The organism is Enterococcus mediterraneensis (assembly GCF_900604485.1).
Taxonomy (GTDB): Bacteria; Bacillota; Bacilli; order Lactobacillales; family Enterococcaceae; genus Enterococcus_C; species Enterococcus_C mediterraneensis.
The window spans coordinates 5001-466373 of record NZ_UWOP01000001.1 but is presented as its reverse complement, the minus strand read 5'-3'; the positions used below and the strand labels follow the sequence as shown (position 1 = coordinate 466373).

427 protein-coding genes, 2 tRNA genes, 1 other RNA gene, 4 pseudogenes, 2 riboswitches and 2 other annotated features (2 of these 438 running past the window's edge) are annotated in these 461373 nt (G+C 41.1%); of the genes and pseudogenes, 341 read left to right on the top strand and 93 right to left on the bottom strand.

Features of this window, described 5'->3' with window-relative positions:
* The 18 genes from ftsE to EFB00_RS02110 form a co-directional block, all read left to right on the top strand.
* Positions 1-250, top strand: partial view of a cell division ATP-binding protein FtsE gene (gene ftsE, locus EFB00_RS02195; RefSeq protein ID WP_122645301.1) — the 3' portion only. It extends 437 nt beyond the left edge of the window; only the last 250 of its 687 coding nucleotides appear in the window; its start codon lies beyond the left edge, outside the window; it ends in the stop codon at positions 248-250.
* Positions 243-1127, top strand: coding sequence for a permease-like cell division protein FtsX (gene ftsX / locus EFB00_RS02190; protein WP_122647020.1), 885 nt, complete (start codon positions 243-245; stop codon positions 1125-1127). The genes ftsE and ftsX overlap by 8 nt, the downstream gene beginning before the upstream one ends.
* 160 nt (positions 1128-1287) lie before the next feature.
* Positions 1288-2736, top strand: coding sequence for a cardiolipin synthase (cls, locus tag EFB00_RS02185; protein ID WP_122645300.1), 1449 nt, complete (start codon positions 1288-1290; stop codon positions 2734-2736).
* 365 nt (positions 2737-3101) lie between these two features.
* Positions 3102-3956, top strand: coding sequence for a phosphate ABC transporter substrate-binding protein PstS (locus EFB00_RS02180; protein ID WP_122645299.1), 855 nt, complete (start codon positions 3102-3104; stop codon positions 3954-3956).
* A gap of 104 nt (positions 3957-4060) precedes the next feature.
* On the top strand, positions 4061-4981 hold the full coding sequence (gene pstC / locus EFB00_RS02175; RefSeq protein WP_122645298.1) for a phosphate ABC transporter permease subunit PstC: 921 nt from the start codon (positions 4061-4063) through the stop codon (positions 4979-4981).
* Entirely contained in the window at positions 4981-5865 is an 885-nt protein-coding gene (pstA, locus tag EFB00_RS02170) for a phosphate ABC transporter permease PstA (RefSeq protein ID WP_122645297.1), read from the top strand. Before pstC ends, pstA begins: the two co-directional genes overlap by 1 nt.
* 13 nt (positions 5866-5878) lie before the next feature.
* The gene (gene pstB / locus EFB00_RS02165; RefSeq protein ID WP_122645296.1) at positions 5879-6685 is read left to right on the top strand and encodes a phosphate ABC transporter ATP-binding protein PstB; all 807 of its coding nucleotides are present in this window, start codon (positions 5879-5881) and stop codon (positions 6683-6685) included.
* Positions 6686-6720: 35 nt separating this feature from the next.
* Positions 6721-7479: a phosphate ABC transporter ATP-binding protein PstB gene (pstB, locus tag EFB00_RS02160; RefSeq protein WP_122645295.1), complete on the top strand. Its 759-nt coding sequence runs from the start codon at positions 6721-6723 to the stop codon at positions 7477-7479.
* A gap of 14 nt (positions 7480-7493) precedes the next feature.
* Complete coding sequence (gene phoU / locus EFB00_RS02155) at positions 7494-8171, top strand: phosphate signaling complex protein PhoU (protein WP_122645294.1); 678 nt, start codon at positions 7494-7496, stop codon at positions 8169-8171.
* A 256-nt stretch (positions 8172-8427) separates the two neighbouring features.
* Complete coding sequence (gene liaX / locus EFB00_RS02150) at positions 8428-9993, top strand: daptomycin-sensing surface protein LiaX (RefSeq protein WP_122645293.1); 1566 nt, start codon at positions 8428-8430, stop codon at positions 9991-9993.
* Positions 9994-10081: 88 nt separating this feature from the next.
* Positions 10082-10387 carry a PspC domain-containing protein gene (locus EFB00_RS02145; RefSeq protein WP_122645292.1) on the top strand — a complete coding sequence of 102 codons (306 nt, stop codon included), beginning with the start codon at positions 10082-10084 and terminating at the stop codon, positions 10385-10387.
* Positions 10387-10746 (top strand): phage holin family protein, encoded by a 360-nt coding sequence (locus tag EFB00_RS02140; RefSeq protein ID WP_122645291.1) that lies wholly within the window; start codon positions 10387-10389, stop codon positions 10744-10746. The genes EFB00_RS02145 and EFB00_RS02140 overlap by 1 nt, the downstream gene beginning before the upstream one ends.
* A gap of 168 nt (positions 10747-10914) precedes the next feature.
* Positions 10915-11850 carry an HPr(Ser) kinase/phosphatase gene (gene hprK / locus EFB00_RS02135; RefSeq protein ID WP_122645290.1) on the top strand — a complete coding sequence of 312 codons (936 nt, stop codon included), beginning with the start codon at positions 10915-10917 and terminating at the stop codon, positions 11848-11850.
* Positions 11851-11863: 13 nt separating this feature from the next.
* Entirely contained in the window at positions 11864-12697 is an 834-nt protein-coding gene (gene lgt, locus EFB00_RS02130; RefSeq protein ID WP_122645289.1) for a prolipoprotein diacylglyceryl transferase, read from the top strand.
* 66 nt (positions 12698-12763) lie between these two features.
* Positions 12764-13783, top strand: a complete 1020-nt coding sequence (locus EFB00_RS02125; protein ID WP_122645288.1) for an NAD(P)H-dependent glycerol-3-phosphate dehydrogenase — start codon at positions 12764-12766, stop codon at positions 13781-13783.
* Positions 13784-13804: 21 nt separating this feature from the next.
* Positions 13805-14707 carry a UTP--glucose-1-phosphate uridylyltransferase GalU gene (galU, locus tag EFB00_RS02120; RefSeq protein WP_122645287.1) on the top strand — a complete coding sequence of 301 codons (903 nt, stop codon included), beginning with the start codon at positions 13805-13807 and terminating at the stop codon, positions 14705-14707.
* A gap of 145 nt (positions 14708-14852) precedes the next feature.
* Positions 14853-15302, top strand: coding sequence for a DUF948 domain-containing protein (locus tag EFB00_RS02115; protein WP_122645286.1), 450 nt, complete (start codon positions 14853-14855; stop codon positions 15300-15302).
* A 17-nt stretch (positions 15303-15319) separates the two neighbouring features.
* A complete protein-coding gene (locus tag EFB00_RS02110) occupies positions 15320-15997 on the top strand; it encodes a YtxH domain-containing protein (protein ID WP_122645285.1) in 678 nt (225 codons plus the stop codon).
* A gap of 59 nt (positions 15998-16056) precedes the next feature.
* On the opposite strand, the gene EFB00_RS02105 is transcribed toward EFB00_RS02110, so the two are convergent.
* Complete coding sequence (locus EFB00_RS02105) at positions 16057-17157, bottom strand: M24 family metallopeptidase (protein WP_122645284.1); 1101 nt, start codon at positions 17155-17157, stop codon at positions 16057-16059.
* Positions 17158-17348: 191 nt separating this feature from the next.
* Here EFB00_RS02105 and ccpA point away from each other — a divergent pair, with 191 nt between their 5' ends.
* A complete protein-coding gene (gene ccpA / locus EFB00_RS02100) occupies positions 17349-18350 on the top strand; it encodes a catabolite control protein A (RefSeq protein ID WP_122645283.1) in 1002 nt (333 codons plus the stop codon).
* Between the two features lie 64 nt (positions 18351-18414).
* Here the strand turns inward: ccpA and EFB00_RS02095 are convergent, their stop codons facing one another.
* A complete protein-coding gene (locus EFB00_RS02095; protein ID WP_420889757.1) occupies positions 18415-20790 on the bottom strand; it encodes a transglycosylase domain-containing protein in 2376 nt (791 codons plus the stop codon).
* A 232-nt stretch (positions 20791-21022) separates the two neighbouring features.
* On the opposite strand from EFB00_RS02095, the gene EFB00_RS02090 reads away from it, so the two are divergent.
* Entirely contained in the window at positions 21023-21934 is a 912-nt protein-coding gene (locus EFB00_RS02090; RefSeq protein ID WP_122645281.1) for an AEC family transporter, read from the top strand.
* 69 nt (positions 21935-22003) lie between these two features.
* Positions 22004-22894, top strand: coding sequence for a deoxyribonuclease IV (locus tag EFB00_RS02085; protein ID WP_122645280.1), 891 nt, complete (start codon positions 22004-22006; stop codon positions 22892-22894).
* A 93-nt stretch (positions 22895-22987) separates the two neighbouring features.
* Here the strand turns inward: EFB00_RS02085 and ndk are convergent, their stop codons facing one another.
* Positions 22988-23395, bottom strand: a complete 408-nt coding sequence (ndk, locus tag EFB00_RS02080) for a nucleoside-diphosphate kinase (RefSeq protein ID WP_122645279.1) — start codon at positions 23393-23395, stop codon at positions 22988-22990.
* Positions 23396-23619: 224 nt separating this feature from the next.
* Here ndk and EFB00_RS02075 point away from each other — a divergent pair, with 224 nt between their 5' ends.
* The 9 genes from EFB00_RS02075 (at position 23620) to thrB (ending at position 34183) form a co-directional block, all read left to right on the top strand.
* Complete coding sequence (locus EFB00_RS02075; protein WP_122645278.1) at positions 23620-23844, top strand: YneF family protein; 225 nt, start codon at positions 23620-23622, stop codon at positions 23842-23844.
* A gap of 129 nt (positions 23845-23973) precedes the next feature.
* The gene (locus EFB00_RS02070) at positions 23974-25722 is read left to right on the top strand and encodes an ABC transporter ATP-binding protein (RefSeq protein ID WP_122645277.1); all 1749 of its coding nucleotides are present in this window, start codon (positions 23974-23976) and stop codon (positions 25720-25722) included.
* Entirely contained in the window at positions 25722-27503 is a 1782-nt protein-coding gene (locus EFB00_RS02065) for an ABC transporter ATP-binding protein (protein WP_122645276.1), read from the top strand. The genes EFB00_RS02070 and EFB00_RS02065 overlap by 1 nt, the downstream gene beginning before the upstream one ends.
* Before the next feature lie 115 nt (positions 27504-27618).
* Positions 27619-28557 (top strand): thioredoxin-disulfide reductase, encoded by a 939-nt coding sequence (gene trxB, locus EFB00_RS02060; protein ID WP_122645275.1) that lies wholly within the window; start codon positions 27619-27621, stop codon positions 28555-28557.
* 235 nt (positions 28558-28792) lie between these two features.
* Complete coding sequence (locus EFB00_RS02055; RefSeq protein ID WP_122645274.1) at positions 28793-30520, top strand: phospho-sugar mutase; 1728 nt, start codon at positions 28793-28795, stop codon at positions 30518-30520.
* Positions 30521-30582: 62 nt separating this feature from the next.
* Positions 30583-30876, top strand: coding sequence for an ArsR/SmtB family transcription factor (locus EFB00_RS02050; RefSeq protein WP_122645273.1), 294 nt, complete (start codon positions 30583-30585; stop codon positions 30874-30876).
* Positions 30877-30990: 114 nt separating this feature from the next.
* Complete coding sequence (locus EFB00_RS02045) at positions 30991-32262, top strand: homoserine dehydrogenase (RefSeq protein WP_122645272.1); 1272 nt, start codon at positions 30991-30993, stop codon at positions 32260-32262.
* A gap of 2 nt (positions 32263-32264) precedes the next feature.
* Positions 32265-33323: a threonine synthase gene (thrC, locus tag EFB00_RS02040; RefSeq protein WP_122645271.1), complete on the top strand. Its 1059-nt coding sequence runs from the start codon at positions 32265-32267 to the stop codon at positions 33321-33323.
* Positions 33320-34183, top strand: a complete 864-nt coding sequence (gene thrB, locus EFB00_RS02035) for a homoserine kinase (protein WP_122645270.1) — start codon at positions 33320-33322, stop codon at positions 34181-34183. Before thrC ends, thrB begins: the two co-directional genes overlap by 4 nt.
* Positions 34184-34327: 144 nt before the next feature.
* Here thrB and EFB00_RS02030 read toward each other — a convergent pair whose 3' ends face one another.
* Positions 34328-35179 carry a pyruvate, water dikinase regulatory protein gene (locus EFB00_RS02030; protein ID WP_122645269.1) on the bottom strand — a complete coding sequence of 284 codons (852 nt, stop codon included), beginning with the start codon at positions 35177-35179 and terminating at the stop codon, positions 34328-34330.
* Between the two features lie 97 nt (positions 35180-35276).
* On the opposite strand from EFB00_RS02030, the gene EFB00_RS02025 reads away from it, so the two are divergent.
* From EFB00_RS02025 to glyS, 11 genes are all read left to right on the top strand, one after another.
* Positions 35277-35705, top strand: a complete 429-nt coding sequence (locus EFB00_RS02025; RefSeq protein ID WP_122645268.1) for a Fur family transcriptional regulator — start codon at positions 35277-35279, stop codon at positions 35703-35705.
* 175 nt (positions 35706-35880) lie between these two features.
* A complete protein-coding gene (rpsU, locus tag EFB00_RS02020; protein ID WP_002287321.1) occupies positions 35881-36057 on the top strand; it encodes a 30S ribosomal protein S21 in 177 nt (58 codons plus the stop codon).
* A gap of 33 nt (positions 36058-36090) precedes the next feature.
* Entirely contained in the window at positions 36091-36534 is a 444-nt protein-coding gene (locus tag EFB00_RS02015) for a GatB/YqeY domain-containing protein (protein ID WP_122645267.1), read from the top strand.
* A gap of 171 nt (positions 36535-36705) precedes the next feature.
* Positions 36706-37683 carry a PhoH family protein gene (locus tag EFB00_RS02010; protein ID WP_122645266.1) on the top strand — a complete coding sequence of 326 codons (978 nt, stop codon included), beginning with the start codon at positions 36706-36708 and terminating at the stop codon, positions 37681-37683.
* A gap of 26 nt (positions 37684-37709) precedes the next feature.
* Complete coding sequence (locus EFB00_RS02005) at positions 37710-39911, top strand: HD family phosphohydrolase (RefSeq protein WP_122645265.1); 2202 nt, start codon at positions 37710-37712, stop codon at positions 39909-39911.
* Complete coding sequence (ybeY, locus tag EFB00_RS02000; protein ID WP_122645264.1) at positions 39911-40387, top strand: rRNA maturation RNase YbeY; 477 nt, start codon at positions 39911-39913, stop codon at positions 40385-40387. Before EFB00_RS02005 ends, ybeY begins: the two co-directional genes overlap by 1 nt.
* A complete protein-coding gene (locus EFB00_RS01995) occupies positions 40365-40766 on the top strand; it encodes a diacylglycerol kinase family protein (protein WP_277424019.1) in 402 nt (133 codons plus the stop codon). Before ybeY ends, EFB00_RS01995 begins: the two co-directional genes overlap by 23 nt.
* A 15-nt stretch (positions 40767-40781) precedes the next feature.
* Positions 40782-41681 (top strand): GTPase Era, encoded by a 900-nt coding sequence (gene era / locus EFB00_RS01990; protein ID WP_122645263.1) that lies wholly within the window; start codon positions 40782-40784, stop codon positions 41679-41681.
* A gap of 92 nt (positions 41682-41773) precedes the next feature.
* Positions 41774-42559: a DNA repair protein RecO gene (gene recO, locus EFB00_RS01985; protein ID WP_122645262.1), complete on the top strand. Its 786-nt coding sequence runs from the start codon at positions 41774-41776 to the stop codon at positions 42557-42559.
* A 396-nt stretch (positions 42560-42955) separates the two neighbouring features.
* Positions 42956-43870, top strand: coding sequence for a glycine--tRNA ligase subunit alpha (gene glyQ, locus EFB00_RS01975; protein WP_122645260.1), 915 nt, complete (start codon positions 42956-42958; stop codon positions 43868-43870).
* A gap of 1 nt (position 43871) precedes the next feature.
* Positions 43872-45938: a glycine--tRNA ligase subunit beta gene (gene glyS / locus EFB00_RS01970; protein ID WP_122645259.1), complete on the top strand. Its 2067-nt coding sequence runs from the start codon at positions 43872-43874 to the stop codon at positions 45936-45938.
* 134 nt (positions 45939-46072) lie between these two features.
* On the opposite strand, the gene EFB00_RS01965 is transcribed toward glyS, so the two are convergent.
* Positions 46073-46732, bottom strand: coding sequence for a TetR family transcriptional regulator (locus EFB00_RS01965; RefSeq protein WP_122645258.1), 660 nt, complete (start codon positions 46730-46732; stop codon positions 46073-46075).
* 129 nt (positions 46733-46861) lie between these two features.
* Here EFB00_RS01965 and EFB00_RS01960 point away from each other — a divergent pair, with 129 nt between their 5' ends.
* Complete coding sequence (locus tag EFB00_RS01960) at positions 46862-48574, top strand: ABC transporter ATP-binding protein (protein ID WP_122645257.1); 1713 nt, start codon at positions 46862-46864, stop codon at positions 48572-48574.
* Positions 48575-48576: 2 nt separating this feature from the next.
* On the top strand, positions 48577-50346 hold the full coding sequence (locus EFB00_RS01955) for an ABC transporter ATP-binding protein (RefSeq protein WP_122645256.1): 1770 nt from the start codon (positions 48577-48579) through the stop codon (positions 50344-50346).
* Between the two features lie 66 nt (positions 50347-50412).
* Here the strand turns inward: EFB00_RS01955 and EFB00_RS01950 are convergent, their stop codons facing one another.
* Positions 50413-51354, bottom strand: a complete 942-nt coding sequence (locus tag EFB00_RS01950) for an AEC family transporter (protein ID WP_122645255.1) — start codon at positions 51352-51354, stop codon at positions 50413-50415.
* 75 nt (positions 51355-51429) lie between these two features.
* On the opposite strand from EFB00_RS01950, the pseudogene EFB00_RS01945 reads away from it, so the two are divergent.
* Positions 51430-51573: pseudogene (locus tag EFB00_RS01945) on the top strand (SDR family oxidoreductase); the annotation flags it as partial.
* Positions 51574-51688: 115 nt separating this feature from the next.
* Here the strand turns inward: EFB00_RS01945 and yidC are convergent.
* Both yidC and EFB00_RS01935 read right to left on the bottom strand, forming a co-directional pair.
* Positions 51689-52621 carry a membrane protein insertase YidC gene (gene yidC, locus EFB00_RS01940; RefSeq protein ID WP_122645254.1) on the bottom strand — a complete coding sequence of 311 codons (933 nt, stop codon included), beginning with the start codon at positions 52619-52621 and terminating at the stop codon, positions 51689-51691.
* A 108-nt stretch (positions 52622-52729) separates the two neighbouring features.
* Positions 52730-53008, bottom strand: coding sequence for an acylphosphatase (locus EFB00_RS01935; RefSeq protein ID WP_122645253.1), 279 nt, complete (start codon positions 53006-53008; stop codon positions 52730-52732).
* 108 nt (positions 53009-53116) lie between these two features.
* Here EFB00_RS01935 and EFB00_RS01930 point away from each other — a divergent pair, with 108 nt between their 5' ends.
* The 3 genes from EFB00_RS01930 (at position 53117) to EFB00_RS01920 (ending at position 55230) form a co-directional block, all read left to right on the top strand.
* On the top strand, positions 53117-53884 hold the full coding sequence (locus tag EFB00_RS01930; protein ID WP_122645252.1) for a TrmH family RNA methyltransferase: 768 nt from the start codon (positions 53117-53119) through the stop codon (positions 53882-53884).
* Between the two features lie 112 nt (positions 53885-53996).
* Positions 53997-54500, top strand: coding sequence for an HD domain-containing protein (locus tag EFB00_RS01925; RefSeq protein ID WP_122645251.1), 504 nt, complete (start codon positions 53997-53999; stop codon positions 54498-54500).
* A 109-nt stretch (positions 54501-54609) separates the two neighbouring features.
* Positions 54610-55230 (top strand): YczE/YyaS/YitT family protein, encoded by a 621-nt coding sequence (locus EFB00_RS01920; protein WP_122645250.1) that lies wholly within the window; start codon positions 54610-54612, stop codon positions 55228-55230.
* Positions 55231-55273: 43 nt separating this feature from the next.
* Here the strand turns inward: EFB00_RS01920 and EFB00_RS01915 are convergent, their stop codons facing one another.
* Positions 55274-56476, bottom strand: a complete 1203-nt coding sequence (locus tag EFB00_RS01915; protein ID WP_122645249.1) for a YdcF family protein — start codon at positions 56474-56476, stop codon at positions 55274-55276.
* Between the two features lie 124 nt (positions 56477-56600).
* Here EFB00_RS01915 and EFB00_RS01910 point away from each other — a divergent pair, with 124 nt between their 5' ends.
* On the top strand, positions 56601-57101 hold the full coding sequence (locus EFB00_RS01910; RefSeq protein ID WP_122645248.1) for a GyrI-like domain-containing protein: 501 nt from the start codon (positions 56601-56603) through the stop codon (positions 57099-57101).
* 42 nt (positions 57102-57143) lie between these two features.
* Here the strand turns inward: EFB00_RS01910 and EFB00_RS01905 are convergent, their stop codons facing one another.
* From EFB00_RS01905 to EFB00_RS01900, 3 genes are all read right to left on the bottom strand, one after another.
* Entirely contained in the window at positions 57144-58451 is a 1308-nt protein-coding gene (locus EFB00_RS01905) for a serine hydrolase (RefSeq protein ID WP_122645247.1), read from the bottom strand.
* Between the two features lie 188 nt (positions 58452-58639).
* Entirely contained in the window at positions 58640-58786 is a 147-nt protein-coding gene (locus EFB00_RS13395) for a hypothetical protein (protein ID WP_164709413.1), read from the bottom strand.
* 104 nt (positions 58787-58890) lie between these two features.
* Positions 58891-59256 (bottom strand): DUF4828 domain-containing protein, encoded by a 366-nt coding sequence (locus EFB00_RS01900; protein ID WP_122645246.1) that lies wholly within the window; start codon positions 59254-59256, stop codon positions 58891-58893.
* Between the two features lie 130 nt (positions 59257-59386).
* On the opposite strand from EFB00_RS01900, the gene sfsA reads away from it, so the two are divergent.
* The 25 genes from sfsA to EFB00_RS01775 all read left to right on the top strand — a co-directional run bounded on the left by sfsA (position 59387) and on the right by EFB00_RS01775 (position 86874).
* The gene (gene sfsA, locus EFB00_RS01895) at positions 59387-60112 is read left to right on the top strand and encodes a DNA/RNA nuclease SfsA (protein ID WP_122645245.1); all 726 of its coding nucleotides are present in this window, start codon (positions 59387-59389) and stop codon (positions 60110-60112) included.
* Between the two features lie 15 nt (positions 60113-60127).
* Entirely contained in the window at positions 60128-61132 is a 1005-nt protein-coding gene (locus tag EFB00_RS01890; protein ID WP_122645244.1) for a Gfo/Idh/MocA family protein, read from the top strand.
* 11 nt (positions 61133-61143) lie between these two features.
* Positions 61144-62409 carry a DEAD/DEAH box helicase gene (locus tag EFB00_RS01885; protein ID WP_122645243.1) on the top strand — a complete coding sequence of 422 codons (1266 nt, stop codon included), beginning with the start codon at positions 61144-61146 and terminating at the stop codon, positions 62407-62409.
* 61 nt (positions 62410-62470) lie between these two features.
* A complete protein-coding gene (locus tag EFB00_RS01880; protein WP_122645242.1) occupies positions 62471-65194 on the top strand; it encodes a sigma-54-dependent transcriptional regulator in 2724 nt (907 codons plus the stop codon).
* 137 nt (positions 65195-65331) lie between these two features.
* Entirely contained in the window at positions 65332-65655 is a 324-nt protein-coding gene (locus EFB00_RS01875) for a PTS sugar transporter subunit IIB (protein ID WP_122645241.1), read from the top strand.
* A 32-nt stretch (positions 65656-65687) separates the two neighbouring features.
* The gene (locus EFB00_RS01870) at positions 65688-66008 is read left to right on the top strand and encodes a PTS lactose/cellobiose transporter subunit IIA (RefSeq protein WP_206423454.1); all 321 of its coding nucleotides are present in this window, start codon (positions 65688-65690) and stop codon (positions 66006-66008) included.
* Positions 66009-66115: 107 nt separating this feature from the next.
* Positions 66116-67552, top strand: coding sequence for a PTS sugar transporter subunit IIC (locus tag EFB00_RS01865; RefSeq protein WP_122645240.1), 1437 nt, complete (start codon positions 66116-66118; stop codon positions 67550-67552).
* Between the two features lie 120 nt (positions 67553-67672).
* Positions 67673-67894: a hypothetical protein gene (locus EFB00_RS01860; RefSeq protein WP_122645239.1), complete on the top strand. Its 222-nt coding sequence runs from the start codon at positions 67673-67675 to the stop codon at positions 67892-67894.
* Positions 67895-67916: 22 nt separating this feature from the next.
* Entirely contained in the window at positions 67917-68099 is a 183-nt protein-coding gene (locus EFB00_RS01855; protein WP_122645238.1) for a DUF3188 domain-containing protein, read from the top strand.
* A gap of 2 nt (positions 68100-68101) precedes the next feature.
* A complete protein-coding gene (locus EFB00_RS01850) occupies positions 68102-68512 on the top strand; it encodes a DUF3284 domain-containing protein (RefSeq protein WP_122647017.1) in 411 nt (136 codons plus the stop codon).
* Between the two features lie 45 nt (positions 68513-68557).
* The gene (locus EFB00_RS01845) at positions 68558-69736 is read left to right on the top strand and encodes a GNAT family N-acetyltransferase (protein WP_122645237.1); all 1179 of its coding nucleotides are present in this window, start codon (positions 68558-68560) and stop codon (positions 69734-69736) included.
* Positions 69737-69802: 66 nt separating this feature from the next.
* A tRNA-Arg gene (locus EFB00_RS01840) sits at positions 69803-69876 on the top strand.
* 73 nt (positions 69877-69949) lie between these two features.
* Complete coding sequence (locus tag EFB00_RS01835) at positions 69950-70879, top strand: DUF7916 family protein (protein WP_122645236.1); 930 nt, start codon at positions 69950-69952, stop codon at positions 70877-70879.
* A gap of 164 nt (positions 70880-71043) precedes the next feature.
* The gene (locus EFB00_RS01830; protein ID WP_122645235.1) at positions 71044-72165 is read left to right on the top strand and encodes a baeRF6 domain-containing protein; all 1122 of its coding nucleotides are present in this window, start codon (positions 71044-71046) and stop codon (positions 72163-72165) included.
* Positions 72166-72491: 326 nt separating this feature from the next.
* Positions 72492-72692: a cold-shock protein gene (locus tag EFB00_RS01825; RefSeq protein WP_122645234.1), complete on the top strand. Its 201-nt coding sequence runs from the start codon at positions 72492-72494 to the stop codon at positions 72690-72692.
* 201 nt (positions 72693-72893) lie between these two features.
* The gene (locus EFB00_RS01820; protein WP_122645233.1) at positions 72894-75659 is read left to right on the top strand and encodes a helicase C-terminal domain-containing protein; all 2766 of its coding nucleotides are present in this window, start codon (positions 72894-72896) and stop codon (positions 75657-75659) included.
* Between the two features lie 99 nt (positions 75660-75758).
* A complete protein-coding gene (locus EFB00_RS01815; protein ID WP_122647016.1) occupies positions 75759-76214 on the top strand; it encodes a cell wall elongation regulator TseB-like domain-containing protein in 456 nt (151 codons plus the stop codon).
* A 25-nt stretch (positions 76215-76239) separates the two neighbouring features.
* Positions 76240-77430, top strand: a complete 1191-nt coding sequence (locus EFB00_RS01810) for a pyridoxal phosphate-dependent aminotransferase (RefSeq protein ID WP_122645232.1) — start codon at positions 76240-76242, stop codon at positions 77428-77430.
* A gap of 43 nt (positions 77431-77473) precedes the next feature.
* Positions 77474-78772 carry an asparagine--tRNA ligase gene (gene asnS, locus EFB00_RS01805; RefSeq protein ID WP_122645231.1) on the top strand — a complete coding sequence of 433 codons (1299 nt, stop codon included), beginning with the start codon at positions 77474-77476 and terminating at the stop codon, positions 78770-78772.
* Positions 78773-79071: 299 nt separating this feature from the next.
* Positions 79072-79293 carry a transcription antitermination protein gene (locus EFB00_RS01800; RefSeq protein WP_122645230.1) on the top strand — a complete coding sequence of 74 codons (222 nt, stop codon included), beginning with the start codon at positions 79072-79074 and terminating at the stop codon, positions 79291-79293.
* Between the two features lie 203 nt (positions 79294-79496).
* Positions 79497-80645 (top strand): CDP-glycerol glycerophosphotransferase family protein, encoded by a 1149-nt coding sequence (locus tag EFB00_RS01795; RefSeq protein ID WP_122645229.1) that lies wholly within the window; start codon positions 79497-79499, stop codon positions 80643-80645.
* Positions 80635-81363: a WecB/TagA/CpsF family glycosyltransferase gene (locus tag EFB00_RS01790; protein WP_206423453.1), complete on the top strand. Its 729-nt coding sequence runs from the start codon at positions 80635-80637 to the stop codon at positions 81361-81363. The genes EFB00_RS01795 and EFB00_RS01790 overlap by 11 nt, the downstream gene beginning before the upstream one ends.
* Positions 81363-82535 carry a CDP-glycerol glycerophosphotransferase family protein gene (locus EFB00_RS01785; RefSeq protein ID WP_164709412.1) on the top strand — a complete coding sequence of 391 codons (1173 nt, stop codon included), beginning with the start codon at positions 81363-81365 and terminating at the stop codon, positions 82533-82535. Before EFB00_RS01790 ends, EFB00_RS01785 begins: the two co-directional genes overlap by 1 nt.
* Positions 82536-82549: 14 nt before the next feature.
* Positions 82550-85852: a CDP-glycerol glycerophosphotransferase family protein gene (locus EFB00_RS01780; protein WP_122645227.1), complete on the top strand. Its 3303-nt coding sequence runs from the start codon at positions 82550-82552 to the stop codon at positions 85850-85852.
* On the top strand, positions 85849-86874 hold the full coding sequence (locus tag EFB00_RS01775) for an acyltransferase family protein (protein WP_122645226.1): 1026 nt from the start codon (positions 85849-85851) through the stop codon (positions 86872-86874). The genes EFB00_RS01780 and EFB00_RS01775 overlap by 4 nt, the downstream gene beginning before the upstream one ends.
* A gap of 120 nt (positions 86875-86994) precedes the next feature.
* Here EFB00_RS01775 and EFB00_RS01770 read toward each other — a convergent pair whose 3' ends face one another.
* A complete protein-coding gene (locus EFB00_RS01770; protein ID WP_122645225.1) occupies positions 86995-89526 on the bottom strand; it encodes a DUF5776 domain-containing protein in 2532 nt (843 codons plus the stop codon).
* Between the two features lie 211 nt (positions 89527-89737).
* Here EFB00_RS01770 and EFB00_RS01765 point away from each other — a divergent pair, with 211 nt between their 5' ends.
* From EFB00_RS01765 to EFB00_RS01725, 9 genes are all read left to right on the top strand, one after another.
* The gene (locus EFB00_RS01765) at positions 89738-92263 is read left to right on the top strand and encodes a glycosyltransferase (protein ID WP_122645224.1); all 2526 of its coding nucleotides are present in this window, start codon (positions 89738-89740) and stop codon (positions 92261-92263) included.
* 98 nt (positions 92264-92361) lie between these two features.
* Entirely contained in the window at positions 92362-94317 is a 1956-nt protein-coding gene (locus tag EFB00_RS01760) for a DUF5776 domain-containing protein (protein WP_122645223.1), read from the top strand.
* Positions 94318-94426: 109 nt separating this feature from the next.
* Complete coding sequence (mltG, locus tag EFB00_RS01755) at positions 94427-95779, top strand: endolytic transglycosylase MltG (RefSeq protein WP_122645222.1); 1353 nt, start codon at positions 94427-94429, stop codon at positions 95777-95779.
* Between the two features lie 113 nt (positions 95780-95892).
* Positions 95893-96375 carry a transcription elongation factor GreA gene (greA, locus tag EFB00_RS01750; protein ID WP_122645221.1) on the top strand — a complete coding sequence of 161 codons (483 nt, stop codon included), beginning with the start codon at positions 95893-95895 and terminating at the stop codon, positions 96373-96375.
* A 258-nt stretch (positions 96376-96633) separates the two neighbouring features.
* Entirely contained in the window at positions 96634-97362 is a 729-nt protein-coding gene (gene liaF, locus EFB00_RS01745; RefSeq protein ID WP_122645220.1) for a cell wall-active antibiotics response protein LiaF, read from the top strand.
* On the top strand, positions 97359-98453 hold the full coding sequence (locus EFB00_RS01740; protein ID WP_122645219.1) for a sensor histidine kinase: 1095 nt from the start codon (positions 97359-97361) through the stop codon (positions 98451-98453). Before liaF ends, EFB00_RS01740 begins: the two co-directional genes overlap by 4 nt.
* Entirely contained in the window at positions 98431-99060 is a 630-nt protein-coding gene (locus tag EFB00_RS01735) for a response regulator transcription factor (RefSeq protein ID WP_122645218.1), read from the top strand. The genes EFB00_RS01740 and EFB00_RS01735 overlap by 23 nt, the downstream gene beginning before the upstream one ends.
* Positions 99061-99140: 80 nt before the next feature.
* Complete coding sequence (locus EFB00_RS01730) at positions 99141-99806, top strand: potassium channel family protein (RefSeq protein WP_122645217.1); 666 nt, start codon at positions 99141-99143, stop codon at positions 99804-99806.
* A gap of 15 nt (positions 99807-99821) precedes the next feature.
* Entirely contained in the window at positions 99822-100139 is a 318-nt protein-coding gene (locus EFB00_RS01725; protein ID WP_122645216.1) for a HesB/YadR/YfhF family protein, read from the top strand.
* A gap of 41 nt (positions 100140-100180) precedes the next feature.
* Here the strand turns inward: EFB00_RS01725 and EFB00_RS01720 are convergent, their stop codons facing one another.
* Positions 100181-102607, bottom strand: a complete 2427-nt coding sequence (locus tag EFB00_RS01720) for an LTA synthase family protein (protein WP_164709411.1) — start codon at positions 102605-102607, stop codon at positions 100181-100183.
* Between the two features lie 585 nt (positions 102608-103192).
* Between EFB00_RS01720 and EFB00_RS01715 the strand changes: the two genes are divergently transcribed.
* Both EFB00_RS01715 and EFB00_RS01710 read left to right on the top strand, forming a co-directional pair.
* On the top strand, positions 103193-104929 hold the full coding sequence (locus EFB00_RS01715; RefSeq protein WP_122645214.1) for a YfhO family protein: 1737 nt from the start codon (positions 103193-103195) through the stop codon (positions 104927-104929).
* The gene (locus tag EFB00_RS01710; protein WP_122645213.1) at positions 104929-105870 is read left to right on the top strand and encodes a glycosyltransferase family 2 protein; all 942 of its coding nucleotides are present in this window, start codon (positions 104929-104931) and stop codon (positions 105868-105870) included. Before EFB00_RS01715 ends, EFB00_RS01710 begins: the two co-directional genes overlap by 1 nt.
* A 61-nt stretch (positions 105871-105931) precedes the next feature.
* Here the strand turns inward: EFB00_RS01710 and EFB00_RS01705 are convergent, their stop codons facing one another.
* Both EFB00_RS01705 and EFB00_RS01700 read right to left on the bottom strand, forming a co-directional pair.
* Complete coding sequence (locus EFB00_RS01705; protein WP_122645212.1) at positions 105932-106882, bottom strand: phosphoglycerate dehydrogenase; 951 nt, start codon at positions 106880-106882, stop codon at positions 105932-105934.
* A gap of 122 nt (positions 106883-107004) precedes the next feature.
* On the bottom strand, positions 107005-107805 hold the full coding sequence (locus EFB00_RS01700; RefSeq protein WP_122645211.1) for a DUF1189 domain-containing protein: 801 nt from the start codon (positions 107803-107805) through the stop codon (positions 107005-107007).
* A 150-nt stretch (positions 107806-107955) separates the two neighbouring features.
* On the opposite strand from EFB00_RS01700, the gene EFB00_RS01695 reads away from it, so the two are divergent.
* From EFB00_RS01695 to EFB00_RS01630, 14 genes are all read left to right on the top strand, one after another.
* On the top strand, positions 107956-108408 hold the full coding sequence (locus tag EFB00_RS01695; protein ID WP_122645210.1) for a GtrA family protein: 453 nt from the start codon (positions 107956-107958) through the stop codon (positions 108406-108408).
* A gap of 81 nt (positions 108409-108489) precedes the next feature.
* Complete coding sequence (locus EFB00_RS01690; RefSeq protein ID WP_122645209.1) at positions 108490-109098, top strand: superoxide dismutase; 609 nt, start codon at positions 108490-108492, stop codon at positions 109096-109098.
* An 85-nt stretch (positions 109099-109183) separates the two neighbouring features.
* On the top strand, positions 109184-109669 hold the full coding sequence (locus EFB00_RS01685; protein WP_122645208.1) for a GNAT family N-acetyltransferase: 486 nt from the start codon (positions 109184-109186) through the stop codon (positions 109667-109669).
* Positions 109670-109752: 83 nt separating this feature from the next.
* On the top strand, positions 109753-109953 hold the full coding sequence (gene cspD / locus EFB00_RS01680; protein WP_122645207.1) for a cold-shock protein CspD: 201 nt from the start codon (positions 109753-109755) through the stop codon (positions 109951-109953).
* A gap of 158 nt (positions 109954-110111) precedes the next feature.
* Positions 110112-110510, top strand: coding sequence for a glycerol-3-phosphate cytidylyltransferase (gene tagD, locus EFB00_RS01675; protein ID WP_122645206.1), 399 nt, complete (start codon positions 110112-110114; stop codon positions 110508-110510).
* Positions 110511-110632: 122 nt separating this feature from the next.
* Complete coding sequence (locus EFB00_RS01670; RefSeq protein ID WP_122645205.1) at positions 110633-111691, top strand: ABC transporter ATP-binding protein; 1059 nt, start codon at positions 110633-110635, stop codon at positions 111689-111691.
* A gap of 47 nt (positions 111692-111738) precedes the next feature.
* Positions 111739-112548 (top strand): ABC transporter permease, encoded by an 810-nt coding sequence (locus EFB00_RS01665; protein WP_122645204.1) that lies wholly within the window; start codon positions 111739-111741, stop codon positions 112546-112548.
* A 283-nt stretch (positions 112549-112831) separates the two neighbouring features.
* A complete protein-coding gene (locus EFB00_RS01660) occupies positions 112832-113962 on the top strand; it encodes an LCP family glycopolymer transferase (protein WP_122645203.1) in 1131 nt (376 codons plus the stop codon).
* 373 nt (positions 113963-114335) lie between these two features.
* A complete protein-coding gene (locus tag EFB00_RS01655; protein ID WP_122645202.1) occupies positions 114336-116477 on the top strand; it encodes a peptidoglycan D,D-transpeptidase FtsI family protein in 2142 nt (713 codons plus the stop codon).
* A 254-nt stretch (positions 116478-116731) separates the two neighbouring features.
* Positions 116732-117013, top strand: coding sequence for a hypothetical protein (locus EFB00_RS01650; protein ID WP_122645201.1), 282 nt, complete (start codon positions 116732-116734; stop codon positions 117011-117013).
* Positions 117014-119074, top strand: coding sequence for a cation:proton antiporter (locus EFB00_RS01645; RefSeq protein ID WP_122645200.1), 2061 nt, complete (start codon positions 117014-117016; stop codon positions 119072-119074).
* 201 nt (positions 119075-119275) lie between these two features.
* Complete coding sequence (locus EFB00_RS01640) at positions 119276-121165, top strand: ABC-F family ATP-binding cassette domain-containing protein (RefSeq protein WP_122645199.1); 1890 nt, start codon at positions 119276-119278, stop codon at positions 121163-121165.
* 9 nt (positions 121166-121174) lie between these two features.
* Positions 121175-122119 carry a thymidylate synthase gene (locus EFB00_RS01635; RefSeq protein WP_122645198.1) on the top strand — a complete coding sequence of 315 codons (945 nt, stop codon included), beginning with the start codon at positions 121175-121177 and terminating at the stop codon, positions 122117-122119.
* 49 nt (positions 122120-122168) lie between these two features.
* Positions 122169-122657: a dihydrofolate reductase gene (locus EFB00_RS01630; RefSeq protein WP_122645197.1), complete on the top strand. Its 489-nt coding sequence runs from the start codon at positions 122169-122171 to the stop codon at positions 122655-122657.
* Positions 122658-122705: 48 nt separating this feature from the next.
* Here the strand turns inward: EFB00_RS01630 and trhA are convergent, their stop codons facing one another.
* Positions 122706-123359, bottom strand: coding sequence for a PAQR family membrane homeostasis protein TrhA (gene trhA, locus EFB00_RS01625; protein WP_122645196.1), 654 nt, complete (start codon positions 123357-123359; stop codon positions 122706-122708).
* 131 nt (positions 123360-123490) lie between these two features.
* Between trhA and EFB00_RS01620 the strand changes: the two genes are divergently transcribed.
* The 17 genes from EFB00_RS01620 to EFB00_RS01540 all read left to right on the top strand — a co-directional run bounded on the left by EFB00_RS01620 (position 123491) and on the right by EFB00_RS01540 (position 140173).
* A complete protein-coding gene (locus EFB00_RS01620) occupies positions 123491-124333 on the top strand; it encodes a DegV family protein (protein WP_122645195.1) in 843 nt (280 codons plus the stop codon).
* Positions 124334-124496: 163 nt separating this feature from the next.
* Positions 124497-125393, top strand: a complete 897-nt coding sequence (locus EFB00_RS01615; protein ID WP_122645194.1) for an SGNH/GDSL hydrolase family protein — start codon at positions 124497-124499, stop codon at positions 125391-125393.
* On the top strand, positions 125393-126082 hold the full coding sequence (locus tag EFB00_RS01610; RefSeq protein ID WP_241153389.1) for a YpmS family protein: 690 nt from the start codon (positions 125393-125395) through the stop codon (positions 126080-126082). The genes EFB00_RS01615 and EFB00_RS01610 overlap by 1 nt, the downstream gene beginning before the upstream one ends.
* A gap of 51 nt (positions 126083-126133) precedes the next feature.
* Positions 126134-126655: a peptide-methionine (S)-S-oxide reductase MsrA gene (gene msrA, locus EFB00_RS01605; RefSeq protein WP_122645192.1), complete on the top strand. Its 522-nt coding sequence runs from the start codon at positions 126134-126136 to the stop codon at positions 126653-126655.
* Positions 126648-126872, top strand: a complete 225-nt coding sequence (locus EFB00_RS01600; RefSeq protein ID WP_122645191.1) for a YozE family protein — start codon at positions 126648-126650, stop codon at positions 126870-126872. Before msrA ends, EFB00_RS01600 begins: the two co-directional genes overlap by 8 nt.
* 214 nt (positions 126873-127086) lie before the next feature.
* Complete coding sequence (locus EFB00_RS01595) at positions 127087-128520, top strand: S41 family peptidase (RefSeq protein ID WP_122645190.1); 1434 nt, start codon at positions 127087-127089, stop codon at positions 128518-128520.
* A 56-nt stretch (positions 128521-128576) separates the two neighbouring features.
* Positions 128577-129119: a signal peptidase I gene (gene lepB, locus EFB00_RS01590; RefSeq protein ID WP_122645189.1), complete on the top strand. Its 543-nt coding sequence runs from the start codon at positions 128577-128579 to the stop codon at positions 129117-129119.
* A 66-nt stretch (positions 129120-129185) separates the two neighbouring features.
* Positions 129186-130046 carry a ribosome biogenesis GTPase YlqF gene (ylqF, locus tag EFB00_RS01585; RefSeq protein WP_122645188.1) on the top strand — a complete coding sequence of 287 codons (861 nt, stop codon included), beginning with the start codon at positions 129186-129188 and terminating at the stop codon, positions 130044-130046.
* Positions 130043-130810, top strand: a complete 768-nt coding sequence (locus EFB00_RS01580) for a ribonuclease HII (RefSeq protein WP_122645187.1) — start codon at positions 130043-130045, stop codon at positions 130808-130810. The genes ylqF and EFB00_RS01580 overlap by 4 nt, the downstream gene beginning before the upstream one ends.
* 60 nt (positions 130811-130870) lie before the next feature.
* Positions 130871-131737, top strand: a complete 867-nt coding sequence (gene dprA / locus EFB00_RS01575; protein WP_122645186.1) for a DNA-processing protein DprA — start codon at positions 130871-130873, stop codon at positions 131735-131737.
* Between the two features lie 129 nt (positions 131738-131866).
* The gene (gene topA, locus EFB00_RS01570) at positions 131867-133945 is read left to right on the top strand and encodes a type I DNA topoisomerase (protein ID WP_122645185.1); all 2079 of its coding nucleotides are present in this window, start codon (positions 131867-131869) and stop codon (positions 133943-133945) included.
* 63 nt (positions 133946-134008) lie between these two features.
* Positions 134009-135313, top strand: a complete 1305-nt coding sequence (trmFO, locus tag EFB00_RS01565; RefSeq protein ID WP_122645184.1) for an FADH(2)-oxidizing methylenetetrahydrofolate--tRNA-(uracil(54)-C(5))-methyltransferase TrmFO — start codon at positions 134009-134011, stop codon at positions 135311-135313.
* 286 nt (positions 135314-135599) lie between these two features.
* Entirely contained in the window at positions 135600-136499 is a 900-nt protein-coding gene (gene xerC / locus EFB00_RS01560; RefSeq protein ID WP_122645183.1) for a tyrosine recombinase XerC, read from the top strand.
* A gap of 19 nt (positions 136500-136518) precedes the next feature.
* Positions 136519-137061 (top strand): ATP-dependent protease subunit HslV, encoded by a 543-nt coding sequence (hslV, locus tag EFB00_RS01555; protein WP_122645182.1) that lies wholly within the window; start codon positions 136519-136521, stop codon positions 137059-137061.
* A gap of 14 nt (positions 137062-137075) precedes the next feature.
* Entirely contained in the window at positions 137076-138476 is a 1401-nt protein-coding gene (gene hslU / locus EFB00_RS01550) for an ATP-dependent protease ATPase subunit HslU (protein WP_122645181.1), read from the top strand.
* Positions 138477-138494: 18 nt separating this feature from the next.
* Entirely contained in the window at positions 138495-139286 is a 792-nt protein-coding gene (codY, locus tag EFB00_RS01545) for a GTP-sensing pleiotropic transcriptional regulator CodY (RefSeq protein ID WP_122645180.1), read from the top strand.
* An 11-nt stretch (positions 139287-139297) separates the two neighbouring features.
* Positions 139298-140173: an aldose 1-epimerase family protein gene (locus tag EFB00_RS01540; RefSeq protein WP_122645179.1), complete on the top strand. Its 876-nt coding sequence runs from the start codon at positions 139298-139300 to the stop codon at positions 140171-140173.
* A 170-nt stretch (positions 140174-140343) separates the two neighbouring features.
* Here EFB00_RS01540 and plsY read toward each other — a convergent pair whose 3' ends face one another.
* Complete coding sequence (gene plsY / locus EFB00_RS01535; protein ID WP_122645178.1) at positions 140344-140985, bottom strand: glycerol-3-phosphate 1-O-acyltransferase PlsY; 642 nt, start codon at positions 140983-140985, stop codon at positions 140344-140346.
* A gap of 106 nt (positions 140986-141091) precedes the next feature.
* Here plsY and EFB00_RS01530 point away from each other — a divergent pair, with 106 nt between their 5' ends.
* From EFB00_RS01530 to EFB00_RS01495, 8 genes are all read left to right on the top strand, one after another.
* Positions 141092-141508, top strand: coding sequence for a CoA-binding protein (locus EFB00_RS01530; protein WP_122647014.1), 417 nt, complete (start codon positions 141092-141094; stop codon positions 141506-141508).
* 156 nt (positions 141509-141664) lie between these two features.
* Positions 141665-143719 (top strand): DNA topoisomerase IV subunit B, encoded by a 2055-nt coding sequence (gene parE / locus EFB00_RS01525; RefSeq protein ID WP_122647013.1) that lies wholly within the window; start codon positions 141665-141667, stop codon positions 143717-143719.
* A gap of 12 nt (positions 143720-143731) precedes the next feature.
* On the top strand, positions 143732-146197 hold the full coding sequence (parC, locus tag EFB00_RS01520) for a DNA topoisomerase IV subunit A (RefSeq protein ID WP_122645177.1): 2466 nt from the start codon (positions 143732-143734) through the stop codon (positions 146195-146197).
* A 265-nt stretch (positions 146198-146462) separates the two neighbouring features.
* Complete coding sequence (gene pflB / locus EFB00_RS01515; protein WP_122645176.1) at positions 146463-148709, top strand: formate C-acetyltransferase; 2247 nt, start codon at positions 146463-146465, stop codon at positions 148707-148709.
* Between the two features lie 88 nt (positions 148710-148797).
* Positions 148798-149577, top strand: coding sequence for a pyruvate formate-lyase-activating protein (gene pflA, locus EFB00_RS01510; protein WP_122645175.1), 780 nt, complete (start codon positions 148798-148800; stop codon positions 149575-149577).
* An 87-nt stretch (positions 149578-149664) separates the two neighbouring features.
* Positions 149665-150594, top strand: a complete 930-nt coding sequence (locus EFB00_RS01505; protein WP_122645174.1) for a manganese-dependent inorganic pyrophosphatase — start codon at positions 149665-149667, stop codon at positions 150592-150594.
* 172 nt (positions 150595-150766) lie between these two features.
* Positions 150767-151573, top strand: a complete 807-nt coding sequence (locus tag EFB00_RS01500; protein WP_122645173.1) for a DUF1803 domain-containing protein — start codon at positions 150767-150769, stop codon at positions 151571-151573.
* A gap of 126 nt (positions 151574-151699) precedes the next feature.
* Complete coding sequence (locus EFB00_RS01495) at positions 151700-152137, top strand: hypothetical protein (RefSeq protein ID WP_122645172.1); 438 nt, start codon at positions 151700-151702, stop codon at positions 152135-152137.
* Positions 152138-152336: 199 nt separating this feature from the next.
* Here the strand turns inward: EFB00_RS01495 and EFB00_RS01485 are convergent, their stop codons facing one another.
* Positions 152337-152960, bottom strand: coding sequence for a hypothetical protein (locus EFB00_RS01485; protein ID WP_122645170.1), 624 nt, complete (start codon positions 152958-152960; stop codon positions 152337-152339).
* 227 nt (positions 152961-153187) lie between these two features.
* Entirely contained in the window at positions 153188-153736 is a 549-nt protein-coding gene (locus EFB00_RS01480; RefSeq protein WP_122645169.1) for a DUF2179 domain-containing protein, read from the bottom strand.
* Between the two features lie 514 nt (positions 153737-154250).
* Here EFB00_RS01480 and glgB point away from each other — a divergent pair.
* From glgB to EFB00_RS01445, 7 genes are all read left to right on the top strand, one after another.
* Complete coding sequence (gene glgB, locus EFB00_RS01475) at positions 154251-156170, top strand: 1,4-alpha-glucan branching protein GlgB (protein WP_122645168.1); 1920 nt, start codon at positions 154251-154253, stop codon at positions 156168-156170.
* A gap of 39 nt (positions 156171-156209) precedes the next feature.
* Complete coding sequence (locus tag EFB00_RS01470; RefSeq protein ID WP_122645167.1) at positions 156210-157352, top strand: glucose-1-phosphate adenylyltransferase; 1143 nt, start codon at positions 156210-156212, stop codon at positions 157350-157352.
* Positions 157342-158505: a glucose-1-phosphate adenylyltransferase subunit GlgD gene (gene glgD / locus EFB00_RS01465; protein ID WP_122645166.1), complete on the top strand. Its 1164-nt coding sequence runs from the start codon at positions 157342-157344 to the stop codon at positions 158503-158505. Before EFB00_RS01470 ends, glgD begins: the two co-directional genes overlap by 11 nt.
* Positions 158502-159941 carry a glycogen synthase GlgA gene (glgA, locus tag EFB00_RS01460; RefSeq protein ID WP_122645165.1) on the top strand — a complete coding sequence of 480 codons (1440 nt, stop codon included), beginning with the start codon at positions 158502-158504 and terminating at the stop codon, positions 159939-159941. Before glgD ends, glgA begins: the two co-directional genes overlap by 4 nt.
* 80 nt (positions 159942-160021) lie before the next feature.
* On the top strand, positions 160022-162439 hold the full coding sequence (locus EFB00_RS01455) for a glycogen/starch/alpha-glucan phosphorylase (RefSeq protein ID WP_277424018.1): 2418 nt from the start codon (positions 160022-160024) through the stop codon (positions 162437-162439).
* Positions 162439-164241, top strand: coding sequence for a glycoside hydrolase family 13 protein (locus EFB00_RS01450; RefSeq protein WP_241153388.1), 1803 nt, complete (start codon positions 162439-162441; stop codon positions 164239-164241). The genes EFB00_RS01455 and EFB00_RS01450 overlap by 1 nt, the downstream gene beginning before the upstream one ends.
* A gap of 68 nt (positions 164242-164309) precedes the next feature.
* Positions 164310-165077: a hypothetical protein gene (locus tag EFB00_RS01445; RefSeq protein WP_122645163.1), complete on the top strand. Its 768-nt coding sequence runs from the start codon at positions 164310-164312 to the stop codon at positions 165075-165077.
* Between the two features lie 96 nt (positions 165078-165173).
* Here EFB00_RS01445 and EFB00_RS01440 read toward each other — a convergent pair whose 3' ends face one another.
* Positions 165174-165458, bottom strand: coding sequence for a hypothetical protein (locus tag EFB00_RS01440; protein ID WP_122645162.1), 285 nt, complete (start codon positions 165456-165458; stop codon positions 165174-165176).
* A 638-nt stretch (positions 165459-166096) separates the two neighbouring features.
* Positions 166097-166180, bottom strand: a tRNA-Leu gene (locus EFB00_RS01435).
* Positions 166181-166242: 62 nt separating this feature from the next.
* Here EFB00_RS01435 and EFB00_RS13390 point away from each other — a divergent pair.
* Both EFB00_RS13390 and EFB00_RS01430 read left to right on the top strand, forming a co-directional pair.
* Entirely contained in the window at positions 166243-166404 is a 162-nt protein-coding gene (locus EFB00_RS13390) for a hypothetical protein (protein WP_164709410.1), read from the top strand.
* A gap of 137 nt (positions 166405-166541) precedes the next feature.
* Entirely contained in the window at positions 166542-167759 is a 1218-nt protein-coding gene (locus tag EFB00_RS01430; RefSeq protein ID WP_122645161.1) for a pyridoxal phosphate-dependent aminotransferase, read from the top strand.
* Positions 167760-167959: 200 nt separating this feature from the next.
* On the opposite strand, the gene EFB00_RS01425 is transcribed toward EFB00_RS01430, so the two are convergent.
* Positions 167960-168154 carry a DUF2187 domain-containing protein gene (locus EFB00_RS01425; protein ID WP_206423483.1) on the bottom strand — a complete coding sequence of 65 codons (195 nt, stop codon included), beginning with the start codon at positions 168152-168154 and terminating at the stop codon, positions 167960-167962.
* 141 nt (positions 168155-168295) lie between these two features.
* Here EFB00_RS01425 and EFB00_RS01420 point away from each other — a divergent pair, with 141 nt between their 5' ends.
* The 6 genes from EFB00_RS01420 to EFB00_RS01400 all read left to right on the top strand — a co-directional run bounded on the left by EFB00_RS01420 (position 168296) and on the right by EFB00_RS01400 (position 176124).
* On the top strand, positions 168296-169123 hold the full coding sequence (locus tag EFB00_RS01420; protein WP_122645159.1) for a helix-turn-helix domain-containing protein: 828 nt from the start codon (positions 168296-168298) through the stop codon (positions 169121-169123).
* 77 nt (positions 169124-169200) lie between these two features.
* Positions 169201-170349, top strand: coding sequence for an N-acetylglucosamine-6-phosphate deacetylase (gene nagA / locus EFB00_RS01415; RefSeq protein ID WP_122645158.1), 1149 nt, complete (start codon positions 169201-169203; stop codon positions 170347-170349).
* A 156-nt stretch (positions 170350-170505) separates the two neighbouring features.
* Positions 170506-171207 (top strand): ABC transporter ATP-binding protein, encoded by a 702-nt coding sequence (locus EFB00_RS01410; protein WP_122645157.1) that lies wholly within the window; start codon positions 170506-170508, stop codon positions 171205-171207.
* Between the two features lie 9 nt (positions 171208-171216).
* Positions 171217-174618: an FtsX-like permease family protein gene (locus tag EFB00_RS01405; RefSeq protein ID WP_122645156.1), complete on the top strand. Its 3402-nt coding sequence runs from the start codon at positions 171217-171219 to the stop codon at positions 174616-174618.
* A 257-nt stretch (positions 174619-174875) separates the two neighbouring features.
* Positions 174876-175001 (top strand): hypothetical protein, encoded by a 126-nt coding sequence (locus tag EFB00_RS13720; protein WP_277424017.1) that lies wholly within the window; start codon positions 174876-174878, stop codon positions 174999-175001.
* Positions 174994-176124, top strand: coding sequence for a sodium ion-translocating decarboxylase subunit beta (locus EFB00_RS01400; RefSeq protein ID WP_122645155.1), 1131 nt, complete (start codon positions 174994-174996; stop codon positions 176122-176124). Before EFB00_RS13720 ends, EFB00_RS01400 begins: the two co-directional genes overlap by 8 nt.
* 136 nt (positions 176125-176260) lie before the next feature.
* Here EFB00_RS01400 and EFB00_RS01395 read toward each other — a convergent pair whose 3' ends face one another.
* Positions 176261-176860: an FUSC family protein gene (locus EFB00_RS01395; protein ID WP_122645154.1), complete on the bottom strand. Its 600-nt coding sequence runs from the start codon at positions 176858-176860 to the stop codon at positions 176261-176263.
* 96 nt (positions 176861-176956) lie between these two features.
* On the opposite strand from EFB00_RS01395, the gene EFB00_RS01390 reads away from it, so the two are divergent.
* On the top strand, positions 176957-177907 hold the full coding sequence (locus EFB00_RS01390) for an aromatic acid exporter family protein (protein WP_122645153.1): 951 nt from the start codon (positions 176957-176959) through the stop codon (positions 177905-177907).
* 85 nt (positions 177908-177992) lie between these two features.
* On the opposite strand, the gene EFB00_RS01385 is transcribed toward EFB00_RS01390, so the two are convergent.
* Complete coding sequence (locus tag EFB00_RS01385) at positions 177993-178943, bottom strand: Gfo/Idh/MocA family protein (protein WP_122645152.1); 951 nt, start codon at positions 178941-178943, stop codon at positions 177993-177995.
* A gap of 156 nt (positions 178944-179099) precedes the next feature.
* On the opposite strand from EFB00_RS01385, the gene EFB00_RS01380 reads away from it, so the two are divergent.
* The 9 genes from EFB00_RS01380 to purB all read left to right on the top strand — a co-directional run bounded on the left by EFB00_RS01380 (position 179100) and on the right by purB (position 187004).
* Positions 179100-179612: a hypothetical protein gene (locus tag EFB00_RS01380; protein ID WP_122645151.1), complete on the top strand. Its 513-nt coding sequence runs from the start codon at positions 179100-179102 to the stop codon at positions 179610-179612.
* A 31-nt stretch (positions 179613-179643) separates the two neighbouring features.
* Positions 179644-180435, top strand: coding sequence for a M15 family metallopeptidase (locus tag EFB00_RS01375; RefSeq protein ID WP_241153387.1), 792 nt, complete (start codon positions 179644-179646; stop codon positions 180433-180435).
* 8 nt (positions 180436-180443) lie between these two features.
* Positions 180444-181064 carry a glycoside hydrolase family 73 protein gene (locus EFB00_RS01370; protein WP_122645150.1) on the top strand — a complete coding sequence of 207 codons (621 nt, stop codon included), beginning with the start codon at positions 180444-180446 and terminating at the stop codon, positions 181062-181064.
* A 17-nt stretch (positions 181065-181081) separates the two neighbouring features.
* Positions 181082-181765, top strand: coding sequence for a beta/alpha barrel domain-containing protein (locus EFB00_RS01365; RefSeq protein WP_122645149.1), 684 nt, complete (start codon positions 181082-181084; stop codon positions 181763-181765).
* A gap of 94 nt (positions 181766-181859) precedes the next feature.
* Positions 181860-181956, top strand: a riboswitch (purine riboswitch).
* Positions 181957-182029: 73 nt separating this feature from the next.
* Positions 182030-182611: a xanthine phosphoribosyltransferase gene (locus EFB00_RS01360; RefSeq protein ID WP_122647010.1), complete on the top strand. Its 582-nt coding sequence runs from the start codon at positions 182030-182032 to the stop codon at positions 182609-182611.
* Positions 182612-182638: 27 nt separating this feature from the next.
* Positions 182639-183946 (top strand): nucleobase:cation symporter-2 family protein, encoded by a 1308-nt coding sequence (locus tag EFB00_RS01355; protein ID WP_277424033.1) that lies wholly within the window; start codon positions 182639-182641, stop codon positions 183944-183946.
* Positions 183947-184095: 149 nt separating this feature from the next.
* On the top strand, positions 184096-184584 hold the full coding sequence (gene purE / locus EFB00_RS01350; protein ID WP_122645148.1) for a 5-(carboxyamino)imidazole ribonucleotide mutase: 489 nt from the start codon (positions 184096-184098) through the stop codon (positions 184582-184584).
* Positions 184577-185698 carry a 5-(carboxyamino)imidazole ribonucleotide synthase gene (gene purK / locus EFB00_RS01345; RefSeq protein ID WP_206423482.1) on the top strand — a complete coding sequence of 374 codons (1122 nt, stop codon included), beginning with the start codon at positions 184577-184579 and terminating at the stop codon, positions 185696-185698. Before purE ends, purK begins: the two co-directional genes overlap by 8 nt.
* Before the next feature lie 13 nt (positions 185699-185711).
* A complete protein-coding gene (gene purB, locus EFB00_RS01340; RefSeq protein ID WP_122645146.1) occupies positions 185712-187004 on the top strand; it encodes an adenylosuccinate lyase in 1293 nt (430 codons plus the stop codon).
* An 88-nt stretch (positions 187005-187092) separates the two neighbouring features.
* On the opposite strand, the gene pbp4 is transcribed toward purB, so the two are convergent.
* On the bottom strand, positions 187093-189132 hold the full coding sequence (gene pbp4 / locus EFB00_RS01335; RefSeq protein WP_122645145.1) for a penicillin-binding protein PBP4(5): 2040 nt from the start codon (positions 189130-189132) through the stop codon (positions 187093-187095).
* 460 nt (positions 189133-189592) lie between these two features.
* Positions 189593-189976 (bottom strand): hypothetical protein, encoded by a 384-nt coding sequence (locus tag EFB00_RS01330; RefSeq protein ID WP_122645144.1) that lies wholly within the window; start codon positions 189974-189976, stop codon positions 189593-189595.
* Between the two features lie 279 nt (positions 189977-190255).
* On the opposite strand from EFB00_RS01330, the gene purC reads away from it, so the two are divergent.
* From purC to wecB, 12 genes are all read left to right on the top strand, one after another.
* On the top strand, positions 190256-190981 hold the full coding sequence (gene purC, locus EFB00_RS01325; RefSeq protein WP_122645143.1) for a phosphoribosylaminoimidazolesuccinocarboxamide synthase: 726 nt from the start codon (positions 190256-190258) through the stop codon (positions 190979-190981).
* A gap of 2 nt (positions 190982-190983) precedes the next feature.
* Complete coding sequence (purS, locus tag EFB00_RS01320) at positions 190984-191238, top strand: phosphoribosylformylglycinamidine synthase subunit PurS (protein ID WP_122645142.1); 255 nt, start codon at positions 190984-190986, stop codon at positions 191236-191238.
* 2 nt (positions 191239-191240) lie between these two features.
* Positions 191241-191924 carry a phosphoribosylformylglycinamidine synthase subunit PurQ gene (purQ, locus tag EFB00_RS01315; protein WP_122645141.1) on the top strand — a complete coding sequence of 228 codons (684 nt, stop codon included), beginning with the start codon at positions 191241-191243 and terminating at the stop codon, positions 191922-191924.
* Positions 191921-194140: a phosphoribosylformylglycinamidine synthase subunit PurL gene (gene purL / locus EFB00_RS01310; protein WP_122645140.1), complete on the top strand. Its 2220-nt coding sequence runs from the start codon at positions 191921-191923 to the stop codon at positions 194138-194140. The genes purQ and purL overlap by 4 nt, the downstream gene beginning before the upstream one ends.
* Positions 194125-195564, top strand: coding sequence for an amidophosphoribosyltransferase (purF, locus tag EFB00_RS01305; protein ID WP_122645139.1), 1440 nt, complete (start codon positions 194125-194127; stop codon positions 195562-195564). Before purL ends, purF begins: the two co-directional genes overlap by 16 nt.
* 12 nt (positions 195565-195576) lie before the next feature.
* Positions 195577-196620, top strand: coding sequence for a phosphoribosylformylglycinamidine cyclo-ligase (purM, locus tag EFB00_RS01300; protein ID WP_122645138.1), 1044 nt, complete (start codon positions 195577-195579; stop codon positions 196618-196620).
* Positions 196617-197186, top strand: coding sequence for a phosphoribosylglycinamide formyltransferase (gene purN, locus EFB00_RS01295; RefSeq protein WP_122645137.1), 570 nt, complete (start codon positions 196617-196619; stop codon positions 197184-197186). The genes purM and purN overlap by 4 nt, the downstream gene beginning before the upstream one ends.
* A 4-nt stretch (positions 197187-197190) precedes the next feature.
* On the top strand, positions 197191-198726 hold the full coding sequence (purH, locus tag EFB00_RS01290) for a bifunctional phosphoribosylaminoimidazolecarboxamide formyltransferase/IMP cyclohydrolase (RefSeq protein ID WP_122645136.1): 1536 nt from the start codon (positions 197191-197193) through the stop codon (positions 198724-198726).
* Between the two features lie 31 nt (positions 198727-198757).
* Positions 198758-200008, top strand: a complete 1251-nt coding sequence (purD, locus tag EFB00_RS01285; protein WP_122645135.1) for a phosphoribosylamine--glycine ligase — start codon at positions 198758-198760, stop codon at positions 200006-200008.
* A gap of 246 nt (positions 200009-200254) precedes the next feature.
* Positions 200255-201169, top strand: a complete 915-nt coding sequence (locus tag EFB00_RS01280) for an aldo/keto reductase (RefSeq protein WP_122645134.1) — start codon at positions 200255-200257, stop codon at positions 201167-201169.
* 224 nt (positions 201170-201393) lie between these two features.
* Complete coding sequence (gene guaC, locus EFB00_RS01275; RefSeq protein WP_122647008.1) at positions 201394-202371, top strand: GMP reductase; 978 nt, start codon at positions 201394-201396, stop codon at positions 202369-202371.
* Between the two features lie 199 nt (positions 202372-202570).
* The gene (gene wecB / locus EFB00_RS01270) at positions 202571-203683 is read left to right on the top strand and encodes a non-hydrolyzing UDP-N-acetylglucosamine 2-epimerase (protein WP_122645133.1); all 1113 of its coding nucleotides are present in this window, start codon (positions 202571-202573) and stop codon (positions 203681-203683) included.
* Positions 203684-203771: 88 nt separating this feature from the next.
* On the opposite strand, the gene EFB00_RS01265 is transcribed toward wecB, so the two are convergent.
* Complete coding sequence (locus EFB00_RS01265) at positions 203772-205247, bottom strand: AcpB/EbpR/MafR family transcriptional regulator (protein WP_122645132.1); 1476 nt, start codon at positions 205245-205247, stop codon at positions 203772-203774.
* A gap of 104 nt (positions 205248-205351) precedes the next feature.
* Positions 205352-205522, top strand: a riboswitch (M-box (ykoK) riboswitch).
* Positions 205523-205822: 300 nt separating this feature from the next.
* On the opposite strand from EFB00_RS01265, the gene mgtA reads away from it, so the two are divergent.
* From mgtA to EFB00_RS01225, 7 genes are all read left to right on the top strand, one after another.
* Positions 205823-208414, top strand: a complete 2592-nt coding sequence (gene mgtA / locus EFB00_RS01255) for a magnesium-translocating P-type ATPase (RefSeq protein WP_122645130.1) — start codon at positions 205823-205825, stop codon at positions 208412-208414.
* A gap of 379 nt (positions 208415-208793) precedes the next feature.
* Positions 208794-209903, top strand: a complete 1110-nt coding sequence (gene pdhA / locus EFB00_RS01250; protein ID WP_122645129.1) for a pyruvate dehydrogenase (acetyl-transferring) E1 component subunit alpha — start codon at positions 208794-208796, stop codon at positions 209901-209903.
* Between the two features lie 2 nt (positions 209904-209905).
* A complete protein-coding gene (locus EFB00_RS01245; protein ID WP_122645128.1) occupies positions 209906-210883 on the top strand; it encodes an alpha-ketoacid dehydrogenase subunit beta in 978 nt (325 codons plus the stop codon).
* A gap of 27 nt (positions 210884-210910) precedes the next feature.
* Positions 210911-212542: a dihydrolipoyllysine-residue acetyltransferase gene (locus tag EFB00_RS01240; protein WP_122645127.1), complete on the top strand. Its 1632-nt coding sequence runs from the start codon at positions 210911-210913 to the stop codon at positions 212540-212542.
* A 7-nt stretch (positions 212543-212549) separates the two neighbouring features.
* Positions 212550-213956, top strand: a complete 1407-nt coding sequence (lpdA, locus tag EFB00_RS01235; RefSeq protein ID WP_122645126.1) for a dihydrolipoyl dehydrogenase — start codon at positions 212550-212552, stop codon at positions 213954-213956.
* Positions 213957-214061: 105 nt separating this feature from the next.
* Positions 214062-214337 (top strand): UPF0223 family protein, encoded by a 276-nt coding sequence (locus EFB00_RS01230; RefSeq protein ID WP_122645125.1) that lies wholly within the window; start codon positions 214062-214064, stop codon positions 214335-214337.
* 7 nt (positions 214338-214344) lie between these two features.
* Complete coding sequence (locus EFB00_RS01225) at positions 214345-215118, top strand: inositol monophosphatase family protein (protein WP_122645124.1); 774 nt, start codon at positions 214345-214347, stop codon at positions 215116-215118.
* Positions 215119-215398: 280 nt separating this feature from the next.
* Here EFB00_RS01225 and EFB00_RS01220 read toward each other — a convergent pair whose 3' ends face one another.
* Both EFB00_RS01220 and EFB00_RS01215 read right to left on the bottom strand, forming a co-directional pair.
* Positions 215399-216556 (bottom strand): tyrosine-type recombinase/integrase, encoded by a 1158-nt coding sequence (locus EFB00_RS01220; protein WP_122645123.1) that lies wholly within the window; start codon positions 216554-216556, stop codon positions 215399-215401.
* Positions 216557-216712: 156 nt separating this feature from the next.
* Positions 216713-217366 carry a helix-turn-helix domain-containing protein gene (locus EFB00_RS01215; protein ID WP_241153386.1) on the bottom strand — a complete coding sequence of 218 codons (654 nt, stop codon included), beginning with the start codon at positions 217364-217366 and terminating at the stop codon, positions 216713-216715.
* A 161-nt stretch (positions 217367-217527) separates the two neighbouring features.
* On the opposite strand from EFB00_RS01215, the gene EFB00_RS01210 reads away from it, so the two are divergent.
* From EFB00_RS01210 to EFB00_RS01150, 13 genes are all read left to right on the top strand, one after another.
* Positions 217528-217782, top strand: a complete 255-nt coding sequence (locus EFB00_RS01210) for a MerR family transcriptional regulator (protein WP_122645122.1) — start codon at positions 217528-217530, stop codon at positions 217780-217782.
* A 179-nt stretch (positions 217783-217961) separates the two neighbouring features.
* Positions 217962-218846 (top strand): replication initiator protein A, encoded by an 885-nt coding sequence (locus EFB00_RS01205; RefSeq protein WP_122645121.1) that lies wholly within the window; start codon positions 217962-217964, stop codon positions 218844-218846.
* Positions 218847-219211: 365 nt separating this feature from the next.
* Complete coding sequence (locus EFB00_RS01200) at positions 219212-219709, top strand: hypothetical protein (protein ID WP_122645120.1); 498 nt, start codon at positions 219212-219214, stop codon at positions 219707-219709.
* Between the two features lie 17 nt (positions 219710-219726).
* Positions 219727-220602, top strand: coding sequence for an SU10 major capsid protein (locus tag EFB00_RS01195; protein WP_122645119.1), 876 nt, complete (start codon positions 219727-219729; stop codon positions 220600-220602).
* Positions 220603-220730: 128 nt separating this feature from the next.
* The gene (locus EFB00_RS01190; protein WP_122645118.1) at positions 220731-220919 is read left to right on the top strand and encodes a helix-turn-helix domain-containing protein; all 189 of its coding nucleotides are present in this window, start codon (positions 220731-220733) and stop codon (positions 220917-220919) included.
* A 19-nt stretch (positions 220920-220938) separates the two neighbouring features.
* Positions 220939-221187, top strand: coding sequence for a DUF5659 domain-containing protein (locus EFB00_RS13800; protein ID WP_122645117.1), 249 nt, complete (start codon positions 220939-220941; stop codon positions 221185-221187).
* Between the two features lie 246 nt (positions 221188-221433).
* Positions 221434-221628 (top strand): hypothetical protein, encoded by a 195-nt coding sequence (locus tag EFB00_RS01180; protein ID WP_122645116.1) that lies wholly within the window; start codon positions 221434-221436, stop codon positions 221626-221628.
* Between the two features lie 17 nt (positions 221629-221645).
* Positions 221646-222794: a hypothetical protein gene (locus EFB00_RS01175; RefSeq protein WP_122645115.1), complete on the top strand. Its 1149-nt coding sequence runs from the start codon at positions 221646-221648 to the stop codon at positions 222792-222794.
* A gap of 9 nt (positions 222795-222803) precedes the next feature.
* Positions 222804-223175: a hypothetical protein gene (locus EFB00_RS01170; protein ID WP_122645114.1), complete on the top strand. Its 372-nt coding sequence runs from the start codon at positions 222804-222806 to the stop codon at positions 223173-223175.
* Positions 223172-224743, top strand: a complete 1572-nt coding sequence (locus tag EFB00_RS01165) for a phage terminase large subunit family protein (protein ID WP_122645113.1) — start codon at positions 223172-223174, stop codon at positions 224741-224743. Before EFB00_RS01170 ends, EFB00_RS01165 begins: the two co-directional genes overlap by 4 nt.
* Before the next feature lie 16 nt (positions 224744-224759).
* Positions 224760-226073, top strand: coding sequence for a phage portal protein (locus EFB00_RS01160; protein ID WP_122645112.1), 1314 nt, complete (start codon positions 224760-224762; stop codon positions 226071-226073).
* Between the two features lie 769 nt (positions 226074-226842).
* Entirely contained in the window at positions 226843-227535 is a 693-nt protein-coding gene (locus EFB00_RS13525) for a hypothetical protein (RefSeq protein WP_206423450.1), read from the top strand.
* 12 nt (positions 227536-227547) lie between these two features.
* Complete coding sequence (locus tag EFB00_RS01150; protein ID WP_122645111.1) at positions 227548-228513, top strand: hypothetical protein; 966 nt, start codon at positions 227548-227550, stop codon at positions 228511-228513.
* A gap of 39 nt (positions 228514-228552) precedes the next feature.
* On the opposite strand, the gene EFB00_RS01145 is transcribed toward EFB00_RS01150, so the two are convergent.
* Positions 228553-229167 (bottom strand): membrane lipoprotein lipid attachment site-containing protein, encoded by a 615-nt coding sequence (locus EFB00_RS01145; protein ID WP_122645110.1) that lies wholly within the window; start codon positions 229165-229167, stop codon positions 228553-228555.
* A gap of 121 nt (positions 229168-229288) precedes the next feature.
* Between EFB00_RS01145 and EFB00_RS01140 the strand changes: the two genes are divergently transcribed.
* The 13 genes from EFB00_RS01140 (at position 229289) to EFB00_RS01080 (ending at position 242202) form a co-directional block, all read left to right on the top strand.
* Positions 229289-229615: a helix-turn-helix domain-containing protein gene (locus EFB00_RS01140; protein WP_206423449.1), complete on the top strand. Its 327-nt coding sequence runs from the start codon at positions 229289-229291 to the stop codon at positions 229613-229615.
* A gap of 344 nt (positions 229616-229959) precedes the next feature.
* Positions 229960-231801 carry a translational GTPase TypA gene (gene typA, locus EFB00_RS01135; protein ID WP_122645109.1) on the top strand — a complete coding sequence of 614 codons (1842 nt, stop codon included), beginning with the start codon at positions 229960-229962 and terminating at the stop codon, positions 231799-231801.
* A 421-nt stretch (positions 231802-232222) separates the two neighbouring features.
* Positions 232223-232525 carry an Fpa/YlaN family protein gene (locus EFB00_RS01130; protein WP_122645108.1) on the top strand — a complete coding sequence of 101 codons (303 nt, stop codon included), beginning with the start codon at positions 232223-232225 and terminating at the stop codon, positions 232523-232525.
* 3 nt (positions 232526-232528) lie between these two features.
* Positions 232529-233698: an FtsW/RodA/SpoVE family cell cycle protein gene (locus EFB00_RS01125; RefSeq protein WP_122645107.1), complete on the top strand. Its 1170-nt coding sequence runs from the start codon at positions 232529-232531 to the stop codon at positions 233696-233698.
* A gap of 21 nt (positions 233699-233719) precedes the next feature.
* On the top strand, positions 233720-237142 hold the full coding sequence (locus EFB00_RS01120) for a pyruvate carboxylase (protein WP_122645106.1): 3423 nt from the start codon (positions 233720-233722) through the stop codon (positions 237140-237142).
* Between the two features lie 30 nt (positions 237143-237172).
* A complete protein-coding gene (locus EFB00_RS01115) occupies positions 237173-238294 on the top strand; it encodes a CAP-associated domain-containing protein (protein ID WP_122645105.1) in 1122 nt (373 codons plus the stop codon).
* Positions 238291-238722, top strand: a complete 432-nt coding sequence (locus tag EFB00_RS01110; protein WP_122645104.1) for a YlbF/YmcA family competence regulator — start codon at positions 238291-238293, stop codon at positions 238720-238722. Before EFB00_RS01115 ends, EFB00_RS01110 begins: the two co-directional genes overlap by 4 nt.
* Positions 238712-239050 carry a YlbG family protein gene (locus EFB00_RS01105; RefSeq protein ID WP_122645103.1) on the top strand — a complete coding sequence of 113 codons (339 nt, stop codon included), beginning with the start codon at positions 238712-238714 and terminating at the stop codon, positions 239048-239050. The genes EFB00_RS01110 and EFB00_RS01105 overlap by 11 nt, the downstream gene beginning before the upstream one ends.
* 78 nt (positions 239051-239128) lie before the next feature.
* Entirely contained in the window at positions 239129-239689 is a 561-nt protein-coding gene (gene rsmD / locus EFB00_RS01100) for a 16S rRNA (guanine(966)-N(2))-methyltransferase RsmD (RefSeq protein ID WP_122645102.1), read from the top strand.
* A 1-nt stretch (position 239690) separates the two neighbouring features.
* Positions 239691-240185: a pantetheine-phosphate adenylyltransferase gene (coaD, locus tag EFB00_RS01095; protein WP_122645101.1), complete on the top strand. Its 495-nt coding sequence runs from the start codon at positions 239691-239693 to the stop codon at positions 240183-240185.
* The gene (locus EFB00_RS01090) at positions 240175-241203 is read left to right on the top strand and encodes a SepM family pheromone-processing serine protease (protein ID WP_122645100.1); all 1029 of its coding nucleotides are present in this window, start codon (positions 240175-240177) and stop codon (positions 241201-241203) included. Before coaD ends, EFB00_RS01090 begins: the two co-directional genes overlap by 11 nt.
* 214 nt (positions 241204-241417) lie before the next feature.
* Positions 241418-241816 carry a DUF1149 family protein gene (locus tag EFB00_RS01085; RefSeq protein ID WP_122645099.1) on the top strand — a complete coding sequence of 133 codons (399 nt, stop codon included), beginning with the start codon at positions 241418-241420 and terminating at the stop codon, positions 241814-241816.
* An 11-nt stretch (positions 241817-241827) separates the two neighbouring features.
* Complete coding sequence (locus EFB00_RS01080; protein WP_122645098.1) at positions 241828-242202, top strand: VOC family protein; 375 nt, start codon at positions 241828-241830, stop codon at positions 242200-242202.
* Between the two features lie 254 nt (positions 242203-242456).
* Here the strand turns inward: EFB00_RS01080 and EFB00_RS01075 are convergent, their stop codons facing one another.
* From EFB00_RS01075 to EFB00_RS01065, 3 genes are read right to left on the bottom strand one after another with little or no spacing between them, the layout of a single operon-like run.
* Positions 242457-243680, bottom strand: a complete 1224-nt coding sequence (locus EFB00_RS01075) for an ABC transporter permease (protein ID WP_122645097.1) — start codon at positions 243678-243680, stop codon at positions 242457-242459.
* 15 nt (positions 243681-243695) lie between these two features.
* Positions 243696-244388 (bottom strand): ABC transporter ATP-binding protein, encoded by a 693-nt coding sequence (locus EFB00_RS01070; protein ID WP_122645096.1) that lies wholly within the window; start codon positions 244386-244388, stop codon positions 243696-243698.
* A 9-nt stretch (positions 244389-244397) separates the two neighbouring features.
* Entirely contained in the window at positions 244398-245252 is an 855-nt protein-coding gene (locus tag EFB00_RS01065) for an efflux RND transporter periplasmic adaptor subunit (protein ID WP_122645095.1), read from the bottom strand.
* Positions 245253-245427: 175 nt separating this feature from the next.
* On the opposite strand from EFB00_RS01065, the gene EFB00_RS01060 reads away from it, so the two are divergent.
* From EFB00_RS01060 to EFB00_RS00940, 25 genes are all read left to right on the top strand, one after another.
* A complete protein-coding gene (locus EFB00_RS01060) occupies positions 245428-246162 on the top strand; it encodes a metallophosphoesterase (RefSeq protein WP_122645094.1) in 735 nt (244 codons plus the stop codon).
* Between the two features lie 153 nt (positions 246163-246315).
* Positions 246316-248502, top strand: a complete 2187-nt coding sequence (locus EFB00_RS01055; protein ID WP_122645093.1) for a Tex family protein — start codon at positions 246316-246318, stop codon at positions 248500-248502.
* Positions 248499-248948: a SprT family protein gene (locus EFB00_RS01050; RefSeq protein ID WP_122645092.1), complete on the top strand. Its 450-nt coding sequence runs from the start codon at positions 248499-248501 to the stop codon at positions 248946-248948. Before EFB00_RS01055 ends, EFB00_RS01050 begins: the two co-directional genes overlap by 4 nt.
* Positions 248949-249099: 151 nt before the next feature.
* Positions 249100-250434, top strand: coding sequence for a UDP-N-acetylmuramate--L-alanine ligase (gene murC, locus EFB00_RS01045; protein ID WP_122645091.1), 1335 nt, complete (start codon positions 249100-249102; stop codon positions 250432-250434).
* Between the two features lie 123 nt (positions 250435-250557).
* Positions 250558-251022, top strand: coding sequence for a MaoC family dehydratase (locus EFB00_RS01040; RefSeq protein WP_122645090.1), 465 nt, complete (start codon positions 250558-250560; stop codon positions 251020-251022).
* Positions 251015-251704 carry a Bax inhibitor-1/YccA family protein gene (locus EFB00_RS01035; RefSeq protein WP_122645089.1) on the top strand — a complete coding sequence of 230 codons (690 nt, stop codon included), beginning with the start codon at positions 251015-251017 and terminating at the stop codon, positions 251702-251704. The genes EFB00_RS01040 and EFB00_RS01035 overlap by 8 nt, the downstream gene beginning before the upstream one ends.
* 155 nt (positions 251705-251859) lie before the next feature.
* Positions 251860-254502: a DNA polymerase I gene (gene polA / locus EFB00_RS01030; RefSeq protein ID WP_122645088.1), complete on the top strand. Its 2643-nt coding sequence runs from the start codon at positions 251860-251862 to the stop codon at positions 254500-254502.
* Positions 254503-254517: 15 nt separating this feature from the next.
* Positions 254518-255354, top strand: coding sequence for a DNA-formamidopyrimidine glycosylase (mutM, locus tag EFB00_RS01025; RefSeq protein ID WP_122645087.1), 837 nt, complete (start codon positions 254518-254520; stop codon positions 255352-255354).
* On the top strand, positions 255327-255947 hold the full coding sequence (gene coaE, locus EFB00_RS01020; RefSeq protein WP_122645086.1) for a dephospho-CoA kinase: 621 nt from the start codon (positions 255327-255329) through the stop codon (positions 255945-255947). The genes mutM and coaE overlap by 28 nt, the downstream gene beginning before the upstream one ends.
* Before the next feature lie 110 nt (positions 255948-256057).
* A complete protein-coding gene (locus tag EFB00_RS01015; protein ID WP_122645085.1) occupies positions 256058-256372 on the top strand; it encodes a CsbD family protein in 315 nt (104 codons plus the stop codon).
* 206 nt (positions 256373-256578) lie between these two features.
* A complete protein-coding gene (gene nrdR, locus EFB00_RS01010) occupies positions 256579-257058 on the top strand; it encodes a transcriptional regulator NrdR (protein ID WP_122645084.1) in 480 nt (159 codons plus the stop codon).
* A gap of 18 nt (positions 257059-257076) precedes the next feature.
* Positions 257077-258447 carry a replication initiation and membrane attachment family protein gene (locus tag EFB00_RS01005; protein WP_122645083.1) on the top strand — a complete coding sequence of 457 codons (1371 nt, stop codon included), beginning with the start codon at positions 257077-257079 and terminating at the stop codon, positions 258445-258447.
* The gene (dnaI, locus tag EFB00_RS01000; protein ID WP_122647004.1) at positions 258447-259370 is read left to right on the top strand and encodes a primosomal protein DnaI; all 924 of its coding nucleotides are present in this window, start codon (positions 258447-258449) and stop codon (positions 259368-259370) included. Before EFB00_RS01005 ends, dnaI begins: the two co-directional genes overlap by 1 nt.
* Positions 259371-259384: 14 nt before the next feature.
* A complete protein-coding gene (locus EFB00_RS00995; RefSeq protein ID WP_122645082.1) occupies positions 259385-259816 on the top strand; it encodes a membrane lipoprotein lipid attachment site-containing protein in 432 nt (143 codons plus the stop codon).
* Between the two features lie 159 nt (positions 259817-259975).
* Positions 259976-260677, top strand: coding sequence for a tRNA (adenine(22)-N(1))-methyltransferase (locus tag EFB00_RS00990; RefSeq protein ID WP_122645081.1), 702 nt, complete (start codon positions 259976-259978; stop codon positions 260675-260677).
* The gene (locus EFB00_RS00985; RefSeq protein WP_122645080.1) at positions 260677-261798 is read left to right on the top strand and encodes a Nif3-like dinuclear metal center hexameric protein; all 1122 of its coding nucleotides are present in this window, start codon (positions 260677-260679) and stop codon (positions 261796-261798) included. The genes EFB00_RS00990 and EFB00_RS00985 overlap by 1 nt, the downstream gene beginning before the upstream one ends.
* Positions 261799-261810: 12 nt before the next feature.
* A complete protein-coding gene (gene pepT, locus EFB00_RS00980) occupies positions 261811-263046 on the top strand; it encodes a peptidase T (protein ID WP_122645079.1) in 1236 nt (411 codons plus the stop codon).
* 146 nt (positions 263047-263192) lie between these two features.
* Entirely contained in the window at positions 263193-263465 is a 273-nt protein-coding gene (locus tag EFB00_RS00975) for a DUF1294 domain-containing protein (RefSeq protein ID WP_122645078.1), read from the top strand.
* A 9-nt stretch (positions 263466-263474) separates the two neighbouring features.
* On the top strand, positions 263475-264506 hold the full coding sequence (locus tag EFB00_RS00970; protein WP_122645077.1) for a lysylphosphatidylglycerol synthase transmembrane domain-containing protein: 1032 nt from the start codon (positions 263475-263477) through the stop codon (positions 264504-264506).
* Between the two features lie 124 nt (positions 264507-264630).
* On the top strand, positions 264631-267234 hold the full coding sequence (gene clpB, locus EFB00_RS00965) for an ATP-dependent chaperone ClpB (protein ID WP_122645076.1): 2604 nt from the start codon (positions 264631-264633) through the stop codon (positions 267232-267234).
* A gap of 220 nt (positions 267235-267454) precedes the next feature.
* A complete protein-coding gene (locus EFB00_RS00960; RefSeq protein ID WP_122645075.1) occupies positions 267455-268996 on the top strand; it encodes an ABC transporter permease/substrate-binding protein in 1542 nt (513 codons plus the stop codon).
* Positions 268993-269967, top strand: a complete 975-nt coding sequence (locus EFB00_RS00955) for an ABC transporter ATP-binding protein (protein WP_122645074.1) — start codon at positions 268993-268995, stop codon at positions 269965-269967. The genes EFB00_RS00960 and EFB00_RS00955 overlap by 4 nt, the downstream gene beginning before the upstream one ends.
* Complete coding sequence (locus EFB00_RS00950; RefSeq protein ID WP_122645073.1) at positions 269954-271279, top strand: dihydrolipoyl dehydrogenase family protein; 1326 nt, start codon at positions 269954-269956, stop codon at positions 271277-271279. The genes EFB00_RS00955 and EFB00_RS00950 overlap by 14 nt, the downstream gene beginning before the upstream one ends.
* A gap of 14 nt (positions 271280-271293) precedes the next feature.
* On the top strand, positions 271294-271761 hold the full coding sequence (locus EFB00_RS00945; RefSeq protein ID WP_122645072.1) for a GyrI-like domain-containing protein: 468 nt from the start codon (positions 271294-271296) through the stop codon (positions 271759-271761).
* A 131-nt stretch (positions 271762-271892) separates the two neighbouring features.
* Positions 271893-272546, top strand: coding sequence for an aspartate/glutamate racemase family protein (locus tag EFB00_RS00940; RefSeq protein ID WP_122645071.1), 654 nt, complete (start codon positions 271893-271895; stop codon positions 272544-272546).
* A gap of 127 nt (positions 272547-272673) precedes the next feature.
* Here EFB00_RS00940 and EFB00_RS00935 read toward each other — a convergent pair whose 3' ends face one another.
* Positions 272674-273366 carry a DUF2238 domain-containing protein gene (locus tag EFB00_RS00935; RefSeq protein ID WP_122645070.1) on the bottom strand — a complete coding sequence of 231 codons (693 nt, stop codon included), beginning with the start codon at positions 273364-273366 and terminating at the stop codon, positions 272674-272676.
* Entirely contained in the window at positions 273363-273854 is a 492-nt protein-coding gene (locus tag EFB00_RS00930) for a nucleoside 2-deoxyribosyltransferase (RefSeq protein ID WP_122645069.1), read from the bottom strand. Before EFB00_RS00930 ends, EFB00_RS00935 begins: the two co-directional genes overlap by 4 nt.
* Positions 273855-274070: 216 nt before the next feature.
* On the opposite strand from EFB00_RS00930, the gene lepA reads away from it, so the two are divergent.
* From lepA to EFB00_RS00855, 15 genes and pseudogenes are all read left to right on the top strand, one after another.
* A complete protein-coding gene (gene lepA, locus EFB00_RS00925; RefSeq protein WP_122645068.1) occupies positions 274071-275906 on the top strand; it encodes a translation elongation factor 4 in 1836 nt (611 codons plus the stop codon).
* Positions 275907-276386: 480 nt separating this feature from the next.
* Positions 276387-276560 carry a hypothetical protein gene (locus EFB00_RS13385; RefSeq protein ID WP_164709407.1) on the top strand — a complete coding sequence of 58 codons (174 nt, stop codon included), beginning with the start codon at positions 276387-276389 and terminating at the stop codon, positions 276558-276560.
* Positions 276561-276634: 74 nt separating this feature from the next.
* Entirely contained in the window at positions 276635-277411 is a 777-nt protein-coding gene (locus EFB00_RS00920; protein WP_122645067.1) for a DUF6414 family protein, read from the top strand.
* Between the two features lie 2 nt (positions 277412-277413).
* On the top strand, positions 277414-278529 hold the full coding sequence (locus tag EFB00_RS00915) for an AAA family ATPase (RefSeq protein ID WP_164709406.1): 1116 nt from the start codon (positions 277414-277416) through the stop codon (positions 278527-278529).
* A 76-nt stretch (positions 278530-278605) separates the two neighbouring features.
* Positions 278606-278724 (top strand): annotated as a pseudogene (locus EFB00_RS00910) (TcpE family conjugal transfer membrane protein); the annotation flags it as partial.
* Between the two features lie 147 nt (positions 278725-278871).
* Positions 278872-279281: pseudogene (locus tag EFB00_RS13795) on the top strand (helix-turn-helix domain-containing protein); the annotation flags it as partial.
* A 21-nt stretch (positions 279282-279302) separates the two neighbouring features.
* A pseudogene (locus EFB00_RS13790) lies at positions 279303-279520 on the top strand (IS3 family transposase); the annotation flags it as partial.
* Positions 279521-279976: 456 nt separating this feature from the next.
* Positions 279977-281731: an ABC transporter ATP-binding protein gene (locus tag EFB00_RS00890; protein ID WP_122645063.1), complete on the top strand. Its 1755-nt coding sequence runs from the start codon at positions 279977-279979 to the stop codon at positions 281729-281731.
* Positions 281715-283463, top strand: coding sequence for an ABC transporter ATP-binding protein (locus tag EFB00_RS00885; protein WP_122645062.1), 1749 nt, complete (start codon positions 281715-281717; stop codon positions 283461-283463). The genes EFB00_RS00890 and EFB00_RS00885 overlap by 17 nt, the downstream gene beginning before the upstream one ends.
* Before the next feature lie 619 nt (positions 283464-284082).
* Positions 284083-284499 carry a PTS sugar transporter subunit IIA gene (locus tag EFB00_RS00880; RefSeq protein WP_122645061.1) on the top strand — a complete coding sequence of 139 codons (417 nt, stop codon included), beginning with the start codon at positions 284083-284085 and terminating at the stop codon, positions 284497-284499.
* A gap of 59 nt (positions 284500-284558) precedes the next feature.
* The gene (locus tag EFB00_RS00875) at positions 284559-285050 is read left to right on the top strand and encodes a PTS sugar transporter subunit IIB (protein WP_122645060.1); all 492 of its coding nucleotides are present in this window, start codon (positions 284559-284561) and stop codon (positions 285048-285050) included.
* Between the two features lie 12 nt (positions 285051-285062).
* Complete coding sequence (locus EFB00_RS00870) at positions 285063-285872, top strand: PTS mannose/fructose/sorbose/N-acetylgalactosamine transporter subunit IIC (protein ID WP_122645059.1); 810 nt, start codon at positions 285063-285065, stop codon at positions 285870-285872.
* The gene (locus EFB00_RS00865; RefSeq protein WP_122645058.1) at positions 285869-286696 is read left to right on the top strand and encodes a PTS system mannose/fructose/sorbose family transporter subunit IID; all 828 of its coding nucleotides are present in this window, start codon (positions 285869-285871) and stop codon (positions 286694-286696) included. The genes EFB00_RS00870 and EFB00_RS00865 overlap by 4 nt, the downstream gene beginning before the upstream one ends.
* Positions 286690-287400, top strand: coding sequence for an HAD family hydrolase (locus EFB00_RS00860; protein ID WP_122645057.1), 711 nt, complete (start codon positions 286690-286692; stop codon positions 287398-287400). The genes EFB00_RS00865 and EFB00_RS00860 overlap by 7 nt, the downstream gene beginning before the upstream one ends.
* A 171-nt stretch (positions 287401-287571) precedes the next feature.
* Positions 287572-290085: a sigma 54-interacting transcriptional regulator gene (locus tag EFB00_RS00855; RefSeq protein WP_122645056.1), complete on the top strand. Its 2514-nt coding sequence runs from the start codon at positions 287572-287574 to the stop codon at positions 290083-290085.
* Positions 290086-290370: 285 nt separating this feature from the next.
* On the opposite strand, the gene EFB00_RS00850 is transcribed toward EFB00_RS00855, so the two are convergent.
* Entirely contained in the window at positions 290371-290796 is a 426-nt protein-coding gene (locus EFB00_RS00850) for a helix-turn-helix domain-containing protein (RefSeq protein WP_122645055.1), read from the bottom strand.
* Positions 290793-292376: an ATP-binding cassette domain-containing protein gene (locus EFB00_RS00845; protein ID WP_122645054.1), complete on the bottom strand. Its 1584-nt coding sequence runs from the start codon at positions 292374-292376 to the stop codon at positions 290793-290795. Before EFB00_RS00845 ends, EFB00_RS00850 begins: the two co-directional genes overlap by 4 nt.
* Positions 292377-292642: 266 nt before the next feature.
* Between EFB00_RS00845 and EFB00_RS00840 the strand changes: the two genes are divergently transcribed.
* Complete coding sequence (locus EFB00_RS00840; protein ID WP_122645053.1) at positions 292643-293329, top strand: hypothetical protein; 687 nt, start codon at positions 292643-292645, stop codon at positions 293327-293329.
* Positions 293330-293466: 137 nt separating this feature from the next.
* Positions 293467-293751 carry a hypothetical protein gene (locus tag EFB00_RS00835; RefSeq protein WP_241153385.1) on the top strand — a complete coding sequence of 95 codons (285 nt, stop codon included), beginning with the start codon at positions 293467-293469 and terminating at the stop codon, positions 293749-293751.
* Positions 293752-293939: 188 nt separating this feature from the next.
* On the opposite strand, the gene EFB00_RS00830 is transcribed toward EFB00_RS00835, so the two are convergent.
* From EFB00_RS00830 to EFB00_RS00810, 5 genes are all read right to left on the bottom strand, one after another.
* Positions 293940-294377: a GNAT family N-acetyltransferase gene (locus EFB00_RS00830; RefSeq protein WP_241153384.1), complete on the bottom strand. Its 438-nt coding sequence runs from the start codon at positions 294375-294377 to the stop codon at positions 293940-293942.
* Positions 294378-294796: 419 nt separating this feature from the next.
* Positions 294797-294931 carry a hypothetical protein gene (locus EFB00_RS13715; RefSeq protein ID WP_277424015.1) on the bottom strand — a complete coding sequence of 45 codons (135 nt, stop codon included), beginning with the start codon at positions 294929-294931 and terminating at the stop codon, positions 294797-294799.
* A 155-nt stretch (positions 294932-295086) separates the two neighbouring features.
* The gene (locus tag EFB00_RS00820; protein ID WP_122645050.1) at positions 295087-295296 is read right to left on the bottom strand and encodes a helix-turn-helix domain-containing protein; all 210 of its coding nucleotides are present in this window, start codon (positions 295294-295296) and stop codon (positions 295087-295089) included.
* Between the two features lie 11 nt (positions 295297-295307).
* Positions 295308-295781, bottom strand: a complete 474-nt coding sequence (locus EFB00_RS00815) for a DUF2975 domain-containing protein (RefSeq protein ID WP_122645049.1) — start codon at positions 295779-295781, stop codon at positions 295308-295310.
* A 305-nt stretch (positions 295782-296086) separates the two neighbouring features.
* Positions 296087-296983 (bottom strand): DNA/RNA non-specific endonuclease, encoded by an 897-nt coding sequence (locus EFB00_RS00810; RefSeq protein ID WP_122647002.1) that lies wholly within the window; start codon positions 296981-296983, stop codon positions 296087-296089.
* A gap of 377 nt (positions 296984-297360) precedes the next feature.
* On the opposite strand from EFB00_RS00810, the gene EFB00_RS00805 reads away from it, so the two are divergent.
* From EFB00_RS00805 to EFB00_RS00790, 4 genes are all read left to right on the top strand, one after another.
* Positions 297361-297858 carry a helix-turn-helix transcriptional regulator gene (locus EFB00_RS00805; RefSeq protein ID WP_122645048.1) on the top strand — a complete coding sequence of 166 codons (498 nt, stop codon included), beginning with the start codon at positions 297361-297363 and terminating at the stop codon, positions 297856-297858.
* An 11-nt stretch (positions 297859-297869) separates the two neighbouring features.
* Positions 297870-298550 carry a hypothetical protein gene (locus tag EFB00_RS00800; RefSeq protein ID WP_122645047.1) on the top strand — a complete coding sequence of 227 codons (681 nt, stop codon included), beginning with the start codon at positions 297870-297872 and terminating at the stop codon, positions 298548-298550.
* A 298-nt stretch (positions 298551-298848) separates the two neighbouring features.
* On the top strand, positions 298849-301545 hold the full coding sequence (locus tag EFB00_RS00795) for a calcium-translocating P-type ATPase, PMCA-type (RefSeq protein WP_241153382.1): 2697 nt from the start codon (positions 298849-298851) through the stop codon (positions 301543-301545).
* 219 nt (positions 301546-301764) lie between these two features.
* On the top strand, positions 301765-302199 hold the full coding sequence (locus EFB00_RS00790) for a DUF2188 domain-containing protein (protein ID WP_122645046.1): 435 nt from the start codon (positions 301765-301767) through the stop codon (positions 302197-302199).
* Positions 302200-302311: 112 nt separating this feature from the next.
* Here EFB00_RS00790 and EFB00_RS00785 read toward each other — a convergent pair whose 3' ends face one another.
* The 3 genes from EFB00_RS00785 to EFB00_RS00775 form a co-directional block, all read right to left on the bottom strand.
* Positions 302312-302647 (bottom strand): magnetosome magnetite crystal formation protein family, encoded by a 336-nt coding sequence (locus EFB00_RS00785; protein WP_122645045.1) that lies wholly within the window; start codon positions 302645-302647, stop codon positions 302312-302314.
* Between the two features lie 101 nt (positions 302648-302748).
* Positions 302749-303183, bottom strand: coding sequence for a hypothetical protein (locus tag EFB00_RS00780; RefSeq protein WP_122645044.1), 435 nt, complete (start codon positions 303181-303183; stop codon positions 302749-302751).
* Between the two features lie 96 nt (positions 303184-303279).
* Positions 303280-303804, bottom strand: coding sequence for an HdeD family acid-resistance protein (locus EFB00_RS00775; RefSeq protein WP_122645043.1), 525 nt, complete (start codon positions 303802-303804; stop codon positions 303280-303282).
* A 149-nt stretch (positions 303805-303953) separates the two neighbouring features.
* Here EFB00_RS00775 and EFB00_RS00770 point away from each other — a divergent pair, with 149 nt between their 5' ends.
* Positions 303954-304436: a hypothetical protein gene (locus EFB00_RS00770; RefSeq protein ID WP_164709405.1), complete on the top strand. Its 483-nt coding sequence runs from the start codon at positions 303954-303956 to the stop codon at positions 304434-304436.
* A 93-nt stretch (positions 304437-304529) separates the two neighbouring features.
* Here the strand turns inward: EFB00_RS00770 and EFB00_RS00765 are convergent, their stop codons facing one another.
* Positions 304530-305126, bottom strand: a complete 597-nt coding sequence (locus EFB00_RS00765; RefSeq protein WP_122645041.1) for a nitroreductase family protein — start codon at positions 305124-305126, stop codon at positions 304530-304532.
* A gap of 103 nt (positions 305127-305229) precedes the next feature.
* Complete coding sequence (locus EFB00_RS00760) at positions 305230-306690, bottom strand: NAD-dependent succinate-semialdehyde dehydrogenase (RefSeq protein ID WP_122645040.1); 1461 nt, start codon at positions 306688-306690, stop codon at positions 305230-305232.
* Between the two features lie 177 nt (positions 306691-306867).
* Here EFB00_RS00760 and lepB (EFB00_RS00755) point away from each other — a divergent pair, with 177 nt between their 5' ends.
* On the top strand, positions 306868-307413 hold the full coding sequence (gene lepB / locus EFB00_RS00755; protein ID WP_122645039.1) for a signal peptidase I: 546 nt from the start codon (positions 306868-306870) through the stop codon (positions 307411-307413).
* 194 nt (positions 307414-307607) lie between these two features.
* Here the strand turns inward: lepB (EFB00_RS00755) and mprF are convergent, their stop codons facing one another.
* The gene (gene mprF / locus EFB00_RS00750; protein ID WP_122647000.1) at positions 307608-310196 is read right to left on the bottom strand and encodes a bifunctional lysylphosphatidylglycerol flippase/synthetase MprF; all 2589 of its coding nucleotides are present in this window, start codon (positions 310194-310196) and stop codon (positions 307608-307610) included.
* A 17-nt stretch (positions 310197-310213) separates the two neighbouring features.
* Complete coding sequence (locus EFB00_RS00745; RefSeq protein ID WP_122645038.1) at positions 310214-310930, bottom strand: alpha/beta fold hydrolase; 717 nt, start codon at positions 310928-310930, stop codon at positions 310214-310216.
* A 263-nt stretch (positions 310931-311193) separates the two neighbouring features.
* Between EFB00_RS00745 and EFB00_RS00740 the strand changes: the two genes are divergently transcribed.
* The 7 genes from EFB00_RS00740 (at position 311194) to EFB00_RS00710 (ending at position 323876) form a co-directional block, all read left to right on the top strand.
* Positions 311194-314730, top strand: coding sequence for a PD-(D/E)XK nuclease family protein (locus EFB00_RS00740; protein WP_122645037.1), 3537 nt, complete (start codon positions 311194-311196; stop codon positions 314728-314730).
* The gene (addA, locus tag EFB00_RS00735; RefSeq protein ID WP_122645036.1) at positions 314723-318403 is read left to right on the top strand and encodes a helicase-exonuclease AddAB subunit AddA; all 3681 of its coding nucleotides are present in this window, start codon (positions 314723-314725) and stop codon (positions 318401-318403) included. The genes EFB00_RS00740 and addA overlap by 8 nt, the downstream gene beginning before the upstream one ends.
* Positions 318404-318472: 69 nt before the next feature.
* On the top strand, positions 318473-318796 hold the full coding sequence (locus tag EFB00_RS00730; RefSeq protein WP_122645035.1) for a winged helix-turn-helix transcriptional regulator: 324 nt from the start codon (positions 318473-318475) through the stop codon (positions 318794-318796).
* Positions 318797-318839: 43 nt separating this feature from the next.
* Positions 318840-319050: a binding site (T-box leader), on the top strand.
* 74 nt (positions 319051-319124) lie between these two features.
* Positions 319125-320168 carry a phenylalanine--tRNA ligase subunit alpha gene (gene pheS, locus EFB00_RS00725; RefSeq protein ID WP_122645034.1) on the top strand — a complete coding sequence of 348 codons (1044 nt, stop codon included), beginning with the start codon at positions 319125-319127 and terminating at the stop codon, positions 320166-320168.
* Between the two features lie 6 nt (positions 320169-320174).
* Positions 320175-322595, top strand: coding sequence for a phenylalanine--tRNA ligase subunit beta (pheT, locus tag EFB00_RS00720; RefSeq protein ID WP_122645033.1), 2421 nt, complete (start codon positions 320175-320177; stop codon positions 322593-322595).
* Between the two features lie 204 nt (positions 322596-322799).
* Positions 322800-323309, top strand: a complete 510-nt coding sequence (locus EFB00_RS00715) for an NUDIX hydrolase (RefSeq protein WP_122645032.1) — start codon at positions 322800-322802, stop codon at positions 323307-323309.
* Positions 323310-323492: 183 nt separating this feature from the next.
* Complete coding sequence (locus tag EFB00_RS00710) at positions 323493-323876, top strand: hypothetical protein (RefSeq protein ID WP_122645031.1); 384 nt, start codon at positions 323493-323495, stop codon at positions 323874-323876.
* A gap of 156 nt (positions 323877-324032) precedes the next feature.
* On the opposite strand, the gene trpS is transcribed toward EFB00_RS00710, so the two are convergent.
* Positions 324033-325043, bottom strand: coding sequence for a tryptophan--tRNA ligase (gene trpS, locus EFB00_RS00705; protein WP_122645030.1), 1011 nt, complete (start codon positions 325041-325043; stop codon positions 324033-324035).
* Between the two features lie 283 nt (positions 325044-325326).
* On the opposite strand from trpS, the gene EFB00_RS00700 reads away from it, so the two are divergent.
* The 8 genes from EFB00_RS00700 (at position 325327) to cbpB (ending at position 331653) form a co-directional block, all read left to right on the top strand.
* A complete protein-coding gene (locus tag EFB00_RS00700) occupies positions 325327-326064 on the top strand; it encodes an amino acid ABC transporter ATP-binding protein (protein ID WP_277424032.1) in 738 nt (245 codons plus the stop codon).
* An 11-nt stretch (positions 326065-326075) separates the two neighbouring features.
* Positions 326076-326888: a transporter substrate-binding domain-containing protein gene (locus EFB00_RS00695; RefSeq protein WP_122645028.1), complete on the top strand. Its 813-nt coding sequence runs from the start codon at positions 326076-326078 to the stop codon at positions 326886-326888.
* Positions 326889-326890: 2 nt separating this feature from the next.
* On the top strand, positions 326891-327538 hold the full coding sequence (locus EFB00_RS00690) for an amino acid ABC transporter permease (protein WP_122645027.1): 648 nt from the start codon (positions 326891-326893) through the stop codon (positions 327536-327538).
* A gap of 15 nt (positions 327539-327553) precedes the next feature.
* Positions 327554-328210, top strand: coding sequence for an amino acid ABC transporter permease (locus EFB00_RS00685; RefSeq protein ID WP_122645026.1), 657 nt, complete (start codon positions 327554-327556; stop codon positions 328208-328210).
* A 165-nt stretch (positions 328211-328375) separates the two neighbouring features.
* Positions 328376-329185, top strand: coding sequence for a glutamate racemase (racE, locus tag EFB00_RS00680; RefSeq protein ID WP_122645025.1), 810 nt, complete (start codon positions 328376-328378; stop codon positions 329183-329185).
* Positions 329185-330525, top strand: coding sequence for a ribonuclease PH (gene rph, locus EFB00_RS00675; protein ID WP_122645024.1), 1341 nt, complete (start codon positions 329185-329187; stop codon positions 330523-330525). Before racE ends, rph begins: the two co-directional genes overlap by 1 nt.
* Before the next feature lies 1 nt (position 330526).
* On the top strand, positions 330527-331048 hold the full coding sequence (locus tag EFB00_RS00670; RefSeq protein ID WP_122645023.1) for a metallophosphoesterase: 522 nt from the start codon (positions 330527-330529) through the stop codon (positions 331046-331048).
* 107 nt (positions 331049-331155) lie between these two features.
* The gene (cbpB, locus tag EFB00_RS00665; protein ID WP_122645022.1) at positions 331156-331653 is read left to right on the top strand and encodes a cyclic-di-AMP-binding protein CbpB; all 498 of its coding nucleotides are present in this window, start codon (positions 331156-331158) and stop codon (positions 331651-331653) included.
* A gap of 56 nt (positions 331654-331709) precedes the next feature.
* Here cbpB and EFB00_RS00660 read toward each other — a convergent pair whose 3' ends face one another.
* Positions 331710-332627 (bottom strand): mechanosensitive ion channel family protein, encoded by a 918-nt coding sequence (locus EFB00_RS00660; RefSeq protein WP_122645021.1) that lies wholly within the window; start codon positions 332625-332627, stop codon positions 331710-331712.
* A gap of 156 nt (positions 332628-332783) precedes the next feature.
* Entirely contained in the window at positions 332784-333344 is a 561-nt protein-coding gene (locus tag EFB00_RS00655) for a TetR/AcrR family transcriptional regulator (RefSeq protein WP_122645020.1), read from the bottom strand.
* Positions 333345-333500: 156 nt separating this feature from the next.
* On the opposite strand from EFB00_RS00655, the gene EFB00_RS00650 reads away from it, so the two are divergent.
* Complete coding sequence (locus tag EFB00_RS00650; RefSeq protein ID WP_122645019.1) at positions 333501-334232, top strand: ABC transporter ATP-binding protein; 732 nt, start codon at positions 333501-333503, stop codon at positions 334230-334232.
* Positions 334229-335317: an ABC transporter permease gene (locus EFB00_RS00645; protein ID WP_122645018.1), complete on the top strand. Its 1089-nt coding sequence runs from the start codon at positions 334229-334231 to the stop codon at positions 335315-335317. Before EFB00_RS00650 ends, EFB00_RS00645 begins: the two co-directional genes overlap by 4 nt.
* A 99-nt stretch (positions 335318-335416) precedes the next feature.
* Here the strand turns inward: EFB00_RS00645 and fabI are convergent, their stop codons facing one another.
* Positions 335417-336172: an enoyl-ACP reductase FabI gene (fabI, locus tag EFB00_RS00640; protein WP_122645017.1), complete on the bottom strand. Its 756-nt coding sequence runs from the start codon at positions 336170-336172 to the stop codon at positions 335417-335419.
* Between the two features lie 190 nt (positions 336173-336362).
* Here fabI and fabZ point away from each other — a divergent pair, with 190 nt between their 5' ends.
* Complete coding sequence (fabZ, locus tag EFB00_RS00635) at positions 336363-336803, top strand: 3-hydroxyacyl-ACP dehydratase FabZ (protein ID WP_122645016.1); 441 nt, start codon at positions 336363-336365, stop codon at positions 336801-336803.
* 101 nt (positions 336804-336904) lie between these two features.
* Here fabZ and EFB00_RS00630 read toward each other — a convergent pair whose 3' ends face one another.
* Positions 336905-337654 (bottom strand): peptidylprolyl isomerase, encoded by a 750-nt coding sequence (locus EFB00_RS00630; RefSeq protein WP_122645015.1) that lies wholly within the window; start codon positions 337652-337654, stop codon positions 336905-336907.
* 167 nt (positions 337655-337821) lie between these two features.
* On the opposite strand from EFB00_RS00630, the gene EFB00_RS00625 reads away from it, so the two are divergent.
* From EFB00_RS00625 to EFB00_RS00615, 3 genes are all read left to right on the top strand, one after another.
* Complete coding sequence (locus EFB00_RS00625; RefSeq protein WP_122645014.1) at positions 337822-338913, top strand: DUF871 domain-containing protein; 1092 nt, start codon at positions 337822-337824, stop codon at positions 338911-338913.
* A gap of 144 nt (positions 338914-339057) precedes the next feature.
* On the top strand, positions 339058-339690 hold the full coding sequence (locus EFB00_RS00620; RefSeq protein ID WP_122645013.1) for an NUDIX hydrolase: 633 nt from the start codon (positions 339058-339060) through the stop codon (positions 339688-339690).
* A gap of 77 nt (positions 339691-339767) precedes the next feature.
* Positions 339768-340676 carry an alpha/beta hydrolase gene (locus EFB00_RS00615; protein WP_122645012.1) on the top strand — a complete coding sequence of 303 codons (909 nt, stop codon included), beginning with the start codon at positions 339768-339770 and terminating at the stop codon, positions 340674-340676.
* A gap of 105 nt (positions 340677-340781) precedes the next feature.
* On the opposite strand, the gene gap is transcribed toward EFB00_RS00615, so the two are convergent.
* Positions 340782-341792: a type I glyceraldehyde-3-phosphate dehydrogenase gene (gap, locus tag EFB00_RS00610; protein WP_122645011.1), complete on the bottom strand. Its 1011-nt coding sequence runs from the start codon at positions 341790-341792 to the stop codon at positions 340782-340784.
* 232 nt (positions 341793-342024) lie between these two features.
* Between gap and EFB00_RS00605 the strand changes: the two genes are divergently transcribed.
* The 8 genes from EFB00_RS00605 (at position 342025) to EFB00_RS00570 (ending at position 350258) form a co-directional block, all read left to right on the top strand.
* Complete coding sequence (locus EFB00_RS00605; protein ID WP_420889748.1) at positions 342025-342693, top strand: DUF421 domain-containing protein; 669 nt, start codon at positions 342025-342027, stop codon at positions 342691-342693.
* A gap of 283 nt (positions 342694-342976) precedes the next feature.
* Complete coding sequence (gene obgE / locus EFB00_RS00600) at positions 342977-344290, top strand: GTPase ObgE (protein WP_122645010.1); 1314 nt, start codon at positions 342977-342979, stop codon at positions 344288-344290.
* Between the two features lie 153 nt (positions 344291-344443).
* On the top strand, positions 344444-345046 hold the full coding sequence (locus EFB00_RS00595; protein WP_122645009.1) for a DUF1269 domain-containing protein: 603 nt from the start codon (positions 344444-344446) through the stop codon (positions 345044-345046).
* Between the two features lie 67 nt (positions 345047-345113).
* A complete protein-coding gene (rnz, locus tag EFB00_RS00590; RefSeq protein WP_122645008.1) occupies positions 345114-346058 on the top strand; it encodes a ribonuclease Z in 945 nt (314 codons plus the stop codon).
* Positions 346055-346843 carry an SDR family NAD(P)-dependent oxidoreductase gene (locus EFB00_RS00585; protein WP_122645007.1) on the top strand — a complete coding sequence of 263 codons (789 nt, stop codon included), beginning with the start codon at positions 346055-346057 and terminating at the stop codon, positions 346841-346843. The genes rnz and EFB00_RS00585 overlap by 4 nt, the downstream gene beginning before the upstream one ends.
* Before the next feature lie 10 nt (positions 346844-346853).
* Complete coding sequence (locus tag EFB00_RS00580; protein WP_122645006.1) at positions 346854-347225, top strand: LapA family protein; 372 nt, start codon at positions 346854-346856, stop codon at positions 347223-347225.
* Positions 347226-347432: 207 nt separating this feature from the next.
* On the top strand, positions 347433-349745 hold the full coding sequence (recJ, locus tag EFB00_RS00575; RefSeq protein ID WP_122645005.1) for a single-stranded-DNA-specific exonuclease RecJ: 2313 nt from the start codon (positions 347433-347435) through the stop codon (positions 349743-349745).
* Entirely contained in the window at positions 349746-350258 is a 513-nt protein-coding gene (locus EFB00_RS00570; RefSeq protein WP_122645004.1) for an adenine phosphoribosyltransferase, read from the top strand.
* A gap of 82 nt (positions 350259-350340) precedes the next feature.
* On the opposite strand, the gene EFB00_RS00565 is transcribed toward EFB00_RS00570, so the two are convergent.
* Complete coding sequence (locus EFB00_RS00565) at positions 350341-350556, bottom strand: hypothetical protein (RefSeq protein WP_122645003.1); 216 nt, start codon at positions 350554-350556, stop codon at positions 350341-350343.
* Positions 350557-350676: 120 nt separating this feature from the next.
* Positions 350677-351297, bottom strand: a complete 621-nt coding sequence (gene lexA / locus EFB00_RS00560; RefSeq protein ID WP_122645002.1) for a transcriptional repressor LexA — start codon at positions 351295-351297, stop codon at positions 350677-350679.
* A gap of 273 nt (positions 351298-351570) precedes the next feature.
* Here lexA and EFB00_RS00555 point away from each other — a divergent pair, with 273 nt between their 5' ends.
* The 3 genes from EFB00_RS00555 to EFB00_RS00545 all read left to right on the top strand — a co-directional run bounded on the left by EFB00_RS00555 (position 351571) and on the right by EFB00_RS00545 (position 354513).
* Positions 351571-351810 carry a DUF896 family protein gene (locus EFB00_RS00555; RefSeq protein ID WP_122645001.1) on the top strand — a complete coding sequence of 80 codons (240 nt, stop codon included), beginning with the start codon at positions 351571-351573 and terminating at the stop codon, positions 351808-351810.
* Positions 351811-351895: 85 nt separating this feature from the next.
* Entirely contained in the window at positions 351896-353890 is a 1995-nt protein-coding gene (gene tkt, locus EFB00_RS00550) for a transketolase (protein ID WP_122645000.1), read from the top strand.
* 242 nt (positions 353891-354132) lie between these two features.
* A complete protein-coding gene (locus EFB00_RS00545) occupies positions 354133-354513 on the top strand; it encodes a hypothetical protein (protein ID WP_122644999.1) in 381 nt (126 codons plus the stop codon).
* Between the two features lie 52 nt (positions 354514-354565).
* Here the strand turns inward: EFB00_RS00545 and EFB00_RS00540 are convergent, their stop codons facing one another.
* Positions 354566-355411, bottom strand: a complete 846-nt coding sequence (locus tag EFB00_RS00540) for a MerR family transcriptional regulator (RefSeq protein WP_122644998.1) — start codon at positions 355409-355411, stop codon at positions 354566-354568.
* A 74-nt stretch (positions 355412-355485) separates the two neighbouring features.
* On the opposite strand from EFB00_RS00540, the gene EFB00_RS00535 reads away from it, so the two are divergent.
* From EFB00_RS00535 to nth, 8 genes are all read left to right on the top strand, one after another.
* Complete coding sequence (locus EFB00_RS00535) at positions 355486-357225, top strand: ABC transporter ATP-binding protein (protein ID WP_122644997.1); 1740 nt, start codon at positions 355486-355488, stop codon at positions 357223-357225.
* Positions 357206-359005, top strand: a complete 1800-nt coding sequence (locus EFB00_RS00530; RefSeq protein ID WP_122644996.1) for an ABC transporter ATP-binding protein — start codon at positions 357206-357208, stop codon at positions 359003-359005. The genes EFB00_RS00535 and EFB00_RS00530 overlap by 20 nt, the downstream gene beginning before the upstream one ends.
* A gap of 225 nt (positions 359006-359230) precedes the next feature.
* The gene (locus tag EFB00_RS00525; RefSeq protein ID WP_122644995.1) at positions 359231-360109 is read left to right on the top strand and encodes a glucosaminidase domain-containing protein; all 879 of its coding nucleotides are present in this window, start codon (positions 359231-359233) and stop codon (positions 360107-360109) included.
* A 125-nt stretch (positions 360110-360234) separates the two neighbouring features.
* Positions 360235-361164: a cysteine synthase A gene (gene cysK / locus EFB00_RS00520; protein ID WP_122644994.1), complete on the top strand. Its 930-nt coding sequence runs from the start codon at positions 360235-360237 to the stop codon at positions 361162-361164.
* Between the two features lie 163 nt (positions 361165-361327).
* Positions 361328-361780 (top strand): Fur family transcriptional regulator, encoded by a 453-nt coding sequence (locus tag EFB00_RS00515; protein ID WP_122644993.1) that lies wholly within the window; start codon positions 361328-361330, stop codon positions 361778-361780.
* On the top strand, positions 361758-362141 hold the full coding sequence (locus EFB00_RS00510; protein WP_122644992.1) for a RidA family protein: 384 nt from the start codon (positions 361758-361760) through the stop codon (positions 362139-362141). Before EFB00_RS00515 ends, EFB00_RS00510 begins: the two co-directional genes overlap by 23 nt.
* Before the next feature lie 184 nt (positions 362142-362325).
* Positions 362326-363024, top strand: coding sequence for a DnaD domain-containing protein (locus EFB00_RS00505; RefSeq protein ID WP_122644991.1), 699 nt, complete (start codon positions 362326-362328; stop codon positions 363022-363024).
* Positions 363024-363680, top strand: coding sequence for an endonuclease III (gene nth / locus EFB00_RS00500; RefSeq protein WP_122644990.1), 657 nt, complete (start codon positions 363024-363026; stop codon positions 363678-363680). Before EFB00_RS00505 ends, nth begins: the two co-directional genes overlap by 1 nt.
* An 84-nt stretch (positions 363681-363764) precedes the next feature.
* Here the strand turns inward: nth and EFB00_RS00495 are convergent, their stop codons facing one another.
* Positions 363765-366137, bottom strand: a complete 2373-nt coding sequence (locus EFB00_RS00495; protein ID WP_122644989.1) for a PBP1A family penicillin-binding protein — start codon at positions 366135-366137, stop codon at positions 363765-363767.
* A 3-nt stretch (positions 366138-366140) separates the two neighbouring features.
* Positions 366141-366776: a Holliday junction resolvase RecU gene (recU, locus tag EFB00_RS00490; RefSeq protein ID WP_122644988.1), complete on the bottom strand. Its 636-nt coding sequence runs from the start codon at positions 366774-366776 to the stop codon at positions 366141-366143.
* A gap of 63 nt (positions 366777-366839) precedes the next feature.
* Here recU and EFB00_RS00485 point away from each other — a divergent pair, with 63 nt between their 5' ends.
* The 8 genes from EFB00_RS00485 to EFB00_RS00450 all read left to right on the top strand — a co-directional run bounded on the left by EFB00_RS00485 (position 366840) and on the right by EFB00_RS00450 (position 372409).
* The gene (locus tag EFB00_RS00485; RefSeq protein WP_122644987.1) at positions 366840-367382 is read left to right on the top strand and encodes an SLOG family protein; all 543 of its coding nucleotides are present in this window, start codon (positions 366840-366842) and stop codon (positions 367380-367382) included.
* An 82-nt stretch (positions 367383-367464) separates the two neighbouring features.
* Positions 367465-367887: a cell division regulator GpsB gene (gene gpsB, locus EFB00_RS00480; protein WP_122644986.1), complete on the top strand. Its 423-nt coding sequence runs from the start codon at positions 367465-367467 to the stop codon at positions 367885-367887.
* A gap of 29 nt (positions 367888-367916) precedes the next feature.
* An RNA gene (rnpB, locus tag EFB00_RS00475) (RNase P RNA component class B) lies at positions 367917-368281 on the top strand.
* Positions 368282-368348: 67 nt separating this feature from the next.
* Positions 368349-369512: a THUMP domain-containing class I SAM-dependent RNA methyltransferase gene (locus tag EFB00_RS00470; RefSeq protein ID WP_122644985.1), complete on the top strand. Its 1164-nt coding sequence runs from the start codon at positions 368349-368351 to the stop codon at positions 369510-369512.
* Between the two features lie 3 nt (positions 369513-369515).
* Positions 369516-371015 (top strand): carboxypeptidase M32, encoded by a 1500-nt coding sequence (locus EFB00_RS00465; protein WP_122644984.1) that lies wholly within the window; start codon positions 369516-369518, stop codon positions 371013-371015.
* 33 nt (positions 371016-371048) lie between these two features.
* A complete protein-coding gene (locus EFB00_RS00460; RefSeq protein ID WP_122644983.1) occupies positions 371049-371699 on the top strand; it encodes an HD domain-containing protein in 651 nt (216 codons plus the stop codon).
* A gap of 120 nt (positions 371700-371819) precedes the next feature.
* Complete coding sequence (locus EFB00_RS00455; protein ID WP_241153381.1) at positions 371820-372185, top strand: hypothetical protein; 366 nt, start codon at positions 371820-371822, stop codon at positions 372183-372185.
* A gap of 11 nt (positions 372186-372196) precedes the next feature.
* Positions 372197-372409: a hypothetical protein gene (locus tag EFB00_RS00450; RefSeq protein ID WP_122644981.1), complete on the top strand. Its 213-nt coding sequence runs from the start codon at positions 372197-372199 to the stop codon at positions 372407-372409.
* A gap of 111 nt (positions 372410-372520) precedes the next feature.
* Here EFB00_RS00450 and EFB00_RS00445 read toward each other — a convergent pair whose 3' ends face one another.
* Positions 372521-372838 (bottom strand): hypothetical protein, encoded by a 318-nt coding sequence (locus EFB00_RS00445; protein WP_122644980.1) that lies wholly within the window; start codon positions 372836-372838, stop codon positions 372521-372523.
* Between the two features lie 89 nt (positions 372839-372927).
* Here EFB00_RS00445 and EFB00_RS00440 point away from each other — a divergent pair, with 89 nt between their 5' ends.
* The 3 genes from EFB00_RS00440 to EFB00_RS00430 all read left to right on the top strand — a co-directional run bounded on the left by EFB00_RS00440 (position 372928) and on the right by EFB00_RS00430 (position 377595).
* Entirely contained in the window at positions 372928-374079 is a 1152-nt protein-coding gene (locus EFB00_RS00440; RefSeq protein WP_122644979.1) for a VanZ family protein, read from the top strand.
* Positions 374080-374139: 60 nt separating this feature from the next.
* The gene (locus EFB00_RS00435) at positions 374140-375486 is read left to right on the top strand and encodes a DEAD/DEAH box helicase (RefSeq protein WP_122644978.1); all 1347 of its coding nucleotides are present in this window, start codon (positions 374140-374142) and stop codon (positions 375484-375486) included.
* Between the two features lie 315 nt (positions 375487-375801).
* Positions 375802-377595: a heavy metal translocating P-type ATPase gene (locus tag EFB00_RS00430; RefSeq protein WP_122644977.1), complete on the top strand. Its 1794-nt coding sequence runs from the start codon at positions 375802-375804 to the stop codon at positions 377593-377595.
* A gap of 176 nt (positions 377596-377771) precedes the next feature.
* On the opposite strand, the gene EFB00_RS00425 is transcribed toward EFB00_RS00430, so the two are convergent.
* On the bottom strand, positions 377772-378203 hold the full coding sequence (locus EFB00_RS00425; RefSeq protein ID WP_122644976.1) for a GNAT family N-acetyltransferase: 432 nt from the start codon (positions 378201-378203) through the stop codon (positions 377772-377774).
* Between the two features lie 107 nt (positions 378204-378310).
* Here EFB00_RS00425 and EFB00_RS00420 point away from each other — a divergent pair, with 107 nt between their 5' ends.
* From EFB00_RS00420 to cls (EFB00_RS00405), 4 genes are all read left to right on the top strand, one after another.
* Complete coding sequence (locus EFB00_RS00420; protein ID WP_122644975.1) at positions 378311-379363, top strand: DUF7278 family profilin-like fold-containing protein; 1053 nt, start codon at positions 378311-378313, stop codon at positions 379361-379363.
* A gap of 291 nt (positions 379364-379654) precedes the next feature.
* The gene (gene alaS / locus EFB00_RS00415; RefSeq protein WP_122644974.1) at positions 379655-382294 is read left to right on the top strand and encodes an alanine--tRNA ligase; all 2640 of its coding nucleotides are present in this window, start codon (positions 379655-379657) and stop codon (positions 382292-382294) included.
* Positions 382295-382644: 350 nt separating this feature from the next.
* The gene (locus tag EFB00_RS00410; protein ID WP_122644973.1) at positions 382645-383790 is read left to right on the top strand and encodes a cation diffusion facilitator family transporter; all 1146 of its coding nucleotides are present in this window, start codon (positions 382645-382647) and stop codon (positions 383788-383790) included.
* Positions 383791-383808: 18 nt separating this feature from the next.
* Positions 383809-385275 (top strand): cardiolipin synthase, encoded by a 1467-nt coding sequence (cls, locus tag EFB00_RS00405; protein WP_122644972.1) that lies wholly within the window; start codon positions 383809-383811, stop codon positions 385273-385275.
* Here cls (EFB00_RS00405) and EFB00_RS00400 read toward each other — a convergent pair.
* The gene (locus tag EFB00_RS00400; protein ID WP_122644971.1) at positions 385261-385674 is read right to left on the bottom strand and encodes a ribonuclease HI family protein; all 414 of its coding nucleotides are present in this window, start codon (positions 385672-385674) and stop codon (positions 385261-385263) included. The genes cls (EFB00_RS00405) and EFB00_RS00400 overlap by 15 nt on opposite strands.
* A 63-nt stretch (positions 385675-385737) precedes the next feature.
* Between EFB00_RS00400 and EFB00_RS00395 the strand changes: the two genes are divergently transcribed.
* The 19 genes from EFB00_RS00395 (at position 385738) to EFB00_RS00305 (ending at position 404775) form a co-directional block, all read left to right on the top strand.
* Positions 385738-386151 (top strand): EbsA family protein, encoded by a 414-nt coding sequence (locus tag EFB00_RS00395; RefSeq protein ID WP_122644970.1) that lies wholly within the window; start codon positions 385738-385740, stop codon positions 386149-386151.
* 299 nt (positions 386152-386450) lie between these two features.
* Positions 386451-388121, top strand: a complete 1671-nt coding sequence (locus EFB00_RS00390; protein WP_122644969.1) for a formate--tetrahydrofolate ligase — start codon at positions 386451-386453, stop codon at positions 388119-388121.
* A 194-nt stretch (positions 388122-388315) separates the two neighbouring features.
* Positions 388316-388711, top strand: coding sequence for a hypothetical protein (locus EFB00_RS00385; protein ID WP_122644968.1), 396 nt, complete (start codon positions 388316-388318; stop codon positions 388709-388711).
* On the top strand, positions 388695-389405 hold the full coding sequence (locus EFB00_RS00380; RefSeq protein ID WP_122644967.1) for a CBS domain-containing protein: 711 nt from the start codon (positions 388695-388697) through the stop codon (positions 389403-389405). Before EFB00_RS00385 ends, EFB00_RS00380 begins: the two co-directional genes overlap by 17 nt.
* A 5-nt stretch (positions 389406-389410) precedes the next feature.
* Positions 389411-389887 carry a signal peptidase II gene (gene lspA / locus EFB00_RS00375; protein WP_122644966.1) on the top strand — a complete coding sequence of 159 codons (477 nt, stop codon included), beginning with the start codon at positions 389411-389413 and terminating at the stop codon, positions 389885-389887.
* Complete coding sequence (locus EFB00_RS00370) at positions 389871-390779, top strand: RluA family pseudouridine synthase (RefSeq protein WP_122644965.1); 909 nt, start codon at positions 389871-389873, stop codon at positions 390777-390779. Before lspA ends, EFB00_RS00370 begins: the two co-directional genes overlap by 17 nt.
* 245 nt (positions 390780-391024) lie before the next feature.
* A complete protein-coding gene (gene pyrR / locus EFB00_RS00365; RefSeq protein WP_122644964.1) occupies positions 391025-391564 on the top strand; it encodes a bifunctional pyr operon transcriptional regulator/uracil phosphoribosyltransferase PyrR in 540 nt (179 codons plus the stop codon).
* 12 nt (positions 391565-391576) lie between these two features.
* The gene (gene uraA / locus EFB00_RS00360) at positions 391577-392911 is read left to right on the top strand and encodes a uracil permease (RefSeq protein ID WP_122644963.1); all 1335 of its coding nucleotides are present in this window, start codon (positions 391577-391579) and stop codon (positions 392909-392911) included.
* The gene (locus EFB00_RS00355; RefSeq protein ID WP_122644962.1) at positions 392862-393788 is read left to right on the top strand and encodes an aspartate carbamoyltransferase catalytic subunit; all 927 of its coding nucleotides are present in this window, start codon (positions 392862-392864) and stop codon (positions 393786-393788) included. The genes uraA and EFB00_RS00355 overlap by 50 nt, the downstream gene beginning before the upstream one ends.
* Positions 393789-393804: 16 nt before the next feature.
* Complete coding sequence (locus tag EFB00_RS00350; RefSeq protein WP_122644961.1) at positions 393805-395085, top strand: dihydroorotase; 1281 nt, start codon at positions 393805-393807, stop codon at positions 395083-395085.
* 1 nt (position 395086) lies between these two features.
* Positions 395087-396184, top strand: coding sequence for a carbamoyl phosphate synthase small subunit (locus tag EFB00_RS00345; RefSeq protein WP_122644960.1), 1098 nt, complete (start codon positions 395087-395089; stop codon positions 396182-396184).
* The gene (carB, locus tag EFB00_RS00340) at positions 396163-399342 is read left to right on the top strand and encodes a carbamoyl-phosphate synthase large subunit (protein ID WP_122644959.1); all 3180 of its coding nucleotides are present in this window, start codon (positions 396163-396165) and stop codon (positions 399340-399342) included. The genes EFB00_RS00345 and carB overlap by 22 nt, the downstream gene beginning before the upstream one ends.
* A gap of 21 nt (positions 399343-399363) precedes the next feature.
* On the top strand, positions 399364-400146 hold the full coding sequence (locus EFB00_RS00335) for a dihydroorotate dehydrogenase electron transfer subunit (RefSeq protein ID WP_122644958.1): 783 nt from the start codon (positions 399364-399366) through the stop codon (positions 400144-400146).
* A complete protein-coding gene (locus tag EFB00_RS00330) occupies positions 400146-401069 on the top strand; it encodes a dihydroorotate dehydrogenase (RefSeq protein ID WP_122644957.1) in 924 nt (307 codons plus the stop codon). The genes EFB00_RS00335 and EFB00_RS00330 overlap by 1 nt, the downstream gene beginning before the upstream one ends.
* Complete coding sequence (gene pyrF, locus EFB00_RS00325) at positions 401066-401785, top strand: orotidine-5'-phosphate decarboxylase (RefSeq protein WP_122644956.1); 720 nt, start codon at positions 401066-401068, stop codon at positions 401783-401785. The genes EFB00_RS00330 and pyrF overlap by 4 nt, the downstream gene beginning before the upstream one ends.
* On the top strand, positions 401782-402411 hold the full coding sequence (gene pyrE / locus EFB00_RS00320; protein ID WP_122644955.1) for an orotate phosphoribosyltransferase: 630 nt from the start codon (positions 401782-401784) through the stop codon (positions 402409-402411). The genes pyrF and pyrE overlap by 4 nt, the downstream gene beginning before the upstream one ends.
* 99 nt (positions 402412-402510) lie before the next feature.
* A complete protein-coding gene (locus EFB00_RS00315) occupies positions 402511-403164 on the top strand; it encodes a YfbR-like 5'-deoxynucleotidase (RefSeq protein ID WP_122644954.1) in 654 nt (217 codons plus the stop codon).
* A gap of 12 nt (positions 403165-403176) precedes the next feature.
* Positions 403177-403863 (top strand): carbonic anhydrase family protein, encoded by a 687-nt coding sequence (locus EFB00_RS00310; protein ID WP_206423448.1) that lies wholly within the window; start codon positions 403177-403179, stop codon positions 403861-403863.
* Between the two features lie 6 nt (positions 403864-403869).
* On the top strand, positions 403870-404775 hold the full coding sequence (locus EFB00_RS00305) for a LysR family transcriptional regulator (protein ID WP_122644953.1): 906 nt from the start codon (positions 403870-403872) through the stop codon (positions 404773-404775).
* 70 nt (positions 404776-404845) lie between these two features.
* On the opposite strand, the gene efbA is transcribed toward EFB00_RS00305, so the two are convergent.
* On the bottom strand, positions 404846-406555 hold the full coding sequence (gene efbA / locus EFB00_RS00300; protein ID WP_122644952.1) for a fibronectin-binding protein EfbA: 1710 nt from the start codon (positions 406553-406555) through the stop codon (positions 404846-404848).
* 36 nt (positions 406556-406591) lie between these two features.
* The gene (locus EFB00_RS00295; RefSeq protein WP_122644951.1) at positions 406592-406990 is read right to left on the bottom strand and encodes a DUF1622 domain-containing protein; all 399 of its coding nucleotides are present in this window, start codon (positions 406988-406990) and stop codon (positions 406592-406594) included.
* A 152-nt stretch (positions 406991-407142) separates the two neighbouring features.
* Here EFB00_RS00295 and EFB00_RS00290 point away from each other — a divergent pair, with 152 nt between their 5' ends.
* From EFB00_RS00290 to EFB00_RS00170, 25 genes are all read left to right on the top strand, one after another.
* Positions 407143-407724 (top strand): hypothetical protein, encoded by a 582-nt coding sequence (locus tag EFB00_RS00290; protein WP_122644950.1) that lies wholly within the window; start codon positions 407143-407145, stop codon positions 407722-407724.
* 334 nt (positions 407725-408058) lie between these two features.
* Positions 408059-409063 carry a tryptophan ABC transporter substrate-binding protein gene (trpX, locus tag EFB00_RS00285; RefSeq protein ID WP_338133843.1) on the top strand — a complete coding sequence of 335 codons (1005 nt, stop codon included), beginning with the start codon at positions 408059-408061 and terminating at the stop codon, positions 409061-409063.
* Positions 409060-409947 (top strand): ABC transporter permease, encoded by an 888-nt coding sequence (locus EFB00_RS00280; protein ID WP_122644948.1) that lies wholly within the window; start codon positions 409060-409062, stop codon positions 409945-409947. The genes trpX and EFB00_RS00280 overlap by 4 nt, the downstream gene beginning before the upstream one ends.
* A complete protein-coding gene (locus tag EFB00_RS00275; protein ID WP_122644947.1) occupies positions 409944-410708 on the top strand; it encodes an ABC transporter ATP-binding protein in 765 nt (254 codons plus the stop codon). Before EFB00_RS00280 ends, EFB00_RS00275 begins: the two co-directional genes overlap by 4 nt.
* A gap of 384 nt (positions 410709-411092) precedes the next feature.
* On the top strand, positions 411093-411956 hold the full coding sequence (gene aroE, locus EFB00_RS00270) for a shikimate dehydrogenase (protein WP_122644946.1): 864 nt from the start codon (positions 411093-411095) through the stop codon (positions 411954-411956).
* A gap of 32 nt (positions 411957-411988) precedes the next feature.
* Positions 411989-413014 (top strand): 3-deoxy-7-phosphoheptulonate synthase, encoded by a 1026-nt coding sequence (aroF, locus tag EFB00_RS00265; protein ID WP_122644945.1) that lies wholly within the window; start codon positions 411989-411991, stop codon positions 413012-413014.
* A 26-nt stretch (positions 413015-413040) separates the two neighbouring features.
* Positions 413041-414108: a 3-dehydroquinate synthase gene (aroB, locus tag EFB00_RS00260; RefSeq protein WP_122644944.1), complete on the top strand. Its 1068-nt coding sequence runs from the start codon at positions 413041-413043 to the stop codon at positions 414106-414108.
* 1 nt (position 414109) lies between these two features.
* Complete coding sequence (gene aroC / locus EFB00_RS00255) at positions 414110-415273, top strand: chorismate synthase (protein WP_122644943.1); 1164 nt, start codon at positions 414110-414112, stop codon at positions 415271-415273.
* A gap of 58 nt (positions 415274-415331) precedes the next feature.
* Positions 415332-416417 (top strand): prephenate dehydrogenase, encoded by a 1086-nt coding sequence (locus EFB00_RS00250; protein WP_122644942.1) that lies wholly within the window; start codon positions 415332-415334, stop codon positions 416415-416417.
* Between the two features lie 10 nt (positions 416418-416427).
* The gene (gene aroA / locus EFB00_RS00245; protein WP_122644941.1) at positions 416428-417723 is read left to right on the top strand and encodes a 3-phosphoshikimate 1-carboxyvinyltransferase; all 1296 of its coding nucleotides are present in this window, start codon (positions 416428-416430) and stop codon (positions 417721-417723) included.
* A complete protein-coding gene (locus EFB00_RS00240) occupies positions 417716-418219 on the top strand; it encodes a shikimate kinase (protein ID WP_122644940.1) in 504 nt (167 codons plus the stop codon). The genes aroA and EFB00_RS00240 overlap by 8 nt, the downstream gene beginning before the upstream one ends.
* Before the next feature lie 2 nt (positions 418220-418221).
* Positions 418222-419034, top strand: a complete 813-nt coding sequence (gene pheA, locus EFB00_RS00235) for a prephenate dehydratase (protein WP_122644939.1) — start codon at positions 418222-418224, stop codon at positions 419032-419034.
* Positions 419035-419148: 114 nt separating this feature from the next.
* Positions 419149-420297: an LCP family protein gene (locus EFB00_RS00230; RefSeq protein ID WP_122644938.1), complete on the top strand. Its 1149-nt coding sequence runs from the start codon at positions 419149-419151 to the stop codon at positions 420295-420297.
* 83 nt (positions 420298-420380) lie between these two features.
* A complete protein-coding gene (locus EFB00_RS00225) occupies positions 420381-421229 on the top strand; it encodes a DegV family protein (protein ID WP_122644937.1) in 849 nt (282 codons plus the stop codon).
* Between the two features lie 336 nt (positions 421230-421565).
* Positions 421566-422045 carry a DUF6530 family protein gene (locus tag EFB00_RS00220; RefSeq protein WP_122644936.1) on the top strand — a complete coding sequence of 160 codons (480 nt, stop codon included), beginning with the start codon at positions 421566-421568 and terminating at the stop codon, positions 422043-422045.
* A 12-nt stretch (positions 422046-422057) separates the two neighbouring features.
* Entirely contained in the window at positions 422058-424301 is a 2244-nt protein-coding gene (locus EFB00_RS00215) for an AAA family ATPase (protein ID WP_122644935.1), read from the top strand.
* A gap of 162 nt (positions 424302-424463) precedes the next feature.
* Positions 424464-425267 carry a pyrroline-5-carboxylate reductase gene (gene proC, locus EFB00_RS00210; RefSeq protein ID WP_122644934.1) on the top strand — a complete coding sequence of 268 codons (804 nt, stop codon included), beginning with the start codon at positions 424464-424466 and terminating at the stop codon, positions 425265-425267.
* A gap of 28 nt (positions 425268-425295) precedes the next feature.
* Positions 425296-426483, top strand: coding sequence for a beta-aspartyl-peptidase (gene iadA, locus EFB00_RS00205; protein WP_122644933.1), 1188 nt, complete (start codon positions 425296-425298; stop codon positions 426481-426483).
* 119 nt (positions 426484-426602) lie between these two features.
* Positions 426603-427649, top strand: a complete 1047-nt coding sequence (locus tag EFB00_RS00200) for a bifunctional glycosyltransferase family 2/GtrA family protein (RefSeq protein ID WP_122644932.1) — start codon at positions 426603-426605, stop codon at positions 427647-427649.
* A complete protein-coding gene (locus tag EFB00_RS00195) occupies positions 427646-428569 on the top strand; it encodes a phosphodiester glycosidase family protein (RefSeq protein ID WP_122644931.1) in 924 nt (307 codons plus the stop codon). The genes EFB00_RS00200 and EFB00_RS00195 overlap by 4 nt, the downstream gene beginning before the upstream one ends.
* A gap of 10 nt (positions 428570-428579) precedes the next feature.
* Positions 428580-428969 carry a hypothetical protein gene (locus EFB00_RS00190; RefSeq protein ID WP_122644930.1) on the top strand — a complete coding sequence of 130 codons (390 nt, stop codon included), beginning with the start codon at positions 428580-428582 and terminating at the stop codon, positions 428967-428969.
* A gap of 89 nt (positions 428970-429058) precedes the next feature.
* Positions 429059-429784: a polyphosphate polymerase domain-containing protein gene (locus tag EFB00_RS00185; protein ID WP_122644929.1), complete on the top strand. Its 726-nt coding sequence runs from the start codon at positions 429059-429061 to the stop codon at positions 429782-429784.
* Positions 429774-430448, top strand: coding sequence for a DUF4956 domain-containing protein (locus EFB00_RS00180; protein ID WP_122644928.1), 675 nt, complete (start codon positions 429774-429776; stop codon positions 430446-430448). Before EFB00_RS00185 ends, EFB00_RS00180 begins: the two co-directional genes overlap by 11 nt.
* Before the next feature lie 12 nt (positions 430449-430460).
* Positions 430461-432323 carry a carbohydrate-binding domain-containing protein gene (locus EFB00_RS00175; protein ID WP_122644927.1) on the top strand — a complete coding sequence of 621 codons (1863 nt, stop codon included), beginning with the start codon at positions 430461-430463 and terminating at the stop codon, positions 432321-432323.
* Between the two features lie 201 nt (positions 432324-432524).
* On the top strand, positions 432525-433478 hold the full coding sequence (locus EFB00_RS00170) for a zinc-binding dehydrogenase (RefSeq protein ID WP_122644926.1): 954 nt from the start codon (positions 432525-432527) through the stop codon (positions 433476-433478).
* Between the two features lie 87 nt (positions 433479-433565).
* On the opposite strand, the gene EFB00_RS00165 is transcribed toward EFB00_RS00170, so the two are convergent.
* The 22 genes from EFB00_RS00165 to EFB00_RS00055 form a co-directional block, all read right to left on the bottom strand.
* Positions 433566-433907, bottom strand: coding sequence for a type II toxin-antitoxin system PemK/MazF family toxin (locus EFB00_RS00165; protein WP_164709404.1), 342 nt, complete (start codon positions 433905-433907; stop codon positions 433566-433568).
* A complete protein-coding gene (locus EFB00_RS00160; protein ID WP_122644924.1) occupies positions 433900-434178 on the bottom strand; it encodes a type II toxin-antitoxin system RelB/DinJ family antitoxin in 279 nt (92 codons plus the stop codon). Before EFB00_RS00160 ends, EFB00_RS00165 begins: the two co-directional genes overlap by 8 nt.
* Positions 434179-435043: 865 nt before the next feature.
* Positions 435044-436072, bottom strand: coding sequence for an LPXTG cell wall anchor domain-containing protein (locus tag EFB00_RS00155; protein WP_122644923.1), 1029 nt, complete (start codon positions 436070-436072; stop codon positions 435044-435046).
* Between the two features lie 302 nt (positions 436073-436374).
* The gene (locus tag EFB00_RS00150) at positions 436375-436710 is read right to left on the bottom strand and encodes a hypothetical protein (RefSeq protein ID WP_122644922.1); all 336 of its coding nucleotides are present in this window, start codon (positions 436708-436710) and stop codon (positions 436375-436377) included.
* A gap of 237 nt (positions 436711-436947) precedes the next feature.
* Positions 436948-437646 carry a deoxyribose-phosphate aldolase gene (gene deoC / locus EFB00_RS00145; protein ID WP_122644921.1) on the bottom strand — a complete coding sequence of 233 codons (699 nt, stop codon included), beginning with the start codon at positions 437644-437646 and terminating at the stop codon, positions 436948-436950.
* Positions 437647-437824: 178 nt separating this feature from the next.
* Positions 437825-438673: a sce7725 family protein gene (locus tag EFB00_RS00140; protein ID WP_122644920.1), complete on the bottom strand. Its 849-nt coding sequence runs from the start codon at positions 438671-438673 to the stop codon at positions 437825-437827.
* Positions 438674-438676: 3 nt separating this feature from the next.
* Positions 438677-439339, bottom strand: coding sequence for a hypothetical protein (locus EFB00_RS00135; RefSeq protein ID WP_122644919.1), 663 nt, complete (start codon positions 439337-439339; stop codon positions 438677-438679).
* A gap of 168 nt (positions 439340-439507) precedes the next feature.
* The gene (locus EFB00_RS00130) at positions 439508-441394 is read right to left on the bottom strand and encodes an endonuclease MutS2 (RefSeq protein ID WP_122644918.1); all 1887 of its coding nucleotides are present in this window, start codon (positions 441392-441394) and stop codon (positions 439508-439510) included.
* A gap of 279 nt (positions 441395-441673) precedes the next feature.
* Positions 441674-442303, bottom strand: coding sequence for an endonuclease III domain-containing protein (locus EFB00_RS00125; protein WP_206423447.1), 630 nt, complete (start codon positions 442301-442303; stop codon positions 441674-441676).
* A gap of 478 nt (positions 442304-442781) precedes the next feature.
* Positions 442782-443228 carry a hypothetical protein gene (locus EFB00_RS00115; RefSeq protein ID WP_122644915.1) on the bottom strand — a complete coding sequence of 149 codons (447 nt, stop codon included), beginning with the start codon at positions 443226-443228 and terminating at the stop codon, positions 442782-442784.
* Between the two features lie 64 nt (positions 443229-443292).
* Positions 443293-444231 carry an ABC transporter ATP-binding protein gene (locus EFB00_RS00110; RefSeq protein WP_122644914.1) on the bottom strand — a complete coding sequence of 313 codons (939 nt, stop codon included), beginning with the start codon at positions 444229-444231 and terminating at the stop codon, positions 443293-443295.
* 326 nt (positions 444232-444557) lie between these two features.
* Positions 444558-445913, bottom strand: a complete 1356-nt coding sequence (locus EFB00_RS00105; protein ID WP_122644913.1) for a TrkH family potassium uptake protein — start codon at positions 445911-445913, stop codon at positions 444558-444560.
* A gap of 214 nt (positions 445914-446127) precedes the next feature.
* Positions 446128-446769 (bottom strand): V-type ATP synthase subunit D, encoded by a 642-nt coding sequence (locus EFB00_RS00100; RefSeq protein WP_122644912.1) that lies wholly within the window; start codon positions 446767-446769, stop codon positions 446128-446130.
* Between the two features lies 1 nt (position 446770).
* Positions 446771-448153, bottom strand: coding sequence for a V-type ATP synthase subunit B (locus EFB00_RS00095; RefSeq protein WP_122644911.1), 1383 nt, complete (start codon positions 448151-448153; stop codon positions 446771-446773).
* Positions 448146-449927: a V-type ATP synthase subunit A gene (locus EFB00_RS00090; protein ID WP_122644910.1), complete on the bottom strand. Its 1782-nt coding sequence runs from the start codon at positions 449925-449927 to the stop codon at positions 448146-448148. The genes EFB00_RS00095 and EFB00_RS00090 overlap by 8 nt, the downstream gene beginning before the upstream one ends.
* Positions 449928-449943: 16 nt before the next feature.
* Positions 449944-450258 (bottom strand): V-type ATP synthase subunit F, encoded by a 315-nt coding sequence (locus EFB00_RS00085; RefSeq protein ID WP_122644909.1) that lies wholly within the window; start codon positions 450256-450258, stop codon positions 449944-449946.
* Positions 450248-451240, bottom strand: coding sequence for a V-type ATPase subunit (locus EFB00_RS00080; protein WP_122644908.1), 993 nt, complete (start codon positions 451238-451240; stop codon positions 450248-450250). Before EFB00_RS00080 ends, EFB00_RS00085 begins: the two co-directional genes overlap by 11 nt.
* 10 nt (positions 451241-451250) lie before the next feature.
* Complete coding sequence (locus tag EFB00_RS00075; RefSeq protein ID WP_122644907.1) at positions 451251-451838, bottom strand: hypothetical protein; 588 nt, start codon at positions 451836-451838, stop codon at positions 451251-451253.
* Positions 451839-451858: 20 nt separating this feature from the next.
* Positions 451859-452329 carry a V-type ATP synthase subunit K gene (locus EFB00_RS00070; protein WP_122644906.1) on the bottom strand — a complete coding sequence of 157 codons (471 nt, stop codon included), beginning with the start codon at positions 452327-452329 and terminating at the stop codon, positions 451859-451861.
* Positions 452326-454305 carry a V-type ATP synthase subunit I gene (locus tag EFB00_RS00065; RefSeq protein ID WP_122644905.1) on the bottom strand — a complete coding sequence of 660 codons (1980 nt, stop codon included), beginning with the start codon at positions 454303-454305 and terminating at the stop codon, positions 452326-452328. The genes EFB00_RS00070 and EFB00_RS00065 overlap by 4 nt, the downstream gene beginning before the upstream one ends.
* The gene (locus EFB00_RS00060) at positions 454295-454615 is read right to left on the bottom strand and encodes a hypothetical protein (RefSeq protein WP_122644904.1); all 321 of its coding nucleotides are present in this window, start codon (positions 454613-454615) and stop codon (positions 454295-454297) included. The genes EFB00_RS00065 and EFB00_RS00060 overlap by 11 nt, the downstream gene beginning before the upstream one ends.
* A gap of 77 nt (positions 454616-454692) precedes the next feature.
* Positions 454693-454741 (bottom strand) — a sequence feature (sodium ion sensor (DUF1646 type); this cis-regulatory element may regulate processes involved in with the transportation of sodium ions).
* Positions 454742-455111: 370 nt separating this feature from the next.
* Positions 455112-455741 (bottom strand): thermonuclease family protein, encoded by a 630-nt coding sequence (locus EFB00_RS00055; RefSeq protein WP_241153380.1) that lies wholly within the window; start codon positions 455739-455741, stop codon positions 455112-455114.
* Positions 455742-455994: 253 nt separating this feature from the next.
* Between EFB00_RS00055 and EFB00_RS00050 the strand changes: the two genes are divergently transcribed.
* Positions 455995-457344: an amino acid permease gene (locus EFB00_RS00050; protein ID WP_122644902.1), complete on the top strand. Its 1350-nt coding sequence runs from the start codon at positions 455995-455997 to the stop codon at positions 457342-457344.
* 62 nt (positions 457345-457406) lie between these two features.
* Here EFB00_RS00050 and EFB00_RS00045 read toward each other — a convergent pair whose 3' ends face one another.
* From EFB00_RS00045 to EFB00_RS00025, 5 genes are all read right to left on the bottom strand, one after another.
* A complete protein-coding gene (locus EFB00_RS00045) occupies positions 457407-458132 on the bottom strand; it encodes a class I SAM-dependent methyltransferase (protein WP_164709403.1) in 726 nt (241 codons plus the stop codon).
* Positions 458125-459129 (bottom strand): zinc-binding alcohol dehydrogenase family protein, encoded by a 1005-nt coding sequence (locus EFB00_RS00040; protein WP_122644900.1) that lies wholly within the window; start codon positions 459127-459129, stop codon positions 458125-458127. The genes EFB00_RS00045 and EFB00_RS00040 overlap by 8 nt, the downstream gene beginning before the upstream one ends.
* A gap of 28 nt (positions 459130-459157) precedes the next feature.
* Complete coding sequence (locus tag EFB00_RS00035) at positions 459158-460144, bottom strand: hypothetical protein (RefSeq protein WP_241153379.1); 987 nt, start codon at positions 460142-460144, stop codon at positions 459158-459160.
* A complete protein-coding gene (locus EFB00_RS00030) occupies positions 460137-460988 on the bottom strand; it encodes a viral A-type inclusion protein (RefSeq protein WP_122644899.1) in 852 nt (283 codons plus the stop codon). Before EFB00_RS00030 ends, EFB00_RS00035 begins: the two co-directional genes overlap by 8 nt.
* Before the next feature lie 148 nt (positions 460989-461136).
* Positions 461137-461373, bottom strand: partial view of a DUF1002 domain-containing protein gene (locus tag EFB00_RS00025; protein WP_122644898.1) — the end only. Its footprint extends 816 nt past the window's final position; only the last 237 of its 1053 coding nucleotides appear in the window; its start codon lies off the right edge, out of view — the gene reads right to left on this strand; the stop codon is at positions 461137-461139.

Genomic DNA, 461373 nt, shown 5'->3' with positions numbered 1-461373 from the left:
TTCCATTGCTCGCGCGATCGTGAATACACCTAAAGTATTGATCGCTGATGAGCCTACCGGGAACTTAGACCCTGAAAACTCTTGGGAAATCATGAAATTATTGGATCGGATCAACGGCCAAGGAACGACGGTTGTCATGGCGACACATAACAGCACGATCGTAAACACGATCCGTCATCGCGTGATCGCTATTGAAAATGGTCGAATAATTCGTGACCAAGCGGAAGGGGAATATGGATACGATGATTAGAACTTTTTTTCGGCATTTGCTTGAAAGTATCAAAAGTTTAAAACGTAACGGCTGGATGACTGTCGCTTCTGTCAGTGCCGTAACGATCACCTTGACATTAGTAGGAATCTTTATGGCGGTCATCATGAACGCTACAAAATTAGCACAGGACATCGAGAAAAACGTCGACGTGTCTGTCTTTATCGATATTGGTACAAAAAAAGAAGATATTGATAAATTGGAAACAGAATTAAAAGGGATCGATCACGTCAATAAAGTCAAATTTTCCAGCAAAGATGATGAATTGAAAAAGATCCAAGACGCGATGGGAGATTCTTGGAGTTTATTTGAAGGAGACAGCAATCCGCTTTATGATGTATTCGTCGTCAGCGCGGAAAATCCTAATTATACTAAACAAATCTCCAAAGAAGCTGCTGAACTGCCGAGCGTTTTCAAAGCCGATTATGGCGGCGCCAACTCAGATAGGATCTTTGATATCGCAGATGGGATCAAAACTTGGGGATTAGCTGCTGCGGTCTTGCTATTGTTTGTAGCGATGTTCTTGATCTCCAATACGATTCGGATCACTATTTTGTCAAGACAAAGAGAGATCCAGATCATGCGTCTGGTAGGTGCGAAAAACGGCTATATCCGTTGGCCATTCTTCCTTGAAGGCGGCTGGATCGGTCTGTTAGGTGCTGTAATCCCTGTCTTGCTGATGTTCTTTGGATATCAACAAGTCTACAGAGTGGTCAATCCGACACTATTGCGTTCAAACTACAGCCTATTGCAGCCGGAAACCTTCACGTGGCAGATCTGTCTGCTGATGGTAGTCATTGGTGTTGTCATTGGTTCGTTAGGTTCAGTGATCTCAATGCGCCGTTTCTTGAAATTTTAATCTGGCATTCAAAAAACATTCTTCCAAAACGGGGGAATGTTTTTTTGTTTTCTTGTGAAATGAAAGGTTTTCTTGAGATTTGTTAAGCCTCTACTGCTTTACTTCTCTTCTCAACTTGGTTATTCTTTATTAGTAAAAGAAAAAGCAGAGGGGGAAAAACGTGCGGTATATAACTGAAAATTTGTCGACAGTTTTATTGGTTGCCAATATCCTGCTTTCATTCATCATCATTTTTCGTGAACGTAAACAAACGGCACAAACTTGGGCATGGCTGCTGGTCTTGATGTTTATCCCTGTGGTAGGTTTTATTTTATATATATTTTTTGGCAGAGGGATCTCCAAAGACAAGATTTTCGATTTAAAGATGCAAGGAAAGATCGGTAAGAATGTAGAAATCGAAGAACAGCGTCGTGACTTCAAATGCGGTATCTTTCCTGAACAAACGACAGGCAGTGTCGATGCCCGTCAATTGATCTATATGCTGACTGTTTCGGAACGTTCCTTGTACACGAGCGATAATGGTATTCAATTATTCACTGATGGTCGTAAAAAATTCGATCAGCTGATCAAAGATATCAAACAGGCGAAACATCATATCCATTTTGAATATTATATCTATCGCAGTGATGAACTGGGGCGCGAGGTACGAGATGCTTTGACAGATGCGGCCAAGCGAGGAGTAAAAGTCAGAATCTTGTTAGATGCGTGGGGTTCGACTCAAGTGACAGCGAAGTTTTTTGAAGAGCTGAGAGAATATGGCGGACAGCTGGCATTTTTCTTTCCATTATTTGTGCCATATCTCAATCCTCGGATCAATTATCGCAATCACCGAAAAATCGTGGTGATCGATGGCACGATCGGTTATACTGGCGGATTTAATGTCGGCAACGAATATTTGGGACTGGTAAAAAAATTCGGCTATTGGCGGGACAACCATTTGCGGGTCGTGGGATCAGCTGTGTATTCATTGCAGAACAGATTCTTGATGGATTGGAACTCTCAGCATACGCAAGAAGTCCAATATGCGAAAGAGCTGTTTCCTAAAATAGAAAACCATGGCAAAAAAGCGGTCCAGATCGTTACCAGCGGACCGGATTCGAAATATGAACAAATCAAAATCATGTATCTGAAAATGATCAGTATGGCAAAAGAAGAGATTTTGATTCAAACACCTTATTACATCCCGGATTCATCGATCCATGAAGCGTTGAAAGTAGCATTGCTTTCGGGAGTGAAAGTGCGGATGCAGATCCCTAATAAACCCGATCATCCTCTGGTTTACTGGGCGACTTATTCATTCGCGGCGGAACTGATCGATTTTGGCGCAATCATTGAAACCTATGAAAACGGCTTTATCCATGCGAAAACCATGATCATCGACAGCGGCATCGTTTCGGTAGGGTCGGCAAATATCGATGTTCGTTCGTTCCAATTAGATTTTGAAGTCAATGCGCTTATTTATGATGAAGAAGTTACGAAACAAGTGAGAGAAGCCTTGATGGAAGATTCTCGCTGGTCACAGGTTTTGACAAAGGAACGCTACAAACAAAGAGGAATCATCATCAAGATGAAAGAAGGGTTGGGACGTCTGGTTTCACCGTTATTATAAAGGGTGCTTTTTGGAGAATAAATGAAAACAAGCTGAAACAAATTTTATTTGTTTCAGCTTGTTCCATTTCACTTGCATATGGGGAAGATGCGTGTGAAATGCTGAAAACGTCATAAAACATTCTTGCAAGTTTACAGTATTTCTCGTTTTGGGGAAGCAAGAAACAAACTCCAGTATGTTCTTTTAATGACGTTTTTCACGAATAGTATAGCATAGCTGTATGATAGTTAATAGTTTTTTTTCTATATTTTTTTGAGCAACAATATGAATGAAAGAACAGCTTGGAAAAGAAATAGTACTTTCGTATTTCCAGCATATAATGTTAAAATAGACTTGTTTTAATCAATTAACTAAGGAGCAATCAAATGAAAAAATTGAAATTTTTACTCCCGGCATTGGGAATGATCTTATTACTTTCCGGCTGTGCGAAGTGGATCGATCGTGGCGAATCCATCACAGCGGTGGGTTCTTCCGCATTGCAGCCTCTTGTAGAGACAGCGGCAGAAGAATTCCAAACAAAATACCCAGGGAAGTTTATCAATGTCCAAGGAGGCGGAAGCGGAACCGGATTGAGCCAAGTCCAAGCAGGGGCTGTCGATATCGGGAATTCTGATGTATTTGCGGAGGAAAAAGACGGGATCGATGCTTCTAAACTGCAAGATCACAAAGTTGCGGCAGTAGGTATCACACCAATCGTCAATAAAAAAGTCGGTGTTGATAATCTTAGCATGGAACAGTTGCGGGATATCTTTTTAGGAAAAATCACTAATTGGAAAGAAGTCGGCGGCGCAGATCAGCAGATCGTCATTTTGAACCGGGCTTCTGGCAGTGGTACGCGCAGTACGTTTGAAACATGGGTCCTTGAAGGAAAAACGGCGATTCGTGCGCAAGAACAGGATTCCAGCGGGATGGTACGTCAAATCGTTGCTGACACACCGGGAGCCATCAGTTATGTGGCATTTTCTTATGTGACAGACGATGTGGCAACATTGAAGGTGGATAACGTGGAGCCTACCGATGAAAATGTTACGACTAACGCATGGAAAATCTGGGCCTATGAACACATGTACACCAAAGGCAAACCGGAAAAATTAACAAAAGAATTCATGGAATATATGTTATCTGATGATGTACAAAAAAATGTAGTGGGCGAATTAGGCTATATCCCTATTTCTGATATGAAAGTCGAACGTGACTGGCAAGGAAATATTGTAGAGTAATCTTTCTTTACATAAAATTTACAATAAGTTAAAAGCAAATTGATGTTAACAGCGTAAACTTGACATGTATGAAAGTGAAACACTCAAATTGAGGAGGAGCCCTCTTGGAAGATGTAAAAAAAGCATTATTAACAAAGTCAAAACGTTCACGGATGGAACAGCGGGGAAAATTGATCAGTTTCCTATGTATCGCACTGATCGTATTAGTGGTACTTTCTATCTTTTATTTTGTTGCCAGCCGAGGTCTAGCAACTTTTTTCACGGATAAAATCAATCTATTTGATTTCTTGTTTGGGACAGAATGGAATCCTAGTCAAATCGGATCTAACGGCAAGCCGATGGTAGGCGCACTGCCGATGATCGCTGGTTCTTTTATCGTGACTTTTTTATCTGCGATCATTGCGACACCCTTTGCGATTGGTGCTGCAGTATTTATGACAGAAATCTCTCCTAAACAAGGTCAAAAGATCTTACAGCCGGTTATTGAATTGCTGGTAGGGATCCCTTCAGTTGTTTATGGTTTTATCGGTCTTTCTGTGATCGTTCCGGCTGTGCGTTCCGTTTTTGGCGGAACAGGTTTCGGTATCTTAGCCGGTACCTTCGTCTTGTTCATTATGATCTTGCCTACCGTTACAACAATGACAGCTGATGCGTTGAAAGCTGTCCCTCGCTATTATCGCGAAGCTTCATTAGCATTGGGTGCGACACGTTGGCAAACGATTTATAAAGTGGTTCTGCGGGCAGCTGTCCCAGGGATCTTGACTGCGGTAGTGTTCGGGATGGCTCGTGCTTTCGGAGAAGCGCTGGCAATCCAAATGGTAATCGGTAATGCCGCCTTGATGCCTACTGGTTTAGTAACACCGGCTTCTACATTAACTTCTATTTTGACGATGGGGATCGGGAATACGATCATGGGCACAGTGGAAAACAATGTTCTATGGTCATTGGCGTTGATCCTGTTATTGATGTCATTGCTGTTTAACATCATCATTCGGATGATCGGGAAGAAAGGGGCCTTGAAATAATGAATGCCAAACGTTCAGATAAAATTGCTACAGGCGTGCTATATGTTATTTCGGGAATCATTGTTCTGATTCTGGCCGCACTGCTTCTTTATATTTTAGTGCGTGGTGTACCGCACATTTCTTGGGAATTTCTGACTCAGCCTTCTAGAGCTTATCAAGAAGGCGGCGGTATCGGTATCCAATTGTTCAACTCCTTGTACTTACTGTTGGTGACCATGATCATTAGTTTCCCTATCTCATTGGGCGCTGGGATCTACTTGTCAGAGTATGCGAAGAAAAATTGGCTGACAGAAGTTATCCGTACATCGATCGAGATTTTAAGCTCACTGCCATCTGTTGTTGTCGGGCTTTTCGGTTTCTTAGTTTTTGTTATTCAATTCCAATACGGATTTTCGATCATTTCCGGGGCGTTGGCACTGACTTTCTTCAACTTGCCGTTATTGACGCGAACAGTGGAAGAATCATTGCAAGCCATCCATTACACACAACGTGAAGCTGGTCTGGCATTAGGGCTTTCTCGTTGGGAAACCGTGATCCGTGTCGTTGTACCAGAAGCGACTCCCGGTATTCTGACTGGGGTCATCTTGAGTTCAGGACGTATTTTTGGTGAAGCGGCCGCATTGATCTACACGGCAGGTCAAAGTGCACCGGCGCTGGATTTCTCTAACTGGAATCCGTTGAGTGTTTCAAGTCCAATCAGTATTTTTCGTCAAGCCGAAACATTAGCTGTTCATATTTGGAAAATCAATACAGAAGGAACGATGCCAGATGGCGTTCAAGTTTCCGCGGGAGCTTCTGCTGTTTTGATCATCGCGGTCTTATTATTCAACTTTGGCGCCCGAGCGATCGGCAAACGCCTTTACAAGAAAATGACATCGGCTTAAGGAGATACAAAACATGAGTAAATATAGTTTAGATGATCGACATATTATTACAATGGATAAACAGCAAGAAGTTGATTTGTATACAAAAGATCTGCACGTTTGGTACGGTCAGAACGAAGCGATCAAAGGCGTTGATTTGGAGTTCGAAAAGAATCGGATCACGGCATTGATCGGACCTTCCGGCTGTGGGAAGTCCACCTATCTGCGTTCGTTGAATCGGATGAATGACGGTATCGCCAATACAAGAACCACTGGTCAGATCATGTATAAAGGTGTCGACGTCAACCGTGACAATGTCGATGTATATGAAATGCGCAAGCGGATCGGCATGGTATTTCAACGTCCGAATCCTTTCAGTAAATCCATTTATGAAAATATCACTTTTGCCTTGAAACGGCATGGGGAAAAAAATAAACAAAAATTAGACGAGATCGTAGAAACCAGCTTGAAGCAAGCTGCGTTGTGGGATCAAGTCAAAGACAGTCTCGACAAAAGCGCGCTGGCGCTTTCTGGCGGTCAGCAGCAACGGCTGTGTATCGCACGGGCGATTGCGATGAAACCTGATATCCTTTTACTGGATGAACCTGCAAGTGCTCTTGATCCGATCTCCACCGGGACGGTTGAAGAAACACTGGTCAATTTGAAAGAACATTATACGATTATCATCGTGACACACAACATGCAGCAGGCTGCACGTATCAGCGATTATACGGCGTTCTTCTATCTTGGAAAAGCGATCGAATACGATAAGACGACGAAAATCTTTACACGTCCAAAAATCCAAGCGACAGAAGATTACGTTTCTGGTCATTTTGGCTGATTTTTTATTGCTGGAAAAGAAAGATGGAGGCAGATATGTCAGAAGAAATCATTGCATCAAAAGATTTGCATTTATACTATGGAAAAAAAGAAGCGCTCAAAGGCATCACCATGGGGATCAATAAAGGTGAAATAACCGCAATGATCGGACCTTCCGGTTGCGGAAAATCCACTTATCTGCGTTCATTGAACCGCATGAATGATCTGATCCCTGATGTGACGATTACCGGAAGCGTGCTTTATAAAGGACAAGACATCTATAGTCCCCGTCAAGATACCGTAGAATTGCGAAAAGAGATCGGGATGGTATTCCAACAACCGAATCCGTTTCCCTTCTCCATTTACGAAAACATCATTTATGGGTTAAAATTAAAGGGTGAAAAAGACAAACAAAAGCTTGATCAGATCGTTGAAGAAAGTTTGAAGGCAGCTTCTGTCTGGGATGATGTCAAAGACAAACTGCATAACAGCGCGTTGTCATTATCCGGCGGTCAGCAGCAGCGGGTCTGTATCGCCCGTGTATTGGCGGTCAATCCTCAAATCATCTTGCTGGATGAACCCACCAGCGCGTTAGACCCTGTTTCTTCTGCTAAAATCGAAAACACACTTTTAGAGTTGAAGGAACACTATACAATGATCATTGTGACACACAACCTTTCACAAGCGTCCCGGATCTCTGACAAAACAGCTTTCTTTTTAGATGGGAATTTGATTGAGTTCGACGACACGAAAAAAATCTTTTTACAACCAAATAAACAAGAAACCGAAGATTACATTTCCGGAAGATTCGGATAAGGAGGAACCCCTACATGTTGCGTACGCAGTTTGAAGAAGAATTATTGAACCTGCACAACCAGTTTTATGAAATGGGTATGATGGTCAGCAATGCGGTGCATAAATCCGTAAAAGCTTACATCAAACACGATAAACATTTGGCGCAAGAAGTGATCGATCATGACGAAGAGATCAACAACATGGAAACCCGTCTTGAGAAAAAAAGTTTCGAGATGATCGCTTTGCAGCAGCCGGTCACAACTGACTTGCGGATGATCATTACGGTAATGAAAGCCAGCTCGGATTTGGAACGGATGGCAGACCATGCGGTATCTATCGCGAAATCCACGATCCGTGTGAAAGGTCAGACTCGGATCGCCGAGATTGAAAAAGAGATCTCTGATATGTCTGATTATGTAAAAAAAATGGTGGATAATGTTCTGATCGCATATGTTAAAACAAATGAACAAGATGCACGGGTCATTGCAAACATGGACAATCGGGTCAATGATTATTATTCAAAGATCTACTATAAGACCATCGACAGCATGAAGGAAAATCCTGAGACAGTCATCAGCGGGACAGATTATTTGTATGTCGCTCAATATTTGGAGCGGATCGGAGATTATGTCACGAATATCTGTGAATGGATCGTTTACTTGGCAACCGGTAAAATCACAGAATTGAATACTAACCGGGACGAATTAGTTTAGGCATATAATAGAAATAAAAATCAAAGCTTGACCAACATATTTCAGTTGGCAAGCTTTTTTTACAAAGTTATCAGGCATCTTCTTAAACAAAGTATTTCTCTTGCTTTGAAATCTGTTTTATGATGGAAGGAGAAAGAGACACTGCTTGAGGATTAGAAAAAGTTCCTACTTTAGTCCTATGACAATTGGTAGAAATGAAGGCATAATATACGTGTAAGGAAAACTTGCAGATAAACAATTTGAGGAGGCAATTTCCATGAATGAAAGAGAACGTGTATTGGATTTAGTAAAAAAAGGTGTACTTTCGACGGAAGAAGCCTTAGATTTGCTAGAAAGTATGGCAACTAAAAAAGACGAAGAACAAATCCAACAAGCCAATGAGAAAGTAACTGCCGAAAAGCATGATGATTTAGATACCCTGTTGCAAGATGATGAACCTGCTGATCATGAAGCAGAATTAAAACAAAAACAAGCAGAAGACAAACAGCAATTGGAAGAAATCTTAGACAGTCTTGCTACAAAAGCCAATCAAGCATCGGCTGAATTGGATGAAGTCAACGTAGAGATCGACGGCGTCAAAAAAGAGATCAAAGACGCACAAATGCGTTTGATGGAACTGAATACGAAAGAAGAACTAGACGCTTTAGATGAAGAAGAACTTGAAGAACGTCAAGAAATCGAAGCAGAATTGAAAGAACTTGAAGCTTCACTGGAAGAATTGGTTGAAGAACGAATCAACTTGGAAGCCCAGTTGAAGAGCATCAAAAAAGATCAATGGTCGCAAACCAAAGAGAAAACCAAAGAAAAAATCAATTCGAAGATCGACTTGCCAGATGATTGGAAAGAACAAGCAAGTGATGCACTGAACCAAGCAAGTGAAAAAATGGTGGAAGCCGGGACACATCTTGGTCGACTATTGAAGAAAACATTCCAAACTGTTTCCGAAACAGTCAATGACAATGTGGAATGGAAAGACATCAGTTTGAAAGTTCCGGGAATGGCAGCAACAAAATTCGAACATACCTTTGAGTATGACGAAACAGCTGCAACGATCATCGACGTGAAAGTTGCCAATGGGGATATCCAACTTAAAGCTTGGGATGAACCAGGTGTCAAAGTCGACGCGAAGATCAAATTATACGGAAAAATGACCGCTGCAACACCATTTGATGCATTCAGCGAACGCAGTCAAATCACTGTTGATGATGATCATATCTCCTTCCAAGTCCCTAACAAACGGGTTCGTGCTGATTTGACATTCTATCTACCAAGAAGAATGTACGACCATGTTTCTATCAAACTGCTGAACGGCGATGTGTTGGTCAATGAATTGGAAGCAAAAGATGTGTATACGAAGTCAACAAACGGCAGCATCGACTTCCAAATGATCCAAGCAACCATGTTAGAAATCGACGGTGTCAACGGATCAATCACTGTTCGCGACGGAAAAGTATTAGATTCTATCATTGAAACAGTGAATGGTACAGTCACTATGACAACTACACCGCAAACGTTGGGTGTTTCTCTAGTCAATGGGGATATCCGCTTGACATTGAACGATACCAACGTCAAACGTATCGACGCCAGTTCAGTCAATGGGAATGTGAAGATCGCTGTACCTGTAGAATTAAGCATGGAAGGCGAAGCCAAAACCAGCTTAGGCAGCATCAATTCCCGCATGACAGATTATGAAGTGGTCCGTGAGAAAAAAGATCGGATGAACCAAATGCTGCAATTCCGCCGCATTACAGATGAAGAATTGGCACAAATCCAAGTTTCAACAACAACCGGCAGCATCTTCTTGAAAAACACTGACAAATAAAAAATCGACAATAACCAAAATGACTTATCTGAAGGGGTGAAAATCCTCTTCAGATAAGGTAAAATGGAAGGGATAGAGGTGAAAGAAAATGAGAAAAAAACTAACAAAATCGACAGATAATGTTGTTTTGACAGGAACTTTGGGTGGTATCGCAGAATACTTAGGCATTGACCCAACGATCGTTCGTGTGGTCTACGTATTTTTAAGTTTTGTTTTGTTAGCAAGTCCGGTCATCTTGTATATCGTGCTGGCAGTGATCATCCCTTCTGGCCGTCCAAGCAACCGTCCTTACGGGCATAACAACCAATACTACCAAAGCAACAATTATAAAAAAGGAACAAAATCAAGAAAAGAAGCGGAAAAAATCGATGATGACGACTGGAGTGATTTCTAGTGACCTATTTTCAACGTCTGATCGTAAACACGTTGACTTTCATCTCACTAGCTGTTTTACTTCCTAATGGCATGTTCCATGTCGAAAGTATCTGGACAGCGATCATCGCTAGTTTTGTCCTATCGATTTTAAATGGCTTTGTGAAACCTGTTTTGTCGTTTCTATCTTTACCGCTGACATTTTTGACGTTGGGATTATTTACCTTCGTGATCAATGCGGCGATGCTGAAGCTGACCTCGATGTTCGTCGGACAGACGAATTTCGGATTTTCCGGATTTGGGGCCGCGGTACTTGTGGCGGTCATCATGTCTTTAGTCAACTTGATCGTAACAGATCATAATCTAAGAAAAAATCAATAAAGGGAATGTGTCCCATCTTCATCGATGGCGGCTCATTCTCTTTTTTGTTGTCATTTTTTTGAGGGATTTCTGGGAACTTTCCAACAAGTTTACGGTGTTTTCTAGTAACTTTTGTTCTACAATGATAAAATGAGACAGTAATCTATAATTTAGAAAAGAGGAAAACCAATGGCAGAAAGTGTCAAAGTCAACCAGATGGTCCAAAAACTAAGTCTGGAAGTAGTCAGCGGAACTGAAGCTGGCTTGCAACGGGCTATTACAACCAGTGATATTTCAAGACCCGGCCTAGAGCTGACAGGTTATTTTAATTATTATTCACATGATCGGCTACAGCTTTTTGGTAGTAAAGAGATCACGTTTGCACAGCGGATGATGCCGGAAGAACGGCTGATGGTCTTGCGCAGAATGTGCAGTGAAGATACACCGGCATTTATCGTTTCGCGGGGATTGGAAGTACCCCAAGAAATGATCCAAGCTTGTAAAGAAAACGATATCCCTGTTTTACGCTCACCGATCTCTACTTCGCGTCTATTAGGTGAAATGTCGACATATCTGAGCAGCGACCTGGCTGCCCGCACAAGCGTACACGGCGTTTTGGTAGACGTGTATGGGTTAGGCGTGTTGATCCAAGGGGACAGCGGAATCGGTAAAAGTGAAACAGCTCTTGAATTGATCAAACGCGGCCACCGACTGATCGCCGATGATCGTGTAGATGTCTATCAACAAGATGAATTGACATTAGTGGGTGAACCGCCGCAAATCCTGCAGCATTTGATCGAGATCCGCGGAATCGGGATCATTGATGTCATGAACTTATTTGGTGCCAGTGCTGTGCGAGGATCGATGCAAGTCCAGCTGTCAGTTTATCTAGAAGCATGGTCGAAAGAGAAAAAATACGATCGGCTTGGCTCAGCTGACGATTCTATCCAAATCGCTGAAGTAGATATCCCGCAGATCCGTATCCCTGTGAAAACCGGACGGAACGTGGCCATCATTATTGAGGTGGCAGCGATGAACTATCGTGCAAAAGTCATGGGATATGATGCAACAAAAACGTTTGAAGATCGATTGAGCAAATTGATCGAAGAAAACTCGATAGAATGAAGGAGCGATTTGAATGGTAGGAATGGTGAATCGAGTAGCCTTTGAGCTTTTTGGTATCTCGATCTATTGGTATGCGCTGATCATCGTTACAGGTATTTTAGTAGCGATGTGGTTGAGTTCCCGTGAAGCGGTCAGAGCCGGATTAAAGGCTGATGATGTGACGGATTTTATGCTGGTTGGGTTGCCGCTGGCGCTAGTTGGCGCACGGCTGTATTACATCTTATTTGATTTAGAACCCTATTTACAAGATCCGATCCAGATATTCAATATCCGTTCCGGCGGTCTGGCGATTTATGGCGGATTGATCGCCGGCGGTATTTGGCTGTTTTTCTTTTGTCGATATAAATTCATCTCAGTATGGACGTTCTTAGATATTGCTGCTCCAAGTGTTATTTTGGCGCAGGCGATCGGACGCTGGGGCAATTTTATGAATCATGAAGCATTTGGCGGCGATACGACAAGAAGCTTCTTAGAAAGCCTCCATTTGCCTAATTTCATTATAGAAAATATGTATATCGACGGGATCTATCGTCAACCAACGTTTTTATATGAATCTATGTGGAACTTGCTCGGTTTCATCTTGTTGATCCTCTTGCGTAAAAGAAAGAATTTCTTGAAAAAAGGCGAAGTCTTTTTAGGCTATTTGATCTGGTATAGTTTTGGTCGTTTCTTCATTGAGGGGATGCGTACCGACAGCTTATATCTGTTCAGCAATATCCGAGTTTCCCAACTGCTCTCTGCTGTTTTATTCATCGGTGCTTGGGGTGTGCTGTTCTGGCGGCGGAAGAAAAGTCAGAAACTGACCTATTACGACCGCACGCAAGGCAGTGATCAATTCATAATATAACAGGACAAGTGTCATGTTGTATGATAAAATTGAGGTGCTTTATTGAATTATAAGGAGGTTTCCATTGTGAAACAAAAAATTGCTGTGCTTGGTCCTGGTTCTTGGGGAACAGCTTTAGCACAAGTCTTATCTGAAAACGGTCATGAAGTTAAAATCTGGGGAAATAATCCTGCACAGATCGACGAGATTAATACGTATCATACCAACCGTCACTATTTGCCGGATATAAAACTTCCCGATGATATCGCAGCTGTTAAAGATATCCGCGAAGCGATCGAAGGCGCAGATGCTGTTCTTTTTGTTGTACCGACAAAAGCGATCCGTTCAGTGGCGCAAGAATTTACAAAATATGTAAAAAATAAACCGGTGATCATCCATGCATCAAAAGGATTGGAACAAGATACTCATAAACGAATCTCAGAGATCCTGATAGAAGAGATCCCAGCGGACAAACGTCAAGCGGTCGTTGTTTTATCCGGACCTAGCCACGCAGAAGAAGTCGCGGTCCACGATATTACGACGATTACAGCAGCCAGCGAAGACGAATCAGCTGCAAAATATGTTCAGCAGTTGTTCATGAATGATTATTTCCGAATCTATACGAATGATGATGTGATCGGCGTTGAAACTGGTGCGGCATTGAAAAATATCATTGCGATCGGTGCCGGTGCGATCCATGGACTAGGTTTCGGCGATGATGCGAAAGCTGCCATCATGACACGAGGATTGGCTGAAATCAGCCGTCTAGGTGTGGCGATGGGGGCCAATCCATTGACCTTTATCGGTTTGAGCGGCGTGGGAGATCTGATCGTTACATGTACCAGTGTCCATTCACGAAATTGGCGGGCCGGTAATCTTTTAGGAAAAGGCCATAGTTTAGATGAAGTGTTAGAAAATATGGGCATGATCGTAGAAGGTGTAGCCACTACCAAAGCAGCAATGGAATTAGCGCAGCGTCTGAATGTAGAAATGCCTATCACAGAAACGATTTATCGTGTTTTATATGAGAATGAAGATATCAACGTAGCTGCTAAAAACATCATGTTGCGAGACGGCAAAGTTGAAAATGAATTTTCATTGAAATAAAAGGGTGAGGAGCGAAAAAAAATGAAAGTTAAAAAAGCAGTAATTCCAGCAGCAGGACTAGGTACGCGTTTTCTGCCTGCGACAAAAGCGATGGCCAAAGAAATGTTGCCGATCGTGGATAAACCAACGATTCAATTTATCGTAGAAGAAGCATTGAAATCAGGGATCGAAGATATCTTGATCGTTACTGGAAAAGCAAAGCGCCCAATCGAAGACCACTTTGATGCCAATATCGAATTAGAAACCAATCTAAAAGAAAAAGGCAAAACAGAACTGTTGAAATTGGTAGAAGAAACCACAGATGTCAATCTGCATTTCATTCGTCAATCTCATCCCCGCGGATTAGGTCATGCTGTCTTGCAAGCACGTGCTTTTGTAGGCAATGAACCGTTTATCGTGATGTTGGGAGACGACTTGATGGAAGACAAGATCCCATTGACCAAACAATTGATCAATGATTACGAAAAAACCCATGCTTCAACGATCGCGGTAATGAAAGTCCCTCATGAAGATACATCAAAATATGGGATCATCAATCCTGGAGAAGAAGTACAATCAGGTTTATACAATGTCAAAAACTTTGTAGAAAAACCATCTCCAGATAAAGCACCAAGTGACCTGGCGATCATTGGCCGCTACCTGTTGACTCCGGAGATCTTTGATATTTTACAACATCAAAAACCTGGTGCCGGCAATGAGATCCAATTAACAGATGCCATCGATACATTGAATAAAACGCAACGCGTTTTTGCCCACGAATTCAAAGGCAAACGTTTTGATGTGGGAGATAAATTCGGTTTTATGAAGACCAGCATCGAATACGGCTTGAAACATCCAGAAGTCAAAGATGATCTGCGGAACTTCATTATCGAGTTGGGAAAAGAATTATCTGAAGAAAATCCAGCACCAAAGAAAACAAAATAACTTTTTAAAAAACCGTTATAGAGCTTATCTGTAACGGTTTTCTTTCTTTTAGGGCGTTAAATTCGAAAAAGTCGTTGTTTTTTATTTGTGTAAAAAAATATGAAATGCTATCCTTAAAGTAAGATCTTAGGAAGGGAGATAAACTATGAGCGGTGGAGAAATTGCTGCCTTGATCGCAGCTATCGCATTTGCTGTGCTGGTTGTGTTTATCATCAGACTGTTGATGCAATTTTCAAAAACAGTTGACGGGATCAACCAAGCAGTAGAAAAAGTCAATACAACAGTATCGGAAGCAAACAACACGATACGAATCGTAACAAAAGATGTAGATGTACTATCAAGCGAAGTCGAGGGGTTGTTAGTAAAAACCAATACTTTACTAAATGACGTCAACGGTAAAGTAGCGACGATCGATCCATTATTTACAGCAGTCGCTGATTTGAGCGAAAGCGTATCAGATCTGAATCGTTCAGGAAAACATCTCGTAAGCAGAGTAGGATCAGTAGGGAAAACGACTGCTCAAGCAACTGTCGCTGGCAAGGTTGGACAAACAGCGATGAAATTTTTCAAACAACGGAATAAAACAAACCAATAAAAAATGGAGGGAAAACTATGAGTAAAAAAGGCGGATTTTTATTAGGAGCGGTAATTGGCGGAACGGCAGCGGCGATCGCAGCATTGTTGTTGGCACCAGAATCAGGGAAGATATTACGTACGAAATTAGCGGCACAAAAAGATGATTTGATGGACAAAGCGTCAGATTATACAGATTATGCGAAAGAAAAAACCGGCGATCTGTCAGAAATCGCAAAAGAAAAAGCTAATACCCTTTCTAAGCAAGCCGAAGAAGTAGCTGGCACGATCAAATCAAAAGCAAAACGGTCAGCAGGAGATTTGCAAGATTCGACTGAAGATGTTGCTGAGAAATTCAAAAAACATACTGGCGATCTTTCTGAACGTTTCAAAAAATCAGCAGACGAGTTGAAATCTGACAGCAGTTCTGTGATGGATGAAGCTAAAGAAGATGCTCAAGATATCTTTATCGATGTGAAAGATACTGCTGGTGATATGAAGGATACAATCAAAGAAGGCGCTAAAGAAGCAAAACCAATCGTAGAAGATGTCAAAAAAACCACGAAAGACGCAGCTGCAGACACTGCAAAAGAAGTAAAAGATGAAGTGAAAAGCGAAAAATCTGATTGGTCTGATAAAGAAGATACAGTTTCTGATTTCAAAAAATCAAAAGAAATTTTGAAAGATGAATTGGAAAAAAGCAATCCAGAAGCTTAATCAATAGCTATAGACAAAGACAAAAACGGCGCTCCTTTACGGAACGCCGTTTTTTCGGATTACTCGATAATGGTCAATTCTTTGCTTGTTGTCGTGAACGGTTGACAGCCGTCTTTAGTGACATATACGCAATCTTCGATCCGCACACCGACTTTATTTGGAATATAGATGCCTGGTTCTAAAGAGAAACACATTCCTTCTTCGATGACGAGATCATTTCCTTCCACAAGAGAAGGATATTCATGAACTGTTGTGCCGATGCCGTGTCCTAGACGGTGATTGAAATATTCACCATAGCCGGCGTCTTCAATGACTTTCCGCGCCACTGCATCTAATTCTCCAGCGGTGATCCCAGGTTTTACCGCAGCTGTCGCCGCAAGCTGTGCGTCTAGTACCAATTGATAGATTTCTTTTTGGAAAGCGGTAGGTTCTTTGAAAGCGACAGTTCGGGTAGCATCGCTGCAATAACCTTTCCAGATGACTCCTAAGTCGAATAACACCAAGTCATGGGCTTGAACAGCAGTGCTGCCGGGATTTCCATGAGGACTGGCTGCGTTATCTCCAGTCAAGACCAATGTATCAAAACTCATTGACGAAACGCCGCGACGTTTCAATTGGTATTCGATCTCAGCTACGATTTCTTGTTCTTTCGCGCCTTCTTTGACAGCGCCAAATCCAATCTCAAACGCGACATCTGCCCAATTTCCAGCTTCCAGCAGGGTATTGATCTCATTTTTTGTTTTGATCAACTGCAACCGTTGGATAACTGGTGTCACATCCGTAGAAAAATCAGCAGAAAAATATTCCCGCAGCTTTTCAAAACGATCAACAGTCAACGCGTTTTTTTCCAAACTGATTTTTTGCGGATTGCCGTAGCGTGTCGTGATTTCGTGAGCGATTTTTTTCCAAGGATCTTCACTGTCCAGATAACCGACTACATCAAAAGCCCAGCCGCTGTTTTGAGCGTCTTCGACTTCCAAAGCGGGTGTGAATAAAAAGGGATCTTTGTTCAATGGGACAAAAAGTGCAAGCACTCGTTCATGAGGATCACTTGAATAGCCTGAAAAGTAGGCGATATGGCCGGGATCGCTGATATAAGCAAGATCCGATTGCTGTTCTGACATCCATTGCCGCAATTCTTGTATTTTTGTTTGATTCATCTTTTTTCCTTCTTTCCAAGAGTGAATACTTTTATTTTACCACTAAATCCTCAAAAGGAATATTTGAAATAAAAACATAATTTTCATGAAAACTAAATTAAAACGGTTGCATTCTTGCAAATAACATGATATTCTTACAAAGAAATGTAAATGGCATTTTCTGAAAACAACTGAATAGGAGAAATAATAAAATGGAAAAACAGACAATTACGATTTATGATGTTGCTCGTGAAGCAAATGTGTCTATGGCTACAGTTTCACGTGTCGTAAATGGTAACCCGAATGTAAAACCTGCTACACGCAAGAAAGTCTTAGAAGTGATCGATCGTTTGGATTATCGTCCAAATGCGGTTGCCCGCGGATTAGCAAGCAAAAAAACAACAACTGTCGGCGTGATCATCCCCGATGTAAGCAATATGTATTTCGCTTCATTGGCTCGCGGGATCGATGACGTGGCAACAATGTACAAATACAATATTATTTTGGCAAATTCAGACGGCGACAATCAAAAAGAAGTCAACGTACTGAATAATTTATTGGCAAAACAAGTAGACGGCGTAATCTTCATGGGTCATCATATCACAGATGAGATCCGTGGCGAATTTTCTCGTTCAAAAACACCAGTTGTGTTGGCAGGTTCGATCGATCCTGACGAACAAGTCGGCAGTGTCAATATCGATTATCAAAACGCGACAAAAGACGCAGTCAATACATTAGCGAAAAACGGCAATAAGAAAATCGCGTTTATCAGCGGTGCATTGATCGATCCAATCAACGGTCAAAATCGTTTGAACGGCTATAAAGAAGCCTTGGAAGAAAACGGATTATCTTACAATGAAGGCTTGGTATTCGAAGCAAAATACAACTTCAAAGACGGTTTGTCATTAGTTTCTCGTATCCGCAACAGCGGCGCGACAGCTGCATTTGTCACAGATGACGAATTGGCGATCGGGTTATTAGACGGTTTATTGGATGAAGGCGTGAAAGTTCCTGAAGACTTTGAAATTTTGACCAGCAACAACTCACTGCTGACAGAAGTTGCTCGTCCACAATTATCAAGTATCACTCAACCATTATATGACATCGGTGCTGTATCGATGCGTTTGTTGACAAAATTGATGAATAAAGAAGAAGTTGAAGAAAAAACAATTATTCTTCCTTACGGTATCGATGAAAAAGGTTCAACAAAATAATTTCCTGAATTAAATAAAAAGGTCTCCCGCTGATTTTCAAGCGGGAGACCTTTTTTGTTAGGCTCTAATTATTTTGAGATCTTGAAGTGGAAGTACTGCGATTAGCTTTGTTCCAATAATCTAGATAATTGGCATTAGTACCGCCGATCCCGAATTTAAAGCTTGCTTCAGGAACATTATCTTTTGCCCAATAAGAAGTAACCGTATCTTGCGGTGTTTGGAATGTACGATTGTTATTTGTCGCTCTGCCTGGTAAAGTGCCAGTAAATTTGGAGACTTTTTCTTTATGAACACTGTTATCCAGCGTAAATTTCTGGTCGATCCCAAAAACATCCGGATTCGCCATATAGATCCGATTGGCGAGATTAGCGAGATACGTTCCTGTCCTTTGCCCGGCGTTTTGATCATTTTTGATGGTTTGATCGTCAAATCCAGCCCAGCTGCTGAGAGTGATCGACGGTGTAGAAACCACCAGCCAAGAATCTTTATAGTAGTCAGAAGAACCTGTCTTACCGATCCAGTCGGCTTTTGCCAAGTCCCAGTTAAGGCTGTTGACCGCAGATTTGAAGGGAGTGGTGATCTGAGCATCCAACACACTGCGCATCAGATTGTTCATGATAGAAGCAGTGGCTTTGGAATAGACTTGTACCGGTTTTTCTTCATGTTTGTAAACGACATTGCCTTGATTATCCGTGATGGACTCAATGAAGTAGCCTTCTTGATAGACGCCGCCGTTAGCCAATGTTTGGAATCCATTGGTCTGTTCCAGAGTGGATACATCCATCGGTCCTAGCGGTGCGGATTCATAACTCCATTCCGGATAGTTCGTATAATTCATTTTCTTCAAATAATTTTCGTAAGCAAAATCAGCACTGGTATTTTTCTGTAAATCTTGATAGACGTGATAAGCAGGGATATTCGTCGATTCGTTCAATGCTTCCCGGACTGTTTGGAAGGTTTTGGAGCCTTTGTTGGTAGCATTTACGATATCATCACCGCTATTTTTTCCGCCTTGCCAAGTAGTAGGGTAGTCAGAAATCCGGGTCTCAGTTCCAATCAGACCTTGATCGATCGCCGGTCCGTAGACCAGCATTGGTTTGATGGACGAACCGGCAGGACGTTTCGTATCAAAAGCGTGATTGTTTTGATTTTCAGCAAAATCACGACCGCCCACAAAACCTAAGACTTTACCGGTACGGTTATCCATAAGAATATTCCCGACTTCTGGACTGCCGTTATACGTATCTAAAAGGTACCCATAATCATCTACCGCTTTTTGCATCGCGTCATAGATAGATTTATCGATCGTTGATTTCACGGTGTAGCCGCCGTTTACCAATTCATTTTGTGCACGTTCCAGATATTTCTGTTGATTTTCTTCTTTGTTGTATTCTTCAGTTGACAGCTTATCTTCTGTTGCCATTTGTTTGGCTAAGATCGATTGTGCTTTCCCTAAAACAGTATAATATAGATAGCCATGATCAGCAGAAGCAGATACTTCCTGCTGTTTGATGAAATCTTTTTTCAGATCATATTTTTTGGCTTCTTCGTATTCTTTTTTAGAGATCTCATGATTGCGATACATACTGAATAAGACAAAATCTTTCCGCTCTAAGCCGGCTGACAGATTTTCTTTGATCTTACCGGTGTTGTCATAAGGACTATAAATGATAGGACTTTGCGGCAATCCTGCAATAAACGCGGCTTGAGCCAAATTGACATCTTTGGCGTCTTTGCCGAAGATTCCTTTTGCGGCTTCTTGGACACCCGCGATATTTTGACCTTTGTTATTGCGTCCAAAAGGAGAGACGTTCAAATAAAGGGTCACGATCTCATCTTTACTGAAAAATTTCTCAACCTCCATTGCCAATAGGATTTCGTTAGCTTTCCGTTTAAAGGTGGTTTCGCTGGTTAAGACTTGCTGTTTTACCAATTGTTGAGTCAACGTCGATCCGCCGCCTCCGCCAAAACCGATCGCTTCGGAAAGCAATGCTCGGACAACTGCTTTAGGCACGACTCCGTTATGTTGATAAAAATATTCGTCTTCGGTAGAAATGATGGCTTTTTTGATCAAATCAGAAATCTGATCCGACTTTACGGTCGTCCGCATCAAATCCGAGCGGATCGTGGCGATTTCTTGATTATCAGCATAAGTCAGCTTTGAAGTCTCAGAAATATCCCCCAATGATTTTTGCAAATCCGCTTTGGTAGGTGTAGGTGTGTCCTCTACTAAGTAAGCAAAATAGCCGGCACCGATACCTGCAAACAAGGCAGTACCAATAATCAAAAAAGAAACACCGACTAGTAATAAAGCATGTAATACGCGTAAACTAATATTGAAATAAAACCAACCTTTTCTCTTTTCAGAAAAAGGTTTTTGTGTTCTTTTACCATTTTGGGGCACGATTTTCACCTCAGTTTTATTTGTGTACCGTGTTATTATAGCAAAAATCGTTCTAAATGAATAGGCAACACTGTCTTCTTGTAAAATGCTTAGAAATTGTTAAATAAATCAATTGGCAAGGCTTTAATTCCCAGTAGTTTTCAGTTAAGATGAAAAGTAAAGCGCCGCAGTTGATCTTTCAGGTAGTTGATCTTTCAATAAGAGCGGTGCGGGTGAACACTGATCAGCGAGATCTGGAGCTGGTTCGGGTGAAAGAAAAGGAGCAGGTATGGGGACGATTTTGATCAATGCGTTAGGATTATTTGCAATTATTTTTTTAGGTTATTTTTTAAAGCGCTTAAATATTTTATCTAAAGCAGATGGCACAACGCTTTCTACAATTATTTTAACGATCACTTTACCGGCAACGATCATCGTCAATTTTGCGGCGTTGAAGATCGAAACGGGGTTATTGCTGCTGATAGTATTAGGTATCGGATTGACCGTTTTACAGATCGGCATCAGTTGGGGACTTATGCGGAAAGAAGCGGCATTGAAACAGGAGTTTATGATGTACATGGGTTCAGGTTTCAATATCGGCAATTTCACATTGCCTTTTGTCCAGAGCTTTCTGCCGATCGGGATCCCATTGATCTCAATGTTCGATCTAGGCAACAGCATCATGCTGGCAGGCGGTACGACAGTCCTAGTAGATCAGTTGGTGGGGAAAAATAAGACCTTTGATCTTAAGAGCGTTCTGCTCAAGCTGTTTCGTTCGATCCCTTATACCGCTTATCTAGTGATGCTTTTATTGCGGCTGGGTTCGGTGGATCTGCCAAGCGCTTTGCTGACTGTTTTACAGCCGATTGCCGGGGCCAATACTTTTTTGTCGATGTTTATGATTGGGCTTTATTTAGAACTGCGGTTGCCGAAAAGCGCACAAAAACTTGTTGTTCAAAGCCTGCTTTTACGATACGGTATCGGTTTGTTATTGATCGTTCTTTTCTTGTGGCTGCCACTGCCGCAGCTGGTACGGTTGGTTTTATGTCTGTTGGCAGTAGCGCCGATCGCCACATTCAATGTTATCAATGCTGTTCTGGCTGGGATCGAAGAAGAGATCGTCGGGTTCTGCTCTTCCGTCAGCTTTTTGATCAGTTTAGTCTTGATGACACTTGTGTTATTGTTTTTAGGCGGATTCTAAGCAAAAAAATTGGCATGCCGCGTTTTTTTATCCATAATACAAAGGTATGCGAATGAGGGAGGAAAAAAGATGTTGATTGGTTCACATGTTTCAATGAGCGGAAAAAAAATGTTGCTGGGAGCGGCAGAAGAAGCGGCCAGCTATCAGGCAACGACTTTTATGATCTATACGGGAGCACCGCAAAATACACGGCGCAAACCGATTGAAGAGCTGAATATCGAAGCTGGCAGCCAATTCATGGCGGAAAATGGATTGAGCAATATTGTAGTGCATGCACCGTATATCATCAATTTAGGCAATACGATAAAACCGGAAAACTTTGGCTTTGCGGTGGAATTTTTACGTGGAGAGATCCAACGAGCGCAAGCATTAGGGGCAAAACAAATCACATTGCATCCAGGTGCTCATGTCGGTGCAGGAGTCGACGCCGGTCTGCAACAGATCATCAAAGGTCTGAATGAAGTCTTAGAGCGTGATCAGATCCCGCAAATCGCACTGGAAACTATGGCGGGTAAAGGAACAGAGCTGGGAAGGACTTTTGAAGAATTAGCAACGATCATCGACGGTGTTGTGTTGAACGAAAAACTTTCAGTAACATTTGATACTTGCCACACAAATGATGCCGGTTATAACGTCAAAGAAGATTTTGACAGTGTCTTGGAGGAATTTGATCGGATCATCGGATTGGATCGCTTGAAGGTCATTCACGTCAATGATTCAAAAAATCCCCAAGGCTCTCATAAAGACCGTCATGCCAATATCGGGTTTGGAACGATCGGTTTTGACGCGTTGAATTATATCGTTCATCACGAACAATTAAAAGAACTGCCGAAAATCTTGGAAACTCCGTATGTCGGCGAAGACAAAAAGAACAAAAAAGCGCCATATGGCTTTGAGATCGAGATGCTCCGTAATCAAACATTCGATCCGAATCTATTGGAAAAAATCCTTCAAAGCTGAAAATGAGCGTTAGCTATAAAAATGATCACCTATATTTAAAAGCCGTCCAGTAGATACTGGGCGGCTTTTGATATCATGACTGTCGATTGAGTTCTACATTGAACTACCGAAAAAACGTTGGATCTCTATTGTTGCGGCCTCTTCGCAATCAGAAGCATGGACGATATTTTCCGACTTGTTCGTGGCGAAATCACCGCGGATCGTGCCGGGATCTGCTTCTAACGCATTGGTTTTTCCCACCATCTTACGGACCATTTCGATCGCTTGTTCGCCCTCTAAAACGATAAAAACGACAGGTCCAGAAGTCATGTAATCTAGAATTTCATGGAAAAAAGGTTTCTCCGCTAGATGCTGATAATGTTCTTTTGCCAAATCGCGGGATAATGTACCTTGTCGCATTTTGAGGATCGTCAGCTTGCGATCTTCAAAACGCTGAATGATTCGACCGATGAGCTTTCTTTTGACACCGTCTGGTTTGATGATTACTAAAGTTTGTTCCATCTGCATCACCTCGCTGTTTTTATTAGCATAACATGTTTCGAATATATTGAAAACGATTTCTAAATATTTTTAGACCACTGTTCTATAGAATATCGTGAATAACCTAAGAAAAGGACAGATCTTTTCGCAAAAAAACTCTGACTAATTTAAGTAAACGCCTTTTCTTTTGAGGCGATATCTAGTAAAATAACTCAATGAGACTACAAGAGAAAGGAGAGATTTATATGGTATCAACAGGAATCGTTGTATTAATCGCAGTTATCGCATTAGTTATCGGCGCTGTCGGCGGGTTCTTTTTGGCGCGTAAATATATGAAGGACTATTTAGAAAAAAATCCTCCCGTTAATGAGGATATGTTACGAACAATGATGATGTCTATGGGGCAGAAACCATCTGAGAAGAAAATTCGTCAGATGATGCAGCAAATGAAAAATCAATCGAAGAAATAATCGTTGTTTTTCAAGGCATAATGTGACTTTTAAACGGGCTGAGGATTAGCCCGTTTTTTATTAGCTCAATTTGCAAGACTATTCAGAAAATTCAAGCCTGTTAGGGTGAGTGTTAAAAAGGAGAAAAAAATGTCTATATTTAGGAAACTAAGTTGGTTTTTCAAAAAAGAAAAGAAACACTATATCTTAGGTGTCGGCTTTTTGATTTTGGTGGCGTTTGTCCAGCTGGTACCGCCCAAAGTCATTGGGATCATTATCGACGAAATCGCGGAAGACAGTATCCATATCAATGTGATCGTGTTTTGGATCGTGATTTTATTAGTAGCTGCTGTCGCTCAATATGTTTTTCGTTACATTTGGCGGACGAATATTTGGGGAAGCGCCGCTCGTCTGGAAAAAGATCTGCGCCGTCAGTTATTTGATCATTTTACTAAGATGGACCACGAATTTTATCAAAAGCATCGAACCGGCGACTTGATGGCTCATGCTACAAATGACTTGAACGCCATTCAAAATGTGGCTGGTGCCGGGATCTTAACATTTGCTGATTCATTCATTACCGGCGGGATAACGATCGTCGCGATGGTTTTGTTTATCGATTGGCGTCTAACACTGATCGCATTGCTGCCGCTGCCGCTATTGGCACTGACTTCTCGCATATTGGGTTCGCGGCTCCATGAAGCATTCCGTGAAGCGCAAGAAGCGTTTTCCACTATCAACGATAAGACGCAAGAAAGTATCACTGGGATGAAGGTGTTGAAAACTTTCGGTCAAGAAGAAGAAGATTTGGCTGATTTCAGTACCAAAATCGACAATGCCATCACAAAAAACCGCCGAGTGAACTTCCTTGACGCGTTGTTTGATCCCTTCATCACAGTCATCATTGGGATATCATATGTGATCACGATCATTCTCGGCGGAAAATTTATCATGGAAGATACCATCACTATTGGACAATTGGTATCATTTATCAGTTATATCGGGATGCTGGTATGGCCGATGTTTGCGATCGGTCGGCTGTTCAATATTTTGGAACGGGGGAACGCCAGCTACGATCGTGTATCGGAATTATTAGGTGAACGTACCCACATTATTGAAAAAGCTGACGCTGTAACTTCACCGGCTCAAGGCGATATCTCAATGGAGATTGCGGCTTTTGAATATCCAGACGATGAAAAAGCAACCTTGGAACAAATCAAATTTATTCTTAAAAAAGGAGACACGTTAGGAATCGTAGGGAAGACTGGTGCCGGCAAGACCACGATTTTGAAACTGTTGATGCGGGAATATGATGAATACCAAGGAGCGATCCGTTTTGGCGACCATGATATCAAGGATTATTCCTTGAACGCATTGTTGCATTCAATCGGTTATGTACCGCAAGATCACTTTCTATTTTCTATGACGATTCGGGACAATATCCGTTTTGCTAATCCTCATGATACGCAAGAAGACGTGGAGCAGGCAGCATCATTGGCGGTGATCCATGAGGATATCAAAGATCTGCCGGAAGGATATGACACGATGGTAGGGGAACGCGGTGTTTCTCTTTCAGGAGGACAAAAACAGCGGATCTCCATCGCCCGCGCATTAGCTGTCGATCCTGAACTGTTGATCCTAGACGATGCGCTGTCTGCTGTGGACGCTAAGACTGAAGAAGCCATCCTGCAAAACATGCGAACCTTCCGTAAAGACAAAACTACGATCATCGCGGCACACCGTTTGAGCAGTGTGATGCATGCTAAACAGATTTTAGTATTGGATGAAGGACGGATCATCGAACGAGGGACCCATGGGGAATTACTGGCATTAAACGGCTGGTATAAACGGATGTGGGACAAACAACAGCTAGAAGCAAAAATCGAAGGAGGAGAATAATGGAACAGAATCAATCCGAATGGTCAAAATCTCTCTCATTCAAAGAGCAGAAGACCATCATCAAACGGTTGTTCGTTTTCGCAAAACCATTTCGCAAAACTTTCTTTATCGCGATCCTTTTTGCGTTGGCGTTGTCCATCGTTAATATCATTCTGCCTCGGATCATCCAAGTCTTTATGGACGATTATTTGACAGATAAATCAGCAACAACACAGATCATCTTGTTTTTTGCGGCACTTTATTTATTCGGTGTCATTATCAAATCGATCATTTGGTTTTTTCAGTGGTTTTTATATTCCATGGCATCATTGAAAACATTTCAATATATTCGCGTGAAACTTTTTGAAAAACTGCATACATTAGGGATGCGTTATTTCGATCAGACACCGGCAGGTTCCATCGTTTCACGGGTAACGAATGATACGGAAACACTGTTTGAATTTTGGTACGTGTTTTTGATGGTTCTGACAGGGCTATTCGCGGTGGTCTCATCGTTTATCGCGATGTTCCAGATCAGTCCCCGCATCGCTTTGGCAAACCTGTTGTTTCTGCCGATTCTGCTGGTGGTTATTTGGTACTATCAAAAATACAGCTCTCGGATCTATCGCCAAATGCGGGAAAAATTGAGTCAGTTGAATACGAAACTCAATGAATCGATTTCTGGGATGCAGATCATTCAACAATTTAGACAAGAAGCCCGGTTGAATCAAGAATTTGAAGATATCAACAACGACTATTTGAAAACCCGCTTTGATATGATCAAAACCAACTCGCTTTTGCTAGCGCCTATCATCAATTTTCTTTACGCGATTGCCATTGCGTTGTCATTAGCTTTATTCGGTTTTGATGCGCTGCATTCACCAGTAGAAGTTGGTTTGATATATGCTTTTACTACGTATGTCCAAGGGTTTTTCAATCCGATGACACAAATGATGGACTTTTTGAGTGTCTTTACTGACGGGATGGTAGCAGGCAGTCGGATCTTGAAGATCATGGACAATGAAGAAGCCGCGCCGCAACAAGCACCTGATGCGAAGGAAACTATCAAAGACGGAGAGATCGAATTTCGCAATGTCAGCTTTTCTTATGACGGCAAACATAATGTATTGAACAATATTTCCTTTGTGGCAAAACCCGGTCAGACGGTCGCGTTAGTCGGTCATACCGGTAGCGGAAAAAGTTCCATCATCAATGTTTTGATGCGCTTTTATGAATTCAGTGAAGGACAGATCTTGATCGACGGCAAAGATATTCGGGAATTTCCGATGGAGGAGATCCGTCAGAAAGTCGGGTTAGTGCTCCAAGATGCTTTCATGTTTTACGGGGATATCTCTGATAATATCCGGCTGTTGAATAAAGAGATCACCGATGCACAAATCGAAGAAGCTGCCCGTTTTGTTCAAGCCGATCGTTTCATCCAAAACTTACCTGGCGGTTATCATGCAAAAGTGATTGAACGGGGTGCCAGCTATTCCAGTGGTCAGCGTCAGTTGATTTCATTTGCCAGAACGATGGTAACAAATCCTAAAATTCTAGTATTGGATGAAGCAACAGCCAATATCGATACGGAAACAGAAGGATTGATCCAAGAAGGTTTGGCGAATATGCGTCAAGGGCGGACAACTATCGCCATCGCCCACCGTCTTTCTACGATCCGCGACGCTGATTTGATCTTGGTATTGGATAAAGGCGACATCATCGAACGAGGAAATCACAGCGAGCTGCTTGCCCAAGGCGGTTTGTACGCAGATATGTACAAATTGCAAAGCAGTGAGGTATAATCTGTAAGGTAAGTTCTGCTTTTTTGATAACTTAGTTGATCGTGTAAGCAGAAAAATAGACAGAATGAAAAAACTGGACTAAAGTTAGCTTACAAATTATAAGTGAGGGATTTTAATGTATGATGTAATCGTAATTGGTGCCGGACCTGCCGGAATGACAGCGGCGCTTTATGCTTCTCGTTCAAACCTATCTGTTTTGATGATCGAACGAGGTGCTCCCGGCGGACAAATGAACAATACCGCCGAAATCGAAAACTATCCTGGTTTTGACTCGATCATGGGTCCTGAATTAGCGATGAAAATGTACGAAGGTGTTTCAAAATTCGGTACAAAAAACGCTTATGGGATCGTTCAAGATGTGGTAGATCATGGCGACTATAAAGAAGTAGTTACAGAAGATGAAAGCTACCAAGGTAAAACAGTGATTATCGCTACCGGCTGTGTCCATCGCAAACTTGGCGTGTCTGGTGAAGAAGAATTTGCCGGCCGCGGTGTGTCTTATTGTGCGGTGTGTGACGGTGCATTTTTCCGCAATAAAAAATTATTGGTTGTCGGCGGCGGCGACTCAGCGGTTGAAGAAGCGATCTATTTGACACAATTCGCTTCAGAAGTTGTGATCATCCACCGCAGAGACGAACTGCGTGCACAAAAAATCATCCAAGAACGGGCTTTTGCTAACGAAAAGATTTCATTCATGTGGGATTCTGTTGTTGAAGAGATCCATGGCAATGAGATGGTAGTTACCGGTGCGAAAGTGCGCAACCTAAAGACCAATGAAGTCCATGAAGAATCTGCTAATGGTATCTTCATCTATGTTGGGTTAGATCCTTTATCTGCACCTGTTAAAAATCTTGGTGTTACTAACGAAGCTGGCTGGATCCTTACAGATGACCAAATGCGGACTTCTGTACCTGGTGTCTACGCAGTCGGCGACGGTCGTGAAAAAACATTGCGTCAAATCACGACAGCTGTCGGTGAAGGCGGGATCGCAGGACAACAAGTCTTCAATTTCTTAGAAGAACATAAAGAAGCTTCACAAAATACTACAAATTAATAAATGATACCCGCTGGATAGCCGGTTTTGCGACAACTCGTTTGAAGAGTTGCAAAGCCTGTCTGTGCAGCGGTCTTTTTATTTTTCGCAGGCTTTGGATCCTGTAAATCGAAACTAGTATTTTTATTAGTTGGCGGTTGTCATTTTTTTGATGTTCCACAGTTGTTTGTTGGCGTTCACAAAGAGGAGTGTTATACTAAAAAGGTAAAAGTAAAAAAGAAAGAGGTGTTATTCCATGTCTTGGCAACAAGTATATGAACAATGGAAAAATAATAGCAATCTAGAAGAAAATCTAAAACAACAACTTGAGGAACTACAAGATGATTCAGAAAAATTAGAAGATGCTTTTTACGCGCCTTTAGAATTTGGAACTGCCGGTATGCGGGGAATCTTAGGACCTGGGATCAATCGGATGAATATCTATACTGTACGGCAGGCAACAGAAGGATTGGCACTTTTCATGGATGAACAAGATCCAGAAACACGCCGTCGCGGTGTAGCCATCGCTTATGATTCTCGTCACCAATCGCCGGAATTTGCGATGGAAGCAGCAAAAACATTAGCAAAACATGATATCCCAGCTTATGTGTTTGAAAGTCTGCGTCCAACGCCAGAACTTTCATTTGCAGTGCGTTATCTTCATGCATTTGCCGGCATCATGATCACCGCTTCTCATAACCCAGCGGAATACAACGGCTACAAAGTTTATGGCGAAGATGGCGGACAAATGCCGCCGGCTGATGCGGATCGTCTGACAACATTCGTCCGTTCAATCGTCGATCCATTAGAAATCGAAGTATTATCTGATGAAGAAGCTGAACACAGCGGTTTGATCCGAATCATCGGCGAAGAAGTAGATCAACCATATTTAGAAGAAATAAAAGCTGTCACCATCGATCAAGAATTGATCGCAGAAATGGGCAAAGACCTGAAACTTGTTTATACACCATTACACGGAACTGGTAAAATGCTGGGCGAAAAAGCATTGAAACAAGCCGGCTTTGAAAAATTCGTCATCGTGCCGGAACAGGCTGAAGCCGATCCGAATTTCCGCACCGTCCATTCTCCTAATCCAGAAGAACACTCAGCATTTGAATATGCGATCCGTTTAGGCGAAAAAGAAGACGCAGATCTATTGATCGCTACTGATCCAGATGCCGATCGTTTAGGGGCAGCTGTGCGTTTACCTGATGGCAATTATCAAGTCCTGACAGGAAATCAAATCGGTGCACTAATGATCCGCTATATTTTAGAAGCCCATCGTCAAGCCGGTACACTGCCGGAAAATGCGGCTGTTTTGAAATCGATCGTATCTAGTGAATTACCGACTGTCATCGCACAAAATTATCAAGTTAAAATGATCAACGTTTTGACTGGGTTCAAATTTATCGCAGAAAAAATCAAACAGTTTGAAAAAGATCACTCACAAACGTTCATGTTTGGATTTGAAGAAAGCTACGGCTATCTAGTCAAACCATTCGTGCGGGACAAAGATGCGATCCAAGCGCTGATCTTGTTGGCGGAAGTGGCTGCTTACTACAAAAAACAAGGCAAAACATTATATGATGGTTTGCAGGATATTTTTGAAGAATACGGCTATTTCATGGAAAAAACGATCTCTGTAACAATGAGCGGATTGGAAGGACCAGCAAAAATCAATCAGATCATGAACAAATTCCGGACAGAAGCACCATCTGAATTTGCCGGTGTACCAGTTATCCAAACGGAAGATTTCAAATTGCTGACTCGTGTAGGCTTAGATGGCAATTTGGAAAAAATGACGACACCTCCATCTGATGTTTTGAAATACATGATGGAAGATACAAGTTGGGTAGCGGTTCGCCCATCCGGAACTGAACCAAAAATCAAATTCTATATCGGCGTCAAAGCAGATTCTCAAGAAGCTGCAGAAAAACGCGTGAACGATCTGGAAACAGCGATCAACGATTTCACAAAGGAATAATAAACAAATGATAACGGGTCAAAAACCGGCTGAAATTTTTTGACTTGATGGGAGTGGAAAGCATGGATCAATATTCATTGACAGATATCGAAAAAATCAGCCAACTATACAAAGTGCTAAGTGATCCGACCCGTTTAAAGATCCTTCTATCTTTAAATGAAGGAGAACGCAACGTCACTTCAATTGCCGCAAACGTACAAATGGAGCAGTCCGCGGTTTCGCATCAGCTGAAATTGCTGCGGGAAAAGCGGATCGTTAAATCAAAACGAGAAGGCAAAACCATACTGTATAGTCTGGATGACAATCATGTAATCGATATTTTGCATCAAACTCTTGAACACATCCATCATCAATAAAACGCTAGGACTTTTCTTTGTGAAAAGTCCTAGTTTTTTTAAAATAATTTTGGTATGCTAGATGAAATATTAAAAATGATCGGATTTTATACCGTCTTTTGGTGAGGAGGTACTATGAAGAAATTAACAATCGGGATTCTTGGTTTAGGCGTAGTTGGAAAAGGTGTCGTGGAGCTTTTAACAAAACAGCACGCTCTTCTGAAGCAAAAAAGCGGTGTAGATCTGCAAGTGGTCAAGGCTTTTGTCCGTAACCCAGCAGAAAAAGCGGCGTTTGCCAAGCAATACAATCTGCAGCTGACTAAAGATCCTCAAGCTGTCCTAGCGGATCCATCCATCGATATCATTGTCGAAGTCATGGGCAAGATTGATCCTGCCAAAGATTATATTGCGACAGCTTTAAAAAATGGAAAACATGTCGTGACTGCAAATAAAGATCTATTGGCTCTGCACGGCAAAGAATTGATGGATTTGGCACAAGAACAAGGTCGTTTTCTTTATTATGAAGCAAGTGTTGCCGGTGGTATCCCGATCTTGCGGACATTACAGCATGCGTATCTTGCAGATGACATCACTGAGATTTGGGGCATCATCAACGGAACGACAAATTATATGCTGACTCAGATGGAAGAAACAGATGTATCTTATGAAGAAAGTTTGAAAGACGCCCAACAAAAAGGATTCGCTGAATCTGATCCTACCAATGACGTTGATGGCTTTGACAGTGGGTACAAAACGATTCTGTTGGCGGCGTTTGCTTTTGGAACATCTCTTGAAATGTCTGATGTGTCTATTGAGGGAATTCGTGATATTGATGCAGAAGACATCCAGTTGGCAAAAAAAGCTGGATATCAAGTAAAATTGATCGGACGAGCAAAAAAAACAGGGAATACGATTTCTGCGGAAGTCGCGCCTATGCTGGTACCTCACAGTCATCCACTAGCGGCTGTCCGTAATGAATACAACGCTGTATATGTCAAAAGTTCTGGAATGGGCAATACGATGTACTATGGAGCCGGAGCCGGAGCAGGACCGACTGCTACCAGTGTGCTGAACGATCTTGCCACGATCGCCCAGAATCTACAAACCAATCTGCCGGCAGAGCCGTTTTATAAATTGACGGAGGAAAAATGGAAAGCTGGCACAGATTCGACTCCCGCACGCTATTATGCGGCTTTTGAATTTTCTAAACTTTCAGATGTTTCAGGGGAACTTCAGCAGCTCCTTGAAGAGGCGGGTCTGTTTGCTCCGGGAACACTGCTTGTCTCTTCAAGCAATACGAGGATCGCTTTACTGACAGAGCCGATCTTTAAAGAACAACTGGAATCATTTACAAGGGAAAATCCGTCTTATCCGATTGCACGTATCATGAAAATAATGGAGGAATAGCGATGTACGAAGGTTTATTAAAAAAATATCAAGAATATCTGCCGATTACAGAAAAAACACCTCTGCTTTCTTTGGCTGAAGGAAATACACCATTGATCCCGTTGACGAACCTATCAAAGGAATTAGGAATCAATCTATATGGAAAATATGAAGGGTTGAATCCGACTGGTTCTTTTAAAGATCGCGGAATGGTCATGGCAGTGGCAAAAGCAGTAGAAGAAGGCGCAAAGGCGATCATCTGTGCGTCAACAGGTAATACCAGTGCGGCCGCGGCTGCTTATGCCGCTCGCGCAGGAATCAAAGCTTATGTAGTAATTCCTGATGGTAAGATCGCTATGGGAAAATTGGCGCAGGCCATCATCTATGGTGCAGACATCATTTCGATTCCAGGCAATTTTGATGAGGCATTGAAAGCTGTTCGGGATATTGCACAGACAGAAGCGGTAGCATTGGTCAATTCTGTTAATCCGTATCGGTTAGAAGGACAAAAAACGGCAGCATTCGAAGTTTGCGAGCAGTTAGGCAAAGCGCCAGATGTTTTAGCGATTCCCGTGGGCAATGCCGGCAACATCTCTGCTTACTGGAAAGGTTTCAAAGAATGGCATGAGAAAAAAGGAACCGCTCTGCCGCGGATGCACGGATTTGAAGCAGAAGGTGCTGCGGCGATCGTCAGAGGAGAAGTGATCCAACAACCTGAAACGGTGGCGACAGCGATCCGTATCGGCAATCCGGCCAGCTGGAAATTGGCAGAAGCTGCTCGCGATGAGTCACACGGATTTATCCATTCAGTCACTGATGAAGAGATCTTGAATGCATATCGGAAAGTAGCCAGCCAAGACGGCGTGTTTGTTGAACCGGGTTCAGCTGCTTCATTAGCTGGTGTGATCCAGCATGTAGCGTCTGGGAAAATCAAACAAGGAGAAACTGTCGTCACAGTCTTTACTGGTAATGGATTGAAAGATCCAGACACAGCTATCAGCGCAACAAACGTTGATATCCATAAAATGAGCGATTTAGAGGACATGCGGCAGCATCTGCATAAAGGAGTGGCAAAACTATGAAGATCCGCGTACCGGCGACCAGTGCAAATCTAGGTCCTGGTTTCGATTCTTGCGGTATTGCGTTAAACCGTTACTTAGTCGTTGAGGTGATGGAAGAAAGTTCGGCATGGTCCGTCACACATAATCTTTCAGAAGAGATTCCCAGTGATGAAAATAATCTTTTGATCGTGACAGCTCTTAAAGTGGTGCCTCATTTACGACCCCATCGATTGAAAATGACGACAGATATCCCCATCGCACGAGGTCTGGGCAGCAGTTCTTCGGTTATCGTAGCTGGAATCGAGCTGGCGAATCGTTTGGCGCATTTGAATCTTTCGGAAATGGACAAAGTTACATTGGCAGCTCGCTTTGAGGGGCATCCAGATAATGTCGCACCGGCGATCTGCGGTGATTTTGTCGTTGCCAGTATACAGGATGGAGCTACCAGTTATGTAAAATACTATTTTCCTGACTGTGGTTTTATCGCCTATATATCTAATGAGCAGCTTCTAACAGAAGACAGCCGGAAAGTATTACCGCATGAAATGCCGTTTGCGGAGGCAGTGAAAGCCAGCAGTATTGCAAACGTCATGGTAGCATCGATTTTCAAAGGAAATTTGGAGTTGGCAGGAAAGATGATGGAACAGGATCATTTTCATGAACCTTATCGAAGAAAATTGATCCCGCACTTCAATGAGATTCGGAAGATCAGTCATGAAGAAGGCGGCTATGGTTGTTTTTTAAGCGGCGCTGGACCGACCGTGATGATCATGGCACCCTTATCAAAATGCGACACGATCACTCATCGACTGCGCCAATTGGATACAAATGCGGCAGTAGAATTTCTGCAGCTGGATCGTGAAGGCACTCAAGTTTTTTAAAAAACTGAAAGACTTTTAAAAAGGCTATGACTCAATGCCAATTTCTAAAATAAAAATCCCGACACTTCATGCTCTGTGTTTCCACAGGTTGCCACTGTCTTTCACAGAGGTTCAGCATTCGGTGTTGGGATTTTTTATTATGACTTAATCGTTGTTTGTTTCGTTGACATAGTAACTGTGATCTTCAAGGTCAAGGGCGTTCATGATCAGAGAAGCTGTTTCTTCGATGGATAACGTGGCGACATTGATAACCACACAACCTAATTTTTCATAAAGCTCATTGGCAAATTTCAATTCATCACGGATTTTTTCGATATCAGAATAGGCAGTGTCTGGATTTAATCCGTACGAGCGCATCCGCTCTTTGCGGATACTATTCAACACATCCGGGTCATTGGTCAGTCCTACGATTTTTTTAGGATCGACTTCCCATAATTGTTTTGGAATATGAGCTTGAGGAACCAAAGGCAGATTCGCGACTTTTAAATTTTTATTAGCTAAAAAAAGACTCAACGGGGTTTTAGAAGTACGAGAAACCCCCAACAATACTACATCGGCCTCCAAAAACCCTCGTGGATCTTTGCCATCATCGTATTTGACGGCAAATTCCATGGCTTTGATCCGTCTGAAATAGTTTTTATTTAAATGATGCAGTGCTCCCGGTTCGCGGGAAGGGACCACTTGTGTGCGATTTTCGATCTCTAAGACGACAGGATTTAGAATATCAAACTCAAAAAGCCCGCTTTCATCGCAGAATTCTTTAATCACCGCTACTAATTCTTCCCGGATCATGGTATGCAATACTAACGCGTTTTGTTTCTTGGCATCTGCCAGTGCCTTCAGCAATGTTTCTTTGTCATTGACAAAAGTCCGCCGAAAAAGGTTGAATTCGACAGTCGGATATTGAGCCATGGCGGCCTGAGCTAATTTAGTCGCTGTTTCTCCTGCGGAATCAGAGATCACGAAAAAGGTCAAAATCTGTTCATCGTTGGTCATTTTGCAAAAACCTCACTTGTTTTTTTAGATAATCTATTATACCATACAGAAAAGAATTTAATTCGTAATCATTCTGATTTGAAGGAGGGTTTGTTGAATGACGGTCCAACCATTATTAGACCATGCAATGACTACATTGAAAAACAACGGCTTTAAGCATACACAAAAGCGAGAAGCGCTGATTTCTTATCTGGTCAAGCGTAACCGATATGTTTCCGCTCGGGAAGTCCATGAGCATATGACACAGTTGTTTCCTGGTCTCAGCTATGACACAGTTTATCGCAATCTGCATGATTTTTCAGAAATCGATCTTTTAGAAGAGACTGATCTCAACGGAGAAATGAAATTTCGTTTCCATTGTTCCCAAGGCCAGCATCATCACCATCATCATTTTATCTGCACTGTTTGCGGAAAAACGAAGGAATTGATGATCTGTCCAATGGATTTCTTTGAAGAACAGCTGCCAAATTGTACGATTGAAGGTCACCGTTTCGAGATCTTAGGACGCTGTGAAGATTGTCAATGAGTAAATTATCAGGAAAAACGGAGCTTCAAATGAAACTATGCGTAATTTTTTGTGGAATATCTTGACACTTAATTTTTACTTCGTTATAATTTTTTAAGGACAGTCTTGTTTGTTGGAGTTTTTAATTTCAAGAACAAAAACGGTTACTTTTTAAGCTCGGAGGGAGGGAATTTACATGTCAAAAACAGTGGTTCGCAAAAATGAATCTCTTGACGATGCTCTTCGTCGCTTCAAACGTTCCGTGTCAAAAGCCGGTACTTTACAAGAATCTCGCAAGCGTGAATTCTATGAAAAACCTAGCGTACGACGCAAGAAAAAATCTGAAGCAGCTAGAAAACGTAAAAAATTCTAATTTTCTACTACTTTAAGAACTGGAGCTGGTAGTGTGTCACTACTAAGTACACTGAACGATGATATGAAACAAGCGATGAAGGCAAAAGATAAAGACAAATTGCAGGTGATTCGCATGTTGAAAGCATCGATTCAAAACGAACAGATCAAAGCCGGCCGCGATTTGAATGAAGATGAAGAATTGACCGTTTTATCTCGTGAGATGAAACAGCGTCGTGATTCTTTAACAGAATTTGAAAAGGCCGATCGTGAAGATCTGGCAGAAAAAGTGAAAACTGAAATTGCTATTGTTGAACAATATCTTCCTGCTCAGCTTTCTGATGAAGAAATTCGTCAAATCGTTGCTGCAGCGATCGAAAAAACTGGAGCTGCTTCACCAAAAGAATTTGGTAAAGTGATGGGCGTTGTGATGCCGCAAGTCAAAGGCAAAGCAGACGGCAACCAAGTAAATGCGATCGTCAAGGAGTTATTACAATAATTTCGTTGATTTGAATTGGGACAAAGGTCATTTGATCTTTGTCCCAATTTTTCTATCTCAAGAAGTTCTTTAGAAAAAGATAAACTGAAACGGTTGCAAGCAAGCGATTTTTCTTTTACATAGAGTATGGTATTATGAGGAAGTAAAGTTTAGTGAAGGAGATGCACCTATTTGACAGAAGAAACGACTTCTTTGGAAATTAAATTAACAGAAGCTGATGATATCAGCATGCTGCTGGGTTCTCATGACAATCATATCAATCTGATCGAAGACGCGACTCAAACGACGATCCGCGCTCGAGGTGAGATTATTCAAGTGCAAGGTACGGCAAAAAACGCCGAACAAGCACAAGCAGTCATTCAAACACTGCAAACATTGATCAGACGTGGGATCCACATCAGTATGCCGGATGTAGCAGCTGCTTTGAACATGGCGCAAAGAGGCAAACTGGATTTTTTTGCAGACATGTATAACGAAGAAATATTGAAAGATCGGACAGGAAAACCGATCCGAGTAAAAAATGCCGGGCAAAAAACATATGTCGATGCGATCCGCACACATGATGTTGTTTTTGGTGTGGGACCAGCTGGAACAGGAAAAACCTTCTTAGCTGTAGTTTTAGCCATCGCGGCTTTAAAAAAGGGCGAAGTCCAAAAAATCATTTTGACACGTCCTGCGGTGGAAGCCGGGGAAAATCTGGGCTTTTTACCAGGAGATCTTAAAGAAAAAGTCGATCCTTATTTACGCCCAGTTTATGACGCGTTGTATCAAGTGTTTGGAATGGAACACACAAATCGCTTGATGGAACGAGGGATCATCGAGATCGCGCCGTTAGCCTATATGCGGGGACGTACACTGGAAGATGCCTTTGTGATCTTAGACGAAGCGCAAAACACAACGATTGCACAGATGAAGATGTTTCTGACCCGTTTAGGTTATCAATCCAAAATGATCGTCAATGGAGATACCAGCCAAATCGATCTGCCTCGCGGAGTGACTAGCGGATTGGTCCATGCAGAACGAACACTGCAATCCATCCAGAAAATCGCATTTGTCAATTTTGAAGCGGGAGATGTGGTCCGCCATCCTGTCGTGGCAGAGATCATTGAAGCTTACGATAAAGCGAGTTTAAAAAATGATCCCAGATAGCCGGGACATTTTCAGGAGGTGAAAAAATGTTCATTAAACCCCTTCAAAAAATCAGAGAAAAATTAGGAAGAGCATATACACCGCTGCTTTTCTTGCTTTTTTTCATCATTATTTTTTTGTGCCTATTTACCAGTGTAAAGCAAAAGAATATTGACTATAAAGAAGGTCAAGTAGCCAGTGAAAGTATCCGTTCAAATAAAACGATCGAAAATACTGCCGCGACAGAACAAAAACGCAAATTGGCAGCAGAAGCAGTCACGCCTGAATATACTTATCAGGAAGATCTGGCTGCGAAACAACACGATCGGATCGACCAGCTGTTCACACTGATCCAGCAGGTGAAAACGAACCTTGATGATGAGTATCAAGCGGCGCAAAAAGATGCCAAAGACAATGGAACAGTACCCAAACCAACCATTGAAGAACATGTAGCCGCATTGAAAAAAACTTTTGAAAAATTGGATGCGGACGATGTAGAGTTCTATCAACAGCTTCCTAATCAATTCTATCAGCTGGTTTTCACATTGTCTGATGATGATCTTGCTTTAGTAGAAACTAATACTCTTGCGATCCTTAATGTTGAGATGGGCAAACAGATCCGAGAAAGCGATCTGGAGTCTGCTAAAAATCATGCGCAAGAAGCGGTTGCTAAATTGTCGACCAGTGATGACAATAAGCAGGTGATGAACTTTTTATTAGATCGCGGGATCGTGATCAATGATTTCCTTAATGAAAAAAGAACAGAAGAATTGCGGCAGGCTGCCAGTGATTCCGTTCAGCCGGTCATGATCTATCAAGGAGAGATCATTGTTCGAGAAGGTTCTCAGATTGATGCCAGTGCCATTGAAAAACTGAAGCTGTTAGGGCTGACTAGCCAGAATACTTCGATCTTCCCGATCGTAGCGATGGTTCTAGGGATTTTACTGCAGATAGCGGTCATGATTTATTTCGCCAATCAATTTCATGGTAAAGAAAGCCAATTAAATACAGTAACGTTTTATACACTGTCGATGATTTTCAGTATCGTATTGATGAAATTTTTCCAATTGTTTCAAACGGAACTGATCCCCTATGTACCATTGTTTTATCCGGCTGCGTTTATCCCATTGGTTTTGAACTTTTTCGTCAATCGACGGACGGGGATCTTGGCGGCGATGTTCCAAGTGATCGCGGCGATCTTTATTTATTATGAAGCGATCGGTACCAACTTATTGACGATCATTTTGATCTCCTATCTATTCTCAGGGATGATGGGTGCCATCGTAAAACGGAAAAAGATCTCTCAACAAGGCTGGTCCGCGGTCATGTGGATCGTTGTATTCCCATTCTTGATGAATATTGTATTGGTGATCTTCCAAGGAATGAATTTTTCTGATTCAAAAACCTGGACAACGATCATCTGCGGTCTAGCCGGCAATATTTTATCCTTTTTATTATCGATGGGGCTGCACCAATACATTGAACTGATGGTCAATGATGACAGCGACATCGTGTTGAACGAGTTGAGCAATCCGAACCATCCTTTAATGAAGCAACTGCTGGAAGAAGCACCAGGCACCTACCATCACAGCATGATGGTAGCGAACTTGAGTGCAAATGCCGTCGCTGAAATCGGCGGACGGTCCCTTTTGACACGAGTGGCGTGTTATTATCACGATATCGGCAAAATCAAACACGCGAATTTCTTCGTAGAAAATCTGCCTGCCGGAGCGGAAAACCCGCATAATTTTCTATTGCCGGAAGACAGCAAGCAGATCATCTTTGGTCATGTGATCGACGGCGTGAAAATTTTAGAAGAGTATAAAATGCCGCGGATGGTGGTCGATATCTGCGCTCAGCACCACGGAACGACATTGATGAAGTACTTCTATGTGAAGGCCAAAGAACGTAATCCTGACGTAACAGAAGCTGATTTCCGTTATCCAGGACCTAAACCGCAAACAAGAGAAGCAGGAGTCGTCAATATCGCTGACAGCTGCGAGGCGGCGGTTCGCGCAATGGATAATCCGACCAATGAAAAGATCCGCAGTTTTGTCCATAATCTGATTGTGGACCGGATCTTAGACGGGCAATTGGATGATACTGGTTTGACATTGAAAGAGATCAATCAAATCGAAAAATCGCTGGTCAATGGACTGTGCAGTACCTTCCATTCACGGATCAAATATCCAAAAATGAAATCAGAAGCAGAGAAGATGAAAGAAGAACAAGAAGGAAGCGAAGTATAATGGAAATTACATTTATGGATCAAACCAATTCGGTGTCAGAAAAAAAAATCAGTGAGATCGATGATTTGCTGCAATTTGCGGCAAATTATTTGGAGCTGCCAGAAGATACTGAAATGTCGGTAACTTTTATGGACAACGCCGCGATCCAAGTGATCAATCGTGATTATCGCGGGAAAGATGCTCCCACAGACGTTATCAGCTTCGCTTTGGAAGAAGAAGGAGAAGATGAGATCCCTGTCATTTTTGATGAGGAAGATGCTCCATTACCAAGAGTCTTGGGAGATATCATGATCTCAACCGAACGTGCGAAAGAACAAGCGGCGGAATACGGACACAGCTATGATCGTGAGATCGGATTTTTAGCGCTGCACGGATTTTTGCATATCAATGGGTATGATCATATGACGCCGGAAGATGAAAAAGTGATGTTTGGCTTACAGAAAGAAATTTTAGATGCGTATGGCCTTGAACGATAAGAATACAGAGAAGAATAAAAATTTTATTGCTTCCGTCGAATTTGCTTTCACCGGTATCAAAACAGTTTTCAAAGAAGAACGGAATATGCGCAAACATGTCGTTTTGGGACTGGTGGCGATCCTTGCCGGTGTGATTTTCAGTTTGAACAAAAGCGAATGGCTGTGGTTGCTGTTGTCAGTCTTTTTGGTCTGGCTAGTGGAGATCATTAATACGGTCGTTGAAAATATCGTGGACATGTTTACCGATTTTCATTTTCATCCCATCGGTAAAAAAGTCAAAGATATGGCGGCTGGCGCGGTGCTTTTAACAGCGCTGTTTGCGATCCTGGTGGGATCATTTATCTTTTTACCTAAATTATATCAATGGTTTTTCCATTAAGAAATGAGGAAGAAAATGTCAGAACATAAATCTGGATTTGTCGCCATCGTTGGTCGTCCTAACGTCGGCAAGTCAACCTTGCTGAATCGGATCGTCGGTCAAAAAATCGCGATCATGAGTGATAAGGCGCAAACTACACGTAATAAGATCCAAGGTGTTTACACGATACCGGAAGCGCAGTTGATCTTTATTGATACGCCGGGTATCCATAAACCTAAACATCGTCTCGGCGATTTCATGGTGGAAGCGGCTTACAGCGCATTGCGGGAAGTTGATGCAGTATTATTTATGATCAGTGCCGACCAAAAACGCGGCAAAGGCGATGATTTGATCATTGAACGTTTGAAGAATGTCGATTCTCCGGTTTTTCTAGTCGTCAATAAAATCGACAAAGTCCATCCTGATGAATTGCTGCAAACCATCGAAGACTACTCGAAGCAAATGGAATTTGCGGAAGTCGTACCGGTTTCCGCGACTGAAGGAAACAACTTTGAAACGCTGATGACGACTCTTTTGACCCATATTCCGGAAGGTCCGCAATATTTTCCGGACGATCAAATCACAGATCATCCCGAATACTTTATCGTTTCTGAACTGGTACGCGAAAAAGTCCTATTGTTGACGCGAGACGAAGTGCCTCACTCGGTAGCGGTGGTGGTGGATTCCATGAAACGCAATGAAGATGACAAAGTGCATATCCAAGCAACGATCATTGTGGAACGTGACAGTCAAAAAGGGATCATTATCGGCAAAGGCGGCAAGATGCTGAAACAGATCGGCACCAAAGCTCGTTTGGATATCCAACATTTATTAGGAGATAAAGTCTATTTGGAGTTATGGGTCAAAGTCCAAAAAGACTGGCGGGATAAACAGCATTATCTTCAAGATTACGGCTATCGCAAAGACGACTATTGATTTTTGAAAAGTTGGCTGAATAAAACAGGGTATGGAGCGGCAAAGTGCTGACTCCATACTTTTTTTCAAATTTTTAAAAGCGAGGTGAGGAGATGCAGCTTTCAGAGTCAAAGGGCTTGATTTTATTTTCTCGAGATTATAAAGAAAAGGACAAGTTGGTCAAAATTTTCACTGAATCTTCAGGTAAACAAATGTTTTACGTCAAAGGAGCCCATAAAAAGAATAATCCGCTGGCACCTGCTTTAATGAATTTTACCGAAGCTATTTATTTCGGCAATATCCGCAGTGAAGGTCTTTCTTTTTTGAATGGTGCAAAAGACATTCAGCCTTTTCGCAAGATCCAAGAAGATATCTTTCTGGCAGGCTACGGAACGTATCTTTTGAATCTGGTGGACGCGGCCATTGATGATCGCGTTTACGATCCGCATTTATTTCGTTTTACTGAACAGGCGTTGCAGATGATCAATGAGGGAGAAGATGCAGAGATCATCACGAATATTTTTGAGATCCAACTTTTGAATCGTTTCGGGATCTCACCGGTATGGGAGCATTGTTCGGTTTGCGGCAGAACAGATGGAAAATTCGATTATTCTACAAAGTACAGCGGTGTTTTATGTCAGCAGCACTGGTCATTGGATCCTCATCGATATCACGCAGATGCACGGGCGATCTATTTTCTGCGGATGTTTTCAAAGATCTCCTATGATCAGATCCAATCCATCCGTTTAAAACCGGAAACCAAACAGGCGATTCGTAAAGTGATCGACCAACTGTATGAAGAGTATGTAGGTCTGCATTTGAAGAGCAAAAAATTTATCGATCAGATGTACAGCTGGGAAAACCTTTTGAAAAAAGATGAAAAGAAGGATCAGGAGTGAACAAAAAACTGGACGAACCGTGCAAAAACTTTTGATCTGTGCACATTCTGGATTTTAGGATTGACAAATAGCTATTCAAGTAGCTATTATAGTAAGTAATTAAATAAGGTGCGTTGAACAAATTAAGAAATCAAGGAGACAATCCAGCGAGTTTGGGAGAGTGGAAGCCAAATCTGTTACTTTTTTTCGCGGCGTTTGGGAGCACGAACAAAATGAAGCTGCCGATCTTTCGGAAGTAGGGTGGAACCGCGAATTTTTCGTCCCTATGTCTATCAATCAGTATAGACATAGGGGCTTTTTTTATGGAAAAATGCGTTTTAACGCTATTATCTGCTGTGTCTTGATGTTTGATTGAAAGAACGGTGACAACGGGAAATCAAGAAGGGAGAAACAACAATGACGAACAAAATGACAGTTCAGAACATTATTTTAACATTGCAAAAGTTTTGGTCAGACAACGGCTGTATGCTGATGCAGGCCTATGATACAGAAAAAGGGGCAGGGACTATGAGTCCGTATACTTTTTTGCGGGCGATTGGACCAGAACCTTGGAACGCCGCGTATGTCGAGCCTTCACGCCGACCAGCAGACGGACGCTACGGTGAAAACCCTAACCGTCTGTATCAACACCATCAATTCCAAGTCGTCATGAAACCATCTCCGGAAAATATCCAAGAGTTGTATTTGGAAAGCTTGAAGCTTTTAGGGATCGATCCGTTAGAACATGACATTCGTTTTGTAGAAGACAACTGGGAAAATCCTTCCATGGGCTGTGCCGGTCTAGGTTGGGAAGTATGGTTGGATGGAATGGAGATCACGCAATTCACTTATTTCCAACAAGTCGGCGGATTGGCTTGCAAACCAGTGACTTCAGAGATCACTTATGGCTTGGAACGTTTAGCTTCTTATATCCAAGAAGTCGAAAGTGTTTACGATCTTGAATGGGCCGATGGTGTCAAATATGGCGAGATCTTCAAACAGCCCGAATATGAACATTCAAAATACTCATTTGAAATCAGCAATCAAGAAATGCTTTTGGAAAACTTTGATAAATTTGAAGCCGAAGCCAAACGCTGTATCGAACAAGACCTTGTTCACCCAGCCTACGACTATATTTTGAAATGCAGCCACACGTTCAACTTGTTAGATGCCCGCGGCGCTGTTTCAGTAACTGAAAGAGCCGGCTATCTGTCACGTATCCGCAACATGGCTCGGGCGGTTGCGAAAATCTTCGTTGCTGAGCGTAAAAAATTGGGTTATCCATTGTTGGATCCTGAAGTTGCGGCAAAACTGATCGAGGAGGAAAAATAAGATGGCAAAAAATCTATTACTGGAAATCGGTTTAGAAGAAATGCCGGCACATGTCGTTATGCCGAGCATGAAACAATTAGAAAACAAGCTTAGCGCTTTTTTATCAGATAATCGTCTGTCTTTTGATACAGTACGGGCTTTTTCAACTCCCCGCCGCTTGGCAGTCCATGTTACCAATGTGGAAGACAAACAAGCGGATACACAAGAAGATGTGAAGGGTCCTGCTAAGAAAATCGCATTGGATGCGGAAGGAAACTGGTCTAAAGCGGCGCAAGGATTCGTCCGCGGTCAAGGACTGACGACAGATGACATTACATTCCGCGAATTAAAAGGTGTCGAATACGTCTACGTTACTAAAAAAACACAAGGTAAAACAGCGGAAGAAGTTTTAACCGGATTAAAAGACGTGATCACCAGCCTGACTTTCCCAGTGACGATGCATTGGAGCAATTATGATTTTGAATATATCCGCCCGATCCATTGGCTTGTGGCTTTGCTGGATGAAGAAGTGATCCCATTTGAGATCTTGGATGTAAAAACCGATCGTCATTCAAGAGGACATCGTTTCTTGGGCGAGCCAGTGACATTTGCTCATGCGGATGAATACGAAGCAAAATTAGCGGAACAATTTGTGATTGCAAATCCATTGGAACGTCAAGAGCTGATCGTGGAACAAATCAAAGAGATCGCTGACGAAAACAACTGGTCCATCGAATTGGATGAAGACCTTTTGGAAGAAGTAACAAATCTTGTAGAATACCCAACAGCGTTTGTTGGCGACTACGCGGAGAAATATCTGTCAGTCCCAGAAGAAGTGTTGGTAACTTCCATGAAAGAACACCAACGCTACTTTGATGTACGTGATCAAAACGGCGCGTTGCTGCCGCATTTTATCTCTGTCCGCAACGGCGACCGCGTAAAAATCGACAACGTTGTCAAAGGAAACGAAAAAGTTTTGACTGCTCGTTTGGAAGATGCGGAATTTTTCTACAACGAAGATAAAAAACTGACGATCGCCGAATGTGTTGAGAAACTGAAAAACGTGACCTTCCACGAAAAAATCGGCAGTATCTATGAAAAAATGCAGCGGGTAGCAGCAATCAGCCAAATCATCGGTAAAACAGTCGGCTTGTCCGATGCCGAATTGAAAGAATTGGCTCGCGCTGCTGAAATCTATAAATTCGACCTTGTGACGAATATGGTAGGCGAATTTCCTGAACTGCAAGGAATCATGGGAGAAAAATATGCACTGTTGGAAGGTGAAACCCCAGCGGTTGCACAAGCGATCAGAGAACATTATATGCCGATATCCAGTGAAGGAGACCTGCCTGAATCCAATGTCGGTGCTGTGTTAGCTATTGCGGACAAATTGGATAGTCTGTTCTCATTCTTCGCTGTCGGAATGATCCCAAGCGGCTCCAACGATCCATACGCATTGCGCCGTCAAACGTATGGTGTTGTACGGATCATCGAAAACAAAAACTGGAATTTCCCGATCGCCGAATTGCAAAAAGCCATTGATGAAACCATCAACCAAAACGAAGCTGTTTATAGAATCAAGTTTGAAAAAGGTCAAACAGAAGTGATCGACTTTATCAAAGGACGTCTGCGCCAGTTCCTATCAACCAAAAATATTCGTCATGATGTCATGGATGCAGTGATCCATGGAGAACAAAAAGATTTGACTAAATTGTTTGCGGCAGCAGAAATGCTGCAAGCCCATTTGGAAGACCAAGACTTCAAACCTTCCATCGAAGCATTGACACGGGTAATCAACTTGGCGAAAAAAGCTGAAAAAGCTGAAATCAACGAAGCGTTGTTTGAAAATGAATCAGAAAAAGCGTTATATGCCGCGGTTTCTGAATTAGAAGAAAAATTCTCTCATCAAACAATGGAAGAAAATTATGCGTCCTTGACTGCATTGCGTCCATTGATCGAGCAATATTTTGATGAAACAATGGTCATGGTAGAAGACGAAGCTGTCCGCAACAATCGTTTAGCACAACTTCGCAAGATCACCAAAATGGCATTAGCTCTTGCCAGTCTTGATGCACTGATCACAAAATAAAAACACGGAATAAAAATAAAATCTCCATCCAATCAGTTATTGATCGGGTGGAGATTTTTTATGACGTATTTTAGTAAAGATAGAAATATGTTTGCTAAGGGTTTGACTATTTCAGCCATAAAAACCGATAGAGTCTAATCCTTTGCTTCCAAGCGATGGGCGAGTCCATCTAAATAAAGAGTAACGTGAGTCAAGAAATCGCCTTTCGGGTCTTCTTTTGAGCGATCAGCTAAAATCGCAGCCATATCGGTCAAATGCTGTTCTTGACTATACTGACGCATAAACTGTACATACTCTTTCATATCGGCTTTGCCCTTCAAAACTTCTTGTCTCAACAATTCTTCTTGCTGTCGATCCATTAGCTGACCAACTAATAAGTGATGAAGCGCCAAAATCGTATCATTGCTTTGTTTTGTTGAACAGCCGGCATCTTTCAGTAAAGACATCATCTTTTGCAGATGTTCTAAGCGGCTGGGAAAGGCAGGGATCGTGTGGATCTCTAATTCGGCGCCGCAAGGAAATGTGGTATACAGTATGTAATAGTTTGCCATGAATGCAGTCAACTGTTCCTTCCAAGGAAGATGAGGATCAGGCAAAACTAACTGATCTTCCATCGTTTCCGCCATTCCCTGAAGCAGACTTTGCTTATTTTTGAAGTACCAATACAACGCCGGTGCTTTGATATCCAACGTATCTGCCAATCCCCGCATCGATAATCCGGCAATGGTCTTTTTCTTAGCTAAAATATCAAATGCCGCTTCAATGATCCGTTCTTTTGATAGTCGCGGTTCCATAAAAAACCTCCTTTTTCATTTTTTGTATCTTTTTTCTTGCATTCGTGTTTCAAACGTGATAAATTATTACCCGTTCTTATTTTACAGTGTTAAATAGGAGCTGTCAATTTCACAGAGGGGGTTAAGCCAATGGATATCGTGCTTAAGCACACAAAGAAATACAAAGCAGCACTAGTAATTTCACTTCTCTCAGTTGCTGTCATGGTCATGGCGTCATTATGGCAGCCGAAACTGCTTCAACAAGTATTGGAAGCTATTTTATTGGAAGATAATGACCAAATGAAAGAATTAGGAATATGGCTGATCGGACTTGCGGTTTTAGGACTTATCGCTGGTGTGCTGAATACGATTTTTTCAGCAAAAGTGGCACAAGGTGTCAGTGCTGATATTCGAGAGGAAGCATTTCGCAAGATCCAAACGTTCTCGTTTGGTAATATCGAGAAATTCTCCGCTGGAAATCTGGTGGTTCGTTTAACAAACGATGTCACACAGATCCAAAATTTGATTATGATCGCTTTACAATCACTTTTTCGGATCCCGATTTTATTTTTAGGAAGTTTCATTTTGGCGATGTACACATTACCGCAATTATGGTGGATCATTGTTTTGCTGATCGTTGCCGTTTTCGCGATCACGGCATTGTCTTTCACTCAAATGGGCAAGCACTTTATGATCATCCAACAATTGATCGATAAAGTAAACAGTATCGCGAAAGAAAACTTATTGGGAATTCGTGTCGTTAAATCTTTTGTACAAGAAAAAAATCAACTGGCAGGTTTTACCAAAGTCAGTGATGAGTTGACTGCACACAATATCGTAGTGGGAACACTGTTTTCTGTGATGATTCCATCTTTCATGCTGGTGGCGAATCTGGCTGTCGTTGGAGCGATTTATTTCGTGGGGGATCTGGCAAAAGAAGATCCAACTCTGATCGGCGGTATCGCGTCTTTCATGAATTACCTGATGCAGATCATGATGGCGATCATTATCGGCGGTATGATGATGATGATGACATCAAGAGCGGCAGTATCATTAAAACGGATCAAAGAAATTCTTGAAACAGAACCGGACATCACTTATCCAGATGTTCCATACCAAACATTAGAAGGCAGTGTTTCTTTTGAACATGTTTCATTTCGTTATCCAGATGACGACACCGATACGTTAAAAGATATCAGTTTTGAGATCAAACCAGGAGAAATGGTAGGGATCGTAGGTGCGACTGGTGCCGGAAAATCAACATTGGCGCAATTAATCCCACGATTATTCGATCCAACAGAAGGAACCATCAAAGTAGGCGGCATCGATCTAAAACAGGTCAATGAACGCAGTCTCCATGATACAGTTTCATTTGTTCTCCAAAAAGCGATCCTCTTTTCTGGAACGATCGCTCAAAATTTGCGTCAAGGGAAAAAAGATGCAACAGAACCTGAAATGACTCGTGCCACTCAAATCGCTCAAGCCCGAGAGTTTATTGAAAAATTGACTGAGCAATACGAAGCGCCAGTGGCTGAACGAAGCAACAACTTTTCTGGCGGACAAAAACAACGATTATCGATCTCGCGAGGAGTTATCGGTGAACCTAAGATCTTGATCTTGGATGATTCGACCAGCGCACTGGATGCACGTTCAGAAAAATTGGTTCGGGAAGCGCTGGATCATGAATTGTCAGGAACAACTACGATCGTGATCGCGCAAAAGATCGCATCAGTAGTGAAGGCTGATCGGATTCTTGTTCTGGATAAAGGACAACTTGTAGGAGTTGGATCCCACGAAGAATTGTTGGCAACAAGTCCGATCTATCAAGAAATCGTTGAAACTCAAAAAGGAACGGAGGAGTAACCATGACGGATTTAATCAAAGCAAGCAAGTTTTTCTATCACTATCTTAAACGGTACAAGCTCTCCTTTCTTTTCATTTTTGCAGCGATCATTGTGGCGACGTATCTGCAAGTAAAAGCACCTCAATACATTGGTGATGCTTTTAATGAATTGGCGGCATATGTTGGCGGATTGATGCAAGGAGTAGATGATAAGAGCAAATTTGTCGCGGTCATTTGGAAATTGTTGTTGTTCTATGTTTTGGCCAGTGCAGCCAGTTTCATCTACAGTATTTTATTTACACAAGTTGTTGGTAAATCTACCAACCGGATGCGTATCGGCTTGTTCAATAAATTGGAAAAACTGACGATCCGCTTTTTTGATTCACATCAAGATGGCGAGATCCTGAGCCGTTTTACCAGTGATTTGGATAATATCCAAAACAGCCTCAACCAAGCTCTTCTGCAATTTTTGACTAATGGTGTATTGTTGATTGGGATCTTGATCATGATGTTCCGTCAAAATGTTTCATTGGCATGGGCGACCATCGCTTCGACACCGATTGCGGTGATCATCGCGGTTGTCGTGATCCGCAAAGCTCGTAAATACGTTGACTTGCAACAAGACGAAGTAGGTAAGCTTAACGGTTATATGGACGAAAAAATCAGCGGTCAACGAGTGATCATCACCAATGGACTGCAAGAAGAAACGATCGATGGCTTCCTTGTTCATAACAAAAAAGTTCGGGAAGCAACCTATAAAGGACAAGTTTATTCAGGCTTGTTGTTCCCGATGATGCAAGGAATGTCGTTAGTCAATACAGCTATCGTGATCTTCTTTGGTGGTTGGTTGGCGCTGAACGGTGATTTGGAGCGTTCCGTTGCTTTGGGTCTTGTCGTGACATTTGTTCAGTATTCGCAACAATACTATCAACCATTGATGCAGATCTCGTCAGGTTATAGTATGATCCAATTGGCAGTGACCGGTGCACGACGTTTGAATGAAATGTTTGATGAACCAGATGAAGTCAAACCGGATAACGGAAAGAAAATCACTGGGATTCAACAAGGAGTCGTTTTGGATCACGTAGACTTTGGCTATAATGCTGATCAGCAGATCCTTAAAAACGTGTCCATCACTGTAAATAAAGGTGAAATGATCGCGTTAGTCGGGCCGACAGGTTCTGGTAAGACCACTATCATGAATCTTTTGAATCGTTTTTATGATGTGAACAAAGGAGCTGTTTTAGTAGACGACACGGACATTCGCGAGTTGGATTTAGACAGCTTGAGAGAAAATGTGGGGATCGTCTTGCAAGACTCCGTATTGTTTTCCGGAACGATCCGGGAAAATATCGCTTTTGGCAAACCTGATGCAACGGAAGAAGAAGTGATCGCCGCTGCGAAACAAGCAAACATCCATGAATTTATTGTAGGATTGGAGAATGGCTACGAAACTGAGATCACTGAAGAAAACAATTTATTCAGTACCGGTCAAAAGCAGCTGATCAGTATTGCTCGTACGATCTTGACGAATCCATCGTTGCTGATCTTAGACGAGGCGACAAGTAATGTTGATACTGTTACCGAAGCGAAAATCCAAAAAGCAATGGAAGAAGCCATCAAAGGCCGAACCAGTTTTGTGATCGCCCATCGATTAAAAACGATTTTGAATGCGGATCGTATCGTTGTTTTACGGGACGGTCAAGTAATCGAAGAAGGAAATCATCACGAATTGCTCAAACAGGATGGATTTTACGCGGAGCTGTATCACAATCAATTTGTTTTTGAATAGGAAAACCAAAACAGCCGAGGACAAAGAGTCTTCGGCTGTTTTAATAGTTTATGGTTTTTACGTTCATCACAAAATCAGCTTCAACAACAGCGGAACATAAAACATATAAAGCAATACCGAGTAACCCAGACTGGAAGCTGCAAACTCTTCATCCGCATGATATGCCCGCGTCAAGATGGTGACTGCATTTTGGACCGGCATGGAGGACTGGATGATGAAAACAGCCAGCATCATTGGCGGGACCGTAATAAATTGTCCCAATACCCAAACAATCAAAGGGGAAAAAAGATATCTTCCAAAGAGAACACCGAGGACATCGCGATTGATTTTAAGATTTTTAAGTCCGCTGAAATAGACGATGATACCAATAACGAACATCGAAAGCGGGGTGGTCAAGTTTGCCAGATAGCCGCCAAAAGTCCGGATAAAATCAGGAACAGGCATTGCGCCCATCATCCAGCAGATCCCGATCAAAAATCCCAGCAATGCAGGAGAGAACACTTTTTTCAGTACTACTAAAGGATGGAAGGAAACTTTGGCTTGCTGAAACTCGGGATTATCCCGCGCAATCTCATAAATACCGATTGTCCAAAAAAATGTGGTATTGACGATATAATATAACAAAACAAATGGCACTGCCTCTTCGCCAAATATCGCTAGATTGATCGGCAGACCAATAAAAATCGTGTTGGAACAGGTGAACATTGTAGTAAAAGTACCACCTCTTCCTGATTTCGTGGGCCAGATCTTGCGATAGAGCAGGCTGAGAAAAAATGTCAATGACATCGAAATGATCGGGATGATCATCCCGCTGAATAGATGCAGAAACTGCTCTTTTGAAAAGTTTGATGTGATCGTCAAAAACATATTGAATGGAAGCGCCAGATTCAATACGAGCTTTGAAAACGCCTCAGCAGTTTGATTAGAGAACCATTGTTTGAAAGAAAGCCAATAGCCTAAAAACATCAATGCAAAAATAGCAAAAATATTCAAATATGCGTGCAGCACCCAAATTCACCTCTTTAAAATAACTATAGATGAATTACAAACAAGAAACAAGTACTTCTGGTGTTTTAAAAATGACAGCAGTACGCGAAAGATATCACGTTGAAACGTCTTTCAGAACCTGGAGATGTTGGTGACGCGGTTGCCTTTTTAGCTGGAGCTGATACAAACTATATTACAGGTCAAACATTGATCGTAGATGACGGGATGCAATTCCATTGATCATTTAGCAAATTATCGAAAAAACAAATAAACATATAGATGAAAAACGCCCTTCAAAAGCCAAGTTTTAAACCGACTTTTGGAGGGCGTTGAGTTATGTTAAATAATTGATCTATTATCTTTTTTGTTGTTTGTTCGCATTACGTCCTTGACCAGTCCGTTTTGGCTGATTCAGGTTCATAGTGTTTTTTGGTGTTTCTTTAGGCGTAACGTCTTTTTTAGGTGGCGTTACAACTGTTTTTGGTGGGTTGGCTTTCATTTCTTCTTCGATCTGCGCCCGGATTTTTGGTTTCATGATAACATTCGTGATGTAAGTTTGGATACAACTGAACACACCGCCGACTACCCAGTAAAGCGTCACACCGGCTGGCGCTCCGAAGGACATGAAGACGATCATCAATGGAGAAACGATCAGCATTGTCCGCATCGTTTTCTTTTGCTCTTCAGGTACACCGATTTGTGAGATATACCCTTGGATCAAATAAGAAAGACCAGCGATCGCTACTAAAACAAGACTTGCTTCGCCAAGATTGATACCGTAGAAAACAGATTCGCGAATACCTTCAGTGTAACGAGCCGTGTAATAAAGAGCAGAGAAGATCGGCATTTGGATCAGCAGCGGCAGACAGCCGATACCGCCAGTCATGCTGACACCATTTTCTTTATAAACAGCCTGCATTTCCATTTGAGCAGCCATTTGTTCTTCACGAGTGGTTGCTTCTTTTAATTTTTGTTGTGCCGCTGTAACTTGCGGTTTGATGAATTGCATTTTTTCTGATTGAACCATTGTTTGCTTGGCTTGGTGGATACCTAACGGCAAAATGATCACGCGGACGATGATCGTTACGATAATGATCGCCCAACCATAGGACCAGTTGAAATTGTTCACTAGATATTGGATAAAATTGCTGAGTGGTTCTACAAGTATGCGATAGACAATGCCTGATGTATCGGGATTCCCGTTTTTATCAATGCTGACACAGCCGGAAAGGGTCAGCAGCAAAGCAATCAAGCCGGAACCAACCAGCCAGTTTTTCATTTTTGTCATTTAATTCTTCCTCTTCATAATAAATTTACACAAGCTTAACTATACTAAAAAAAGGAAGTGATTTCAATGTAGTTCACAAAAAATTCAATAGTTGCAAAACAGTTTCGTTCAACGATACCGGACTTCAAATTTCTTGTAATCTTTGATCATCGGATCATCGTGGATATCTGTGTAAGTCACGCGTCCGGCTGGTGAAGGGGAGTCTTTAATCTCACTGATAAACGTATCGATGATTTCTTCCTCACCCACCGCTTCAATTCCCACAGAACCGTCTGCTTCATTCCAGACTGCTCCGGTGACACCTAATCGATCCGCCAACATTTTTGTAGTATAACGGAAACCTACACCTTGGACAGTACCTTGAACATTCATTCGGATTTTGCGCATAATTCTTCCCGCCTTTTCTGTCTATTTATCTTAATGATAGCGTTTTTTAATTTTTTCAACAAGTAGAGCGTATCTAAAATCATGGTATAATAAATTGAGGTGAAAAGGATGAAAGAAATCCGTTCTGTAAAAAATGAATTGATCAAACAATTAAAAAAGCTCCATCAAAAAAAATATAGAGATCAGCAGGAGCGTTATTTGATCGAAGGATTCCATTTGATCGAAGAAGCGGCTAAAACCCAAGAGATCGAAATGGTTTTTGTGGATGAAAGAGGCAAAAGAGAATGGCATCAGTGGCTGGAAAAGCACACCGAGATCCAGCAGTATGATGTTTCAGAAGATGTTTTGCAGTCATTGTCAGAACTGCCGACACCGCAAGGAATCATCGCGGTAGTTAAAAAACATTCCTTGACAGTTGATCTGGATGGAGCTTGGCTTTTACTGGATAATGTCCAAGATCCCGGAAATGTGGGAACGATGGTCCGCACAGCAGACGCGGCAGGATTTACTGGAGTGGTTCTAGGAAAAGGGACTGCCGATATTTACAGCACAAAAGTATTGCGGAGTATGCAGGGCAGTAATTTTCATCTACCCATCATTTCTATGGATTTAACAGAGGCTGTCACGATCTTTAAAGAAAAACAAATCCCTGTTTATGGAACGGAATTGAACAAAGATGCCATTGATTACCGTCAAGCCGCGCCCGGTAAAAAAGTCGCACTGATCCTTGGAAACGAAGGGCAGGGCGTACGCTCAGAACTGTTGGAAATGACAGACCAAAACCTTTATATCCCGATTTATGGCCAAGCAGAATCACTGAATGTAGGGATCGCCGCCGGTATATTGATGTACCATTTCGTATCAGACAATATTTAAGTAATGATAAAATTTTACAAGCGCATTCAAAAAAATATAGATTATTTCAAAAGACGATGATATACTTTCTTCAAGTTCCAAAAGTATCTTTAAAAGGTGGCTAGTACGACACATGACAGAAAAATGGCAAGACGATGCAGAATATGTGTCTTATATTCAAGATCTCTTAGAAACTGAAGAAGTAAAAAAACTAGAAAAATTTACACATCATTTACATTCTACGCGTTTGGATCATTGTTTGAGTGTTTCTTATAATAGCTATAAATTGGTAAAAAAATGGGGCGGAAATGCACGTGCGACTGCTCGCGCGGGACTTTTGCATGACCTGTTCTATTACGACTGGCGGACAACGAAATTTGACGAAGGTTCCCATGCTTACATGCATCCGAGGATTGCAGTCAAAAACGCCGAAAAAATCACTGAGCTATCTGATTTAGAACGCGACATTATCTTAAAACATATGTGGGGAGCAACGATCGCGCCGCCCCGTTACAAAGAAAGTTATATTGTGACTTTAGTGGACAAATATTGCGCCATCAAAGAAGCGTCAGAACCCTATTCACAAAGCCTGCGTCTAAAATGGCGTCATTGGTTTCCGAAGAAACAATCTGTATAAACAGACTTAATAACGGAACTGGAACAAAGCAAAACACTGCTTTTGTTCTAGTCCCGCTATTTTTAAAAAGTAGACAATTATTTTATCATTCAGAAAACTCGAGGATCGTATGAAAAATTTAACTATCCACGATCGGTTAAAAGATCGTGTCATTTTGGCCCTTGTTGGGACTTTTTTAGTTGCGCTGGGCATACATCTGATCGTTTTAAGTCAGTTAGGCGCGGATGCATTAAGCACGTTTATACTTGGGATCATCAAATATCTGCCGTTTCAATTCGGTACGATCAGTTTGAGCATCAATATTCTGGTTTTGATCGTTGTTTTTTTCCGAGAAAGACAGATGATCGGTATCGGCAGTATCATCAACAGTTTTGGGATCGGGATTTTCCTAAATATTTTGGAATGGTCTGGTTTCACTACATTGCCTAAGGGCACTCATTTTTTGGCTATTATTTTAGGAACTGTGCTTTTTGCTTTTGGTACGGCGTTGTATCTTTTGACACAGACCGGTTCAGGGGCTTATGAATGTTTGATGATGCTAGTCAGAAATCAATTCCGTCTATCGATCCATACTGCTCGTATACTGCTGGACGGATTTTTTATGATCGTTGGTTTCTTATTAGGAGGTACCGTTGGGATCGGCACCGTCTTTGTTCTGTTTTTATTAGGTCCGATACTGGATTTCTTTTTACAGAGATTGCCGAAACGGTTCAAATTTTTAAGATTTTAAACAAAAAACTCAACTCCGCTAATAAAAGCGGAGTTGAGTTTTTTTATTTGACGAACAATGTCAAAATCATCAATAAAAGGAACAGCAAAGCAATAGTACCAGCTACCAATAAGTGGCGGCGTTTGTTCATCATGATGATGGCGATGTATTCCCGTAAAAACGCATTTGGCAAATAATAAAAAGCAGTAGGCGCTCCGATCCCATCAGCGTTCAAAGCTGCCATCCGGGCATAGATGCCAGCTCGGAAGATATGATAATTATTCGAAGAAAAGATCACTTTGTAACCATTGGGAGTAAGTTTATCCATGATTTCTTTGGAAAATTTCATATTTTCAAAAGTTGTAGTGGAATTTGTTTCAAGTAAAATATCATCTTCCGGAATACCTTGAGAAACAGCATAATTTTTCATCGCCGCCGCTTCTGATATTTTTTCATCCAGCCCTTGTCCGCCTGACATCAGCAGTTTTGGTGCTTTTCCTTTTGCGGCGATTTGCAGACGATAAAAGTCGATCGCTTTGTCGATTCTTTGAGCCAATAAAGGGGAAACGCGTTCGCCATTGATCAAACCAGCACCTAAAACGATGATATAGTCTTGATTGTATCGCGGGTGATTGAATTGATATAAAAATGAGATCGTCAAAAAGTTGTAGAAGACGATAAAAAAGTAAGTACCTACAAATGGCAGATAGGCAAACAGAACAGCCAACCAATCCGGAAGTGTTTCAACCACGAACCAGTTGAAAAGTAAAAGCAGCGTTAGTCCGATAGCAGCTACCAACGTCAGCAAATTAGCCAGAGAATGGGCTTCTTTTTTCATAACGACGATAGCGTTCCAATAAAGGAAGATAAGCAGGGCATAGATGCCAAAGATCGATACCAACAAAAATGCAACTGCGATCACCGCAAACAGGCCGCCTACTAGAATATTTTGGGTCTGGAAAAGATTGAATAGCAGATAGCCCCCAAAAGAAAGCAGAAAAATGTTGAACAGCCAACCATTGATCAGTCTGCGTTTGTCTTTGAAATAAGAAAACAAAAAGAAACTCAAGAAAATCAATGGGACGATGATAAAGAAACTTCCGGTTTGATACTCAATGACGCCTAAATAAAGGAACAAACAGAAAAATGACCACACACAACAGAAAAAGAAAGTATCCGGATCATCTTTTCTTTTCCGCCAGAGTACCATCAGCCAATTTCCGCCAATAAGGATGACAAAAAAAATAAGTGCTTCGATAAAATTCATTCTTTCAACTCCTAACAATTGTTAGTATAACGAATTGGAAAGAAAAATGCTTGCAAATAGCTATTGTTTGTCGAAAAAAAGGTTTTTCCGCTACAATGGAAGAAACGATAAGGAGGAAAAGGACATGGAAATCGGTGAGGTACGTCGTGTAAGTTTGCCGGGATTTGCTGTGATCGGCAAAGAAGGCAAGGGACTTTCACAAGAAGGTGCTTCGTGGGTACCGCCATTATGGGAAAAATTCACGAAACATTCGACTGAGATCGTCGAATTGGCTGCTGAAGGATCAGAGGAAGTCCATCTTTGGGGGCTGATGAGTGATGAGAAGACATGGCTGGAGCCTTGGGGTGAAGTGGGGAGATATTTAGCCGGTGTCGAAGTTCCCAAAGATACAAAAGCACCGGAAGACTGGCGGCGTTGGGAAATGCCGGCGATGGATTATCTGGTGGTCAAAACCAATTCAGAAAATCTGGATATGATGACAGAAGAAATGCTGAGCCAGATTTTGCCAAATGAAAATGCGGTACTTGCTGCCGCTATCCAAGAACATTACTTGCCAGAATTTGAAAAAGGCGAGGTAGAGCTGTATTTTCCAGTCACTTATGATTTTTCGCCAATAACAGAATAAAAAAGGGGAGCTGCCAATAGCGAGCTCCTCTTTTTCCTAGTATTAAAAAAGATTTGAAAAGAATCCGGCGATTTTTCGTCCAGCTAATACAAAAATATTAGCCTTCTCGACTTTTTCATTCACAACGATCTTGGCTGTGGCTGGGTTAGAATCGTCCAGATAACCTAAATCATCGTCTGCTAAGCGAATAGTAGCAGATCCAATGGTTTCTCCTTTGTCAACAGGCGCCTCGACAGAACCGTCAGTGACGATTTTTTTGTCAAATTTTGGTGTGATGATCGTATCTGCAAGGTCCATATCGCTGCGGACCCAAACATTTACAGAATCTTTCAAAACGATTGCCGCTGTCAAATCTTTTCCATCAGCGACTTTAACTGTTTTGTGATCAGGGATTCTTGTATTATCAGTCTTGATGGTTTCTTGTTTCCAATTATCAAATGAATAGTCCATCAATTTTCCGGTTTCGATAAAACGTACACTAGGATTTTCTGCATGTCCTGCGACATTCAAAACAACGGTGATGATTCGCTGACCGTCTTTTTCCATCGTTCCTACAAAGCAGGCGCCGGCCAGTTCTGTTGTCCCAGTTTTCAATCCGTCAACGCCTTCTTTGGCATTGATGAATCCAGGAAGCATCCAGTTCCAGTTCACCATTTCTACCGGTGACTGAGTATTTTCCCCAAACATCTTAGTAGTGATTTTAGAAACTTCTAAAAAGTCCGGATAATCTGTAATCAAGTGACGTGCTACTATGGCTACATCTTTCGCTGACATTTTATTTTCAGCATCTGTACTAGAACCGGGATAGACGTGATCGCCTAGATAACTATTGTTCAATCCAGAAGCATTTACCAGCGTTGCATCTGTAATACCCCAGCTTTTTAGTTTGGCTTGCATCATATCCACGAATTTTGGTTCGCTGCCGGCGATCTTTTCAGCCAAGGCCACGATGGAAGCATTCGCCGATTGGATCACAGCGGAATCAAAGAGTTCTTTTACTGTGTATTGATTTTCTTTATGTAAAGGAACATTCGATAAGTCAGGTTTCGTGCTCAACTCTTCAGCATAATCTGAGATAGCGACCGTATCCCCCCATGCCAGTTTTCCTTCTTTTACTTGTTCTTCTACCAGATAAAGACCAATGATCTTCGTCACTGAGGCGATCCCCATCGGTGTATCTCCCTCTTGATCGTAGAGGATCTTTCCGGTTTTCGCATCAACTGAAATAGCGGCTTTTGCGTCCACATGAAAATCTGATTCAGCGGCATTGCTTTCTAACGGCGCCCAGAATCCTGCGGCGATGATTACGCTGAAAACTAGCGCAAAGAGTCTATGAAATTTTTTTGACATGTCAATCTCCTTTTATAGTACAATCTAAGATAAAAGTTTAGCAAAGACAGTCGCGAGTTTCAATATCAGAAGAAAATAAAACACAGATTTAATAAAAATGCTGAAAAAAAGACCGCAAAAACAGGTGTCAGCTCCGGTGAAGGAAGTCTAACTTAACTGTTTTTACGGTCTTATGATGGGTGACATTATTAACGGCGATGATGATCTTCGATGCGAACTGGTACTTTTTCCATTTGCTGATCTTCCTGCACATATTTGTAGACAGCTACTAATGAACTGCCTAATAAGGCCATCAAACTAAAAATCGTCAAAAGCGTTGCTAAGGGTGCAAACATATACATGACCTTCTTTCTATTAGTTATTTATCTTCTGATATTCACTATTACCTACATGTTCAGTATAACAAGTTTTTATCGTTTTCACTATTAAATAAACTCCGTTATGGTGATTCTTTTTGAATTTTAGGAATAAGTACAAATGACTGGTCTTCTGTTTCGTCATAAAAATGCAGTTGACCGTCTTTTTCTTCAATAATAATGTGGTATCCTAACCCGTCCAGCAGTACTAAACGACTGGGTGTCAGTTCTACCAGTATTGTGGTTTCCGGCTGATCTTGGAGATATAGCTGGTAGTCATCAGTGATGGTGACCGTGATCGGTTTACTGACCGGCGTCTTTTGATATTGCCAAGTTCCAATGAACTGTTGGAAATTATCCGAACAAGCAGTCTTCTTTTTACGTAATACCAGACCCGCGACTCCGGTGATCAATGAGGCGCCAAGGACAAGAGGAAAGTATTTTTTCATCATTTCACATCCGTTCCATAGGACTATTTAAAGAAACTATAGCATGGAAAAGTTAAAAAAACATCGGTCTTAAGGTCTAATTTGAGAAAAACATAAGATTTGTGGTAGGATGCAAGTGGCAGGTGAGTTTATGGAATATCAAGACGTTATTTTAGCAACATTCATTGAACGAAAACATCGGTTTATTGCCCACTGTGAATTGGAATCTGGTGAAGTGATTATTGCCCATGTGAAAAATACCGGACGCGGCAAAGAAGTTTTTATTCCCGGAGCGGTAGTGGCATTGCAGTATTGTCCTTCACCGAAGCGAAAAACCAGTTATGATTTGATCGCCGTCAAAAAATTTAAGCAATGGATCAATATTGACAGCCAGCTGCCTAATCGCTTGGCTTATGACGGTTTGTTGGACGGAACGATCCATTTGCCGGGATTATCAGGTGAGATTGCGACGATCACGCGTGAGGTCCGCTACGGAAACTCCAAATTTGATCTGGCGTTGATGACCAGCACAGGCGAGAAAGCGTTTATTGAAGTAAAAGGGATGACGTTAGAAAATGAACAGATCGGCGCATTCCCCGATGCACCGACTATTCGGGGCAAAAAGCATGTCCATGAGTTGAGAGCCGCTCTTAAAGAAGGCTACCATAGTTACCTTTTATTCATCATTCAATTTGAACAAGTCCAACTTGCGACGATCCATACTGCAATGCAAAATGATCTGCGGGATGAATTTGCGCAAGCTATAGAAGACGGCGTTCAAGTTTTAGCGTATAATTGCAGTGTACGATCAAATACTGTGACGGTGAAACAATCTATTCCTTTTGTTTTAGATTATGCTTTCATCGATCCAAATTAAGTGAGGGAGAAAAATATGATTCATTTAGGGATTATCGGTACTGGATGGATTACCCATCAATTCGTGGAAGCTGCTCATGAAACAAAGAAATACCGGTTAGTTGCTGTGTATTCACGGAGATTAGAAACGGCACAAGAATTTGGTGAACGTTACGGCGACGTGGAATATGCAATAGATTTGGATACGTTTTTTGGTTTGGCACATATGGATACTGTTTATATCGCCTCGCCAAACTCTTTGCATTATGAACAAGCAAAACAAGCAATCTTAGCCGGCAAAAATGTCATTGTCGAAAAACCGGCTTTTTCTACGCCGACTGAAATGGATGAGATCATCGAACTTGCCAATGAAAAAAGAGTTTTCTTTTTTGAAGCGGCACGTAATATCCATGAAGAAAGTTATCGCAAGATTGCTGATTTTTTACCGGTCAAAGATCGGATCATCGGCGCGAACTTTACGTATATGAAATATTCTTCCCGCTACGATGCTGTGTTGGCAGGAAAAGAACCAAACATCTTCTCGCCGCATTTTTCCGGCGGAGCATTGATGGATCTGGGAATCTATCCGCTTTATGCCGCACTGGGATGGTTTGGTATGCCGGAATCAATGCACTATTTCGCCCGGAAGATCGCGACAGAAGTCGATGGCATCGGTACGATCGTTTTGCGGTATGATGGATTTGATGTGACCATCCAACAAGGCAAGAACGCGGATTCTTTCTTGCCGTCAGAGATTTATCTGGATAACGGCACATTGGTGATGAACGGGATCAATGCTTTTGATAAAGCAGCATTTCATGATCGCGAACAGAAAGAAATCAAAAAATTAGAGATTACAGCCAAAGAAAATCCGATGGTAGAAGAAGCGGCTGATTTTGCTAAAGTAATCGAGAATCCGACTGATCCAAAATTAGGCGATATATATCAAGAATGGGTTGAACTCTCAAGAAATGTCAACAAAGTCATTTACCACTTGCGGCAAGATGCCGGAATCGTATTTGATGCAGACAAAAAAGACTAGGATGTTAAAAAATGGATAGAACGAAATTGCCGGAATGTTGGCAACAGCGCTGGCTGGAACAAGAATTCCAAAAACCGACAAAGATTCAAGAAGCAGTATTTGAACCGCTGTTGGAGAAGAAAAATATCATGGGCATCTCACCTACAGGATCAGGAAAAACATTGGCGTATTTGCTGCCGCTTCTATTGAATGTGGAAAAAGGAGCAGGCAATCAATTGCTGGTGCTTACTTCCTCTCAAGAACTGGCGTTGCAAGTAACTGAGGTAGCAAGAGTATGGGGAAAAGATCTTAATCTGCAAGTGCAAGCGTTGATCGGCGGTGCCAATGTGAAACGTCAGATTGAAAAGTTAAAGGACAAACCCGAAGTCTTGGTGGGAACACCAGGCAGAATCTTGGAATTGATGAAACTTCGCAAGCTGAAAAGTCATCTGCTTTCTGCGGTAGTCTTGGATGAAGCGGATCAATTGCTGCAAAAAGGCAGTGGTGAACTAGTAGCGGATGTTGTTGGACAGTTGCAAAAAGATACCCAGTTGACGTTCTTTTCTGCCACAGCGGATGAGGCCGTTAAGGAGATCGCTCAACTCAGCCAGCAGGAATTATTGACTGTCGATGTCACCAAAGAAGATGACAGCAAAGGAATCATCAGTCATTTTTACTTGCGTTATCCAAGCCGAAAAAAAGTCGATGCTTTGCGGCGAATGGCGCATCTTACTGATTTTCAGGGACTGGTCTTTTTCAACCAACTATCTGAGATGGGCAATGCGGAAGAAAAACTGCTTTATCATGGGTTATCGGTAGCTTCATTAGCCTCGGACCAATCCAAACAAATGCGTAAATTGGCATTGGATTCTTTCCGGAGCGGGCAAGCAGTGGAACTGTTGACGACCGATGTAGCGGCCAGAGGATTAGATATCCCCAATCTGCCTTTTGTAGTGAACGCGGATGTACCCCTGACAAAAGAAAGCTATTTACATCGCGCTGGACGAGTTGGACGGATGGGTAAAGCAGGCACAGTCATTACGATCATTCAAGACAATCAGTTGCGGGATCTGCAACGTTTGGCAAAAGAGCTGGATATTCAAATCCAAGAAATTTTCTTGCATGGCGGGAGTCTGCAAACAGAGCCGCCGATCCATGTTTCAGAAGAGACTGAGAGAAAAATACGCAAGCCGTCTAAGCCGACAGAAAAAATCAAGAAAACAGTGGTTGGCAAAGAAAAGAAAAAGCCAAACAGAAAAAGAAAATCTCAAAAAGACAAAGGAAAAAGGCGCAAATAAGCGCCTTTTTATGTTACCATTGATATGCTGAATAACTGTTATTCGATTGAAGGAGGCCCGTATGAACTCTCGAAAAGAAGAAATCTTACATACATTGGAAATGCGCCAGCAAGGGACCACAGCCTTACAGATCGCAGAGATTTTGAACATCGACCGGACGAATGCCAGCCGCTACTTGAATGAGTTAGCCAAAGAAGGACGGATCATCAAAAAGGCGGGACGTCCAGTCGTTTACGAGATTTTGGGTGATTCGGAAGAAAAAGTGCACGTGGATACTTCTTCGGAAGTTACATTTGATAATCTGGTGGGAGAAAACGGATCATTAAAAATGACGATCCAGCAGGCAAAAGCTGCGATCTTGTATCCGCCGCGAGGATTGCATACTATTATTTTCGGTGAAACCGGTACTGGGAAATCACTCTTTGCCGAGTGTATGTATCATTTTGCGGTAAAATCACGTGTGGTCAAACGAGATGCTCCATTTGTTTCTTTTAACTGTGCGGATTACGCGCAAAATCCGCAATTACTGTTCGGACATATTTTCGGTATCAAAAAAGGTGCTTATACTGGAGCCGCTGAAGATACTCCTGGATTATTAGCAAAAGCTGATGGAGGGATCTTATTTTTGGATGAGATCCATCGGCTGCCTCCGGAAGGGCAGGAGATGCTTTTCACTTTTATCGATAAAGGCATTTATCGTCCATTAGGAGAGAGCGCAAAAACGTATGAGGCTTCCGTTCAGATCATTGGCGCTACCACCGAATCGTCGGAAACATTTTTGACGACATTCAATCGCCGGATCCCAATGTCGATCACTCTACCTAGTTTGGCCGGCCGTTCGTTGGATGAGCGGTATGAGATCATTACTTTATTTATCAAGCAAGAAGCCAATCGCCTGAATCAACGGATCGAAGTTGAAAAAGAAGCCATCATCGCATTTATGCTTTATGATGCAGAAGGCAATATCGGGCAAGTCAAAAGAGATTTGAAGCTGGTTTGTGCCAAAGCCTTTTTGCATTATCGTACTCACAACGAAAAAAGTCTGCTGATCCATAAACAGGACTGCTCTTTACAGGTTCAAAAAGGACTATTGAAGATGCGTGATCTCTCTGATCGCTTAGAAAGCTTTTTGGAAGGTAAAGGAGATTATCTGAGTTTTGATCCTGGTGAAGCGGAAGTTGTCTGGTCACAGGATCCAGAACGAAATATGCAGGTCTACAATGATATTGAAGAAAAAGTAACTACGCTCAGTGAGACCGGTGTCGCCAGCGTTGACTTGGAAAACTTGATTTCCCGAGATGTCGATGCCTATTTTGAGACTTACGTAGAAGAATTAACACAAAATACCGTTCACAAAGAACTTTTGCCAGATAAGATTTGGAAATTGACCAATCGCCTCTATGACATTGCTGAGGAAAAGCTGGAGCGTTGCTACAATGAAAAAGCACGCTTTGCGTTTGCCTTGCATCTGCAAAGTACTATCGAACGACTAAAAGAAGGACATACCATTATCCACCCGGATCTGAACACGATCCGTAAGAATTTAAAACGAGAATTTCAAATCGCTTTGGATCTGTCCAGCATTATCGAAGAAGAATGGGCGATCGAGATTCCTTTTGATGAGATCGGCTTTATCAGTATGTTTCTTTCCATCCAAGTAAGCAACAGCGAAAAAGTTCCGGAAAACCTCGTGGAAGTCATCGTGTTGATGCACGGGACTGCCACGGCATCCAGCATGCTGAGCACAGCACAGGATCTTTTGGGAACAACGATCGGGATCGCCATGAATATGCGATTGGATATGGAAGTCCAAACGATGTATGAAAAACTTTTGGCCCATGTCTCACAAAACAAGGAACGCTTATCAAACGGTGTTTTACTGCTGACGGATATGGGGTCATTGAATTCTTTTGCGAATCTGGTATTCGAAGAGACGGGTGTCCGTACGAAAGCTATCTCCATGACCAGTACGATGGTAGTGATCGAAGCACTGCGGATGGCTGCCAATGGACGCAGCTTGGAAGATATTTATCAAAATATCCAACTTTCTTTTGAAAACATCATTCGTGATCAATTCAAAGAAAACCATGGGCAAAAAGATATCAAAAAAGCAGTGGTGGTTACTTGCTTTACTGGTGAAGGGGTCGCTGCAAAACTGTATCAGCGAATCGCGCCAGTAGTGGACCAATCAAAAGTCGAGATTATCCAAATGCAGTTTATTGAAAGAGAAGCATTTATCAAGCACATCGATTCATTGTTGCAAGAATATGAAATCAAGGCGATCGCCGGTACCGTTGAAGTTGATTATCAGAATATCCCATTCTTTTCGGCTTATGAAGTTTTTGACGATGAGCGCTTGAATGTGTTGAAACGGATCGTCAGCGAAGAGATACCGATCGAAAAAATCGTTCAAACATTAGCCGGCACATTGACTCATATCCCGTCCCTCACTCAAACTATTAGACTGTTGCAGCAGATCGTTCATCAGATTCAAGGTCAACTGCATCTGGTAGTAGAGCCAAGCGTAGATGCTGGTGTTATCATGCATTTGGCATTTCTGATCGAAGAATTGTTAAAAGGAGAACCAACCAGAATCTTTGATGGATTGCCGGAATTTCAGAAGAAATATCGTTTGGAAAACGACACGGTGCGGACGGCGTTGATGTCTTTGGAAAAAGAATATCAAATAAAAATCTCTGAAGACGAGATTGCATTTATTACACAGATGTTCTTAGAAAATAAAATCAAAAGCGCTTACGATATTACACACAAATTTAGTGTGTAATGATATGAACGGTAAGTGTGTAAAAATAAAAAAGAGTAAAACGCTGTCATTTACAGTGTTTTGCTCTTTTTTTATTTTGGCACGCTTATTGCATTATAGTTAAGTGTAAATAAAAAAAATCAAAGAGGTGAACAAAAATGGCAAAGAAAACGATTATGTTGGTTTGTTCTGCAGGAATGAGTACTAGTTTACTTGTGACCAAAATGCAAAAAGCTGCGGAAGAAAAAGGAATGGATGCAGATATTTTTGCAGTATCCGCGTCTGACGCAGATAATAACTTGGAAACAAAAAATGTGGATGTTCTATTGTTAGGCCCACAAGTACGTTTCATGAAAGCGCAATTTGAACAAAAACTTGCACCAAAAGGAATTCCTTTGGATGTTATCAACATGGCAGACTACGGCATGATGAATGGCGAAAAAGTGTTGGCACAAGCCGAAAACCTTATGGGTGAGAAATAAGAAAAAGGGATTTTAGTTTGGAGGAAAGTTAAGTGGAGGAACAACAAAACTTAGAAGCAATCATGGGTTTGATCATGTATGGAGGAAATGCAAAGAGCGATGCAATGGAAGCGATTCAAGCAGCTAAACAAGGCGACTTTGAACTAGCTGATCAAAAAATCGCTGATGCGGAAGCTTCATTAGTAGAAGCCCATCATGCTCAAACAAACATGCTGACACAAGAAGCACAAGGCAATCATGTCACTGTAACGTTGTTGACGGTTCACAGTCAAGATCATTTGATGACATCGATCGCATTCACTGATCTTGCAAAAGAGATCATTGATCTTTATCGTCGTATAGACGCGGAGTAATACACCACACAAAATTCTCTTTGAACGGATAGTTTTGAACGGTTCTTTGAAAAAGGATATGAAGAAGATTTTTCTTTATATAAATAGGACTTATAGGAGGAAATAAAATGAACGGATTAACAAGTTGGATGGAAAAACACATCCTTCCAGTAGCCGCTAAAATTGGTGCCCAAAAGCACTTAGTAGCGCTGCGTGATGCATTTATTGGAACAATGCCAGCAACAATGGCCGGTTCGGTCGCCGTAATGATCAATGCAATTATTCGTGATTTGCCACCACAATTTTGGCCAAGCTATGATGGCAATTCGATTCCTGTGATTCGCGAAATCATTGGAGTCAATGGGTTTGTTTGGAATGGTACATTAGCGATCGCCGGTTTGGTATTCGCGTTTTCTTGGGGTTACAATTTGGCACGTGCTTACGGCGTTAATGATTTAGCCGGTGGTATCGTTAGTTTGGCAACATTAGTGCAAGGAATCGCTTTCTCTTACACCAACACATTGTCTACTGCTGTACCGCAAGATGTTGTTGATACAATCAATGCAGGCAGCGCAGATTCTGGTTGGTCTGCTACTGCTGACGGATTAACAGCAACAGGTTGGGGCTGGTTGAATCTGAATCACTTAAATGCCAACGCTTACTTCACTATCATGATTATGGGTGCACTTTCAGTTATTATTTTCTGTAAATTGATGTTGGCTGATATCACGATCAAAATGCCTGATTCAGTACCTCCAGCAGTATCAAAAGCCTTTGCAGCAATCATTCCTGCAACAGTGGCATTATATGTAGTTGCTATTATCAACTTTGTCGTTGGCAAATTGACTGATGGACAATTGATCATTGACTTGGTACAAAAATACATTGCTGAGCCGTTCTTGGGCTTATCACAAGGTATCGGTGCTGTCTTGATCGTTACAGTATTTGTGCAATTGTTCTGGTTCTTTGGTATCCATGGACCAAACGTATTGGCACCAGTATTGGAAGGTATTTGGGGCCAAGCACAATTAGTTAATATCGACATTTTCCAAAAAGGTTATAACGGTAAAACAGGTACAGACGCTGTCTTAGATGCGATTCAAGACGGAAAAGCTTACATGTGGGTACGTGGATCATTTGATGCTTTCGCATGGTTTGGTGGATCAGGCGGTACGATCACATTACTGATCGCAATCTTGCTATTCTCAAAACGTGCAGACTACTTGACTGTTGCAAAACTGTCAATTGGACCTGGTTTGTTCAATATCAATGAACCTGCTATGTTCGGTTTACCAATCGTATTGAATGCGATCATGTTTATCCCATTCTTAGTGGCACCAGTTGTTGCAACAACAATCGGTTGGGTTGCTACTTACCTTGGTTTAGTATCACCAGTTTCGCAACAAGTTGCTTGGGTTGTTCCACCAATGCTGTTGTCCTTCTTGGCAACAGGAGCTGACTGGCGGGCACCGATCGTTACATTGGTATGTATGGTGGTTACCTTCTTTATCTGGGCACCATTCGTTATCTCTGCTAACAAGATCGATCCAGCTGCCGGCGAATAATCGGTCATTACAAGGACTGCTGTCGCTTCCAAAGAGGTGGGAGCAGTCCTTGCTTTTTTCAAGAACTAAATAGTACAATGAAGGTAGATATTATATAGAATAACAGAGGAGGAAAAACAAATGATCAGTATTGCAAGCGCTATGCAACAAGACGCAATCAAAGAACTTTTAGAAGGATACAACGAAGACGGGATCTCATTTACATTTAAGGAAAAACAAGGAATCAAATTATTTTTTGAAACTACCGCAGAAGATCCAGAGGCAGCTGCTAAAAAAGCAAAAGAATTGATCAAAGCGCAACCTTGGGGCACTGTATTGTTTTTCCAAGCAGTAGCAGTTTAAACAATAGATAGGATGATCGAAGATGGAAAAAAATGGATTATTTTTATGCAGTATCGGTTTTTTGATTATTTTATTCAGTATGAAGCCAGGTAACATGCAGTTGGATGTCTACAGCCTAACGACAGGAGTCGCGCTTGTCGCGCTTGGCGGCTGGTTGTTTTTCAAAGGCAAGAAGAAATCGGAACAGCAAAATGGGGGTAAATGATCGTGAAAATCGTTAAGACGCTTAATATTCCTGCAAGCAACTTTTATGATAAAGTGATGGATTCCGTTGTGTTCGACGTCCGCAAAGCTACTGGAAAAACATTAACAAGAAAACAACTGCAAAATTTTGAATACATCAAGGAATTTTCAAAAAACAGTCGTGCGAAGATCAAGATTGAAGAAGTCATCGAAAATCAATCCTATCAATTTAAAACCTCAACGACAAGAAATGAGTTTGTTGCCCGGTATCAAATTGATCCAATCGACGACAAATCTTGTAAAGTTGAATACACAGAAACGATGAAATCCTTTGGCATTCTTCAACAACTGAATGATTTGCTGTTAGGCACGATGTTGATGTATTTCAAACGCCGGCAATTTAAAAAAATGCTGGAAATGATTGAAGAATCATAGTAAAAAGGGGTCATTTGACGCCTTTTTTATTTGGAGGAATGAGCTATGACGGATGTCAAAGAAATGGGAACACTGTATACGAAAGAAATGCTGCAATTAGTTTCTTACGCATTTCAATGGGAACTTTCAGAACGTAATATCCAGCGGTTTGAATTGCTTACGAAAAATTCATGGAATTACGGTTCTTTTGATGAACAAGGAAAATTAGCCAGCCAAGTCATGGCAACACCTTTTTCCGTTGATTTTTTTGGACAGATTTATAAAATGGCAGGAATCGGCTTTGTCGCTTCTTATCCTGAGTATCGTAGTCAAGGGCGGATCGATCGGATCATGAAACAACTATTGCAAGACTGCAAAGAACGAGGAGCAGTTTTATCTTATTTGGCTCCGTTTTCTTATCCTTTTTACCGTCGCTATGGCTATGAGCTGCTGTTTGAACGAATTGCCTATGAAAGCAACGCGGCACAGTGGCCGGACAGTCCAAAAACAGAAGGACAAGTCAAACGTGTGACATGGGAGCAGGGAAAAGATGCGATCAAACAGATTTTTCAAAAACTTCCTCGTCATCATCGAGGCGGCGTCGTCAGAGAAGATTGGTGGTTGGAATTTAAATTTCCTTTACGAAAAGACTACACGTATGCTTTGTATCAGCACGAGGAGGAAACAGAAGGGTATTTGATTTATCAAATCCAAGAAGGAAAATTGACTGTTTATGAATGGGTTTCATTGACAGGCCGTGCTTATCAAGGGCTTAATCGGATGATCGCTTCTCATAACGGCTCAGTCTATACGATCGTTTATGAAGAGGGATTTGATGGGACTGATCGGCAATTTTTAGCGGCTACGCCGTTAGAAAAAGTCAGTGTTCGTCCGGAAATGATGGGACGTGTTGTGGATGTGGCTGCATTTTTAGCAGATTATCCGTTTCTTGATCGTCTGCAAGAAGATATCGCTTTAGTTATTGAAACAGATGTGTACGCACCCTGGAATACAGGCGTCTATGAACTGCGCCGTCAGGGCAATGATGTTACTGTAACAAAAACAACAGAAACATCATTGCCTAAGATCACACTGTCTATCCAGCGTTTTACACAGCTTATGATGGGAAGCCATACCCCAGATCAGTTAGCGTTTTATGGATTATTGAACGGCGACACAAAAGCAATCGATGCTGTTAAAGAAATCACGCCGAAACAACGTCCGATATTAGAAGATTATTTTTGATCATCTCACAAAGTAAACAAAAGTGACTTGCATCGAAGAACAGATAAGGCTAAAATAAAGTGTCTTGTCCTTGTAGCTCAGTAGGATAGAGCAGTCGCCTCCTAAGCGACAGGTCGCTGGTTCAATTCCAGTCAAGGACGTTATATTAGATGCGAAGCCTTGTCTTATCAAGGCTTTTTTCTGTGCCTGTCGCTACATAAAGGAGGAACTATAATGGTAAAACGTTTGATCAGTGCAAGTTACAGTGAAGTCGCTCTCATGGATGCTCAGGAATTGAAGCAGTCGATCAAAGCCAGCGAAGGACGGGTACTTTTAGCTGAAAATGTGGTCGCTTCTCAACCGCAATCAGGAGATATCACCAATGCTGAAGTTGCCGCTGCATTTGGGGCTGACTTATTGCTGCTGAACGCCTTCGATTGTTATCGTCCGTTCATCGCCGGCATGCCGGGACACACATTTGAGACAGCTTTTAATCAAGAAGAAATCGAAAATCCGATCCCTCGCCTTAAAGAACTAGTAGGCCGTCCAATCGGGATCAACTTAGAACCGATCCCTGAAGCAACCGACATGTTAAGTGAAAAAATCGAAATCAGCAACGGTCGTTCGGCTTCAAAAGAAACGATTCAAAAAGCCGAAGAACTAGGTGTGGATTTTATTTGCTTTACAGGAAATCCAGGGACAGGTGTAACAAATAAAGAAATCGCCAAAGCGGTGAAAACAGCTAAAGAATACTTTTCCGGTTTGATCATCGCTGGGAAAATGCATTCGGCAGGTGCTGATGAACCCGTTGTTTCAAAAGAAGCGATCGAAGCTTATGCAGCAGCTGGTGCTGATGTATTGTTACTGCCGTCTGTTGGAACGATCCAAGGCTTTTTGGAGCAGGATTTGATAGATGCAGTCCGTTTTGCAAAAGAGCGTAATCTGCTAACGATGTCAGCTATCGGGACAAGTCAAGAAAGTGCCCGCCCAGAAACACTTCGTCAAATGGCGATCCGCAATAAGATGTGCGGTGTCGATATCCAACATATTGGAGATGCAGGTTATGGCGGTCTGGCTCCTACTGAAAATATTTTTGAAATGTCCGTAGCGATCCGCGGTATGCGTCATACGATCAATCGCGTGGCCCGTTCTATTAATCGATAACATCAAGACGTGTTCAACGATCGTATTCCAGCGAATTTTGAACACGTTTTTTGCTTTTCTGAAATAACGAGTCATTTTTCTACAAATCGTTTTGCTTTATAGAAAAATGTAAGCGTGTTAAAATTTTAGTGTAGTATTAAAGTAACTCAGGGAGGGATCGTTATATGACAAAAATTGGTAAGGAATTATTATCGCAGCTGACTTCAGAAAATGTAGAGGGACCGTTCGTCACCATTATGTTGAACACCCACGTGGGTCATCAAAACATAGAAAAAGATCAAATCAAACTGAAAAATTTCGCTCGAGAAGCGAAAAAACGATTTGATAAAAAATATCCTGAAAAAGATTGGTCTAAATTTCAAGAGAAATTTGATGCGCTGTTGGCAGATCAATCTTTTTGGCGTAGTGCCACTACAAGCGCAGCGATCATCCTGACTGAAAAAGACACATACATCCATCGTTTAAGTATCGCGGTCGATGATCAATATTATGTTGGTGATCTGCCATACTTATTAGCGATCATCAAAAACGCTCAGTTCAACTATACGTATTACTTGCTGGGGCTAAATCGCGATTCGATGAAGCTGTATTTTGTGGAAAACAAAATGGTTGAAGAAGTGAGCTTGCCAGAAGGTGCTCCGGTTGATGTTCCAACAGCTTTAGGAGAAGAACTGACAGATAGCAGCCTTAATTTTAGTTCACAAGGAGGCCGGAATGGTTCCAAAGAGGGCGTGGCCTTCCACGGTGTCAGCACAAAGGATGAAGAAGTGGAGATCGACTGGGTCAATTACTACCAAGCTGTTGATAATTTCTTGAAAGATGAATTTGTCAATGAAGAAGAATATCCGATCTATCTTTACGCATTACCTGAAAATCAAGCGATGTTCAAAAAATACGCGAAGAACCCTTGTTATTGTGCAGAACCAGCTGTTACCGGTTCAGCAGCCCAATCTACGATCAAAGATATTAAAAATGGTGCTGATCAATTGACGGCTGAATTAATGAAAAAAGAAGTGGCAGAATATCAAAAATTAATGGATCGTAAATTTATCGATCAATTAGTAGATATAAAATTAGCCGCCAAAGAAGGACGTATTTCCCATCTATTTATCGCGACTTCTAATCTAGCACCAGGATTTGGTGATGATCCAGATACAGAATACGATCATCGACAAGTATTGAATACGATGGCAGATGAAGTTCTAGTGAATGGCGGAAAAGTATTCGTTCTTGATCAAGATGACGCTCCCGCTCAAAAAAGTTTGGTAGCGATCTTACGCTACTGATTTAAAACGAGTTTTTAAGTTCTGCTTTTAAATAAACTGACCGCAGGCTTGCCCTATAAGGCTTCCTGTGGTTAGTTATTTTTTTTAATCCGCATTTGTTAGTAATATTAAAATGCTGTTGAATCATAAATGTTAAGAAAAGTTATTAAATAAAGCATTATTTCGCAAAAAGATTAGCCAGAAGAGAATTAGTGTGATACAATACAAAGTGTAGTATTTGTTAAGGTAATTTATGGCAAGCTTGTTTCATTTTAAAACATCTTCCACATTTTCACCCGATACAAGTAATTGCAAATATGTGTATCAACACAAGGAGGATTTTTATTATGCAAACAGGTACAGTAAAATGGTTTAACTCAGACAAAGGTTTTGGCTTCATCACTGCAGAAGACGGAAACGACGTATTCGTTCACTTTTCAGCTATCCAAGGTGAAGGTTTCAAAACTTTAGAAGAAGGTCAAGCAGTGACTTTCGATGTTGAAGAAGGTCAACGTGGCCCTCAAGCAACAAACGTTAATAAAGCTTAATTATTGACTTGTAAAGCCTGGCGCATTTGCGTCAGGCTTTTTTTGTTTTTCCATAAGATAATCATCTTATAAAAGACAGATCAGAGCACCTTTAAACCCCTTGAAAACGATATCTGTCAGAGAACAGCAATGGAAAGTGATTAAATCTCCTGCTGATTTGTAGTATAATGCTAAAGTACATGCAAGGAGGAAACTGTTAAAATGAAGACCTATGCAGTTGTAGATATCGAGACGACCGGAACCGACCCTAAAGTCGATCGGATCATTCAATTCGGTTGTGTTTTGATTCGAAACGGTCAAGTCATCCAGAGATTTGCGACAGATGTCAATCCAGACAAACCAATTTCGAAACAAATCGTGAATTTGACTCATATCAGCAATCAGCGTATAAAAAAAGCCCCTTACTTCGAAGATATCGCATTGACGATTTATAATCTATTGGCGGACACGATTTTTGTCGCTCATAATATATATTTTGACTATAATTTTTTAAATCAAGAACTATTGCGATGCGGAGCGCCGGAATTGACGATACCGGGGATCGATACCGTAGAATTAGCGCATATTTTTTTGCCGACTGAACCTAGTTTTCGCTTGAATGACTTGGCAGAAAGTTTAGGCTTGAGTCATGAGAATCCTCATCAAGCAGACAGCGATGCCGAAGTGACAGGCGCTTTATTTTTATATATGGAAGCAATCATCAAGCAGCTTCCGCTGATCACAGTAGAAACAATCGCGAATCTAAGCGAGCCATTAGGAATGCAGACAGGCGCTTATATCCGTTCATTAGTGGATGAACTGAAACAAAAGCCGCACCCATTATCCAGTGAATTAGAAATCGTATCAGGGATCGCTTTGCGGAAAAAGAAAGTGGCACCTTTTCAACACAACCACTTTACGCACGAATTTCCCAAAAAGAAAAAAGGCAAAGAACAGCTTTTTGCTGACAAGCTGACGTTTCGTAAAGATCAGGCACGGCTGATGAATCTGGTTTATAAACATTTTACGGAAGAAGTTGAAAATAAAAATCTATTTGTCGAAGCGGCGACTGGGATGGGCAAGACGATCGGTTATTTGCTGCCGGCGAATTATTTGGCTACTCCTGAGCAACCAGTGGTTATCAGCACAGTTTCATTGGTGCTGCAAGATCAGTTGTTGAAAAAAGATATTCCGTTGCTGAATCAACTTTTTGACCAGCCCATTCAAGCAACAGTCATTAAAGGTAACAGTCACTATCTTGATCTCCAACGTTTCAAAGCGACATTATTGCGACCAGTTTCGCAAAAACAATATGTGTTGTACCAATCGGCTGTGCTTGTGTGGCTGACACAAACCACGACAGGGGATCTTGATGAGTTGAATTTGATTCATCTGAATCATTTGTTTTTTAAAGAAGTCCATCATCGAGGAATCGCCCATCTTACTTCAGATGATGTGTTTTTTGAAGTCGATTTTTTGAGGTTCCTTCATCAAAGAATCAAACAAAGTAATTTTTTGATCGTTAACCATGCATTTTTAGCTCAGGAAAATGTCAGAGAAATTCCTGCTTTACCAAAAAGTCCTTATCTGATTATTGATGAAGCACACCATTTAGCAGATATCTGTGAACGGTCATCCATGAAAAGTGTGAATTTTTCATTGTTCCATCGTAAAGTACAACAAATGTTGGAACCGACCGGATTATTCGTCAAACTTGAAGAATTGTTGCTAGGTTACGATGAAATCATGAGACTGCTAGCTATTTATCAGGAAGAACTGCGGTATCTGACAGAAGCTCAGTTAAGCCTTCTGGAAGTATTGCACGAAACTTTTCCCAGTGAAGAATCGGTGATCACCAGAGAAGACATAGAATCTTTTTCACTGCCGGATGCTAAAAATATTCAAAAAATCCAACTGTATTATGAAGAAATCAATGAACTTCAGACACAGATGTCGGCATTGCTGCTCCCTGAAGAAAGCAATTGGCTGAAACGCGAGCAGTTTGTTTATACAGAATTGTTAGACCTATTTGAAGAACTGCGGCGGCAAGCCGATATCGTGACACTCTGGTTGGAAAATTGGCTGGAACGCTATGTTCACTGGTTTGTACCGGGTGTTAAAAATTCTAGCGGAATAATCAAAATTGCTGATTTCGAAGCGGCGCTGATCCCTCAGACGGTTTGGTATGAGCGGTATGAACGGATCATTTATGTAGGCGGTACATTGAAGATCGGAAGCGACCGCAATTATTTTCCTAAGAAATTGGGAATTCCAGAGGCAACCGTGAAGATTCTGCCATCGCCATTTGACTATAAAAAACAGGCTCGGATCTTTATTCCGGATAAAGGGATTTCGATTCCAGAACTTTCAACTCAAGAGTATGTTCAGTATTTAGTAGAAACTTTGGAAAGTCTTTTGAAAGATCCAGATCAAGCGGCAATGGTTTTGTTTACTTCTCATGAAATCTTGCAAAGCGTTTATGGCAAGATGCATCTGCGCTTTTTGCAAAATGGCCGTGAGATATTGGCGCAAGGTGTGGGGGGAAGCCGGGAAAAGATCCTGAAACGCTTCAGTCAATCCAAGTCAGCGATATTGTTCGGCGCTGACAGTTTCTGGGAAGGGATCGATCTGCCGGGGGATACATTGCGTATCGTTATCGTGACCCGATTGCCTTTTGAAAATCCTCAACGACCGGAAGTTCAGGCAAAAAACAATTTTCTGCAAAATAAAGGCCTCAATCCATTTCTTCAGGAGGCTGTTCCTAAAGCAGCGATGAAATTACGTCAAGGATTAGGCAGACTGATTCGTTCAGAAGACGATCGTGGTGTGATGATTTTACTAGATCGGCGGATCATTACAACAAAATACGGTCAGCGGATTCGTCAAGGACTGCCTAAAGAGCTGCCAATTATAGAACTACCGATCGATGAAATCGGTGGGGAAATGTCTAAGTTTTTGAATAATTTTCAAGAACCAGAGGAAAAATAACCTCATTCAGATGTAAAAATCTGCTATAATGGGTATCAATAATTTATTGGAGGAGCTACGCGAGTGATCAAAGAAAGAAACAAAAAAGAGATCATTTTAATGATTGTCGCGGCGATCTTAGCAGCGATCATTTTATTCAGCGTCATTTTTTATGTACGGGCCAGCCGTCCTTATCGGCAAGCAAGAAGCGAAGCTGTGGCATTGGCGGAAAAGCATGCTGATTTAGAAGAGACCGACCAATTTTATTGGTTTACACGGGAAAAAACTTATTTCAGTTTGACTGGAAAAAATAAAAAAGGACAAGATATCGCAGTGATCATCCCTCAATCAGGCGGAAAAATCACTTTGCTTTCTCAAGACGAAGGGATCACTGAAGCGGAAGCGCGGGCAATAATAAATAAAGCTTATCCGCAAGAATCTGTTAAAAAAACGAGTCTGGGTCTGTTTAAAAACGAACCGGTGTGGGAAGTTGTGACACAATCCTCTAAAGGAATGAATTATTATTTGGTATCGTTCAAAGATGGCGAAGAAGTCAACAAAATCGCGAATATCTAATATATAGTCGGAAAGGATGAATTCCATGAAATTATCGCAAAGAGCAAAAAATTTAGAGCCTTCTGTAACCCTGGCTGCCGCTGCCAAAGCCAAAGCGCTGAAAGCACAAGGACGGGATATTTTGAGTTTGACAGTCGGTGAGCCAGACTTCGATACTCCGGAAAATATCCAACAAGCAGCGATTGCAGCTATCAAAAGCGGAAAGGCAAGTTTTTATACGCCTTCTGCCGGTATCCCGGAATTGTGCCAAGCGGTCACAGATTATTTAAAAAGAAACTATGGATTAACGTATGATACGAAACAGGTGATCGTGACTGATGGTGCTAAGTTTGCTCTTTATGCGTTATTTCAAGCGATTTTAGATGCTGATGATGAAGTGATCATTCCGCTTCCGTATTGGGTGAGTTATGGAGAACAAGTCAAATTAGCACAAGGTAAACCAGTTTTTGTAGAAGGCAAACCTGAAAATCATCTTAAAGTGACAGTTGAGCAGTTAGAAGCTGTGTATTCTCCAAAAACAAAAGCGATCATTATCAATTCACCTTCTAATCCGACAGGGATGATCTATACCAAAGAGGAATTGCAGGCGATCGGCGAATGGGCGGTAGCTAAAGATATTCTGATCGTAGCCGATGATATTTATGGAAACCTTGTCTATAACGGCAATCACTTCACTCCCATCACAACGATCTCAGAAGCGATTCGTAAACAAACGATCATCGTAAACGGTGTGTCAAAAACTTATTCAATGACCGGTTGGCGGATCGGTTTTGCAGTAGGAGATGAAGAAATCATTCAAGCCATGATCGACATCGCTTCACAATCTACCAGCAATCCGACTGCCGCCAGCCAATATGCAGCTGTAGAAGCTTTGGTAGGGCCGCAAGATTCTGCTGAGAAAATGCGTCAAGCATTTGAAGAACGCTTGAATAAATTGTATCCATTGGTAGCCGCTATCCCAGGAGTAGAATTGAGCAAACCGCAAGGAGCTTTTTATCTATTTCCGAATGTAAAAGGAACGATGGATCTATGCGGTTATTCTGATATCAATGATTTCGTAGAAGCGCTTTTGGAAGAAGCCGGTGTGGCATTGGTCACTGGTGCCGGATTTGGCGCACCGGAACATTTGCGGATCAGTTATGCAGCGGATTGGGAAACGTTAGAAAAAGCTGTAGCAAGAATTCATTCTTTTGTTGAAAATAAACAAAGAAAGTAATAGAATTTTTGTGAGTCTATAAAATTAGAATGGAGAGACATTAGTGGAACAAATTCAAATTATCGATGCAAAAAACCATGTGGGCGAAACAGTCAAGATCGGCGCATGGGTAGCGAACAAACGCTCTAGCGGGAAGATCGCTTTTTTACAACTTCGTGACGGTACTGCTTATTTCCAAGGTGTTGTCGTAAAAAGCGAAGTAGCTGAAGAAATTTTTCAAGCTGCCAAAAATCTTAATCAAGAAACTGCCGTTTGGATTACTGGTGAGATTCGTGAAGACAGTCGTTCTAAATTCGGTTACGAGATCGGTGTGACTGACATTGAAGTTGTGGGAGAAAGTCACGAGTATCCTATTACACCAAAAGAACACGGAACAGACTTTTTGATGGACCATCGTCATTTATGGTTGCGTTCTTCTCGTCAACACGCGATTATGCAGATCCGTAATGAGATCATCCGTGCCAGCTATGAATTCTTCAACAACGAAGGATTCATCAAAATCGATCCGCCGATTTTAACAGGTTCAGCTCCTGAAGGTACAACCGATCTTTTTGAAACAAATTATTTTGATCAAAAAGCATATTTATCTCAATCAGGTCAGCTATATATGGAAGCATCAGCGATGGCTTTTGGCAAAGTATTTTCTTTTGGTCCAACTTTCCGTGCTGAAAAATCTAAAACTCGCCGTCATTTGATCGAATTTTGGATGATCGAACCGGAAATGGCGTTCATGCACCAAGAAGAAAGCTTGGAAATCCAAGAACGTTACGTAGCATATCTTGTACAAAATGTATTGGATCATTGTGATTATGCATTGCACGTTTTAGGTCGTGATCGTGAAGTCCTTGAAAAATATACGAAACTGCCTTATCCAAGAATCTCTTATGATGACGCAGTAGAATTATTGAAGAAAAACGGTTTTGACGACATCGAGTGGGGAGACGATTTCGGTTCACCACATGAAACCTTTATCGCTAACTCCTTTGATCAGCCTGTTTTTATTCTGAACTATCCGAAAGCAATCAAACCATTCTATATGAAACCACACCCAACTCGGGAAGATCTTGTGATCTGTGCGGATATGATCGCTCCAGAAGGTTACGGTGAGATCATCGGCGGTTCTGAACGGGCAACTGATTATGAATATCTATTAGAAGAAATCCGCAAACATGGATTGGATGAAAAAGAATACTCTTGGTACCTTGATTTGCGTCAATATGGTTCCGTACCTCATGCTGGATTTGGCTTAGGATTAGAGCGGACGGTTACTTGGCTTTCAGGTATCGAACACGTCCGGGAAGCTATTCCATTCCCACGTTTGTTGAACCGTATTTATCCATAAAAAGGTTTAAAAATAAATAATTAACCGAATGTTGGAAAGTGAAACTGCAGTTTTGCAGGACTGTCGTCGTCAGAACTGGCGACAGTCTTCATCAACCGACATTCGGTTTTTTGTCGTTGCCAGGATAGAAAAACACCGATTCTAACAATTGATTTTTGGGATTTTCTTTTCATTTTTTTTACTTAAAATGGTCTACATTATATTTTTGTTCTTTTAGTGTTTAATTCAGCACTTTTGTTTTTAAAAGTTCAATTGGTATGGTACTATTGGTTTAGGTAGTAAGGAAAGGGGTTTTTCATTTGATTACAAAAACAGAGATCGAAATCGGTAAAAAGTATGAAGTAAAACCATCTGAATTCCAACGCTCATTTGTCGGTGTTGCTAAAAAGGTCACAGATAAAGGAATCCTTTTTGAGGTGGAATATTGTGATATTTGTGACCGGGACAAAGCCCACAACACAGTAGTCGCAGATTGCACGGATGTGAAACAATCAGTCGGTGAAAAGTATTTTTTCAGCTAAAAAAGCCAACCTAAATCATAGATAAGCAAAGCCTGTTCTATCAGAGGTCATTCTCTGCAGAACAGGTTTTTTCCATTTAATAAAAATAATAGGTGAACAGTCCTTACCGCTATTTCCAGAAACAAATATGACAGTTTCTTTACAATTGTTTTCTTTTAGCGGTGTTTCAGGTAAAATAAGAAACAGCACAAGGGAGGTTTTCAATGAAAAATGTCCTATTAACTGGCATGAAATCTTTTTATCTTTTTTTAGTTGAACAACGCAGCAAACTCCCAGCTGAAAAAAATGATAAAATTATTTTTCTGCTTAGCTTTCCATCGACGAGCCGCTGGGTTTTGTCGGAATTATATAAAAAATACGGGTCGCGTTTAGTGGTCTGTTATACTGAGAACAGTCGCGAATTAGCAGCAAATTATCAGAAAAAAGGCTGCTTGATTTATGGGATAGATTCGTTTCGTGAATTGTTGTCAAGCATTCCTTTGATGAAAGGCGCTTCAACGATCCTTTGTGATAATTATTTTGCCTTTTTAGGGGGGACGATGTTTGAGTCTTCTACTAAAGTCATCCAGATCTGGCATGCAGGCGGAGCCGTCAAAACATTCGGTTTAGAAGCCAATTACGCGAAAAACAGTACCAAAAAGGATCAGGATCGCTATCAGCAGGTTTATGATCGATTGACTCATTATGTGGTAGCGTCAGATCAAATGACGACAATCTTCAAAAAGAGTTATCACGTGACGAATGCGGAATTTTTGCCGTTTGGGTATCTTCCGGCAGATCGATATTTTGATGAAGCTTGGCTGAAACAGGCAAAACAGAAGTTCCAAGAGCGTTTTGGAAATAAGAAAAGCCTCCTATATGTCCCTACTTATCGAGAGAATGAGAATGAAAATCCTATCGATTTTTCAAGATTAGCTGCTGTACTGGGAGATGAGTGGCAGCTGTTTGCCAAAGCACATCCCCATGATCCTGCTTTACAGCAAAAATTTGAAAAGCATCCGGCAGTCATCACTGATTTTAAAGGCCTTACTTTGCAAGAGATGCTGCCTTCGATCGATTGTCTGATTACCGATTATTCTTCAGTACCATTTGAATATACGTTAGCCAACAAAGAAGGAAAACTGCTCTTTTTCTGTTATGATCTTGAAGAGTATCAGAAGACGGTGGGGATACAAGATGGCTTTTTTGATGCCTTGCCTGAAGCGTTAGCTGTGACGCTTGATGAGCTTTTGGAAAAAGCAGCAAATATGCAAGCAGTGGATCTTGATCGATTCGATCAGACTTGGAATCAGTACAACAAAGGGAATGCAATGAAACAATTAATGAATTGGATGGAAGAAAATGAAGCATGAATGGATCATGGGGATACCCGTGGATCAATTGACGTATGAAGATATATTAGAAGATGTGCCCCGTTATCTGGATTCATCAAAGAAAATGTCTGCCATCAGTGTCAATCCGCAAATCGCGACGCAGTCGAAAGATTTTCCAGAAGTCGTCGAATTTATCAAATCAAGTACCCACCGCATCCCAGACGGTATCGGGATCGTACTTGTATCAAAGTTGACAGGCGGCAAAATCAAAGAACGGGTAGCCGGATTTGAATTGATGCAAAAATTTTTGGAATACGCTAATGAAAACAGCCGCAGCGCTTTTTTTTATGGCGCTAAGCCGGAAGTCTTGCAAGACGCCATGGCTAATCTGCAACAGCAGTATCCTGCTATGAAGATTGCGGGAGCTATCGATGGTTATACCGCACTTTCTGAAGATGAGGTGGTGGATCAGATCAATCAAGCATCACCTGATTTTTTATTTGTTGCATTGGGATTTCCTAGACAAGAACAGTGGTTGGCGCGTAATATAAAACGAGTGGACGCTACGATTTTTCAAGATGTCGGCGGCAGCTTCGATGTATTAAGCGGTCATGTCAAACGAGCACCACAATTTTATTTGGATCACCATTTAGAATGGCTTTATCGTTCATTGAGCAACCCAGCTCGGATCGGCCGGATCTTTCAATTGCCGGTCTTTGTGATAAAAAGTTTGTGGTGGAAGATGAGGAATAAATAATGAAGAAAATGATCAGTTATCTTTTTCGAATGCTTTTTAACTTTAGTGCAACTGTCTTTCCGGTAAAAGCAAAGACAGTTGTTTTTGAATCTTTTAATGGGAAAAAACCTTCTGATAGTCCTTATGCTATCTATCTGGCATTGGAAAAATCTCAATCAGATTTTGCGTGTGTATGGGGTGTCAAAAAGAAGTTTCTTCAAGAAGCACGACATGAGTTTCCCGATATCCAATTTGTTTCCCGATTTTCTTTACAATGGCTGCTGCTGATGACAAGAGCCAATTATTGGGTCTTCAATTCCCGTATGCCGATCTGGCTGAAAAAGAATAAGAAAACTATTTATATCCAAACATGGCATGGCACGCCACTAAAAAAACTGGGGATGGATATCGAAAATGTATCGATACCCGGAACGAATACTGCTGTATATAAGCAAGAGTTCGTTGAAGAAGCGAAACGTTGGGACTATCTGGTTGCACCTAACCAATTTTCCAAAGAGATTTTTCAGCGGGCTTTTCAGTTTCAGAATCATTTTTTAGATATCGGCTATCCCAGAAACGATGTGTTGGTGCAGCATAAAGATGATCCTTCCTATATCGATAATTTAAAGAAACAAATTATAGGAAAAGATACCGGACGTGTCATATTGTATGCTCCTACGTGGCGGGATGACTATTTTATCAGTAAAGGCAATTATCGATTCTATATGCCTTTTGATCTGAAAAAAATCACACAGCTTTTAGCAAAAGAAGATACATTAATCATTCGTCCACATTACTTAGTAGGGGATTCGATCTCTGTACAAGGATATGAAGAAAACATCCGCATCTGTATAGATGAAGATATCAATGATTTATATCTGATCAGTGATTTATTGATTACGGATTATTCCTCGGTGATGTTCGATTACGCGATCCTCAAACGTCCAATGCTTTTTTACGCATATGATTACGAGCACTATAAAGAAAATCTGCGGGGATTTTATTTTGATTACGCGGAAGTGCCCGGACCAATCGTGACCGATGAAAAACAATTTTACGAAAAATTACAATCGTTTTTAGAATCTGACGCTTTCAAAGGGTATCAAAAGAAATACAATGACTTTTATCAACGTTTCTGCCAGTGGGAAGATGGACATGCCGCTGAAAAAGTTGCATTCAAATTGGCAGAATAATCAAGGAGTATGACATGGGAGTAAAAAACTTTTTAGCGGTAACGGCAAAAAATATGCTGCAACCTTTTCTTTCAGAAAATGCCGCTATACGTAATTACTATGCAAAAAATTATCAACGCAAAATCAAAAAGAATACGATTTTATATGAAGTACGGGATGGACAATCCATCGTTGATTCACCTTATGCGATTTTTCAATATTTGATCAATAAAGACGAATTTCAAGATTTTCATCATATCTGGGTCGTTACAGATTTGAATTACCCATTGATCCAAACGATCCAGAAACAATATCCTGATAAAGTGGAATTTGTTGTAAGAAATTCCAAAAAGTATTTGAACTGGTTGTTGACAGCGGAATACCTGATCAATAATGCGACTTTTCAATCTTTCTTTTCTAAAAAAGAAGGGCAGGTATACATCAACACGTGGCATGGAACGCCTTTGAAATACATGGGTTTTGATATTCCCGGTGACCCGTCACATTCGCAAAATGTATTGCGGAATTTTCTGATGACAGACTTTATGCTTTCTCCAAATCCTCATACGACAAAAATCTTTTCTGAAAGTTATCGCTTAAACGGAATCTATAGCGGTACGATTTTAGAGGGAGGCTATCCTCGGATCGATAATACATTCAATAGCCCTGCTGATTCAGTCTATGAAAAATTAATTTCTGTAGGTCTGGAAATCGATCCTGCGTTGCCGACGATCTTATATACACCTACCTGGAAGGGCAGTTCAATCGTTAATCCTTTGAACGATCAGCAGCAAATCGTCCAAGAGTCCTTGATCTTAAAGGAAACGTTCAAAGACCAGTATAATTTCTTGATCAAAGTCCATCCGTATATCTATGAAAGTATGCGAGAAATACCAAAGATTGCTTCGATTTTAGTTCCTGATTCTTTTGATCCCAATGAAGTATTGGCAGCTGTTGATCTTTTAGTGACAGATTATTCCAGCATTTTCTTTGATTTTTTAGTTACCGATCGCCCAATCGTTTTTTACGCGTGGGATCGAGATCTTTATGATGCTGATCGCGGGATGTATTTTAGCGAATCGGAACTGCCAGGACCAATTACCGAAAACATCCATGAATTGATCGAGGCGATAAGAAATATTAATGCAGAATCGGAAAAATATCAGCCTGTTTATCAAAAGATGAAAGAACAAATCTGTTCTTACGATGATGGAAACACTACAGCCCGATATGTCGCACGGATCTTCTTTGGAAAAAAATCACAGATGATAACAGAACATCACCTCTCATCTGACAAAGAAAAATTGCTGATCTATCCTGGGAGAATGAAAAACAATGGTATTACTACCAGCTTTATTAACTTGACCAATAACTTGGATTATCAAAATTATGATGTCTCACTGTTGTTGGCACGCCCGGTTTCTGATGAGGAATTCCAAAATTTGGCTAAAGTAAATCCCAATGTACGTTTTCTATTCCGTCCGGGAGCGCCTATCTATACCAGAAGTGAAGTATTCCGCAACAGCTGGATCCAAGAATTTACTTTGAAAAAAGCGTTGCGGCGATTCTATCCAGAAAAAGCCTATCAGAGAGAGGCACGTCGAATAATCGGCGGTGCAGCTTTTGATGCAGCCATTGATTTTAGCGGCTACAGCTTTTATTGGGGCAAACTGATCAGCGCGATGGAGGCTAGAAAAAAAGTCGTCTTTCAGCATAATGATCTGTTCACTGATTCGCAAAAAGTGATCAACGGGAAAAGGCCTCATGAAAAAAGTTTACCAGCTTTATTTTCTATTTATTATCGCTTTGATCGTATTCTGAGTGTCTCTAAAGAAACGATGCTGGTCAACAAAGAGCATCTGGCACAATATGTTACTCCAGAACAGATGGGCTATACCACGAATACTATTGATTTGGACAAGGTTTTAGGAAAAACACACAAAGAGACACAAGTAGAACAGATATCTTTGGACAATCAGCGCTATCTAGCCAATGTTCGACAAACTGGCAATTATCAGATCGCAAAAAATCTTCAGTCTGTATGCTCCAGAAATTTTGAGGAACGGCTGATCACTGCTGAAAGCTTGATCTATGTACTGGCGCAGTTTGATGATCCAATTACACACAACTCTTATTCAAAGATTACTATCAATAGTGTCTATGCCGGTTGGTTGGCAACTGACTTATTGATCCCTCAAAAGGTCATGGAGGCGAAAGTAACAGATCTTTGCCAAATAGCAACAGTCACTAAAACAAAGGGCGGGTATATTTATCAAGATGTCCATCATTTGGAAAATATCGTTTCACCTTTAGAGTATCTGGAAAGAACCTATGCCTTTTTATCGAAAAAAATCGTTTCAGACACTGGCATCTTTTATTTCATTGAAAATCAAAACGGCCCTTTAGGATGGGTGATGGAGAAATATATTGCAAATATCCATGATCTCCGTGGGATTTCCGTCGCTAAACAATTATTCTATCGAAGAAATCGGTCTGAATTAGGAATCACTGATTCTTATCAATTGGTTGAAAAAAGCGGTAAACTGATAGATATACCAACTGCTGCTTGGACCGAACCGCCAAAAACTACATTTAGTGAAAAGATACAACTAGATTTTAGCGCTTTTCTTGGTCAAAGAGCGATGATCAGCAAAGAAGCGACTGCCGCAGATAAACGGTATGTATTTGCCGATTTTTCTGGCGCCAACGCATGGGTAGAAGCAGCGTCATTTAGTGATATCGAGGATGTAGTATCAACGGATGAACCGGTACGTTCTGACAATGATGATCTGTTTACTGATATTTTTGGGAAAGAAATCGCGCCGATCGATACTGCTTATTATAATATCGTTACGATGGGACGACTTTCTCCGGAAAAAAATCAAGAGGCTCTGATCCGTGGGTTTGCTGAAGTATCTGAGAACAACCCTGATATTCGTCTGTATATCTTAGGAGATGGGGATCTGAAAAATGATCTGCTGCAAGTCATTTATGAGTTGGAGATGCAAGACAAGATCTTCCTGCTTGGACATAAAGAGGAACCTTTCAAGATCATGAGGCAATGTGACCTGTTCATATTATCTTCTGTGTATGAAGGACAGCCGATGGTTCTTTTAGAGGCATTGACTCTAGGGATGCCAGTCATTGCGACAGATATCCCAGCAAACCAATCTGTTCTAGGAAAGCAGTATGGAAATTACATCCATGGAACGGACGCTGGATCTATCGCGAGAGATCTGGAAAAATATTTGAAGGAAAAACCAGCAACGAAAGCTTTTGATCCCATAGCATATAATCGAAAAGCAATCGCGATGTTTGACGAGGAAATGAAACGATGAAAAAACAGACACGAAATTCGACCTTTGAACTGTTGCGAATCATCAGTATGTTTTTGATCGTTCTGCATCATAGTGTTGTTCATACTGATTGGCCCAATACGACCAGCTTTTTGTCAAATCAATATGTTGTGCAATTTTTAAGTGTGGGAGGAAAATTAGGCAGTAATCTGTTCATTATGATCACTGCCTGGTTTTTGATTGATAAATCATTCAGTTGGAAACGGATCAAGAAGACATGGCTAACGATCGCTTGTTATACGATAGGAATCACGGTCATCATGCTGCTGTTTGGTGATTTAAAGTTAGATTTGAAAATCATTGTTGAAGCGGTTCTTCCCGTGTTGACGTATCGTTACTGGTTTGCGACTAATTATTTGATCTTATTAGCACTGGCGCCTTTTTTGTCACAAGCGGTCCAAAAAATGTCTTATAAAGATCTTCGAAATCTATTGCTGGTATTGTTTGGTATTTTTTGCGGCGCAAAGACTTTGATGAATATTCAATTCGGCAGTAATGTGATTTGGTTTGTCTTTTTATATTTAACAGTTGGATTTTTTAAAAAATATAAAGAGGAGATCCTGCCTGCTAAAAACTGCTTTCTTTTGTTCTTCAGCGGGTTAACATTGTTATATGGCAGCATTCTAACAATGAATTTGATCAAAGGTATCTATCCGGAAATCAAGACTGTTTCAACATATCTTGCCGCTCAAGATTCTGTTTTGATTTTCGTTATGTCGATTTCTCTGTTTTTGTTCTTTGCTCAAATGAAGCCTTTTACCAATAAAGGAATCAATTATCTGGCTGGAACGATGTTTGGTGTTTATTTATTTCATGATAATAAAATGATTCGACCACTTATTTGGGATCATTGGAGCAGTTTGGCAGAAAATTACAATAGCCAAACATTGGTTTTACAAATATTTGCTGTAGTGTTTATCGTGTTTGCGGTATCGATTATTATAGAGATTCTTCGCCAAACGCTTTTTACATTAGGAAAGAAAACAAAACAGCTGATAAAATAATGATTCTAATTACAATGTAAACATAAGAAGAAAACCATACCCGACTGGAAGTTGTTTCAACTGACAGCCGGGTATGGTTTTATGTTTTTCTAAATCTATTCAAAAATTTATCGGCTTCAATCAGATCGCTAACGCAAAGTTTCGAAGTTTGTAGGACCGTTCAAATTTATTGGCATCGATCCAATAGATACCGCGATAAGGATCAACGATATGGTATTGACCACCTTTACCGTTATTGAAATAGCGATAGCCGTCTACAGTAACAACATGTTGATTCAACAATCCGTTTCCGCTGAAATTAGGGAAGTAATGCCAGTTGGCCGCTTTGAAATCTTGCTTGATAGGATCATAGGAAGTCACATAAGCTGCAACTGTATTTCCAGATGCGATTTCTTTACGTATCGCGGCTGGCGAAGCCCCAGAGATATTTCGTACACTGCTAGAGTATTTTTTAACAAACGTCGTCAGCGGCACTGGGAAAATCATCTGATGAACAGGCGGATTATAATCTTTTGGATATTTAAAAGGACTTCCAGCGTAGCCTAAGTTAGGATTAACACTGGTTTTGGGTGTTAATTCCATAAAACGTCTAAGAGTAACATTTGTCGCTTTTCCTTTATAGCGCAGGGATTGATAAGTTGCGGCTAAAACACATCCCATCGGCGCACCAACAGACATTTGCATGTAGTTTGGCGCATTGTGATTGAAATATTCATTGCTGCTTGTGCTGGTGACATATTTTTTATTGGCTGTTAGATAACCATAAGGCGTTTTGATTCTCGGAATACCGGTAGCTGTTAATTCAATTCCGGACACTGCTACGATCGATCCTGTACGCAATTTATTCCGCTTAGTTGAAGAACTGAATGTCAATGAACTGTAATAGTAATCATTGACTTTTAATTTGATTTGTTTTGGTGCAGAAGTATAGTAATTCTTGCTGTCTAAAGTAAATTTTTCAACGATCGACTTATTTGTAGTCAAATATCCTTTGGCAGTTTTAAAACGAGGATATCCTGAAGAAGTGTATGTGATGCCAGTGATCTTGATGACATTTCCTTTTTTCAGCTGAGTTTTTCTCTGATTACTTTTTAAATCTGCAGTCTGATACGTATAATCAGTTTTTTTCATTTTTACGTAACCGACATTACTTGTATAGTAATTGCTATAGTTATTCACTAATTTTTGAACGATGGATTTATTGGCAGTCAGATATCCGCCGGAGACCATCAATCGTGGGTAACCGGCATTGGAGTAACGAATACCTTGTATTTTTACAATACTGCCGGAAGCGTATGTTTTTGTCGTTTTGGTACTATCGGAAAATTCGACGGATTTATACACTACATCTTTTTTCTTTAAGACGACTTGACCGGGATTAGTGGAATAGTATTGATCGATTTTTGAAGTAGGTTCAACGACGATCGATTTATTGGCGGTTAAATACCCGCGGCTTGTTTTGAATCTAGGAACGCCTGTTGATGAAAACGCTAGTCCAGTGATCGCCACCGTGTCACCAGCATTGATCGTGATATTTGTCTTGGTTCCTTCATTGAATGCTGTACTGGTATAGAGGATGTCTTTTTTCTTGAGAGCGACCTTTTTTACCGGTTTTGTGTAATAATTGCTGTAATTATCAACGACCTTTTGGACGATAGAACGATTGGCTGATAGAAATCCGCCATTGACGACAAGTCGAGGATAACCGGAAGAGGAATATTGGATCCCGTTGACCTTGACTACATCACCTGTTTTTACCGTTTTAGATGTTTTATTATTAAAATCCGCGTCACTGTAAATAACATCATTTTTTAGAAGAACCACCTGATTTGGTTTTTCTGTGTAGTAGTTGTCGATAGTCGCCGGCACTTGAACAGCGATACTCTTATCAGCTGTAATAAAACCTTTGTCTGTTTTGAAAAAGATTTGCCCATCTGAGGAGAAGTCGATCGATGTGGGTTTCAAAATAGTTCCGGTACTTAAAGTCACTGCACTGCTAAAAGGACGGATACTCGAGTATGCGGATGTAGCTTGGGAGAGCCGAACTGCAGAAACTGGAGTGGAATAAAAAGAAGAAATATTCCCTTGAAGAGCCACAACAGTTTCTTTTGCGGCCGTTAAGTATAATCCGCTTTCAGTTTTAAGGACCGGAATACCTTCAATCATTTCCAATGAACTGATTTTAACGATAGAACCAATGGATAATGGTTCTGCAATTGTGGCTTCTGCAAGGTCTGCTGAATGATTCAGATAAGTTTCTTTGATAATACCAACTTGTTTTGGAACGGAGGAAAGATAGTTTTCTAAATTTTTTTCTGCAGTGGTGGTTGTTGTACTAGGATTTTTCTCAATGATTTTTGATGAACTGGTGGTTGTCTCCGATGTTTCAGAACTTTGTGTATTTTCTGGAGCAGTACTGGATGATGCGGTACTGGAATCGATTGTTTGATTTGAATCAATTGCTTCAGACTGAGAACTTTCTTCGGTTTGCTCTTCCGATGAATCGGAACTTTCTGTTACGGTTTGCTGGATGTTTGTATCGGTTGTATCTGTGCTATTTGTCGCTGCATAAACGGGCATGCCAATCGGAAAGACAGGTAATAATAGCAAAAGACAACTGATGAGTGATGCCGCTTTCTTTTTTCTTTTCATTAAAAAGACTCCCTTCTTACTATAATCTATTATAGCATGAGTATAAATTTTACAACCAATCTCATACAATAATTTTTAAGGCATAGTCCTGAAAAACAGCATCTTAAATCTTTTTTTGTAAATTAACATGTATCTAAAAGTATGATACAATGACGATTGAACTGTATAAATAATACTAAAATATTTAAGAATGTGAGACGTGAGTGTTTAGATGGAAAAGCAATTAGTGACTAAGGTCAATCAGTTTTTTATGACACCTTTAAAAGAATACATACATAAAAAGAGAGTGCGGCAGAATTCTTTGTACTTTCACTATGTTAAAACTAAAAGTGTAGTAGAGAATTCTTTTTTATTTGAATCCTACCATGCTGTAAATTTGACAGGAAATGTGTATGCAATATTTAAAGAGTTGATACGGCAAAACCATTCTGGGAAGTTCTATTGGGTAACAGTGGATGTAAACGATCCGATGATTCCTTTTATTAAGAAGATGCATAAGGATACGAAATTTGTAAAATATGAAAGCAGAGAATATTACAAACTGTTAGCAAGTTGTAAGTTTTTGATTAATGATACTTCGTTTATGCCGTATTTCGTAAAAAAAGCCGGTCAAATTTATATTAATACATGGCATGGAACACCCTTAAAGACTTTGGGATTAGATATTAAAAATGCAAGTTTATCGGCTCATAAAAACATTCAGAGAAATCTTTTACACACTGACTTATTATTAATGCCAAATACATTTACAGCTGAAAAACTGTTGGAGAGTCACCAACTAGACGGTATTTATAAAGGAGATATTTCAGTAACCGGTAACGCGCGAGTAGACGCTATTTTTGGCGATGATACTGTTTTTAGAGAAAAATATAATCTACCAAAAAATAAAAAGATAATTCTTTTTGCTCCTACTTGGAAAAAAGATTTAAATGAAACAACTGATGAGGATATTCAGTTATTAGTCGATCAAGTAGAAACCATACAAAAAAGTATAGGTGATGGATATAAAGTATTTTTAAAAGCTCATTATTTTATTTATGATAAATTTGTTGAGCTGGGTTATGGTGATAGAATCATACCAAATTGGGTCGACACTAATGAATTACTTTCTTGTGTAGATAAACTTATAACTGATTATTCAAGTATCTTTTTTGATTTTTTACCATTAAAACGGCCGATTTATTTTTATATTCCAGATAAAGATTCCTACGATCGAACACGCGGTTTCTATCTTCCAATCAATGAGATACCAGGCTTTTTAAGTGAAAGTCTAGATGAAATTATAGAGAAGTTACAAATGGATAACGATGAATACTTATTGGAGCATAAAGATAAGATCGATAACTTTTTGAATTCCTTCTGTTATCTAGATGATGGACAAGCTGCTAAACGAAGTGTTGAAGCAATTCTAGAAAAAGGAAACGAAAGAAAAGAAAAGACTAGTAATTCTGACAAAAAAATCATCCTAGCGTATGGCGGCGGTTTTTATAATAACGGGATTACTAATTCATTGATCAATTTAAGTACATTTATTGATTATGAGAAGTATGAATTGATTATTCTAGAGTCTGATAGAATGAGTAATGAAAAAGAGAATAATCTAAAAAAATTAGATCCACGATGTAAAGTTATCTATCGGTTTTCGTATTCTTTCAGAACTCTGCGCGACACTTATAATCAAAATATGTTTTACCGACAAGGCTATGATTCTAAATTTATTAACCTAAAAAAATTAAAAGAGCAGTTTGTCTTTGAGTTTAAACGGGTTATGGGGAATATCACTCCTGATATAGTCATTGACTTTGGTGGTTATAATAAAACTTTTACTTCATTATTGGCATTTTCAGATTCTCCTAAAAAAATAATGTTTTTGCATAATATAATGCTTGAAGAATTTAATAAACAAGTAAAAGGCAAGTATAAGCATAGATGGAATTTAAAAATAATTTTTAGCACGTATAGATTATTTGACAAAATAATTTCTGTTTCAGAAAGTGCTTGTGAACAAAATAGGCATGATCTAAAACGTTTTGTATCAGATGATTCAAAATTTGATTATATAAATAATTTAATTAACGGAAAAGAAATATTAGAGAAAAAAGATGTTTATAAAAAAATAAATGATGGGAAGATGATCTTATCAAGCATTGATAACACGTATCGTGTGCCGTTCGAAGAAAAAGTCAATCTTTTTGGAATACAAACAATCAGTGCACTTGTACCTCCAAATCCTAGTAACATTAATTTTATAAACGTTGCACGTCTATCTCCAGAAAAAAATCAGAAAACATTGATAAAAGCATTTGCTCGATTATATAAGGAAAACAAAAATGTCAGACTAATGCTTGTAGGTGACGGTCCATTATTAAACGAAATAACTTCTCTTATACTTGAATATGGTTTAACAGATGTTGTTACATTGTATGGCTTTGTTGATAATCCTATTCCTATTGTAAATATGGCTGATTGCTTTGTTTTTTCTTCTAATTATGAAGGACAAGGTATTGCTCTTATAGAAGGTATGATTCTTGGAAAACACGTCATTGGAACAAACGTATCAGGGATAAAAAGCGTTTTGAAAGATCATCCTGATTCACTTGTTGAAAATAGCGTAGATGGATTATACGAAGGAATGAAAAACTTTATAGATGGAAAACTTCCTGCTTCCTCATTTGATTATGTGCAATATAATAAGGAAACGATGCAAAAATTTTACAGTATCGTTTGCGAAGGGTAAAATTATAGTAAGCAGTCAATACTAAGAAATATTGACTGCTTATTTTAATTAATGGTGTTTAGTTATCTGATTAGCTTAATTATGAAAAGGAGTCTAAAATGAAAAAAAAGTGTTTCGGTTTCATTCTAGTTGCGATGTTTCTGTGTAGCCCCAAAGCATTTGCTGAGGGAATAGGAGACAGTGGTTCTGACGAAAGTACATATCCCGCTAGTGAAAAAATTAGTCAAGCAACAGTAAGTAATTCAACTGCAATTGAAAGCAGCACATCAGCCAATGAAAGCAGTACTCTAAATGATGAAAGCAGTTCAACGGAGTCGAGTGTTGAAACCAAAGAATCGGTAGAATCGTCTACGCAAAGCACAGAAAAACAAAATGAAACTTCATCATCCCAGAAAAGTTATGAACTTTCTTTAAATGCTTTTCCATCAGATGAAGGACGTTCGGATCTGTATGAAGTAGTCAAACCGCCTGTTCAAAGAACCGCACGGACGGCTGTGTTATCGATTCCAGATATACCTCATGACTCGACGAATACACCTACAAAGGATTTCATTGATATATCTTCTCACAATGGAATAATCAGTGTAGCAAATTTTCGAATGATGAAAAACTTCGGAGTAAAAGCAGTTGTAGTGAAATTGACAGAATACACGACGTATAGAAACGAATATGCAAAAGTTCAAATAGCAAATGCGCAAGCCGCTGGATTATTGGTACATGCGTATCACTATAGTTGGTTTACATCAACTGCCGAAGCAATCAAAGAAGCGGATTATTTTGCGAAATTTGCTGCGGAATTGAAGCTTCCCAAATCTACTGTTATGGTCAACGATATTGAAGAACCAAAAATAAAAGATAATAAAAATCATACGCAGAATTCCCAGGCATTTGCCAATCGTTTAAACCAACTGGGGTATTCGAACGTTCAGCATTATATTGGACTTAATTGGATCAATGAAGGACGGATCAATGCAAAAACATTAGGTGAAAAAAACGTTTGGATCGCAGCATATCCATATAACCCAACAAAAACTCAGCTTTACACAGCCTATGGAGCATGGCAATGGACATCGCGTGTTTTTTATCCAGGGATAGCCAGTACATTTGACATGTCATCTGATTATGCCAAAAAATTTACTACTCAACCACAAACGGCGACATATTATCAAACGAACCCAGGATATGTCACTATGAAAAAAGATGATTATATTTATTTAAGTACTGATTTTTCAACAAAAAATAGAGGTAGGAAAATTTCTAAAACGGATGTCTTTAAAGTTGAAGGAATCGAGCGAACAAGTGGCGGAACACCGAGGTTAAAAATTTCCGAGGGATACTTGACTGCAAATACAGCCTACGTTAATAAAATAACGTCTAAATATCAAAATTATCTCTATAAAGGAACCTCTACAGGCTATATATATCTAAAGAAGGCTGATTACTCCTACACTTCGACTGACTTTAAAACGACGAAGACTCGTTATGCTGGAGGAACGCCTCTTAAAATCACGGGATTGGCTTATTCGGCGGACGGCTATCCGCGGTTCAAACTTTCTGATGGAAGCTACATTTCGACTAATAAAAATATCGTCGGCGTATTGACAGCTAATTACAATACCTACTATCTTACAAATCCTTCTTTTGTTTGTTTGAAGAAAGATGACTACTATTATAAAGATCTTTCATTTAAAGAACGTGGGACAGCTGTAAAGAAAGGAACCGTTGTGAAAGTTACAGGAATCGAATACACAGCTTCTTCTGGTGTTCCGCGTCTAGTAACTTCTAAAGGTTATCTGACCGCTAACAAAAATTATGTAGCAAAAATTACCTCTAAATATGCAAATTATTATACAAATGTTAAAAAAGTAAAATTCTTAAAAGATGATTATTATTACACATCTACTAACTTTGTAAGTCAAAATCGCTCAACAAAAATTAAAAAAGGCCAAGTCGTTACAGTGACAGGAACTGACTTTGATGCAAATGGATATCCTAGATTAAAAACTGCAAATGGTTATATAACGGCAAATAAAGCTTATGTAAGAGAACAATAACAACTTAAAGAATGAAAACAAGTTTAATCTTTTTTAAACTTGTTCCCCTCCTCCAAACTTTCGTGTATAATAGTACGAGTTAGTAGCACGAAAGTAAGGAGGAGTTGTTTTGTCTAAGCAACATCCAGAAGAGGAAACATTTAAGGAAAAAATAATGAACTCTCTGAATAATCCAGATCCTAGAATCGCTGCAGAACCTCTAGATAACTCCGAAAAGGAAAATATTATGTCGAAAAATACAAATCAGAGCGATCAAACTGAATCAGTAGGTTCGCGAAGAAGTTCAAAATCAGCAAGCTCAAAAAAAGAGCCGAAAGTGTCAAAAACTGCAAAAAAAGAAGAATCATTGAATGATCCTACCGATGTGAAAAAGCGTAAGGCTATGAAAAATCGGGAAGATCGGATCGTTAACAAAATTGTAACCGTTGTTGTGATCTCGTTACTGCTTATTGGCGGTATTCTCGGATTTTCTGCCTATCGGTATGTATCTTCCAGCTTAAAACCATTGGATCCTGATAGTTCGAAACAGGTCGAAGTAGAGATTCCAAGCGGGTCATCTAACAAGCGGATCGGCGAGATTCTGGAAGATAACAAAGTGATCAAGAGCGGAATGGTCTTCAATTATTTTACGAAATTCAATAATCTTACTGGGTTCCAAGCCGGAAATTATCACTTTTCCCCGGATATGACGTTAGATGAAATCAGTAAAACATTGCAACAAGGCGGAATCGGTTCTGCCGGTGTCGATGCGAAGCTGACGATTCCTGAAGGTTTTGACATTGATCAAATCGGCGATGCTATTGCAAAATCAACAAAGATCAAAAAATCCGAGTTCATCGATTTGATGGAAGATCAGTCATTCTTTGATGAATTGCATAAGCAGTATCCAGAATTGCTGGATAGCGCTGCTAAGGCAGAAAACGTTCGCTATCGCTTAGAAGGGTACCTTTTCCCAGCAACCTATGACTACTTTAAAGGAACCTCATTAAAAGAGATCGTGACACAGATGGTAGATAAAACCAATAGTGTGATGACGCCATACTTTGAAGAAATCAAGCAAAAAAATATGAGTGTGCAAGAAGTACTGACATTGGCTTCTTTAGTAGAAAAAGAAGGAGTCAAAGAAGACGACCGCAAAAACATCGCTCAAGTCTTCTTTAATCGCTTAGATGCCGGTATGCCGCTGCAATCGGATATTTCGATCTTATATGCTCTGGGTGAGCATAAAGAAGTAGTGTCCATTAAAGAAACGCAAGTCGATTCTCCGTATAATCTATATACAAACAGCGGGTATGGACCTGGACCATTCAACAGTCCTAGTGAAGCGTCTATCGAAGCTGTGATGGAACCTAAGTCCAATAATTATTATTATTTCGTAGCGGACATCAAAACCGGTGAAGTTTATTTTGCGCAGACTTACGAAGAGCACATGGTATTAGTGGAAAAATATGTAAATAATTAATAGATTAGATTGTTTACATTTATTAAAAAGCATGGTAATCTTTTGTGGACTTATTCGCAAAAGATTACCTTTTGTGATTTTTTTAGATAACGATGTAAAAGGAGATTATTAGCATGGTAGAAAAAGTTTATCCAATGACAGTAGAAGGAAAACAAAAATTAGAGCAAGAACTAGAGGAATTAAAAACAGTGAAGCGAGGCGAGATCATCGAACGGATCAAAGTTGCCCGCAGTTTCGGAGACCTATCCGAAAACTCTGAATATGAATCAGCAAAAGATGAACAAGCATTTGTGGAAGGACGGATCACGACATTAGAAAATATGATTCGTTTTGCGCAAATTATCGATAATGATGGCGTGGATGAAGATGAAGTATCTATCGGTAAAGTCGTAAAATTCATCGAACTTCCTGATGGGGAAGAAGAAGAATATACGATCGTCGGTAGTGCAGAAGCAGATCCATTTTCAGGTAAGATCTCTAATGATTCACCGATCGCTCGTGCTTTGATCGGTAAAAAAATCAATGATGAAGTAACGATCGCTACACCAGGCGGCGATATGCTGGTGAAAATCGTTGAAGTAGCACAATCAAAATAAAGCAGTATGCTGAAACTGTGGTATAGATAACTGCAGAAAATATCCGAACTATAGTTGAGTGAAGTCAGTCGCTGAAAAATTGCGGCACGGGACTGTGAAAATGCAGGAACGTTCTCGCTAGAGTTCGGATATTTTACTGTCTAACTTATATGTTTTATCGATTTTATTTTGCTTTGTGACAGGTTTCGGTCCCCAGACCGATTTTATTTGTAAAAAACTAAGGTATGATAAAGTAGAACTAGGATAGGAGGTGGATGTATGAACAATCCATGGCGTTTTTTTATAGTAGTAGAGGCCTTGCTGTTTTTATTTGCAATTTGGCAGATTTTGAGTAATCCACCATTGCTGATGCTGCTTTTATTTGGTATTTTCAGTATCTATGTGGTTACGACCCGTAAGCAAAAAACTAATTTTTATAATTTTTTACTGATTATTGGTTGTTTAGCGATTTTTATCAGCTTATTAAATAGTCCCGCTTTATGGATCATGCTCATTTTCGCAATCCTATTTATTGGTCTGAAAGGGTTCGAAGTGTCTGGTATCGACCTGACAAAGAATGCTTTTTGGCGAAAAAAACAGATGATCATTGTTGAAACTGATGAGCCGCATCATCATCAAGCAAGAACCAAGCAACAATGGTTCGGTAATGAGCGGATCGGCAATCAAGTATATGAGTGGGATGATATCAATGTCAACATTCTGTATGGAGATACGATCATTGATCTTGGGAATACGATTTTGCCTAAGAAAGATAATATTGTGCTTATCCGAAAAGGTTTCGGTCGTACGAGGATCTTAGTCCCTTCAGGAGTCGGTGTGATGCTGGAACATGCAACAATTATCGGTGAAGTCAATTTTGAAGGCGAAAAAAATGCGTTGCGAAATGAAAGTTTAAAAATATACAGCGAAGACTATGATGAAAACACACGACGGATCAAGATCATCACAAATACACTGTTTGGCGATATCGAGGTGATCCGTGTATGACAGCGAAAATAACGAAAAGCATGTTGTCGCTTTATATTGGCAGTACAGCGTTTCTGATTCAAGGTTTTCTTTATTTTTTATTTGTATACGCCAGTGAACAAAAAAATTGGTGGTCAGCGGCGTTTCAAATGAGGATTTTTTATATACCGATTATTTTTTATATTCTGATGATCTCTATTGGTATCGGCGGTCTTTCTTATTTACTGATCAGTGTTTTCCGGAAAAGCTTGTATAGCGGTGTAGAGGAAAAACTGCGTCTGCTTGCAAACGGCAATTATGAAAGTTCGCTTTTTTCTGAAGAAATTCCTCATTCAAAGGATAATCGATATATCGAAGAGATCGACAAAGATATCTCGAAGGTCTCAAACAAGATGAAAGAGATCTCAACAGAATTACAGGTTTTGAATAGTCGGCCGCAATTTGTCGATGGACAGACTAAAGAAGAAATCTTAGAATTGGAACGTCATCGGCTGGCTCGCGAACTTCACGATTCAGTTTCTCAGCAATTATTCGCAGCGATGATGATGATGTCGGCATTGAATGAACAAGCAGAAAAAACTCAGGCACCAGAAGCTCAGCGAAAGCAGTTGGCGATGGTCTCTGATATCATCAACGCCTCCCAGTCAGAGATGCGGGCGTTATTATTGCATTTACGTCCGGTTTCTTTAGAAGGAAAAAGTTTAAAACAAGGTATCGAGCAATTATTAAAAGAATTACAAACGAAAATAAAAATTTCTTTGAAATGGGAAATAGCGGATATCCAATTATCGGCAGCTATTGAAGATCAACTTTTTCGAGTGATCCAAGAATTACTTTCCAATACATTGCGTCACGCGAAAGCGAAAGAATTGGAAGTTTATCTGCATCAAGTTGAGAAAAATGTTTTGCTGCGAGTGATCGACGATGGCGTCGGATTTAATCCCAGTGAGCAAAAGGCCGGCAGTTATGGCTTGATGAATATCAGAGAGCGTGTAAACGGTGTAGGCGGAACAGTTAAGATCATCAGTTTTAAAGGTCAAGGGACAAGTGTGGAGATCAAGATTCCGCTTTTAAAGGAGGTTATTGCAAATGATACGAGTATTGCTCGTTGACGATCATGAAATGGTGCGTTTAGGCGTATCTTCTTATCTTTCGATCCAAGAAGATATTGAAGTTGTTGGTGAAGCTGAGAACGGACAGGTCGGCTATGAAAAAGCGTTGGCGCTACGACCAGACGTCATTTTGATGGATCTGGTAATGGATGTGATGGATGGTATCGAATCAACAAAAGCTATCTTAAAAGACTGGCCAACAGCAAAAATAATTATTGTTACCAGTTTTATCGATGACGAAAAAGTCTATCCTGCGATTGAAGCAGGAGCAGCAGGTTATATGCTGAAAACTTCTACCGCACATGAAATTGCTGAAGCGATTCGAGCAACACAGCGAGGAGAAAGAGTACTAGAACCGGAAGTCACTACTAAAATGATGGAACGGATGACCCGACGGACACCGATTCTTCATGAGGATCTCACCAATCGCGAACGCGAGATTTTGATGTTGATCTCACAAGGAAAAAGCAATCAAGAAATCGCTGATGAATTGTTCATTACGCTTAAAACGGTCAAAACCCATGTTTCAAATATTTTATCAAAGCTGGAAGTCGAAGATCGTACACAGGCTGCGATCTATGCGTTTAAACACGGTTTAGTGAAATAAAAAAAAGACCTCTCCATAGTCAGATGGAGAGGTCTTTGATATACTGGTAATGTTAATAAGGCGTTTACAAGGAGAGAAAAATGAAACAAAATTTTGCAATCATCGGTTTAGGCAGATTCGGCGGCAGTATCTGTCGGACACTGATCGAAGCTGGTCAAGAAGTATTAGCCATTGACAACAATGAAGATCGTGTCAATGAGTATATGAATATCGCCACACATGCTGTCGTAGGGAACGCCCAAGATGAAATGACATTAAAATCTTTGGGGATTCGTAATTTCGACCATGTGATCGTAGCGATCGGTGAAGATATCCAGGCAAGTATTTTAGTAACCTTGATGGTGAAAGAGATGGGCGTACCAAAAGTGCTTGCAAAAGCTCAGAATGAATACCATGCTCGTGTTTTGGAAAAAATCGGGGCAGACCGTGTCGTCCATCCTGAACGAGATATGGGGATTCGTATCGCCCATAACTTAGTTTCTAAAAATATCTTGGATTATGTTGAACTTTCTGATGATTATTCATTGGCTGAGATTCGAGTGTCAAATCCTAAGTTTTTCAACAAGACACTTTTAGAATTGAATTTCCGGCAGCGTTTTGGGTTGACAGTAGTGGGAATTCGCCGCGTGGGAGGAAAAGTGGTTGTTTCACCAACCGCCGATGAAATCGTACAAGAAAACGACAATCTCTTAGTGATTGGCGAAACCAGCGACGTGGATATTCTTGATGAAAAAATGAATGATTAGAACGGAGCGATAGTAGTGAAACTAACAGTCACACCAAAAGCAATAGAATGGTTCAAAAAAGAAATGGACTTAGATAAAGAAATGGGTATCCGTTTCTATGGAAAAGTTTACGGCAAAACACAAGTACATGAGGGTTTTTCTGTAGGGATGTCTGTCGATACACCAAATCAGACGATCGTTCAAGAAACGATTGAAGGTATCTTATTTTTCATTGATGAGGCAGATGAATGGTTCTTCAAGGGATATGATTTGATCGTTGACTATGATGAGAAACTAGACGAGCCTAAATATCGTTTTGAAGAAAACGGAGAAGCAAATAATCAAAATGCATAGATCAAAAAGCAGCTGACTAATTTAGTCAGCTGCTTTTTTGTTTATTTTGGAATGGCAAAGAAATCTTTGGAGAGGTAGTTTTTTCCAGTGGTGATATCATACTGGATCAAACGATAATCATTTAATAATTCTCGTTGTTCTTTTGTCAAATCTTTATCAGAGATAGGATTGCCAGCTTCATCAATTATTTTTTGCAGCTCCATTGCGGGTAATTTTTCACTTACTTTCGTTAATAAAGCATAGTATGGAGATACCTTTTGATTGATCTGAGCCATCATCATCGGCGTGAACATATTAGGTGTTGCAACTTTACGGTCAATAATTTGTTGTGATGCCTGATTTCGATAGATAAAGTAATCTGTCAGGTGCAATTTTGTATCAGCATTTTTCTGGGATAAAAATTCACCATCATAGATTGCTGGCAAATGATCACCATAAAAGACAACAGTTACAGGTTTATCCATTTGATTGATCGCAGAAATGAACGTTTTCAAAGCTTCATCAGAATAATGGATTCCTTGAGAATAGGTTTCTACTTGCTGTTTACTTCTTTCTGTCAAATCACCATTGACTTTGATTGTATTGTCGAAAGTTCCGTTATTATATGGCATATGATTTTGCATCGTAGTAAGCTGTATAAACAAATCTCCATTAGATTGGCTGATATGATCAAGTGTCTCATTAAATACTGCCTCATCTGAAATATATTTGGAATTATCTTTTTTCTCTTGATTCTTTATTGGATAATCTTTATTTCCTAGATGATAAAAAGCATCAAATTTCATTTTCTCAAATGCTTGATCTCTGCGATAAGTGGCAGCAGTATAAGGATGGATCGCGATACTTTTTGAAAATAGCTGATTGATCGTAAAGAGATGATCTCTTTTAGGGACAACAAATAAATATGGTGTCGTCATTGCTGGATCAAAGTTATCCATAGACAGGCTAGTTAAAGCTTCAAACTCGATATTGGCAGTGCCTCCGCCGTACCCCATGCTGAACATCTCACCTGAGGTCGTTTGTTTCATAAGGCTTCTTGTAAAAGGAATCGGATCTGGTGTCAATGAAATCGTCGGCAATTTGCTAGAATCGGAAAAACTTTCACTCAGAATATAGATGACAGTTTCATTTTTGAACGCATCCGTGCGATCTTTATTTAACTGTACGGCTTCATCCTGATATTTTTTTTCTAATTTGGCAATTTCGTTTTGAGAATAGTCCTCTGGTTCTCGCATGGCTTTCACATTTGTCAGACTGGCAAATGCCAATAAATGACCATTTCGGTTGGCGTTAAAAAGAAGACTTTCGGGATGAGGAACAAAGTTTGCTTTTTCTAATATTTGTGCAATTGGGTTTTCCTTATTGCCATATTTAAAATTGGCAGCAACACTCGAGACGTACCCTAGAAAAATAATTGGCACAATCAGTAAGAATAATCGAACAGGTAAACGGAATATTTTTCCCTGCTTGGTTTTTCTATGAAGGACAATTGCTGCAATGATCAATAGGATAAAGAGTCCAATAAGTAAAAGAACAGTTCGTATACCGATCATACCGACAATTTCTGGAAGAGCAGCGTAGTTTGATAAATCAATGGGAGTAATCGGCTCATTACGATAAAGAATTTTTTCATAATTAGCAAATCCATAGATAAGGGTCACAACCAAAAAGAAAATATTCCCGTACCAAAAGCGATTGAACAATACTAGACATAAGATATAGACAAAGGCAAGCAACACCAGATTTAGCAGCATCAGGTAAAAACTTCGTTGGTACCAAGAGAATACAGCTTCAGTATCAAAACCGTTCATGAAAAGATTTAAGATATAGTTCATGAGGATAACCAATAAATAGCCTACCCAAGCAACTGAGGAACCAGAAATATCTTGATCATAGAGATCTTCCCAGAAGTGTTTATTAAGCAAGGAACAAAGAAATATAAAAAAAGTAGTGATGATACAGATAAGTGAAAGACTTCCTATCAATGATAACAAACGGGTATGCTCTGCAAGCATTGTATTAAAAATGGTTTTGATCGTTAGTAAAACAAGAGGATTAGCTGCAATCAAAAGGCTGTCCAAAAAAATTGACGTATTTTTAAATCCAGCTGAAAAGTACTTAGTTACCATTAGATAAAAAAGAACGATAGTGGCTCCTATAATTACGGGTAGTGGAGTCAATAAAAAGCTGTTTATAAAACCTGTTGAAAATAAAAGTCCTTTTTCTGTTGCAAAAGGAAGTAAAGTTGTTCTCAGGAAAAAGACATAAAATAAAGCACTCACTGCTGTAAGTAATGCTATCACAAAAGATACCTTGATTTTTTCTGCCGAGATCTTTCTCAATAAAATGCCAAAAAGATATACCATTGATGGATAAAAAATCTGACTTAAAAAAACTAGTGCTGACAAGTGATCGGCAATTAATGCGATTTGAGAAAAGAGAAAGAGAACAAAAACGATCAGTATCAATGAACGATTCGAAATCTTTGTTCCCAGATAATCTAAGAATGGGAATAGCAGGATGACGAAAAACAATCCAGTTAATAAAGGATAATTACTTGTCAAAAAAGGAAAAACAGTAGGAACTATTTTTTCGGTAGGAAAAGGAATCACCCCAAGAGACAACGCAGTCAAAAAGAGAACAAGTGAGTTAAAGAGATTTCTAAAAAGAATAGAAAAAATCTCAAATTTTGTATGGATCCTTGACTGATAAGTAAACCCTAACGAAAGCAGAAGCAAAGGCAGACCTATCGTTCCGAACAGCTGGATGATTTTGATTCCTGTTTTTCCTAATTCGCCCACTGTATAGGTACCATCTGCTAAGTTAGTGAGTAGGAGAGTAAAGAAAAAAAGAAAAAGTCCTAAAAAAGACGACAATGACAGAAAATTAAAATAAGTTGTTTTTTTATGCATATATTTTCCTCCAATCAAACCACTTTATTATATCAGATTGTCAAGGAGGTTTGTCAGAAAAAATGTATTTCATTTTTCATATTTGCTTTCTTATGTACAGCGTGATAAACTCGAAAATATGAAGATTTGAGAGGTGTAGTTGTGGAGATTTCAAGGGTTCAGTTGAGAAAAAAAGTTACAGATAAACTCACAGGAAAAAAGGTTTTAGGGATTGTTTTATTTTTTTTGGCATTATCATTTATTTATATATTGCCATATTTTCCATGGGACGCATTGGCGTTTACTAAAGGTCAAGATGGCAGATTTCAATTGTCAAGAATAGATGAGCTCTATCAGCAACTGAGACAAGGTCCGTTCATAACCTATATTTCGTTGCACACTTTTTCTGAGATCGGTTATGGTGTAAACTTTTTTTACCCTTTCTTGATGCTGATTCCAGCTGCTTTGATTCGATTGCTAGTTTCCAATCCTTTTCAAGCTTATTATCTATTTATTGCGGCTTACACATTCGCAACTTTTTTGATTGCATTCTTTTGTATGCATGATTTTAGTAAGAATATCCGCCAATCAATTATATTCAGTGTTATTTACGGATTTGCTGGTTTTAGAGCTATTGATGTTTTTAGTAGAAATGCTCTTGGAGAAGCAATAGCTATTACTTTTTTACCACTCGTATTTTTAGGATTCTATCATATACTGTACGGTGATCGATCCAAATGGTATTTACTAGCGGTCGGTATGGCATTACTCATAAATACTCATTTGCTGACTGTTTTTATGACAGCTCTTATTTTTTTGATTATTTTATTACCATCTTTGTTTTTTATCACTGATTTTTTCAAGAGATTGCAAGCGGGATTTAAAAGTGTATTACTGACGATTTTACTGAGCTTGAATTTTTTTGTTCCATTTCTAGATCAATATCTTTATACAAAAATGGTTGGAGTTACTAAATTTGATGTAACAGAGAAATCTTATCCGCTTTGGACACAGCTTCAAAATTCTTTTTCCGGTACTTATGAAGCATGGTATGATTCATACAATCTAGGAACAATAATTATCATTCTTACTTTATTGGGGCTGTTCTTATATTTCAAGGTTACTTTGAAGTATCGATTGACATTGTTTTTAGGCCTTTTTGCATTGATTTTATCAACATCGGCTTTTCCTTGGGAGTGGTTTAAAGAAACTCCCATTGCAATCGTACAATTTCCGTGGCGCTTTTTAGTATTTGCTACCTTCTTTTTTGCCATCTATTCCAGTGGAGCGGTAGAAGCCTTTTTAAGTAGTTTCCGTTCAAAAGATTTGGCTACTATCTTGAGTGCTTTTTTGATTTTATCAGCTATTTTTATTCATGGAATACGTTCGAGTGATTTGAAACACATAAATGAAGCACATCAAGGTACGCATCTATATTATGACTTAAACGAAGAAAATTTTGATGATGTACTTCGAGGGTATCTTAATAGAGACTACTTACCGAAGAAAAGTGAAAAAGAGTTCCGCTCTATTTATCGAGATGAAATTTTTGTTGATGGGCAGAAATCTTCTGATATCAAAAAAACGATCAAACCGCGAGCATACAATTTTGCGTTCAATTTGGAAAAAACAAGTACAGTTGATTTTCCCATGTTGATTTATAAAAACATGTGGGTATATGATAATGGCAAACCGATTCCTTGGGAGACTTCTGAACGAGGTACTGTCCAAGTCAAACTGGACAAAGGGAAGCACAGTGTTTCGATTGGTAATTCCTTTACAACAGTTTATAAAATAGCCTGGCTCGTCTCAGGAGTATCATGGTTTGTTTTACTTTTAATTATACTAAAGAAAAATCATGGTAAACGATCAAAATTAGAGATGGAGGTAAATAGATAATGTTGTCTATTATCGTACCTTGTTATAACGAAGAAGAATCAATTCCGTATTTTTTAGAGGAAGTGAATAAAGTAAAAAGTAAACTCCATCATGAACTGGAATTTATCTTTATCAACGATGGTTCACAAGATAATACACTTGAAGTCCTGCGACAAATGCATCAACGCTATCCGAGTGAGCTTAGATATATTTCATTTTCAAGAAACTTTGGGAAAGAAGCTGCTTTATATGCAGGATTACAAGCGGCAAAGGGTGACCTTGTCACTGTTATGGATGCTGATTTGCAAGACCCGCCTGATTTGCTTCCAGAAATGGTCCGCTTGATCGAGACTGAAAACTATGATTGCATAGGTACCCGGAGAGCTGATCGAGAAGGAGAGCCGGTTGTGCGGAGTTTCTTTGCTCGTGCATTTTATAAGATCGTCAATAAAATCGGAGAAACAGAAATGGTGGATGGTGCTAGAGATTTTCGATTAATGACTCGGCAAATGGTGGATGCGATTTTGGAATTGACGGAGTATAACCGCTTTTCAAAAGGAATCTTTAGTTGGGTGGGCTTTGACACAAAATACATCTCTTACGAAAACCGTGAACGAGTAGCAGGGGAAACTTCATGGTCTTTCTGGAAACTTTTCAAGTATTCTATCGACGGAATCATCAATTTCTCTGATGCGCCATTAAATATCGCGTCATTTATTGGTGCCATTTCGTGTTTCGGATCTGGTATCGCGTTGCTCTTTATTATTGTACGGGCGCTGTTGTTTGGTGATCCTACCAGCGGATGGCCGTCACTAGTTTCGATTTTACTTTTTGTTGGCGGATTACAGTTGCTTTGCCTTGGGATCATTGGTAAATATATCGGGAAGATTTTCTTAGAAACGAAAAAACGTCCACAATTTATCGTGAAAGAGACCGAAAAAAACGTTAAACGAGAAATTTAGATCATAAGAGAAAACTGTTCTGAGGTTTAGTCGAACAACTAAAACCCAGAACAGTTTTTTTTTAGTATCCTTTATTCAAAACGACTTCGTTTCTGATCAATGAGTTAGAAGTAACGTAACTTCTGAGGTTCTCTGTGAAAATTTCCATAAAGGCACGTTGGAAATGGGGAGTGATTCCTGCAATATGCGGAGTGATCAAAACATTTGGTAACTGCCATAAAGGATGATCTTTAGGCAAAGGTTCTTCTTCAAAAACATCAAGTGCAGCAAAATCCAGCTGTTTTGTCTGAAGGGCGTGGGTGATCGCATCTGTATCAACACTGGCTCCGCGTCCGACATTGATAAATGCGGCAGTCTTTTTCATTGAAGCAAAGAATTTTGCATCGAATAGGTGGGTCGTCTCCTCAGTCAACGGAAGAATATTAATGATAAAGTCTGCTTTGGGGATTTCTTCTGAGAGCTGTCCCATTGTATATGTCTCATGGAAACCTTTTGCTGGATGCCCGCTAGTGTTGATACCTACTGGTTGAGCACCCAGAAGTGTCAGTGTTTGAGCCAATCTCTGACCGATATGTCCGGTACCCAAAATCAAAAAACGCTGTTCTGCTAGATAACTATAGCGAATATCCGGCATATCCCATTGTTTTTTTTGCTGATTTTGGATCGCATGATGGATATTTCTTGTCTTAATAAGAATCATTGCCAAGATATGTTCAGTAATAGACTGGGAATGGATACCGCTTCCATTAGATAATAGAATATTTTTTTCTTGAAACTCTTGCAATGGCAAATAGTCAACGCCGGCAGAGATTGCCTGGACCCATTTCAGTTGTTTGGCAACATCCCCTGATAATGCAGATTGCCATTTTTTGGACCACCCAATTGTGATTTCGACATCTTCCCAAGAAAAGTTCTCTTCAGCGATTTTGAATTGATAGTCTGGAGCAATCCGCTCGATTTGAGCGATAAATTCCGGACGAAATATTCGTGTGGACAAGATAATTTTTGACATAACTAGTATCCTCCTTTTCTTTAGTCTAACAAAACAAAAGAAAAAAAGCATTTTACTGCCTTTGTTTTGGAATAGTGATCTTACTTTCCAAAAACGTGAAGGAGAAAAATACTTTTTTGACTTTATTTTTGCGGCCGGGTGTTGCTTCGTACCATTTGGATATAGATGAACAAGCCGCCTAACATGATAAATGTGCTGGAATCAAAGGTGGTGAAAAAGGAAAGTACCGCCGCGATAATGACAGGCAAGGTTACAGCAAAGGTCACGATTTTCAGATTCTCAAAAAATCTGAGCGGCAAACGTCTTAGTTTTGAGAAAATCGTTGCGCCGATCGTTGTTATTAAAACTGTGAGAATCAGTTCCAAGAACATTGAATACAATGCGATAATAAATGCTAATCCATACAGCCACCAAGGAAGCCGATTTTGTTGCAGCACGTTCCGGATTTGTGTATCATTTAATGACTGCAGTGTATCATCTTGATAAGGCAGCACAAGTTGGCTGTCACCAAATAATTCACTTGCCAGTCCGGATGAGGGAAGGACCACCACTAATTCGTCTTTTAAAAGACCGATGCTCAGAAAATTGCCGATCATATCAGTTGAAATATCCTCTGCGGACCGTTTTCCTTCAGGATCGAAAGTGAAGATGATCGAATCTGTTTGATAAATGAAGCCTTTTGTCGGCCTATCAGGAGTCAATCTGTCGTTTTGGATCGTAAAATCCGGTATTTTTTCAGCTATTGCTTGCCCGTCTGTCTGGATTTTTGTTAGTGTTTTTGACAGGTGAAAAGTGATCGGAATCGCGAGAAACGCGCTTAATAGGACCAGATAACCGATGATTTTGATAAATGAGATTCTTCTTGCTTGTTCCAATTCTTTAAAACGAAACAATGAACTTTTAAATAATTTAAAAACTGTCATTGGGAAACTCCTTCTTACGCTCTAGACTCTTTCGCTATTGTAACGAAGCTGTTGAAATAAAACAAGCTGTAACGAGAAATTAAACGAAGCGGGTAGTCTTTTTACCATTTTTTCGATATGATAATAAGGAACTATAAAAGGAGCATGGGCATGAGATTATTTTTTTGGTTTAAAGAACAACTGACAAAAAGAGGGCTTTGGGAGATTTTTATGTATCTTTTCTATGGCGGGCTGACTACATTAGTCAATTTTGTCGTCTATTTTGTGTTTAAAGATGTCTTCCATATGTACTACTTATACGCAAATATATTTTCGTGGATCGCTTCTGTTTTATTTGCTTTTGTTACCAATAAACTATGGGTTTTTCATTCAAAAACAGAAACGATTTCTGAATTGATCATAGAGTTCGCAAAGTTTGTTTTTTATCGACTAGTATCTTTTGTAATGGATATGGGCAGCATGTATTTGCTGATCGGCATCTTGCATTCTGGTGATTTTTTAGCGAAGCTGATCACACAAATTTTAGTCGTTGTAGCTAATTATGTTTTCAGCAAACTATTTATTTTCAAAAAGAAAGTTATAGTGGAAAAGACAGACGAATGACAAAGCAAATTAATTGAACAAATCTCCTAATTTTGATAGTGTTTACAGTGTAAAGACTATTATTTTAGGAGGCTTTTTTTTATGACTTATAAATTACCAGAACTACCTTATGATTACAATGCATTGGAACCTTACATCGACGAAGAAACGATGCATTTGCACCATGACAAGCATCATAACACCTATGTAACAAATTTGAATGCAGCGATCGAAAAACATCCTGAATTAGGCGAAAAAACAGTTGAAGAATTGATCTCTGACATGAATGCAGTACCAGAAGATATCAAAACTGCTGTTCAAAATAACGGCGGTGGTCACGCAAACCACACATTTTTCTGGGAAATCATGGCACCAAATGCTGGCGGCGAACCAACAGGCGCAATCAAAGATGCGATCAATGAAGCATTCGGCGATTTTGATTCATTCAAAGAAGAATTCAAGACAGCTGCAGCAGGCCGCTTCGGTTCTGGTTGGGCATGGTTGGTGTTGGACGGCGGAAAATTAGCCATCACTTCAACACCAAATCAAGATTCTCCATTAATGGAAGGCAAGACACCAATTTTAGGTTTAGACGTTTGGGAACATGCATATTACTTGAAATATAAAAATGTCCGCCCAGACTACATTGCAGCATTTTGGAATGTTGTAAATTGGGAAAAAGTCAACGAACATTTTGAAAATGCTAAATAATTGAGTATGATAGGACTGTGGATTCATCATATCTGGTTTTTGACTGGATTTGGTGAACTGCAGTCTTTTTTGTTTGGAGGGAATAATGATTTTAACGATCACTGAAATAAAACGACCAGAAGAAGTTGCTGAACTTTTTCCTATTGTCAAAAAAATCTGGAGCGAAGTGTTTACGCCGATCATCGGTGAAAAACAAGTTGCCTATATGCTGGAGCATTATCAGTCAGAAAAAAATATCAATGAAGAAATCGCAAAAGGTGTCCGCTACTTTTCACTGAACATAGACGAAAAAATCGTCGGCTATATTGCTCATGAAGTGCGTTCAGATACCATATTTATCAGTAAACTATACATTGATAAAGATCACCGGGGACAAGGCTTGATGTCACAAGTATTCGATTGGTATGATCAACTTTCTGAGACATTGAATCGGAAACAACAGTTGAAAGTCAATCAGAAAAATCAAGAGGCGATCGCTGTCTATCAGCACCGAGGCTTTACGATCAAAGAAGAAGTTTACGCTGAGATCGGTGAAGGGTTTGTAATGGATGATTTTCTGCTAGAAAAATAGTTTGCGACCGTTTTCATTTTTTTGTATAATGAAGAAGGCGAAATATTTCGTTACTAATTTTAAACACGGAGGCTACACATAACATGGAACATGGAAAAGTGAAATGGTTCAACAATGAAAAAGGGTTTGGGTTTATCACAGCAGAAGGCGGAGATGATGTATTCGTACATTTTTCTGCGATCCAAGGAGATGGATTCAAATCACTAGAAGAAGGACAAGAAGTTGAGTTTTCGATCGTAGAAGGCGCGCGGGGACCGCAAGCTGCTGAAGTAACGAAACTTTAAGCCTCGACCAATGAACTTTCAGGCATCTTGGGCATCAGTAGACACTGATTGTTTGAGATGTCTTTTTTATTGAATAGTCGCAGTCAAATTGGCAAATATTGCTATTTCATTTTTTTTTTGGTATCGTGAAGTATAAATATAAAAAAAGAGGGAAGAATATGAAACGTGTAATTACTTATGGAACATTTGACTTATTGCATTATGGGCACATAAATCTGCTGCGTCGTGCAAAAGAACAAGGAGATTATCTCGTTGTTGCGTTATCAACGGATGAATTCAACTGGAATGAAAAACAAAAGAAATGCTATTTTTCTTATGAAAAACGTAAACAATTGCTGGAAGCGATCCGTTTTGTCGATTTAGTGATCCCTGAAGAAGGTTGGGAGCAAAAAGTCGAAGATATCAAGCTTTATCATATCGATAAGTTTGTAATGGGAGATGATTGGGCTGGAAAATTCGATTTTATCGAAGACGAAACCGACGCTGAAGTGATTTATTTGCCAAGAACTCCAGAAATCTCTACCACACAGATCAAAAATGATTTAAAATTAAAATAGTCGATATAAGCCGAGAAAAGTTCCTCGGCTTTTTATTTGCAGACGAGCCACTTTACGACAGAAAAAAATATGGTATCATGTACAATGAATTCCTGTGACAGAATCAACTATGCATAAAAAGGATGAATATTTTGGAAGATAAGACAATCAAAGTAAGAAGTACCCTGGTAACGAAAGAGTACGACTTATATAAAAAGAAATCTGATAAAGTAAAAGCATTGTTCAAATTTTATCATCGCAATGTTCCTCGTTTCTGGGCTTTAAAAGGGGTCAGTTTTGATGTGCGCGCCGGTGAATCAGTAGGTATCATTGGGATCAATGGATCAGGAAAATCCACATTATCCAACGTGATCAGCGGGATCATCCCGCCAACTTCTGGAACGATGGAAGTCAATGGCGATACTTCGATCATCGCGATTGGCGCGGGATTGAAAAATCAATTGACTGGATTGGAAAATATCCGTTTGAAAGCATTGATGACGGGGATGACGAATAAAGAGATCGATCAAAAAATGTCGGAGATCGTGGCCTTTGCGGATCTCGGTGATTTTATCAATCAACCAGTCAAAAGCTATTCCAGCGGGATGAAATCACGTTTAGGTTTTGCGATTGCCGTGCATAATGACCCTGATATCCTGATCATTGACGAGGCGTTGTCTGTCGGTGATGAAACATTTTATCAAAAATGTGTCGATAAGATTCTTGAGTTTAAAGAACAAGGGAAAACGATCTTTTTTGTCAGCCACTCATTGGCACAAGTTGAAAAGCTGTGTGATCGCACTATCTGGATGCATTACGGAGATTTGCGAATGTTTGGACCGACCGAAGAAGTAATGAAAGAATATCGCGCCTTCATCGACTGGTTCAAGAAACAACCAAAAAAAGAACAGAAAAAATATCAAGATCAGCAAAAAGAAGAGCAAAAAGCATTTAATCTATCTAAATTAGCGGAGAAATACAGCAAAGATCCATTACTAGCCGCCCAAAATTTAGAGCAAACAACCATTGAGAAAAACTTGAAACGAATTCCTCTAGGCGATAAGATGAGTGCTCCAACAAAACTCATTTTAGGTATTGTCTTCTTGGCTACCTGTTTTATGGCTTTAGCGACGTTTAGCGATAAATCATTGATCTGGTCGTTGCAGCACCCACTACAAATGCTGCAGCGCATATTCAATTAATACAAGAACATGTCTAATAATAGATATTTGAGAAAAGGAAGAGTTTAGTGAAAGAGATCTCAGTAGTTATCAAAGAACAATTTCAGCATCTTGGTATGATTTCCCGCATGTCGCGGTATGAAGACAAAGCTACTTATCAAAGCCATTATTTAGGTTTGGCTTGGCAGATATTGAACCCGGCGATCCAAGTAGGTATTTATTACTTAGTTTTCGGTCTGGGTGTGAACGGCAATCGAAAAATAGATGGCGTGCCGTTTATCGTCTGGATGTTAGTAGGGATCACAGCCTGGTTTTATATGAATGCTTCCGTCTTGGGTGCATCTAATAGTATCCATCGTCAAGTTGGGATGGTCGCCAAAATGAAATTTCCGGTAAGCATTCTGCCTACCATTAATATTGTGAGTAACTTGACTTCGTATATCCCAATGACAGTGATCGTTATCGGCTCCTTGTTAATGACACATTCCATGCCCACACTTTACTGGTTACAGTATATTTATTATTTTATCTGTATGATCGCATTTATGTTTGCCTTTGGTTTGCTGAATGCAACGATCACCGTATTGATTCGAGATTATCATATCTTTTTACAATCGATCTTACGTTTGCTGTTTTATGTGTCAGGACCGATCTGGGATATCAATAATCGCAATTTACCAATAGCCCTTGTAAAGGTCTTGCGTCTGAATCCTTTTTACTACATTATCGAAGGATTCCGGGACAGCTTTTTAAGCCGTCAGTGGTTTTGGCAAAAGCCGACATTGACCCTTATTTTCTGGTGTATGGTGCTTATTTTATTGATTTTAGGCAGTCACTTGCACATGAAATTCCGTGCTCGTTTTGTAGATTATATTTAATCAATAACGATCTTTTAACAAATAACAAACAGAGGAGGTGTCCGAGCGTTCTTATTAACGTTCGGCTCTCTTTTTTTATACAAATTTTGTTGATAATCTATTTTTATGAAAGCCTTTTTTATAAAAATTGAACTATTTTTTGGTATAATTATTTGAGGATGCGTTTCATTTGTATTTCAAAATTGTTAAGTTTGTGTAATAAAAGAAACGTTGCATTGCTCAAAGTGTAAAACTATGGCAAAATTTATTCGTTATTGTAAGCTAAAGAAGACAGAGGTGTACTATGCGCTTATATCAAAAAATCATTCTAACGATCTTAGGCGTGATCACGTTGGGGATTGCCGGATTGACTGTTTACGGGATCAAAGTTTATCACGATGCCAACACAACGTTTAATAATATCGTTGAAAAAGTTGATCGAAAAACCACAAAAAGAGATCAGAAAGTCAGTATTAATGATCGTGAACCTTTCTCGATCTTGCTGCTGGGGATCGATACTGGGGCTCTAGGACGGACTGAACAAGGACGTTCAGACAGTATGATGGTTGTAACTGTCAACCCTAAACAAAAGAAATCAACGATTGCCAGTCTTGATCGCGACATCTATACAGAAATCGTTGGTTACGGAACGATGGATAAGCTGAACCATGCCTATGCCTATGGCGGTGTGGAGATGTCAATGGACTCCGTTGAAAATCTGCTGGATATCCCTATTGATCATTATGTTACGATCAATATGCAAGGGATGCGGGATCTTATCGATGCGGTCGGTGGGATCGAAGTCGATAATAAAATCGAATTTACTCTAGAAGGCGTCCATGTGCCGGCTGGGAAAATCAAACTGAATGGTAAGACCGGACTTGCGTACGCACGGATGCGTAAACAGGATCCAGAAGGTGATGTTGGACGACAAAAACGCCAACGAGAAGTCATCACCAAAATCGTCAAGAAAGTCATGAGCTTAGACAGTGTAAGTAATTATCAAAAGATTTTAAAAGCTGTTGAAAAGAATTCAAAAACTGACTTGTCGTGGGATGATATGTTGGATATCGCAGAAAATTATATACCGGCATTCCAAACGATCGAACAAGTCCAATTGCAAGGCGAATCACAGATGATGAACGGCATTTATTATCAAATGTTGGGAGTCAAGGAATTATTGGACGTACAAAATAAATTGAAGGCGCAGCTTGATTTGCCGACAAGCGACACATTGCCTTCACAGGATGAATATACAGACGGATATGCTCAAGAACAATTTAGCGACAATACGGAAGGAGACGGTACTGCTGCTGACCAGTATCAAGATCCTAATACCGCTGGCGAATATGCCGGTTATAACGGCTATGACGAAACTTATACAGAAAATACCGGCTATTACGACCAAGGCTACACAGATGGCGGCGGCTATTAATTAAATCTAATATTGAAGAACTGGGAATTTTCCCAGTTCTTTTGTTTTAAAAAAACAACTAGCTAAACTGAAAAAACAGCAACAACTGAACAACTCCATAAATAGTTACGCAGTTTATACACAATTTTTTTCCACAAGAAAAAATTTTTAACTAGTGTTTCACAAAAATATCAGATGTAAACAAGAAGAAAACAAAATAAATCGAGGATATGGAATTTCTTTTTGGGGTATCCCAAAAGTTAACGTGAAACATTCAAGAGCTGTGACAGGCTGTTTTTAAATATTTTTATAGTTCTCAAAAAGAAACTGTTTAAATATTTTTTTTTTGGTAAAATATAAGGAGTACGTAGTCGTGTGTGGAAGGATTTGAAGTATGAAGAAGTTTATGGAAAAAATACGGATAAAAGAGTGGATCGAAAACATCAAAACAGGTGCGCAAGAGCCGGAGAACAAAGTTAGCAGACGTTCACATGTTCCATTTCGTTTGAACTTTTTATTTTTTACTATTTTTACATTATTTGTGGCGTTGATTGCTCAATTAGGCTATTTGCAGATCGTTAACGGTGAAAATATCACGAATCAGTTGAAATCATCTTCTGTGGTCAAAGTACAAGGAAGTACACCGCGGGGAATGATCTATGATTCTACCGGAAAAGCATTGGTCAGCAACAAAGCAAATCCGGCGATCACGTTTACGCGGGGAAATAAAATGACGGCGGATGATCTTTATCAACTTGCAAATAAGTTGAATGAATTGATCGATGTGCCGATCGATAAAAATTTACGGGAACGAGATAAAAAAGATTACTGGCTGGGAAATAAAGACAATCTGGAAAAAGCTACGGACCGGTTGTCAGATGCTGACAAAAATCTTGATCCTAGTGAACAGTATGCAAAAATCGTTGATACCGTGACGGATAAAGAGATCCAATTCAATGAAAAACAAGAAAAAGCGGCAACAATCTTTAAACGTATGAACGCTGCCCAAGCGTTAAATACAGTTTTCATCAAAAATCGCGATGTAACGGAAAAAGAATTGGCTGTCGTTTCAGAACGTACAGCTGAACTTCCTGGAATCTCAACAGGCACTGACTGGACGCGGGAATATCAAGAAGAAGGCTCATTGAAAAGTATCATGGGCAGTGTTTCGACTGAAGAACAAGGAATCCAAGCAGCTGATCTTGAAAAATATCTGGCAAAAGGCTATGCTCGCAATGACCGGGTCGGAACCAGTTATTTAGAAAAACAATACGAGGATGTTTTGCAAGGTACCAAGTCGCAATATGAGATCTCACTGGATCACGAAGGTAATATTTCTAATCAAAAAGAAGTCTTTGCCGGAGAAAAAGGGTCGAATCTCGTATTGTCTATCAATGCGGAATTTCAAAAGAAAGTTGACGCGATCTTAAAAGAAAAGTTCCAACCGTTAGTAGATAACGGACGAGCGGAGTATTCTCCAGGGATCTATGCTATGGCGATGGATCCTAATACTGGAAGTGTGTTGGCAATGTCCGGCTTTTCTCACGCTACTAAATCAAACAAATTGGAAGAAGACGCTTTAGGAACGATCGTCAATGCATTTGTTCCTGGATCGGTAGTCAAAGCGGGAACATTGACAGCCGGCTGGGATGCGGGAGTTCTTAAAGGAAATGAAGTATTATATGATGAACCGATCAAAGTAAATGGCGCGAACGTCAAAGGTTCTATCTTCAACAAAGACGGTAGTAACAACCGAAATATCTCCGCCCAAAAGGCGCTAGAGATTTCTTCTAACTCCTATATGATGAAAATCGCTTTTCGTTTATTGGGAATGAATTACAATTACAATGTCGGTATGCCGTATATCAACCAACCGATTCAAATCAAGGCGTTTGATGAGTTGCGAACAGCTTTTGCGCAATACGGAATGGGGACAAAAACCGGCATCGATCTGCCTAATGAAGAATCTGGTATCAGTACAGATGTCAGCACGCTTTCATTAGAAGGAACTGGTGCGCTGATCCTTGACCTTTCTTTTGGGCAATATGATACTTATACAACGGTACAGTTGGCTCAATATGCGTCTACTGTCGCAAATGGCGGAAAACGGATGCGGCCTCATTTGGTCACAGGAATCTATGACAATGATGAAAACGGTGATTTAGGAAGTCTGAAAAAAGCGATCCAACCTCGTGTCTTGAATACGGTAAATATTTCCAAAAATGAAATGGAAATCATCCAAAATGGTTTCTATGATGCTGTTCATGGTTCAGATCCATGGACGACAGCTACCGGGTTAGCTTCAGCGAAAATGGATGTATCGGCCAAAACCGGTACTGCTGAAACTTCTATCTTTGATAATGGCAAAGAAGTCAATCTGATCAATAGTAATCTGGTTGCCTACGGTCCATCAGATGATCCAAAGATCGCCATCAGTATCATGATCCCTCAGATCAAAGAACTGTCAGGTGATCACTTGAACGTTGAGATTGCCAAAGAAATCATGGATGCCTACTATGACTTATATATGAAATAAACCTTTTGGATCAGAGAGGTAGAAACTACCTGCTGTTCAACACAGCTGCAGCATGAAATCTAGCTGACTTTATATATCTGGACTATATATCCGCGTTTGCAAAAGTAATATTGTTTTGCAACGAAGTATATAGTTCAGATATTTTTTTAAAATTCAATTGCAATCTGCTGCTTTTTAGCTGAATTTGCTGAAAAAATCAGAAAAAAAGTGCATACTGTGAGATGTAAAAGAAACATTTGAATAGGAGTACGATCATGACGGAGAAATTTGAAGAAAAGATGCGTTTGCTGCATCAAGATTATGGTCAGCTGACGCCAGAAGAGCGACGTAGACTGCTTGAAGGAATCCGCCGAAAAAATATTTTGGCATTCCGGAAGTTAGAACGGCTGAAACATGAATTATTGCGGATGGAGACCAAACGTGTGCAACTGCGTTTAGCAGGCAACGAAAAAGAATTACAGTTACTTGAAGCTCGAATCCTCCGCAAAAAAGAAGAATTTTTACGAGGACTTTTTAAAACGAAGAGAGGAATGTAGATGGAATTTATTGAATTAGTGATTTTGATCGCTAGTGCGATTACTTTTTCAAATATTTTCAATAAAATGGTCCCCGCGATTCCTATTTTTTTCGTTCAGATATTTTTAGGTATTTTGCTGGGGCTTACAGAACATGGTCAATCTATTCATTTTGAACCAGAGATTTTTCTGATCATGATCATTGCTCCATTGCTGTTTCGTGAAGGAGAACATGCGGATATTCCGATGATCCTGAAAAACTTTGGTGTGATCTTGGCTTTAGCATTTGGCGGGGTATTGTTGACATTGCTTGGTGTAGGCCTGCTGGTACATCAATTATTGCCGATGATCCCATTAGCGGCTTGTTTTGCTTTTGGGGCGGCGTTAGGACCGACTGATGCGGTAGCGGTAGGATCATTGACCAAACGATTGAAGATCTCCAAAAAAGCATTGCGGATCTTAGAAGGGGAAAGTCTGTTGAATGACGCATCTGGGGTCACAGCGTTTCAGTTTGCTGTGTTGGCGCTTTTATCAGGAAGTTTTTCACCGGTAAATGCCGGGATCACGCTTTTATTTTCCAGTATTGGCGGCGCTGCGGTCGGTTTCATCGTTGTATGGCTGAAACGCAAAATTATTGAATGGATCGAAGGCGCGTCTGCACAAGATGTTACCGCCTATCTTTTGATTGAGCTTTTGTTGCCGTTTTTAGCTTATTTACTGGCAGAAGCATTCCACGTTTCGGGAATCATTGCAGCAGTCATTGCCGGGATTGCACAAGCACAATTTCGTCGGAGCAAAATCAGTCTGTTTACTGCGGAATTAGCCAATGTCTCGGAGGCTACTTGGGGAACGATCGTGTTTACACTGAATGCGCTGGTTTTTGTCTTTTTAGGGATAGAGATCTCGCAAGTGTTCTCTCCAGTCTGGGAAAGCGCCACGTATTCAAATCAGCATCTTTTAGGGATCATTTTTGCGGTAGCAGTCAGTCTGTATATTTTGCGCGGGATTTTTATCGTGATGATTTATCTTTTTAAAGAAAGAAGCAACATCAAAAATTGTTTTAATGAAATTCTTTTATTGATCTTTGGCGGGGCAAAAGGAACGTTGAGTTTGGCGACGATTTTTATTTTACCCGTCACAGTCCATGCGCAGAATTTTGAAATCCGGTCGGTACTTCTATTTTTAACTGCAGGAGTCATTATCGTCACATTAGTGATTTCTATGCTGGTTCTCCCGCTGCTTTCTGAAGGAGAAGCAGAACTGCCCATCGATCAGAAAAGACTGTTGATCTTGAAAGAAGTTGCTGCTCAATTAAACGCAGAACGGCAGTTATCTGAAGTGACAGATTCTGAAAAAGTAGCTTTGCAAGCTGTGATTGACAATTATGAAGGTCGGATCTGGGAGACTTACGAAGGATCATTGACTGAAAGTGAACAACAAGAGGTCCAAGAAATACGTGGTCTGATCCTTTCTATCGAACAGGATGGACTAGATGAAAGTTATCGAAAAGGAGAGATCAGCCGCAACAGTTATCGTTTTTATTCACGCTTTATTTCTGAATTTCAAAGATCAGCTACGCGACAATTTTTCTCGTTTCTTGGATTTTGGTTACTAGTAGTACGTCAAATTCTGCGAGTGATGATTCATCCTAAACTTTTTTGGCAGCGTTGGAAAGCCAACGGGCAGGATCTCAAACAGCGGAATATTTCTGAATTGCAAGATGTTTTTGAAAAAAACACCCAACAAGTCCAAGAAAGTTTGGAAAATCTGCGGGACGTATATGATGAAAAATTGATTGATGGTTTTTTGCATCGACGTCAGTTAGTGATCGAACGGCTGCGGCAATCAGATTTTTTTGTCAAAATGCTAGTGAAAGGTGATCCTTCATTCTCAAAAGAGATCTTACGAGGCTATTATTTAGAACGAAAAGTCATTGATGAATTTGAAAGTGCTGGAAAAATCACCACTTTTTCTGCCAATGAGTATCGTAAAGAAGTCAATTTATTGGAATCGTACGCGATTAATCAAAATAGTGCACCTTCATTGATGACCTTCTTGTGGCAGATCCGTATCGAAAAATAAATAAGTGAAGACCGTCTGACAGACTAGCTGCAGGCGGTTTTTTCACAATTTTTTTACTAATCTTGATATATTCATGCACAGAAACCATTAGCTATTCGTTTACCTAAATGAAAAAAATTTGTTCAGGTTTAAATTTGGTCAACTGTTTTTTGAAAGGAATGAATGTGGTACAATAAGCGAGAATTATCGAGGAGGGATTTTGTGAAAGAGTTAAAAGTAGAGCGTTTGACAAAAACATATGGTGAAAAGACGCTTTTTGACCAAATCTCTTTTTTGATCCATGAAAAAGATCGAGTCGGTTTGATCGGTATCAATGGAACTGGAAAGTCCAGTTTATTAAACATTTTGGCAGGAAAAGACAGCGGAGATGGAGATATCACAGCCATTAGCTATCCTAGCGATTATCGGATCGGATTCTTGTCTCAGACGACTGACTTAGCAGAAGACAAAACGATTTTAGAAGCGGTCTTCCAAGGAAACAGCCCGATGATCCAAGCAGTTCGCAATTACGAACAAGCGCTGCTGGATCTTACTGAACATGGCGGTTCTCCAGAAGTACAGGAGCGCTTCGCTAAGGCAGAGGAAACAATGAACGAAAAAGATGCTTGGCTGACAGATACAAACGCCAAAATCATTTTGCAAAAGCTGGGAATCCGCGAGTTGGATAAAAAAATCAGTGAACTCTCCGGTGGACAAAAAAAGCGGGTGGGACTTGCACAAGTCTTGATCGATGAACCGGATATGCTTTTGCTGGATGAACCTACCAATCATCTTGATTATGAAGCGATCCAATGGCTGGAAAGCTATTTGAAACAATATCGAGGTGCGTTGTTGATGGTCACCCATGATCGTTATTTTCTTGATCGTGTAGCAAATCGCATGTTTGAACTGGCCTTTGGGAAATTGTATGAATACAAAGGGAATTACGAGTCTTATCTGACAGAAAAAGCCGAAAGAGAGCGGGTGGCATCTGAACAAGAGGACAAGCGCAAACAGTTATACAAACAAGAATTGGCATGGATGCGCCAAGGTGCAAAAGCACGTTCAACCAAACAACAAGCGCGGATCCAACGTTTCGAAGACTTGAAAGAAAATCTGCATCAGGTTCAAACTACCGAAAATCTTGCGATCGATGTGGCAACCAAACGTCTTGGAAAAAAAGTGTTGGAAATAGAAAATGGCGGGTACACCATTGAAGGCCAGCGAATCTTAAAAGACTTTGATCTATTGATCCAGTCAAGAGAACGTTTAGGGATCACTGGAGAAAACGGCACCGGAAAGTCAACATTGCTGAATATTCTGGCAGGACGGATCCAATTAGACAGCGGAACATTGAACGTAGGCGAAACAGTCCGATTAGCATATTATACGCAACAAAATGAAAAAATGGATGGCGAGCAACGAATGATCGCTTATCTGCAAGAAGCAGCCGAAGAAGTGCGGCAAACGGACGGTACGACGATCAGCGTCGCTGAATTGTTGGAACGTTTCTTGTTTCCTAGATACATGCATGGGACAAAGATCGGTAAATTATCCGGTGGGGAGAAACGCCGGTTGTATCTGCTGAAATTATTGGTAGGCCAACCGAATGTACTTTTGCTGGATGAACCTACAAATGATCTGGACATCGATACATTGACCGTTTTGGAAGATTATTTGGGAAGTTTCCCTGGTGCGGTGATCACTGTCTCTCACGATCGCTACTTTCTTGATAAAGTTGCCGAAAAATTGCTGATCTTTAAAGGTGATGGAGAGATCGAAGGGTATTACGGTTCGATCATGGATTATTTACAGATCAAAGAGCAGCCGGCAGAAACTGTTAAAAGTACTCAAGAAAAAGTTGTCGCAACTTCGACACCAGAAACTAAAAAGAAAAAATTAAGCTATCTGGAAAAGAAAGAATGGGATACTATTGAAGATGAGATCGCAGAACTAGAAGCCAAGACCGCTGAGCTGACAGAAGCGATGAATCATCAAGGGGACGATTTCACCAAACTGCAAGAACTGCAGCAGACCCTTACAGAAACAGAAGCGGAACTGGAAAAGAAAATGGAACGCTGGGAATATTTGAGCGAATTTGCGGACGCATAAGGAGGAGCTATGGAACAGGCATATCTAGAACTAGGAAGAAAATTGCTGGAAGAAGGACATCAAAAAGGAGATCGTACCGGTACGGGAACCAATAGCTTGTTTGGTTATCAAATGCGGTTTGACTTGTCTCAAGGATTTCCCTTGCTGACAACGAAACGCGTGCCTTTTGGACTGATCAAAAGCGAGTTGCTTTGGTTTTTGAAAGGCGATACGAATATTCGTTATTTACTACAGCACAATAACCATATTTGGGACGAATGGGCATTCGAGCGTTATGTTCAAAGTTCAGAGTATCAAGGACCGGATATGACCGATTTTGGCCGTCGTGCATTGGCGGACGAAGAGTTCAATAAAGTCTATCAGGAAGAATTGAAACATTTTTGTTCACGGATCGTCGAAGACGCGGAATTTGCGGAAAAATATGGAGATCTAGGTCATATTTACGGTTATCAATGGCGGCATTGGGAAACCAAAGAGGGCGGATTTATTGATCAAATCAAAGATGTCATTGAAATGATCAAAAAAAATCCTGATTCCCGCCGCTTGATCGTGTCCGCATGGAATCCAGAAGATGTGCCATCTATGGCTTTGCCGCCTTGCCATACCTTGTTCCAATTTTATGTCAATGACGGCAAGTTGAGCTGCCAATTGTATCAGCGCAGTGCCGATGTCTTTTTGGGGGTTCCGTTTAATATCGCAAGCTATGCATTGCTCACACATTTGATCGCTCATGAAACAGGACTGGCTGTCGGAGAGTTTATCCATACGATGGGGGATGCACACTTGTACAACAATCATTTCGAACAGATGAAAGAACAGTTGACCCGCGAGCCGCGTCCATTTCCCAAATTAGTATTGGCAGATAAAAAGTCTGTTTTTGATTTCGAGATGGAAGATATTACTTTAGAAGGCTATGATCCTCATCCATCTATCAAAGCGCCTATCGCGGTATGATGGATGTTGGTAAAATAGAGATCCAGAAATTATTAAGGGGGCAGAAAAGATGTTAGCTGCAATTTGGGCAGAAGATAAAAATGGACTGATCGGCAAACAAGGAACATTGCCTTGGCGCCTGCCAAATGATCTTCGATTTTTTAAAGAGAAAACGACTGGAAACATCATAGTCATGGGACGTAAAACATTTGAAGGTATGGGGAGCCGCCCACTGCCTAATCGGACGACGATCGTTTTGACGTCAGACGAAAACTATCAAGCAGAAGGTGTCTTGGTCCTTCATTCTGCAGCTGAGGTGTTGGATTATGCCAAACAGCAAAGTCTGCCGGTTTTTGTGATCGGCGGGGCTGTGGTTTTCCAAGAATTGCTGCCAGAATGCGATACGATTTATCGTACGGTGATCGAAGCTGAATTTGAAGGGGATACGTATCTTCCGGCAATTGATTGGTCAGTTTGGAAATTAATCGAAACGATCCCCGGAACGGTGGATGAAAAAAATATTTATCCTCATCGATTTGAGATTTATAAAAGAAAATAATAAAAAATCTGAGAGCATACTGTTATAGCAGTATGTCCTCAGATTTTTTTAGGTGAAAAACAGGATGGAAAAATACATCAATCCCGCACCAAGCATCACAAACAAATGCCAAACGACATGCATGAAGCGGATATTTTTGAAACTGTAAAAAATCGCGCCGATGGTATAAGCGACCCCGCCGCTGACCAGAAGCACTGTACCTGTAACACCTAGTGACGCCAATAGCGGTTTGGCGGCCAAGATACACAACCAGCCCATAATAATGTAGATGACTGTTGAAACTTTCGAAACCGTTTCTTTTTTATGCAATGTCACCGATTTATAAACAACGCCGCTGATGGCTGACAACCAAATCAAGCCAAACAGTGTCCAACCTAACCAGCCGCGAATACTCAATAAGCAGTAAGGTGTATAACTGCCGGCGATCAAAAGAAAGATCGATGCATGATCAAAGACCTGAAAGACTTTTTTAGCCCTTGTAAAAATCAAACTGTGAAATAGTGTGGAACATAAAAAAAGCAAAATCATCATGGAGCCGTAAACAGCATAAGATACCACATGGATCGCAGAACCTAATCGTGCCCCTTTCACCAACAAAATCACCAGTCCCGCCACGCTCAGTCCAAAACCGATACCGTGTGTGACCGCGTTTAAAACCTCGTTTACAATCAAATATTTACGGCTGAATTTTGATTTTTCCATGAAAGCGTCCTCCTTCTTGAGCGGAAATAAGATGAAAAAATAATTACTCTCTGTTATAATTTAATTAAATTATGGTTTAGAAGTATTCTACCATGAAGTGTATCCAGTTTTAAAGAGAGAGTGGTCGAACAATGACAAAACTTAAGATAGTAACAGATTCTTCTTGTACCATGGAAAAGAGTACGCGTGAACGCTTGAATATCCATGTAATGCCGTTATCCGTAATGATCGATGGTGTGGTCTATCCTGATGATGATCTTTTGAGCGGCGAAAAATTTATGGAGATGATGGCTAACGCCCACGAGCTTCCAAAAACCAGTCAACCGCCTATTGGAGAATTTGTTGACTTGTATGACGAATTAGGCAAAGACGGCAGCCAAGTGCTATCGATCCATATGACAAAAGGATTGAGCGGCACCGTTGAGGCGGCTCGTCAAGCCAGCAATCTTTCTAAGAGCAATGTGACTGTCGTTGATAGCGATACGACAGACCAAGGATTATCTTTCCAAGTGATTCGCGCTGCCGAATTGGCGTTAGAAGGAAAAGAAATCGATGAAGTCTTGGATGAAGTCGAACGGGTACGAGAAAACACAAAATTATTTATTGGTGTTTCTACATTAAATAACCTAGTGAAAGGCGGACGCATCAGCCGGACCAAAGGAATCTTATCCAACTTGCTGAATATGCGGGTCGTTATGGATTTTGATCATTCTGAGTTGATCCCCATCGTCAAAGGGCGCGGCGCAAAAACCTTCACCAAGTGGTTTGAACAATTGAAAGCGGAATTAAAGGAAATCCCGAATGTCAAACAAATCGGTATTTCTCATGCGGCAGGACAAGAATTGACTGAAAAATTCAAGGCTGAACTACAAGTGCTGTTTCCTGATATGCACATCCCGCTTCTGCATACGACACCGATCATCGCAACACATACCGGCGAAGGTGCCTTTGCCATTACCTATTACACTGAATAGATAAGGAATGCAGCTCAGGGGTGAAGTCAACCTTTTGAGGTGCATTTTCTTATGAAAAAAATTTAGAAATTACTAATTTCCACTGGTATCTGGCGGGAAAACTATTTTTTTTGCTGTTTTTTTGCTAGAATACCCAGAAAGAACTAAATGGAGCTGTATTTTATTGAAAATAATGAAGATAATCATTCATGTACTATTGGTAGGGATCATGGCGTTTCTTGTTTTTATTCTGCTGGATCACACCATTTCTAAAGAACAGCCGCGTTTGGAACCGGCATCCGTTCTAAAAAAAGACTCAGACAAAAAAGAAAAGATCCATTATGTCGCGATCGGTGATTCACTGACAGAAGGAGTAGGAGATCAAACAAAGCGCGGCGGATTTGTACCGATCGTAGCAGATGATATTCAGACACGCTATGATCTTGCCGGTGTAGAAGTTGAAAACTATGGTGTGGCTGGTGAGCGCAGTGATCAAATCTTGAAACGTATAAAAAACGATCAAACGATCCGAGACAATATCGAAACTGCGGACTTTATCACGATGACGGTGGGCGGAAATGACTTGATGCGCGTTTTTCAAACGAATTTTTTCAATCTGACTATCAAGACATTCAACAAGCCTATTAAAAAATATCAACAAAGGGTCACTGACTTATTAGACGAGATTCGTCAACTGAATCAAACTGCACCGATCTATATCTTAGGCATCTACAATCCATTTTATCTGAACTTCCCTGAGATCACAGACATGCAAAAAATCGTTGATAATTGGAATCAAGCCACTGAAGAAGCTGCGAAAGCTGAAAAATTGACAGCATTTATTCCAATCAATGACTTGCTTTATAAAGGATTGGACAGCAAGGTCGGCATCACCAGCGAGTTGTCGGAAACAGAAGACAGCAGCATGAGCGGGAATAATTTAAATAGTGTAGATAATAATGTATTGTATGAAGGAGATAAATTCCATCCAAATAATATCGGCTATCAACTGATGGCAAGTGTTGTCAGAGATGAGTTGATCAAAACGCAAGACGAATGGTTAATAAAGGGGCAGAAATAATGGAAAATAAAACACCAAAAAGAGCACAACGGCCGCAGCAAAAGAATCAGCGGCAGGGATTTCGCTTAAAAAATCCTTGGCGCGCTGCTTTTTTGCTGTTGGCGGCATTAGTACTGGGAACAGGTTTTTTTCTTGGTTCGCGACTTTTTGCTGAACGGGAACCTCAGTATAAAAAAACACCGGATATCGTTGAACACAGCGGTACTCCTGTATTGACGATCAACAGTAATAAAAAACAGGTCAATGAATTGATCGACTTTTATTTGGGAGAATTCCAAAAAGATTCCGATGTGAAATATGACTTTGCTTTAGAAAACGAAGCGATGTTGTCAGGAGAATTCAAAGTATTGGGCTTTCCAATGCGCTTTTATCTATATTTTGATCCATACGTCATGGACAACGGAAATATCCAACTACGAGCGAAAAGCTTGTCTATCGGTACGTTAGGACTTCCTATCAAAGAAGTAATGGATATGGTCAAGCGCAGCTATAAATTCCCTAAATGGATCGATGTCAATTCGAAAGAAAAAAATATCATGATTCGACTGGATCAATTCCGTATGCAAAATGGATTGTTCATGAAAGCTAATAAGATCAATTTAGTAGACGATGAGATCCAAATCAGTTTATACTTACCGAAAAGTGAGAATAAAACTGCTGACACTAGCACATCTACAACAGAAGAATAGTTTCAACGACAAAATAAAGTAAAATTTTCAAGCAATGAGGAGTGTTTTTATATGGAAAGAGCAATTTTTGCAGGAGGCTGTTTTTGGTGCATGGTTCAGCCTTTTGATGAAACACCCGGGATCTACTCTGTCGTTTCCGGCTATACAGGAGGACACGTACCTGATCCTACATATGAACAAGTACGCAGCCATACGACTGGACATACAGAAGCTGTAGAGATCATCTATGATCCAGAAATCATCAGTTATGAACGATTGGTAGAGATCTATTGGCAGCAAACGGATCCTACTGATGCTTTTGGTCAATTTGAAGATCGTGGAGATAATTATCGTCCAGTGATCTTTTACTCAACAGCTGAACAAAAACAAATCGCTGAAAAGAGCAAAGCAGAACTGCAAGCCAGCGGACGTTTCACTGATCCTATCGTCACTACCATCGAACCCGCTCAAACATTTTATCCGGCAGAAGATTACCATCAAGACTATTACAAAAAAGACCCTGAAAACTTTGCCCGCAATCATGCGCGGCGGGCGGCTTTTGTAACCTCTCACTGGGGTATCGAGCATGCGTAAAAGTTTCTATCAATATCTGATGGCGGTCAAGGGACCAAATCATCGTGATGAAGCGCAGGTCTTTGCGACCAACGCCAGTCACGATATCCAGTTTCCTAAGCAATCTACTGACTATCACGAACTATCCACCTACTTGGAAATGAATGTCGATTATCTGCCGTCGATGGATATTTTTGATCGTTTATGGGAAAGCTATCTTGAAGACAATAGCCAATAAAAAAGGGAGTCGAAAATCAGTTGTTTTCGGCTCTTTCTTCTTGGATTCAGAAAGGAGAAAAGAACCTTTAAAAAAACATTCATCACTTATTTTTGCTGGTAATAAAATAGGAAATATCTCCTTTTTCAAGTAGCAAACATTAAAATCTATGCTAAAATGAAACGTAACTCAATTGAAGTTTTTTAGCGAATCCGCAAAAAGTTGGAGGCACCATATGAAAAAACAAAAAACTGTTCCGTTGTCTAAGCATTTAGTATCGCTCGTCTGTGTAGCGATCATTTTTGGCGGCGGCGGGATATTGTGGCAAAAGAATAATGATCAGACTGCTGAAAAAGCAGAAAATATCGAAGCGAAAAATACAGACGATTTAAAAAAAGTCCATGATCTGTATGAGACGCTTACGAACAATTATTATAAAGAAGTTCCTAAAGATGAGTTGATCGAAGGCGCGTTGAAGGGCATGACTGAAGCGTTAGGCGATCCGTATACTTCTTATTTGGATCAGACTGACGCTGAGGAACTGGACCAATCATTAGCGGATAGTTTTGAAGGCATCGGTGCGTCTTTGACTATCGTTGACAAGATCCCTCAGATTGCGCAAGCGCCAATCAAAGGAACTCCTGCTGAAAAAGCTGGGCTGCGGGTCAACGATCAGATCCTGAAAGTGGATGGAGAAGAAACTGCAGGTAAAGAACTTTCTGAAGTTGTTAGCAAGATTCGCGGAAAAAAAGGTACAGAAGTCAAGCTTACGATCCAACGGGATAAAAAACAATTCGACGTAACACTGACGCGAGACACGATTCCTGTAGAAACAGTCCATGGTGAATTAGATAAAGATCATTCCACGATCGGTGTGATCCAAATCACCAGTTTTGGTGAAAGTACAGCTGACGAGTTACAGGATACGATTAAAGATCTGCGGAAAGATGGCGCAAAATCTTTCATGCTGGATCTGCGGCAAAACCCAGGCGGTCTGTTGGATCAAGTAGAACGTATGGCCAGCATGTTTTTGAAAAACGGCAAGGCGATCGTCAAGTTTTCTGATGCGGACGGTATCGTTTCTACTGCAAAAGCCGGCAAAGACCTAGATGATGGTTTTAAGGTGACGGAACCGGTAGTTGTTTTGGTTGACGGCGGCTCGGCATCTGCTTCAGAGATTTTTGCAGCGGCATTGAAAGAATCGGCAGATATCCCTGTGATCGGTACTACGACATTTGGAAAAGGAACTGTGCAGAGTGTAGCGGATCTTGGAGATAAAAGCGAGATCAAGCTGACAGTCATGAAATGGTTGACACCTTCTGGAAATTGGATCCATGAAAAAGGATTGAAACCAACCATCAAAGCAGATTTTCCCGACTATGCGTATCTTCCGCCATTACCCCGAAATAAGGCTTTGAAGATCGGACAAAATTCAGATGATGTAGCAACTCTGAACCAGTTTTTAAAAGCACTGGGATATGATACCTCAGGTGAAGATTTCACGAAAGAAACACAAGCGGCTGTTATAGCAATCCAAAACGCAGCTGGTCTAGAAGCGACCGGTGAAGTCGATGAACAAACAGCCAATCAAATCGAAAAACAAATCACAGAAAAAATCAAAGGACAAGATGGTGCGTACCTTACAGGCATCAAAGAGTTGACGAAATAACAAGTGGTAGTTTTTTTAGAATCTATTATTCAAACAATAAAGGCGAGGTGGGACAGGTGAAAAAATTTTTAGATCAATTTTGGGTGGTTTTCAAATATGCGGTATTAGCCGCTGCAATCGCATTTGTGATCCGCGGATTTTTATTGATCCCTGTTCCTGTCGAAGGCAATTCAATGGAGACGACATTGAACCAAGGAGATATGGTCTTAGTGGAGAAAATTTCGCCGATCCATCGGTTTGACGTCGTGGTTTTCCAGCTTCCCAGCGGTACTACTTATATCAAGCGTGTGATTGGTCTGCCAGGAGATATTGTTGCGTATAAAAACGATAAACTCTACATCAACGGCAAACAAGTCGAAGAACCCTTCCTGAAAAAAAACAAACGCAGCGATCAGCAAGCATCCTCGTATACCAATGATTTTTCTTTACAGGAATTGACAGGGGCGGTGGCCTTGGATGATAACAGTTACTTTGTGATGGGAGACAATCGTCGTGTTTCAAAAGACAGCCGCTCATTTGGCGCCATCAGCAACACTGAGATCATCGGTAAAGCACGAGTCGTTTATTATCCGCTGGACCATATGCGGATCATTGACTGAGTTTGGTAAATAATAGATCATACAATATTTGAAAGAAAATGAATGAAACAAGGAGATGGTGCGTAGATGACCACTATTCAATGGTTCCCCGGACACATGGCGAAAGCCAAGCGGGAAGTATCAGAAAAATTGAAATTTGTCGACATCGTGTTTGAACTGGTAGATGCCCGTTTGCCGCTTTCATCGCGGAATCCGATGTTGGATCAGATTTTACAGCAAAAGCCTCGTTTGGTGCTTTTGAACAAAGCCGATCTTGCCGATCCGCTTCAAACAAAACAATGGCAAAAATATTTTGAAAATCAAGGCTTTTTAGCTTTGGCGATCAATGCGCAGGACAATCAAGGCGTCAAAAATATCGTCGGTAAAGCCAAACAAGCCTTACGGGAAAAAATCGAACGAGACAAAGCACGAGGTTTGAAACCAAGAGCGATCCGTGCGATGGTCATTGGGATTCCCAACGTTGGAAAATCAACGCTGATGAATCGATTAGTTGGGAAAAAAATCGCTCAGACGGGTAATAAGCCTGGTGTGACAAAGGGACAGCAATGGCTGCGTTCCGGCAGTGAATTGGAGTTGTTGGATACACCGGGGATTCTTTGGCCAAAATTTGAAGATCCTGAGATCGGAAAAAAATTAGCGCTGACAGGTGCTATCAAAGATCAGCTGCTGCATTTGGATGATATCGCACTTTATGGGCTTGATTTTTTTGCTCGTTATTATCCCGGCAAGATCGCCGAACGATACGGTTTAGAAAAAAGCGAAGAAGAACAGCTGGCTGCTGATCTCTTGATGTCAATCACCGCCAAAAAAGGATTCCGAGACAATTACGAACGGGGCAGCGAGATGATCATTTTTGATATCCGTCATGGAAAGCTGGGACGTTTTACTCTTGACCGATATGAAGAATTAGGAGCGAACGTTGAATGAAGCCTGAATCTATTCAAGAAATCAAACTGAAATTGAATCAAATCGAAACTGCTGGCGATCCGTATCTTGAAGTATTAGCGAAAGATTCACGGATCGGTGTGCAGAAATTATTATTGCAATTTGAAAAACGAATGGCCAAAAAAGCCGGCTTGATGGAAAAATATCGAGAAATGAGTCGATTTGAACAAGAACTGTATGCTCAAGGACATCGATTTATCGCTGGGATCGATGAGGTGGGTCGTGGGCCGTTAGCGGGACCGGTTGTGGCTGCGGCTGTTATTTTGCCTGAAAATGCGCAGATCTTAGGATTGAATGATTCAAAACAGCTTTCCCAGCAAAAGCGCGGCGAACTTTTCCAACAGATCCAGCAACAAGCAGTAGCGATCGGTGTCGGTGTCGTGGATCACGTGGATATCGATGTGATGAATATTTATCAAGCCAGTCGAAAAGCAATGAGTTTAGCAGTGGCGGACTTGTCAGTCCAACCGTCCCATTTGCTGATCGATGCCATGACATTAGATCTGCCGATCCAACAACAGAAAATCATCAAGGGCGATGCTCGTTCGATCTCTATCGCGGCGGCAAGTATCATCGCCAAAGAGCATCGGGATCAATTGATGACAGAATATCATAAGGTCTATCCTTATTATGGCTTTGACCGCAACGCTGGTTATGGCACAAAAGAACATTTGGAAGGATTGGAAAAATACGGTCCGACACCGATCCACCGCAAAACCTTTGCGCCAGTAAAAAAATATATTTAAAAATTTTCCTTCTTTCTTGCGAATTTTCTATTGGATCATTCATAGAAAGAAGGGATTTTTTTGACAACATTAGAAGAACTATTATTCAAACTGACTTATTGTAAAGGAATCGGGATCATCAAAAAATGGCAGCTGGTGGATTTTGCTGTAAAATTCCAGCGATTTGATTTTACTCCTAATGAAGTGATCGAGATCATCGGCGCGACGAAATATACACCTGTCGTGAAAGAATCTTGGCGGAAAATGACTAAGGAATTTATTCAACAAAAAATGAACAGTCAGCAATTTGTGACTTATTTTTCACCGGAATATCCTGTTCTGCTGAAACAAATTCCGCAACCGCCATTGATTCTTTTTTATCAAGGGAATATCGATCTGCTGCAATTGCCCTTGATGGCTTTTGTGGGCGCTCGGGACGCGACAGAATATGGTCGCCGGATCATCGAACGCTTTGTACCGAAAGTCGTCCAAAAAAATTATGCCATCATCAGCGGATTGGCAAAGGGTATCGACAGTTACAGCCATCACGCGGCGATCCAAGCAGAAGGCTATACGATCGGAGTGATCGGTACAGGCGTGGATCGCTGTTATCCGCGAGAGGTTTTTCCGATTTATTCAGAAATGAGGGAAAACCATCTGATCATCAGCGAATATCCAGAAGGCACAGGAGCCAAGAAGTTTCATTTTCCCATGCGCAATCGGATCATCGCCGGGCTTTGTCACGGTGTTTGTGTGATCGAAGCGAAAGAGCGCAGCGGATCTTTGATCACTGCGCAATTAGCATTAGATGCTGGAAGAGAAGTTTTCGCCTTTCCGGGAGAAGTGATCAGCGGACGCTCAAACGGTTGCCACCGCTTGATTCAAGACGGTGCCAAATGTGTAGTGACAGCCGCAGATATTTTCGATGAACTGCCGAATTTTGATTAAAAGTATTTCGCCTTTCTTGACAAACGTTTTTCTAATGGATATGATAAGCTACGATTTGTATGTAGATCGAAGTTTAAAAAACGATATATATTATAGTAGAAAAAGTTAAGAGAGGAGCTATTTTTATTCATGGCATATAAATATCTGGTGATCGTGGAATCGCCTGCAAAAGCAAAAACGATCGAGAAATATCTCGGCAGAAACTACAAAGTTGTAGCGAGTGTCGGTCATATCCGCGATTTGCCAAAAAGTAAAATGGCGATCGATATAGAAAATAATTATGAACCCCATTACATTTCGATCCGAGGAAAAGGCGATGTCATCAAAGGATTGCGCAGCGCCGCTAAAAAAGCGGAAAAAGTTTTTCTGGCAAGTGACCCGGATAGAGAAGGAGAAGCTATCGCTTGGCATCTCGCCTATCTTTTAGGATTGGACCTGAAAGATAAAAACCGCGTAGTCTTCAATGAAATCACCAAAGACGCGGTGAAAGCAGCCTTTAAAGAACCTCGCAGTATTGACTTGGATCTAGTGGATGCTCAACAAGCTCGTCGCGTATTGGACCGTTTAGTCGGCTACTCATTGAGTCCGATCCTTTGGCGGAAAGTCAAAAAAGGATTGAGCGCAGGTCGTGTGCAATCCATCGCGTTGAAAATGATCATTGATCGGGAAAAAGAGATCCGTCAATTTATTCCTGAAGAATATTGGTCGATCGACGGCAATTTCAAAAAAGGAACTAAGAAGTTCAAAGCCGGTTTCTGGGGTATCGACGGCAAAAAGAAAAAACTGCCGAATGCTGAAAGTATCAAAGAAGTCACGGATCGTTTAGATGGCAAAGATTATGACGTGAAAAAAGTTGAGAAAAAAGAACGCAAACGCAATCCTGCAGCGCCATTTACTACCAGCAGTCTGCAACAAGAAGCGGCACGCAAATTGAATTTTCGTACCCGTAAAACCATGATGGTAGCCCAACAGCTTTATGAAGGGATCGCTTTAGGCAAACAAGGAACGGTCGGTTTGATCACCTACATGCGGACAGACTCAACTCGGATCGCGGAAACTGCTAAAGAAGAAACCGCAGAATTTATTGAAAAAACTTACGGTCCAGAATTTGCGGCCCACGGCAAACGCAAAGTAAAAAATGCCCAAGGTGCTCAAGATGCCCATGAGGCTGTTCGTCCTACAAGCGTGTTGCGAACTCCGGATGAAATAAAACAATACCTGGACAAAGATCAGTTGAAATTATATACACTGATCTGGTCACGTTTTGTCGCCAGCCAAATGACACCGGCAGTTTTAGATACGATGAAAGTTACACTGGAACAAAACGGTGTGATCTTCATTGCTAACGGCTCTAAGATCAAATTCAAAGGGTTTATGCAAGTCTATGTCGAAGGTCGGGACGACGGCAAAGAAGAAAAAGAAAATATCCTTCCTGAATTGGCAGTAGGTGATGTTGTTCAATCCGTACAGATCGAACCGAAACAGCATTTTACCCAACCACCTGCACGTTATAGTGAAGCGACATTGATCCGTACCTTGGAAGAAAAAGGTGTCGGACGTCCTTCAACTTATGCGCCGACATTGGAAACTATCCAACGCCGTTATTATGTGAAGTTGCAGCAAAAACGGTTTGAGCCGACAGAACTTGGTGAGATCGTCAATACATTGATCGAGGAATTCTTCCCGCAGATCATCGATGTCAACTTCACCGCTCAAATGGAAAAAGATTTGGATGGTGTCGAAGAAGGAAAAGAGGAATGGGTCAAAGTCGTGGATCGTTTCTACCGTCCATTTGAAAAAGAATTGACAAATGCGGAAGAAAAAATCGAAAAAATCCAGATCAAAGACGAGCCTGCTGGATTTGACTGTGATGTCTGCGGCAATCCAATGGTCATCAAGCTGGGACGTTACGGCAAGTTCTATGCCTGCAGCAATTTCCCGGATTGTCGGAATACAAAACCAATCGTCAAAGAAATCGGTGTAGAGTGTCCAGTCTGTCATAAAGGGCAAGTCATCGAACGGAAATCTAAGAAAAACCGGCTATTTTATGGCTGTTCTCGTTATCCCGATTGCGACTTTACTTCATGGGACAAACCAGTCGGCCGGAATTGTCCGAAATGCGGAAAATATCTTGTTGAAAAGAAAGTCAAAGGCGGCAAACAAATCGTCTGTGTCAATGGCGACTACGAAGAAGATATCCAAAAATAGCAGACGCTGTTGCGAGAATTCTCTCGATAAATCAATGTTACTAATGTAGAAAAGAGGACGAGTATGACACAAACAGTAAATGTAATCGGTGCGGGGCTTGCCGGAAGCGAGGCAGCTTGGCAAATAGCTGAAGCAGGCGTGCCAGTGAAACTTTATGAAATGCGCCCTAAAAAATCGACGGAAGCACATCATTCCCAAAATTTCGCTGAATTGGTCTGTTCAAATTCCTTGCGAGGAAACAGTTTAGCAAATGCAGTAGGTGTTTTAAAAGAAGAAATGCGCCGGTTAAACTCAGTGATCGTAACTTCCGCTGATACAACAGCGGTACCGGCCGGCGGCGCATTGGCGGTAGACCGCGACACTTTTTCTGAGCTGGTGACGAAACGTGTCAAAGAGCATCCCAATGTAACTGTGATCGAAGAAGAAATCACTGAAATTCCAGAGGGGATTACTGTGATCGCTACTGGTCCATTGACTTCTCAACCGCTTGCGGAAGCGATCAAAGCTTTCAATGATTCCGACGGCTTTTACTTTTATGATGCGGCAGCACCGATCATCGACAAATCAACGATCGACATGGATAAAGTTTATTTGAAGTCACGCTATGACAAAGGAGAAGCGGCTTATCTCAACTGTCCGATGACAGAAGAAGAATTCAATGCTTTTCGTGATGCGCTGATCAGTGCAGAAGTCGCACCGCTAAAAGAATTCGAAAAAGAAAAGTATTTTGAAGGCTGTATGCCCATCGAAGTTATGGCTTCCCGCGGTCCTAAAACCATGCTGTTTGGTCCGATGAAACCAGTTGGATTAGAAGATCCTAAAACCGGTAAGCGTCCTTTTGCAGTCATCCAGCTGCGACAAGACAATGCGGCGGCGTCTTTATATAATATCGTTGGTTTCCAAACTCATTTGAAATGGGGAGAACAAAAACGTGTCTTCCAAATGATCCCGGGATTAGAAAACGCGGAATTTGTCCGTTATGGTGTGATGCACCGCAATAGTTTCATGAACTCGCCAGAATTACTGCAGCCGACATATCAATCAACGAAACGGGAAAACCTGTTTTTCGCCGGACAAATGACTGGTGTTGAAGGTTACGTAGAAAGTGCTGCCAGCGGATTGTTGGCAGGGATCAATGCTGCACGTCTTGCAAAAGATGAAGAGCCTATCACATTCCCGCAAGAAACAGTGCTCGGCAGTATGGCTTATTATATTACTCATGCAGAAGGCAAACATTTCCAACCAATGAATGCGAACTTTGGATTGCTTCCAGATCTCCCTGAGCGTATCAAAGATAAAAAGCTCCGCTATGAAACTTTAGCTCATCGCGCATTGTCTGCTCTTGAGCAAGTCCAAAATGAAATTTAGCTGAAAATAAAATCAAAAAAGCTCAAAATAAAATATCCGAATGTTAGAGAGACGGTTTCTGTGTTATGACAGGAGTCAAGGGGGCTTCCGTATTGATCTCATCGACTAGCGTTCGGGTATTTTTATGCCTGTTTTCATTTTATTTTCGTTTTATCTGAGGCTAATTGTGAATAAATTGTGTAAATTGTGAGAAAACTTAAAAATATTGTTTAAATTCCGACAACTAGTTTGTTTTTTTTTTACGAGTATGCTAAAGTTGTTTCGAACCAGAAAAGAGGGGATGAAAATGGGACAAAAGGATTGGCCGCAAGAATTCTATCGTTATTTAATCGTAGAAAGAGGCTATTCTGAGAATACCCAAAAAGCCTATCAAGAAGATTTTGAAGATTTTTTTGAATTTTTGAAAACTTCTGGAGATAGTGATTTTTTGACTATCGATCATCGTGACGTTCGTGTGTATTTAAGTTTTTTGAACGAACGGGAATACAGCCGAAATACGATCAGCCGTAAAATCGCCAGTCTGCGTTCGTTTTATCAATACTTGCTGAAACAAGAAGTGATTGAGGAAAATCCCTTTACTTACATTCACTTAAAGAAACGTACCGGAAAACTGCCGCGCTTTTTTTATGAAAAAGAGATGGCGGCGTTGTTTGACAGTGTTGCCGGTGAAAAACCGTTAGATCAACGGAACCGTGCGCTGTTGGAGATTTTGTACGGATCAGGACTGCGGGTCAGTGAATGCGCAGGACTTCAGATTTCAGATATCGACTGGTTCGGTGAGGTATTATTGATCCATGGGAAAGGGAATAAAGAGCGTTACGTGCCGTTTGGGTCTTTTGCCCAAGAAGCGCTGAAACGATATATCGAAAACGGACGATCCCAGTTGATGAGTAAAAAAAAGAAAACGCATTCTTTCGTTTTTATCAATCATTTAGGTGATCCGATCACCCCTACTGGTATCGAATACGTATTGAATCAAATCATAAAAAAAAGCAGTTTGGACAGCAAGATCCACCCCCATATGCTGCGCCATACATTTGCTACACATCTATTGAATAACGGAGCCGATATGCGCACCGTTCAGGAATTATTGGGACATGCCAATCTTTCCACCACACAAATCTACGCACATGTCACAAAAGAAAGCTTACAAAAAAATTATCGTCAGTTTCACCCGAGAGCTTAATTTAGGAGGAAAAGAATCAATGGAATCACAATTTCATTCAACTACGATCTGTGCAGTTGAAAAAGATGGAAAATTTGCGATGGCTGGAGACGGTCAAGTTACAATGGGCGAACAAGTCGTCATGAAAGGAACTGCCCGTAAAGTCCGCCGTATCTACAATGGCGAAGTGGTAGTCGGTTTTGCCGGCAGTGTCGCCGATGCCTTTACTTTGGAAGAAAAATTTGAAGGAAAACTGAATGAATACAACGGCAATTTGCAAAGAGCAGCGGTTGAATTGGCGCAAGAATGGCGCACGCAGCAAGCGATGCAAAAATTAGAAGCGATGCTGATCGTGATGAACGATAAAGAAATGCTGCTGGTTTCCGGTACAGGTGAAGTGATCGCACCGGATGATGGCATCTTAGCGATCGGTTCCGGCGGGAATTATGCTTTAGCTGCTGCCCGCGCGATGAAAACTTACAGCAACGAGATGACCGCTAAAGAAATCGCTGAAAATGCGTTGAATATTGCCGCTGATATTTGTGTTTTTACCAATCACAATATCATTGTCGAAGAAATGTAGTGAGGAGATTTTTTATGCAATCTATGAACAAAACACCAAGAGAAATCGTGAAAGAATTAGATCAATATATCGTCGGACAACAAGCGGCGAAAAAATCAGTCGCTGTGGCGTTGCGGAATCGTTATCGCCGTTTGCAGCTGGAAGAAAGCATGCAGCAAGAGATCACTCCCAAAAATATGCTGATGATCGGACCGACTGGTGTCGGGAAAACTGAAATCGCCCGCCGTTTGGCAAAAATCGTTCAAGCGCCTTTTGTAAAGGTAGAAGCAACGAAATTTACCGAAGTCGGCTATGTCGGCCGTGACGTTGAGTCGATGGTCCGAGATCTTGTGGAAAATGCCATCCAGATCGTACAAAAAGAACAATACAGCCGAGTGTACGCGAGAGCTTCTAAAAAAGCCAACCGCCGTCTCGTAAAGGTATTGGTTCCAGGAATCAAAAAAGAACAAAAACAATCTTCGAATCCTTACGAACAGATGATGAACATCTTTTCAGCGTCGCAAAACCAAAATGACGAGCCAAAAGAAGAATTGACAGAAGAAATCAAAACCAACCGTCAAGCGATTTTTGAACAATTGGAAAAAGGACTTCTGGATAATCGTGAAGTAACCATTGAAATCGACGAGCCAAAGACAGCAGCGCCAATGATGAACAACGGATTGGAGCAAATGGGAATCGATTTGAATGAAACATTAGGGGCGTTGAAGCCGAAGAAGAAGATTGAACGGACAGTAACCGTCAAAGAAGCTCGCGAACTATTGATCCAAGAAGAATCTTCAAAATTGGTCAACGAAGCGGACATCCACAGCGAAGCGATTCGTCTGGCAGAATCAAATGGGATCATTTTTATTGATGAAATCGACAAGATCACATCAAAATCCCAACAATCCGGTGAAGTATCTCGTGAAGGAGTACAGCGGGACATCTTGCCAATCGTAGAAGGCTCGCAAGTGAACACGAAATACGGCGCGATTCAAACAGATCATATTTTATTTATCGCATCCGGAGCCTTCCATTTATCCAAACCAAGTGATCTGATCCCTGAATTGCAAGGACGTTTCCCAATCCGTGTAGAATTGGAAGACCTGACAGCAGAAGATTTCGTCAAGATTTTGACCGAACCAAACAATGCGCTGGTCAAACAATATATCGCCTTGTTGGAAACAGAAAATATCAAAGTAACATTTACTATCGAAGCGATCCAACGCATCGCACAAATCGCTTTTGACGTCAATCGCGATACCGACAATATCGGAGCACGCCGTCTTCACACTATTTTGGAAAAACTACTAGAAGATTTGTTGTTTGAAGCTTCTGATATGCAAATGGGTGAAATTACCATTACAGAAAGCTATGTAGATGAAAAACTGGGTTCTATTGTGGAAGATCAAGATTTAAGTCGTTACATTTTATAAGGAGATGAGGAGTAAAAAATGACAACTTTATTGGAAAAAACGAGACGTATCAATGAATTACTGCAACAAAAAAATACCTTTGATATGAACGCGGAATTGCCCTACGATAAGATGGCAATGAGCTTGGGGGATATTTTAGACAGCAACACGTATATTATCAGTAGCGAAGGTGCACTATTGGGCTTCAATGAAAAGCATGATGTGAACAACGATCGTGTAAAAAATATGTTTGTAGAAAAACAATTCCCTAAAAGCTACACCGATACAGTAGATCATTTAGGTAAAACAGAAGCCAATATTCCCATCAGCAGCGACATGACGGCATTTCCGATTGAAACCCGGGAACAATATCCAGACGGATTGACAACAGTCGTTCCGATCTTTGGAGCTGGTGAACGCTTAGGAACTATTATTTTAGCGCGTATCGACGCTTCATTTGATGATGAAGATCTTGTATTGGCAGAGTATGGTGCAACAGTGGTAGGGATGCAATTCTTGTATCAAAAATCCCGCAGCATCGAAGAAGACGTCCGCAGTGCGACTGCAGTACAGATGGCTATCAACACGTTGTCCTACAGCGAGTTAAAAGCAGTACAAGCGATCTTTGACGCATTAGAAGGAGACGAAGGACGCTTGACAGCTTCTAATATCGCTGATGAAATCGGGATCACTCGATCTGTGATCGTAAATGCTTTGCGTAAATTGGAATCTGCTGGTATTATCGAATCACGTTCATTAGGAATGAAAGGGACTTATCTTCGGGTGTTAAACGACCGATTCAAAGAAGAATTAACGAAACACGCCTACTAGGAGGGAAAGAAATGTCTGTCACTATTGAAAACAATCAGTTGATCGCAGTTATCGCGGAACATGGGGCAGAGCTTCAAAGTTTAAAGAGCAAAGCTCATGATTTAGAGTATATTTGGAAAGGTGATCCGGAATACTGGGGCAAACACGCACCGTTACTGTTTCCTATCGTTGGAGCGCTTAAAAACGATCAATATACCTACCAAGGCAAAACCTATACCTTGCCGCGGCATGGTTTTGCCCGCAACATGGATTTTGAAGTAATCGACCAGACAACGGATACTGCCAGTTTCCGATTGACCAGTTCGGAAGCAACACGGGAAAATTACCCTTTTGACTTCGAACTGTATGTGCATTACGAATTGGGAGGCGAAGGGATTCAGATCCGTTATGAAGTCCTGAACACCAGTGAAGAAGAGATGCTGTTTTCGATTGGCGGACATCCGGCATTCAATGTACCGCTAGATCCTAAATTGAATTTTGAAGATTATTATCTAGCCTTTTCACCAAGAAAATCTCGTTTGATTTTGCCGTTGGAAGGCAATTATATCAATATGGATCAGCGGACACTTGGACAAACCAACACCAATATCGGTTTAAGCCATGAATTGTTTAAAAATGACGCGCTGATCTATGAAACAAAAGGATTGAATTCTATTTCAATCTGCAGCGACTATTCACCTCATTCAGTGACAGTGACCTACAACGATATGCCTTATGTAGGGATTTGGTCACCTTCACCAAAAGAAGCGCCGTTTGTTTGTATTGAACCATGGGTAGGCGTGGCGGATACACTGACTGCTTCTGGTGAACTAGTAGAAAAACTAGGAATTCAGCAATTAGCTGGGCGAGAAAAATTCCAAACAAAATACGCTATCACTGTAAAATAAAAAAGCCTTGAGACCAAGCCATAAGTCACCGCTAAACAAATATATCCAAACGCTCCAACTCGTATCTGCAAAAGCTGATCTGTCATAATTGTAGATTGCTTTTGCAAGAATAGTGGGTCGTTTGGATATCTCTTAGCTTGAATACTTATTTTCAGGTCTCAAAGGCTTACTTATTTATCTTTTCGACTGCTGTTCAGTCCAAAAGGCACGCGGCTTTCCGTACCGTTTTTGATCCGTTGTATGTTTTCTCGGTGTCGATAGAATATAAAGATCGTGATCCCTAATGCGATGAAAGTCAGCAGCCAATTTTGCTTCGGTAAAATCCCTGGAGCAACAAACGGCAAGATGACAGTCGATAGTGTGATTAAGACAGCCGCGATCATGCTGGTCAGACTGACGATACTGGTCAAGAAAAGTACGACCAAAAAGATAATGATCGAATAAAGGAAGAAAATCGGATTGTAGCCTAAAAGCATACCGCCGCTGGTTGCGACAGCTTTTCCTCCTTTAAAGCCGGCAAAAATCGGAAATGTATGGCCGATGACCGCACATACTCCAAACCATAAGGGATTGATGGAGTGAGACAAACCGAAAAGTACAGGCAGGTAAGTTGCTAAAGCACCTTTTAACACATCCAAGATGAAAACGACACTGCCGGCGGTTTTTCCTAATACACGAAATGTATTGGTGGTCCCCATATTACCGCTTCCGTATTTTCTGATGTCTTTATGATAGAAAATTTTGCCGATCCATACACCGGACGGGATGGAACCTAGCAGGTATGCTGCAAGTAACAAAATAATAAGTTTCATGATAATCCTCTCTTCAGGTAACTAGAGCAATTTTAGCATGAATAAAAAAGCGGAACAACTAAAAAAAGGAATAAAAGGAACCAAAAAAACAAATGAGGTGACGAAAATGACATTTAAAAATCCTGATCAACAAACTATCGCTAACTATCTGCATGAAGCCAAAACGATCGCAGTGGTAGGTTTGAGCAACAATCCAGATCGAACAAGTTATCGGATCGCTGAGATCTTACAGCAAAAAGGATACCGCATCATTCCAGTCAATCCTGTGGTTGAAGGAGAGATCTTAGGAGAAAAAGTTTATGATCGTCTGCAAGATATTCCAGAACACATCGATATCGTGGATATTTTCCGCCGCAGCGAATTTCTTCCTGCGATCGCACAAGACTTTTTAGAGACTGATGCGAAAGTTTTCTGGGCACAGCTGGGGATCGAAAACGAAGAAGCAGCAGAAATCTTGCAATCTGCCGGTAGAAATGATATTGTAATGGACCGATGCATCAAGATTGAATTAGGAAAAATTTAAACTGGAACAGTTTAGCAAATGTAGGAAATAATAGCGTTGGTGAGTAAGGGAGAGAGGATGAAAAAAATCTGCTTCTCTCTTTTTTTCACGCTGTTTTTAGAGTATCATAGAAAATGGTGCGATAAAAAGCACAGTTCAAATGAAGGAGCGTTGAATTTGGCAAAAAAGAAAACCAACGAATATAATGACGCTTCGATCCAAGTCTTAGAAGGATTAGAAGCCGTTCGTAAAAGACCCGGAATGTATATCGGTTCAACAGATAGCCGCGGTCTGCATCATTTAGTATATGAAATCGTTGATAATGCGGTGGATGAAGCATTATCAGGTTATGGGAATGAAATAAATGTAACGATCAATCACGACAACAGTATCACTGTAGCCGATAGCGGTCGGGGGATGCCGGTAGGGATGCATAGTTCAGGGATCCCGACTGTAGAAGTCATTTTTACAGTGCTCCATGCTGGAGGAAAATTCGGACAAGGCGGTTATAAAACTTCCGGCGGATTGCACGGGGTCGGTGCCAGTGTCGTAAACGCACTATCTAAATGGCTGACTGTCACGATCGTCCGTGACGGTGTCGAATATCAGCAGGAATTTAAAAATGGCGGCAAACCAGCCGGCACATTGAAAAAAATCGGCAAGACCAGAAAGAAAAATGGAACGACAGTAACTTTTCTACCAGATGATACGATTTTTTCCACGACAAAATTCTCTTATGAGATTTTAGCGGAACGTTTGCGAGAGTCAGCATTCTTGTTGCGGGGCGTAAAAATCACTTTGACAGATCGTCGTGAGGAAGAAGTCAGCGAGACATTTCATTTTGAAGAAGGTATCAAAGAGTTCGTTTCTTATTTGAATGAAGAAAAAGATACACTGACACCAGTCGTTTATTTTTCAGGAGAAAAAGAAGGGATCGAAGTCGAGATCGCTTATCAATACAATGACGGGTATTCTGAAAATGTCCTATCTTTTGTTAACAATGTCCGCACAAAAGACGGCGGGACGCATGAAGCAGGGATGAAAGCTTCTATGACGAAAGCCTATAACGAATATGCCCGCAAAGTAGGGATCTTGAAAGAAAAAGATAAAAATCTTGAGGGCAGTGATTTTCGTGAAGGTCTTGCGGCGGTCCTTTCGATCCGTGTACCGGAGAACCTGTTGCAGTTTGAAGGACAAACGAAAGAAAAATTAGGAACACCAATCGCTAGAAATGCTGTCGACAATGTGATCGGCGAACAATTAGGTTTTTACCTTCAAGAAAACAGCGAAATGAGCCAAATGCTGGTGCGCAAAGCGGTCAAAGCACGAGAAGCACGAGAAGCAGCCCGTAAAGCCCGGGAAGAAAGCCGCAGCGGGAAAAAACGCAAGAAGGGCGAATCGCTGTTATCTGGTAAACTTACTCCAGCACAATCGCGAAATCCTAAACGCAATGAACTCTATCTGGTGGAAGGAGATTCTGCCGGCGGATCAGCAAAACAAGGCCGCGATCGGAAATTCCAAGCAATCCTGCCGTTGCGGGGGAAAGTTATCAATACCGAAAAAGCCAAGATGCAAGATATCTTGAAAAATGAAGAAATCAATACGATGATCTATACCATCGGTGCAGGTGTCGGCCCAGAGTTCTCCATCGAAGATTGCAACTACGATAAAGTCATTATCATGACCGATGCGGATACCGACGGCGCCCATATCCAAGTATTGCTTTTGACATTTTTCTATCGTTACATGAAACCTTTGATCGAAGCCGGTAAAGTATATATTGCACTGCCGCCTCTTTATAAAGTGTCAAAAGGTGTCGGAAAAAAAGCCGTAGTAGAATATGCTTGGACAGATGAAGAATTAGCCGCTGTTACGAAAAAAGTCGGCAAAGGCTACATGCTGCAACGCTACAAAGGGTTGGGGGAAATGAACGCCGAACAGCTTTGGGAAACGACAATGGATCCAGCTACCCGTACACTGATCCGAGTGCGGATCGATGACGCGGCACAAGCAGAGCGCCGGGTTACCACATTGATGGGTGATAAAGTTGAACCGCGCCGGAAATGGATCGAGCGTCACGTCCAATTTACTTTGGAAGAAGAAGGCAGTATCTTGGAACGCAAAGAAAATGAAACGGAAGCTGTTCCAGTTGAATTTGAAGAATCAAAAAAACAAGAAAATGAAACAAACGAAATAAATGAAGTCAAAGAAAACAATTTATTTGATGAATAGGAGGTGCCCTTCTTGGAACATCAACACGATATACAAGAATTAACATTAGAAGAAGTGATGGGCGATCGTTTTGGCCGTTATTCAAAATACATCATCCAGGAACGGGCATTGCCGGATATCCGGGATGGATTAAAACCTGTTCAACGCCGAATCTTATTTGCCATGAACAAAGACGGCAACACCTACGATAAAGGATTCCGCAAATCAGCGAAATCTGTCGGGAACATCATGGGGAATTACCATCCTCACGGCGATAGCAGTATCTATGAAGCAATGGTGCGCATGAGCCAAGATTGGAAACTTCGCGAAGTTTTGATCGAAATGCATGGGAACAACGGGAGCATGGATGGTGATCCGCCGGCTGCCATGCGGTACACGGAAGCTCGTTTATCAGAACTCAGCGGAGAAATGCTGAAAGATATCGAAAAAGATACCGTAGATCTTGTTTGGAACTTTGATGATACCGAAAAAGAACCGACTGTACTGCCGGCTAAATATCCAAATCTGCTGGTCAACGGTTCGACTGGAATCTCTGCCGGGTATGCCACAGAGATTCCTACTCATAATTTAGATGAAGTGATCAGCGGTACCATCTATCTGATCGATCATCCTAATGCGTCATTGGAGAAACTGATGGAATTTATTCCAGGACCGGATTTTCCTACTGGCGGTATCTTACAAGGTAAAGAAGAACTGAAAAAAGCCTACGAGTCTGGACGCGGCAAAGTGATTTTACGTTCACAAACACGGATCGAAGACATGAAAGGCAATAAACAACAGATCGTCATCACAGAGATTCCTTATGAAGTCAATAAGGCGACATTAGTGAAAAAAATGGATGAGGTCCGTTTGAACAAGAAAGTGGAAGGGATCGCAGAAGTTCGGGATGAAAGCGATCGGACCGGTTTGCGGATCGTTGTTGAATTGAAAAAAGATGTCAATGCGGAAGGTATCTTGAATTATTTATTCAAAAATACTGAACTGCAGATCAATTACAATTTCAACATGGTAGCTATTGATGAGATGCGTCCGCAGCAAGTCGGCTTGAAACGGATCTTGGAAAGCTATATAGAACATCGCAAAGATGTAGTCTTAAAACGCAGCCGCTATGAATTGGATAAAGCCCAAAAACGTCAGCATATCGTTGACGGCTTGATCAAAGCTTTGTCGATCTTAGACAAAGTGATCGCAACGATTCGCGGCAGTAAAGACAAAAAAGACGCGAAAAACAATTTAGTGATCCATCATGGATTTACTGAAGAGCAAGCAGAAGCGATCGTGACGTTACAATTGTACCGTTTGACGAATACGGATATCACTCAACTGCAAAAAGAAGCCAAGGACCTGCAGGAATATATCGCTGATCGCATCAAGATCTTGAATAATGAATCAGAATTGCTGAAAGTGATCAAAAAAGAATTGCGGGAAGTCAAAAAGAAATACGGCAATCCTCGTCTAACGAAGATCCAAGATAAGATCGAAGAGATCAAGATCGAAACAGAAGTCTTGGTGGCACAAGAAGATGTTGTTGTAGCTATCACTCATGACGGGTATATCAAACGCAGCAGCTTGCGCTCATACAGCGCCTCGAAGCCAAATGAGCTGGGAATGAAAGATGGCGACGCTGTTTTATTCACACAACAAGTCAACACGTTGGATCATTTATTGATCGTGACCAACCGCGGCAACATGATTTATCGTCCAGTCCATGAGCTTCCTGATCTGAAATGGAAGGACATCGGTGAACATATCTCCCAGACAATGATGAATCTTTCAATGGACGAATCGATTTTAGCGGTGTTCACTTATAAAGAACTTGATCCGCAAAAGAATTTTGTGATGATCACTAAAAAAGGTTTGATCAAGCAAACTCGGATGACTGAATTCGAACCGTGGCGGACGTATAAGAGTCGCCCGTTGTCCGTTGTCAAATTCAAAGACGCGCAAGACGAGTTGATCAACTGTTTCTTAGTGACACAAGATGATGCGATGGATGTCTTTTTAGTCAGCAACCGCGGTTTTGGATTGCGCTATCCATTAGCAGAAGTTCCGGTTATCGGTCCGAAAGCCGCAGGGGTCAAATCAATGAACCTAAAAGACGATGATGAGGTTGCAGGCGGACTGCTGGTTTATTCTGAAGGAGATACACCGATAGTCATCGTTACCCAACGAGGTGCTGTCAAACGCATGCTGGCACAGGAATTGAATCAGTTAGGACGAGCAAAACGGGGATTGATGGTTCTACGAGAATTGAAAAAGAACCCGCATCGTATCGTTTACATGGGATCAGGTGAAAATCGCCAATTGATTGTTCAAAATCAAAAAGGACAACAAGTGGAAATCAATACCAATGATTATCCTGTCAGCGATCGAACCTCCAACGGATCGTTTGTTATGGATGAAAAACAAGGCGGCACAATCATTGAGGTCCAAGAAATAAAAGATCCGGCGATCGAGTCAAATCAAACTGTTATATAGTTATATGCATCAGTCGCAATCTGTATCAATACAGATTGCGACTTTTTTGTCAAATAAAATGATTTTATTAAAATAGACGAAAAATAAATTCAAGCGTTCACATACGTTATTCCTTTAGCATTAAGGTTTTTTAAGGCTTTTATTTTTGCCGAGTGATATTTGTTCAAATAAATACAAGAAAATGCTTGCAAAGAACGTGTCTTGTGTTATACTTGCCTTGTAAAGCTGTTACATATTGAACAGAAAGATTAAGGAGGTCCATTAAATGGAACAATGGAATGGATTTAAAGGCACCATCTGGAAAGAAGAAGTCAATACTCGTGATTTTATTCAAACTAACTACACTCCATATGAAGGAAATGCTGATTTCTTAGCTGAGCCAACAGACGCTACAAAGACTCTTTGGAGCAAATTACAAGACCTACAAAAACAAGAACGCGAAAATGGCGGCGTACTTGACATGGAAGCTGACGTAGTATCTGCTGCAAATGCATACGGCGCTGGTTATATCGATGAATCATTGAAAGATTTAGAAAAAGTTGTCGGTATCCAAACTGACAAACCTTTGAAACGTGCATTCATGCCTTATGGCGGTATCCGCATGGCAGAAGAAGCTTTGGAAAGCTATGGTTACCAACCAAATCCTAAATTTACTGAAATCTTCACAAAATACCATAAAACACATAACCAAGGCGTTTTTGACGCTTATACTCCTGAAATCCGCGCGGCACGCCGCAACAAGATCATTACAGGTCTTCCTGACACATATGGTCGTGGACGGATCGTCGGTGACTACCGTCGTGTAGCATTGTACGGAATCGATTACTTGATGGAACAAAAATTCAAAGATCATGAAAACTGCGGACATGGACAATTCACAGATGAAGACATCCGCCTGCGCGAAGAAATCACTGATCAATACAATGCATTGAAACGCATGAAAGAAATGGCTGCTGCATACGGCTATGATATTTCTCGTCCAGCTGCAAACGCACAAGAAGCTGTTCAATGGTTGTACTTCGGTTACCTTGCAGCGATCAAAGAACAAAACGGTGCTGCAATGTCTATCGGACGTGTTTCAACTTTCTTGGATATCTATATCCAACGCGACTTGAAAAACGGAACATTGACTGAAGATGGCGCACAAGAATTGATCGACCACTTAGTAATGAAATTACGTATGGTGAAATTCGCGCGTATCCCTTCATATAACGAATTGTTCTCTGGCGACCCTGTATGGGCAACATTATCTATCGCTGGTATGGGCTTAGACGGCCGCACATTGGTAACGAAGAATGACTTCCGTTTCTTGCGTACATTGCAAAACATGGGTCCTTCTCCAGAACCAAACTTGACTGTTTTATATTCTTCTCGTTTACCACAAGGGTTCAAAGATTACGCTGCTAAGATCTCTATCGAAACATCTTCGATCCAATATGAAAACGACGATGTTATGCGTCCAGTATGGTTAGATGACTATGCGATCTGCTGCTGTGTATCAGCTACTCAAACTGGTAAAGAAATGCAATTCTTCGGTGCTCGCGCCAACCTTGCGAAAGCGTTGTTGTATGCGATCAACGGCGGGATCGATGAAAAATCAAAAGCACAAGTCGGCCCAGCATACCGTCCAGTTACTTCTGACGATGCATTGGATTACGATGAAGTGATGGCAAAATATGATGACATGTTAGAATGGTTGGCTGGAATGTATGTCAATACATTGAACATCATCCACTACATGCATGATAAATACTTCTATGAAGCAGCTGAATTGGCATTGATGGATACAAACTTGAAACGTACATTTGCTACAGGTATCGCTGGATTCTCACACGTTGTGGATTCATTATCTGCTATCAAATACGCAAAAGTTTACCCAGTCCGCGATGAAGACGGCTTAGTAATTGATTACAAGACAGAAGGCGAATTCCCTAAATATGGTAACGACGACAATCGTGCCGACGATATCGCTGTATGGTTATTGAAGACATTCATGGAAAAATTGGAACACTACCATACTTACCGTGATTCAGAACCAACAACTTCAATCTTGACGATCACATCAAACGTGGTTTATGGTAAAGCAACAGGTAACTTGCCAGATGGACGTCCTGCAGGCGCACCATTATCACCAGGTGCCAACCCATCTTATGGTGCAGAACAACACGGCTTGTTAGCTTCATTGAACTCATTGACAAAACTGCCTTACGAATATGCGTTAGACGGAATCTCAAATACACAAAGTATCAACCCAGACGCTTTAGGACATGACGAAGAAGAACAAATCGCAAACTTGTCCAGCGTATTGAACGGATACTTTGACCAAGGCGCACACCACTTGAACGTGAACGTCTTTGGTAAAGAAAAACTGATCGATGCAATGGAACATCCAGAAAAAGAAGAATACGCAAACTTCACGATTCGTGTTTCTGGATATGCAGTTAAATTCATCGACTTGACTCGTGAACAACAATTAGACGTTATCAGCCGTACATTCCACGAAAAAATGTAGGCACGTCATTTTGTGAATAGTACAAAACGAAGGCGGATGGACGGAGTTCTATTCGCTTTCGTTTTTTTAGATAAAGGAGGAGCTGTTTATGACAACAGTGACTGAACAACCGATTATTGGCAATATCCATTCTACAGAAAGTTTTGGTTCCGTTGATGGACCTGGTGTTCGCTTCATCGTCTTTATGCAAGGATGCCGGATGCGCTGCCAATTTTGTCACAATCCAGATACATGGAAAATCAATGATCCAAAAGCAAAACAACGGACAGCAGAAGATGTATTGGAAGAAGCGCTGCATTATAAAAGCTATTGGGGAGAAAAAGGCGGGATCACCGTCAGCGGCGGCGAACCATTACTGCAAATCGATTTTTTGATCGATCTTTTCAAAAAAGCCAAAGCGCTGGGAATCAATACAACACTAGATACGTGTGGAAATCCATTTACCCGTAAAGAACCATTCTTTTCTAAATTTAACGAATTGATGGAGTATACGGACCTGATCTTATTTGATATCAAACAAATCGATGACCATAAACACCGGGAATTGACAGGTCAAACCAATAGCAACATCTTGGAAATGGCTAAGTATTTATCTGAGATCAATAAACCTGTTTGGATCCGCCACGTATTGGTTCCTTTCCGTAGTGATTTTGATGAATTTCTGATTCGTTTGGATACCTTTATCAAGTCATTGAACAATGTTGATAAAGTAGAAATCCTTCCTTATCATACGATGGGCAAATACAAATGGGAAAAATTAGATCTGGCATATCCGCTAGATGGAATCGAACCGCCAACAGAAGACCGTGTTCAAAATGCCAAGGAATTACTGCACACAAGTGATTACACAGGTTATTTGACGAGATAAGATACAGCAGGAAAGAGGAGATTTTTATTGAATCTTTCCTGTTTTTTGCTATCATTAGAATGAAGTGAATAAAAAGGAGCGAATCACATGTCAAAAGTTTTAGTTTTCGGTCATCAAAATCCAGATACCGACGCGATCGGTGCAGCCATCGCCTTTGCACATCTTCAAAAAGAATTAGGGGTAGAAGCAGAAGCTGTGGCTTTGGGAACACCTAGTGAAGAAACACAATATGCATTGGATCATTTTCAATTAGAAGCACCACGAGTTGTTGAAAAAGCGAACGGTGAAACAGAAGACGTTATGCTGGTAGATCACAACGAATTCCAACAAAGTATCTCAGATATCAAGGACCTGAACATTTTATCAGTCGTTGACCATCATCGGATCGCTAACTTCGAAACGGCTAATCCTTTATACTATCGTGCAGAACCTGTAGGCTGTACTAGTACGATCGTTTTAAAAATGTATAAAGAAGCGGAAATCGAAGTACCAAAAGCAATCGCTGGTATCATGCTGTCAGCGATCATTTCCGATACATTATTATTCAAATCACCAACTTGTACCAAAGAAGATGTAAATGCTGCAACAGAACTTGCTGCCCTTGCAGAAGTCGATCTTAACAGCTATGGTTTAGAAATGCTGAAAGCCGGTACTAATTTAGGAGACAAATCTGTAGAAGAACTTTTGGATCTGGACGCGAAAAGTTTCCCAATGGGCGACAACAATGTGCGGATCGCGCAAGTCAATACAGTCGATCTGAATGAAGTATTTGAACGTCAAGCAGAGTTAGAAACTGCGATGGCTGCCGCAAACAAAGACAATGGGTATGATCTCTTTTTATTAGTTGCTACAGATATTTTAGAAAGCAATTCGGAATTGTTGGTTGTTGGTAAAGCGACAGATAAAGTCGAAGAAGCTTTCCAAACGACATTGGATAATAACCGCGCATTGTTAAAAGGTGTAGTTTCTCGTAAAAAACAAGTTGTACCTCAATTAACAGAAGCTTTTACAAAATAGAATTTTAGGGATCGTGACATAACTCAACGCTGATCAGACATCCAAAAAGTATCACAGAGCTTCCATAAAATGATAATCTGCTGAAAGTTGCAGGTCATTTCTGGGATATGTAAGAGGATGGAGATAGCTGGGGGAGATGTCATGATCTCTTTTTTAGAGACAAGGAGCGCTTATGCAATTTTTTTATCAAAAAACGGAGCGGTTCGTTCATGACGACCGCTTTGCCAAATTAGTTGAACACATCCAAGGACCTCAAGCGCCGACATTGCGACAATTAAAGGCAGCTTTTCCGGATCCGGGATTTGAAAAGTTTTTGGATAAACTTATTGAGCATGAACTGATCGTAAGAAAAGAGCGACGTTACTATCTGGGATTTCCGATTTATTCGCAAAAGGAGATACAAGCACAGCAAGAACAACTGGAAACCAGCAGATTTTTTGGGGAAACAGATACGAACCAATTATTGCTGAGCATATACGAGCAGATCAAAAAGAAAACCTATTTTTTTGCGGTAGAAGATGGAATCCGGCTGCCTGCGTTTTATCAAGTGGGAAATAAAACACTGCAGTTTTATACAGTCAGTTATCAGAACACTTCTGAAACAAGTCTTCCGATTTATTTTACAAACAATCGCAACGGGGAAGAGGACCTCAACGATCCGCAACTGCAGCAAATGATCGGTGATGTCAACGAAGAGTATTTCTTTGATCAAGTTGCTGTCATTTTAGAAAAAATTCCTAACAAAAGAATACGAAGAAGTATTTTTTTAGAAGCATTGCTTGAAACAAAAATGATCAAGCCGCAAGATACAAGCTACCAATTGTTGATTCCCGTCATTCCAGAAAAAGCAGAGACCGATTTTCCAGAAGTTGAGTCACTATCTGTACTTCAACTTTTTCTTTTAGCTGATTTATTGCTGTCAAAACAAGAACTTCAACAGATTAATTTTATTGTTTTGTCTCCGATTTCAGAGGGATGAAATAAGCAAGAATATTAAAAAATTAAATAATGATGATTAAAATTAGAATATAACAAGCGTCCTGATTGAAATTGCCATTTTTTGTTGCTATCATAAACATAGTACTCAATGAAGGAGCGTTTTGTGATGGAAAGTGTTAAGGAGAATTTAAAGAAAAAACAGAAAAATGGCGAAGTAATCACATTTGTAGCTAAAGAAGAAATAGGGAAAGCTCGTAAGGAATTGCAGGTCAGCGGTTTTGATGATGCAAAATTTTCAGATGGTGAGTTGATCCTAGCTATCAGACATAAAAAATCGCTATGTGCGGCAACAGTTGTCCCAGTGATCTTAGATTGGCTCATCGAAAAGAACTTTATTTTGTCTGGTTCGCAAGCTATCAGTTATCTTCATGATAAAACAAGAGGGAATAACGAACGGATGAGATACCAAGTGGTTGGCGAGATCGATTTTGACACGGAAGGCAATTACTTTTTAGTGGTAGCTACTAGTGGGAAAAAGAAGATCGAGAGCATGTACAAAGTTTACACTGGCGGGCAGGTCAAAGAATTGTGGGCAAACAATTAGTATTAAAAATAAAGACGAACCTCTTTTGCAAGTGATGGGACAAAATCCGCCATTTGCAAAAGAGGTTTTTGTATCAAAAAGTTTGATCTCGCTTGTATTTTTCAAACTTTTATCAATGAATACTGGAAGTCAAAAAAAAGCTGATTTGCTTTTCTCTGCAAATCAGCTTTTTTTGACTTCCTTTATTATTATCATAATTTTATTGTGCGGTTCGGGATTTTGAACTGTAAACGAACACTGTAAGAGTAGCGATCACGATCACATCGACCAAAAGACTTCCAGTATTTGGTAACGTAAATTCAGACAGAACCAATGTGTAAAGGATGCTGCCGATATAAACGACTAAGCAAGCAAGGATCACTAACGCATAGAATAAGTATTGTTGTCGATTCAAAAAATTTATTAAATAGAAAAATAACGACATTATTACAAGGATCAGTTGAATACCCGCTAAAACAAGATAAACAAAGGAATTTGGATCGAAAATCAAGACGAAGCTTCGTAAAGTAAGCAGGACCTGACAGGCGATCATTAATTTTGTCGCTTCAACGAAACCATCGCTGAATATTTGTTTGAAATAAAAAAACAGACTGATACTGAATAAATTACCTAGCAGAATAAAGGTATGGAGAAAGAAATCCGAACCTCCTATCGTCTGATACTTGACGGAATAAACCGGATCAGAAAAAAGCAATGAGAAAGTTTGCTGCGTCAATACTATATGAAACAAGAAGGAAATGATAGCAATCACACCGCTGCCAAGTAATATTCGCTTTAATAATTTTTCTTTATGAATGACTGTACACCTCCAATCATCAACCAAATAAGACTTCATACATAATGATAACAAAATGATAAAAATTTGTCGATTCTTTCACATATAAAAACAATAAAGGATCAGTATATAGAAAGAAATCCCTGAAATACTGCCTGTTAAGATTAAAAACCTCCCAACAATAGATGAGAAATACTCTTTCAGAGCTGCTCTTCAACATTGGGAGGATCATTTCATATTCGTCTTGTCTAGAATGATTTTAGTGCCGTTTTCTGCTAGCTGCCGACTTTTTTCTGCCGTTTCCGGACGCGTTTCGTCCAAAAACCGCCGGAAATATACTTCGGCTCATAAGAAATAATAAATGCTCGTTCTTCGACTTCTTTGATCAGGCGGTATAAGTCCCGTTCGCTTTTTCGAGGGGAAAGGATCTCTAACACCATTCGTTCTCCTTCTAATCCTTGGGCGAATGTTTGTGTCACACCATAGCCGTTTTCTCGCAGAATCTTCGGCAGACTTCTTTCTTCTTCGGTATTGGATGGTAAGATCGCTGTGACCATGATATAGCCCAATGCCAATGCATCTTCGATCTTGATACCCACGCTGATCCCTATTGCATATCCTAACGCGTAAACAAATAGATTGATAGGATTATCCAATCGATCAAGAACCATTGACAACCCTACGATATAAATGATGATCTCAACCATGCTTACTAAGGGAGCGATCAAACGATAGCCCTTCATTGTCAGCAAAAAGCGTAAGGTATTCAATGTGATGTAAGCAAAATTGATAAAGAAGATCATCAATAATATTTTGATATCCAAGCTTTCGTTGCTCCTTTCTGTCTGTCAATCCAACCATCAGTATATCAAAAAAAGAATGGAAACAAAAGCTTTTAAGACAAGGAGCAGTGAGGAAAATGAGTCTTGTAAAAAAGAAAATGTAATATAATAAAAGATTGTTTTTTGCGATGTATGGTCCGAAAATAACAGATAAATAAAGAACGTTTTTTAACTGAAAACTAATCTTATGTTTTGTAATACTATATTTTTCTCATCTTTTACCATTTTTTGTGATATGTATATTTGTTGGTATAAAAAAAATATTGTTCGTATTATATTAAAAATATAGACTTTAATAACCGAACAAAAACTTGTAAGCGTTTGTTTTATTTTATAAAGATATAAAAACCGAAAACATTCAAAAAAACACAAAAAAATTATGGTTTAAATTATCACAAAAATGAGAAATGTGTTATTCTATTATTAGAAAACAAAAACAGAGTTATTTATAACAAATTTAGTATCTACAACATATTTTTTAGGAAAGGAAACGAGTATGGCGGAAAAAGGAAGAGAACAGGTAATCGAAGATGCTGAAGCACGATTCCTTACAGGTGAAAATTTTTACAGCCAACATCTACTGGGGGCTCATTACATAAAAGATCGCTATGTCTTTCGCGTTTGGGCGCCAAATGCGCAACAAGTTTGGCTAGTAGGTGATTTCAATGGATGGGATGATTCTTTGCCGATGGAGCGGCGGGAAACATCCGGTATTTGGGAGATCGAAACGACGATCCCCCAAGAAGGACAGCTTTATAAATTTAAAGTAAGACAAGCTAATGGACGTGAAATCTTCAAAATCGATCCATTTGCGATCCGTTATGAAAAACGTCCTGGTGACGCGGCAGTCCTCTATACGATTTCTGAAAAGAAATGGAAAGACGGACTGTGGCAAGGAAGAAAAAAACGCTCCAGTACATTCAAACGTCCTCTGAATATCTACGAAGTGCATGCAAGTTCATGGAAGCATCATGATGACGGCACGCCTTATACCTTCAAAGAGCTGAAAGAAGAATTGGTTCCTTATGTTAAAGAGATGGGCTACACCCATGTTGAATTTATGCCTCTGATGGAACACCCGCTTGGAACATCTTGGGGTTATCAGCTGATTGGTTATTTTGCATTAAGTTCTTATTATGGAACGCCGGAAGAATTTCAAGATTTTGTGGAAGAATGTCATAAGAACAATATCGGGGTTTTTGTGGATTGGGTACCAGGACATTTTTGTATCAATGATGATACTCTTCCTTATTACGATGGGACACCGACATTCGAATATGAAGATCCGGATCGCGCCAATAATATTCGCTGGGGTTCCATCAATTTTGATCTTGGAAAACCGCAAGTCCAAAGTTTTCTGATTTCAAGCGCGTTATTTTGGATCGAAATGTACCATATTGACGGAATCAGAGTCGATGCGGTATCCAATATGATCTATCGGGATTATGACGAAGGACCATGGACACCGAATTCAGAAGGCGGCAATCGGAATTTTGAGGGCTATTATTTCTTGCAAAAATTAAATGCGGTGATCAAGCTGGCACATCCTGCTGTGATCATGATGGCAGAAGAAAGCTCTTCAGAAACGAAAATCACAGGAATGATCGAAACCGGAGCGCTAGGTTTTGATTACAAATGGAATATGGGATGGATGAACGATGTCTTGCGTTTTTATGAAATGGATCCGCTTTTCCGAAAAAATCATTTCAATCTGATGACATTTTCCTTTATGTATATGCGCAATGAGAATTATATTTTGCCGCTTTCACATGATGAAGTCGTTCATGGCAAGAAGAGTCTGATGCATAAGATGTGGGGAGACCGCTATAAACAATTTGCACATTTGCGGAATCTTTACACGTTCATGATGACCCACCCCGGGAAAAAATTGCTCTTTATGGGCAGTGAGTGGGGCCAGTTTTTAGAGTGGAAATATGATCATGGACTGGAATGGATCGATCTGGAAGATGAAATGAACGCCAAAATGCTTCATTTCACACAAGTTGTCAACGCACTTTATAAGGAAGAAAAAGCACTGTGGGAATTGGAAGATACAGAACAAACCATCGAGATCATCGATGCAGATAACACGACAGACAGTGTTTTGAGCTTTATTCGAAAAGGCAAAACTAAAAAAGACTTTTTAGTAGTTGTTCTCAATTTGACTCCGGTCGAACGACATGATTTTGTGGTCGGTGTACCTTATAAAGGCACCTATCGTGAGATCCTCAATACAGAAATGGCAGAATACGGAGGCACGTGGACTAAGCCGAATGAATTATGCGAAACCGAAGAAATAGAATTCAAACAATTTCCATATCAAATCAAAACGATCTTACCGGCATTAGGGGCATTGATCTTGCGTCCTGAAACGATAAATGTTCGTGGGAAACGATCAAAAAAAATCAATGAATAGGATCATGAAAGGGGGCAGGTGATTTTTCACCGCAATAAAATGAAAACAGAAATGTTAGCTATGATCCTCGCAGGAGGACAAGGAACTAGACTAGGGAAGTTGACGAAAAATATTGCCAAACCGGCAGTACCTTTTGGAGGAAGATATCGAATCATTGATTTCGCATTGAGCAACTGCGCGAATTCAGGTATCAGAAATGTTGGCGTGGTAACACAGTATCAGCCGTTAGCGTTGAACGATCACATCGGTAACGGGGCAAGTTGGGGATTAGACGGTATAAATACCGGCGTTACGATCTTACAACCTTATTCCAGTTCAGAAGGCAGCAAATGGTTTGAAGGGACTGCCCATGCGATCTATCAAAATATCGCTTATATCGATCAGCTGGATCCGCAGTACGTGTTGGTATTATCTGGCGACCATATCTACAAAATGGATTACGAAGCGATGTTAGAAGAACATAAAGAGAAAAACGCTTCGTTGACTGTCGGTGTGTTGGAAGTTCCATGGAAAGAAGCATCGCGATTCGGGATCATGAATACAGATGAAAATGATCGGATCATTGAATTTGATGAAAAACCAGAACATCCGAAGAGCAACTTGGCTTCTATGGGGATCTATATCTTCAACTGGGGTCGATTGCGAAACGTCTTGACCAGCAGTTATGCAAAAGACGGACAAATGATCGACTTTGGGAAGCATGTCATCCCATCCTATTTAGAAAGCGGAGAAAATGTCTTTGCTTATCGCTTCTCAGGCTATTGGAAAGATGTGGGAACGATCGATTCATTGTGGGAAGCCAGCATGGAATTCATTGATCCGGCGATGGAATTAGGGATCCGGGATAAAAACTGGCGGGTCTTTTCGAGAAACACCATCTCGCCGCCGCATTTCTTGACCGAGACCGGCTCAGCTAAAAATTCATTGATCGTTGACGGTTGTTATGTAGCCGGAAATGTGGAGAATAGTATTTTATCGGCAGATGTCCAGATAAAAGAAGGAGCGGAGATCTCTGACAGTGTGGTTATGCCAGGGGCAACGATCGGTAAAAATGTTAAGATCCACCGCGCGATCATCGGTGAAAATGCGATCGTCGGCGACGGTGCTGAAATTGACGGCAGCGATGAGATCGCTGTAGTCGGCTATTCTGAAGTAATCGGGGTGACAGTAGATGAAGACTAAACATATGTGTGCAATTTTAGGAAATCTCAATCAATATGAAGACCTTCTTCCATTGACGGAACATCGGCCATTGGCGACATTGCCGTTTGACTGTAAATATCGTTTGATCGATTTTGCGCTCTCCAGTATCGTCAACGCGAATATCAGCTCTGTGTTCATGATGTTCAATGAAGGAGAAACGCAATCTGTTTTCGATCATATCGGCGGCGGGAAAGAGTGGAATTTGGACGGAGTTAGAAACCGTTATTTCATTCATGTCTATCAGGATCTTTTAAAACAAAAAGAAGAAACTGAAAACTACTATGCAACAATAATCGACTTTTTGGAAAAATCCAAAACAGAATATACTGTATTTATGGGCAGCAAGATGCTATGCAATATTGACTTGCGGGCGGTGCTGAAGATCCATCAGGTACAGAAAAATGACATGACTGTCGTTTATAAACGTATCCAGCGTGATCAAGTATATCCTACTGATATCGTATTGAAGCTGGGAGAAGGCGGCAAGATCGATAGTGCAGCCAAGGCTGAAGACATCGAGCTGGGAGAAACCGTCAATCTTTGTGCGGATATTTATATCATCCAAACAGATCAACTGATCAAAGCGTTGAAAGAAGGACAAAAAGTCGGTACACCGGTAAACTTGGAAACATTCTTGCGGGGACATATCACTGAATTGAAAAGCTCGACTTATGAATATACGGGTTATTTAAGCAATATCCATGACGTTCCGTCTTATTATCAAGCGAACATGGATATGTTGAATCAACGACAATTCAGCTCATTGATGTATTCCAGCCAGAAGGTCTACACGAAACTGAAAAACGAAGTGCCGACTTACTACGCTACAACCTCAGATGTTAAAAACAGCCAATTTGCCTCTGGTTGTGTAGTGGAAGGAAAAGTCCATCGTTCATTGATCTCCCGCAGTACAACCATCGCAAAAGATGCAGTTGTAGAAGATACCATTCTTATGACGAACAATGAAATTTGCGAAGGCGCTGTTGTGCAATACGCGATCTTAGATAAAAACGTAATCGTCGATCCTGGTGTAAAAATCATTGGTACCCCGGAAAAACCGATGGTGGTCAAAAAAGGAGCACATGTGACAGCTGACATGATGGTTGACGCACTTGAGGAGAACAAAGCATGAAAGTACTATTCGCTTCAGCAGAATGCGCACCCTTTTTTAAAACGGGAGGATTAGGTGATGTGGCGGGAGCATTGCCGAAAGAGTTGCAAAAAAAAGGGATCGATATCCGTGTCGTATTGCCTTATTATCCAAAAATGCCAGAGCAATATAAAGAACAGTGTCAAGACTTGTTTTCCTTTTATGTAGAAGTGGGCTGGCGTCATCAATATTGCGGAGTCAAGCAGCTGATATTACAAGGCGTGACCTATTATTTTATTGATAATCTTTACTACTTTGATCGCGATGGTCTGTACGGATTCTATGATGATGGCGAACGATTCGCCTTCTTCCAGCAAGCATTGATCGAGATGATGGAGCGGGTGGACTTTATTCCAGATGTCCTGCATGTTAACGATTATCACACAGCGATGGTTCCATTTTTATTGAAAGAAAAATATCGCTGGATCCAAGCCTATCAAAATATCCGTACCGTCTTGACGATCCACAATATCGAATTTCAAGGGAAATACAGTGGCGATATGCTGCCTGATTTATTTGGTGTAGGGATGGAACGTTATGAAGATGGGACTGTCCGTCTGGATGACTGTTTGAACTTTATGAAATCCGGAATTCTTTACGCAGACCGCGTAAATACAGTTAGTCCTTCTTATGCAGAAGAAATCAAAACACCGGAATTCGGCTGCGGACTTGATGTGATCTTGCGGATGGAAGCTGGAAAATTACGAGGTATCGTAAATGGAATCGATTATGAGCTCAATGATCCTGAAAACGATCCGTCGTTAAGCTATCATTTTTCAAGTACTGATCTGTCTGGTAAAGCTAAAAACAAGCAAGAACTGCAAAAAATCATGGGACTTCCAGTGAAAAAAGATGTTCCGCTGATCGCAGTGGTCAGCCGGCTGACGTATCAAAAAGGTTTCAACCTTGTACTAGATGAATTCCAAAACTTGATGGATATGGATGTCCAGTTTGTTTTATTAGGCACTGGTGATCCGCATTTTGAAAATACTTTCCGCTATTTTGCGGAAAAATATCCGGAAAAATGTGCGGTCAATATTACGTTTGATGTCAAGCTAGCACAAAAAATCTATGCTGGATCAGATATCTTTTTGATGCCGTCTGCCTTTGAACCCTGCGGATTGTCTCAAATGATGTCTATGCGCTATGGTACATTGCCGATAGTCCACGAGATTGGAGGCTTGAAAGATACCGTTGAACCTTTCAACCCTGTGACTGGTGAAGGAACTGGATTCGGGTTTGCTGAATTTTCTTCCTATCAATTTTTACAAGCCGTGAAAAAAGCGGTGGAGTTGTATCACTCTTCTCAAGAAGCGTGGCATAAACTGGTTCTGCAAGCAATGTCTCGTGATTTCAGCTGGGAAACTTCTTCTGAAAATTATGTGACATTGTATCAAGAATTGACAGGACAAAGTTAAAAAAATATATGAAGTCTAAGAGGATGTGCATTGGTATTGATCGATGTCCATCCTTTTTGCTAAAAGGAGCGAAGTAAGCTGTGTTATCGAAAAAGAAATTTAAGAGTGAGATGCGTCAACGGCTGAGGGAAAAATATGCAATGGAGATCGAAGACGCTTCATCGCAAGAGTTGTTCAATGTTTTAGGCAGTGTCATCAAGGCTTATTATTCGGATAGTTGGCGGCAAAGCTGGAAAAGTTATCTGGCGAATGAAGACAAACAGGTATATTATTTTTCCATCGAATTTTTACCAGGGAAAATGTTGAAAAGCAATCTGTTGAACCTGGGCATATTGGATGTCGTTTCTGAAGGTCTGGCGGAAATGGAAATCGATTTGGAAGATTTGGCAAATGTAGAAAAAGATATGGCCTTAGGGAATGGCGGATTAGGCCGCTTAGCTTCTTGTTTTATGGACTCCATCGCTTCTTGCGGTCTTCCGGGAAATGGCAATGGCATCCGCTATGATTATGGTTTGTTCAAACAACGTTTCGTAGATGGATATCAAGTGGAATTGCCGGATGAATGGCTCAGCAGCGGCAATGTCTGGGAAGTCCGCAAAGAAAGCAAAGCAGTAGATATCCAGTTTTCCGGAGACGTTTGGATGGTGCCTGACGAAGAAGGACATTTAAAACCGGTTTATAAAAATCAGCGTATTTTGCGAGCGGTCCCTTATGATACAGCGATGATCGGATACCAAAACAAACGTGTGAATACCATGCGCTTGTGGGGAATTGAGATCCCGACTTCTGAAGAAGAAAAATATACCAGTATCCAAGATCGAAGACAGTTTGAAGATTTGACAGCTGTCTTGTATCCCGACGATTCCAATGAAAGAGGGCGTTTAGTCCGGTTGGCACAAGAATACTTTTTTGTTTCAGCTGGAGTTCAAAGTATCTTGCGCTACTATTTGAAATTGAAAAAGCCCCTCAGCTGTTTGAGTGAGTATGTCGCGATCCATATCAATGACACTCATCCGGCGTTATGCGTTCCTGAAATGATGCGACTGTTGCTGGATGAGCATGGATTGTCTTGGGAACAGGCATGGGAGATCACTGTCAAAGTTATGAGTTATACCAATCACACGATCATGGCAGAAGCGCTGGAAAAATGGCCAATCCATCTGATGCGCTCCCTTTTGCCGCGGATGTATCAAATCATCGAAGAAATCGATCGACGCTTTGTGGAGAAAAAGAAATTGGCTTATGGCAGTGATCTGGTGGAACGTACCCGTATCATCCAAAACGATCAGGTCCATATGGCGCATCTTGCGATCATCGGCAGTCACAGCACAAACGGTGTCGCGAAGCTCCACTCGGAACTATTGAAACAAGTCGTACTCCACGATTTTTATGAGATTTATCCTGAACGCTTTAACAATAAAACAAACGGTATCGCAGAACGCCGCTGGATGCAGTTGGCCAACGAGCCGTTATCCCATGTCTTAGATAAACATATCAAAAAATCATGGCGAAAAAATCCTGAAGATCTGCGGTTATTGCTGAATTATTTAGACGATCCTCAAGTATTGAAAGAATTAGCGGCTGCCAAATTACAAAACAAAGAGGCACTGGCTCGTTACATCAAAGAAACCACCGGCATCAAGGTCTTACCGACTGCGATCTTCGATGTCCAGATCAAACGGCTGCATGCTTATAAACGGCAATTATTGAATTTATTGCATATTTTAAAATTATATTTTGAATTAAAAGAAAATCCCGATACAGCGATCCATCCCCGCGTCTTTATTTTTGGCGCTAAAGCGGCGCCTAGTTATACGTATGCCAAAGCGATCATCAAAGTGATCAATGAGGTAGGCAATATGATCAATAACGATCCAGCAATCGGTGACCGTTTGAAAGTCGTCTTTTTAGAAAACTACAATGTGAGTTTAGCAGAACGGATCATTCCGGCCGCGGATGTCAGCGAACAGATTTCTCTTGCTTCAAAAGAAGCATCAGGAACCAGCAATATGAAACTGATGTTGAACGGAGCGATCACCATCGCGACCCTTGACGGTGCCAATATTGAGATCAGAGATGCGGTAGGAGAAGACAATATCGTAATATTCGGGCTGACGGAGCAAGAAGTTTATGCTTACTATGAGAATCAAGACTATTCTGCATTGAAAATCTATGAAGAATCACCAGTGCTGCAAAAGATATTGAATGCTTTTGTCGATGGTACGATTCCAAATATCGAGTTTGAAGGTCGTGAGATTTTTGATTCACTGATCAAGTACAACGACGAATACTTTTTACTGCGGGATTTTGATGCTTATTGTCAGGCACAAGCAAAAATCAATGAATGGTATCAGGATCCTCAGCAATGGCAACAAAAAAGTTTGATCAATATCGCTAATGCTGGACGCTTTTCAGCAGACGACACTGTCCTCCGTTATGCTGAAGATATCTGGCAGCTGAATCCAGTCCTGAAAGCGGCAGAAAAGGAACCAAGATAATGAAGATCTACTACGATCCTTGGCGGACAGAACACAAAGAACCTTTTGGCGCAGTCATGGATAGAGACTTTGTCAAATTCTCGATTACCATCGCTGAAACAGCTGTCGAAGCGGCTTATCTGGTGATCCATAAAGATGCGCAAGAACCAGACTATATCCAGTTGGAAAACTACGGTACGGATCGCTATTGTTATGATTTTTTCGTCAATGAGGGAGTGGGACTTTACTTCTATCATTTTGAGATCCATCTTCGTAAAGAGAATCAACTGGAAAAGATCTATTACGGGAGAAATGAACAAGGTGAAAATACTTGCTTTCTGTCTAAAGAAGCAGTTCACGAGTATCAATTGACCTGTTGTCAAAAAAAAGAAAAAGCACCGAAATGGTATCGTGACGCGGTTTTTTATCAAATATTTCCAGATCGTTTTTTTAATGGAAATCCTGATGGACGTGTCAATGCGCCTAAATCGAATACTTTCTTGTATGGAAGGATGCAAGATGATCCTTTATATATCAAAAATCAAGAAGGAGAGATTCTGCGTTGGGATTTTTATGGCGGCAATCTAAAAGGAATCATCAAAAAGATTCCCTACTTAAAGGAATTAGGAGTTACAGCCATTTATTTGAATCCGATTTTTGAAGCCAACAGCAATCATCGATATGATACAGGCGATTTTTTGAAAATCGACGAGATCTTGGGTGATGAATCTGATTTCAATGAGTTGATCGCAGCACTTCATGAAAATGAGATGCATTTGGTTTTAGACGGTGTTTTCAATCATGTGGGCAAAAACAGCCGCTATTTCGATTACGATGGCAGTTACGGAAAAATCGGCGCCTATCAATCGACGGAAAGTCCTTATTTTGACTGGTTCAAATTTGAAGAGTATCCGGAAAAGTACAAAGCTTGGTGGGGCATCAAAGATTTGCCGGAAATCGCAAAAGAAAATCCTGATTTTCAAGATTTTATTTATGGAACGCACAGCGTTTTGGATAAATGGAATCAACTGGGCGTAGATGGTTGGCGCCTAGATGTGGCGGATGAATTGCCGGATTATTTTATTCAAGGGATCCGGAAAAACCTTGATCGATACAAAGACAAGATTTTGATTGGGGAAGTTTGGGAAGACGCTTCAAATAAAATCGCCTATCAGCAACGTCGCCAATATATCCTAGGCGATCATTTGCATAGTGTGATGAACTACCCGTTGCGTACAGTGATCATTGATTTCTTGAAGAGAGACTGTTCACCAAGAGACGCGGCGAAGATATTGACGCAGTTGGAGGAAAATTATCCGACAGATATTTTTTATAATAACTTCAATAATATCGGGACTCATGATACACCTCGGATCTTATCGGAATTAGAAGGAGACAAACAAAAACTTGATCTCGCGTTTGCTTTTTTGACCTTTATGCCAGGCATACCATGTATCTATTATGGTGATGAAGCTGGACTGACAGGGGGAAAAGATCCGGAAAACCGCAAATTTTTCCCGTGGGAACAAATCGATGAGGAATGCTATGGAAACTGTCAGAGATGGCTGCAAATGCGAAAAGACCATGTATTACTCAGACAAGGTGACTTTCGTTTGCTCTTTTGTAATGAGCTGTTGCTGATCTTACGCTATGATCAGGAGAATTATCTGATGGCAGTCTTTAATCCAACAGAAGAAGAGCAAATCTTGAAAAAACAGCAAATACAAAGTCTGCGCGATCTGCCGTTTTCCTTAACAACATTGGACCTGCCGGAGCAGTCAATCCATCCGAAAGCAATTCAAGTTTTCTCAGGTCGGTTCTGACAAAGAAAATTACAACTAAAAATTTTTATGTTATGATAGAGAAAAGTGTGGCAAAGGATGAACTGAGTATGAGTAATTTTTTAGAAATCAAACGCAAGCATTTTCGTTTCCCAGCATTTTCCGATGAAGAAGGTGTGAAAATCCAACGCGAAAGCAAACGAAAACTCTCGTATGGTGATGACTGGATTTTAACAGAAACTGCTAAAGAAACGGAGAGCTATCAAGGTTATTCGTCCTTTCAAACCGGTTATCCAGAATCTCACGAAGAACGTGCGTTGCGTCGTTCCCGCAAAGCGACTGCTGAAAAACAAGGACACACGGTTCGTCAGCAAGAAGAGTTAAAGAAACATCGGGAAAATCTGCCGGATTATAATAAGCGAATCCAACCAGAACCGACAGCGACAGGACGAACATCACTATTTGGCGAAAACCAGCGTCGTTCGACCTATAAAGTAAAAAACAAACCACAGGAAAAAGCAGAAAACACAGTGAAAAAGGAGTATTCCGGTCGTTCGTATTTTGTTCCTAAATATATACCGGCTTCGATTATTCCGGATGAAAAAAAAGATGATATCTCTCAAGAAGCGCTGATCGAAGCGATGAGCAAACCGCAAGCCAGCTATCTTTTATTTGACACAGAACCCGCTGCCTATCAGGAAAAGAAAGACACTGATCCAAGTGTCCGCAAATTCAATCATTCAGAAGTCCAAATGACTCGCAGCCAATACCGCCGTTCTGCAAAAGAGGAAAAGAAGCGTTCGATCCTAGATCGTTCGTTAAAAGGCATGATTGAAGATGGAGCAAATGAGCTGCCCAAAAATGGTTATTTTAAATAAAAAGGCTAGCATATCAACCGAAAAAGGGACTATCTATAGGATTAGATAGTCCCTTTTTCGGTTGATATGCTGCACTTGTATCACAGCCTTTTTCTGTTAGACAATGATCTTGCGTTGGGATTCTTTGATGCCGTAGATTTTTTTAGTGGTTTCGCCATTCCAATAAAGCATCTGTCGGCCTTTATTTTTCATCAAAGTAAGAAGAAGTTCTTTGATAGTCAATGGAGCTTTCTCATGTTCTGCATAAAGGATCAAATTTCCATCTTGATCGGCTTTGATGGTTGTAAATGGAATCAGCTGACTTTTTTGAAAGTAGATGCCGATATACGCTTGATCTTGTGGGATGATGGATAATGTCGTCAATAATTCACTTGCCCGCACAGGGATTCCTCCTAAGAAATGGCAAACGTTTTTTACATGCAGCCGTTTTTATTGGAAATAATTTATCGTAATATATTCTAATCGCTAAATACAAACAACTAAATTATTTTTCCGCTTTTTATCGGATATTTGGTTGAAATAATAAGATTTTTAGTGATGGTTATTGCTTGCAATATTTAAATAACTTTTATACTATTGAGTAGTCAACAGACATCACTTTAAAAAGAGTAACAGATGGAGAGGCCTTGGGGAAGAGTCTTCTACTGAAATCCGTTACTCTTATTTTTTTTCGGAAAAATTGTGAACGGTATGCTGAACAGTGATTTGTCCGTATTATTTGTATTTGTTAAAAATTATCAAGGACATCAAATATTCTTTTGCATGCATGTTTATCACGATATGTGTATAAATCACGGGTTACGATTGATTTATATTCTTTGTCCATTTTATTGGAAATATTTTTGAATCCTGCAAGTAGTGATATCTGTCTAACTCAATTTGCAATCAAGATAGATAAAGAGCAAAAACTTTACAATTATAAATAGTAAAGTTTTTGCAACAGAAAGGGATTTTACTGATATTATATTTATATATTACCTAGAAAACAAAAAAGCAGACTATAGTAAGCCTGCTTTTTATGCGGCCGAGAAGACTCGAACTTCCACGGGAGTTACTCCCACTGCCCCCTCAAGACAGCGCGTCTGCCATTCCGCCACGACCGCATGTTTTGCAACACTAATAATGATATCAAGTTTATCTTTTTTGTCAATAGGAGGATGTTATTATGGAGGAAGAAAAATTTGACGGTACATTTGCCGGGCTGGGAATGATTCCGGGGATTTTGATCGGCTTGGCGAAAGAAAATCTTGTTTTGGGGTTGTTTCTTGGCGTTATTATCGGAATCGCCCTCGACTGGCTGGCAAATATTCTGACCATGAGAGACTAAATATGAAACTTCTTTGAAAGTGTTCTCGTAATGATTGTAATTTGAACGACTTTGGCTTACTGTATAAGAAATAGATTTGACGAAAAACGAAACAATAAGATAATTGAATAATGAAACGATGAAACAAGGAGAAGGCCATGAAAAATTTTGAAAAATCCAATAAACTTGAAGGCGTGAGCTATGACGTACGCGGACCGGTACTAGAAGAAGCGGAACGGATGCAAGAAGAAGGCGTTAGTATTTTAAAGCTAAATACAGGAAATCCCGCACCATTTGGGTTTGAAGCGCCGAATGAGATCGTTCGTGATTTGATTTTGAATGTGCGGGATTCTGAGGGGTACTCAGATTCGAAGGGAATCTTTGCCGCTCGTAAAGCGATCGAACAGTATTGTCAGTTGAAAAAATTTCCGAATGTCGGGATCAATGATATCTATACTGGTAACGGAGTCAGCGAATTGATCACTTTATGTATGCAGGGATTATGCAACAATGGTGATGAAGTGCTGGTTCCGATGCCGGATTATCCGCTTTGGACAGCTTCTGTTTCTTTGGCAGGGGGAAAACCTGTCCATTATATCTGTGACGAACAAAGTGAATGGTACCCTGATCTTGACGATATGCGGGCAAAAGTAACGGACAAAACGAAAGCGATCGTAGTGATCAATCCTAATAATCCTACTGGTGCGCTTTATCCAAAAGAAATTTTGGAAGGAATTGTTGAAATCGCCAGAGAATTTGATTTGATTATTTTCTCTGATGAAATCTACGATCGACTGGTTATGGATGGTTTACAGCATATTCCTATCGCGACTCTTGCACCGGATCGTTTTGTAGTGACCTTAAATGGCCTTTCGAAATCTCATCGTGTAGCGGGATTCCGTGTAGGCTGGATGATCCTTAGCGGAGATAAAACCCATGCAAAAGATTATATTGAAGGATTGAACATGCTGTCTTCAATGAGACTTTGTTCCAATGTGCTTTCGCAACAAATCATCCAAACGGCACTTGGCGGTTATCAAAGTATTGATGAATTGCTGCTGCCAGGAGGTCGGATCTATGAACAGCGGGAATATATTTACCAAGCAATCAATGACATCCCAGGTCTATCGGCAGTCAAACCTAAAGCCGCATTTTATATTTTCCCCAAAATTGATACCAAACGTTTCAATATCGTAAATGATGAACAATTTGTTTTGGATTTTCTCCACAAACATAAGATATTGTTGGTACACGGCGGCGGATTCAACTGGCATAAGCCAGACCACTTTAGAATCGTTTATTTACCAAAGATGGATGATTTGAAATTCACGGCCGCTAAAATGCGGGAATTCTTAGAAACATACAAACAAAAATAAAAATAGTTCCGTCAAACACTTTCCTCGCTCGTTAGAATGAGGAAGAAGTTGACGGAACTATTTTTTTGCAGGATAGATTACTCTATGCTGCCTGTTTGGGGAAGAATCTTCTTTTGTTTCCTACTACAAGTAAGAGGTGTTGAACACGATCTCACTTTTGACGCAATGAGATGTGTCTCCTTTAATGATAGTACAAATGATCAGTTTTGAGAAATATTATTCACTATTTCACAATTTTTTTTGCTAATGATCATTCGATTCGCGAATTTCTCTTTGATTTCGCTGCAGGAAGGTTCTGAGACATTGATCAAGAAAGAGTTTTCGTACTCTTTTTCAACCATACCTTTGAAAAATGCCTGTTCCCACTCAAAGATGACAGTTGCTTTTTCCATGATTATCAACTCCTAATACTAGATAGTAAAACAAAAATTTTTTTTAGTCGTAAGAGAAATAATTTTCTCTTACAGCCATTATGTGATAAATTAAACAAAAATAATAATGCAAATTAGCATATTTTATATTTAAAGGTGAGAAAAATGGAAAAGATGTCGTTTGGGGATGTTTTACGAGAGATACGAAAGCAGCGGTCATTATCGCAAAAAATGTTAAGTCAGGGGATTTGTTCTCAAAGTGTTTTAAGCCGGATTGAAAATAATGAAGAATTGCCGAATGTTTTAGTTATGCAACAGTTGTGCGATCGGCTGAATGTGATGATGGATCAAGTGATGACTTGCCATCGGTATGAAGCGCAAAAAAATCAGGAGATCATGGATCAAATAGAATCTCATTTTTTTCATGAAGAATATCAAGAATTGGAGAAATTGCTGAATCATTCTGATGTCTTGCAGCAACTGTATCTGGACACGGATCTGCAGCTATATTACTACTATGAAGGAAGTTGCCGCTTTTATCTTCATCAAGATTATAAAGGAGCGCTTTTTAGCCTGAAACAAGGACTTTCCTACACGCTTCAAGTCGATAAGGTATATAATTCTGCTGCCGAGATACAGCTGATCAGCTGCATCGGTTGCGTATATTCGGCTTTAGGTGTGAAAGAAAAGGCACAGGAATACTTAGAAAAAAGTATGACATTGTACCGAGAGCTGCCGCTAAAAAGAAGAACGGACCGCTTGATCAAGATCTTTTTTAACTATGGCCGTTTTTTATTTGACCAAGAAGAGTACCAAGCAAGTTCTGCCGTTGTGGACGAAGGAATCAAAGCCGCCCACGATAAAAAAAGCTATTACTATTTAGCGGAGCTTTTCTTTTTAAAAGGTGAGTTGCTTCTAAAAACAAAAAAAGCCCAAGAAGCGGAAACCTATTTTTCTTATAGCCGTAAAATTAGAGAAATGCATAAAATTTAAAAATGGTGTAGACCTTTTCTTGACTTCTTTTGCTATTAGGAGTAATTTTAAATTAACAAAATAAAGGAGCGAACATAATGAAAACATTTATTTTTGCTGACAAATTCTTCTTGAAATCTGCTGTAAAAGGACCGGGATATCTAGAAATCAGCGATGGAAAATTTGGAGATTTTTATTCTGAGCTTCCTGACCAAGAAGCAAATGTAATCGATCAAAGCGGAAAATGGATCGCACCAGGGTTAGTTGACACCCATATCCACGGCTTTGTCAATCACGACGTAATGGACAACGATGCAGAAGGAATCAAAGCGATGAGTGAAGGATTACTTTCTTGCGGCGTTACTTCATTTTTACCTACAACATTGACATCCAGCAAAGAACGCTTGCGGGACGTAGCAGAAACAGTCGGGAACGTCCACAAAGACGTAACTGGTGCTAAAATCCAAGGTATTTATTTTGAAGGACCTTTCTTCACAGAAGAACATAAGGGTGCGCAAAATCCTTCTTACTTCGGTGATCCGGATTTGGATACTTTCCATGAATGGCAAGAAGCTTCAGGCGGGATCATCAAAAAAATCGCATTAGCTCCAGAACGCCAAGGGGTCAAAGAATTCGTCCAACAAGTGACCAGTGAAGGCGTAGTTGTTTCATTAGGACACAGCAACGCAACATTGGATGAAGCGCAAGTAGCGGTTGAAGCCGGTGCCAGCGTGTTCGTTCATGCTTACAATGGTATGCGAGGCTTGAATCATCGTGAACCAGGAATGGTCGGTGCTTTATTGACACTGCACGATGTCTTTTCTGAATTGATTTGCGATGGGCATCATGTTCATCCGCAAGCTGCGGAAGTTTTGATGGAAAAAGCAGGCCATGATCATGTAGCGCTGATCACTGACTGTATGATGGCTGGCGGAATGCCAGACGGAAATTACATGCTGGGAGAATTTCCAGTAGTAGTAAAAGAAGGAACTGCGCGATTAGAATCCGGAAATCTTGCAGGAAGTATCTTGAAACTGAAAGAAGCAATCAAAAATGTGGTTGATTGGGGACTTGCAACGCCTGAACAAGCAGTAATGATGGCGACTTACGTTCCGGCAGTCAGCTGTAAGATCGATGATGTCTGCGGATCGATCGCAAAAGACCGCGACGCTGACTTTATCGTATTGAATCCTGATATGACATTAGAAGCGACTTATCTTGACGGCGTAGAACGCTATCACGCATAATCAAATCATACAAGCTATCCGTTTGAGCCTAACAGGCAAAATCAAACGGATAGCTTTTTTCTTTCTTCTATTCACTGCCCAGAAACAATAAAATCCGGTAAATTCGGTTCAAAAATATGGTACACTAGGAATGAAAACGGATAAGGAGCAGTGTAGATGAGTTATATTGAAGTAGTAGATGAAGTAAAAAAATACAAAATGGGCGACACCACGATCATGGCTAATGACGGAGTTACGTTTTCTGTTGAAAAAGGAGAGATCGCGGTTATTTTAGGTCCCAGTGGCGCTGGTAAATCAACGGTCTTGAATATTCTTGGCGGGATGGATACCTGTGACAGCGGCAAAGTCGCTATTGATGGGGTGGATATTTCAACATTCAATGCCAAACAATTAACAGAATATCGTCGTTATGATGTCGGCTTTGTTTTTCAATTTTACAATTTAGTTCCTAATTTGACGGCTAAGGAAAATGTCGAATTAGCGTCGCAGATCGTCAAAGAAGCCAGTGATCCGGAAGACGTCCTCTTGCAAGTGGGATTAGGAAAACGTATGAACAACTTTCCATCGCAACTTTCCGGCGGGGAACAGCAGCGGGTAACTATCGCGCGGGCGTTGGCCAAGAAACCAAAATTGTTATTGTGCGATGAACCGACAGGCGCGTTGGATTATGAAACAGGGAAACAGATTTTGCAGATCTTACAAGATACTGCCAGAAACATGGGAACCACTGTTTTGATCATCACTCATAATTCCCAGATCGCACCAATGGCCGATCGGGTGATCCGAATCAACGACGCCAAAGTGCGCAGTATCGAGATCAACGAACAGCCGACCCCGGTGGATCAAATAGAATGGTAGGAGCAGCGCATGAAAAAATCAGCTTTACTTAAAACAAGTCTTCGTGAGATCAAAAATTCACCCGCCCGCTTCTTTTCTATCTTGGGGATCATTTTTTTAGGCGTTGCCTTTTTTGCAGGGATCGGTGCCACCGGTCCTGATATGATCCGTTCGGCAGATGACTATTATCAAAAACAAGACTTGGCAGACGGAGCAGTTGCTTCGACACTTGGCGTTGTGGAAAAAGATCTGGATTTGATCAAGGAAGAACCGCAAGTCGCTAAGGCAGTCCCCCAATACATGCTGGATCTGAATCTGACAGAAGCCAATCAAGTGGTCCGTATTTTCGGGCTGACAAAAGAATTGAACGACTATGTGGTAGTCAAAGGCCGGCTTCCGGAAAAAGAAGGGGAAATCGCGCTGGATAGCATCGCCAATTCAAAAAATTATGCCGTTGGCGACACGTTTGAGATCGCGAAAGAAGATGATCCGCAAAATCAAGTAAAATCCCATAAATTAAAAATCGTCGGCTTTGTCAATTCCCCGGAGTTTATTGAAAATGTCAAACGAGGCAACACAAATGTCGGCAGCGGTTCGGTAGATTATTTTGCTGTTGTTTCTGAAAAAGATCTGGATCTGTCTACTTATTCGCGGATCTTGGTATCCTTTAAACAGACGAACAGTGCCTATACGGATGCTTATACAAAAAAGGTCGCCGCTGAGTTAGACAAACTTGAGAAAAAACTGGCAGATCGTCCTGAAGAACGTTTAGCCGAGGTCAAACAAGCCGCTGAGAAAGAATTAGACAAAGTAAGAAAACAGGTGGAAGATGGCGAAAAAGCGTTACAAGATGCGGAAGACAAATTAACACAAGCCAAAAAAGACATCGACCAAGGAAAGCAAGAGATCCTTGCAAATAGAGAACAGATGACAGCACAAATCAATCAGGCAACACAAGAACTGGATGCTAATGAAGCTGCATTGACGAGCCAAGAAACAGAATTAGAGCAGCAGAAGCAACAGCTGGCTGCCCAAAAAGAAAGACTGGATACCGCCGAACGACAGCTCAATGATCGAAAACAGCAACTGGCTGAAGCAAAACAACAGCAGACAGAGTTAACGAAAACCATCGATGGACTGACGAAGAAAGTCACTGCTTATCAAGGTTTGGCCGCAAGTTTTCAGCGAGCGGCAGCATTGGGTGAAGAAGAATTCAAAGAAACCATCGTGGAACAACGAGCAGAATGGTTGAAATCTTTAAATGAAATAGACAGCAGTTCTCCTGCAGTCGAGCAAGTGACGAACTTATCAGATGAAACCACGAAAGAACAATTTGCAACGATCATTGAAACGGTCAATACAGCAGCACAAGAAGCAAACAATCAATTGACCACCGCTACAAATCAAGCGACCGCACTAACGAGACAGATCCAAGAAAGTGAAACCGCTGAGCGGACGCTGCAAACGCAAAGACAGCAGTTACAAGCAGCAGAAGCTCAAATCAGCTCTGGTGAAAGAGAGATCGCAAATGGCAAGCAACAGATCGCTGCCGGCAGACAAGAATTAGCGGAACAGCAAGCCGCCGGCGAAGCCGAGCTTGCGCAGGCTTCTGAACAGATCGAAGCTGCCGAAGAGGAATATCAAAAAGGTTTGGAAGAATTTCAAAAGCAAAATAGCGAGAATATGCCAAAACTTTTGGATGCCGAACTTCAGCTGAAAAACGAAACAGCAAGATTAAATGAAATGAAACCGGCGGAATATCTCTTTACAGATCGTGAAGACAATCCCGGTTATATCGAATATAAACAAAATGCAGATCGTATCTCATCACTGGCGACCGTCTTTCCGATCATTTTCTTCTTGATCGCCGCGTTGGTAAGTCTGACTACCATGACTCGTATGATTGAAGAAAAACGAACAGAAATCGGGACTTTTAAAGCATTAGGATATAAAAATCATGAGATCGCTTTGAAATTTTTATATTACTCATTAAGTGCTGGATTGATCGGGTCTATTTTAGGTTTGGCGTTAGGCTTTTACTTGTTCCCGACGATTATTATCAGTGCTTACGGACAGCTTTATAATATTGAAGAGTTTGTGACACCGTGGTATTGGAGTTACTCACTGATCGGGATCATCGTGGCATTAGTCTGTACGGTTGGTGTCGCATTGCTGGCATTGTGGATCGATCTGTTCAGTCAGCCGGCAGAATTGCTTCGTCCTAAAGCACCAAAAGCCGGAAAACGTGTCTGGCTGGAATATATCCGTCCTGTTTGGAAACGACTCAGCTTTATCCAAAAAGTAACGATGCGAAATCTATTCCGTTACAAATTGCGGATGCTGATGACGATTTTTGGCATTGCCGGTTGTACCTCGATGATCGTGACCGGTTTTGGATTAAGAGATTCTATCAGCGATATCGTTCCAACACAGTTTGAGAAGTTGTGGAATTATGAAGGGATCGTGACCTTCAATGAAAATGCGACGACTGAACAACGAACACGATATGAAGAAGAGATAAGCAAAGCAGAGCATTTCAAAGAACGGCTGCCGATTTCTTCTGAGATCCTTACATTGTCTGGGAATAAACAGACACCGCAAGATGTGACAGTCTATGTACCGGAAGATCCGCAGGAAGTTTCGAAATTTATTTTATTCAATGATCGAAAAACCGGCAAAAAATACCAGCTGACAGATGACGGCGCGATTATCAACGAAAAACTGGCAAAATTATTTGATATCAAGATCGGTGATACTATCGAGCTGAAATCAACAGATCATACCTATCCTGTCAAAGTTACTGCCATTACTGAAAACTATACGGGGCATTTTGCTTATCTGTCACCAAAATATTATGAACAAGTCTTTGATAAAAAGCCAAGCTACAATACGGAATTTATTGCTTTTGATCGCTCTTTGTCAACGAAACAGGAAAATGATCTAGCCAATCATCTGATGGAAAACGATGGAGTCATCAATGTTTCCTTCTTGACTGAATCATTGGACGCGCTGGGAGATACCACGGAGACATTGAATCTAGTCGTTTGGGTGTTGATCATTTCTGCAGGTCTGTTGGCATTTATCGTGCTGTACAACTTGAACAATATCAATATTTCGGAACGAATCAGGGAATTGTCTACCATCAAAGTACTAGGGTTTTATGACAAAGAAGTAACGATGTATATCTATCGCGAAAATATCCTTCTGACATTATTAGGAATCTTGGTGGGTCTTGTGATGGGTAAAATCGAACACAATTATGTATTGCAGACTGTAGAACTTGATATGCTGATGTTCCCGCCGAATATCCACGCCATCAGTTACCTTTATTCTAGTTTGATCACCATCTTTTTCACTGTGATCGTAGGGATCGTTATTTACTTTAAATTAAAAAAAGTCGACATGATCGAAGCACTAAAATCAAATGAATAAAGTAGACTGTTATGAACCAAAGTCTTGTCAATTTGTAAAGGATCGGCTATAACATACTAGAAAAATATTCGAATGATAATGACCACTGCTGTATATCGGCAGGTTTTACCATGAACGGTAGAAACAGGTCAACTATCGTTCGGATATTTTTTTATAGTCGCGTCTTACTCGACACAAAAAATCCAAAATCGTGTGCTGTCGGCTTTTCTTTGGTAATTTTTGTGAGCTTTGTTACAATGAAAAAGAGGGGTGAAAAAATGTCGTTGATAGATGCAAGTGTTATCACGTTCGTTGCGATGTTTTTGGTATTTTTTATTTTAGCTGTTTTGTGGGGAGCGTTAGTGGCATTCAATCATTTGATGAAGGAGATGACCGATGACTGAGATAATCCAAGAAATGATTGTATCATCAGGGATAGCTGGTTTGACATGGAAACATGCAGTGATGATCATTATTGCACTGATTTTTATTTATTTAGCTGTTTTTAAAAAATATGAGCCGTATCTGCTATTGCCGATTTCATTTGGCATATTGTTAGTCAATTTGCCTCTGACTGGGATCTTTGCACCGCCAACCAGTATGGAGCCAGGCGGACTGCTTTATTATCTTTATCAAGGAACAGCATTAGGGATCTATCCGCCGTTGATTTTTCTTTGTTTAGGAGCAGCGACGGATTTCGGTCCGCTGATCGCCAATCCTAAAACACTGCTTTTAGGGGCGGCGGCACAATTCGGGATCTTTGCGGCTTTTTTCGGAGCGATCCTTTTAGGCATGACAGGTCCAGAAGCAGCGGCTACCGGGATCATCGGCGGCGCGGATGGGCCAACGGCGATTTATTTAACGACTCGCTTGGCACCTGAACTGCTTCCTGTGATCGCCATTGCCGCTTATTCTTATATGGCATTGGTGCCGATTATCCAGCCGCCGATCATCAATGCATTGACAACAAAAGAAGAACGCAAGATCAAGATGCACATGCAGCGCAGCGTCAAACGCAAAGAAAAAATCATTTTTCCAATCTTTACGACGATTTTTGTGGCATTGATAGTCCCGGCGGCAACGACATTGATCGGAAGTTTGATGTTGGGAAATCTGATCCGAGAGTCTCAGGTCGTCCCTAAACTGACAGCGACATTGCAGGATTCGTTGATGTTTATTTTAACGATCTTGTTGGGTTTGACAGTAGGAGCCAAGGCTGAAGCGGAGATATTTCTTTCGCTTGCTACGATCAAGATCATCCTGTTAGGGTTGTTTGCTTTTGCTGTCGGTACAGCAGCCGGCGTCTTATTCGGCAAGTTGATGTGTCGGCTGACAAAAGGAGCTGTCAATCCCATGATCGGAGCAGCTGGGGTTTCGGCAGTTCCGATGGCAGCGCGAGTAGTGCATCAAGAAGGGTTGAAAAACAATTCTTCCAACTACTTATTGATGCATGCTATGGGTCCCAACGTGGCAGGTATCATCGGTTCAGCGGTTGCCGCTGGTGTTTTGCTGGCGTTTTTCGGATAAAGTTTTACAAAGAGAACAATAAAGAACCAACAAATGCCCAGGCTATATAGATTGTTTCTGCAAATATATAGCTTGGGTATTTGTTGGTTTTTCAAATCAAAAGATAATAACCTTATTAGAAAATTTCAAAAGTCCCTCACAAAGGATCATCTTCTGATTTTTCGATTTTCTTCTGGATTTCTGACAGCATGGATTCTAGTTCGGTTTTTTTCTTTTTCAATTCTTCCAGATCTTCTGTGATTTGCTGTTCTTTTTCCTGTTCCGGCGGTCGAATGACAAAGTTGATACTGATAGCTATAAATGTTCCGATAAAGGTATCGATCACTCGCTGGACGGCATAGAGAAAAGATTCTCCTTGAGGTACACTCAATGCAATCAGCAGCATCGTAGCAATTGCCGCCACAATACCAGTATTGTTATTGATACCGTCGGAAATAATGATCACGACAGCTACTAAAATAGGTAAAATGAAAAGCTCTACAAGAAAATCTTGTCGAAAATACTGCTTGATAAAAAAATAAAATATCGCTGCCGCGCCTCCGATCGTATTGCCTAAAATACGTGAGCGGCCAAAAGAAACGGTGGTAGTCAGATCCTGCCGCAGTGAGAATACCGCGGAAAGAGCGGCAATCAGCGGGACACCGCGATCAAGGATCTCAAAAAGCAAGATGCAGAGCATGACAGCAAGGGCGGTCTTCATGGTACGCATGCCAATTCGGAATCGTCCAAAGTACATAAAATTCTCCTTTTTTCTTTATCATATCGAACTATCAAAATGATTGCCAGTTTAAACTGTTTTAGATTACTATGTAAAAAACAAGGAGGAATTTTCATGAAAATCGGGTTACGAACGATCAAGACGGCGGTCGCCGCGACCTTAGCGTTACTGGCCGCGAATGCTTTGCAATTATTATTTGCGCCAGCTGCAGGAATCATCGCCGTTTTAAGTGTCGGCAATACAAAGCGGACGTCATTGATGACCGCGATCTACCGAGTAAGCTCGCTAATTTTGGCAACGATCATCGCTTTTATCTGTTTTCAGATCTTAGGGTTTAATCCTATTGCTTTTGGCGTGTATCTGCTGCTGTTTATCGGCGTTTCTGTCCGCTTAGGGCTGGAAGACGGGATCGTTGTGAATTCTGTTTTAGTTACTCATTATATGATCGAAGCTTCATTTGCTCCGGCGCTGATCCTTAATGAGTTTTTTTTGATGGGATTGGGGGTAGGCTTTGCACTGCTGTTTAATTTAGTGATGCCCGATCTGCAAAAAAAGTTGAAAGAAGATCAATTAGTCATTGAAGAGATGTTTCGCAATTTGCTGCAGAAAATGGCAAAGTATTTAAATCAGCCTGAGCAGGAAGCCAAACTATTGGATGAATGTAATGGACTGCTGTCTTTTATCAATGATGCCCAAAAGCGGGCGGTGCTCCATCAAGAGAATCAATGGATGGCAAAAAACGGCTACTTTAAAGAGTATTTCGCTATGCGGCGTACTCAGTTGCGCGTATTAGGAGATATGATCGATTTGCTGGATCATATTTATGTGGACGAAGAAATAATTTACGGTGTCCGTCATCTGCTGCAGATCACTTCAGAACAATTTGCTGAAGCGAACGATGGCAAACAGATCCTAGCAGAAATTTATCAAGTATATGAAAACTATCGGCAAAAACCACTGCCGCAAACAAGAGAAGAATTTGAAAATCGCGCACGCTTGTTCCAATTCTTGCAATCTTTTACTACTTTTATCCAAATAAAAGCGGAATTTACCAAACAATCCTAATCAATCTCCAAAGTAAAAAGAAGGACAATGTTCCCTTGATAGGTGAGAGCATTGTCCTTTTTATTTATAAGTGATCAGAAATATTTTATTCGTTCCAAGTCTTCTGCATTTGGTCTAACACCGTGATCACGTCTTTTGTAAGTTGGAGTGAATGATTTGGTGCGCCTTCAATCGACGCGATCATTGCAGCCAATTCGTAATTCAGCGCTTCTTGTGTATTGCCGACTTCAATGAATTCTTTGGTGCCGTCGTTGTAAATGATCTCTGCCTTGTCCGCACGAGGATAATCTGCAACGGTGATATATGCGTTTTCGAAGGCCGCGATCCCAACTTTTGGCATTTTCGCTTGGAAAGTCAATGTGACAGCCGCCATTTCATTCTGTTCATTGCGAAGGATCGTTACCGATTGTTCATCGACACCGGTTTCAAAAGGCAACACATCACTGGCGATGACTTTAGGAGCCGTTGTCATAAAACTGCGGGCGAAGGAAACGGCATAAGTACCGATATCCAACAATGCGCCACCGGCAAGCTCTGGATTGAAAAAGCGGTTGTTCGGATCAGGTTCTTTGTAACTGCCAAAAGGTGCTTGGATCATCTTTAATTTCCCTAATTTTCCAGAATCAGCGATACCGCGCAATTCTTTGAAAAGCGGCATGTTAAAGATCGTCATGGCTTCTTGCAGGATCAATCCTTTTTCTTGGGCAACTGCCGCGACTTCTTCTAACTCAGCCAGATCTAATGTGATCGCTTTTTCGCAAAGCACATGTTTGCCGGCTTGCAGCGCTTGCAAAATATGCGCTTTATGAAACTGATTGGGAACAGCTACGTAGACGACATCGATCGCTGGATCAGCCAGCATCTCTTCGTAAGAACCATAAGTATGTTGGATTTGATATTTTTCTGCGAAGGCTTGCGCTTTTGCTAATGTACGAGAAGCCGCACCATAAAGCACACTTTGTTCTTGTAAAAAAACGGTTGCGAATTGGTGGGCGATATCGCCAAGACCAATGATCCCCCAATTGTATTTTTTCATTGAAACACGCTCCTATCTTAGTTAGGTTATAATCAGTATAGCAGAAAAACCACGAACGCTTAGCAAAATTTCCTTAAAAAAAGGGAAATTCCTAAGGTTTTGAGGTGATTTTCCATGCTAAATTCAGTAGAATTGTTTATGAGGAGGCGTTCTTTTATGCATGAAGTATATATCCAAATTTTAGTGAATACGATACACGAACAATACACCAGCGAAAAAAGTTTTTACGAAAGCATTTTAGGTGCTGATCAAACAACTTGGGAAGCGTGGAAAGCCGGTAAAGGCAATCTGACCGCTGAACAAAATCAAAAAATCAAAAATCTATTCAGCGACTACGAGTGGATGCTGCTGCAAAAAATCTTACGGCAAACCATTATTTTTCCAGAGAAACGAACAGTTGCGATCAGCGAGTACAAAAAAATGAAAACCAAGATCGCGCAAAAATGGCTGAGTTCTAATTTAGCGACGGCTGAAATGATTTCTTATAATGAAGAAGGCCAGGAACAACAATATCTTGATTTGAAGGTCACTATCACTTATGATGAATGGGGTTTTGATGATATTCTGAATTTCCGCCTGCCAGCGGTGATCCAGCAGCAAATAAAAAATGAAAAAGTGGCATTATTGAACTGGGTCAATGAAAATTTAGAAGATGCATATACAAAGTAGTTGGATTTACACATTGAGAGGATTTTTTTAATTGAAAAAAGCAGGAAAAGTCGTAGTCATTTTGGCAGTTTTAGGTGGCATCATTTTTGCTTCCATCAAATATGGCGAAGCGCAGGAACCTTATGCGGAGAAAACGACTGTTTCAAAAGAAAAAACAGCGCAAAAAGAAGCGGTAAAAACACAAGCAGTAAAACAATCCGCTTTTGCAGATCTGCCTGATGTTTCTGTCAACGATTGGCAGTTGGTTTTAGTCAGTCCAGATCACCATATCAAAAAAGAAGTGTCTGCGGATCAATTAGTGACGATCAACGGCGGTCAGCAAATCGATCGACGGATCGAAGGAGCCTATAATGATCTGGTTTCCTCAGCAAAAAAAGCCGGCATCAATTTGCGATTGATCTCTGCTTTTCGTTCGGTCAGCGATCAGGAGGCAGTCTTTAGTGCACGAATTGCACAGCTGATGAGCCAAAATAATTTATCGGAAGCTGATGCTAAGAAAAAAGCGATGGAGACAATGACCGAACCGGGATTCAGCGAACATCATACCGGTTTGGCAATCGATGTCGTGGATGAACAGTGGCTGGCCAGCAATCCTAATATGATTCTGGACGAAAGCTACAGCAAAAAGCCGGGGGCAAAATGGCTGCAAGCCAATGCATATAAATATGGATTTATTGTTCGATACCCTGACGGAAAAGAAGATATCACAAAAATCACCTATGAGCCATGGCACTTGCGGTATGTCGGGAAAGAAAGTGCAGCATATATCGAAAAACACCATATTACATTGGAAGAATATATCCAACGTTTGACTGAAAAATAGGAGGAGCTATGGCAATAAGAAAATACAAAAAGAAACAAAAAGTTCGGATGCCGGCGATCATCGCCGGATTTCTGCTTATTGGGCTGGCTTTTTCATTTTCTTTAAGAAGTCTCAGCAGTCCGTTACAACCGCTGCAGCAATTTTTTAATGAACCTGATAAAGGAATGAGTCGGAGAGAATTTATCGAGAAGCTGGCGCCTCATGCCAAAGAGCTGCAGACGGGCTACGGTATTCTGCCGAGCATTATTTTGGGACAGGCGGGGCTCGAATCCAATTTTGGGGAAAGCACCCTTAGCAGTAAGTACAATAATCTTTTCGGGATCAAGGCCTATGGAAATCAAAAGAAAGTAAAGTTAGAAACCAAAGAATTCGTCAATGAACAATGGATCACCATCAAAGGTGAATTCAAAGTATATGACTCTTGGCAGGATTCGATGGACGACCATACGATGCTCTTTGTCAATGGCGTTGATTGGAATCCAAAACTTTATGAAGGCGTATTGACGGCGAAAAATTATAAAGAAGCGGCACAAGCCTTGCAAGAGGCAGGATATGCGACAGATCCCACCTATGCTGATAAAATCATAAGTGTCATTGAACAATATGATCTAGCAAAATATGATGAGTAAGAGAAAGGGAGTGGCGTATGGAAGAGCAAATGGTCCCAAACATCACATCTGAGTTACGAAAAGATATTGTAAGAGTTCCTGAGGTGATCCGCAAAGCAAGCGGCATCCACTTTTTTGGGAAAAAAATACGTTCCATCATTTTTACAACAGATATCGCGATCATTCGCAATACCAATGCGAATGCCGTGATCGCAGTTTATCCTTTTACGCCGCATCCGGCGATCACTAAAAGCATCATCGAAGCCGCAGATATCCCGGTTTTTTCAGGAGTTGGCGGAGGATTGACTAGCGGTCAGCGCTCCCAATATATGAGTATGTTCGCAGAAGCGCAAGGTTCGATCGGTGTAGTATTGAATTCACCTACGCCAGTAGAAACCGTCCGACAAGTCTGTCAGGTGGTAGATATTCCCGTGATCAGTACGGTCACTTCTAAATATACTCCCATTGATGAGAAGCTGGAAGCCGGTGTCAAATTGATCAACATCAGCGCTGGTAAAGAAACGGCAGAGACCGTTCGGCATTTCCGCAAGCATTATCCAGATTTGCCGATCATTGCTACCGGTGGCCCCACCGATGAAAGTATCTTAGAAACGATCGAAGCCGGTGCGAATGCGATCACCTATACACCGCCTTCAAACGGTGAACTGTTCAGCCATAAGATGGATTATTATCGGGACTTGGAAAGAAAAGATAACGAATGATTTTGTTGATTTATCTAAAAATATTAGGATTTTTTTAGATAGGAAAGGCTTTCACCCCTTGAGTTTTTAATCGTCAGCAGGCATACTAAAAGCTATATTTTAGACAAAAACAACTTATATATCGTCGTAATTGGTCGACAGTCTCTACCCGATACCGGAAATATCGGACTATAAGTGAAAAAAGTGCTGAAGGGCACCTTTTTTGCTTATCTGCAAAAAAAGGTGTCTTTCTGTTTAATTTTCAATAAAAAAGGAGTAGTAAGAATGAGAGAACTTATAGAACGAATCGAAAAAGACGGACGAGTATTAGGCGAAGGTGTGCTGAAAGTCGACAGCTTTGTGACTCACCAAGTGGATCCTGAATTGATGGAGAAAATCGGTGAACGCTTCGCAGAAGTTTTTAAAGATGCGAACATCACAAAAGTCGTTACTATCGAAGCTTCAGGAATCGCGCCGGCATTGTACGCGGCACAAACATTAGGTGTTCCAATGGTCTTTGCCCGCAAATCCAAGAGCCTGACAATGAATGAAGAATTATTGACTTCTTCTGTCTATTCATTCACCAAGCAAGTGACAAGTACGATCTCGATCTCAAGAAAATTTTTGTCTGAAAAGGATAACGTACTGATTATTGATGACTTTTTGGCTAATGGTCAAGCTGCAAAAGGTTTGATCGAGTTGTGTCAGCAAGCTGGCGCAAAAGTTGAAGGTATCGGTATTGTTATTGAAAAATCCTTCCAAGATGGACGCGAATTATTAGAGGAAATGGGACTGAAAGTTGTCTCTTTGGCTAGAATCGCATCGTTATCAAATGGAAAGGTGGAATTTATCGAGGAGGATGCTTAATTGAAAAAGCAAACACAGACAAAAGCAGTGACAGAGCAATCACAAGCCAAAGCGGCGGTGTTGGGCTTGCAACATCTGTTGGCTATGTACGCAGGAGCAGTAGCCGTACCTTTATTGATCGGGACGGGATTAGGTTTTAATGAAACACAAATGACTTATTTGATTTCCATTGATATTTTCATGTGTGGCGTCGCTACATTGTTACAGCTGACTGTTACGAAATTTTTTGGTATCGGCTTGCCGGTTGTATTAGGCTGTGCGATCCAAGCGGTAGCTCCACTGATTTTGATTGGTGGAAAAGCTGGGATCGGAGCGATTTATGGTTCGATCATCGCTTCAGGGATTTTTGTTGTGTTGATCTCAGGCGTCTTTTCTAAAATCAAAAAATTATTTCCGCCTTTAGTTACCGGAACAGTGATCACTGTGATCGGACTTACGCTGATACCAGTAGCTATCACAAAAATGGGTGGCGGCGATGCAACAGCGCAATCATTCGGTTCTCATAATAATCTGCTGCTAGCTTTTATAACGATCTTATTGATCATTGGTACCCAAGTATTTACCAAAGGATTTGTCCGTTCGATCTCTGTTTTGATCGGTTTGATAGGCGGTACTTTATTAGCTTACATAATGGGGATGGTGGACTTTTCTGCGATCGGACATGCGCCTATTTTCCATGTTCCGCAACCATTTTACTTCGGCAAACCGACCTTTGATGTTTGGTCGATCATTTTGATGATCATCATTTCGATTGTCAGTATGGTTGAATCGACTGGTGTTTATTTCGCGCTTGGCGATATCACCGGTAAACAAGTAAAAGAAGACGACTTGAAACGCGGCTATCGCGCGGAAGGTTTGGCAGTCATTCTTGGCGGGATCTTCAATACTTTCCCTTACACAGGCTTTTCTCAAAATGTCGGATTAGTTCAATTATCTGGAATCAAAACCAGAAAACCGATTTATTTCTCTGCGTTCTTTTTGATCATCTTAGGTCTATTTCCTAAAATCGGTGCTCTTGCACAAATCATTCCCGAGCCGGTTTTAGGCGGCGGGATGCTGGTTATGTTCGGGATGGTAGCTGTTCAGGGGATGCGTATGCTGTCTAAAGTCGACTTCGCTAATGACAAAAACCTATTGATCATTGCGATATCGATTGGATTTGGTTTAGGTTTCAATATCACACCTCAACTATTCAGCAAACTGCCTGAAACAGTCCAAATGTTCACTGGAAATGGGATCGTGATAAGCAGTTTGACAGCGATCGTATTGAATCTTATCTTTAACGGTTTGAAGCAAGAAGATGGATTGGAAGAAATGTTTGAAGAAAATATATAAATGAAAAGAGCGGATTTCCGCTCTTTTTTTATTTTTTTAACAAACACGAACAATAAAAAGTTATGACTATTAAATATTCGATATTCTTTTGACAGATCTAGTGTGCCTCGTTAAAATTAATGAAGAATAGTTAAGAAAGGAAGTAAATTATGCAGCCGTTGGTTTCTGTAATTATGGGAAGTACATCAGATTGGGAAACGATGCGTCATTCATGTGAAATACTGGAAGAATTAGCGATTCCTTTTGAAAAGAAGGTAGTTTCTGCACATCGAACACCAGATGAAATGTTTCAATTCGCGGAAAATGCACGGGAAAACGGGATCAAAGTTATCATTGCCGGAGCGGGAGGTGCTGCTCATCTGCCGGGGATGGTTGCAGCTAAGACGACATTGCCGGTGATTGGTGTTCCAGTCCAATCACGAACATTAAATGGATTGGATTCTTTATTATCCATCGTGCAGATGCCGGGTGGGGTACCTGTGGCGACCACCGCCATCGGAAAAGCTGGTGCAATCAACGCTGGACTACTTGCGGCACAAATGCTTTCAATGTATGATTTAGAAGTAGCAGAAAAGCTTGCGAAACATCGCGAGAAGATGCGCGAAACTGTGATGGAAAGTAGTGATCAACTTGGTTAAGCCGCTTATGCCAGGAGCAACGATAGGAATCGTTGGTGGCGGACAATTAGGGAGAATGTTGACCCTCAGTGCAAAAAAAATGGGATTCCGAGTAGGAGTTTTGGACCCGGTAGAAGACTGCCCAACGGCACAAGTTGCTGATTGGCATATCGTTGCCGCGTATGAAGACATCTTCGCTTTAGAAGAATTGGCACGACGTTGTGATGTGATTACCTATGAGTTTGAAAATGTCAGTGTAGAAGCCCTGAACAGTATTTTACCGTTGGCTTATGTTCCTCAAGGTACTGATCTTTTGGCGATCACCCAAGATCGCTTGCTGGAAAAATCATTTTTAGAAGCAAATAATATCGTTATTGCACCGTATGCCACCATCATTAGCCCCACGGATATCCAAGATGCGATCGAAAGCATCGGTTACCCTTGCGTATTGAAAACGACAAGAGGGGGATATGACGGCAAAGGACAATATGTGTTGTACAGCACCGCTGATTTGGCACCATCAATGAATCTTTTACGAGAAGGGACTTGTGAATTAGAAGCGTGGATCCCTTTTGAAAAAGAGATCTCGGTGATGGTAGCCGGCAATGGAAATGGCGAATTTACGACTTTTCCGGTAGTAGAAAATATCCACCGCAATAATATTTTACATGAAACGATCGCACCAGCTCGTGTGATCCCTGAAGTGGCAGAAGAAGCCCAACGGATCGCGCGGGTCGTAGCAGAAGCGTTAGATCTACGAGGCGTTTTAGCGATCGAGATGTTTTTGACCAAATCAGGAAGTATTTACGTCAACGAATTAGCACCACGACCTCATAATTCAGGACATTACTCAATCGAAGCATGTTCCATGAGCCAATTCGATGCCCACATACGCGGGATCTGCGGTTGGCCGTTAGGAGAAGCTCGTCTTTTGACTGATGCGGTCATGATCAATATTTTAGGCGACGAATTGACAGATACCTATGATTTGATCTCCATGAAACCAGATTGGCAATTTCATTATTATGGTAAACATGAAGCGAAAGCCGGTCGTAAAATGGGTCATATCACCATTCCAACAACAGATATCTATCAAACTTTAGAGGATATCTATCAAACAAATATTTGGGATTAGAAGGAGCAGACGAATGTTAGAGCGTTATACAAGAGCAGAAATGGGAGAAATCTGGACAGATAAAAATCGTTTCCAAGCATGGCTGGAAGTAGAGATTCTGGCAGATGAAGCATGGGCGGAATTAGGCGAGATCCCGAAAGAAGATGTAAAGAAGATTCGGGAAAATGCTTCTTTTGATATCCAGCGCATTGCAGAAATCGAGCAACAAACACGTCATGATGTAGTGGCTTTTACACGGGCAGTATCAGAAACATTAGGAGAAGAGCGCAAATGGGTCCATTATGGACTGACAAGTACCGATGTTGTAGATACAGCGTACGGTTATTTGATCAAACAAGCCAATGATATTTTGCGAGAAGACTTGAAACGTTTTGCTCAAATCATCGCTGAAAAAGCGAAAGAACATAAATACACTGTCATGATGGGCCGGACTCACGGTGTGCATGCCGAACCTACAACATTTGGATTGAAATTAGCAACTTGGTATTCGGAAATGAAACGCAATATCGAACGTTTCGAACATGCGGCAAAAGGTGTGGAAGCTGGTAAAATCTCTGGAGCGGTAGGGACTTTTGCGAATATCCCGCCCTATATCGAAGAGTATGTTTGCACGCATCTAGGGATCCGTCCCCAAGAAATCTCTACGCAAGTACTGCCTCGTGACCTCCATGCGGAATATTTTTCCGCAATGGCATTAGTCGCAACCAGTATTGAACGTTTTGCCACAGAGATCCGCGGTCTGCAAAAATCAGAAACCCGAGAAGTGGAAGAGTTCTTCGCTAAAGGTCAAAAAGGCTCATCCGCGATGCCTCACAAACGCAATCCGATCGGTTCAGAAAACATGAGCGGACTTGCTCGTGTGATCCGAGGACACATGGTGACAGCCTATGAAAATGTCTCTTTATGGCACGAACGGGATATTTCCCATTCATCAGCAGAACGGATCATTTTACCGGATACGACGATCCTTTTAGATTACATGTTGAACCGTTTCGGTAATATCGTTAAAAATCTGACGGTCTTTCCAGAAAATATGAAACGCAACATGGATGCGACATTCGGTTTGATTTACAGCCAGCGTGTGATGCTGAAACTGATCGACAAAGGCATGACTAGAGAAGAAGCATATGATCTGGTACAACCGAAAACGGCCTACGCATGGGATCATCAAACCGCATTCCGACCTTTGTTGGAAGAAGATGAAAAGATCACTTCCGTATTGAGCTCGGAAGATCTAGATGACGCGTTTGATTATCAATATCATCTTCGCAATGTAGATACCATTTTTGAGCGAGTAGGACTTTAATCCAAATTTGAATAATAAAAAAGCTGAAATCGATCGATTTCAGCTTTTTTGTATGTTTTTATTGTTGCAATTATTCTGGTGCTATTTTTTATTTCAAACCATTCAATTGCGCTAAGACATCACTTGCCAAGGCCGTTGCGGATTCATCATCTTGACGGTCTTCCAGCATGGATACCATCAAATAATTGCCTTGATCAGGATCGAATGCGAAAAGGAAGCTGTTTTCTTGTCCTTTTTCATCTTGTTTTTCTTTGATCTCAGCGGTCCCGGTTTTCGCTGCTATATCGACACCTAATGCAGACAGGCTGTGGGCTGTGCCGTTTGGATCAGTCACAACGGCTTTTAAATCTTCAACGATCGTATCGACAGCGTTTGAAGCGACGACATTCTCTTTTGTTTTTGTTTCAGCATCCAGTAACAATTTAGGATAAACCAGTTTTCCTTGGTTTGCGAAGACCGAATACATGGCAGCTTGCTGGATCGGTGTCAGAAGCAGTTGTCCTTGGCCGTATCCGGTATCTGCTAAAAGAATATCTGAATTAAAATTGTCTTCGTTTGAAATCTGTGCAGGTTCCATAGCGATTGGCAAATCAAGTTTTTCGCCAAAAATGAATTTATCCAAGCCGGCACGGAATTTCTTTTCGCCCATTTTTAGCGTTTGTTGGGCCATATAAATATTGTCTGAATAGACAAGCGCTGTTTTTAGATTGACTTGAGGTACATCAGAGACTCTGGTTACTTGATAATTGCCCCAAGAGCTGTCTTTTTGCCATTTGAGCCCATCGATCGTTAAGGTTTCGGCAGGATCGATCGTACCGTTTTCCAGTCCGATGGCAGCCGTAATCGTTTTAAAGGTTGATCCGGGAGCGTAGCGGGTAGCAAAACGAGACAAGAACGGTTTATCTTCGTTGTTTTCATAGGCATCATAATCTTTTTGGGAGATGCCGTTTGTCATTTTGTTTGGATCAAAACTTGGTGAGCTGACAGCGGCCAACAGATCGCCCGTCTTAGGCTGAGTGATGACCGTAGCGCCGGCTTTATCATCTAACGCGTTATAAGCGGCTTTTTGAACTGATTGGTCGATAGTCAATTGGATCGTTTCACCATCTATTTTCTTTTTCTCTAGTAAAACTTGTTTTTCTTCGCCATTTTCATCAGTGATGGCGATCTTACCGCCATTTTGTCCCCGCAACTCTTTGTCATAGGTTGCTTCTAAACCAGTACGGCCGATTTTGCCGCTGCTGCTCAATTCGGGATTTTTTTCGATATCTTCGGCGGTTATCGTTCCTATATAACCGATCAATTGTGCGGCGGCTTCTCCTAGAGGATAACTGCGGCCGGTTATTTTCTGTGTGCTGGCACCGGCAGGCAATTCGGGATCGTCGCTGTCGATGATCGTCAGCGGCACAAAATAATCAGGTTGGACCCAAGATTGTTCAAGGGCTTGTGTAATAGCTGACTCTTCTAAATCGAATTGCTCAGCGATCGCCTTGATATTTTTCTCTTTGGTATCACCTTCGCCTAATTGACTAGGGATCACTCCTAATTGTGTTAACGCGGCATTTGTGGCCAGCGGCTGGTGGTTGCGATCAATAATTTCCCCGCGTATCGCGTCTTGAACAGATACGCTGACTTTATCTTTACCGGACATTCCCGGAAAAATAAGATTTGGACCCCATTCTAATTTCGGCGTTTTGCCGCTGTTATCGACAATTCCTTCGTATTTTAGACTTTTCAGTTCTCCTAATGAAGTATTCATGGACAGAGTATAAGAAAAATCATACGTATTCCCATCTTTTTGAGTGACTTTGATATTTTTGGCATCCAGTTGATCGGCACCGACACCGGAATAGATCGCTTGATATTTCTCCGTGATCTCTTTATCTGAAAAACCGTTTCGTTCCGCACTATCCTCCACGAGAAGTGAAGGGAGCTTATCGAAATCTTGTTTTTTCAGGATCGCGATATAATCTGTCACGACTTTTTTGCTGGCGGCAAGTGCCTGCTGTTCTGCGTAAAATCGATACCCGAAAAATCCAGCGATAGCAAGCAGAAGAATTACAACAACAATAATAATTACAGGTAGACGTTTTTTATTCGTATTTTGTTGAGAACGTGTAGTATTCATAGGTTCCTCCTTGAGGGAATGGTTTAGTTAATCATACTGAAAAAAGGCGCTGAGTTACTTGTCTTTATTTCTTTAATAGGTCTTGCTCAATGACCAAAATAAAGACCAACAAGCTATGTCTATCTTACACCAAACGCACTTCTGCTGGTAGACATTGACATTTTCTCAAGATAGATAAGCAGCTGGTATGAGGAGCTTCATTATTTTGGAAGATCCAGTTAAAAAAATGTGCAAATCCTACTATTGATTCCTAATTTTAACAGTTGATTCTTTTCAATACTGACATACTATATGTTTTTAAATAAAATACAATATTTATGCGATTAAATTTTTTTATACAAATAGTTATTTTTTTAAATAAAAAACTGGTTTGATAGAAAACGATCTGGTTTGATAGAAAACGATAAAAAAGGAACCCATAGCATATGGATTCCGTTAATCTGCTGATTGATAACACGAGCTAAGCTAAAACCACTCGTTGATTGATAAATTGAGAAAGACGTTCTTCTCGCAAGGTTTCCAATAAAAATTCAATAAAAGAAAAATTTTGTTCTTCCATATTATAAAAGACTTGGAAACGATATTTATTTTTGAAGATATGTTGTTCATGGATCTGATGGATGATGATTTCATCATTTTTTTTGTTTTTAAATTGAATCGTGCGCTTCCGGCATTCACAATGACGCTGAGAAGCCCGCTTTAATTTGCGGAAGGTATAAAAAGACGTGTCTTTGTTCATTTGATAAACTTCGTTGACAGCTAATAGGTCATTAAATAATTGGAATTTATCCTCTTCTGACAGTGAGGATAAAAAGCATTCAACGTTTTCTCGTTGACAATCCATATGTCATCCTCCTTAGAGCGTATCTCTAGAATCACAATTACACTATAGCATTCCACTATTTATTTGTAAACGGTTTATGAAGATTTTAAAAATATAAATCAGGAAAAACATGCAAAATTAGAACAAATTATCGCTAAAAAGCGAACATTAACGAATAAATTATTTTTATTATTTCATATTCCATTGACCAGTTTTTATTGTGTTGTTAAAATGATCACAATAAAACACGAACGATAAAAAGATAATATCTCTGTATCGTAAGTTAATTAGGAGGATACTATGGAAAAATCAGCTTTGGTTTATGAAGGGAAAGCAAAAAAACTTTTTCAAACCGATCAATCAAACGTATTGTGGGTAGAATATCTCGATCAAGCTACTGCCCTTAACGGTGCCAAAAAAGACGCGATACATGGAAAAGGCGCGTTGAACAATCAGATCACCAGTTTGATTTTTCAATGGCTGAATGAAGAAGGCATGACATCTCATTTTATTAAAAGTATCTCAAAACACGAACAATTAGTAGAATCAGTAGAGATCATTCCTCTGGAAATCGTTGTTCGCAATGTAGCAGCAGGAAGTTTTACGAAACGCTTTGGGATACCCGAAGGAACCCTGCTGGCATTTCCAATCGTAGAATTCTATTACAAAGATGACGCATTGGACGATCCTTTCATCAATGACGAACATATCCGACTCCTTAAATTAGCAACAGGCAAAGAAATCAACGACATCAAACACTTGGCTTTTCGATTGAATCAACTGCTGTGCCGACTATTTGCTGACATCGATATCCAGTTGGTGGATTTCAAGATCGAAGTCGGCCGCAACAAAAACGGCAAGATTCTTTTAGCAGATGAAATCACTCCAGACACTTGTCGGCTTTGGGATCGTCAGACGAAAGATCATTTAGACAAAGACATTTATCGCCGCGATTTAGGGGATTTGATCCCGATTTATCAAGAAGTGCTGCAACGATTAGAAAACTATTTAGCGAAGGAGCAATGATCATGTATTTAGTAAAGGTGTATGTAACGTATAAGGAATCGGTTTTAGACCCTCAAGGTGAAGCAGTCAAAGGTGCGGTGCATCGTTTGGGTTACGCTGAGATCAGCGAGATCCGCATTGGAAAGTATTTCGAGATCAAAGTGGCAGAAAGTAAACGTCCTATTGAAGATACCATCGAGGAGATTTGTGACAAATTACTGGCAAATGTCAATATGGAAACTTACCGTTATGAAATCTTGGCATTGGAGGAAGTCTAATCATGAAATTTGCGGTCATTGTTTTCCCCGGTTCTAATTGTGATAGAGATATGTTGTGGGCGATCCGTGAAGTGATGGGTACTGAAGCGGAATACATCCGTCATGATGCTTTGACATTGGAGGGCTTTGATGGCGTACTGCTGCCTGGCGGATTTTCTTATGGCGACTATCTGCGCTGCGGCGCGATCGCTCGTTTTGCACCGATCATGGAAGAAGTCATTCGATTCGCGGAAGAAGGCAAACCAGTCTTTGGCACCTGCAACGGATTCCAGATCTTGACAGAAGTCGGATTATTGCCGGGCGCTTTGCGAAAAAACGAATCATTGCGCTTCATTTGCAAAACAGTTCCTTTGAAAGTGGTCAATCATCAAACTCATTTTACTTCTGAATATTCAGAAGATGAAGTGATCCATCTGCCAGTCGCTCATGGAGAAGGAAATTATTATTGTGACGCGGAAACACTGAAACAATTACAAGATAATCAACAGATCGTCTTTACCTATGAAAGTGAAAATATCAATGGCAGTGTCGAAAGTATCGCCGGTATTTGCAATGAAAAAGGCAATGTCTTAGGCATGATGCCTCATCCGGAACGAGCGATGGAGGCTCTCTTAGGTTCAGAAGACGGTAAAAAATTCTTCGCTTCGATGTTGAAAAACTTTGGAAAGGTGCCAGTAAAACAATGATGAAAATCTCAGAGCCAACACCAGAAATGATCAAGATGGAACGAATCTATGCCCAGTGGGGACTGACAGAAGAAGAATACGAGTCGATCGAAAAAATTTTAGGACGCTTGCCGAATTACACGGAGACTGGATTGTTTTCTGTTATGTGGAGCGAACATTGTTCCTACAAGAATTCCAAGCCGGTCTTGCGCAAATTTCCAACGACCGGACCGCAAGTTCTGCAAGGACCCGGCGAAGGTGCCGGGATCGTTGATATTGGCGACGGACAAGCGGTGGTCTTCAAAGCAGAAAGCCATAACCATCCATCTGCGGTAGAGCCTTATGAAGGGGCCGCGACAGGGGTCGGCGGGATCATTCGCGATATTTTCAGCATGGGTGCCCGACCTATTGCGATTTTGGACTCACTGCGATTTGGCGAGTTGGATAATGACCGCACGAAATACCTTTTAGAAGAAGTCGTTGCCGGCATCAGCGGTTACGGAAATTGTATCGGTATCCCGACAGTCGGCGGCGAAACAGCTTTTGATCCATGTTATGAAGGCAATCCGCTGGTAAATGCCATGTGTGTCGGTCTGATCGACCATAAAGATATCCAAAAAGGACAAGCAAAAGGAATCGGCAATACTATCATGTATGTCGGCGCGAAAACAGGACGCGACGGTATCCATGGTGCGACTTTTGCTTCTGAAGAATTTGTGGAAGAGGAAGAACAACAACGTTCAGCAGTCCAAGTAGGCGATCCCTTCATGGAAAAATTATTGTTGGAAGCCTGTCTGGAATTGATCTTGGAACATGCGGATATCTTAGTGGGTATTCAAGACATGGGAGCGGCGGGATTAGTTTCTTCAAGTTCGGAAATGGCGTCAAAAGCCGGCTCTGGTCTGGAATTGTTTTTAGACGATGTACCGCAACGAGAAACTGAAATGACCCCTTACGAGATGATGCTTTCAGAGTCACAGGAGCGGATGCTGATCTGTGTGAAACAAGGACACGAGGCAGAAGTTGTGGAATTGTTCCAAAAATATGAGTTGGATGCAGTAGCCATCGGAAAAGTAACGGACGATGGAATGTATCGTTTATACCATAAGGGAGAATTGGTAGCTGAACTGCCGGTAGATGCTTTGGCAGAAGACGCACCGACATATCACAAGCCCCGCAAAGAACCGGAACGAATAGAAGCGTTCCGTCAAATGGAAGATTTCATTCCAACGATCATCGACCCAACAGAAACGTTGCTGGCTTTATTACAGCAACCGACTATCGCGTCGAAAAAATCGATTTATGAAACTTATGATTCCCAAGTATTGACGAATACGGTGGTAGCACCGGGAAGCGATGCTGCGGTCTTGCGTATTCGCGGAACGAATAAGGCATTGGCGATGACGATGGATTGCAACAGCCGCTACCTTTATTTGAATCCAGAGATCGGCGGACAGATCGCGGTTGCCGAAGCGGCCAGAAATATCGTAGCAAGCGGCGGCCGGCCATTAGCGATCACGGATTGTTTGAATTACGGTTCTCCGGATAAACCAGAAGGCTTTTGGGAATTATGGACATCAGCTGACGGTATCGCCCAAGCCTGTGAAGTGCTAGAAACGCCTGTCATTTCCGGAAACGTTTCTCTTTATAATGAAACCAATGGGCGGGCAGTCTATCCGACACCTGTGATCGGGATGGTAGGTTTGATCGAAGATACTGCGGATATCACTACTCAAGGTTTCAAAAATGCAGGCGATCTGATCTATACAGTAGGAACGACTGCTCCGGATTTCAACGGTTCTGAGATCCAAAAGATGCAAAATGGAACGATTGCAGGACGGATCATGCCTTTTGATTTGAAGACAGAAAAACGTAATCAGGCAATCGTTCTTGAAGCGATCCAAAACGGTTGGGTAAACAGCGCTCATGATTGTGCAGAAGGCGGTATCGCTGTCGCTCTGGCTGAATCCGCATTTGCTCGTGAATTGGGAGTGAAAGCAGCCCTTGATCTGCCGAAGGAATGGCTTTTTTCAGAGACACAATCACGTTTTGTTTTATCCATCAGTCCAGAAAATCAAGAAGTGTTTGAAGCGTTTGCCAAAGAAGCAGCCCTCAAGATTGGTGAAGTGACCGCTGACGGTATCTTGCAGATCGATGGGAGAGATGGACAGATCAAAGTTGCGACAGCAAAAGCAAAAGCAGTATGGGAGGATGCGATTCCATGTCTTATGAAGTGAAAAGTCTGAATGAGGAATGTGGAATCTTTGGTGTTTGGGGACACGCGGATGCCGCCAGTGTCACCTATTTCGGCTTACACAGCTTGCAGCATCGCGGACAAGAAGGAGCCGGAATCGTTGCAAATAATCGCGGCAAGTTGCACGGTCATCGTGAATTGGGTCTGTTGTCAGAAGTCTTTAAAGATGAACGACAGTTGGCGCAACTGCAAGGAGATGCCGCTATCGGTCATGTCCGCTATGCCACAGCAGGCAATGGCAGTGTCGATAATATCCAGCCTTTTCTGTTCAAATTTTTTGACGGGCAAGTAGCGTTGGCGCATAACGGCAATCTTACCAATGCCCGCAGTTTGCGGACCAGTTTGGAAAAAGACGGAGCGATCTTTCATTCCAATTCGGATACGGAGATCTTGATGCACTTGATCCGCCGCAGTAAAAAGACTGCATTTATCGATCGATTGAAAGAGGCGTTATTGCAAGTCAAAGGCGGGTTTGCCTATATTCTTATGAAAGAAGATTGCATGATCGCGGCACTTGATCCCAACGGTTTTCGTCCGTTAGCGATCGGTCGGATGGTCAATGGCGCGTATGTCATCGCATCTGAAACCTGCGCGTTAGAAGTGATCGGCGCTGAGTTCATTCGAGATGTCCAACCGGGCGAGATCGTCATGGTCAGTGATCAAGGGATCGAGATCGATACCTATACTTCTGAAACTCAGCATGCCATCTGCGCGATGGAATATGTCTACTTCGCACGACCTGATTCCAATATCGCAGGAGTCAACGTCCATACTGCGAGAAAAAATATGGGGCGCCGATTAGCGGAGGAATCTCCGATTTCAGCGGATATGGTGATCGGCGTACCTAATTCCTCGCTGTCAGCCGCCAGCGGCTATGCCGAAGCTTCCGGCATTCCCTATGAATTAGGGTTGGTAAAAAACCAGTACATCGCACGCACCTTTATTCAGCCGACACAGGAGTTGCGGGAACAAGGCGTTCGCATGAAGCTTTCCGCGGTTCGCGGTGTCGTAGAAGGGAAAAAAGTCATTTTAGTGGATGACTCCATCGTGCGGGGAACTACCAGCCGCCGGATCGTCCGCCTGCTTAGAGAAGCGGGGGCAAAAGAAGTCCATGTTCGGATCGCTTCGCCGCCGTTGAAATATCCATGTTTTTACGGAATCGATATCCAAACCAGAAAAGAATTGATCGCCGCCAATCATACTGTGGCAGAGATCCAAGAATGTATCGGTGCCGATTCACTAGAATTTTTAAGTGAAGAAGGATTGATCGAAGCAATCGGTCTGGATTTTGACGCACCATATTCGGGGTTATGTATGGCTTATTTTAACGGCGATTATCCTACCCCGCTATATGATTATGAAGAAAAATATCGCGCGTCACTAGAAGAACAAACATCATTTTTCTAAAGGAGAGATTACGTGGCAAACGCATATGCAAAAGCCGGTGTTGATGTCGAAGCCGGTTATGAGGTCGTTGAGCGAATCAAAAAACATGTGAAAAAAACAGAACGTTTAGGCGTATTAGGAGCTTTAGGAGGATTTGGCGGCTGTTTCGATCTGTCAGCTTTATCTGTAAAAGAACCGGTGCTGGTTTCGGGTACCGATGGCGTCGGGACAAAATTATTGGTCGCTATCCAAGAAGGAAAACATGATACGATCGGGATCGATTGTGTGGCGATGTGTGTTAATGACATCGTCGCCCAAGGAGCAGAGCCATTGTATTTCTTGGACTATATCGCTACCGGTAAAAATCAGCCGGAACGTTTGGAACAAGTAGTGGCAGGTGTTGCAGAAGGCTGTCTTCAAGCTGGAGCGGCGCTGATTGGCGGAGAGACCGCCGAGATGCCGGGGATGTACAGTGAGGAAGAATACGATTTGGCAGGTTTTGCCGTAGGGATCGCTGAAAAAGATCAACTTATCACCGGCGAAACCATCCAAGCCGGCGACATCTTATTGGGATTACCTTCTTCCGGAATCCACTCCAACGGCTATTCCTTAGTCAGAAAAATTTTCTTCGAAACACATGGATTCTCAGGTGAAAGCAGATTGCCGGAACTTGGTGATGTGCCATTAGGTGAGACTTTGCTGACACCGACAAAAATCTATGTCCAACCACTATTGCCCTTGATCAAAGAGAAATTGCTTAAAGGTATCGCGCATATTACCGGCGGCGGGTTTGTAGAAAATATTCCCCGCATGCTGCCGGAAGGATTAGCAGCTGATATTGAATTAGGAACTTGGCCGGAATTATCGATTTTTACAGCTCTTGAAACATATGGCAAGATCCCGTCTGAAGAAATGTATGAGATCTTTAATATGGGGATCGGGATGGTCTTAGCTGTCGCACCGGATAATGTAGAACAAGTCAAAATGCGGTTAGCTGAGATGCAAGAAGAATGCTATGAGATCGGTTCGGTCATCGAAAAAACAACTTCCAGTGTCAATTTGCGAGGCGGAAAATGAGGATCGCAGTTTTAGCTTCAGGAAACGGCAGTAATTTTGAAGCGATCGCGCAAGCTTTTGAAAAACAAACGATTGCCGGTGAGCTGGTTTTGGTCTTTTCTGATAAAAAGACAGCTTATGTGTTGGAGCGGGCGGAGAAACATCAAATCCCCGCATTTACTTTCTCACCGAAAGATTTTTTATCGAAAAAAGAATATGAAGAAGCACTCCTTGATCTTTTAGTGGATCACCAAGTCGATTATCTTGTGTTGGCGGGGTATATGCGACTGATCGGTGAAGGATTGCTGGAAGCTTTCCCTAAGCGGATCATCAATATCCATCCGTCTTTACTACCGGCTTTTCCTGGACTCCATGGAATCGAAGACGCATTTGACTATGGCGTCAAGGTAACAGGGGTCACAGTTCATTATATCGACGCTGGAGTAGATACAGGACCGATCATCGCACAAGAATGTGTGCCGATCTCAGCGACAGATACATTGGAATCTCTTACCGAAAAGATCCATCAAACGGAGCATCGATTGTATCCGGAAGTTTTAGCAGAAATCATACATGCGGAGGAATGAAACAATGAAAAAAAGAGCACTGCTCAGTGTTTCCGATAAAACAGGTATCATTGAATTAGCGAAAGGTTTGATCACAGCTGGCTTTGAGATCATCTCAACAGGCGGAACGCAGGCGGCGTTGACTGACGCCGGGATCGCGACTATTGCGATCGATGAAGTCACTGGCTTTCCTGAAATGATGGATGGCCGTGTCAAAACACTACATCCTAAGATCCATGGCGGTTTGCTGGCGCGACGTGATGCAGACAGTCATGTGGCCGCAATGAAAGAGCACGACATCGCGCCTATCGACGTGGTTGTTGTTAATCTGTATCCTTTCAAAGAAACCATTGAAAAAGACGGGACATTTGCTGATGCTATCGAGAATATCGACATCGGCGGACCTAGCATGCTCCGTTCCGCGGCGAAAAATCATGAATCCGTCACTGTGATCGTTGATCCGCAAGATTATCCGCTGGTTCTAGAAGAATTGACTTCTGGTGATACAACGCTGGCTACACGCCGTTATCTGGCGGCGAAGGTCTTTCGACATACTGCCGCTTATGATGCGGTGATCGCGAGCTATTTGACGGAACAAACATCTGAAAAAAATCCGGAAAAACTAACACTGACTTATGAATTGAAACAAACATTGCGTTATGGAGAAAACAGTCATCAAGAAGCGGTCTTTTATCGCTCTGCGTTACCAACTTCTTATTCCATCGCCAATGCGAAACAGCTTCACGGTAAAGAGTTGTCTTATAACAATATCAAAGACGCGGATGCGGCGATCAAGATCGCCAGAGAATTTTCTAAGCCGGCTGTGGTGGCCTTAAAACATATGAATCCTTGCGGGATCGGTACAGCCGAAACGATCACTGAAGCTTATGATTACGCTTATGAAGCTGATCCAGTATCTATTTTTGGCGGCATTGTGGTTTTGAATCGGGAAGTTGATCTGCAAACGGCGGAAAAAATGCATCATCTGTTTTTAGAGATCATTTTGGCGCCATCATTTGAACCAGCGGCCTTTGAACTCTTGTCCAGCAAAAAAAATCTGCGTTTGTTGACATTAGATTTCTCTCAACAATTCCAACCGGAAAAAGAAGTGGTTTCGGTTTTAGGCGGTTTGTTAGTCCAAGATCAGGACGTAGTTGAGGAAGACCCTGAAAAGTGGCAAGTAGTCACCAAGCGTCAGCCGTCAGAAGAAGAAAGAGAAGCTTTGGCATTTGCTTGGAAAGCGGTCAAACACGTGAAGTCCAATGCTATCGTGTTGGCAAATAATCACCAAACTGTAGGGATCGGCGCAGGACAAATGAATCGAGTGGGTTCAGTAAAAATCGCTATCGAACAAGCTGAACAAGCAGAAAAAATCCAAGGTGCCGTCCTTGCCAGTGACGCATTTTTCCCAATGAGCGACAGTGTAGAAACAGCCGCTAAACATGGCATCAAAGCCATCATCCAGCCGGGAGGAAGTATCAAAGATCAGGAATCGATCGACATGGCTGACAAATATGGAATAACGATGCTCTTTACCGGTATTCGCCACTTCAGACATTGATGGAAAGCTTTCAAATTCTAAGGAGGATTCGATGAATATATTAGTGATCGGCAGCGGCGGACGAGAGCACGCGATCGCCAAAAAGCTGATAGAAGACGAACGAGTAACGAATGTGTATTGCGCAAAAGGAAACCCTGGTATGAAAAAAGACGGGATCATTCCTGTGAATATCGCTGAAGACGATCACACTGGATTGATCGCTTTTGCTGAAGAAAAGCAGATCGATTGGACGTTTGTCGGACCGGAAATTCCGTTACTGAATGGGATCGTAGATGATTTTCAAAAGGCGGGTCTGAAAATTTTTGGACCCACCAAAGCCGCAGCGATGATCGAAGGATCGAAAGAGTTCGCTAAAAAAATCATGAGCCAAAATAAAATCCCAACTGCTGATTATCAAGCTTTCACCAGTTACGACGAAGCAGTGGCTTATGTAGAAGAAAAAGGCGCGCCAATCGTTGTAAAAGCAGATGGTTTAGCTGCCGGTAAAGGGGTGGTTGTGGCTGAAACGAACGAACAAGCGATCCAAGCACTTCACGAGATGCTCAAGGAAAACCGCTTCGGACAAAATGGTGAAAAAGTCGTGATCGAAGAGTTTTTAGCAGGTGAAGAATTTTCTTTGATGGCGTTCGTTGATGGTTCGGCAGTCTATCCGATGGTGATCGCGCAAGATCATAAACGTGCCTATGATGGAGACAAAGGACCGAATACGGGCGGAATGGGAGCTTATTCACCGGTACCGCAGATTTCAGATGAAGTCGTGCAGACAGCTGTTGAAACGATCTTAAAACCGGCGGCAAAAGGAATGATTGCAAACGGCACACCATTTCAAGGCATTTTATATGCCGGGTTGATCGCGACAGCAGACGGACCAAAAGTAATCGAGTTCAATGCTCGTTTCGGCGATCCGGAAACGCAAGTCATTTTGCCGCGGTTGACATCCAGCTTGGCACAGCTCGTTATCGATCTTTTGGCCCATCAAGAGCCGAACATCACATGGAGCGATCAGGCAGCAGTCGGCGTTGTAGTGGCGGCGGAAGGCTATCCGCAAAACTATGCTGCCGGGATGCCGATTCCTTCGATCGAAGGATGTCCGGTGTATTATTCAGGAGTAGCTGGCGAGGACAACTTGTCAGCCAATGGCGGAAGAGTGTTTCTGGTAGAAGCAAACGGTGAAACACTCGAGGAAGCCCGTGAAAAAGTTTATCGTGCTTTGGCAGATGCCAAACTGTCAAAAATGTTTTATCGCTATGATATCGGGGACAAAGCATTAATAAAGAACTAGATCCATAGAGTGCTGTGACACAAAGAAAGCCCAATCAAACTATTCGAATTATCCTGTACTCCCGCTACGCAGATTTGCAGCGAGAGATCGTCGCTAACAGGTATAGTTATAAAACGAGTATTTACCGGCTATCTATCTTTGTGTCACAGCACTTTTTTGTTTAAATAACGAAAACTCTCAAAAATGATAAGGTTTTCATTTGGGAATTGTGATACAATTTAAGAGGAAAACAAAGGAGGTTTTTTTATGAAACAAGTAAAATTCGGTTCAGAAGAATTAGGCGTATCAAGCGTTATCTTAGGCTGTATGCGGATCAATAATGCAGAAGATCCGGTGAAAGTCATCGAAACAGCGGTAGAAAACGGCATTAATTTCTTTGATCACGCTGATATTTATGGAGATGGCAGCTGTGAATCGATCTTTGCGGACGCTTTGGCAAAAACCAATTATAAACGTGAAGATTTATTTATTCAAACCAAGTGCGGGATCGTTCCTGGCAAGATGTATGATTTTTCTAAAAAGCATATCATCGAATCTGTTGAGGGCAGTCTGAAACGTTTGAGAGTTGATTATGTTGATGCGCTTTTACTGCACCGTCCGGATACATTGATGGAGCCGGAAGAAGTTGCGGCAGCCTTCGATCAATTGGAATCAGAAGGAAAAGTGAAATACTTCGGCGTCAGCAACCAAAACCCTGGTCAGATCGAATTACTGAAAAAATATGTTCGCCAACCGCTTTTAGCAAACCAATTGCAATTCGGTATCAAACATACCGAAATGATCGATCAAGGAATCCATGTCAATATGACTGATACTGGCAGTTTCGATCATGACGGCGGGATCTTGGAATATTCACGTCTGCATGATATGACGATCCAAGCATGGTCTCCTTATCAGTACGGTTTCTTTGAAGGGGTCTTTATCGGTAACGAAAAATTCCCAGAGCTTAACCAAAAATTGGAAGAAATGGCTGAAAAATATAATACAACGCCAACAGGGATCGCTTCTGCATGGATCTTGCGTCATCCAGCGAACATGCAAGTGATCGCGGGAACGATGACACCTCATCGTATCGAAGAAATTGCCAAAGCATCAGAAGTGCAAATGTCTAGAGAAGATTGGTACAGCGTCTACTTGGCAGCCGGCAATATCCTTCCTTAAAAAAGGAAGCAAAAGCAAAATTAGACTATTTTCTGAGCTTTTGACATTCAAAAGACTAAAATCGTTCGTTAAACACGAACGATTTTTTGTTTTATTAAAAAAATACAGTTGTTTTCATTGATTTTGACGATTGTTTGCGATAAATTACATAGGGCGCCAATTTGGGGCCGAAATTTAAACGTTTGTTTCTTGGAAAAGAGAAAGGATGTTCTATTATGTTTGACATGAAAGTTTTTGATTACGAAGATATCCAATTGATCCCTAATAAATGTATCGTCCAAAGCCGCTCAGAATGCGATACTCAAGTAACTTTAGGAAATCACAAATTTAAGATGCCGGTCGTTCCTGCAAATATGCAAACGATCATTGATGATACCATCGCGGAATTTTTAGCAGAAAACGGCTATTTTTATATCATGCATCGCTTTGACGAAGCTGCACGTATTCCTTTCATCAAAAAAATGAAACAACGCGGACTGATTTCATCAATCAGTGTGGGTGTGAAAACAAGCGAGTATGCTTTTATTGATGAATTAGCGGAGCAAAATCTGATCCCTGATTATATTACGATCGATATTGCCCATGGTCATGCGAATTCAGTGATCGAGATGATCCAATATATCAAAAAACGTTTGCCGGAAACATTTGTGATCGCTGGGAACGTTGGGACTCCTGAAGCAGTACGGGAATTAGAAAATGCTGGTGCGGATGCTACCAAAGTTGGTATCGGACCAGGGAAAGTCTGCATCACAAAAATCAAGACCGGATTTGGAACTGGCGGTTGGCAGTTGGCGGCTGTTCGTTGGTGTGCCAAAGCCGCTCGTAAGCCGATCATTGCTGACGGCGGGATCCGTACCCACGGCGATATCGCGAAATCGATCCGCTTCGGGGCGACGATGGTTATGATCGGATCTTTATTTGCCGGACACGAAGAATCACCTGGTGAAACGAAAGTCGAAAACGGCGTAGTGTATAAAGAATATTTCGGCAGTGCGTCAGAATTCCAAAAAGGCGAAAAGAAAAATGTCGAAGGCAAAAAAATCTGGATCCAGCACAAAGGATCTTTAAAAGACACATTGGTTGAGATGCAGCAAGATCTGCAATCTTCGATCTCCTATGCCGGCGGAAAAGATTTAGAAGCGATCCGCAAAGTTGATTATGTGATCGTTAAAAACTCTATCTTCAACGGCGACACTATCTAAAATTTTTTAGATATAACGATTAAAAGTTCATCAAAGAAAGATAATCGAACGGTAAAAATCCACCTGTTCTCCGACAGAATAGTATCTGGGGAATAGGAAAGGAGTTTTTCCAACGTTCGGTTATTTTTTTCTTATAACGAGATATAGGAGTTCAGTAAAATTTTTGGTACAATGAGTGGTAAAGACAAGGGGTGAAGAAATGCCGATCAAAGTGATGTCGATTTTTGGAACGCGACCAGAAGCTATCAAGATGGCGCCGCTGATCAAACGGTTAGAAGCCGACGAACGATTTGAATCGTTAGTGACCGTGACAGGGCAGCATCGGGAAATGCTGGATCAAGTTCTGCGGGTTTTTCATATAAAACCGGATCACGACTTAAATATTATGAGCGCCAATCAAACACTGACAGAGATCACTACAAAAGTGTTATTAGCCTTACAGCCGATCTTGACCGCTGAAAAGCCGGATATGATCCTTGTTCATGGCGATACTTCTACGACTTTTGCGGCAGCAACGGCGGCTTTTTATCAACAGATCAAAATCGGTCATGTGGAGGCCGGACTGCGCACGTGGAACAAGCTGTCGCCGTTTCCTGAAGAGATGAATCGGCAGTTGACAGATGTGTTGGCAGATTTATATTTTGCGCCTACCAATGAAAGTGCCGAAAACCTACGACGGGAAAATCATCCTGAGCAGCGGATCTTTATTACCGGAAACACTGCGATCGATGCGATGAAATATACTGTTTCGCAAGAATATCAGCATCATTCATTGCCTGATGGTCAAAAACAGATTTTACTGACGATGCACCGTCGTGAAAATCTGGGAGCGCCGATGGAACAGGTCTTTCACGCATTAGCGCGCATCGCTGAAGAATTTTCGGAGCTTTCCATCGTTTTTCCGATGCATAAAAATCCCAAAGTTCGGGAAGCGGCTCAACGTATTTTAGGGTCATCCGCAAATGTCCGTCTGATTGAACCATTAGATGTAGTGGATTTTCATAATTTTGCCGCTAAAAGCTATCTGATCTTGACGGATTCGGGAGGCGTACAAGAAGAGGCGCCGTCTTTAGGAGTGCCGGTCTTAGTTCTGCGAGATACTACTGAACGCCCGGAAGGAATCGCGGCAGGGACATTGAAACTCGTGGGGACTGAGGAAGCAGATGTCTATCAAGCGGTCAAAGAATTACTGACAGATGGCAAGACGTATCAAAAGATGGCACAAGCGAAGAATCCTTATGGTGACGGTCATGCCAGCGAACGGATCGCGGATGCTATTGCAGAGTATTTTGCGGATTCTGATCAAAAGTAAATTGATAACTGAAAAAATTTATCGTAAAAAACTATCCAAACGATCTACTTCTGCTGTTTGGCAGATAGCTGAATGTTTGGATAGTTTTTTATAGTTTATTTTTGACTACCTGATTGATGGCCAACTGGTACTCATGGAAATCTTCTAAAGAAGGAATCGGTTTAACTGTGATCACTGGCAGGTCAGGAAAGCTGTGAAGCAGTTCGAAGGTTGAAAAGATCAAATCATATTGCCGAAATTGTTCAAAGATCGCTTGGTGCTGGTCGAAAATCTCTTCGATTACCGAAAAAGTGAGATTGCCGTATAACGAGCGTTGGGCTTTTTCCTTGAGAAAATGACCATGAAAAGGCGCGATATCTGATAAAATCAAAATTCGAAGGGGCGGCATCAGCTTTTCTAAAAGATCAGGTATTTTTGTCAACAGGATAAACAGCTGATGACAGCGCTGATCAAGTGTGATCTTCACCTGATGTCTGGCGATAAATGAATCGATAAAGGATTGCAGAACCCTCATTTCTTGAGGATACTGTTGCTGGTATTCTTCAACAAAATTTCTGCGGACATTTCGCAAGATAGTGATCACATCTCCGTTGCTTCGATAAACAAAATTATCATCGCAAAACAGGGTCACTAGTTCTTGTTTTTTATCTGGTGTAATAGAAAGCTGCAAAGACTCCTCCAGTTCTTTCAAATAAAGTTCAGCGAAACGATGAATTTTTTTGACCCAGGGATTGGCCTTTAATGCATGTTGAAAGTGCGCTGCCGATACAAAATGATTATCGCTAAAATAGTTCCATACTATCTCTTTTGCCGTCTGAATCGGATCTATGGCAAAAGACAGCTTTATGGAAAGGTGCTCTTCAGGAAATTTTATATCGGGATACTCGGCTGTCTTTTCTATAAATAAGCGATGTCCGTGCTTAAGACGAATGATAGCGACAGCCGAAGCGATTCGCAGTTGTTCATGGATGATATATTTTTCTTCCAGATGATTGGCTTTGGCAAAAGAGACGATCCATTGATTTAATTCCTCATCTAAAGAAGTATCTTGGAAAAAGGAATAGGTGTTTTTCCTCTGTTCTTTATAATATACGGTAAAAAGGTGGCGGATAAAAAACTCATTGCCGCAAAGACGCAGCGGATTTTTCTCGATCCGAACATTCTTTTCCGCTAGAAATCGTTGCAATTTTTTGTATAAGCGATGAAAGGAAGTTAGGCTTAAAAATAAGCGGTCCGCTGCTTCCGCTTGAGTTTTGCAGGTTTCATAGAGCAATAGTTCAAGAAATTTCATCTCAGGAGTATGACTGACCATGTGGCTATAAAGAGAATCCAAACCAAATCCAGAATGGTGATTCAGAACATAGCCGTTCTTGCTTCGTGTGATCGTCATCTCCGGGATCTGCTGATTGATAAGACGGATGTCTTCCAGAAGGACCGAGTAGGAAGTACTGTTCACTGCTTTTTTCAGTTCTTCTTCGGAGGCCTGTTTATTGTGGAAATAAAGATATTCCAATAATTTCAATCGTCTCAGATCATCCTTTTTTAATAAGTTACGCAAGTCCACAAAATCACCTCGTTATTATTTTAGCGAAGAAAAGTAGTCAAAATCAAGAAAAAACAAAGAGTTTATTGACTGATAAAAGAAAATGTATTATAGTTGACCTGTAATTAAATAATTGTTAGGTGAGGCTCCTATATAGAAACAAGCTGCTGCCGCGAAAGGATCGAGAGATTCTTAGTTTGGTTGAACAGGGATAGATCGTGAAGGTCATCCATAATGCAGCTGACACATTTGCTGTCTACGCTATATAGTGCTAAAGCTCTACGATGTTCGGTAAGCCGTCATTTAGTACGCGTGTTCATTGTTGAGCACGCGTTTTTTCGTGCTTTGCTTCCAAAGTTATCTGTATTGGTACAGATTGCTGAAAAAATGAAGCAAAAAGAAACAGGTTTAGTTTTTGTGAAATTATTTCCTATATAATAGCGTGCGAAACTGTCGACTTTCCTAGTGCTTCACGACTGACAAAAAGAGAGGAAGATGTATATGGATCACCCCAGTCCCCAGATGAAAACTCATAATATCAATCACGCTGCTAGGAGAGTAATTTCTTGATCTCCTAGCGTAGAGGAGGTACAAGAATGTTAAATAAAAAAATCGATACAAAAGAACAAGAATTAAAAAAATTGGCACTGCTTTCGGAAAGAGAGCTGTTTATGGCGTTGCGTACATCAATGAAGGGTCTTTCCGAAGAAGACGCTCAAGGGCGCTTGGAAGAGTATGGACCAAACCGTGTAGATGCGCAAAAACCAACACCAGCATGGCTGCTGTTTTTAGAAGCCTTTAAAGACCCGTTTGTTTTAGTGTTAGCGTTATTGATGGTTGTCTCAGCGGCGACTTCAGATTTTGAAGCGACGATCGTGATGGGGATCATGATCTTAGCCAGCGTTTTGATCACCTTTATACAAGAATATCGCTCACAAAAAGCCAGTTTGGCGTTGAAAGAAATGATTGAAAATACTTGTGCGGTCACGCGAAACGGCATCAAACGGGAAATTCCGATGGATGAAGTCGTACCGGGAGATATCGTTACTTTAGCGACTGGGGATATGATTCCAGCAGATGCGATCCTCGTTTGGACCAAAGATTTATTTGTGAACCAGTCTTCATTGACTGGTGAATCGATGCCAGTAGAAAAGTTTGTTGCCGGAGAAGAACGGGATCAAGATGTTTCCGCGATCGATATGCAAGAACTTGTATTTATGGGAACTGACGTCTTGAGTGGGCAAGGAATAGCTATTATCTTAAAAACCGGTCAAAGTACTTTCTTTGGCGACATTGCGAAAAATGCAACAAAAAAACGAGGTCGTACAGCATTTGATACTGGATTGACACAGGTCAGCAAATTGTTACTGCGCATGGTAGCCGTCTTGTTTCCAGTTGTATTTTTGATCAATGGTTTCACAAAAGGCGACTGGAGCGACGCATTTTTCTTTGCTATCGCTGTGGCAGTCGGACTAACGCCTGAGATGCTGCCGATGATCGTCACCAGCAATCTGGCAAAAGGTGCGATGGCTTTATCAAAGAAAAAAGTGATCGTCAAAGAATTGCCTGCGATTCAAAACCTTGGAAGTATGGATGTTTTGTGTACAGACAAAACAGGGACCATCACAGAAGACCGGGTTGTTTTAGTGGAGCATTTGAGTCCTTTAGGCCATGAAAATCAACGGGTGTTAGATATGGCATTTTTGAACTCGAATTATCAAACAGGCTGGAAGAATCTGATGGATATCGCCATCATCAATTACTATGAAGAAACAAAGCGTCAATTGCCGTTCAAAGATATTCTGAAAATCGATGAGATACCGTTTGATTTTTCCCGCCGGAGAATGACAGCCGTGGTAAAAGCTGATGATCATCAAATCATGGTGACCAAAGGTGCTGTTGAAGAAATGGAACAGATCTGTAAATACGCCGAAGTTGACGGCGAGATCGTACCATTGACAGAGGAACTGCGGAAAAAAATGCGAAAAGTCAACATTCGGATGAATGAAAAAGGGATGCGGGTTCTAACGGTAGCTGTAAAAACCGACGCTCATGATACCGCAACTTATTCGATTGAAGACGAAAAAGATATGATCTTGACGGGATTCGTTGGTTTCTTAGATCCAGCCAAGACAACAGCGGCAACTGCCATCAGCTCCCTTCATGATCACGGTGTGAATGTCAAAGTTTTGACCGGCGACAATGCGATCGTAGCAAAGAAAGTCTGCAAGGATGTAGGGATCGAAGTAGATTCTGTAATGCTTGGAACAGAGATCGAACTTTTGAGTGATGAACAATTGGCGGAAAAAGTGGAAGGAATCAATCTTTTTGCTAAATTGAATCCTATGCAAAAATCACGGATCATTGAAAGTCTGCAGAAAAAAGGGCATACTGTAGGCTTTATGGGAGACGGCATCAATGATGCGCCGGCACTGCGAAAAGCAGATGTGGGAATCTCAGTAGATACAGCGGCAGATATCACAAAAGATGCCAGCTCGATCATTCTTTTGGAAAAAAGCTTGGATGTTTTGGAAACCGGTGTGATCGAAGGACGGAAAGTCTTCAATAATATGATGAAGTATATCAAGAATACTATCAGCTCTAATTTCGGGAATGTCTTTTCCATTTTAGTAGCCAGCGCATTCTTGCCATTCTTGCCAATGCTGTCGATTCAATTATTGGTGCAAAATCTGATTTATGATATGGCGCAATTGACGATTCCTTGGGACAATGTGGACGAGGAAGAGTTGAGCCGGCCTGTACGTTGGGAAATCAGCAACATTTTCCGTTTTACCGTTTTGATTGGACCTATCAGCAGTATTTTTGATATCCTGACATATGCGCTTATGTGGTTTGTCTTCAGTGCGAATACACCAGCAGAACAAGCACTGTTCCAAACCGGCTGGTTCATGGTAGGGTTGACGACTCAGACATTAGTGGTACATTTGATACGGACTCGCAAAGTGCCATTTATCCAAAGTATCGCTTCGCCGCAAGTTTTATTTTCCAGCGGTATGGCGATCGCTCTAGGATTAGGTATTGTATTGTCACCGCTTCGTGAAGTATTTGAATTTACGGTATTGCCTAGCGCATACTGGTTCTGGTTTGCAGGGATCATTTTGATGTACCTGATCGTGGTTCAGGTAGGGAAAAAGATCTATATTAAGAAAACAAATAGCTGGCTCTAAAAATATTCTAACCTTTCGTCTAAAGACGAAAGGTTTTTTTGTGAACTAAATCATTTGACGGCTGCCGCGAAAACCCAAATCAAAAGAAGGGGGAAAACGGAACTGTATGATAAAAAGGGGAAATCTGTATCAATTTATTTGGATATTCTGTTAGTTTTAACACCAAAAAAATGAAAGCGTTTGTCTAATTGTGATTGATTTCACTAAAAGTTTGATAAATATGGACTTTTTTATAAATTAATAAATTAAAACGATTGCATTTTGCTTGTCTTTATTTTGAATAAGTGATAATTTAGTACTGTAAGTGATAAAAATAGTGATACAGTTGAAGCGGCTGTTTCACTCGACGAGAATTTCTAAGAGAGGAAAGTGTGACAACATGGCAAAAAATCAAAAACAAATTGATTTTGAAAAATTGTTAGAAAAAATCAATGCTGATTTTCCGACGTACCAAGCTTTGGACAAAGACGGGAAAGTAGTAAATGAGGCATTAGTACCTGATTTATCTGACGACGAATTAGTAGAATTGATGAGACGGATGGTTTGGTCTCGCGTATTGGATCAACGTTCAACAGCATTGAACAGACAAGGACGTTTAGGTTTCTACGCACCAACAGCTGGACAAGAAGCCAGCCAATTAGCCAGCCACTTCGCTTTTGAAAAAGAAGACCGCTTATTCCCTGGTTATCGTGATGTGCCGCAACTTGTGCAACACGGATTACCTTTGAAAGAAGCTTTCTTATGGTCTCGCGGACATGTTGCCGGAAACCTTTATCCAGAAGACTTGCATGCAATGCCTCCTCAAATCATTATTGGTGCGCAATACGTACAAGCTGCTGGTTCGGCACTTGGCTTGAAAAAACGCGGAAGCAAAAATGTAGCGTTTGTTTACACTGGTGATGGCGGTACATCACAAGGGGACTTTTATGAAGCAATGAACTTTGCAGGTGCTTACCATGCAAATGCTGTATTTTTTGTACAAAATAATGGTTTTGCGATCTCAACTCCTCGTGAAAAACAAACTGCCGCTGAATCATTGGCTCAAAAAGCAGTTGCCGCTGGGATTCCTGGTATCCAAGTAGATGGTATGGATGCGTTGGCTGTTTACACTGTATCAAAAGCTGCGCGTGAATGGGCAGCAAGCGGAAATGGTCCTGTTTTGATCGAAACATTGACTTACCGTTATGGTCCACATACATTGTCAGGGGATGATCCAACACGTTACCGTTCAAAAGAATTAGATGGCGAATGGCAACAAAAAGATCCTTTGATCCGTATGCGCAACTATTTAACAGAAAAAGGACTTTGGTCTGAAGAAAAAGAAGAACAAGTTATCGAACAAACAAAAGAAGAAATCAAAGCAGCAATCGCAGAAGCTGACCGTGTACCAAAACAAAAAGTTTCTGATTTCTTGAAAAATATGTTTGAAGTTCAACCTCAAAACATCAAAGAACAAATTGCAATTTACGAAGCGAAGGAGTCGAAATAATCATGGCGCAAAAAACAATGATTCAAGCAATCACTGATGCCTTAGCTCTTGAAATGGAGAAAGACGAAAATATCTTAGTGTTTGGTGAAGATGTTGGTAAAAACGGAGGAGTTTTCCGGGCAACAGAAGGTCTTCAAGAAAAATTCGGTGAAGACCGAGTATTTGATACACCTCTAGCTGAATCAGGTATCGGCGGATTGGCTTTTGGTTTAGCACTTGAAGGATTCCGTCCAGTTCCTGAAATCCAATTCTTTGGATTTGTATTTGAAGTAATGGATGAAATCGTAGGACAAATGGCTCGTACACGTTACCGTATGGGGGCAACCCGCAACTTGCCGATCGTTGTTCGTTCACCATTTGGCGGGGGCGTGCACACACCAGAATTGCACTCTGACAACTTAGAAGGTTTGATCGCGCAATCTCCTGGTATCCGCGTTGTTATCCCATCAAATCCTTATGACGCAAAAGGATTATTGATTTCTGCAATCCGCAGCAATGACCCAGTTGTTTACTTGGAACATATGAAACTTTATCGTTCTTTCCGTGAGGAAGTGCCAGATGAAGCATACGAAGTTCCTTTGGATAAAGCAGCAGTCACTCGCGAAGGAACAGATGTATCTATCATTACTTATGGTGCGATGGTACGTGAAGCTGCCAAAGCTGCTGATAACTTAGCAAAAGAAAATATCAATGCCGAAATCATCGACTTGCGCACAGTAGCTCCTCTTGATGTAGAAACCATCATCAAATCAGTTGAAAAAACTGGTCGTGTGGTTGTCGTTCAAGAAGCTCAAAAACAAGCAGGTGTAGGGGCACAAGTTGTTTCTGAAATCTCTGAACGTGCTGTTCTTTCATTAGAAGCACCGATCGGCCGTGTTTCTGCGCCAGATACAATCTTCCCATTTGGCCAAGCTGAAAATATTTGGTTGCCAAATGCCTCAGATATCGAAGCGAAAGTAAAAGAAATCGTAAACTTTTAATTTAATTTAAGAAGGGAAGAAAGCGAAATGGCTTTTCAATTTAAACTACCGGACATCGGTGAAGGGATCGCAGAAGGCGAAATCGTTAAATGGTTCGTCAAACCTGGCGATACGATCAATGAAGACGACACATTATTAGAAGTACAAAATGACAAATCAGTGGAAGAAATTCCATCTCCAGTTACTGGTACCGTTAAAAATATCGTAGTACCAGAAGGAACAGTGGCAAATGTCGGGGACGTGTTGGTAGAGATCGACGCACCTGGACATGAAGACAATGAAGGGGATGCCGGTGTAGCTGCACAATCCCAAACACCTGCGCAACCTGCCGCAATCCCAACTGAAACAAAGGATAGCCAAAGCAATGGCGGCGGTGTCTTCCAATTCAAATTGCCAGATATCGGTGAAGGAATCGCGGAAGGCGAAATCGTTAAATGGTTCGTCAAAGCCGGCGATACGATCAATGAAGACGATACGTTATTAGAAGTACAAAACGACAAATCAGTGGAAGAAATTCCATCTCCAGTTACTGGTACCGTTAAAAATATCGTAGTACCAGAAGGAACAGTGGCAAATGTTGGTGATGTCTTGGTAGAGATCGATGCTCCTGGGCATAACGACGCACCGGCTTCAGCGCCAGCAAGTGAAAATGCCGCTCCTGCAGCAGCAGCTCCTGAAGCAGCTAAAGTAGTCGAAGCAGCTGATCCAAACAAAAAAGTATTGGCAATGCCTTCTGTACGTCAATTCGCTCGTGAAAAAGATGTGGATATCACACAAGTTACAGCCACAGGTAAAGGCGGACGCGTGACAAAAGAAGATATCGAACAATTCTTATCAGGCGGAGGAAAAGCAAAAGCAGCACCGGCTTCAACTGGCCAAACAATTACAGCTTCAGTTGAACCTGCGCAAGCAGCCGCTCCTGCTAAACCAAAAGCATTTACTTCAAATCTAAGCGATCTTGAAACGCGTGAAGCAATGACACCAACACGTAAAGCAATCGCTAAAGCAATGGTCAACAGCAAACATACTGCACCTCATGTTACTTTGCATGACGAAGTGGAAGTATCTAAACTATGGGATCACCGTAAGAAATTCAAAGAAGTTGCCGCAGAAAACGGTACTAAATTGACATTCTTGCCATATGTAGTCAAAGCATTGACAGCGACAGCTAAGAAATTCCCAATATTGAATGCATCTATTGATGATTCTTCACAAGAAATCGTCTATAAACATTACTTCAATATCGGTATCGCAACAGATACAGATCATGGTCTATACGTACCTAACGTGAAAAACGCAGACCAAAAAGGTATGTTCGCGATTGCAGACGAAATCAACGACAAAGCTAAATTAGCTCATGACGGCAAACTTTCTGCTGATGATATGCGTAACGGAACAATTACCATCAGTAATATCGGTTCTGTAGGCGGCGGCTGGTTTACTCCAGTTATCAACTACCCTGAAGTAGCGATCTTAGGTGTGGGAACTATTGCTCAACAACCAATCGTTAACGCAGAAGGCGAAATCGTTGTCGGCCGTGTAATGAAATTATCGTTGAGCTTTGACCACCGTATCGTGGATGGCGCGACTGCTCAAAAAGCAATGAACAACATTAAACGTCTGTTGGCTGACCCAGAATTAATGTTGATGGAAGGATGATAAAGAAATGGTAGTTGGAGATTTTGCGATTGAATTAGATACAGTTGTGATTGGTGCGGGACCTGGCGGCTATGTAGCTGCCATCCGTGCCGCAGAGATGGGGCAAAAAGTAGCAATCATCGAACGCGAATATATCGGAGGCGTTTGTTTGAACGTGGGATGTATTCCTTCTAAAGCTTTGATCGCGGCCGGACATCATTACCAAGAATCTTTAGATTCAACAGTATTCGGTGTGACCAGCGAAAATGTAAAACTTGATTTTGCGAAAACACAAGATTGGAAACAAAATACAGTTGTCAATAAATTGACTAGCGGTGTTGGTTTCTTATTGAAAAAAAATAAAGTTGAAGTGATCGAAGGCGAAGCATTTTTTGTAGACGATCATACTTTACGGGTGATCCATCCTGATTCTGCACAAACCTATTCATTCAATAACGCGATCGTTGCTACAGGATCTCGTCCAATCGAAATCCCTGGGTTCAAATTCGGCGGACGCGTCTTAGATTCAACTGGCGGATTGGCATTGAAAGAAGTACCTAAAAAATTCGTGATCATCGGTGGCGGTGTTATCGGTGCGGAATTAGGCGGTGCTTATGCCAACCTTGGCGCAGAAGTGACGATCCTTGAAGGAACTGCACAAATTTTACCTACTTATGAAAAAGATATGGTAAAAATTGTTGAAGAAGACTTCAAGAAAAAAGGTGTTACGATCGTTACGAAAGCAATGGCTAAAGAAGCCGTTGACAATGGCGACAGCGTAACCGTTAAATATGAAATCGACGGAAAAGAAGAATCTGTTACTGCAGATTATGTCATGGTAACAGTCGGCCGTCGTCCAAACACCAATGATCTTGGTTTGGAACAAGCTGGTGTTGAAATCGGCGAACGCGGATTGATCACAGTAGACAAGCAAGGTCGGACAAATGTGCCGAATATCTATGCAATCGGTGATATCGTTCCCGGTGCGGCTTTAGCTCACAAAGCAAGTTATGAAGCGAAAATCGCTGCTGAAGCGATCTCAGGTAAAAAAGTAGCAGTCGACTACAAAGCAATGCCGGCTGTAGCCTTTACCGATCCAGAACTTGCTTCAGTTGGTATGACGATCGCGGAAGCGAAAGATGCCGGCTTGGAAGCAAAAGCTTATAAATTCCCATTCTCAGGAAATGGCCGTGCGATTTCCTTAGATAAAACAGAAGGCTTCATTCGTTTAGTGACTACCGTTGAAGACAACGTATTGATCGGTGCACAAATCGCCGGTGTAGGCGCAAGCGACATGGTCTCTGAATTAGCGTTGGCTATCGAATCCGGTATGAATGCGGAAGATATCGCCTTGACGATCCACCCACATCCATCACTAGGAGAAATCGTAATGGACGCATCAGAATTGGCATTAGGATTACCAATCCATATTTAACAGCATGTGAATATCGATTAGGAGCGGGTGAAAACCTGCTCCTTTTGTTTATTTTCTTACAGGGTTTATGCTACACTAGGTATTGAATGTTTGAGGTGAGAAAGAATGCGTGATTATCAGTATCCCCTTGATCTGGATTGGACGACAGACGAGATGGTGATCGTAATGGATATGTGGGAAAAATTGGAGCAGGCGAATGAGACCAATATCAAAGCAGAAGAATTTTTACGAACTTATCAAAAATTCAAGACTGTCGTGAAAAGTCTGGGAGAAGAACGACGTCTTGGACGGGAATTTGAGAAAATCTCCGGTTATTCGTTATACCACACCCTCCAAGAAGCCAAGAAAAATCCAAAAGGACGATTAAAAATGAAAGGTTGATTTTATCATGGATCAAATGATTACTCATATAAAAAGCTGGATATATACCGCTGCAGAGCAGATCAAAGAAAGTTTCGACGAGGATCTGCAAGTGGAAACCAAATCCAGCCGCAAAGATCTGGTAACGAGTTTGGACAAACAGACCCAAGAATACTTGACTCGGCAAATCTTGAACTATGATCCAAATGCGAAAATCATGGGAGAAGAAAATGGGCGGGATCATTTGACGGATCTATCCGGAAGAGTTTTTATCATTGATCCGATCGATGGCACCATGAATTTTGTTTTAGAACATGAAAATTTCTGTATTATGATGGCAGTTTATGAAGATGGAGTGCCTCAATTGGGATTTGTCTATGATGTCATGAAAGATGAATTTTTGTGGGGCGGAAAAAAAGTCGGTGTCTTTCGCAATGAACAGCAGATCAAGGCTCCAAAAGATCTCGGGATGCGGGAAGGCTTAGTCGGCATGAACACCAGCTTGTACAAAAAGAACGCCTACAATTGTCAGAAAATCGGAGATCATGCAATGGGCGTGAGAATGACTGGTTGTGCCGGTAAAGAGCTGATCGGGATCATCTTAGGACATCGTAACGGCTATATCTCTAATTTGGCTCCATGGGATTATGCACCGGGATGTGTCTTGCTGGACGCTTTAGGAATGAAATTTTCAGCACTTGACGGCGAACCACTGAAATTGGACGGCAGAGAATTATTTATTGCCGGGACACCGACTGCTTATGACGAAATGAGAGCGATCATTGCAAATACTGCCATATAATGAAAGAAAAAGTAAAGATACCAGTTTTTTTCAATAGAATGAAAACTTTTCACCAATTGTATAATAAGAATCTTTTTAATTTTTAGTTCAATTCAAAAATACATCAGAAACGCCTTTAAATCAACGTTTTTAGGCGTTTCTTTTGTTTTTTTATCTTTGAATATTATTAGAATAAAATGTATATTTTCTATCTATTTTTGCTTATTTTTTAGCTTTTCGATTCAAAATCTAAACTGGTCGATCCAAAAATCTAAACTGGTTTAGAGCTCTATTTTACAAATTAAATTTTTGGGATGATGTTATCTAATTCGTTAACTATTCTTTCTTTTGCTTCACTCGAAGTCCCAGCATAGACATTTAATGTGAACGCTACATCGGAGTGTCCTAGCATTTCGCTGACTTCTTTTACATTCTGAGTTAGAGAAATCGAATACGTTGTAAAGGTATGTCGTATTTTATGAGGATGTAAATCTTTCAATCCTGTTCTTTTTTCGATCTTTTTTAGTCGAAGATATACAGTCGATGGATGTAACATTTTACCTTTATCCGATGGAAAAACGAGGTCATCTCTAAACTGATCGTAGTTTTTTCGATTAAATTGCAGTTTATTAAAATACTGTAACTTTTCCAAAAGACTGATAGCAGTAGACGATAAAGGAATAGTCCGAGACTTTCCGTTTTTTGTAAGTCCGATCGTGTCATGTCCGTTTTCATCGCGTGTTCGTGAGTGTCGGACGTGTAGGACTTTATTTTCAAAATCAACGTCTTTCCATTGTAAAGCAATAGCTTCGCCATTTCGAATACCAGTTACAAAAATCAAATAAAATAAAACGCGAATGTTGAATTTACAATTGTACTTCAAATCCTCCAAAAAAATCTTCAAATCACTAGGGGACAAATATGTTTCCTTTTCTTTTGATCCTTCATTTTCGCTTCTTATAGTTCTCATTTTTTCGATTAATAAAACAGGATCACTTTGCACAAGCTTACGTTTTCGAGCAAATTCGAATACATTGCTAACGTAGTTCAAAAATAGTCGAGCTTGTGAGTGCTTAGCGTCATAATAAATGTAGTTCGCAAAGTCTTGAATATCATCAACGGTGATCTTATCGATTAATTTATCGCCGAGCTTAGGAAGAATATGATTCTTGAATTTTGATTTTGTCGAAAGAAGTGTAGCTGATCTTACCTTGTGTTTGTAAACAGTTTCGATCCACAACTCATAAACTTCTCTAAAAGTAGTCCCTCTTAGATTAGTTCCGCGAGTCTTGATGAAATTCTGTTTAGCGTCTAAATAGGCTTGTTCAGCTTCTCGTGACGTTTTGAAGCCACCTCGATTAAAGTTTTTCTGCTCTCCAGTCAGGGGATTAGTACCTAAATATCCTTTTTTTCGCCAGAAAGTTTGACCATTTTTTTCATATTTGTATGCTTTTGCCATTGTTTTTATCTCCTTTTCATCGCGTGTGTGGGACGAGAAAGAGGGAGAGTGAATTATAGTTACAATTCATTTATTTGTTTAACTTAAGGGGTAAAAAATATAAGAAACTTTTATTTGTTTATCCTTGTGTTTAAAAAAAGAAGCTACTTTTATTTGTCAATCTTGATCTTCTTCTTCTTTTTCCTCAAAAAGTTCTTCTATAACCTCAAATACAATTTTAGGAAACTTTTCTTGATATTTTTTGTTCTCAAAATCAAGTACCTCGGTGTTACGAAACTCAGATATCTCACCAGCTTGTTGCAATAAGGTGACAATAGTTTCAACAAATTCGAGATATTTTTCTGTATAATCATAATCTTTCTTTTGATAGAAAAGATCATCAAGATAATTGATTATCTTCACGAGATCATCATCAATCGCAAAAAATTCTTCCAACTGAGCGAGCTCAGCAGATCGTTGAAAGTTTCGAGCAACTTTTATTAGTTGGCTGTTCTCGATAGACGAGTTTAATATTGCGTTAAATTGATCATCATTTATTTGTCTTGCTTGCTCAATATAATCTTCTTCGCTTGTACCATTTAGCAGATATTCAATTGATACTCCACCAATTTCAGCAATACGCTTTAGACGCCTGTTATTTGGAAGGTTATAGCCATTTTCCCAATTGCTGACAGCACCATAACTTGCAGTTTCATCAATTTTTTTGGCGAAATCTTTAGCACTTAATCCAGTTTCTTTTCTGATCATCTTAATTCGTTGAGCGACTTCAAGATTTTTTTTATCAGGCACTTTCTTTTTTTGCTTGTTCAAAGTATATTCCACCTCCTACTATATATTATAATAAATAATTATAGAAAATACCAGAAAAACTATTGATTTTTATTTTCTTTTGTTTTATATTGTTTTTAACAGATATTTATAGTTATTTCTATAAATAATTGTAATGATAAAAGGAAGAAGGAGCTTATCTAATGAATGAAGAAATAGCTTTTAAAATTTCAGAAGAAATTCGAGAAGCGGTAAATGAAGGTATAAAACTTTATCAGAAGCGCGAAGAACTGCCATTCTATATGACGAAAACGCAAGCACAAGAATATCTGAATGTCGGTTATCTGACTTTGATGAATAAATACATCAAAAACGGTCTAAAAGTTATCATGGTTGATGGCATGCTACGAATATCAAAAGACGATTGCGATGAGTTCATGCGTAGTCATCGGGTTTAGTCCAAAGCAAAAACTGTTATAAAAAAGCAAATGTATTCCAAAAGACGTGTGGGACGAGAAAATTATATAAAAAAGACCGCCGAATAGTTGGGGCTATTCGGCGGTTGATGATGATAAAACTGTAATCTACAAATACATTTTATCATCGCTCAATAAAAAATCAAGAGGAGCGATTCGAGATGAGATACTCAAAAAACGACATAGAAGAAAAAGTAAAGTACTTTCAGTTACCAAAATTTTTATTTAAAAGCAGTCTATATAAATCTCTCAGCAACGATGCGAAAGTTGCATATGCTTTACTCAAAGATCGTTTAAACGTATCTCAAAAAAACGTTTGGACAAATAAAGAAGGTGAGATTTATTTTATCTTTTCTGTTTCAGAACTAGCTGAGGAGCTAGGGGTATCAAAAAATACAGCTTTGAAAGTCAAAAGTGAGCTGGTTGCTGCTAACTTGCTAGAAGAAGAGAAAAGAGGTAAAGGACGAGCGAATCATCTATATTTGCATCATCCAGTTTTAACAGATGACGACAAATACGAGGATAAAGATAGTTCAGAAAATAAAACGGCTGAAAAAGGTAGTGCAAAATCTGAACCAGTTGAAAATAAAGGTATCTCAAATATTGAACTAGTTGACGATAGTAGTTCAGAAAATGAACCACTTTTTTTTGGCAAAGTAGATCAAAATTTGGACATAGTAGCGCAAGATTTGGACGCTAGTAATACTAATCTAGTAAAACCAAGAGATAAAAGAGAAGAAGAGAATAAAACGCGTGTACACGAATCACCATTTTTCAAATTTTTAGACACGTTTAAAGTATTTTCTGTGACTGATATTTATAAAATCATCTTTGAGTTAGATAAGACAGCTCTTAAACCATCACAAGAAATCATTACAGCCCAGATCGAATCAATGAAAAATAAGCAGATCATTGCACCAGCAACATATTTTCTCAACGGTGTTAGAGACCGTGTGACAGCAGAAAGATTGCAAAAGCAAAGCAAACAGCTACCAGCGATCGATTTAAGTTACAAGTTTTTTGTAGAATCCGATAAGGTATTATAACACGTTTTATCGTTATTTAAATGCAACTATTTTTTTAATTTTTTTATTTTTAAATACTTATATAGAGCTGTTTAATGGATAATGAACAAAAGTTCTTTTTTTGACAGGTATGGAAATGTATGTTATATTTATAATATAGATGTGAGGGCTTTCTCTCTCTCATATTTTATTTTTGGAAATCGTACTCGCTTAATATGATTTTCTCTTAAAACTCGTGCTATTTACTTACTGATAGCACACAAAAGATACCGTTTGAGGACGGCTCTTTTGTCCTTCCATTTACTCAAAGAAGCTCTTTTCTGCTGGAAGAGCTTCTTTGTTTATGAACAAAAATGAAAACGATTTTGAAAAGGAGCTGAAAATATATGAAAAAAGATATCAAAGAAATTGAAGACGAAAACGAAGAAACTGAAACAGTCGATAATACTGAGACGGTTGAAGATGTTGAAGAGCAAACAGAAGCCTCACTGGAAGAACAAGTAAAACAGCTACAGGAGCAAGTTCAACAGCTTGTACAAGCTAAAACGTCAGCGCAAGAAACTGAAATAGTCGATGAAGATCAAGTAACAGACGATCCAGCAACAGATCGTGAAGCTGAATTCTCAGCGCGTGAACAAGCGCTGTTTGATCGTCAAGTTGAATTAGAGCTTAAATCAGAGGGTTTAGAAGATTTTGCACCACTGATTCATGCAACTAATGAAGCTGAATTGATTGAGCAAGTCAACAAATTAAAAGAGCTTGTCAACAAGCGAAAATTAAATAACTCATACAAACCCTCAGATCACAATAGCGCAAGTCAATACTCTCAAGCTGTTAAAAATAGAGACGTATTAAGCATGTTGAGAACTAAGATCAATCAATAAAAGGAGACATACATAAAATGAATACAACTAATCTAACTACACAAGAAAATATCTATCTCAGTGATGAGATTCATCTAGTAGCGCCAAAGCAAACCCCGTTTGCAACTCTACTTTTATCTAAAAAAGGCAATAGCGAAACAGGCGCTAAAATTCACTCATGGCGTGAGCGTACACTCGATACAAGTGAGTCTTTAGCACAAGAAGGAGCAGAGGCTGGGGAAGGCGTTCACTCGAATCGTGCTGAACTTTCAAATGTATTGCAAATTCTATCTAAGACAGTCAAAGTTTCTGGTACAGCGCAAGCTACTGAAAAAGTCGGTGATCTATTCGCTTCTGAAATTAATGATCGCTTGATTGAAGTCAAAGCAGACCTTGAAAAAGCGCTTTTGACTTCCACAAAAAACGATGGATCAGACGGAAAACCACGTAAAATGTCGGGCTTAATTGAGTTTGCTGACTCTGAAAATCTAGTGCAAGAACCAGTTTCTGAAACAGCGATCAAAGAATTAGCTAGAAAACTTTGGAACCAAGGTTTTGAAGGTGAAAATCTTTATCTCTTCGTTAATGCTGATATCAAAGAAGAGCTAGATAGCTTATATAAAGATAAGTATTTCTATCCAGCAAAGACAAACGATTTTGGTCTGTTAGTAAACAAGATCGAAACTAATTACGGAGTTATTAACGTAGTACTTGACCGCTACATGCCTTCTGAAAAAGCTGTCCTCTTCGATTTAGATCAGTTGTCTATCAAATTCTTAAAAGGCCGCCAACCTCATTATGAACCTCTTGGAAAACGCGGAGACAATCTAGAAGGCATGGTATTGCTAGAAGCGACATTAGAAGTAGGATCAAAAAAATCTGTTGCTGTGCTAGACACGACAACAGCAGAATAGCAGCTACCCACACAATTCTTGTGTTTATATCATATATTTTTCTTTCCTTTATTTTTGAGGGCGTGTGATAGCGTCCTCTCTCAAAAAAATGAAAAAGAACAAATGTACGAAAAAAAGGAGAAAACGACATGAACGAAAACATAACTAGACGAGAGTTTTATGTAGCGCTACGAAAGCGAAAAAATATAAAGCAACAAGAGTTAGCTCAAGCACTACACGTAGCACGCACAGTCATATCTCGGTTCGAAAATGGAAAATATCTTTTTGATAATGAGCGTGTAAAAGCGTACGAAAACTATATTGATAACAAAAAATAATGAAGCGAGCGTGATATCGATGGATTGGAAGCAGAAAATCGAACTTAGATATCTGGAACAGATTACACGAGTTAGAAAATTTAAATATGTGTATGATTACGAATTAGTTTTGTATCTTGAAAAAATTGGTATTGATTATATTACAATCGTACGTTCCGAAAAAGGATCGGCACTTGCCGTTTATGAAAATAACAGTGAGTTACGTAAGTACATTAGAAAATATTATAGGTCTATACCTATTATTGAAAGTGATATAGTAACTTTTTAAGACAGAGAGAAAATAAAAGTAATCACAAATTTTGTGAGTTTTTAGCTTGCTAAAAGCGAGCAAATATTTGTACCAAGCGTCCGCACGATTCTTGCGAAGCAAAATCGTAAGTAGCGCGGTAGGCTTTTGATCTTAATACTGTATGCAAAAATTTTTGTTGTAGTTCTTGACTGTTTATATAAATACTAAAAATACTATTTATCTAAACAGCTAAAAACTACAACAATAATGAAGGGAAGAATTTTAATGAATAAACTAACTAACAAAGATTTTTATTTCTGTTACAACGGAGCTAAGACAGCATGGCTCAAACAACAAGGCTTTAATTTTATAACACATGCTTTGACAATCAAAAGTAATCAAGAATATTGGCTCTTTGAACGGAGTCAAGAGTTGAAAATTGCGCTTAAAAGATATAATGATTTTTTTGAAAGTAAATAAGTTGAGGTATGAATCTGATGAATATAACTTTAAGCGAATTAATGACAAATTCCCTATACACAAAATTTGTAGGAAATAAAGTTCAAGAAAAGTATCAGTCAGCAGTTATGAGTGATAAAAAATTCTATTTGCAAACTGATACTAAAAATAAAATTATCAGTAAACTGAGCGAAAAAGCTGGATCAGTTAGATATGTGGCTGGAAAAAAAGGAAAAAACGAACCATATTTTGAGTTAGAAAAGCCCATTTTTGATGACTCTGATATTATCGAAGATCAGCGAGGACACCATAAGAAAAAAGCTGAGTGGTCTGAGTATACAGCTATACTCTTTAATAATGCGTTGCCTTTTTTTGAAAAAGGAAAAACATATACTAAAACTGAGCTATTACGTCAAAGTAGTATATTTCTAAAGGTCGATAGATACCGAGATAAAATCGTTGAAGTTTTGAAAGAAAAAAATAATCGATTCTACTTCAAAACTTTAAGAAGTAAAAAACGTTTGAATTATGATTTGGCTGTTCTTGCCGCTGATTTTTACCGCTTTTTCAATGAGCAAATCACACAAGAAGCGAATAGACTTGTTCGCGAATTTAAAGATAAAGCGGATATTCAGAAAGTATTTGTCGCTGTTTCTTTATCAACTGATGAGAAGAAAATATTTTTAGAAGTTGACGAAAAAATTTTCAATAAATATAAAGAAAGAAAACAGCAAATTAGAGAGCAATTCAGTCGTAAAAAGATGAAGGCACAAAAACGTGAGTTAGAATGCGAAAAAGCGATTAAAGAAATGGCACAGACTGAGTTTGATTGTCTGTTTATGTATGATGGTTTTCAAATATTTGATACTTCAAAAATTGAGTATATCAAGTGTGATAAAGAATATTTGCAAACTCTAGTGAATGATTTATTAAAGAATCGATTACTCGAAAATGCCAAAAAACGTGAAAATCTTTTAACGTATGAAGAAGAAATTAGAGATACTAATCAGAGATTATATCGTGAAAGTTCTTTTGAAGGTGGAAAAATGTACAATCGTGCGCTTGATGAAGAGTTATCCCATATTGAAACGGCAATGTATCAAGAAAAAGCTGATTTCAAGGCAAAAAAATATAAAGAGTATGTGCAAATCTATAGTTTTTTAATTGATTTTGTACAGATGAGATGAGGGCAATAAATGGATATTAAAGATGAAATTAAGAAATTATCAATAAAGAAGAAGATGTATTTTGAAATGTTGTTTCCCGATGTCCGAAAGACAGACCAACCAATTACAATGGATCATTTCTGTAATTTTATAAGAACAAAGAATATAGATTACTACAAAAACTGGGAAAAAACGGAAGAATTTCAAAGATTGAAAGCTTTGAGATATGCTTCCATTGCCAATAATGATTTTTTTGAGATATATGATTCAGTCAGTGAAAAAGCAAAAAATGGTGATGAAAAATCTATCAAATTGTTTTTGACTTTATCGAAAGAATTAAAATCAATGACGAAGCAAAAAATTACCGTTGAGGATAGCTCAGACGATGGGTTGATGTTATGACATTATCAACAGCAAAAAAATTAGAAAAAATAAATGCTGATCCTACGCTATGGCTGAAAAACTTTGTAAAGATCGTTGATAATGAAGGAAAATACGTTCCCTTTATTGTCAATCAGCAACAGAAAGAGTTTTTAGAATATCGAACGAGATATAACTTGATTGCTAAATCTCGTCAACTAGGAATGAGTACGCTCATGTTGGGGCTGTTTTTGTACATGGCTTTGACTAAAGCAAGAACTAACTACTTGATAGTTTCCTATAAGCTTGAATCAAGTACAATTCTTTTTGAGCGTTTGAAGGCGATGAATGATAGTATTCCTCGTGATAAGTTTAAATTTTCGAAGATTAAACACTCAAATAAAAATAAGCTCAGTTTTGAGAATGGTTCTACCATTACGCTTTCGGTCGCTGGCAATAAAGACGTGGCACGAGGCGGTAACTTTTTGGGAGTTCATCTCAGCGAGTTAGCTTTCTACAGCAATCAAGAAAAGCTCTTGTTGTCAGTAGAGCAAGCTCTTTCTAAGTCGGAAGAAGCTATATTGACGGTAGAAAGTACTTCGAATGGCTTTAATCATTTTCAAAAGCTTGCTACATCAGCAGAAAAAGGACTATCAAAGTATAAGCTATTTTTCTTCCCTTGGTACTCTAAGGCTACAGCTCAACAATTTAAGATTGAGATTGATGAAGCGGTGGCATGGTATAAGGCAAGTATGAAAGAGTTGCTCAGTGAAAAAGATTTGAATAATGAAGAGAAATTGCTCTTTGAAAAAGGCGCTACTTTGCGCTTGTTGATGTGGCGACAATTTAAAAAATTAGATATGAGCGATCGCGATTTCAAACAAGAATTTCCTTCAAACTTGCATGAGAGCTTCATATCGACAGGTTTCAGTGTTTTCGATCAATCTAAAGTCAGTGAGCGCTTGAATCACTTACCAAAAAAAATAGAATATAGCGCTGTTAGTTTGCATTTGCAACAAGAGTTACTGTCTCTTGTGTCAAATGGAAGCTTGTTTGTGTATGATTTGCCTAGAAAAAATGCGAAATATTATTTTGGTGTCGATGTTGCTGGGGGAAGTGGTGGCGATAATTCTACGATTAGTGTTCTTGATGATGAAGGTAAGCAAGTAGCTAGATTTAAAGATAATCGAACTCCAGTTTATCGTTTTGCGAAGATTATTAATGAATTAGGTCGCTTATATAATTATGCCTTTTTAGTCATTGAGCGTAACAGTTTTGGTACTCCGCTGCTAGAAAAATTACGTAGAGAGTATCTTTACATGAACATCTATAAGATGAAGCTATTTGACCAACAAACAGGCAGAAAGCGCATGAAATTAGGTTGGAGTACAACCGCAAGTAATAAAGCAACGCTTATTTCTGACTTGAAAGAGGCTTTCGAACTTGATGAAATACTAGTCAATGATCGCGATACGTTGGAAGAAATGCAAATATTTCAAGAATCAAATGGAAAAACGGGGAACATGAATGGACAAGGGTTACATGATGACTTAGTCATTGCGCTGGCATTGGCGACTCAAGGAAAGAAAGCGAAAAAATGGTATGTTTAGAAGGAGTGACAAATAAATGAATATTAAAGAATATATAAAAATTATACATAATGGTAATCCTCTATGGTTTTTAGATGAGGTTAATCACTACGAAAAACAAAGAAGAATTGCTGATGTCTTAAAAATGAAAAATTATCTTGAAGGCAAGCATGCGATCATGAATAGGGGCGTAGAGATGTACAATAATCGTCCGTATGAATCTCGAAAAGTGATGTTGCAATACGCTAAGTTGATCGCGAATCTCGAAACTAGTTACTTATTGAAAAATCCTGTCACGATAGTTGGAAAAGAAGAACTATCAGAGCGATTTAAACGTGTTTACAAAGAAGGAAGCTTCAACAAGTCTGATTATGAATTGCTTTCGCGTTTAATAAAATTCGGTGATAGCTATGAATATATTTATATCGATAATGACAAAATCAAATCGAAGGTCATTGAAAGTGAAAATGCGTTTCCGATCTATAATGAGACTCTTGAAATGATTGCTTTTGTTGAAGCCTTCGAAGCTTTGGAAAGTGATTTTTACATTATCTATTATCCAGAGAAAGTGGAGAAATGGTCTAATATCGGTGGTAACGATCTACGAAGAATAGACCGTTATAACAATGTATCTGGTCTTCCCATACACTATCGCAATGATAATGAATTGGATAAAGTGTTTGGCAAGTCTGATTTAGCAGATTTTCTTAACATAATTGATAATATGGAAGATTTACTATCTAAATTTAGTGACAGCTTTTACAAATTCCACAACCCTATCCCTGTTGTCATCGGTCAGCAACTGAAAGGTGAAGGAATCAACCAAAATTTAGTTGGTGAAGGGCTTGTTCTTGATGATGGATCAGACTTCAAAATGGTATCAAACTCAGTTAACGAGAAAGCATTTGAAACGATTTACAAAACTCTAAAACAAGAATTGCTAAACATTTCGAGTACGCCAGCAGTAAGTTTGAATAACACTGATGTTTCGAATCTCAGTGAAGTTAGTATGAAATTGCTGTTTACACTTTCAGATATGAAAGCGTCAATGAATGAGAGATTTTTGAGAAATGGTTTCGAGAAACGCTTTGAGATTATTGAGCGTTTGCTTGATCTTCAAGGAAAGACAGTCGAAGGGCAAAATATCCATGATCTTGATTTAGTATTCCACTACGCTAGACCGATAAACGAAAAAGATGTGATTGATAATCTCAAATCGCTTTCGGAAATGGGAGCTATATCGAAGGAAACCATCATTGATCTTGCACCATTGCTACAGCAAAGTAGTCATGAAGAACTTAGAAAGATTAATGCTGAGAATAGCAGAGAGAGTAATCTAGTAGTTGAGTAATGATTTATTACTATGTACAAAAGGTTGTACAGTAATTTAATTGTATGCTTTTAATCGTTGCTAGATTAATAGTTGCATAAAAATAAATACTATTGAAAATTTTTCGCCTTTACTTTTATTAAGATTGAAGCGTGACGTTCTACAAAAAAAAGAGTGTTAGCTATCATAAGCCCACACTATCAGCGTTTATCAGTGTTGTTTCTTCTTATTATATCTCGTTAATCGTTATTTTAAGGAGATATAAAGCGCTGGTTTACATAACCCATCTTAAATGAAGTACCTTACGCCTCAAGGGTTTGAGCGATTTGAGCTGTGAAATTAGATTGGTATACATTATGAAAGCTTGATATATCGCGTTTCTTGTGTTTCGGTACATTGTGAAATTCTTTTGTTTTCATAATTTATTGAAATTGCTGAATTGTTATTTATTTTCATTATCAGCAAAAATATTTAGGTATAGAAACGCTAATATATCAACGTTTCTAGCATATTTTCAAGCTGTTTTAAACCAGTAAACCCAATAAAATTTCGGTTTTATCGTCTATTTTAAAACTTTATGACAGCGCGCTAGAGCCTTGCCGTCTGACAGATAGGATAACTATCTAATTAGCATTAAAAGGCTTTAAAATAGCCTTTAAATGCTTTTAAAATGACGTTTGAGAACTAGATACATACAAACGAAGGAAAAAGACAGTTACCCCAACACGAGCAGACCATTCACAAGGTTACCTAAAATTTCTCGCGCGAAAAAAATAAAAAAGGTGAGCCAATGCAATTAGAAAAAATATATCAAAACTATCCATCTTTAAGACCAATTGAGACAAAAGCCTATCTGACTACAGACATTTACGACCTTATCGTGCCTCTAATTTTTCAAAAAATCTATAATATGATGTCGATCACTGATTTTCAGATATATCAAATTGAGTCAGAAGATAGTAATGGTAGACTTTTGAGAGGTTTCACGATCATCGAACGCAACATGTGTTCTCATGAATTTTTATTGGCTTATGATGGACGTATTTATTACAATCACGAACCAATTTTTTTAGAAAAAATAGACAATTACATAAATAAATTAGTCCTAGTTTGTTATGAGCTAGGCGCAAAGAAGGAGTATTTCAATATGAAAATAATCGATCGTCTAAAGATGGAAATAGAAGGCATTACACTAGTCGATGATCAAGCGACAATCTATCTAGCTGAAAACGGACTATCAGCAACAGAAGAATACAACCCAGCAATCCCAGCGCAAAAAAAGGCGATATATCAAACAGCTCTCAGCGTTTTGCAATCCATCGCAAACAATCCAGCGACTATGAAAAACTACAAACAAGACGATATGAATATATCCTCATTCGCTAAATTTTTACAAAGTCGTATCAATCAATTGACCAACACAATTCAATCAATGCCAGACACTAACGAGCCTACTAGCTTTTTCAACTTGTTTAGGAATTGAGGTGATAAAAATATGCCTACGATGAATATTTTCGAGCAAAACACGCCTGAAAACGACCTCAGAGCCATCTTAGACTGGCGAGGGTCTACAATTTACCGTAACGGACTGTCTGAACGCGCTCTCGTGACCAATGAAGTCAGCGTGAAAGACTATGATAGTAAATTTTTAATCACGCTACACCAAACTGGACGCGGTGATCTAGTAAAATACGAAAGTGATTTTTGGCTTATCACTAATCAAGTTTCAAAAAGATATGAAAGTTATAAAGCAAAAATGCAACGGATCGAGCATGATATAATTTTTAATCTTTCAAAATTAGAGAATAAGCCACTAAAATATCTGCTTAAGCTTCCTGTTCTTGTTTCGCAAACAGCAGATTTCAACTTGTCGTATAATAAGCAATCGCAACTAATAAATGTAGAAAGTGAAATTCATGTTTTCACTTCACACAACGAGAAAACAGAATCACTTCTACAATTATTAGACGAGCGGATAGTGTTCGGTCATCGAACCTTCAAAATAGCTGGCATATCTACAGCAAATAAAGGAATCTTAGACATTACAGCCCAGCTTATTCCATCGCAAGCGACAGACAACTTGATAGCTGGTATCGCAAATTGTCCTGAAAATTGGCAAGAGTTGATTGACGAGAGCGCATTTAGCGTTAGCGATGGGAGCGTTGCTTTGTTACCATCGCAAGGAAAGAGCAATGTTGAGTTTTTAAGCTTTGAAGATGGTATATTGATATTTACTGCTGAAAAACTGAAAGCTGAGTACTCGGACAGTTTCAAAGGCTATAAGATTACCACTTTTTCAAAAGAATGGGAGTGGGGTTTTGATGAACCTATTCTTAAAGAAAACGAAGCCTTTATGACAGCCAGCGAAAGCGTTGAAATTGAAAGTTTGCCTATTGAAATTTCTTCCGTTTTTGATAATGGAATCGATAGAGTAGAACTTGAGTCTGTAAAATTTGAATAAAAACAACCGCTGACTATAAAAATCAGCGGTTGTTTTCTTTTAATAATCATTTTTTGAGTAACCAGCGGCACGAGCCTCTTCTACAGCGTCTACTAATACATTTCCTTCGATTGCTTGGAACAAAAATTTATCTTCGGAATCTGGAAAATAGACAGCAAAAGAGACCATACCCAATTTTTCAGAGATTGAGACAAACTTATTTACGAAACCATCTTTCCAGAGTCTATAAGAAACTTCATCACCACTTGCAGCGTCTACAATTGTTTTTGTAAAAATATCAGCTTCAAGTTTCAGGTTAACTAGTTTAACTGCTCCATCAGTGTCAAACGTAGCGTCGTAATATACATCATATTGATCTCCCCAGTACGTGCTTCTTAGTATTTCATCTACTTCCAAATTTTTTTCATGTGCTTCATTAGTAGTAGTCGCTATCAGATTATCTGGGTCTAAAGTTTTGTAAGAGTACATTTTATATTTAACTTCTTCTTCGGAAGTTGATTCTATTGTAGAACTACTCTCTGTTTCGCTACTTTCAATTGTAGAACTTTGACTAATTTCTGTACTTGATTCCTTGCTTTTTGATTCCGCTGTCTTGGCTGTTGAACAACCAGAAACAAATAAAACTAACAATATCCCCAAAATAACTTTTTTCATCTTAACTCTCCCTTCTTTCATTAACTATTTTAATTGATGAAAACGTATAAATCAATACTTTTTAGATGGTGTATATTTCTTCTAACTTTGGATAACATTTAAAAGAGTGGGAGGGGATAAAGTGACTCAGAATTTGAATAAAAAAATTGGTAGTCTGATTCGAAAGTTAAGACTTGAAAAAAATTTGTCGCAAATGAAATTAGCTGAACTATCGAAACACTCCACAAATCATGTTGGGGCAATCGAACGAGGTGAAAAGAACATCAGTGTCCAAACACTTTACTCGATCACTCATGTATTAGATATAAGTTTAGAAAGTTTCTTTTCTTTAATTGATCCAGCCGAGAAAGATACCAAAGAACTTATTGAAATCTATTTCTCGCTGTCTGATGAGCAGAAAGTTTTGATTTTAAACCTCTTAAAATCAACAAAAAAATTAAATAAATGATAGTTTCTTACTATTATAAAAGCTATGTCACAACTTGACATAGCTTTTTCCTTGTTTTCGTCCCACACATTTGCATTTTTTCTATAAAAGTGTTATTTTACATAAGGTTGATAATTGATTTACCAATATTTCTTCGGTTAAATTAAGGTTATAAAGTTATTAAAAACAAATGAGTCTAAACTATTTCTAAACTGGTTTCTATTTTATCACCTCTGATCGTTGATATATTAAGGTTCCTTTACCAATAGAAAAAATGAAAACTTTTCACTATATTTCAGAAAGATATTCTGTTATAATTAGCCGTCGAGTGCTATTGAGGAGAACAAAGAAGGAGAAAAAATACATTGAAATTTAGAAATGATATTCGCAACGTTGCAATTATTGCCCACGTTGACCACGGGAAAACAACGTTAGTCGATGAATTGTTAAAACAATCAGAGACATTAGATGGCCACACACAATTACAAGAACGGGCGATGGATTCGAACGCGCTTGAAAAAGAACGTGGAATCACGATTTTGGCAAAAAATACAGCGGTTGAATACAACGGAACAAAAATCAACATCATGGATACACCAGGACACGCGGACTTCGGTGGTGAAGTAGAGCGGATCATGAAAATGGTAGACGGTGTTGTTTTAGTTGTGGATGCTTATGAAGGAACAATGCCTCAAACACGTTTTGTTTTGAAAAAAGCATTGGAACAACATTTGACACCGATCGTAGTCGTAAACAAAATCGACAAACCTTCTGCACGTCCAGAACACGTAGTCGATGAAGTATTAGAATTGTTTATCGAACTAGGTGCCGATGACGAGCAATTAGAGTTTCCAGTGATTTACGCTTCTGCGATCAATGGTACATCAAGTCTTTCAGATGATCCAGAAAAACAAGAACATACGATGGCTCCGATTTTCGATACGATCATCGAACATATTCCTGCGCCTGTTGATAACAGCGACGAACCATTGCAATTCCAAGTATCTTTACTAGACTATAACGACTATGTTGGCCGTATCGGTATTGGCCGTGTCTTCCGCGGTGCCATTAAAGTCGGCGACCAAGTAGCGTTGATGAAGCTTGACGGCGAAGTGAAAAAATTCCGAGTAACAAAATTATTTGGTTTCTTTGGTTTGAAACGTTTGGAAATCCAAGAAGCAAAAGCCGGCGATCTGATCGCGATTTCCGGGATGGAAGATATTTTCGTTGGTGAAACAGTGACACCGATCGATCATCAAGATGCATTGCCAATCTTGCATATCGATGAACCGACATTGCAAATGACTTTCTTAGTGAACAACTCGCCATTTGCCGGCCGTGAAGGAAAATTTGTTACAGCCCGTAAAATCGAAGAACGATTAATGGCACAATTACAAACAGACGTATCCTTGCGTGTCGAAGCGATCGCTCCTGATGCATGGATCGTTTCCGGTCGTGGGGAATTGCATTTATCCATCTTGATCGAAAATATGCGTCGCGAAGGCTATGAATTGCAAGTTTCACGTCCAGAAGTCATTGAAAGAGAAGTTGACGGTGTGAAATGTGAACCATTTGAACGTGTTCAAATCGATACACCGGAAGAATACATGGGTTCTGTCATTGAATCATTAGGTGTTCGTAAAGCCGAAATGCAAGATATGATCCATACTGGTAACGGACAAGTACGCTTGATCTTCTTAGCGCCTGCTCGCGGACTGATCGGCTATACGACAGAATTCCTGTCTATGACTCGCGGTTACGGAATCATGCACCATACTTTTGATCAATATCTGCCAATGCTGACAGGACAAATCGGTGGCCGTCATCAAGGCGCTTTGGTTTCTATCGATACCGGTAAAGCAACAACATATTCTATCATGAGTGTGGAAGAACGGGGAACCGTCTTTGTTGATCCAGGTACCGAAGTTTACGAAGGTATGATCGTTGGTGAAAATTCTCGTGATAACGACTTGACAGTTAATATCACTAAAGCAAAACAAATGACTAACGTGCGTTCTGCTACGAAAGACCAAACATCTGTCATCAAAAAACCACGAATCTTGACATTAGAAGAATCATTGGAATTCTTGAATGATGATGAATATTGTGAAGTAACACCGGAAAGCATTCGTTTACGGAAACAAATTCTAAACAAAAACGAACGGGAAAAAGCTTCCAAAAAGAAAAAAATGGCTACAGAAAACTAATATACTGTGGCAGCACCAAGAAGATCGTTCTTCTTGGTGCTTTTTTTATATATTTGTGTTCAGCTTTGAAGAAGAAAAAGGAGCAATTAAAAATAGGAGAAAACAATTTTTTTCCATAAACACGCGCGAAATAGTGTGGAAAACTGACGCTGCCGGTTTTTAAAAGTCTTAATTTCATCGGAAAAGACTTTTAAAAGACTTTGCAAAACAGAGAAACACCAGGATTGTTTGTTTCATATTTCGATAAAGTTTCACGGAGAGGTAAAAATCTCTGATTTTTTTCATTGAAAGGTGTACGAGAAAAACGTTCGGCTTTTTCGTGAATTTACTGAAAAATCTAGTAAAGCTTTTCGGCAAGTTATCCAAATAATCTGGGAGTTATGCTATAATAATGAAACAAAAGAAGGAGGTTAGGTGCAAAATGGAATCTATTTCTCCAGAGTTTGCTCTCGATTTATTAATGCAAGATGCTGACCGGATCAAACGTTTGATCAGCAATCAAAAAAATAGTTTATGCATTTCTCAATGCAAGGCTTTCGAAGAAGTCGTCGATACGCAAATGTATGGACTGTCTCGTCAAGTCGCTTATGCGATTCGTTTAGGCGTAGTAAGCAACGAAGATGGAAACCAGTTATTGAGCGATGTTGAGCGAGATTTGAATATTTTGTACAGTGAAGTTTATGAAAAACAAACAAAAAATAGTGAGAATGGCAAGGAGGTTTAACACTTGCCAAAACAAGTAAAGAAACGTCATTTATTAGACTATGGGATCTTGATTCCATATCTTATTTTATGTGTGTTGGGATTGGTGATGGTTTACAGTTCTACTTCTTACATACTAGTAGAAGCAGGACAAAATCCGATGTCTTCGGTCATCAACCAAATGATTTTTTGGATCCTCAGTTTAGCGGTGATCACTGTGATCTATAAGATGAAGACCGATGTTTTTCGAAACAAGGGATTTGCTTGGATCGCCATTGTCGTGATTATTTCGTTGCTGCTGTTGGTTCTGATCATCGGGAAAGAAGTAAATGGTGCCAAGGGGTGGTTGGAAGTTGGCGGTTTTTCGATCCAACCGGCAGAGTATATGAAAATCGTATCTATCTGGTATCTGTCATTAAAACTGTCTAACCGACAAACTGCGATCCAAGGGAAAACGTTCTTTGAAACAGTTCGCCGGCCTTTATTCCCAATCGTAGTTGCACTGATCATTATTGCGTTGCTGCCTGACTTGGGAAATGCCGCGGTCATCACATTGATCGTTTTGGCAGTACTTTTTGCCAGCGGGATCAATTATATATATACTTTGATTTTAGGTGCTGTAGGAATCGTTGGCAGTATCGGGTTTATCGAGTTGATCAATCTGACCCACGGGAAATTTTTACCAGCTCACGTTTACAGCCGATTTGCCACATTCCAAAATCCGTTTGCTGATGAATTCAATAAAGGACATCAAATGGTCAATGGATATTACGCCATCTATAACGGCGGTCTGTTTGGTCGCGGGTTGGGAAACAGTATCCAGAAAAAAGGATTTTTGAAATTTGCTCACACAGACTATATTTTTTCAATCGTGATTGAAGAATTAGGTTTGATCATGTCGATTTTGATTTTGGCGTTACTCTTTTATATGATCGCCCGGATCATTTTAGTTGGTATTCGCTCGTCTGATCCGTTTAATTCGATGATGTGTCTGGGGATCGGCGCACTATTCATGATCCAAACGTTTGTCAATTTAGGCGGGATCTCTGGTCTGATACCGCTGACCGGGATCACTTTCCCGTTTTTAAGTCAAGGGGGTTCCAGTCTGCTGATGCTGTCGATTTGTATCGGCTTTGTTTTGAACATCAGCGCGGAAGAAAAAAGAAAGAAATATAGTTTAGATATAATGAAATAAAATCGATGGAGGAGTGGTTTAATGAAAAAGATTCTTGTTGCAAATAGAGGCGAGATCGCGATACGCGTATTTCGTGCCTGTTCGGAGCTTCATATTAAAACAGTCGGAATCTACGCGGCGGAGGATGAATATTCGGTACATCGCTTTAAAGCAGATGAGGCTTATCTAGTTGGAAAGGGCAAGAAACCCATCGATGCCTATTTAGATATTGAAGATATTTTGCGGATCGCCAAAGAATCCGGCGCAGAGGCGATTCATCCCGGTTATGGTTTTCTTTCGGAAAATCTGGAATTTGCGCAGCGCTGTGAAGAAGAAGGAATCATTTTTATTGGACCATCTACTCATCATTTAGATATCTTCGGAGATAAAATCAAAGCCAAAGAAGCTGCCGTCAAAGCAGGAATCCAATCGATCCCCGGTTCAGACGGTCCAGTAGATACCATCGATGAAGTATTGGCGTTTGGTGCCGCTCACGGCTATCCTATCATGATCAAAGCCGCGTTAGGCGGAGGCGGCCGCGGGATGCGGGTCGCTCATGACGAAAAAGAAGCCCGTGACGGATATGAACGCGCAAAAAGTGAAGCAAAAGCCGCATTCGGCAGTGACGAAGTTTATGTAGAAAAATACATCAGCGATCCGAAACATATCGAAGTCCAAATTTTAGGAGATACTCATGGAAATGTCGTGCATCTGTTCGAGCGGGATTGTTCGGTCCAACGGCGTCATCAAAAAGTCGTTGAAGTCGCTCCTTGCGTTTCTTTAAACGATCAGCAACGGGAAAAAATCTGTCAAGCCGCTGTTCAATTGATGAAACATGTCGGTTATATCAATGCCGGCACTGTGGAATTTTTAGTGGAAAATGATCAGTTTTACTTTATCGAAGTCAATCCGCGGGTCCAAGTGGAACATACGATCACGGAAATGATCACGGATATTGATATCGTTACTTCTCAAATTTTGATCGCTCAAGGCAAAGATCTTCATAAAGAGATCGGTATTCCGGAACAAAAAGATATTCGTTATCAAGGTGCGGCGATCCAATGCCGGATCACTACAGAAGATCCGTTGAATAACTTTATGCCTGATACTGGTAAGATCGATACTTATCGTTCACCAGGCGGCTTTGGTGTTCGGTTGGATGTCGGTAACGCTTATGCGGGCGCAGTAGTCACTCCTTATTTTGACTCACTGCTAGTAAAAGTATGTACTCATGGTTCGACATTTGAACAAGCGATCCAAAAAATGCAGCGTTGTTTGCGAGAATTTCGGATTCGGGGAGTAAAAACCAACATTCCATTCATGCAAAATGTCATCAATCATTCCGTATTCCAAACGGGTGAAGCCAAAACGACATTTATTGACAATACACCTGAATTATTTGAATTTCCTCGTCTGCGAGATCGCGGAAACAAAACTATGAAGTATATCGGCGAGATCACGATCAATGGTTTCCCGGGAATCGAAAAAAATAAAAAGCATTTCTTTGAAGAACCTCGTTTGCCAAAGGAACTAGCGGTAAAAGAGATAACAACTGCTAAAAATATTCTGGACCGTGAAGGCGCAGATGGTGTCGTGCAGTGGGTCAAAGCACAAAAAGAATTATTATTGACCGATACGACTTTCCGTGACGCCCACCAAAGTTTATTGGCGACGCGTGTGCGGACACATGACTTTGAAAAAATTGCTGCTGCTACTGAACAAGCACTTCCGGAATTATTCTCTGCGGAAATGTGGGGCGGCGCCACGTTCGATGTTGCTTACCGTTTCTTAAAAGAAGATCCATGGGTCCGTTTAAAAGAGATTCGACGCTTGATGCCGAACACATTATTGCAGATGCTGTTCCGCGGTTCAAATGCGGTAGGGTATTCCAACTATCCAGACAATGTGCTAGTTGAATTCATCAATGAAGCTGCCCATGAAGGGATCGATGTTTTCCGGATCTTTGACAGTCTCAACTGGATTCCGCAAATGAAAAAAAGTATTCAGGCTGTCCGTGATACAGGCAAGATCGCTGAAGCGACTATTTGTTATACAGGGGACATCAATGATCCAAGCCGGAGCAAATATTCTGTACAATATTATAAAGATATGGCGAAAGAATTGGAAAATCTCGGTGCTCACATTATTGCTATCAAAGATATGGCCGGATTATTAAAACCGCAGGCAGCGTATCGTCTCATCAGTGAACTGAAAGCCACTGTCGATGTACCGATACATCTGCATACTCATGATACCAGCGGCAACGGCATTATTACGTATTCAGCGGCAACGCAAGCCGGTGTTGATATCGTGGATGTCGCCACCAGTGCGTTGAGCAGTTCTACCAGCCAACCAAGTATGAGCAGCTTATATTACGCGCTGGATCAAGATGTTCGCCAACCGCGGATCAATATTCAAAATGCCCAAGAAATCAATCATTATTGGGAAGATGTGCGGATGTTCTACAAACCATTTGAAAATGGCTTGAATGCGCCGCAAACCGAAGTCTACCAACACGAAATGCCGGGAGGACAGTACTCCAACCTGCAACAACAGGCCAAAGCGGTAGGGCTGGAAGAACAATGGGATGAAATCAAGAAAATGTATCAAACCGTCAATTTGATGTTTGGCGATATCGTCAAAGTAACGCCTTCTTCAAAAGTAGTCGGTGATATGGCGTTGTTTATGGTCCAAAATCATCTGGAAGAAGATGATATTTATCAACGGAACGATCTTAACTTCCCAGATTCAGTCGTTACCTTCTTCCAAGGAGAACTGGGTCAGCCAGTGGGCGGATTTCCGGAAAAACTGCAAAAAGCGATCTTAAAAGGCCGTCCTGCTTACACGGATCGTCCAGGCGCATTAGCAGCACCTGTAGATTTTGATCAAGTAAAAGCAGAATTAAAAGAAAAAATCCATTATGAACCTAGCAAGTTAGAAGTTCTCAGCTATTTGATGTATCCGCAAGTCTTTTTAGACTATCAAAAAGCCTACGAACAATTTGCAGATATCACGGTTTTAGATACACCAACCTTTTTCCAAGGCATGCGTTTGGGTGAAACCATCAACGTAGAAATCGAAAAAGGCAAGATCTTGATCATTCGTTTAGATGAAATCGGCGAACCGGATATTGAAGGCAATCGTGTACTTTTCTTCAACTTGAATGGTCAGCGCCGCGAAATCGTCGTGAAAGACAATTCGATCATCAGTACCGTGCAAACAAAACGCAAAGCGGAACCTACGAACAAAGAACAGATCGGTGCGACGATGCCGGGGTCTGTACTGAAAGTATTGGTGAAAAAAGGAGACCGTGTCCAACAAGGCGATACGCTGATGGTCACTGAAGCAATGAAGATGGAAACTGCGATCGAGGCGAGATTTGACGGCGTAGTCGAACATATCTACGTTATTGAAGGCGAAGCTATCGCAGCAGACGATCTTTTGATCGAGATCAAAGAAAAATAAAAAAGTAAAAACAATCAGGGAGGTTTTGGCGTGAAAAGAGGCTGTTTATTTGGCGGATTATTGATACTGGCATTAGGGATAGTTTATTTTCAACCAGTATTTTTTCCGCAAAAAGCGCCGGAACCTCGCCATTCTGTGACTCAAAATTCAGCAGACGGTATACCGACGACAATGAATTTTGAGCCGATCCCAGCGCAAGGTTATGCCAAATTCATTGGTGAACCAGTCAAAACATTTGCTGAACGATTTGGTGAACCAGTCAAAACTTTTTCTTCCGGTTACGGGTATACAGTCAGTCTGTATCCGACAAAAGGAGAAGAGTATGTAGAAGTCAACAGCGAGAAAGGCAAGATCACTGCGATCAAGATCACCGGAAAAGAAGCCGGGGATCTTGAGCCTTTTTCTATCGGGATGAAAATGAGTGAACTATCGCAGCTGACGATGATCTATCCGAATTTCACATTATCTTATGGAAAAGAAGACATCACATTGGAACTGATGGAAGAAGACATGAATTATCGTCCGTTGATCGCTTTTGACAATGATACGTTTGCGGTTTTGTTTTTTGATCAGGCCAACAGCCAATTATTTGCGGCTGCTTTTGTTGATCAGGAAACACTTTTAAAATTGGCACCCTATCAAATCGTTTCCGGGAAAGCTCCTTCTTTTCAAGAGACAACTGATGACTGGGCGAAAATCGACTTTGAGAAGGCACAAAATTCGCTTCAGCTGCTAAATGTCTTGCGGAATTTTGATCAGCTCCCAGCCTACTTTTCCAACCCTCAAGCAGAAGATCAGGCAGAAACCCTTTTAGCTGATTTTTTAGAAAAACCGGAAGATATCCTGCAAGATGATCGCCTGGACGACTATCATAACGTAGTGTCCAAAGAGAATCGACAACCGTTTCTATTAAGTACAGACGAGTGGAATCGTCTGTTGCAAAAACATGAAATCACAAAGGCGCAAGGCATCTTTGAGTTGCCGACTTACGACCCGACATTCCAATTATTGACTTATTACAGCGATCCGTATCTGCATCCTAAATTTTCTCGAGAAGAACCTGAAACAGCAAGCATTGCTATTTCAAAAGAAAATATGGTAGTCTTATTACAAGAACAAGAAACTAAAGTAGAGGAAAGTGGAGCGAATTGATTTATGATGATCGATTTTTTGAAATAGAAGATCAAGTTTCCGCTGTAGTCCATGCCTTAGCAGTATCGCCGTCTTTTGAAAAATACCTGCAAGCCAAAAAGCAGGTGTATAATGATCAAGAGGCAGTTTTGCTGAAACAAGTGTTCAATGAAAAAAAGCGATCATTCGAGAAAATCGCCGATTACGGAACTTATGCGCCAGGTTACAAAGAACAGCAGCGTGAAGTCCGTAAAGCAAAGCGGGCGCTGGATCTCAATGAAAAAGTCGCCGAATTTCGTTTAGCAGAAACTGATTTACAAAACCTTTTAGATGAGATCGGGCTGACAGTAGCTCAAACGATTTCTTCTGAAATAAAAGTGGATGCCGGAAATCCTTTTTTTGTCACCGGTAAACATTCTGGCTGTGGAGGAAATTGCCATGCAAGTTGATACAACAGTAAATTTTGAATTGACCCAAAGACGAGGGTTGATCGTTTGGGTATACAGTTTACGCCAATTAAAAAATTTGAAACGTCTGGGCTTTGTCCACTATGTTTCACGAAAAATGAAATATGTCGTTATGTATCTGAATGAAGAAAATTTCGAAGAAGCAAAAGAACGAATCGAACGGCTGCACTTTGTCCGCTCCGTCGAACCTTCTTATCGTCCTGATATCGAGATGAATTTCGCTGAAAAAATCGGTACAAAAGCGGCGTATCAAGCGGATGACTACGAAGAAGAACATAGTTCAGAGATTCGTTTGGCAGAGAACGTTTGACAAGTAGTTAGGTTGGGGACCGTTAATTTGGACGCCAGCCTTTTTTATGTATAAAAATGGACTAGTGGAGGAAATACTATGCGAGTAATTTCAGGAGAATATCGCGGACGGCGGTTGAAAAGCCTGGAAGGTGCGAATACACGGCCGACGACGGATAAAGTGAAAGAATCTATTTTTAACATGATCGGTCCTTATTTTGACGGCGGGATCTGTTTGGATCTTTTTGCCGGCAGCGGCGGGTTAGCGATCGAAGCTGTTTCTCGGGGAATGGATCAGGCGGTCTGCGTGGACCGCAGTTATCCAGCGATCAAAGTCATCAAAGAAAATATCGCTTTGACGAAAGCACCGGAAAAATTTGTTACATTGAAGATGGATGCTAAAACCGCGATCAATGAACTGCAAAGAAAAGAATACCAGTTTGACGTAGTTTTTTTAGATCCGCCTTACGCACGTCAAGAAATCATAGCAGAAATCGGAGCAATGGCGGATGCTCAGCTGTTGGCACCTGATCCGATCATCGTTTGCGAGACAGCAAAAGAAGTCGACCTGCCAGATAAAATCGCCGGTTTGACAGCGACACGCCGGCAAAACTACGGGATCACAGCGATCACGATCTATAGAAAAGAGGCGGATGCGTAGTATGAAAAAAATCGCATTATTTCCAGGCAGCTTTGATCCTTTTACAAATGGGCATTTGGAAACCATCGAACGAGGCGCTAAAATATTTGATGAAGTGATCGTCGGCGTTTTCGTGAATACCAATAAAAAAAGTTTTTTTACTGCTCAAGAACGAACAGAACAAATCGAAAAAACCATTGCTCATTTGGAGAATGTCCGAGTGGTTTCACAAGAAACGGATCTGACGGTCACAGCGGCTAAAAAGCTGGGGGCCAATTTTTTGCTACGGGGGATCCGCAGCGTCAAAGATTACGAATATGAAAAAGACATCCAGGCTATGAATCATCATTTGGCGCCTGAGATCGAAACGGTCTTTTTGCTGGCCAGTCCAGAATACAATCATATTAGTTCCAGTTTGCTGAAGGAAGTCCTACATTTTGGCGGCGACGTTCGCAACTATTTTCCTCCGGCTGTTTATCAAGAAATCGTAAAGAAGCGTGATAGCTATGAAAAATAAAGTATCCATCAAAAGACTTTTACTGTTATTAGGTGTTTTGATCTTAGCTGCTTGTGCGATCGTTCCGACACCCTATTATGTAGAAGGACCGGGAGCGACGATCGATCTGAAAGAGCTGATCACCGTCAATGATAAAAAAGATTCATCTTCCGGTTCGTTTTCACTGACATCGGTGGGGATCAGACAAGCGACAGTCTTTCGTGCGTTACAGGCCAAAATGACTCCATTTGAAGACTTGGTGAGTGAAGAAGAATTGATGGGCGGTGCGACAGACGAAGAATACGATCGGATCCAAAACTTCTATATGGAATCCTCGCAAAATATCGCTATCGAACAGGCGTTGAAATTGGCGGGAAAAGAGTATCAGATGGTTTATAAAGGGGTCTACGTGCTGGGAGTGGAGAAAAATTCCGCTTTTTACGGAAAGATCGGGATCGGCGATACGGTCACCAAAGCAGACGGACATACCTTTAAAAACAGCGAAGCGTTCATGAAGTATGTTCAAGGACAAAAAGTCGGTCAAGAAATGGAAATCACCTATCTGCAAAAAGGAAAAGAAAAAACAGCCACTGGAAAACTGATGAAATTGCCTTCAAACGGCAAACCAGGTATCGGTATCACATTGACAGATCACACAGAAGTCTCCAGTGATCAGAAGGTGAACTTTGATGTAGAAAATATCGGTGGACCTTCTGCCGGATTGATGTTTACTTTGGAGATCTATGAACAATTGGTAGATCAAGATCTGAGAAAAGGCAAAGAAATCGCCGGTACAGGGACGATCAGCAGTGACGGAGAAGTAGGCAGGATCGGCGGAATCGACAAAAAAGTAGCCAGCGCCAGCAAGAGCGGTGCGGAAATCTTCTTTGCTCCTGATGATGACGTATCCGATCAACCTAAACTAAAATCAAATTACCAAGAAGCAAAAGCGGCTGCTAAAAAATTGGATACGAAAATGAAGATCGTGCCAGTCAAAACAGTTCAAGACGCATTGGATTATTTACAAAAAATGAAATAATCTCACAGGTCTGCGGCATAAGTAGAAAAAGTCGTCTAAAGAAATGCCGGTCTTTTCAGATCGTTCTGTAACCAGAACAGCTGAAAAATATCCGACATTTCATAAGATGAACGTTTGGACAACTTATGGCACAGACTTTTTTTATAGAATCTGATGAAAAAGAACAAAGAAGGAAAGCAGGTATGCTATAATTTTTTTAAGGAGCGTGAATAGAGTGGAAATCAAAAGACAAAAACCAATCGTAGAAGCGTATCATTACGATCAACGAATCCCAGAAAAAGAATATCAAACCGAGCTAAAAGTAGGTTTTGCGCCGTTAGAATCGAAAGACCCTGATTATCCCAAAGAAAACAGTGTCTTGGGAGCGCGTTTAGAGTTTCGTCTGGTCTTCGAGCAATTCATCATTGCCGGCAGAGTCAGCCAGATCAATCATGTAGTGGGGCGAAAAATCAAAGAACAAAAAGATGTGACAAAAGCTGAAATCGATGAGCTGGTAGCACCATTGTTTGATATCGTTAAACGTCTGACTTATGAGGTAACAGAGATCACAACCGATGAACCAGGGATCACATTGAATTTTCAATCTGAACCTGAAACTGAATCACAAGGGTAAGGAGGAACAAGATGTTCAGCGAAGAAATGCAAATTATGTTGTACGTTTCTGATGTAGAAGCTTCTGTTAAATTCTGGCAGTCATTAGATTTCGTGGTAGTAGATCATCAGGAAGTCGATGGCACTTCCATAGTGGAGATCGCCGCAAGCAAAAACGCGCAAGCGCGATTTGTCCTTTATGACCGTGAATTCGTAATGAGTCATTCTCCAGAAGTTGCTGACAACACACCTTCCATCATGTTTTTTGCCAAAGATATCTTAGGACTTTATAAAAAGATGCAGGCACTAGAAATCACACTCGGTGAATTGATCCAACTGGAAGATCGTATGGTCTTCAACTTTGCCGATAACGAAGAAAATTATTTTGCAGTCAGTGAATTGAAATAAAAAGATTCCTTTATCCAAATGCAAGTCCGGTGATCAATTGATCTCGGAAAAGCAGGATAAAGGAATCTTTTTTAATTTCTATTGGAATGAATGGCGCGATCTTTGGCGATGGCGCCAGTGGCTATCGCTTCTTTTAGATCATTGGTAAAAGCTGCGACGGCTTTTTTTAATGTCTGCATACTTATTTTCCTCTTATTTCTAGAGAGTTGTGGGATTGCTGGATACGAATCAAAAGTAGTAGGCTATCTGACTTTTTATTCATATCGAAGGGCTTCAATCGGGTCAAGACGTGCTGCTTTACGAGCAGGATAGACACCGAAAAAGATCCCGATGATACTAGAAAATAATAACACTAATAACACAGAACTTACAGTAAATTGTGGTGTAATATTCAAAGCGTTCGCCACTGCGATTGCTAATGAACCTCCCAACAATAGACCAATCAAGCCTCCGATCAGACATAAGATGACGGATTCCATCAAGAATTGGAAAAGGATGTTGCTGTTGGTAGCGCCCAGCGCTTTTCTTGTACCGATTTCTCGGGTTCGTTCTGTAACGGATACCAGCATGATGTTCATTACACCGATCCCGCCCACCAAAAGAGCGATGGCGGCTACGGCGGCGATAAAGTTGATGAATAGACCTAAGACATTGTTCACTTCATCTAAAGTCTGCAAAAAGTTCGTTGCAGTGAACACATTATCTCCAACCGTATCGTGACGTACACTCAGCATATTGACGATCTGTTTGGATACAGAATCGATGTCATCTTTTGAACGGACGATCACCGTCATTTCCGTGATTTTGGAAACGTTAGGAGAAAGTGCTTCGGCAGTCGTCAACGGGATCGCCGCGTAGCCGGGCATTTGATCGGTATCAAAAGATCCCATCATTCGCTCCATGGTGCTTTTCGAAACACCGATGATCCGTACATTGGTTTGTCCCTGTTGGCTTCTGATCGCCAATTTTTCCCCAACGACATTTTCACGTCCGTTGAATAAAGCCCGAGCGGTATCGGCACTGATGACCGCTACTTTGGCGGCTTCATCAAATTCCGTTTGATTGAAGTAGCGTCCATAAGTGATGGATTTGTCCATCATCTGACTTGTATACTGGAGATCCGGCGTTCCGGCCGCAACGATACTGGTTTTTGTTTCTTCATTACCGCTGACCGAAGCTTGGATCGTTGTGTTAGGAGAGATATGTTCGATATGGGGGATCCCATTTTTTAGAGCCTGAATATCTTTATCATTGATTTTCTGCGAATCTGTGGCATTTTGTCTGGTAGAAACAGAGATCGTGGAAGCTCCCAAGTCGCTGAAAGTTCCGTTGATCTCATTGGTGGCGCCGTTTCCGACAGCTAAGATCGCGATAACGGCCGCGATTCCAATAATGATCCCCAACATCGTCAGGAAAGAACGCATTTTATTGGCAAAGATACTGTCGATGGCCATTTTAAAGCTTTCGCTGATTCCCATTTGTTTGCTTCCTTTCTATAGTTTCTTCCGATTTTTTACAGGTTCGTCACCTAAGATCTCGCCGTCTTTGAAAGAGACGATTCGTTTGGTATATTGGGCGACATCCGGTTCGTGAGTGACCATTACGACAGTCGTACCGGCATCATTTAAATCTTGAAATATTTTCATGATCTCTAATGTCGTTTTGGAATCAAGGTTTCCGGTAGGTTCATCAGCCATCAACACGACGGGCTGATTGACAATAGCGCGGGCAATGGCGACCCGTTGTTTTTGTCCGCCGGAGATCGCATTCGGGCGATGGTTGACCCGGTCTTTTAGTCCCACTTGTTCCAGTGCGGCAATCGCTCGTTCCCGCCGTTCTTTGCGGGGGACACCGGCATAGACCATCGGCAGTTCCACATTTTCTAAAATCGTCATGCGAGGCATCAGATTAAAGGATTGGAAAACAAAACCGATTTCTTTGTTGCGGACTTTCGCGCTTTCCTTGTCGGTCAAATGAGTCACATCTTGTCCATTCAGCAGATATGTTCCTTCATCAAATCGGTCCAATAGTCCTAAAATATTCATCATTGTGGATTTTCCGGAACCGCTGGGACCCATGATGGAGGTGAATTCGCCTTTATCGATATGCAGTGAAATATTTTTTAAAGCGATAAGTTCTTCGCCGCCGGTTTGATAGATCTTTACTACATTTTTTAAGTCGATCAATGAAACCACCTACTCTACAGTGACGGCAGTACCGTCTTTGATTTCAGAAGAAGGAGACAAGATAACTTCGTCGCCGACTTTAAGGCCATCTTTGATTTCAACCAATGTATCAGATTGGATCCCGGTTTCCACTTTGACGGCTTGTGCTTCACCGTTTTTGATCGTATAAACGATCGCTTGATTGTCTTTATCATAGGTCAACGCTTCGATCGGCAGAGCAACAGCATCATCAACAGACGCCGTTGTAATATCTACATCAGCGGTAAAACCAGCATACAGATCGTCAGCTTTTTCCAATGAAACACGAGCGCCAAGTGTCGCCTGTTCACCGGTGGCTTGTGAGGCAGTCGCTGTCGGATCTTTTTGAACGACTTTTCCTTCAAAAGTTTGATTACCGGAAGTGATCACAGCATTTTGATCAACCTTTACTTGTTTGGCTTCCGAATTTGTCAATTTTAACTGGACTTCTAATTCAGAAAGATCAGCAACAACGATCGCCGCTTTGTTTTGCTGTGTGCTGGCATCTGGTTGTCCGGCTTTGATATTTACTTCTGTGACGGTTCCGTCTTGTCCAGCCTTCAACTTCAAGCCGTTGTCATATTCGGCTAATTCTTGGTCTTTTTTCACTTTGTCGCCGACTTTTACATCAACTTTAGTAACAGTCCCGGAGCCGATAAGATTTTCACTATCTTTTGGAATCACTGTACCGCTCAAATTGAGTTTTTCCACGATTTTTTCTTGGCTGACTTTTTTTGTGTTGACGGCAATCCCAGATTGATTGCTGCGTGTGCTGAGTACAATACCGCCAATCACTAAAACGGCAAGAATCGCTGCACTTAGACCCCAAATTGTTTTTCTCTTCATTTTTCCCACTCTTTCTATCTAGACTATGACACAATGTCATAACTCTAATTTTAAAGGTTTTAAAGAGGTCTGTCCAAACATTCTCTTTGAAAGCTTTGTGAATTTTTTGAGGAATTTGTTATACTTGTACTATAGATACTGAAAAAAAGCAGAAAATCAGAAAGAAGCGGTGAAGATGAAACCATATGTTTTTGCTATCAGCGACATTCACGGAGAGTATGACCTTTTCCGCAAAGAGATCGCTAATTTCGATCCTGTCAACCATCAATTAGTGCTGATCGGTGATCTGAATGACCGAGGACCGCAAACAAAAGAGTGTTTCTTTCTAGGCAAAGAATTAGTGGAAAAATACGGCGCGATTTATTTGCGGGGGAATCACGAGGAGTACTTCTTGCAATTTCTTGCGCACCCAGAAGACTGGTATACAGCCTATCTCCATAATGGCGGGAAAGAAACAATGGAGAGCCTGCTCCATAAAGGCGCGACAGAGGAATATTCGCCAACTGAGATCGCGATGATGATCCGCAGCCGTTACAAAGAGTTGGTAGAATTTTTGATGGCTCGTCCGCTTTATTACGAATGGGGGCACTATCTTTTTGTTCATGCCGGCGTGGATCTTTCCAAAAAAGATTGGCGGGACACGTCAGATCATGATTTCATTTGGATCAGAGAAGCGTTTCATGAAGGGAAAAACAATACCGGCAAAACCATCGTCTTCGGTCACACCATTACACCGATGCTCCATGGTGATATGCAGACCACAGATTTATGGCTCTCCGATAATAAAATCGGAATCGATGGCGGAGCTGTTTTTGGCGGTTCTGTCCACGGGGTGGTCTTTGATAAAAAAGGAATTGTCCAAGATATCGAGTATCAAAATATGCGGGGACCTTGGCAGCCGGATTTTTGATCAGGACACATAGGTGCATCTTTGTTGAAAATCTAAGAGCTATCGCGTTTTTCAGTTTTTGAAATCTGTAATTCCAAAATCAAGCTGCAGCTTTCATCCGCTGCGGCTCTTTTTTATGGTAAAATAACTTCCGTAAAACGAAAGGTGAGAAAAATGGCAGAAACAATCAATCAAGAAATCCTTCATTTACTAAAAAATGAATTGAAACAGTACACGAATCAACAATTGCAAAAAGTCCTTGCTCTTCTTCAAGATGGCAATACGGTCCCCTTTATCGCCAGATATCGAAAAGAAGCCACCGGCAATCTGGATGAAGTCCAGATCCGCGAGATCGAAGAACGATACAACTATTTGGAAAATTTAGAAAAACGTAAGCTGGAAGTCTTGCGTTTGATTGACGAACAGGAAAAGCTGACACCGGAACTAGATGCGGCGATCACCCAAGCAACGAAAATGCAGCAAGTGGAAGATCTATATCGTCCTTATAAACAAAAACGCCGGACAAAAGCGACCATTGCCAAAGAACGCGGCTTAGAACCATTGGCGGACTGGCTGCTGAGTTTTCCGAAAACCGGCGATGTCTATCAAAAAGCCGGTGAATTCGTCACACCAGACGGCGAGATCGATTCTCCGGAAACTGCACTGGCAGGCGCCCATGAGATTTTAGCGGAAAAATTCGGAGACGAAGCGGCATTTCGCAGCTGGATCCGCTCGTTTACTTACAATACAGGCAGTTACACGAGTATCGTCAAAGACGCTGAAAAAGATGAAAAAGGCGTTTATGAAATGTATTATGATTTTTCCGAGCCTGTCAAAAAGATCGTTTCCCACCGGATCTTAGCGACAAATCGCGGCGAAAAAGAAGATATATTAAAAGTTGCTTTGGTAGTAGATGAAACACAGATCATGGCTCATCTAAATCGCCAACTGATCAAAAACAGCCAATCCCCAACAGCTCCATTTATCATTGAAGGCTACCAAGATGCTTATAAACGCTTTATCGGTCCAGCAATCGAGCGGGAGATCCGTAACGAATTGACGGAAAAAGCAGACGAACAAGCTATCCAGATCTTTGGAGAAAATTTGCGGAATCTTTTATTACAGCCGCCATTGAAGGGGAAAGTCGTTTTAGGCTTCGACCCGGCATATCGTACCGGTTGTAAATTGGCAGTCCTTGACGCGACGGGCAAAGTGTTGGCGATCGAAGTCATATATCCGCATAAACCCGCCAACATGGAAAAACGTCAAGCAGCCGGTCCAGCATTGATTCGTTTGATCGAAAAGTATCAGGTAGATATGGTGGCGATCGGTAATGGGACCGCCAGCAGAGAATCGGAACAATTCGTCGCAGAGCAGTTGAAAAAAGTCTCACGGGAAGTTTTTTATGTAATCGTAAATGAAGCTGGTGCGTCTGTTTATTCCGCCAGCGATATCGCCCGCAGTGAATTTCCTGATCTGCAAGTCGAAGAACGGAGTGCCATCAGTATCGGCCGCCGTTTGCAAGATCCATTGGCGGAATTAGTCAAGATCGATCCTAAAGCTGTCGGTGTGGGACAATATCAGCATGACGTTTCGCAAAAACGTCTAATGGAACAATTGGATTTTGTCGTGGAAACAGCGGTCAACCAAGTCGGCGTGGACGTCAATACAGCCAGCCCCCAGTTGCTGCAGCATGTTTCCGGTTTGAATAAGACCACCGCGCAAAATATCGTGAATTATCGGGAAGAAAACGGCGCCTTCGATCGGCGTTCTCAACTGAAAAAAGTCCCTCGTTTAGGACCCAAAGCCTTTGAGCAAGCCATTGGATTTTTACGGATCCCTGGCGGCAAAAACATTTTAGACAATACCGGTATTCATCCGGAAAGTTATGCTGCGGCACAAGAAATCTTGAATGACGCGGGTTTAGCTTTAGAAGATTTGGGAACCCCAGAGGCGAAAGAACGTTTGGCTCAATTGTCAGCTGGCGAATTAAGTAAAACATTAGAGATCGGTAAAGCTACGGTTATCGATATCCTAAAAGCTCTTTCTCAACCGGGACGAGATATGCGGGATGAAATGCCTGCGCCGCTTTTGCGAAAAGATGTTCTGACGATGGAAGATCTGCAACCTGGCATGGAATTAAAAGGAACAGTCCGCAATGTCATTGATTTCGGCGCTTTTGTTGATATCGGTGTGAAGCAGGATGGGCTGGTGCATATTTCAAGATTGAGCAAAAATTATGTCAAGCATCCTAAAGATGTTGTGGCGGTCGGTGACGTGGTGACGGTCTGGATTGATCAAGTGGATACTAAAAAGGGACGGATCAGTTTAACGATGCTGGATCCGGGACAATCTAAATGACCAACGCGGAATTGCAGGCACTAGTGGAAAAACTTTCTCTTGAAAGCTTTGATCGGCCATTTTTGCATCAGGCATCCTTCAATTCACGGTTGCGGACGACTGGCGGCCGCTATCATTTGACAGATCATCATCTGGACTTTAATCCGCGGCTATTCGCCGCGGTCGATGAATCTGTCATCCATGGCATCATCAAACACGAATTGTGTCATTATCATCTGCATCTGCAGAAAAAGGGGTATCGCCATAAAGATCAAGACTTCAAGAAACTATTGGCAAAAACCGGCGGCAGCCGCTATGCCCCGCGGATCGAGGAAAGGGCTTCTTATGTTTATGAATGTTCTCAGTGCCATCAGCTGATCAAAAGACAGCGGCGTCTCAACCTAAGACGATATGTTTGCGCAGGCTGTCATGGAAGATTACAATTACTACAAAATAATGACCAATAGAGGCGAAAACAATAACACGAATTTGACGAAACGTTAAATCCGATGAAAATACATTGAAATTTCCAGTGATTTGTTAGATAATGATGGACGTGTCAATACTAGAAATAATGCTATATCGAGCAGAGAATCGAGAAAAGAGGATATAGATAAAATGAAAACTCAAGATAAATTGTATCATTTTGTTGGAATCAAAGGATCAGGCATGAGCTCACTTGCATTGGTCTTATTTGAAAAAGGGTATCGCGTTCAAGGCTCGGACGTGGAAGAATATTTCTTCACACAACGAGATTTAGAAAAAAATCATATTAAATTGTTGCCGTTTGATGCGGACAATATTCAAGAAGGCATGGTGGTCATCGCCGGGAATGCCTTTCCGGATTCCCACGAAGAAATCGTGCGGGCAAAAGAATTGGGTCTTGAAGTGATCCGTTACCATGACTTTATCGGCCGTTTCATCCAAGATTACACAAGTATCGCTGTGACGGGTTCACACGGTAAAACCAGCACCACTGGTCTTTTGGCTCATGTATTGAGCGGTGTCCGTCCTACCAGTTTTTTGATCGGTGACGGTACTGGGCATGGTGTTCCAGATGCAGAATTTTTCTCATTTGAAGCTTGCGAATACCGCCGTCATTTTCTAGCGTATTCACCTGATTACGCCATCATGACGAATATCGATTTTGATCATCCGGATTATTATAAGAGTATCGAAGATGTTTTTTCCGCATTCCAAACAATGGCTCATCAAGTGAAAAAAGGAATCTTCGCGTTTGGAGATGATACTTATCTGCGTAAATTGGAAGCAGAAGTGCCTATCTATTACTATGGTGTCAATGAAAATGACGATATCCAAGCACGCAATATCAAACGGACCACTAAAGGTTCTGCATTTGATGTCTATGTCCACGGAAAATTGATCGGACATTTTGAATTGCCTGCTTTTGGGCAGCACAATATCTTCAACGCATTGGGTGTTATCGGGATTGCTTATTTGGAAGGTATCGATATGGCGGAAGTGGCTGACGAAATGATAAGTTTCCAAGGTGTCAAACGCCGCTTCAGTGAAAAAATCGTCGCTGATATGACGATCGTTGATGACTATGCTCATCATCCGGCAGAAATCAAAGCCACGATCGACGGCGCCCGTCAAAAATATCCGGACAAAGAGATCATTGCTGTGTTCCAACCTCATACATTTACGCGGACCATCGCGCTGATGGATGATTTTGCTCAAGCATTGGATTTAGCCGATCGTGTGTATCTATGCGATATTTTCGGTTCTGCTCGGGAAACACAAGGCAATGTGCGAATCGAAGATCTAGGAGATAAAATCAAAAAAGGCGGACAAGTCATTAAAGAAGACAACGTGTCACCACTTCTTGATTATGAAAATGCCGTGATCATTTTTATGGGAGCCGGAGATGTTCAAAAATTTGAACAAGCTTACGAAAAACTGTTAAGCAGTACGACTCGCAACGTTTTATAATCGAAAAAAGCTCCTGAGCCGGCTGAAAGAAGCCCTCGGGAGTTTTCTCGTTTTCGCTACTTGCACTTTTAGTAGGTTCTGATAAAATTAGGATAATAAATGGTTACTTGGAGGAAAGTAATTTTGCAGATAAACAAACCAAAGAAATTAGGAAAAACAATTGAAGAGATCGAGGAAGGCGATTCGTTATCATTGACCGAATCTATCGAAGACAATCAGCTGCTTTTGTATTTAGGGCTGACAAATGATGCCAATCCGCTTTATATCCAACGTGATTTTGCCAAACAGACTGAATATCAACGGCCGATCGTACCATCCGTTATGCTGATGGGGATCATTACCAGCGCAATTTCCAAACATTTACCGGGACCTGGTTCTCATGTTGTGAATTTTTCCGTGAACTTTATCGAACCAGTCTATCATTATGAAACATTGACCTTCGAATTTGAAGTGATCAAAGTCGATAAAATGAAAGACGTAGTAACGATTTCTGTTGAAGCGACTAACACCGAAGAAAACCGTGTGTTGGACGCTGTTGTGATGGTGCAACCGCCGATTTTACAAGAAAGTAGTGAGATAAATGAATAATATCAATCAACCGATTACCGCAGCCAGCGGTCTTAACCATTTCTATTCGAAAGTGTATTTGTTTTTTGCAGCAGGATTAGGGATCAGCGGCGTTGCTTCCTATCTGGCTGCTACTGTATTCAGATTCGAGACGATCAACTTTGTCAATAATTTTCCTTTAGGATTTTTGGGCTTATGGATCGTTCAATTGATTTTAGTGCTGGTTTTGAGCGCTAAAGCGAAAAAGAATCCGTCCTTGACGATCGCAGGCTACATCGTCTTTTCTCTGCTGATGGGCTTAACTTTGTCTATCACATTGATGACCTATAATGTCGGTACTATCGCTCAAGCTTTTGCCGCCGCTGCTGTGACATTTGCCGGTGCTGCATTAGTAGGGATCTTTATCAAAAAAGATCTTAGCGTGGTAGGACGTGTCGGGATCATCGGCGTTTGGGGGATCATTGGGGTTTCTCTGATGAATGCCTTTTTCTTCCACAGCTCTGGCACAGATTTCTTCTTGTCGATCTTGACCGTGGGGATCTTCGCTGGTTTGACCGCTTATGATAACCAAATGATCCGTCATTATTACCAACAAAATCAAGGTGAGAATACTGGGATCGCCGCATTCGTCGCATTGCAGTTGTATCTTGATTTCATGAATATGTTCATCGCGCTGGTTCGTATTTTCGGCAGAAACGACTGATCAGCATTAACAGAAGCAAAACCAGAAAGGAACAAAATCGATTTTGATTTTGTTCCTTTTTCTTGATTCCAGCGGGATTCTTGTTTCAAATCATCGCAATCGCGCCTTAACTTTGTTAGAATGAAGAAGAATGTTTAGAAGAGGAGTTAACAACTATGCCTAAAAAAAAGCTCTTATTAGTAGATGGAAACAGTGTGGCATTTCGCGCGTTTTTTGCGCTGCACAATTCACTGGAACGTTTTAAAAACAATAACGGACTCCACACGAATGCGATTTACGCGTTCAATACAATGTTTGAAAATGTGATGCAAAAAGAAAAACCGACCCACGTTCTTGTAGCTTTCGACGCGGGAAAAACGACATTTCGGACGGAAATCTATCCGGAATATAAAGCGGGACGTTCGAAAACACCTGGTGAGTTTCGAGAACAGCTGCCTTATATCCGGGAGTTGATCACAGGATTAGGGGTCAACTATTATGAACTGGAAAACTATGAAGCGGATGATATCATCGGTACACTGGCAACAAGAGTAGATAAAAACGAGTTTGATGTTGTGATCCTATCGGGTGACCGAGATTTGACACAATTAGCTACCGACGAGATCAAAGTCGATATTACTGTCAAAGGCGTAAGCGAGATCGAAGCATATACTCCTGAACATATTCGGGAAAAATATGATGGTCTTGCACCTCAGCAGATCATCGATATGAAAGGTCTGGCAGGAGATGCGTCTGATAATATCCCGGGTGTGACTAAGATCGGTGAAAAGACGGCTATCAAGTTGTTGAAAGAGTACGGCTCAGTCGAAGGTATTTATGAAAATATCGACGAAATGAAAAAAAGCAAAATGAAAGAGAACCTGATCAATGATCGTGAACAGGCATTTCTTTCTAAACAATTAGCCACGATCAATACCGACGCACCTGTCGATGTTGATATCGATTCGTTGATCTATCAAGGGAAGAATTTGGAAAAACTTGTTCCATTTTATAAAGAAATGAACTTCAATTCCTTTTTAAGCAAACTAAACATTGATGAACCGCAAGAAGATATGGAAGATATCCAATTTAAAGTGGTCGATACGTTTACTCAAGAGATGTTTGCTCCTGACATGGCTTTATACGTGGAAATGATGGGAGATAATTATCATCTGGAAGATATTGTCGGTGTTGCGTGGGGAACACCTCAAACGATCTATGTGACCAACAGCGAGGATATTTTTGAAAATCAATATTTCATCGATTGGCTGACGGAGAAAAACAATAAAAAAGTGTTTGATGCCAAACGAACCTATGTGGCATTGAAACGCTACGCAGTCCGTCCAGAAGGGATCAGATTTGATGTCCTGCTGGCTGCTTATCTATTGGATACCAGTGACAACAGCAATGATATCGCCAGCTTGGCTGCCCGATACGATTATACAGAGGTCCAATCGGATGATGCAGTTTATGGAAAAGGGGCAAAAAAAGGACTTCCGGAAGATGAAGAAATCTTTTTCGCTCATTTAGCCCGTAAAATCCAAGCGATCCATTGGTTGAGCGACCACTTGGATAAAGGTTTGGAAGAAAAAAATCAAAGCGATTTGTTCTATCAAATGGAATTGCCCCTTTCACGAATCTTGGCGGAAATGGAGATCGCCGGCATCAAAGTCGACGCGAGCCGATTGCATGAAATGAAAGGCGAATTTTCTGAACGCCTTCATGAAATCGAAGAAAAAATCTATCAAGAAGCTGGAACGACCTTCAATATCAATTCGCCAAAACAACTAGGTGTGATCTTGTTTGAAAAAATGGGGTTGCCAGTGATCAAGAAAACCAAGACCGGTTATTCCACCGCAGTCGATGTTTTAGAACAGTTGCGGGAACAAGCGCCGATCGTAGAACACATCTTGAATTATCGTCAGATCGCTAAGATCCAGTCTACCTATGTGGAAGGATTGCTGAAAGTCATCCAAGGAGACGACAAGATCCATACTCGTTACGTCCAAACATTGACCCAGACTGGTCGTTTGAGTTCTGTTGATCCGAATTTGCAAAACATCCCGATCCGTTTGGAAGAAGGTCGCAAGATCCGTCAAGCATTCGTTCCTCGTGAAAAAGATTGGCTGATCTATTCTTCTGACTACTCTCAAATCGAGTTACGGGTGTTGGCCCATATCTCCAATGATGAACATTTGAAAGCGGCCTTTATTGAAGGACAAGATATCCATGCCAGCACAGCGATGCGGGTATTTGGCATTGAAAAAGCGGAAGACGTGACGCCAAATATGCGCCGCCAAGCCAAAGCGGTGAATTTCGGGATCGTTTACGGGATCTCTGATTATGGTTTGTCTCAAAACTTAGGGATCTCGCGAAAAGCGGCTCAACAATATATCGATACCTATTTTGAAAAATATCCCGGTGTCAAACAATATATGGAAGATATCGTACGTGACGCCAAAGACAAAGGCTACGTTGAAACCCTTTATCATCGCCGCCGCTATTTGCCGGATATCAACGCCCGCAACTACAATCTGCGCTCTTTTGCGGAACGGACAGCTATCAATACACCGATCCAAGGAAGTGCCGCGGACATTTTAAAAATCGCTATGATCGATTTGGCGAATCGAATGAAAGAAGAAAAGATGGAAGCAGTCATGCTGCTGCAAGTCCACGATGAATTGGTGTTTGAAGTACCTGAAAGCGAGCTGGAACAGCTGGATCGTTTGGTAAAAGAAGTCATGGAAAATGCTGTAAAACTCCATGTTCCATTAGTTACCGACAGCAGCTGGGGCAAAACGTGGTACGATGCGAAATAGAAAAGGTGAAAAAAATTGCCAGAATTACCAGAAGTAGAAACAGTCAGAAAAGGATTAGTTCAGCTAGTCAAAGGAAAAACTATTGAAAATGTCGAGATCTTATGGCCTAGAATCATCGAAACGCCAGATATCTTGTTGTTTCAAGTCCAATTAGCCGGTCAAACCATCGAAGATATTTCTCGTCGGGGAAAATATTTGATTTTCAAATTGTCTGCTAATGATTTGATTTCTCATTTGCGGATGGAAGGCAAGTATGAATTTTTCGAAACGGATCCTATCGTAGATAAACATACTCATGTGATCTTTCACTTTACCGATGGCAGCCAACTGCAATATCGGGATGTGCGGAAATTCGGTCGGATGGCTTTAGTGGAAAAAGACCAAAGTCCATATTACAAAGGGATCATGCAGTTAGGTCCGGAACCATTGCCAGAGCAGTTTACATTAGAGGCGTTTACAAAAGGATTGAGAAAATCCCATAAAGCCATCAAACCGTTGCTGCTTGATCAAAAATTAGTTACCGGTTTGGGAAATATCTATGTAGATGAAGCGTTATGGCAAGCCAAGATCCATCCGGAACAGCCAGCCAACACATTAACAGAAGAAGAGATCGCCCTTTTGCGAGAAGCAATCATCGATGTATTGAAAAAAGCTGTGGAAGCCGGCGGTACAACGATTCGAACGTATTTGAACGCGTTAGGAGAAGCGGGAAAATTCCAGCTTTCATTGAACGCCTACGGACAAACCGGTAAACCTTGTCCTCGCTGCGGGACACCGATCGTTAAATTGAAGGTCGCCCAACGAGGAACCCATATTTGTCCATCATGTCAAAAATTGAGGGTAAGAAGATGAGTTTTGTTTTAGGGATCACTGGCGGAATCGCCACAGGAAAAAGTACGGCGGTCGAAGTGTTTCAAAAATACGATTTTCCCATTGTAGACGGAGATCAAGTGGCCCGCCAAGTGGTTGAACCGGGGACACCCGGGGGAGCGGCGGTCGTGTCAGAATTCGGCGATGACATTCTGCAAAAAAACGGCAGCCTGGATCGCAAAAAATTGGGGCGGATTGTTTTTTCTGATAAACAAAAACTGGATCGTCTCAATCAGATATTGAATCCGTATATTCGTTCCGAGATCTTGCGGCAGATCGAAAAAGGCAAAAGCGAAGCGCCATTAGTGATCGCCGATATCCCTTTAATGTATGAAGGCCATTACGATCATTATATGGATCAGGTGGCGGTAGTCTATCTTCCTGAAGAAATCCAGCTGGAACGCTTGATGAAACGCGATAACCTTTCATTGGAAGAAGCCTCCAAGCGGATCAAAAGCCAGCTGTCGATGGAGGAAAAACGCCGTCGTGCTGATATTTTCTTTGATAATCAAGGAACGATCCAACAACTTCAAGAACAAATAACCAGCTGGCTGCGTCAGAAAAAATTTATCTGATTTTAGAGGATCATAAGTTTCTCTTGTTTTGCCCATAATCGTTCAAAAATTTTGTTTATATCGGTCTGTTTTGCTAAAATTATAGTAGAAGCAAAAGGAGGCAGGTTGGTATGAGTAATTTGAAAGATAAAATTGTTGGGTCTGCTAAAAAGAAAATCGGCGATTTGACGAATAACGAGGAACTTTCTCAAGAAGGAAAAGTTCAAAAAGAAGATGCGGAACTGCATTCAGAACAGCGCAAGAAACGGATCGAAGAGCTGGAAGATATGCACGAAGAAAAGAAGGCACAGACTCAGGATGCGACAAAAGAACATGTCGGCCGTGATCTTGAAAAAAGCGATAAGCTTGCAGAAGACGGGTTAAATGAAGAGCGGATAGAAGAAGAACGAATGAAGCATTATACAGGTATTGAAGAAAAACTCTGAGCAATCAGAGTTTTTTGTTTACATAAAAAGCCTATGGAGGTCAGAAACGAACAAAAAATAAAAAAAGCAAGGATAATTCGGGTTTTTCAAGGGATTTTTTGCCGTGAATTCCGCAGTATAGCTGTTTTCATGTTATAATTAAGCAATAAATAAAAGAAAAAATTTTTGCTTTTAGAGAAAAATCAAAAGAATAATGAGGTGAAACTATGCGTTGTCCAAAATGTCACCATAACAGCTCTCGTGTTATTGATAGTCGTCAAACAGATGAAGGCCGGACGATCCGCCGCCGCCGTGAGTGTGAAAATTGCGGGTTTCGTTTTACAACCTTTGAACGGATCGAAGCGGCACCGCTTTTAGTTGTGAAGAAAAACGGTGATCGAGAAGAATTCAATCGCGATAAAATCTTGCGAGGATTGATCCGATCTGCTGAAAAACGTCCGGTAGCGATGGAACAAATGGAACAGATCGTGGATCACGTGGAAAATCGTGTCCGCAGTTTAGGTGTCAATGAAGTATCAACGAATTTGATCGGTGAATATGTGATGGAAGACCTTGTCGATGTCGATGAGATCGCGTATATCCGTTTTGCCAGTGTGTATCGTCAGTTTAAAGATATGTCTGTTTTCTTGAAGGAATTGCAGGATATTGTTGAAAAAGCTAAAGCTTCTGACCACACGGAAAAGTAGTTAGAAGGAGGGCTTTTCTTGGAAAATGCCTGGTATGAGATCCAACCAAAAAATATTTATCAAGTGAAAAAAGAGCAGCCGTTGACCCAAGAAGGTCAGCAAGCATTGCTTTATCTGTATCAGCCGATCATCGGCGGCGATGCCATGAGTTTGTACTTCTGTTTGATCGGTGACGCCGCAGATAAAACGGCAGAAGAGTTTACCCATCTCGATTTGCTGAATGCAATGGATGTGGGGCTGCCCCGCTTTTTTGAAGCCCGCAAACGTCTGGAAGGGATTGGACTGTTGCGGAGTTTTCAGAAAAACGATCCGGAATTCGGCAAAATGCTTTTCTATGAGTTGTATGAGCCTCTGCATCCGCAAATCTTTTTCAGAGAACAGCTGATGTCGTTTCTGCTTTTAAGCAAAGTCGGCGAAGATAAGTTTCAGCAGCTGATGCGGCGTTTTCGTCCAAGACCTGTTGATACTTCCGGTTACGAAGAAGTCACCCAGAAATTCACGGATGTTTTCTTATGGTCGGAAAAAGAGTTCGGACGTCAGGAAGAAAAGCTGGATAAGGTGTCTAATGCCTTCCCGCTTGAGAAAGAAAACAAACTGCAATTAGATACAAAACAATTAAATTGGACCTTTATCATGGATATGGCTGAGCGTAAATTTATTGATCGTTCCGCTTTTACCGGTTCATTAAAAGAAAAATTAACGTTGTACCATGAGCTATATGGATATGACGAGATGAAACTGGTAGAGTTGATGGCCGGCGTCGTTTCATTAACAGACGGTTCTATCGATGAGAAAGCATTAGAAAAAACTGTCATTGAAGAGAATAAAGTTTTTTATAAAAAAGAAACCGACGAACAGACAGATGATCAGCAGCTGCGGCGTTTCAATACGTTGAAACAGCAAGGTTATACGGATAAAGATCTGGAAATGATCCGACAAAGCGAAGACTTGGCGCCGATGGAATATTTGACGGCCATCAAGCAGACGAAGAAAAGTTTTGTCACTAAAAATGAAGAGTGGCTGGTTCAAGATCTGGTGCAAAAATCGCCGTTGCCGAATAGTGTGATCAATGTACTGATCAATTATCTCTTGGTAGTCCAAAATAAAAGCTCCCTTGCTCCGGCATTAGCCAATCAGATCGCCGCTGACTGGTCGGAAAAAAATATCCGTTCTCCAGAAGCCGCGATCCAGCATGTCAGAGAATTGGCGAAAAACAAGCTGCAGAAAAAAACAAAGCTTGCTTATTCACGGCAGCAGTCACCGCAAAAACGGGAAGAGTTGCCAGATTGGTCGGCATCAGCGAAAGCCGTTGCCAGTGATCCGCAGCGTAAAGCGGAGATCGATCGAATGATGAAAGAATACTTCAATGATGAAGAAGGTGAAAAATGATGGAAGATGTTGGAAAAAATATCGATAAAATGCTGAATCGGCGCAATTACCGCTCCCGTTACAGCGAGATGATGGAATCAGTAATGAAAGATCCTGATGTCACGGCTTTTTTAGAAGAGCACAAAGACAAACTGACCCAAGAAGATATCGAAAAAAGCTACGCGAAGATCTATGAATTCGTGCAGGAAAAACGCAAATTTGAAGTAAACGATCCGACCATGATCGCGCCAGGGTATGAACCCCAGTTGACCCTGAACTTCCATTTTGTCGATGTCACCTATGTGCCGACTCAAGCCTTATTAGAGCGTAAAAAACAAGAAGAGATCAAAAGTCGAATCAATACCATCGATATACCAAAAGATATCCGCAACGCTACTATGAAAAGCTTTGATAAAACAGTCGAACGAGAAGAAGCGTTGTTTGAAACGATGCGCTTCATCCGATTTTATGAAGAAAATCCCCGGACATTTCATAAAGGATTGTATCTTGCTGGAGACTTTGGTGTCGGTAAGACCTATTTGTTAGGAGCGATGGCTAACGAATTGGCTAAACGAGGGTATTCCTCGACACTGGTCCACTTTCCGACATTTACTTCGCAGATCAAAAGCGCCATCGCGGACAATACTGTCAATGAAAAGTTGGACGCGGTGAAAAAAGCGCCGATTCTGATCTTGGACGATGTAGGAGCTGATGCCATGACTTCATGGACCAGAGATGAAGTATTTGGTGTGATCTTGCAGTATCGTATGCAGGAACAGCTGCCGACATTTTTCACCTCCAATCTGACGATGGATGGACTTGAAAAACATTTAAGCATCACGAAAAACGCAGATGAACCATTGAAAGCCAAACGCATTATGGAACGCATCCGATATTTAACCAAAGAAATCATTATGCTAGGTGAAAATCGCCGCAATGGCTGATAGAGGAGGAACCGATGAAAAAAGGAATTTTTCTTTTGGGGGCGGTGCTGTTGCTGACCGCTTGCGGAAATGAACCGCAAGCCGATGCAGAGCCTGTCAACTCTACCAATGCTACGGAACAAACGACGAAAGAAACCGAAACAAAATCAACACAACAAGCAGGTGAAACGATGCAAACGATCTTTACCGGCAAAATCGAATCTGTCGACCAGCACTTTGAAGATTCTGTCAGTGTGCTCTTGAAAAAAGTTGAAGCTGTTGAAGATTCGGAAAATATCGTGCCGAATTTCCACGATGGGGTGATCTTGAATCTGCCGGCGGAAAAAGCCGAGTCTTTAGAAAAAGGCATGACTATCCAAGCGGAAATGAACGGTTTACCTATCATGACCATGTCGATCCCGCCGCAAGTCCCTGGTGAAAACATCACTATAACGATCGTGGAATAACGACAGAAATCAATTGAATAATTACAAAAATACTGAGAGGATGCCCTAGCAAAATCTCGGTTTTTTTGCTTGAGACACGCTTTTTTCAGAAAATCAATGCTATAATAATTAAAGCTGAAACTCATTTTTTAATAAATAACCAGAAACAAGGAGGTCAAAATGAACGAGCAAGGTTTATCCCGGCGTTTGCAGCGAGTGGGAGCTGCGGTTCCTGAAGGCGCTCGATTGGCTGATATCGGCTCAGATCATGCGTATCTGCCCGTAGCATTGATGCTGCAGAATAAAATTTCTTACGGAGTAGCCGGAGAAGTCGTCAAAGGACCCTTTGAATCCGCGAAAAAACAAGTCCAAAAAAGCGGATTGACTGACAAGATCACTGTACGCCTAGCAGATGGCATGGCTGCTGTTCATCCGGAAGACGAGATCACTGCCATTACCATCGCCGGTATGGGAGGCACATTGATCCGCAATATTTTAGAAAACGGTGTTGCCCAACAGCAAGTTACTGGCAAAGAACGTTTGATCTTACAGCCGAATGTCGGTGAAGCCGGATTGCGTAACTGGCTGATGAGCAATAACTATGAGATCATTCACGAAGAGATCATCGAAGAACATCAAAAAATCTACGAGATCATCGTAGCGGAAAAAACAGAAAAGCCGGTACTTTATACGGAACAGGAGCTGTTTTTTGGTCCGTTTCTATTAAAAGAAAAAAATGAAACGTTCCGAAACAAATGGCAGCGGGAATTGCTGCAAAAAGAACGAGTCTTGCAACAGTTACAACAAGCGGATCAGCTTCCGCAAGATAAAGTCCAAGAAATCACACGACAAATCCAATGGATCAGGGAGGCGATCGGGTAATGAGCATTTCAGGAAAGACATTCATTAAACGTTTTGAACAGTATTGTCCCCAGTGGCTGGCTGAAGAAGGTGACCCGGTAGGTTTGCACTTAGGCACATTGGATAAGCCGATCCAGCGGGTCATGATGACACTGGATGTTCGTCCAGAAGTCGTCCAAGAAGCTATCGATAAAAAAATCGATCTGCTGATCGCGAAGCATCCGCCGATTTTTCGGCCAATCAAACGGTTGACATCAGATGATCCTCAACAAAAAATGTATATCGATCTTTTGAAGCACGACATCGCAGTCTATGCCGCCCATACTAATATGGATATCATTTGGGACGGCTTGAATGATTGGTTTTGCGAAATGCTGGAAATTAAAGTCACAGACTTTATGAAAGAGACCCATCAAGTACGTATGAAGAAATTAGCGGTTTACGTACCAGTTGATTTTGCAAAAGACATGCGGCAGGCGTTAGGCGATGCCGGTGCCGGCCAGCAGGGAAATTATCACCGCACCAGCTATTCATTGATCGGGACTGGCCGTTTCACTCCGACAAGTGAAGCACACCCGGCAATCGGCGAGGCGAATAAAGAAGAAGCAGTCCAAGAAGCACGGATCGAAGTGATTTATCCAGAAACGCGGGAAGCTGCTGTCTTACAGGCGATGTATGCTGTACATCCTTATGAAGAACCAGCATTTGATCTTTTGCCTTTAGATAATGCGCCTGTCAGATTTGGGATCGGCCGCGTGGGAACTTTGGCAAAACCAGTCACCATTGAAGACCTCTGCCAAAAGGTCAAAGAAGTGTTTGAATTGGACGGGCTGCGTTTGATCACCCCGACAAATGCCAAACAGATGGTGCAAACAATCGCGATCTGCGGCGGCAGCGGAGCCGGTTTTTATCCGGATGCTTTAAAACACGGTGCGGATGTCTATATCACCGGTGATGTCAGTTATCACACTGCCCATGATATGCAAGCGGCAGGTTTGACAGTCATTGATCCAGGGCATAATATCGAACGTGTCTGCATCGATAAATTTATTGAAAAAATGAACCAATGGAAAGAAGAGGAAAATTGGTCGATCGAATGTATTCCTTCAACGACTAATACAAACCCTTTCCAATACAGATAGGAGCGAATCAATATGTATGAAAATCTATTACCACGTTTTTTACGCTATGTAAAAACTGAAACCCGTTCAGATGCGTCTAGCCAAACGACACCATCTACGCAAACGCAAGTCGATTTTGCGCAAGAACTGAAAAAAGAACTGATCGATCTTGGAATGAAAGATGTTCTGTACAATGAAGAAAATGGTTATGTCATCGCGACATTGCCTAGCAACATCGACAGACCTGTTCCAACGATCGGATTTATCGCTCATATGGATACTGCCGATTTTAATGCGGTGGGAGTTAATCCACAGGTCATTGAAAATTATGACGGTGAATCAACGATCCAATTAGACAAAGAAGGCAAATTCACGCTGAATGTCCAAGATTTCCCTAATTTACGCAATTACCAAGGCGAAACATTGATCACAACTGACGGAACGACCTTATTAGGTTCTGACGACAAATCAGGGATCGCTGAGATCATGACTGCAATGGAGATCTTGATCAAAAATCCTGAGATCAAACATGGTACACTGAAAGTCGCGTTTGGTCCTGATGAAGAGATCGGTGTCGGCGCAGACAAATTCGATGTAGAACAATTCGGCGCAGATTTCGCCTATACGATGGACGGCGGACCTGTAGGGGAATTACAATTTGAAACATTTAATGCGGCACAAGCGGAGATCACGATCCAAGGGAAGAATGTCCATCCCGGAACTGCCAAAGATACCATGATCAACGCGCTGCAATTAGCTATTGATTTCCATAATCAGCTGCCTGCTGATGAAGTGCCGGAAAAAACCGACGGCTATCAAGGATTCTTCCATTTATTGGCGTTGGACGGGACACCGGAAGAAGCAACAATGACTTATATCATCCGTGATCATGACCGTGTATCTTTTGAAGGACGGAAAAATAAAATCAACGAGATCCAAGGAAAACTGAACGCCGCTTTCGATCAAGAACGAATTTCTGTTCATATGTATGATCAATATTACAATATGCGGGAGATCATCGAAGAAAATATGAGCATCATCGATATCGCTAATGACGCGATGGTGGAATTAGGCATCAAACCGATCATTGAACCAGTCCGCGGTGGTACTGACGGCTCAAAGATCTCTTATCTTGGAACACCGACACCAAATATTTTTGCTGGCGGCGAAAACATGCACGGTCGTTTTGAATTTGTCAGCTTGCAATCAATGGAAAAAGCAACGGATGTCATCGTGAAAATCGCGGAATTGAATGCCGCAAGAAACTAATCCGCTGTTTGGAGAGCTTAAAGCGGCAACAAGTTGCAAATCGTTGCAAATGCCGCTTTTATGCTGCTCTTTTTAGGGTTATCAGACGGAAAAACTGTGTTTCCGTCTGAAGTTTTTATAAAAAAGAATTGGAGAATTGTATAAGTATGAATGTTTTTTTCGCACACCCGATTTGGTTCTATCTGCTGTTAGTCAACGGGTATGTTTTTTTCTTGATGGCTTATGACAAACGCCGGGCGCAAAAACATCAATGGCGGATCCCTGAATCCAACATGTTGTTTATGGGGATCATTGGCGGTGGTTTGGGCGGATTGGCGGCACAACGCTTGTTTCGCCATAAAACACTCAAAAGAAAATTTACGATTTGTTTCATTATTGGAATATTGTTCGACGCTGCCCTTGTATTTTATCTTTTGTAGGAGCTTTAAATGAAGAAAAAATCTGCATTCAAGCTATTATTTAATATTTTATTGTTGCTGATCATTTTTGGCGTATTGTTTTATTTAGTGAAAAACTCCTTAGCCGACATCTTTTTGGAATTGAAAGATACCAGTCTTTTCGTTCTGCTGCTGATCACATTTCTTGGGGTGCTGTACCAAATCTTTGAAGGCTTCTCCATTAAAGAGATCGCACGGGTCTTCCAACCAAATTTTCGAGGGATAGATGGGATTATGACGGCTTCTTACTCGGCTTTTTATCGTCTGATCACATTTGGCGCCGGTACATTGATCTCCGAAGTCAATTTTTATCATAAAAAAGAACTGCCGCTATCCCAAAGCGTTGGGGTCACTGCATTACATATGATCATGTATAAAGCTGCTTTATTAACATATGCGCTCTTAGGATTGATCGTTCAGTTTTCGCTATTTTACGTCCATGCGCCTAAAATGATTTACTTTATCATAGCCGGCATGATCTTAACTTTTGTGATCATCGCTTTTTTGATCATTCTTTCGATCAGCCTGCGTATCCAAGTACTTTTTGTGCAAGTGAGCAATCGCTTGTTCAAATCTGCCAGATTGCGTGGTCTAGTGGATAAATGCAATCTTCAGGTATATTCTTTACGCGAAACGGTCTATCGAATCTTGAAAGATCGCTCGGTAATGCTGCGGATCTATTTGTGGAATCTCTTGAAGATGATCCCTTGGTACCTGATCCCTTACGCGGCGTTGGCTAATAATCATCCTGATTTGGATTTTCTTTTGGCTTTCGGATTGATCAGCTTTGCGGTGATTTTAGCGGGAGTGATCCCGTCGCCAGCTGGGATCGGTTCTTTTGAATTTGTTTATCTGTTATTGTTCAAGCCGCTGGTAGGGACAGTAGATGCGGTCTCTTCTATGCTTCTTTATCGTTTTGCAACCTATATTCTGCCGTTTTTAATGGGATTTGTATATGTCCTGATGGAAAAACGCCGAATGATCCGAGTGGAGATCAAAGAAATCAAAAAAGAAGGCAATTAACGCTTAATTATCTCTGAAACAAACGTTTTGTTTCAGAGATTTTTTTTGACCAAAATTGACCAAAGTTGTATAATTTATTTTGTGGGATGAAAAAGATCTCACAGAAAAGATGGGAGGAATAACGATGAATAGTGAAAAAATGACAACGACGCTTCAAGAAGCGATCGCTGAAGCACAGCAAATTGCCATTACTCGCCACCATCAAGAAATCGACATTGCTCACTTATGGAAAATTTTCTTGCAGCCAAATCATTTTGGACGCAATTTTTATGCGGATGCCGGTTTGAATGTCGAGGCATTCGAAGAAGAAATCGACAATGCACTGGATCAAATAGCAACCATCGAAGGCGGGAATGTACAATATGGCCAAAGCATGAGCCAAAATCTATTCCACTTGCTTTCAGAAGCTGATACATTGCGGCAGGAATTCCAAGACGATTATCTTTCCACAGAGATCGTTCTTTTAGCTTTGATGCGGTTGAAAAATTATCGTTTGACAAAGTACCTGCTTACTCAAGGTATCACTGAAAAAGAATTACGAAAAACGATCGAAGATATGCGAGGAGGGGAACGCGTGACTTCCCAAAATCAAGAAGAACAATACAAAGTATTAGAAAAATACGGTGTCGATCTTGTCCAACAAGTAAGAAATGGCAAGATGGACCCGATTATTGGACGTGATGAAGAGATTCGCGATGTTATCCGGATCTTGACACGGAAGACGAAAAATAATCCAGTCCTGATCGGTGAACCGGGTGTCGGTAAGACCGCTATCGTAGAAGGGCTGGCGCAACGGATCGTCCGCAAAGACGTACCAGAAAATTTAAAAGACAAAACGATCTTTTCATTAGACATGGGTTCATTGATCGCCGGCGCGAAATTCCGCGGCGAATTTGAAGAACGTTTGAAGGCAGTCTTAAAAGAAGTCAAAAAATCTGACGGGCGGATCATTTTATTTATTGATGAGATCCACAATATCGTTGGTGCCGGTAAAACAGAAGGCAGCATGGACGCGGGCAACTTATTAAAACCAATGTTGGCACGAGGAGAACTCCATACCATCGGTGCCACCACACTGGATGAATATCGTCAATATATGGAAAAAGATAAAGCTCTTGAACGGCGATTCCAAAAGGTCCTAGTAAAAGAACCGACAGTCGAAGATACCATCTCTATCTTGCGGGGATTGAAGGAACGTTTTGAGATCCATCATGGTGTCAATATCCATGATAATGCGTTGGTAGCCGCTGCGACATTATCGGATCGCTATATCACCGACCGCTTTTTGCCGGATAAAGCCATTGACTTGGTGGATGAAGCCAGCGCGAACATTCGTGTAGAAATGAATTCGATGCCGACCGAGCTTGATCAGGTGACGCGTCGTTTGATGCAGTTGGAGATCGAAGAAGCGGCATTGAAAAAAGAATCCGACGACGCATCGAAAAAACGCTTGGCGATCCTGCGGCAGGAATTAGCTGAATTGCGGGAAGAAGCCAACGCAATGAAGATGCAGTGGGAAACGGAAAAAGAAGAAGTCAATGCGGTTTCCAATAAGCGCAGTGAGATCGATAAAGCGAAACACGAATTAGAGGACGCGGAAAATAATTATGATTTGGAACGCGCCGCTGTTTTACGTCACGGTACTATTCCGCAATTAGAAAAAGAATTACAGGCGCTGGAAGCAAAAAATCAAACCGATGGAATAAAAATGGTCCAAGAATCAGTGACTGAAAATGAGATCGCCGCAGTCGTCGGCCGTTTGACAGGTATTCCAGTGACGAAACTGGTAGAAGGCGAACGGGAAAAACTGATGAAACTTAACGAGACTCTTCATAAACGGGTCATCGGTCAAGATGAAGCGGTGGATGCAGTTTCAGATGCGGTCATCCGTTCTCGTGCCGGTCTGCAAGATCCAAATCGTCCGCTAGGCTCATTCTTGTTCTTAGGACCAACTGGTGTTGGTAAGACAGAATTAGCAAAAGCTTTGGCGGAAAATCTCTTTGATTCGGAAGATCACATGGTCCGGATCGACATGAGCGAATACATGGAAAAACATGCGGTGTCTCGTTTGGTTGGTGCCCCTCCAGGTTATGTAGGTTATGAAGAAGGCGGACAATTGACGGAAGCAGTTCGCCGGAATCCATATACCATCGTGCTTTTAGATGAAATCGAAAAAGCTCATCCAGATGTCTTCAATCTATTGTTGCAAGTATTGGATGATGGTCGTTTGACAGATTCCAAAGGACGGATCGTTGATTTTAAAAATACCGTCTTGATCATGACCAGCAATATCGGTTCCCAATTATTATTGGACGGAGTAACGGCAGAAGGCAAGATTCCTGAAACCGTGGCTGAATCGGTGATGGGCTTGCTAAGAGGTCATTTCAAACCGGAATTTCTGAACCGGATCGACGACACGATCTTATTCACACCATTGAGTCTGCAAGATGTCAAAGGTATTGTAGAAAAGATCATTGCACAACTTTCTCGTCGTTTGGAAGATCAAGAAATCCAATTAGAGATCACAGAAGATGCTCGAACATGGATCGCGGAAAACTCTTACGAACCAGCTTATGGTGCTCGACCATTGCGCCGTTTCATCACTCGCGAAGTCGAAACGCCGCTGGCTAAAGAGATCGTCTCTGGAAGAGTCCTGCCACGAACTAAAGTGACCATCAGCCTGCTGAATGATCAATTGGTATTTGAAAATACAGCGATCACAGAATAAAAGGATAAAAGAATACTCAAAGAGGATGGATCAATATCATTTGATGCCATCCTCTTTTTTTTACGATAGAAAGTGACAGATAGACATAACTACTAAAAAAATCCTAAAACGACGGTTATATTTTTTCAAAAAACGTTTGATTACGTGTTCATAAGCGGATGTTTTGTTGCAAAAACTTCTTTACTTTATACTTAAAGAAAAGCTTGATTGGAGAGAACGAATGAAGGATTTTATCAATTTACTTACCGAACGAAAAGAAGAGCTGCTTTCAGCCACTTTTCAGCATTTATCTATTTCTATCATTGCGCTTCTGATCGCGATCATTATCGCTGTACCATTAGCAATCTGGCTGTCAAATCATAAGAGAGCAGCCGAGGTGGTTTTGCAGATTACCAGTGTGTTACAAACAATCCCTTCATTGGCGCTTTTGGGATTGCTGATTCCGTTTGTAGGGATCGGCACAGCACCGGCACTGATCGCATTGATCATTTATGCGCTTTTGCCGATTTTTCAAAATACGTATATCGGGCTGTCTGAGATCGATCCCTCGATCGAAGAAGCCGCTGTCGCATTTGGGATGTCTCGGATGCGGCGTTTACTGAAAGTCGAATTGCCGATCGCTTTGCCGGTGATCATCTCAGGTATCAGAACGGCGCTGGTTTTGATCATTGGGACAGCGACATTGGCTGCATTGATCGGTGCCGGCGGTTTAGGGACGTTTATTCTTTTAGGGATCGATCGCAATACACCGATGCTGACTCTGATCGGTGCCATCAGCTCGGCTTTATTGGCGATCATTTTCAGTAGTTTGATCCGACTGTTGCAAAATTTGAAACCCCGCTATACTATCGCTACTTTAGCTGGTTTTATTTTATTGATCGGTGGAATCTCTCTTTATCAAACCGGCGCTTTGCAGGGAACAACGGTGACTATTGCCGGTAAACTAGGCGCCGAACCGGATATTTTGATCAGTATGTATAAAGAATTGATCGAAGAAGAGGACCCTTCTGTGACTGTGGAATTGAAACCGAACTTTGGGAAAACCAGCTTTCTATTCAGCGCGTTGGAGCACGATCAGATCGATATCTATCCTGAATTTACTGGAACAGTACTGGAAAGTCTGGTGAAGGTACCGGAAAAAGATCAAGACAAAACTCTTTCCTCGGAAGAAACCTATCAAGAAGCCAAAAAATTATTGTTCGAGCAGTTTCAAATGGCTTTTCTGGAACCGATGGCTTATCAAAATACGTACGCATTGGCGATGAAAAAAAGTTTTGCGGAAGAACATCAGATCGAGACGATCTCTGATTTGATCAAAATCCAAGATCAGGTCAAAGCGGGCTTTACCTTGGAATTTATTGATCGTCCTGACGGCTACAAAGGAATCCAAAAGCAATATCAATTAGAGTTTCCAAGCGTTCAAAGTATGGAGCCTGCTTTGCGTTATCAAGCCATCAACAATGGGGATATCAACTTGATCGACGCTTATTCTACAGACAGCGAGATTTTAGAGTATGATTTAGTAACGCTAAAAGACGATCAGGAGATGTTCCCGCACTATCAAGGAGCTCCGCTGATGCGGCAGGAATTTGCTGATGCGCACCCAGATATCGTCAAGGCGTTGAACCGGCTTGCTGGAAAGATCACGGAAGAACAAATGATCCAAATGAATTACCAAGTCAACGTAGAAAAGAAACAGCCGGAAGCCGTTGCCCACGACTTTTTAGTCAAAGAAGGGCTTGTGAAGGGGGAAGAGAAATGACCGAAATCATCGCATTCAAAGATGTACAGAAAAAATTTCAAGATAAATTGGTCATTGATCAGTTGAGTTTCACTATCGAAAGAGGTGAGATATTCGTCCTTGTAGGGCCTTCCGGAAGCGGAAAAACAACAACGCTAAAAATGATCAACGGTCTGACTGTCCCGACAGACGGCAATGTCTATTTTAAGGGCAAGCGGATCAAGGATTACAATCTGCAGAAAATGCGTTGGGAGATGGGCTACGTCCTGCAACAGATCGCATTGTTTCCAACGATGACAGTCAAACAAAATATCGAAGTGATCCCTGAAATGCTGGGTTGGGAGAAAGAAAAACGTAAAGATAACGTTGATCGTTTATTGAAGCTGGTCAATTTAGATCCGGAACAATACCGTGATCGCCTGCCACGTGAGCTTTCTGGAGGGGAGCAGCAGCGGATCGGTATTTTGCGAGCAATCGCCGCCAATCCCGAAGTCATCTTGATGGATGAACCTTTCAGCGCGTTGGACCCGATTTCTCGAAATTCGCTGCAAGAACTGGTTTTACGTATTCATAAGGAGTTGGGAACGACCATCGTTTTCGTGACTCATAATATGAAAGAAGCTCTCAAATTAGGGGATCGGATCGCGGTGATGAAAGATGGCCGCCTGATTCAATGCGATACACCGGAAAAAATCCTCGCAGAACCAAAAACAAAATTTATCGAAACCTTTTTCGAAGAGACAGGCGACAACGACACTTCTCTGTTTACTGTCAAACACTTGATAAATACCGGCTTTTACCAGAAAGAAGTCACTGATCCACAGGCAAAAACCGTGACAGAAGAAACCAGTTTGGGAGAAATCTATTCATTGCTGGCGCAACATCCGCATGTAATCATTGAGAAAAATCATCATCCATTTGGTGAGATAACCAGACAAGATGTTTTTGCTTTTCTAAGTCGAAAGGAGAATAAAAGTAATGAAAAAATTTGATGCAGTTGTTATTGGTTCAGGAGTTGCCGGTCTTAGTGCCGCATTTGGTTTGAAAAAATCAGGGAAAACTGTGGCGATTGTTGAAAATGATCTTTGGGGCGGGACGTGTCCTAACCGGGGCTGTGATCCCAAAAAGGTATTGATTGCCGCTGTCGAAGCAAAAGATCATGTCGATCAGCTGAAAGAAAAAGGATTTGCCGCTTCACCAGATATCCAGTGGAGTGAGTTGATGGCCTTCAAACGGACATTTACAGAACCGGTACCTCAGTCAAGACAAGATTCCTTGCAAAAATCAGGTATCGAAACACTAGTCGGGTCAGCCCGCTTTTTAGACGCCCATCAGCTTCAAGTAGGCGAAACAGTGATCCAATCAAAACAATTTTTGATCGCGACAGGACAACGACCAATGATTTTAGATATCGAAGGAAAAGAATTTTTCAAAACAAGTACGGATTTTCTTGATTTAGACGTATTACCAAAACGAATCGCTTTTGTAGGTGCCGGCTATGTCTCTATCGAATTGGCAACCATCGCACAAGCAGCTGGCGCAGAAGTTTCTATCATCCATCATAATGATCAGCCGTTGAAAGCATTTGATAAAGATCTAGTGGGTGAATTGATGGAGCAGTTGAAAGAACGAGGCGTCCAATTAGATTTTAATGTCGATCTGCAAAAGATCACGAAAAATTCAGACGACAGCTATCAATTGCAAGGTCAAGGCTTTGAAAAAGAGGTCGATCTAGTGATTTGTGCCACCGGACGTATCCCGAATGTTGAAACACTGCAATTGGAAAATGCCGGTGTGGCCTATGACAAACACGGAATCATTGTCAACGAATTCTTACAAACTTCCGTACCGACGATTTTCGCCAGTGGAGATGTTTTAGCAAAAAGGATCCCTAAATTGACGCCGGTTTCGACATATGAAGCAAACTATGTGGTGAAAGCAATGGATAAGATTGGAGAAGCTATCCATTATCCATCGATCCCAACGATCGTTTTCGGCAGTCCTAAGCTGGCGCAAGTCGGGGTGACCGCTAAAGAAGCCGTTGAACATCCAGAAAAATATACCATCAGAGAAAAAGATCTTACCAGCTGGTTTACCTATCATCGCGTAAATGAACCGGTAGCGAAAGCTAAACTGATTTTTGAAAACAAACAATTGGTAGGCGCAACCACATTGAGCGGTCACGCAGATGAGCTGATCAATCTGTTGGCGATAGCCATCGATAAAAAAATAAATGCCGCAGAAATCAAACGTTTTATTATGGGCTATCCAACGACTGCTAGTGACTTGTCATACTTATTGTAAAAGGAGGAGAATACATGGAGGTACTCAAGATCAAAAAAGATCCACAGTTGGTCGTGTCGATTTTGAAAGAAGTCTCAAACGCTGAATTGTTCCATTGGATCGGAGAAGGATTCACGAGATTAGCCGATCACATTGAACAACAGCAAGGGCATATCAATGGTCTGCCCTTTGTTTCCTTTAAAAAATTGGATGATAGCGGCAATGTTACAGCGACACCGATCACGCTAGAAATCGGTATCCCTATCGATCGCGAAGTCCAAGATACAGAAGATATTTTGTGCTATCAAAAAGCCGGCTACCAAGCACTTCAAGGAACTTTTGTCGGAAATGATGAAGACCTGCCTTTAGTCTATTCATTGATGATCGAAGAGATCAAAAAGACCGGACATCAGTTTCTCCATGAAAGTTATGAGTACTATCTGACAGATGCTTCTGCCACTCCTGACACACAAACAACGTTGGTAGAGATCCCTTATCATTAGCGATCCTGCGCAATATATTAAAAAAGACAGCCAGTTTCGATGTTATCAGATGATACCGAAACCAGCTGTCTTTTTTTGTGCAGAATTTTTTGAAAACAGTGTATAATGAGCAAAAGAAAGTAGGGAACAACATGGAAATAGCAATCATGGCGGGAACGCCGATCGATACGCAAATGGGGGCGGCGTTGATCGATGATCTGGATGCAGAACTCATTCTAGCCCCCGTTTCAAAAAATCCAAGTGAACAAACCTTTTTTCAAACACAACCCTATGAAAAAAGAGAAGCATTTCTTAGAAAAAAACTAGCGGAACTGATCCAACAAGGAACTGATCTACTGCTGGTGTATTGCAACTCTCTCAGCGGGTCATTTGATTTTGATCGATTGTCCGAAGAATTTGCTTTGCCGATCATCACGCCCTTTCAAATCTACCGCGAAATAGCCCCAGATTATGAACGAATCGGTGTACTGGCGGCAAATGCCCAAGGAGCGGCAGGGATCGAAACGGTATTGGTCCAAACAAATCCGACAGCGGAAGTTTACAGTATCACCAACCTTTCTTGGGTAAAGGCTGTTGAAAATCAGCGACCGCCAAAAGAGATCGTTGAAGATTTTGGATTGCTGGAAACAACAGATTATTTTAAGAAAAATAAAGTAGAAGCCATTTTGATCGGCTGTACCCATTTTCCATATTTTTTAAAGGAATATCAGGAAACTACCCCAATCTTGTGCATCAATCCTGATACTTTGCTGCATGAAAAAATCGCAGCTTTTTTACCAAGGTAAGGATGAATGCGGAAAGAAAAAATGATCTCAACGAAAAGCTTTTCTGCTGGAAAATCGCAAAAACGCATTTTTTCATTGAGATCATTTTGTATTGTCTGTTGATTTTTCTAGAGATACGATCGAAAAATTACAGTTTTTTAGGTGCCCGTTCTTTCTCAGGCATTTTTTGTAAGCGATAGGAGAGGAAGTAAGCCGTGTTTCCTCTACTTTGGATCGCCGCGAAGACGGACATGATCAATGCGCCCAATGTATTGGTGAACAGATCACCCATCGTATCCATCAGTGCACTCCGTCCGATAAATGGTTTGCCGGACATTGTTTCATACCGCTGAAGATTCATTGCGCCGAATTGATCGCAGGCAAATTCCCAAAATTCCCAAAGAACCCCACAAAGACCGGCAAATGCAAAGCCGAACAGTAGAAAAAGCCAAGGCGAGACTTTTTTCGTGTCGGTGCTACCTAAGAAAAGACCGATCAATCCATAACCGATCGCTGTCAGAACCATCGGACTGACGGTGTGCAGGATTTTGTCCCAAAAGTTGACGATCAAAATCAGATGCAGGCAAGTCCCAAGAAAGACAGAAATCAAAAGGAAGAACCAATAAAAATAAACAGTGGCTTCAGGAATACGGATCTTGATCACTTTGTAAAGCATCTCCGGCAAGTAGATCAGAAGGATACCTAACAGACATTCAATGATAAAAACGATTGCCTGATTTTGTGGAAAGCGGCCTGTAACTAATTCCCAGATATTGTATATCAAGATGCCGATGCCCAATACAGTCATAGCTAACTGGATTTTGCGGTAAGAAAGACTCATTGCTCTGGATTCCTTTCTAGAAAATCAGAAATCCCTTGGAAAAGTTCTTCTTCTGTCGCAAATAATTGACCATTTAGTTTTACTAATCCTACAGTATAGAGATTGATATAATGGAATTGATTTTCACCGACTTGGCTTAATGCATCCAATTTTTTCTGATTTGTGCCGCCTTGTTGACGACTGTCAGTATATAACGCCAAGACAGGAATATTCTTAGCATAAGCGACCCCGATCTCTGATGCGACCCCGGCATCGATGGACAAACCATCTAACAACGCGATCATCAATTCGCTTTCTAAAACCTTTTCCGTATCAGCCAAAGCGATCATTTTGCTGTCGGCATAAGCATTTTTATCGTTGATCGCTTCATTTTCTTGCGGCAGGTAGATTTCAAGTTCAGGATATTTTGACCTTAGCTCTGTCACCAAACTAGCGTTGTAAAGCAAATCGCTTTTGGCAAACATCGGTGCGGCAAAATAAGTTTTCATATAAATCACTCCATTATTTTTTGCTTTTCAAGTTTATCCTAAAAAATCAGCGAATAAATCATTTCGGTCATTTCGTAGGGATGAAAGGCAAATCAGATTTTACAGTTATCAGTATATCAAACACGAGGCGTTTTTGCTCGCGGTTTGGAAAAGTCTTTAAATCTACAGCTTTCGTTGGTATAATAAAGAAGTTGATTAAAAGAAATGAGGAAACGCATGAATATAGAAGAAATGAAGAAAAGACGTGAGAAAATCCGGAATTTTTCCATTATTGCCCATATCGACCATGGGAAATCCACATTAGCGGACCGGATCTTGGAACAAACTCACACAGTTACTTCCCGTGAAATGCAAAATCAATTGCTGGATTCCATGGATCTTGAACGAGAACGCGGAATCACAATTAAGTTGAATGCCGTAGAATTGAATTATACAGCCAAAGATGGCGAAACATACATCTTTCATCTGATCGATACACCGGGGCACGTGGACTTTACCTATGAAGTTTCGCGAAGTCTTGCCGCTTGTGAAGGAGCGATCCTAGTCGTGGATGCGGCGCAAGGGATCGAAGCTCAAACATTGGCGAATGTTTACTTAGCATTAGACAATGATTTGGAGATCTTGCCAGTTATCAACAAAATCGATTTGCCGGCCGCTGATCCTGAACGTGTCCGTAAAGAGATCGAAGACGTGATCGGAATCGATGCCAGCGAAGCGGTATTGGCCAGTGCAAAATCTGGAATCGGGATCGAAGAAATCTTGGAACAAATCGTAGAATACGTTCCAGAACCAACGGGAGATTTAGAGGCGCCGTTAAAAGCATTGATCTTTGACTCTGTCTATGACTCTTACCGCGGTGTCGTGCTGAATGTTCGGATCATGGACGGTGTTGTCCGTCCCGGAGATAAGATCCAATTGATGAGCAACGGCAAAACCTTTGATGTTACAGAAGTCGGTGTCTTTTCACCAAAAGCGATTCAACGGGATTATTTGATGGTGGGAGATGTTGGTTATATCACCGCAGCTATCAAAACCGTTCAAGACACGCAAGTAGGGGATACCGTCACATTGGCGAATAATCCTGCCGCTGAAGCACTGCACGGGTACCGTAAAATGAATCCAATGGTTTTCTGCGGATTGTATCCGATCGATACGTCACGATACAATGATTTGCGAGAAGCGTTGGAAAAATTACAATTGAACGATGCTGCTTTGCAATTTGAACCAGAAACATCCCAAGCGTTGGGCTTTGGTTTCCGTTGCGGATTTTTAGGCCTATTGCACATGGATGTAGTCCAAGAACGCTTGGAACGAGAATTCAATCTGGAATTGATTACCACTGCGCCATCGGTTATCTATCATGTGAACAAAACAGACGGCACTCAAGTTGTAGTCGATAACCCAGCAGATTTTCCGGAACCTGTGACTATTGAAAGCGTGGAAGAGCCTTACGTTAAAGCTCAGATCATGGTACCAAACGATTACGTAGGTGCAGTGATGGAGCTTTCCCAACGAAAACGCGGCGATTTCGTCACGATGGATTATCTGGATGAGTATCGGGTCAACGTGGTCTATGAGATTCCATTATCAGAAATCGTGTTTGACTTCTTCGATAAGTTGAAATCCAGCACCAAAGGCTATGCTTCATTAGATTATGAAATGTCCGGCTACCGACCAAGCAAACTGGTTAAGATGGATATCTTGTTGAATGCTGAAAAAGTCGATGCCTTGAGCTTTATCGTTCACCGCGACTTTGCTTATGAACGCGGCAAAGCAATCGTTGAAAAACTGAAAAAACTGATCCCTCGCCAACAATTTGAGGTGCCAGTCCAAGCAGCAATCGGCCAAAAAATCGTGGCTCGTTCCGATATCAAAGCCCTACGTAAAAATGTCTTGGCAAAATGTTACGGTGGGGATGTCTCCCGTAAACGGAAACTGTTAGAGAAACAAAAAGAAGGTAAGAAACGGATGAAACAGATCGGTTCTGTGGAAGTACCGCAAGAAGCCTTCATGGCCGTTCTGAAAATGGACGAGGACGAACCTAAGAAGTAGCGGGGTTTGTTTGAAAATAAAAGTAAATAGTTTGTGAATTTCCAAAAAGTTTCGCCCAATTGTCGCCCAAAGTTTTAAATGGGCGACAATTTTTTTAATTCCAAGAAGATTTCTGGCTCTTTGGCAAATCAGACTGATAGAGTCACCTATGAACATCGAAGTTAGGTTGTTAGACCTATTTCGATGTTTTTTATATGCAGTTGATTAATCGGTTAAGAAGAAAGATATACAGTAAATAATTTATGATAGTGAAATGTTCAAGGAAATTTTCAAAAGGAAATTTCCTATTTTAGTTTTCAGCTAATAAGGTCTAATTAAAAATACATCTTTTTTATATAGTACAATCTAATGATTGACCATTTTGAGGAAATCAATCGGTTGTCTGAACTCACACAAGCATTAGAAGGAACATCGATTTGAGAAGTCGTAACTGAAATTCAACATGTCTTCTTTAATTCCTTTTAAGAGATAATCGAACATATGGATGATATTATTTGTTATCCGGATTACGATATTATGAAGCATGTTGCTTATTATTTAGTTCAAGAAATTGGTGCTCTGGGAGATATAACTATCCACATGCAAACCTATAGTGATTATGAAGCATATGAAAGAAATTTAGAGAGTAAAGTAGCTTATTTAGTTACTAGTTAAGGTGTTTTTGGATATATTAGTTAATAGTAATTTATGATATAATAAATTGAGAACGTATGTTTGGAGGAGCTTTAATGGTGAATAAAGAGGAATTATTATTTGGTAAAGTTATTTATCTTGATGAACAAGCAATAATGGACTTTTTAGAGTTAAATAATGACGGAGATGAATCCAAAGTAATTAAAAAAGTTTCTGAGTCTGTCGCAGCAATTGAAGCGGAAGCATCTGTCGGTAAAGGATTTTTCGATTTTGCAAAAATTAGATTGTCAGGGAATGCTGCACACAAAAAGAACAATCTCGTTGAAACTCGAATTACTAGCACAATCATTAGTAGTTTTAAAAAAGTTATTGACTCAAATAATACAAACATAATATCTTTAACAAATGTGAATCTTTTCATTTATAAGGACTCACCAGCATATTATAGAAATTTAGTTCCAGTATTAAATATGATTGATGATATCAGTAAATTATCGACTCTAAGTGCTGAGGAAAAAGCTAATTTTGACGGATTAAAGATTCAAGAAATGGAACGCACCTTGGATTTATTGTCTGGTTATTATGAATTTATTTGTGAAGATCAAGAAGGTAAAAAAATGATAACTAGATTTAACATCTCTGGACTTAGGAATAACTATACCCTGCAAGACTTAACCAAAATGGATTTACATCTATTTGGAATACAGGTTGGTACAGCAAACGATGCTAATTTGGAATTTGGACATATGATGGATAATATCATTCAAGAAAAGTCCAGCAATATGAAAAGTGAAGATTTTGATGAAGAACAGAGACAGGAAAAGTTAAATTTACGGCTTCCGATAATTGATATACTTATGGCAGGTGTTTGATAATGACTGTGAAATTTAAAGTGTTCTTTGAGCCCATAAAAAAATTTAATAAGCGATTAGAAGCGCTTGATGATGTGATTCAATTTAGTGAGATGTTAAGGAATTGGACCTCAGATAGACAATTGAGTGACATAATTAATTTATTGAATAACAACAAAACATGTGTTATTAAAACTGAAGATTGTTCCAGTACTAATTCTCATGTCTTAGAAAATTTCGATTTATTAGTCAAAGTGTTTGAGCTTTCTGAAATTGACCAAGTTTTAATTTTAAATCCTCCAATGTTTTTTTATAATAAAATTAAAACTTATCCAGAAAAAATTCCAGTAGTGAAACACAGATATAAGAAAATAACTGAGAAAAATATACAATCTATTTTTAAAAACTTTGATAAATCAATCATAGGACAAAGAGATGCAAAAAAATCTATTTGTAGAAAGCTTTTAGCTCAGTTAATTAGACCTTCATCTAAACCGTTAGTTCTAATGTTTTATGGAAATCCCGGCATTGGAAAAACGGAAACTGCAAAGTATCTTTCCAAAACATTGTATGGGAATGATAATATTATTAGAGAGCAGATGACAATGCTTGGAGGTGAATCTAGTGTGAAATATTATAAAGCAACATCACATAGCGAAGATTCATTTTCAAAAAAATTGTTAAACCGATCATCAAATTTAATATTATTAGATGAATTTCTTTTGGCTCCAAGTTTTTTCCACACAACTTTTTATCAAATGTTTGATGAAGGAAAATATGTTGATCAAAACTTTGAAGTTGATGTCAGCAATTCAATAATTATCTGTACTTCAAATTTATTATCAATTGATGAGATGGAGAAAAATATTGATAGAGCACTATTGAGTCGTTTTGATGGATTTATTAAGTTTGTAGATTTTACTTTGGATGAAAAGAGGGATATTTGTGAAAAAGTATATTCTGAGATTACTGCTAGTAATAAGATGAAAAAGGAATACCTAAATAAGCTTGATAAAAGCGCTATATTCGACAAGGTGAATAATAAATTAAATTCACTTTCTAATATGAGAACTATTAGAAAATATATGGAGGACTGTATAGTTGATAGCTTATTGTTGGATATTATAGAAAAAAAGTAAATTTTGAAGACATCTAATTGTCAGTTAGTTAGATGTCTTTTTATTGAGGTGACAATATGTAAAAAATTATACCAGTATCTGGACAGTTGAAAAAGTCATTTATCGCATAAATAACTTTTAGCTGCCTTTTCCTGTGACTTTTAATCAATGGCTTGGTTTGTTTTATCTTTGCTGTTTGTCATTGTATTGTCCATGTGTCTCCACTATGATGAATCGTTTGAAAAACAATGGAAATTATTAACTGAACATTTTAATAAAAGCGTAAGTAATTCAACTATTCTTAACTGTATCGACCCCAAAAAGTTAGACTAAAAAATCTAATTTTTGGAGGTCGGTATTTTTATGGCTAAATATACTTTTGAACTTAAGTTAAAGATCATTCATGTTTATTTGGATGGTAAAGGCGGAATCCGTTATCTGGCAAATAAGTATTTCGTTAAGAATTCATCACAAGTTGAACGCTGGATCAATACCTATTGAGAATTTGGTGAAGAGAATCTATTAAGAATGCAACAAAATCAAAAACATTTTGTTCAATTTAAGCTTGATGCGAAAGAGTTATTTCAAAAAAGTGACCTGTCCTATCGGGAAGTTGCCAACATATTTAACATGAACAACTCTGCTTTGATTGCTAGTTGGATGCATCAATTCCGTGCAGTGGTATCGATGGACTCTCAAAAACGAAGGGACGTCCACCTATCTTGTCTAAGAAAAATGAAATCAAAAATAAGAAACAATTTACAACTAAAGCAATCTGATCGTATCAATGTTGAGCGTATCAAATGAAAGCGTATGGGAATAAATTTAAGGAATACAAAGTCTTTCAAAGCAAGCCTAGGAGAGGAAGCTGTTCACATAATTTTCTTATGGAGAATTTTTTCGGTTTATTAAGGCAAAAGATTTTTCATGGGAAACTTATAACAGTTTCGAGGAACCGAAATCAGCAATCGACAGCTATGTCTATTACTAAAATAATGGAGAGACAAAATAAATATTGAAATGGCAAAGTCCAGTCCAATTTCGTAAAACAGTAGCAGCGATTGGTTAAAAACATAATTTTTAGTATATGAAAAAGGAGTGAATTTCTCCACTCCATAAAAGACTAACTTTTTGGAATCGCTACACCAGATTTAACAATCTTTTTAATCCTCAAGCAATGAAAAAGACTATAAAAAAGTCAATTAAATTTAAAAAAAATTAATAAAATTCTTGCAAATCCTCATTGTTATCTGTAAAGTGTTACTTGTAATCAGCAAATAAAAAGAGAAGGAGGGATTACGATGCAAAACGTTACAGGAAAATTCGCACATAACAAAATAGTAGTTAATCCCTTATTCGGTAATCAGTTAGTACACAGATAGTGTCGATATTTTTGACGTTATGCTCTGTCCTTTTTCCGAAAGGGCAGAGCTTTTTTGTGTACTTTTTTAGATTGAGAGGGAAGAAAATGAAATATATTTTACAACAATTAATGACGTACTTTAAAGCGCATAAATTGCGTTATGTAATCGTATTTATTTTTATGGTTATTTCCAGTGCTATGTATGTGGCACCTATCTATATTTTGCGTTTATTCATCGATGCATTGATCCAAGATGACTTCACGATGGCGGTTTTGATTCGCTACGTCAGCTTGTTTGCCGGTGCGATTCTTTTAGGCTATATTGCAGAATTTATTTGGACTTTTAATTTATTTATCGGATCATATGATTTGCAAAAGCAATTGCGTCAGCAACTGATGAAGCACTTCTTGAACATGGGTGCACCTTTTTATCATCGGTTTCGAACAGGAGACTTAATGACCCGTTCCAGTGATGATGTCCAAGTCATGGGGATGACTGTGGGCTATGGGTTGATGGTTTTCTTGAATACGAGCCTCTATTTAAGCTTTATTGTTGCCATGATGGCGATCACGGTCTCTTGGGTATTGACGATCATCGCACTGATTCCGATGCCGCTTTTGGCTTACTACATCTTCAAATGGGGTTCACAAGTAGACAAAGCCTTTACGGAAGCACAAAACTCTGTTTCTGAAATGAATAGTGAAGTGTTGGAAATCATTGATGGAATCCGAGTGGTGCGAGCGTTTGGCTTAGAGGAGGCAACAACAAAGCAATTTCAACAAAAAACAACAGAAACTCGTGAAAAAAATGATATCGTTTCCGAGATTGATTCCCGTTTTGGGCCGCTGATTACAATCATTTTGGCGATTAGTTTTGTTATGAGTTTTGGGATCGGTGCTTTCCTAGTAGCCAATCAGCAAATCACGATTGGTGCGATGGTTTCGTTCCAAGTCTATCTAACGATGGTGGTTTGGCCGATGATTTCAGCAGGAGATCTGGTAAATGTAATGCAGCAAGGGGCGGCTTCTTGGCGTCGGATCAATGAAGTATTGCAGACTGGCGATCAACTGGAATCTGCAGGGCAGCAACTTGTACCGACGATCCGAACAATCGAATTTTCAAAGTACAATTTTAAATACCCGGATACGGAACGATTTGTCTTACAAGATGTCGATTTGACTATTACAAAGGGAGAAGTGCTGGGAATCGTCGGCAAAACGGGGAGTGGTAAGACTTCCTTGTTACGACAATTTGGACATCGGTATCCCTATTCAAATCAAATTCCATTGATCAATGGTCAGCCTTTGACTGCTTTTCAGACAGAAGAGATCCGCCGCCACTTTTCAGAAGTTCCACAAGAGCATACGTTGTTTTCACGGACGATTCGAGAAAATCTACTGTTTGGAGATCCAAACGCATCTGAAGAGCGCTTGTGGCAAGCGTTGGCGCTGGCCTGTTTCGACGAAGACGTCAAACGGATGCCAGAAGAACTTGAAACATTAGTCGGGGAGAAGGGTGTTTCTTTATCTGGCGGTCAAAAGCAGCGCTTGTCGCTAGCACGGGCATTTCTTCGAAGTAGTGAGGTGCTGTTGTTGGATGATGCATTGTCAGCTGTCGATGCAAAGACAGAACAAGCGATCATCGCAAACCTTAAAGAAATGAAAAATGCACCAACTTCGATCATCGTGACCCACCGCTTATCTGCCATCACAGAAGCCAATCAAGTGATCGTTTTGGAAGATGGGCATGTGATCCAAAGAGGGACCCATCAAGAGCTGATTGCAGTTCCCGGTTGGTACCAAGAACAATATTATCATCAACAGTTAAAGGAGGACGATCAAGATGTTCTCAACGATTAAGCGCATGCTGGCTTATGTAGGCTATTACAAAAAACAATTTTCGATCGGGGCGGTTTTGCTGTTGCTAGGTGCTGCATTGGAATTGACTTCGCCGATGATCGCCAAACGGTTGATTGACGGCGTCATGACACCGTCAGTCCAGACGGGAAATTTGAATGTGCTTTTCTTGGTCCAATTGTTGGCAGGTTACCTGCTGATCAATTTGATCGGCTCGCTGTTTCGTTATATCAGCTTGCTGCAATTGCGCAAAATGTCAAACAGCATTGTTAAAAAAATGCGTGACCAGCTTTTTGACCATATGCACCAATTACCTGTTTCTTATTTCGACCAGATCCCTGCCGGAAAGGTAGTCGCACGGATTACCAATGATACGGAAGTTTTACGTTCCAATTTCTACGTGATCGTCATCAGTAATTTGATGAGCAACATCATTCAAATCATTGGCGCATTCTTGGCACTTTTTTTACTGAATCATACACTTGGTTTGGCTATGCTCGTCTTGATCCCGATTCTAGGCATTTGGCAGCATTTCTACACGAAATATGCTTCTCGTTATAATATTGCGATGCGGGAGTATATTTCTCAAATCAGTGGTCAGTTAAATGAATTTGTTCAAGGAATGGCAGTTATTCAGGCTTTCCAAAGAGAAGGTCAACTGCAGAAGGAGTTTAATGAAACCGTTGAGAAATGGTTTAAAACAGGACGTAAATATCTGTTGTTAGATTCAAGTATTGCTTGGGGATTAGGCAATCTTTTGCGGAATTCAACGATTTTGATCCTGATCACGACATTATCAGCTTTCTTCTTGGATGGCCGGCTGGCTATCTCTGCGGGTTTGCTATATGCCTTTATTGATTATATCAACCGGCTGTATGACCCGATCGAAGGTCTGGTCCAAACGATCACTAATGTTCAGCAGTCACTTGCTGCTGGCAAACGTGTCTTTGAGTTTGCTGATCAGCCAATTGAAAAGCAACAAGAAGCATCCATCAATATCAATGAAGGAAATGTTTCCTTCAATCAGGTAACTTTTGGGTATGACCCAGAACAAGTTGTCTTGCACGAGATTGATTTTCAGGTATCTGCTGGTGAAACAGTTGCATTAGTTGGGCATACAGGGTCGGGGAAATCCAGTATCTTGAATCTGCTGTTCCGGTTTTATGACCCGCAAGCCGGGACCATCACGATCGATGATCAAGTAATCGAAGAATTTGACCGCCACAGCGTTCGTCGTTCAATGGCAATCGTTATGCAAGATCCTTACCTTTTCACAGGGACGATTGCCAGCAATATCGGCATGAATGATCCATCGATTACAGAAGAAATGATTCTCTCAGCATTGGAACAAGTCGGCGCCGGTTATCTAATTACCCGTTATCCCAGAGGAATCCATCATCCGGTCGTAGAAAAAGGGAATGAGTTTTCCAGTGGGGAACGCCAATTGATCAGCTTTGCCCGTGCATTGGTATTTGATCCGAAAATCTTGATTTTAGATGAAGCAACTAGTCACGTAGATACCGAAACGGAGACGATCATTCAAAAAGCAATGACAGTTTTGCAAAAAGGACGGACTACTTTTATGATCGCACACCGACTGTCAACGATCAAGCAAGCAGATCAAATCTTGGTTTTAGATCGAGGTAGAATCGTTGAACGGGGCAATCACTCAAGTCTGGTTCAGGCTGGAGGGATCTATCAGCAAATGTATCAAATGCAGTCAGAGCAGCTCTAATCTGTCGTGATTTGGAGGGATTGTTTAAATGGAGCTGTGAGATAAGTAATCAATCAGTGCCTATCTCTAAATCCAATCCAAAAAACCTGATTTTAGAAAATTGCTACAAAACTCTACTTTTATTGGTAGAGTTTTTGCGTATTTTCAGAAGGGTCACTTGGAAGAAATCGTGACCGATGTTTGATCCTTTTATGATTTGGTTCATAAGCATGCTGATTTTGTGATTTTTGCTTTTACAGGAGTTGTGTTGGCGTTAGTGAGCATCTCAACGGTCTACATTAAAAAGTTGAATTTAAAAGAAGCAAAAGTCTACACGCTTGATGAGCCAGAAGAAGAAGCGATAGGATTGTAATCTTAATTTGAAGTAAGAGGAGTTTTTTGCTGACTGTTTTGCTGACTATATATTGAAGGCAGTTATGCATTAAAGGTTCAGAATCATCTAAGAAGAAAACCATAGTTTAATTATGTCAACTACAAAGATGTCTCAGATATATATGTGTTTAAAAATAATTGTATCTGTTTAAACAGTTTATAAAGAGTAAAAAGCGTATGGTGATAAGCTTTTTACTCTTTTATTTTTTGGCATGATACTTGCTTTATATAAGGTGAGGTGAAAAATATGAAAAAAAAATTTTTAGTTGCAACACATGGTCGATTAGCCAGCGGGTTCCAAAACTCACTGACGATTTTAGCGGATAAAGGTGCTCAACTTGAAGTGATCGACGCCTATCTGACAAATGAGGATTATACGTCCACTATTACACACTTTATAAGTTCTGTCGGCGAGGATGAACAAGGAGTCATCTTTACAGATTTATTTGGCGGAAGTGTGAATCAGACGGTAGTAAAGGAATTTATGAAGAGTAAAAAAGATCAATTATTTATTATTTCAAATTCTAATTTGGCGATTATTTTATCGTTAGTCTTAGCGCCGGAAAATCAAGCATTTACACAAAAAGGAATCAACGAAGCAATCGAAGAAAGCCAAGTTCGTTTGGTATCAATGAAATTACCTGAAGAAGAACCCTTTTTTTAAAACAGATAGGATAGGAAACTATAAAAATAATACTCACAAATCCTGAGGAGGAAAAGAAAATGATCACACAGATTCGTGTAGATGACCGTTTGATCCATGGTCAAGTAGCTGTAGTCTGGACAAAAGAATTGAATGCACCATTATTAGTAGTAGCCAATGATGAAGCGGCGAAGAATGAAGTGATGCAAATGACGCTGAAGATGGCAGTACCGAATGGCATGAAATTATTGATTCGATCCGTGGACGATGCAATCCAAGTTTTTAATGATCCAAGAGGAGCTGACAAGCGAATCTTTGTCATTGTAAACAGCGTATCAGATGCTAACAAAATCGCTCAAAATGTCGAAAATGTAGCGACGGTGAATGTCGCTAATGCAGGTCGTTTCGATAAGTCTGATCCTTCAACGAAGACCATGATTTTTCCAAGTGTACAATTGAATCCAGAAGAGTTGGCCGCAGCAAAAGAACTGGCACAGTTAGATCGTGTAGATAGTTACAATCAAGTTTTACCGACAAATCCGCAATTAAGTTTAAAAGAGGCTTTGGAATAGGGGGAGCAAAATATGTTAATACATGCAACGATGGCAGCCTTAGCAGTCTTTATCTGCTTCGCGGGGAATTATCTAACTGGTCAGAGTATGATGGAACGCCCATTAGTAGTAGGACTTGTCACAGGGATTTTAATGGGTGATGTGAAAACAGGTATCTTGATGGGTGCTTCTTTAGAAGCCGTATTCTTAGGTAATGTGAATATCGGGGGAGTAATAGCCGCAGAACCTGTAACGGCCACTACTTTGGCCACAACTTTTGCAATCATTTCTAATGTAGAACAAAAAGCCGCGATGACCTTAGCTGTGCCGATCGGTATGCTGGCGGCGTTTGTAGTTATGTTTTTGAAAAATGTCTTTATGAATATTTTTGCTCCGGCTTTGGATAAAGCTGCTCGTGAGAATAATCAGAAAATGATTGTTACCTTACATTATGGTACTTGGGTGATTTATTATGTGATCATTGCGTCTATTTCTTTTATTGGTATCTTAGCTGGTAGCGGACCAGTAAATACATTCGTCGAACGTATTCCTCAAAATCTGATGAACGGATTGAGCGCAGCAGGCGGATTGTTGCCGGCTGTCGGATTTGCTATGTTGATGAAGTTGCTGTGGGATAACAAACTGGCTGTTTTTTACATTTTAGGGTTTGTTTTGACCGCTTATTTGCAACTTCCTGCTGTTGCCGTAGCTGTTATCGGGGTCGTTATTTGTGTCATCAGTGCCCAAAGAGATATTGAAATCAGAGACGCAGGCAATAATGGTGGCGGCCATCATACCGGTCCGATGACAAAAGAAGAAGAAGAGGAGGACTTTTTCGCATGAAATTTCAAGAAAATTTAACAAAAGAAGAAAAGAAAATGATGCGCTCAGTCTTTTGGCGTTCATGGACAATGAATGCCAGTCGTACAGGAGCTACTCAATATCATGCGGTTGGTGTGATCTATACATTGTTGCCGGTCATCAATCGCTTTTATAAAACAAAAGAAGAACGCGCTGAGGCGATCGTTCGACATGCGACATGGTTCAATGCAACGATGCATATCAATAATTTCATCATGGGCTTAGTCGCTTCGATGGAAAAGCAAAATAGTGAGGATGAACATTTTGACGCCAGTTCGATCACCGCTGTAAAAGCTTCGCTGATGGGACCGATATCTGGGATCGGAGATTCATTTTTCTGGGGAATCTTACGTGTGATCGCAGCTGGGATTGGAATATCTTTAGCGGCGACAGGTTCACCATTAGGCGCTATCATGTTTTTGCTGATCTATAATGTTCCTGCTTTTCTTATTCATTACTATGCGTTATACAGCGGTTATTCTGTTGGTGCCAGCTTTATTCAACGCATGTATGAATCAGGCGGCATGAAGATCTTGACGAAAGCCTCCAGTATGTTGGGCTTGATGATGATGGGGTCCATGACCGCTTCGAATGTTAAATTCGAAACGATTTTAAAGGTGAGTGTAAAAGGCAGCGAAGAAGTAATGAAGATTCAAGATTACCTTGATCAATTATTTGTCGGGATCGTACCATTAGCTGTGACATTATTTGCTTTCTGGTTGCTGCGGAAAAAAGTGAATGTGAATCTAGTCATGTTCGGTATCATGTTATTAGGAATCATCTTAGGGCTGTTAGGAATATGTTAGAAAAAGTTGCTGTGTTTTTTGACGTAGACGATACATTGTTAGACAATTATTTAGCGTTCAAATGGACGATAAGAAAGTATTCTACGGATTCGATTTTTGACGAAAAATTTTTAAAGCGCTTTTACCGAAAATTCCATTCTTATAGTGAAAAAATCAATCAAGGCGGTCAAAAAGAAAACACAAATTCAAAACAAAAGAACGAACGCTGGCTGCTAGTGATGGAAACATTAGAAATGAAGAAAGATATCAAAGCTTCTGATTTAGATGATTACTATCACTTATGTCAAAGTAATTTGACGTTATCAAATGAAATGAACCTTCTTTTAAATGTATTGAAAAAAAGCGATATTTTTTGCGGTATTTTGACAAATGGATCCACACAACAGCAACGAAGAAAAATACAATTGTTGGAACTTGATCAATTTATTGATCCAAAGTGGCAATTTATTTCTGAATCATTAGGGGATGCCAAGCCAAATGTGAGTTGTTTCCGCAAAGTCACTGAACGTCTGCCTAAAGAAATAACAAAGATATATTATTTAGGTGACAGTTATCAAAATGATATCCGTCCAGCATTATCAGCCAATTGGCACCCAATTTGGTTGAACCGATTTGATGAAGAAGAAATATCGCCTATTCTACAAGTCAAGACAGAGAGAGAAGCAGTCATCACGATATTATCTCAACTCTTGCATTTTGAATAAGCCGTAGTTGAGTATATCAATAACTATCGCAGTCAAGGTCACGAATTAGCGGGCTTTGACCGCGATAGTTTTGATTTTTATAAAAATAATAAGGAACGAAATTTGTGATACCTGTTTAGAAAGATGACTTTTTCAAATACATACGGTATGTTTATAAGAGGAGGGCAAGCTATGCGACAAGAAACAAGAGAACATTTACTAAATTTATTAGCAGAAGAAAATGCTTTGACAACACAAGAGATCGCTGATTCCATCTCATTGAGCCGCTCAGCCACAAGCCTATACTTAAATGAGCTGTTAGAACAAAATGAAATACAAAAAAGTGGTACAAAACCAGTATACTGGACGATCAATAAACCAAAATATGAAAATGATGAAGATGTCTTTGTTCAGTATATCGGAAGTAACGGCAGCGCAAAAAAAGCCATTGAAACATGTAAAGCAGCAGTTTTATATCCGCCATTAGGATTGCCGCTTCTTCTACATGGAGCAAGTGGTGTAGGCAAAAGTTTTTTAGCATATTTGATTTTTAAATATCTTCAAGAAAACAAATGTAAGGGATCTCAAAAATATTTTGTGTTCAACTGTGCCGATTATGCGAATAATCCTGAACTATTATCTTCTATTCTATTCGGTCATACAAAAGGGGCGTTTACCGGAGCGGAAAAAGAAAAAAGTGGGCTTTTAGCACAGGCGGATAACGGTGTTCTTTTCCTCGATGAAGTCCACCGTTTGTCTCACGAAAATCAGGAAAAGTTGTTCCAATTTATGGATACAGGAAAATTTCGACCTATTGGGGAAGAAGCGGAAATGGTGTATTCGAACGTCCGATTATTATTTGCTACGACTGAAAAACCTGAAGAAGTTTTATTAGAGACCTTTTATCGACGTATTTCTGTAGTCATTAATCTACCAGCTTTTCACGAGCGTCCGATTTTTGAACGGATCGAATTAGTCAAATATCTATTTGAGCGTGAAGCAAAACGTATCAAAAAAAATATAGTCATTTCAAATGAAGTATTTTTTGATTTAACAGCTCAAAAACTTCCGGGAAATATCGGAAGTTTATCAAATCAAGTAAGAATGGATTGTGCAGATGCGTTACGTTTAGCGCCAACTAGTCCAACATTGTATATTGGGAAAGACAAAAAAGCGGCAATCGAAATAACCTATCCTCCAATCTCAAAATCAAAAGCGGGGAACCGCCAGCTTTTCGCGAAAAAATTGAGCTCATTATTGGAAATGACCAACTTTACCGAACTAAAAGAGAAATTACAAGATTTTGACAGTCGATTTTTGGAAAATATGGTTGTTTTAGCTAATGACAGTTTATCTTTAAAGATAAAGACAAGTGTTCAGGAACAAAATCGAAGAATCATCGACAATGAAGCGTTGACAGCGGATTCGGTTGAAGTAGTGTGCAGGTTATTACGAATCGTAAAAGAAAAGATGGATGGGAAAAAACTGGAAGAAAAAATGCATCTTTTTTCAAAACAATATCCAAGAACTTTGCTCTTGTCAGCAAATCTTACTAAAAATTTACCGTTGGAAGTTCAACCTTTTGTTACTTTTTTCTTGGGAGTGATGCTGATCGGCAAAGTATCAGAAGACATTCGTTATCAAGCTTTATTAGTAGCTCATGGAAACGCTACGGCCAGCAGTATTCAAGCAGTGGCAAACAAAATGTGCGGAGACTATGTTTTTGACGCCATCAACATGCCTTTGACTTCTTCTGCCAGAGATATTGTTACGAAAGTTAGTGATTGGCTTTCAGAAAGGGATACATCAGAAGGGGTGATCATGTTAGTAGATATGGGGTCATTGACTCACTTATATAAAAGCTTGAAGCCTCAGATTTTAGGGGAATTATTAGTGATCAATAATTTGACCACATCTTATGCATTGGATATCGGGCAGAGATTGATCAATGGCAATCTCTTTTATGAAATCGCTAAAACGGCGGAACGGGAGTTCGTGACAAATGTGCAATATTTTGAAGGTTTTGCTGTAGAAAAGAACGTTATTATCGCCAGCATATCTGGACGGAATATCGCTAAAAAAATAAAGACAATCTGCGAAAAATATTTCAATCCTGATATCAAGTTGATTGTATTGAATTACGGCGAGTTGGCGAATACCTTGGAACGAGCATCTTCGGAAGAGGACTATTTGAAAGAAACGGCTTTGATCTTAACAACTTCGTATCTAGATAATACTACCCCTGTTCCAAGTATCAATCTGATCGATGTTCTGGATGAGGATGCGGAAAATCAGTTGAATAGACGCTTAAGAAACTTGATTCATCCTAATAATATCCCATTATTGATGAACGAATTCATTCATTTCTTTTCAAAAGAAGGACTATCTGAAAAGCTTGAATTTCTAAACCCTGATGTGATCATCAGACAAGTAGAGGATGTAGTAGATAAGTGTGAAAAAAGATTCAATTTACAGTTGAATGCTAAAATGAAATTTAACTTGATGATGCATCTAGCTTTGATGATCGAGCGAACGATCCTGGGAGCAAAAGACTATCCTGTACCAGAAGATGTCAACGAACTGAAAATCAACAATAAACCTTTTTATCAAAATGCTCAAACGATTTTTTATACATTGGAACAGTTTTATAGAATCAAAATCTCAACATGGGAGCTTTATATTCTTTATGAGATTTTATTAGGATGAGCTCATTTTTCTGATTCTTAAAGTTTTCAATATTGAGATGATAATGTTGCTTTATTTTTCTTGTTAAGAATAGCATTTTTTGTCTGAAACCTATTGGGATAAGGATATAAAAAATGATCTGTATGATAGTTTTGGTTTGGAGTATGTTATTTGTATAATAAAATCTAAGTTTTTAGGTCTATCATCATGGGATATCTGCTTTTTGCAGATAAAATTATTAAAACACTGCAGCAAGGTGAAAACTTTGCCGCAGTGTTTTTGCCTTCTATGAAGCTGGTACTTGCTTTAATGATAATCTTGCAACGTATTTTTTATCCAATCGCCAAAACTGATGACGTATTCTGGCGGTCCTTGGATCACTACTCTAGCTTTAGTGGGCGTAAGAACTTGATAAAAGAACTTACGATTTTTACCATCGTAAACTGTGTTGTATTGATGAAGCAGTTTATCTTTTAATGATTCGATTGACTCTATATCCGTAATAGGAAGGTTTAGCGCAAGCATCGCCTCCAGATCCGTACTATCAAGAAAACTTGATACAGGATCTTCAATAGTCATACCTGCGAAATCATAGATGTCGGATTTGTGGAATTTCCACTGTCCGCCGATTTTTTTTCCAGTAAGTTTTCCTTCTGCCAGATAGTTTCTGATGGTTCGGGTGGTCACGCCCAATTCTTCAGCTACCTCTGTAATAGTCAGCATCTCTTTCATTTTGTTCCTCCTGAACTGATGTTGATTCTTTTGTTTGCATATCTTTTAAAAAACTTATCGTGTGTCGTAAATAAGATGATTTTTTCTTTTTTGTTTTTGAGTAGAAAATCCATAATGGCAACTGCTGATTCTTTATCGATATTGCTGATACTTTCGTCAAGGATATACATATCAGCATCTGAGATCATGAGCCTGCTGATCGCTATTCGTTGTTTCTCGCCGCCGGAAAGATTCCCGCCATTTTCATATAAAATACTTTGCCAATTTTTGTCTTTCAATATAGCGCCCAATATACCTGAACGTTGGATCGATTTTTTGTCTGCGTCTGAAAGTTTTTTGCCCATCCCGATATTTTGTTCCAAAGAAGTGGAAAGGATCGTCGGGGTTTGAGAAATGTATGCGATCCGGTTTCGCAAATCATGGTTGTTGATTTCATTGATGGGTAAGTCATTGACCCTGATACCAGTGGAAGAACGAAAATTCAATAATAACCGTAATAATGAAGATTTTCCACTGCCGGAATCGCCTTCTAAATAAATTATATCACCTTTTTCTAAGACGACGTTTAGATCATACGAAAACTTTTTTTCTCCTAAATAAAAACTAGGATGATCGATTGTTACATGATCGATAGTGGTGAGGGGAAAATCACCGAGGGCTTCTCGATTTGCGTCCAGTTCATTTTTTATGAAATCATTTGCTGTCAAAAGACTTTTATAGTCGATGTTGGCTTTTGAAAGATCACCTAAAGCAGAATAATACATAGGTATGATGATGCTTATGATGATGAGATTCCCTACCGGAAATTCTTGGTTAACGATCAAGATGCTGGTCCAGATATAAGTCATATTTTGGACGAGCTGATTTATAAAAGTAATGGTGTTGCTGGTGATTTGGGCATATTTATTGGTATTGGCAAGTGATTGATACATAGCGGTGATTTGAGGCTTTAACAAGTGTTCCATCGCTGATCGACTGGCTTGAGATTTGACATTGTCGCTATTAGATAGTGTCACGATCAGATCTTTATTCGCACTGGCGGAATCTTTCTGCATTTTTTCCATTTTGAGGGCTAAATGTTTATTGATATATTTGAAGCCAAAAAAATTAAGCGGCAGCAAAAGCAGTAAAACCATGAAAATTTTCCAGGAGATAAAAAATAAAACCAATAAAGACAAGCAAATGATAAAACCTGCTTTGATGACGATAGACAAGCTTGTCACCAGAAATAAATAAAGCGAGTCTACTGCTGTGAAGATCCGATTGACGAGATAGGAGGATTCTTTTTCGATCAGCTTGTCATATTTCAAGTCATATACTTTTTTGATAAGACTAAAGAGATAATTGACATTGAAACTGGCCGCAAAATTCTCCCGGTAGACAAACATAAAGATTTGCAGGAGATAGGAGACCAACATAGCTAAAAAAATATACAGCATGATATCAAACGATAAACTGACGTTTTGATCATTAAAATATTGGATCATTATAGGAGTGATCATTGAGGTAATCCCACCAATAATGACCAGTAAAAAAGTGATGAGAATGAATTTTTTCTCTTTTCCTAAAATTTCCTTCATAATCGTCCGTCCCTTCCTTTTTTTTTATAATTAGTATATAGTTACTAATAAATAATGTCAATTTTTTCATAATTGTTTTGAAGAAGTAGGAAAATAGCTGGCTGGCTTATTGAGGAATTGTTTGCAGGGAATGGTGAGAAAAATGTGTCAGCCAACCACAAAGGCAGAAAACAAATGAACAAGATATTTTTATCATGGTTCATTGCAGAATATTTGTTATTTTTGTGGTATGATAATCGAAAATTATTTACTTGGGAGTTGGTTGTATGTTAGGGGTTGTCAGTTTGAAGGAATGGGTAGCCGGCGAACGATTTTCAATAGTAATAAGTCCGATCCTAATTGGCTTGGGCGCGCTGCTCATTCTGGTTTTACTATTCTCGCTTTTTTACTTGCACTATCGCTTCAGCAAACATGTCGCGATAGCTTCGTTGGTAGGGATCCTTCTCTTGGTAGGAGTCTTTTTTCTGGGAAAGAATCAATATACGGAATTTAACCAGCTGAATAGAAACGTCCTACCGAACATTCGAGACAGGGAACGGACGTTTACCGGTTATGAATTTTACGAGCGCGATACGTTGAATTACTACAAAAGATATCAGAATCGCAAAGGCATCGAATCCTTAGAAATCTATAAATCGGAACCAGTCGACGAACCAGTAGAATATCTTGGTACTGCCTATGATTCATTTTATTTCATGTTTCGGAACAATGTTGTTTATCTGCGTGATAAAGCGGCATTTACTTCCATTGATCAGGCTGAATTGACCGGTATCAAATATATCTTGCAGAAACCAGAATTTGCGACGATCGGTTTTTTTGAGACTACCAACAATTTTTTAGATGAATTGAAGATTCCGGAAAGTCAAAAAGAAAAAGTGTATGAACCAATTGACGGTAAAAAAGCCCGACCATTTGAATCTGCTCAAACTATGTGGGCGACTTTTGATGAGTGATATGGGTTTAATATGAATGAGTGATTTACAGTGTTTTTAATAAAAATCAATATTTTGAAAACAGCTTTGTGAGGTGGGTTCTTATGAAGTACAATTATAATTTGGTTTATTATGGCAGGGTCATCAGAAGGGTACTTATGTTTGCGATCAAGTTCATTGATTTTTATCTGCTATTTTTTGTAGCAGGAAGACAGTTGTACCTTACGTATATTTTGTTGATTAAATTCATTTTTCTATGGATAGTGGGTTCTGCGATCGCATTGATCAGAAGAAAAATTAAATACGGCTCGTTCAAAGACCGCGTGAAATCAGAAGAGTATCTCCATCCTAACCATGATAGACGGGAAAATCTGATTTTGCTTACCTGTGTTTTGCTGCTGATACTGGAATGTTATCTGTTGACATTGCCGATCCCCAACTGATTCATTGAGAAGTTTTGAAGGTAAAAATATAAACCAATAGAAAAAAATCCGACCGATTTCTTTTGAAAATCGATCGGATATTTTTTGTACTCTTCAGCTGGTAAATTCAAATAGCTGTGTCAGATTTCTTTCGTATAAACGATGTTGCCGTACTCATCCGGCTCAGTGGGGCTGAAACCGTTCCGCATTCAGAAACGTGTATTATTCTCATTTGAAGTATTCAACGCGAGATATGCTGCGCCTTGTTCTTTCAAAAACAGCTCAAGTTCTGCGACTACACGACTGCCAAGACCTTGATTGCGGTGACTTGTTTCAATTGAAAAATCTAAGATAAAAGCCTTGCCGTCTTCTGAATGATAGATTTTATAGGTGAGAAAACCAATATATGTGTCCTGATCATATACAAAGATGAACTCCAGCGGGGAATCACCGTTTTTGGGGTGATGATGAAGATCCATTACTATACGGTAGTATTCTTCCGAGTGGAACCATTCGACGATCTCTGCTCGTTCCTGACCGGTTTCTGTCAAATTGGGAAAAATATCGTTTCTTTCATACTCGCGTTTTTTCTCCCAAAAAAGGGCGATTTCTTTTTCAGCAATAAGTTTTTTAAAAGTGATTGTCACATGATCCTCCTGTTCATTCGTCCAGTGCATCTACAACTTTATCCACCAAAAGGCGTAGTTCTGTCGATTGATTTTCATGAGACACCACATCCTTAAATAAATTTAGTTTTTTAAAACTCAGCTAAAAGTGGACCACAGTAATATCAGTAAAAAGCCTATGAAAAAAGGCGGAAGATATGTTAACGTCCATCTGCTGAATTTTTTTCCAATATTTCGTTCTTTTTCGTAGTGGGGGTCAAAGCGGTCTTCTTTATATCTTTGAAGTGGGCGAGACCAAAAAAGTCCATTGGTGAATTTTAGCAAGATCGCAAAAATTATCAGAAAACCGCTGAACAATGCCCCGACAAACGCTGCTTGCGACAAGAAATAACTACTCATTTGCACACCTTCCATAATACTTGATTACATTGACGATCGGTCTATTCGGTCGCCGCATAATAAAATATGAATCCCAAACCAAATAAACCGTGAAATAATGCCCATGAAATACTGCGCCATTTTTTGTACGAAAGAACAAAAGCACAAATATGGAACAAACTGATACTTAGATTCATTTGTTTTCCTCCGATTAAGTTTGACTTTTGCTTCAGTAAAAATAACGGTTGTAAATTGATGGTCTCTATATAAATTATAGACTAACGGAATTCCAATCACAAATATTTTGATAATAAAACACATGAAGAAGAGAATGCCTTCTTCATGTGTTTGTCTACTCGTCTTTTTGATAGCTTAAAAGATCTCCCGGCTGACATTCCAGCACTTCGCAGATTTTCTCGAGTGTAGAAAAACGAATCGCTTTGGCTTTGCCGGTTTTTAAAATCGAGATATTCGCCATCGTGATCCCGACTTTTTCGCTTAATTCTGTGACGCTCATTTTTCGTTGAGCAAGCATAACATCTAGATTAACAATAATTGCCATAATCTCACCCCTCAGACAGTCAAGTCATAATCTTTTTTCAGCATGATCGCATTTTCAAGCAGATTTTCCACAACACTGATCAATGTGTAAATTGCAAACGGGATAAATACGATGGCGATCCCTACCAGCATCAAACCAGGCGCGTCGTCTAAATCAGCGACTTTCAAAAATTTAGGCAGAATACCGAAAAATGCGATAAAGATAATCAAGATGGTATTTTTGATTTTCTTTAAGACCGTCAGACTTTCTTTGGAAAAAGCTTTGTTCAACTCGACATTTTTTAAAAGTTTCAATAGGAAATAGGCAATGACAAGCCCTAACACCAGCGTCAGATAAATGACAGCTAATAATAAATTAGTCTGCCAATCATAATGGAAGCCTTTCTCGCTGGTAGAAATCTGGATGTAAAGCAAGACACCGAATAAAATAAAAACAGCACAGATCCCTAAAGTAATAAATTTTAAAAATAAAGTTTTCAATTTCATAATTATGACTCCTCTTTTGTTTTGTTGAAATAAATATAGCAAACCATTTATTGAAATACAACTATTTTTTATCGAAAAACGATAATTTAATTGGCGGATGGAATTGAGAAACAAATCATCACTGCATTCAAAAGGCTGCTATATAAGAGGATCTGCAAAACAAAAGACAGTAAACAAGCACTGTTTTTAAACAAAAAAAATCCCAATGTTGGGAAACTTCGTCATTGTATGGAATGAACCAACAATGGTCGGAGTAGTCAGCAACACTGGGATTTTTTGATTTCTATAAGTTTTGTTCTATACGATCATTTTTCGGCTGGTGGACGATAGCCGGCTGCCTCGGCCTCAGCGATCGTTTTAAACCAAGCTTGGGGATTGGTTGTCGAATCATAATATTTAGAACCAGGCAGGTGATAGATCCCGCTTTTTGAGCCCTTGATCAATCCTTTGCCATTGATATCGACATATTTTTTGTTTTTATCTGAATCAGTATTGTTGGATGATTCATCAGAAGATTGTGTTGCGGTACCGATTCGGCTTGTACCATCCGCGTAGTTGATCGTAACACCATCTTGGATATTGAAGATAAATACATTGAAGCGAATGTCGTTACTGCCGATAGATTGAGCTTGCATATGGACGCCTCTAGCCACCAATTCTTCGTCACGAAAGACCGGTACAACAGAATAGCGGACATATTTATCCGGATTTTCTTTTAGAAAATAAGCGATATCTGATTCAAAACGCAGCATTTCCGGACTGTTCAATTGTCTCGTTCCGGTGATCAAGTTTTTAAGATTGTTGTTTTGACCAGTCAACTGAAAACCGATCAGATGAGAACGATTATATAAATAGCCGTTTTTTATCTTTTTGTTCCGCCATCCGGTAGGGTCCACAGTCAGCGGTTCGCGTTTTTCAGTAGGCATCAGTTTTTTATTCAATAGTGCTTCGGCATAGGTAGGCCGATTCAGCGAATCCAGATTCCCGTATTTTTCCCAAGGACCATTTTTAGTAGAAAGATCCTCTTTGCTGAATGTCGGTACGCCATTATTGACATCGATGGTTTGAGTGCCTGTATATTTTTTTTCAGCTAATTGCTGGTTGGTCAACGCATGGTCGCCAGTGGTCATGGATCGATTTGGCGATGAGATCATCGAACAGCCGGTCAAGAAAATCCCTAGAAAAACAACTGCAAAAGGCATCAGTCTTTTTAGAGTTTTTTTAGAAACTTTTTTGATCAACACAAAGCTGATGATAAGCAATATAAAAAGACTCATAAGTTTCAAATGTAGCTCCATGTCATCCTCCTCTTTGATAAATAAATAATTGCAGGGAATATGTCCCCAAAGAAGTATATAACAAAACGCATTTTATTTATACGGTAGATTTGTTAGAATTTCTTTAATCAGAGTCTGAAATTCTTTTTTCGCTCTTTAAAGTAATAGGAGAACAGAAAATAATGAAGCGTTTAAAACGTTGATACAACACTATGTACAGTGATTTTGACAAGAGGAAAGATAGGATTTCAACGTTTTTTTCAGCACACTTTGCTATGATGAGGACAAAAGGAGGAGAGAGTATGGAACTGAATGAAAGGTTAAAAAAATTGCGGATCGCCCATCAATTGACACAAGAAGAATTGGCACAAAAAATTTTTGTTTCACGACAGACGATCTCGAATTGGGAAAACGGGAAAGGACAGCCGGAGTTGGAAAATCTGCTTTTGCTGAGTGAGTTGTATCAGATCTCGATCAATGAACTTTTGCAAACAAAACAGCTGACTGCTCCTCCGGAAAATCAGCGGATCGCAAAACAGCATTTATATGGGTTAAGCTTTTTTTCATTTATGATCATTGTTTTGCAGATCACAATAAAACCCTATTCATTTGTCTTTTTATTGGCTTATTCCATCGGTGGGCTGTTGTGGACTTCAATCTACCTGTTTCGGACAAAACGGCTGGCCAATATTTATGGTCAAGGAGAAAATATGTATGATGTGGCGATATATCTTTGGATCGCTTCAGTGGTTGGTTTTTTTGTTGCGATCCTTTTGCAAGGGGCATATATTTCTAATTAGGAGTGGGAAAAATGAAAGGGTTAATATTGACGATCGATCGCCAAGATGAGTCTGGTGTTTTTTGGACGCAGCAGGATCACGTTTACCTGCCTAGGCTATTGAATTTTTTAAATGTTGAATACAGCGAGTATAAATGGGAAAGTATGGGGAGTTGGAAGTTAGACGCTGACAATCTGCAAGGATATCAAGCAGTGGCTGTAACACCTCTTACAATGAAATATAAAGAAAGAGTTCAGAAACTGCAACCAATAATCAAAATCGTGACGATCGATACGGAACGCTTTATGCGGATGCTTGCCCCTAAAGGTGCGGTTATAGGACGTACCACCGGGTATGTGATTACCAAAGGACCTCAAGTGAATTACAAAGACCGTCCTAAAACAGAGCTGTCTTTGTTTGATAATGACAGCTTACGTCAATTGATGCGAGACTATCCGAAAATTTATTGGACGGTGGAGTCTTTTGACGATGTAAAACGTCTATTAGCGCAAAACGCGAAAAATGTAACAGTAGGACTGGCACCTCAGGCTCTTTCTTACGAAAAATACTTGCAGATCAATTATCCAGAAGCAGAAATCTTGCATGTTGTCCCCAAAAAACTTTTAAAAACACTAAAGTATATTGAGGGGACAATGTTGCTGATCACGGTTTTAACGATGTTTCTTCTGATATTGCTGGTCTTTTTCCAATAATTGCATTGTATGGAACGAAAGGATAAACATTGTTATAAAAAAACTTAAAAATATTTTTGTAAAAAAATGTTCGTTATTGCTTGCGTTACTCTTAGATGTTTGTTAGTCTTAATATAACGAAAGATAAAAAAATATCTCCTTAGGGGAGTAACTGGCGAGCAATCGCGATAATATCAACAGTAAGAAAGTCGTCTCGATTTTCTGGTATTATATTAAACAGTAAGACCTAAGACAACTCATTGGACAGTTGTCTTAGGTCTTTTTTTATCTTTCAAATCAAATCATTGGGGGTTCTGAATTGGAACAAAACAAAACACAAAAGATCCAAAAAGCAGATTATCAAAAATCGGTTGCTGACTTGTATCAAGAACTATCAACAAACAAGCAAGGACTTTTAAAAACGGAAGCTGAGTCACGTTTAACGACGCACGGCTTTAATGAATTGCAAGGCAGAGCGAAAACGCCGCTATGGATCGTTTTCTTGGAAACTTTTAAAGACGCGATGGTGATCGTTCTTTTGATTGTTGCGGTGGTGCAGATCGTCATGGGGCATGCGATCGAGTCTGCGGTTATTTTCGCGGTACTGCTGTTGAACTCGGTCGTGAGTGTGATCCAGACCAAAAAAGCGGAAAATTCGTTGGACGCATTGAAAAAACTTTCTTCGCCAAATGCCAAAGTATTACGAGACGGCATGCCAGTAACGATCCCGGCAAGAGAGATCGTCCCAGGAGACATCGTGCTATTAGATGCCGGTGATTTTGTACCGGCTGACGGACGTTTGATCGAAGCAGGAACACTGCGGATCGACGAAGGAATGCTGACAGGTGAATCGGTACCGGCAGAAAAAAATACTGCTGATATTTCCGGTGTTGTTCCAATAGGAGATCGCAACAATATGGTACACAGCGGGACATTAGTAGTTTACGGACGGGGACAATTCTTGGTGTCTAAGACTGGTAAAGATACAGAGATCGGTCAAGTTGCAGATCTATTAGAAAACGCGACGAATGCCGCAACACCTTTGCAGCGCAACTTGGATAAATTCAGCCAGAAATTGGGACTGGCGATTTTAGGACTTTCCATTTTGATTTTTGTCATCCAAATCGCACGGATCTTTATTGAAGGGGATCCGAATATTTTGCCAAGTGTCATGAACGCCTTTATGTTCGCGGTGGCGGTTGCTGTAGCGGCGATCCCGGAAGCATTGCAGTCCATCGTGACGATCGTACTTTCATTAGGAACGAAAAAAATGGCGAAACAAAACGCGATCATCCGCAAGCTGTCTGCTGTTGAAACCTTAGGAGCTACCAGCATCATCTGTACAGATAAGACAGGTACGTTGACTCAAAACAAAATGACGGTGGTAGATACGTTCTTCTTGAAATCACAAGGACAAGAAGCAGAGATCCAAAAGCAGCTTTTGCAGACGGCGGTCTTGGCAAATGATGCGGCTGTCAACGAAGACGGCAAAAAAATCGGTGATCCGACTGAGATCGCGTTGGTCGATTTCGCTGCAAAGCAAGAACTGTCAGCCGAATCACTTCGTCAAGCATATCCAAGAAAAAATGAACTGCCTTTTGATTCCGATCGCAAAATGATGTCTACCGTTCATCAGATCGAAGGGACATTGCAGCTGTTGACTAAAGGCGCGCCAGATGTGATCTTCCAACGCAGTACTCACGTGAAGATCGGTGATCAAATCGTTCCTTTCAATGAAAAGTATCTAAAACAATTCCAAAAACAAAATGAAGAATTTTCAAATCGTGCATTGCGGGTATTATCTTTTGCTTACAAACCGATAACTTCTGAAGAGATCACTCTAGCTGACGAAAACGGACTGATTTTGATTGGTCTGATGGCGATGATCGATCCGCCGCGAGAGGAAGTTTATCAAGCAATCCGAGATGCGAAAAATGCAGGTATCAAACCAATCATGATCACTGGTGACCACAAAACGACTGCCCGTGCGATCGCTAAAGAAATCGGTTTGTACACAGAAGGCGAGATGGCGTTGACAGGCGCGGAATTAGATCAATTGAGTCATGAAGAATTGATGGATGTATTGGACAAAGTAACCGTGTATGCCCGTGTTTCTCCGGAAAATAAGATCCGGATCGTCAAAGCTTGGCAGGAAAAAGGCAATATTTCCGCGATGACCGGTGATGGTGTCAATGATGCTCCTGCTTTGAAACAAGCGGATATCGGGATCGCTATGGGGACAGGAACAGATGTCGCTAAGGACGCTTCAGCAATGGTCTTGACGGATGACAATTTTGCTTCGATCGTGAATGCGATCGGTGTCGGCCGCAATGTCTTTGATAATATCAAAAAAGCTGTCGCATATCTTTTTGCCGGAAATCTGGGAGCGATCATCTCCATTATTTTCGCGCTGATTATGAACTGGGCAAATCCATTTACAGCGCTGCAACTGCTGTTCATCAACTTGGTGAATGATTCCGTGCCGGCGATCGCACTAGGGATGGAAAAACCTGAGCCGAATATCATGAATCGTCAGCCGAGAGATCCGCGAACAGGGATCTTTTCCGGGAATACCTTCATTTCTGTCGCTTATCGCGGTATTTTGATCAGTGCGGCTGTTATCGTTGCGCAATGGATCGGTATGCAGCAATCGGCAGAACTTGGTGTTGCGATGTCCTTCTCAACATTGATCTTAAGCCGTACATTGCAGATCTTCCCAGCACGTTCCAATACACAAACAGTGATCGGTGCCGGATTCTTCAGTAACAAAATCGTTCTAGCGGCTGTCGGATTTTGTGGACTGCTCTATGTTGGTACATTGCTGCCGTTTACTCGTGAAATCTTTTCGATCCCGGCTTCCTTTGGCTACACACAATTCTTCATCTCCTTGTGTCTGTCATTGTCAGCTGTTGCATTGATGGAATTGACGAAACTATTTCTTGCATGGTACCGCAGTTCAGCGGCTGTCAAAAGCGGCAAGAAAATTCCCAGCTTCTCAGACAGTTCAACGAAATAAGTAACATGTCGTTTGAGTCGTAGTTGCCCAAAAGGTAAAATAGTTTCGTTTCTCCGGTGAAAACGATACAATAATTATAACGAATCAATGATCGTGTCATAAATCAGTGCTGATACTTTCGCCAAAGAAACAGTTGGAGTTGGCTGTCAGCTTGACAAATTGACGCGATTTTTTGAAAAGAGTTGAAATAATTAGTTGTGTAAAGGGAGGAAAAAAGCTATGCCTTGGGACATGAAGGACTATCCTGCATCAATGAAGAATTTGGATCACATCACTCGTAAAAAAGCGATCGATATCGCTAATGCACTGTTGGCAGACGATTATCCGGAAGATCGGGCGATTCCGATCGCTATCAGTCAAGCTGAGAAATGGGCGGAAGACGCGGACCAGCAAGAAAAGAATAAGTTTAAAAAAGAAAAAAATCCGCAAAAATCCGACAGCCATGATACTGATCAAAATTCCGGCAGATTATTAGATGCAGACGTCGCGGTGAAATTCGAAGATGACAAGTGGCAAGTGATCTCTGAAGGAGCTAAAAGAGCCAGCGACAGCTTTGAACATAAAGATGAAGCTGTTCAACGAGCAAAAGAGGTCGCTGAAAATAAGGGGACCGACGTAAAAATTTATAAAAAAGACGGTACACTGCAAAAATAAGAATAACCAAAAAATATGAAAAAAATCCGAACGACTGCAATCCTGATTCCATCGCAAACAGCGAGAAGAAGGAAGCTTTCGTCCGGATTTTTTTGATAGAAAATGAATTGAGTTATTCAGCAACCAATAACTTGATGCCGTAATATAAATTGTAGATCCCTAAAGCGACAGATACAACTGATATCAAAATGATAATCAGCAATGTGCCAAGACCTAGTGATTGCATCGCCAATGGATGATCTCCCCAGAAGAGACCGATACCGCCGATCATGATAAACAAGATGACCATCAAAACCACCGGCAAGAGGTGCAGCTTCAACGCTCTTCCTGCATGATATTTCGTTTCACTGCCGCTAGGCGTCAAAAACCATACGATAAGCGGAAAAATAAACGGTGCAAAAATAATCGAGATATAGGACAATGCGCTTAGAATTTTATTTTCTGTCAAAGTAAACTCCTCCTATAAGAAAAATAAGAAAAAAACTATTTAAAACAAAAAGGGAGAAAGGCGGTCCGCACATTTTCCCTTTTTTGGAACGTTCATTTATTTTAAGAAAGCGACGGTGCAGCATCCGCACCAGAAATAGTATTTTCCAATAGTTTGAACCGTTTGTCGATTCGGCGGATAATCCCATCATAATCTTCGAATTGACTCAAACTGCGGCGGGTTGCCAGTAATAGACTGCGCTCTTTGCTGACACGCTTTTGTTGTCGATAGATATTGGCTAGACGCTCAACATATTCATAATGAGTGTAGCCGGTTCTGGCAACCAAAAACAGCAGCAGATCTTCAGCTTTGCCGTATTCTTTCTGCCCATAATAATTCAATGCCTCACGATAAAGTTTGATATCCATATTTTCTTTTTCTTTTCGTTTGCGCCACTCATTAACGGAAATTTTTTCTACTATGTGCCCAAAATCATCATAGACGAAGATGACTGGAATATCGTTTACATTTTCCGGTTCCCTTATAATTTTTTTCATTGAAAGCCGCCCCCATCTTTACTTTCACATACGTTATTTTTAGTATACGTGATTTTTGGGAAAAAGACTAATTAAAAAATCGTTAAATATAGCTCTCTATTTTTTCAACTTGAAATAGGAGAGGATCTCTGAAATCGCTGAAACGATCAAAATGCCGCCGAAAATCTGTAACAGCACTAAGACACTGCGGAAAGGATTGAAAACAAGCACTGCACCGATAATGATCATCGCGATACTGAATACAAACCAGCCCATAGAGGAAAGGTTTTGTTTTCGCAAAGTCAGCTCTTGTACCAGTTGCCGGATACCGATCATCAATACCAACAGACCTAAGAAGAAAGGCAGCATTGATACAATCAATTTTGTGAAAAGCAAAGTGAAAACTGCCGCCAGCAAAAGAAGAAGACCAAGCATCATTTCTGGACCGGAAGAACCAGTCGCCTTTTTTGTCCGCCAAGCATTCAGCAAGTTAAGCAATCCTAATATCGCAAAATATCCTGCCGCTAGATAAACCACTAGATCAAAGAAGCTGCGGGGCTCAACTAAAATCAAAACACCCGCCACAGCAAACAGTAAAGCTCGTAATAATTGATATCGTTGAATTTTTTTTATTATATCCATAGTAGATTCCTCACTTTTTTCTTTATTGTAGCGAAGTTTTTTAGAAATGGAAAATCAAACGACTACATAAGCGGAAAACTGGAGAAAACGTGTTGGACTTCTGTATTTTATGTTAAGATAAGAGGGTAAATCGCAGAATGGAGTCGATCATGAATTTTTTTACACTCTTACTTATTTTATTTGTTACCGTTTTATTTTTATTTTTGATACTTGTACAAAGAGAACTGATTTTTCGATCAAAAACAAAAAAGACCGGCTGGATCGTGATTATCCTTGTTGCGGGAGTCATCTTGTGGTTTTCGTTGGAGCAGTCAGGGAACACAGATGAAAAGATCCGAGGAATTCTATCTAGTTTGATCGTTTTGAGTTTTTTATTGGATGATCGCGGACTGAGCGAAGAACGGATCGTTGTCAACGGACTGGATAAACGCGGAGTTCCTTACGAAGAGGTGGAACGTGTGGTTTTGTTTCAGCAGGAAAATATCGTAAAAATGAATTATTTTCGCAGAGGCAGACGAGGACCGTTATTGAAATTTAAAGCACCGTTGCAAGACATTGTTCTTTTTTTAACGGAGCACTTAAAAGAGGGGACACCCATCGATATTTTGATTGATCAAGACGAAGAAAAATAAAAAGCAGCATTCGTAGGATAATGATAGAATAATCGAAACAAAAAACGACCGAAAGCCTCAGCTCGCGGTCGATTTTATTTTTATTGATCGATCTTAGCGGAATACTAGGAAACGTTCGTTGTCATCCAAGTAGTCTTTTTCGCCAGCTTCAGCTTCTTTTGAGCCGAATACTAGTTGTGAACGTAATTGCCAGTTTGAAGGGATGTTCCATTCTTTTGCGACTGCTTCGTCGATAACTGGGTTATAGTGTTGCAAGTTTGCGCCAAGACCAGCTTCTTCTAAAGCAACCCATGTGTTAGCTGTTGCGATTCCGTTTGATTGTTCAGCCCAATCTGGGAAGTTGTCTGCGTACAATGCGAATTGTTCTTGCAATGCTTTTACAGTATCAGTGTTTTTGAAGAATAATACTGTACCTAAACCAGCTTTAAAGCCAGCTAATTTGTTTTGAGTATTTGGGAAAGCTTCTTCTGGAGTCAATGGTTTCAAAGCTGCTTCAGTAAGATCCCATAATTTTTCATGTGCTTCGCCGAATAAGATCACAGCGCGTGGTGATTGTGCGTTGAAAGCTGTTGGGCTTTGACGTACAGCTTCTTTCACCAAGTTTTCGATTTCTGTTTCAGATAAAGAAACGTTGCGTCCTAATGCGTAGATTGAACGACGGTTTTTTAATGTGTCTACAAAGTTTGTCATAAGAGAATTCCACCTTTTTTGTTTTTGTTTACGAGTGTTAGTATACATACTTACAATTAGTTAGTAAACTATTTTGCTCTAAAAAAGTGAAAAAAAGTAAAATTTATTTTTCAAGCTGTGTATTGATGTCGATAAACTTAACGTCAATGTACTCTTCAACCCCGTATTTACCGTTCTCGCGACCGAAGCCGGAATGCTTCACACCGCCAAATGGCACTGCTGGATTGGAGATCGCCATTTCATTGACGCCGACCATACCATAGTCTAATTCTCGGGCAACTTTTGAGATCGTCTGCAGATCTTGGGAGAAGAAATAAGAAGCCAATCCGAATTCTGTGTCATTGGCGGCGGCGATCACTTCATCCACATCAGTAAATTCGATCAGCGGGATGACCGGGCCAAATGTTTCTTCATAATAGATCTGCATATCATTGGTCACACCGTCAAGGATCGTCGGCTCGAAAAAGGTCCCGTCAGCGTACGGTCGTTTGGTCAAACGACTGCCGCCGTATAAAACACGTGCACCTTTATTTGAGGCATCCTCCAGCTGTTCTTCGATTTTTTTGAGCCCATCTTCGTTGATCACCGGTCCGATATCAGGATCATCTAATCCATTACCGACTGTGATAGAAGAGATCTTGTCTAAAAGCACCTGCGTGAATTCTTCTTTGATCGTTTTATGAAGGAAGATCCGATTAGGCGCTGTACAAACTTGGCCGTTGTTGCGGAATTTCGCCGCCAATAAATTCTCTGCCGCAGAAGGGATGTCCGCGTCTTCAAAAACGATGAACGGCGCGTGTCCGCCTAGTTCTAAAGAAATATGTTTTAAGGTAGCGGCACATTGTTCATAAAGCAGCTGTCCGGTTTTCGTTGAGCCGGTAAAGGTCAATTTTCTGACATCATCGCTGTCAGTCAGCACTTTTCCGATTACTTTAGAGCTTCCTAAGACAATATTGACTACTCCTTCAGGCATTCCTGCTCGATCAAAAATATCTACCAATGCCAAAGCCGAAAGAGGTGTTTCTTTCGATGGCTTCATAACTAATGTACAACCTGCAGCTAATGCCGGAGCGATTTTTCTGGCAATCATATTGGAAGGGAAATTCCAAGGCGTGATAGCGGCGACAACACCTACCGCTTGTTTACGAACCAGCCAGTGATGATCATAAGGGGCAGGGACGATCTCGCCATAGATTCGCTGACCTTCTGCCGCGTTCCAGCGGAAATTCTCAACATCTGTCAGGACTTCAGCACGTGATTCTTTCAATGGCTTGCCTTGTTCGAGGGTCATGATCGTTGCTAAGCGATCGGCTTCTTCTTCGATCATATCTGCGATCTTATTCATCAACTGCGCCCGTTCACTAGGAGCTTTTTTTGACCAGAGAGGGAATGCTCTCTTTGCGGCGGCGATAGCTTGCTGTGTTTCTTCTTCAGCACCTTGGCTGACTTCTGCTAGTGTTTCACCATTAGCGGGATTTTTTACAGGCACTGCTTCTTGACCGCCATCTACCCACTTACCGTCAATAAAAAGTTGTGTCGGGACTTGCGACATTTTTTGAATCATTCTCTATCATCCTTTCACTATAGCCTATAAGAAAACGGTATCATTATTCTTCGATTTAAACAATTTATATGATGATAGGACATTGATTTTTGAAATTTCCGTTAATAAAGCAATTTCGCTTTTTGGTTTTGTTTCAATTGTGGTACACTTACCTTATCAATTTTGGAGGAATGTCACTTGAAAAAGAATGAATGGCTTAAATCGTTGCTCTTTTTTGTAGGGGTAGCGTTGATTGTAGTAATATTGAGAGGATTTGTTTTTACACCAGTTATGGTCAAAGGTGATTCGATGGATCCGACTCTCAACGATGGCGAGCATGTTTTTGCATTGAAACATACAGCAATCAACCGTTTCGATGTGGTCACATTTCCGGCTCCGGACGAACCTGGCAGAAACTATATCAAACGGGTGATCGGTCTGCCTGGCGACAGTGTGGAATATAAAGATGATCAGCTGTATATCAACGGCAAAAAATACGATGAACCTTATTTAGATGAATATAAGAGCAAGTTGACTGATGGACTGCCTTTGACAAATGATTTTAAGATGACGGATTATTTTGAAACAGAAACAGTACCTAAAGGAAAATTACTGGTATTAGGAGATAATCGTCGAATTTCAAAAGACAGCCGGATCATCGGTCTGGTAGATGAAGATTCCATCTTAGGAGATGTCAAATTCATTTTCTGGCCGCTGAATAAAATCGGAACTGTCGAACATTAGAAACGACTATACATGACGAAGTGAATACAAAAAAACAGGACCGCGACTGGCTGACAGTCGCGGTCCTGTTTTTGTAGTTCGGCAATAGTTTCGGAAGAAAAATAGGCTGAGAATATATCCTATATAGAAAGCGAATGATCAATATCCAGTAGAACGATATCAGATATATGCTTGATTCAACCAGCCAACAGAATTTAGATTCCTCGAAACCATTTTTTTAAACCGTGGATCTTGCTGAGAGGTTGTTCGACAGGGGCATTATCGATGATCAATAGCGCGATCATAACGTAAGCGATCCAGCTGTCTCTTGAATATAACGTATAGCGAGAAACCCAATTTGTAGCGTATTTACTTTTGTATTCACGCAACCCTTGGAAAGAGTAAAAATGCGAACCAAATTCATAAACCAGATAAGCGATCCGCTCTTGTATAAAGCTTTTCCTTGAAGTTCCGACATTTGATAAAGGAGCCATTCCTAAATTGAACCATTGGATGTTTTCTTCTTTCATATAGGTAAATAAATTCAGGAACAAGAAATCCATACTACCGGAAGGAGCTTTTTCAGGATCGTAACGCATCAGATCGATCGTACCTACTTTGTTGTTGGTATAAGTGGGCATGATCGTCGCAAAAGCAACGATTTCTTCTTGTTCATTTTTCACTACGGAAATAGGAGCCCGCTGCAAATAATCTTCAGAGAAAAAACCTAACGAAAATCCTTTTTCTTTCCGTGTACCAAGCCAGTTATCGGAAATTTGTTTGAAAATAGCCATCTGCTCAGCGGAAAAAGGCGGTTGGAGTACATCGAATGTAAATCCTTCCCGTTCGATCCGATTCAAGACAGCCCGTGTGCCTTTCATCTTTTTCCCAGAGGTTGTGAAATGGTTCAGATCCACATAAGCTTCTTCTCCCATCTTGATAAAATCATAGCCGAATTCATGCAGGATCATCACGATCTCTTCACTTGTTTCATAAAAGACAGGCAAGTAGCACAAGCGATCGGTTTCTGCGATAAAAGCTTCGATCGCTGCCGGAAAATCTTCTTTCTTTCCAGAAGGATCGCCCATTACGATACATTTATTATTGAGGCAAGCAAACTGCAGCAAGACCGTGGCTTCACCGTCTTTTTCATAAGTAAACATTCGTTTGTCTTTTAAAAAGATCAATTGACTGTCCGAGTTTCCGCCATACGTCGTCAAAATTTTCAGGGCTTTTTCTTCATTCAAGACTTCACCGATCTGTTTTTTCTCTCCTTGAAGGAAGCGGACGAAGAGAACGATCACGAAACTGACAGCGATGATTGCTAATAATCCTGAAAACCAAACTTTTTCAGAAGGAAACAGGAAAAAGGAAATAAAATGATGACGATGATGAGGAAAATCAGGCAAATTGTACACACCGATCACGATATACAGCACGGTCAACGCGCCGATGATGATCCCATCGATGGTTCGCCATTCCCATGAATAAACTAGCTGTTCGCGGAACAATTCATTTTTAGAAAAAAGAATGACCAAAAGTAAAAGCGACAAGAAGACAGCGGCTGTGATGCTGAAATCACCCAATAACACATAAAGAAGTGCCAACACGATCAAAATGATCGTAGGCAAATACGCGCGTTTCACCCGTGCTGAGATCCCTCGACCCATAATGATCAAGAGAAAACCGATCAAGATGCTGGGAAATTGTACGATAAAATGGAATTTTAACGGATTTAGATTATGGAGCCACCGAAATTCCGTGAACGCCTGTGGGATAGTAGCGGTCAATACCAGCATGATTCCTGAAAAATACAACAGAACGACAACGATCTTATAAGCAATCTCCGTAGCCAATTGTTTAGGAATACCGGAATACCGCTGATTGAAAGAAAAACCGATATTTTTGAAGAAAAAGACTACACCGATCAAGAAAGGAATGATGTAATAGAACAATCGATACAGCAAGATCCATACCACGACGGTTTCTCTTGGAACACCGATAGCAGATAGACCGATGATCATCATCACATCAAAACTGCCGATCTCACCGGGAATCATCGAAACGATCCCGATCACAGAGGCGGCGATGAACAATGGGATCGTTTGCCATAAGTCGATTTTGATCTCCATCAAATATCCGACAGAAAGGAAACTAAACAACACTCCCGACCATTCCAGCAATGAAACAAACAACAGCTGTCCCCGGTCCTTGAAAGAAAGGCCGCCAAGCAAGCCCCGCTTTTTAAAGGTGGTAAATAGAAATACAGCGGGGAAATACAGACCGCCGCCGATCAGCCAGATCCAGTATTGTTTCAGAAATGGCGCGACGGGAGTAACTATTACTAACAAAAAAGAAATCAAACTGTAGACAGAAAGACCAGCCATCAAGAATAAGAAAATTTTTGACAAAGCTTGGATCACTTGTTTACTTTCCTTTTTTTGTCCGTATAGTTCTGAGCGAAGCCCGATACTGACAAAGCCGCCGAAACCGGCAATATTATTGATAGTATTGATCAGCCAACTGGTTTCGAACAAATAGCGGGGATTCTGTTTTTGATCCAGCAGGCGATTCAAAATAATATCGTAGCCGATCATGGGCAGTACGGAGACAAGTCCGATCACTAGCATCAATCCGGTTTTCCAGAGGGGAATAGTGGCGAACGTTTCTGTTAGTTGGTCGATAGATAATGTTTTTCCGATAGACATCAATTGACCGATAATGATCACGACCACCGATATCAAAAAAATCGTTTTGAAAAGACCTAAATGATTTTTTAACCACTGTAAAAATTGCTTTAACAAATAAACACCTTCTTTTTTCATTTTTCGGAAAGAAATTGAAGTACTTCCTGATTGAATCGATCAGGATCTTTTCTCGCTAATTGATGACCTTGTTTTTTGACAAGGACAAAAGACGCGTGAGGGATGGTCTTAGCTAGATAAAGGGAATGTTTCAGCTTGATGATGTCTTTTTTCCCCACAATGATCAATGTTGGGGCGTTGATTTTTTTCAGGTCGCTTTCAGACAAACCAATATCACGCAACAACAGGCCGATAATCAAGAGATTCTTTTTTAAATTAGGGCGAAAGAGAGAAAACAGCCAAACCCATGCATAGTGAAGATTGGAAATGACTCTGCCGGAAAAACGAACACCTTTAACTAGGGTATTTCCAGAGTTTAAAACCAAGTGATCGACTTTTTCGGGAAAATGGCTGGCAAAAACCAATGCCAGATTTGCTCCATCGCTAAAGCCGAGAAAATCTGCTCGTTCGATTTTTTCCAGCAGCATGATCCTGTTCAAATCTTCTGCCATTAAATGAAAATCCAGTCTGTCCGCTTCATTCGTTGAGCGTCCATGTCCGCGGCTGTCGATCAGATAGACGGTGCAATAGCGCTCGAATACCGCTACTTGTTCTGAGAAAAAACGGCCGCTGCCGTCGTTTCCGTGCAGCAAAAAAAGCGGAAAGCCTTGACCACTTTTTTCATAGTAAATTTTGCTCCCATCAGGCATTTTCGCATAGTTTTTTTTATTCATACAATCACCTACTGGGACAAGTATAACGAGTTCATCTGTAAATAGGCAATTGTTTTTAATGAAATTCAACGATCATTTTTGTAAGGATAGGATTAAAAAGATAATTTTATATTTCAAAAAATGAAAAAGCTGTTGGATAAGGTATAGATTAGGGATTTGCTAAGATAGGGTATCGAATCGACAACTCTTTTGGTTGGGATGATCAAAAAAGAGGAATTTTTTGTTATACTGAACATATGATCCCGTAAAGAGGAGGAACGATCATGTCGTTACAATTTTTATTAGGTGCTGGCAAACACGACCACCAGCAATCCTATTTGCAAAAAGCAAAAGAATGGTTAGCCAATGATCCTGAGAATCAAGTTTTTTTCTTGGTTCCCAATTACAATAAATTTGAACAAGAACGGCAGATCCTGTCAGGTCTGAAACAAGGAGAAGAATTCAGTACGATCCGCACGCAGGTGTTCAGTTTTCACCGATTGGCATGGTATTTTTTACAACAGACAGGTTTGCTGTCGAAAAATGTCATTTCCGAAGTCGGCAGCGCCATGATCATGCGGCGGGTATTGCAGCAGTTGAGTGAACAGCTGACGATTTATCGCGGCGAAGTAACAAAAGACGGGTTTATTCAGCAATTGCTGTCAGTAGTTTCCGAGTTGCAGATGGGCAATATTCAGCCGGAAGACTTGCTGATCCAACTGCAATCCCAACAAACCAATGAAGCAGATCAGCAATTGAAGTTCAAAGATCTGATGATGATTTACACTGCTTATCAGAACGAGCTTTTAGAGCGGGAATTGCAAGTGGAAAATCCTATCGCTACATTGACAAGATATTTAAATGAGGAGCAGGAGAGTTTTTCTTCCGCACCAGATCTGTCCAAGACACTTTTTATCGTGACCGGTTTTTCATCATTTAATGCGCAAGAACTGTTATTGTTGGGGACATTGATGGTGAAAGGGGCACTGTATGTCTCATTGCTGTTGGACCGTCCCTATCCTGCTGAAATGCCATCGCCGTTGAACCTGTTTCGGGAAGCTGGGACTGCTTATTTTCAGTTGAAATCTTTTGCGGCGGAAAATCAGATTCCAGTCTTATTTGATGAAAAAGCACCGTCGCAACCGGCATCTTGCTTGACAGAAGTTGAACGGCTATGGCGGATGACGCAAAATCAAGAACCTTTTGAGCAACAACAGCCCATCGATGATTGTCTGCAGATCTGGAAGACTGTCAATCCGGAAGAAGAAATTCGTCAGATCGGTGTGGAGATCCGCAAATTAGTAGCCGAAAATCCACAGCTGAGGTATAAGGATATCCAACTGCTGACCGTAGACCCTGATCTGTATGGTCAGTTGATCCCGTCTGTATTCAATGAATTGGATATTCCGTTTTATCTCGATCGGGAATGGTATATGGATCAGCATCCCCTCGTGGAATTTCTGCAATCTTTATTTGCGATCCAGCGTTACAATTATCGTTTGCCGGATATCTTACGCCTATTGAAGACAGAATTGTTTTTGCCGCAAGAATTGACGACGGATACGGAACGTAATGCGGCGCAAACCTTATTTCGCGGCTATATAGATCAAACGGAAAATGTTGCACTGGAAAATAATTTTCAAGGAAAAGAATGGCTGCGGGGAGAAGACTGGCAGGTCATTCGCTTTGACTATGAACAAAGTGAATTAGAAGAAACAAAAGAATTGACCCGGATCACGAATTTTGTCCGCCGCAATTTTCGGGATCAGATCGCCGCTTTTTTACAAGACTTAAAAACCGCGGAAAAAGGGGAGGATGCAGTAAGAAAACTGTATACCTTTTTGATCAATACCGGTGTAGAGCAGCAGCTTGTTTTTTGGCGGAATCAAGATATCGAAGAAGGCAGATTGGATCTGGCACGCAACCATGAACAGACATGGAACGCATTGATGGAGCTGATGGATGATTATCTGCAGATCTATGGCGAAGATCCATTTGATTTTTCTGTTTTTCAAGGAATTTTCTCCACAGGTTTGGAAAGTGCCACTTATGGGAAAATTCCTACAGCATTAGACCAAGTAGGGATCAACCGATTGCCGTTAGCGCGGCCGGATCAAGCGAAGATCACATTTGCGATCGGTTTAAATGAGCAAGCTTTTCCGCAAACGGTAGAAGAGCGGAGTCTGCTTACGAGTGAAGATCGACAACGTTTGAATGAACAGTTAAGCGACCGGCAATATTTACGGGATGAAGTCAGCGACGCGCTTTCTCAAGCACCGCTGATTGCTTATCATGTATTTCTTTCGGCAACGGAACGTCTTTATCTGTCTTATGCTTCGAATTACGATACGCATCAAAATATTGGCATATCACCTTATATCAATCGTTTAGTAACGTATTTAAATATTTCTGTGACTGAACGTCGACCATTAAATGAAACAAGCCAACCAGACAACTATGTCGGAACGTATCGAAACCTTATCACTCGCTTGAATGATATCTATCGGCAAGCGGACGACCAAAAAGCAACGATCCCGGCGATTTGGCACAGTTTGGAGAACCTGTTGCTGAGATCACATTGGGCAGCGTTGGCTAAGCGGGTCTTTGAAAGCCGCGCCCATCAAAATGTGCCTGTCAGTTTGTCGCCGGAATTGGCGAAAAAATTATATGGAAAAGATATTTATACTTCTATCTCACGGTTGGAAAGTTTTTATAACTGTGAATTCAAATATTTCTCCAACTTTGGGCTTCGGTTGAAAGAACGCCAGATTTATGGCTTGAACCCTATGATGACTGGTGAATTTTTCCATGATGCATTGGATCAATTTCTTTCATTATTGATCGAACGCAATTTAGTTTTGCAAGAAATGAACGAACAACAACGAGAACAGTTTGTTGATGAAATCTTGGTACGAGTATTTGGCGAACCGCGATTCCATGTGATGGACAGTTCCGCGCGCTTGAACTATATCCGCTATCAATTAGGCAAGACTGTCAAGAAAGTCACTTGGGCGTTGCAAAAACAAAGTCAGCATTCCCATATGTCGCCGATCCAGACTGAAGTTTTGTTTGGACAGATCGCTGGTCAAAAAGGGATCGCCGGCTTGGAGTTCCCATTAACTAGCGGTGGCAAGCTCCATGTTCGCGGCAAGATCGATCGGATAGATGTTGCCGCTGATGAAGATAATACATGGCTTTCTGTTGTGGATTATAAATCCAGTCATCGGCAATTCGACGTGGTAGATGCATATTATGGATTGGCGATGCAATTAGTGACCTATCTGGATGTCGCTTTGACAGATGCTGTACAGCTTATCGGTACGCCGGCCGTCAAACCGGGGGGCGCCTATTATATGCACATCCACAATCCGGTGCTAAAACCAGAGGAGACTGGAGAAAAAGATCAGCTGAAAAAATATCAGTATGATGGATTATTTGTAGATGATCCCCACGTTTTCCATCGATTAGACAGTTCATTGGAACCAAAGGAAACGTCTGCGCTATTTCCATTGAAGATGGATAAAGAGGGGCAATTACAAAAAGCGACAAAAAATTCGCCGAAGTTTTATACTGAGGATGAATTGCAGTTGTTGATCCAGCATAACCGCAAGCAAATGCAGCAGGCCGCAGAAAAAATCATTTCCGGTGAAATCGATTTGAACCCGGCATATAAAGGAAAAGAACGGATCGCCTGCCAATTTTGTCCTTTCCGCAGTATTTGCGATTTTGATGTGATGCTGCCGGAAAACAACTATCATCGTCTGGAAAAATTATCTAAGGATGATGTGATGAAACGAATGGAGGAAGAAGAAAATGACTGATATCCCTTTAAAGCCCCAGAACGAACGATTTACTGATCGACAGTGGCAAGCGATTTTCGATAAAGGGGATAACTTGTTGGTTTCAGCTTCTGCTGGTTCTGGAAAAACGACGGTCTTGGTTCGTCGAGTGATTGAAAAATTAAAAAGCGGCAGTAATATCGATGAATTGCTGATCGTGACCTTTACAGAAGCCGCCGCTCGGGAAATGAAGGAGCGGATCCAAGAAGCGTTGCAAGAAGCGATCAATCAAGATCCGGATCCTGATCGCCGGAGCCACTTCACCAAACAATTGGTCTTGCTGCCGATGGCGAATATCTCGACACTCCACGCATTTTGTATGACTGTCATCCGCCGGTTTTACTTTTTGATCGACCTTGACCCAGTCTTTCGTATGCTGACAGACGAGACAGAAATCTTGTTGTTGAAAGAAGAGATCTGGGATGAACTGCGAGAAGAAAAGTATGCAGAAAAAGAAGAGATCTTCTTTCAACTGACAGAAAATTTTTCCGGGGATCGTTCTGACGAAGGATTGACTGACTTGATCATGTCGCTGTATACCTTTGCCAGAGCCAATCCGGATCCTAAAGCATGGCTGGCTGATCTGAAGAAAAATTATGAAGTTCCGAACGGTTTGGAAAATACTCCGCTGTATCAAACACAGATCAGACCGCTCTTGATGGAATCCGTCGAGATGGCACTGGAGCATTATCAGCAAGCCTATCGTCTGGCTGAATTCGATCCGGCGTTTGAAAAAATCTATCATTTGATCGAGCGGGAATACGCTCAGATCAAACGATTTTATGAAGCACTTGAAAACAATGATCTGAATGCCGCATATGCGCAAGTAGAAGGTTTTGATTTGAAGCAGCGTTTCCCAGGTTTGCGGAAAGCCGAATACAAAGCATTGTCTGATGAAATCAATGAATTGCGCAAATCCGGTCGTAGCTATGTAGAAAACGCAGTGAACGATACCCTGCCTTTTTCTCCAGCGCGTATGACTGAATTGATGGAAAAATCATTGCCATTAGTGGAAGAAATGGCGGAGCTGACTCGAGAATTTCTTGAGCGCTATCAGCTTCGCAAACAAGAAAGAAAAGTGCTGGACTTCAACGACTTGGAACACTTTGCTTTGCAGATCCTGCAAGGAGACGGCACCGGCAGTGAAGCTTCCAGATATTATCGGAGAAAATTTGAAGAAGTTTTAGTCGATGAATATCAAGACGTCAATCGACTGCAAGAAACACTTTTGTCGTGGGTTCGTTCCGAAAAAACACCAGGGAATATGTTCATGGTAGGAGATGTCAAGCAGTCGATTTACGCCTTTCGCTTAGCGGACCCCACACTGTTTATTGAAAAATATCTAAATTTTGAGAAGGAAGAAGGAGGCAGACGGATCGTTTTGGCGGAAAATTTCCGTTCGCGAAAAGAAGTTTTGTCTTTTACCAATCTGATTTTCCAACAACTGATGGATGAACGCGTCGGTCAGATTCCTTATGATGATGCCGCCGCGCTGATTCCGGGTTTTCCAAATTTTCCAGACAGCGATCAGTTTCAAACGGAGCTGTTGATCTATGAAAAAGAAGTCGCTGACGATCCTGACGTGGTGGAAACCAAGACGGAAGGAGAACTGAATATCGTCGCGTTGAAGATTCGCGAACTGATCGACCAAGGATTTAAAATCTATGATAAAAAAGCTGGGGTCAATCGTCCGGTTGAATATCGCGATATCGTATTATTAACACCTACCAAAAAGAACAATTTGGATATCTTGGATGTCTTCAAAAAATTCAATATCCCGCTAGAAGTGAATGACGCGCAAAATTATTTCCAAGCTACTGAGATTCGTACAATGATCAGTCTTATGCAGATCATCGACAATCCTTACAATGATATTCCATTGGCGGCGGTTCTGCGTTCGCCGATCGTCGGCTTACATGAAGATGAGCTGGCGGAAATTCGGCTGGCAGACAAGAATGCTGATTTTTACCAAGCGTTGCTGACGTTTGCAGATACCGCGGAAGAATCCGATCTGTTAGAAAAAGTCTTGCGTTTTCTTGATCAGCTGGAACGCTGGCGGGATCATTCGAAAAAACAAGCGATCCCGGATCTTTTATGGGAAATCTATGAAGAATCCGCATATCTCGATTACATCTTAGGACTGCCGGCTGGTCAACAGCGTTATGCGAACCTGATCGCATTGGTGGATCGGGCGCAAAGTTACGAGCGCAGCAGCTTCCGAGGATTGTATCAATTTATCCGATTTATCGAAAAAATGCAGGAAAAAGATAAAGATTTAGCAGAACCATTAGCGATCCCGGCGGAAAATGCCGTTCGTGTTATGACGATCCACGCAAGTAAAGGGTTGGAATTTCCAGTTGTCTTTTTGCTGGATATGTCTAAAAACTTCAACAATCAAGATTTTACTAACAATTATATTTTTGAAGAACAGTTGGGGGCAGGGATCCAATATGTGGAACCGGAACGCCGCGTCCGCTACGAAACGATGCCCTATCAAGCCATCAAACAGCTGCGTTTAAAGAAAGCTTTTTCTGAAGAAATGCGGAAACTGTATGTCGCTTTGACTCGTGCGGAACAAAAGCTGTTTTTAGTAGGTTCTTATAAAGATCGCGGGGATGCTTTCAAAAAATGGAGCGAAGCGTTGTCGCAAAAAGAGCTGGTCTTAAATCCGGTGTTGCGGATGAAGAAAACACAGATCTTGATGAACTGGGTCGGGATGAGTTTAGTGCGTCATCCTGATATGGAAAAATTTTTCCCGGAAGCTGTCGGAAAATCCTTTACTGTCCATTCCGATACTCATTTTAAGATTCAGTGGTGGAATCAAGAACAGATCATGTCAGCGGTCAATGAATTGGAAACAAAGCCGGAAGAGCAGCTTATCACAGTTGCTGCTATCGATGAAGCTGAATTTTCAGCTTTACACAAACGTTTGGATTATCGTTATCCTTATGAAAAAGCGCCTAAAACGACCAGCTATCAATCTGTTTCCGAGATCAAGCGGATCTTTGATGATCCTGATAATCTGGATGACACTCGTTTAGCTTGGCAGAGTTCACAGGAACAAGCGACTTTTCGACAATATCGTTATGCAGAAGAGCGTTTGGCAAGACCGCGTTTTATCGAACAAACTTCATCAGATGCCGCAAGTGTTGGTACAGCGACCCATACAGTAATGCAGATGCTTCCATTGGATAGAAAGCCGACAGAAGAGAGTATCGACGGTTTTATTCAAGAACTTATCGATGCCAGCGTACTTGATGTACCGGTGGCTAAAAAAATCGATCGAAAAAGTCTGCTGTGGTTCTTTGAAACACAGTTAGGGGAACAACTGCTTGATCAGACAGAGAAAGTAAAAAGGGAACAGCCTTTTGCCATGCTGAAAAATGCTCAGCAGATCTTTATGGATTATGATGATACGGAAGATGATCTGCTGATCCACGGTATCATCGATGGGTTCATCAATTATGAGGATCATTTAGTTTTATATGATCTCAAAACGGATCATGTCATAGGCGGCAATATCGATCCTTTGAAAGAAAAATATCGCGGACAATTAAAGCTTTACCAAGAAGCATTGGAAGAAGCTTACCAAAAACCCGTAACGGAAGTCTATCTAGTCTTGCTTTCAGGACGACAATTAGTTAAAATGGCGTGAAATAATCCGATCCGGGATACTTACAAAATGTAAGTTATGTGCTATAATTCTTTCAAGAGGTGACGAAAAATGGAGCAAATCAAAGTGACGGAATTTTCACTGTGTCCCAAGTTCGAAAAAGCATTCACGATTTTAGGTAAAAAGTGGAATGGATTGATTTTGGATGTGTTGCTGGAAGGCGGTCCCCAACGTTTTGTGGAACTAGCCAATAATGTGCCTGAAGTAAGTGACCGCGTCTTAGTGGAACGTTTGCGAGAACTGGAACGGGAAGGAATTGTTACCAAAGAATCGAATCTGTACAGATTGACTGAAAAAGGAACTGATTTGGAAAAAAGTCTTATTTCAGTTAAAAATTGGAGTGAAAAATGGATCACGCCTGAAGAATGCAGTTGATTTTATATAAAATTTTTTGTACACTTAATACATTCAAATATTCGAAATAGCGATGAAGGAAAAGAGTAGTTTGGCTGAGCTTGAAAAGGGAGACCTGTCACAGACTGAAAGCAGGTTCAAGTATCGAAAAATGAAGTTCACTTCCCGAGCTAGTTTGTATCATGGTGTACAAACCGGTCGCCACAACCGTTAGGCAAATCAAGTGCGTGATTTATCACGAAAATAGGATGGTAACGCGAGACCTCGTTCCTTAATCAGGAACGGGGTCTTTTTTTGATGACTTACTTGCGATGTGGTATACGGCTATTTATTTAAAGGAGGAAAAAGAATGTCTTTACAGGATAAACTGGAAGCGTTGAAGCAGGAAACAGTAGCGAAGATCGATGCAGCGCAAGATTTAAAAGCGTTGAATCAAATTCGTGTGGAAACACTTGGAAAGAAAGGTCCTATCACAGAAGTTTTACGAGGAATGAAAGATCTGTCAGCAGAGGAACGGCCAAAAGTCGGCAGTTTTGCAAATGAGATCCGTGATGAATTGACCGCAAAAATCGAAGAAAAGAAAATTGAACTGGAAAAAGCGGAACTTGACCGTACACTAGCGGCGGAAAGTATCGATATCACATTACCAGGCAAAGCAGTCAAACAAGGTGTCCGCCATGTATTGACGCAGATCATGGAAGAAATCGAAGATATTTTTATCGGTATGGGTTATCAAGTAGTGGAAGGTTCAGAAGTGGAATCCGATCATTACAACTTTGAACGGATGAACTTGCCAAAAGACCACCCAGCACGAGATATGCAAGATACTTTTTATATTTCCGATGAAGTACTGATCAGAACCCATACATCTCCTGTTCAAGCTCGAACGATGGAAAAACACGACTTTTCAAAAGGTCCTTTGCGAATGATCTCACCTGGGAAAGTTTTCCGTCGGGATACCGATGACGCTACTCACAGCCACCAATTCCATCAAATCGAAGGATTGGTCGTAGACAAAAATATCACGATGGCGGATCTAAAAGGAACATTGGAAGTAATGATGAAAAAAATGTTTGGGGAAGATCGCGAGATCCGTTTGCGTCCAAGTTACTTCCCATTCACTGAACCATCCGTGGAAGTTGATGTCAGCTGTTTCAAATGCGGCGGTGCCGGCTGTAATGTCTGCAAATACACCGGCTGGATCGAGATCTTAGGTGCCGGTATGGTCCATCCGAACGTCTTGCGGATGTCTGGAATCGACCCTGAAGTATACAGCGGATTCGCATTCGGCTTAGGTCCGGATCGAGTAGCGATGCTGCGTTACGGTGTCAATGATATCCGTAATTTCTATCAAAATGATCTGCGTTTCTTAGGTCAATTCAAGGGGGAATAGAGAAAAATGTTAGTATCCTATAAATGGTTAAATAAATATTTAGATCTTTCGGCTGTTTCGCCAAAAGAATTGGCAGATAAAATGTCTGTGACCGGTATCGAAGTCGAAGGGATCACAGTACCGCAAGAAGGTTTGAAAAAAATCGTTGTCGGTGAAGTGAAAGAATGTGTTCCGCATCCTGATTCCGATCACTTGTCTATCTGTCAAGTGGATATCGGCGAAGAAGAATTATCACAAATCGTATGCGGTGCGCCTAACGTCAAAGCGGGCATCAAAGTGATCGTCGCATTACCAGGATCACGAATCACCGGCAACGTCAAAATCAAAAAAGGCAAAATGCGGGGAGCAGTTTCTAACGGTATGATCTGTTCTTTACAAGAAGTCGGCTATGCCGACAGCGTGATCCCAAAAGAATACGCTGAAGGAATCTATTATCTGCCTGAAGATGCAGTCAATGGCGAACCAGTTTTTTCTTATCTTGATATGGATGACAGCATCATTGAACTTTCCATCACACCAAACCGTGCGGACGCATTGAGCATGCGGGGTGTCGCTTATGAAGTCGGTGCTATCTACGATCAAAAACCGCAATTTGACGATGAAGAATTGAAAGAAGCGGATCGTCCTGCTTCAGATAAGCTGTCAGTAAAAGTCACTGATCAAAATGATACACCTGCTTATCAAATCCGCATCATCGAAGGCGTTAAGATCGCGCCAAGTCCACAATGGCTGCAAAATCTATTGATGAATGAAGGGATCCGTCCTATCAACAATGTCGTTGACGTGACCAACTATATTTTATTGTTATTCGGTCAACCGCTGCATGCTTTTGATTATGATAAATTGAACAGCAAAGAGATCGTGGTTCGCCGAGCAAATGACAAAGAAGAATTAGTGACACTTGATGGCGAAACAAGAACATTGACGCCTGAAAACATCGTGATCACCAACGGCTCTGTTCCAGTAGCTCTTGCCGGCGTGATGGGTGGACTTGATTCAGAAATAACTGAAACAACAACAACCATCGCATTAGAAGCGGCGTTGTTTGACAGTGTGTCCATTCGACGCACATCGAAACAATTCAATCTGCGTAGCGAATCTTCAGCCCGCTTTGAAAAAGGCATCAATAAAGGAACCATCGGCGAAGCCGGTGATGTAGCGGCGGCCATGATCGCGGCATTAGCAGGCGGCGAAGTTCTAAAAGGACACGTAGCAGGTTCAGAAGTTGAAGTAGAAGATCAACATGTTGCCATCAAATTAGAAAAAATCAACCGCACACTGGGTACCGAATTGACAACAGAAGATGTCGATCATGTATTTGACGCGTTAGGCTTTCCATTTGAGGAAAATGAAGGCAATTATCAAGTAACGATCCCGCCTCGTCGTTGGGACATTGCCATCGAAGCAGACATCATCGAAGAAGTGGCACGGATTTACGGCTATGATCGTTTACCTTCTACATTGCCAAGCGGCGAAACAGTTGCGGGAAGTCTGACAGAAGAACAAGTGAAGACCCGCAAAGTTCGTCGTATCCTTGAAGGCTCCGGTGTTTCTGAAGCAATCAGCTATGCGTTGACAACGGAAGAAAAATCGACATCTTTCATGATGAAAGAAAGCAATGTAACACGTTTAGATTGGCCAATGAGTGAAGAACGTTCTGTTCTGCGCCTGAATCTTGTCAGCGGATTGTTGGATGATGTAGCTTACAATACTGCTCGTAAAAACCAACAGATCGCGTTATATGAGATCGGTCGTGTGTTCTATCAAAATGCGGACGCAAAAACCAGCTTGCCATTGGAAGAAAACCATTTGGCGTTGGCATTGTCTGGTGAATGGCAAAGTAAAGATTGGCAAAGCAAAGCAGAGAAAGTTGATTTCTTTACATTGAAAGGAATCTTGGAAAACTTGTTTGCGATGTTGTCGATCAACGAACAGATCACATATCGCAAAACAAGTGACATGAAAGATCTGCATCCTGGAAGAGCCGCTGACATTTTCTTTGATGAAGAAAAAATCGGATTTATCGGCCAAGTCCATCCAAATGTCGCAAAACAATATGATATTCCAGAAACCTATGTGGCGGAATTGAATTTGCAATATATGGTAACGACAGATGTCGCAAAATATATCTATCAAGCTGTTTCCAAATTCCCTTCTGTCAGCCGCGATATCGCTTTACTAGTAAAAGACGAAGTGGAAAATCAAGCGATCGTTGAAGTCATCAGAAATGCTGCTGGAAAATATTTGACAGATATCCAATTGTTTGATGTTTACCGTGGAGAAAATATCGAATCAGGCTATCAATCAATGGCCTACAGCCTGACATTCGTCAATCCAGAAGCCACATTGACTGATGAAGAGATCAATCGTGCGATGGAAAAAGTAACAACCAGCTTAATAGAAAAATTAGCTGCTGAGATCCGTTAAGATCGAAATAAAGCAGAGTCGTGATATGGATCACTAAGTCAAGATACTCAAACTATGGAATACGAAAACCACGAGCGGTTTGTGTTTGGAAACAAACTGCAGTGGTTCGTAAAAATCCCATCATGCTGGTTGAGTATCTTGCTTCATTGATCACTTTATATCGCGACTTTTTTTGTTTTGAAATAAGGGAAGGAGGAGAATTGCATGGAGGTAACAGATGTCTACGATGCGCAAAAGCATAGAAAAGAAAAGTCCCATCAGCGGGGTGTTCCCATGGAGATCGGCGAGTATCGTTTTGTAGTGACTGTGCTGATCTTCAACAGCCAAGGGCAGCTGCTGATCCAGCGCCGTCATCCAGACAAAGCTTCGTGGCCGGGGTACTGGGATTATTCAGCATCCGGTGCAGTGATCGCCGGCGAAGCGCTTTTTGAAGCGGCGGAAAGAGAAACGCGAGAAGAATTAGGCATCAGTCTTTCTTTGCAAGATATTCCCAGCCGCTTGACTGTCCGCTTTGCTGAAGGATGGAATGAAATTTATTTTGTGACGAAGGATATCCCGCTTGTTGAAATCACCCTGCAAGCCAGTGAAGTCACTGAAGCTGCATGGGTGAATGAAAAAGAATACTTGCGGCTTTTGGAAACAAATGCTTTTATCCCGTATATTTACGGCAAGAGTATTTTTGATCTTTATCGCAGTGAGCAGGAGCATTATTGACAGACCAAAATAATGTTTTTGTCAGGGTAGATTTTTCCAAGATAATGTTATCGAAAAGGGTTGCATTTTCACAGTAATTGCGATAGCGTAATGGTAGAGCATGTTATGGATCTCACGAGAGAAGTCCTTAGCTATAAATAAGTAGAAATGATTTGTTTCAGGAAAAAGCGAGGTAGGTGTAAAGTGGAAAATCAAGAACAGAAGCGAAAATGGGGATTGATTGGTCTTTATATTCTCTTAGTAGCGGCGGCTTGCTTAGTGCGCCAGTCAATGTATCATATGGCGGCCAGAATATTTTTCTTTGTTACTGTAGCACTGATCATTATTATCTGGAGAGTGTTGTATAAGAAAAAAATAATAGGAATCTCTTTCTTTAGTACAGCGCTTGAAAAGAACTTGCATAAAAGCGAGCGCTTATTCTTATACAGTTTCCCCACGTTACTAATGCCGATTCTGAAACTGAAGAATATTACCATGCCGGATATTTTATGGTCGATTGCACTAGTGATCTTGGTATTCCTCCTGTATATGTGGGATATCCAATACCTCAAGCGGAAAGTGAAGTAGCTAGATTTTACTATATTTGCGTATTTATGGTTAGATACCATTGTTAAAAGGTGGTATTTGACCATTTTTATTTTGCAAAAAAATATTTGGTATCATTACTCAATCTGAGTAACAACACCAAATATCATAGAGTCGGTTAGGTTTATACACTTGCTTTTATTTGAAATACTCGATTCCCATCGCTTTTTTGACTTCAGATAGGGTTTGCGCGGCAACTTTTTCCGCTTCTTGGCTTCCTTTGCGCAAAATATCCATCACCATTGCCGGATCTTTTTCAAATTCTGCACGGCGAGCGCGGATCGGCGCCAGTTCCTCTTCCAATACATCGATCAAGTAGCGTTTGATTTTGACATCACCAAGACCGCCTTGACGATAGTGGTCTTTTAATTCTTCAATATACGCTTTGTCTTTGCCGAAAACATCTAAATAGGTAAAGACCATATTGCCTTCCACTTGACCTGGATCTTGCACGTGGATATGGTTCGGGTCAGTATACATACTCATGACTTTCTTTTGCACGACGTCAGCTGGATCAGCGAGGTAGATCCCATTATTTAGTGATTTGCTCATTTTTCCTTGTCCATCAAGACCAGGCAGACGACCCATGCCTTTTGGCGGTAAGACAGCTTTTGGTTCCACTAAAACTTCTTGATAGATAGAGTTGAAGCTGTGAACGATCTCTTGTGTTTGTTCCAGCATCGGCTTTTGATCTTCGCCAACGGGCACAAGGTTTGATTTGAAAGCAGTGATATCAGCGGCTTGAGACACTGGATAAATAAAGAAGCCGGTTGGTACCCCTTCGCCAAATTGTTTTTGCTCGATTTCGGATTTTACAGTTGGATTGCGGCGAACACGACCGACACTGACTAGGTTCAAATAATACATAGTCAATTCCGCTAACTGCGGGATCTGGGATTGGATAAATAAAGTGCTGCGGGCTGGATCAAGACCGACAGATAGATAATCGAGGGCAACTTCCAAGACATTTGACGAAACCTTTTCCGGATTGCGGGCATTATCTGTCAATGCTTGCATATCCGCGATCATAATGAATAATTGATTTTCAGGATCAGCCTGCATCTCCACCCGTTTTTTTAGAGAGCCGATATAATGACCTAAATGGAGTTGTCCAGTGGGGCGATCTCCAGTTAAAATAATATTTTTCAAATTAATTCCACCTTTGCTAAAAGCTATAAATTATCGTTATCGTCAGTTAACATCTTACCTTTTTTTTCAAAGCGAAACAACTATCTCTAAAAGAAAATACGAGTCATGCAAACATCGAAAGTGGGAATTTATAACATTGCTATGTCAGAAAATTAAAAATAATTGTACGAAGTTGAGAAAATTTCATTACAAGACCTTTACAAATGAAAAAACAGTAGACTATAATATAACTTAATCTTAAAAAATATTTAATGTAATTCTAAATATATAGAAGGGTGGCGAAATAGCCATGATTGAATTCAAACAAGTAGAAAAATACTACGGAAAGTTTCATGCGCTGAAAAATATCAATTTAACGTTTGAAAAAGGTGAGGTGGTAGTAGTGATCGGGCCTTCTGGTTCCGGGAAAAGTACCATGCTGCGATGCATCAACGGACTAGAAACGATCACTTCCGGAGAGCTGCTGATCAATGGAAAAAATCTTTATGATAAAGATGTAAAACTGACTGAGATCCGTAAAAATATTGGAATGGTCTTTCAACATTTTAATCTTTATCCCAATAAAACGGTGTTAGAAAATATCACGTTGGCACCTATCAAAGTATTGAAGAAAAACGAAGGCGAAGCAGTAGATCTAGCAGAAAAATTATTGAACCGCGTAGGAATGTTGGATAAAAAAGATTCATATCCGTCTATGCTTTCTGGTGGGCAACAACAGCGGGTAGCTATCGCGCGAGGGCTTGCGATGAATCCTGAATTTCTTTTGTTTGATGAACCAACATCAGCATTGGACCCTGAAATGATCGGCGATGTATTGAATGTTATGAAAAAAATCGCGCGAGACGGTATGTCTATGATCGTTGTCACACACGAAATGGGCTTTGCTCAAGAAGTGGCCGATCGGGTAGTATTCATGGCTGACGGCGAAGTAGTGGAAGAAAGCCGCAATGTAAAAGAGTTCTTCGCGAACCCAACGACGGAACGCGCGCGTCAATTTATCAGCAAAGTAATCAATCATTAGGAGGATGCTATATGAAAAAAAAGATCGTATGGTTTTTCGCGCTTATGATGGTTGTTTGCACGCTAGGTGCTTGTGGCGGTAAAAGCGTCGCAGATCAGGATATCGCCAAAACAAGCCGCGAAAAAAATCAAATCGTTTGGGGCGTTAAATATGATACTCGCTTATTCGGACTGATGGATATCGCCACAGGAGAAGTCCGCGGGTTTGATATCGATATTGCTAAAGCCTTGACTGAAAAAATGTTAGGTCGTGACGGGAATGCCATTTTTGTCGAAGTGACATCTAAAACCCGGATCCCTTTATTGAAAAACGGGAATATCGACGCGATCATCGCGACGATGACGATCTCGGAAGAACGGAAGAAGCAAGTTGACTTTTCCGATGTTTATTTTGATGCGGGACAATCCATCATGGTACAAAAAGACAGTCCTATCCAAAGCGTCAATGATTTAGGCGCTAATAATACCGTTTTGGCGGTCAAAGGTTCAACTTCCGCCGCCAATATCCGTGAACATGCACCGGATGCGAAGATTTTAGAATTGGAGAATTATTCTGAAGCATTTACCGCATTACAGTCAGGTCAAGGAGATGTAATGACGACAGATAATGCGATCTTGTTGGGAATGGCGGCTTCCAATCCAGATTATAAATTGGTTGGAGGGACGTTTACCAATGAGCCTTACGGAATCGCCATCAACAAAAATCAAGAAAATTTTCTAAATGAAGTCAACCAAGCATTAAAAGAGATCCATGAAGACGGAACCTATGACGAAATCTATCAAAAATGGTTCCCTGATGATGAAACTGGAAAGGTGGAGGAATAATCATGCTTACTTTATTTCAAAATTATTCCGGAATGTTTTTCGACGGATTCAAATTTACGATCTACGCCAGTTTGATCGCATTGTTCTTTAGTTTGCTGATCGGCACACTGATGGCTATCTTTCAACTGTCCCACAATAAATTCATCAGCGGATTGGCAAAAGCCTATGTCGAATTCTTTCGTAATATCCCGCTGTTGATCATCGCGATGTTTTTCTTTGTGGTGCTGCCTAGATATGGATTGCCTCTTGACGGTTTTCAAGCCGGAACGATCGGTTTGATCATTTATACTTCTGCATTTATTGCTGAAACAGTCCGTTCAGGTATCCAAACGGTTCCTAAAGGACAAATGGAAGCGGGACTTTCTTCCGGTTTCACCTACGCACAGACGATGCGCTATATTGTTTTACCTCAAGCGTTTAAGATCGTTGTTCCACCATTGGGCAATCAATTTATCAATCTAGTGAAGAATTCATCTGTTTTAGCGATGGTAGCTGGTCTGGATTTGATGTACCAAGGTGACTTGATTGCCAGTGAAACATTCAATACGTTTGATACGTATATTATTGTAGGACTTTTTTATTTAGTACTTACATTACCATTGTCTTATTTGATGGTTTACTTGGAAAAACGCTGGGCGGTTCGTTCGTAGAAAGGAGGAAAAACAATGAATTTTTTTGATGCATTTTCATGGATAAACATCCGCTTTCTGATAGAAGGATTGCGCGTTACGATCGAAGTATCGCTGCTTTCGATCATTTTCAGCTTTTTGATCGGCGGACTGGCCGGAGTCATCCGCTTTTCCAATATTCCCATAGTATCAAAGATCGTCGGAGTCGTTGTGGATGTCATTCGTAATCTGCCGCTGCTATTGATCATCTTCTTCACTTATTTCGCTTTGCCCCAGATCGGTATCAGCTTTGATATTTTTTGGTCGGCAGTCGTGGCATTGACGATTTTTGAATCTGCTATGCTGTCAGAAATTTTTCGCGCAGGGCTCAACGCCGTGCCGAAAGGACAGATGGAGGCCGGCTTATCGACAGGGCTCAGCTATGTTGAAACGATGCAATCGATCGTGATGCCGCAAGCCTTCAAGGCAATGATCCCAGCAATCGTCAGTCAGCTGATTTCTTTGATCAAGGATACCTCCTTGGCGGTGATCATCTCATTGCCGGAGTTGACCCACCATGCGCGGATCATTTACGGACAGAATGAAAACTATGTCTTGCCGATGTTCTTGGCGATGACGATCGCTTACTTTCTTGTTTGTTATATACTATCGCTATTTTCCAAATACTTGGAGACCAAACGATACGATTACTGATAAAACGCTCGATCCAAAAATCTGTAAGATTTGGGATCGGGCGTTTTCATTAGCAAATGATTGACGAAAGTATGAAAAAAACATAGACTTGAAAAAGTCAGCGAAAAAGTAGAAAATAAGAACATTGGACGAATAAAAAGATCCCGAAGCAAAGGATGGGAAAATATGTCAAATGAACAACCAATCGGATTTATTGATTCTGGTGTCGGCGGCTTGACCGTTGTAAAAGAAGCCTTGAGACAATTACCGAATGAAAATATTATTTACCTAGGGGACACAGCACGTTGTCCATACGGTCCCAGACCGGCAGAACAAGTCATTGAATTTACATGGCAAATGACAAATTTCCTGTTAGATAAAAAGATCAAGATGCTGGTGATTGCCTGCAATACAGCGACGGCTGTGGCATTAGAAGAAATCAAAGAAAAACTGCCGATCCCTGTGGTGGGAGTGATCCTTCCAGGAGCTCGCGCGGCGGTCAAAGCAACGAAAAGCCAACGAATCGGCGTGATCGGTACACAAGGTACGATCAAAAGCGGCGCCTATGAAAAAGCGATCCGTTTGAAGACTTCTAAAAGTGATGTATTCAGCTTGGCCTGTCCTAAATTTGTGCCGATCGTAGAAAGCAATGAATATCGCTCTTCTGTCGCGAAAAAAATCGTTGCAGAAACCTTGCTCCCTTTGAAAAACAAGCAAGTGGACACACTGGTTTTAGGATGTACACATTATCCATTACTGCGTCCGATCATTCAAAACGTGATGGGCAATGTCCGTTTGATCGATTCCGGGGCGGAAACAGTTGGTGAGGTCAGCATGTTGTTAGATTATTTCGATATCGCACACCTCTCGGATAATAAGAAACCGCAGCGAGCATTTTATACTACCGGATCGACCAGACTTTTTGATGAGATCGCAAATGATTGGCTGGATATTGAAATAGCCGCGAAACATATTGATTTAGGAGGAAAAAACTAATGCGTCATGATGGACGAACTGTACAAGATATTCGTAAAGTAACGATCGAAACCAATGTTTATAAACATCCAGAAGGTTCAGTAGTCATCTCATTTGGTGATACACAAGTGATTTGTTCCGCAACGATTGAAAATTCCGTACCTTCTTTTTTACGAGATACTAAAACCGGCTGGGTAACAGCGGAATACAGCATGCTTCCAAGGGCAACGAATACCCGCAATCGCCGAGAAAGCAGCAAAGGAAAACTTTCTGGACGTACGATGGAGATCCAACGCTTGATCGGACGTGCATTACGGGCAGTCGTGGATCTGGAAAAACTTGGGGAACGCAGTATCGTCGTGGATTGTGATGTCGTTCAGGCAGACGGCGGAACTCGCACGGCAAGTATCACTGGTGCATTCGTCGCCCTTCGTTTAGCTATCAATAAATTGCTGCAAAATAATGAACTGAAAGAAGATCCAATCAAAGAACATTTAGCAGCTATTAGTGTAGGCATCTTGCCTGATGGGTCGTTTGTGACAGATTTGGATTATGAAGAAGATTTTGCCGCACTGGTGGATATGAATTTAGTCATGACTGAGTCAGGTCGTTTCGTGGAGATCCAAGGAACTGGGGAAGAAGCAACTTTTGACGGAGAACAGTTGAACAGTATGCTGTTTTACGGGAAAAATGCTATCGAATCTCTGATCGCTTTTCAAAAAGAAGCGCTATTGGAAGATGTTTCTGCTCCAGAAGAACAAACGATCGTGATCGCGACCAGAAATCCCGGAAAAGCGAAAGAATTTCAAGCTATTTTCGGCGAATCCGGTTATCAAGTCAAAACACTTCTGGATTTTCCTGAACTTCCTGATGTGGCAGAAACAGGAAAAACATTTGAAGAAAACGCACGACTAAAAGCAGAAACGATCGCTCAAATCCTAAAACGCCCTGTGTTGGCGGATGATTCAGGACTGAAAGTCGATGCATTAGGTGGAATGCCTGGTATCTATTCAGCGCGTTTTGCCGGTGAACAAAAAAGCGATGCGGCCAACAATGCCAAATTGCTTCATGAATTGACGGATGTCCCTGACGAAAAACGGACTGCGCAATTTCATTGTACGTTGGTTTTTGCCGCGCCAAATAAAGAAAGTTTAGTGGTGGAAGCGGAATGGCCAGGACGGATCGCCCGAATCCCAAGAGGCGAAAACGGCTTTGGTTATGATCCTTTATTTATTGTTGAAGGTATGGACAAGCATGCGGCGGAATTATCTGCAGCAGAAAAGAATAAGTACAGCCATCGGGGGCAAGCAATCGAAAAGTTGAAAACCGTTTGGCTGGATTGGCTAGAAGGAGGAAAATAACGTGAAGTATTTGGTGGTCAGCGATAGTCATGGCGATCGGAATATTCTTGTAGATATTCTCGAAAAAAACCAAGACAGCATCGATTATTTTTTCCATTGCGGCGATTCGGAATTGAGCAGCGGTGATGAATTGTTCCAGACCTATATTTCAGTAGGAGGTAACTGTGATTTCGATCCTGGTTATCAAGAGCGTCGCATCATTCAAACACCTAACGATCGAATCTATATGACCCATGGACATCTATCTAGTGTTCGTTTCGGATTGACCCAGATTTCTTTTGAAGCGCAAGAAGCAGATGCGGATATCGTTTTATTCGGTCATACTCATATGATCGGTTGTGAAATGGTCAAAAACCGCTTATACCTGAATCCGGGAAGTATCTCCCAGCCCCGCGGCTCGATCCAAGTGAAAAGTTATGCGATCATCACTAGTGAAGATCAACAATATCACGTGCAATATTACGATCGCAATCATCAACCGGTCTCTGGACTTTCCTTTGCGTTTGATCGACAAGTGCAATAAAAATAAAAATTATCTAATTTTTGATAAAAAGAAAACGATTTACCACCTTTCTTGTTTTTTTTTAGGTACAATAGGATTGTATCTTGAAGCAGAATGGAGGCAGCTTGATGATAGGGCACACGGTAAAAGAATTATTACTTGAAAAACAAGATACTTTTATAGTTCCTGCTGATAATGTCGCAAATTTGATGTATGAACACCCTTTGGATCACGCGTTATTGGTTTTATCAAAAGTAGGCTATTCGAAGATCCCTGTTTTAGATAAAGAAGACCACTTTGTTGGATTGATTGGTCTAAATGATATTGTTGGAAAAATGATCGATTTGACAAAAATCGACACCGATAATCTTTCTGGGATGACTGTTGCGGATGTAATGGAAGTTGGTGTGACATGTGTCACAGAAAACAGTCCATTAGAAGATATCCTGCATTTACTTGTAGACAATTCTTTCCTACCGATCGTTGATTCAGAGAAGCGATTTGTCGGCATCATTACCAGAAAAGAACTTTTAAAATCAGTGAATCATTTAGTCCACGAATTAGAGCGGCGTTATGATCTATTGGAAAAACATACAAATGAATCAGAAGGACTGAAAGTCATATAAAAAGCAAACGCGCATGAGGCTGTGATCGCCTTATGCGCGTTTTTATTCGCTGAATTTTACAGTGGTCCAGTAATCGGATTATTAGGGATCGTAAAGCCGGCTTCGGTCAATGCGTCCACAGAAGCTGCTAAAAAGTCTTCTTTAACGACACCTTGTTTGCCGTTTAAGACATACATGGTGGTGCGGATGGCGTAGTTTCCGTTGCCCAGATCCACTAAACCAAAAATATTTGGTTGTGTTTGGATCTCTTCTTCATGAAGTTCGCTGATCTTCTGATTTGTTTCTTCAATGATCGATCGGATCTGCGAAATTCCTTCGCTTGGCAAAATGCGCACATCGACAACTACCTGCATATTTGCTCGTGATGTGTTGCTGATGGTGGTGATATTGCGGTTAGGGATGAAGTGCACGGTCCCATCCAACGATTTGAGCTGTAATGTTCGGATGCCGACAGAAGTGACAGTCCCTTCGATCGATAGGTTCGTTAACCGAATATAATCACCGACGTCGATCTGTTGTTCCATGATAATGAAAAATCCTGTGATGATATCATTCATGAATCCTTGCGCCCCAAGACCAATCGCCAAACCTGCGATCCCAGCACCGGCTAATAGTGAGCCAACAGGTACCCCGATCGTTGAGAGAAGGGAGTAGATGAAGAAAAAGCCTAATGTGTAATGCACGATATTTTGGATCAATGTATGGATCGTATGTATACGACTTTCGTTCAGAACGTTTCGTTTCTTGTAAGATTGATAGCTTTGGTCTACAACAAAATCCCCTAAACGAAACAATATGCCAAAAAGGATCAATAAGAAAATCAGCATCAGACCTTTTTGGATCAAGATCCCGACGATCGCTTCCCAATCGATATTTGTCCACCAGCGTTGCAGGGCATTCAACTGTTGCGCTGCTGGTTCAGTGATTTTTGAACCGGTGGAATCGGTGGTTTCACTTACTGCTGCTAAAAACATAAAAAATCTCTCCTAAAAAACAAGTTGATTTTATTGTAACAATTTTTATGAAAAAAACCATCTTAAAAGCTGAATTTTATAGATTCACAAAAATCACCTGTGAATCGTTTTTATTTTTAGACCAACTTATTGCAAAAAAAATTAAATAAGAAGAGGCTATATCTTTTTAAAATCATAGCCGATCAGACGTCTGATTATTTGCATCATCTGCTCTGGCGTTTCTTTTTGGCCAGAGTTGATCCATTCTTGAAAGGTCCCCAATAACGCATTACTTAAAAAAGCCAATGTATATCGTTCCTCTATTTCGTTTTGAAGAGTTAAAGTAAGGTAAGGCAGGATATTTTTTCTGGCATTTTCCCGCATGATCTGTTTGATTTTATCCTGGATCTCAACTGAACCATGTTTTGACAGCAGCAAGGAGAGCAGCTCTTCTTCATTTTTTAAGTGGGTCAGCATGTACAATAAAAAAGCGCCAATATCTTTTTGTTTTTGTTTTTGGAATACTTCATTCGCGTAATCAATGAATTCTTTCAAATAAGATTCGACAAGATCATACTTATCAAGATAATGCAGATAAAAACCGCTTCTGCTTATCTGCGCTTCTTCGCAAATAGTTGTTACGGTGATTTGTTCAAAATAATTTTTTCTAAGCAATCTAGTCATCGCGGAAATAATATTCTTGCGAGTTCGATAATAGCGAATGTCTTTTTTCTTCATCAGGTCTGCTCCTTTGCGAATTAGTAATCAATTTTTTCGATTTGTTCATTATCTAAAGGTATCTCTTGCATAATTATCTAATCAATTTATACTTCATAGAGTACAAAATAATGTACAGTATGTCCATTATTTTTCAGGAAGATAGGAGGAAGGAAAATGAAAGAGGATAGCGTTATTGCCAGTCTTTCTCACGCATATAAATCCTTTGCTAAACATGAGGTCTTAAAAGATATCAATTTAGAGATTCATTCCGGTGGGATCGTAGGATTGATTGGTCCCAGCGGTGCAGGGAAGTCCACCACGATCAAGTGTCTGATGGGAATGGAGAAGCTGGATAGAGGAGAGACAGCCGTTTTTCATAAAAAAATGCCTAATCGTAAAGTTTTAAAACAAATCGGATATATGGGACAAAGCGATGCTTTATATAACGAACTGACAGCAAAAGAAAACTTGATTTTTTTCGGCAATCTTATGGGACTTACAGGGGATGATTTAGAAAAAGCCGTTGAAAAAAATATGAAATTGGTGGATCTTCTTGATGTATTGGACCAGCCGGTAAAAACTTTCTCGGGCGGCATGAAGCGAAGATTGTCGCTAGCCATCACACTTTTAGCTGATCCGGATCTGCTTATTCTGGACGAGCCGACAGTCGGTATCGATCCCAAGCTGCGTGTTGATATTTGGGATCAGCTGCGCTCTTTGGCGAGGGAAAATAAAGGGATCATAGTTACCACGCATGTAATGGATGAAGCAGAAAAATGTGATCAGGTAGGATTGATCGTTGATGGAAGGTTATTTGCTTTTGGTACTCCAGAAGAATTGAAGGATAAATTTTCCGCCCAATCGATCGAAGAAGTATTCTTGAAAGCAGAGGTGTCTTCCAAATGATCCGGTTTAAAGCAATCGTCATACGAGTGATAAAAGAATTAGTGCGGGATAAAAGAACGTTGGCGTTGATGCTGATCGCTCCAGTCTTTATTTTGACATTGATGAATGTGGTATTCGATACAAATTCTGACATCCATGTGAAAATCGGGATCGATGAAACAGTCCCAACCAGCCTAGTAGAAAATTTTCCTTCTGATATTAAAACAAAGAAATACAACAATCAGGAATCCGCCAAAGAAATGATCAAAGCAGATGATTTGGATGCCTATATAACGAGAAATGATTCAGAATTGAAAGTAACCTATGAAAATGAAGATCCTAGTACCACAGCACAAATAAAATCATTGATCCAGCAAAGCTTGACAGCTGACAGATTAAAGGAAATGAGCGCGGAAATACAAAAAAACGCTCAACAGAACCACGCTTCATCGACTATTCCGAGTTTTACGATAAAAAACACCTATGTTTACGGAGATAAAGACAGTACTTTCTTTGATAAGATCTCGCCTATTCTGATCGGCTTTTTTGTTTTCTTTTTCGTCTTTCTGGTTTCCGGGATCGCTTTATTAAGAGAACGCACAAGCGGCACATTGGAGAGGCTGTTGGCGACCCCTGTTAAGAGAAGCGAGATCGTTTTTGGGTATATGGTGGGTTATGGTATTTTTGCCATTGTCCAAACATTGCTTATCGTTTTTTATGCGATCTATGTTTTGGATCTGCAGATCGTAGGCGATTTGTGGCTGGTACTTTTGACTAATAGTTTAATCACACTGACGGCACTAGCAATGGGGATCTTTGTTTCGACATTTGCAAATTCAGAGTTTCAAATGGTTCAATTCATTCCAGTGGTTGTTATCCCGCAATTGTTTTTCTCTGGATTGATCCCGCTTGATACCATGAACGACTGGATAAAAAATATTGCCTTTATTTTTCCATTGAGTTATGCGGGAAGAGCGATGACCAATATCATGATAAAAGGGCAGGGAATAGCGGCTATCTGGCAAGATTTGGCAGTGTTAGTCCTATTTATACTATTTTTCACGCTTTTGAACATAACTGGACTGAAACGTTACAGAAAAGTCTGATTTATTGAATAAAAACAAAAACCGACTGCAATTTGCTTTTCTCACTAGATGTGAATCTAATGAGAAGCAAACTGCAGCCGATTTTTTTAATGAAAATAATTATGAAAGGTGGACGCCTTTATCGACGTAGATCACTTCACCGATGATCCCGCTGGAAAGAGGACTCACCAAAAAGGCACATGAATTGCCGACTTCTTCGATGGTTACACCCACATGGTCAGGAGTACGGTCTTCAGAAAGTTGGATCAATTTTTGGTAGTCTTTGACACCAGTAACTGCCAATGTCTTGATGGCACCGGCTGAGATGGCGTTCACACGGATATTCTTTGGAGAAAGCTCTGCTGCCAGATAGCGCACTTCTGCTTCTAATGCAGCTTTCGCGATACCCATCATATTATAATTAGGAACAGCTCGTTGGGCGCCTAAATAAGACATCGTCACGATGCCGCTGTTTTCCGCTAAGATCGGTTGTGCGTAGCGAGTGACCGCGATCAAAGAATAAGCACTGATATCTTGCGCTAATTGGTATCCTTCGCGTGTGATTGCTGTTACATCCCCTGAAAGATCATCTTTATTCGCATAAGCGATAGCGTGGACGATACCATGGATCTCACCCGCGTAGTCTTTGATCGTTTCAAAGGCTTGTTGGATACTTTCATCGCTGGCAACATCGCATTCGACAGTAAATTCGTTTTCCTCCAACAGTTTTTCTAAAGATTTTTTCATTCGCTCATTTTGATACGTATAGATGACTTCGGCACCTTGTTGGCGTAAAGCTTGAGCACAGCCCCATGCGATACTGCGTTTGTTGGCAACGCCCATTACAACTATTTTTTTTCCACTTAAAAAGCTCATGTTTACACTCCTTGAAAATGAATAATTTCAGTAAAAAGGTCATCTTTTTTCAACCTTGCTTTATTATTAGCTAAAATGTTTTGATTGTCAAACTAATTTTTTCTAATTGATTCATAATTTGCAAGAATTAAATGTTTATGTTATTTTGATTATCAAAGTAAATATAAAGAATTCTCAAAGGAGAGAGCTTATGGAAAAGTATTTATCAGAAGTTGAAGTAATGGAATTGATCCCGAATCGCTACCCGATTTTTTATATTGATTATGTTGATGCGTTAGAACCAGGTAAAAAAATCATTGCTACGAAAAATGTGACGATGAACGAGGACTTTTTCCAAGGACATTTTCCGGGAAATCCTGTGATGCCAGGCGCGCTGATCCTTGAAACTTTGGCGCAAGCCGGATCGATCTTGATTTTGAAATCAGAAGAATTTTTAGGACGCACAGCGTATATCGGCGGTATCAATAAAGCAAAATTCCGCCGCAAAGTTACTCCTGGTGACGTGATGAAATTGATGTTTGAGATCACTAAGATCAAAGGAAACGTGGGGACTGCCAATGCAGTAGCGACCGTTGAAGGAGAAAAAGCCGCGGAATGCGAATTTACTTTCATCGTAGGCGACCAACGATAAAAGATTAAAAAACAGAAAATATTCGCTAATAAAGAAAAAGCTCCGAATGATCAAATAGTCATTCGAAGCTTTTTTTAATCAGTTCATTTATGATCGTCTGCTTATTTTGCTTCTTGCAGGATCTTGATAGATTTGATCTTGACAGGATCTTTTGGTGTCGAATCTTCACCCATACTGTTGGCTTCTCCGGTAGTTTCAGCTTCAGCGATCTTATCAACGATGTCTAATCCTTCCACTACTTGCCCAAAGACAGTATACTGGCCATCAAGGCTTGGCGCGCCGCCTTTTTTATAGGCTTCGATGATTTTTTCCGGTGTAAATTGTTTTGCCAATCCTTTTGACATGTCATCATGGTTTTGTACGATGAAAAATTGGCTGCCGATACTATTAGGCTGGCTGGATTGCGCCATCGAAAGAGCACCGCGAATATGATACAGCTCATCAGAGATCTCTGTGCCGAATCCTTCGCCCCAGATGCTTTCGCCGCCAGTTCCATCACCTTTAGGATCGCCCCCTTGGATCATGAAATCTTCAACAGTACGGTGGAATGTCAGACCGTCATAATAGCCTTCTTTCGCGTGTGTGATAAAATTTTCGACAGCTTTTGGCGCCAAATCAGGGAATAATTTGATTTTCATGGAGCCGGCTGTTGTTTCCATTTCGATCAGATCTTCATTTTCAGCTGCCTCGTTATTCAATTGAGGCAACTTTAAAGAACTAAAGTCTACTGAAGAAGAGGTAGTTTGTTCTGTTGTGGAGCTTTCTGATGAATTTGTAGCAGTGTTGCCGCAAGCGCTTAAAAGTAAAGCTGCCGCAATCGATCCGATAGTGAGCCATTGTTTTGTTTTCATATCATGTTCCTTTCCATTTGTATTCTCACTAAGCATATCAAATAACTAAAACACTGGCTAGTGTTTCTAAAAATTCTAGGAATGAAGAGAAGAGGTGTAGACCAAATTTTTTGGGAGTGTTATAATGTAAGTGCATTCACAAATAGTTGTTACTAGGAGGATTCACAATGGGAAAATTAGGTATTTCGATTTATCCAGAACGTTCAACATTTGAAAAGGATAAAGCATATTTGGATTTGGCGCATAAATATGGCTTTAAACGGGTATTTACCAGCCTTTTACAAATCAAAGACGACAAAGAAAAAGTATTAGCTGAATTCAAAAAAGTTGTCGACTATGCGAACCAGTTGGATATGGAAGTGATGGTAGACATCAATCCAGCGTTATTCGATCAGTTAGATATTTCTTACGATGATCTGTCTTTCTTTAAAGACATGGGAGCAGACGGTGTTCGTCTGGACGTAGGGTTTACAGGTGCGGAAGAAGCGCGAATGACTCGTAATCCGTATGGAATCAAGATCGAGATCAATATGAGCAGCGGAACGAATTATTTAGATAATATCATGAGCTACTCACCAAACACGAATCAATTACTAGGATCACATAATTTCTATCCTCATCGTTATTCTGGATTAAGTTATGATCACTTTGTTTATTGTTCGAAAAAATTCCGGAAATATAATATCAATACAATGGCTTTTGTGAACTCTCATGATGCCACATTTGGACCATGGCCGACACAAGACGGATTATGTTCATTAGAAGATCACCGTGATTTAGAGATCGCGACGCAAGTGAAACATTTAGTATTAACTGGTCTGATCGATGATATCACCATCGGTAACGCATATGCTTCTGAAGCAGAAATGAAAGCAATGGCTGAAGCATTCAACGCTCCTTATCCAACTTTGAAAGTGGATGTGGCAGATGATATTACCGAAAATGAACGAGTTTGTCTATTCGACAATCTGCATAGCTATCGTGGGGATCGTTCTGAATATATCCTGCGTTCTACTATGACTCGTGTTTATTACAAAGATAAGGAATTTCCTCCTCATAATACTAAAGATATGACTCATGGCGATGTTTTGATCGATAATGTGGAATACGGTCAATACAAAGGGGAAACACAGATCGCTTTGAAAGATATGAAAAACGACGGTCGTGTAAACGTTGTGGGCCGAATCTCTGATGACGAACTGTTTTTATTGGACTTCATTAAACCTTGGTCCAACTTTAAATTAGTGGAAAATAAATAATCATTGGAATGATCCTTGAATTAAAAGACCAAGCGGCTGCCGCAAAACATTTTTGTTTTGCAGCGGCCGCTTTCTCTTATCTTTACTTTGTAAGATACTTTGACAGGTTTTATGTGTTAATTTGTATAGTGAAGAGGTGAGAAGATGGATGAGAAAAAAATCGCTTTGCTGTTGAGTAAATTACAAGGCATCGCGCAAACCGGTTTGACCTATGGAAAAGACGTGTTTGATTCAGAGCGATACACGCAGATTTTACAAGTCACAACTGAATTGACCCAGTCGTTGACAGATCTTCCTGCTGAGAAGATTCGATATTATATGGAAACCGATGAAGGCTACGCCACGCCAAAAGTCGATATCCGAGCTGTCATTTTTTCTGAAGACCGCTTATTATTAGTGAAAGAAAAAAGCGATGGGACATGGGCACTGCCTGGCGGTTGGGCGGATATTGGCTATTCACCTTTTGAAATCGCTGAAAAAGAAGTGCTGGAAGAAGCCAACATCCACTGTTGTGCTCAACGCTTATTGGCAGTCAAAGATAAAAGCAAGCACGATTATCCCGCAAGTTTGACTTATGTCTACAAGTTTTTCATTCTCTGCCAGCCGCAAGAGCACCAGATTCCCAAAGAGTTCGAAACCATTGAAACATCCGCGGCGGGCTTTTTTTCTGAAGCGGAGATCCAAGAACTGCCGCTTTCGCGTGCTCGAAATACCGAATCTGATTTTGCGATGATCTTTGCGGATCATCGTGAGATACAAGAAACATTTTGTGATTGAACATCGACTTGCATAAGCCTGAAGTTTTCTTTATACTGAAAACTGTTTTTAACAACAATTGATTGGTGGAGGCAAACGTGAAACGAATTTATAAAATCATTGGCATTGTCATCGTTCTTTTGATCATTGGATTGGGCTTTGCCGGTAATTATTTCTATAACTATGCAGTCGTCCCTTCAGAAAAAGACTTTTTGAGTCCCAAAGCAGAGGCGGCGGAAAAGAAAGATCCATGGTTTGATGGGAAAACGCGGGAGAATTGGTATCAAGTTTCCTCGGACGATTTGAAGTTGCGGGCTATCTATCTGCCAGCGGAAAAAGACCAGAATAAAACGGCGATTTTAGCTCACGGATACATGGGAGAGGCTGAAGAAATGAAAGATTATGCCAAAATGTATCACGATATGGGCTATAATGTTCTGATCCCTGACGCGCGAGGACATGGTAAAAGCGAAGGCGACTATATCGGTTTTGGCTGGCCGGAGCGAAAAGATTATGTCGGATGGATCAATGAGGTCCTTAAAAAGAACGGCAATAATGAAGAGATCACATTATTCGGTGTCAGCATGGGAGCCGCAACTGTTATGATGACCAGCGGCGAAAAATTACCGAAAAATGTCGTATCCATCGTAGAAGATTGCGGTTATAGTTCTGCAAAAGCTGAATTGACTTATCAATACAATGAACTGTTCGATCTGCCGGACTTTCCACTGATGGAAGTTACCAGTCTTATTACCAAGCTGCGTGCCGGTTACTTTTTTGAAGATGCCGACGTCCTCAAGCAGTTAAAGAAAAATAAAGTACCAATGCTGTTTATCCACGGCGACAAAGATACCTTTGTGCCGACTTCGATGCTGGCACAAGTTTACCAAGCAACGGATGCACCTAAAGAAAAATGGGTAGTACATGGAGCCGAGCATGCGAAATCATTTTCTGTCGATCCATCTGCGTATAAAGAAAAAGTCCAAAGCTTTTTAGAGAAATATTGATCAGGATCGTTGAAAGATTTACTTTTAAAATCAGATACATTAAAAAGCAGGCACCTGCAACGTCATTAAGACGAGCAGATGCCTGTTTTTTTTACGGAGTTCAGATTATAAGTTTGCGAATTTTTCTAACAAACGAATCATTTGGCAAGTAAAGCCGTATTCGTTATCATACCAAGCGACTGTTTTTACTAATTGGAAGTCGCCGGCTGCGGTTACTTCGGTTTGAGTTGGGTCATAGATTGAACCAGCCGTTGTACCGATCACGTCTGAGGAAACGATTTGACGATCATCGTAACCGAAAGAAGGATTATCGACTGTATATTTTTTCATTGCTTCATTGACTTCATCAGCAGTAACTTTTTTCTTCAGAATAGAAACAAGTTCAGTCAATGAACCATCTACAACTGGTACGCGTTGTGCGTGTCCTTGTAGTTTTCCGTTTAATTCAGGGATAACCAATCCGATCGCTTTTGCTGCACCGGTGGAGTGAGGAATCGTGTTATCTGCTGCAGAACGAGCCGCACGAAGATTGCCGCCGCGAACTGGTCCGTCTAACAGCATTTGTGTTGAAGTATACGCATGGATCGTTGTCATCGTTCCAACTTCGATACCAAATTCTTTATTCAAAAAGTAAGCCATTGGTGCTAGGCAGTTTGTCGTACAAGAACCAGCGGAAATGATTTGATCATCAGCTGTCAATGTGTCGTCGTTGACATTGTAAACGATCGTTTTCATTTGTCCGGCAGGAGCAGAGATCACGACGCGTTTTACGCCAGCATCTAAGTGGGCTTGAGCTTTTTCTTTTGAAGTATAAAAACCAGTACACTCTAAAACGATATCTACGCCGTTTTCTTTTGCCCATGGGATCTTACTTGCATCAGGCTCAGCGTAAACACGCGTTTCTTCGCCATCAACGATGATTGAATTATCCGTAGCTGTCACTGTACCTGGATAAGTACCGTGAGTAGAGTCGAATTGCAACAATTGTGCCAACATCACTGGACTTGTCAGATCATTGATCGCTACCACTTCGATATCATCAGAAACTTCTTTGATTCGACGGAACGCCAAACGTCCGATACGTCCAAAACCATTAATACCAACCTTGACTGTCATAAAACTTCCTCCCTAAAACAATTTTTATAAAACCTTTTTTGAAAAGGCTTTACTATATTAATATAATGAAGCTAACTCGTTTTTTTGTCAAAGATTTCGTTTTTTTAATCGAAAAAATTGAAACTTTATTCGGGTGATTCTGTTTTACTTCCCGCCCTTTACACAAACAACTTTCTTAGACTCCGTTTAGATAAATGGTATAGTAAATGTAAGGAGGAGAGGAGGGATTCAAGTGTTTGGGATGATCGCACTTAAACTGGTTGTTGGCTTATTGGGATTATTATTGGTAGTTCGTTTGATAGGGAAAAAATCTTTATCGGAAATCACGCCTTTTGATTTGATCTACACATTGGTATTAGGCGGGATATTAGAAGAATCATTGTACGATGACAAAGTAAACATCGGTCACTTACTCTTGGCTTTAGCTTTATGGGCAGTGATGATTTATATCATCGAACAAGTAGTCCAAAAAAATGAAAGAATCAACCGCTGGATCAAAGGCGAGGCTGCGGTACTTGTTAAAAACGGTGTCTTGAATCTGAAAGAAATCTCTAAGAACCACATTGAAATGGAACAATTAAGAGAGATGCTCAGACAAGCAGAGTGCTTCTCACTGGAAAACGCAAAACATGTCGTGTTGGAAAATGCTGGACAAATCAGCGTGCTTAAAGAATCAGAAGATAACAAAGTAATGACGATCTTGCTGGTGGATCAAGGCAATATCCAGAAAAAAGTTCTTCAGACACACGGATTAAAAGAAAGCTGGTTGAGGGAAAAATTAAAAGAAGAAGGCCATACCAACTTGAAAGACATCGTTTATGTAGAATGGTCAGAGGAACGGGGCTTTTACGTAGTCACTAAATCCGAGACAGAACATCGGATCTATCGGATCGATGGCTGATTATTAATAAAAACAAAGCTGCATGATAAGTAGTAGAAGGCACTATTCTTACGGTCAAGTCAGAGATATCTGTTAGTCCTCAAAAATGACTGTTTAAGACTAGTTTGCTCTCAAAACGCTTAACTTGCAGTTTTTTATTTTTCAGTAAATAAACTAGCCATTTTCTTTATTTTATGTTACATTGAAGCGTCGTAGATAGTCGTAGAGATAAATGATAGTTTGTAGACGATGACGGATGATTTCCGTTATAATCAAATAGGAATTGAAGTAAGGAGGGCAAGAAATGTCCATGTTTTTAGACCAAGTAACCATTGACGTAAAAGCTGGTAAAGGCGGCGATGGGATGGTTGCTTTTCGAAGAGAAAAATATGTGCCGGACGGTGGACCGGCTGGCGGTGACGGCGGACAAGGCGGCGATGTCATTTTAGTTGTTGATGAAGGTCTGCGCACGCTGATGGATTTTCGTTATAACCGCCATTTTAAGGCACAGCCTGGTGAAAATGGCATGAGTAAGGGGATGCACGGACGAGGGGCGGAAGATACAGTTGTCAAAGTTCCGCCTGGCACAACCGTTCGTGACGCAGATACAGGCGCGTTATTAGGAGATTTGATCACTGATGGTCAAACATTAGTAGTAGCAAAAGGCGGTCGCGGCGGTCGCGGAAATACCCGTTTTGCATCTCCTAAAAATCCTGCACCGGAATTGGCCGAAAATGGTGAACCGGGACAAGAAAGAAAAATCGAATTAGAATTGAAAGTTTTGGCAGATGTTGGTTTAGTGGGATTCCCATCAGTTGGAAAATCTACACTTTTATCAGTGATTTCTTCTGCTCGTCCTAAAATCGGAGCATACCATTTTACTACATTGGTTCCTAATCTGGGAATGGTCACGACATCAGATGGACGCAGTTATGCAGTGGCTGACCTGCCTGGTTTGATCGAAGGTGCTTCGCAAGGTGTCGGTCTGGGCACGCAATTTTTACGTCACATCGAACGCACACGGGTCATTTTGCATGTGATCGATATGAGCGGTATCGAAGGTCGCGATCCTTACGAGGATTATCTGGCGATCAATAAAGAATTGGCTTCCCATAACCTGCGCTTGATGGAACGCCCGCAAATTATTGTTGCCAATAAAATGGATATGCCGGATTCAGAAGAAAACCTGCAAAAATTCAAAGAGCAGATCGCCAAAGAGAAGACAGATGAGTATGCCGATGATCTGCCGATCTTCCCGATTTCCAGCGTAACACGCAAAGGGATCGATGCATTATTAAATGCGACAGCGGATCTTTTGGAAGTCACTCCTGAATTCCCATTATACGAAGATGAAATGGAAGAAGATGCGGTACATTACGGCTTTACGGCTGATGCGCCGGAATTTGAGATTTCTCGCGAACCTGATGCGTCTTGGGTACTTTCTGGTGCGAAAATCGAGAAACTATTCCAAATGACCAATTTCGATCATGATGAAACAGTGATGCGTTTTGCACGTCAGCTGCGCGGTTTAGGCGTAGATGAAGCGTTGCGAGCTCGCGGTGCGAAAGATGGCGACATCATTCGTATCGGTAATTTTGAATTTGAATTTGTTGAATAACAGATGAACTGCTTTTTTCTGCTTGATTTTCAGCAGAAAGCATAAAGACCGCTATTGACGTATTTTCGTCAATAGCGGTCTTTTTAAGTGATTTCTTTTTCTATTCTTGCGTATTATTGGTAAAATGAAAGAAAACAGTAAGGAGAAGATATTATGACAAAACGAGTAATCGTAATGAATTTCGAGGTAGAATCTCAAGCATATCAAGCTTTTTCTGAGATCAAAAAAATAGCTATGCGAGGGGAAATCAAAGGGGAACAGATGGCGGTAGTCACACACTCGGCTGATGGTGATCATAACTTCAAGATCGATGATTTTCTAGATTTTACCGGCAGCAATAAAACTTCCAGAGGCGGACTGATCGGGATGCTTGTAGGTATATTAGGCGGACCGCTGGGAATCCTTTTGGGATGGTTTGGCGGCAGTATGATCGGCGCTACGCAAGATGCGAAAGAAATCAAAGATGCGCAAAATGTTTTTGAATATCTGATCACTCAAATCGGTGAAGGGCAAACCGGATTGATCCTGATCGCCGATGAAGAAGACAATCGTCCTATCAATCAAGTGATCATCAATGAATTAGGCGGCGGTGTGACTCGTCTTGACCTAGATGAAGTAGAAGAAGAAGTGAAGAAAGCACAAGAAGTAGAGAAAAAGACTCAAGAAAACGCCCAAAAAGATTGGGACGCTGAACATGAGCAAAACACGTCTGCACCAGAAGTCGGCCCTGAGAAAAAGCAAGAAAACGATGAATAAAAATGGTATACTGGTCAATAGTGATGATTCTTTTCATCAAGATGACTAAGTAGAGAGATGGAAAATAATGGAATTAGAATTTTTAGGAACAGGTGCTGGCGTTCCGGCAAAACATCGAAATGTCAGCGGTATCGCCTTTAAACTTTTAGATGAACGAAATGCCGTTTGGCTATTTGATTGCGGCGAAGGCACGCAAATGCAGATCTTGCGTACCAATATCCGCCCACGGAAAATCGAGAAGATTTTTATCACCCATTTGCATGGTGATCATATTTTTGGGTTGCCGGGCTTGATCAGCAGCCGTTCGTTTCAAGGCGGCAATGAAACATTAGAGATCTACGGACCAAAAGGAATCAAGAATTTTATTCAAACAGCGCTAAATACTTCTCAGACGAGATTGAGCTATAATATAAAGTTTTTTGAGATCGAAAATGAAGGACTTATCTTTAAGGACCAGCAGTTTCAGGTCTATTGTCAAAAACTGGATCATGGGATCACCAGTTATGGTTATCGCGTAGTCGAAGCGGATCATGAAGGCGAACTGCAAGTAGCCGAGCTGCAAAAATTAGGGGTTGCTCCCGGACCGATTTATGGACGTTTGAAAAAAGGTGAGACGGTTACTCTAGCTGACGGTCGCCAATTAAGCGGAAAAGATTTTGTCGGTGCTGCTAAAAAAGGACGGATCGTTACGATCTTAGGCGATACTCGCAGGACGCAAAGCGCGATTGAACTTGCGAGAGGAGCAGATGCTTTAGTCCATGAAAGTACCTTTAATAAGAATGAAGCGCAGATGGCGAAAGCTTATTTCCATTCCACCACCCATCAAGCCGCAGATGTCGCTAAAAGGGCAGGTGTCAAACAACTGCTTTTGACCCATATCAGCGCGCGATATCTAGGAAAAGATGCGGTAGGTCTGGAAACAGAAGCCAAAGAGATCTTTCCTAATACAAAAATCGTCAAAGATTTTGATGTGATCGAGATTCCTTTTAATGAAAGAGGGGAAAAAGAGTGAATTTAACGGACAAAGTTGTTTTAGTAACTGGCGGATCAGGCGGTCTGGGTGAACAGATTTGTTACGAAGCCGCCAAAAAAGGTGCGATCGTGATCACTTGTGCCAGAAGAAGTGATCGGATCGAAGAAGTAAAAGAAACATGCAGCCAACTAAGTAATAAACCGGCATATGCTTTTCCATTAGATATCAGCGATCCTGACAGTGTTGACGAGCTTTTAGAAAAAGTCTACACAGAAATCGGACGGGTAGATGTCTTAGTCAATAATGCCGGGTTTGGCATTTTTGATAATTTTGCAGAGTTTGATTTGAAACGCGCTCGCGAAATGTTCGAAGTCAATGTTTTGGGAATGATGGTTTTGACGCAGCGAATCGTGATCGAGATGTTGAAACAAAAACGAGGTCATATTATCAATGTCGCTTCGATGGCCGGAAAAATGGCGACGCCAAAATCAACCGTCTACTCAGCGACGAAATTTGCGGTCTTAGGCTTTTCAAATGCATTGCGTTTGGAATTGAAGCCGGCGGGTATCCATGTGACGACTGTCAATCCCGGTCCCATCAGCACCTCGTTTTTTGATAAAGCTGATCCTTCCGGTGATTACTTAGCCAGTGTGGGGATGTTTGTTTTAGAACCTCAGAAATTAGCAACGACTATCGTTCGAAGCATGGAACATCCAAGACGTGAGATCAATCGTCCACGAGTAATGGAAGCGGCATCCCGCTTTTATACGTTGTTTCCGCATATCGGTGATTTTTTAGCCGGCGGATTGTTCAATAGAAAGTGAGTGTGGCGAAATGAAGAACCAGTGGCGGGCAATTCTAGGATTTTTGCTGGTACTGATCGTGGTTCTTTTTGCGGTTCTCAATACAATGGCGGTGACCATCAACTTCGGTTTTGGCGAGGTTAAAGCGCCGCTGATTTTAGTGATCATCGGTTCAGCCATCTTAGGAGCTGCCATTATCCTGCTGACATCGACAAGCCAGTTATATCAGCAGAAAAAAACGATCAAGGAACTAAAAAAAGAACGCCAAAATCTGCAAGAAAATTTTCAACAAAAAGTCCAAGAAGAATTGGAAAAAGAGAAACGGCTTTGGCAAAACCAACAAGCCAGTACCACTGAAGAAAATAATGATGTGCTGACAAAAGATGATACTTCAATTGAATGAATGCTGAGGTGTCTTTTTCAGGGGAAATGCAGTATCCGAACAGAAAAAGTGATTGAGCGATTTTGCAGAAGTTGATTGCAAGATACAGCAAAGAGCGCTTTTTGTTCGGATTTTTTTGTTTTAAGTGACATTAGAAAAATGAAACGTTGGTAGTTTCTTCCAATTTCAATAGGGTTTTGCTATACTTATACAGTTGGGAGTGATTACGTGAGAAACTCGAACTATCAATGGAAATTGCCTGTTGAGCAAGAAGTTTCGACAGCGTTTAAACAAGAATTATCAGATCGAAAGATCGATCAAATGGTGGGCAAGATGCTCTGGCAGCGTGGTGTTCGTACATCGGAAGATTTAGAACGGTTTTTACATCCTTCGCTGCAAGACCTTCACGACCCTTTTTTGCTTTACGACATGGAAAAGTCAGTGGAAAGAATCCAGGAAGCTATCGTCAATGATGAGAGGATCTTGGTTTACGGAGACTATGACGCGGACGGAATCACCAGTGTCACCATCATGAAAGAGGCATTGGAGCTGTTAGGAGCCAATGTTGCTTATTATCTGCCTAATCGGTTCACTGACGGATACGGACCAAATCTCAGAGTCTATCAAGAGCAGATCGATGCCGGAGTTCAATTGATCATCACTGTCGACAATGGTGTTGCTGGTCATGAAGCTATCGCTTATGCCAATTCGCAGCAAGTGGATGTAATCGTGACGGATCACCATGAGTTGCCTAGTGAACTGCCTGATGCGTTTAGTATCATCCATCCAAAGCATCCAGCAGGAGATTATCCTTTCAAGGAATTAGCGGGAGTCGGCGTGGCGTTTAAAGTTGCAACTGCATTGTTGGATGAAGTGCCGCTGGAATTTTTAGATCTTGCGGCGATCGGGACGATCGCGGACATGGTTTCCTTGACCGGTGAAAATCGTGCGTTGGTTTCTCTTGGTCTGCAAGCAATAAAAAATTCTGAACGTTTAGGTTTGCGGGAATTGCTTACTGTCAGCGGTGTAAAAGCAGCCGACGTATCAGAGAGTACCATCGGTTTTAGTGTCGGTCCGCGTTTGAATGCCATTGGTCGTTTAGGCGATCCGCAGCCGGCGGTCCAATTACTTTCAACTTTTGATGAAGAAGAAGCTAAGCGGCTGGCGAAGATGTTGGATGATATCAACAACGAACGCAAAGGGCTGGTGGAGAAGATCACTGAAGAAGCCTTTCAATTGATCGATCCGAAAAATGAGGTACATCTATTAGCGCATCCCGGTTGGCACGAAGGTGTTTTAGGGATCGTAGCTGGAAAAATCGTGAAAAAAACCGGACGTCCGACCATCGTACTGACTATGAAGGAAGACGGCAACGCCAAAGGATCAGGAAGAAGTATTGATGCACTTGATTTGTTTGGGATGCTTGACGGCATGCGGGATTTGTTTATCAATTTTGGCGGACATCATGCGGCAGTCGGTTTGACATTGCAAGCAGATAATCTTCCTGAACTGCAAGAAAGGATCAATCGCTATATTCGCGAAAATGATATTGATTTGTCTCAAGGCAGCGAGCTGATCATCGATGAAGAATTGAAATTATCAGATGTGACGATCCCGTTCATTGAATCTTTGAATATACTAGCGCCTTTTGGAACAGATAATCCGATTCCCCGCTTTATGTTTTCTGACGTTCGAGCACCGGAAAAAAGAACGATCGGAGCGGCTAATGATCATTTGAAAATGGCACTAACAGTTCCTGATCAACCATCACTAGATGTGATCGGATTTGGTTTTGGTTCTCAGGTCCAAGAATTTCAAGAAGTATTTGATGTGGTAGGACAGTTGAGCGTAAATCAATGGAACGGTAATAAAAAACCGCAACTGACATTAGAAGATTTTCGGATCAAAGACTTGCAGATTTTTGATTATCGAGCAAAAAAATCCTATTCGCAATTAGCGACTTCGGGGAATACACTGATCGTCAGTTTTGGCAAGAAATTCCCTGACGAACTTTTCAAACATTTGCAAGGAGATATTTGCTATTTCAAAGATTTGGCTGAGTTCCAATTGCAGACGGATGGTAATACCTATCAGCAGTTGGTGATCGCGGATTGCCCGGTCGATGCTGAAGTAGTCAAATCGATCGTGCAGCAAAGCGAAATCATGCGGATCTATCTGATTTGTCTGGCTCAAGATGACGCGTATCTTGACGGCATCGGAACACGGGAACAATATGCGCGGCTCTTTAAATTTGTTAATACACAAGAAAAAGTAGACGTCCGCTATAAACTGCCTATGGTGGCAAAATTTTTAAAGATTCCAGAAAAGTTATTAATTTTCATGATTCAGGTGTTTTTTGAATTAGAATTTGTTACAATAAACGACGGTGTTTTGAAAAAAACGTTGAATCCAATGAAAAAAGAACTATCAGAAAGTTCGACTTATCAAAACAGGTTGAAAAAAATACGAACAGAAGAATTTCTATTACTAAGTGATGTGTCAACCATCAAAACTTGGTTAACAATGCAGGAGGGAATATAAATGGATTTAAAAGACTATATTGCAAGTATCCCGGATTATCCGTCTGAGGGAATCATTTTCAGAGATATCTCGCCTTTGATGGCAAACGGTGAAGCATATCGGGAAGCGACAAAACAAATCGTTGATTACGCAAAAGAAAAACGGATCGACATGGTAGTAGGACCAGAAGCACGTGGATTTATCGTAGGTTGTCCGGTAGCGTATGAATTAGGTGTCGGTTTTGCACCAGTCCGCAAAAAAGGCAAATTGCCTCGCAAAACCATCGAAGTGACTTACGATCTTGAATACGGTACTGATACATTGACATTGCATGAAGACGCGATCCAACCAGGACAACGGGTCTTGATTTGTGACGATTTATTAGCTACTGGCGGTACATTGAAAGCGACGATCGACCTTGTTGAAAAATTAGGCGGTATCGTAGTCGGCTGTGCGTTTCTGATCGAATTGATGGATCTGCACGGACGAGATAAAATCGCAGGATACGATACATTGACATTAATGGAATACTAAAAAAAAGCCGAGGACTCATCGAAAAATGAGTTTCTCGGCTTTTTTTGTATAATAGGGGGCTTTCCCAATCAATCAAAAGAAATTATTCATAATGATATGTTTTTGAACCGGAAGATGCAGAATACGGATAATGACGGCGACGTTCAGATTGACGGAACTTCTTATCATCCCAGAAAGTAAACCACAGCAAGAACAAAGGGGCAAAAACCAGCAACGTCATTTCGATCCCAAAACTTTTTAGGGAAAAGCCGATCAACAAACCTAAAACGATCAGAGCAATATTTCGAATACCTTTCATTTCCTTCACCTCATTATGTAATACGAACAAATGTTTGTATTCTTATTATACGAATATATGTTCGCTTTGTAAAGAAAAAAATAGAAATCCTCAAATTATTTTTGAAGATTTCTAACAGGATCATAAAAGATCTCGATACAATCCTACGACTAATCCTAAGATCGTTACGTTCGGTAAAATGATTGGATCCATGAAATCATTTTCCGGTTGTAGGCGGATATGGTTTTTTTCTTTAAAGAATCGCTTGCACGTGGCTTCGTTCTCATCTGTCATAGCGATGACGATATCCCCGTTGTTTGCACTTGATTGTTTGCGGACGATGACTTGGTCACCATCAAGTATCCCGCTGTTGATCATACTTTCACCGCGGATCGTCAGCATGAACAAGCTGCCTGAATCATTCGCTAAATTGGGCGGTAATGGGAAAAAGTCGGAGGCTTCTTCGACTGCTAAGATCGGTTCACCGGCTGTGACCACACCTAAAACTGGGATCGTTTCTGATTGCACACCGATTTTCTCCAACCCTAATGCCGTTAATTCGATGGCGCGGGGTTTTGTCGGGTCGCGTTGGATCAATCCTTTTTTTTCTAGTCGAGATAAATGGCCGTGTACCGTAGAGGTAGAAGACAGATTGACTGCTTCACCGATCTCACGGACAGTAGGAGGATATCCTTTTTCTGCAACACGGGCATGGATGAATTTTAAGACTTCGATTTGACGATTTTCTGTACGTTTTGCCACGTCATGCACCTTCTTTCATTTTCTTATTTCAGTTTACCATAGGAAAATGGATAAATCAAACAAACGTTCGCTTTTGTTGGCGGCTGCGTAGGCTTTTTCTACTAATTATAGCTAAATGATCAATTGAAATATCTGATAAATGAAGGAAGCTATTAGCTATGTTTTTTAAAGGCTAAATGTTGTATAATCAGGACAAATAGCGTATTGGACGTTATCAAAACAAAAAAAGGCAAGCCAGTGATAGGGTAAGCCTAAGAAGAGGGTGAAAATTTCGTGCTTTCAAAAGAAAAACTTGAACGTATCAATCAATTGGCGAAAAAGAAAAAAGAAGCAAGCTTGACGGCGGAAGAGGAGAAAGAACAGATCCTTTTACGACAAGAATATCTTGAAGCCTTCCGTTCTGGAATGCGGCACCATATCGAAGGGATGAAAGTCGTCGATCCTGAAGGAAATGATGTTACACCGGAAAAATTGAAAAAAATCCAAAAAGAAAACGGACTTCATGATCGTTAAAAAAAGGCGATTGCTTTTTTTCTTGCAATCCTTTACAATGAAAGTATTAATAAAGGTAAAAAAAACCTAAATAGGAGGAATCACATTGTTTGATAAAATCGATGAATTAGGGGTCAATACGCTGCGGACATTAAGTATTGATGCTGTTCAAAAAGCCAATTCAGGACATCCGGGATTGCCGATGGGGGCTGCTCCAATGGCTTATGCACTTTGGACGAAACATTTGAAAATCAATCCAAAAACTTCACGGAATTGGGTGGATCGGGACCGGTTCGTTTTATCCGCAGGTCATGGTTCAGCATTGCTTTACAGCTTGCTGCATTGTGCAGGATACAATGTGACGATCGACGACTTGAAGAACTTCCGTCAATGGGACAGCAAAACACCAGGACATCCTGAAGTTCATCATACAGATGGTGTGGAAGCAACGACTGGTCCTTTAGGTCAAGGGATCGCTATGGCAGTTGGGATGGCAATGGCTGAAGCTCATTTAGCGGCTACGTATAACCGTGACAACTACAATGTGATCGATCACTATACTTATGCCATTTGCGGCGACGGCGATTTGATGGAAGGCGTTTCTCAAGAAGCAAGTTCTATGGCCGGACATATGAAATTAGGCAAATTGATCGTTCTGTACGATTCAAATGATATTTCATTAGATGGACCGACTTCAAAATCATTTACTGAAGATGTCGGTAAACGTTTTGAAGCATATGGTTGGCAACATATTTTAGTAAAAGACGGCAATGACTTGGAAGCTATCTCAAAAGCAATCGAAGAAGCCAAAGCAACTTCTGATCGTCCAACATTGATTGAAGTCAAAACAGTGATCGGTTTTGGTGCACCAAAAGCCGGAACTTCTGCAGTCCACGGCGCGCCGATCGGTATCGACGGTATCGAAGCTGCGAAAAAAGCGTACGGTTGGGATTATCCAGAGTTTGCAGTTCCTGAAGAAGCTGCAGCTCGTTTCAAAGAAACCATTAACGAGCCTGGTGAAAAAGCTGAGGATGCTTGGAATCAATTATTTGCTGATTACGAACAAAATTATCCAGAATTAGCGGATCAATTCAAAAAAGCTTTTGCCGGCGAATTTCCAGAAAACTGGGATAGCGAAATGCCGGTTTACGAAGAAGGTACCAGCCAAGCAAGTCGTGTTTCCAGCAAAGAGATGATCCATGCGTTATCAAAAACGATCCCTAGCTTCTGGGGCGGTTCTGCCGACTTGTCTGCATCAAACAATACGATGGTATCAGGCGAAAAAGATTTTGAACCAGGACAATACGAAGGACGGAATATTTGGTTTGGTGTTCGGGAATTCGCGATGGCGGCAGCTATGAACGGTATCCAACTTCATGGCGGAACACGGGTATACGGTGGTACATTCTTTGTATTTACTGATTACTTGCGTCCAGCGATCCGTTTGGCAGCGATCCAACATGTTCCAGTAACATACGTATTGACTCATGATTCTGTTGCAGTAGGTGAAGACGGACCAACTCACGAACCGATCGAACAGTTGGCAAGTGTACGCTGCATGCCGAATGTCCATGTGATCCGTCCAGCAGACGGTAATGAAACACGTGCTGCTTGGAAGATTGCCATGAATTCGCAAGAAACACCAACGATTTTAGTTCTAAGCCGTCAAAATCTGCCGGCACTTCCAGGAACAGACAAAGCCGCTGATGAAAATGTCGCAAAAGGCGGATACGTTATTTCTGCTCAAGAAGGGGCTAAACCAGAAGGTGTCTTGATCGCAACTGGTTCTGAAGTTGCTTTAGCGATCGCAGCTCAAAAAGAATTAGCAGCTCAAGGTAAAGATGTTTCTGTTGTTTCATTGCCAAGCTTTGATATCTTTGACAAACAAGACGCAGCATACAAAGAATCTGTTTTGCCAAAAGACGTAACGAAACGGGTAGCTATCGAAGCTGCTTCACCATTCGGCTGGGAAAAATATGTCGGATTTGAAGGCAAAATCATTGCTATCGACCACTTCGGCGCTTCAGCACCTGGTGATAAGATCTTATCTGAATTTGGTTTTACAACAGAAAATGTTGTTTCAACTTTCAACACGTTATAAAAAATATAAACTCCGGGCAACCGGAGTTTTTTGTCATTTGCAGATGTTTTGAGAGCCTTCTGATGAGACTTTTTAAAGACTTGTCGTTCAACAGCTATCTGAAACAATATCTAAAGAGCTAGAATCCAGCAATTTTACAGAATGTGAAAGACTATTTTGATCCTGTTTTGCAAAGGGAAAGCGATGGGAACTTTAAGAGTCGTTCAAAAAGCGCCAACATTTGTTTGAAGAGGTGAGAGAGTGTGAGTTGGTTAATGTTTGTTCCATTTTTATTTTTTGTACAGAATAGAAAAGATTTAGTCATTGATAAAAAACGAATCACTGGACTGATAATTATGGCGGGGATCATCCTAGTCAGCGGGTATATAAATGCGGACATCATGTCTGATCCTGCCAATGAAAACATCAGTAGTAATCTATATGACAATTTTGCCTTGCCAAGTTTACTCCTTGTATCGTCTTTGATGATAAAGGAAGTAGCAGAAAGTAAATATATCAAGTGGATCTTATTGATATTGGGACTTTTTTTATTTGGTTATATGAGTCTGCATTACTTGATCGGTTTCCATAACCCTTATTGGGAAAATCTGGGATGGAGCATAAAAGATGTGTATGGATTTTAACGATAATTGTCTGTAACCACCAAATAAAATAGTAATCAAAAATACAGCACCCTTACTCTGCGGGTGCTGTATTTTTGATTACTGGGATCAAGACCTCGAAAATCTGGTCTTCAGGATTTTCAGAGGTCGTTTCGTCCTGCCACAAGAGCTCCCAAATATCGCCATTCAATTGGTAACCATGTTCTTTCAAGTAATTGCGGAAACGATTGTTGAAAATATTGATGTGATGGATCTCATCTTTCATAAATCCAGAGACATAATATCCGGCAGGGCGCTGAAGGATCTGTTGGTCTTTGTAAAGATGCAGACGTTCTGAAGGGATCTTGACCAGTGCGCGATAAGGTGCATCGTGGAAATTTTCTTCATAAAACGCGCCACCTTCCACTAAAAAGCCGATGGGGTGGCCGCTGAACAAGTCACTGCTGTCAATGGAAGAATAAAATCTGCCGTAAACTTGCAGGGAATTGATATCGTAAAAATTTTCGATGACTTCAGAAGCCACAAAATATTCAGCTTCACGATAGGAATAAGTGATGGATTCTAAGTCAAAGTTTTTTAAAGTCGTATAACGGTCAATGTAATTATCCAACGACTGACGGATATTTTTCAACTTAGCGATTTCCTCATCGATCCGCTCTTTTTGCTTCATAAATCCTTCCAATACATAAGAAACATTGCGATTTTTTAAAAATGTCTGGATTTCTTCCAAGGGAACATCAAGATTTTTTAAAAGTAAAATGACATCCAGTTCAAAATATTGCTCGATACTATAATAGCGATAACCGTTTTCGCCTATTTTCACGGGCTTGAACAAACCGATCTGGTCGTAATAAATCAACGTACGGCGGCTGATACCGGCATAATTAGCCATTTCGCTGATAGTCAAAAATTTTTTCATCAAAATGTTCCTTTCTCTATTGACTGTAACGTTACGTTACACTTTATTCTACCATAAGAGAAGGAGGGAAAAAGATGAAATTATTAAAAGTCTTTTTTAAAGAGTATCGTAAAATGTTCTTTATCACCTTCATCCTAATGATCGTGCAAGCTGTTGGGACACTTTTGGTTCCTTACTATGTTGCTGAAATTATTGATGAGGGTATTTTAACGCAAAATCAGGAGGCTATTTGGAAAAACGGCGGATTCATGCTGGCGATCGCAGGCATAACAGGGATTTTCGCTGTCATCGCCAGTTATTATTCGGCGGTTTTATCTGGGCGTTTTGGCTATTTTCTGCGTAAAAAGCTGATCGCTAAAACCCAGCAGCTGTCGATTTCTGATATGGATGATTTTGGTACGCCGACCTTGCTTGCTAGAACAACAAGTGATATCACCAATATTCAGCAAATCATGATGATGGTCCTGCAGATGATCATTCCGGCACCGCTGATTTGTCTTGCTTCCATCATATTGACGGGAATGATTTCTTGGCAATTTGTCTGGATCCCTATCGTATCTATCGTTTTATTTTCAGTAGTTTCGTTATTGATCATCAAAAAAGCGATTCCTTTAGCGGATGTGATGCAGCGGAGAATGGACAAGATGGTGCAGATCTTACGAGAATTCTACACTGGTGTCCGAGTGATCCGGGCGTTCAATAAGACAGGTTTTGAGAAAGAACGAACAGACAAAACCTTCAATAACTACGCGGCGGTCATGATCCGGGTCAATAAACTTTTTGCCATTTTAAATCCGACTGTCAATCTAGTGATGGGATTGAGTATGACAGCGGTATTAGCATTTGGCGGAACGCTTGCGGTGCAACGAACAGTACCGATCGGCAGTTTGACTGCTATCAGTGAATATACTGTTTTGAGTCTCTGGTTTTTGACGATGGCGGCAATGGTCATCGTGATGATCCCTAAAGCCCTGGCTTCTTTGGAAAGGATCGCAGAAGTTTTAGCGAAAACACCAGAAATCAGCAACGGCGAGAAATCAACTTTGGAGATGCAGGAAAATGCGCCGATCGCAGTTTTTGATCAAGTAGATTTTTCTTACAGCGGAGCAGAAGAGCCGGTTTTGTCCAATATTTCTTTTACGATCCCTAAAGGAGTAATGGCTATCGTAGGCGGTACCGGATCTGGAAAAAGTACGATCGCCAAAGCGCTATTGCGATTCAAAGACACCACAAACGGAACGATTTATTTTGGCGGTGAGCCGATCCAAAACGTGGATCAAACAGCGTTGCGGGAAAAAATCAGCTATGTTCCCCAGAAAGCCTTCTTGTTTAGTGGAACGATCCGCGACAATTTTCTTTTTGGAAATCCAGCGGCTACGGAAGAAGAAATGAATGAAGTGGCAAAAGTAGCGCAGGCAGCTGAATTTATCGATTCATTGGAACAGAGATTCGAAGCAGTCGTCGCTCAAAAAGGCAACAACTTTTCCGGCGGTCAAAAACAGCGCTTGAGTATCGCGCGGGCGTTGATCAAGCCGGCACATCTGTATTTCTTTGATGACAGCTTTTCGGCTTTAGACTATCAAACTGATGCCAAGCTCCGAAAAGCATTGAAGACTTATCTAAAAGATGCCGCGATCGTGATCGTTGCCCAACGGCTTTCTACCATCAAAGACGCTGATCAGATCATCGTTTTAGAAGAAGGGAAGATTGTCGGTATCGGCACTCATGAGAGTCTCCTTGCTTCATGCCGGGTCTATCAAGAGTTTGCCAAATCACAAGGAATGGAGGAAAGGTATGAGCACAAAGCAGTTTAAAGAAAAAGATACAGAAACACCAAAAGAATTTAAAAAAACCGGTCTGCGTCTTTTTAAATTATTGGCAGAACAAAAAGGCCGTTTTGCGATCATCATAGCTTCAGCCATTTGCTTTGCAGTGTTGATGGCGGTTATTCCCTTGATTTTAGGATGGGGATTAGACGCCATTATTTCCCTAGTACAACAAGGCGATGTTACAGGAAATAATTTATTTGCTGTATTATTGCGGCCAGTACTGCTGCTTTTTCTGGCTTGGGGCGGTGTTTCTTTGTTTTCGCTTTTGCAGGAATATACAATGGCCAGTGTCGCTGAGACATTGACATTACGTCTTAGAAAAACAATGACTGATAAATTGAACCATTTGCCGATGAAGTTTTATGATCAATATAAAACCGGCGACATTTTAGCACGAGCAACCCTTGATTTGGACAAAGTATCAGAGGTTTTGCAAGTGGGATTGATGAAGCTGATTTCCGCGATTTTATCCATCGTGATCGGACTAGGATTGATGATTTATTTGAGTCCTCTCCTTACAGTAGGGATCGTTGTGATTTTATTGATCAGTCTGTTTTTAACAAACGTTTTGGCTAAAAAAAATCAAGTGTATTTTTCAGAGAATCAAGCGGCATTAGGTGCTGTCGGAACGAAAGCTGAAGAAGATTATTCCGGTAATCTTCTGATTAAGGCTTACAATCGGCAGCAGGAAACAGAAGCAGAATTAGACAAACTAAATGAAGCGCAATTTCAAGCATTTAAAAAAGCGCAATTCGTAAGTTTTGCTATCAATCCATTGATCCGATTGATCAATCAGCTGGGGTTTGTGACTAGTGCTGTGGTGGGCGGGATCATGGTTATCAATGGACAATTGTCTATTGGTTTAGTCCAAGCCTATCTGCAATATGTCAATCAAGTTTCTGAACCTATCACACAAGTATCTTATGTTATCAATAGTCTGCAAAGCGCTTTTGCCGCATTGGAACGTATTTTTGAGATCTTAGATTTACCAGAAGAAAAAGAAAATACATTGAATCTGCCGGTGCCGGAAAAATTAAAAGGAGAAGTAGCCTTTAAACACGTGGCGTTTGGTTATCAAAAAGGACAGCTTTTGATGGAAGATGTCAATTTTCAAGTGAAGCCAAAACAAATGGTGGCGATCGTAGGACCAACTGGTGCTGGGAAAACCACGATGATCAACTTATTGATGCGTTTTTATGATGTAGCAAAAGGACAGATCGAAGTCGACGGGAAAAATATCAGCCGCTTTTCTCGTGCGGAAATCCGGCAAAAGTTCGGTATGGTATTGCAAGATACATGGCTGTTTGAAGGGACTGTGGCTGATAACATTGCCTATGGACGCCCTGACGCTACTAGAGAAGAGATCATTCAAGCGGCTAAGGATGCTCAATGTCACCATTTTATCCAAACACTGCCGGAAGGATATGAGACCATTATTTCAACCGATGGCAGTCAGATCTCCCAAGGACAACAGCAGTTGCTGACGATTGCCAGAGCGATCCTTGCCGATCCTCAGCTGTTGATCTTGGATGAAGCGACGTCTAGTGTTGATACACGGACGGAAGGGATGATCCAGCAAGCGATGGACAAATTGACTGCGAAACGAACCAGCTTTGTAATCGCCCATCGCTTGTCGACGATCAAGAATGCTGATTTGATCTTAGTAATGAAAGACGGAACCATCATTGAAAAAGGCAGTCATCACAGTTTGATGGAAAAAGGCAGTTTTTATGCCAATCTTTACAACAGTCAATTTGCGAGTTAACGAAAAAATTTCTTGAATTATTCCCCAGTCTTTACATATAGCTGGGGAATTTTTTGAACGAATTTTGATCAAGCGGATTTTCTTTAAAAATGAATGTTTCAATAAGATGAGTTATATTAAAAAAAGATTACATGCCGTATTTTAATTGTTGTTTCTTCAGAAAGGATTTATAATGAAAAAGTTAAGAAAAGGAAAAGTTTCTCTAAAGGCTTATGGAGGTTGGGCATGAATCAATATCAAACACGCAGTCAAAGACATCAGGCGAAACCTGCTGTCAAATTTAATAAAACAGCATTAGTGTCAGTTGTTGGAGCCGGTCTATTAGTAACTCCTAGCGCTATGGCTTTGATGCCGGCACAAGCTAGTGCGGCAGAATATCAAACGGCAGACGAAGTATCTGCATTTATCGATCAAATCGGTTGGGTTGCCTCAGAAGTTGCCAATGCCAACGATTTATACGCTTCCGTAATGATCGCACAAGCTTTGCTGGAAAGCGGCAATGGGACTTCATTGCTGGGCAGTGCTCCTTATTATAATCTTTTTGGCGTAAAAGGCTCTTATAACGGTCAATCTGTTTATTTACCTACTCAAGAATATCTGAACGGTCAATGGGTCACCATGAATGAACCGTTTCGTCAATATAATTCATATTGGGAATCATTCCAAGATCATGCGAATGTATTGAGAAGCACCAGTTTTTCAACTGGTACCGCTCATTACTCAGGAACGTGGAAAAGCAATACATCCAGTTATATGGATGCAACAGCTTATTTGACAGGGCGTTATGCTACAGACCCTGGGTATACACAAAAATTGAATTGGCTGATCCAGTCGTATAATCTGACTCGTTTCGATACACCGGCAAACGGTACAACGACACAAACGACTACCAGTCAAACAGTAACAACACAAACAACTCAGACTCAAACACAAACAACTCAAACAACACAGACAACAAGTACAGGATCTGGAACTTACACCGTTGTTTCCGGTGATACGTTGTGGGATATCGCAGCGGCTCATGGTCTTTCAGTCGATCAATTGATGTCTATGAATGGATTGAGCAGCGATACCCTTATGGTTGGGCAACAATTGACAGTGTGATCTGTCACGAATACAATTATAGATCAGTGAGCTGTGACAGATGTCACAGCTCTTTTTTAATGCAAATTATTCGCAAGATCAGTAGACATTCGTTATGATGAAGTTAGTAAAAAGGAGGAGTCTATATGTCAAAGATCTATCAATCGATCACTGAACTGATCGGTCATACACCAATCGTCAAATTGAATCAGATAGTTCCTGAAGGGTCCGCAGATGTTTATGTAAAATTGGAATTTTTCAATCCCGGCAGTAGTGTGAAGGATCGCATCGCATTGAGCATGATCGAAAAAGCCGAAATAGAGGGACAACTGCACCCTGGAGATACGATCATCGAGCCGACTTCAGGAAATACAGGAATCGGATTGGCAATGGTAGGAGCTGCAAAAGGATACCATGTCATCGTTGTTATGCCTGAAACAATGAGTATCGAACGGCGTAAATTGATGCAAGCGTACGGCGCAGAATTGATTTTGACACCAGGATCGGAAGGAATCAAAGGATCGATCACAAAAGCGACGGAATTAGCTAAAGAGCATGGGTATTTCTTGCCGCTGCAATTTGAAAACCCTGCCAATCCTGAAGTCCACGAAAAAACTACAGGTAAAGAGATTCAGGAAGATTTCGGTGTGCAAGGATTAGACGCTTTTGTTGCGGGGATCGGTACTGGCGGAACCATCACCGGAGCTGGACATGAGCTGAAACGCGTTTATCCGAAAATCAAAGTATATGGGGTCGAGCCTGCAGAATCCGCAGTGTTGGAAGGCGGCGAACCTGGTCCCCATAAAATCCAAGGAATCGGTACCGGTTTTATCCCGAATACACTTGATACGAATGTTTATGATCAAGTCCTTTCGGTAGCTAGCGACGAAGCAATGGCCACAGCTAGAGAAGTAGGAGCCAAAGAAGGTATCCTTGTAGGGATCTCAGCGGGTGCGGCAATCAATGCTGCATTAAGAGTGGCCAAAGAATTAGGTGCAGGCAAAAAGGTCTTAGCAATCGTCCCAGATAATGGTGAAAGATACTTATCAACAGCGCTTTATCAATTTGAAGAGTAATAAAATAAGGTAGTGGCGAGATTTTTATTCAGACAATTTTGATCGACCAAAGAAATGTGACTGATGTCTTATTCCTTTGGTCGATTTTTTTGATTGCAACTAGAATTTTTGTCGTGAAAATAGTATGATAAAGATACTAAAAATAAGAAAAGGGAAGATGCAGATGGAAAGTTCAACGTTAGAACACGCAGTCGAACGGTTGAAAAAAGACAACGTGCGCATCACGCCGCAACGATATGCCGTACTGCAATATTTAGTTCAACACCATTCCCATCCTACTGCAGATGAAATCTATCATGCGATCGCTGCTGATTTTCCGAATATGAGTGTAGCGACTGTCTATAATAATTTACGTTTGTTTACAGAAATCGGGTTTGTTACAGAGATGAAATACGGCGATGCTTCCAGCCGCTTTGATTTTTCTTCAAAGCCTCACTATCATGCGATTTGTCAAAATTGCGGGAAGATCGTTGATTTTTATTATCCCGGCTTGGAAGATGTAGAGATGGCAGCGAGCAAATTGACGGGTTTTGAAATCAATGAGCATCGTTTAGAAGTTTATGGACTATGTTCACAATGTAAGGAGGAACAATATGAAAACAATACGAACAAATGAGGCTCCTAAAGCAATCGGTCCCTACGCGCAAGGAAAGGTCGTGAACGGTTTTTTATTCGCTTCCGGTCAGATCGCGCTAGATCTAAAAAGCGGTGAATTAATAGGAAAAACGATCCAAGAACAAACTCGTCAAGTACTGAAAAATGTCGAAGCAATCTTAACTGCGGCGGGCACAAATAAAGAGAATGTGGTAAAAACGACCTGCTTTTTAAAAAATATGGCGGACTTTACAGCATTCAATGAAATCTATGGAGAATTTTTTACTGGCGATGTACTGCCGGCTCGTTCAGCGGTAGAAGCTCGTTTACCTAAAGACGCTTTAGTAGAAATAGAGATCATCGCTTCAGTTCCTGAAAAGTAAGTTCAGATAGGTAAATATAAATCGTTTTTTAAAAGTCTTTTTAAAAACTTTGTAGACGGATCGCTGTTCCTCGTAACAGCGGTCTTTTTGAATACAGCAAAGGTGTCAGCTGCTTTTTGAAAAATCGGTTTGAGGTAGTGAAAACATAGAAGATAAAGTATACTAGAAAAGAAGGGAGTAACAGATGATATCTTTAAAAGAGTATTTAAACAGCGGACAAACTGTCCTTTCTAATATCGTTTTAGCCAATTATCGTCGGATCGGTATGACGAATGAGGAGTTCTTATTTTGGCTGCAACTGTATCGTCATCATCAATCCGGCAATGACTTTCCTGATCTATCGATCATCGCAAAAGATCTTGAGATGGAGCAGCAGGAGATTTTTGCGCTTTTGAATCAGCTGGTACAAAAACAGGTGATCGAGATCGAAACATTAACAGATGCATTCGGCAAGAAGAATGACCGTTATAATTTTGAGCCGATTTTTGATAAATTGGAACAATTGATGGAACAGCAACAAAAGAAAGTTGTGAAAAAAGAACAAGAGGACAAAGTAGCGACTCTTTACCGCACGTTTGAGGAAGAATTTGGCCGTACCTTATCACCTATTCAATATCAGCGAATCGGTCAATGGCTGGAAGAAGACCGATACAGTCCTGAATTGATTCTGCTGGCGCTAAAAGAAGCAGTCCTGAATCAAAAGTATAATTTCAATTATATCGATGCAATTTTGTTGAACTGGGAAAAGAACCAGATAAATACAAAAGAACAAGTCGATGCTGAACGCAAGCGCCGCAAAAGACATCAGATGCAAAAAGAAGCACCCCAAACCAAAAAACTTCCTGAGATCTCTCTATATAACTGGTTGGAAGGTGAGGAGTAATGCTAAGCAAAGAAAAAACACGAGAAGCTATTCGGCTGATGGCGGAAATGTTTCCTGATGCTCACGGTGAATTGGTACACGAAAACGCCTTTCAATTACTGATCGCCGTTATCTTGAGTGCGCAGGCAACAGATGTATCAGTCAATAAAGCGACACCCGGTTTATTTCAAGCTTTTCCGACACCGGAAGCATTAGCAGAAGCACCCTTAGAAGCGATCATCGACAAGATCCGTACGATCGGGCTTTATCGAAATAAGGCAAAGAATATCAAAGCCTGCGCGCAAATGCTGTTAGATGATTTTGCCGGCGAGGTTCCCAAAACCAGAGAAGAGTTGATGCGTCTGCCGGGTGTGGGGCGTAAAACAGCGAATGTCGTGATGGGAGATGCCTTTGGTGTTCCGGCGATCGCGGTAGATACACACGTAGAACGGGTATCAAAACGCCTCAGAATCTGTAAACTGAACGCCAACGTATTGGAAGTAGAAGAAACACTGATGCGTAAATTACCGGAGGAAACGTGGGTGGATACACATCATACGATGATTTTTTTCGGACGTTATCACTGTACTGCACGAGCACCAAAATGCGAGAGTTGTCCGTTATTGTCTTTGTGTCAGGATGGCAAAGAGCGCATGCGGGCAAGACAAGGAAAATAAAAAAAGGAACAGTTCAGAAATCACGATTTCTGAACTGTTCCTTTTTGATTGTCGAAGTTGTTCAGATAAATTTCAATAACATTTTTATTGCTGATCGTTTTCGTTGTCGCCGTTGTCAGCATTATTGCCGTTATTCTCATTATTTTCGTTTCCGTTATTGCCGTTATTCCCGTTGTTCCCTGTATTGTTTTCTCCGTCAGGGGGCGCCGAAGAGCTTGAGCTAGGCTGTGTCTCCGCTGATGACTCACTGCTGGAAGACGGTACACTTTCTGGCTGGGAAGTGCTGGATGATACAGGTTCTTCTGACGAAGAAGATTCAGTCGTCTCGCTGGTGGTACTGCTTGTACTGCTAGAGCTGCTTGAGCTAGGAAGTACCGAAGACGCTGGCGCTGAACTGGATGAAGGTGCTACTTGGGTCTGATAATTGTCTTTCCAGTAAAGTTCCCCGTCAATGCGAATCAGATCATTAGGAATGGTCCAATCTTGATTGTCGGAATCAGCTGAAACATATTGCATCAATTCGCGATAAACGTCAGAAGCCACATGGGTGGATGCGTCAGTAATTGGTGTCAGTTTTTTGTTATATCCTGTCCAAACAGACAACGCGTATTGCGGTGTATAACCAACAAAGGTGATGTCCGGATAGACGCCTTGCGTCTGACCAATCTTTTCTAATTCATCGTCAGTATAGTTTGATGTCCCGGTTTTGCCGGCTTGATATAATCCGTCAATCAACGCGTTGGTCCCGGTACCTTTGGTGATCACATCTTTCAAAACATCCGTGACCATATAAGCAGTTCCTTTATCCATCGCTTTTTGTCCTTCTGGTTTGAATTCATCTGTTGATCCGTCTTGGTAAACGATCTTGCTGACATATTGCGGTTTGTAATAAGTACCGCCGTTTGCGAATGCGGCATAAGCTGCAGCCATTTTTAAGGAAGAAGCACCGTATTTTGTGCCGTCTTGCGTATCGGTGTTGCTAGAGATCGCATTTGACTGAACGATCGATTTATAGCTGATGCCTAAACCTTTCAGAAAGGCAGCGACCTTATCAGCGCCGACTTCATCAAAAAGTTTTGTCGCTGGGACATTCCGTGATTCATAAAGAGCGGTCCGTAACGTGATATTGCCCATATACTGGTTATCCCAGTTTTTGACATCGATATCTGTTCCTGTGTATTGATAAGGTTCATCAGCGATTCGTCTGCCAGGTGAATACTGTAATTCTTGGAATGCTGGACCATAATCAGTGACCGGCTTCATTGTTGAACCGAAGTCTCGAGCAGTACTTACAGCCAGATTGTTCCCGAAAACGACATCGTCTGCAATATTTCGTCCGCCGATTTGAGCGAGGACTTTGCCGGTGTTGGTATCCACCAACGTGCTGGCAACTTGCATATCTTTATCAGGGTAATTGACATAATCGTCGGTATTGACGATCTTGTACAGACGTTCTTGTGCAGCCATATCAATATTCAAATGAACTTCTAAGCCATCCGTATAGACATCTTTACCGGTTTTTTCTGAAACTTCAACAATCGCTTCTTTGATATAGTTATCGGCGATTTTTGAATTCACAGCTTTTTTCTTGAGGTTGTCGAAGCTGACTAGGCCATCATCGATTTTTGTATCTTTTGCTTTTTTATATTCAGATTCGGTGATCTTCTTGTTGTTTAACATTGTATAAAGAACGGTGTCTCGACGTTCTTTTGCCTGTTCGGGATTTTGATAAGGATCATAATAACTTGGTGCTTGCGGCAGACCGGCGATCAAGGCTGTTTGTGCTAAGGAAAGATCTTTTAGTTCTTTCCCATAATAAGTTTTGGCAGCCGTCTGCATTCCATAGATCCCGTTGGAAAGATATACTTTGTTGATGTAATAAGTCAGTATCTCTTGTTTTGATTTCTGCTGTTCCAACTTCAGTGCCAACCATGCTTCTTGCGCTTTCCGTCTCAGTGTCTGATCAGAAGCTTTGGTAGAGAAAAAAGAGAGCTTGATCAATTGCTGAGTCAGTGTACTCCCGCCTTGTAATCCGCCGGAAGTGACATTGGAAAGAGCGGAACCGATGATACGGATAGGGTCGACCCCGATATGCTTATAAAACCGTCTGTCTTCTACAGATACGATCGCGTCTTCCAATAATTGCGGTACATCTTGCGGCGCGATCTTTTCACGATTTTCAGCGCCCAAATCCATTATCAGGTCTCCGTTACTGGCAAAAAATTTCGTTGATGCCGGCGCGTCCAATTTTTTTTCGGATAACTCTGGGGCATCTTTGGCATAAAAGGCAAATAATGCAAGACCAGATAAAAAGGCGATACAGCCGGCGATCACAAGACCACCAATGATTTTTAGGATCAATGATCCTGCCGAGCGTTTTTTTGCCGGCTTATTTTTTTGTCCCTTTTTATTTGGGGTGCTGCGCTTTGCCATGCGCGACTGAGTATCATTAGGCATAGTTTACAAAACTCCTTTGTCTTCTAAATATTTTTGGACAGCTTCAAGATAAGGGATTCTTGGAGCGATCCCTGGAACGATCTCGATTCCGATTTCTTCTATCAATGAAAGGGAAAGGGACTTTTTCCCCGTACTTTTTTGCAGATCCCAGTGAGTGATCAAGTGGGCGCTGTCTAAAAAGAAACAGCGATTCAAACTTGAAAACCAGAGCAATACAAAACAAATCCCTGATTGTGCGAGGCAGCTTTTCATGTGTTCGATTTGGTGGGAGTGAAAATTTTTAAAAGGAAACGAGGTTTTATTTTGTGTTTCTTTTGCTTCAAAGTCCAGATAAAAGCCCTTATAGACACCGTTATAGTCGGTGGTGGAGGCTTCCTTGAAATAGGCTTCTTTGATCACCGCAGCGCTCCTTCTGGGATAATCCACTTTGACGATCTGGATGGGAGTCGGTTTTTTGTGGACGACTGCCAGCTGGTGATTGAGGTAATAATCATTGCTGATATTGATCGCTTCTTCAAATCGCATGCCGCGATTGCTGAAATCGACAGCTAGGCGTTGTTTTTCTTTTGAACTTTGTGTATGCTTAGCTTGTGATTGATTTTGGGAATAGATTTGTCCATTTGGATAGCGTATTACCATGTTTTTCACACTCCTACCGAGCCATTATACCAAAAAGCCAATTAGAAAGAAAAGGGATGGATGATGGAAACCCTCAAAACCATGATATTGACCGGATATCGCAGCTACGAATTAGGCGTTTTTCAAGAGAAAGACCCAAAAATCGAAATCATTAAGAAAAGTATAAAAAATACGCTGATCCGTTATTTAGAAGAAGGATTAGAGTGGATTTTGATCAGCGGCAATCTTGGAGTGGAATTATGGGGGGCAGAAGTGGTATTTTCACTGCAAAAAGAGTATCCTGAATTGAAACTGGGAGTGATTTTCCCTTTTGCGGATTTTGGCAGTCAATGGAATGAGAAAAATCAGGAAAAATTAAGTCTGATCAAGAGCCAAGCAGACTATGTCGATGCTGTCAGTCATGAAGCGTATAAAAATCCCAGTCAGCTGAAAAACCATACTCGTTTTTTGCTGGAGCACTCGGGAGGCGTGGTCATGGTGTATGACGAAGAATTTCCAGGAAAAAATCAATATTTTTTAAAAGAAGCGCAGGATTTTTCTGAAACACATGAGTATCTGATCGATAAAATTACGATGGATGACTTGCAAAATGTAATAAATGAATGATTCTGTTTGATTTCTCGCTATTTTTTGATAAAATAATTGAGAAGGCTATGAATGAATAGATGAAAACTAATGAGGTGTAAGAATGGCAAATTTAATTTACAGTCCAAAAGATATTCTGCAACAAGAATTCAAAACAAAGATGCGGGGATATGATCCAGTAGAAGTAGATGAATTTTTGGACAATATCATCAAAGATTATGAAAGTTATAATAAAGAATTGTTGGCTTTGCAAGAAGAAAACGATCGCTTGAACGCGAAAGTTGCTCAATTATCAAAAACGCAAGCTACTACTTCTCGTGTTCAAACAGAAGCTCCTAAGAGTCAAACTGTAACGAACTTTGATATTTTGAAACGTTTGTCAAATCTTGAAAAAGAAGTATTTGGTAAAAAGCTTGATCAAGATACTTACAATAACAACGAAGCTACACGTTCTTCACAAAACTTCAGCAAAAATTATTCTAACGCTGACAATAGTGATGACAATGAAAAAACACGTCAATTTTAATTTTTGAACAAATATGAATAATTTCTGTGATTTTCGGGTAATCGCGGTTTGACTAGATCAAGCTGAGGAAAGTCCATGCTCGCACAGACTGCGATGTCTGTAGTGTTCGTGCCTGGCGAAAAAATAAGCCAGGGTACATGAGAATGTAACGGCAGGAAAACAAGCTAAGGCCTCGGCTATGCTTTAGTATCCTTGAAAGTGCCACAGTGACGAAGCAACTTGAGGAAACTCAGTTGGTGGAACGCGGTAAACCCCTCGAGCGAGCAACCCAAACGATGGTAGGGGCGCTTCTTGGACGGAAATGAACGGACAAGAGGGCAAATTTTTGCAGATAGATGATTACCCCTCATATTTACTCCCTGAGAAGTATGAGGACAGAACATGGCTTACAGAAAATCACAGGTATTCAGGGAATCCTTCCAATAAATGGGAGGTTTTTTTTATAATTAAGGAGAGCAAATATGGATAAAAATCAAGAATTTGATTTGCTTGCGACTGCTGCCAGCGGTCTAGAAGCATTAGTTGGAAAAGAATTACGGGATCTAGGGATCGATTGTCAGGTAGAAAACGGCAGAGCCCGCTTCAAAGGAACCATGGAAACGATCGCCAAAGCAAATTTGTGGCTGCGGACCGCTGACCGGGTAAAAATCGTCGTTGGTGAATTTGATGCGTATAGTTTTGATGAACTATTTGAAAAAGTCAAAGCATTGCCGTGGGAAGATTTTTTGCCGTTAGACGCGAATTTCCCAGTAGCCGGCAGATCTATCAAGTCAAAATTATACAGTGTGCCGGATTGCCAAGCGATCACTAAAAAAGCGATCGTCAATCGGTTGCGGGAATTTTACCACCGTCCAGCGACAGTTCCTTTAGCGGAAACAGGTGCATTGTTCCAGTTAGAAGTCGCATTATTGAAAGATCATGTAGTAGTGACATTGGATACGACTGGCCCAAGTCTATTCAAGCGGGGCTATCGCTTGGAAAAAGGCGGCGCGCCTTTAAAAGAAAATATGGCGGCGGCACTAGTGATGCTGACAAATTGGCGCAAAGACCGTCCGTTTGTTGATCCTGTTTGCGGTTCTGGTACGATTTGTATCGAAGCAGCATTGATCGGCCATAATATCGCCCCTGGTTTCAACCGGGAGTTTGCTTGTGAAGCTTGGGATTGGTTTTCAGAAGAAGTTTTTGAAACAGTTCGGGCAGATGCTGAGGAGCAAGCCGATTATGATTATCCGTTAGATATCACAGGAACAGACATCAACGGAAAAATGATCGAGATCGCGCAAGCCAACGCCGAAGAGATCGGATTGGGTGATTCCATCACTTTCAAACAGCAAGCGGTCAAAGATTTCAAAACGGAAAAAGAATACGGTGTGATCGTGGCGAACCCTCCTTACGGTGAACGTCTAGGAGAAGAAGAAAGTGTCCGGAAGCTTTACGGTGAGATGGGGCAGGTTTTCCGACCGTTGAAGACATGGAGCAAATATATATTGACCAGCGATCTGACTTTTGAAGAATATTACGGGGAGAAAGCGACTAAAAAACGGAAACTATATAACGGTGCATTGCGTACCGATTTGTTTCAATATTGGGGGCAGCGTCCTCCGAAAAACAAGGGGATGGAATAATAGATGAGGGAACAAGAATTTTTACAAGAATTGAAGGAAATGAATCTATTGATGCAGGCGATGGGAATCCTGGGTTGGGATTCTCAGACCGGGATGCCGGAAAAAGCCAGCGAGGAACGCAGCGAAGTCGACAGTTATCTTTATGGTCTTTATTTCAATAAATTGATCGGACCAAAAATCAAAGAAGCAGTGGACTATTTTGGCGAACATCCGGATGAGCTTTCAGAAGTCGGCAAGGCTGCTTATGAAGTAGTTAAAAAAGATTATGAATTGAATCAGTCGGTGCCTCAAGAAAAAATGGTGGAATATTCTGCTGCTATGTCAAAAGCCCACACTGCTTGGCAACAATCTCGGAAAAGCAAAGATTTCGCTGATTTCCGCGACGCTTTATCTGAAAATATCCGATTGACAAAAGAGTTGATCCCTTATTGGAAGAAAAAAGAAGCCACCGATTACGATGTTTTACTAAATCAATATGAACCGGATATGACGGTGGAGGTTTTAGATAAAGTCTTTGCTCAATTGCGGGATGGGATCATTGAGATCCGGAAAACTTTAGCGGAGAAAGGCACTGAGCCCAACACTGAATTCTTGACTCGAAAGATGACAAAAGAACAACAAAAACGCTTCATTACCAAAGTGGTGGAAGAGTTGGGATACGATTTCTCGCGTGGGCGTTTGGATGATACGATCCATCCATTTGCGACAGGGATCAATCACAATGATGTTCGATTAACAACTCGTTGGAACGAGCATGATTTTTCAATGGCAGTCTTTGGCGTGATCCATGAAGCAGGACACGGAATGTATGAACAAGATATCGACGCAAAATATGCATACACACCGGTTCATCAAGGAGCATCAATGGGGATCCATGAATCGCAATCATTGTTCAATGAGATTATTATCGGAAGCAATCGCGCTTTTTGGGAAAAACAATATCCATTCTTCCAAGAATGTGCAGAAGGGACCTTTGATGATGTTTCCTTTGATGATTTTTACGCTTCATTGAAACGGACACAAGCCAGCTTGATCCGGATCGAAGCGGATAGTCTGACTTATCCGTTACACATCATCATTCGTTATGAATTGGAAAAATTGATTTTCAATGGGCAAGCCAGCGTTGACGAATTGCCGGAACTTTGGAATCAAAAGTATGAAGAGTATCTGGGGATCCGTCCGGAAAATGATTTGGAAGGGATCTTACAAGATGTACACTGGTCAGGAGCAAGTTTTGGCTACTTCCCATCGTATGCTCTAGGATATATGTACGCGGCACAATTGCGCCACGCGATGGCAAAAGAAGTGGATCTTGATGAAGTGTTGGCTTCTAACGATTACACTCTTATCAAAGAATGGTTGTGCAAACATATCCATCAATATGGGGCTTCAAGAAAACCAAACCAATTGGTCAAAGACGCAACAGGGGAAGCGTTGAATCCGCAGTATTTGATCGATTACTTGAGAGAGATCTATTTTTCTGTCTATAACGTCCAAGGATAATGAGACGTCAATAACTTAAAAAGAGGTTGAACAGTGAAAGAACAACTGGAACAGATCATTGCATTTGCTAAAGAACGCTTGCAAGATGATCGAACAGGACACGATTTTGCCCATGCCCAAAGAGTGGCTAGATTGGCAGAATCGATTTTAAAGGACGAAGATAAAATTTTCTGTGACAAAACGATCATCCTAACTTCTGCATACCTGCACGACACAATAGATGATAAGGTCGTACCTGATCCAGAGAAGGCCTTGCAGGAGGTTGAAGATTTTCTTCATTCATTAGGATTGCAAGAAAAACAGATTCAAGAGATCCTATATATCATTACTCACTTATCTTTTTCGCAAGAAATCGAGCATGGAAAAGCAGATCTTTCATTAGAAGGACAAATTGTCCAAGATGCAGATCGTTTAGATGCTTTGGGAGCGATCGGCGTTTTGAGGACCGCCTATTTTGGCGGAGCTCATGGAGATGTGATGTATGATGAGACAGTGGAACCTGTGACTTATACCAGCAAAAAAGATTACCGTAAAGGCTCTACTGTCGTTAATCATTTTTATGAAAAACTGTTTGTCTTGGCCGACGGGATGAATACAGAGTTTGGCAGAAAAGAAGCCTTGCGACGTAAAGAATTCATGGAAAGTTTCTTAGAAGAATTCTATCAAGAATGGCATGGAAAATAATGCAATCTAGAGGTTGAAATGTTGATAAAAATCCGGCGTTTAATTTTTTCTAAACGAAAAACCGTTTATTTTGTTTTTCCCTCTACCTCTCCTATAATCAAGGTATAAGGGAGGATAAACATGTTTTATCAACAAGCATTAAAACCACAAGAATTAGCAAATATTTTAATGTGTGGAAACGTCAGAGAAAGTTTTTTTATGATCCAGGCCCAACTGCCGAATCGTTGTTTTCGAGCAACTGTTTATAAATATGATAATGAATATTTCCTATTGAAAGATACCCATTTATTTTCTTGTATGGAAGCCGTCAAAGATAATCCTCGGGGAAATGAAGATGAAATCTTGCCTTATATCGAAGAAGCGTTAGAAGATAATCTATATGCAATCATTGATGAGGGATTTATTTTGCTGGATCTTTCAACATTCGTTAAAATGGGGATAGATGAAACAAAATTAGATATCCAATATTATGAATTTAGTGATTAGGATGTGATCATATGAAAAAAACCGAATATATCACTCTGAAAGATCAAAATTTGATCGATCTACTGCAAAATGTCGGTGATGATTATACTGCATTGGAAATGATCGATGAAAACAACAACGTCGACGCTGTAGTGATCTCGTTAGGAGATTTTGATTATTTGCTCAGCAAACTAGACGATGAGGAAAAAGCGCAGTTTCTTTCCGACACAGTCGAATTGGACTAGCAGCTCCTATCCACACAATAAACACAAAAAATATCCGAAGGGCAGCGGAATGCTGTCATTCGGATATTTCATTGTTAGGATCGTTGGGATATAGTGTAACAAAGCTATTTTTCACTTTTTTGTTTTGCGGACCCGCAAATAAGCACCATAGATATTGATGATGACCAAGATTGCACCGATGATCAGCGGCAAACCTAACACCATCAATGGATAACCTATTTCTTCTTCTACTTGAAGTCTTGAACTATTGCCAGCTTGATGCAAGGCAAATTGTAAGACTTGGAAGCTGAACGCCGTCAAGAAGCCGGCGATGATAAAATTGACAAAACCCAGATATGGGACGCTTGTTTTCTTACGAAAAATGGTTACTGCAAAATACAATAAGAGCAAAAATAGCGGTACGCCAAACGCAAAATAAACATTTAACATCCAATCACCTCCTATTTCTATCATACTTCAAATAGTTGATTTTTGGAAATAGAGTCGATTGTGATCTTCTAAAAAAAAGGAGGGACCTGATGTCAGCCTACATCATTCCTATTAAGACCGCATTATTGATTTTTCCGTTTTTAGCACTTTTTCTATCAGGATTTTTCCTGATCTATGAGTATCGAAAATACGGCACATTTGTTTTTACGCGAGCGATTATTTTATATTCATTTATTTTTTATCTGTTATGTGCCTACTTTTTAGTGGTCCTGCCGCTGCCGCCGATCAGCGAAGTCGCTCACTATACGTCACCAACTATCGAGTTGCACTTAGGAGCGTCATTACAACATTTTTTACAGCAGACTGTTTTAAATATCAAAGATCCCAGCACGTATTTGCCGGCAATGAAACAAAATGTTTTTTTAGAGCCGATGTTCAATATCCTTTTAGTGGTTCCGTTTGGGGTTTATCTGCGCTATTATTTCAAAGTTTCATTTATAAAGACGATCCTATGGAGTTTTCTACTGTCGCTTTCTTTTGAAACTTTGCAATATACTGGACTGTTATTCATTTATCCACGTCCGTACCGGTTAGCAGATGTCAACGATTTGCTGAATAACACGTTAGGCGGCATGCTGGGTTTTGCGATCGAGCCATTACTGACATTTGTCTTGCCGACACGTAAGGAAATCGATGAAGAAGCTTATGCAAGAGGGCAAGAGGTGACATTTTTCCGCCGGCTTGCGGCATTTGTCATTGACTGGATCGTTCTCTATCTAGTCGCGTTTGCAGCGACAATCGTGTATCGCTTGATCACGAAAGATTACCAAGCGAACTTTGTCGATAATATCTGGTGGTTTTTTGGCGGGGTGTTTCTTTATTTCGTTTGTTTCGCGTATCTTTTCAATGGTCAGACCCTCGGGAAAAAAGCGGTCCGCATTCGTGTAGTGGAGGAGCAACGGGAAAAAATCCGTTTCTCCGCATTGTTGAAACGCTATGGAATCTTGTACTTCTTTTATGGCGGTATCGGTCAGCTGACTGCGTTACTAGCGCCTTTGGTTCAAAGCCGCAATCATTTTATCGTAGCTATTTCCGTATTTTTGTCTCTCTGCGGAGGTGTTTTACAAGTCGTATTCTTTCTCACTATCGGCTGGTCATTTTTCAAAAAGCGTCGGCAGCTATTCTATGAAAAACAAAGTCATACTTATACGATCAGTACGATCCCAATAAAAGAAAAATAGGTGAAATGCAAAAATTGTGCTATAATGCGCAAGGAATCCTCAAAGAAAGAAGGTGCTTAGATGAGTTTTGAAAAATTCAAATTTCAACCATTTATTTATGAAGCATTAGAAGACAAAGGCTTTAATGAGCCTACCGAAGTTCAAGAAAAACTGATCCCTGTCATTCAAAAAGGCCGAAGTGTCGTCGGACAATCGCAAACAGGCAGCGGGAAGACCCATACATTCTTACTTCCGCTATTTGATAAAATCGATCCTGAAAGTGATAAAGTCCAAGTCGTGATCACGGCCCCTAGTCGTGAACTAGCTGGACAAATCTATCAAGCAGCAAAACAAATCGCGCAATTTTCCGATCCGGAGATCCGGGTGACCAATTTTGTCGGAGGAACAGACAAGCAGCGGCAATTGGACCGCTTGAAACACCAACAACCTCATGTGGTCATTGGTACACCAGGAAGAATCTTGGATATGATGAATGAACAGGCGCTGGCAGTCCACACCGCGCAAGCTTTTGTCGTGGATGAAGCCGATATGACATTAGACATGGGCTTTTTGGCAGAAGTCGATCAAATCGCCGGACGTTTACCAGAAAAATTGCAAATGCTGGTCTTCTCCGCAACGATCCCTGAAAAATTGCGGCCGTTTTTAAAGAAATATATGCAAAATCCTTTGATCGAAGAAATCAAAGCAAAAGCGGTGATTTCAGAAACTATCGACAACTGGTTGATCTCTACCAAAGGAAAAAATAAAAATCAACTGATCTATCAATTATTGACGCAAGGACATCCTTATCTAGCGATCGTTTTTGCCAATACGAAACAACGGGTCGATGAGATCACTGATTATCTAAAAGGAAAAGGCTTGAAGGTTGCGAAAATTCATGGCGATGTAACACCGCGGGAACGCAAGCGGGTGATGCGCCAAGTTCAAAATCTCGAGTATCAATACGTCGTAGCGACGGATCTTGCTGCCAGAGGGATCGATATCGAGGGTGTTTCTCACGTGATCAATGCGGAGATCCCCGATGATCTTGATTTCTTCATCCACCGTGTCGGACGGACCGGCAGAAACAATTTGAGCGGGATCGCCATCACATTGTATGATCCGGCTGATGAAAAAATGATCGCGGCCATTGAAAATATCGGTGTGACTTTTGAACCAAAAGAGATCAAAAACGGCGAGATCGTGGACAGCTATGACCGCAATCGTCGTCAAAAACGGGAAAAGACGCGGGATGAGCTTGATCCAACATTGATCGGTTTGGTGAAAAAGAAGAAGAAAAAAATCAAGCCCGGTTATAAGAAAAAGATCCAATGGGCTGTTGATAAAAGCAACAAACAAAAACGCAAAGTCGAACGCCGTCAACAAACTCGTACAGCGCGCAAAAACAAGAAAAATTCTCATCAATAAACAGCTTATCTGGCTTATCTGGCTTATTTGATAGAGAGCAAAATTAATATCTGAATGACAGCAATCATAGAACTGGTTTGAAAATTGGCTTTTGTTCCAATCTTCAAGTCTGGTTTTGCTTGTCGTTTGGATATTTTTTTGCGTTTTTTCCATAAGACAAAGTACAAAATCAGATCCCCATAGTTACTTTTGGAATCTGTCTAATTGTAAATGATTATTTTTTTCATTTAGTTCATTTTCATTTTCATTTTTTAGGAATAAGACTATGCTTTATTTGAAACTTGAAGGATTCAAGTTGTGGAAGTGGGGATGAACATGAGTCATTTTAAAAAATTTTTCTCAACATTATTGATAGGAGCGTTGGCTTGCCTTCTTGAGTTTGTTTTTAATCAATCCCAATGGGCATATCTCTTAGTCGCTATTATGGGGGGTGTGATCACTTTTACTTTGCTGGTAGAGATGATCAAAACGTTACGCTCCGGTAGATATGGCGTAGATATTTTGGCCATCACAGCCATTGTAGCAACGTTGGCGGTTGGTGAGTATTGGGCCAGTTTGATGATCTTGATCATGCTGACAGGCGGGGATAGTTTGGAAGATTATGCTAGTCGTCAAGCAGGACGCGAATTACAATCCTTATTGGATAATTCACCCCAGATCGCCCATCGCAAACAGGGAGATCGTTTGGAAGATCTGACACTGGATCAGGTAAAAGTCGGTGATATTTTGGTGGTCAAACCTCATGAGATCGTTCCGGTTGACGGTGAAGCGTTAGAAGCGGGCAGTGTAGATGAGTCCTCTCTGACTGGCGAATCACGACCAGTAGATAAAAAAGTCGGCGATGAGATCATGTCCGGCGCGATCAACGGAGAAGGCAGTTTGATCTATAAAGTAACTTCGCTGGCGGAAGATTCCCAATACCAGAAAATCGTGAAGCTGGTAAAAGAATCTCAGGAAAAGCCTGCTCATTTTGTCCGGATGGCGGATCGTTACGCTGTTCCGTTTACTGCTGTGGCTTATCTGATCGGAGGGATCGCATGGTTTATCACCAAAAATCCGGTACGGTTTGCCGAGGTTCTGGTAGTTGCTTCTCCGTGTCCATTGATTCTGGCAGCTCCCGTAGCTTTAGTGGCTGGTATGAGCCGTTCCAGCCGTAACGGGATTGTTGTAAAAACCGGGACGACGATCGAAAAATTAGCGGGGGCTAAAACCATTGCTTTTGATAAGACCGGAACGATCACTAAAGGACAACTGACAGTGGCAGAAATCGATCCAGTTCCTGGTCTTTCGAAAGACAAGTTTTTGAGTTATTTGGCCAGTGTGGAACAAGAATCTTTGCACATCCTCGCTCGTTCACTTGTTTCTTATGCTGAAAAAAGAGTCGATCTTTTACCTGTCAGCAATTTGGAAGAAGTCGTAGGGTCGGGAGTACAAGGAGAAATCGATGGAAAGCTGATCAAGATCGGACGTGCGGAATTTGCCCACGCGGAGGTAAAAGCTGGTGAGTCCACGATGATCTTTGCTTCATTGGATGATCGATATATTGGTAGTGTGACGTTTACAGATGAAGTACGTAAAGAAGCAAAAGCAACGATCACACAATTACAAGGTTTAGGTATCACAAGAGAGATCATGCTTACGGGCGATCGCAAAGGAGTAGCGGAATCAATAGCTGAAAAAGTCGGTATTCGTGAAGTTCATGCAGAATGTCTGCCCCAAGATAAAATCACTGTCTTAAAAAGTGTCCCAGAAGAAGAACGGCCTTTGGTAATGATAGGAGACGGTATCAATGATGCTCCGGCGTTAGCGATCGCCGATGTAGGTATCGCCATGGGGGCTCATGGTTCTTCCGCTGCCTCAGAAAGTGCCGATGCGGTTATTTTGAAAGATGATCTAAGTCGGGTGGCGATCGCCGTCAAGGTGTCGCAAGATACGATGAAAATCGCGCGACAATCTGTTTTGATCGGGATCTTCATTTGTGTGGGATTGATGCTTGTTGCAAGTACCGGTGTTATTCCAGCATTGATCGGTGCCATGCTGCAAGAAGTGGTGGATACCGTCTCGATCTTAAGCGCGTTGCGGGCAAAAAATGACGGGAGACAAAGATAATACTGAATCGTTTTTATAAATGTATTCCCATAAGGTTTTGTAAGATAAAAAACTGATTCAAAGCATTCGATTTAAAAATATAAGCCTATAAAATATAATGATCGACCACTATGACGGACGGGGAAATGAGCCAAAGTTTTTATAATGACTTTCAGCGCATTCACCGTATAGTTCTTTTAAAGGACTTTTTCCATGGTGACGCAAAGAACACCGTCTTCCCAAAAAGGCTCCGAAACGACTTGATAGCCATTTTTTTGGTAAAAACTTTTAGCAGTCATTTCAGCGGACAAACGAGAAATGCGACAGCCGTCTTGTTTTCCTTGGGTTTCGCAAGCAGCTAAAAGCTTTCTGCCGATGCCTTGTCCGCGAAACACTTTTTGGATACAAAAGCGGTCAGGCTGGAGGGTTTGAGGATCGCTTTTTTGATAGCGGAGGGTTCCTGCTGGCTGATTATCTGCAAAGGCGACAAAATACATTTGTCCTCTCGTATCCCGCCAATCAAATTCATCTTCAGGAGAAATCCCTTGTTCAAGAACAAAAACTTCATAACGTAAAGAAAAGGCGGCGGCTTGCAGCCAAGGTTCAGAGCCCAAAGTGATCGAGTCCATAGAATATACTCCTTTTTGTTTTTGAATGGAAACGCTGGCAAAATCTGTCTTTTTTTATGCTATACTTAGCATAACAAGAAAGAGGCAGCTGGAAAAGAGGGTTAGTTATGGATTTTTTTGATTCATTGGAATGGAGCAATTGGAAAAATTTAAGCGATGAGGTAAAGAGTCAGCAATTTCGGCAAGTATTGATGTACTTTGTCAGTCCTTTGCGGAAAATCAACGAAGTAAAATTGGTGGATTTCCAACTGGCGGGCTTGAAATGCCGGACATTTGAGATCAAGATCGACAACGAAACATTTGTCTTTGTGCCTGGAAATCAAGAAGCCATTTTAGGGTGGGAACTAGGTGTTCAAGGTCTGCCGACACCTGCTTGGGACAAACATCATCCCAACAGTTTTCCGGATAAATTCGCGGCACTCATCAAAGATTATCAATTGAATACACAAGAACAATGGAGTGAATTCGTCAATCTTTATACATCAGAACTGCGAAAATCGGCGATTCCGCCAATGCTGGTGCAGCAGACGGCGTTACCGGCAGGGACAACATATTTGGGAAGGTTGAATAGTGTAACTGGTGAAATTACCGGCGAAGTAGAACGATTCGAGCCGCTGGAAGAATCGATTCGCAAACTTTTTATGCCGCCGCAATCTTTTGAAGCTAGTTTGACATGGTCGCTTCCTGAGAACCATTTGGAAAAAGGCAAATATTACTTAGAGGCCGCCAAAGACAGCGATGATTATTACATCTTCGAGCATTTCAGCTGTACTCATGAACAGCTGCGAAAAATCGTCCGCCGTAATGGATTCGATCTGATGACGGAGGATCAATGGGAATATGCAGTAGGCGGCGGGACACGCCGTTTGTTCCGTTGGGGCAACGATGTAGATACGGACGATTCGTACTGGGGACGGCAAGTGAAACAACAGATGAAATCCCCCAATATGTTTGGATTGACTATCTCGACCGCATTGGATCGTTATGAATTGACTGATACGATGACGTTGAAAATGGATCACTGGGACAATTCGGGGATCCCGTTATTAGATCTGCTGCCGCTTGCGACATATTATCGTTCTCCTCGCAAGTTGTTGCCGGAAGACGAATTGAATCCGCGGGAATTTTTATACCGTAAAACGATCTTGATCAAAAAATAAGACGTTGACATTCAATTAGGGATGTCCTATACTTTTAGGGTAATAAGGACATGGTAACAAGTCCCGCTCTTTACAGAAAGCTTTTCATTGCTGAGAGAAAAGCAAGAGCCCTTTTTATCGCTCCCTTATCGTTTATTGGTAGAAATACCAACGCGACTCTGCGTTAAAGAGCTGAAGAGGTAATGATTCAAACATCATTGCAATCAAGGTGGTACCGCGTGTTCACGTCCTTGACTTGCAATGGTGTTTTTTGTATTGCGTCTTTAAAGAATAAAGAAAGTAGGAAAAGAAATGAAAAAGTTAACGAGTGCGGAAGTCCGCCAAATGTTTTTAGATTTCTTTAAATCAAAAGGCCACACGGTTGAACCTAGCGCGTCTTTAGTGCCGGTAAATGACCCGACATTGTTATGGATCAACTCCGGTGTTGCGACACTGAAAAAATATTTCGACGGTACTGTCGTTCCTGAAAATCCCCGGATCACAAACGCACAAAAATCGATTCGGACCAATGATATCGAAAATGTCGGTAAAACAGCCCGCCACCATACAATGTTTGAAATGCTGGGAAACTTCTCGATCGGCGATTACTTCAAAAATGAAGCGATCCACTGGGCATGGGAATTTCTGACTGATGACAAGTGGTTGGCATTCGATCCTGAAAAATTATATGTGACTGTTTATCCAAAAGATACTGAAGCAAAACGGATCTGGCATGAAGAAGTCGGCTTACCATTGGATCACATCGTTGAGATCGAAGATAATTTTTGGGATATCGGTGCGGGTCCAAGCGGTCCTGATACTGAGATCTTTTATGACCGCGGTGAAGCTTACAATGATGTAGCCGAAGATGATCCTGAAAACTATCCTGGCGGTGAAAATGAACGTTATCTTGAAATCTGGAACTTGGTATTCTCAGAATTCAACCATAAACCTGACGACACTTACGAACCACTGCCTCATAAAAACATTGATACGGGGATGGGATTGGAACGGATCGTTTCTATCGTTCAAGACGCGCCAACCAACTTTGAAACAGACTTGTTCTTACCGATCATCCATGAAACAGAAGCGTTGAGCGGTAAATTCAAATATGGGGCAGCACCGCAAACAGATATTTCTTTCAAAGTCATCGCTGACCATATTCGCGCGTTATCTTTTGCTATCGGAGACGGTGCATTGCCATCAAACGAGGGACGAGGCTATGTATTGCGCCGCTTGTTGCGCCGCGCAGTCATGCATGGGAAAAAATTAGGGATCGATGAAGCATTCTTATACAAATTAGTCCCAGTAGTAGGCAAAATCATGGAAAGCTACTATCCTGAAGTATTGCAACAAAAAGAATTTATCGAAAAAGTCGTTCGCATGGAAGAAGAACGTTTCCACGAAACCATCAATGAAGGTTTAGAAATCTTGACTCAAGTCATCCAAGACGTCAAAGGCAAAAATGAAGATACATTGAACGGAAAAGACATCTTCAAACTTTATGATACTTACGGATTCCCTGTTGAATTGACAGAAGAAGTCGCTGAAGATGAAGGATTGAAAGTCGATCATGCCGGTTTTGAAAAAGAAATGCAGGCTCAAAGAGATCGTGCACGTGCTGCCCGCAGTACAGAAGCTTCAATGGGCGTGCAATCCGCATTGCTGACAGATATCAAAGTAGACAGCCGCTTTGTAGGATATGACCATTTGGAATCTGAAAGCGAATTGCTGGTGATCATTCAAGAAGAAGACTTGGTTGACACCGTTCGTGAAGGTGAAGCACAACTGATCTTTGCCGAAACACCATTTTATGCTGAAATGGGCGGACAAGTAGCGGATGAAGGGATCATCGCTGATGAAAACGGCAATTTAGTAGCAACAGTCCATGACGTGCAAAAAGCGCCAAACGGACAATTCCTGCATAAAGCAACGGTTGAAGGAACACTGGAAGAGGGCAAGAAATACTTCTTGCAAGTCAACACTCAACGCCGCAACCGGATCATCAAAAACCACACTGCGACTCACTTGCTGCATAAAGCATTGAAAGAAGTATTAGGCAATCACGCCAACCAAGCCGGTTCTTTAGTTGCTCCTGGTCATTTGCGTTTTGACTTTACCCACTTTGGACAAGTGACTGCAGAAGAATTGCAACAAATGGAAGCCATCGTCAACGAAAAAATTTGGGCAGCATTGCCAGTAGTTACTATCGAAACAGATATCGATACTGCTAAAGGCATGGGTGCAATGGCGCTATTTGGTGAAAAATACGGACACGATGTACGCGTAGTCAATGTCGCAGACTGGTCTATTGAACTATGCGGGGGAACGCATGTCGCTAATACTGAAGATATCGGGATCTTTAAGATCGTGGCAGAATCCGGGATCGGTGCTGGCGTACGCCGGATCGAAGCGGTGACCAGCAAAGAAGCATACGAACTTCTTTATAGTGAAGAACAACAATTGAAAGAAATCGCAGCGATCGTCAAATCACCGCAGATCAAAGAAGTTGTTTCCAAAACAGAACAGCTGCAACAACAATTGCGGGATCTGCAAAAAGAAAACGATGCGTTGGCAAGTAAATTAGCTAACCAACAAGCAGAAGATGTCTTTAAAGATGTCAAATCTGCCAATGGTATCTCTTATATCGCTTCACAAGTCAGTGTCAAAGATATGAATCAATTACGTCAATTAGCCGATCAATGGAAACAAAAAGCGGCTTCTGATGTCTTAGTTCTGGCTACGGCAAATGACGGCAAAGTCAACTTGTTGGCAGCTATGACACCTGAAGCAAATCAAAAAGGATTGAAAGCAGGCGATCTGATCAAAGCAATCGCGCCGAAAGTCGGCGGTGGCGGCGGCGGTCGTCCTGATATGGCACAAGCCGGCGGGAAAAATCCGGCGGGCATCAATGACGCTTTGACTGAAGTTGACGCTTGGTTGTCTAAATAAACAATAAAACTAGGGACAGTAAGTCATTACACCCAGCAAGGACGTTAACAAAGGTCTGACAATTATCGATATCCGAACTATATATGTATCACTCAGATACATGCCTTCATCGCAAACCAAGCTGTTTTGCGAAGGAGGGTTTATATAGTTCGGGTATTTCTGATTAATGAGACTTATCTTTCGTCCTTGTTGGAAAATGTCTGCTGTTCCCATTATTTTATTGCTGAAAGCCACCGACAAAATCAAGCATCTGTCTATTAAATCGATCATTTCAAGTTATTTAGTTGGTTCTTGAGGTGATTTCAGAGTAGAATAAAGTAAGCTTTTGAAATAAGTTAGAAGGAAATGCTATGTTGAAATTTTTAATGTCGTATATTCAAAAAAAATCAAATAAAGATCTGCGGACAAATTACGGGATCTTATCCGGGATACTGGGACTTTTTTCTAATCTTTTACTGTTTGTGATGAAATTTGTGATCGGTATCAGCGCCCATAGTGTTTCTATTTTAGCAGACGCGATCAACAACTTGACGGATACAGCGTCTTCCATCGTGACGTTATTCGGCTTTCGGGTGGCGGCCAAACCCGCTGACAGCGAGCATCCTTATGGTCATGAACGGTTCGAATATATCAGCGGTTTTGTGATCTCGATCCTGATCACCGTGGTGGGTTTCCAATTTTTGACAAGTTCAGTCAAACGGATCATTAACCCAGCAAATATCAAACTGTCTTTGTGGGTTTTTATCATCTTGCTTCTTTCCGTTTGTATCAAGTTTTGGCAAAGTCGAATGTATTCGAACATCGCTAAAAAAATCAAATCAGGTACGTTGAAAGCAAGTGCCCAAGACAGCATGAACGACGTTTTGACGACTGTGGCAGTCTTGGTTTCAGCCGGTGTGGAATGGCTGACTGGCTGGCGTGTCGATGGCTATGTAGGAACGCTGATCGCGCTGTATATCTTGTATAACGGGATTTCGATGGTTAAAGGGTTTGTCAATGAACTATTGGGCAGCCGTCCGACAGATAAAGAGATCATTGAGATGGAAAAAAGACTGGACAGCTATCAATCGATTTTAGGATACCACGATCTTTTGGTGCATAGTTACGGACCGAAAAAGCAATTCGCATCCGTCCACATTGAAGTCGATGAGACCTATGATCTGAATTATGCCCACGAGATCACTGATACGATCGAAAAAGATTTTTGGACCAACCTTCATGTAGCTCTGGTCTGTCATTTGGACCCGGTAGCAATCAATGATGAAGAGTATCAAAGAAAACTGCTGCTTTTAAAAGAGATCCTTTTTCGTATCGATCCCAACTTGCGGATCCATGATTTTCGAATAGAAGGTTCGACATTATCTTTTGATATCGTCGTTCCGCAGCATACGGCATTGTCAGACGAAGATATCCGCGAACAATTACAACAGAAAATCTCGTATGCGCTGGGTAATTATCAGCTGGAAGTCACATTTGATCATAACTATTTGTTATAAATGGAGTAGGGGGAAAAAATGAATTTTGAAATGGAAATGGCGATTATAAATTGGGTATTTTTTGGTTTGATTCTTGTCAATACCGTTGGTGCTATCGTCACTGTCTTTCGCAGACCGCGATCTATCACTAGTGTCTTGGCATGGTTGTTGACGTTGATCTTTTTCCCTGTCTTGGGCTTTTTGATTTATCTTTTTTGCGGACGTGGGATCGACGGGGAAACGATGTACCGTTTCAAGCAAGAACATATCAGTCGGATCACCGAGATCAACGGACTGATCCATCAAAACAATAAAAAATTCCATCGGACAGTCAAAACTTCCGGTTCGGAATTATTAGAAAAATATTTGCGGAATGTAGAGGAATCGCCTTTAGCAAAGGGAAATGCAGTTTCCTTTTATACGGACGGCAAAGAAAAATTTGCAGCGTTGTTTGAAGACATCCGACAAGCAAAAAACAATATCCATGTAGAATATTACGCGTTTTTTGATGATCAGATCGGAAACGAATTTTTAGATCTGTTAGTAGAAAAAGCCAAAGAAGGTGTCGAGGTTCGCGTGATCTTTGATCCCTGGGGAGCGAAGGGTTCAAAACCTAAATTTTTCGATCCATTAGTAGCCGCAGGAGGAAAAGCGACTGCCTTTATTACTTCACGAGATCTGATCCGCAAGACCCGTCTCAACTATCACTTGCACCGGAAGATCGTCGTGATCGACGGTTTGATCGGCTGGACGGGCGGTTTCAACGTTGGCGACCAGTATTTAGGCCGCAGTAAGAAATTCGGCTACTGGCGGGATACTCACGGACGTATCGTTGGTACAGCGAGTTTTACATTGCAAGAAATCTTTATCAAAGACTGGAATGCCTCTGTGCAAAACGAAGAAGACCAGCTAGAGTATGAAGAACGCTACTTTATGATGCCGGAAGAAGAATGCGGCAATGTCAGCATGCAGATCGTCTCAGACGGCCCGGAAAGTGAAGAAGAGATCTTAAAGAGCGGTTTCGTCAAGATGATTTTAGCCGCTGAAGAAAAACTCTGGATCCAAACCCCTTATCTGATTCCGGATGATACCATGATCAACGCATTATTGATCGCTGTCCGTTCAGGGGTAGATGTTCGGATCATGATTCCGGATATGCCGGATCACGCCTTTATTTTCAGAGCCACACAGCATTACGCTAATTATCTGCATAAAAGAGGCGTTAAAATCTATTCTTATAATAACGGCTTCTTACATTCTAAAACGATCGTCATGGATGATCTGATTTCTTCGTTTGGATCCACGAACCAAGATATCCGCAGCTATTCTCTGAATTTTGAGGTGAGCGCGTTCGTGTATGATGAAGAAGTTACGAAAGAAATGCAGCAGATTTTTGAAGCAGACATGAAAAACTGCACACTCTTGACAGATGAGATTATTGAAAATCAAGGACGATGGTTAAGATTCAAGCAAAACTTTTCTCGGCTTTTATCACCGATTTTGTGATTTTTTGAGAGCTTTTTGCAGTCCTTGCCGAGCAAGATTATCGGCGCCTTTATTTTGATTTTCTGGTATCCATTGCAGGATCAATAATGAAAAATGCGGCAGCAGTTGCTGGATCTCCTGGAAAAAAGGCAGAAAATCAGGATTGCCGGTAAAGTTTTTATCGACTGTTTGCACCAAGATTTTGCTGTCAGAATACACCATGATCGTTTCTTCATGATAATTTTTGTCCAATAGCAGCTCTAATAACGCTAAGAAAGTTGCAAATTCTGCTTGATGATTTGTCAAAGTCGGCAATGGGAAGGCATGTTGTTCATGGATTCCTTCACCGACAAGCAGAATGCCGCCGCCGCTGATTCCCGGGTTGCCTTTTGTCGCGGCATCGATATATGATTTGATCATTTGACCACCTTTTCTTTTTTTGTGATAGAATAATTATATAACTTAGATTGAAAGGACTTGTAGATGAAATCAAAAAAATATCATTGGCAGCCAGAAGTGGCTACGTCGATTATTTATTGGTCAGTCACTTTGATGATTCTTTTTTATAGTTTAACACTTGCATTAGAAAATACGCGACCTTATTGGAAAAGCAATCTTGTTTTAGTTATGTTTTTCATTTTTGTTTATATCGGCTTTTTACGATGGATCTTTGTTAAAGAGGATCATCTTTTAGTCCGTTACGCGCGCTTTTGGAAAAAGGAAAAATTTTACTATAAAAACATCCAAGCAATCTGTCGACTGTCCAATGGCATTGAGTTTACTTATCAAGGCAAAGAATACCATTTTTTGATGAGAAAAAAAACTTGCGAGAGCTTTTTGACAGACTTAGCTCATCATTTCCCGGTTTCGATCTTATCTGAAAAAAGCAAAACCTGAAATAAGCAACAACACACCTTAAAAGCTGACGTTTCTGATCAATGAAGATCAAAGATGTCAGCTTTTTTATATCCTCGAATGTGATAAGCGACTTGCTTCTGGATAAGTGATCGCTGCGCAATTTGATTTCTAAGAGCTTTTTTATCGATCAAGGAAGTACTATAGTTTCTGTAAAAACTCTCAGAAATCATTTCCTTTGAGATTTCAGTGGAATTCTCGACAAGAATTGATTATAATAGAAAATAACTGAACGAACTTTGGTTATTCATATGAAATAGTTCGTAAAAAGGAGTTTTTGCATGAAATCTGATATTGAAATCGCACAAGAGGCAACCTTAAAACCTATCAAAGAGATCGCAGAAAAAGTCGGTTTGACAGAAGATGATCTGGAACTTTACGGCAAATACAAAGCAAAGATCGATTGGCCGGCGATCCAACGTCTGGAACAAAAGACAGAGGGCAAATTGATTTTAGTTACTTCCATCAATCCAACACCAGCCGGCGAAGGAAAATCGACTGTGACCATCGGCCTGGCGGATGCATTGAACCAATTAGGCAAAAAAACTGTCATCGCTTTGCGGGAACCTTCTTTAGGACCAGTTATGGGGATCAAAGGGGGCGCGGCAGGCGGCGGCAAAGCACAAGTCTTACCAATGGAAGAGATCAATCTGCATTTTACCGGAGACATGCATGCGATCACTACCGCAAACAATGCGTTGTCCGCATTGATCGACAACCATATTCATCAAGGAAATCAATTGAACATTGACGCTCGTCGGGTGATTTGGAAACGGGTCGTTGATTTGAATGATCGGGCATTGCGCAATGTCATCATTGGTCTAGGAGGTCCTATCCAAGGGGTGCCGAGAGAAGACGGTTTTGATATCACTGTTGCCAGCGAGATCATGGCGATTTTATGTTTAGCGACTGATCTGAAAGATCTGAAAGCACGATTGAGCAGAATTGTGATCGGATATACCTTTGATCGAACACCAGTGACTGTTGCTGATCTGAATGTGGAAGGTGCGTTGACGCTGCTTCTAAAAGACGCGTTGAAACCGAATCTTGTTCAAACCATCGAAGGTACACCGGCATTTGTTCACGGAGGACCTTTTGCCAATATCGCTCACGGCTGCAACAGTATCATGGCCACCAAGATGGCCTTAAAACTAGGCGATTACACGGTGACTGAAGCCGGCTTTGGTGCGGATCTGGGGGCTGAGAAATTTTTAGATATCAAAGTACCGACTCTTGGAAAAACACCGGATGCTATCGTGATCGTTGCGACGATCCGAGCGTTGAAGATGCACGGAGGTGTGGCGAAGGATCAGTTGGCAGAAGAAAATATTTCCGCTGTCGCTCACGGTTTTGCCAATCTTGATCGGCATATAAAAAATATGCGCCGATATGGTGTGCCGGTGGTTGTTGCGATCAATGAATTTGCGACAGATACCGAAGCTGAACGAGAAATACTGGAAGAAAAATGCCGGGAATCCGGTGTCAACGTTCAGCGAGCAAGTGTCTGGGAGCATGGCGGAGCCGGTGGACTTGATTTAGCCAAAGCAGTCGTTGAAACGATCCAAGAAAGTACACCAGATTTCCAACCGCTATATGAAACAGACGCGTCGATCGAGGAGAAAACACAAACGATCGTAACTCAGATTTATGGTGGTGCGGCTGTCCAGTTCACCCAAAAAGCGAAGAATCAAATCGCGACTTTTGTCAAAGAAGGCTGGGATAAACTGCCGATCTGTATGGCGAAAACCCAATATTCTTTCTCTGATGATCCGCAAAAACTTGGAGCACCAGAAGGATTCACACTGACGATTCGCGAGTTTATTCCGAAATTAGGTTCTGGTTTTATCGTTGCTTTGACGGGCGATGTCATGACGATGCCGGGACTGCCGAAAAAACCAGCGGCTCTCAATATGGATGTCGATGAACAAGGAAACGCCATCGGGTTGTTTTAAGAAAGCTGATAACAAAAATTTATCTAATATAAAAAAGCAAAAGGGACCGGTTAGCGGTCTTTTTTGCTTTTTTTGACAACCTCCTCTAAACTAAAGATAACAACAGAAAGAGAATAAATTTTTGAATGAAGAGACTTATTCCTATATTTCTATTGTAATTTCCCGCTGATTACTTGATAATAAGGAGGTTCTATATGGAAGTTCGTGTGACTCGCAAAACCGGTTTCTACGGAATGGGCAGTCCCATCAAAGTCATCCTAAACGACAAGACATTTATGCTGAATCATGAACAATCAAAGACTCTGACTATAACAGAAGAAACTTGCTCCATTCAAGTATCATTCTACCTATTGAAAAGCAAGGTATATCACTTCCAACCTCAAAAAGAGCCGCTGGATCTGATCATCCAGATGAACCCAAAAATGATCCAGATCTATCTGATTCTTTTCGGATTCATGCTGCTGATGCCTTTATTGCTGAGAAGTATTGCGGTCAGTATTTTGCTGATTGTTCTTTTTATCGGATTTTTGTTAAAATTTTTACATCAAGCATATATCGTAAAGGAGAATGGACATGGGACAACAAGCTGAATCTTTTTTAATAAGCTTCAATCGAATCGAAAAATGGCTCCGCCAAAAATTAGGTAATCCTCGAAACATGGGCTTTAGTGAAATGGTCCGGCATTTAAGCAGAAGAAAAGACCTGCCGGTAAGAAGTCACTCGGAAGATCTCTTACAGATGGCGCAGCTGCGCAATGCAATCGTCCACGACCAAGTCGCTGAAGGATTTGTCATCGCTGAGCCGAATCAATGGACTGTCGATCGCATCCAACAGATCGAAAATGAACTGCTGGAGCCGGAAAAAGTTTTGCCAAGATTCAAAAAGCATGTTACCGGCTTTGAGATCTCTATGCCTATCACCGAGATTTTAAAAACCATCGCCGCTAAAAAGCATTCTCAATTTCCTCTTTACAGCAAGGGAAAATTTGAAGGACTGATCACGTTGCGTGCGTTGGGGTATTGGTTTGCCAGAGAAAGCTTGAAAGGGGAAATCAAGCTGGAAGGGCGTACTGCCCGCGAGCTGATCATTTCTGACGGGAAAAAGACCAATTATCGGTTTGTTTCCGCTGATACCACTATCGCAGAGATCGAAACACTATTCCATAGCGACGGTGATGACGGGATGTTAGAAGCGATCCTGATCACCCAAGACGCCGATCCTAACGGCAATTTATTAGGGATCATTCGTCCCCGCGATATTTATACCCAATCAGAAAAGAGTTGAATTTTTTGTTAATCGTTTATTTAGTAATTTGTATCCTGCTTTTAGTTCTCGATCAGCTGGTCAAATGGTGGACTGTCGCCAACTTTGCGTTAGGTGAGACCCAACCGCTGATCCCTCACATCCTTTCATTGACTCATATCCGCAATACCGGCGCGGCGTGGAGCATCATGGAAGGTCAGATTGTTTTCTTTACGATCGTCACAGTTGTCGCCGTTTCGGTCTGCGGCTATCTTTTAGTGAAACATCGCAATGACAATAAATTTTTCACATTCGGTTTGACAATGATTATTGCCGGAGCATTAGGGAACTTTATCGATCGTATTCGTTTAGGCTACGTTGTCGATATGTTCCAAACGGACTTCATGAATTTCCCGATTTTCAATGTCGCCGATATGTCTTTAGTCATCGGTGTGATCATGGTCTTTATCTACGCGATCTGGGATGAGCATACAAAGGAGAAACAGCATGCCAAAACAAATTAATCTTGTGATCCATGATGAAAAAGGGCGGATCGATAAAGTTTTAGCGGAACGTCTGAAAGAATACAGCCGTTCTCAGATCCAACAATGGCTGAAAAATCAAAATGTTTCCCTTCATGGCGAGCCGGTAAGAGCAAACTATAAAGTGAAGTCTGGCGATCAGCTGATCATTGAGATCCCGGATCCCGAAGAATTGGATTTGACACCTGAATCATTGGATCTTGAGATCGTGTATGAAGATGAAGACGTGGCGGTGGTCAATAAACCGCAGGGAATGGTGGTTCATCCGGCTGCCGGCCATACTCACGGCACATTAGTGAATGGACTGCTGTATCAACTGAAAAATCTGTCTTCTATCAATGATGTGATCCGTCCAGGTATTGTTCACCGCATCGATAAAGATACTTCCGGTTTATTGATGGTGGCTAAAAATGATTTTGCTCATGAGTCTTTGGCGAAACAGTTGAAAGATAAAACTTCTCTGAGAAAATATGTGGCACTAGTCCATGGAGTCATCCCACATGACAAGGGAACGATTGAAGCACCGATCGGCCGTTCTAAAACCAACCGTAAAACACAAGCAGTTATTGAAGATGGCCGTCCCGCGGTCACTCATTTTACAGTCTTAGAACGTTTTGATGAATTTACATTAGTGGAATTACAATTGGAAACCGGACGGACACACCAGATCCGTGTCCATATGCAATATATCGGCTACCCTTTAGCAGGTGATCCGGTTTATGGTCCTCGCAAGACACTTAAAGGCAATGGACAGTTCCTGCATGCCAAACTTTTAGGCTTTACACATCCCCGAACAGGTGAGAATTTAGTCTTTGAAGCACCGCTGCCGGAAATTTTTGAAGAAACTTTAAAAAAATTACGGAAAAAGCATTGATTTTTTATAACAGAAAGTGTATTGTTTGTTTAACAAAAAATTTAATAGTGATCCTTTAAGAGTAGTCCCGTGAGGCTAAGAAGGAAATGAGCGAGAAGTACACGCAGTGCGCTGACGATGTACCTTGCTGGATGACATCCGTATACCCTGATACCATTATAGGGATACGACCAACAGTCTGAAAACATACCTCCTGCCTGATAACGGGCAGGAGTTTTTTTGTGCAATCATAGGAGGGAAAAAATATGTCAACTAAAGAAGTCGTAGATGCAGTAACAATGAAACGAGCGTTAACACGTATCACTTATGAAATCATCGAAAGAAATCGCGGACTTGAAGATCTTGTCTTGGTAGGGATCAAAACGCGAGGAATCTATATCGCCCGACGGATCGCGGAACGTTTGAAACAGCTGGAAGATATTGAAGTTCCTGTCGGTGAATTGGATATTACATTGTACCGTGACGATCAAAAAGCGAAAAACGAAGATCCAGAAGTTCACTCTTCAACGATCCCAGTCAATCTGGAAGGCAGAGAAGTCATCGTTGTTGACGACGTACTTTACACAGGACGCACGATCCGGGCGGCATTAGACGCGATCATGGACTACGGACGTCCTCGCAAGATCTCATTGGCAGTCTTGGTGGACCGCGGTCACCGGGAATTACCGATCCGGGCAGATTATGTCGGAAAAAATATTCCAACTTCTTTAACAGAAGAAATCATCGTTGAGATGGAAGAAGCAGATGGCAAAGATCGGATCTTGATCGATAAAGCCGGCGAGTAGGAGATGAAAAAAATGGCAAAAGAATTTCGCAATAACGATGCAGTATTAGATATCCATGACAAACCAAAAACGTTTCAATGGTTAGGACTAAGCTTACAGCACTTATTCACGATGTTTGGCGCAACTGTCCTGGTACCGATTTTAGTAGGGATCAACCCAGGGATCGCGTTAGTCAGTTCCGGTCTGGGAACCCTCGTTTATCTGACCACAACGAAAGGCAAGATTCCGGCATATCTGGGCAGCAGCTTCGCATTTATTGCAGCGATGCAGATGCTGATGAAATCTGACGGGTATCCAGCGGTCGCTCAAGGAGCAATCACTACCGGGATCGTCTACCTGATCGTTTCACTGATCGTCAGAAAAATCGGTTCAGCTTGGCTCAACCGCATCTTGCCGCCGATCGTTGTCGGTCCGGTGGTAATGGTCATCGGTTTGGGACTAGCAGCAAACGCCGCGAACAACGCCATGTTCAACGGAGACAAATACGATATCAAATATATCGCAGTCGCACTTTTGACATTACTGGTTACGATCATCTTCAACATGTGGCTGAAAGGTTTCTTGGGTCTGATCCCGATCCTTTTGGGAATCATCAGTGGTTATCTGATTGCTTTGGCCTTTGGGATCGTGGATACACAACCGATCGCTGACGCAGCATGGTTTGCTGTACCGAATTTCGAAATTCCTTTTGTGCAGTACACACCAAAACTTTATCTCAACGCGATCACGACGATGGCGCCGATCGCTTTTGTAACAATGACAGAACACATTGGTCATTTGATGGTCCTTAATAAATTGACGAAACGCAACTTCTTTGAAGAACCAGGCCTTCATAAAACATTGATGGGTGATGGATTGGCACAGATCGTCGCAGGTTTTGTCGGCGGACCGCCAGTAACCAGCTACGGCGAAAACATCGGCGTGTTGGCGATCACGAAAGTTCACAGCGTTTTCGTTATCGGTGGAGCAGCCATCTTGGCAGTCGTACTAGGATTTGTCGGCAAATTGAGCGCACTGATCCTCAGCATCCCAGGACCAGTCATTTCAGGAATCAGTTTCATTCTCTTCGGAGTAATCGCCGCAAGCGGATTGAAAATCTTGATCGAAAACAAAATCGACTTTGATAAAAAGAAAAATCTGCTGATCGCATCAGTCATCCTAGTGATCGGTATCGGCGGACTAGTCTTTGAATTCGGAACATTCACTTTGTCAGCTATGGCACTAGCCACTGTTTTAGGAATCATCTTAAACCTTGTTTTACCGGAAACTTCAAGAAGCGAACAGGAGGAAGCAAAACATGATCATTCAGTCAGAGAGAATCAGTTTGAAACATCTATTAACCGTTGAGGCATTGACCGATCAAGAAGTAATGGGACTTATCCGCCGCGGACAGGAATTTAAAAACGGCGCAAAATGGACACCTGAAAAAGACCAATACTTCGCCACTAATCTTTTCTTTGAGAATAGTACACGAACCCATAAAAGTTTTGATGTCGCTGAAAAGAAATTGGGACTGGAAGTGATCGAGTTTGATTCTTCAACCAGCTCTGTCCAAAAAGGCGAGACGCTTTATGACACAGTGCTGACGATGTCGGCTCTTGGCGTTGACGTAGCAGTGATCCGCCATGGAGACGAAAACTATTACGATGAATTGATCCAAAGCAAAACGATCCAATGCAGTATCATCAACGGTGGCGACGGCAGCGGCCAGCATCCTACACAATGTCTGCTGGATCTGATGACGATCTATGAAGAGTTCGGCTACTTTGAAGGATTGAAAATAGCGATCGTCGGAGACATCACCCATTCACGGGTAGCAAAATCCAACATGCAAATGCTGAAACGTCTCGGCGCAAAAGTCTTCTTCTCCGGACCGGAAGAATGGTATGATCCTGAGTTTGAAGTTTACGGCCATTATCTGCCGTTAGACGAATTGGTTTCCGAAGTAGATGTCATGATGATGCTGCGTGTCCAACACGAACGTCATGACGGCAGTGAAAGTTTTTCAAAAGAAAGCTATCACAATGAATACGGCTTGACTGTGGAGCGGGCGAAACAAATGCGGCCTCACGCGATCATCATGCACCCGGCACCAGTCAACCGCGATGTAGAGTTGGCAGATTCATTAGTAGAAAGTCTGCAATCGCGGATCATCCAGCAAATGACTAATGGTGTCTATGTCCGGATGGCGATTTTAGAAGCAGTATTATCAGGTAAAGCGTAAAAACAGGAGGAAGCATATGAAAACACTCATTAAAAACGGTAAAATTATTTCTCACGATAATCAAACGATCCCGGCAGAAATCTGGATCGAAGAAGGCAAAATCAAAGCGATCGGAACTGGTTTTGATACGGTTTTTGATGAAGTGTTTGATGCCCAAGGACAGCTGATCACTCAAGGCTTGGTAGATGTCCATGTCCACTTGCGGGAACCTGGATACACCTATAAAGAAACGATCAAAACCGGCAGTATGGCAGCGGCTCGCGGTGGATTTACCACCGTTTGTGCCATGCCGAATCTTGATCCGGTACCGGATACAGCTGAAAAATTGACAGAAGTTTACGACTTGATCAAAAAAGATGCCGTAGTCAATGTATTGCAATACGCGCCGATCACAGAAAAACTCCGCAGTGATGTACTGACAGATCAAAAAGCATTAAAAAAAGCCGGGGCGTTTGCCTTTACTAACGATGGCGTCGGCGTACAGACTGCCGGCACCATGTATCTGGCTATGAAAGAAGCGGCTGCCAATGATATGGCGCTGGTTGCCCATACAGAAGACGAGTCGTTGCTTTTCGGCGGTGTGATGCACGCCGGCAAAAAAGCAGAAGAATTAGGACTTCCAGGCATTCTTAGTGCAACGGAATCTTCCCAGATCGCCAGAGATTTGCTTTTAGCAGAAGAAACCGGCTGTCATTATCATGTCTGCCATGTATCTACCAAAGAGAGCGTGCGAGTGATCCGAGATGCGAAAAAAGCCGGTGTCCACGTCACTGCCGAGGTTTCGCCGCATCACCTGATCTTATGCGAAGAAGATATCCCAGAAGATTTCGGTTATTGGAAAATGAATCCGCCGTTGAGAGGCAAAGACGACCGCGAAGCATTGATCGAAGGTCTGTTGGACGGAACCATCGATTGTATCGCAACCGACCATGCTCCCCATGGTTTTGACGAAAAAAATCAAAGTTTTTTAAAAGCACCATTCGGGATTGTGGGATCGGAATACGCGTTTCAACTGATTTATACGCATTTTGTCAAAACCGGCAAATTTACATTAGAACAAGTAATTGACTGGATGGCAGTCAAACCAGCAGCGATCTTCGGATTAGATACTGGCCGCTTAACGATCGGCGGAAAAGCAGATCTGGCAATCTTTGATATCCAGCATGCTTATCAGATCGACTCAAAACAATTCGAATCAAAAGCTGTCAACACACCATTTGACAAGTGGGAAGTATACGGCGATACATTGTATACCTTTGTCAATGGTCATGCGGTATGGCAAAAAGGTGGGAAATAAAATGAAACGTTGGTTGATTTTAGAAGATGGCACTTATTTTGAAGGAGAAGGATTCGGCGCTGAAACGAATGTTTTCGGCGAGATCGTTTTTACTACCAGTATGACTGGGTATCAAGAAACGATCACCGACCAAAGTTTTAACGGACAGATCATCACATTTACGTATCCTATGGTGGGAAATTACGGCATCAATCGTGACGATCATGAGTCTATCGCACCGACTTGTAAAGGGGTAGTCGTTAAAGAACATGCCCGTCTAGCAAGCAATTGGCGCAATCAAATGACATTAGACGAATTTTTGAAACGCAAAGGTATCCCCGGAATCGCCGGGATCGATACCCGCGCGCTAACAAAAAAATTGCGTCAGCACGGCACGATGAAAGCCAGTATCGTGGCAGAAGAAGACTTTACCCATGCTTACGATCAATTGAAAGCCGCTGTTTTGCCTACCAATCAAGTAGCACAAGTCTCCACTGCGAAACCTTATCCAAGCCCGGGCACTGGACACAATGTAGTCGTGATCGATTTTGGCTTGAAGCACAGTATTTTGCGGGAGCTTTCCAAACGCCACTGCAATTTGACGGTATTGCCGTATGATACCAGCGCGAAAAAGATCTTGGAACTTTCTCCAGATGGCGTGATGCTGACGAACGGACCGGGAGATCCGAAAGATGTACCGGAAGCTATTGCGATGATTCGAGAGATTCAAGGAAAAGTTCCGATTTTCGGAATCTGCTTAGGACATCAATTATTTTCACTGGCAAATGGCGCTGATACTTACAAGATGAAATTCGGACACCGGGGGTTGAATCACCCAGTACGGGAGATCGCCACCGGAAGAATCGATTTTACTTCGCAAAATCACGGCTATGCCGTAGCGGAAGAATCTATCGATCCGAATATTTTGATGGTGACTCATATTGAAGTGAACGATGGCACCATCGAAGGGGTACGTCATAAAAACTATCCGGCATTCAGCGTACAGTTTCACCCGGATGCGGCGCCTGGACCTCACGATGCCGTGCACTTATTTGATGAATTTATAGATATGATGGATACATGGAAGGAGCAGCACATATGCCAAAACGGACAGATATAAAGAAAATCATGGTGATCGGATCCGGTCCCATTATCATCGGGCAGGCTGCTGAATTCGACTATGCCGGAACACAAGCATGTCTGGCATTGAAAGAAGAAGGCTACGAAGTCGTTCTGGTCAATTCCAACCCCGCAACGATCATGACAGACAAAGAAATCGCCGATCGTGTCTATATCGAACCGATCACCTTTGAATTTGTTTCACGAATCTTGCGTAAGGAACATCCTGATGCTCTGTTACCAACACTAGGCGGTCAAACCGGACTGAATATGGCAATGGAATTAGCCGAATCAGGGATCTTAACAGAATTAGGAATCGAACTTCTGGGAACCAAACTTTCCGCCATCGACCAGGCAGAAGACCGGGATCTATTCAAAAAATTGATGGAAGAGTTGGATCAGCCGATCCCAGAATCAGCCATCATCACTACCGTTGAGGAAGCAATCGATTTTGCTGATCAAATCGGCTATCCAGTTATCGTACGTCCAGCCTTTACACTTGGCGGTACTGGCGGCGGTATGTGCGACAATGAAGAAGAATTGCGGACCATCGCTGAAAATGGTCTTAAATTATCGCCGGCAACTCAATGCTTGATCGAAAAAAGCATCGCCGGTTTCAAAGAGATCGAATACGAAGTGATGCGAGACTCCGCCGATAACGCGATCGTTGTCTGCAACATGGAAAACTTTGATCCAGTGGGCATCCATACCGGCGATTCTATCGTCTTCGCACCAAGTCAAACACTATCTGATCACGAATACCAGTTGTTAAGAGATGCTTCTTTGCGGATCATCCGCGCACTTCAAATCGAGGGCGGCTGTAATGTACAGCTGGCACTTGACCCACACAGCTTCAACTATTATGTCATCGAAGTCAATCCGCGGGTTTCACGTTCTTCCGCTTTAGCAAGTAAAGCAACAGGCTATCCGATCGCAAAACTAGCCGCAAAAATCGCTGTCGGTCTTACATTGGATGAAATGAAAAATCCCGTGACTGAAACCACCTATGCTGAATTCGAACCGGCATTGGATTATGTCGTTGCAAAGATCCCGCGTTGGCCATTTGATAAATTTGAAAACGGCGACCGGATCTTAGGAACACAGATGAAAGCCACTGGTGAAGTCATGGCGATCGGCCGCAATATCGAAGAAGCTTTGCTGAAAGCTGTCCGTTCATTGGAGGTGGGCGCGACTCACGTTGAACTGCCGGTTCTTGAACAGCTTTCTGACAATGAACTAACGAAAAAAATGGTCAAAGCACAAGACGATCGTCTGTTTTATGTCACCGAAGCGATTCGCCGCGGGTATACAATCCAAGACATTGCGGAAATGACTAAGATCGATCTGTTTTTCTTAGACAAACTCCTGCACATCACCGAGATCGAAGAACAGCTGAAAGCAGCGCCATTTGATAAAACGACATTGAAAAAAGCCAAGCAAAACGGTTTTTCTGATGTGAAGATCGCTCAGCTTTGGCAAACAGAAGCCGCAAAAATCCGAGAATTTCGTAAAGAAAATCAGTTGGTGCCTGTCTATAAAATGGTGGACACTTGCTCGGCGGAATTCGAATCAACGACACCATATTTTTACAGCAGTTATGAATTTGAAAATGAAAGTGTTGTGACCCAAAAACCTTCCGTCCTTGTATTAGGCTCAGGTCCGATCCGTATCGGTCAAGGTGTGGAATTCGATTATGCGACAGTCCATTCTGTCAAAGCGATCCAAGCAGCAGGATACGAGGCTATCATCATCAACAGCAATCCGGAAACAGTATCGACAGACTTTTCCATCTCTGACAAGCTGTATTTTGAACCATTGACACTGGAAGATGTTCAAAACGTGATCGATCTGGAACAACCGATCGGCGTGATCGTGCAATTCGGCGGACAAACTGCCATCAATTTAGCAGAACCGTTGGCAAAAAGCGGCACGAAGATTTTAGGAACCAGTATCGAGGATCTGGATCGTGCGGAAAATCGCGATCTTTTCGAACAAGCATTGAAAGAACTAGGGATCCCGCAACCACCGGGCGATACAGCGACGAATAAAGAAGAAGCGGTAACGATCGCGCAAAGAATCGGATATCCAGTCTTGGTACGTCCAAGTTACGTCTTAGGCGGCCGCGCGATGGAAATCGTTGAGAACCAACAGGACCTGGAAGACTATATGGAAAATGCCGTCAAAGCTTCACCGGAACATCCAGTACTTGTCGATCGTTATCTGATCGGCGGCGAATGCGAAGTGGACGCGATCTGTGATGGCGAGACCGTGTTGATTCCAGGTATCATGGAACACATCGAACGAGCAGGGATCCATTCAGGAGATTCGATGGCCGTTTATCCGCCACAGTATCTTTCCGAAGAAATCAAGAAAACGATCGCTGACTATACAGAAAAATTGGCATTAGGCTTGAACTGTATCGGGATGATGAATATCCAATTTGTGATCCACGATGAACAAGTTTATGTTATCGAAGTCAATCCGAGAGCCAGCCGTACCGTGCCGTTTTTAAGCAAAGTCACAGGCATCCCGATGGCTCAACTGGCAACCCAAGCTATTTTAGGCAACAAACTGGCCGATCAAGGCTATCAAAATGGACTTTATCCAGAGAGCAAGGACGTCCATGTCAAAGCGCCGGTCTTTTCATTCACGAAATTGCAAAAAGTCGAAACCCACTTAGGTCCGGAAATGAAATCTACAGGTGAAGTAATGGGCTCTGATAAAACATTGGAAAAAGCGTTGTATAAAGCCTTCGAAGCAGCAGGACTGCATATCCATGAATTCGGCACTGTCCTGTTTTCCGTCGCGGACGACGCAAAAGAAGAAGCGGTCAATCTGGCAAGACGATTTTCAACGATCGGTTTTACGATCGTTGCTACCAACGGAACAGCCGAATACTTCCAGAAACAGGGGATCCGGACAAAAGCGGTGGCGAAAATTTCAGACCATACAACACCAAATGCGTTGGAATATTTACGAGGAAAAGCGCAATTAGTCGTGAACACGATGGATAAAAACCGTCAAGGAACTTCCCAAGACGGCTTCATGATCCGCCGAGAAGCGGTAGAACACGGTGTTCCATTATGTACTTCATTAGACACTGCCACCGCGATCTTAAAAGTGATGGAATCACGAGCATTCACCACACAAGCGATTTAAAAACCAGTAAGGGAGAATTTCATGAAACAAGAACTTATGACGATCATATCGCAAAAAAATCTAGCGCCGCGAATCTATGAAATGACCCTTTCAGGGGAACTAGTCCAAGAAATGACCACACCAGGTCAGTTTCTGCATATCCGAGTGCCTAGACAGGATCTATTATTAAGAAGGCCGATCAGTCTTAATCAGATTGATCGAGAAAACGGGACTTGCAGGATCATCTATCGAACAGAAGGTGATGGCACGAAAGTTTTTTCTGAACTAACGTCAGGCGACTCTTTAGATGTATTGGGGCCATTAGGCAATGGATTCGATCTTTCAGGGTTGCAGGCAGGAGATACCGCCTATATCGTTGGCGGCGGTATCGGTGTTCCGCCTCTTTATGAGCTGTCCCGGCAATTGAAAGCGATGGGAGTGACACCAGTCCATTTTCTAGGCTTTGCTTCGAAAGAAGTGATGTATTATCAAGAAAAATTCATGGATCTAGGCGAGACTCGCATCGCAACTGATGACGGCAGCTATGGCGTCCATGGCAATGTCGGTAATTTGCTGTTAGCTGATACTGAAAAAGCGGTGCCTTCTGCGGTCTTTGCCTGCGGAAGCAATGGATTATTAAAGACCGTCGAGCAATTGTTTCATGAACATCCCAACACGCAATTGTCATTAGAATCCCGCATGGCTTGCGGGATCGGCGCTTGCTATGCTTGTGTCTGCCATCTCCAAGAAGATGAAACAGGCGAAAAAAGCGTGAAGGTCTGTGACGAAGGTCCAGTCTTCCCAGCTGGAAAGGTGGTTTTATAATGGATCTGTCTATCGATCTGCCGGGATTGAAATTAAAAAATCCAATTATGCCGGCAAGCGGCTGTTTCGGATTTGGTAAAGAATACGGCGAATATTATGACCTCAATCAATTAGGCTCCATCATGATCAAAGCCACAACTCCAAAAGCCCGTTTTGGAAATGAAACACCCCGGGTAGCAGAAACTCCTAGCGGAATGCTGAACGCGATCGGTTTACAAAATCCCGGTATGGAAGTTGTCATGGATACCTATCTGCCGGAACTTCAAGAAAAATATCCTGATCTGCCGATCATCGCTAATGTGGCAGGTGCTTGTGAAGAAGATTATGTCGAAGTGTGCGGCAAGATCGGCGAAGCGCCGAATGTCCATGCTATCGAGCTGAATATCTCCTGCCCGAATGTCAAACATGGCGGGATCGCTTTTGGTACGGATCCGCAAGTAGCCTATGAATTGACAAAAGCGGTAAAAGCGGTAGCGAAAGTTCCCGTCTACGTCAAATTGTCCCCCAATGTCACTGATATCGTTCCCATCGCAAAAGCTATCGAAAAAGGCGGGGCGGATGGATTTACGATGATCAATACACTGCTGGGGATGCGGATCGACCTAAAGTCCCGCAAACCCATCTTGGCCAATCAAACAGGCGGACTGTCAGGTCCTGCGATCAAACCGGTAGCTATCCGACTGATCCATCAAGTTGCCGGCGTTTCCGATCTGCCCATCATCGGGATGGGTGGCGTAATGACAGTGGACGACGTACTGGAAATGTTCATGGCCGGTGCTAGTGCCGTAGCAGTCGGAACAGCGAACTTCACGGATCCATATATTTGTCCAAAATTGATCGAAGAACTGCCGATCCGTATGGCGGAGTTAGGCATCGAATCACTGCAGCAGCTAATCAAAGAAGTACGGGAGGAACGGAAATGAATCAACGTCCAATCATCGCATTAGACTTTTCCAGTCGCGGAGAAGTAGAATTATTTTTCAAAAAATTTCCTAAAAATGAATCACTGTTCGTTAAGATCGGCATGGAACTTTTTTATCAAGAAGGACCGGAGACGGTTCGCTGGTTGAAACGCAATGGTCATGATGTCTTTTTAGATCTGAAGCTCCATGATATTCCCAATACCGTTGAAAAAGCGATGCGGGGATTGGCAGGATTGGGTGTAGATATCACTTGTGTCCATGCTGCCGGCGGCGTCAAAATGATGGAAGCCGCATTACGAGGATTAGAAGAAGGGACACCAATGGGCAAAGAACGTCCGAAGTTATTGGCGATCACCCAACTGACCTCTACAACAGAACAGCAGATGCATGATGATCAGCTGATCGATGTTTCCTTAGAAGAAAGCGTGATCCATTATGCAAAATGTGCGCAAAAAGCGGGACTTGACGGGGTTGTTTCTTCAGCATTGGAAGTTGCCAAAATCAAACAAGCAACGACACCTGATTTTGTCTGCTTGACTCCTGGGATCCGCCCGACTGGAAGTGAAATCGGTGATCAAAAACGTGTCGTAACACCGGGCACAGCTCGCGAAGTCGGTTCTACTTACATCGTTGTGGGGCGACCTATCACGCAAGCCGCTGATCCTTATGCCGCTTATACAAAAATCAAAAACGAATGGAATGGAGAAAATCAATGACATTAGAGATGACGATCGCCAAAGATCTTTTAGAGATAGAAGCTGTCTTTTTAAGTCCTAACGAACCTTTTACTTGGGCAAGCGGGATCAAAAGCCCCATTTACTGCGACAATCGGATCACGATGAGCTATCCGGCTATTCGTAAAGAGATCGCTGCGGGTCTTGCAGAAAAAATCAAAGAAAATTATCCTGATGTGGAAGTGATCGCAGGGACCGCGACGGCTGGTATCCCTCATGCGGCTTGGGTAGCAGATATCCTTGATTTGCCGATGGTCTATATCCGCAGCAAAGCCAAAGATCATGGCAAAGGCAATCAAATCGAAGGTCGGATCACTGACGGACAAAAAATGGTAGTGATCGAAGATTTGATCTCCACCGGCGGCAGCGTTCTTGAAGCGTGCGAAGCGGCAAAAAGAGAGGGAGCGGACGTTTTAGGTGTTGCGGCGATCTTTACGTACGAACTGCCAAAAGGCAAAGCACGTTTTGAAGAAGCGAAAACACCTTTAGTTACTTTGACTAACTACAGCGCATTGCTGGAAGTCGCGTTAGAGACTGATTATATCAATCAAGAAGATATGAAACTTTTAAAAGACTGGAAAGAAGATCCGGAAAACTGGCTAAAATGATCTTCATTAAGAGACTGAATAAAATTTAGTCTCTTTTTGTTTATTTTCAGAATTTTTTTTGATAGGATGGTAACAAATCACTAGAAAGCGGGGATAGTTATGGGACTGAACGAATATTTATTAGGATTGAATAATTTAGAAAAAATCTATCGGGCACCAGGATTCTTTAAATTTAACGAGCACAGTGTGGCGGCCCATTCCTATCGAGTGACGTCTATTGCACAAGTCCTAGGTGATATCGAGGAATTGAAGGGTGTCGCTATCAATTGGAAATCACTCTATGAAAAAGCGCTGAACCATGACTATACAGAACGCTTTATCGGTGATATCAAAACACCGGTCAAATACGCGAGTCCGGAACTACGGGCGATGCTTCAGCACGTAGAAGAAAAAATGACAGATGAATTCATTAATCAAGAGATCCCCGTGGAATTTCAAGATATTTATCGTCGCCGTTTATCTGAAGGCAAAGATGATTCCATTGAAGGGGAGATCTTGGCGATCGCTGATAAAGTAGATCTGCTGTATGAATCTTTTGAAGAGATCAATAAGAACAATACGGAGCGGGTCTTCGAGGAAATGTTTTTGGAATCTGTTCAAACCATCAAGCAATTCCAACATCGACCAAGTGTTGTTTATTTTTTTGAGAATATTTTCCCTGATTTATTAGGTGATCGCTTTTACGGTGATCAGAAATTTTTAGCTGAGATCCAAACTATTCTTACCGATTCAACCGATTCAGCAGATTCATAGGAGGCGTTTTTTTTGAAACGAAATATGGATGTTCCTTGGAGTTACGAGGGAGAAAATGGGCCCGAATATTGGCATACCTTATGTGATTGGTATGCAGAAGGAGCAAAGTTCCCATTACAATCACCGATTCATCTGCAGTACAGCGAAGCGCAAAAAGAATCAGGAAAAAAACTGATCTTTCACTATCAAGAAGAACGATTTACTGAAAAAGAATTCAAAAATACCATTCATTTCGTTCCTTATGATTGTTCCAGCTACGTCAGCTATGACGGCAGCAAGTATTTATTGAATGATATCCATTACCATATGCCCAGCGAACACTGGATCGATGGGCAGCAGGAAGAAATAGAATTCCATCTGGTCCATGCAGATGATCAGGGAAACAGTTTAGTGGTAGGTGTCTTGTTTCGGATCAATGAAGAAGGAGTGGATTTCACCAAAGAAGGGATTTGGGATTTTTCAACTCATTTGGAGATTTTTGATCCAACGGTTTTCCTGCCTCAGGCCAGAAGCCATTTTCACTATATCGGTTCTTTGACCACACCGCCAACTATCGGACCGATCAATTGGTTTGTTTTTGATGAGGTAAATGTCATTGACCGCAGATTTATCGAAGAATTTCGTGAAGAGGTCTTGGAAAACAACAACCGGCCTTTACAGGAAAAATTAGGACGAAAGATTTTTTATTTTGAGGAGTAGCAGAGCATGAATCTTCAACAGTTGCGATATGTAGTAGCGGTAGCGAACAACGGCAGTTTTCGCGAAGCTGCCAGAAAGATGTTTATCACCCAGCCAAGTTTATCCAGCGGCATCAAAGAGTTGGAAAAGGAATTAGGTCTGACACTGTTCGTGCGGACGAACCAAGGTGCGGTATTGACCGCAGACGGTCGAGATTTTCTCGCTCGTGCGGAAAAAATTTTAGTTCAGTTGGAACGCTTAGAGACCCATTATCAGAAAAAAGAGCCGACTGAACGTTTTTCCATCGCTTCCCAGCATTATGACTTTTTAGGATCGGTGATCGGTCAGCTGATCGAACGCTTCGCTTATTACCAAGAATACCGCATTATGGAGACCACCACCGCCAAAGTCATCGAAGAAGTAGCAGAAGGCCACAGCGAGATCGGGCTGCTGTATATGAACGAGAACAACCAAAAAGGTTTGGAGCGTTATCTGGATCAAGCTCGTTTGATGAAGGTCGATCTTGGCACATTTCGCACCCATATTTTCGTAGGAAAACATCATCCGCTAGCCGCTGAAAAAGAGATCGATATCTCGCAGCTGAAGGAATATTCTCAAGTCCGTTTCAACCAAGAAGGTGGGAATTTTGAGTATTTCGATGAAGATCCTCTCAAGAATCAAGCAAAAAGCGTGATCGTCACCAATGATCGGGGCACATTGACCAACATCCTGCTTTCCAGTACAGCCTATGCTTCTGGTTCAGGGATCGTGGACCGTCCCACCAAAGAAATGATCCGCTTGATCCCCCTAAAAGACGAACCGCTGAATCATCTGTATGGTATCTATCCGAAAAAAACCAAACTGTCTGAAATCGCGGAGGAATTCTTTTTCGAGGTGCGGTCGTTTATTATCAAAAGCAAAAAAGAGCTGTGATAGCAGTATAAGAATAAAAACCGCACCAGAGATATTGCCAAATACGGCATGCTCTCTGGTGCGGTTTTTATTAGTGTTGTTTTTTCGCCATTTTTTGAATCGCTTCTTCTTCCGGAGTTATGAAGTAGGTGGTCTGATTTTCATAGATCACATAGCCGGGTTTCGCGCCGTTTGGCTTGCGGATATGTTTGACTTGGACCAGATCTACAGGGACTTGTGCTGAATGACGGTATTTCGAGAAATAAGCCGCCAGTTCCGCCGCTTGCAAGATCGTTTCTTCTGACGGATCACTGGAACGGATGATGACATGAGAGCCGGGGATATTTTTCGCGTGGAGCCAATAATCCGTTTTGCGGGCGGTCCGTAAAGTCAGCTGATCGTTTTGCAGATTGTTTTTGCCCACAAAAATCTCAGTGCCGTCTGTCGCATAGAAAACATCCGGCTGTGATTTTTTCTGTTTTTTCTGGCGTTTAGTCGGCTTTTTCAAGTAGCCTTGATCGATCAATTCTTCTCGGATCACTTCCAGATCCATTGGTCCTGCGATCTCTAATTGCGCTAGAACGGACTCCAGATAACTGATCTCATTTTTCGTTTCTTGGATCTGATCACCGATCAATTTCACTGCATTACGCAATTTTTGATAGCGTTGGAAGTATTTTTGCGCGTTTTGATTGGGCGTCAACGCAGGATTCAATGCAATCTCCAACGGCCGATCCTCTTCATAATAGTTCGGCAATGTCACTGTTGTCGCACCGCGGGGAACTTGGTTCATAAACGTCGTCAGCAATTCGCCTTTTTGACGATATTCTTCAGCATTCTCTGAATCAGCTAGCGTTTTTTCTCTTTTTTGCAATTTCTTTTGATTGCGATGCAGTTCATTTTCGATTTTCCGTAAAAGTTCGCTGCCTTGCTGCTTGACGCGATCTCGTTCTGCTTTGTCATGGTAATACAGGTCTAACAACTGACTGAGATTTTCGGTGGTTTCAATAGCGACTGCTTGTTCTTCAAGACTTTTAAAAGGAATCGGTGTGAAGAACTCTTTCTTTTCCTGCTGGATCAATGTTGGCTGCAACGTTTCCTGCAATTCAGTGAAGAAAGCATGCCAAACAGTCAATTTTTCATTAGGCTTTTGATTCAGACGAAAAGCCAGTTCACCGGCAGTATCCGTTCCCAGTCCTTGAAACTGCTGCTGCAAATAACTTTTTGTCAGTTCCGACGCTTTTGACAACCGGTCAAATACAACAGTATCGCTTGCGGTAAAAGGATTCAGCTGTTCTTGTTTCGGCGGTTCGATATATTCTACTCCCGGCAATAGGGATCGGTAGCTGTTTTGGGATGAGCCGATATGCTTGATAGCGTCTAAGATTTTTCCGGTTTCTTGATTCATCAATAGGATCGTGCTGTGGCGACCCATCAATTCCACTACCAATACGATATTTTGCAGATCTCCCAATTCATCACGACGACTGAAAGTAAAATGGATCACTCGGTCGTTTTCTACTTGATGGATCTTTTCCAAAATCGCGCCATCCAGATATTTTCGCAGCATCATCACAAAGTTAGGCGGTGTGTCAGGATTGCCGTAAGCGATCTCTGTCAACTGGACCCGCGCATAACTTGGATGGGCTGAGAGCAGTAATTTTTTATTTTTCCCTTGATTACGAATCACTAGCACGACTTCGTTAGGGTAGGGCTGATGGATCTTTGAAATACGTCCCCGCAATAATTCAGCGGAGAGCTCCTTGACCATCAGATGGGTAAATATTCCGTCAAATGACATCTTTTTTTCCTCTTTTCATAAATGATCTGTTTCAGATCATCGATCGATTTTTGAGATTCTATGTTCATCTTCATCTTCCAAAGCATCTTTCAGTTCTTGATGCAAGAAGTAAGAGATCACAGTACGGATGACCACCACCGCAGCTAAACGCAAAATGTCTTCAATGGTGGGGTTGATGATGGATTCGATGATATCCGCAGCGATCAAGATTTCCAAGCTGAGCAGGATATAACTTCCTAGAAAGTTTTTGATAAAATTATTGTTTCGGGCAGCCCGAACATGGTCGACATGAGTTGTTTCCGAGTGGATAAAGTCATAAACGGAAATAACTACGCCCCAAACGAGAATGATGATCGAGATAAAATTCAATAAAAAAACTAACAGCTCGAAAAACGGGATCAAAAAATCCATCATATTGTCTCCTAAATGTATCATACGCCGACTCCTTGTCAAATACTGTTTCCTCTATCATACAAAAGAAATGAAAAGATGGAAAGATTCTTGACGTTATTAGTGATTAATTGCTAGTATTGAACTAATAGATCACAAAAAAGCCGTTTTATTGGTGTAATGCAAGGAGGGAAAAAGTGGATAGGATAAAAAAAGCGTGGGAAAAAATAAAACAACGAGCTTCAAACATCTGGGATGCATTTGCCGACTGGGCGTACGATAACCAAAAACGAGCACTGATCACTGTAATTTCTTTCTTGCTGTTTTCGCTGCTATTCAGCGGGGTATTGATCGTTTCACAAAGACATATCCGTCAATCTGAATATGAAAACCTGATTTTTTCAACACTTCCTCCCGAAAAGATCTTACCGCTTGATTATCATAAACAAGACCAAACAATCGAAAAAACCAGAGCGGTCTCTGTGATGTTCAGTAAACCAAAAGGAGCTGACTACCGCCGAGTGCTGCAATTACTGGATGATCCGGATAAACGCCAAGAATTGAATCGCAATGTTTTTTATTATCCCATCGTCTATGACACCAAAGCAATCCAATCCCGCTACAATATCGATTCTGATGAAGTCACATTCATCTTTTTTGAAAAAGGCAAAGAAAAGAACCGTTTTGTCGTCTCGGACTTGGAAAATTTTCAGGAAGAATTCATTCCTGAACTGAACCGACTGCCAATGTGGAGCATCCATGAGATCGAGAACAACTAGAAAGAACAAAATTCTGAATATTTTCTATTGACGAATGAAAGACAATCAGGTATTCTATTTTCATCATAACAAAGGAGTTGACCGTCATGAACCTATTTACAACAGAAACTCAAGGAAAACAAAAGAGTTGGCAAAACTGGCGTAGATAGTTGTATTTGATGGATCGATCCATAGATACAACTTTTTAGAGTACATTCTAACGTTGTATCTATGCCAACATAATTTTTGAAATTATCGCCGCATAGAAAAACATTTCTATGCGGCTTTTTTGTGCAACTAGCAATCGCCGGCATGGGATTGCTGGTTTTTTTACTTTATAGGAGGAAAAAAAATGATAAAAAATAAAGGGTTATTAGCAACGATCATTGCTTTAGCGGCAATTTTGATCGGTTTTGCGATAGTTGAAAAACAGCCGGAAACAAAAGAAACTGAAATGAAATCAGTAGGGATCTTACAATTCGTCAGCCATCCTGCGCTTGATCAAATCACAGAAGGCATCAAAGAAGGATTAAAACAAGCCGGATTTGAAGAAGGAAAAAATCTGAAGATCAATTTCCAAAATGGTCAGGCAGACCAAAGCAAATTGGACACTATGAGTCAGCAATTGGTGCAAGACCGCTCAGATGTCTTGATCGGAGTTGCTACACCGGCGGCGCAAGCTTTGGCAAACACCACAGACAGCTTGCCGATCGTTTTAGGAGCAGTCACTGATCCGGTAGGTGCCGGACTTGTTGACAGTAATGAAGAACCCGGCGGCAATATCACCGGTGTTTCCGATCAGCCGCCAGTTGCCGCGCAAATCAAGTTGGCCCATGAATTATTGCCAAAAGCAAAAAAAGTGGGGATCTTGTATTCCTCCGCTGAAGCCAATTCAAAATATCAAGTGAGTCAAGCAGAAAAAGCCATCACAGATCTGGGAATGGAACCTGTAAAAAAAGCGGTAGCCTCCACTAATGAGATCGCACAAGCAGTTCAAGTGCTTTCCCGTTCCGTTGATTTTATTTACATCCCTCTGGACAATACGATCGCCAGCGCAATGGAAACCGTCATGTCGGAAGCTGATAAAAATGACACACCAGTCATCCCGTCTGTGGATACGATGGTCCAACAAGGCGGTTTGGCAACTGTCGGGATCAACCAAAAAGAATTAGGGATTCAAACAGGAAAAATAGCTGCGGAGATCTTAAAAGGAAGTTCCGTACCGAAAACCACACCGATCTATACTTTCAAAGACGGCGACACGATCATTAACAAAGAACAAGCTGAACGCTTCAATGTTGATCTGACAGACAAACAAAACGCGAAATTCGTAACAACAGAAGAGGAGGAAACAAAATGATCGTTTCAACGATTGGTCAAGGATTGTTATGGTCCTTACTTGGACTGGGTATTTTTATGACATATCGAATCTTGAATTTTCCCGATATGACAACGGAAGGTTCTTTTCCGCTGGGAGGAGCAGTCTGTGTTACTGCCATCACCAGTGGGATCCATCCGATCTTAGCAACGATTTTAGGAGTCTTGGCGGGCATGGCCGCCGGTTTAGTCACTGGATTATTATTTACTAAAGGCAAGATCCCCGTGATCTTAGCTGGGATCTTAGTTATGTCAGGATTGAACTCGGTTATTTTGTTCGTCATGCAAAGTCCCAATAAAGGTCTGCGGAATTTCCCTCGGATTCAAGATATTTTTCAAGGTCTGCACCTGCCGAATTATTTCGATATCGTGCTATTAGGACTGGCAGCTGTGATCATTACGATTGGATTATTATTGTTGTTCTTCTATACAGAATTGGGGCAAGCCTACATCGCAACAGGGGATAATGAAGAAATGGCCCGTTCGATGGGGATCAAAACGGATCGTATGAAAATTTTAGGATTGACACTTTCCAACGGTGTCATCGCGTTATCCGGCGCATTGATCTCGCAAAATGACGGTTACGCAGATGTTTCCAAAGGGATCGGAGTCATCGTGATCGGGTTGGCATCTATCATCATTGGTGAAGTGCTGTACGGCGAATTGACCTTTGCTGAACGGCTGGTAGCAGTCGTAGTCGGCAGTATCATCTATCAATTATTGATTTTTGCGATCATCTGGGCTGGACTGGACACCACCTATCTGAAAATCATCTCATCAGGAATCTTAGCGATCTGTTTGATGATCCCGCGTTTAAAAAGCGCGTTGAATCTGAAGACAGGCCTTGAAAAGGAGGAGACAAAATGAGTGTCTTAGAAATCAAAAATGTCTCTAAAGTAATCAATAACGGCATCAACGAGCGCAAAACGCTTTTGAACCACGTGGATCTAACATTGGAATCCGGAGATTTTGTAACTGTTTTAGGGGGAAATGGTGCTGGTAAAAGTACTTTGTTCAACGTCGTGTCCGGCACGATGCCCGTAAGCCAAGGAACGATCAAAATCAACGGCACAGATGTCACAAAAGATTCCGAAGAAAAACGGGCAGTGTCCATCTCCCGCGTCTTTCAAGACCCGAAAATGGGGACAGCACCACGGATGACTGTCGCTGAAAATCTGCTTTTGGCAGAAAAACGGGGGCTGAAGCGAGGATTGCGTAATCGTAAAATCGCAGAAAAAAAAGAAGAATATTTTGAACTGTGCCGCCAGATCGGCAACGGCTTAGAAAATCATTTGGATGTTCCTACCGGTAATCTTTCCGGCGGGCAGCGGCAAGCGTTAAGTTTGCTGATGGCGACGATCCGGCCGCCTCAACTGCTTTTGTTGGATGAACACACCGCAGCCCTAGATCCTAAAACTTCTAAACAGCTGATGGCCATCACAGCGGCAAAAGTTGCGGAACAGCAGTTGACCTGTATGATGATCACTCACCGGATGGAAGACGCGCTGAACTACGGAAACCGTCTGATTCTGCTGCAAAAAGGTCAGATCGTCAAAGACCTGAACGCAGAAGAAAAATCCCGGTTGACACTTCATGATTTGCTGCTGTTTTTCGAAGAAGATTTGTAAATAATCTGGAAAATTTAAAAAAGTTTTCAAAAACGATTGACAGATATATACTTGATGTCTATACTAAACGTAATCTTAAATCAGTTCGGAGCGATTCTTATGAATTTACAAAAACACTCACAACTGAATAATTATTACTTTAGCTATTTTAGATAGTTTGTATTCATGAATTTCATGGATACAAACAGTCAAGTTTGTATCTATGATGGCTAGAGATTTTTGACACGACTTACAGCCACGTAGATAAGAAATCTATAGTGGCTATTTTATTTTACCGAACCTTTTTAGGGTTCTTTAAAAGATGTTCACTGTAGATGGAATGTTTACAGTGAACATCTTTTTTTGTTGGCTAGGCTGGAGTAAGTCAGATGGAAGGGGAGTAAAATGGAAATTACTGGTCAGACACGATTGGCAGGGTTGTTTGCTAAACCTGCTGGTCACAGCATTTCACCATTGCTGCACAATACAGCATTTAAAGAAAAAAATATCGATGCCAGATATTTAGCTTTTGACGTCGAGCCAGAAAATCTGAAAACAAGTATCGAAGCGGTTCGCACGCTGCAGATGCTGGGGGTCAATCTTTCAATGCCTCATAAAACGGCGGCATTACCCATGATGGATGAACTCAGCGAAGCGGCGCGACTGATCGGCGCCATCAATACCGTGGTCAATCACCACGGCAAACTGATCGGCCACAATACAGACGGGATCGGTTTTATGGCAAGTTTAACCGACGCCGGACTTTCCGTGATCGATAAAGAGATCATTATCATCGGCAGCGGCGGCGCGGCTACCGCCATCACCGTCCAGGCTGCATTGGACGGGGTCAAAAAAATTCATGTTTTCAATCGGAAAAGCTCATTCTTTGAGCAAAAACGAGAAAAGCTCATGGATATCAGCCGTCAAACCGGCTGTGAGATCACATTGGAAGACCTTGCTGATCATTCAGCGATGGAAAAAGCTTTAGAAACCAGCGTCCTCTTAGTCAATGGAACGAAGTTGGGAATGAAACCTGCTGAAGATCTTTCGCCAGTAGAAGATCTGACTTCTGCAAATGACGAGCTGACTGTTTGCGATATCGTTTATAATCCGCGGCAGACAAAATTATTGAAACTTGCTAAAAATAAAGGGTTGAAGACGATCGATGGATTGGGCATGCTGCTGTATCAAGGAGCGGCCGCCTTTGAACTATGGACAGGAGAAAAAATGCCTGTCGAAAAAATCAAACCATTGATCGATTTAAAATAAAATAAAGAGAAAAAAGAGAGTAGGAAGAAATTATGATAGTTATTATGAAGAAAAATGCCACTAAAGAACAAGTGAAACAAGTGATCGAACGGATCAAAAAAGAAGGATTAGATGTTAACGTCGATCAAGGGACAGAACATATCGTGATCGGATTGAAAGGCGATACTCGCGGCATGCAAGACGTAGCCTTCAACAGCTTGGAAGGTGTCGAAAATACTGTTAAGATCTCTAAAACTTACAAATTGACTTCACGAGAATTCCACCCAGGAAACACAGTCGTTGATGTAGACGGCGTGAAAATCGGTGACGGTTCTTTCGTTACGATGGCAGGTCCTTGTTCTATTGAAGGATTAGACCAAATCCGCGAATGTGCTCGGATGGCAAAAGCCGGCGGTGCGAAAATCTTACGCGGCGGCGCCTTCAAACCACGTACTTCACCTTACGCTTTCCAAGGTCTTGAAGAAGAAGGTCTGAAATACATCCGCCAAGCAGCAGATGAATTCGGTATGAAAGTCATCACAGAAGTCATGGATGAAGGCCATATCGATATGGTGGCAGAATACAGCGACATCTTACAAATCGGTGCCCGCAACATGCAAAACTTCAAATTATTATCAGCAGTCGGCAAAACCGGCAAACCAATCGGCTTGAAACGAGGAATCTCCGGTACGATCGACGAATGGTTGAATGCTGCTGAATACATCGCCGTTCAAGACAAATCACCAGTGATCTTCATCGAACGCGGGATTCGGACTTACGAAACAGCTACTCGCAACACATTCGATCTAAGTGCCGTTCCATTGATCAAAAAATTGAGCCACTTCCCAGTGATCGTCGATCCTAGCCATGGTACTGGTATTTGGGATCTTGTTCCCCCAATGGCTCGTGCAGGAGTTGCCAGCGGTGCCGATGGAATGATCGTTGAGATCCACCCAGATCCAGCCAACGCATGGTCTGACGGTCCTCAATCATTGAATGAAAAAACCTACATGAGAATGATGGCGGAAGTCGATATTTTAGTCAACGCAATGCAAGAAATCAAAGCATTGGACAAATAATCCAAGCAGATGAAAGAAGTGATCACATGCTTACAGTCAATTTAGCAGACCATCATTACACTATCACCATCCAAAAAGGAGCTTTGCAGCACATCGGTGAATGGGCAAGAGAAGTTTGGACACCCCAAAAGATCGCTGTCATCACCGACACCAACGTTGCACCTTTATACGCTGAAAAAGTGTTGGAACAATTGACAGAAGCTGGGTTCCAAGCAGTTCTCAAAGTAGTTCCGGCAGGAGAAAAAAGCAAATCACTGCAACAAGCCGCTGAATTGTATGACTTTTTAGCAGATGAAGGCTTCACCCGCAGTGATGGGATCTTGGCTTTAGGAGGAGGCGTGATCGGTGATCTAGCCGGTTACGTCGCATCCACCTACATGCGGGGGATCCATTTTCTGCAAGTTCCTACTTCGCTTTTGGCGCAGGTAGATTCCAGTATTGGCGGTAAAACTGCCGTCAATACTGCCAAAGCTAAAAATCTGGTAGGGACATTCAGCCAACCAGACAGCGTGTTGATCGATCCGGAAGTGCTACAAACGTTAGATGTACGCCGGATCCGTGAAGGCATCGCTGAGATCATCAAATCCGCGGCGATCGCTGATCCTGAGCTTTGGCGTTTCCTGGTTTCCTTAAAGGACGAAAATAATTTGTTGGAACATGCGGAAAAAGTTATCACTGCTGCTTTAGAAGTCAAACGGAAAGTTGTGGAAGAAGACGAATTCGATCAAGGCAATCGTTTGATCTTGAATTTTGGTCATACTATCGGACACGCTATCGAAAATACTGCCGGCTATGGCAATATCAGTCACGGTGAAGGTGTCGCGATCGGAATGGTAGCCATCAACCGTCATGCCGAAGCGATCGGTTTATCACCAAAAGGCAGTACCGAAGAACTGATCCAGTTGATCGAAAAATTCCATTTACCTATCAGTTATCCAAATTGGGATTCGAAAAAATTGTTTGAAGCTATCACTCACGATAAAAAAGCTCGTGGCACTCATTTAAAAATCATTTTATTAGAAACGATCGGTGAAGCGAAAATCGTCGCTATCCCGATCGAGACCATCAAAGAATATTTAGAAGGAGGGAATTGATGTGCGTTATTTTACAGCCGGCGAGTCTCACGGACCGGAATTGACCGCCATCATCGAAGGACTGCCGGCAGGAATGCCTTTATCGGTAGCCGATATCAATCATGAATTGGCCCGCAGACAAACAGGATACGGTCGCGGTGGTCGGATGAAAATCGAAAAAGACCAAGTCCGGATCACATCCGGCGTTCGTCATGGAAAAACATTGGGCTCGCCCGTCACATTGATCGTTGAAAATAAAGACTGGAAAAATTGGACGACCGTCATGTCCGTAGCCGAAGTTCCTGAAAAAGATCAAAAACTGCGTCGGGTCGCTCGACCTCGTCCTGGTCACGCTGATTTAGTCGGTGGGATGAAATATCATCATGACGACCTCCGCAATGTGTTGGAACGTTCTTCTGCCAGAGAAACGACGATGCGGGTAGCAATCGGCGCAGTGGCAAAACAACTGCTTTCCCATCTGGGGATCATTGTTGCCGGCCACGTGACTGAACTAGGAGGGATCACGGTCCAATTACCTGATGAGTTGACGATCCAAGAGATCAAAGAAAAATCCAACGCTTCAGAAGTTCGTGTCGTTGATCCAACAGTCGAACAAGCCATGAAGGATCTGATCGATACCACTAAGAAAAACGGCGATACGATCGGCGGTGTAGTGGAAGTCGTCGTTGGCGGCGTGCCGGCTGGGTTAGGCAGTTACGTCCAATGGGATCGAAAACTGGATGCAAAGATCGCCCAAGCGGTTGTCAGCATCAATGCCTTCAAAGGTGTGGAATTTGGTGCAGGCTTCACCTTAGCTTCATTGCCAGGCTCCAAAGTCATGGATGAGATTTTATGGGATGAAGACGGCTATACTCGCCGCAGTAATAATCTGGGCGGTTTTGAAGGCGGCATGACAAATGGCCAGCCAATCGTTGTCCGAGGTGTGATGAAGCCGATCCCGACATTGTACAAGCCGCTGCAAAGTGTCGACATTGACACTAAAGAACCTTACAAAGCCAGTGTAGAACGCTCTGACAGTACCGCGGTACCGGCCGCTAGTGTCGTCGCTGAAAATGTCGTAGCTACTGTGCTCGCTTCAGAGATCTTGCAAAAATTCTCCAGTGATTCCTTTGACGAATTGCAAGAAGCTGTCGCTGATTATCGGGAATACCTGAAAAACTACTAACATTGTTACACCCATCGATTCATTAGAAAATCACGAAAAATACTAGGAGGCGCTTTTTATGCAAATATTGATCGTTGGACTTGGTCTGATCGGTTCTTCTTTAGCACTGTGTATCAAAAAGGAGCATCCTCAATACACTGTCAGCGGTTGGGACATCCAACAAAAATCGCGGGAGATCGCTGAAAAACAAGCGATCATCGACCAGGTGCCGACGGATTTTGCATCCGGCGCTGAGCAAGCCGATGTCATCATTTTGGCGGTACCAGTGAAAACTGCTGCTGCATACCTTGATGAATTGGAAAACCTATCATTGAAAGAAACAGTCTTAGTGACTGATGTCGGCAGTACCAAGCAAGAGATCATGGCTTGTGCTCAAACAAAAAAATTCCGCTTTATCGGGGGACATCCGATGGCAGGTTCTCACAAATCTGGTGTACAGGCGGCTGACAGTGAATTGTTTGTCAATGCCTACTATATTTTTACCGACGCTGAGGAAAACCAGCAGGAATTGGACTTGTTGAAAGATCTGTTTCGCGGAACTAGAGCCAAATATGTGGTGATGACTGCTGCTGAACATGATGAAGTCACCGGGATGCTTAGTCATCTGCCTCATATCATTGCATCAGGGTTGGTGAATCAAGCGGATGATCTGTCCAAGACTCATCCTCGCGCCAAGCAATTAGCGGCAGGCGGCTTTCGTGACATCACCCGGATCGCTTCTTCTGATCCAACGATGTGGACGGATATCCTGTTGAGCAATAAAGCCGTTTTACTAAATAGCTTGCAGCAATGGCAAAAAGCGATGGATCAGATGGTCACTTGGTTAGAAGCGGAAGATCAGACAGCGATCTTTGATTTTTTTGAACGGGCAAAAGATACGCGAGATCTATTGCCGGATCGCAAACAAGGGGCGATCCCAGCCTTTTATGATTTGTTCGTAGATGTGCCGGATGTGCCTGGTGTCATCGCGGAAGTGACTGGTATTTTGGGTTCGGCTGGGTTGTCTCTGATCAATTTGAAGATTCAGGAAACCCGCGAAGACATCATTGGAATCCTGCAGATAAGTTTCAAGAACCAATCAGATCTATTAGCAGCAAAAGAATGTATCGAAAACAAGACAGATTTTTATTGTTGGATAAAGTAGGAGGGGCATCATGGAATTATTACAAAATCAACGGGGATTAAAAGGAACGCTTCATGTTCCGGCGGATAAGTCGATCTCTCATCGCAGTATCATGTTCGGAGCGCTGGCAGACGGTACAACGACTATCAAGAATTTTTTACGGGCAGAGGATTGTTTGAGTACACTCCATGCTTTTGAAAAACTTGGTGTTTTGATCGAAGATGATGGTGAAACACTCACTGTCCACGGCAAAGGCAAAAAGGGATTGACAGCGACGACCGAAGCGATTAATGTAGGCAATTCCGGTACCACGATCCGCTTGATGATGGGAATCTTGGCGGGACAACCCTTTGAAACTACCTTATACGGCGATGCGTCCTTGAACAAACGTCCGATGAACCGTGTGATGGTCCCTTTAAGACAAATGGGAGCAGAACTTTCCGGAGCTAATGACACAGAATTCCCGCCTATTACGATCCGCGGTACTGATGAATTGCAGCCGATCCATTATGAAATGCCGGTTGCCAGTGCGCAAGTGAAATCAGCGATCTTGTTTGCTGCATTACAAACCAAAGGAACTTCAACGATCATCGAAAAGGAGCCTTCCCGCAATCATACGGAAGAAATGATCCGACAATTCGGCGGACAGATCGATGTTGAGGGCAAAAAAATCACCCTCACAGGACCGCAAACATTGACCGGTCAAACAGTAGTCGTTCCAGGAGACATTTCTTCGGCAGCATTCTTTTTAGTTGCCGGAGCCATTGTTCCTGACAGCGAGATCATTTTATCCAACGTGGGGGTAAATCCTACTAGAACCGGTATTCTTGAAGTAATGGAAGCAATGGGAGCAGATATCGAGACATTATCTTCAGATCCTGTCAATCAAGCGGCGGATCTAAAGATCAAACACAGCACATTGAAGGCAACTACTATCTCCGGTGCCATCATTCCGCGACTGATCGATGAATTGCCGATCATTGCGTTATTAGCAACACAAGCGCAGGGAACAACCATCATCAAAGACGCGGAAGAATTAAAAGTCAAAGAAACTAATCGGATCGACGCTACCGCGGAAGAATTGCGGAAGATGGGCGCGAAGATCGAAGCAACAGAAGACGGGCTGATCATCCACGGTCCCACACCGCTTCATGGTGCCGAAGTTTCCAGCCGAGGAGATCATCGAATCGGTATGATGCTGCAAGTAGCGGCGTTGATCGCAGATGGCCGCTGTAAATTGGATAACCCAGAAGCTGTCGCCATTTCTTATCCGCACTTTTTCGCTGATATCGAAAATTTGATCGAGGGAGCGGGCATCAATGGCTAGTATCATTTTGACAGGATTTATGGGCGCGGGCAAAAGCACGGTAGCGGTTTTGTTGGGAAAGCAGTTGAATAAACCGGTGATCGATCTGGATGCAATCATCACTGAAGACCTCCAAATGCCGATCTCGGAATATTTTCAACTGTACGGTGAAGCTGCCTTTCGCAAAAAGGAAATGGAAATCCTGCAAGAGATGCTCCGCCAAGATGCCGTCATTGCCACTGGCGGCGGGATCATTACAATGAAAGAGAACCGTAAGATCCTATCTCAACATCCTCATGTCTTTTATTTGAAAGCTGACAGCGATACGCTGATCCAGCGTATCCGGCAAGATCAAAAAAATATCCGACCTTTAGCAACGGAAAAAACAGAATCTGAGATCACCGCACTGTTTCGTGCACGGGCTGACTTCTATGAAGAAGGTGCCAGCCATATCATAGAGACTATCGGCAAAACACCAGAAGCAGTGGTGATGGAAATCATAGAAAGGATGGTTTGAAGATGAAAATCGGTTATTTAGGTCCTGAAAGTTCATTTACCCATCAAGCAGCCAAAAAAATCAGCGGAGAACTTGTTGCTTTTTCCTCGATCCCCGATTGTCTGAAAGCCGTTTTGAAAGATGATGTCCACGCGGCGATCGTTCCCATCGAAAATTCTTTAGAAGGTTCCGTCCATAGCACCATTGACATTCTTTCTCAAGAACCTGATCTGACTGTCAACAGCGAGATTATTTTGCCGATCCAGCAACAGTTTTTGATCAATGAACGAGAAGATATCACCATGATTTTTTCTCATCCGCAGGCATTGGCGCAATCTCGTAACTTCATTGAAACCCATTATCCTCAAGCCCAGCTGATGCCGATGCCCTCTACCACTGCGGCAGCTGAATATGTCGCTAACCACCCGGAAGAAGCCGTCGCGGCGATTGCTTCAAAAGAGACCGCGCAACATTTTCAATTGCGGACATTAGCAGAAAATATCCAAGACAACCCTTGGAACCAGACCCGTTTTTGGCTGATCAGCAAAGAAAAAGAAGAGGGGAAAGTTCCAGAAAAAATGAGTTTGATCTTGACACTGCCCTCTAATAAACCCGGTATGCTCCACAAAATGTTGGCGGCATTCGGCTGGCGGGAGATCAATCTGAGCAAGATAGAATCTCGTCCGTTGAAGACCAGTTTGGGAGAATATTTCTTTGTGATCGACTTGCTTTTGGATCGACCGATTCAGCTTGTCTACCATGCGATCGCTGAGATCGAACTGTTGGGAGGAGAAATCCATCTTTTAGGCAGTTATCCAGTGAAGACATATGCGTGATTTTAATTAAATAAAAAATAGGAATTTCTTAAATTTTTTAAGAAGTTCTTTCTTTATTTTTCTGCTACGTTATCCTAAGAATGAAAATGTATGAGAAATTTGGAGGTCAACTGCATGGGTCGGATGGATCGCTACAAGCATATTCACGAAGAATCAAAAGAGAAAAAGAATATCTTTGCTCGCAAAGAAATCAATCCTCATGAGCAAAAAACACAAAAATCACAGGATAATGAATTTGATAACAGCTTTGACGAGTCATTTACAACAGATGAGAGAAGAGAACCAGAGTATCATTACCAGCAAACTCCGCCGCAGCCGCAACAAACAGGCTGGAAAAAACAAAAGAAACCCAAGAAACCAAAGAAAAGAAAGAAACATCTAATTCTTGGCTGGATCATAAAGATCATTTTGATACTAGTTATTTATTCCGGTGTCTCTTTTGCCGCAGGAAAAATGGTCGCTGACAAAGACCAAACCATATCTGACGGCGAGTCTGAGACCTTCAACGGATTTAAATCACAAGATGGTGCCAGTAATATCCTTTTGCTGGGAAGCGATAGCCGAGAAGGTGAAAACGCGCGGGCAGATACCGTTATGGTTTTACAATTAGACGGTCCCAGCAAAAAACCAAAATTATTATCTTTCATGCGGGATACTTACGTGGAGATCCCAGGTGTAGGGAATAATAAACTGAACGCCGCCTATGCATATGGGGGAGCAGAACTGGTTCGTAAAACGTTGGCTCAAAACTTTGGCATCGAAACAAAATATTATACGATCGTAGATTTCAAATCCTTTGAAAAGGTCATTGACACGTTATTTCCTGGAGGTGTTCAGATCACCGCAGAAAAGGATATGAGCAAAAACTTAGAAGTCCCTATTAAAAAAGGACCGCAAAAGATGGACGGTTTGACACTTTTACAATATGCACGTTTCCGGATGGATGAAGAAGGCGACTTTGGACGGGTTCGCAGACAACAACAAGTGATGAACGCGATTTTCAGTGAATTGAAAAATCCAATCGCTTTAGCAAAACTGCCGTATGCTGCAGGAAAAGTGATGGGCTATGCCGCTACTGATTTACCAATGAGTTTCCTACTTAAAAATTCTTTGTCGATGGCCAAAGGGGCTGGAGGCATCGATCGCTTAACTGTTCCGGTGGAAGATTCCTGGAGTTACGGGAATACTTGGGATGCAGGAAGTGTCTTGATGGTGGATCAAGAGATGAATAAAAAAGCTATCAACGAGTTCTTGAATAAATAAGATACGATTTCTGGTTTGATTGACCTTTCATTTATGCTATATTTAAGATAGACTTGTGAAAATTCTGGAAACGAGGAAACTAGATGAAGTTAGCAGTAGTAACTGACAGTTCAGCTTATCTGCCTGAACCTATTCGAAATCATAAGGATCTATATACCATTCCTATCCCTGTGATTGTTGACGGAACGATCTATAATGAAGGAACTGATATTGAAGCAGATGAATTTTACGCTTTATTGAAAAACAGCAAGGAATTTCCGACAACTTCCCAGCCAGCTCTCGGAGAAGTGCTGGGATTGTACGGCTCTCTGAAAGATAAAGGCTACGATACGATCTTGAGTATCCATCTTTCAGGTGGTATCTCAGGATTTATCTCTACTTTATATGGTATCAAAGATGAAATTGAAGGTGTCGAGATCATTCCATATGATTCAGAGATCACCAGTATGCCGATGGGTCATATGGTAGAAGCGGCGCTGCAAATGAATGATGAGCAGAAATCATTGTCTGAGATCTTAGCTCATCTCGATGTGATCCGAGACAATACCTATGCTTATATGATCGTAGATGATTTGAACAATCTTGTCCGAGGCGGCCGTCTGACAAACGGAGCCGCATTGATCGGCGGATTGTTGAAGATCAAGCCTATCCTGACCTTCCAAAAAGGCAAGATCATTTTGTTTGAAAAAATCCGTTCCAGCAAAAAAGCCTTCGCTCGCGCGGAAGAGATCATTGGACAAAGAGACGAAGAGATCCAGCATCCGACGAAATTTTATGTGATCCACGCGAACAATCTAGCAGTAGCTGAAGAAGAAAAAGCCAAACTGCAAGAGAAATATCCCGATGCGACTATCGAGATTGGACATTTTGGCCCGGTCATCGGTACACACTTAGGCGAAAAAGCGATCGGTATCGCAATTTCCGCCCAATAAAGCCATTATATTTTTATAAAAGTTTTGACACTCCCTGAATATAGACGGGAGTGTATTTTTTTGGAAAAGTAACGATCTTCCAATGTCAGCGGTATCGTATTGAAAACTAACATGTTATCACAAAAATAGATGATAAAAAGCTCATTATCCTTGCTTTAGAAGGGGAAATAGAAAAAAATTTATTGAAAGCACAGTAGGAACTGCCCTGCTGTGTTTTTTCATAGGGAACTGTAAATTTCAGATAAATTACAGAAACAGATTATTTGTAACAAGCTCTCCTTTTTCCTATACTTTAGTAAATAAGTAAATTACTAATTTACTAAAGGAGAATGTGCGATGAAAATACCTACAAATTTAAAACACAAGCCAGTGATCGTAGTGGAAGATTATGATAAAGTTGACGGCAGAAATGCGTTAAATACAGATGCTAAAGGTCTTTCATTGGGATTGGCCCAATGGAACGATCGAGGAAAAGTCGATATCTCTGGGAAAGTTTGGCGTCACACCGGAGAAAAATGGTCCCGCCAATCAGAGGAACTGCCTATCACAAGAATTTTGGATCTGGCGATCTTAGTCAGTCAAGCCAGTCTTTATTTCCAAGACGCGTACCGTCATGAAAAATTCTATGATCCGGAAAATCCATTGATCGACATCATCGGTCTGCAAGGCAATCGCATGACAGTGGAAGTCGATACTGATAATCCAATGATCGACGAGGATATCCTGTTGTATTACGATACGTTGCAAAAAGATGGCGAATTGATCGGCGAACGCTTCAAGATTTTGAAACGCTTATTAGACGAATTAGGATATTAAGAGGTGAGAACTATGCAGACACCCTTTGAAATCACAACGGGGCGCCTTTTTACAAAACTAGAAAAACAAATGATCTGGCAAAAGCCGGCAAGTCATCAAGACAGTGAAGAAGAACTGCGGATCGCTTCTGAGATCAAAGCTAACTGGGATGATCCGGAAATGAAGATCTTTAATGTCTTGCTGGAAGGAGATGCCGGATCCGGTAAAACCCAGCTGGCAAAAGCATTGTCTTATGATCTCCAACTGCCTTATACGAAAGTCACCTGTTTTGCCGATATGGATAAATCAGACGTTTTTGGCGCGCTTTTACCGATCGTTGTAGAAGATGATGAATTAGATGGCGAATTACTAGAGGCGATCTATCAAACAGACAGCTTACAGGAACTGCTGTCTTTGATCCAGACCTACTATCAAGTAACTGCGGAAAACGCACGCCAAAAATTAGCGGATCTGATCGAACGATTAGATGCTCAAGATACCCAAGAAACCGTCCATTACAAATTCTATCCGTCAGAAATCGTGCGGGCGCTGGAAAAAGGCTATCTGTTGGAAATCCAAGAACCAACTGTGATCCGTGATGCTTCTGTTTTGGTGGCGTTGAACTCGGCATTGGAAAATAACGGTATGTTGAATCTGCCTACGGGGATGATCCGTCGTCACCCGGATTGTATCGTCGTGATCACCACCAACCGGAATTATCAAGGGAACCGACCATTGAACGAATCGTTGCGAGATCGGATGCAGCATGCCGAAAAAATGGATCTGCCAACAATTTCCGTCATGACACAACGGGCAAAAGCCAAAACCGGTTATCAAAACGAAGACATCCTGACAAAAATGGCGGAGATCATCCAATTACTGGATAATACAGCTAAAGCAAATGCCATCAAGGGTGTAGCGGGGATGCGGTCTTATTTCTATTGGGTCCATACTGTTGACCAAGGTAAAGATCCTTTGCAATCGATTTTCCCAAAGGTCTTATATAAATTGACGACAGATCCTAATGAACTGAAGATTTTGACAACAGCTTTGGAAGAAAGCGGCTATTTGGCGGATTTACGCTTGTTGATGACTAATCAGCCGCTGAAGGAGTTCAAAAAATCTCAAGTCCGAGGACGCAAGATTTCCCAAGAAGAAGCGGATGAGCGGGGAATCACTGAAGAAGCAGAGCCAGAAACAATTCTAGGTACAACAGATGAAACGACCGAAACGGCTCCTGAACAATCTCAAACAGAGGAATCTGCGGAAAAAACCGAAAAAAATGAAACTGAACTGGAAGCCGATAAACGAACCCCACAAGATACCAAGAGTCAAAAAGGCAGCGAGAGTGAGGAGCAGTCCCTCAGCGAAAGCAACAGCAGTATCGAGGACTATCAGAAACAAGAAAAAGAAAAACAACGGCAGTTGAACAAAGAAGCCCGTGAAACGATGAGAGATACAAGCCACAAAAAAGAAGGCCTGATCATTCATCGACCAAAAATCACCGCCAATGCTCAAAAGACTGCTAAAAAACTGACCGCTGAGATCTTGCCGATCGTTGAAAAATTAGTCAAACCATTACAAGATATTTTGGAAAACGAGCGGACTTCCGCCTATCAAAAAGGTAAATACATGGGTACACGTTTTGATGCCAGTCGGGTAGCTTATGGTGATTATCGGACTTTTGATAAAAAAAATCCGCCTCATGAAGTGCCATCACTAGCATTAGCGATTCGGGTCGATGAATCCGGGTCAATGATTCGAGATGATCGGATCGAAAGTGCCAAACTAGCAGCATTAGCGGTCAATGAATTGGCACAGCGACTAGATCTGCCATTGATGATCTACGGTGATACCGCTGATTTGTCCGCAAGAGAAAAAACTTCGATCTATTCTTACAAGGAATTTGACGATCCTTTCAACTATGTTGCAGAAAAAATCGTCAGTATGAAACCGCGGCAAAACAATCGTGACGGGGTACCGCTGAAACTGTTGAGCGAGAAGTTAGTCCAACAAAATGCAACTACCAAACTATTGATCAATATCAGCGATGGTCAGCCAAAAGCATTGCCGGATTATACCGGCAAAAAAGCTTCAGAAGACATCCAATCTGTCATCAATGAATATGAACGGCAAGGAATCTTATATTTGGCGGCAGCGATCGGTGAGGACAAAGAAAAGATCAAAGAGATCTATGGCGAACAGCGTTTCTTAGATATTACTGACTTGCAGAAGTTCCCTGAACAACTGATCCAATTGATTGCTCGATATATTTGACTATATTTTTATTATGTAAACCAAAATCAAAAAAGAACTGACTTTGATGATTGAGAGTCAGTTCTTTTTTAGTTCTATCTAAAAATTACAATTGAAATAGTTACTAAATAAAGCCGAATATGGTACGCTTTTAAAAGAAAATCACAAAGGAGCTGGAATATTTTGAAAAAAATCGGATTTATTGGCGCCGGAAATATGGCACGAGCGATCATTGAAGGTCTGATCCATGCAGAGCTTTATAAACCGGAGGAGATCCTGGTCTATAATCACCGCTATCAGCCTACGCTGGAAAAATTAGCGACAGAACTAAAAATCACTCCTGTTAAGGAACGCGAAGAATTAGTACAACAAGTTGAAATCGTCCTGTTGGCAGTCAAACCTCATCTTATTTCAGAACAGTTATCTGCGATCAAAACACAGCTGACAGATGATCATATCATCGTTTCGATCGCATCTGGTGTTACCATCGAACAAATGGAGAAAGTTGTGGGCAGCCAGAAAAAAATCATTCGCGTTATGCCGAATACTCCAGTATTAGTCGGAGCCGGTATGTCTTCTGTCTCTGTGAATCAGCAAGTTACGAAAGAAGATGCAGAAGAAATCATGACAATTTTTTCCAGCTTTGGACGAGCAGAACTGATTGCTGAATCTTTGATACCGGCAGTTGTAGGTGTCAGCGGGTCTTCTCCAGCTTATACCTACATGTTTATCGAAGCATTGGCGGATGGTGCGGTCTCAGAAGGTTTGCCTCGGTCGGTCGCTTATGAAATGGCGGCACAGGCTGTTTTCGGTGCGGCAAAAATGTTATTAGATACCAGAAAGCACCCGGGAGAGCTGAAGGACATGGTGACCTCACCAGGCGGAACTACCATCGCCGCAGTCAAAGAGCTGGAAGACAGACAACTGCGATCCGCCGTGATCAACGCGGTCAAAACCGCGGCGGAAAAAGATCGCCAAATGAAATAATAAACGCAACATAGTTGGAGGAAAAGAAATGATCATCATTCGTCAAGCAAAAGTCTACGCCCCCGATTTTATCGGAACAAAAGATATTTTATTAAGTGATCAAAAAATCATCAAAATCGCCGATCAGATCACAACTGATCTATCTGAATTTGGTGTCACAGAGATCGATGGCAGCGGCAAAATCGTTGTACCGGGATTTATCGATTGTCATTTTCATATCTTAGGCGGCGGTGGGGAAGGCGGCTTCCAAAACCGGACACCGGAAGTCACCCTCAGCCAGCTGACCACAGCCGGTGTAACTACCGTCGTAGGATGTTTGGGTACAGACGGTGAAGGCCGGGATATGGTCGCGTTGATCAGTAAAGCGCGAGGATTAGAAGCGGAAGGGATCACGACATTTGTCTATGAAGGCTCCTATCGATTGCCGGTAAAAACCGTCAGCGATTCTTTGATCAGAGACTTCTTGACTATCGATAAAGTGATCGGTATCGGCGAGATCGCCATTTCCGATCATCGTTCCTCACAGCCTTCTTTTGAGGAATTCACCCGCGCAGTCGCGGACGCACGCGTTGGCGGCATGCTGTCAGGCAAAGCCGGGATCGTCAATGTCCATTTAGGCGGCGGTGACCGCAAGCTAGAACTGATCTTGAAAACTATCGAAGAAACTGAGATCCCTATCACACAATTTTTACCTACTCATGCCAATCGAACACAGGAACTTTTTGAATCCTGCATCGAATTTGCGAAAAAAGGCGGCGTCATCGACTTTACAGCCAGTGAAGATCCTGATTTCTGGGAAAAAACTGATGGCGAGATCCGTTTCAGCAAAGGCTTGAAGCGGTTATTAGAAGAAGGCGTTGAATTAGATAAATTCACGATGACATCCGATGGCCAAGGCAGTCTGCCTTATTTCAATGAAAAAAATGAATTCCTCGGTCTTGGCGTGGGCAGTTCCAAGGCTTTGATGGTAGGGATCAAAGAAGCAGTCTTGAAGGAAAATATTCCGCTAGAGATCGCGATCCGGGCTATTACAGAAAATCCCGCTAAAATCCTGAAACTTCAAGGCAAAGGACAGGTCAAAGAAACCTTTGATGCAGATCTTTGCCTGCTTGATGAAAAGACTTTGGATATCGATACTGTGATCGCTAAAGGACAAGTCATGGTAGAAAACAAAGAAGTAAAAGTTTGGGGAACCTTTGAAAAAACCATCCACTAAATAATAAAACAATTATAGAAAAGTCGTAGACCAATCGTCTGCGGCTTTTTTGCTTTAAGGGAAGTTTAAGACACCTGCGTAAAATAAGAGACATTCTTACAAAAGCGCAGGTGATAAACATGAACTCGATCCTATTGATCCCAATTTATGAACCTACAAATAAAACAACTTTTTTTATTCATGATCTGATTCAAACACTGCCTAATGAGTTAGTCATTGTAGATGATGGCAGTGGTGCCGAGTATACAGAAATTTTTGATCAAATGCAGCATCCGCGGATTCATTTGATCCGTTATGACAAAAATATCGGTAAGGGTCACGCCCTTAAAACCGGTTTTGAATATATCGCTGAGAATTTTCCAACAGCTAAAGGGATCATAACCGCTGATGGCGACGGACAACACAGTATTTCTGATATCAAAAAAATGCTAGTGGAGACAATAAAGTTGACTCATCATGAGATCTTATTAGGAGTCCGTGATTTTTCTTATCAAGAAACGCCTTTTCGCAGCTACTTTGGAAACAAACTGACCAGTCTTTTTTATTTTCTTGCTTCAGGGATCCGACTCCAAGATACACAAACAGGTTTGAGAGGTTTTTCTAGTACTAGCATCCATGACCTCTTATCGATAGCTGGCGATCGTTTTGAATATGAGATCAATCAATTATTAGAGCTTCCCTCAAGTGGCTACCATATCAAGACACTGCCTATCGAAACGATCTATGAAGATAATAATCAGCAGTCACATTTCCGACCGCTGCAAGACTCATTTTTGGTCTATCAGCCTTTACTTCGTTTCCTGTTTTCATCGCTCACATCTTCATTTGTTGATTTAAGTCTATTTTACGGATTGGTCTTGTTAACAGGCGGGAAGAGCCCGGCTGCTCTTCTGGCGATAACAGTGATTGCTCGAATCACCTCTGGAGTCTACAACTATCACGTCAATCGACGATTTGTCTTTCAAAAGCGAAAAGGCAAGGCTGCTTTTTTCAAGTACAGTCTGTTGTTCCTCGTACAGTTAGTTTTCAGCTGGTTAGGAGTCTCAACTTTATCGCTCTTTATCCGCTCACTTTTGTTCTGCAAACTGTTGGTAGACATCACACTGTTCTTTGCCAGCTTCGCGATCCAACGGCGGCTGATTTTTAAAGGAGGAGAAATTCAATGAAGCGTTTTTTAAAGAAGTCGTTTTTATGGGCAGCATTGTATGGTTTGTTTCTTACTGGGAGTGCCGCCTATATTTTATTAAAAACCTATGTTCTGCCTGAAGCTATCGCAGTGACCGCTGTAAGCTCCAAAGAAAGTTCTGACTCCCAAACCACAACCACTACGTCTGACACTACTGATAACAAAGCAACGATCACCGATACCAGCTACCAGGATGAAAACATCCAAGTGACCATCACTTCTGAACGAGTAGAAGATACCACGGTTTATCTAGCGGACGTTCAAGTCAGCGATCCCAGTTACCTCAAAACCGCTTTGGCTGAAAACACGTATGGACGAAACATCAAAGAGACAACTTCTAAGATAGCAGAAGAAAATCAAGCGATCTTAGCGATAAATGGGGATTTTTATGGATTTCGCGATACGGGGTATGTTTTGCGTAACGGTACCCTTTATCGTGACACAGCTAGTGAAGATGCTGATAAACAGGATTTGGTGATCGATGAAAACGGGGATTTTTCTATCATCAAAGAAGCAGAAACTAGTGCAAAAACTTTAGCGGAAGACGGTGCGCAACAAATCTTATCCTTTGGTCCGGCTTTAGTAGAAAACGGCAAAGTCGTTGTTGGAGAAAATGAGGAAGTTTCGCAATCGATGGCCAGCAATCCCAGAACGGCTATCGCTCAACTAGAGGAAAATCATTATCTATTGGTAGTTTCAGAAGGTCGGACAGACGACAGCAAGGGATTAAGTTTGAGTCAATTGGCAGAAGTTTTACAAGATCACGGTGCGCAGACTGCCTATAATCTTGACGGCGGGGGATCATCGACGATGTATTTCAATGGTAAGGTCGTCAATCAAACCGTTGGAGGCACCGGCAACACCGAACGATCAGTCAGCGACATTCTATATATTGGTTAGGAGGAGCATCATGAAGCAAAGAAAAACGATCATCAGTTATCTTGCAATTACTGGATCACTTTTTATTTTCCAGTATATTTATCATCTATTTAGTCACGGGATTGTTTCATCATCACTGCACTGGGTCTGGCTCGTTCCTTTGATCGGCGGCAGTGGGGTAGTCCTTTTTTCTAATTTATTAGGAACATTGAAAAACCGACTCGCTTTTAACCTCTATAATTCCGGTCTGGCCAGCTGCGCAACCGGCATGATTTTAAAAGGTATCTTAGAGATCTCCGGTACATCCTCACCGTATCTTTTTCTTTATCCAACAGTGGGGATCGTCTTTATCGGGATCAGCATATTTCTGTTTATCATTCATCGCTTGATGGATATTGGTACAGAAAATTCTCCTCATTAAGCTTAGCTTAAGCTGAAACAAGTAAATTAGTGTCATCGCAATGACATACAGTCAACGCTGAGATACAGAAAAAACAGGAGGTAATGATGATGAAACTAAAAAAAGTCTTTCAACGAAAAGAAACCAAGTATTTACTGACTCAAAACCAATTTAACGGCTTCTTTCAAGAACTGACAAAACAGATGACCGTAGATGAGTTCGGGAAACACACGATCCTATCTCTATATTTCGACACACCTGATTATCGATTCATCCAACATTCCATGGATAAACCAAAATACAAAGAAAAATTTCGCGTCCGCAGTTACGGCGTACCTAATGAGGATCAACTAGTTTTTCTAGAAATCAAGAAAAAAGTCAAAGGGATCGTCTATAAACGAAGATTGCCCCTTTCTTACAGTGATTATCGTACGTGGTTAGCTACTGGAAATTTCCCTGCTGACAATGATCTTCAGATCGCACAGGAAATCAATTGGTTGTTTTCTCGACATGGAGATTTGCAGCCGAAAGTGTTGATTGCTTATGATCGTCTCTCGCTTTTTGGCAATGAAGAGGAAGAATTCCGTGTGACTTTTGACCAAAATATTCGCTATCGTACACAAGAATTAGCGTTAGAAAAAGGAAGCAGCGGTGCATTGGTAGCGCCAGAGATCGATTTTTTGATGGAAGTAAAGGCATTAGGCGCTTATCCCCTTTGGTTCGTGCAGTTATTGAACGACTACGACATTCGTAAAGGAAGCTTTTCAAAGTACGCCGAAACCTATAAACGGCATTTATTTGTAAGAAACAAGGAGGAAATTATACATGTTATCTAGCTTATTTGAATCAGGAACTAGTATCCAGTGGAGTGATCTGCTGATTTGTATCCTTGTTTCTCTCGCATTAGGTTTGTTAGTCGCTCGCGTGCATATGGTACGAAATGTTTACACAAAAAGTTTTGTTGTGACATTAGCCGTATTGCCTGTCTTAGTCCAGTCGGTGATCATGCTGGTCAATGGCAATCTTGGAACAGGACTGGCGGTAGTCGGAGCATTTAGTTTGATCCGTTTCCGTTCAGTTGCCGGCGGTTCCCGGGAAATCACCAGTATTTTCTGGTCGATGGGTATCGGGATTGCGACTGGTATGGGCTATGTCATCTACAGTGTAATTTTTTCCGCTATTGTTGCCGCATTTTTGATTCTTTTGCATCTGTTTCCTTTTGGTGATCGTTCGAAAGTCGCTGAAAGAGAGCTGAAAGTGACGATTCCGGAAGATTTAGATTATCCCGATCTATTCCAAGATATTTTTGAAAACTATACCTACAGCAATAAATTGAATTCTGTACGGACGACGACCATGGGCAGTCTGTATGAATTGCGCTATGTTTTGCTTTTAAAAGATGAAGCAAAAGAAAAAGAACTGATCGATGCGATCCGCGTGCGCAACGGAAATTTACCCGTCGTTCTAGGAAAAGTCGCGACAAATCGCGATGAGTTATAGAAAGGAGCCGCTATGAAAAAGAGACTAATCTATTCGTTGCTGCTTTCAAGTATGATTTTAGCAGCCTGTACCCAACAAACTGATTCCAGCAGCAAAGCGGACTCAAGCAATATCAGTATTAGCACTAACACCGAAAATTCAACCAGCACGGTCGCAACATCAAGTAATGACACTGCTGACTATGGCGACTATGAAGAAGAGGATCTAACGACTGATTATGATAAGGACACAGCGACAAAGATCTCTTTATCAGATAGTTCAACGAGTGAAGCAGAAGGTGTGACCGTCAAAGATCAAACAGTAACTATCACTAAAGCTGGAACATATGTCATCACAGGTTCCCTAAGTGACGGTCAGCTTGTCGTCAGTGCCGGCAAAGAAGATAAAGTACGATTGATTTTTGATGATGTTTCCATTACTAATAGCACTGGACCAGCTGTATCGATCCAAAGTTCAGAGAAAGTCATCACAACACTTGTTAAAGGAACAACGACGACTTTGACAGATGGAACAAACTATCAACTGGCAACAGGCGAAACAGAACCGGACGCGGCTTTTTACAGTAAAGAAGATCTTGTGATCAATGGGGAAGGAACGCTGAAGGTCAATGGAAATTACAGCAATGGTATCCGCAGCAAAGATGACCTGATTTTGATCTCCGGAACTTACGATATCAAAGCCAAGAATAACGCCTTAAAAGGGAAAGATGCTGTATCGATCCGTGATGGGAACTATACTTTAACGACAACAGAAGGTGACGGTATCCAAGCGACAAATGCCGAAGATACAGAAAAAGGCTATGTCGCGATCGATGGCGGAACTTTTAAAATCTCAAGCAGCAGGGACGGTATTCAAGCAGAAACTAATGTTAGTATCCAGAACGCTGATCTATCGATCAAAACCGCTGATGGCTCTCAAAGCCAATCTGTTTCCGCAGAAGAAAGCTACAAAGGAATCAAAGCGGGAAGTAAGATTTTGGTTTCCAGCGGTACTTATACCATCGATAGCGCAGATGATGCCATCCATAGCAACGATACTGCTGAAATCACCGGCGGTACCTTTACGATCACAACTGGAGATGACGGCGTCCATGCTGACAATGAATTGACCATCAGTGATGGAAAGCTGGCGATCAATGAATCTTATGAAGGAATCGAAGCCAGCGTGATTTCTATCAAAGGCGGCGATACTAAAGTTACTGCAAGCGATGATGGAATAAACGCAGGAGGCGGTAGTGATACAAATGAAGGCACCGGACAATTCGGCGCAGATTCGTTTGGTGGTCCTGGTGGAGGAGAGGAGGCAGATGACAGCAAGAAGCTAACGATCAGCGGTGGAACTTTAACTGTCAATGCTGAAGGTGATGGACTCGATAGCAACGGTAATATCACTATGACTGACGGCACAGTGATTGTCAATGGACCAACAAGCGGCGGTAATGGTTCATTAGATTATGGCGGAACATTCGATTTATCAGGAGGTACATTGATCGCGGTCGGTACTTCTGATATGGCGCAAACCATCAGTGACAGCTCCAGTCAAGCTGCTGTCGGGATCTACTTTGACAGTTCGCAATCCGCTAATACTTTGCTAAGTTTAACAGATGCTGATGGTAAGGCCATTGCGACTTTCAAACCAAGTAAAGCCTATCAATATGCCGTCATTTCAACACCTGACATGAAACAAGGCGAAACTTATTCCATCATCAGCGGCGGTTCAACTGATGCGCAAGAAACGAATGGATTATATGAAACAGGAACCAAAACAAATGGTGATAAGTTGGGATCATTTGAACTGACAGATATCGCCACAACCGTTTCTCAATCCGGTGAAGCTGTTTCCGGCACCCAAATGGGCGGACCAGGAGGGCGTTAATTAGCTGAGTAACCCCAGATCTTTGGAATAAAGATCTGGGGTTTTAGTATGTATAAATTTTAGAGTTATTTACTCCTAAGAAAAGAGCACATCCTTTCAAAAAGCAGAAAAAAGTGTCATTATTACTCAGTAGAGTATGCTAAGAGTTCAAGATATCTTATTCTTACTAACAAAACAAAAATGACGGGAGATTATGCAGGGATGAAGGCTTTATTTTTTGATCACTTTGGAGGTTCGGACGTTTTAGAATACGGAGAATTACTAGAACCAGTGATCACTAAAAAGGATTTACTGTTGAAAATGGAATATATCGGGCTGAACTATGCGGATATTTACCGAAGAAGAGGGACGTATCATATAGAAAAACGTTCTCCTTTTATAAACGGCTATGAAGGAGCGGGAACGATCGTCGCATTGGGATCAGAAGTAACGTCAGACTTTAAAATCGGCGACAAAGTCTTGTTTGTGGATGTTCCTTTTTCGAATGCTGAGCTAGTAGCCGTCCCTGAGGCAAATGCAATAAAGATTCCTGATGATCTAGATACTAAATTAGCTGCAAGTATCGGTTTGCAAGGCTTGACTGCTGATTTTTTGGCTCACGATTTAGGAGATATGATTAAGGATCGAGATGTTTTTGTTCATGGAATAAGCGGGGGCGTAGGACAAATCTTATCACAAATGCTGACTGCTGACGGACTGAATGTCTATGGCGTTACATCCTCTCGTGAGAAACAACAACTAGCATTGGATCAAGGAGCTAAAAAAGTCTTTTTGCGCAAGATGGATTGGCAGAAGGATTACATTTCTTATTTTGACACGGTTTATGATGGAGTAGGGATCACATTACTAGACAGTATACGTTTGCTCAAAAACAGAGGAAAACTTGTGTTCTTTGGTATGGCGGGAGGAACACCGCCTGCTGTCGATCTTGTTGAATTACTCTCTCAATCAAAAAGCATCTTGACTGGCGACTTATGGGACTATTTGACCAGTGCTACTGAACGGAAAGAACGAAGCGAGCGGCTTTTTGACTATTTTAGAAAAGGCAAAATAGCTATCAGCGAGCCAACGATTTTTCCGTTATCTAAGGGGAAAGAAGCTCATGATTTTTTAGAATCCGGTAAAAGTATCGGAAAAATCTTATTGAAGCCATAAAAATTTTGTTATCAACAGACGGTTAAAAGATGGTTAAAAGACGGAGATTAATAGAAATTAAAAAAGCGATCCTTATAAGATCGCTTTTTAGTCATATCGATAATAATTTTTGATGAATCGAGTAAGTTCTTGTTTATCTCGCAAGGTCAACTGTCCGATTTTTATGGTTTTTAATTGATTGGCGTCGATCGTTCTAATCGCGCCAATGTCGATCCAAGATTCTTGTTTCAATCCTGCTAACTTCCAATCTTTAATTGGATAGTACAGTTTTTTGATATACTCAGATTTATTATGGAATTTCGAAGTGATTCTAAGAACATGAAGGAGATTATCTTGTTTCTGCATAAGCAGCGCTGGTCTGCGTTTACCGCCAGCATTGGGATCATCAGTATAGGAGATATATGCGATCAGCACATCATGTTTATTCATCTTCATCCAGCCAATTAGACAGTTCTTCCGCCGTAGAGATATGTTGTGTTGGTATTAAATCGATAGCATCCATGAGTTCAAGGTTGATTTTTTCTTCTTTGGTCAGAGCAAGAGAGAAGGGAACTTCTCCTTGAGCTGCTACTCGTTTATAAAGTGCTGTGATCAAGGTTGTTTGATTTAATCCTAACGACTCTAAAATAGCGTCAACATCGTTTGCAAGACTTCGATCGATATTCACTTGGATTTTCTTTTTACGTTCTTTTGTTTCCATATTGATCACCTCATAGTGCTATTATACTACCAACAGGAGTAAAAAACAATTTTCAGCGAACGCTTTGATTGACTGTGTTTTAAGAATTAAAGAAAATCAGCGACGTGTCACTAATATGAATAATTTACTTTTGATATCAGAAATTTCTAAGCATGCAACGTTTTGATATTTAAAGGAAAAATTGAACTGCTGAAAAAAGCGGCAAAAAATTGACTAAGAAAAATAAGTCGACAAGCAAATAATTACAGCCAGTGATCATAAATCAAAACTTTAAAATTGATTTGCTATAAATCTTTATTGTTAAAGAATCTCTGAGAAAAAAATTCTTGAATTGCTGCGTTTTTCTATACAAAAAGCTGTTTAAGATAAAATTAGAGTGATTTCACCGATATTTTGCTTAAGTAGGGGGTCAAAACAGATGAAATTGAGTAAAATGTATCTAGTTGGTAAAGTCAAAATTTTATTAATAACTTTGTTTAATATATATTATGTAAACTAAAATAAGAAAATTTTATACCTTCTATTTAACAACTACATTATCGGTTATCCCCTTCTTTAATCCCGCTATTTACAACTATTTTCTTTAAAATACATAGAATCAGCAAATATTTGTACAAAAAAGATATTTTTCCTGCATTCAGACGTCGTAGTTTGCTGAAAGTGACAAGTTTTTTTGCGTAAACATCAAAATACTAAAAAATCAATTGATGAATCCCTAGATATAGAATCAAAATAAACTCAGATTACTTGATATTTACCAGCCATAACTTGCAGATTTTTGTCAATCTAATCTAAAAATCACCATACAAAAAAGCCCGTTTTTACAGTCACAACGAGCTTTTTTGTATGGTAATAAAAGTTTATTTTAGAGTTTGCGCTTGATAATTAAACCGATTGTTCCAATAAGTGTGATAATACCGCCGAGTGTCAAAGCAATCGAATTTTCCTCACTGGTTTTTGGTAATCTTTTCGAGGAATTATTCTTAGGTAAAGTCAGATTCTTAGCAGAATCAGATGACTTTGTATCTGGTTTTAAGACTGCTTTTTCTGAAGTATCAGCAAGATCTTCAGTTGTTGACGTTACACTGCTTGAACGTTCTGGTTCTTGTACAGATTCAGAACTGCTTGGTTGTGTAGAATTTGATTCAGATGTTGTTTGTGGTTCCTCTGATCCGCTTGTTCCAGTTGGTTCTGTCGAAGGATCCGGTTCTTCTGAACCATTTGAATCATCTGGATCTGTTGGTGTTACAGAATGATGCGGATCATTAGAACCTGATGTTTCAGATTCAGACGTCGACGAATCTTTTGTTGATGTTGTATCTGTAGAATCTGAGGTATTTGACGAACTTGAAGAACTTGAAGAACTTGAAGAACTTGATGAATCTGACGAACCTGTTGATCCGCTTGTTTCAGGAACAAAAGTGATTGTCTGTGTCTGAACGTCAGAAACACCGTCGCCCGTTATCGTAAATTGTAATTGGAATTGTTGCGTCACTTCTTTTCCGACATGGATCACATCCTCACCTATTAAACTTGAGCTTCCGTCTGGGTTAGCAACAGCAGCAGCGCGGCTAAAATTGATGGTTACGTTCTTTGCACCAATACTTAGTCCTAAAAATTGACCATTAGGATAATCTGCAATTTTTCCTCCATAATAATTGGCTTTGAATGCAATTGGAATATCTTGTCCGCTTGAAAATGTGGTAACACCAGAATTAATTTTCTCTTTCGTATCGGTTCTGATTATATCGATGTTGGTGACGTGAAGCGGCTCTTTCCATTCTTGAACAACCTTAGGACTTTCTTTTGTCTCGCTTGCTTGAACCGTTATTGTACCAGTTGTTAAAGTGGCCACTGCTCCTGCTGCTGCCAACAAAAAAATGATTTTTTTCATCTAAACTACTCCTTTTATATATTTTTAAAATATTATATATATATCTCAAAGATATACGTTAGCGCTAATAAACGTAAATAACAACTTTTATCTTTAAGAATGAATGGTTTATAATAAAAAAATCTGATATAGATCTATACCAATTCGGTAATTATTTGATTTTGAATAGTTAAAAAAAGAGCTCCACCCTTCTTTTACAGCTACAATTGAATCGACCAGTTTTTCTTCGTTCTAATGCTTTACTCATAATCAAAATAAGATACTGCTGAAAAAGACTCTGACAAAAGAAAAAAAGACATTCCTCACTCTAAGGAACGTCTTTCATTGTCATCATTCATTTCGATATTATACTTCTGTTTCAATTCTTCTTCTATCTGTCGTTCGATCTCTGACTCGTATTTGTGAAGCTCTTTTATATCATTTTCGAAAAGTTTGTAAGAATTCTCTACTAAAATCAGCAACTCCGGAGTAATTTTTATTTCTTTTCCTTTGCTGCTTCGGAGCCCTGCTCTGATCAATTCGAAAACGGCAGTCGTAAAATAAGGAAGATGCTTTTCTTCTTGATATTCTATGATCTCATTATACAAATCTGGCTGAAACTTCAATAACTTGGAAATTAATTCCTCATTTTTAGCCATATGTACTCCTCCTCTCAATTTTTAAAGCTATCTATTATATGTTTATTAATAACTGTTTAAAAAATCAGAAAATAATAAATTGTATATATATTTAAACATGATAGTCCTATATATACAATAAAGAAAAACTCAAAAAGTAAGCTTTATTACTTTAGTTGTCTCCTAAATCAAATCTGAAAATGAAAACCTCGCCCCAGCTTCAGCTATTTGGACGAGGTTTTCATTTTTATGAGGGTTCTATTGCATAGAAGAATTTTTCAAAGTTTCTAGTTCCTTAATGATAGTGATACCTGAACTGGTTCCGATTCGAGTAGCTCCGGCTTCGATCATTGCTTTGGCAGTTGCTAAATCTCGAATCCCGCCGGCCGCTTTGACCTCTACCTCTTCTCCTACCGTTTTTTTCATCAGACGAACGTCTTCAACGGTTGCACCAGAAAGGCCAAAGCCAGTAGAGGTTTTGACAAAGTCAGGTTTCACTTCACGAGCAATTTGGCATACAGCGATTTTTTCTTCGTCAGTCAGATAACAATTTTCCAAGATAACTTTAGATAAGATATTCCCTTTTCTGCTTGCTGCCACGATCTCTTCCATTTCGCGGCGGATATATTCCAGATTACCATCTTTTAATTCGCCGATATTGATCACATAATCGATCTCATCCGCGCCATTTTGAATAGCATCATTCACTTCAAATACTTTTGCGGCAATCGATGTTTGACCAAGTGGAAAACCGATTGCGGCCCCCACATGGACTGGGCTATCTCCTAAATATTCTCGGCAGAATTTTACAGGCGCCGAATTGATTGCCAGCATCTTGAAGCCGTATGTAGTTGCTTCGTCTGCCAACTTTCTGAAATCAGCTTTCTTAGCGTCTGCTTTTAGCAACGTGTGATCAATCATATTCGCTAACTGTTTGACGGATAAATCAAATGACATAATAAACCTCCTCTGAATAATGTTCTACAGATAGAGTATCATATGGCATAATAAAAGAGAATTACCCTACCTTGCTATTTTGTTTTCTGATTGGTTGTGAGGTTATTTTTTATTCACAGAAAATTTTATAAGTGTGTTTAATTTTAATCTACTTTTTTACACAGAGTTCTTCCACTCTTTACCGGCTATCCAAAAAATCACCCATCAGCTCTAAATGGTGCATGACTGAAGCCTTGCGAATGATCCCCATTCCAGGAAATTTTCCGTTAGCTGCCGCTGTCATCAACAAGTTCAATCCATGTGTTTTTTGCAGCGGCTGCCAGTTTGCAATCTCCTCCATAACCGCTAAAAACTTGTCCTTTTGTGTTGGCAACTCTTCCGGCGAAAGAAAATGATGGATACGCAATTCATCCCCTTCAAAATAAACAAGATGGATGCAGATTTCTGCAGATGGAAAAGACTTTTCATAGTAGATGCGGCTATCTAGCGAAAAATCGCTAAATCCTTGAAAACCGCTTCTCTGATAATTCAAATGTCTATTGGTAAACAATTCATCCGGCAATTCCTGATAAAATCGATTGCGAGGAAGCCGTGTAAAAACATCCTCTGACAAAATCAACTCTCCTTGTACCTTTTGCAAAAGCCGAAATTCAAGCGGCAACAAGACCGGCTTTTCATTTTGGCTCCAATCGCATTCCAGTGCTGGTTTTGCTTGTTGAAGGATCAAGAGTCCGCTTTGTTCTGCAGAAGGCTCTAACGGCTGCGTCAGGATCTGGCCGCGCTTTGTGGTCATTGCGTGAAGCCTCAGATACCCATCTTCTGTTAAAAATTCTCCAGCTTGCGGATTTTCGATCAATGTAAAAGACTGCTGTGCCTTTTCAAACTGCAAGACTGTCTTTCTCAATGCTGAAGAATCTTTGACTGGTTCGATGATCGGATGGATTTTTCGAGACAGCAATCCATTTTCCGAAAGTTCCCGCAAAGCGATCAAGTCAAATTGTTTCCCGCGAAAATAAGGATAATACATTCTTCATTCCTCCCCCATCACGCGTTTTTCCAATTCAAAATACGCTTGGCGAGTAGCCTCCAATTCTTCTTTCAAGGCCTCAACAGCTTGATTTTGAGTTTCTTCAATAAAGCGATCGTAATAGTTGACCCCGCCGCCGAACAAATCATATTCCGGCTGTCGGCGTTTGAGTTCCTTGTAAATCTGATTCGTGCTGAATACTCGCAGCCCCCGCTCCGTCCGCTTAGCTTTACTCACTTCTCTTGCTTGGGCGCTGATTAGTCGAGACAACAACGCTTGCTCATCTACCGCCAGTTCTTGTCTTCGTGGTTTTTTCTCAATAGTAAAAAATCCTGGTACATCTTCCTGATCAATGTACGCATGATAGACCATCACACCGATCGCCGGTGGAATCTCTTCTTTGACCGTCATATATAAAGCTTCAGGTAAAACAAAATAGTTATAGTGTCCAATAAATGACAGCTTGGCTTTTGAACGAAAATCAGCTTTCGTGACTTTTAGTTCAAAGCATCGCCATTCAAATCCTGTTTCAGTTAATCGGCAGCTTAATGTATCAACGATCCCCTGATCATCAGGCATCGTGACTTCTTCTACTACGACTTCGCCATTTTCCCGGCAATAATGATAAAGTGTCTCTTCTAATTGAATCGTTAACGGTGTCTTCATTTGCTTCCCTACCTTTGCTCTTTACTATAAAACATACGTTCGTGTTTGTGAAGAGTAAAATAAAAGAAAAATCCTCCTCCTAGATCTGCATCATCCATAGTACAGACCTAAGAAGAGGAAAGGATGTTTTCAATATTTTAACGCATCATCGCACTTGTTTGGTGATTCTTATTTCGCCCGTCTCTCCTCCGCCATTTTCCGTAGTTTTTTCTGGGCTTTTTTAGAACCGCGTTCAATATCTCGGTTGAATTTTCGTTCATGAAAATCCGTGAAGAGACTTTCCAGATCATAATTTGCCGGATACAACTGTGTATGGGGTGTGACGAGTGATAATCGCCGCAAAGGGATCTCGTTCATCTCTTTGTCAAAAACAAGAGCTGTTTGCTGGTCTTTCATTTCGTAAAAAAGACCATAGCCATGTTCAGCAGAAAAAACACGATCGCCTTTATGGAATTCTATCTCACTAGAGGGTGCTTTTTTCGTTTTTTCTGAGAATTTAAATACCTGTTTTTTTGTATCATAGGATTTTCTCTGCAGGTATTCCTTTGCCTGTCGGATCACTTTCGGATCGATTTTCATCTTATCAGCGATCCAAAACGCATTGCTGTCGCCAACTTGATTCATCAGTAAGCGATACTTCGGTGTCAATGTCTCCCCATCAAAAGCCATCGCCGCTGTTACAAAATCATCATGAGCCAATGCAAAGTCTTTGATTTCTCCATAATGGGTAGTAGCAATGATCAGCGCTCCTTTTTGATACATTGCCTCCATCAATGCGATTCCTAAAGATGCGCCTTCTTTCGGCTCCGTGCCGCTGCCGATCTCATCTAGTAAAACGAGGGAGTGCTTTTTGACCTTCGCCAATATCTGAGAAATGTTTTGCATATGTCCGGAAAAAGTACTCAAGGCATTTTCTAGACTTTGCTGATCTCCGATATCGATGAACAAATCTCTAAAAATCGGGATCTGTGTATTCCCTCCATTTTCAACAAACAGACCGAACATCGTGATTAGGCAAGTCAGCGCTACTGTTTTTAACACGATCGTTTTTCCGCCGGCATTCGGTCCAGTAATGATCAGACCGCGGGCATCTTCACCTAGCGTTAAAGACAGCGGGACCGCTGAAAAACCTAGTAACGGATGCTTGACTTGATCCAAGACCAATGTATCGTCTTCTCTGACACGAACAGGTACGCCGTTGATAGAACGGCTATACTTTCCTCTGGCAAAGATCATATCCAGTTCTACGATGACTTCTTTGCAATAGGTGATGCGTGGCAGTTCTTCTGCGATCATTCCTGTCAAAGACGCTAATATTTGATAGATCTCGCCGATCTCTTCAGCTTTTGCCAGCTGAAGCTGATCATTCAGTTTGCGGACTCCTTCCGGTTCGACAAAGACAGTGGTCCCCTTATTCGAGCGCTCAATGATCTGACCTTTGACTTTTGATTGGAATTCGCTTTTGACAGGCAATGTATAGCGATCATCTTTTTTTACTACAAAACGTTCTTGCAAATACATTTGAGTAGTAGCGTTCTTGAGATATTTATTGAAACTTTTTTCGATATCGCTCTCTAATTTTTGGATCTTTCCGCGGATCTTGCGTAGTGTACGAGAGCTTTCTGAGCGGACAGTATTTCCGGCAATCGATGTCGTGACCGCTTCAATGATTCCTTTGAAATCTTCCAGATCCGCAGTATATCTTGATAATACGGGGACTTGGAATTTATTTTTTTCAAACAACTGCTTAATCAAACGAATGGAACGTAAAAAGTCGCTGTATTCCATCAGCTCATTAGCTTCCAAGATCATCCCTTTTTCTACTTTATCTGTCAGCTGTTTGATTTTTTTGATTCCCATAAAAGGAACATGCTGATTGGAAGCTAGGAGTGCCATCGCTTCACCAGTTTCCCGCAGACGTTTTTCTACTGTTTGGAAATTCAAGGAAGGTTCACGTTGTTCTAATAAATATTTTGCTTCATCACTGATAGCAAACTTGATTACTTCATTTTTGATTATTGTAAATTCTGTTTCTTGATATAGTTTTGTGTCCATGTAAGGGTCCTTTCTGTAATATAGACACCTGTTCCTGGAAGGTTAAAAACTCGTATATTCAACAAAAAAAGGCGATAGTCAGCCTATCACCTTAAAAGTCAGTTTATCACAATCGACAGGTATCTATAGGCATACCAAATAAACATCTGAATTTGTCTATTTGGATTCAATTGCTTGATTAGATACCTAGCACACTCACAAAACATACCTCTTTCAATTTAAACGAGTTTTTTCCTTAAAAATAGTATAGCTTAAATCTCCACAAAAGAAAAGAGACAGTTAATGATTTATTTCATATAAAAAACTTTGCTGCCAAGTAGTGGGGGATTTCAAGAAAATTTTCCCAAATTCATCGATCAGCCCATGAAACTCTTGTGCTTCCGCTAATGTAAATTCTGAAAGATCTACTTGCTGATGTAATTGCCGATAATTTGTTGCTGTCGACCAGCCTAAATAGGTAAATAGGCGCTGAGCATATTTATCAGCGATGAACACTTTTTCATCAAAAACATACAAAAGCAAGACATCTGCTGTCTCTTCTCCGATCCCCCGCAGACTCAACAACTGCTTGCGGAGTTCTGTGCCATAGACTTTTTTTATTCTATCAAAAGAAAAATCAAATTCTTGGAACCAAGCGAAAAATTCAAAGATCGCTCGACCTTTATTTGTATAGAATCCGCTTGGCCGAATCGCTTCGATGATATCCGCTTGAGTCAAAGCCGCAATTTTTTCAGGATGAAGTTGCGTCAACAACCGCAGATTCTGCAGCGACTTAGCAGCGTTTTGCCAGTTGGTATTTTGAACGAGGATCGCGCCAAGGACGATCTCGCTTTTACTTTCTGCCGGCCACCAGCCTTGCGGACCCATCTGCCGATACATCGTTTGAAATAGATGATAGACATCCCCCATGATCTTTCTCCTTTTATTTATGATATAAAATAAACCAAATTCTAAATCTGTTTTGCTTTTCTAGTCCAAATAAACAGCATAATAAAAAAGCTGACTAGTGAGATCACAGATAAATAACTAATAGAAAACAACTGACTAATGTGAAAATATCCTAGTTGAAGAGACAAACCGATTTGCCTCATATAATTATTTCTAATAGTAACAGGAACATCCTTAAAAACCATATCTACAGCTTCTTGACACAGCGCCTCCCTAAACAGAGAAGCTGTATGGATAAACGGTAAAACAGTAATAACATTTCTAACTGTCTCTGTTAATGTGGTAATAGGGACGTATAGTCCGTTGGCGAACCCGATGAATGTACCCACGAGTAAACTGACGCCTGAATATGTTCTTGAGGTACGAATGATTGAACAGACAGCACCCATAAAAAGCGCACTGAACATTGATGAAAATAGGATAAGCAATACTGTAGTCCCTATCTGATTAAGTGAAAAAAATATCCTGTAGCGAAAAAAATACCAAAACCGTAAAACAGCAAAGATATCCCGCTAATTAGAACACCCACAATCCAAGAAGACAACACGCTCGCTAATGGGTACTCCCAAGGTTTTAACGGCGAACTGCGAAAATCCATCATAATATGTGTTTCCCAATCACTTACCATAGTACCATAAGCTCCTAAAACGCTTGTCATGGATGTCACAGAAAGCAGTCCTGATAAAATCATACTATGTACAAGGTACGAAACCTCTTTTTGCCCTACTAAACCATTCGTCTGTTCAAGAATCATGGTGACTTGATTCTTGGCTAAAAATAGAAAATACAATACAATGACGACGATTGCTCCCAACAGCGAATAAAAGACAGCCATCTTATCGCTATAATAAAGCTTGATGAATCGGTAAATCAGCTTTTTATTCATTTGATCTCTCCTTATAATGATGATGAACCTCAGATAATACTACTACTTAACTAATCTTAGTGAATTAGTTTATTTTTCTTTCCGACTTATCCTTAGTACTCTCTAGTTGCTTGGTTATATTAAGAAAAACGTCATCCATGTTTCCTCTCAACACCTCGAATCCATCAAACTCGTTTCTATTGTCAGCAAGGATGCCCAATATCTTATCGTAGGTCAAATTTTGGATGAGAATTACGTCATTCTCTTCGAACGCTTGGTAGTGTTCATTTAATAATCGAGGGAGTAATTGAGGCGTTGGATGGTATAATCTAACACTAGTTGTACTAAAAGAAGCTCGCAGATTATCAGGCGTGTCAAGGGCAACCAAGCGACCTTGATCAATAATAGCTATTTTATCTGATTGGGCAGCTTCTTCCATATAATGGGTCGTTAGAAAAACAGTCATTGATAGACGTTTTTGCAAGTCTTTAATTGTTTGCCAAAGTATTTTCCTCGACAATGGATCAAGTCCAGCAGTTGGTTCATCCAAAAATAAAATCCGAGGCTGATTTATCAGAGCCCGAACAATATCTGCCCGTCGTTTTTGTCCTCCTGAAAGCTTTCCATATTGTTGAGATAAAAACTCATTTATTTGAATCAAATCAGATAAATAATCGATTCGATTTTTTAACTCTTTGTCTGATAATTGATAAAAACTACCTCTAATAAGCAAATTATCAAGAACTGTAAGTTTTTCATCTAATAGCCCCCTCTGAAAAACCGAGCCGATAATACTTCTTATCTCAGCGTCATTTTGCCCAATTTCTAAACCATTGATTTTTACGGTACCGGTATCTTTTTGAACTAACGTCGTTAAAATATCAATAGTCGTTGATTTGCCGGCGCCGTTCGGTCCTAAAAAACTAAAGAAGGCTCCTTCCTCAACCGCAAAAGACAAATCGTTAATAGCCTTCTTCTTTCCATAGCTTTTTGATAAATGCTGAACCTCAATTATTGATTCCATCTTCTCCTCCTTAAAATTTGATAAGCTGCCAGTCTGATTTGATTTAAACAAACAAGTTCACACTTTTTTCTATACGTTTCACAAAACATTTTGCCGCCATAATGATATTTAAATTCCGCATTAACTTTTATTGGCTTATTAACTTCAAATCGTTTTTTGTCCAAATGCCTGAGTAATGTTGTCATAACACAAAAACGCTTTCAATTATAAAGGAAAGCACAAAGGCATTTTTTGCTCCTTGTATATCTTAAAAAGCATAACTCTTAAAAAAATCTCCACCGCTGTCAGCAAACTGTCTTTCAGCTTCGTGGAGACTTTTTAAAATATTAACCAATCATGATCGATTCTTCTGGATACTTGATAGACGGCTCCTGCTGTCTACCTTTGGTTATCAATGAGAAGACGACTGTTAAGATACCGACTCTTCCGATGAACATTAGACAGATAATGACCAGTTTACCGATCATTGTCAGATCAGGTGTCAGCCCCATCGTCAAACCAACCGTTCCAAACGCCGATACGACTTCAAACACGATATATTCCAAGCCTAAACGATGAACATTTGGGATCGATTCTGTCACAGATAAAATCATCGTTGCCACGATACATAATGACAATGTAATAAAAAATAGTGTCAAGGATCTTGAAACGACTGCATTGCGCAGAGTCCTGCCGGCAAATTCTGCCCGTGTCCGGCCTTTAAAAATACTTTTGACCTGTATCAGCAGCACACCAAATGTCGTTGTTTTCAAACCACCGGCAGTTGAACCGGATGTTCCCCCGATGAACATCAAAATAATCGTCAGGATCAAACCAGCGTGTGTCATTTGAAAGTAGTCGATCGAAAAATATCCGGCTGTCCTTGGAGTCACTGCCATAAACATCGTATTGAAGAAACGTTCGATCACATTTCCTTCTGCCAATAGCGCAGCGTTTCGTTCCGTCAATGTAAAACCCAGTGTCCCAAAAATCAGCAGGCCTAATGTAACTGTCAGAGCGATCCGACTGTGCAGCGTGAATTTCCGCCGTTTTCGATAATTGAGCAGATCAGACCATACTAAAAAGCCCAGACCGCCGGAAATGATCAGCAGCATCACAATACTTAGCACCCACGGATTTTTCTGAAACCCGACCAAGCTATCGCCGAACAAATCGAAACCTGCATTACAGAAACTGGAGATCGCATGGAAAAGGCTGAACCAGGTTCCTTTCGCCCATCCAAATCGAGGAACAAAATCAACCATCAGCAGCGCCATCCCGATCAACTGAATAGCAACAGCGATTTTTATGATATATCGCATCAGATAGACACCGCCGCTCATCTGATCCATATTCAAAGATTCCTGTAAAACGATGCGTGTTTTCAGCCCGATTTTTTTACGGGATAAAAAGAAAAACAGGACCGGAAGCGAAATCCAGCCAAGTCCGCCGACTTCGATCATAACCAAGATCACCGATTGCCCAAAAAGATTCCAATGCTCTGCGGTAGTCAGGGTGGTAAGTCCTGTAACACATGTCGCTGACGTTGCTGTAAACAATGCGTCAATAAATGGCGTCGCTTCACCGGATTGACTGGAAATAGGCAAACTCAGCAAAACAGCTCCCAATAAGATGACCCCGGCAAATCCAAACGTGATCATCTGAGGTGCTGATAAAGCCAATTTGCTGTAACGTTTTTTCATTCTTTAAAAGCCTCTCAATTTTTATTTATTCTTTGCTAATCTCTTTATTATAAGCATAAATGAAAAGCTCTGCATAGTAAAGAAACTCCACGAAATTCACGTTTTTTACAAAAAGAAAATACCCGAAAATAGATATCTTGATGGCTTGTTTGCCGCAAGACTCACACTTCTATAAAAGAAGCTCTCTACATTCGGGTATTATGTTGACTGAAGTCTAAACTTCCGCCTCTTTATTCATGTTCTTGATTTTGATCATCCGTGTTACTTCGGAACGTTCGTTTTCTTCCAGCTTCATTCGGATATAGTAGATGGTCTCTTCTAATTCCGGAATCGTCATATATTCCAAAGCATTGACTCGCCGGCGTGTCTTTTCGATTTCTCCTGCCATTAATTGACAAGTTTTTTCGATTTCTGTCAATTCCAAAAGCTTCGGTAAGACCGCTGTAAAACGCACGATGGAATTGTCTAAAGGAACATTGGAGTTTAAATAGCCGTATTCAATAGGTGTTTCGATGACTTCTTCATCATAGTGGAAATTCATGACAGGGACTTCCACACTCATGATGTTTTTTTTCGATACATCCAAATCAACACGGGCAGAAGGCAAAATAAACAGCTCTTCGATAAAGGACTCATTCAAGGTGACATTCGCCAAGCGAAACGCCCGCATCGCACCTTCCATCATTTTTTCGACTTCTTTGCGCATCTTGTCATTTTTTTTGACCAGCAGGATAAATTGCCGCATCAGCTCGTCTTGTTTATCTTTTAATAATTTATGCCCTCTTTTAGCAGTAGTTAGTTGTCTTTTTAAACGAGCAAGTTCCATTCGTGTGGGATTGACGTTTAATTTTGCCATACTACTCTACCCCTTTGCTAGGTAAAAACTCATCGATCATATCATCTTTGATCCGCTTCAATTCTGTTCGCGGCAGAATACTCAATAGCTGCCACCCTAGATCCAGCGTTTCTTCGATGGAACGATTGGTCTGATAGCCTTGATTGACGTATTCTTCTTCAAAGCGCTCCGCGAATTTTGCATAGATCTTGTCGACATCAGATAACGCCGAATCCCCTAACACGACAGCCAATTCCTTTGCTTGTTTCCCCTGCGCATAAGCAGAGAACAGCTGATTCATAGTTGCCGCATGGTCTTTACGGGTCTTGCCTTCACCAGTCCCTTTGTCTTTCAGACGTGACAATGACGGCAACACATCGATTGGCGGCTGGATCCCGCTTTTATATAGATCACGAGACAAGATGATCTGTCCTTCCGTGATATATCCTGTCAAGTCAGGGATTGGATGAGTCTTATCATCTTCCGGCATCGTTAAAATCGGAATCTGAGTCACAGAACCTTTTAACCCGCGAATCCGTCCTGCACGTTCGTACAAGGTTGCCAAGTTGGTATATAGATACCCAGGATACCCACGACGGCCTGGAACTTCACGACGAGCGGCGGAGATTTCCCGCAACGCTTCACAGTAGTTGGTCATGTCCGTCATGATGACCAGAACGTGCATGCCTTTTTCATAAGCTAAGTATTCAGCGGCGGTCAATGCCATCCGCGGTGTCGCGATCCGTTCGATAGCCGGATCATTGGCCAAATTCATGAATACGACAGAACGATCGATAGCTCCGGTTTTTCGGAAGTCTTCCATGAAATATTCCGCTTCTTCAAAAGTGATTCCGATACCGGCAAACACTACCGCAAAATCATCGTCCGTATTCAAAACCGCCGCTTGACGAGCGATCTGTGCCGCTAGTTCTTTATGGGGCAGTCCAGAACCAGAAAAGACCGGTAATTTTTGTCCCCGAACTAACGTATTCAAATGATCAATAGAAGAGATACCTGTTTGGATGAATTCATCCGGATAATCACGGGCCATCGGATTGATAGCTTCCCCGTTGATATCCAGCATTTTTTCCGGCAAAATCTCCGGTCCGTTGTCTTTAGGACGACCCAAACCATCAAAGACTCGCCCGATCATATCTTCTGAAACACCCAGCTCTAACGGATGTCCCAAAAATCGTACTGCGGAATCCCGCAGATTGATGCCGCCAGTTCCTTCAAAGATCTGAACTAACGCTTTGTCTTGCTGAATTTCTAAAACTTGTCCTTTTCGCAGTTCGCCGTTTTGCATACGAACTTCGATCAACTCTTCATATTTAACACCGGATACTTTTTCGACAGCCATCAGCGGGCCGACAACTTCGCCGATCGTTTTGTATTCTTTAATCATTTGTCATGCCCCCTTCTTGGATGATGTCTTTGATTGTTGTTTTGATCTCCTGCTGCACTGCTGTGATCTTATCCAACTCTTCTTCTGGAACGTATTTCATACGAGCGATCTTGTCTCGCAGGATGACTGTTCCTTTCATGATTTCTTCTAAATAAGATCCTAGTTCTAACGCATTAGTAGCTTCTTTACCAAACGTTACGATATTGTTCAGCATGTGGAATTGTTTCTCACGGGAAGTGAAGGTATCGACATCGTCAAAAGCATTTTGTTGCAAGTAGTCTTCACGGATCGATTTTGTCACTTCTAACAGTAACTGATCTTTTTCAGAAAGAGAATCAATACCGACTAAACGCACGATTTCATTTAATTCTGATTCTTTTTGCAGCATCCGCATCGCTTCCGTTACTAAACTCGACCATTCCACTTGAAGCTGTTGATCCAAATAATTACCGACTTCTGATTCATATAAGGAATAACTCTTCAGCCAGTCGATTGATGGAAAATGCCGTTGCTGTGCCAACGTTGAGTCCAATCCCCAGAATACTTTGACTACCCTCAGTGTATTTTGAGTGACCGGTTCAGAGATATCGCCCCCTGAAGGTGACACGGCACTGATGGCAGTGATACTGCCTTCTCGATGATCTGAACCAAGAGTGATGACTTTGCCGGCACGCTCATAGTATTCGGCTAAACGACTGCCTAAGTAAGCAGGATAGCCTTCATCTCCCGGCATTTCTTCTAAACGACCGGACATTTCCCGCAGCGCTTCTGCCCAGCGTGAAGTGGAATCCGCCATGATCGCCACCGAATAGCCCATATCTCGGAAATATTCAGCGATGGTGATCCCAGTATAGATGGACGCTTCCCGCGCCGCTACCGGCATATTGGAGGTGTTGGCGATCAAGATCGTCCGTTCCATCAATGGTTCACCGGTATTTGGATCGATCAATTCAGGAAATTCGTTCATAACATCCGTCATCTCGTTGCCTCGTTCCCCGCAACCGACATAAACCACAAGATCTACATCCGCCCACTTGGCGATCTGGTGCTGAACGACTGTTTTTCCGGCGCCAAAAGGTCCCGGTACTGCCGCCGCACCGCCTTTAGTCACTGGGAAAAAGGTATCGATCACTCGTTGTCCAGTGATCATCGGCGCATCAGGATTCATTTTTTCTTTTACAGGACGCGCCCGCCGTACCGGCCATTTTTGCAGCATCGCAAAGGATTTTTCGCCATTATCGGTTTCGATCGTATAAACTGGTTCATCGATCGTAAATTCTCCTGCTTCGATGTTGCTGATTTTTCCAGAGATGCCGGCTGGTACCATGATCTTATGAGTGATCAGCTTGGTTTCTTGCACAGTACCTACGATATCTCCGCCAGAAACAGCATCTCCTGTTTGCATCGCTGGTTGGAAGGTCCATTTTTTTTCATGATCTAATGCAGGAAGCTGAACGCCCCGCAGCAAAAAATTACTTTTTGTCTGTTCCATAAATTTGTCTAACGGACGTTGGATCCCGTCAAACATTTGTGAGATGATCCCCGGTGCCAACTCGACAGAAAGAGCTTCACCTGTCGAACGGACCGGCTCTCCTGGTCCAATGCCGGAGGTCTCTTCATATACTTGGATCGAAGCAACATCTCCTCGCATTTCGATGATTTCGCCAATGACACCAAGATCTCCGACATAACAGATGTCTTGGATACTTGCATGTCCCATATTTTCAGCCATAACTAACGGGCCTGAAACTTTGATAATATTTCCAATTTGCACGTTTTCGAGCTCCTTCCTACAAGATATTTTGTCCGACTGCTTTTTCAACATTATTTTGGATCGCTTGTGAGCCGATTCCTAACGCACCATCATGATTTGGGATCAAGACGATCGCTGGTGTCAATGCTGAATGGTATCGTTCAATCTGATCTTGTATCCATTGCGCACATGGTTCAGTAATATAGATGACGCCAAATTCTTCTTTGATCATTTCGTTGAACGCTTGTTCGACAGTTTTTTTGTCGATACCGTATCTAACGGTAAAGCCGAATAATTTAAAAGGCAGGATGGACTCTTTATCGCCGATGACTCCGATTTTATTATACGTCATAGGTTCTTCGCATCCTCTCTTTGATTTGTTCAGGGGTAAAGCCGCTGCGTTTGCCTACGATGATCAAACGCAGATTTTTGGTTTCGATATCTTTGGCATTCAAAAATGCTAATAAAGGCAGTGGGCCAAAAGCTTTCGTTTGTGCCCCTTCCACAATATCTGTCAAGTGATCATCTTTGATCAGATCTAATCTAGCAAAATCGATCTCTTCTCCTTCGATTGCCGGACGAATCAGACTGCCGTAGTCACTTGTTAATAGAAACTGTTTGAACTGTTCCAGATCTTGTCCCGCAAAACTCATGAAAGTTTCTTTTGGGATGCTGCCGGAACTGGAAAGAACAGCCGCCATAAATCCTTGCGTCCGCTTTTGCAGCAAACAACGCAACGCAGTGATGATATTGGTCAGATCGATGAAAGTGATGATCTCTTCTAAAAGCTCTGGATATCCTAGTTTTTCTCCCAATCTCCGCTGTTCTTTCAAAAAGCGCCGATCATAGATCACGTCGATTCCTTGAAGAATGTTAGATTCTTCAATGTGTTCTCGAACTTCTTGGATACTTTTCACGACTTTTTCCGGAAGGATCTCGGACTTGCCGGTTTGGATGGCACTTTTCAAGTCTTCTAGCGAATAAAAGCCGTCCGGTAAAAAGAGATAGTCATAGTTTTCACCGGCGATTTCTGCTTTCGTCAACACTTTCAGGTTATGAAATGTATAGCGCATCGTATAGATCCAAATAACATCCGGTTCAGGCGCCATTTCTAATAATTCCTCATAGGTGCTCAACAGTTCTTGATTCAAAGACTGCTCAAATGTCAGTTGGAAATTTTCCTTCATATATTTGCCGTAAACAGTTGGAGCCAGCAATGTTTCGATTTGCTTAAAATCTGCGGCTGCTAGCTGTTCAAAAAGTTCCGGTTTCAGCAACTCGTTTTCCTTCAAACGGATAAAGGGATTGATCGTATGATACAATTCACTGCTCATGTCATCCCTCCTAATCAAATAATTGACGTGTGATTTCGTTTCCTGCTTGAGCGCGGACTTCTGTCAGGAGATCGCGATATAAGAAATTGTACTGCACACCTTGATCATCAACGATGAATCCTTTGTTTTGATCAGCTGTTTTTCCGCCTAGACGGATATTATAAGGCAGCTCTTTGCTTACTTGCCGCAACCATTCTTCTGTAAAAATATTTTCCGGCATCCCGCCGCCTGCCAACAGTGTGACATCCCGCTCAACCGGCAATGCTTTGAGACATTTCTCCGCAAAATCCCGAGTCTCATCTGTCGTCCATCCACTCATCAGCTCGTAAGCTTCATCAAACAATCGATCCAAATAGCCTTGTTTTTCCACCAACGTTTCTTGGCGAACTTCAACTTGTTGACGTGATCGTAATTGCTTGTATTTATTTTTTGTTGTCTGCAATTGTTTTTCCAACAGCTTTTGATGTTCCTGTTCCGCTGTTTTTAATTGCTGTGCCATGGTTGTATCGATTTTTTGCACGTTTTCTTTTTCATATAGGGCACGTTCTTCTAGTGCGTGTTCATTGATCTGTTCAATGATTTTATCAATCGCATCCATTGATTTTCCTCCAGTAGTGACTAAATGCTGCCTAACAGTAAGAATGAAATAACGAAGCCTAAAATCGCGTACATCTCAACCATTACCGCGTACATAACTCCTTTGAAAAAGTGTTCTGGTTTTTTCGCCAAAATCTGGATACCTGCTGCCGCAACTTTTCCTTGATAGATCCCAGACAGTAAACCAGTGAAAGCCACCGGTAGAGAAGCACCTAAGTATGCAAGTCCATCAATCATCGTCAAGTCGCGAGACAAACTACCGAAAATCATCGCTGCGATCGCAAAACCATATAAACCTTGAGTACCTGGTAAAAGCTGCAAGATCAAAGATTGTCCGAATTTTTCTGGTTGGCTGGTGGTCAATGCTGCAGCTGCTTCACCAGTCATTCCCACTCCTTTAGCTGAACCGATACCAGAAAGGATCGTTGCGATCCCCATTCCTAAAATCGCTAAGATGAATCCGCCTTGATTTTCGATTAAATACTGTGTCATTTATCTTTTCCTCCATTTTCTTCTTCAAAATTCATGTATTTTTCTTCTGGCTTGAACGTCCGGAATGGCCGTCCGCCGCCAGTATAAAACTTGCCGAAAAACTCAACATATTGCAAACGTGCCGCATGGACATAAGCCCCCAGCAGAGATAAGAAAATATTCAATCCCTGTAAAACGATCAGTAAAATGATCCCCACAGAAAATCGTGCCACAGGCGGCATAAAACCAACCAGCATGTTGAATGCTGCGGCGATACTTCCGCCAGAGATCCCTAATGCCATCAAACGGCTATAACTGACAAAGTCACCTACATACCCTGTGATGCCGTAAAGGTTATACAATCCCATGAAGAACCCGCCGACTTTTGATTCGGATTGAACGACTGGTATAAAGACGATCAGCAATGCATTGAATGCCGCTAAGCCAATCCCGATATACATCAATATATCTGAGTGAACTACCATCGCTCCTACAACTGCGATCAAGATCCCTATCAAGATACCCTGCCAAGAAAAGCCTTCACCAACAGCAGATATATAGTCTTTGCGTTTGATATTTTCTTTCGCTGCCAAAAACAGACCGGTAAATATCTGCAATCCGCCGAAAACCATCGAGATAGCAAAAATCGCCATAAAATCTCTTGAAGGAAGCAAGAGATGGAACGGTAATGAAGCCCCGAAGATACTGCCGTAGATCAATCCCCAGATAATAGTTGGGATCGACAGCATTTGAAACAGCCGCATAAATTGCTGGATGCCTCTAGGAAGCGTCATTACTTTCAAGGCCGCCGTCGTCACCAACAGCATCACCGCACCATACCCGGTATCAGCTACCATCATTCCGAAAAAGATCAAATAAAAAGGCATCATCCATGGTGTCGGATCGATCTCTTCATATTTGGGCAGACTGTACATTCCAGTCAACTGCTCAAAAGGTTGGACCCATTTATTGTTATGGAGCTTTGTAGGTATTCTATTTTCTGCGATCTCTTCTGGTGTTGGATCTTCAAAACTTAAATAAACTTCTCCGTCTGGAAATTCCTTATTGATTCGCTGAGTTACTTTAGCCGCATCAGCTTCGGGGATCCACCCGCGGATCACTGCCAGATATTTAGAATGGAGTGAACCTTGTTTGGCGATCTCGCGATTTTGTTTTGCCAGCAGGACCTCTTCTGCCAACTGCAGATCTGCTACCAGCGCTTTTTTCTCGCCGATTTGTTTTGCTAATTGTTTTCGCTCTTTTGCCAGCTCACTCAATTTTTGTTTCGCATCCGCAAGAACTTTCTTAGGCATCTCATCATAAGGAAAGGTTTCGATCTTCACTCCGAATCGCTGCAAGATTTGTTGCACGTTCTCTTGCTCTTCATTCAGAAATACTAATGCAAAGGTCATTTCCTTTGCTTGAGTATTCAAGATCTCAAAATAAAAGTCTTCATTTTCTAAAAGGACACTTCTCAATTCTTCCCACTGATTATTGGCGACCGAACCAAAAAGATAGGAGGTTGTTTTCAATTTAAATGCTTTGGGGTCGATATCGAGACTTTGCCAATCTGTCCCCCAACTCTCAGCCCCCAAATATTCTTTTTCTTGTTGTCGGTTTCGATCCCAACGTTCTTTCAGGTGCATGATTTCATCCAGAGTAGCTTGCAAACGTTGCTCATCAAACTTTTTTTCCAGTTCGGACAGTGTCGCCACTTTTCGTTTTAAGCTTACAACTTTTTGTTTGGCATCTCCGTGATCTGTTACAAAATGGATGCATTCATCAATGGAGGCCAACAACTGCTCATAATGGCGGCTGTCCCCATTTTCCAATAAACTTCCTTCGGGAAAATATTTTGCGATCCATTCCTGATTCTCTTCATTATTTAACAGATCTTCAATTTCGATTTTCTGGGTTCCTTGGATAACTTGCAGGATTTTTTCTTGTTGATCTTTTTCGGCAATTATCGATAACTTCTTTAAAGAACTAACTGCCATATGTTTGCTTCACCCTTTCTAAAATCTCTCGAACGATTCGTTCATGCCTGTCTTCATATTGTTGATGATACATTTTCTTCATCTGTTCCGATTCTTTGAGGAGCAATGTTTTTTCTTGTTCTAACTGCGATTGTTCTTTTTGCTCCTCATCTTTGATCTGCTGAACCCGTTTATTTTTCAACTCATCAACAAATGCTTGGATTTCCAAGTCTTTACGAACTTGGTAATCTTTGACTTTTGCGATTGTTTCTTGACGCTTCTTTTCGTTGTCGAGTTCTGCTTGATGAATCCGGTCTAAAGCTTCCTTCAAAATCTCTCCTCCTTTACAAAAAAAACGCACCTCATTTTTTCAAAGTACGCTTGGATTAAAGGGCACTTCAAAAAGTGTTCTTCTCACCCCTTGAAGAACGCAATCCTTGAAGTCTTTCACTCAACCCTTTTTTTATTATTAAATTGTCTACTAGTATATGATAACAAATTAAAAAAATAAAATCCATATAAAAAAACTATTTTTTTCGTTGTTTTCCGCAAAACGCAAGAAAAATTTACAAATAGCTATCTATCATAAAATAACTTTTAATAACTAAATTAAAGACTATTGATACAAATGTCTACCTATTACCAATGGAAAATAAATCAAGAAAGGACATAACAATATATTCGTGCTTCCAAAAGTCTTTTCAGTTGCTTCATTTTTGACCGGTTATCTATCGCCCGCGTTATATCAACGAATATTCATAAAAAGATTTTTAAAAGATTTTTAACCGCACGGTGTTCTCGCCTGTTTTTATTTTGTCGAGTATCCCTCATCGCTGATTATACTGGTAATACCCAGCGTGAGTTTCTGTTACATAATCGCTCATGCTCCAAACACCTACTTTCTGTTCTTGGGCTTTTTTCTGCGCCGCCAGCAATTCATCCAGATAACTATCTCCGCCGCTGTTGACATAGCGTACTATGGCAAGTCCTTCAGAAAGCAATTTATCTTGCAATAGCTGATCATCGACATACACATAAGCAAGAAAACGATCATACCGATCTTTAGGTTCTCCCTTATCAAAAACAAGACTGACATTTCCTTTAGATAACTGCTGCTTCGTATAATTACTTGCTTCTTTCCCATATGGTTGTACCGCAACACCTTTTTTCACACTCTCTGGGGTATCTACCATTAACAGTCGCAGCTTATACTCTTTTCCATTCGCAGTAAAAGCAAAGGTATCTCCATCGACATTGCGGATCGCATTTACTTCGATCTTCTCAAAACGGGGAGGATCACTTAGATCCACTTCATTGATGTGATACTTCGCAGATTGTTGCTGAACTTCTTGTGAAACTTCTGATTGCGGTTGATTGAATTGCGGTAAAAATTGCACCCCTGCCACAATTATTAACAACAAAATACCGCTAAGTGTCCATTTTTGTTTTTTTACCAAAACGATGCTCCTATCTAATAAGAATGAGGTTATTCCCTCACTTCTATATAATGCATGATGCTTCAATCCTAAAGCAATTTCATGCTATCATTTTCTGCCATATTTGCCAAATAATTAAATGAGAGGCGCCAAATAATTCTGAAAATTTCCTAAAAATTGACTCATTCGATGTTGAAAAATTCTGAAAATTCAACTATTATTTTCTTTGTCTTATCACAGGCATTTTATTCAGTGATAAATAAGGAGAAACTTTATGGAAAATAAATTACAAAAAAAATTACATTCACGGCATGTGACGATGTTAGCCCTCGGTGGAGCGATCGGCGCCGGATTATTCAAAGGCAGCGGTGAAGCCATCAGTTTAGCCGGTCCTTCCGTTTTATTAGCTTTTCTTTTAGGCGGGTTATTACTGTACAGTATCATGACTTCTGCGGGTACACTGGCAATGGAAAACACTCATGCTGGAAGTTTATCAGAAATCGTTGAACCTTATCTCGGCAGATTTTCCGCTTACTTTACAGATTGGCTTTACTGGACACTTTGGATGATCAATGTGATTACTGAAGCAGTAGCAGCTGCCAGCTTTATCCAGTTATGGTTTCCTGATATTCCTGCATGGATATTTATTTTAGGCATATCATTGTTGACAACGCTGATTAATTTCTTATCCGTTAAGATCTTTGCCGAAACAGAATTTTGGCTGACCGTCGGGAAAATCAGTGTCGTAGTTTTATTGATCGCTTTTGCCGGCTTTCTAGTGGTTCAGCAGATTTTTGATATCGGCTTTTTACCAACGATGCATACTATGACCGCTCATGGCGGATTTTTCCCTCATAAATTACACGGTCTGTTCAATTCGTTGCTGCTGGTCATCTATTCTTATGGCGGGACGGAACTGATCATTATCGCGATGGGAGAAACCGAAGATCCTAAACGCTCGATCCCTAAAGCGATCCATAGCGTGATTTTCCGGATCATCGCTTTTTACATCATTCCAATGTTTTTATTGCTGATCATCTATCCTTGGCAAGAACTAGCTAATTCTTCCGCATCACCTTTTGTCATGGTCTTTGAAAAAATGAACATTCCTTTTGCAAGCGACCTGGTCAATTTAGTGATCATTTTAGCGCTGTTTTCATCTATCAACTCAGGGATCTACGCTTCTTCGCGTATTTTGCATCTGCAGTTGTCAAAATCAAAACGTTTTGCAAAACAAATGAAGCTGAATAAGCATGGCGTTCCTAATCGTGCTGTTATGGTTTCTACGGCGACTTTATACATTGGTGTCTTGTTGTCTTATGTATTCGGCGAAAAGCTCTTCAGCTACCTAGTAGGGACTCTTTCCTACACTGTCTTGATGATCTGGGTGATCCTTTGTTTAGCTTATTTCAACTATTTGCGGAAAAATGCTGTTTCAAAAATGAAACTGGCGATCAATCTGATCACACTGGGTTTTCTCGCTGGAATCTTCGTTGCTATCTTTGCTTCCAATACTCCGGCAGTCACGATCGTCACCGCTATTATCTACGGTTTGATCGTTGGTTCGTATTTCATTACTAATAAAAAGACTGCTCTTCAATTGGAGTCGCAAAAAATCTCCTAAACAAAAAGGATTCTGTTATCTAAAGACTGTTCTAAGCCGGCCTGTGATAACAGAATCCTTTTTTAAAATTTTTCCCAAAAAAGCAGTTCAAAGACATAATGTCGATGATTGATAGCCGTCTCGTCTTGGAAAAGAGTATCGATTTGTTCAGATAGTTCTTTTTCTGTAAGGTATTCTTGAAAATATTCCCGGAAAAACGCCTGTGTAATCACTTCTTCCTCATGATAAGAAAACCGCTGAGTAGAAAAAGCTGCATTTTTTTCCTTCAAAACATCTTGATAGACAGCCATTAGATCATTTTCCGCTACCATACCCAGCCGTTTTTCCAGCGGGGTAAACAATGATTCTTCCTCTTTCACTGTCCGTAAAATCAGACACCATTTTGAACTGATCCGATTGATTTCAATCAGTTCAGCAGCTTCAATCACCGGATTCATGGCAGAAAAAACTATAGAAAAAGCATTACCTTTCGTCGCTGAAAAAAATTGGGCTTGATCCATGCGTACCAGCCGTAATTTTTCATCCGTTGTTTTCTGAGCGGCGTATTCCAACATCTTTTGAGAGATATCTACTAACGTGTACCTATCCACTTGTGGCAAGAGAGCATTGATATATCTGCCCGCACCACCAGCCAAATCCAAGAAATCAGTCGTCGGTAAGATTCCTCGGTTTTCTAAAAAGACATTCACATCCTCTGCGATGGGAAAAACGGATTCTTCTTGAATCAAATGATACTCCTCCGCAAATCCGTCCCAAAACTCCTGGATATCGGCTAACTCATCATTCATGGAAACCACCTGATAAAACGATTTTCCCAAAATGGCCCTCATCGACTAATTTTAGGCCCGCAAGCAAATTTTCTTTAGAAATCCCGTCACTGAAGTTTCGCGCTAACGTTGTCTGCAGTTTCCCCGCATCAATCAATTCGGCGATCCGCCCTAAAATATTTCCTTGTGTTTCATCATCGTAAAAATCAGTTTTAGCAAACGCATATTCCCAATCAAACGAGACACTGAGATTTTTCAAAGGATTAAGATCCAAGGCTTCTTTGGTGTTGACGATCGTACCGATATGCCCTAACGGCCTGATCAGCTCATCCAGTTGATCAATGTAGAAAGTTATATCGTAGAAACAGGCGATAAAATCAAATTTCAGTCCATCAGGAAGCTGATCCTTCAAAGGCTGATGATAATCTAAACAATGAACAGCTCCATTACGCTGCAGCCAGTCAAAGTTTTCAGGACTTGAAGTTGCATATACCTCCAGACCGTTCCAACTTGCCAGTTGGCTTGCGATCGATCCTACGCCGCCTGCACCATTGATGATCAAAATAGTTTTTCCCGTATTTGCCGCTTCTTCTGGGTTTAAGCCAAACCTTTCAAAAAACAATTCCCACGCAGTTAACGAAGTTAGAGGCAGTGCCGCACTTTCAGCTGCGGACAATGAGCGGGGCGCTTTCGCCGCCAAACGCTCATCAACTAGCTGATACCGTTGAAAACTGCCAGCTCGCTGGGTAGTTCCCATATAATAGACCAACTGATCGATCATGTCTGGCGTAACTTCACTGCCGATTGCGACGACTTTCCCTACTGCGTCAAAGCCTAAGATCTTAGACTGTCCATCTGTCAGCTTTTGCCGCAATTTCAAATCGATCGGGTTCAGTGCTGTTGCCAAAACCTCTACTAACAAGTCGTGCTCGCCCAATTCAGGAACGTCCTGAGTATCCGTCACGATCGCTTCTTCTAATGATGATTTGCTTGTAAAACTCACTATACTATTTTTCATTGTATCCACCTGCCTTTTCCGATTTCTTCTAGCTGTTGCGAACCATCAAAGGTACTAAAAATGGATAGCTGGTGAAGAAATCAAGGATCGAACGCTTCCGTTGTTCTGAGTTGATAAACAGATTGGTATGTCCATCTTCCTGACTGGAAATCTCGATTTTCTGATTTTGATCCAGCAATACTTCATACACATCATTGCCTTTTTTCTCAAAATCAAACAATCGGTTCTCCATTGTCGTGATAAAAATATCGTCCAAAACAGCTTCCTCCAGCGGAAATTCACTTTCCAAATCGACTGCCAGTGGACTTGTGTTATCCAAAAGGCTGGGCTGTACAGAAAACCCAAGTTCTCGAAAATGATTCAAAAGCAAGTTCAGATCAAAGTTCACCAACGAAAGCTGATCTTTTGAGAAAACTTTTTCCGTATGCCATAAACGGATCAATTCCAGTACTTGTTCATCATTCACTTCTACTTCCATAGTTTCCGGAACCACTCGGATCAAAGGCATAAAAGCAGTCTCGAACCGCTGATCAATAGGAGCGATCTTGAAGCTGAACTCCAACGCGTTTTCCGCATTCAGATGGTAACGGATCAAGAAGTGTTTGGTTTCCCAAATATCATAGGCAGCATCTGCTGGTTTTAATCCTACGCTCGTTAAAGGTTTCATCAACTCATAGGAGAAATATTCCAGCAATGTCTTTTTAGCAATCGTAGAGATATTTTCTTCAGTCAGGATCAATGATTTATATTTAGATAGCAATTCATCGAAATCTGCTTCCATCAAAGACTTGCGCAAGCGCAGATCTGCCAATTCATTTTCTGCCACTTCGATCAAGCGTACGATTTCTTGGTGATCATTGTCTTTTGTTTGATAATATTCCTCAACTACAGGTGTTTCAGTCTCCACAGCTTCTTCTGCAAGCATCTCTGTTTCATCGACAACGATTTGTTGTTCTGTTGAAGAGTCATCCACTGATACAAGATCGTTTTTTTCTTTTTCCATCTCATTATTCATCAGTATCCGCTCCTTCCAAATAATTATCCAAGAAATCCTTCAACTGTCGCCGCATCTCTTCCATACTGCCAAAGTAGCGGTCGATCAAGCGAAACTCTTTTCCGACAATGGCACGTTTTAAACGCATGCGAACATGTTCTTGCTGCAGGTATTCCTTTTCTTGGCCAGCTCTTGACTGATTTTCAACAAACGGCAGCCATTCAGCCTTCTTCGCTTCTAATTTCTCCCGCTGATCATTGATTTCCGCCAGCTCTTCATCCACTTTTCCACGATTGAAAAAGCCCTTGGTATTTTCGATCGCTGTCTCTTTTTGTTTCAATTCTTTGATTTTTTCATCTAATTTGGCGATCTCTGATTGAGCCGCTATTTCTTTGGCTGACAGCTCATCCATCTGACGTTCAATGGATTCCACAATGTCTTCTTTCTCGTTGAATCGCGCCCATTCCCGGTCAACAGCCGGTATCACAAAAATCTCAGGGATGCTGGCATCGATCCCGATCGTTGCTCGTTCACGATAGTATTCTCCGATTTTATAGTAGTTGATCGTTTCAGATATCTTTTCCAAATGGACCATAAAAGGGAACCGTTCCATAAAATTATCGTGGATTTTTTGGACTAAGAGCTGATCGATCTCATGATGTGCATTTGAAGTTTTTTTGAGCTCTTCATGCAAGCGTCCATTATAGATACGATAAATCTCAGGGATCCGTTCCTCTGTGATCGCTGTTTCAAACGCCTGAAGGTCATGAAGCATTTGAGTGATATTCTTAGAAGCCACTTCTTTGATAGCATCAAAAGACGCTTGATCCGTTTCACTCGATTGTTTTTTCTCTTCTGCTTCCATAATTTTACCTCCTTATAAATGTGTCTATGTCTAATTTTATCATTAAATGGAACAAATGTGTTATTTCTGCCCTCTTGCTGTATTGTATAAAAAAACAGGCTTAAACCGCAATGGCTTCGCCCGTTTTTTTACAATAAGATATACTTAATTAATTAAATAATCCCGCAAAAAAGTCTTTGATACTTTGCCAAAGATTTGCAAAGAAACCTTGATTATCTTCTAATGTCCCTTTTAATTTATTGCCAAAATCTCCCAGCTGATCCGTCAGATCATTGACTGTATCTTTAAAGTCACTGCTGATCTTATCCAATTGAGCAATAGATTCTTCATCAAGCACGCCATCGATTTTTTGATATTTTTCTGCTAAAGAGACCAGTTTTTGAGT

Excerpts from the sequence above, each read along its gene's own strand:
- ftsX (WP_122647020.1), top strand. The coding sequence starts at position 243 with ATGATTAGAACTTTTTTTCGGCATTTGCTTGAAAGTATCAAAAGTTTA.
- EFB00_RS02180 (WP_122645299.1), top strand. The coding sequence starts at position 3,102 with ATGAAAAAATTGAAATTTTTACTCCCGGCATTGGGAATGATCTTATTA.
- pstA (WP_122645297.1), top strand. The coding sequence starts at position 4,981 with ATGAATGCCAAACGTTCAGATAAAATTGCTACAGGCGTGCTATATGTT.
- pstB (WP_122645296.1), top strand. The coding sequence starts at position 5,879 with ATGAGTAAATATAGTTTAGATGATCGACATATTATTACAATGGATAAA.
- pstB (WP_122645295.1), top strand. The coding sequence starts at position 6,721 with ATGTCAGAAGAAATCATTGCATCAAAAGATTTGCATTTATACTATGGA.
- phoU (WP_122645294.1), top strand. The coding sequence starts at position 7,494 with ATGTTGCGTACGCAGTTTGAAGAAGAATTATTGAACCTGCACAACCAG.
- liaX (WP_122645293.1), top strand. The coding sequence starts at position 8,428 with ATGAATGAAAGAGAACGTGTATTGGATTTAGTAAAAAAAGGTGTACTT.
- EFB00_RS02145 (WP_122645292.1), top strand. The coding sequence starts at position 10,082 with ATGAGAAAAAAACTAACAAAATCGACAGATAATGTTGTTTTGACAGGA.
- hprK (WP_122645290.1), top strand. The coding sequence starts at position 10,915 with ATGGCAGAAAGTGTCAAAGTCAACCAGATGGTCCAAAAACTAAGTCTG.
- lgt (WP_122645289.1), top strand. The coding sequence starts at position 11,864 with ATGGTAGGAATGGTGAATCGAGTAGCCTTTGAGCTTTTTGGTATCTCG.
- galU (WP_122645287.1), top strand. The coding sequence starts at position 13,805 with ATGAAAGTTAAAAAAGCAGTAATTCCAGCAGCAGGACTAGGTACGCGT.
- EFB00_RS02115 (WP_122645286.1), top strand. The coding sequence starts at position 14,853 with ATGAGCGGTGGAGAAATTGCTGCCTTGATCGCAGCTATCGCATTTGCT.
- EFB00_RS02110 (WP_122645285.1), top strand. The coding sequence starts at position 15,320 with ATGAGTAAAAAAGGCGGATTTTTATTAGGAGCGGTAATTGGCGGAACG.
- EFB00_RS02105 (WP_122645284.1), bottom strand. The coding sequence starts at position 17,157 with ATGAATCAAACAAAAATACAAGAATTGCGGCAATGGATGTCAGAACAG.
- ccpA (WP_122645283.1), top strand. The coding sequence starts at position 17,349 with ATGGAAAAACAGACAATTACGATTTATGATGTTGCTCGTGAAGCAAAT.
- EFB00_RS02090 (WP_122645281.1), top strand. The coding sequence starts at position 21,023 with ATGGGGACGATTTTGATCAATGCGTTAGGATTATTTGCAATTATTTTT.
- EFB00_RS02085 (WP_122645280.1), top strand. The coding sequence starts at position 22,004 with ATGTTGATTGGTTCACATGTTTCAATGAGCGGAAAAAAAATGTTGCTG.
- ndk (WP_122645279.1), bottom strand. The coding sequence starts at position 23,395 with ATGGAACAAACTTTAGTAATCATCAAACCAGACGGTGTCAAAAGAAAG.
- EFB00_RS02075 (WP_122645278.1), top strand. The coding sequence starts at position 23,620 with ATGGTATCAACAGGAATCGTTGTATTAATCGCAGTTATCGCATTAGTT.
- EFB00_RS02070 (WP_122645277.1), top strand. The coding sequence starts at position 23,974 with ATGTCTATATTTAGGAAACTAAGTTGGTTTTTCAAAAAAGAAAAGAAA.
- EFB00_RS02065 (WP_122645276.1), top strand. The coding sequence starts at position 25,722 with ATGGAACAGAATCAATCCGAATGGTCAAAATCTCTCTCATTCAAAGAG.
- trxB (WP_122645275.1), top strand. The coding sequence starts at position 27,619 with ATGTATGATGTAATCGTAATTGGTGCCGGACCTGCCGGAATGACAGCG.
- EFB00_RS02055 (WP_122645274.1), top strand. The coding sequence starts at position 28,793 with ATGTCTTGGCAACAAGTATATGAACAATGGAAAAATAATAGCAATCTA.
- EFB00_RS02050 (WP_122645273.1), top strand. The coding sequence starts at position 30,583 with ATGGATCAATATTCATTGACAGATATCGAAAAAATCAGCCAACTATAC.
- EFB00_RS02045 (WP_122645272.1), top strand. The coding sequence starts at position 30,991 with ATGAAGAAATTAACAATCGGGATTCTTGGTTTAGGCGTAGTTGGAAAA.
- thrC (WP_122645271.1), top strand. The coding sequence starts at position 32,265 with ATGTACGAAGGTTTATTAAAAAAATATCAAGAATATCTGCCGATTACA.
- thrB (WP_122645270.1), top strand. The coding sequence starts at position 33,320 with ATGAAGATCCGCGTACCGGCGACCAGTGCAAATCTAGGTCCTGGTTTC.
- EFB00_RS02030 (WP_122645269.1), bottom strand. The coding sequence starts at position 35,179 with ATGACCAACGATGAACAGATTTTGACCTTTTTCGTGATCTCTGATTCC.
- EFB00_RS02025 (WP_122645268.1), top strand. The coding sequence starts at position 35,277 with ATGACGGTCCAACCATTATTAGACCATGCAATGACTACATTGAAAAAC.
- rpsU (WP_002287321.1), top strand. The coding sequence starts at position 35,881 with ATGTCAAAAACAGTGGTTCGCAAAAATGAATCTCTTGACGATGCTCTT.
- EFB00_RS02005 (WP_122645265.1), top strand. The coding sequence starts at position 37,710 with ATGTTCATTAAACCCCTTCAAAAAATCAGAGAAAAATTAGGAAGAGCA.
- ybeY (WP_122645264.1), top strand. The coding sequence starts at position 39,911 with ATGGAAATTACATTTATGGATCAAACCAATTCGGTGTCAGAAAAAAAA.
- EFB00_RS01995 (WP_277424019.1), top strand. The coding sequence starts at position 40,365 with ATGCGTATGGCCTTGAACGATAAGAATACAGAGAAGAATAAAAATTTT.
- era (WP_122645263.1), top strand. The coding sequence starts at position 40,782 with ATGTCAGAACATAAATCTGGATTTGTCGCCATCGTTGGTCGTCCTAAC.
- recO (WP_122645262.1), top strand. The coding sequence starts at position 41,774 with ATGCAGCTTTCAGAGTCAAAGGGCTTGATTTTATTTTCTCGAGATTAT.
- glyQ (WP_122645260.1), top strand. The coding sequence starts at position 42,956 with ATGACGAACAAAATGACAGTTCAGAACATTATTTTAACATTGCAAAAG.
- glyS (WP_122645259.1), top strand. The coding sequence starts at position 43,872 with ATGGCAAAAAATCTATTACTGGAAATCGGTTTAGAAGAAATGCCGGCA.
- EFB00_RS01965 (WP_122645258.1), bottom strand. The coding sequence starts at position 46,732 with ATGGAACCGCGACTATCAAAAGAACGGATCATTGAAGCGGCATTTGAT.
- EFB00_RS01960 (WP_122645257.1), top strand. The coding sequence starts at position 46,862 with ATGGATATCGTGCTTAAGCACACAAAGAAATACAAAGCAGCACTAGTA.
- EFB00_RS01955 (WP_122645256.1), top strand. The coding sequence starts at position 48,577 with ATGACGGATTTAATCAAAGCAAGCAAGTTTTTCTATCACTATCTTAAA.
- yidC (WP_122645254.1), bottom strand. The coding sequence starts at position 52,621 with ATGACAAAAATGAAAAACTGGCTGGTTGGTTCCGGCTTGATTGCTTTG.
- EFB00_RS01935 (WP_122645253.1), bottom strand. The coding sequence starts at position 53,008 with ATGCGCAAAATCCGAATGAATGTTCAAGGTACTGTCCAAGGTGTAGGT.
- EFB00_RS01930 (WP_122645252.1), top strand. The coding sequence starts at position 53,117 with ATGAAAGAAATCCGTTCTGTAAAAAATGAATTGATCAAACAATTAAAA.
- EFB00_RS01925 (WP_122645251.1), top strand. The coding sequence starts at position 53,997 with ATGACAGAAAAATGGCAAGACGATGCAGAATATGTGTCTTATATTCAA.
- EFB00_RS01920 (WP_122645250.1), top strand. The coding sequence starts at position 54,610 with ATGAAAAATTTAACTATCCACGATCGGTTAAAAGATCGTGTCATTTTG.
- EFB00_RS01915 (WP_122645249.1), bottom strand. The coding sequence starts at position 56,476 with ATGAATTTTATCGAAGCACTTATTTTTTTTGTCATCCTTATTGGCGGA.
- EFB00_RS01910 (WP_122645248.1), top strand. The coding sequence starts at position 56,601 with ATGGAAATCGGTGAGGTACGTCGTGTAAGTTTGCCGGGATTTGCTGTG.
- EFB00_RS01905 (WP_122645247.1), bottom strand. The coding sequence starts at position 58,451 with ATGTCAAAAAAATTTCATAGACTCTTTGCGCTAGTTTTCAGCGTAATC.
- EFB00_RS13395 (WP_164709413.1), bottom strand. The coding sequence starts at position 58,786 with ATGTTTGCACCCTTAGCAACGCTTTTGACGATTTTTAGTTTGATGGCC.
- EFB00_RS01900 (WP_122645246.1), bottom strand. The coding sequence starts at position 59,256 with ATGAAAAAATACTTTCCTCTTGTCCTTGGCGCCTCATTGATCACCGGA.
- sfsA (WP_122645245.1), top strand. The coding sequence starts at position 59,387 with ATGGAATATCAAGACGTTATTTTAGCAACATTCATTGAACGAAAACAT.
- EFB00_RS01890 (WP_122645244.1), top strand. The coding sequence starts at position 60,128 with ATGATTCATTTAGGGATTATCGGTACTGGATGGATTACCCATCAATTC.
- EFB00_RS01885 (WP_122645243.1), top strand. The coding sequence starts at position 61,144 with ATGGATAGAACGAAATTGCCGGAATGTTGGCAACAGCGCTGGCTGGAA.
- EFB00_RS01880 (WP_122645242.1), top strand. The coding sequence starts at position 62,471 with ATGAACTCTCGAAAAGAAGAAATCTTACATACATTGGAAATGCGCCAG.
- EFB00_RS01875 (WP_122645241.1), top strand. The coding sequence starts at position 65,332 with ATGGCAAAGAAAACGATTATGTTGGTTTGTTCTGCAGGAATGAGTACT.
- EFB00_RS01865 (WP_122645240.1), top strand. The coding sequence starts at position 66,116 with ATGAACGGATTAACAAGTTGGATGGAAAAACACATCCTTCCAGTAGCC.
- EFB00_RS01860 (WP_122645239.1), top strand. The coding sequence starts at position 67,673 with ATGATCAGTATTGCAAGCGCTATGCAACAAGACGCAATCAAAGAACTT.
- EFB00_RS01855 (WP_122645238.1), top strand. The coding sequence starts at position 67,917 with ATGGAAAAAAATGGATTATTTTTATGCAGTATCGGTTTTTTGATTATT.
- EFB00_RS01845 (WP_122645237.1), top strand. The coding sequence starts at position 68,558 with ATGACGGATGTCAAAGAAATGGGAACACTGTATACGAAAGAAATGCTG.
- EFB00_RS01835 (WP_122645236.1), top strand. The coding sequence starts at position 69,950 with ATGGTAAAACGTTTGATCAGTGCAAGTTACAGTGAAGTCGCTCTCATG.
- EFB00_RS01830 (WP_122645235.1), top strand. The coding sequence starts at position 71,044 with ATGACAAAAATTGGTAAGGAATTATTATCGCAGCTGACTTCAGAAAAT.
- EFB00_RS01825 (WP_122645234.1), top strand. The coding sequence starts at position 72,492 with ATGCAAACAGGTACAGTAAAATGGTTTAACTCAGACAAAGGTTTTGGC.
- EFB00_RS01820 (WP_122645233.1), top strand. The coding sequence starts at position 72,894 with ATGAAGACCTATGCAGTTGTAGATATCGAGACGACCGGAACCGACCCT.
- EFB00_RS01815 (WP_122647016.1), top strand. The coding sequence starts at position 75,759 with ATGATTGTCGCGGCGATCTTAGCAGCGATCATTTTATTCAGCGTCATT.
- EFB00_RS01810 (WP_122645232.1), top strand. The coding sequence starts at position 76,240 with ATGAAATTATCGCAAAGAGCAAAAAATTTAGAGCCTTCTGTAACCCTG.
- EFB00_RS01795 (WP_122645229.1), top strand. The coding sequence starts at position 79,497 with ATGAAAAATGTCCTATTAACTGGCATGAAATCTTTTTATCTTTTTTTA.
- EFB00_RS01790 (WP_206423453.1), top strand. The coding sequence starts at position 80,635 with ATGAAGCATGAATGGATCATGGGGATACCCGTGGATCAATTGACGTAT.
- EFB00_RS01785 (WP_164709412.1), top strand. The coding sequence starts at position 81,363 with ATGAAGAAAATGATCAGTTATCTTTTTCGAATGCTTTTTAACTTTAGT.
- EFB00_RS01780 (WP_122645227.1), top strand. The coding sequence starts at position 82,550 with ATGGGAGTAAAAAACTTTTTAGCGGTAACGGCAAAAAATATGCTGCAA.
- EFB00_RS01775 (WP_122645226.1), top strand. The coding sequence starts at position 85,849 with ATGAAAAAACAGACACGAAATTCGACCTTTGAACTGTTGCGAATCATC.
- EFB00_RS01770 (WP_122645225.1), bottom strand. The coding sequence starts at position 89,526 with ATGAAAAGAAAAAAGAAAGCGGCATCACTCATCAGTTGTCTTTTGCTA.
- EFB00_RS01765 (WP_122645224.1), top strand. The coding sequence starts at position 89,738 with ATGGAAAAGCAATTAGTGACTAAGGTCAATCAGTTTTTTATGACACCT.
- EFB00_RS01760 (WP_122645223.1), top strand. The coding sequence starts at position 92,362 with ATGAAAAAAAAGTGTTTCGGTTTCATTCTAGTTGCGATGTTTCTGTGT.
- greA (WP_122645221.1), top strand. The coding sequence starts at position 95,893 with ATGGTAGAAAAAGTTTATCCAATGACAGTAGAAGGAAAACAAAAATTA.
- liaF (WP_122645220.1), top strand. The coding sequence starts at position 96,634 with ATGAACAATCCATGGCGTTTTTTTATAGTAGTAGAGGCCTTGCTGTTT.
- EFB00_RS01740 (WP_122645219.1), top strand. The coding sequence starts at position 97,359 with ATGACAGCGAAAATAACGAAAAGCATGTTGTCGCTTTATATTGGCAGT.
- EFB00_RS01735 (WP_122645218.1), top strand. The coding sequence starts at position 98,431 with ATGATACGAGTATTGCTCGTTGACGATCATGAAATGGTGCGTTTAGGC.
- EFB00_RS01730 (WP_122645217.1), top strand. The coding sequence starts at position 99,141 with ATGAAACAAAATTTTGCAATCATCGGTTTAGGCAGATTCGGCGGCAGT.
- EFB00_RS01710 (WP_122645213.1), top strand. The coding sequence starts at position 104,929 with ATGTTGTCTATTATCGTACCTTGTTATAACGAAGAAGAATCAATTCCG.
- EFB00_RS01705 (WP_122645212.1), bottom strand. The coding sequence starts at position 106,882 with ATGTCAAAAATTATCTTGTCCACACGAATATTTCGTCCGGAATTTATC.
- EFB00_RS01700 (WP_122645211.1), bottom strand. The coding sequence starts at position 107,805 with ATGACAGTTTTTAAATTATTTAAAAGTTCATTGTTTCGTTTTAAAGAA.
- EFB00_RS01695 (WP_122645210.1), top strand. The coding sequence starts at position 107,956 with ATGAGATTATTTTTTTGGTTTAAAGAACAACTGACAAAAAGAGGGCTT.
- EFB00_RS01690 (WP_122645209.1), top strand. The coding sequence starts at position 108,490 with ATGACTTATAAATTACCAGAACTACCTTATGATTACAATGCATTGGAA.
- EFB00_RS01685 (WP_122645208.1), top strand. The coding sequence starts at position 109,184 with ATGATTTTAACGATCACTGAAATAAAACGACCAGAAGAAGTTGCTGAA.
- cspD (WP_122645207.1), top strand. The coding sequence starts at position 109,753 with ATGGAACATGGAAAAGTGAAATGGTTCAACAATGAAAAAGGGTTTGGG.
- tagD (WP_122645206.1), top strand. The coding sequence starts at position 110,112 with ATGAAACGTGTAATTACTTATGGAACATTTGACTTATTGCATTATGGG.
- EFB00_RS01670 (WP_122645205.1), top strand. The coding sequence starts at position 110,633 with ATGAATATTTTGGAAGATAAGACAATCAAAGTAAGAAGTACCCTGGTA.
- EFB00_RS01660 (WP_122645203.1), top strand. The coding sequence starts at position 112,832 with ATGCGCTTATATCAAAAAATCATTCTAACGATCTTAGGCGTGATCACG.
- EFB00_RS01655 (WP_122645202.1), top strand. The coding sequence starts at position 114,336 with ATGAAGAAGTTTATGGAAAAAATACGGATAAAAGAGTGGATCGAAAAC.
- EFB00_RS01650 (WP_122645201.1), top strand. The coding sequence starts at position 116,732 with ATGACGGAGAAATTTGAAGAAAAGATGCGTTTGCTGCATCAAGATTAT.
- EFB00_RS01645 (WP_122645200.1), top strand. The coding sequence starts at position 117,014 with ATGGAATTTATTGAATTAGTGATTTTGATCGCTAGTGCGATTACTTTT.
- EFB00_RS01635 (WP_122645198.1), top strand. The coding sequence starts at position 121,175 with ATGGAACAGGCATATCTAGAACTAGGAAGAAAATTGCTGGAAGAAGGA.
- EFB00_RS01630 (WP_122645197.1), top strand. The coding sequence starts at position 122,169 with ATGTTAGCTGCAATTTGGGCAGAAGATAAAAATGGACTGATCGGCAAA.
- trhA (WP_122645196.1), bottom strand. The coding sequence starts at position 123,359 with ATGGAAAAATCAAAATTCAGCCGTAAATATTTGATTGTAAACGAGGTT.
- EFB00_RS01620 (WP_122645195.1), top strand. The coding sequence starts at position 123,491 with ATGACAAAACTTAAGATAGTAACAGATTCTTCTTGTACCATGGAAAAG.
- EFB00_RS01610 (WP_241153389.1), top strand. The coding sequence starts at position 125,393 with ATGGAAAATAAAACACCAAAAAGAGCACAACGGCCGCAGCAAAAGAAT.
- msrA (WP_122645192.1), top strand. The coding sequence starts at position 126,134 with ATGGAAAGAGCAATTTTTGCAGGAGGCTGTTTTTGGTGCATGGTTCAG.
- EFB00_RS01600 (WP_122645191.1), top strand. The coding sequence starts at position 126,648 with ATGCGTAAAAGTTTCTATCAATATCTGATGGCGGTCAAGGGACCAAAT.
- EFB00_RS01595 (WP_122645190.1), top strand. The coding sequence starts at position 127,087 with ATGAAAAAACAAAAAACTGTTCCGTTGTCTAAGCATTTAGTATCGCTC.
- ylqF (WP_122645188.1), top strand. The coding sequence starts at position 129,186 with ATGACCACTATTCAATGGTTCCCCGGACACATGGCGAAAGCCAAGCGG.
- EFB00_RS01580 (WP_122645187.1), top strand. The coding sequence starts at position 130,043 with ATGAAGCCTGAATCTATTCAAGAAATCAAACTGAAATTGAATCAAATC.
- topA (WP_122645185.1), top strand. The coding sequence starts at position 131,867 with ATGGCATATAAATATCTGGTGATCGTGGAATCGCCTGCAAAAGCAAAA.
- trmFO (WP_122645184.1), top strand. The coding sequence starts at position 134,009 with ATGACACAAACAGTAAATGTAATCGGTGCGGGGCTTGCCGGAAGCGAG.
- xerC (WP_122645183.1), top strand. The coding sequence starts at position 135,600 with ATGGGACAAAAGGATTGGCCGCAAGAATTCTATCGTTATTTAATCGTA.
- hslV (WP_122645182.1), top strand. The coding sequence starts at position 136,519 with ATGGAATCACAATTTCATTCAACTACGATCTGTGCAGTTGAAAAAGAT.
- hslU (WP_122645181.1), top strand. The coding sequence starts at position 137,076 with ATGCAATCTATGAACAAAACACCAAGAGAAATCGTGAAAGAATTAGAT.
- codY (WP_122645180.1), top strand. The coding sequence starts at position 138,495 with ATGACAACTTTATTGGAAAAAACGAGACGTATCAATGAATTACTGCAA.
- EFB00_RS01540 (WP_122645179.1), top strand. The coding sequence starts at position 139,298 with ATGTCTGTCACTATTGAAAACAATCAGTTGATCGCAGTTATCGCGGAA.
- plsY (WP_122645178.1), bottom strand. The coding sequence starts at position 140,985 with ATGAAACTTATTATTTTGTTACTTGCAGCATACCTGCTAGGTTCCATC.
- EFB00_RS01530 (WP_122647014.1), top strand. The coding sequence starts at position 141,092 with ATGACATTTAAAAATCCTGATCAACAAACTATCGCTAACTATCTGCAT.
- pflB (WP_122645176.1), top strand. The coding sequence starts at position 146,463 with ATGGAACAATGGAATGGATTTAAAGGCACCATCTGGAAAGAAGAAGTC.
- pflA (WP_122645175.1), top strand. The coding sequence starts at position 148,798 with ATGACAACAGTGACTGAACAACCGATTATTGGCAATATCCATTCTACA.
- EFB00_RS01505 (WP_122645174.1), top strand. The coding sequence starts at position 149,665 with ATGTCAAAAGTTTTAGTTTTCGGTCATCAAAATCCAGATACCGACGCG.
- EFB00_RS01500 (WP_122645173.1), top strand. The coding sequence starts at position 150,767 with ATGCAATTTTTTTATCAAAAAACGGAGCGGTTCGTTCATGACGACCGC.
- EFB00_RS01495 (WP_122645172.1), top strand. The coding sequence starts at position 151,700 with ATGGAAAGTGTTAAGGAGAATTTAAAGAAAAAACAGAAAAATGGCGAA.
- glgB (WP_122645168.1), top strand. The coding sequence starts at position 154,251 with ATGGCGGAAAAAGGAAGAGAACAGGTAATCGAAGATGCTGAAGCACGA.
- EFB00_RS01470 (WP_122645167.1), top strand. The coding sequence starts at position 156,210 with ATGAAAACAGAAATGTTAGCTATGATCCTCGCAGGAGGACAAGGAACT.
- glgD (WP_122645166.1), top strand. The coding sequence starts at position 157,342 with ATGAAGACTAAACATATGTGTGCAATTTTAGGAAATCTCAATCAATAT.
- glgA (WP_122645165.1), top strand. The coding sequence starts at position 158,502 with ATGAAAGTACTATTCGCTTCAGCAGAATGCGCACCCTTTTTTAAAACG.
- EFB00_RS01450 (WP_241153388.1), top strand. The coding sequence starts at position 162,439 with ATGAAGATCTACTACGATCCTTGGCGGACAGAACACAAAGAACCTTTT.
- EFB00_RS01445 (WP_122645163.1), top strand. The coding sequence starts at position 164,310 with ATGAGTAATTTTTTAGAAATCAAACGCAAGCATTTTCGTTTCCCAGCA.
- EFB00_RS13390 (WP_164709410.1), top strand. The coding sequence starts at position 166,243 with ATGGAGGAAGAAAAATTTGACGGTACATTTGCCGGGCTGGGAATGATT.
- EFB00_RS01430 (WP_122645161.1), top strand. The coding sequence starts at position 166,542 with ATGAAAAATTTTGAAAAATCCAATAAACTTGAAGGCGTGAGCTATGAC.
- EFB00_RS01420 (WP_122645159.1), top strand. The coding sequence starts at position 168,296 with ATGGAAAAGATGTCGTTTGGGGATGTTTTACGAGAGATACGAAAGCAG.
- nagA (WP_122645158.1), top strand. The coding sequence starts at position 169,201 with ATGAAAACATTTATTTTTGCTGACAAATTCTTCTTGAAATCTGCTGTA.
- EFB00_RS01410 (WP_122645157.1), top strand. The coding sequence starts at position 170,506 with ATGAGTTATATTGAAGTAGTAGATGAAGTAAAAAAATACAAAATGGGC.
- EFB00_RS01405 (WP_122645156.1), top strand. The coding sequence starts at position 171,217 with ATGAAAAAATCAGCTTTACTTAAAACAAGTCTTCGTGAGATCAAAAAT.
- EFB00_RS13720 (WP_277424017.1), top strand. The coding sequence starts at position 174,876 with ATGTCGTTGATAGATGCAAGTGTTATCACGTTCGTTGCGATGTTTTTG.
- EFB00_RS01400 (WP_122645155.1), top strand. The coding sequence starts at position 174,994 with ATGACTGAGATAATCCAAGAAATGATTGTATCATCAGGGATAGCTGGT.
- EFB00_RS01395 (WP_122645154.1), bottom strand. The coding sequence starts at position 176,860 with ATGTACTTTGGACGATTCCGAATTGGCATGCGTACCATGAAGACCGCC.
- EFB00_RS01390 (WP_122645153.1), top strand. The coding sequence starts at position 176,957 with ATGAAAATCGGGTTACGAACGATCAAGACGGCGGTCGCCGCGACCTTA.
- EFB00_RS01385 (WP_122645152.1), bottom strand. The coding sequence starts at position 178,943 with ATGAAAAAATACAATTGGGGGATCATTGGTCTTGGCGATATCGCCCAC.
- EFB00_RS01380 (WP_122645151.1), top strand. The coding sequence starts at position 179,100 with ATGCATGAAGTATATATCCAAATTTTAGTGAATACGATACACGAACAA.
- EFB00_RS01370 (WP_122645150.1), top strand. The coding sequence starts at position 180,444 with ATGGCAATAAGAAAATACAAAAAGAAACAAAAAGTTCGGATGCCGGCG.
- EFB00_RS01365 (WP_122645149.1), top strand. The coding sequence starts at position 181,082 with ATGGAAGAGCAAATGGTCCCAAACATCACATCTGAGTTACGAAAAGAT.
- EFB00_RS01360 (WP_122647010.1), top strand. The coding sequence starts at position 182,030 with ATGAGAGAACTTATAGAACGAATCGAAAAAGACGGACGAGTATTAGGC.
- purE (WP_122645148.1), top strand. The coding sequence starts at position 184,096 with ATGCAGCCGTTGGTTTCTGTAATTATGGGAAGTACATCAGATTGGGAA.
- purB (WP_122645146.1), top strand. The coding sequence starts at position 185,712 with ATGTTAGAGCGTTATACAAGAGCAGAAATGGGAGAAATCTGGACAGAT.
- pbp4 (WP_122645145.1), bottom strand. The coding sequence starts at position 189,132 with ATGAATACTACACGTTCTCAACAAAATACGAATAAAAAACGTCTACCT.
- EFB00_RS01330 (WP_122645144.1), bottom strand. The coding sequence starts at position 189,976 with ATGGATTGTCAACGAGAAAACGTTGAATGCTTTTTATCCTCACTGTCA.
- purC (WP_122645143.1), top strand. The coding sequence starts at position 190,256 with ATGGAAAAATCAGCTTTGGTTTATGAAGGGAAAGCAAAAAAACTTTTT.
- purS (WP_122645142.1), top strand. The coding sequence starts at position 190,984 with ATGTATTTAGTAAAGGTGTATGTAACGTATAAGGAATCGGTTTTAGAC.
- purQ (WP_122645141.1), top strand. The coding sequence starts at position 191,241 with ATGAAATTTGCGGTCATTGTTTTCCCCGGTTCTAATTGTGATAGAGAT.
- purL (WP_122645140.1), top strand. The coding sequence starts at position 191,921 with ATGATGAAAATCTCAGAGCCAACACCAGAAATGATCAAGATGGAACGA.
- purF (WP_122645139.1), top strand. The coding sequence starts at position 194,125 with ATGTCTTATGAAGTGAAAAGTCTGAATGAGGAATGTGGAATCTTTGGT.
- purN (WP_122645137.1), top strand. The coding sequence starts at position 196,617 with ATGAGGATCGCAGTTTTAGCTTCAGGAAACGGCAGTAATTTTGAAGCG.
- purH (WP_122645136.1), top strand. The coding sequence starts at position 197,191 with ATGAAAAAAAGAGCACTGCTCAGTGTTTCCGATAAAACAGGTATCATT.
- purD (WP_122645135.1), top strand. The coding sequence starts at position 198,758 with ATGAATATATTAGTGATCGGCAGCGGCGGACGAGAGCACGCGATCGCC.
- EFB00_RS01280 (WP_122645134.1), top strand. The coding sequence starts at position 200,255 with ATGAAACAAGTAAAATTCGGTTCAGAAGAATTAGGCGTATCAAGCGTT.
- guaC (WP_122647008.1), top strand. The coding sequence starts at position 201,394 with ATGAAAGTTTTTGATTACGAAGATATCCAATTGATCCCTAATAAATGT.
- wecB (WP_122645133.1), top strand. The coding sequence starts at position 202,571 with ATGCCGATCAAAGTGATGTCGATTTTTGGAACGCGACCAGAAGCTATC.
- mgtA (WP_122645130.1), top strand. The coding sequence starts at position 205,823 with ATGTTAAATAAAAAAATCGATACAAAAGAACAAGAATTAAAAAAATTG.
- pdhA (WP_122645129.1), top strand. The coding sequence starts at position 208,794 with ATGGCAAAAAATCAAAAACAAATTGATTTTGAAAAATTGTTAGAAAAA.
- EFB00_RS01245 (WP_122645128.1), top strand. The coding sequence starts at position 209,906 with ATGGCGCAAAAAACAATGATTCAAGCAATCACTGATGCCTTAGCTCTT.
- EFB00_RS01240 (WP_122645127.1), top strand. The coding sequence starts at position 210,911 with ATGGCTTTTCAATTTAAACTACCGGACATCGGTGAAGGGATCGCAGAA.
- lpdA (WP_122645126.1), top strand. The coding sequence starts at position 212,550 with ATGGTAGTTGGAGATTTTGCGATTGAATTAGATACAGTTGTGATTGGT.
- EFB00_RS01230 (WP_122645125.1), top strand. The coding sequence starts at position 214,062 with ATGCGTGATTATCAGTATCCCCTTGATCTGGATTGGACGACAGACGAG.
- EFB00_RS01225 (WP_122645124.1), top strand. The coding sequence starts at position 214,345 with ATGGATCAAATGATTACTCATATAAAAAGCTGGATATATACCGCTGCA.
- EFB00_RS01220 (WP_122645123.1), bottom strand. The coding sequence starts at position 216,556 with ATGGCAAAAGCATACAAATATGAAAAAAATGGTCAAACTTTCTGGCGA.
- EFB00_RS01210 (WP_122645122.1), top strand. The coding sequence starts at position 217,528 with ATGAATGAAGAAATAGCTTTTAAAATTTCAGAAGAAATTCGAGAAGCG.
- EFB00_RS01205 (WP_122645121.1), top strand. The coding sequence starts at position 217,962 with ATGAGATACTCAAAAAACGACATAGAAGAAAAAGTAAAGTACTTTCAG.
- EFB00_RS01200 (WP_122645120.1), top strand. The coding sequence starts at position 219,212 with ATGAAAAAAGATATCAAAGAAATTGAAGACGAAAACGAAGAAACTGAA.
- EFB00_RS01195 (WP_122645119.1), top strand. The coding sequence starts at position 219,727 with ATGAATACAACTAATCTAACTACACAAGAAAATATCTATCTCAGTGAT.
- EFB00_RS01190 (WP_122645118.1), top strand. The coding sequence starts at position 220,731 with ATGAACGAAAACATAACTAGACGAGAGTTTTATGTAGCGCTACGAAAG.
- EFB00_RS13800 (WP_122645117.1), top strand. The coding sequence starts at position 220,939 with ATGGATTGGAAGCAGAAAATCGAACTTAGATATCTGGAACAGATTACA.
- EFB00_RS01180 (WP_122645116.1), top strand. The coding sequence starts at position 221,434 with ATGAATAAACTAACTAACAAAGATTTTTATTTCTGTTACAACGGAGCT.
- EFB00_RS01175 (WP_122645115.1), top strand. The coding sequence starts at position 221,646 with ATGAATATAACTTTAAGCGAATTAATGACAAATTCCCTATACACAAAA.
- EFB00_RS01170 (WP_122645114.1), top strand. The coding sequence starts at position 222,804 with ATGGATATTAAAGATGAAATTAAGAAATTATCAATAAAGAAGAAGATG.
- EFB00_RS01165 (WP_122645113.1), top strand. The coding sequence starts at position 223,172 with ATGACATTATCAACAGCAAAAAAATTAGAAAAAATAAATGCTGATCCT.
- EFB00_RS01160 (WP_122645112.1), top strand. The coding sequence starts at position 224,760 with ATGAATATTAAAGAATATATAAAAATTATACATAATGGTAATCCTCTA.
- EFB00_RS13525 (WP_206423450.1), top strand. The coding sequence starts at position 226,843 with ATGCAATTAGAAAAAATATATCAAAACTATCCATCTTTAAGACCAATT.
- EFB00_RS01150 (WP_122645111.1), top strand. The coding sequence starts at position 227,548 with ATGCCTACGATGAATATTTTCGAGCAAAACACGCCTGAAAACGACCTC.
- EFB00_RS01145 (WP_122645110.1), bottom strand. The coding sequence starts at position 229,167 with ATGAAAAAAGTTATTTTGGGGATATTGTTAGTTTTATTTGTTTCTGGT.
- EFB00_RS01130 (WP_122645108.1), top strand. The coding sequence starts at position 232,223 with ATGGAATCTATTTCTCCAGAGTTTGCTCTCGATTTATTAATGCAAGAT.
- EFB00_RS01120 (WP_122645106.1), top strand. The coding sequence starts at position 233,720 with ATGAAAAAGATTCTTGTTGCAAATAGAGGCGAGATCGCGATACGCGTA.
- EFB00_RS01105 (WP_122645103.1), top strand. The coding sequence starts at position 238,712 with ATGCAAGTTGATACAACAGTAAATTTTGAATTGACCCAAAGACGAGGG.
- rsmD (WP_122645102.1), top strand. The coding sequence starts at position 239,129 with ATGCGAGTAATTTCAGGAGAATATCGCGGACGGCGGTTGAAAAGCCTG.
- coaD (WP_122645101.1), top strand. The coding sequence starts at position 239,691 with ATGAAAAAAATCGCATTATTTCCAGGCAGCTTTGATCCTTTTACAAAT.
- EFB00_RS01090 (WP_122645100.1), top strand. The coding sequence starts at position 240,175 with ATGAAAAATAAAGTATCCATCAAAAGACTTTTACTGTTATTAGGTGTT.
- EFB00_RS01080 (WP_122645098.1), top strand. The coding sequence starts at position 241,828 with ATGTTCAGCGAAGAAATGCAAATTATGTTGTACGTTTCTGATGTAGAA.
- EFB00_RS01075 (WP_122645097.1), bottom strand. The coding sequence starts at position 243,680 with ATGGGAATCAGCGAAAGCTTTAAAATGGCCATCGACAGTATCTTTGCC.
- EFB00_RS01065 (WP_122645095.1), bottom strand. The coding sequence starts at position 245,252 with ATGAAGAGAAAAACAATTTGGGGTCTAAGTGCAGCGATTCTTGCCGTT.
- EFB00_RS01060 (WP_122645094.1), top strand. The coding sequence starts at position 245,428 with ATGAAACCATATGTTTTTGCTATCAGCGACATTCACGGAGAGTATGAC.
- EFB00_RS01055 (WP_122645093.1), top strand. The coding sequence starts at position 246,316 with ATGGCAGAAACAATCAATCAAGAAATCCTTCATTTACTAAAAAATGAA.
- EFB00_RS01050 (WP_122645092.1), top strand. The coding sequence starts at position 248,499 with ATGACCAACGCGGAATTGCAGGCACTAGTGGAAAAACTTTCTCTTGAA.
- murC (WP_122645091.1), top strand. The coding sequence starts at position 249,100 with ATGAAAACTCAAGATAAATTGTATCATTTTGTTGGAATCAAAGGATCA.
- EFB00_RS01035 (WP_122645089.1), top strand. The coding sequence starts at position 251,015 with ATGAATAATATCAATCAACCGATTACCGCAGCCAGCGGTCTTAACCAT.
- polA (WP_122645088.1), top strand. The coding sequence starts at position 251,860 with ATGCCTAAAAAAAAGCTCTTATTAGTAGATGGAAACAGTGTGGCATTT.
- coaE (WP_122645086.1), top strand. The coding sequence starts at position 255,327 with ATGTCAAAAATTGAGGGTAAGAAGATGAGTTTTGTTTTAGGGATCACT.
- EFB00_RS01015 (WP_122645085.1), top strand. The coding sequence starts at position 256,058 with ATGAGTAATTTGAAAGATAAAATTGTTGGGTCTGCTAAAAAGAAAATC.
- nrdR (WP_122645084.1), top strand. The coding sequence starts at position 256,579 with ATGCGTTGTCCAAAATGTCACCATAACAGCTCTCGTGTTATTGATAGT.
- dnaI (WP_122647004.1), top strand. The coding sequence starts at position 258,447 with ATGGAAGATGTTGGAAAAAATATCGATAAAATGCTGAATCGGCGCAAT.
- EFB00_RS00995 (WP_122645082.1), top strand. The coding sequence starts at position 259,385 with ATGAAAAAAGGAATTTTTCTTTTGGGGGCGGTGCTGTTGCTGACCGCT.
- EFB00_RS00990 (WP_122645081.1), top strand. The coding sequence starts at position 259,976 with ATGAACGAGCAAGGTTTATCCCGGCGTTTGCAGCGAGTGGGAGCTGCG.
- EFB00_RS00985 (WP_122645080.1), top strand. The coding sequence starts at position 260,677 with ATGAGCATTTCAGGAAAGACATTCATTAAACGTTTTGAACAGTATTGT.
- pepT (WP_122645079.1), top strand. The coding sequence starts at position 261,811 with ATGTATGAAAATCTATTACCACGTTTTTTACGCTATGTAAAAACTGAA.
- EFB00_RS00975 (WP_122645078.1), top strand. The coding sequence starts at position 263,193 with ATGAATGTTTTTTTCGCACACCCGATTTGGTTCTATCTGCTGTTAGTC.
- EFB00_RS00970 (WP_122645077.1), top strand. The coding sequence starts at position 263,475 with ATGAAGAAAAAATCTGCATTCAAGCTATTATTTAATATTTTATTGTTG.
- clpB (WP_122645076.1), top strand. The coding sequence starts at position 264,631 with ATGAATAGTGAAAAAATGACAACGACGCTTCAAGAAGCGATCGCTGAA.
- EFB00_RS00960 (WP_122645075.1), top strand. The coding sequence starts at position 267,455 with ATGAAGGATTTTATCAATTTACTTACCGAACGAAAAGAAGAGCTGCTT.
- EFB00_RS00955 (WP_122645074.1), top strand. The coding sequence starts at position 268,993 with ATGACCGAAATCATCGCATTCAAAGATGTACAGAAAAAATTTCAAGAT.
- EFB00_RS00950 (WP_122645073.1), top strand. The coding sequence starts at position 269,954 with ATGAAAAAATTTGATGCAGTTGTTATTGGTTCAGGAGTTGCCGGTCTT.
- EFB00_RS00945 (WP_122645072.1), top strand. The coding sequence starts at position 271,294 with ATGGAGGTACTCAAGATCAAAAAAGATCCACAGTTGGTCGTGTCGATT.
- EFB00_RS00940 (WP_122645071.1), top strand. The coding sequence starts at position 271,893 with ATGGAAATAGCAATCATGGCGGGAACGCCGATCGATACGCAAATGGGG.
- EFB00_RS00935 (WP_122645070.1), bottom strand. The coding sequence starts at position 273,366 with ATGAGTCTTTCTTACCGCAAAATCCAGTTAGCTATGACTGTATTGGGC.
- EFB00_RS00930 (WP_122645069.1), bottom strand. The coding sequence starts at position 273,854 with ATGAAAACTTATTTTGCCGCACCGATGTTTGCCAAAAGCGATTTGCTT.
- lepA (WP_122645068.1), top strand. The coding sequence starts at position 274,071 with ATGAATATAGAAGAAATGAAGAAAAGACGTGAGAAAATCCGGAATTTT.
- EFB00_RS13385 (WP_164709407.1), top strand. The coding sequence starts at position 276,387 with ATGGATGATATTATTTGTTATCCGGATTACGATATTATGAAGCATGTT.
- EFB00_RS00920 (WP_122645067.1), top strand. The coding sequence starts at position 276,635 with ATGGTGAATAAAGAGGAATTATTATTTGGTAAAGTTATTTATCTTGAT.
- EFB00_RS00915 (WP_164709406.1), top strand. The coding sequence starts at position 277,414 with ATGACTGTGAAATTTAAAGTGTTCTTTGAGCCCATAAAAAAATTTAAT.
- EFB00_RS00890 (WP_122645063.1), top strand. The coding sequence starts at position 279,977 with ATGAAATATATTTTACAACAATTAATGACGTACTTTAAAGCGCATAAA.
- EFB00_RS00885 (WP_122645062.1), top strand. The coding sequence starts at position 281,715 with ATGTTCTCAACGATTAAGCGCATGCTGGCTTATGTAGGCTATTACAAA.
- EFB00_RS00880 (WP_122645061.1), top strand. The coding sequence starts at position 284,083 with ATGAAAAAAAAATTTTTAGTTGCAACACATGGTCGATTAGCCAGCGGG.
- EFB00_RS00875 (WP_122645060.1), top strand. The coding sequence starts at position 284,559 with ATGATCACACAGATTCGTGTAGATGACCGTTTGATCCATGGTCAAGTA.
- EFB00_RS00870 (WP_122645059.1), top strand. The coding sequence starts at position 285,063 with ATGTTAATACATGCAACGATGGCAGCCTTAGCAGTCTTTATCTGCTTC.
- EFB00_RS00865 (WP_122645058.1), top strand. The coding sequence starts at position 285,869 with ATGAAATTTCAAGAAAATTTAACAAAAGAAGAAAAGAAAATGATGCGC.
- EFB00_RS00860 (WP_122645057.1), top strand. The coding sequence starts at position 286,690 with ATGTTAGAAAAAGTTGCTGTGTTTTTTGACGTAGACGATACATTGTTA.
- EFB00_RS00855 (WP_122645056.1), top strand. The coding sequence starts at position 287,572 with ATGCGACAAGAAACAAGAGAACATTTACTAAATTTATTAGCAGAAGAA.
- EFB00_RS00850 (WP_122645055.1), bottom strand. The coding sequence starts at position 290,796 with ATGAAAGAGATGCTGACTATTACAGAGGTAGCTGAAGAATTGGGCGTG.
- EFB00_RS00845 (WP_122645054.1), bottom strand. The coding sequence starts at position 292,376 with ATGAAGGAAATTTTAGGAAAAGAGAAAAAATTCATTCTCATCACTTTT.
- EFB00_RS00840 (WP_122645053.1), top strand. The coding sequence starts at position 292,643 with ATGTTAGGGGTTGTCAGTTTGAAGGAATGGGTAGCCGGCGAACGATTT.
- EFB00_RS00835 (WP_241153385.1), top strand. The coding sequence starts at position 293,467 with ATGTTTGCGATCAAGTTCATTGATTTTTATCTGCTATTTTTTGTAGCA.
- EFB00_RS13715 (WP_277424015.1), bottom strand. The coding sequence starts at position 294,931 with ATGAATCTAAGTATCAGTTTGTTCCATATTTGTGCTTTTGTTCTTTCG.
- EFB00_RS00820 (WP_122645050.1), bottom strand. The coding sequence starts at position 295,296 with ATGGCAATTATTGTTAATCTAGATGTTATGCTTGCTCAACGAAAAATG.
- EFB00_RS00815 (WP_122645049.1), bottom strand. The coding sequence starts at position 295,781 with ATGAAATTGAAAACTTTATTTTTAAAATTTATTACTTTAGGGATCTGT.
- EFB00_RS00810 (WP_122647002.1), bottom strand. The coding sequence starts at position 296,983 with ATGCCTTTTGCAGTTGTTTTTCTAGGGATTTTCTTGACCGGCTGTTCG.
- EFB00_RS00805 (WP_122645048.1), top strand. The coding sequence starts at position 297,361 with ATGGAACTGAATGAAAGGTTAAAAAAATTGCGGATCGCCCATCAATTG.
- EFB00_RS00800 (WP_122645047.1), top strand. The coding sequence starts at position 297,870 with ATGAAAGGGTTAATATTGACGATCGATCGCCAAGATGAGTCTGGTGTT.
- EFB00_RS00790 (WP_122645046.1), top strand. The coding sequence starts at position 301,765 with ATGCCTTGGGACATGAAGGACTATCCTGCATCAATGAAGAATTTGGAT.
- EFB00_RS00780 (WP_122645044.1), bottom strand. The coding sequence starts at position 303,183 with ATGAAAAAAATTATAAGGGAACCGGAAAATGTAAACGATATTCCAGTC.
- EFB00_RS00775 (WP_122645043.1), bottom strand. The coding sequence starts at position 303,804 with ATGGATATAATAAAAAAAATTCAACGATATCAATTATTACGAGCTTTA.
- EFB00_RS00770 (WP_164709405.1), top strand. The coding sequence starts at position 303,954 with ATGAATTTTTTTACACTCTTACTTATTTTATTTGTTACCGTTTTATTT.
- EFB00_RS00765 (WP_122645041.1), bottom strand. The coding sequence starts at position 305,126 with ATGACAAACTTTGTAGACACATTAAAAAACCGTCGTTCAATCTACGCA.
- EFB00_RS00760 (WP_122645040.1), bottom strand. The coding sequence starts at position 306,690 with ATGATTCAAAAAATGTCGCAAGTCCCGACACAACTTTTTATTGACGGT.
- EFB00_RS00745 (WP_122645038.1), bottom strand. The coding sequence starts at position 310,930 with ATGAATAAAAAAAACTATGCGAAAATGCCTGATGGGAGCAAAATTTAC.
- EFB00_RS00740 (WP_122645037.1), top strand. The coding sequence starts at position 311,194 with ATGTCGTTACAATTTTTATTAGGTGCTGGCAAACACGACCACCAGCAA.
- addA (WP_122645036.1), top strand. The coding sequence starts at position 314,723 with ATGACTGATATCCCTTTAAAGCCCCAGAACGAACGATTTACTGATCGA.
- EFB00_RS00730 (WP_122645035.1), top strand. The coding sequence starts at position 318,473 with ATGGAGCAAATCAAAGTGACGGAATTTTCACTGTGTCCCAAGTTCGAA.
- pheS (WP_122645034.1), top strand. The coding sequence starts at position 319,125 with ATGTCTTTACAGGATAAACTGGAAGCGTTGAAGCAGGAAACAGTAGCG.
- pheT (WP_122645033.1), top strand. The coding sequence starts at position 320,175 with ATGTTAGTATCCTATAAATGGTTAAATAAATATTTAGATCTTTCGGCT.
- EFB00_RS00715 (WP_122645032.1), top strand. The coding sequence starts at position 322,800 with ATGGAGGTAACAGATGTCTACGATGCGCAAAAGCATAGAAAAGAAAAG.
- EFB00_RS00695 (WP_122645028.1), top strand. The coding sequence starts at position 326,076 with ATGAAAAAAAAGATCGTATGGTTTTTCGCGCTTATGATGGTTGTTTGC.
- EFB00_RS00690 (WP_122645027.1), top strand. The coding sequence starts at position 326,891 with ATGCTTACTTTATTTCAAAATTATTCCGGAATGTTTTTCGACGGATTC.
- EFB00_RS00685 (WP_122645026.1), top strand. The coding sequence starts at position 327,554 with ATGAATTTTTTTGATGCATTTTCATGGATAAACATCCGCTTTCTGATA.
- racE (WP_122645025.1), top strand. The coding sequence starts at position 328,376 with ATGTCAAATGAACAACCAATCGGATTTATTGATTCTGGTGTCGGCGGC.
- rph (WP_122645024.1), top strand. The coding sequence starts at position 329,185 with ATGCGTCATGATGGACGAACTGTACAAGATATTCGTAAAGTAACGATC.
- cbpB (WP_122645022.1), top strand. The coding sequence starts at position 331,156 with ATGATAGGGCACACGGTAAAAGAATTATTACTTGAAAAACAAGATACT.
- EFB00_RS00660 (WP_122645021.1), bottom strand. The coding sequence starts at position 332,627 with ATGTTTTTAGCAGCAGTAAGTGAAACCACCGATTCCACCGGTTCAAAA.
- EFB00_RS00655 (WP_122645020.1), bottom strand. The coding sequence starts at position 333,344 with ATGAAGAAAAAAGACATTCGCTATTATCGAACTCGCAAGAATATTATT.
- EFB00_RS00650 (WP_122645019.1), top strand. The coding sequence starts at position 333,501 with ATGAAAGAGGATAGCGTTATTGCCAGTCTTTCTCACGCATATAAATCC.
- EFB00_RS00645 (WP_122645018.1), top strand. The coding sequence starts at position 334,229 with ATGATCCGGTTTAAAGCAATCGTCATACGAGTGATAAAAGAATTAGTG.
- fabI (WP_122645017.1), bottom strand. The coding sequence starts at position 336,172 with ATGAGCTTTTTAAGTGGAAAAAAAATAGTTGTAATGGGCGTTGCCAAC.
- fabZ (WP_122645016.1), top strand. The coding sequence starts at position 336,363 with ATGGAAAAGTATTTATCAGAAGTTGAAGTAATGGAATTGATCCCGAAT.
- EFB00_RS00630 (WP_122645015.1), bottom strand. The coding sequence starts at position 337,654 with ATGAAAACAAAACAATGGCTCACTATCGGATCGATTGCGGCAGCTTTA.
- EFB00_RS00625 (WP_122645014.1), top strand. The coding sequence starts at position 337,822 with ATGGGAAAATTAGGTATTTCGATTTATCCAGAACGTTCAACATTTGAA.
- EFB00_RS00620 (WP_122645013.1), top strand. The coding sequence starts at position 339,058 with ATGGATGAGAAAAAAATCGCTTTGCTGTTGAGTAAATTACAAGGCATC.
- gap (WP_122645011.1), bottom strand. The coding sequence starts at position 341,792 with ATGACAGTCAAGGTTGGTATTAATGGTTTTGGACGTATCGGACGTTTG.
- obgE (WP_122645010.1), top strand. The coding sequence starts at position 342,977 with ATGTCCATGTTTTTAGACCAAGTAACCATTGACGTAAAAGCTGGTAAA.
- EFB00_RS00595 (WP_122645009.1), top strand. The coding sequence starts at position 344,444 with ATGACAAAACGAGTAATCGTAATGAATTTCGAGGTAGAATCTCAAGCA.
- rnz (WP_122645008.1), top strand. The coding sequence starts at position 345,114 with ATGGAATTAGAATTTTTAGGAACAGGTGCTGGCGTTCCGGCAAAACAT.
- EFB00_RS00580 (WP_122645006.1), top strand. The coding sequence starts at position 346,854 with ATGAAGAACCAGTGGCGGGCAATTCTAGGATTTTTGCTGGTACTGATC.
- EFB00_RS00570 (WP_122645004.1), top strand. The coding sequence starts at position 349,746 with ATGGATTTAAAAGACTATATTGCAAGTATCCCGGATTATCCGTCTGAG.
- EFB00_RS00565 (WP_122645003.1), bottom strand. The coding sequence starts at position 350,556 with ATGAAAGGTATTCGAAATATTGCTCTGATCGTTTTAGGTTTGTTGATC.
- EFB00_RS00540 (WP_122644998.1), bottom strand. The coding sequence starts at position 355,411 with ATGAAAAAATTTTTGACTATCAGCGAAATGGCTAATTATGCCGGTATC.
- EFB00_RS00535 (WP_122644997.1), top strand. The coding sequence starts at position 355,486 with ATGAAATTATTAAAAGTCTTTTTTAAAGAGTATCGTAAAATGTTCTTT.
- EFB00_RS00530 (WP_122644996.1), top strand. The coding sequence starts at position 357,206 with ATGAGCACAAAGCAGTTTAAAGAAAAAGATACAGAAACACCAAAAGAA.
- EFB00_RS00525 (WP_122644995.1), top strand. The coding sequence starts at position 359,231 with ATGAATCAATATCAAACACGCAGTCAAAGACATCAGGCGAAACCTGCT.
- cysK (WP_122644994.1), top strand. The coding sequence starts at position 360,235 with ATGTCAAAGATCTATCAATCGATCACTGAACTGATCGGTCATACACCA.
- EFB00_RS00515 (WP_122644993.1), top strand. The coding sequence starts at position 361,328 with ATGGAAAGTTCAACGTTAGAACACGCAGTCGAACGGTTGAAAAAAGAC.
- EFB00_RS00510 (WP_122644992.1), top strand. The coding sequence starts at position 361,758 with ATGAAAACAATACGAACAAATGAGGCTCCTAAAGCAATCGGTCCCTAC.
- EFB00_RS00505 (WP_122644991.1), top strand. The coding sequence starts at position 362,326 with ATGATATCTTTAAAAGAGTATTTAAACAGCGGACAAACTGTCCTTTCT.
- nth (WP_122644990.1), top strand. The coding sequence starts at position 363,024 with ATGCTAAGCAAAGAAAAAACACGAGAAGCTATTCGGCTGATGGCGGAA.
- EFB00_RS00495 (WP_122644989.1), bottom strand. The coding sequence starts at position 366,137 with ATGCCTAATGATACTCAGTCGCGCATGGCAAAGCGCAGCACCCCAAAT.
- recU (WP_122644988.1), bottom strand. The coding sequence starts at position 366,776 with ATGGTAATACGCTATCCAAATGGACAAATCTATTCCCAAAATCAATCA.
- EFB00_RS00485 (WP_122644987.1), top strand. The coding sequence starts at position 366,840 with ATGGAAACCCTCAAAACCATGATATTGACCGGATATCGCAGCTACGAA.
- gpsB (WP_122644986.1), top strand. The coding sequence starts at position 367,465 with ATGGCAAATTTAATTTACAGTCCAAAAGATATTCTGCAACAAGAATTC.
- EFB00_RS00470 (WP_122644985.1), top strand. The coding sequence starts at position 368,349 with ATGGATAAAAATCAAGAATTTGATTTGCTTGCGACTGCTGCCAGCGGT.
- EFB00_RS00465 (WP_122644984.1), top strand. The coding sequence starts at position 369,516 with ATGAGGGAACAAGAATTTTTACAAGAATTGAAGGAAATGAATCTATTG.
- EFB00_RS00455 (WP_241153381.1), top strand. The coding sequence starts at position 371,820 with ATGTTTTATCAACAAGCATTAAAACCACAAGAATTAGCAAATATTTTA.
- EFB00_RS00450 (WP_122644981.1), top strand. The coding sequence starts at position 372,197 with ATGAAAAAAACCGAATATATCACTCTGAAAGATCAAAATTTGATCGAT.
- EFB00_RS00445 (WP_122644980.1), bottom strand. The coding sequence starts at position 372,838 with ATGTTAAATGTTTATTTTGCGTTTGGCGTACCGCTATTTTTGCTCTTA.
- EFB00_RS00440 (WP_122644979.1), top strand. The coding sequence starts at position 372,928 with ATGTCAGCCTACATCATTCCTATTAAGACCGCATTATTGATTTTTCCG.
- EFB00_RS00435 (WP_122644978.1), top strand. The coding sequence starts at position 374,140 with ATGAGTTTTGAAAAATTCAAATTTCAACCATTTATTTATGAAGCATTA.
- EFB00_RS00430 (WP_122644977.1), top strand. The coding sequence starts at position 375,802 with ATGAGTCATTTTAAAAAATTTTTCTCAACATTATTGATAGGAGCGTTG.
- EFB00_RS00425 (WP_122644976.1), bottom strand. The coding sequence starts at position 378,203 with ATGGACTCGATCACTTTGGGCTCTGAACCTTGGCTGCAAGCCGCCGCC.
- EFB00_RS00420 (WP_122644975.1), top strand. The coding sequence starts at position 378,311 with ATGGATTTTTTTGATTCATTGGAATGGAGCAATTGGAAAAATTTAAGC.
- alaS (WP_122644974.1), top strand. The coding sequence starts at position 379,655 with ATGAAAAAGTTAACGAGTGCGGAAGTCCGCCAAATGTTTTTAGATTTC.
- EFB00_RS00410 (WP_122644973.1), top strand. The coding sequence starts at position 382,645 with ATGTTGAAATTTTTAATGTCGTATATTCAAAAAAAATCAAATAAAGAT.
- cls (WP_122644972.1), top strand. The coding sequence starts at position 383,809 with ATGAATTTTGAAATGGAAATGGCGATTATAAATTGGGTATTTTTTGGT.
- EFB00_RS00400 (WP_122644971.1), bottom strand. The coding sequence starts at position 385,674 with ATGATCAAATCATATATCGATGCCGCGACAAAAGGCAACCCGGGAATC.
- EFB00_RS00395 (WP_122644970.1), top strand. The coding sequence starts at position 385,738 with ATGAAATCAAAAAAATATCATTGGCAGCCAGAAGTGGCTACGTCGATT.
- EFB00_RS00390 (WP_122644969.1), top strand. The coding sequence starts at position 386,451 with ATGAAATCTGATATTGAAATCGCACAAGAGGCAACCTTAAAACCTATC.
- EFB00_RS00385 (WP_122644968.1), top strand. The coding sequence starts at position 388,316 with ATGGAAGTTCGTGTGACTCGCAAAACCGGTTTCTACGGAATGGGCAGT.
- EFB00_RS00380 (WP_122644967.1), top strand. The coding sequence starts at position 388,695 with ATGGGACAACAAGCTGAATCTTTTTTAATAAGCTTCAATCGAATCGAA.
- EFB00_RS00370 (WP_122644965.1), top strand. The coding sequence starts at position 389,871 with ATGCCAAAACAAATTAATCTTGTGATCCATGATGAAAAAGGGCGGATC.
- pyrR (WP_122644964.1), top strand. The coding sequence starts at position 391,025 with ATGTCAACTAAAGAAGTCGTAGATGCAGTAACAATGAAACGAGCGTTA.
- uraA (WP_122644963.1), top strand. The coding sequence starts at position 391,577 with ATGGCAAAAGAATTTCGCAATAACGATGCAGTATTAGATATCCATGAC.
- EFB00_RS00355 (WP_122644962.1), top strand. The coding sequence starts at position 392,862 with ATGATCATTCAGTCAGAGAGAATCAGTTTGAAACATCTATTAACCGTT.
- EFB00_RS00350 (WP_122644961.1), top strand. The coding sequence starts at position 393,805 with ATGAAAACACTCATTAAAAACGGTAAAATTATTTCTCACGATAATCAA.
- EFB00_RS00345 (WP_122644960.1), top strand. The coding sequence starts at position 395,087 with ATGAAACGTTGGTTGATTTTAGAAGATGGCACTTATTTTGAAGGAGAA.
- carB (WP_122644959.1), top strand. The coding sequence starts at position 396,163 with ATGCCAAAACGGACAGATATAAAGAAAATCATGGTGATCGGATCCGGT.
- EFB00_RS00335 (WP_122644958.1), top strand. The coding sequence starts at position 399,364 with ATGAAACAAGAACTTATGACGATCATATCGCAAAAAAATCTAGCGCCG.
- EFB00_RS00330 (WP_122644957.1), top strand. The coding sequence starts at position 400,146 with ATGGATCTGTCTATCGATCTGCCGGGATTGAAATTAAAAAATCCAATT.
- pyrF (WP_122644956.1), top strand. The coding sequence starts at position 401,066 with ATGAATCAACGTCCAATCATCGCATTAGACTTTTCCAGTCGCGGAGAA.
- pyrE (WP_122644955.1), top strand. The coding sequence starts at position 401,782 with ATGACATTAGAGATGACGATCGCCAAAGATCTTTTAGAGATAGAAGCT.
- EFB00_RS00315 (WP_122644954.1), top strand. The coding sequence starts at position 402,511 with ATGGGACTGAACGAATATTTATTAGGATTGAATAATTTAGAAAAAATC.
- EFB00_RS00305 (WP_122644953.1), top strand. The coding sequence starts at position 403,870 with ATGAATCTTCAACAGTTGCGATATGTAGTAGCGGTAGCGAACAACGGC.
- efbA (WP_122644952.1), bottom strand. The coding sequence starts at position 406,555 with ATGTCATTTGACGGAATATTTACCCATCTGATGGTCAAGGAGCTCTCC.
- EFB00_RS00295 (WP_122644951.1), bottom strand. The coding sequence starts at position 406,990 with ATGATACATTTAGGAGACAATATGATGGATTTTTTGATCCCGTTTTTC.
- EFB00_RS00280 (WP_122644948.1), top strand. The coding sequence starts at position 409,060 with ATGATCGTTTCAACGATTGGTCAAGGATTGTTATGGTCCTTACTTGGA.
- EFB00_RS00275 (WP_122644947.1), top strand. The coding sequence starts at position 409,944 with ATGAGTGTCTTAGAAATCAAAAATGTCTCTAAAGTAATCAATAACGGC.
- aroE (WP_122644946.1), top strand. The coding sequence starts at position 411,093 with ATGGAAATTACTGGTCAGACACGATTGGCAGGGTTGTTTGCTAAACCT.
- aroF (WP_122644945.1), top strand. The coding sequence starts at position 411,989 with ATGATAGTTATTATGAAGAAAAATGCCACTAAAGAACAAGTGAAACAA.
- aroB (WP_122644944.1), top strand. The coding sequence starts at position 413,041 with ATGCTTACAGTCAATTTAGCAGACCATCATTACACTATCACCATCCAA.
- EFB00_RS00250 (WP_122644942.1), top strand. The coding sequence starts at position 415,332 with ATGCAAATATTGATCGTTGGACTTGGTCTGATCGGTTCTTCTTTAGCA.
- aroA (WP_122644941.1), top strand. The coding sequence starts at position 416,428 with ATGGAATTATTACAAAATCAACGGGGATTAAAAGGAACGCTTCATGTT.
- EFB00_RS00240 (WP_122644940.1), top strand. The coding sequence starts at position 417,716 with ATGGCTAGTATCATTTTGACAGGATTTATGGGCGCGGGCAAAAGCACG.
- pheA (WP_122644939.1), top strand. The coding sequence starts at position 418,222 with ATGAAAATCGGTTATTTAGGTCCTGAAAGTTCATTTACCCATCAAGCA.
- EFB00_RS00230 (WP_122644938.1), top strand. The coding sequence starts at position 419,149 with ATGGGTCGGATGGATCGCTACAAGCATATTCACGAAGAATCAAAAGAG.
- EFB00_RS00225 (WP_122644937.1), top strand. The coding sequence starts at position 420,381 with ATGAAGTTAGCAGTAGTAACTGACAGTTCAGCTTATCTGCCTGAACCT.
- EFB00_RS00220 (WP_122644936.1), top strand. The coding sequence starts at position 421,566 with ATGAAAATACCTACAAATTTAAAACACAAGCCAGTGATCGTAGTGGAA.
- EFB00_RS00215 (WP_122644935.1), top strand. The coding sequence starts at position 422,058 with ATGCAGACACCCTTTGAAATCACAACGGGGCGCCTTTTTACAAAACTA.
- iadA (WP_122644933.1), top strand. The coding sequence starts at position 425,296 with ATGATCATCATTCGTCAAGCAAAAGTCTACGCCCCCGATTTTATCGGA.
- EFB00_RS00200 (WP_122644932.1), top strand. The coding sequence starts at position 426,603 with ATGAACTCGATCCTATTGATCCCAATTTATGAACCTACAAATAAAACA.
- EFB00_RS00195 (WP_122644931.1), top strand. The coding sequence starts at position 427,646 with ATGAAGCGTTTTTTAAAGAAGTCGTTTTTATGGGCAGCATTGTATGGT.
- EFB00_RS00190 (WP_122644930.1), top strand. The coding sequence starts at position 428,580 with ATGAAGCAAAGAAAAACGATCATCAGTTATCTTGCAATTACTGGATCA.
- EFB00_RS00185 (WP_122644929.1), top strand. The coding sequence starts at position 429,059 with ATGAAACTAAAAAAAGTCTTTCAACGAAAAGAAACCAAGTATTTACTG.
- EFB00_RS00180 (WP_122644928.1), top strand. The coding sequence starts at position 429,774 with ATGTTATCTAGCTTATTTGAATCAGGAACTAGTATCCAGTGGAGTGAT.
- EFB00_RS00175 (WP_122644927.1), top strand. The coding sequence starts at position 430,461 with ATGAAAAAGAGACTAATCTATTCGTTGCTGCTTTCAAGTATGATTTTA.
- EFB00_RS00170 (WP_122644926.1), top strand. The coding sequence starts at position 432,525 with ATGAAGGCTTTATTTTTTGATCACTTTGGAGGTTCGGACGTTTTAGAA.
- EFB00_RS00165 (WP_164709404.1), bottom strand. The coding sequence starts at position 433,907 with ATGAATAAACATGATGTGCTGATCGCATATATCTCCTATACTGATGAT.
- EFB00_RS00160 (WP_122644924.1), bottom strand. The coding sequence starts at position 434,178 with ATGGAAACAAAAGAACGTAAAAAGAAAATCCAAGTGAATATCGATCGA.
- EFB00_RS00155 (WP_122644923.1), bottom strand. The coding sequence starts at position 436,072 with ATGAAAAAAATCATTTTTTTGTTGGCAGCAGCAGGAGCAGTGGCCACT.
- EFB00_RS00150 (WP_122644922.1), bottom strand. The coding sequence starts at position 436,710 with ATGGCTAAAAATGAGGAATTAATTTCCAAGTTATTGAAGTTTCAGCCA.
- deoC (WP_122644921.1), bottom strand. The coding sequence starts at position 437,646 with ATGTCATTTGATTTATCCGTCAAACAGTTAGCGAATATGATTGATCAC.
- EFB00_RS00140 (WP_122644920.1), bottom strand. The coding sequence starts at position 438,673 with ATGTATTATCCTTATTTTCGCGGGAAACAATTTGACTTGATCGCTTTG.
- EFB00_RS00135 (WP_122644919.1), bottom strand. The coding sequence starts at position 439,339 with ATGAAGACACCGTTAACGATTCAATTAGAAGAGACACTTTATCATTAT.
- EFB00_RS00130 (WP_122644918.1), bottom strand. The coding sequence starts at position 441,394 with ATGGACACAAAACTATATCAAGAAACAGAATTTACAATAATCAAAAAT.
- EFB00_RS00125 (WP_206423447.1), bottom strand. The coding sequence starts at position 442,303 with ATGGGGGATGTCTATCATCTATTTCAAACGATGTATCGGCAGATGGGT.
- EFB00_RS00115 (WP_122644915.1), bottom strand. The coding sequence starts at position 443,228 with ATGAATAAAAAGCTGATTTACCGATTCATCAAGCTTTATTATAGCGAT.
- EFB00_RS00110 (WP_122644914.1), bottom strand. The coding sequence starts at position 444,231 with ATGGAATCAATAATTGAGGTTCAGCATTTATCAAAAAGCTATGGAAAG.
- EFB00_RS00105 (WP_122644913.1), bottom strand. The coding sequence starts at position 445,913 with ATGAAAAAACGTTACAGCAAATTGGCTTTATCAGCACCTCAGATGATC.
- EFB00_RS00100 (WP_122644912.1), bottom strand. The coding sequence starts at position 446,769 with ATGGCAAAATTAAACGTCAATCCCACACGAATGGAACTTGCTCGTTTA.
- EFB00_RS00095 (WP_122644911.1), bottom strand. The coding sequence starts at position 448,153 with ATGATTAAAGAATACAAAACGATCGGCGAAGTTGTCGGCCCGCTGATG.
- EFB00_RS00085 (WP_122644909.1), bottom strand. The coding sequence starts at position 450,258 with ATGACGTATAATAAAATCGGAGTCATCGGCGATAAAGAGTCCATCCTG.
- EFB00_RS00080 (WP_122644908.1), bottom strand. The coding sequence starts at position 451,240 with ATGAGCAGTGAATTGTATCATACGATCAATCCCTTTATCCGTTTGAAG.
- EFB00_RS00075 (WP_122644907.1), bottom strand. The coding sequence starts at position 451,838 with ATGGATGCGATTGATAAAATCATTGAACAGATCAATGAACACGCACTA.
- EFB00_RS00070 (WP_122644906.1), bottom strand. The coding sequence starts at position 452,329 with ATGACACAGTATTTAATCGAAAATCAAGGCGGATTCATCTTAGCGATT.
- EFB00_RS00065 (WP_122644905.1), bottom strand. The coding sequence starts at position 454,305 with ATGGCAGTTAGTTCTTTAAAGAAGTTATCGATAATTGCCGAAAAAGAT.
- EFB00_RS00050 (WP_122644902.1), top strand. The coding sequence starts at position 455,995 with ATGGAAAATAAATTACAAAAAAAATTACATTCACGGCATGTGACGATG.
- EFB00_RS00045 (WP_164709403.1), bottom strand. The coding sequence starts at position 458,132 with ATGAATGATGAGTTAGCCGATATCCAGGAGTTTTGGGACGGATTTGCG.
- EFB00_RS00040 (WP_122644900.1), bottom strand. The coding sequence starts at position 459,129 with ATGAAAAATAGTATAGTGAGTTTTACAAGCAAATCATCATTAGAAGAA.
- EFB00_RS00035 (WP_241153379.1), bottom strand. The coding sequence starts at position 460,144 with ATGAATAATGAGATGGAAAAAGAAAAAAACGATCTTGTATCAGTGGAT.
- EFB00_RS00030 (WP_122644899.1), bottom strand. The coding sequence starts at position 460,988 with ATGGAAGCAGAAGAGAAAAAACAATCGAGTGAAACGGATCAAGCGTCT.